Annotated in this window: 312 protein-coding genes, 1 pseudogene and 4 riboswitches (1 of these 317 cut by a window edge); of the genes and pseudogenes, 180 read left to right on the forward strand and 133 right to left on the reverse strand. The window is 43.5% G+C overall.

From position 1 onward, the window contains the following. Nucleotides 1-959 carry the 3' portion of a TlpA family protein disulfide reductase gene (locus IEY67_RS02915; protein ID WP_183669628.1) on the forward strand. The gene continues 37 nt to the left of window position 1, outside the view, so 959 of the gene's 996 nt are visible here — the last part of the coding sequence; the start codon falls outside the window, past its left edge; its stop codon occupies nt 957-959. 86 nt (nt 960-1,045) lie between these two features. Here the strand turns inward: IEY67_RS02915 and IEY67_RS02920 are convergent, their stop codons facing one another. After that, the gene (locus IEY67_RS02920) at nt 1,046-1,708 is read right to left on the reverse strand and encodes a superoxide dismutase (protein WP_308425742.1); all 663 of its coding nucleotides are present in this window, start codon (nt 1,706-1,708) and stop codon (nt 1,046-1,048) included. A 293-nt stretch (nt 1,709-2,001) separates the two neighbouring features. Between IEY67_RS02920 and IEY67_RS02925 the strand changes: the two genes are divergently transcribed. The 10 genes from IEY67_RS02925 to IEY67_RS02970 all read left to right on the forward strand — a co-directional run bounded on the left by IEY67_RS02925 (nt 2,002) and on the right by IEY67_RS02970 (nt 13,647). Continuing rightward, nucleotides 2,002-2,541, forward strand: a complete 540-nt coding sequence (locus tag IEY67_RS02925) for a pyruvoyl-dependent arginine decarboxylase (RefSeq protein ID WP_122352532.1) — start codon at nt 2,002-2,004, stop codon at nt 2,539-2,541. A gap of 173 nt (nt 2,542-2,714) precedes the next feature. Then, on the forward strand, nt 2,715-3,191 hold the full coding sequence (locus IEY67_RS02930; RefSeq protein WP_122374372.1) for a PaaI family thioesterase: 477 nt from the start codon (nt 2,715-2,717) through the stop codon (nt 3,189-3,191). 37 nt (nt 3,192-3,228) lie between these two features. After that, a complete protein-coding gene (nfo, locus tag IEY67_RS02935; RefSeq protein ID WP_183669632.1) occupies nt 3,229-4,065 on the forward strand; it encodes a deoxyribonuclease IV in 837 nt (278 codons plus the stop codon). Between the two features lie 102 nt (nt 4,066-4,167). Beyond that, entirely contained in the window at nt 4,168-5,577 is a 1,410-nt protein-coding gene (nhaD, locus tag IEY67_RS02940) for a sodium:proton antiporter NhaD (RefSeq protein WP_183669635.1), read from the forward strand. A gap of 10 nt (nt 5,578-5,587) precedes the next feature. Next, nucleotides 5,588-7,228, forward strand: coding sequence for a dipeptidase (locus IEY67_RS02945; RefSeq protein WP_183669637.1), 1,641 nt, complete (start codon nt 5,588-5,590; stop codon nt 7,226-7,228). A 39-nt stretch (nt 7,229-7,267) separates the two neighbouring features. Next, entirely contained in the window at nt 7,268-7,774 is a 507-nt protein-coding gene (locus IEY67_RS02950; protein ID WP_122352536.1) for an outer membrane beta-barrel protein, read from the forward strand. 200 nt (nt 7,775-7,974) lie between these two features. Beyond that, nucleotides 7,975-8,156, forward strand: a riboswitch (cobalamin riboswitch). Between the two features lie 147 nt (nt 8,157-8,303). After that, nucleotides 8,304-9,623 carry a DUF5074 domain-containing protein gene (locus IEY67_RS02955; RefSeq protein WP_183669639.1) on the forward strand — a complete coding sequence of 440 codons (1,320 nt, stop codon included), beginning with the start codon at nt 8,304-8,306 and terminating at the stop codon, nt 9,621-9,623. A 53-nt stretch (nt 9,624-9,676) separates the two neighbouring features. Continuing rightward, complete coding sequence (locus IEY67_RS02960) at nt 9,677-10,756, forward strand: YncE family protein (RefSeq protein WP_183669641.1); 1,080 nt, start codon at nt 9,677-9,679, stop codon at nt 10,754-10,756. Further along, nucleotides 10,753-12,693, forward strand: a complete 1,941-nt coding sequence (locus tag IEY67_RS02965; protein WP_183669643.1) for a TonB-dependent receptor plug domain-containing protein — start codon at nt 10,753-10,755, stop codon at nt 12,691-12,693. The genes IEY67_RS02960 and IEY67_RS02965 overlap by 4 nt, the downstream gene beginning before the upstream one ends. Nucleotides 12,694-12,708: 15 nt before the next feature. Next, complete coding sequence (locus tag IEY67_RS02970; protein ID WP_183669645.1) at nt 12,709-13,647, forward strand: T9SS type A sorting domain-containing protein; 939 nt, start codon at nt 12,709-12,711, stop codon at nt 13,645-13,647. A gap of 99 nt (nt 13,648-13,746) precedes the next feature. Here the strand turns inward: IEY67_RS02970 and IEY67_RS02975 are convergent, their stop codons facing one another. Next, on the reverse strand, nt 13,747-14,382 hold the full coding sequence (locus IEY67_RS02975; protein WP_183669647.1) for an HAD family hydrolase: 636 nt from the start codon (nt 14,380-14,382) through the stop codon (nt 13,747-13,749). A 196-nt stretch (nt 14,383-14,578) separates the two neighbouring features. Here IEY67_RS02975 and IEY67_RS02980 point away from each other — a divergent pair, with 196 nt between their 5' ends. Further along, on the forward strand, nt 14,579-15,955 hold the full coding sequence (locus IEY67_RS02980) for a 3-keto-disaccharide hydrolase (RefSeq protein ID WP_183669649.1): 1,377 nt from the start codon (nt 14,579-14,581) through the stop codon (nt 15,953-15,955). Nucleotides 15,956-15,978: 23 nt separating this feature from the next. On the opposite strand, the gene IEY67_RS02985 is transcribed toward IEY67_RS02980, so the two are convergent. The 4 genes from IEY67_RS02985 to proS all read right to left on the reverse strand — a co-directional run bounded on the left by IEY67_RS02985 (nt 15,979) and on the right by proS (nt 24,016). Then, on the reverse strand, nt 15,979-17,745 hold the full coding sequence (locus IEY67_RS02985) for an ArnT family glycosyltransferase (protein WP_183670008.1): 1,767 nt from the start codon (nt 17,743-17,745) through the stop codon (nt 15,979-15,981). 95 nt (nt 17,746-17,840) lie between these two features. Then, nucleotides 17,841-19,400 carry a DUF4435 domain-containing protein gene (locus tag IEY67_RS02990; RefSeq protein ID WP_183669651.1) on the reverse strand — a complete coding sequence of 520 codons (1,560 nt, stop codon included), beginning with the start codon at nt 19,398-19,400 and terminating at the stop codon, nt 17,841-17,843. 199 nt (nt 19,401-19,599) lie between these two features. After that, complete coding sequence (locus IEY67_RS02995; RefSeq protein ID WP_183669653.1) at nt 19,600-22,317, reverse strand: alpha-L-rhamnosidase; 2,718 nt, start codon at nt 22,315-22,317, stop codon at nt 19,600-19,602. 217 nt (nt 22,318-22,534) lie between these two features. Continuing rightward, entirely contained in the window at nt 22,535-24,016 is a 1,482-nt protein-coding gene (proS, locus tag IEY67_RS03000) for a proline--tRNA ligase (protein ID WP_122352545.1), read from the reverse strand. 99 nt (nt 24,017-24,115) lie between these two features. On the opposite strand from proS, the gene IEY67_RS03005 reads away from it, so the two are divergent. Beyond that, on the forward strand, nt 24,116-25,216 hold the full coding sequence (locus IEY67_RS03005; RefSeq protein WP_183669655.1) for a Gfo/Idh/MocA family protein: 1,101 nt from the start codon (nt 24,116-24,118) through the stop codon (nt 25,214-25,216). A gap of 7 nt (nt 25,217-25,223) precedes the next feature. On the opposite strand, the gene nrdG is transcribed toward IEY67_RS03005, so the two are convergent. The 3 genes from nrdG to IEY67_RS03020 form a co-directional block, all read right to left on the reverse strand. Then, nucleotides 25,224-25,697 carry an anaerobic ribonucleoside-triphosphate reductase activating protein gene (gene nrdG, locus IEY67_RS03010; protein WP_183669657.1) on the reverse strand — a complete coding sequence of 158 codons (474 nt, stop codon included), beginning with the start codon at nt 25,695-25,697 and terminating at the stop codon, nt 25,224-25,226. Beyond that, entirely contained in the window at nt 25,681-27,774 is a 2,094-nt protein-coding gene (gene nrdD / locus IEY67_RS03015) for an anaerobic ribonucleoside-triphosphate reductase (RefSeq protein WP_183669659.1), read from the reverse strand. Before nrdD ends, nrdG begins: the two co-directional genes overlap by 17 nt. 124 nt (nt 27,775-27,898) lie before the next feature. Continuing rightward, a riboswitch (cobalamin riboswitch) is annotated at nt 27,899-28,107 on the reverse strand. A gap of 165 nt (nt 28,108-28,272) precedes the next feature. Next, nucleotides 28,273-29,544 carry a phosphoglycerate kinase gene (locus tag IEY67_RS03020; protein ID WP_183669661.1) on the reverse strand — a complete coding sequence of 424 codons (1,272 nt, stop codon included), beginning with the start codon at nt 29,542-29,544 and terminating at the stop codon, nt 28,273-28,275. A gap of 346 nt (nt 29,545-29,890) precedes the next feature. On the opposite strand from IEY67_RS03020, the gene IEY67_RS03025 reads away from it, so the two are divergent. Genes IEY67_RS03025 through IEY67_RS03035 form a run of 3 tightly spaced genes read left to right on the forward strand, consistent with a single transcriptional unit; the run spans nt 29,891 to nt 32,738 of the window. Beyond that, a complete protein-coding gene (locus IEY67_RS03025) occupies nt 29,891-31,045 on the forward strand; it encodes a COG1470 family protein (protein ID WP_183669663.1) in 1,155 nt (384 codons plus the stop codon). A gap of 3 nt (nt 31,046-31,048) precedes the next feature. Continuing rightward, nucleotides 31,049-31,789 (forward strand): ABC transporter ATP-binding protein, encoded by a 741-nt coding sequence (locus IEY67_RS03030; protein ID WP_122374385.1) that lies wholly within the window; start codon nt 31,049-31,051, stop codon nt 31,787-31,789. After that, nucleotides 31,782-32,738, forward strand: a complete 957-nt coding sequence (locus IEY67_RS03035) for an ABC transporter permease (protein WP_183669664.1) — start codon at nt 31,782-31,784, stop codon at nt 32,736-32,738. The genes IEY67_RS03030 and IEY67_RS03035 overlap by 8 nt, the downstream gene beginning before the upstream one ends. Before the next feature lie 87 nt (nt 32,739-32,825). On the opposite strand, the gene IEY67_RS03040 is transcribed toward IEY67_RS03035, so the two are convergent. The 4 genes from IEY67_RS03040 to IEY67_RS03055 form a co-directional block, all read right to left on the reverse strand. Further along, on the reverse strand, nt 32,826-33,293 hold the full coding sequence (locus IEY67_RS03040) for an alanyl-tRNA editing protein (protein WP_183669666.1): 468 nt from the start codon (nt 33,291-33,293) through the stop codon (nt 32,826-32,828). 1 nt (nt 33,294) lies between these two features. Next, nucleotides 33,295-34,305 (reverse strand): virulence RhuM family protein/type II toxin-antitoxin system death-on-curing family toxin, encoded by a 1,011-nt coding sequence (locus tag IEY67_RS03045; protein ID WP_229800951.1) that lies wholly within the window; start codon nt 34,303-34,305, stop codon nt 33,295-33,297. An 82-nt stretch (nt 34,306-34,387) separates the two neighbouring features. Continuing rightward, nucleotides 34,388-35,464, reverse strand: coding sequence for a GNAT family N-acetyltransferase (locus IEY67_RS03050; RefSeq protein ID WP_183669671.1), 1,077 nt, complete (start codon nt 35,462-35,464; stop codon nt 34,388-34,390). Nucleotides 35,465-35,608: 144 nt separating this feature from the next. Beyond that, nucleotides 35,609-36,124, reverse strand: a complete 516-nt coding sequence (locus tag IEY67_RS03055; RefSeq protein WP_183669673.1) for an outer membrane beta-barrel protein — start codon at nt 36,122-36,124, stop codon at nt 35,609-35,611. A 150-nt stretch (nt 36,125-36,274) separates the two neighbouring features. On the opposite strand from IEY67_RS03055, the gene panB reads away from it, so the two are divergent. Continuing rightward, on the forward strand, nt 36,275-37,102 hold the full coding sequence (panB, locus tag IEY67_RS03060) for a 3-methyl-2-oxobutanoate hydroxymethyltransferase (RefSeq protein WP_122352554.1): 828 nt from the start codon (nt 36,275-36,277) through the stop codon (nt 37,100-37,102). A 179-nt stretch (nt 37,103-37,281) separates the two neighbouring features. After that, nucleotides 37,282-38,607, forward strand: a complete 1,326-nt coding sequence (locus IEY67_RS03065) for a cobyrinic acid a,c-diamide synthase CobB (RefSeq protein ID WP_183669675.1) — start codon at nt 37,282-37,284, stop codon at nt 38,605-38,607. On the opposite strand, the gene IEY67_RS03070 is transcribed toward IEY67_RS03065, so the two are convergent. After that, entirely contained in the window at nt 38,600-39,307 is a 708-nt protein-coding gene (locus IEY67_RS03070) for a DNA alkylation repair protein (protein ID WP_183669677.1), read from the reverse strand. The genes IEY67_RS03065 and IEY67_RS03070 overlap by 8 nt on opposite strands. 103 nt (nt 39,308-39,410) lie before the next feature. Between IEY67_RS03070 and IEY67_RS03075 the strand changes: the two genes are divergently transcribed. The 3 genes from IEY67_RS03075 to IEY67_RS03085 are packed head-to-tail and all read left to right on the forward strand — an operon-like array spanning nt 39,411 to nt 42,123. Continuing rightward, entirely contained in the window at nt 39,411-39,905 is a 495-nt protein-coding gene (locus IEY67_RS03075; protein ID WP_183669679.1) for a hypothetical protein, read from the forward strand. A 21-nt stretch (nt 39,906-39,926) separates the two neighbouring features. Beyond that, a complete protein-coding gene (locus IEY67_RS03080) occupies nt 39,927-41,555 on the forward strand; it encodes a flotillin family protein (protein WP_122352558.1) in 1,629 nt (542 codons plus the stop codon). Nucleotide 41,556: 1 nt separating this feature from the next. Continuing rightward, on the forward strand, nt 41,557-42,123 hold the full coding sequence (locus tag IEY67_RS03085) for a cob(I)yrinic acid a,c-diamide adenosyltransferase (protein WP_183669681.1): 567 nt from the start codon (nt 41,557-41,559) through the stop codon (nt 42,121-42,123). A 209-nt stretch (nt 42,124-42,332) separates the two neighbouring features. Here the strand turns inward: IEY67_RS03085 and IEY67_RS03090 are convergent, their stop codons facing one another. Further along, a complete protein-coding gene (locus IEY67_RS03090; protein ID WP_183669682.1) occupies nt 42,333-43,184 on the reverse strand; it encodes a histidinol-phosphatase in 852 nt (283 codons plus the stop codon). A 125-nt stretch (nt 43,185-43,309) separates the two neighbouring features. Between IEY67_RS03090 and IEY67_RS03095 the strand changes: the two genes are divergently transcribed. Next, entirely contained in the window at nt 43,310-43,480 is a 171-nt protein-coding gene (locus IEY67_RS03095) for a hypothetical protein (RefSeq protein ID WP_183669684.1), read from the forward strand. Nucleotides 43,481-43,686: 206 nt separating this feature from the next. On the opposite strand, the gene kbl is transcribed toward IEY67_RS03095, so the two are convergent. Next, nucleotides 43,687-44,877: a glycine C-acetyltransferase gene (gene kbl, locus IEY67_RS03100; protein WP_122374393.1), complete on the reverse strand. Its 1,191-nt coding sequence runs from the start codon at nt 44,875-44,877 to the stop codon at nt 43,687-43,689. Between the two features lie 151 nt (nt 44,878-45,028). On the opposite strand from kbl, the gene IEY67_RS03105 reads away from it, so the two are divergent. Next, entirely contained in the window at nt 45,029-45,982 is a 954-nt protein-coding gene (locus tag IEY67_RS03105) for an NAD-dependent epimerase/dehydratase family protein (RefSeq protein WP_122352562.1), read from the forward strand. Between the two features lie 261 nt (nt 45,983-46,243). On the opposite strand, the gene IEY67_RS03110 is transcribed toward IEY67_RS03105, so the two are convergent. From IEY67_RS03110 to mfd, 5 genes are all read right to left on the reverse strand, one after another. After that, entirely contained in the window at nt 46,244-47,569 is a 1,326-nt protein-coding gene (locus IEY67_RS03110; RefSeq protein ID WP_183669686.1) for a Na+/H+ antiporter NhaC family protein, read from the reverse strand. A gap of 54 nt (nt 47,570-47,623) precedes the next feature. Further along, nucleotides 47,624-50,215 carry a DUF5686 and carboxypeptidase-like regulatory domain-containing protein gene (locus IEY67_RS03115; protein ID WP_183669688.1) on the reverse strand — a complete coding sequence of 864 codons (2,592 nt, stop codon included), beginning with the start codon at nt 50,213-50,215 and terminating at the stop codon, nt 47,624-47,626. A gap of 149 nt (nt 50,216-50,364) precedes the next feature. Continuing rightward, on the reverse strand, nt 50,365-52,968 hold the full coding sequence (locus IEY67_RS03120; protein ID WP_183669690.1) for a beta-mannosidase: 2,604 nt from the start codon (nt 52,966-52,968) through the stop codon (nt 50,365-50,367). 42 nt (nt 52,969-53,010) lie between these two features. Next, entirely contained in the window at nt 53,011-54,912 is a 1,902-nt protein-coding gene (locus IEY67_RS03125) for an AMP-dependent synthetase/ligase (protein ID WP_183669692.1), read from the reverse strand. Nucleotides 54,913-54,924: 12 nt separating this feature from the next. Further along, complete coding sequence (mfd, locus tag IEY67_RS03130; protein WP_183669694.1) at nt 54,925-58,272, reverse strand: transcription-repair coupling factor; 3,348 nt, start codon at nt 58,270-58,272, stop codon at nt 54,925-54,927. Between the two features lie 230 nt (nt 58,273-58,502). On the opposite strand from mfd, the gene IEY67_RS03135 reads away from it, so the two are divergent. The 6 genes from IEY67_RS03135 to IEY67_RS03160 all read left to right on the forward strand — a co-directional run bounded on the left by IEY67_RS03135 (nt 58,503) and on the right by IEY67_RS03160 (nt 68,934). Next, nucleotides 58,503-59,240: a polyprenol monophosphomannose synthase gene (locus IEY67_RS03135; RefSeq protein WP_183669696.1), complete on the forward strand. Its 738-nt coding sequence runs from the start codon at nt 58,503-58,505 to the stop codon at nt 59,238-59,240. Between the two features lie 4 nt (nt 59,241-59,244). Further along, entirely contained in the window at nt 59,245-62,025 is a 2,781-nt protein-coding gene (locus tag IEY67_RS03140; protein WP_183669698.1) for a polysaccharide lyase family 8 super-sandwich domain-containing protein, read from the forward strand. Between the two features lie 130 nt (nt 62,026-62,155). Continuing rightward, nucleotides 62,156-65,314: a glycosyl hydrolase gene (locus IEY67_RS03145; protein ID WP_183669700.1), complete on the forward strand. Its 3,159-nt coding sequence runs from the start codon at nt 62,156-62,158 to the stop codon at nt 65,312-65,314. Between the two features lie 65 nt (nt 65,315-65,379). Further along, nucleotides 65,380-66,720: a dihydroorotase gene (locus IEY67_RS03150; protein WP_183669702.1), complete on the forward strand. Its 1,341-nt coding sequence runs from the start codon at nt 65,380-65,382 to the stop codon at nt 66,718-66,720. 235 nt (nt 66,721-66,955) lie between these two features. Next, nucleotides 66,956-67,783, forward strand: coding sequence for a caspase family protein (locus IEY67_RS03155; RefSeq protein ID WP_183669705.1), 828 nt, complete (start codon nt 66,956-66,958; stop codon nt 67,781-67,783). 5 nt (nt 67,784-67,788) lie between these two features. Next, nucleotides 67,789-68,934: a Tle-like phospholipase domain-containing protein gene (locus IEY67_RS03160; RefSeq protein WP_183669707.1), complete on the forward strand. Its 1,146-nt coding sequence runs from the start codon at nt 67,789-67,791 to the stop codon at nt 68,932-68,934. Between the two features lie 95 nt (nt 68,935-69,029). Here the strand turns inward: IEY67_RS03160 and IEY67_RS03165 are convergent, their stop codons facing one another. The 6 genes from IEY67_RS03165 to IEY67_RS03190 all read right to left on the reverse strand — a co-directional run bounded on the left by IEY67_RS03165 (nt 69,030) and on the right by IEY67_RS03190 (nt 74,734). Beyond that, nucleotides 69,030-69,575 carry a 7-carboxy-7-deazaguanine synthase QueE gene (locus IEY67_RS03165; protein WP_183669709.1) on the reverse strand — a complete coding sequence of 182 codons (546 nt, stop codon included), beginning with the start codon at nt 69,573-69,575 and terminating at the stop codon, nt 69,030-69,032. After that, entirely contained in the window at nt 69,562-69,894 is a 333-nt protein-coding gene (queD, locus tag IEY67_RS03170) for a 6-carboxytetrahydropterin synthase QueD (RefSeq protein ID WP_183669711.1), read from the reverse strand. Before queD ends, IEY67_RS03165 begins: the two co-directional genes overlap by 14 nt. 496 nt (nt 69,895-70,390) lie before the next feature. Then, a complete protein-coding gene (locus IEY67_RS03175) occupies nt 70,391-71,911 on the reverse strand; it encodes an STN and carboxypeptidase regulatory-like domain-containing protein (protein WP_183670010.1) in 1,521 nt (506 codons plus the stop codon). 74 nt (nt 71,912-71,985) lie between these two features. Continuing rightward, the gene (locus IEY67_RS03180) at nt 71,986-72,855 is read right to left on the reverse strand and encodes a FecR family protein (RefSeq protein ID WP_183669713.1); all 870 of its coding nucleotides are present in this window, start codon (nt 72,853-72,855) and stop codon (nt 71,986-71,988) included. Beyond that, a complete protein-coding gene (locus tag IEY67_RS03185) occupies nt 72,852-73,403 on the reverse strand; it encodes an RNA polymerase sigma-70 factor (RefSeq protein ID WP_122352579.1) in 552 nt (183 codons plus the stop codon). The genes IEY67_RS03180 and IEY67_RS03185 overlap by 4 nt, the downstream gene beginning before the upstream one ends. A 53-nt stretch (nt 73,404-73,456) precedes the next feature. After that, entirely contained in the window at nt 73,457-74,734 is a 1,278-nt protein-coding gene (locus IEY67_RS03190; protein WP_122352580.1) for a carboxypeptidase-like regulatory domain-containing protein, read from the reverse strand. Between the two features lie 151 nt (nt 74,735-74,885). Between IEY67_RS03190 and IEY67_RS03195 the strand changes: the two genes are divergently transcribed. Genes IEY67_RS03195 through IEY67_RS03205 form a run of 3 tightly spaced genes read left to right on the forward strand, consistent with a single transcriptional unit; the run spans nt 74,886 to nt 77,294 of the window. Further along, a complete protein-coding gene (locus IEY67_RS03195; RefSeq protein WP_183669715.1) occupies nt 74,886-76,070 on the forward strand; it encodes an aldo/keto reductase in 1,185 nt (394 codons plus the stop codon). Between the two features lie 12 nt (nt 76,071-76,082). Continuing rightward, nucleotides 76,083-76,943 carry a DUF6599 family protein gene (locus tag IEY67_RS03200; RefSeq protein WP_183669717.1) on the forward strand — a complete coding sequence of 287 codons (861 nt, stop codon included), beginning with the start codon at nt 76,083-76,085 and terminating at the stop codon, nt 76,941-76,943. A 6-nt stretch (nt 76,944-76,949) separates the two neighbouring features. Continuing rightward, nucleotides 76,950-77,294 carry an MGMT family protein gene (locus tag IEY67_RS03205; RefSeq protein WP_122352583.1) on the forward strand — a complete coding sequence of 115 codons (345 nt, stop codon included), beginning with the start codon at nt 76,950-76,952 and terminating at the stop codon, nt 77,292-77,294. A gap of 391 nt (nt 77,295-77,685) precedes the next feature. Here the strand turns inward: IEY67_RS03205 and IEY67_RS03210 are convergent, their stop codons facing one another. After that, entirely contained in the window at nt 77,686-78,894 is a 1,209-nt protein-coding gene (locus IEY67_RS03210) for a BT3233 family polysaccharide utilization protein (protein WP_183669719.1), read from the reverse strand. Between the two features lie 180 nt (nt 78,895-79,074). Here IEY67_RS03210 and IEY67_RS03215 point away from each other — a divergent pair, with 180 nt between their 5' ends. Together IEY67_RS03215 and IEY67_RS03220 are read left to right on the forward strand one after the other, a co-directional pair. Then, nucleotides 79,075-79,710, forward strand: coding sequence for a hypothetical protein (locus IEY67_RS03215; RefSeq protein WP_122352585.1), 636 nt, complete (start codon nt 79,075-79,077; stop codon nt 79,708-79,710). 156 nt (nt 79,711-79,866) lie between these two features. Further along, nucleotides 79,867-80,355 (forward strand): hypothetical protein, encoded by a 489-nt coding sequence (locus tag IEY67_RS03220; RefSeq protein ID WP_122352586.1) that lies wholly within the window; start codon nt 79,867-79,869, stop codon nt 80,353-80,355. A gap of 71 nt (nt 80,356-80,426) precedes the next feature. Here the strand turns inward: IEY67_RS03220 and IEY67_RS03225 are convergent, their stop codons facing one another. Next, complete coding sequence (locus tag IEY67_RS03225) at nt 80,427-80,648, reverse strand: (4Fe-4S)-binding protein (RefSeq protein ID WP_183669721.1); 222 nt, start codon at nt 80,646-80,648, stop codon at nt 80,427-80,429. A gap of 14 nt (nt 80,649-80,662) precedes the next feature. Next, nucleotides 80,663-80,962, reverse strand: a complete 300-nt coding sequence (locus IEY67_RS03230) for a GNAT family N-acetyltransferase (protein WP_122352587.1) — start codon at nt 80,960-80,962, stop codon at nt 80,663-80,665. Nucleotides 80,963-81,355: 393 nt separating this feature from the next. Between IEY67_RS03230 and IEY67_RS03235 the strand changes: the two genes are divergently transcribed. Then, nucleotides 81,356-81,583 (forward strand): winged helix-turn-helix domain-containing protein, encoded by a 228-nt coding sequence (locus IEY67_RS03235; RefSeq protein ID WP_122352588.1) that lies wholly within the window; start codon nt 81,356-81,358, stop codon nt 81,581-81,583. Between the two features lie 80 nt (nt 81,584-81,663). Here IEY67_RS03235 and IEY67_RS03240 read toward each other — a convergent pair whose 3' ends face one another. From IEY67_RS03240 to IEY67_RS03255, 4 genes are all read right to left on the reverse strand, one after another. Next, nucleotides 81,664-83,298: an efflux RND transporter periplasmic adaptor subunit gene (locus IEY67_RS03240; RefSeq protein ID WP_183669723.1), complete on the reverse strand. Its 1,635-nt coding sequence runs from the start codon at nt 83,296-83,298 to the stop codon at nt 81,664-81,666. Nucleotides 83,299-83,302: 4 nt separating this feature from the next. Continuing rightward, a complete protein-coding gene (locus tag IEY67_RS03245; protein WP_183669725.1) occupies nt 83,303-84,769 on the reverse strand; it encodes a TolC family protein in 1,467 nt (488 codons plus the stop codon). Next, complete coding sequence (locus tag IEY67_RS03250; RefSeq protein ID WP_183669728.1) at nt 84,759-88,610, reverse strand: efflux RND transporter permease subunit; 3,852 nt, start codon at nt 88,608-88,610, stop codon at nt 84,759-84,761. Before IEY67_RS03250 ends, IEY67_RS03245 begins: the two co-directional genes overlap by 11 nt. A 188-nt stretch (nt 88,611-88,798) precedes the next feature. Next, nucleotides 88,799-89,188, reverse strand: coding sequence for an HYC_CC_PP family protein (locus tag IEY67_RS03255; RefSeq protein WP_122376046.1), 390 nt, complete (start codon nt 89,186-89,188; stop codon nt 88,799-88,801). Nucleotides 89,189-89,473: 285 nt separating this feature from the next. Here IEY67_RS03255 and IEY67_RS03260 point away from each other — a divergent pair, with 285 nt between their 5' ends. Further along, complete coding sequence (locus tag IEY67_RS03260) at nt 89,474-90,073, forward strand: recombinase family protein (protein ID WP_183669730.1); 600 nt, start codon at nt 89,474-89,476, stop codon at nt 90,071-90,073. Here IEY67_RS03260 and corA read toward each other — a convergent pair. From corA to IEY67_RS03275, 3 genes are read right to left on the reverse strand one after another with little or no spacing between them, the layout of a single operon-like run. Continuing rightward, on the reverse strand, nt 90,070-91,152 hold the full coding sequence (corA, locus tag IEY67_RS03265; protein WP_122376047.1) for a magnesium/cobalt transporter CorA: 1,083 nt from the start codon (nt 91,150-91,152) through the stop codon (nt 90,070-90,072). The genes IEY67_RS03260 and corA overlap by 4 nt on opposite strands. A gap of 13 nt (nt 91,153-91,165) precedes the next feature. Beyond that, nucleotides 91,166-93,637, reverse strand: coding sequence for an endonuclease MutS2 (locus IEY67_RS03270; protein ID WP_183669732.1), 2,472 nt, complete (start codon nt 93,635-93,637; stop codon nt 91,166-91,168). Nucleotides 93,638-93,651: 14 nt separating this feature from the next. Next, the gene (locus tag IEY67_RS03275; RefSeq protein ID WP_183669733.1) at nt 93,652-95,076 is read right to left on the reverse strand and encodes a PDZ domain-containing protein; all 1,425 of its coding nucleotides are present in this window, start codon (nt 95,074-95,076) and stop codon (nt 93,652-93,654) included. Between the two features lie 221 nt (nt 95,077-95,297). Here IEY67_RS03275 and IEY67_RS03280 point away from each other — a divergent pair, with 221 nt between their 5' ends. The 7 genes from IEY67_RS03280 (at nt 95,298) to IEY67_RS03310 (ending at nt 106,383) form a co-directional block, all read left to right on the forward strand. Then, nucleotides 95,298-95,882 (forward strand): nucleotide exchange factor GrpE, encoded by a 585-nt coding sequence (locus IEY67_RS03280; protein WP_122376050.1) that lies wholly within the window; start codon nt 95,298-95,300, stop codon nt 95,880-95,882. A 36-nt stretch (nt 95,883-95,918) separates the two neighbouring features. Further along, complete coding sequence (dnaJ, locus tag IEY67_RS03285; protein WP_122352597.1) at nt 95,919-97,079, forward strand: molecular chaperone DnaJ; 1,161 nt, start codon at nt 95,919-95,921, stop codon at nt 97,077-97,079. A gap of 227 nt (nt 97,080-97,306) precedes the next feature. After that, nucleotides 97,307-98,173 carry a helix-turn-helix domain-containing protein gene (locus IEY67_RS03290; protein WP_183669736.1) on the forward strand — a complete coding sequence of 289 codons (867 nt, stop codon included), beginning with the start codon at nt 97,307-97,309 and terminating at the stop codon, nt 98,171-98,173. 403 nt (nt 98,174-98,576) lie between these two features. Continuing rightward, nucleotides 98,577-100,391, forward strand: coding sequence for a hypothetical protein (locus tag IEY67_RS03295; RefSeq protein WP_183669737.1), 1,815 nt, complete (start codon nt 98,577-98,579; stop codon nt 100,389-100,391). 86 nt (nt 100,392-100,477) lie between these two features. Then, nucleotides 100,478-101,584: a FimB/Mfa2 family fimbrial subunit gene (locus IEY67_RS03300; protein ID WP_122376054.1), complete on the forward strand. Its 1,107-nt coding sequence runs from the start codon at nt 100,478-100,480 to the stop codon at nt 101,582-101,584. A 15-nt stretch (nt 101,585-101,599) separates the two neighbouring features. After that, complete coding sequence (locus IEY67_RS03305; RefSeq protein WP_158607112.1) at nt 101,600-103,393, forward strand: fimbrial protein; 1,794 nt, start codon at nt 101,600-101,602, stop codon at nt 103,391-103,393. A gap of 23 nt (nt 103,394-103,416) precedes the next feature. Beyond that, nucleotides 103,417-106,383 (forward strand): hypothetical protein, encoded by a 2,967-nt coding sequence (locus IEY67_RS03310; RefSeq protein WP_183669739.1) that lies wholly within the window; start codon nt 103,417-103,419, stop codon nt 106,381-106,383. Between the two features lie 99 nt (nt 106,384-106,482). On the opposite strand, the gene IEY67_RS03315 is transcribed toward IEY67_RS03310, so the two are convergent. The 4 genes from IEY67_RS03315 to IEY67_RS03330 all read right to left on the reverse strand — a co-directional run bounded on the left by IEY67_RS03315 (nt 106,483) and on the right by IEY67_RS03330 (nt 113,967). Continuing rightward, on the reverse strand, nt 106,483-107,949 hold the full coding sequence (locus IEY67_RS03315; protein ID WP_183669741.1) for a catalase: 1,467 nt from the start codon (nt 107,947-107,949) through the stop codon (nt 106,483-106,485). Between the two features lie 300 nt (nt 107,950-108,249). Further along, a complete protein-coding gene (locus IEY67_RS03320; RefSeq protein WP_122376057.1) occupies nt 108,250-111,384 on the reverse strand; it encodes an efflux RND transporter permease subunit in 3,135 nt (1,044 codons plus the stop codon). Nucleotides 111,385-111,391: 7 nt separating this feature from the next. Continuing rightward, nucleotides 111,392-112,507, reverse strand: a complete 1,116-nt coding sequence (locus tag IEY67_RS03325) for an efflux RND transporter periplasmic adaptor subunit (RefSeq protein WP_183669743.1) — start codon at nt 112,505-112,507, stop codon at nt 111,392-111,394. Between the two features lie 59 nt (nt 112,508-112,566). After that, complete coding sequence (locus IEY67_RS03330) at nt 112,567-113,967, reverse strand: efflux transporter outer membrane subunit (protein ID WP_183669745.1); 1,401 nt, start codon at nt 113,965-113,967, stop codon at nt 112,567-112,569. 905 nt (nt 113,968-114,872) lie between these two features. Here IEY67_RS03330 and bamJ point away from each other — a divergent pair. Continuing rightward, nucleotides 114,873-115,280 carry a BamJ family beta-barrel-assembly machinery protein gene (gene bamJ, locus IEY67_RS03335; RefSeq protein WP_122376060.1) on the forward strand — a complete coding sequence of 136 codons (408 nt, stop codon included), beginning with the start codon at nt 114,873-114,875 and terminating at the stop codon, nt 115,278-115,280. Here the strand turns inward: bamJ and IEY67_RS03340 are convergent. The 3 genes from IEY67_RS03340 to IEY67_RS03350 form a co-directional block, all read right to left on the reverse strand. Then, nucleotides 115,277-116,176: an MBL fold metallo-hydrolase gene (locus IEY67_RS03340; RefSeq protein ID WP_183669747.1), complete on the reverse strand. Its 900-nt coding sequence runs from the start codon at nt 116,174-116,176 to the stop codon at nt 115,277-115,279. The two genes, bamJ and IEY67_RS03340, sit on opposite strands and share 4 nt — an antisense overlap. Nucleotides 116,177-116,267: 91 nt before the next feature. Next, nucleotides 116,268-118,553 (reverse strand): NADP-dependent malic enzyme, encoded by a 2,286-nt coding sequence (locus IEY67_RS03345; RefSeq protein ID WP_122376062.1) that lies wholly within the window; start codon nt 118,551-118,553, stop codon nt 116,268-116,270. 212 nt (nt 118,554-118,765) lie between these two features. After that, nucleotides 118,766-120,433, reverse strand: coding sequence for a formate--tetrahydrofolate ligase (locus IEY67_RS03350; RefSeq protein ID WP_183669749.1), 1,668 nt, complete (start codon nt 120,431-120,433; stop codon nt 118,766-118,768). A gap of 392 nt (nt 120,434-120,825) precedes the next feature. Here IEY67_RS03350 and IEY67_RS03355 point away from each other — a divergent pair, with 392 nt between their 5' ends. Continuing rightward, nucleotides 120,826-121,278, forward strand: a complete 453-nt coding sequence (locus IEY67_RS03355; RefSeq protein WP_183669751.1) for a hypothetical protein — start codon at nt 120,826-120,828, stop codon at nt 121,276-121,278. An 88-nt stretch (nt 121,279-121,366) separates the two neighbouring features. On the opposite strand, the gene cobI is transcribed toward IEY67_RS03355, so the two are convergent. After that, a complete protein-coding gene (cobI, locus tag IEY67_RS03360) occupies nt 121,367-122,065 on the reverse strand; it encodes a precorrin-2 C(20)-methyltransferase (protein WP_183669753.1) in 699 nt (232 codons plus the stop codon). 67 nt (nt 122,066-122,132) lie between these two features. Then, a riboswitch (cobalamin riboswitch) is annotated at nt 122,133-122,336 on the forward strand. Between the two features lie 48 nt (nt 122,337-122,384). On the opposite strand from cobI, the gene IEY67_RS03365 reads away from it, so the two are divergent. The 4 genes from IEY67_RS03365 (at nt 122,385) to IEY67_RS03380 (ending at nt 126,373) form a co-directional block, all read left to right on the forward strand. After that, nucleotides 122,385-123,545: an ABC transporter substrate-binding protein gene (locus IEY67_RS03365; protein WP_183669755.1), complete on the forward strand. Its 1,161-nt coding sequence runs from the start codon at nt 122,385-122,387 to the stop codon at nt 123,543-123,545. Nucleotides 123,546-123,554: 9 nt separating this feature from the next. Further along, nucleotides 123,555-124,592: an iron chelate uptake ABC transporter family permease subunit gene (locus IEY67_RS03370; RefSeq protein WP_183669757.1), complete on the forward strand. Its 1,038-nt coding sequence runs from the start codon at nt 123,555-123,557 to the stop codon at nt 124,590-124,592. Nucleotides 124,593-124,594: 2 nt separating this feature from the next. Beyond that, nucleotides 124,595-125,593, forward strand: coding sequence for an ABC transporter ATP-binding protein (locus tag IEY67_RS03375; RefSeq protein WP_122352850.1), 999 nt, complete (start codon nt 124,595-124,597; stop codon nt 125,591-125,593). A 102-nt stretch (nt 125,594-125,695) separates the two neighbouring features. Beyond that, nucleotides 125,696-126,373 carry a hypothetical protein gene (locus IEY67_RS03380; RefSeq protein WP_183669759.1) on the forward strand — a complete coding sequence of 226 codons (678 nt, stop codon included), beginning with the start codon at nt 125,696-125,698 and terminating at the stop codon, nt 126,371-126,373. Between the two features lie 11 nt (nt 126,374-126,384). On the opposite strand, the gene cbiD is transcribed toward IEY67_RS03380, so the two are convergent. From cbiD to IEY67_RS03420, 8 genes are all read right to left on the reverse strand, one after another. Then, nucleotides 126,385-128,232, reverse strand: coding sequence for a cobalt-precorrin-5B (C(1))-methyltransferase CbiD (gene cbiD / locus IEY67_RS03385; protein ID WP_183669761.1), 1,848 nt, complete (start codon nt 128,230-128,232; stop codon nt 126,385-126,387). A gap of 18 nt (nt 128,233-128,250) precedes the next feature. Next, the gene (cobM, locus tag IEY67_RS03390; protein WP_122376069.1) at nt 128,251-130,095 is read right to left on the reverse strand and encodes a precorrin-4 C(11)-methyltransferase; all 1,845 of its coding nucleotides are present in this window, start codon (nt 130,093-130,095) and stop codon (nt 128,251-128,253) included. Between the two features lie 7 nt (nt 130,096-130,102). Further along, the gene (gene cbiE / locus IEY67_RS03395) at nt 130,103-131,311 is read right to left on the reverse strand and encodes a precorrin-6y C5,15-methyltransferase (decarboxylating) subunit CbiE (protein ID WP_183669763.1); all 1,209 of its coding nucleotides are present in this window, start codon (nt 131,309-131,311) and stop codon (nt 130,103-130,105) included. Next, complete coding sequence (gene cobJ / locus IEY67_RS03400) at nt 131,308-132,720, reverse strand: precorrin-3B C(17)-methyltransferase (RefSeq protein ID WP_183670011.1); 1,413 nt, start codon at nt 132,718-132,720, stop codon at nt 131,308-131,310. Before cobJ ends, cbiE begins: the two co-directional genes overlap by 4 nt. A gap of 470 nt (nt 132,721-133,190) precedes the next feature. After that, nucleotides 133,191-133,856 carry a helix-turn-helix domain-containing protein gene (locus IEY67_RS03405; RefSeq protein WP_229800945.1) on the reverse strand — a complete coding sequence of 222 codons (666 nt, stop codon included), beginning with the start codon at nt 133,854-133,856 and terminating at the stop codon, nt 133,191-133,193. 553 nt (nt 133,857-134,409) lie between these two features. Next, complete coding sequence (locus tag IEY67_RS03410) at nt 134,410-136,767, reverse strand: TonB-dependent receptor (protein ID WP_229800946.1); 2,358 nt, start codon at nt 136,765-136,767, stop codon at nt 134,410-134,412. After that, nucleotides 136,764-138,245 carry a PepSY domain-containing protein gene (locus IEY67_RS03415; protein ID WP_183669765.1) on the reverse strand — a complete coding sequence of 494 codons (1,482 nt, stop codon included), beginning with the start codon at nt 138,243-138,245 and terminating at the stop codon, nt 136,764-136,766. The genes IEY67_RS03410 and IEY67_RS03415 overlap by 4 nt, the downstream gene beginning before the upstream one ends. An 18-nt stretch (nt 138,246-138,263) precedes the next feature. Then, on the reverse strand, nt 138,264-139,178 hold the full coding sequence (locus IEY67_RS03420) for a sirohydrochlorin cobaltochelatase (RefSeq protein ID WP_183669767.1): 915 nt from the start codon (nt 139,176-139,178) through the stop codon (nt 138,264-138,266). A gap of 125 nt (nt 139,179-139,303) precedes the next feature. Further along, nucleotides 139,304-139,499: riboswitch (cobalamin riboswitch) on the reverse strand. A 140-nt stretch (nt 139,500-139,639) separates the two neighbouring features. On the opposite strand from IEY67_RS03420, the gene aspT reads away from it, so the two are divergent. The 5 genes from aspT (at nt 139,640) to IEY67_RS03445 (ending at nt 148,330) form a co-directional block, all read left to right on the forward strand. After that, a complete protein-coding gene (aspT, locus tag IEY67_RS03425) occupies nt 139,640-141,337 on the forward strand; it encodes an aspartate-alanine antiporter (protein WP_183669769.1) in 1,698 nt (565 codons plus the stop codon). A 180-nt stretch (nt 141,338-141,517) separates the two neighbouring features. Continuing rightward, the gene (locus tag IEY67_RS03430) at nt 141,518-143,170 is read left to right on the forward strand and encodes a bifunctional aspartate transaminase/aspartate 4-decarboxylase (protein WP_183669771.1); all 1,653 of its coding nucleotides are present in this window, start codon (nt 141,518-141,520) and stop codon (nt 143,168-143,170) included. Nucleotides 143,171-143,444: 274 nt separating this feature from the next. Next, the gene (locus tag IEY67_RS03435; RefSeq protein ID WP_122352641.1) at nt 143,445-145,691 is read left to right on the forward strand and encodes an aconitate hydratase; all 2,247 of its coding nucleotides are present in this window, start codon (nt 143,445-143,447) and stop codon (nt 145,689-145,691) included. Between the two features lie 12 nt (nt 145,692-145,703). Continuing rightward, nucleotides 145,704-146,963 (forward strand): NADP-dependent isocitrate dehydrogenase, encoded by a 1,260-nt coding sequence (icd, locus tag IEY67_RS03440; protein ID WP_183669772.1) that lies wholly within the window; start codon nt 145,704-145,706, stop codon nt 146,961-146,963. 20 nt (nt 146,964-146,983) lie between these two features. Further along, nucleotides 146,984-148,330 carry a citrate/2-methylcitrate synthase gene (locus IEY67_RS03445; protein ID WP_122352643.1) on the forward strand — a complete coding sequence of 449 codons (1,347 nt, stop codon included), beginning with the start codon at nt 146,984-146,986 and terminating at the stop codon, nt 148,328-148,330. An 85-nt stretch (nt 148,331-148,415) separates the two neighbouring features. On the opposite strand, the gene IEY67_RS03450 is transcribed toward IEY67_RS03445, so the two are convergent. The 3 genes from IEY67_RS03450 to phoB all read right to left on the reverse strand — a co-directional run bounded on the left by IEY67_RS03450 (nt 148,416) and on the right by phoB (nt 152,211). Then, nucleotides 148,416-149,657: an Hsp70 family protein gene (locus tag IEY67_RS03450; RefSeq protein ID WP_183669774.1), complete on the reverse strand. Its 1,242-nt coding sequence runs from the start codon at nt 149,655-149,657 to the stop codon at nt 148,416-148,418. 84 nt (nt 149,658-149,741) lie between these two features. Beyond that, on the reverse strand, nt 149,742-151,508 hold the full coding sequence (gene phoR / locus IEY67_RS03455; RefSeq protein ID WP_183669776.1) for a two-component system sensor histidine kinase PhoR: 1,767 nt from the start codon (nt 151,506-151,508) through the stop codon (nt 149,742-149,744). Between the two features lie 16 nt (nt 151,509-151,524). After that, entirely contained in the window at nt 151,525-152,211 is a 687-nt protein-coding gene (gene phoB / locus IEY67_RS03460; RefSeq protein ID WP_183669778.1) for a two-component system response regulator PhoB, read from the reverse strand. Between the two features lie 597 nt (nt 152,212-152,808). On the opposite strand from phoB, the gene IEY67_RS03465 reads away from it, so the two are divergent. From IEY67_RS03465 to IEY67_RS03495, 7 genes are read left to right on the forward strand one after another with little or no spacing between them, the layout of a single operon-like run. Next, entirely contained in the window at nt 152,809-154,929 is a 2,121-nt protein-coding gene (locus IEY67_RS03465; RefSeq protein ID WP_183669780.1) for a KamA family radical SAM protein, read from the forward strand. A 35-nt stretch (nt 154,930-154,964) separates the two neighbouring features. Further along, a complete protein-coding gene (locus tag IEY67_RS03470) occupies nt 154,965-155,507 on the forward strand; it encodes a ferredoxin domain-containing protein (RefSeq protein WP_122352647.1) in 543 nt (180 codons plus the stop codon). Between the two features lie 35 nt (nt 155,508-155,542). After that, complete coding sequence (locus tag IEY67_RS03475) at nt 155,543-156,499, forward strand: hypothetical protein (protein WP_122376082.1); 957 nt, start codon at nt 155,543-155,545, stop codon at nt 156,497-156,499. A gap of 34 nt (nt 156,500-156,533) precedes the next feature. After that, nucleotides 156,534-157,907 carry a DNA repair protein RadA gene (gene radA, locus IEY67_RS03480; protein WP_122352649.1) on the forward strand — a complete coding sequence of 458 codons (1,374 nt, stop codon included), beginning with the start codon at nt 156,534-156,536 and terminating at the stop codon, nt 157,905-157,907. Nucleotides 157,908-157,939: 32 nt separating this feature from the next. Further along, entirely contained in the window at nt 157,940-159,748 is a 1,809-nt protein-coding gene (locus tag IEY67_RS03485; RefSeq protein ID WP_183669782.1) for a YncE family protein, read from the forward strand. Continuing rightward, nucleotides 159,745-160,467 carry a hypothetical protein gene (locus IEY67_RS03490; RefSeq protein ID WP_183669784.1) on the forward strand — a complete coding sequence of 241 codons (723 nt, stop codon included), beginning with the start codon at nt 159,745-159,747 and terminating at the stop codon, nt 160,465-160,467. The genes IEY67_RS03485 and IEY67_RS03490 overlap by 4 nt, the downstream gene beginning before the upstream one ends. A 26-nt stretch (nt 160,468-160,493) precedes the next feature. Beyond that, entirely contained in the window at nt 160,494-162,083 is a 1,590-nt protein-coding gene (locus IEY67_RS03495) for an NAD(P)/FAD-dependent oxidoreductase (protein ID WP_183669786.1), read from the forward strand. Between the two features lie 9 nt (nt 162,084-162,092). On the opposite strand, the gene IEY67_RS03500 is transcribed toward IEY67_RS03495, so the two are convergent. After that, on the reverse strand, nt 162,093-162,464 hold the full coding sequence (locus IEY67_RS03500; protein WP_229800947.1) for a hypothetical protein: 372 nt from the start codon (nt 162,462-162,464) through the stop codon (nt 162,093-162,095). Between the two features lie 33 nt (nt 162,465-162,497). Beyond that, nucleotides 162,498-163,307 (reverse strand): peptidylprolyl isomerase, encoded by an 810-nt coding sequence (locus tag IEY67_RS03505; RefSeq protein WP_122376097.1) that lies wholly within the window; start codon nt 163,305-163,307, stop codon nt 162,498-162,500. A gap of 112 nt (nt 163,308-163,419) precedes the next feature. On the opposite strand from IEY67_RS03505, the gene IEY67_RS03510 reads away from it, so the two are divergent. Continuing rightward, nucleotides 163,420-165,096 carry a putative transporter gene (locus tag IEY67_RS03510; RefSeq protein WP_122376087.1) on the forward strand — a complete coding sequence of 559 codons (1,677 nt, stop codon included), beginning with the start codon at nt 163,420-163,422 and terminating at the stop codon, nt 165,094-165,096. A 10-nt stretch (nt 165,097-165,106) separates the two neighbouring features. On the opposite strand, the gene IEY67_RS03515 is transcribed toward IEY67_RS03510, so the two are convergent. After that, on the reverse strand, nt 165,107-166,651 hold the full coding sequence (locus IEY67_RS03515) for a ClC family H(+)/Cl(-) exchange transporter (RefSeq protein ID WP_183669788.1): 1,545 nt from the start codon (nt 166,649-166,651) through the stop codon (nt 165,107-165,109). A gap of 88 nt (nt 166,652-166,739) precedes the next feature. Between IEY67_RS03515 and IEY67_RS03520 the strand changes: the two genes are divergently transcribed. Together IEY67_RS03520 and IEY67_RS03525 are read left to right on the forward strand one after the other, a co-directional pair. Beyond that, the gene (locus IEY67_RS03520; protein ID WP_122352656.1) at nt 166,740-166,964 is read left to right on the forward strand and encodes a hypothetical protein; all 225 of its coding nucleotides are present in this window, start codon (nt 166,740-166,742) and stop codon (nt 166,962-166,964) included. A 10-nt stretch (nt 166,965-166,974) separates the two neighbouring features. Then, the gene (locus IEY67_RS03525; RefSeq protein WP_183669790.1) at nt 166,975-169,371 is read left to right on the forward strand and encodes a glycoside hydrolase family 95 protein; all 2,397 of its coding nucleotides are present in this window, start codon (nt 166,975-166,977) and stop codon (nt 169,369-169,371) included. 18 nt (nt 169,372-169,389) lie between these two features. Here the strand turns inward: IEY67_RS03525 and IEY67_RS03530 are convergent, their stop codons facing one another. From IEY67_RS03530 to IEY67_RS03540, 3 genes are read right to left on the reverse strand one after another with little or no spacing between them, the layout of a single operon-like run. Further along, a complete protein-coding gene (locus IEY67_RS03530; RefSeq protein WP_122352658.1) occupies nt 169,390-170,349 on the reverse strand; it encodes a GNAT family N-acetyltransferase in 960 nt (319 codons plus the stop codon). After that, nucleotides 170,303-171,265, reverse strand: a complete 963-nt coding sequence (locus IEY67_RS03535) for a DUF2156 domain-containing protein (RefSeq protein ID WP_122352659.1) — start codon at nt 171,263-171,265, stop codon at nt 170,303-170,305. Before IEY67_RS03535 ends, IEY67_RS03530 begins: the two co-directional genes overlap by 47 nt. A 50-nt stretch (nt 171,266-171,315) precedes the next feature. Next, the gene (locus tag IEY67_RS03540; protein WP_122352660.1) at nt 171,316-173,175 is read right to left on the reverse strand and encodes an SLC13 family permease; all 1,860 of its coding nucleotides are present in this window, start codon (nt 173,173-173,175) and stop codon (nt 171,316-171,318) included. A 322-nt stretch (nt 173,176-173,497) separates the two neighbouring features. Between IEY67_RS03540 and msrB the strand changes: the two are divergent. The 12 genes and pseudogenes from msrB to IEY67_RS03600 all read left to right on the forward strand — a co-directional run. Further along, a pseudogene (gene msrB, locus IEY67_RS03545) lies at nt 173,498-173,956 on the forward strand (peptide-methionine (R)-S-oxide reductase MsrB); the annotation flags it as partial. Between the two features lie 63 nt (nt 173,957-174,019). Further along, nucleotides 174,020-176,437, forward strand: a complete 2,418-nt coding sequence (locus IEY67_RS03550) for a TonB-dependent receptor (RefSeq protein WP_183669794.1) — start codon at nt 174,020-174,022, stop codon at nt 176,435-176,437. A gap of 50 nt (nt 176,438-176,487) precedes the next feature. Beyond that, nucleotides 176,488-177,726: a tyrosine-type recombinase/integrase gene (locus IEY67_RS03555; RefSeq protein WP_183669796.1), complete on the forward strand. Its 1,239-nt coding sequence runs from the start codon at nt 176,488-176,490 to the stop codon at nt 177,724-177,726. A gap of 524 nt (nt 177,727-178,250) precedes the next feature. Further along, nucleotides 178,251-178,820 carry a DUF3575 domain-containing protein gene (locus IEY67_RS03560; protein WP_183669798.1) on the forward strand — a complete coding sequence of 190 codons (570 nt, stop codon included), beginning with the start codon at nt 178,251-178,253 and terminating at the stop codon, nt 178,818-178,820. A gap of 15 nt (nt 178,821-178,835) precedes the next feature. Then, nucleotides 178,836-179,996 (forward strand): DUF3868 domain-containing protein, encoded by a 1,161-nt coding sequence (locus IEY67_RS03565; protein ID WP_183669800.1) that lies wholly within the window; start codon nt 178,836-178,838, stop codon nt 179,994-179,996. After that, entirely contained in the window at nt 179,993-180,934 is a 942-nt protein-coding gene (locus IEY67_RS03570; protein WP_183669801.1) for a FimB/Mfa2 family fimbrial subunit, read from the forward strand. Before IEY67_RS03565 ends, IEY67_RS03570 begins: the two co-directional genes overlap by 4 nt. Before the next feature lie 42 nt (nt 180,935-180,976). Then, nucleotides 180,977-183,448: a type IV pilin protein gene (locus tag IEY67_RS03575; RefSeq protein ID WP_183669803.1), complete on the forward strand. Its 2,472-nt coding sequence runs from the start codon at nt 180,977-180,979 to the stop codon at nt 183,446-183,448. A 147-nt stretch (nt 183,449-183,595) separates the two neighbouring features. Further along, nucleotides 183,596-185,482: a fimbrial protein gene (locus tag IEY67_RS03580; protein ID WP_183669805.1), complete on the forward strand. Its 1,887-nt coding sequence runs from the start codon at nt 183,596-183,598 to the stop codon at nt 185,480-185,482. Further along, nucleotides 185,482-185,760: an HU family DNA-binding protein gene (locus IEY67_RS03585; RefSeq protein ID WP_122372940.1), complete on the forward strand. Its 279-nt coding sequence runs from the start codon at nt 185,482-185,484 to the stop codon at nt 185,758-185,760. Before IEY67_RS03580 ends, IEY67_RS03585 begins: the two co-directional genes overlap by 1 nt. 32 nt (nt 185,761-185,792) lie before the next feature. After that, nucleotides 185,793-188,738, forward strand: coding sequence for a hypothetical protein (locus tag IEY67_RS03590; protein WP_183669807.1), 2,946 nt, complete (start codon nt 185,793-185,795; stop codon nt 188,736-188,738). A 52-nt stretch (nt 188,739-188,790) separates the two neighbouring features. Beyond that, nucleotides 188,791-189,561 (forward strand): DNA-binding domain-containing protein, encoded by a 771-nt coding sequence (locus IEY67_RS03595; RefSeq protein WP_183669810.1) that lies wholly within the window; start codon nt 188,791-188,793, stop codon nt 189,559-189,561. 305 nt (nt 189,562-189,866) lie between these two features. Beyond that, nucleotides 189,867-191,681: a glycoside hydrolase family 127 protein gene (locus IEY67_RS03600; RefSeq protein WP_244974911.1), complete on the forward strand. Its 1,815-nt coding sequence runs from the start codon at nt 189,867-189,869 to the stop codon at nt 191,679-191,681. On the opposite strand, the gene IEY67_RS03605 is transcribed toward IEY67_RS03600, so the two are convergent. Further along, nucleotides 191,678-192,565: an AraC family transcriptional regulator gene (locus IEY67_RS03605; RefSeq protein ID WP_122352673.1), complete on the reverse strand. Its 888-nt coding sequence runs from the start codon at nt 192,563-192,565 to the stop codon at nt 191,678-191,680. The genes IEY67_RS03600 and IEY67_RS03605 overlap by 4 nt on opposite strands. A gap of 95 nt (nt 192,566-192,660) precedes the next feature. Here IEY67_RS03605 and IEY67_RS03610 point away from each other — a divergent pair, with 95 nt between their 5' ends. From IEY67_RS03610 to IEY67_RS03655, 10 genes are all read left to right on the forward strand, one after another. Next, complete coding sequence (locus tag IEY67_RS03610; RefSeq protein WP_183669812.1) at nt 192,661-194,136, forward strand: rhamnulokinase; 1,476 nt, start codon at nt 192,661-192,663, stop codon at nt 194,134-194,136. A 214-nt stretch (nt 194,137-194,350) separates the two neighbouring features. Beyond that, entirely contained in the window at nt 194,351-195,610 is a 1,260-nt protein-coding gene (locus IEY67_RS03615; protein ID WP_122352675.1) for an L-rhamnose isomerase, read from the forward strand. Then, nucleotides 195,607-196,635: an L-rhamnose/proton symporter RhaT gene (rhaT, locus tag IEY67_RS03620; RefSeq protein WP_183669814.1), complete on the forward strand. Its 1,029-nt coding sequence runs from the start codon at nt 195,607-195,609 to the stop codon at nt 196,633-196,635. The genes IEY67_RS03615 and rhaT overlap by 4 nt, the downstream gene beginning before the upstream one ends. Nucleotides 196,636-196,670: 35 nt before the next feature. Next, a complete protein-coding gene (rhaD, locus tag IEY67_RS03625) occupies nt 196,671-197,471 on the forward strand; it encodes a rhamnulose-1-phosphate aldolase (protein WP_122352677.1) in 801 nt (266 codons plus the stop codon). A gap of 101 nt (nt 197,472-197,572) precedes the next feature. Next, complete coding sequence (locus IEY67_RS03630; protein WP_122372948.1) at nt 197,573-199,327, forward strand: alpha-L-rhamnosidase-related protein; 1,755 nt, start codon at nt 197,573-197,575, stop codon at nt 199,325-199,327. A gap of 39 nt (nt 199,328-199,366) precedes the next feature. Beyond that, nucleotides 199,367-201,574, forward strand: a complete 2,208-nt coding sequence (locus IEY67_RS03635; protein ID WP_183669816.1) for an alpha-L-rhamnosidase-related protein — start codon at nt 199,367-199,369, stop codon at nt 201,572-201,574. A 108-nt stretch (nt 201,575-201,682) separates the two neighbouring features. After that, entirely contained in the window at nt 201,683-202,651 is a 969-nt protein-coding gene (locus IEY67_RS03640; RefSeq protein ID WP_183669818.1) for a DNA/RNA non-specific endonuclease, read from the forward strand. A 181-nt stretch (nt 202,652-202,832) separates the two neighbouring features. Continuing rightward, nucleotides 202,833-203,885: an efflux RND transporter periplasmic adaptor subunit gene (locus tag IEY67_RS03645; protein ID WP_122352857.1), complete on the forward strand. Its 1,053-nt coding sequence runs from the start codon at nt 202,833-202,835 to the stop codon at nt 203,883-203,885. A gap of 11 nt (nt 203,886-203,896) precedes the next feature. Further along, complete coding sequence (locus IEY67_RS03650; RefSeq protein WP_183669820.1) at nt 203,897-206,938, forward strand: efflux RND transporter permease subunit; 3,042 nt, start codon at nt 203,897-203,899, stop codon at nt 206,936-206,938. Between the two features lie 3 nt (nt 206,939-206,941). Beyond that, entirely contained in the window at nt 206,942-208,237 is a 1,296-nt protein-coding gene (locus tag IEY67_RS03655) for a TolC family protein (protein ID WP_183669823.1), read from the forward strand. A 231-nt stretch (nt 208,238-208,468) separates the two neighbouring features. On the opposite strand, the gene IEY67_RS03660 is transcribed toward IEY67_RS03655, so the two are convergent. The 16 genes from IEY67_RS03660 to IEY67_RS03735 all read right to left on the reverse strand — a co-directional run bounded on the left by IEY67_RS03660 (nt 208,469) and on the right by IEY67_RS03735 (nt 226,661). After that, nucleotides 208,469-209,581 carry a hybrid sensor histidine kinase/response regulator gene (locus IEY67_RS03660; protein ID WP_122352683.1) on the reverse strand — a complete coding sequence of 371 codons (1,113 nt, stop codon included), beginning with the start codon at nt 209,579-209,581 and terminating at the stop codon, nt 208,469-208,471. Nucleotides 209,582-209,679: 98 nt separating this feature from the next. Then, complete coding sequence (locus IEY67_RS03665; RefSeq protein WP_122372953.1) at nt 209,680-210,876, reverse strand: glycosyltransferase family 2 protein; 1,197 nt, start codon at nt 210,874-210,876, stop codon at nt 209,680-209,682. 12 nt (nt 210,877-210,888) lie between these two features. After that, nucleotides 210,889-211,782, reverse strand: coding sequence for a glycosyltransferase family 2 protein (locus IEY67_RS03670; protein WP_183669825.1), 894 nt, complete (start codon nt 211,780-211,782; stop codon nt 210,889-210,891). Further along, nucleotides 211,775-212,950 carry a glycosyltransferase family 2 protein gene (locus IEY67_RS03675; protein ID WP_183669827.1) on the reverse strand — a complete coding sequence of 392 codons (1,176 nt, stop codon included), beginning with the start codon at nt 212,948-212,950 and terminating at the stop codon, nt 211,775-211,777. The genes IEY67_RS03670 and IEY67_RS03675 overlap by 8 nt, the downstream gene beginning before the upstream one ends. A gap of 81 nt (nt 212,951-213,031) precedes the next feature. After that, nucleotides 213,032-214,153 (reverse strand): glycosyltransferase family protein, encoded by a 1,122-nt coding sequence (locus IEY67_RS03680; RefSeq protein ID WP_183669829.1) that lies wholly within the window; start codon nt 214,151-214,153, stop codon nt 213,032-213,034. Continuing rightward, nucleotides 214,150-215,595 (reverse strand): lipopolysaccharide biosynthesis protein, encoded by a 1,446-nt coding sequence (locus IEY67_RS03685; RefSeq protein ID WP_183669831.1) that lies wholly within the window; start codon nt 215,593-215,595, stop codon nt 214,150-214,152. Before IEY67_RS03685 ends, IEY67_RS03680 begins: the two co-directional genes overlap by 4 nt. A 5-nt stretch (nt 215,596-215,600) precedes the next feature. Next, on the reverse strand, nt 215,601-216,533 hold the full coding sequence (locus tag IEY67_RS03690; RefSeq protein ID WP_183669833.1) for a glycosyltransferase family 2 protein: 933 nt from the start codon (nt 216,531-216,533) through the stop codon (nt 215,601-215,603). 22 nt (nt 216,534-216,555) lie between these two features. Further along, nucleotides 216,556-217,701, reverse strand: a complete 1,146-nt coding sequence (locus IEY67_RS03695) for a sugar-transfer associated ATP-grasp domain-containing protein (RefSeq protein WP_183669835.1) — start codon at nt 217,699-217,701, stop codon at nt 216,556-216,558. After that, a complete protein-coding gene (locus IEY67_RS03700) occupies nt 217,701-218,330 on the reverse strand; it encodes an acyltransferase (protein ID WP_122352691.1) in 630 nt (209 codons plus the stop codon). Before IEY67_RS03700 ends, IEY67_RS03695 begins: the two co-directional genes overlap by 1 nt. A 4-nt stretch (nt 218,331-218,334) precedes the next feature. Next, nucleotides 218,335-219,453, reverse strand: coding sequence for a glycosyltransferase family 4 protein (locus tag IEY67_RS03705; RefSeq protein WP_183669837.1), 1,119 nt, complete (start codon nt 219,451-219,453; stop codon nt 218,335-218,337). Next, a complete protein-coding gene (locus IEY67_RS03710) occupies nt 219,437-220,666 on the reverse strand; it encodes a glycosyltransferase family 2 protein (protein WP_122352693.1) in 1,230 nt (409 codons plus the stop codon). The genes IEY67_RS03705 and IEY67_RS03710 overlap by 17 nt, the downstream gene beginning before the upstream one ends. Nucleotides 220,667-220,677: 11 nt before the next feature. Continuing rightward, nucleotides 220,678-222,129: an O-antigen ligase family protein gene (locus IEY67_RS03715; RefSeq protein WP_122352694.1), complete on the reverse strand. Its 1,452-nt coding sequence runs from the start codon at nt 222,127-222,129 to the stop codon at nt 220,678-220,680. Nucleotide 222,130: 1 nt separating this feature from the next. Next, complete coding sequence (locus IEY67_RS03720; protein WP_122352695.1) at nt 222,131-224,290, reverse strand: GumC family protein; 2,160 nt, start codon at nt 224,288-224,290, stop codon at nt 222,131-222,133. Between the two features lie 3 nt (nt 224,291-224,293). Then, nucleotides 224,294-225,079 (reverse strand): TolC family protein, encoded by a 786-nt coding sequence (locus tag IEY67_RS03725; protein WP_122373455.1) that lies wholly within the window; start codon nt 225,077-225,079, stop codon nt 224,294-224,296. Nucleotides 225,080-225,092: 13 nt separating this feature from the next. Next, on the reverse strand, nt 225,093-226,262 hold the full coding sequence (locus IEY67_RS03730; protein WP_308425743.1) for a sugar transferase: 1,170 nt from the start codon (nt 226,260-226,262) through the stop codon (nt 225,093-225,095). Between the two features lie 33 nt (nt 226,263-226,295). Continuing rightward, nucleotides 226,296-226,661: a response regulator gene (locus IEY67_RS03735; RefSeq protein ID WP_122352696.1), complete on the reverse strand. Its 366-nt coding sequence runs from the start codon at nt 226,659-226,661 to the stop codon at nt 226,296-226,298. Between the two features lie 193 nt (nt 226,662-226,854). On the opposite strand from IEY67_RS03735, the gene IEY67_RS03740 reads away from it, so the two are divergent. Further along, nucleotides 226,855-229,323 carry an alpha-L-arabinofuranosidase family protein gene (locus IEY67_RS03740; protein ID WP_183669839.1) on the forward strand — a complete coding sequence of 823 codons (2,469 nt, stop codon included), beginning with the start codon at nt 226,855-226,857 and terminating at the stop codon, nt 229,321-229,323. A 127-nt stretch (nt 229,324-229,450) separates the two neighbouring features. Here IEY67_RS03740 and IEY67_RS03745 read toward each other — a convergent pair whose 3' ends face one another. From IEY67_RS03745 to IEY67_RS03765, 5 genes are all read right to left on the reverse strand, one after another. Then, entirely contained in the window at nt 229,451-231,799 is a 2,349-nt protein-coding gene (locus IEY67_RS03745; RefSeq protein WP_183669841.1) for a family 20 glycosylhydrolase, read from the reverse strand. A gap of 170 nt (nt 231,800-231,969) precedes the next feature. Next, nucleotides 231,970-233,250: a serine hydroxymethyltransferase gene (gene glyA / locus IEY67_RS03750; RefSeq protein WP_122352699.1), complete on the reverse strand. Its 1,281-nt coding sequence runs from the start codon at nt 233,248-233,250 to the stop codon at nt 231,970-231,972. Between the two features lie 184 nt (nt 233,251-233,434). After that, nucleotides 233,435-234,496: a Gfo/Idh/MocA family oxidoreductase gene (locus IEY67_RS03755; protein WP_183669843.1), complete on the reverse strand. Its 1,062-nt coding sequence runs from the start codon at nt 234,494-234,496 to the stop codon at nt 233,435-233,437. A gap of 35 nt (nt 234,497-234,531) precedes the next feature. Continuing rightward, a complete protein-coding gene (locus IEY67_RS03760; protein WP_183669845.1) occupies nt 234,532-235,728 on the reverse strand; it encodes a DUF4272 domain-containing protein in 1,197 nt (398 codons plus the stop codon). A 492-nt stretch (nt 235,729-236,220) separates the two neighbouring features. Further along, nucleotides 236,221-236,610 (reverse strand): hypothetical protein, encoded by a 390-nt coding sequence (locus tag IEY67_RS03765; RefSeq protein ID WP_183669847.1) that lies wholly within the window; start codon nt 236,608-236,610, stop codon nt 236,221-236,223. 182 nt (nt 236,611-236,792) lie between these two features. On the opposite strand from IEY67_RS03765, the gene IEY67_RS03770 reads away from it, so the two are divergent. From IEY67_RS03770 to dapA, 11 genes are all read left to right on the forward strand, one after another. Next, nucleotides 236,793-237,848 carry a DUF362 domain-containing protein gene (locus IEY67_RS03770; RefSeq protein ID WP_183669849.1) on the forward strand — a complete coding sequence of 352 codons (1,056 nt, stop codon included), beginning with the start codon at nt 236,793-236,795 and terminating at the stop codon, nt 237,846-237,848. 107 nt (nt 237,849-237,955) lie between these two features. Further along, nucleotides 237,956-238,780 carry a 3'(2'),5'-bisphosphate nucleotidase CysQ gene (cysQ, locus tag IEY67_RS03775; RefSeq protein WP_122352703.1) on the forward strand — a complete coding sequence of 275 codons (825 nt, stop codon included), beginning with the start codon at nt 237,956-237,958 and terminating at the stop codon, nt 238,778-238,780. A 106-nt stretch (nt 238,781-238,886) separates the two neighbouring features. Continuing rightward, nucleotides 238,887-240,440 carry an SLC13 family permease gene (locus IEY67_RS03780; protein ID WP_122372966.1) on the forward strand — a complete coding sequence of 518 codons (1,554 nt, stop codon included), beginning with the start codon at nt 238,887-238,889 and terminating at the stop codon, nt 240,438-240,440. 24 nt (nt 240,441-240,464) lie between these two features. Further along, a complete protein-coding gene (gene cysC, locus IEY67_RS03785) occupies nt 240,465-241,073 on the forward strand; it encodes an adenylyl-sulfate kinase (protein WP_122352705.1) in 609 nt (202 codons plus the stop codon). Nucleotides 241,074-241,099: 26 nt separating this feature from the next. Continuing rightward, entirely contained in the window at nt 241,100-242,008 is a 909-nt protein-coding gene (gene cysD / locus IEY67_RS03790) for a sulfate adenylyltransferase subunit CysD (RefSeq protein WP_122352706.1), read from the forward strand. A gap of 90 nt (nt 242,009-242,098) precedes the next feature. Then, on the forward strand, nt 242,099-243,562 hold the full coding sequence (gene cysN / locus IEY67_RS03795; protein WP_183669851.1) for a sulfate adenylyltransferase subunit CysN: 1,464 nt from the start codon (nt 242,099-242,101) through the stop codon (nt 243,560-243,562). A 3-nt stretch (nt 243,563-243,565) separates the two neighbouring features. Next, on the forward strand, nt 243,566-244,669 hold the full coding sequence (locus tag IEY67_RS03800; RefSeq protein ID WP_122372968.1) for a cholesterol-responsive sulfotransferase: 1,104 nt from the start codon (nt 243,566-243,568) through the stop codon (nt 244,667-244,669). Between the two features lie 27 nt (nt 244,670-244,696). After that, complete coding sequence (locus tag IEY67_RS03805) at nt 244,697-245,656, forward strand: PCMD domain-containing protein (RefSeq protein ID WP_122352709.1); 960 nt, start codon at nt 244,697-244,699, stop codon at nt 245,654-245,656. Nucleotides 245,657-245,658: 2 nt separating this feature from the next. Next, complete coding sequence (gene ligA, locus IEY67_RS03810) at nt 245,659-247,659, forward strand: NAD-dependent DNA ligase LigA (RefSeq protein WP_183669853.1); 2,001 nt, start codon at nt 245,659-245,661, stop codon at nt 247,657-247,659. Further along, nucleotides 247,656-248,177, forward strand: a complete 522-nt coding sequence (locus tag IEY67_RS03815) for a DUF6913 domain-containing protein (protein WP_183669855.1) — start codon at nt 247,656-247,658, stop codon at nt 248,175-248,177. Before ligA ends, IEY67_RS03815 begins: the two co-directional genes overlap by 4 nt. 53 nt (nt 248,178-248,230) lie before the next feature. Further along, on the forward strand, nt 248,231-249,124 hold the full coding sequence (gene dapA, locus IEY67_RS03820; RefSeq protein WP_122352712.1) for a 4-hydroxy-tetrahydrodipicolinate synthase: 894 nt from the start codon (nt 248,231-248,233) through the stop codon (nt 249,122-249,124). Between the two features lie 137 nt (nt 249,125-249,261). Here the strand turns inward: dapA and IEY67_RS03825 are convergent, their stop codons facing one another. After that, a complete protein-coding gene (locus tag IEY67_RS03825; RefSeq protein WP_122372971.1) occupies nt 249,262-250,926 on the reverse strand; it encodes an AMP-binding protein in 1,665 nt (554 codons plus the stop codon). Nucleotides 250,927-251,252: 326 nt separating this feature from the next. Between IEY67_RS03825 and hypD the strand changes: the two genes are divergently transcribed. Together hypD and IEY67_RS03835 are read left to right on the forward strand one after the other, a co-directional pair. Continuing rightward, nucleotides 251,253-253,691: a trans-4-hydroxy-L-proline dehydratase gene (gene hypD / locus IEY67_RS03830; protein ID WP_122372972.1), complete on the forward strand. Its 2,439-nt coding sequence runs from the start codon at nt 251,253-251,255 to the stop codon at nt 253,689-253,691. Nucleotides 253,692-253,774: 83 nt separating this feature from the next. Then, nucleotides 253,775-254,683, forward strand: coding sequence for a glycyl-radical enzyme activating protein (locus tag IEY67_RS03835; RefSeq protein WP_122372973.1), 909 nt, complete (start codon nt 253,775-253,777; stop codon nt 254,681-254,683). A gap of 13 nt (nt 254,684-254,696) precedes the next feature. Here the strand turns inward: IEY67_RS03835 and IEY67_RS03840 are convergent, their stop codons facing one another. Continuing rightward, complete coding sequence (locus IEY67_RS03840) at nt 254,697-255,581, reverse strand: helix-turn-helix domain-containing protein (RefSeq protein ID WP_122372974.1); 885 nt, start codon at nt 255,579-255,581, stop codon at nt 254,697-254,699. Nucleotides 255,582-255,850: 269 nt separating this feature from the next. Here IEY67_RS03840 and IEY67_RS03845 point away from each other — a divergent pair, with 269 nt between their 5' ends. Continuing rightward, nucleotides 255,851-258,235, forward strand: coding sequence for a PAS domain-containing hybrid sensor histidine kinase/response regulator (locus IEY67_RS03845; protein WP_183669857.1), 2,385 nt, complete (start codon nt 255,851-255,853; stop codon nt 258,233-258,235). Nucleotides 258,236-258,239: 4 nt separating this feature from the next. Here the strand turns inward: IEY67_RS03845 and IEY67_RS03850 are convergent, their stop codons facing one another. Beyond that, nucleotides 258,240-259,118: a helix-turn-helix domain-containing protein gene (locus IEY67_RS03850; protein ID WP_122352718.1), complete on the reverse strand. Its 879-nt coding sequence runs from the start codon at nt 259,116-259,118 to the stop codon at nt 258,240-258,242. A gap of 164 nt (nt 259,119-259,282) precedes the next feature. Here IEY67_RS03850 and IEY67_RS03855 point away from each other — a divergent pair, with 164 nt between their 5' ends. The 3 genes from IEY67_RS03855 (at nt 259,283) to IEY67_RS03865 (ending at nt 264,874) form a co-directional block, all read left to right on the forward strand. Then, nucleotides 259,283-260,305, forward strand: a complete 1,023-nt coding sequence (locus tag IEY67_RS03855) for an efflux RND transporter periplasmic adaptor subunit (protein ID WP_183669859.1) — start codon at nt 259,283-259,285, stop codon at nt 260,303-260,305. Next, nucleotides 260,302-263,379 carry an efflux RND transporter permease subunit gene (locus tag IEY67_RS03860; RefSeq protein WP_183669861.1) on the forward strand — a complete coding sequence of 1,026 codons (3,078 nt, stop codon included), beginning with the start codon at nt 260,302-260,304 and terminating at the stop codon, nt 263,377-263,379. Before IEY67_RS03855 ends, IEY67_RS03860 begins: the two co-directional genes overlap by 4 nt. 205 nt (nt 263,380-263,584) lie before the next feature. Next, nucleotides 263,585-264,874 carry a TolC family protein gene (locus IEY67_RS03865; RefSeq protein ID WP_183669863.1) on the forward strand — a complete coding sequence of 430 codons (1,290 nt, stop codon included), beginning with the start codon at nt 263,585-263,587 and terminating at the stop codon, nt 264,872-264,874. A gap of 95 nt (nt 264,875-264,969) precedes the next feature. Here IEY67_RS03865 and IEY67_RS03870 read toward each other — a convergent pair whose 3' ends face one another. Then, on the reverse strand, nt 264,970-265,422 hold the full coding sequence (locus IEY67_RS03870) for a NanQ anomerase/TabA/YiaL family protein (RefSeq protein WP_122352722.1): 453 nt from the start codon (nt 265,420-265,422) through the stop codon (nt 264,970-264,972). 207 nt (nt 265,423-265,629) lie between these two features. On the opposite strand from IEY67_RS03870, the gene IEY67_RS03875 reads away from it, so the two are divergent. Genes IEY67_RS03875 through trhA form a run of 3 tightly spaced genes read left to right on the forward strand, consistent with a single transcriptional unit; the run spans nt 265,630 to nt 268,733 of the window. Continuing rightward, a complete protein-coding gene (locus IEY67_RS03875) occupies nt 265,630-267,840 on the forward strand; it encodes a heavy metal translocating P-type ATPase (protein ID WP_183669866.1) in 2,211 nt (736 codons plus the stop codon). 20 nt (nt 267,841-267,860) lie between these two features. Beyond that, a complete protein-coding gene (locus tag IEY67_RS03880) occupies nt 267,861-268,067 on the forward strand; it encodes a heavy metal transport/detoxification protein (RefSeq protein ID WP_183669868.1) in 207 nt (68 codons plus the stop codon). A gap of 6 nt (nt 268,068-268,073) precedes the next feature. Then, entirely contained in the window at nt 268,074-268,733 is a 660-nt protein-coding gene (gene trhA, locus IEY67_RS03885; RefSeq protein ID WP_122352725.1) for a PAQR family membrane homeostasis protein TrhA, read from the forward strand. Between the two features lie 157 nt (nt 268,734-268,890). On the opposite strand, the gene IEY67_RS03890 is transcribed toward trhA, so the two are convergent. From IEY67_RS03890 to IEY67_RS03920, 7 genes are all read right to left on the reverse strand, one after another. Beyond that, nucleotides 268,891-269,103, reverse strand: coding sequence for a DUF6722 family protein (locus IEY67_RS03890; RefSeq protein WP_183669870.1), 213 nt, complete (start codon nt 269,101-269,103; stop codon nt 268,891-268,893). Between the two features lie 128 nt (nt 269,104-269,231). Then, the gene (locus IEY67_RS03895) at nt 269,232-270,551 is read right to left on the reverse strand and encodes a TldD/PmbA family protein (RefSeq protein WP_122372982.1); all 1,320 of its coding nucleotides are present in this window, start codon (nt 270,549-270,551) and stop codon (nt 269,232-269,234) included. A 1-nt stretch (nt 270,552) separates the two neighbouring features. Then, nucleotides 270,553-272,085 carry a TldD/PmbA family protein gene (locus tag IEY67_RS03900; protein ID WP_183669872.1) on the reverse strand — a complete coding sequence of 511 codons (1,533 nt, stop codon included), beginning with the start codon at nt 272,083-272,085 and terminating at the stop codon, nt 270,553-270,555. A gap of 5 nt (nt 272,086-272,090) precedes the next feature. Then, complete coding sequence (locus IEY67_RS03905) at nt 272,091-273,332, reverse strand: anaerobic sulfatase-maturation protein (protein ID WP_183669874.1); 1,242 nt, start codon at nt 273,330-273,332, stop codon at nt 272,091-272,093. Nucleotides 273,333-273,430: 98 nt separating this feature from the next. Next, on the reverse strand, nt 273,431-274,444 hold the full coding sequence (locus IEY67_RS03910; RefSeq protein WP_122352730.1) for an N-acetylmuramoyl-L-alanine amidase family protein: 1,014 nt from the start codon (nt 274,442-274,444) through the stop codon (nt 273,431-273,433). Between the two features lie 354 nt (nt 274,445-274,798). Continuing rightward, nucleotides 274,799-275,623, reverse strand: a complete 825-nt coding sequence (locus tag IEY67_RS03915) for an exodeoxyribonuclease X C-terminal domain-containing protein (RefSeq protein ID WP_183669876.1) — start codon at nt 275,621-275,623, stop codon at nt 274,799-274,801. A 99-nt stretch (nt 275,624-275,722) separates the two neighbouring features. Further along, nucleotides 275,723-276,283, reverse strand: a complete 561-nt coding sequence (locus tag IEY67_RS03920) for an NUDIX hydrolase (RefSeq protein ID WP_183669878.1) — start codon at nt 276,281-276,283, stop codon at nt 275,723-275,725. Nucleotides 276,284-276,523: 240 nt separating this feature from the next. Between IEY67_RS03920 and sucC the strand changes: the two genes are divergently transcribed. The 6 genes from sucC to IEY67_RS03950 all read left to right on the forward strand — a co-directional run bounded on the left by sucC (nt 276,524) and on the right by IEY67_RS03950 (nt 284,581). After that, nucleotides 276,524-277,663, forward strand: coding sequence for an ADP-forming succinate--CoA ligase subunit beta (gene sucC / locus IEY67_RS03925; RefSeq protein ID WP_183669880.1), 1,140 nt, complete (start codon nt 276,524-276,526; stop codon nt 277,661-277,663). 17 nt (nt 277,664-277,680) lie between these two features. Continuing rightward, nucleotides 277,681-278,547 carry a succinate--CoA ligase subunit alpha gene (gene sucD / locus IEY67_RS03930; protein WP_122352735.1) on the forward strand — a complete coding sequence of 289 codons (867 nt, stop codon included), beginning with the start codon at nt 277,681-277,683 and terminating at the stop codon, nt 278,545-278,547. A gap of 65 nt (nt 278,548-278,612) precedes the next feature. Beyond that, the gene (locus IEY67_RS03935) at nt 278,613-280,064 is read left to right on the forward strand and encodes an SGNH/GDSL hydrolase family protein (protein WP_183669882.1); all 1,452 of its coding nucleotides are present in this window, start codon (nt 278,613-278,615) and stop codon (nt 280,062-280,064) included. Next, a complete protein-coding gene (locus IEY67_RS03940) occupies nt 280,039-281,424 on the forward strand; it encodes a GDSL-type esterase/lipase family protein (RefSeq protein WP_373292239.1) in 1,386 nt (461 codons plus the stop codon). Before IEY67_RS03935 ends, IEY67_RS03940 begins: the two co-directional genes overlap by 26 nt. Continuing rightward, complete coding sequence (locus IEY67_RS03945) at nt 281,414-282,943, forward strand: MBOAT family O-acyltransferase (protein WP_183669885.1); 1,530 nt, start codon at nt 281,414-281,416, stop codon at nt 282,941-282,943. Before IEY67_RS03940 ends, IEY67_RS03945 begins: the two co-directional genes overlap by 11 nt. Before the next feature lie 24 nt (nt 282,944-282,967). Continuing rightward, nucleotides 282,968-284,581: an energy transducer TonB gene (locus IEY67_RS03950; protein ID WP_183669887.1), complete on the forward strand. Its 1,614-nt coding sequence runs from the start codon at nt 282,968-282,970 to the stop codon at nt 284,579-284,581. A 42-nt stretch (nt 284,582-284,623) separates the two neighbouring features. Here IEY67_RS03950 and IEY67_RS03955 read toward each other — a convergent pair whose 3' ends face one another. Both IEY67_RS03955 and IEY67_RS03960 read right to left on the reverse strand, forming a co-directional pair. Then, nucleotides 284,624-285,895, reverse strand: a complete 1,272-nt coding sequence (locus tag IEY67_RS03955) for a mechanosensitive ion channel family protein (RefSeq protein ID WP_183669889.1) — start codon at nt 285,893-285,895, stop codon at nt 284,624-284,626. Nucleotides 285,896-285,976: 81 nt separating this feature from the next. Continuing rightward, nucleotides 285,977-287,137: a helix-turn-helix domain-containing protein gene (locus IEY67_RS03960; protein ID WP_183669891.1), complete on the reverse strand. Its 1,161-nt coding sequence runs from the start codon at nt 287,135-287,137 to the stop codon at nt 285,977-285,979. 189 nt (nt 287,138-287,326) lie between these two features. Between IEY67_RS03960 and IEY67_RS03965 the strand changes: the two genes are divergently transcribed. The 3 genes from IEY67_RS03965 to IEY67_RS03975 all read left to right on the forward strand — a co-directional run bounded on the left by IEY67_RS03965 (nt 287,327) and on the right by IEY67_RS03975 (nt 292,001). Further along, the gene (locus tag IEY67_RS03965; RefSeq protein ID WP_183669893.1) at nt 287,327-288,076 is read left to right on the forward strand and encodes a DUF4469 domain-containing protein; all 750 of its coding nucleotides are present in this window, start codon (nt 287,327-287,329) and stop codon (nt 288,074-288,076) included. A gap of 165 nt (nt 288,077-288,241) precedes the next feature. Beyond that, on the forward strand, nt 288,242-291,151 hold the full coding sequence (locus IEY67_RS03970) for a leucine-rich repeat domain-containing protein (RefSeq protein ID WP_183669895.1): 2,910 nt from the start codon (nt 288,242-288,244) through the stop codon (nt 291,149-291,151). Between the two features lie 79 nt (nt 291,152-291,230). After that, a complete protein-coding gene (locus IEY67_RS03975; protein ID WP_122372994.1) occupies nt 291,231-292,001 on the forward strand; it encodes a DNA-binding domain-containing protein in 771 nt (256 codons plus the stop codon). A gap of 80 nt (nt 292,002-292,081) precedes the next feature. On the opposite strand, the gene IEY67_RS03980 is transcribed toward IEY67_RS03975, so the two are convergent. Next, a complete protein-coding gene (locus IEY67_RS03980; protein WP_183669897.1) occupies nt 292,082-293,251 on the reverse strand; it encodes a mechanosensitive ion channel family protein in 1,170 nt (389 codons plus the stop codon). Nucleotides 293,252-293,413: 162 nt separating this feature from the next. Here IEY67_RS03980 and IEY67_RS03985 point away from each other — a divergent pair, with 162 nt between their 5' ends. From IEY67_RS03985 to IEY67_RS04025, 9 genes are all read left to right on the forward strand, one after another. Then, a complete protein-coding gene (locus IEY67_RS03985; RefSeq protein WP_183670017.1) occupies nt 293,414-296,278 on the forward strand; it encodes a M16 family metallopeptidase in 2,865 nt (954 codons plus the stop codon). A gap of 89 nt (nt 296,279-296,367) precedes the next feature. Beyond that, nucleotides 296,368-296,823, forward strand: coding sequence for a DUF4268 domain-containing protein (locus tag IEY67_RS03990; protein WP_183669899.1), 456 nt, complete (start codon nt 296,368-296,370; stop codon nt 296,821-296,823). 6 nt (nt 296,824-296,829) lie between these two features. Continuing rightward, nucleotides 296,830-299,388 carry a M1 family metallopeptidase gene (locus IEY67_RS03995; RefSeq protein ID WP_183669901.1) on the forward strand — a complete coding sequence of 853 codons (2,559 nt, stop codon included), beginning with the start codon at nt 296,830-296,832 and terminating at the stop codon, nt 299,386-299,388. Nucleotides 299,389-299,392: 4 nt separating this feature from the next. Beyond that, nucleotides 299,393-299,710 carry a DMT family transporter gene (locus tag IEY67_RS04000; RefSeq protein ID WP_122352747.1) on the forward strand — a complete coding sequence of 106 codons (318 nt, stop codon included), beginning with the start codon at nt 299,393-299,395 and terminating at the stop codon, nt 299,708-299,710. A gap of 257 nt (nt 299,711-299,967) precedes the next feature. After that, nucleotides 299,968-300,819 carry an ATP phosphoribosyltransferase gene (hisG, locus tag IEY67_RS04005; RefSeq protein ID WP_122352748.1) on the forward strand — a complete coding sequence of 284 codons (852 nt, stop codon included), beginning with the start codon at nt 299,968-299,970 and terminating at the stop codon, nt 300,817-300,819. 165 nt (nt 300,820-300,984) lie between these two features. Next, complete coding sequence (gene hisD / locus IEY67_RS04010; protein ID WP_183669903.1) at nt 300,985-302,265, forward strand: histidinol dehydrogenase; 1,281 nt, start codon at nt 300,985-300,987, stop codon at nt 302,263-302,265. Further along, nucleotides 302,262-303,293 (forward strand): histidinol-phosphate transaminase, encoded by a 1,032-nt coding sequence (gene hisC, locus IEY67_RS04015; protein WP_122352750.1) that lies wholly within the window; start codon nt 302,262-302,264, stop codon nt 303,291-303,293. The genes hisD and hisC overlap by 4 nt, the downstream gene beginning before the upstream one ends. A 2-nt stretch (nt 303,294-303,295) precedes the next feature. After that, the gene (hisB, locus tag IEY67_RS04020) at nt 303,296-304,423 is read left to right on the forward strand and encodes a bifunctional histidinol-phosphatase/imidazoleglycerol-phosphate dehydratase HisB (RefSeq protein ID WP_183669905.1); all 1,128 of its coding nucleotides are present in this window, start codon (nt 303,296-303,298) and stop codon (nt 304,421-304,423) included. Nucleotide 304,424: 1 nt separating this feature from the next. Continuing rightward, on the forward strand, nt 304,425-304,832 hold the full coding sequence (locus tag IEY67_RS04025; protein ID WP_229800948.1) for a lipocalin-like domain-containing protein: 408 nt from the start codon (nt 304,425-304,427) through the stop codon (nt 304,830-304,832). Between the two features lie 87 nt (nt 304,833-304,919). On the opposite strand, the gene ybaK is transcribed toward IEY67_RS04025, so the two are convergent. Then, nucleotides 304,920-305,402 (reverse strand): Cys-tRNA(Pro) deacylase, encoded by a 483-nt coding sequence (ybaK, locus tag IEY67_RS04030; protein ID WP_122373034.1) that lies wholly within the window; start codon nt 305,400-305,402, stop codon nt 304,920-304,922. 1 nt (nt 305,403) lies between these two features. Then, nucleotides 305,404-307,530, reverse strand: a complete 2,127-nt coding sequence (locus IEY67_RS04035) for a Tex family protein (RefSeq protein WP_183669907.1) — start codon at nt 307,528-307,530, stop codon at nt 305,404-305,406. A 137-nt stretch (nt 307,531-307,667) separates the two neighbouring features. Between IEY67_RS04035 and IEY67_RS04040 the strand changes: the two genes are divergently transcribed. After that, nucleotides 307,668-309,176 carry a PAS domain-containing sensor histidine kinase gene (locus IEY67_RS04040; RefSeq protein ID WP_183669909.1) on the forward strand — a complete coding sequence of 503 codons (1,509 nt, stop codon included), beginning with the start codon at nt 307,668-307,670 and terminating at the stop codon, nt 309,174-309,176. On the opposite strand, the gene IEY67_RS04045 is transcribed toward IEY67_RS04040, so the two are convergent. The 7 genes from IEY67_RS04045 to IEY67_RS04070 form a co-directional block, all read right to left on the reverse strand. After that, entirely contained in the window at nt 309,169-310,548 is a 1,380-nt protein-coding gene (locus IEY67_RS04045) for an ATP-binding cassette domain-containing protein (RefSeq protein WP_183669911.1), read from the reverse strand. The genes IEY67_RS04040 and IEY67_RS04045 overlap by 8 nt on opposite strands. Continuing rightward, complete coding sequence (locus IEY67_RS04050) at nt 310,545-311,462, reverse strand: substrate-binding domain-containing protein (RefSeq protein WP_122373038.1); 918 nt, start codon at nt 311,460-311,462, stop codon at nt 310,545-310,547. The genes IEY67_RS04045 and IEY67_RS04050 overlap by 4 nt, the downstream gene beginning before the upstream one ends. A 5-nt stretch (nt 311,463-311,467) precedes the next feature. After that, nucleotides 311,468-312,154 carry a hypothetical protein gene (locus IEY67_RS04055; protein WP_122373039.1) on the reverse strand — a complete coding sequence of 229 codons (687 nt, stop codon included), beginning with the start codon at nt 312,152-312,154 and terminating at the stop codon, nt 311,468-311,470. Between the two features lie 243 nt (nt 312,155-312,397). Continuing rightward, nucleotides 312,398-313,966, reverse strand: coding sequence for a sodium:solute symporter family protein (locus IEY67_RS04060; RefSeq protein WP_183669913.1), 1,569 nt, complete (start codon nt 313,964-313,966; stop codon nt 312,398-312,400). Further along, entirely contained in the window at nt 313,963-314,103 is a 141-nt protein-coding gene (locus IEY67_RS25410) for a symporter small accessory protein (protein WP_370449246.1), read from the reverse strand. Before IEY67_RS25410 ends, IEY67_RS04060 begins: the two co-directional genes overlap by 4 nt. 55 nt (nt 314,104-314,158) lie before the next feature. Further along, complete coding sequence (locus tag IEY67_RS04065) at nt 314,159-314,584, reverse strand: ACT domain-containing protein (RefSeq protein WP_122352759.1); 426 nt, start codon at nt 314,582-314,584, stop codon at nt 314,159-314,161. A 32-nt stretch (nt 314,585-314,616) separates the two neighbouring features. Then, a complete protein-coding gene (locus IEY67_RS04070) occupies nt 314,617-315,918 on the reverse strand; it encodes a phenylacetate--CoA ligase family protein (protein ID WP_183669915.1) in 1,302 nt (433 codons plus the stop codon). Nucleotides 315,919-316,204: 286 nt separating this feature from the next. On the opposite strand from IEY67_RS04070, the gene IEY67_RS04075 reads away from it, so the two are divergent. The 3 genes from IEY67_RS04075 to guaD are packed head-to-tail and all read left to right on the forward strand — an operon-like array spanning nt 316,205 to nt 319,710. Further along, entirely contained in the window at nt 316,205-317,764 is a 1,560-nt protein-coding gene (locus IEY67_RS04075) for an ATP-binding protein (protein ID WP_229800949.1), read from the forward strand. Between the two features lie 5 nt (nt 317,765-317,769). Beyond that, nucleotides 317,770-318,324: a DJ-1 family glyoxalase III gene (locus IEY67_RS04080; RefSeq protein ID WP_122373042.1), complete on the forward strand. Its 555-nt coding sequence runs from the start codon at nt 317,770-317,772 to the stop codon at nt 318,322-318,324. A 45-nt stretch (nt 318,325-318,369) separates the two neighbouring features. After that, nucleotides 318,370-319,710 carry a guanine deaminase gene (guaD, locus tag IEY67_RS04085; protein WP_183669919.1) on the forward strand — a complete coding sequence of 447 codons (1,341 nt, stop codon included), beginning with the start codon at nt 318,370-318,372 and terminating at the stop codon, nt 319,708-319,710. Here the strand turns inward: guaD and IEY67_RS04090 are convergent. Next, nucleotides 319,675-320,649: a 4Fe-4S binding protein gene (locus IEY67_RS04090; protein ID WP_183669921.1), complete on the reverse strand. Its 975-nt coding sequence runs from the start codon at nt 320,647-320,649 to the stop codon at nt 319,675-319,677. The two genes, guaD and IEY67_RS04090, sit on opposite strands and share 36 nt — an antisense overlap. 601 nt (nt 320,650-321,250) lie before the next feature. On the opposite strand from IEY67_RS04090, the gene IEY67_RS04095 reads away from it, so the two are divergent. The 3 genes from IEY67_RS04095 to IEY67_RS04105 are packed head-to-tail and all read left to right on the forward strand — an operon-like array spanning nt 321,251 to nt 326,619. Further along, the gene (locus tag IEY67_RS04095) at nt 321,251-324,376 is read left to right on the forward strand and encodes a SusC/RagA family TonB-linked outer membrane protein (protein ID WP_183669922.1); all 3,126 of its coding nucleotides are present in this window, start codon (nt 321,251-321,253) and stop codon (nt 324,374-324,376) included. 13 nt (nt 324,377-324,389) lie between these two features. Then, nucleotides 324,390-326,114: a RagB/SusD family nutrient uptake outer membrane protein gene (locus IEY67_RS04100; protein WP_183669924.1), complete on the forward strand. Its 1,725-nt coding sequence runs from the start codon at nt 324,390-324,392 to the stop codon at nt 326,112-326,114. Nucleotides 326,115-326,154: 40 nt separating this feature from the next. Next, complete coding sequence (locus IEY67_RS04105) at nt 326,155-326,619, forward strand: DUF5018-related domain-containing protein (RefSeq protein WP_183669925.1); 465 nt, start codon at nt 326,155-326,157, stop codon at nt 326,617-326,619. Between the two features lie 95 nt (nt 326,620-326,714). Here the strand turns inward: IEY67_RS04105 and IEY67_RS04110 are convergent, their stop codons facing one another. Continuing rightward, nucleotides 326,715-327,323 (reverse strand): HU family DNA-binding protein, encoded by a 609-nt coding sequence (locus IEY67_RS04110; RefSeq protein ID WP_183669927.1) that lies wholly within the window; start codon nt 327,321-327,323, stop codon nt 326,715-326,717. A 319-nt stretch (nt 327,324-327,642) separates the two neighbouring features. On the opposite strand from IEY67_RS04110, the gene IEY67_RS04115 reads away from it, so the two are divergent. Further along, a complete protein-coding gene (locus tag IEY67_RS04115) occupies nt 327,643-328,383 on the forward strand; it encodes a DUF5131 family protein (protein ID WP_183669929.1) in 741 nt (246 codons plus the stop codon). Nucleotides 328,384-328,396: 13 nt separating this feature from the next. Here IEY67_RS04115 and IEY67_RS04120 read toward each other — a convergent pair whose 3' ends face one another. Continuing rightward, complete coding sequence (locus tag IEY67_RS04120) at nt 328,397-329,665, reverse strand: type IX secretion system plug protein (RefSeq protein ID WP_122352866.1); 1,269 nt, start codon at nt 329,663-329,665, stop codon at nt 328,397-328,399. A gap of 132 nt (nt 329,666-329,797) precedes the next feature. Here IEY67_RS04120 and IEY67_RS04125 point away from each other — a divergent pair, with 132 nt between their 5' ends. From IEY67_RS04125 to nqrF, 6 genes are read left to right on the forward strand one after another with little or no spacing between them, the layout of a single operon-like run. Beyond that, complete coding sequence (locus IEY67_RS04125; RefSeq protein ID WP_122352768.1) at nt 329,798-331,147, forward strand: Na(+)-translocating NADH-quinone reductase subunit A; 1,350 nt, start codon at nt 329,798-329,800, stop codon at nt 331,145-331,147. Nucleotides 331,148-331,169: 22 nt separating this feature from the next. After that, on the forward strand, nt 331,170-332,372 hold the full coding sequence (locus tag IEY67_RS04130; RefSeq protein ID WP_122373048.1) for an NADH:ubiquinone reductase (Na(+)-transporting) subunit B: 1,203 nt from the start codon (nt 331,170-331,172) through the stop codon (nt 332,370-332,372). Between the two features lie 22 nt (nt 332,373-332,394). Further along, the gene (gene nqrC, locus IEY67_RS04135) at nt 332,395-333,060 is read left to right on the forward strand and encodes an NADH:ubiquinone reductase (Na(+)-transporting) subunit C (RefSeq protein ID WP_122373049.1); all 666 of its coding nucleotides are present in this window, start codon (nt 332,395-332,397) and stop codon (nt 333,058-333,060) included. 4 nt (nt 333,061-333,064) lie between these two features. Further along, nucleotides 333,065-333,694, forward strand: a complete 630-nt coding sequence (locus IEY67_RS04140) for an NADH:ubiquinone reductase (Na(+)-transporting) subunit D (protein ID WP_075557435.1) — start codon at nt 333,065-333,067, stop codon at nt 333,692-333,694. Between the two features lie 25 nt (nt 333,695-333,719). Next, on the forward strand, nt 333,720-334,337 hold the full coding sequence (nqrE, locus tag IEY67_RS04145) for an NADH:ubiquinone reductase (Na(+)-transporting) subunit E (RefSeq protein ID WP_007656841.1): 618 nt from the start codon (nt 333,720-333,722) through the stop codon (nt 334,335-334,337). Nucleotides 334,338-334,364: 27 nt separating this feature from the next. Beyond that, nucleotides 334,365-335,654, forward strand: coding sequence for an NADH:ubiquinone reductase (Na(+)-transporting) subunit F (gene nqrF, locus IEY67_RS04150; protein ID WP_373292235.1), 1,290 nt, complete (start codon nt 334,365-334,367; stop codon nt 335,652-335,654). Between the two features lie 930 nt (nt 335,655-336,584). Here the strand turns inward: nqrF and IEY67_RS04155 are convergent. After that, a complete protein-coding gene (locus IEY67_RS04155; RefSeq protein ID WP_122373052.1) occupies nt 336,585-337,037 on the reverse strand; it encodes a type I restriction enzyme HsdR N-terminal domain-containing protein in 453 nt (150 codons plus the stop codon). Between the two features lie 58 nt (nt 337,038-337,095). Between IEY67_RS04155 and IEY67_RS04160 the strand changes: the two genes are divergently transcribed. The 6 genes from IEY67_RS04160 to IEY67_RS04185 all read left to right on the forward strand — a co-directional run bounded on the left by IEY67_RS04160 (nt 337,096) and on the right by IEY67_RS04185 (nt 344,597). After that, on the forward strand, nt 337,096-337,872 hold the full coding sequence (locus IEY67_RS04160) for an AMP nucleosidase (protein ID WP_122352777.1): 777 nt from the start codon (nt 337,096-337,098) through the stop codon (nt 337,870-337,872). Between the two features lie 16 nt (nt 337,873-337,888). Further along, a complete protein-coding gene (gene holA / locus IEY67_RS04165; protein ID WP_183669931.1) occupies nt 337,889-338,911 on the forward strand; it encodes a DNA polymerase III subunit delta in 1,023 nt (340 codons plus the stop codon). A 915-nt stretch (nt 338,912-339,826) separates the two neighbouring features. Next, nucleotides 339,827-340,276 carry a helix-turn-helix domain-containing protein gene (locus IEY67_RS04170; RefSeq protein WP_183669933.1) on the forward strand — a complete coding sequence of 150 codons (450 nt, stop codon included), beginning with the start codon at nt 339,827-339,829 and terminating at the stop codon, nt 340,274-340,276. Nucleotides 340,277-340,339: 63 nt separating this feature from the next. Continuing rightward, complete coding sequence (locus tag IEY67_RS04175) at nt 340,340-341,122, forward strand: dihydroorotate dehydrogenase electron transfer subunit (RefSeq protein WP_183669935.1); 783 nt, start codon at nt 340,340-340,342, stop codon at nt 341,120-341,122. Further along, on the forward strand, nt 341,110-342,021 hold the full coding sequence (locus tag IEY67_RS04180) for a dihydroorotate dehydrogenase (RefSeq protein WP_122352780.1): 912 nt from the start codon (nt 341,110-341,112) through the stop codon (nt 342,019-342,021). Before IEY67_RS04175 ends, IEY67_RS04180 begins: the two co-directional genes overlap by 13 nt. Before the next feature lie 419 nt (nt 342,022-342,440). Next, nucleotides 342,441-344,597, forward strand: coding sequence for an alpha-galactosidase (locus IEY67_RS04185; RefSeq protein ID WP_183669937.1), 2,157 nt, complete (start codon nt 342,441-342,443; stop codon nt 344,595-344,597). Nucleotides 344,598-344,684: 87 nt separating this feature from the next. On the opposite strand, the gene IEY67_RS04190 is transcribed toward IEY67_RS04185, so the two are convergent. Beyond that, nucleotides 344,685-345,866 (reverse strand): MFS transporter, encoded by a 1,182-nt coding sequence (locus tag IEY67_RS04190; protein WP_183669939.1) that lies wholly within the window; start codon nt 345,864-345,866, stop codon nt 344,685-344,687. Between the two features lie 138 nt (nt 345,867-346,004). Between IEY67_RS04190 and IEY67_RS04195 the strand changes: the two genes are divergently transcribed. Beyond that, entirely contained in the window at nt 346,005-346,709 is a 705-nt protein-coding gene (locus IEY67_RS04195) for an MgtC/SapB family protein (RefSeq protein ID WP_122352782.1), read from the forward strand. Between the two features lie 4 nt (nt 346,710-346,713). On the opposite strand, the gene IEY67_RS04200 is transcribed toward IEY67_RS04195, so the two are convergent. Genes IEY67_RS04200 through serB form a run of 3 tightly spaced genes read right to left on the reverse strand, consistent with a single transcriptional unit; the run spans nt 346,714 to nt 348,750 of the window. Next, nucleotides 346,714-347,187 (reverse strand): C-GCAxxG-C-C family protein, encoded by a 474-nt coding sequence (locus IEY67_RS04200; RefSeq protein ID WP_183669941.1) that lies wholly within the window; start codon nt 347,185-347,187, stop codon nt 346,714-346,716. Nucleotides 347,188-347,204: 17 nt separating this feature from the next. Continuing rightward, nucleotides 347,205-347,507 (reverse strand): Dabb family protein, encoded by a 303-nt coding sequence (locus IEY67_RS04205; RefSeq protein ID WP_122352784.1) that lies wholly within the window; start codon nt 347,505-347,507, stop codon nt 347,205-347,207. Nucleotides 347,508-347,523: 16 nt separating this feature from the next. Next, nucleotides 347,524-348,750, reverse strand: coding sequence for a phosphoserine phosphatase SerB (serB, locus tag IEY67_RS04210; RefSeq protein ID WP_122352785.1), 1,227 nt, complete (start codon nt 348,748-348,750; stop codon nt 347,524-347,526). A 155-nt stretch (nt 348,751-348,905) separates the two neighbouring features. Between serB and IEY67_RS04215 the strand changes: the two genes are divergently transcribed. Both IEY67_RS04215 and IEY67_RS04220 read left to right on the forward strand, forming a co-directional pair. Next, nucleotides 348,906-349,430 carry a hypothetical protein gene (locus tag IEY67_RS04215; RefSeq protein ID WP_122352786.1) on the forward strand — a complete coding sequence of 175 codons (525 nt, stop codon included), beginning with the start codon at nt 348,906-348,908 and terminating at the stop codon, nt 349,428-349,430. Between the two features lie 399 nt (nt 349,431-349,829). Then, the gene (locus IEY67_RS04220; protein WP_122352787.1) at nt 349,830-350,330 is read left to right on the forward strand and encodes a thioredoxin domain-containing protein; all 501 of its coding nucleotides are present in this window, start codon (nt 349,830-349,832) and stop codon (nt 350,328-350,330) included. Nucleotides 350,331-350,389: 59 nt separating this feature from the next. On the opposite strand, the gene IEY67_RS04225 is transcribed toward IEY67_RS04220, so the two are convergent. Continuing rightward, on the reverse strand, nt 350,390-351,688 hold the full coding sequence (locus IEY67_RS04225) for a DUF4934 domain-containing protein (protein ID WP_183669943.1): 1,299 nt from the start codon (nt 351,686-351,688) through the stop codon (nt 350,390-350,392). Between the two features lie 202 nt (nt 351,689-351,890). Between IEY67_RS04225 and IEY67_RS04230 the strand changes: the two genes are divergently transcribed. Continuing rightward, on the forward strand, nt 351,891-354,191 hold the full coding sequence (locus IEY67_RS04230; RefSeq protein ID WP_183669945.1) for a family 20 glycosylhydrolase: 2,301 nt from the start codon (nt 351,891-351,893) through the stop codon (nt 354,189-354,191). Nucleotides 354,192-354,279: 88 nt separating this feature from the next. Here the strand turns inward: IEY67_RS04230 and IEY67_RS04235 are convergent, their stop codons facing one another. Further along, nucleotides 354,280-355,653 carry an aminopeptidase P family protein gene (locus IEY67_RS04235; RefSeq protein ID WP_183669947.1) on the reverse strand — a complete coding sequence of 458 codons (1,374 nt, stop codon included), beginning with the start codon at nt 355,651-355,653 and terminating at the stop codon, nt 354,280-354,282. Nucleotides 355,654-355,766: 113 nt separating this feature from the next. Between IEY67_RS04235 and IEY67_RS04240 the strand changes: the two genes are divergently transcribed. From IEY67_RS04240 to IEY67_RS04265, 6 genes are all read left to right on the forward strand, one after another. Further along, complete coding sequence (locus IEY67_RS04240) at nt 355,767-356,111, forward strand: hypothetical protein (RefSeq protein ID WP_122352869.1); 345 nt, start codon at nt 355,767-355,769, stop codon at nt 356,109-356,111. A 14-nt stretch (nt 356,112-356,125) separates the two neighbouring features. Beyond that, nucleotides 356,126-356,548: an ATP-binding protein gene (locus IEY67_RS04245; RefSeq protein WP_122352791.1), complete on the forward strand. Its 423-nt coding sequence runs from the start codon at nt 356,126-356,128 to the stop codon at nt 356,546-356,548. 6 nt (nt 356,549-356,554) lie between these two features. Beyond that, on the forward strand, nt 356,555-357,934 hold the full coding sequence (locus IEY67_RS04250) for a [Fe-Fe] hydrogenase large subunit C-terminal domain-containing protein (protein ID WP_183669949.1): 1,380 nt from the start codon (nt 356,555-356,557) through the stop codon (nt 357,932-357,934). Continuing rightward, nucleotides 357,921-358,259 carry a DRTGG domain-containing protein gene (locus IEY67_RS04255; protein WP_122352793.1) on the forward strand — a complete coding sequence of 113 codons (339 nt, stop codon included), beginning with the start codon at nt 357,921-357,923 and terminating at the stop codon, nt 358,257-358,259. The genes IEY67_RS04250 and IEY67_RS04255 overlap by 14 nt, the downstream gene beginning before the upstream one ends. Beyond that, a complete protein-coding gene (locus IEY67_RS04260) occupies nt 358,256-358,999 on the forward strand; it encodes a PHP domain-containing protein (protein WP_183669951.1) in 744 nt (247 codons plus the stop codon). The genes IEY67_RS04255 and IEY67_RS04260 overlap by 4 nt, the downstream gene beginning before the upstream one ends. Before the next feature lie 150 nt (nt 359,000-359,149). Continuing rightward, nucleotides 359,150-359,674 carry a sensor histidine kinase gene (locus tag IEY67_RS04265; RefSeq protein ID WP_183669953.1) on the forward strand — a complete coding sequence of 175 codons (525 nt, stop codon included), beginning with the start codon at nt 359,150-359,152 and terminating at the stop codon, nt 359,672-359,674. Here IEY67_RS04265 and IEY67_RS04270 read toward each other — a convergent pair whose 3' ends face one another. Both IEY67_RS04270 and rlmD read right to left on the reverse strand, forming a co-directional pair. Continuing rightward, nucleotides 359,675-361,069 (reverse strand): MltF family protein, encoded by a 1,395-nt coding sequence (locus IEY67_RS04270; RefSeq protein WP_122359992.1) that lies wholly within the window; start codon nt 361,067-361,069, stop codon nt 359,675-359,677. A gap of 11 nt (nt 361,070-361,080) precedes the next feature. Then, entirely contained in the window at nt 361,081-362,496 is a 1,416-nt protein-coding gene (gene rlmD, locus IEY67_RS04275; RefSeq protein ID WP_183669955.1) for a 23S rRNA (uracil(1939)-C(5))-methyltransferase RlmD, read from the reverse strand. Nucleotides 362,497-362,692: 196 nt separating this feature from the next. On the opposite strand from rlmD, the gene ppdK reads away from it, so the two are divergent. The 16 genes from ppdK (at nt 362,693) to IEY67_RS04355 (ending at nt 379,895) form a co-directional block, all read left to right on the forward strand. Continuing rightward, entirely contained in the window at nt 362,693-365,413 is a 2,721-nt protein-coding gene (ppdK, locus tag IEY67_RS04280; RefSeq protein WP_122352798.1) for a pyruvate, phosphate dikinase, read from the forward strand. A 164-nt stretch (nt 365,414-365,577) separates the two neighbouring features. After that, the gene (locus IEY67_RS04285; protein WP_122352799.1) at nt 365,578-365,799 is read left to right on the forward strand and encodes a hypothetical protein; all 222 of its coding nucleotides are present in this window, start codon (nt 365,578-365,580) and stop codon (nt 365,797-365,799) included. Nucleotides 365,800-366,125: 326 nt separating this feature from the next. Next, nucleotides 366,126-366,524, forward strand: coding sequence for a LytTR family DNA-binding domain-containing protein (locus tag IEY67_RS04290; protein ID WP_122352800.1), 399 nt, complete (start codon nt 366,126-366,128; stop codon nt 366,522-366,524). Then, nucleotides 366,514-367,167 carry an FHA domain-containing protein gene (locus IEY67_RS04295; protein ID WP_122352801.1) on the forward strand — a complete coding sequence of 218 codons (654 nt, stop codon included), beginning with the start codon at nt 366,514-366,516 and terminating at the stop codon, nt 367,165-367,167. Before IEY67_RS04290 ends, IEY67_RS04295 begins: the two co-directional genes overlap by 11 nt. Nucleotides 367,168-367,304: 137 nt before the next feature. Beyond that, nucleotides 367,305-367,547 carry a hypothetical protein gene (locus IEY67_RS04300; protein WP_122352802.1) on the forward strand — a complete coding sequence of 81 codons (243 nt, stop codon included), beginning with the start codon at nt 367,305-367,307 and terminating at the stop codon, nt 367,545-367,547. After that, nucleotides 367,544-368,059, forward strand: a complete 516-nt coding sequence (locus tag IEY67_RS04305; RefSeq protein ID WP_183669957.1) for an FHA domain-containing protein — start codon at nt 367,544-367,546, stop codon at nt 368,057-368,059. The genes IEY67_RS04300 and IEY67_RS04305 overlap by 4 nt, the downstream gene beginning before the upstream one ends. Before the next feature lie 14 nt (nt 368,060-368,073). Beyond that, nucleotides 368,074-368,877 carry a PP2C family protein-serine/threonine phosphatase gene (locus IEY67_RS04310; protein ID WP_122352804.1) on the forward strand — a complete coding sequence of 268 codons (804 nt, stop codon included), beginning with the start codon at nt 368,074-368,076 and terminating at the stop codon, nt 368,875-368,877. A gap of 43 nt (nt 368,878-368,920) precedes the next feature. Beyond that, the gene (locus tag IEY67_RS04315; RefSeq protein WP_183669959.1) at nt 368,921-370,822 is read left to right on the forward strand and encodes a serine/threonine protein kinase; all 1,902 of its coding nucleotides are present in this window, start codon (nt 368,921-368,923) and stop codon (nt 370,820-370,822) included. 7 nt (nt 370,823-370,829) lie between these two features. Beyond that, nucleotides 370,830-371,771 carry a hypothetical protein gene (locus IEY67_RS04320; protein ID WP_122373066.1) on the forward strand — a complete coding sequence of 314 codons (942 nt, stop codon included), beginning with the start codon at nt 370,830-370,832 and terminating at the stop codon, nt 371,769-371,771. 11 nt (nt 371,772-371,782) lie between these two features. Continuing rightward, nucleotides 371,783-374,023, forward strand: a complete 2,241-nt coding sequence (locus IEY67_RS04325; RefSeq protein WP_122373067.1) for a Kelch repeat-containing protein — start codon at nt 371,783-371,785, stop codon at nt 374,021-374,023. A 1-nt stretch (nt 374,024) separates the two neighbouring features. Beyond that, nucleotides 374,025-374,912, forward strand: a complete 888-nt coding sequence (locus tag IEY67_RS04330) for a serine O-acetyltransferase (protein WP_122352807.1) — start codon at nt 374,025-374,027, stop codon at nt 374,910-374,912. A gap of 101 nt (nt 374,913-375,013) precedes the next feature. Continuing rightward, on the forward strand, nt 375,014-375,412 hold the full coding sequence (locus IEY67_RS04335) for a (2Fe-2S) ferredoxin domain-containing protein (RefSeq protein ID WP_122373467.1): 399 nt from the start codon (nt 375,014-375,016) through the stop codon (nt 375,410-375,412). Nucleotides 375,413-375,435: 23 nt separating this feature from the next. Next, nucleotides 375,436-377,229 (forward strand): NADH-ubiquinone oxidoreductase-F iron-sulfur binding region domain-containing protein, encoded by a 1,794-nt coding sequence (locus IEY67_RS04340; protein WP_122373068.1) that lies wholly within the window; start codon nt 375,436-375,438, stop codon nt 377,227-377,229. 41 nt (nt 377,230-377,270) lie between these two features. Further along, complete coding sequence (locus IEY67_RS04345) at nt 377,271-379,061, forward strand: NADH-dependent [FeFe] hydrogenase, group A6 (RefSeq protein WP_183669961.1); 1,791 nt, start codon at nt 377,271-377,273, stop codon at nt 379,059-379,061. 2 nt (nt 379,062-379,063) lie between these two features. Further along, nucleotides 379,064-379,552, forward strand: coding sequence for an NADH-quinone oxidoreductase subunit NuoE family protein (locus IEY67_RS04350; RefSeq protein ID WP_122373070.1), 489 nt, complete (start codon nt 379,064-379,066; stop codon nt 379,550-379,552). Between the two features lie 88 nt (nt 379,553-379,640). Continuing rightward, nucleotides 379,641-379,895, forward strand: a complete 255-nt coding sequence (locus IEY67_RS04355; RefSeq protein ID WP_183669963.1) for a TIGR03905 family TSCPD domain-containing protein — start codon at nt 379,641-379,643, stop codon at nt 379,893-379,895. A 23-nt stretch (nt 379,896-379,918) separates the two neighbouring features. Here the strand turns inward: IEY67_RS04355 and IEY67_RS04360 are convergent, their stop codons facing one another. The 7 genes from IEY67_RS04360 to IEY67_RS04390 form a co-directional block, all read right to left on the reverse strand. After that, nucleotides 379,919-381,691 carry an SUMF1/EgtB/PvdO family nonheme iron enzyme gene (locus IEY67_RS04360; protein ID WP_183669969.1) on the reverse strand — a complete coding sequence of 591 codons (1,773 nt, stop codon included), beginning with the start codon at nt 381,689-381,691 and terminating at the stop codon, nt 379,919-379,921. Between the two features lie 21 nt (nt 381,692-381,712). Next, nucleotides 381,713-382,396: a response regulator transcription factor gene (locus IEY67_RS04365; protein ID WP_075557622.1), complete on the reverse strand. Its 684-nt coding sequence runs from the start codon at nt 382,394-382,396 to the stop codon at nt 381,713-381,715. A 13-nt stretch (nt 382,397-382,409) separates the two neighbouring features. Beyond that, nucleotides 382,410-383,846 (reverse strand): sensor histidine kinase, encoded by a 1,437-nt coding sequence (locus tag IEY67_RS04370; protein WP_122373072.1) that lies wholly within the window; start codon nt 383,844-383,846, stop codon nt 382,410-382,412. A gap of 80 nt (nt 383,847-383,926) precedes the next feature. Next, the gene (locus IEY67_RS04375; protein ID WP_183669970.1) at nt 383,927-385,132 is read right to left on the reverse strand and encodes a C45 family peptidase; all 1,206 of its coding nucleotides are present in this window, start codon (nt 385,130-385,132) and stop codon (nt 383,927-383,929) included. Between the two features lie 71 nt (nt 385,133-385,203). After that, nucleotides 385,204-385,494 carry a YtxH domain-containing protein gene (locus IEY67_RS04380; protein WP_122373074.1) on the reverse strand — a complete coding sequence of 97 codons (291 nt, stop codon included), beginning with the start codon at nt 385,492-385,494 and terminating at the stop codon, nt 385,204-385,206. A 166-nt stretch (nt 385,495-385,660) separates the two neighbouring features. After that, the gene (locus IEY67_RS04385) at nt 385,661-386,203 is read right to left on the reverse strand and encodes a flavodoxin family protein (protein WP_122373075.1); all 543 of its coding nucleotides are present in this window, start codon (nt 386,201-386,203) and stop codon (nt 385,661-385,663) included. Nucleotides 386,204-386,232: 29 nt separating this feature from the next. After that, nucleotides 386,233-387,405, reverse strand: coding sequence for an iron-containing alcohol dehydrogenase (locus IEY67_RS04390; protein WP_122373076.1), 1,173 nt, complete (start codon nt 387,403-387,405; stop codon nt 386,233-386,235). Between the two features lie 302 nt (nt 387,406-387,707). Between IEY67_RS04390 and IEY67_RS04395 the strand changes: the two genes are divergently transcribed. From IEY67_RS04395 to IEY67_RS04420, 6 genes are all read left to right on the forward strand, one after another. Continuing rightward, nucleotides 387,708-388,610, forward strand: coding sequence for a helix-turn-helix domain-containing protein (locus IEY67_RS04395; RefSeq protein ID WP_183669971.1), 903 nt, complete (start codon nt 387,708-387,710; stop codon nt 388,608-388,610). A gap of 623 nt (nt 388,611-389,233) precedes the next feature. After that, nucleotides 389,234-389,857, forward strand: coding sequence for a hypothetical protein (locus tag IEY67_RS04400; protein ID WP_147382507.1), 624 nt, complete (start codon nt 389,234-389,236; stop codon nt 389,855-389,857). Beyond that, on the forward strand, nt 389,857-390,660 hold the full coding sequence (locus IEY67_RS04405) for a 4Fe-4S dicluster domain-containing protein (RefSeq protein WP_122373079.1): 804 nt from the start codon (nt 389,857-389,859) through the stop codon (nt 390,658-390,660). Before IEY67_RS04400 ends, IEY67_RS04405 begins: the two co-directional genes overlap by 1 nt. A 122-nt stretch (nt 390,661-390,782) precedes the next feature. Then, nucleotides 390,783-391,304: a DUF6125 family protein gene (locus tag IEY67_RS04410; protein ID WP_122373080.1), complete on the forward strand. Its 522-nt coding sequence runs from the start codon at nt 390,783-390,785 to the stop codon at nt 391,302-391,304. An 87-nt stretch (nt 391,305-391,391) separates the two neighbouring features. Then, complete coding sequence (locus IEY67_RS04415) at nt 391,392-391,937, forward strand: flavodoxin (RefSeq protein ID WP_122373468.1); 546 nt, start codon at nt 391,392-391,394, stop codon at nt 391,935-391,937. Continuing rightward, the gene (locus tag IEY67_RS04420) at nt 391,934-392,494 is read left to right on the forward strand and encodes a flavin reductase family protein (RefSeq protein ID WP_122373081.1); all 561 of its coding nucleotides are present in this window, start codon (nt 391,934-391,936) and stop codon (nt 392,492-392,494) included. The genes IEY67_RS04415 and IEY67_RS04420 overlap by 4 nt, the downstream gene beginning before the upstream one ends. Before the next feature lie 133 nt (nt 392,495-392,627). On the opposite strand, the gene IEY67_RS04425 is transcribed toward IEY67_RS04420, so the two are convergent. From IEY67_RS04425 to IEY67_RS04435, 3 genes are all read right to left on the reverse strand, one after another. Then, nucleotides 392,628-393,785 carry an acyltransferase gene (locus tag IEY67_RS04425; protein WP_183669973.1) on the reverse strand — a complete coding sequence of 386 codons (1,158 nt, stop codon included), beginning with the start codon at nt 393,783-393,785 and terminating at the stop codon, nt 392,628-392,630. Between the two features lie 144 nt (nt 393,786-393,929). Next, nucleotides 393,930-394,496, reverse strand: coding sequence for a Crp/Fnr family transcriptional regulator (locus IEY67_RS04430; RefSeq protein ID WP_122373083.1), 567 nt, complete (start codon nt 394,494-394,496; stop codon nt 393,930-393,932). 109 nt (nt 394,497-394,605) lie between these two features. Beyond that, nucleotides 394,606-395,205, reverse strand: coding sequence for a MarC family protein (locus IEY67_RS04435; protein WP_122352827.1), 600 nt, complete (start codon nt 395,203-395,205; stop codon nt 394,606-394,608). A 91-nt stretch (nt 395,206-395,296) separates the two neighbouring features. Between IEY67_RS04435 and coaW the strand changes: the two genes are divergently transcribed. Continuing rightward, nucleotides 395,297-396,139, forward strand: coding sequence for a type II pantothenate kinase (gene coaW / locus IEY67_RS04440; RefSeq protein ID WP_122373084.1), 843 nt, complete (start codon nt 395,297-395,299; stop codon nt 396,137-396,139). 47 nt (nt 396,140-396,186) lie between these two features. On the opposite strand, the gene IEY67_RS04445 is transcribed toward coaW, so the two are convergent. Further along, the gene (locus IEY67_RS04445) at nt 396,187-396,411 is read right to left on the reverse strand and encodes a winged helix-turn-helix domain-containing protein (protein ID WP_122352829.1); all 225 of its coding nucleotides are present in this window, start codon (nt 396,409-396,411) and stop codon (nt 396,187-396,189) included. A 218-nt stretch (nt 396,412-396,629) separates the two neighbouring features. On the opposite strand from IEY67_RS04445, the gene IEY67_RS04450 reads away from it, so the two are divergent. After that, nucleotides 396,630-397,475 carry a helix-turn-helix domain-containing protein gene (locus IEY67_RS04450; RefSeq protein WP_122373085.1) on the forward strand — a complete coding sequence of 282 codons (846 nt, stop codon included), beginning with the start codon at nt 396,630-396,632 and terminating at the stop codon, nt 397,473-397,475. Here IEY67_RS04450 and IEY67_RS04455 read toward each other — a convergent pair whose 3' ends face one another. The 3 genes from IEY67_RS04455 to IEY67_RS04465 all read right to left on the reverse strand — a co-directional run bounded on the left by IEY67_RS04455 (nt 397,476) and on the right by IEY67_RS04465 (nt 404,037). Next, nucleotides 397,476-398,237: a LytR/AlgR family response regulator transcription factor gene (locus tag IEY67_RS04455; RefSeq protein WP_122373469.1), complete on the reverse strand. Its 762-nt coding sequence runs from the start codon at nt 398,235-398,237 to the stop codon at nt 397,476-397,478. 134 nt (nt 398,238-398,371) lie between these two features. Beyond that, nucleotides 398,372-402,232 (reverse strand): TIM-barrel domain-containing protein, encoded by a 3,861-nt coding sequence (locus IEY67_RS04460; protein WP_183669976.1) that lies wholly within the window; start codon nt 402,230-402,232, stop codon nt 398,372-398,374. A 107-nt stretch (nt 402,233-402,339) separates the two neighbouring features. Continuing rightward, complete coding sequence (locus IEY67_RS04465) at nt 402,340-404,037, reverse strand: tetratricopeptide repeat-containing sensor histidine kinase (protein WP_183669978.1); 1,698 nt, start codon at nt 404,035-404,037, stop codon at nt 402,340-402,342. A 153-nt stretch (nt 404,038-404,190) separates the two neighbouring features. Between IEY67_RS04465 and IEY67_RS04470 the strand changes: the two genes are divergently transcribed. Beyond that, nucleotides 404,191-405,366, forward strand: a complete 1,176-nt coding sequence (locus IEY67_RS04470) for a vWA domain-containing protein (RefSeq protein WP_183669980.1) — start codon at nt 404,191-404,193, stop codon at nt 405,364-405,366. The last annotated feature ends 108 nt before the right edge of the window (nt 405,367-405,474 follow it).

The raw sequence follows: 405,474 nt of genomic DNA on the forward strand, positions 1-405,474 counted from the left end.
CGGTTAAATACACTTTTCTCACTTACTTATTGGATAAAAATGTTCCTTTAACGGATGAAGAACGCAAGATAGCCGAAGGTCATCGTTACTTTATCGGAACACATAAGGCTAATCCGGCTTTCCTGAAAGCTTTCAACGAAAAACTGGACAGATCGGTTTATTCTCCTTTCGAAGAAAAATACAAAGCCTGGTGCGATTCCTTTAATGTAAAGTTACAGAAAGATGTGGACGCCGGTAATTCTGTATTGAGCGTTCATATAAGTTCTGTAGAAAACGATCTGGAATCACTGACAAAGCGCTGGGAGAAATGTAATGATACTTTTAAAAAGATGTATCCTCAAACTCCGTCGCTGGCATTCGATATATTTGTATTGCAATACTTTATCGGACAACTGAAAGGAATTGCTTCACCGGCCGATGCCGATACGCTGTATAATGAGCGTATTTCCTTTATTACCGATAATACGATAAAAGAGGTTATGAGAGAAAAGTACCAAAAACGGTTTTCTTCGTCAGACCCGCTTCAACAAACAAAAGGAGGCGAGATTGTCCGTCGTCTGATAGCTCCTCATAAAGGTAAATATGTATTACTTGATTTCTGGGGCACAACTTGCGGACCTTGCCGAGGGGATATCGATCAGTTTTCTGAATTAAGAAAGTCGTATACGGGTAGTCCGGACTTTGCATATCTCTTTATCACATCCTCTCAGAATTCTCCGGAGGAGGATTACAGGAAATATATCGCCGAGCATCTGAAAGGGGAAGAATCTCATTTCCTATCCGATTATGAATATGCTTATTTGCAGGAATTATTTGCTATATATGGAATTCCCCGTTATGTATTGATTAATCCGGAAGGGGAGATCTTGGACGATGGATATGATATTTATCAATTAGAAAAGTTCCTGAATGAAAAAGGAATAAGGAAAGGAGCCTCTGTGTTTAAGACGTTCTTTTAATCACTTAGGCACGAATTACACGGATTCTACGAACATTAAATCGTAGAATCCGGTAACCCGTGCCTAAATATAATTACATATTAATATTAATACCTTTCGCCAACGGTATCCCAATCAACGATTTGCCATAAAGCGTTCAGATGATCGGGACGACGATTCTGGTAATCCAGGTAATAAGCATGTTCCCATACGTCGAATCCCAAAATCGGAGTCAGACCCTTGGCAACAGGGTTGCTACCGTTAGCTTCTTTGGTAATTGAAAGTTTGCCGTCTTTATCTTTCGCCAGCCATACCCATCCTGAACCGAACAAACCGGCTCCTGCTGCGTTGAATTCTTTCTTGAAGTCTTCAAATGAACCCCAGGTTGCTTTGATAGCATCTGCTAACTTGCCTTTAGGTTCGCCGCCGCCTTTCGGGGAGAACTGGGTGAAATACAAATTATGATTGAGTATCTGTCCGGCATTATTAAAGATAGCACCGTCAGATTCTGCTACGATCTTTTCCAGAGGAGCGTTTTCATATTTGGTTCCCGGGATCAGGTTGTTCAGATTATTTACGTAAGCCTGTAAATGTTTTCCGTGATGGAATTCAATTGTTGCTTGACTGATAACTGGTTCTAATGCATCTGCTGCATAAGGCAATTTAATTAGTTCGAATTTCATAATTTCTTCTTTTTTATCTGTTATTTGACTACTACTATTACTATTATTAGTTACCAACAATAATAAACTAAGACATAATGTAAGCATAATTACTAAGTTTTATCTTGTTTCTACTATTCTAACATGGATGGTTTGGTATTTGTTCAAAGAAATCGGAGCAAAATCGATAACTTTTATTGATTAAACGATAAGTAAAATTTATGACCTTTAACCGAAGGTCCTCTAACGCTTGATTATTATACATCTTTAAAATGGGCTGGAAATAAAATGAATAATAATATGTAAAAAGCTGTTTTTTTATCGTTAGCAGAGAGCAAAATCCCAAAGAAGTTTCTATTTTTGTGCCCTCATATTATTAATTAAGTAACACATATTTGTAGATGGTAAAGAAAGTTGGGAATTTAATTCCAAACACCTTTTTTATTACAAAGGGTAGTGGTGATTCAGACCTGGAAAAACATGCAGGTTCTTATCACATGGCTCTTTATGATGCTGGTATTTCAGACTTTAACATTATGACTTATTCGTCTGTAATCCCTGCAACAGCGCATCTTGCAACCATGGATGAAATTGATCTTCCTCCATTTGGCACTGAATTGAAAACCATTATGGCGGTTTCGCATGGTTATCAGGATGAGTTTGTATCTGCCGGTGTGGTTTACGCCTGGATGTACAAGGACGAAAACTTCGATGAGAAGGTTGGAGCCCTGGTATGTGAGGTTAGCGGCCGTTATCGTATCGAGGAGTTGGAGTCACGTCTGATTCGTGTAATCAACGACCTGCACCAGAAAACTTACGGTAAGTATTATCTGGGTGAACTGAACTTTATTACCGAAGGTATTACCATCGAAAAGAGATACGGTACAGCTTTGGCTGCTCTGTGTTTCGTGGATTTCTTAATGCCTGAGATCGAGGACTAAAGAAAGATAATATACCCGATAATCAGTATGGAAAACAGAGGTAAGGCGCAGGTTCTTATCTCTGTTTTTTTGTCCCTACGGGAAAAAACGGCATAAGTTTGTTATATTTGTAAGCGACTTAGGTCATAAAATTCTTTTTATTTAAGAAACAATCCGTTTAAAGCTGTTGTTGTATGAAAAAGATTATTAATCCCTGGAAGGGGCTGGAGGGCTATATGTGTTTCGGGTGTGCACCCGGAAATCCGCAAGGACTGCACATGGAGTTTTACGAGGATGGCGATGACATCGTTGCTTTCTGGGAACCGGAAAGCCATTACCAGGGATGGTTGGAGACATTGCACGGGGGAATCCAGACGACAATGATGGATGAACTGGCCGGTTGGGTAGTATTGAGGAAATTACAGACGTCGGGCGTGACTTCACGGCTGGATGCCCGTTTCCTGAAAAGTATCTCGACACGCGAACCGCGCTTGATGATACGGGGACGTATCAAAGAGCAGAAACGGAATGCCATATTTATAGAGACAGAGATATACAATTCGCAGAACGAACTTTGTTCACGCGCGGACATCGTATATTTTGTTGTCACTAAAGAACAGGCAACGGAGAAGTTTCATTTTTGCGGTTGTAAAACCGAAGATGAAAAATAGAACACTGAACGAAAAGAATAAAGTAAACGATTAACAAATGAAGTACATTGGAGCTCATGTAAGTGCGTCGGGTGGGGTTGAGAATGCTCCGCTGAACGCCAATGCTATCGGGGCGAAAGCTTTTGCCCTCTTTACCCGAAACCAACGTCAATGGAAATCTTCTCCGTTGACGAAGAAAAGTATCTCCTTATTTAAAGAACGTTGTGAGGAATTCGGCTACGAAGCCAAACATATTTTACCTCACGACAGTTATCTGATCAATCTGGGACATCCGGACCCGGACGGTCTGCAAAAGTCACGCGATGCCTTTCTGGATGAAATGCAGCGTTGCGAACAACTGGGACTGGACCGGCTGAACTTTCACCCGGGAAGCCATCTGAATGAAATTTCGGTAGACGATTGCCTGGCACGTATTGCCGAATCGATCAATCGGACACTGGAGCAGACTGTGGGAGTATGTGCCGTTATAGAGAATACGGCCGGACAGGGTACGAACCTGGGATATACTTTCGAGCAAATCGCGGCTATCATCGACCGGGTGGACGACAAATCCCGTGTAGGTGTTTGTATCGATACCGCCCATACGCTGGCTGCCGGTTATGATATCAAAACGGAACAGGGCTTTACGGAGACATTCCGCCATTTTGATGAAGTGATCGGTTTTTCATACCTGCGTGGAATGCATATCAACGATTCCAAGAAAGACCTGGCAACCCGTGTAGACAGGCATGACAGTATTGGGAAAGGCGTGATGGGAATGACGACTTTTCAGATGTTGATGAAGGATACCCGTTTTGACGATATACCTCTGATATTGGAGACGCCGGACGAATCGATCTGGGCGGAGGAGATCAGCTATCTGTACACTTTATAAGTAGATAATGAACCGGGAGAAGGGGCACTTGAGCAAGTCTCCTCTTTTTCCATATATTAATAAGTCCCTTTGATGAAAGGGCAGACTAAATAAAATACACGTATGTTTATATTAATGCCAATTATTTTTGTTCTGGGCATCCTGGGCATTGCGCTTGAAGATAAGATTAAGATCAACAAAGCGGCAATAGCTCTTTTTATGGCCATTTCCTTATGGATGATATTGATGTTCGATGCTTACAACATTTTTGTCGAACGTTCTAACCCTTTGTTTGAAGAGTTTCTGGTACAGAACCCTGAAATGACTAACCTACCGGCTAAAGACCAGTTCATTAACTTTATAACCAACCGTTCCATCGTTTACCATCTGGGAAACGTAGCCGAGACATTATTCTTTGTAATGTGTTCCATGCTGATTGTCGATATTGTCGATAAACATGGTGGTTTCAGGGCCGTTACGGGATATATCCGGACTTCCAACAAGAGAAAATTATTATGGTACATCAGTTTTGCCGCTTTCTTTTTCTCAGCCTTACTGGATAACCTGGCGGCAGCGATCGTAATTATGGCGGTGCTTCGTAAATTGGTTCCCGACAGGACCGACCGCTTGAAGTATGCCTGTATGGTGATCATTGCGGCGAATGCCGGTGGTTCGTGGTCGCCGATCGGTGATGTGACGACGATCCTGCTTTGGGTGGGAAAGAATGTGACGGCTATGCATCAGATCTCCCATGTCTTTATTCCTGCACTGATCAATATGCTGGTTCCGCTGACGATAGCCCACTTCTGGCTGTTCAAGAAAGATGCCCGGTTGCGTGTCATGAGTGAGGAAGAGGCAGCCGACGAGTTTATACCGGAGATACCGAATCATTCCCGCCGGGTGATATTTGTGATCGGTGTCCTTTCGTTGGCATTGGTTCCCGTATTTCAGATGTTGACAAACCTGCCGCCGTTCCTGGGCGTATTGCTCGGATTGGTTGTTCTTTGGATATATACCGACATTATGTACAGCCGTTTGCATGTCCATGAATCGGAAAAGTTGCGTATCACACAGTTGTTGCCTAATATCGACCTGGCAACGATCTTTTTCTTCCTGGGTATCCTGATGGCTGTAGGTGCACTGGAAACATCGGGACAGTTGGGAATCATGTCTGCCTATCTCGACCAGCATGTGCATGAACCTTATCTGATCAGTTTCGTGATCGGAGTTTTATCTTCTTGTGTGGATAACGTGGCTTTGGTGGCTGCCACGATGGGAATGTACCCGGTCGTACAGCAGGCTCCCGATCTGGCTCCTTATGCCCAGTTCTTTGTTTCCGACGGCGGATTCTGGACTTTCCTTGCTTATTGTGCCGTAACAGGCGGTAGCATCCTGATTATCGGTTCGGCAACAGGTGTAACGGTGATGGGATTGGAGAAGATTGATTTCATGTACTATACAAAGCGATTTTCTATATTGGCATTGATTGGTTATATTTGCGGTGCGGCAGTATATATGCTATTATTCGCTTAAACTTATTTATATGAAAAGAAAATGGATTATCGCAGCAGCCTGTGCCGTTTTGCTTTCCGGGATGGAGGCAATGGCTTGTACGGGTTTGTTGGTTGGAAAGAAAGCATCGGTCGACGGATCGGTCATGATCAGTTATGCAGCAGACTCGCATACTTTGTATGGCGAGTTGTATCGTTGGCCGGCAGCGACCTGGCCGAAAGGGGCGATGCTGGAAGTCAGAGAATGGGATACGAATAAACCGCTGGGGCAGATCCCGCAGGTGGAACAGACTTATTCGGTAGTCGGCAATATGAACGAACATCAGGTGGCTATCACGGAAAGTACATTCGGTGGCCGTCCCGAGTTGGTGGATACGACAGGTATTATGGATTACGGAAGCCTGATCTATATCGCATTGCAACGTTCCAAATCGGCTCGCGAAGCGATCAAGGTTATGACCGACCTGGTGAAGGAACATGGCTATTACAGCAGCGGCGAGACATTCTCCATCGCTGACAAGAACGAAGCGTGGGTAATGGAACTGATCGGAAAAGGTCCGGGTAACAAAGGGGCAGTCTGGGTAGCGATCCGCATTCCGGATGATTGCATCTCTGCACATGCCAATCAGTCACGTATCCAGCAGATTCCTTTCGATGATAAAGAAAACTGTATATATTCGCACGATGTAGTCTCTTTCGCTCGTGAAAAAGGTTATTTCAGCGGAAAAGATAAGGATTTTAGTTTCCAGAAGGCATATTGTCCTTACGACTTCAGTGGTTTGAGAGGTTGTGAAGCTCGCGTATGGTCTTTCTTCCGTAAGTATGATACTACGATGGATAAATATGCGGATCTTATCAAAGGCGATCCTTCTAAAGAACCGATGCCATTGTATGTAAAACCGAATCGTCTGTTGTCCGTTCAGGATGTTCAGAACGGTATGCGCGATCATTTTGAAGGGACAGACCTGGATATGACGAAAGATGCCGGAGCAGGTTCTTATAAAGTGCCCTACCGCTGGCGTCCGATGACATTTAAAGTGGATGGTGAAGAATATACGAACGAACGTGCTATAGCTACGCAGCAGACCGGTTTTGTGATTGTTCCGCAGATGCGTAACTGGTTGCCGGATGCTATCGGTGGAATCCTTTGGTTTGGTGTGGATGATGCAGACATGGCTGTATTTACTCCGTTATATTGCTCCATCACCGAGTCTCCCGAATGTTACCGGGTGGGGAACGGCGATATCATGAATTTTTCTTGGACTTCCGCTTTCTGGATCCATAACTGGGTGGCTAACCAGGCATACGGTAAATACAGCTTTATGATCCGGGATATCCGTCCGGTTCAGCAGGAGTTGGAAAACAGCTATAAGGAAGCCATTCCGGCTATTGACAAGGCTGCATCCGAGTTGTATGCAAAGAATCCGGCAGAAGCTGTCAGGTTCCTGACCTGGTTCAGTACGACAACGGCCGATCAGGCAACTGCCCGCTGGAAGAAACTCGGTGAGTATCTTTTAGTAAAATATATGGACGGAAACGTTAAGAAAGAAGAAAACGGCCAGTTCAAACAAAATGGTTACGGATTGTCTGAATATCCGGACTTCCCAGGCTATGATGAAGATTATTATCGTAGTATTGTGAAGAGTGCAGGCGACAGACTTAAAGTAAAATGATTATATTTGTTGCAATGTTGAACTAAATTAATTGAGAGTATGAAAAAATTAATTGTTATGTGTATGCTGGCGATTATCAGCATGAGTGCATTTGCACAGACTCAGCAAGGACAATCGTCTTTTGGTTTTAATATTGGTTATGGGTTTAATGATAACGGTAATGCGCTGTTAGGGCTCGATTATCGTTATAATTTGACTGACGAAGTTCGTCTGGCTCCTTCATTGACTTATTTTGTGAAGGATAATGGTTTGAGTGCCTGGGCTATCGATATGAATGTCCATTATGTATTCAAACTGAGCGATATGTTCGGGTTCTATCCGTTGGCAGGTCTTGACCTTTCTTTCTGGAAGGCTAGTGTAAGTGGCGATTGGAATGGAAATCATGTGAAAGCAAGTGCAAATACTACCCGCTTCGGAGCTAATATCGGTTTAGGTGGTGAAGTTTATGCAACAGATCAGTTAACTGTCGGTTTGGAATTCAAATACAATATCATTAAAGATTTCGATCAGCCTATTTTAGGTGTTCGTGTCGGATATAATTTCTGATAAACAGATAACTTTATAAATAGAAAGGCCTCCCGGTGGAAGATTATTTCATCCGGGAGGCCTTTTTCGTTGCTGCTTCTTTGTTTTGCAAAACATAGGTCTTTTGAATTCAAAACTCCTATCTTTTGATTACAAAGCATATATGTTTTGAAGTCAAAAGACCTATGTTTCTTTTCTATGCATTATTTTGTTCGCTTCTTGTTTATTGTTATTTTTGCAGTCCTTTTGGGAATAGGGAATCAGGTGAAAGTCCTGAACAGACCCGCTGCTGTAAGCTTCAAGAACGGTTAAGCATACATGCCACTGACTTTGGTCGATAAAGTTGGGAAGGCGCTTAAAACCGGAAGCAAGTCAGAAAACCTACTCCAAAATGTAGTTTAAGGCTTTCGAGGATTAGAGCTGAAGAACAATAGAATAGGTAGGATTTTTCTGCTTATTTTTATTATTTCTTCCCTTCTTGTGTTTTTACCTTAAGCTACTTAATATGTTTATATAAATGATTCTAGTAATAACATTAAGTAAAACAATCATGAAGAAAAATTTGATTTATTTTTCCCTTTTTGTGTTTGCAGGCCTTGTTGCCTCATGTAGTGATGATGATGAAAAATATACTCCAATTCCTCCTGTTGTATCTATCGAGAATACAAGTGGAACGCTTTCTGTAGCCCAGGAAGATACACTTTATTTTAAAGCTAATATCGAAAGTCCGATTGAAAGTTCTTTCCAATGGTCAGTAAACGGCAAAGAAGCTTCTACTGATTCTATCTTGAAGTTTACTTCCGAAGAAATGGGTAAGTTTGAAATTGCCCTGACTGCTAAAAATGCGGATGGGGAACATTCGGCAACAACATCTGTAGAGGTGTATGGAAAGTATAAATATGGTACGTTTGTGTTGAATGAAGGAAGCGGTAGCAATGGTACATTAATATTTATCAGTCCGAAGGGGGGGATAACTGATAGTATTTATTATAAGGCAAATGGTTCTTTCTTGGGAGGAGTTTCACAGGATTTGTTTATCGCTAACAATAAGATGTATATTGTTTCTCAAAATGGGGGCGGTGATGGCTTTTTAGTTATCGCTAATGCTGAAACCTTGAAGAAAGAGGTTGGTTATCAAGATGAGTTAAAAACAACTCTATCATGGCCTACTCATATTGCAGTATTGGGAGAAAATGATATATACCTTCGTGATAATAATGGAGTTTCTTTGTTTAATCCGTCTAGTAAAACTGTAACATTTATAAAAGGAACTAAAAATGCTCAGAAAAATAGAATGGCCGTAGCTGATAATAAAGTTTTTGCTTCGACAAATTCGAAAACGATTGTAACAATAGAAACAGGAAAAGATACTATTTCTCATACGATAGAATTTGATGATGCTATTTCCGGACTGATCAAAGCATCTGATGGTAATTTGTGGGTATCAAGTGGAAAAAAGATCATGAAGATTAATACAAAAGATTATTCTGTTATGCAAGAAAATGAAGTAGAGCCTTTCTCTAGTAGCAGTAATATGGCTACTCCTGCTATTAGTGCTAAAGGTGATACCTTGTATTTTAGTGGAGGAACAACAAAAATCTATCGTCATGTTTTCAGTAAAAATCAAACAGATTTTATGGTGGATGCAAGGACAATGGTTGAAAATGCCGGAATAGTGTATAATTATTTAGGAGTAAATCCCATGACCGGAGAAGTTTTATTGAATACAATTAAAGGTTATGGAAAAGATTATCTGATTAATAACATCAGTGTATTTGATTTTAGTAGCAATGAACCTAAACTGGCTGCTAATTATGAGAATTACACCCGCTTCCCGGCCGGTATTTTCTTTACCTATAATTTTGAATAATACGATTATTTCTCTATATGTATAAACAGATGAAATATGCTGGGAATATACTCATGAATGCAATACTTGCTGTTGCATTCATGAGTATGCTTTTTGTTAGTTGTTCAGACAATGACGATATTCCCGATGGGCCTGATCCTGATTTAAAGGTGAGGGCTTATGTGGCTTGTGAGGGAAACTTTACGAAAGGAACGGCCTCTTTGAATGCTATCATGGAGGATGGTACTGTGCAGACTGATATTTTCAGAAATGCAAATAACCGTCCGCTGGGAGATGTCGCGCAATCGTTTTCTATCATCGATGGAAAGATATTTATTACACTGAACAACTCTGAAAAGATTGAAGTTGTAAATGAATCGGATTATAAATCTGTAGCAACCATCCTGTATCCTGAGCGAACGATAAGTCCGCAATACGTTATGCAGATCGACGATCACCGGGCTGTTGTTTCCGATCTGTGGAATGCCTTTTTGTGGATAATCGACACGAAAGAGTATAAGGTTTTACAGGAAATACCGGTATCGACCTATTCAACGAAGCAGATGGCTGTTGCCGATGGAAAACTGTTCGTTACGTTGGCAGCAAAGAAAATAGCGGTTATTTCATTATCTTCCCTGAAAGTGATCAAAGAACTGGATATACCTGTGGTGGGCGATTCCAAACTGTTGAAAGATAAGAATGGCCTGATCTGGGCACTTGCTTGCGGATTTGATGACGATCCCGAAAGTATCATTCCCCGGACGGTAACCTCTTTGAACGGCATCGATCCGACTACCCTGGAGACAGTGAAGACCGTAAAATTCCCATCGGATTATACGGTGAGTAAGTTCGGTGCCCGTTTGGACATTAATCAGGCAAAAGATAAGTTATATCTGAATGTGATCCATGATAATAAGGAAGGAATTTATTCTTTCCCTATCGATGGAGAACAATTACCGGCAGAGCCGCTTTTCGTTTATAGCGATAAAGTCGAACTGTTGTATAATATGGCAGTCTCGCCCGAAGAAACGATCTTTATCTGTGATGCCCTGGATTACCGCCAGCGTGGCTGGGTTTATGAATTCGATCTAAGCGGAAAACGTCTGAATGAATATCAGGTAGGTATTATTCCGCAATATATATTATTCAAATGAATATAAGAATTTCATCCTTTGTTTTCTGTCTTTTGCTCTTTTCCCTGGTTGAAGGAAAGGCACAAACATCTATTACCGATACTGTTATCCAGATACGAAATGTAACGGTTTCTGCCGAAAGGCGGCAACGGGATAACAATATAGGAAGCCGTCGTTCCGATATTCAATCTGTACTATTGGAAAGCAGCAAGACACAAACATTGGGTGAACTCCTTTCCGAAAACAGCCTTGTCTATATCAAAAGTCTGGGACAGGGCGGTTTATCGACCTCCTCTTTTCGTGGAACATCCTCCAGTCATACCCAGGTTAACTGGAACGGGATTACGATCAATCCGATTATGGGAGGGAGTTTTGACTTCTCCCAGTTCCCGAACTTTTTTACCGACGAGGTAACGTTATTTCATGGTAATACGTATCTGAAGAACGGGACAGGCGCATTCGGCGGCAGTATTAATATGAATACCCGGCCGGACTGGAATAAAGAAACAAACCGTTTTCGTGCTTTGCTGGAATACGGGGCAAATGATACCTATACCGGCGGATTGGCTTACAGGCATGTTACTTCCCGTCTGCTATCCAATACACGGCTTTATTACCAGCAATCGGATAACGACTTTAAATATCTGAATAAAGTGTTGCAAAAAGACCCGTTTTATGAACGCCGGAAAGAAGCCAAATATTGGCAGGGTGGCCTGATGCAAGAGTTATATTATAAACTGGGGGATTCACAGCAACTGTCATTGGCCGGATGGTATATGTATAATCGGAACCAATTACCTCAACCGATACTTGTGAATAAGAAACAACATGAACTACAGGTGACACAAAATGTGCGTCTGAATGCCGGTTATCAGTTGGTGGAAGGAAAACATAATTTTAAGGCCAACCTGGCTTATTTGCGTGATGATCTCCATTATACGCAGCGTTTTGACGGTGATTATCGTGGTACAGACAGTGATAATAAATCGAATAGCCTGATCGTTAAAACCGATTATACATATCATTTCAGGGAGAATCTCGAACTGGGCGGCAGCTTGAATTACCGCTATGACTGGGTACATACCAATAACTATGACGATCCGATCAAAAGGAATACGGTGACGTTGACTACTAATCTGGTTTGGAGGCCGAAAGAGCGTACTACTCTGAACCTGCAATTGATGGGTGAACAAAACGATCATCTTTTCATGCCGACTTTTTCTGCCGGTGCCAGTTATGCTTTGATCCGGGATTTGCTGGATGTGAAAGGGAGTGTTGCTTACAACTATCATTATCCGACATTGAATGATCTCTATTGGGTGCCCGGTGGTAATCCTGATTTGAATCCGGAAAAAGGATTTGCTTATGATGCCACTGTCAGTCTGAATAAGACGTTAGGTAATTTTTCTTTTAAATTGGATGCCAGTTATTATCTGATGACGGTGAAGGACTGGATTGTATGGCTTCCGACACAACAGACCTATCTGTGGAGCCCAAAGAATATACAAAAGGTTTTTTCTCATGGCGCGGAAATTATGGGAGAGGTAGGGTTGAAGACCGGAGTATTCTCTCACCGGGTGATTGCAAATTACGGATATAGTCCTGCTATCAATAAAACTCGTTCGTCGGATAAAGATGCAACGGTAGATAAACAATTGCCTTATATCCCTTTGCATAAATGGAACCTGCATTATTTATTGCAGGTAAAAGACTTTTCCTTTAAGTATGGAGTTGCTTTTACGGATAAGCGATATACATCGACCGATGAGGAATACAGTACGGTTGCTTTTACGATCCACGATGCGGAAGCCGGATATATGTTTCATTTCCCGAAGAGTCGTTATAAAGCGGAGTTTAAGTTGAGGGTAAACAATATTTTCAATGCTTATTATGAAAGTACTGAATTCTACCCTATGCCTCTCCGGCGCTTTTTCGGTTCGATGATGTTTTACTTCTAACAATAATATGAAAATATGAGAAGACTATTTTATCTGTTTATAGCTTTATTATTGGTTTCCGGAGGATTCGCACAACAAAATGTGTCTCCCTTCACGATGGATGATATTAAGAACTGGACTGGAACCGGACCGAATCGGGCAGCTTTAGCAGTTCAGTGGGTTACCGGTGAAGACCCGACTGAACTGGTCGCGGAAGATATTCATTTTCTTGTATGGGGCTATCGCTGGGAAGATGGGGAGAAACCTTCTGCCCTGGATATGATACGTGCCGTTGCCCAAAATGATTCACGTTTTTATGTAATGCTGGGAGATGCAGGAAAGGATCCTGTCATCTGGGGATTTGGATATGATGCCGATAACAGCGGTTCTTTTTCCCTCTTGAACAAAACTACTTCCGTAACCATTAAACAGGATCAGTTTGTTGATGGAGTAGTTTCTCTCAAAGCTGATCCGGATGGTTTCAGGCCGGTGGATGTTGCTGATTACTGGATGGGAGGATGGAAAGAATATTATTGTTCATATTATACTGGCCCTGTAGGAAACGAGGCTCCTTCTACAGCCGATTTCCAATACTCGCAGTTTGGGGCAAGCCAGCGTTATCTGACAAACGGTTCCTGGGATGCCTGGACCTTGTCGGCCATCGATTATGTCAGTGAACAGAATACTCCGCCGGTTTCTAAACTGATGCAGGCTGCCGAGGCTAATGATCCTACCGGCAATGAATCATTGTCGTTTTCAGATACGAAAGTATATTATTTTGCCCGGACATTATTTATGGAGAATATGAATGATTATACTTGCCGGATTGTATCGATGAATGGTAGTGTCGTAAAGTATTTCCTGGTCCGGGATGAAAAAGAAGTTCTTCCTGTAAATCTGCAAAAAGGTATTTATATATTATCTGCAGTCAAAGGAAATAAATCGGTATCCTATAAATTTGTAGTAAACGATTAACTGGCTGTTTGGAGATATTATTTTACTGAATAACAAAGAAAGTGGGACGAGTCTTATTTCAATAGATTCGTCCCACTTTCTTTTAGCGAAAAAGGTTGTTTACCATTTCATATAATCTTCTAAAGTGATCTTCTCGAAGTTCGGTATCACTTCATAAACTTTATCTTTTAGTGATTCTTCCGGATTGGTAGTGCTCAGTCCGACGACCCGCATACCTGCAGCTGTACCGGCTTGTATCCCGGCAAAGGAATCTTCAAAGACAAGACAGTCGGAAGGGGAGACACCCAGATCGTTTGCTGCCAGCAGGTAACACATCGGGTCCGGTTTGCCTTTGGTGATACGGTCGGCGGTAACGATTGTATCGAACATGCCTTCCAGGTGATGTAATTTGAATGCACGTTCCACTTTTGAGTTGTCGGAGCTGGTGACCAGGCCCATTTGTACACCCTGCTCTTTCAGCAAATGCAGAAATTCCAGAGAACCCGGCATGGCAGGCAGGGGCATTGTACTTTCATATTCGGTCGATTCCTTTATTACCATCTGACGGAATTCTTCCGGACGGTCGGAAAAATACTTTTCCATTATGTAAGGGAGTGTTGTGCCTTTGATAACAGCTGCGAAGTTGTCTATGCCGGTTCCATACCGTTCGCCTGCTTCATTCCAGAAAATATCATAAATTGGTTCAGTGTCGACTATCACACCGTCAAAGTCAAAGAGAGCCGTTTTTAATTTCATAAAAATACCTTTATTGATTACATTTTGGTGGCAAAGATAAGCCTATTTCTTTGAAAAAGATTCTTCTGCTGTAAAATAGCTACACTTTAGCAGTACATTTATGAATAATATTTTATCTTTGTGCCCGTACACATGTGTTGCTTGACAGACCAGTAGATACTATTTACTTATTTATAATACCTAAAAGAAAAACAGAATGAAAGCATCTTTGAAGTTTGCAGCCTTGTCTTTAGCGCTGCTTTGTTCTTGTCAGCCGAATGATGGTTGGCAAAAGTTATTCAATGGTAAAGACCTTACCGGTTTCAAACAATTGAATGGGGAAGCACCCTATCGGGTAGAAGACGGTTGCCTGGTGGGAACTTCCGTGACGGGTCAGCCGAACAGCTTTATGGCTACCGAGCAGGAATATGGAGATTTTATCCTGGAATTTGAAGCCTTGTGTGATCCTTCGCTGAACTCAGGTGTACAGTTTCGCAGCGAAAGCCGTCCGGATTATCAGAATGGGCGTGTGCATGGTTATCAGTGCGAGATGGACCCTTCCGACAGAGCCTGGAGCGGTGGCGTTTATGACGAAGCCCGTCGTGGTTGGCTGGTAACGCTTGTCGATAACAAACCCGGGCAAGCAGCTTATAAGAAGACAGATTGGAACAAATACCGCATCGAAGCTATCGGTAACAATATCCGCATTTGGCTGAATGGTGTAAATACTGCCAATCTGTATGACGATGAAACGGCAAAAGGTTTTATTGCATTCCAGGTACATGGTATCGGAAAGAATACCGATCTGGAAGGTAAGGAAATCAAATGGCGTAATATCCGTATAAAGACTGAAAACCTGGAAGCGGAACGTATGCAGGGCACATTAGCTCCGGAAGTGAACCGTGTACCCAATTATCTGACCGATGCAGAAAAAGCGGATGGCTGGAATCTGTTATTCGACGGTCAGACAACAACCGGTTGGCGTGGTGCCCATAAAGAAGCATTCCCTGACCACGGTTGGAAAGTAGAAGACGGACAGTTGATCGTATTGAAATCAGGTGGAGGTGAATCTACAAACGGCGGTGATATCGTAACCGATAAAGAATATGCAGCATTCGAACTGAGCCTGGAATTCAAAATTACTCCGGGAGCAAACAGCGGTATCAAATATTTTGTAACGGAAGCAGAGAAACCGAGCGGTTCCGCTTATGGCCTGGAATATCAGATATTGGACGACCAGCGTCATCCGGATGCTAAATTATACACTACCGTTCCCGGCAGCCGTACACTGGCCAGCCTTTACGATATGATGCCCGCAAAGAACAAACGTTTCAATGGTGTAGGAAACTGGAACCAGGCTGTCCTGAAAGTATTTCCTGACAATCGTGTGGAACATTGGCTGAATGGTTTCAAGACATTGGAATATGAACGCGGTTCGGATGCTTTCCGCGAAATGGTAAAAGGAAGTAAATATGCAGCCCCGTCTTATAACGAGAAAAGACGCTTCGGCGAAGCTCCCCAGGGACATCTCCTGTTACAGGATCATGGCGATGAGGTCGCTTTCCGCAGTATCAAGATCAAAGAACTGAAATAGTTCTGTTTTGAATTGAAATAAGTTTATTCTATACGAAGGAAGCTGCACAGGAGAACCGGTCGGCGTACTTCGTGAATGATACGTTCAGAGGAGGTCAGTATATTAAATGTATATTGGCCTCCATAATTTTTTTGTACGATTTCCAGATCGCTGGGAGTGGCAAAGAAGAATCCTTCCTTAGGCATCACCTCCTCAAAATTATGGAAACGGTTACCCAGATAGAAGTTAAGTCCGTACAGGTTCCTGTATACTTTGAGGTTGTTCATGACGAACATATTATCCTTAGTCAGCGGATATTCTTTCATCACCCTTTCTGCAAAAGGACGGGCCGAACCTTCCTGACGGATACCGCGCATAATAACTCCGTCGACCAGTAAATTGATCGCAAAGGTCAGTGCTATCGTAGCATAAAGAATCTTGATGTTTATCTTCTTGGACATTTGATAAAGCACAGTCAGTAGGGCTATCAATACGATGATAACGATACAGACAGTCAGTCCGCAACCGGAAGAGAACATGTTGGATACGGCTTCCACCTGTGTAAGGGTAGAAGGACGGCTGGTGTATTGGGATGCAATGGCAACCGGATCGATAATACCTGTCATTGTCAATCCGATAGCGATCAGTACGACCGTCGTGACGGAGACCAGGAAAGCAGCGAATATACGGGTTACCTTTGTCCTGTATTCAGTGATATAGATGGCATATTGAGCCAGGAATATAGCAATGAACGGATAGGCAGGCATCAGGTATACGCTTCTCTTACTCGATGGAAGACTATAGAAAAAGATAATGCAGACCAAAGCCACCAGGCTGAACAACTTCTCCTTTTCCATTGATAGAATGTTGTTCCAGCTATCTTTGGCGATCTGCTTGAAAGAGATATTCTTTAATTGCCATTTCAGTCCGAATATAGAAAAGAAGAAAAAGATTGTCCAGGGGATAAAACCACCCGCTAAAGTGACAAAGTTATACCATACTCCGTTCTCATGTCCTAAATCATAAGTGATATCAGGCGTATCGAGATGGAAGAAACGGCCGAAATTTTCTGCAAGTACGACATTCAGGAATTTGTCTCCTCCCTGCTTCCAGGCTGCAATATACCATAACAACGGCAGGAACGAGGACGCAACGCCGATATAAAGAAGTGCTTTGAAGATAGTCAGCAGGCTATATTTACGGAGCATCAGCAAATAGACTCCGAATACGAACAAAGGCAGGATAATGCCTACCGGCCCTTTGGTCAGTACTGCACACCCCAATAGGATCGGGATAATGATCGGCAGGCCCTTCAGTTCGAGCCTGTCTTCCCAGCGGAACAATTGGTAAAGCCCGATGACAATAAAAGTCGTCAGCAACATATCGACCCGGGTAGTCATGGCCGCCCGGTGCATCTCCACACAAGTAAGCAAGAGGAGGGTGGCGATAAATGCTTGTTGAAACTTTATCCTTCGCCCGAAAAAGACCAGCGTGCATCCCATCAGGCAGATAAAGGCAAGGGTAGACGGCAGGCGCGAAGTGAACTCCGATACATATCCCTGCGGATAAGAGAAAGCAGCCATCAGCCAATGTGCCATCGGAGGTTTGTAAGCAAACTCGTTGGCATAAACCTGCGGCAGAACCCAGTTGCCGGTTTCAAGCATGGATATGGCAACTGATGCTTCGCGTGGTTCCCCTTTCGTTGAGAAATCTCCCAACCCTATCCAGGGAAGGACGGAGATTATACAGATTATGATAACCATTGTTACCGGCTTTTGCAGGTAGAGATATTGTAATGTCGGTGTACGCATATTCTTTTTGTAAAGGACTAAACCAGTTAATGTCGTTATATCAATTTGCAAAAGAACAATTTTTTACGGACTTTTTCCGCATTTTAGATAACTTTTTATGTCCCTAAAGATTCTTTGATAGAGGAACGGATCACTTCTGCATCCTCTTTGTTTTCCTTTAATATGGAAAGGATGAGGTTCAGATAGCTCTCTTTGTTACTGATTCCGCAGATGTTACACAAGCGGCTTTGCGGGAGCATTCCTTTCTGATTGTACACACGGAGGATATTTTTGTAGTCTCCCGTTTCAGTATATTGAATGAATTTATCCTTGATGCCGCTGTATATTTCGTCGACATGCACGTTGAAGCGTATGCTTTCTACATGTTCGGTCAGTTGCTCGACAGTCGTTATCTTACGGTCGACGGTTGTCTCCAGTTTCTTACGGACACGATGTTTGGCATGCAGGATCACCTGGCTTTCCAGGTCTTTTTCAAACAGTTTGATCACATTATCCTTTACCTGCTCGAAGACTTGTTCGGGGTCTCTCATCAAGCGGCGGGCCACTGTTTTGATAACCGGTTCGAGCATCAGCAGGTTTTCTACTTCGGCTACGTCGGGGACAAAGATATGCTGGTCGCGCAGATAGTCTATCTCTCCCTGCGTACGGCGGTCACGGTCTACAATGCCCATCGATTCCAGCGTATGGAAATCCTGTAACTGGCGGAAAGCTTTCGTTGTTTCGATCACTTTCTGGCAGCCACCCATCGGTTTGACCATAAAGTCGGGGAAGATTAACGGGTAGAGTCGGTTGTCGATGCTGTTGGAGTCGGTTCCTTCGATAAACAGGATCGGCTTGCGGCTTCCTAGTATGTCGATATAGACCTCTTCGGGCAGGCTGTCGCTTCCTTCTATCAGTTGGTAATCCCACACATGGGCATCGGCATTATAATCCCTGATCCATATTCGTTTACCTTCCGGACGGGAGGTCGCAAAGTCGATGTCGTGTGTCAGATAGACATACGTGCAGTCCGGACGCAAAGCCTCTATTTCGTCCCATAACAGGTTCTTGATAGAGTTATGAAGCAGTATTTCCGGCTCTTCGATAATCAGCAATTCATTGGGGCGGGCACAGAGCACAGCACCGATCAGATAGAAGACAATCTTTTCTCCGTCGCTCATCCTTCCGGCTGTATAGGAGTTACCGTTGCGACTGGTCGAGGCGAGTTCGATAAAGCCCGACTTACGTACCAGCCGGTTGTGTGGGAACATCTTTTCCCAGATTGTCTGTATCCGGTCGATCTTGGTGACGGGTGGGGGAAGGTCGGGATGCAGTTTGCATGCTTCTTTATAGTTTACTGCCACTTCAAACTCTTCGCTTTGCAGGCGGAGAATCAGTTTTTCGTAGTCCGACAGCCGGGGCATGAAGATCCGTTCCGCTATCATCGACTGCATGCGGGCCAGTTCGTTGCCTTCCGACGAAACCGGCTCTTCGTTGCTGCATAAGAACAACGAATGCATTCCTGATATCTTTTTAGCATTCTCAGCATAGCGTTCCTGCAAATCTCTGCCGAACGAACTTTTACCGGCTCCGTTAGCTCCGATCACAACCAGTACTTTCGTTTCAAGCACAGTCGGTTCCAAAGCATTCAATCTGGTGGGGAGAATCAGTTCCATAGAAGTACAGCTTATTTTTCTTCCAAAGATAATGAATTTATTCGTATTCTGTCATTATTTTTTGTACTGCCGGAAAACAAAAGCAGGAAAGAATGTCCTTTTCGACCGGACTGTTCTTTCCTGCTTCAGGTTCTCTTATATGTTAGTTGATCACAGTGTGTACAAATGATATACGTTCTGTTCCTTTGAGAGAAACGAATTATTTGTTTGCGAAATGATAACTACCCGAACCGATTTCAAATTCTGTATAATCGGCTGTCTCGTTCGTCTGTCTGATGCCCGGCTGACCGGAAGCGGTCACACCGAACTCTTTCGGTATGCGTACCACAGCAGAAGTATTTCCAGGGATGGTAATATCCCATTTGAAAGCTCCGTCTTTCTTTGTCCAGGCACTTTTTATTTCTCCGTAGACTGATTCGTAGGATGCGGATACGCTATCCAATCCTTCCGGGAATACAGGAGCCATGATCAGTTTCTTGTAAGCGATTGACTCAGGGGCACATTTGATGCCTGCCAGGTCTTCGTAATACCAGATGATCAGGTCGCCCAGCAACATGACATGGTTGGCGGAGTTCATTGCAGGATCGGCAGTATCTCCGTTCCATAACTCCCAGATAGTGGTAGCGCCTTTTTTCGCCATATATCCCCAACTGGGATAAGTCTCGTTGGTGGCGATTTTCCAGGCGATATCTACACGACCGTATTCGCTAAGACCGCGCATCAGGTGTTGGATACCCAGGACACCTGTACTGACATGTCCGCCGAAGTCTTCCTCTGTTTTCTTTACGATATTGGCGAAGACTTTTGTTTCGTAGCCTTTCGGAACGAGTCCCAGGCGTAATGATAACAGGTTTGCCGTAACTGTGTTATTGCCATACTGGGCCGTTTCCGGATTGAAGAATTTGGCATTGTAGGCCTCTTTCATCTTTGCGGCAAGCTGCTGGTAAGTGGCAATATCTTTTTCCTGTCCGCTTAAACGAGCAAATTCGCTCATCATATTCAGCAGGCTGTAGTACATGGTAGTTGCCAGGATTGCACCGTCGGTTTTACGGGCAGGGTCCTGCGAGTGGATCAGTTCCTGCGATTCAGGGGGCATACACCAGTCGCCGTATGTATCTTTTATCATGATATTATCCTGCATTGCCGTCGCCTCCATGTGTTGCATCCAGCGTTTCATGGACGGATAGTGTTTGATGATGGCACTCTTATCCCCAAACTGGCGGTATAGGAGGTTGGCAACATAGAAATAAGCGGCAGGCCAGGTGACATCGTCGTTATAAATCGTCCAATAGCGGGGCGATACATCGGAGATGCTTCCTTCCGGACTTTGGGAATCTTCGATATCCTGCAGCCATTTATTATAAAGGAGGGCATTGTTGAAGATAAATGCTTCCCCGTAAGCACCGGTTACACGGTCTCCGAGCCAGCCATGGCGTTCGTCGCGCTGCGGACAGTCGGTCGGCATTCCACGGTAGTTTCCGCGAATACCCCAGTAAGCATTCTTGTAAATCTGGTTGACCAATGGATTGGAAGTTTCAAACTTACCGGTCGTATTCATCTGGTCGTAGATGACTTTTCCGGTGAAAGATGCTAACTCCGGTTTATAGTCGAGTCCAGAGATTTCCATAAAACGGAAGCCGTGGTAAACGAATGACGGTTCCCAACTGAACTTACCGTCCTGGGCGGGCGTGTAGATATCGGTAACGTTGGCACTACGCAGGTTATCCAGGTAGAGTGAGCCGTCTTCTTTCAGTATTTCTGCAAACTTCAGCGTGATAGGTTGGTCTTTTTTCCCTTTCAGGTCGATAGCCAGTCTGCCTACCATGTTCTGCCCCATATCGATGATGTATTTGCCGTCCGGTCTTTCGGTGATGCCGACAGGTTTGATTTGCTCCTGGATGCGGAGGTTCGGGTTGGCTTGTACGGTTAATTCGCCTGCAGGGGTATCCATCACATCTGCTGTGAGCCATTTACTGTCGTCGAAGCCGTTTTTGTTCCATCCGTTTAATTCCTGGCGGGCATCATATTCTTCTCCATCGAATTCGTTGTTGGCGATGATCGGACCTTTGGAGGTTACCTTCCAGGAAGTATCGCTAACGAGGATTGTCTGTGAACCGTCGGCATATTCGATCTCCAGCTGTGCCAGTAAGGAAGGTAAAGTTGCTTCCTGCAAGTCTCTCATACCGAAATAACGGCCGTTACCGAGGACGATGCCGATCGTGTTCTTGTCTTTTGATAATAACCCGGTCACGTCATATACATTATAATATACACGGGACGGACACCAGGATGGTCCGGGAGCGAAGATATCTTCGCTGATGCGTTTGCCGTTTATGTATGATTCGGAAGAACCGAGCCCAGATATATAAAGGACAGCTCTGTGGACAGGTTTGTCTGCCGTGAACTCTTTACGAAGGTAACGGGCGGCAAGGCGTGTCTTACCTTTATATGTTTCTCCGGGGTTGGAAAGGTTCTTTTCTCCGATCCATGTCGCTTTCCAGTCAGACGGGTTGAGAAGGGTCATCGACCAGGTATTTGTTTTGCTCCACTCGGTCGGTCCCTGGTTTGTATTGGCTTTAACGCGCCAGTAATACTGTTTGCGGGATTGCAGTGGGGTTCCGCCGTAAGGGATCAATACGGATTCATCGCTTTTTACTTCGCCGCTGTCCCATAACAGGTCCTTGCCGCTTTTCAATTGATCGGGTGATTCGGCGACCTGTATCTGATACGAGGTCTGCATAAGATCGGGTGATCCGGAAGAAAGTTTCCACATGAAGCGTGGGTGTGCTACACCAATACCTACCGGGTTTTCTTTCATCTCAACCCGGAGATCATTCAGATTGACCGTTTGGCCGGAAGTACATCCAGCCAGAATGATAACCAGAGAGGTTAATAAAGAGGATAAGGTTATTTTCATCTGCATTTGAATTATGTTAGGTCTATTATTCAGAGATAGGGATAATTCATGTCCCTTGTTGCACAAAATTAGAACTTTGAGTATTGAGGAAGGTTCTATTTTTGACCTTTTTTCTATGTAAAATGATACTTTATATTGGGGAGTATGGTTAGGTATTGTAACAAAAAGAGGATATACTTCTGGAAGCATATCCTCTCTATAGTTATATGTATTTCGCTTAGTAAGCCCGTGCAAACAATACGCGTTGTGCAGAAGGTTTGCCGGTAACCATGCATTTACCCGGTGTCTTGTCGCCTGCCAGAGGTATACAACGGATAGTTGCTTTGGTTTCGTTCTTGATCTGCTCTTCTGTTTCGGGAGTACCGTCCCAGTGAGCCATGATGAAGAGGCCCTCTTCGATCTTTTCTTTGAACTCTTCATAGGTATCGACTGTAATCGTGCTGGCTGTACGATGATCGAGTGCTTTCCGGAAGATGTTCTGCTGGATTTCTTCCAACAGGTTCTGTACGTATTCTTCGATACCGTCGCAAGTGATGGTTTCTTTTTCCAACGTATCGCGACGCATTACTTCAATCGTATTGTTTTCCAGATCGCGTCCACCCATGGCCAGACGTACGGGAACACCTTTCAGTTCGTATTCGGCGAACTTCCATCCCGGTTTCTTATTGTCTGCATCGTCGAACTTAACAGAGATGCCCATCTTCTTCAGGTTGGCAACGATACCGTTCACCTTTTCGCTGATCTGTGCCAGTTGCTCTTCACTGCGGTAGATCGGAACGATCACTACCTGGATAGGAGCGAGATGAGGAGGCAATACCAAACCGTTATCGTCTGAGTGAGACATGATCAGGGCACCGATCAGACGGGTGGAAACCCCCCACGAAGTAGCCCATGCATAGTCGCTTTTTCCTTCTTTGTCGATGAAAGTAACATCGAATGCCTTACCGAAGTTCTGTCCCAGGAAATGGGAAGTACCTGCCTGCAATGCTTTTCCGTCCTGCATCATAGCCTCGATAGTATATGTATCCAAAGCACCGGCAAAACGTTCGCTGGCTGATTTTACACCTTTGATAACCGGCATTGCCATATAGTTTTCGGCAAAGTTTGCATATACTTCCTGCATCTTCTTTGCTTCGATCTCTGCTTCTTCGCGGGTTGCATGAGCAGTATGTCCTTCCTGCCACAGGAATTCGGCAGTACGAAGGAACAGACGGGTACGCATTTCCCAACGCATTACGTTAGCCCACTGGTTGCATAAGATAGGCAGGTCGCGGTAAGACTGGATCCAGTTACGGTATGTGTTCCAAATGATCGTTTCTGAAGTCGGGCGGATGATCAATTCTTCTTCCAGTTTAGCTGCCGGGTCGACAACTACACCTGTACCGTCATGATTTGTTTTCAGACGATAGTGTGTAACAACTGCACATTCTTTGGCGAAGCCTTCTACGTGTTCGGCTTCCTTGCTCAAGAATGATTTCGGGATCAATAGCGGGAAATAAGCGTTTACGTGTCCTGTTTCCTTGAACATATCGTCGAGGATACGTTGCATCTTTTCCCAAATAGCGTATCCGTAAGGTTTGATAACCATACAGCCACGTACAGCAGAGTTTTCTGCCAAATCCGCTTTAATTACCAGATCCTGGTACCACTGAGAGTAGTTTACACTTCTCTTGGTCAGTTCTTTCAGCTCTTTTGCCATCTTCTTTATTGTTATATATGTTACCTATTCTTTTTTATGAGGGGCAAAGGTACAAAAATATTTATATCTTTGTCACAAACAATTCTTATTATATAGGCCATGAATACTCACAAGATTATCAGGACATTCTTGTTACTGTCTGTTGTTTGTTTACCTTTTATATTGAATGCTCAGAATACGGCGCCGCTTCGTCTGGGAGTGGCAGGTGTGTCGCACGGACATCTCCATGAAGTAGTTATCCGCATGGATAGGGGAGATTTTGAAGTAGTAGGTGTTGCCGAACCGGATGAGCAGTTGAGGGCTAATAACCCGCTTCGGAAGAAACTGGATGCATCTCTTTTTTATGCCGATCTGGGAGAAATGCTGGATAAGACAAAGCCGGAAGTAGTGGTAGCTTATGGTTCTATTTATGATCATCTGGCCGTAGTAGAGGCTTGTGCACCGCGTGGTATTCATGTGATGGTGGAGAAGCCTTTGGCTGTCAATATGCAACATGCTAACCGGATGGCCGAGTTGGTACGCAAAAATAATACCTTGTTGCTTACCAATTATGAGACAACCTGGTATAATACGAACCATGAGGCTTACCGTTTAATAAAGAAAGGGGATGCGATAGGTAAAATAAATCGTATGGAGGTCTATGACGGGCATGAAGGTCCTATCGAGATCGGATGCGGTAAAGAGTTTACCGACTGGTTGACTGACCCGATACTGAATGGGGGCGGGGCTGTTGTCGATTTCGGTTGTTACGGGGCGAATCTGGTTACCTGGCTGATGGACGGAGAGAGGCCGGTAAGTGTATATGCAGTTCTGAAACAGCTTAAACCGGATAAATATCCGAACGTGGACGATGATGCGACGATTCTGGTTGAATATCCTTCCGCAACCGTACAGATTATGGGATCGTGGAACTGGCCGAAAGGACGGAAAGATATGCATATTTACGGAACTAAAGGATATATTTATCAGGACACGCCGACTTCCATGCGTATTTACACCGACCGGAAAGAAACTACAGTACAACCTTCAGCATTGGAAGCTCCCTATAATGATTCTTTCTATTATCTGAAAGCAGCCGTTCGTAAAGAAATCCAGGTTGCTCCCACCGATCTGTCTTCGCTGGAGAACAACCTGGTTGTTGTGGAGATTCTTGAATCTGCCATAAAGAGTGCTAAAAGCGGTAAACCGGTCCGGTTCTAGCTGTTTGTTATTTAGGTGTAGAAAAGAATCGGTAAGTGATATCTTTCATCACTCCGTTCTCGATACGGTAGAAACGTTGGTTTGTTGCGGGTGATTTCAGTCCTCCCTGGTGTTCTATATAGGGACCTAGTTTGATGTATTCAAAGAAATCCAGATCAATAGCCGGAGACAGTTCGGTTTTTCCCGAATACCATCCGACTTTTACCGGAGCGACAGTCTGACGATGCAGATATTCTGCTAATTGTTCTATATCTGCAGGTGAAGCATCTCCGCCCATGAAGCAGACACATGTAATAGCCTTACCGTACTTCCTGAGAAGTACGGTAAGGCTATCTTCTGTCAGTGGTTCGCCGATATCTTTCAGTAAATAGGGGCTATGACAACCTTTGCATCGGTTGGGACAGTTTGATATGTTGATCGCCAACGTTATCTCGTCCGGTACTTCCTGAAAGACAATATCGTAATCAGTGTAACGTAGCATAATGTCTGATATGAGCTTCCTTCTGCCGGGGTTGTGAGAAATTACTGATACGTTTCATATAACCGATAACGCGGGTCAGATAATCCACATTCTGGCTGTGGCATTTGGGACATTCTTTCAAATAGCGTTTGTCGATATGGTTGCAATCGTTACAAATGGTATTAGGAATGTTGAATGTAAAATAATTACAACCTTCTATAGCTGAGACACGTAGTAACTGGCGGTATTGTTCTTTGCTCAGATGTTCTTCCAGATTCATGTGTAGTGCCGAACCACCGGTCAGATGCTCGATATAACGTCGGCCATGGATACGGAACTTGTCGACAACGTTGAGTGTCGTGTCTTCCACGATATAGAAATAGCTGTTATAACAATCGCGGAATGTCTGATACCCTGCTTCTCTGTCCCATTTAGCATGTTTTACTCCTACATTTTCGGCAGGAATCATTTCGCAGTTGAACAAGACCTCTTTATTACGGTACTTTTTGTTGTATTTTTCTACCATGCCGAGTATTTCTTGTACAAAAGTTTCATATTTAGGGTTGTCGTTGATTTCGATACCCATAAACTGGGCGGCTTCTACCAATCCGTTTACCCCGATCGTAAGATACTGGCGGTTCATATTAATATAACCGGCATCGAACAGGGGGAGCATGCCTTTGGATTGTAGCTGTTTCAGATTCTCGTTGTAGGCCAACTGGACTTTATGTACGAGATCGATTACCTCTTCCAGAAAGAACGGATAAAGTATACCGGACTTCACAGCATGTTGTATACAACGGTTCAGATTGATTGTCAATACGCTTTTAGAACCGGTAGATACCCCTCCGGCTCCCAGCGTATAACTGAAACCGTTGTCCTGTATCTCGTTGCGCAAACGGCAACAACTGCTTAACGAATCGGCATTATCGCTCATGTAAGTGAAGAAGGAATGTCCTTCGGCATACATCTCGGCCGTAAAATCCCCGTATTCCTTATCGAGTACATCTCCATCTTTCGACAGGAGCGCCATAGTCTCGACCGGGAAGGTCAGAACGTTGCGGGTACGTTCTTTGTTGAACCATTTCATGAACCGCTTTTGCAACCAGTTTAACGAATCCCAGTCGGGCTTGTTGCCGTCAGGGAATACAAAATTCTCGAAAAGACTGTTGAAATAATATTTGTCATAATAGGCAATGTTCCAAAATACAGCCTGGAAGTTTCTGGCACCGGTCGGCTGGTTGATAGAATAGACTATTTGTTCGAAACAGTCTGTAATCATTTTGTCTATTGTACGTTGTTTACTGGACGAGTCTACCACATCATCAGCGTGCCGGTAATAATCTTTTCCATATTCCAATCCGACGAAATAATTCATATACATCAGAAACTCGGGAGTTGCACATGCACCGCTCAACATGCTTGAAACGATGAATACCATATTGATGAAACCACCACAGAAAGATTTCAGATTGGTTGGGGCCGTAGAGTTGCCTCCCACGGAAGCTGTACCGCTTATCAGCCAGGGATACATGGTTATACTGGCACAATAGTTGGCAAGGTTCGTTTCATCATTCTTATAAATGAAATGGTGATTCAGCAGTTTCAGGTAACGGTCCGATACTTCTTTTCCGTACATATCTTTCAACCGGTCTGTCAGCAGGCGGCGGTTCAGGCGGATAAAGTTCGATTTCGGTAACTCACCTATCAGTGTGGCGATATTTTTATTCTCTACATTGGCATTAGCGTCGTATTTACTTCCGGTAGCCGGATTGGATGCATCACAATAATCCAGTAGAAAGCGCAGTTTATCCCTAACTTCCCGGTCTTCCAGATGTTTCTGACGGTATAGCATATATGACTTTGCTACCGCATAATAATGTTCTGCCATCAAAGCAACTTCCACCTGGTTCTGAATATCTTCCACACTTGTCCCTTCGCTGACACTGATGCGGCTGAGGATATTGGTTATTACTTCCTGGGTAGCGAAACTACCTACTGATAAAAATGCTTTAGCTATTGCATTTTTGATTTTGTCAAGTGAGAATACTTCTTTTTTACCATCTCTCTTGACAATAAAAATCTCCGTGCTGATCATACTTTTTATTTAAGATTAAACAATACTTCTGTTCATGCAGTTCCGCAATTGATTCCCGGAGATAAAGTGATAAATGGATCTTATAAAGGATTCATACCACTGCTTTTCACCCGAAAGCGCTGGATTCTGTCTGATTGAAATGGCAGGTCTTCTGACTTGTTTCTGTTGTAACACCTTCCCGGTCTGAGACCAGTGGTATACAGAGGTTACAACATTTTTCCTTTGCAGGAATAAAACTTACAGCTACGGGGATAGTCCCTGATTTTCACAGGATTCCCTTTTAATCTTCCTCACTGAATTGTGATTCGGAAACCATTGTCGATAACAAAGATATGAATTAATTCAATATTGCAAGGAGACATATATGGCTATGTTATTCTTCCGTAATATATCCCGGATGGGATATTATGAGGTAATGATTATAAAACAAGAAACTCCGGTGAAATCACTTCACCGGAGTTTTATATTTAATTAGGATATTATAAACAATATCTGAAATTATTTGTACGATTCGCCTTTAACAGCAGCGATACCCGGCAGAACTTTGCCTTCGATAGCTTCCAGTAAAGCACCACCACCTGTAGATACGTAAGAAACTTCGCTTGCAATACCGAACTTGTTAACGCAAGCAACAGAGTCGCCACCACCAACAAGAGAGAATGCACCGTTCTTAGTAGCTTCAACGATAGCGTTACCTACTGCACGAGAACCGTCGGTGAAGTTTTCGAATTCGAATACGCCTGTCGGACCGTTCCAAAGGATAGTCTTAGACTTCTTGATAACGTCAGCATAGATTTCGATAGTCTTAGGACCGATGTCAAGACCTTCCCATCCGTCAGGAATTTCGTTGACATTAGCATATTTTGTATTTGCGTCGTTGCTGAAAGCGTCAGCAATCTTTGCGTCAACAGCCAATACAAGGTTTACACCTTTTTCTTTTGCTTTCTTCATCAGGTCAAGAGCTAGATCCAACTTATCGTCTTCAACGATAGAGTTACCGATCTTACCGCCCATAGCTTTAGTGAAAGTATAAGTCATACCACCTGTTACGATCAGATTGTCTACCTTGTTCAACAGGTTTTCGATGATTTCGATCTTAGAAGAAACTTTAGAACCACCCATGATAGCAGTAAACGGACGAACGATGTCGTTCATTACTTTTTCTACAGCTTTTACTTCTTTTTCCATCAGGTAACCGAACATCTTGTGGTCAGCATCGAAGTAATCAGCAATCAGAGCTGTAGAAGCATGAGCACGGTGAGCAGTACCGAATGCATCGTTTACATAGCAGTCTGCATAAGAAGCCAATCTCTTTGTAAATTCTTTCTGGCTTTCTTTTACTGCTTTTTTAGCAGCTTTCTTTTCGTCGTCTGTTGCATCTTCAGCCAAACCTCTTGGTTTGCCTTCTTCTTCTGCATAGAAACGAAGGTTTTCCAGCAATAAAGCTTCGCCCGGTTGCAGAGCAGCAGCCTTAGCGCCAGCTTCTTCACCAATACAGTCGTTAGCAAACTGAACTTCTACGCCCAGTAATTCAGATACACGACCCAAAATATGTTTCAGTGAAAATTTATCAGTAACGCCTTTCGGACGGCCCAAGTGAGAACCTATGATTACGCTGCCACCGTCTGCCAGGATCTTCTTAAGTGTAGGAAGAGCGGCACGAATACGAGTGTCGTCTGTGATGTTGAAGTTTTCGTCCAATGGAACGTTGAAGTCAACTCTAACAAATGCCTTTTTGCCGGCAAAATTGAAATTGTCAATTGATTGCATAACTCTTGTATTTAAATTTCTGTATAAAATGTCTTTCTTAGCGCTCGCAAACTTACACAAAAATATTTTATTTCAATGTTACATTTGCAGAATAATTCGGTCTGTTTAGCATACAAATGGCTTCTTTGGGGGGTGTCTATATATTTCTTTGGGGGGTGTCTATATATAATGTATAAGGAAAAGTTCGTTTGTTATCGCATTCATGACAGAGATTTACCGGATAGGAAAGGAAGGTACTTTTATGATAGCTTTTTTTTAATTCTTTTAAAAGTATCTAATACTCTCAGTATATATATTTGCCCCCGGCTAATAAGTAATCATTTTTGTATACTCTATAAAAATCATTATGAAAATGCAAATTAACTGTTTAAACCTATTATTTGTACTGTTATTGGGAATAATCCCTTGTAGTAAAGTCCACGCTGGTGATTCTGAAAAGAGCGTGATGTTGTACACTCCCTACACAAAAATAGCGGTTCCGCCGGGGGAGTCGATCGATTACAATATTGACGTCATTAACAAGAGTGACGAAGTGAAAAACGCGACTATCTCTGTTGAGGGAATGCCTCGGGGATGGAGTTATGAAGTAAAGTCCGGGGGATATTCGATCAGCCAGCTTTCGGTCCTTCCTGATGAGAAGAAGAATTTTTCCCTGAAAGTGGAAGTGCCGGTGAAAGTGAATAAGGGAACTTATAATTTTACGGTTTCGGCCGATGGTATGGCTAAGCTTCCGCTTACGATTACCGTTTCCAAGCAGGGAACTTATCAGACTGATTTTACAACAACTCAGCCGAATATGGAGGGTAACTCCAAATCTACTTTTACCTTTAACGCAACGATCAAGAACCGTACTGCGGAACAACAGCTTTATGCTCTGACGGCTGAAGTAGAAAGAGGTTGGAATGTGGTATTCAAACCAAATTATAAGCAGGCGACATCTGCGCAGGTTGAACCGAATGCTACTCAAAATATAACGATCGATATCAATCCTCCGGCTAATGTTGCTGCCGGTAGCTACAAAATTCCTGTTCATGCTTCTACTGGCTCCACTTCTGCCGATCTGGATCTGGAGGTTGTGATAACGGGTTCATATGAAATGGAGCTATCCACACCAAGAGGTTTGCTTAGTTCCGATATCACAGCGGGAGAAACAAAAAAGATCGATCTGGTTGTAAAAAATACAGGTTCGGCAGAGTTGAAGGATGTGCAGCTTTCTGCAAGTAAACCGGTCGACTGGGAGGTGACCTTCGATCCAGCCAAAGTGGTAAAGTTGGGAGCCGGACAGACAACCAGTGTGATTGCTACCGTAAAGGCTTCTAAAAAAGCGCTTCCCGGCGATTATGTGACGAAGATGGAGGCCAAAACTCCGGAGGTGAATGCTACAGCCGATTTCCGTATTTCAGTGAAGACTCCGATGATCTGGGGATGGGTCGGTGTCTTGATTATTGTTTTGGTATTGGGAGGTGTTTATTATCTGTTCCGCAAATATGGAAGGAGGTAAGCCATGTGTCAACCTGTTATTGAACTTACCGGACTGACAAAGAAGTATGGTGATTTTACTGCAGTGAACGATTTGAACCTCCGGATAAACAAGAAAGATATATTCGGATTGCTGGGGCCTAACGGGGCAGGGAAGTCGACTACGATCCTGATGATGTTGGGACTAACGGAGCCAACAGCCGGTTCTGTGAAAGTTTGTGGTATAAACTCTACAACACATCCGATCGATGTGAAACGGATAGTCGGTTACTTACCGGAAGATGTCGGCTTTTACGATGATATGACCGGTATTGAAAATCTCGTATATACCGCGCAGTTGAACGGTATCCGGAAGAATGAAGCCAAGGAAAAGGCAGGGCAATTATTGGAAAGGGTAGGGCTTGCCAATGAAGGAAAGAAGAAGGCCGGTAAATATTCAAGAGGTATGCGTCAGCGCCTAGGCTTGGCAGATGTTCTGATAAAAGAGCCTGAAGTGATTATTCTGGATGAACCGACTTCGGGAATTGACCCTTCCGGTGTGCGTGAGTTTATGGATCTGATCCATCAGCTCAGTAGCGAAGAGGGATTGACTGTTTTGTTTTCTTCCCATCATTTGGACCAGGTGCAGCAGGTTTGTAACCGGGTTGGCTTGTTCTGTAAGGGGAAACTGCTGGCAGATATTGAATTGACCGAACAGCAGAAGAGGGAGCATGGGCTTGATGATATTTATAATCGTTATTTCGAAGGAGGTAAAGATCATGAATAGAGTGTATCATCCATTTTGGGTTATTGTGAATAAAGAGGTGTCCGATCATGTAAGGAGCTGGCGGTTCATTATCCTGATCGTCATTATCGCTCTGACTTGTATGGGGTCACTGTATACGGCTTTGACGAATATTGGGGCTTCCATTAAACCGAATGATCCGGACAATGCGTTCCTTTTCCTGAAACTGTTTACCGTATCGGATGGAACTCTACCTTCTTTTGTCGTGTTTATCAGTTTCCTGGGACCACTGTTAGGGATTGCTTTGGGATTTGATGCGATAAACTCGGAACAGAACCGGGGTACATTGAGTCGTATCCTGTCTCAACCGATCCATCGGGATTTCCTGATCAATGCGAAATTCGTAGGTGCTTTGATCGTGATAGGTATCATGTTGTTTGCCCTCGGATTTCTGGTGATGGGTTTTGGCCTGATTGCGATCGGGATTCCTCCAACGGCGGAAGAGTTTTTGCGAATGGTGTTCTTTATTATCGTCAGTATCTTCTACGTAGCATTCTGGCTGAATCTGTCGATTTTCTTTTCCATACAATTTCGTCAAGCTGCGACTTCAGCGCTGGCCTGTGTGGCGATCTGGCTGTTTTTCAGTGTTTTCTATAATATGATCATTAATCTGATCGGGAAAGCACTTAGTCCTTCAGACTTTGCCAGTGATTATCAGATTGTACATTATCAGCGTTTTATGCTGAATCTGTTACGGTTTGCACCGAGTCAGTTGTTCAATGAGGCAACGACAACTCTGTTGATGCCTTCAGTCCGTAGCCTGGGACCGTTGACTATGGAGCAGGTACATGGGGCTATTCCTAGTCCGCTGCCGTTAGGGCAGAGCCTGCTGGTAGTCTGGCCACAGTTGACCGGATTGATTGCTGCGACAGTTATTTGTTTTGCTTTATCATATGTCTCTTTTATGAGACGAGAAGTGCGTTCCCGATAATTTGATAATAAATAGAGAAAAGGCTCTTGTCTGTTTTGTATCAGATAGGAGCCTTTCTTTTTTTATATCTCAAAACCATATCCTGGTTTACACAGCTTCCAGTTTGAAACGCAGACGTAACCGTCCGTCGGTATAATCGTAGTTCAGTAATTTAAACCGTCCGATTTCAGAGGTATTGCTGACATGGGTACCGATACAGGCACAAGCATCATAATCGCCTACCCGTACGATGCGCAATGTTTCGCTGGCTTCTTCCGGTAGTTTGCTCAAATCTACAATATCGGCTGCCGCTTCACGTGGCATAAAGTCAATAGTAACCGGCAGATGTTGTTCGATGACTTCGTTGACACGGCGTTCCACTTCAGCCATTGTTTCTGCAGAGGGAGCTTCCGATAGAATATAGTCACATTTACTCTTTTTTCTTTCTATATGAGCGTTCTTAGAACGGGGACAACCGAACATCCGGACCATTGTCTGATTAAGAATATGTTCGGCAGTGTGCATAGGTGGATATTCCTGTTTGTTGTGATCGTTTAATTGGATTTCCTGTTCCATATCAATTATTTTGATTTATTAAATTTACTACTACTTTTACCATAACGTCTTTTTCTTCCGTACGACTTTCTGCAATCATCAAAGTGAGGGCAACTAATGTATTATCAGCAATACGTTTTTCACCATTTGGGTGATAGAGGATACCGTTGTTTTCCATAAACCAGAGAAATAGCATAGCTGCAATTCGTTTATTCCCATCGCTGAAAGAATGGTTCTTAGTTACCAGGTAGAGTAACATGGCTGCTTTCTCTTCAATACTTGGATATAACTCAATACCATCGAATGTTTGATAAATAGTTGAAACCGAACTTTTGAATGACTGGTCTTTTTCATGTGCAAAGAGTTCGCTTTCTCCAAATTTACCTTTTAAGCTACGAATAGCTTCCATCGCATTTTCATATGTGGCATGAAATTTATCTCCTTGGGTCGTGTCCTCGATGAGGAGTTGCTGATAATCATATTTATCTAAAGTGTCAAGGGCATAGACATAATCAGTTACAACAGCCAATAGTCCTTTGGACTGGTCAGATGTTAACTGTTCTTGGTTTTTGAGCGTATTACCGAGAATGTGAACCATCTCTTTTAGCTCTTGATAATGTTCTAGTTTTATCTTTTGGTTGATGGCATATCCTTTAATAAGATAATCTTTCAATATCTTGTTTGCCCAAATACGAAATTGGGTACCGCGTAGACTTTTTACCCGATATCCTATGGATATGATAACATCAAGGTTATAATAAGCCACCTCTCGTGTTTGTGATTTGCCCTTAATCGCACCATGTGAAGTGGTATGTGCAAAATTTGCACATACCACTTCCTGTTTTAGTTCTTTTTCTTTAAAAATATTTTTGATGTGTTTGCCTATTACTGTTCTTTCTCTTCCAAATAACTCTGCCATTTGGGATTGCGTGAGCCATACGGTATCGCTATTCATCTTTACCTCTAATGATATTTGGCTATCTTTAGTTGTATAAATGATAATGGAGGAGGCGTCAACACCCTCCATATGCATAGACGGATACTCCTGTTTGTTGTATTCGTTTAATTGAATTTCTTGTTCCATAGTTATGTTCAATGTTTCCTTTGAGAATTACTTATTCTGCAATCTCTTTTTTCAAAATGCTATATACATTAATATCTGTATATTCTCCGGTTATTAAAAGTTCACCGTCGCGTTCCGTACCTTCTTGTGTGAATCCTAAGCGTTGAGGAATGGCATTGCTGGCTGCGTTGCCTACGGCGCATCTTATTTGGATGCGGTTGAAACCTTTCTCAAAGAAAGCCAACAGGCATAAATGATGTACGGCTCGTGTCACAATGCCTTTTCCTCTGTATTCGGGAAGCAGCCAATAACCTATTTCCGTACGATAATTGGCACGGTCTGAAAAATGGAAACCAATCAATCCACAGATGCTTTTGCCTTTCTCAATGATATAGACGATATCCCGTTCTTCATACGGGACCTTTAAGGATGATTCCAGGAACGATTGTTCGTCGGCAATACTTTTCAGGCTATCGACAAACGGTAACCAGGTTCGCAGATCGTCACGATTTTTATCTATTGCGTTATAAATAACTTCGGCATCCTCGTAAATAGCTTCACGGATAGTATAACCCGGAACACCGAAAGACGAGACATGAGGATAAATACATTTCTCGAATGCCTTTCTTGTATTGTTACCTCGGTAACAGACTTCTCCCGTATATTCGAACCCTAGCGAATCGATCAGGTGAAGCATATATTCATTGTCGTAATTGGTGTCGACACGGAAATTATAAATACCTTTCCGACGGCTGACCTTTTCTGCTTCCAGCATGAAGCGTTTGGCTATTCCCTGACGTTTCATTTCATCGGCAATAGCCAGACGGTGGACGATCATATAAGGAAGTTCATTCGTCCATTTACCATCTATATCTTTATAAACAGGTTCTCCGTCGAATGAGATGACACCATAGGCAACCACTTTATTCTCTTTACAAAAAACGTAGCCATTACCTGTTTTTATATCTTGATCGATCGTTTCGAGAGCCGGGTAATTTTCATCCCATTGGTGGCTGTTAAGTCGGCGCATCTGTTCTTTTGCCTGCCCGATAATGACCCAGATACGCTCGATATCCGTTTCTTCAGCTTTCCGGAATTGTAAGTCGGAGGTGATATTTCTATTGTCCATATTATATACTTATATTTCAGCAGATGCAAATATAATGATATATTTCGGGCAATCGGATATTTTAGAAGAGAAGTAGAAAGCGATCCCGGGCTTGACCCGGGATGAAAAGACTGTGTCAAAAACCACAGTCTTTTGTTTTCTTAATTAGAATTCGTAGTGGAAACCGAAACTCAGGTCTTCCGAACTCAAACTGATACCGGAAGTGCTGTTTGCATATTTGTAATCGTCACGATAACCGGCAAATCCGTATTTGGTAACGAATGTCAGATTTTTGCATATCTCCAGTGCAATACCCGGTTTGATACCGACTTCGAAGCCATTGACATTGTCATAACCTTCTTCTTTATAAGTAGAAATACCAACGCCACCATCCAGGAATAAACGAACAATACCTTTTTCAAAGAAAGAGAAACGGGCATAGGGAGCAAAACTGAATGCATTTGCTTTTGCTTCATCTTTTTTGACATGAGTATAGCCGATTTCTGCAGCAATAGCCCAATTCTTGTTCAGATTGTAACCGACTTCAGGGGCGATAGTAAAATTGGTGACATCAGTGTTCTTATCGTGAGTCAGATTGAAAGAACCACCTACATAAACCTGTGCATCAGCACTGATGATTGCCATAAAAGCAACCACCAAAGTAAAAACTAACTTTTTCATCTTTGCTTGTATTTTAAACTTTAAATGTAAACGGCTGCAAAGATATACAAAAATAAACATATGTTGTACGGCATAAATATTTTATTGTTTGTCTTGCTTATTACAGAATATCCTTAACTTTGTCGCCGTAACAATTAACAAAAAAGCATTATGTCAGTTGCAAAGAGGGATTTAGATGATACAAGAAAGGTGACAACACATCGCCTGATGGAAATGAAACAACGTGGAGAAAAAATATCCATGTTGACAGCTTACGACTATTCTATGGCTAAACTGATCGATCAGGCAGGTATGGACGTTATCCTGGTCGGCGATTCTGCATCGAATGTGATGGCCGGAAATGTAACAACGCTTCCTATAACACTGGATCAGATGATTTATCATGGTAAGTCTGTTATGAAAGCCGTTAATCGTGCATTGGTAGTAGTAGACCTGCCTTTCGGTACCTATCAGGGTAATTCGAAAGAGGCTTTGGCTTCCGCTATCCGTGTCATGAAAGAGACTCACGCTGATTGTATTAAATTGGAGGGAGGAAGTGAAATAAGAGAATCCATTGAGCGCATCCTTTGTGCAGGTATACCTATCATGGGACATTTGGGTTTGACTCCGCAGTCTATTAATAAATTCGGAACTTACACAGTTCGTGCCCGTGAAGAAGCTGAAGCACAGAAGTTGATTGACGATGCACATCTGTTGGAAGAGATCGGTTGTTTTGCCATCGTGTTGGAAAAGATTCCGGCAGACCTGGCTGCACGTGTCGCTTCCGAACTGACTATTCCTATTATCGGTATCGGTGCCGGTGGAGGTGTAGACGGTCAGGTTTTGGTGATGCATGATATGTTGGGCATCAATATGGGATTCTCTCCGCGTTTCCTTCGTAGATACGCCAATATCGGAGAAGAGATCACTCGTGCCGTACAAGCTTACATTGAAGATGTAAAGACACAGGATTTCCCGAATGAAAAAGAACAATATTAGAAAATATTGAACCCAAATGACAGGTTTTGTAGGGGCGGGGTTTACCCGCCCTTTGTGACAATAATATAACAACCGATGGAGAGGGGCGGGCAGACCCCGCCCCTACCAACGACACTACATTCAATTTTGATAAATACTGAATCTATTGCCATCCCCATTGGCATATTAGCACATTATTTATGAAAGCTCATCTTTTAATAGGTGCCGCTTCATCGGGAAGCGGAAAGACAACATTTACACTCGGATTGCTTCGGGCATTGAAGAACCGGGGTGGAAAAGTCAGACCGTTTAAATGCGGACCGGACTATATCGATACACGCCATCATAAGGAAGCGGCCGGTTTCCCTTCCGTAAATCTGGACAGTTTCATGATGTCGGAGCAACATATACGGGAACTGTATCAACGTTATACATCCGGTGCCGATTATGCCGTAACCGAGGGTGTCATGGGACTTTTCGACGGCTATGACGCTATGAAGGGCAGCAGTGCGGAAATTGCCCGGCTATTGAATATCCCTGTTATCCTGATCGTTAATGCGAAAAGTACAGCTTACTCCGTTGCCCCCTTATTATATGGGTTCAGGAACTTCTATAAAGAAATAAACATTGTCGGTGCAGTCTTTAATTTCGTTGCCTCTGAAAGCCATTATTCCTTTCTGAAACAAGCCTGTGAAGATGCCGGAGTGGAAGCTTTGGGATATCTACCCAAACAGGCAGATGTGGAAATACCGAGTCGTCACCTGGGTTTAACGCTGGATGAAGCATTTTGTTTAGATACTTTTGCCGACCGTGTAGCCGAATTAGTGGAGAAACACGTCGATATCGATCGTCTTTTAGCATTGACAGCTTGCCGGCCGGATACTGTTTCGCCCGTATCTTTCCAGGAGGAAAGACAATCTTCTCCTTTGAAAATATCCATAGCCCGTGATGCCGCCTTTAACTTTGCCTATGAGGAAAATATCCGTTTCCTACACCAGTTAGGAAGGGTTACTTTTTTTAGTCCGTTGAAAGATTCAACATTGCCGGAATCTGATTTTGTCTATTTGCCCGGTGGTTATCCTGAATTATTCCTTTCCGGATTATCAGCCAACCGATCCATGCTCCAATCCATTCGCAATTATGCCGAAGCAGGAGGGAAGTTACTTGCAGAATGCGGTGGAATGATGTATCTCTGTAATGATATAAAGTCGTCCGAAGGAACGAGTTATCCGGTAGTCGGCCTATTAAACCAATCGGCGACTATGGAACAGATGAAACTTCGTCTCGGATACCGTACGTTACGTTATCAGGATCATATCTTAACGGGCCACGAATTCCATTATTCGCGTATAGAATCTCAGGAAGAGAAACTCCTGTCTGTCGCAACGGCCTATACTGCTAAGGGCAGTCCCGTCGACACTCCTTTATACCGATATAAGAACGTGCTCGCCGGATATACCCATCTTTATTGGGGAGACCCGGCAAGGAACCAATGGTTCATCGACTATCTGAACGGACTTATTTAGCCATTGCCAATGCTTTCAACTCTTTGGGCATTTTCTCGATCGCATATCTCAGGGAAGTTCGTGGCATAGCCGCTTTTTTTGCCATCACATAATCGAAGACTTCTTTCTGATGGGCTTCACTGGCCGCTTTCAGCATCCAGCCATATCCTTTTTGTACCAGATCGTCCGGATCATTGAAGAGAATATCGGCTATTTCAAATATATCGTTCAGGAAAAGCCCTTTTCTGGCAGGGATGATCAATGTTACAGCGGCGGCACGTTTCGTCCAGCGGTTGTCGGAATGCGCCCACTCTTTTAACCGGGTAATATATTCCGGGTACATTTCCAGGAAAGTTCCAACGGTATGATTGCATAATGTGTCGCAGGATGCCCAGTTGGATACATATTCATTCACCCATCCCTCGAATACAGAAAAGTCTTCCGGCTCATATCGTTCGTGGATATAATAGGACCAGTTGCAGGCAATATAAGATTCTTCCGAATACCCGGACTTCCACAATTCTTCGCATAAAGCAAAGATGTCGTTCTTGGGAAGTTCCTTGATCGACTGATAAAACTCCTTACTGATCTTGTTGACCATAGGAATTTTCACTCCGTGATACAAGATCTTCTCTTTGAAGAAGCTCTGTGCATTCAGCCGGGTCTTTTCATCAATGTTTTCTTCCAGTGCCTGACATACTTGTTCTATAGTTGTTTTCATGAGGTATATATAATATATTTGATTACAAACATACATATTTTTCCTATATATGTCCGTTTTATCGAAATTATCCTTATTTTCGTGAAAACTAATAATTCATACCATGGTCAATACTATTTTTCTGGGGATCGCCATCGTTGCATCCGCAATATTTCTGATACAGTTCATCATGTCTGTTTTCTTTGGTGATCTGGATACGGACACCGATGTCGACGTCGATCTCGGCAGCGTGGTTTCCTTTAAAGGATTAACCCATTTTTGTATCGGCTTCGGATGGTATATGTATATTGCTAAGAGTACAGCCATATCCACTTTTCTGATCGGAATCCTGATCGGGTTGGCGTTTGTTTTCATCTTATGGTTTCTGTATAAGAAAGCTTACCAGCTTCAGAAGGAGAATAAGCCGGAGAAGACGGAAGCCCTGGTCGGACGGGAATGTACTATTTATGCCCACGACGGAATACGTTATATCGTACAGATGGCTTTGAACGGAGCTTTGCGTGAAGTGGAAGTGCGTTCCCTGGAAGGTAAAACCTACCAGACCGGAGACCGGACGTTGATCTGCAAAGTGGAATCGGGAACAATTTATATACAATAATAATAAATCAGCGAGTAAATTATGACACAGGAAATGTTAATCATGGTAGCCATCCTTGTAGGGGTTATCATCCTTTCTTTTATCGGGATCCTTTCCCGTTATCGCAAATGTAAGAGTGATGAAGTGTTGGTGGTGTATGGTAAGACCTCCGGTGAGAAGTCTGCTAAACTCTATCATGGTGGTGCTGCCTTCGTTTGGCCTATCATTCAGGGGTACGAATTCCTGTCGATGAAACCGCTTCAGATCGATTGTAAACTGACCGGAGCCTTGTCTGCCCAGAATATCCGTGTGGATGTCCCGACGACTATTACGGTCGCGATCAGTACCGACCCCGAGGTGATGCAGAATGCTGCCGAACGTCTGTTGGGGCTGCAACCGGAAGATAAGCAGAATCTTATTACCGATGTCGTGTACGGTCAGATGCGTCTGGTCATTGCCGATATGACGATCGAGGAACTGAACTCCGACCGTGATAAATTCCTTTCTAAAGTGCGCGACAATATCGATACGGAATTACGCAAGTTCGGTCTCTACCTGATGAACATCAACATCAGTGATATCCGCGACGCAGCCAACTATATCGTCAACCTGGGTAAAGAAGCGGAAAGTAAAGCTTTGAATGAAGCCCAGGCGAATATCGAAGAACAGGAAAAACTGGGTGCTATCAAGATTGCGAACCAGATTCGTGAACGTGAAACGACTGTAGCCGAAACACGTAAGGACCAGGATATCGCGATTGCCGAAACCAAGAAGCAGCAGGAAATCTCCGTAGCCAATGCCGACAAGGAACGTATCTCGCAGGTTGCCGTGGCTAATGCTTCGAAAGAATCGCAGGTAGCCAAAGCAGAAGCAGATAAGAATATCAATATCGAAAAAGCAAATACAGAAAAGGAAAGCCGTATCGCAGAATTGAATTCCGACATGGAAATCAAGAAAGCCGATGCCGGAAAGAAAGCAGCCGTAGGGCGAAATGAGGCAAACAAAGAGGTTGCCAAATCGGATGCCGAATTAGCAGTGACACAAGCAGAAGCAAATAAACAGGCCGGTGAAGCAGCAGCTAGATCAGAAGCCTCCGTACAAGCTGCCCGCGAAATAGCTCAGCGTGAAGTGGAAGAAGCAAAAGCGAAGAAGGTGGAATCTGCCCTGAAAGCACAAAAGATCGTCCCGGCAGAGATCGCCCGTCAGGAAGCGATCCTCCAGGCGGAAGCTGTTGCCGAAAAGATGATCCGTGAAGCCGAAGCAAAAGCAAAGGCAACATTGGCGCAGGCAGAGGCCGAAGCAAGAGCGATCCAGATGAAGCTGGAAGCCGAAGCTGAAGGTAAAAAGAAGTCATTGCTTGCTGAAGCCGACGGTTTCAAGGCGATGGTCGAGGCCGCCGAATCGAATCCGGCTATCGCTATCCAGTATAAGATGGTAGATCAGTGGAAAGAAATTGCCGGCGAACAGGTGAAGGCATTCGAACATATACAGCTGGGTGATATCACTGTCTTCGATGGAGGCCAGGGCACAACCGGTAACTTCCTGAATCAATTGGTTAAAACTGTAGCTCCGAGTCTCGGCGTATTGGATAAGCTGCCTATCGGTGATACGGTAAAAGGAATCATTCACCCGGAAGAAAAAGAAGATAAGAAAGATACAACAAAGAAGTAAAATGAGAATTTATACCAAAGGAGGGGATAAAGGCCGCACCGGTATCCACGGCGGCGAACGGGTTGAGAAAGACGATATCCGTATCGAAGCGAACGGTACATTGGATGAAGTGAATGCACAGATCGGTATCGTGCGGGCTTTATTGCCTCCGGAACATGAGTGGCAGGATGTCTTAGGTAAAATACAACGGGAGTTGATGGTGGTGATGTCGCACGTGGCAACTCCGTCCGCTATCCGTGATAAGAATCCGAACAGCCTTTCGGACGACCTGGTGTCTTTCTGCGAACAACAGATCGATGTCTTGACGGGACAGATGCAGGATAACGGCTTCTTTATCCTGCCCGGTGGTACATTGATTTCGGCTCACCTGCAACTGGCGCGTACCGTTGCCCGCCGTGCCGAACGCCGCCTTTGGACATTGTACCGGAAAGACCCGCTTCCGGAAGAGATCATGCAGTTTGTCAATCGCTTGTCAGACTTGTTTTTTACAATGGCTCGTTACGAGATGTTCAGGCAGGATCATGCCGAAGAGCGCTGGAACTCCTTCTTGTATAAGCGTAAAAGATAGGAACTTCAATATGCTAGGATAGCATATCTAATGTCTTTTGTCCGCAGTTTTGAATAAATAAAGCCAAAGTTACTAAATAGCAAGGCATGCCTTACGTATTTGTAGCTTTGGCTTTACCTTTTTGTTATGCCAACCTTACGTATTTTAATCTAGGGAGGAATGAGCTTAAAGTATGCCCCTTTTTACTTTACATATAAGGATGTAAAGGTTTACTCCCCGGTAGGGATATCCTGCCAGGTCCCTTTCACCAGTTCGCGGGTAGTCGTAAAACCGATCTCTTTCAGTAATTTAAAAGCTTCTTCCCGTCCGTCATTCACCAGGTCCGGATAGTGGCAGTCGGAGTTGACCATTACCGGTATATTCATCTCTTTCAGTAATCCGAGATATTCTTTCCGAGGGAATAGCTGCTGTTTTTTAACCAGATTTTTGGTGTTTACTTCTACCATCAACCCCTTTTCTGCGATCAGATCGAGGGTTGCCCTGAACGGTTCCTGATACCAGTCCGCATCAAATGAGAAACCTTCGCATTTGTGTCCGTTCATATAAATCTTGTCCATGTGCCCAACGATATCGATTCCTCCTGCCTGGATCATCTTCATGGTCGAATCGAAATAGCGGGCAACCAGTTTACGGATATCACCTTCGAAATAGTGATCGAGGGAAGCTTTGTAATCGGTAAAAGAACCGTCGATGCAGACCATGTTTTCTTCACACAAATGTTCTGATATAGGGAGGAAATGAATGGAGCCGATGCGGTAATCTAACGGTAATTTCCGGAAATAGGCGATAGAAGGATTATAGGTTTCATCCAGATAATCGATCTCCAGGGCTGTATATATTTCCAACCGGTTACTGTATTTCGTTTTCAGCCGGTTTATTTCAGCCAGGTATTCGGGCATATCGTCTTTCGACATATTCCAGAATGTTTCGAAGGGCAGGGGAGAATGCGATGAAAATCCATACGCCCGGAACCCATGGGATATAGCGAACTTTACAAAGTCTTCAGGCGTACTACGCCCGTCACAGAATGTACAATGACTGTGATAGTTACTAAGCTGCATAAATTATTGTCGATTATTTAGGGACACAAAGATAGGAAATCTTTCCGGGTTATCATAAACATATTGTTCCGTACTGTTGTTTAATAGTTGAGAGATTGTTAAACAGGTGATAAATATTAAGAGATATGAACAGGCGTGAAAGGCTGGAGTTGGAAGTTTCCAATATTCAGGAAAAGATAGATAAAGCTTCTAAGGATGTTCCTTCCCATATTTTGAATTCGTGGAAGAAGGATCTGGTGAGTCTGGAGTTTGAACTGAACAACCTCGTGGATGGCGAGGAAGATAATAATTATTGAAAGTGTATATTTATAGGTTAATAGATTGTTTTAGAAAGAAAAGAAGAAGATGCCTAAAAGCTATTACCGGATGCAGATAACGCAGAATACGCAGAGTTTCGCAGATTTTTTAATTAATAATACATATGGTCTGCGAGACTCTGCGCTCTGTCTGCGTATTCTGCGTTCCTTAATATAGACTTTTTAGACAACTCCTTCTTTTTGTCTTATTTGATAACGTTCAGCTCTTTACCCACCTTGATAAATGCAGCGATCGCTTTATCCAAATGTTCTTTTTCATGTCCGGCAGACAACTGGACGCGGATACGTGCCTGGTCTTTCGGAACTACCGGATAATAGAATCCTGTTACATAGATTCCTTCTTCCTGCATCTTGGCAGCGAAATCCTGAGATAATTTAGCATCATACAGCATAACGGCACAGATAGCGGACTGAGTCGGTTTGATATCGAAACCGGCAGCCAGCATCTTATCGCGGAAGTAAGATACGTTACCCATCAGTTTGGTATGCAGGGCATCGCTTTCTTTCAGCATCTTGAACATTTCCAGACTGGCTCCGACGATAGCAGGTGCTACTGAGTTAGAGAACAGATAAGGACGTGAACGCTGGCGAAGCATGTCGATAATTTCTTTTTTACCTGTAGTGAAACCACCCATTGCACCGCCGAATGCTTTACCTAATGTACCTGTGAAGATGTCTACTTTACCATATACATTATATTGTTCTGCCACACCGTGACCGGTCGGACCGACAACACCGGCAGAGTGAGATTCGTCTACCATGACCAGTGCATCGTATTTTTCAGCCAGTTCGCAGATCTTATCCATCGGAGCAACATTACCGTCCATCGAGAACACACCGTCTGTTGCTATGATGCGGTGACGCTGAGCCTGCGCTTCCTGCAGACAACGTTCCAGATCGGCCATATCGGCATTGGCATAACGATAACGTTTTGCTTTACACAAACGTACACCATCGATGATGGAAGCGTGGTTCAGTGAATCGGAGATGATAGCGTCTTCTTCGCCGAACAACGGTTCGAACAAACCTCCGTTTGCATCGAAACAAGCGGCATACAGAATAGTATCTTCCGTTTTGAAATAATCGGAAATGGCAGCTTCGAGTTGTTTGTGAAGATCCTGTGTTCCGCAGATAAAACGAACGGATGACATACCGTATCCGTGAGTATCCATGGCTTCTTTAGCTGCATTGATCAGACGTTGGTTGTCTGACAGACCAAGGTAATTGTTGGCACAGAAGTTTAAAACATCACTTCCGGCATTTACTTTAATGTCGGCTCTTTGAGGCGTAGTAATGATACGCTCGTTTTTGTACAATCCGGCTGCTTTAATGTTAGCCAGTTCCTGTGTAAGGAATTCTTTCAGTTTACCGTACATAACTTTGTTTTTTGTTAGTATTTTTAAATCGGGCAAAGTTCCTATTTTTTTTTGATAATGTGTAAAAAAAAACACAAGAAAATCGTGCAGGAACAATTTTATTCTCTATACCTTTGCCGCAGAAAAAACTTAAAAGAACAATAAAAACGCAATGAAGAATGTATTAATTATCGGTTCTACCGGTCAGATCGGCTCAGAGTTAACCATGGAGTTGAGAAAACGCTACAATGGCGACATCGTAGCAGGTTATATTTCCGGTGCAGAGCCTAAAGGTGAATTATTAGAATCAGGACCTTCTGCACTTGTTGATATAACAAATGAACAGCAGATCGCTGAAACAGTGTCTAAATATAAAATTGACACGATCTATAACCTGGCAGCGTTATTATCTGCTGTAGCTGAAGCAAAACCTCAGTTAGCATGGAAGATCGGTATGGGTGGTTTGTTCAACGTATTGGAAGTAGCTCGCGAAATGCATTGTGCCGTATTTACTCCGAGTTCTATCGGTGTATTTGGTAACAACACTCCGAAAGACAAGACTCCGCAGGATACAATCCGTAATCCACGTACAATGTATGGTGTTACTAAAGTTTCCGGCGAGTTGTTGAGCGATTATTACAACATCCGTTTTGGTGTCGATACCCGTTCGGTTCGCTTCCCGGGATTGATCTCTTACGTAACTCCTCCGGGTGGTGGTACGACCGACTATGCTGTGGATATTTACTATTCGGCTGTAAAAGGTGAAAAGTTTGAATGCCCGATCGCTGCTGGTACATTTATGGATATGATGTATATGCCGGACGCTTTGCATGCTGCTATCCAGATCATGGAAGCCGATCCGACTCGTCTGGTACACCGTAACTCATTCAACATTGCTTCTATGAGTTTCGATCCGGAAATCATTGCAAACAATATCAAGAAATACATTCCTGAATTACAGATGGAATATAAAGTCGATCCGTTACGCCAGGCAATTGCCGAATCATGGCCTAACTCGCTGGACGATACTTGTGCCCGTGAAGAGTGGGATTGGAAACCGACTTACGATCTGGATACAATGACCCGCGATATGATCGCTAAACTGAAAGAACGTTTCGGTAAATAATAATTATAAGAGGTTTGGTGAAGAGAGGGGATGTCCGGTTTCGGGTGTCCCCTTCGTTTTTATGTGTTGTAGAACATGTTTTGGCTAAATAATGTTAAGGTGATGCATTTTTCTCGCTAAAATTATGCTGAATAACATAAAACCTCTATATTTGCACTGTGTTTTTCATGGTATTAGATTTAAGGTTAACAATGAAGATTGGCTGTCCGTGATGGATAGCCTTTTTTTGTATATACAGGTCTCTGTAATGTTTATTTTTAATTATTTAGCCGGAACTGTTTTACTGAATTTTCGTGGATATCCGAAGAGAATAGCCAATAGTGCACCAAATCCTAATAAATAAGGATAATACAAGTATTGCATCACTTCAATAGGGGATACGTTCCCTAAGCCGGATGCCATCAGTAATTGTGCCCCGTAGGGAATGATTCCCTGTATGAAACAAGAAAAAATATCCAGGATACTTGCACTGCGACGTGGGTCGACTTTGAAACGGTCTGCTATGTCTTTAGCGATCGGACCTGCCATGATCAGGGCAATCGTATTGTTTGCCGTACAAAGATTGGCGAAACTTACCAATGCGGCAATGCTCAACTCTGCACCTTTCGAAGAACGGATATGAGAAGTCAGCTTGAGGATGATCCAGTCGATTCCGCCGTTGTAACGGATCATTTCCAGCATTCCGCCCGCCAATAGAGTCACAATGATCAGTTCTCCCATATTGGTGATACCGAGGCCCATTGAAGCTGTCCATCCCCAAATATCGAAACCTCCGGTCAGCAATCCAACGGTACCCGATAGCAGGATACCGATGAATAATACCAGCATTACATTTACACCGCAAATGGCCGCTACAAGAACGACCAGATAGGGAACCACTTTTACCCATTCAATAGCTCCTGCTGTATAACTGCTGTCTACGCCACTTCCTACTATGACATATATAATACCTGTTATGATCGCGATAGGAAGGGCGATACGTATATTTACTTTAAACTTATCGTTCATATTGCACCCTTGTGTACGGGTTGCAACAATTGTCGTATCGGATATGAAAGACAGGTTATCGCCGAACATGGCACCGCTCACGACAACTCCTAGCATCAAAGCATCGGGCATCCCAGTTTTGGCGGCAATCCCGACGGCTACCGGTGCCAGGGCAACGATGGTGCCTACAGAGGTTCCGACAGAGATCGAAATAAAACAAGCGGCAAGGAAAATACCGGCCGCCAGCAGGTTGCCGGGCAGGATCGACATCGCCAGGTTTACTGTCGCGTCTACAGCTCCCATTGCTTTGGCTGTCTGGGCAAAGGCTCCGGCCAATATAAAAATAAGGACCATTAGCATTATATTGCTGTTGGCCGCTCCGCGACAGAATTGTTCGATACGGTTGGATAGTTTTCCCCCTTTGGATATGGCTATGGCTACAACCGATGAGATAACGAAGGCTACTGTTATCGGCATCTTGTAGAAATCTCCAGCCAGTATGGAAACAACCAGATAGGTGAACAGGAATACCAGCAGGGGTATCAGTGCCCATGCATTCGGTGCGTGATTGAGGGGAGTATTTATATTCGTATCTTTCATAATTGTCAATTATCAATTGTCTTTGTCAATTGTTTTGAATCCATTTCCAACAGCCTAGAAGGAGAAGCGTAACGCGATACGTACCCCGCCTTTCTTAATATTGGGCTCGTCCAGGTAAGTCAACCGACGGTAATAGTCTATACGGAGGATCTTGAAAATATTTTCCAGACCGATACTAGCTTCCATATACGGTGTTTTGCCTAATGGACGTGTGCCGTCAGGCAGGACAAACAAGCCGGGAGTCATTGTCGGGTTGTTCTTATCTGTCAGTCCGCCGTAGATACCGTTGAAAGATATCACTTCACGCAGACGTAACCATTTGATACCCGGAATACGATTCAGTATCCATCCTTTCATATAATAGGTTGCGTTGAATGATACATACTGGTCGGTTACGAATTCCAGAGCGTTCATCATGTGGAATGCCTCCGGCTGGATCGTGATAGACTGGTTGGTATTCGGCAGGATCAGCAAAGGGAAAGGTACCTTGTTCCATACTTTACCAGCTTTCAACTGTGTATCGATATGGCCGAATGAGGATAACCAGATACGCTTTTCGGCACTGAGCTCCGTATGGTTATAATTGTATTCTCCACCTAAGACACCTTTAAATCCCAACTGATGCGACAGCTTAAAGATAGGAGCGTCTTTCGACAGGTTGAATACGGATTCTTTTCCCGAACGTCCGTCGTAGGAACGTTCTCCGGGGGCAAAACGAAGCTGTGTACCAATTTCTGATGTGGTAATGTCTTTTTTATGGATCAGTGTACCGTCTGCTTCTTTCTGGATATATTTAAGTGTACCGGCAGCCTGGTTATTCTGGTTGTACACCCATGATCTCCAGGTGAGACCGTTCAGCCATTCTTTTTCGTATTGAAACATGGATTTGCGGATGTACTGCATTTTTGTTACAGGTTCACCGACTTTCCAGGCGACAAAGATATTATCCTTGCTGGTGAATAGGAAATCCTGTCCGGGAGTATAAACGTCATATTCCTGGATAAAGGATAAATTATTGACCGGACTTTCCCCTTCGTGATAGAGCTTCTTATTAAAACTATGGGTCAGTTTTACATTGTATTTTAATTTTCGGTCGTTCGTTCCGTAGGCAAGATAACCACTGGCAAACCAGTAAGGATTCAAATTTGCTGTTGTCATACCGCCGACACGCAACCGGACACCTTCCAGGCGGTTACCGCTGATGGTGGTATTCATCGGACCGAAATCGAATTTGGTTGATTTCTTATCTCCGGCTGTCGGGATATAACCGGATATAAGGATCTCCGCCGTTTTAATAATCACATTGAATGCCGGGACTTTACGGAGTTGTGCCAGCAAATCGTCCAGGGCATTTTCTTTTTCTTTCAACGGAACATGACGATTGTTGATCCAGAAGGTATCCGTCTGTTCGATTGCTATAGGTAATGTATGAAGCGAACCTAATAAATTGAATACCGAATCGGCCTTTGCCTGTTCTATATTGAAATTATATTTATCGTAATTGCGGAGTTGGTGCGCATAGAGTTGTTGTGCTCCTTTTACCAGATAGAAGTTGACATAAGTGTTTTCATTCTTTACTACCCAGGTACTATCCGGCATCCGTTCAAATTCCTGTTCGATACGGAGCTTTTCGACCCAGTTTAGATTGATGTTGACCGGCGTGTTAAGCAGGAATTTCTTCAATGCGTAGTTACCGTCCAGTGTAATGTATAATCTACCGGTGAAACCATAACTTTGGCTGTTGACCGGGACGAAAGCCAGGTCGACACATTTATCGCCTCCGATATCCAGCGTATCCATGATGTAGTATTTGTAGTAGCTGGTAGCCAGGGTAGAGGACAGGGGGCTGACAAAACGGTTCAGCAGGATATTGATATTGTTATCGAAAATGTTGATGCCTTGAAATATCTCTTCCAGGTTAGAGGTGATGCCGCCACCGTCATCCAGAGTCTGGTCGACACCTTGCATGCGTTTACCTTTGACGATCGTCTTTTCGGTCTTCGGTTGTTTCCGGTAATACTTGTCCGCGATCGTTTCACGAACGGAGAGGGTCAGGATGGGTTTCCCGTTGAATTCGGATGTATCCAGATAGTTCTTGATGAATTTGAATTTCTTCATGAACTTGTTTTTCTCAAAGTCTGGGTTGAAATCGTCCAGGGAGAGGGAGAGCTTTTCGTAAACTTCCGTTTGGTATTCGTCTTTCGACTCGATACGGTTGTCGTTCTTATGTTCGATCACTTTTTTGATCAGTTCGACTGCCGGATTGTCTTTACGGGTATATTTTTCTTTCTTTGGTTTTACTACGACCTCGGATATTTCAAAAGCAGTAGGACGGAGCGCAATCATCAATCCATCGTTCTTTTGTCCCGTTTTGAGGTCTAATGTTTTTGTATCGTATCCTAATGATGCAATAGCTAACTTGTTGTATCCTTTATCGTTCTGTAAAGCAAAAGCTCCGTTGTCGTCGGTCATTGCCCCTATAGTGGAACCCTCGAAATAGACGGAAACAAATCCCAGAGGTTCTCCGGTGATTGAATCCTTTACAATACCGGAAGCAGAGGTTATGCTTTGTGCACATAAAATAGAAACACCGGTCACTGTTTGCAACAGTACCAACAGTAATATTAATCGAATTCTTTTTACCATGAAACTAACGTTATTCCTTCTCGGATAATGCAGTTGGCAAAGGTACTATTTTTCCCGGTTGAAGCCGTGTAAGCCTTATTAATAATATTTAATCAAGGTGGATGATAATGAAGGGTGAGGACCCTGATTATCCAATCAGGGTCCTTCCTTTAGTTATAAGCATCCACAATACTTTGGTATTTCAACTGTTTGTCGAATGAATCCTTATCTAGTTCGGTAGTGACATGGATTGTTACCGGTTCATTGGGTAATAAATCGAAATAGTTGTCGGAGAAGAAGTTGTCGATGCCGTCGATACTTAAGAATACGGCACGGGCAAAAACATCGCTTTGAACCGTTACATCGAAACCGTCACCAGCAGGAACGGAAGTCATCTGTATATCTGCTTTCGGGAAATCGATATCTTTATAACGGGTAAAGAAGTAGTTGTTGGAGATCACTTCGCTTTCTTTACCATTTTCGGTGAAACGGGCGTTTACTACGACTTCGTTCAGGTTCTTACCATCCACCAAGCTTTCTATCGGGGCGGAGAACTGAATCTTGCTCGTATTGGCAGGTAATGTGATATTGCTGTTCTTTGTAAATAACACAGAACCTTTCAGATCCATTACGCGAATATCCAGTTTCCCTTTAACTGCTTTCAAGCGGTCGGATATTACCCATACATTTAATATACCATCTTCTGCGATTGGAGATACCAAAATGTCGCGGAAAGCTTTTTTCGTGAAATAATGCTGCGCTTTCCAACGTCCGTAATAATCACGGCTGGACCAGGAAGCGACAGGCCAACAGTCATTATGCTGCCAGAACAGAGACCCCATATTATAAGGCATCATGCGTCGGTGAGCTTCCATAGCAGTCTTCATCGCATCTCCCTGGAGCAGGATACTCATATAAAGTGTACTGGGGAAATCTTTCGGTTTACGATATTCTTCCAAAGTGATGTTTTCGATACGTGAATTAGCAATCTGTCCGCCACGCTGGTGCGCCATCATCACATCCGAATAAATATCGTGGTCACGTTCTTCCGGTGCATATTTCAGTACAGATTGATATTCAGGGAAAGACTGGAAGCCGTACTCTGAGAAGAAACGAGCTTTCACTTTGTTGAAGTGCGCAACAGAATCGACACCTTGCCATACCCCCCAGTAATGGGCATCACCATTCGGGTTCCAGTTCGGTTTACCGCTTTCGCATTTGGCATCCGGATCACCACCGTAAGGCGAAGACGGCCAATAGAAAATAGTAGGGTCATATGCTTTTACCACATCAGCCAGAATACCATTGAACAACTTTTTGGTGTCGTTTCGTAGCTGTTCTGTTACACCGTATTGATCGAACTTTTTCATCCAACCCCAGTTGAACCAAGCTGTGTGGATTTCATTATTTCCGCACCAGATTGCCAGACTTGGATGGTTGCGCAGACGAATCACATTATCGATTGCTTCCTGGCGGATATTCTCCTCCAAATCCGGTGTCAGCGGATAAACGCTGCAAGCGAACATGAAATCTTGCCAAACCAGAATACCGTGTTTATCACAAAGATCGTAGAAGAGGTCTTCTTCATAGATACCGCCTCCCCATACACGAAGCATGTTCATGTTGGCATTGACCGCATCCATAACTGTCGTTTCATACTGTTCGGCGGTAACACGTGGCAGGAAGTTATCCTGGGGAATATAGTTGGCACCTTTCATGAATACCGGTACACCGTTCAGTTCGAAGTAGAACGTATGGCCGTCTTTGTCCGGCTTATTAATGACACGGATACTGCGGATACCGATATTTGTAGTATTGCTGTCGGCAACCTTATTATCCATGCTGATAGTTGCAGTGAACGGATACAAGTGAGCTTCACCCAAACCGTTCGACCACCAGAGTTTCGGGTTATTAACGGTCAGATCGGTTTCTATAACGTTGATACCTTTTTTCACCTGTGCCTTTTTCGTCCAGGTATTTTTGATACCGTCAGCTTTGATGTTCAGCGTAATTTCACCGTCTTTATCCGCTACGACCTGTACACGGGTTTTGATATCGGCACGTTTGGCGGTTACGTTTGTCTGGTCATAAAAGATATTGTCAATGCGTGCATTATTCCATCCGACCAGATAGACGGGGCGCCAGATACCGCTGGTGACGATGCGGGGTCCCCAGTCCCAACCATAATGATAACCGGCTTTACGGGCAAAGATGCTTACCTTTTTATCGAAGATGCCACCGTTTTCCGATTGGTCGTTGCCAGCCTCGACGGGGAACTTTAAGGCTTCGAACTTGGGTAGGTCTACTTTGATGGGTGAATGGAAATAGACACGAAGTTCGTTATCTTCCTTTTTCAACAGGTTCTTTACGTTTACCGTCCATTCACGGAACATATTGTCGGCTTTGAGGATACACGAGTCGTTCAGATAGACGTCCGCATACGTGTCCAGTCCTTTGAAATCCAGTTCAATGTTGTCTTTGTTGAAGATATCCGGGGATACATTCAATGTTGTTTTATATTCCCAGTCTTCTTTGTCTATCCATTGAATACTCCGCTCATTCAGACGAAAAAACGGGTCTTCGATGATCTTGTTATCCATCAGGTCGGTTTGAACGACACCTGGTACGGTTGCCGGATACCAGTTATTACCGCGGACCTGTTTAAAGGTCCAACCTTTATCGATGTTTTGTTTAGCGACGCCATCTGCCAGGGCCGGAGTGGTCGTAGCCAAAGCGGCAAGGGCGACAGCGGATAATACAGTTTTGTAACGCATAATTATTGTGTTTAGTGATTTATTTGGATTTAGCAATGTCGTTTATAATGACTTTAAGTTTTCGGTATTTACCGGATTCTTACCTTCCGGTGTGTACAGATGGTCGATTCGGGCAGTATATGCCTTTTCTACTTTGCCGCGTACGATTTTCATCGTACTGTTCACCATGCCGTTCTGTTCGGTGAACGGTTCGGGCAGGACGGCAAATGTCGTCGGCAACCACCGGTCGGGGAACATAGATGCCAGGTCACCACCTTTACGGAACCGGTCGATCTGTTTCTGTATGATACGGATTGCTTCTTCTTTTCCTTTTTCAGTACTCAGGTCGAGTTGCAGATGTGCCAGATGTCTTTTCAGATGCTCTTTATTCGGAACCAGGAGTGCCACCGTATAAGGATTCTGGTTGTTGTAAAGCAGGAGCTGGTCGATACAGGATGAGTGTTCGACCAAAGCCTCTTCGATGCCTTCCGGACTGTATTTCTCTCCGTCGCTACCGATCAGCAAACTTTTGAAACGGCCTAATACATATAATAAACCATCTTTTCCCATATAGCCCATATCCCCGGTATAGAGCCAACCATCCCTAATGGTCTCGGAGGTAGACACCGGATTCTTCCAATAACCTGCCATCACATTTTCACCCCGGATAACGATCTCCCCCTTTTCACCGGTAGGAAGTTCTTTTCCATCCTGGTCGCATATCTTCAAGTCTAGTGGCTGAACCAATATACCGCTACTACCGAACCGGTGATGACGCGGACCGTTAGTTGAAATAACAGGGGTCGCTTCACTTAATCCGTATCCCTGATACATCGGTAGTCCGATGGCATAATAAAATTTTTGCAGGTCCTTATCCAACAGGGCACCGCCGCCGATAAAGAATTTCAGTTCACCTCCGAAATTTTCGCGAACCTTGGAAAAGATGATGCTGTCGAACAGATTGACTAGCGGTTTTAGCAAGAACTTCCAGCCACGTCCTTTGTCATCGCCTCCGTCACCGTTATAGGTATAGGCAACGTCCAGTCCCATATGGAACAGGCGGTTGACCATATTACCCTGGGCACGGATACCCTGTTCGATATTTTTCTTGAAGTTCTTGGCAAGGGCCGGAACACTCAATATTAAGTATGGCTTGAACTCTTTGATATTTACAGGTATATTTTTCAATGTCTCCATACCTGTTTTTCCAACCTGTACGGTAGCAACCGAAGCCCCTTTATACATAAATATATAGAAGCCTACTACGTGGGCAAAACAATGATCGAGCGGAAGGATGACCAGCGTGCGCCAGGTATCGTCGATATCCACACAGGTAAGAGATTGCTCCACATTTGCCGTGTAATTGCGATGGGTGAGAATGACGCCCTTCGGGTCGGCAGTCGTTCCCGAAGTATAGGTGATTGTGGCGTAATCGTCATTGGTCAGCGATTGCCCGATAGCCAGGAACTCGTCTAACGGATGTGTACCGAGATATTTTTTTCCCATCTCTATTATTTTAGACAGGGATATTTCCTTTTCCTGATATTCTTGTTGTTCGTCGAAGATGATGATCTGTTGAAGTAACGGTAGTTTGTCGACGATGGAACGGATTTTTTTCAGTTGGTTGCCGGAAACCATGATATATTTCACATCGGCATGTGTCAGACGGAACAGCAGGTCGTTGGCCTCTTCCAGTTTGATGGAGAGGGGAACATTGGTAGCTCCGGCATAGAACATGGCTAACTCACCGATGATCCAGGCGTTGCGACCTTCACTGAGGAGGGCCATGTTATCGCCTTTTTTTACTCCAAGGGCAACCAGTCCGGCTCCCAGTGTGTAAACCTGTTCCTTAACCTGTATATAGGTGGTAGACTCGAATTTGTCTGTTGTCTTCTCCCATAAAAACGGGTTGTCGGGATATAATTTCACCGAGTTTTCAAAAAGGTCTACCAATGTTCTTCTCATGACATCTTCATTTTATGATTTTTCTATTTCTTCTACTAATGCGCAGGCGGTTTCTACTGTACGGACATTCTTTATCACGATACTGCGCTTACCATTCTGATCGCGGAGGTTACATTCACGTGGATGTTTCTGTATAAAGGCGAGCAACTTGTCGAAAGCCTCGCTCTGATAATACGGACTATCCGGATTATTGATCAGGAAGATGCTTATCTGCCCCTTCTTCAGAACCAGTTTTTCCATGCCCAGCCTCTTCGCCATCCGGCGAAGACGAACGATGCGGATCAACTCTTTACCTTCTTTCGGGATCTTTCCGAAACGGTCTTTCAGACGTTCCGTGAAAGCAAGTATCTCCCGTTCCTCTTCCATATTATCCAGTTCACGATACAAGGAAATACGTTCCGAGTCGTTTGGAATATAAGTAGGTGGGAACATTAGTTCCAGATCGCTTTCAATATAAGTTTCGCGGACATATTCACTACCCGAGTCACGTTTACCTTCATCCGAGTCAGCATACAGGTCGGCAAACTCTTCGCTTTTGAGTTCATCGACTGCTTCTTCCAGGATTTTCTGATAAGTTTCGTATCCGAGGTCGGCGATGAAACCGCTTTGTTCGGCCCCCAGCATATTACCCGCCCCACGAATGTCGAGGTCCTGCATGGCGATATGGATACCGCTTCCCAGTTCGGAAAAATTCTCGATTGCCTGCAAACGGCGGCGTGCTTCTTGTGTCAATGAGGACAAGGGGGGGGAGAGCAGGTAACAGAATGCCTTGCGGTTGCTTCGTCCTACACGTCCGCGCAATTGATGCAAGTCGGATAATCCGAACTGTTGTGCGTTGTTGATGATGATGGTGTTGGCATTCGGTACGTCGATACCGCTTTCCACGATGCTGGTAGCGATTAACACGTCATACTCGTAATTGACGAAGTCGAGAATGATCTTTTCCAGTTTCTCCGGTTCCATCTGTCCGTGTCCGACTGCCACGCGGGCGTCGGGTACTTCCCGGCGGACCAGCGTCTCTATTTCATAAATGTTCTGAATGCGGTTATTGATAAAGAATACCTGTCCGTTACGGCTCATCTCGAAATTGATGGCCTCGCGGATGATATCCGGGTTGAAACGTTCCACTTCTGTCTGCACCGGATAACGGTTAGGCGGGGGAGTAGTGATGCTGCTCAGGTCGCGGGCGCCCATCAATGAGAACTGTAATGTCCGCGGAATAGGTGTTGCCGTCATTGTCAGCGTATCTACATTCACCTTCATCTGACGGAGCTTCTCTTTAACGGATACACCGAATTTTTGCTCTTCATCGATAATAAGCAATCCCAGGTCCTTGAACTTGACATCTTTACTGACGATACGGTGCGTACCGATCAGAATGTTCACCTGTCCGTCGGCCACGTCTTTCAGAGTTGCCTTGATCTGTGCCGCAGTTCTTGCCCGGCTGATATAATCGATCCGGCAGGGAAAATCTTTCAAACGTTCAGAGAAAGTCTGGAAATGCTGGAAGGCAAGTACTGTCGTCGGAACCAATACTGCCACCTGCTTATTATCGGATACGGCTTTGAAAGCCGCGCGTATCGCTACCTCGGTCTTTCCGAAACCTACGTCACCGCAGATCAGACGGTCCATCGGGCGGGAACTTTCCATATCCTCTTTTACTTCGCCGGTCGCCTTCATCTGGTCGGGCGTATCTTCGTAGATGAAGCTCGCTTCCAGTTCATGTTGCATAAAACTGTCCGGAGAGTAGGAGAAACCTTTTTCCTGTTTGCGTTGGGAATAAAGGAGGATCAGGTCGCGGGCTATGTCCTTGACTTTCTTCTTGGTCTTTTCCTTCATCTTTTCCCAGGCACCGGTTCCCAGTTTGTTCAGCTTGGGCGGCTCGCCGCTATCTTTCCCTTTATATTTGGATAGTTTGTGCAGTGAGTGTATGCTGACGAAGATAATATCGTTGTTCTGATAGATCAACTTGATCACTTCCTGTATCTTGCCGTTCACTTCGGTACGTACCAGACCGCCGAACTGTCCGACACCGTGGTCAATATGCACGATATAATCGCCGGTAGTGAATTGGTTCAACTCTTTTAACGACAAAGTGATCTTTCCGCTCCGTGCCTTTTCACTTTTGAGATTGAACTTATGGAAGCGGTCGAACAGCTGGTGATCCGTAAAAAGACAGATGCGCAATGTATCGTCCGCAAACCCTTCGTGTACTGTCTTGTTGACCGAAGTGAAAGGGATGTTTTCCCCCCGGTCTTCAAAGATGGCACGGATACGTGTTGCCTGCTTTTCTACGTCGCTTAATATATATAATGTATAGCCGTTCTCCAGATAATTCCGGAAAGACTCGCTCACCATGTCGAAATTTTTATGGTAAATAGGCTGTGCCTGTGTACTGAACGTAAGCGTTGTATCTGCTACTCCGGTCGGACGCATTCCGAAATGCATTCGGCGGAAGTTCAGTGCTGCTCGCAGGAAATCATCTCCGGTAACCAGTTTTGCACGCATCTTACTGATATCGCTGAACGATTCTTCATCGCCGATAACCGGTTCTTCATTCCACAGGCTATCGATACGCTCTTTGGTCCATGCCAGGTCTTTCGTTGCGAGTATCGTTTTCGGAGGCAGGGAGTCCAGTAATAAGGTATTTGTCCGGTTACTCTTGTTCATTTCCGGTACGATATAGATACTCTCCAGTTTCTCTTTGGATAACTGCGTCTCTACATCGAACGTACGGATCGTTTCCACCTCGCTCCCGAAGAAGTCTATACGGTAAGGAAATTCGTAAGAAAAAGAGAACACGTCCAGGATACTACCGCGTATGGCATACTGTCCCGGCTCATAGACATAATCAACCTGCTCGAAACCATATTCGTCCAGTACATCGGAAACGAACATATTATCCAGTTTTTCCCTGACACTGATCTTCAGTGTATTCTGTTTCAGGTCTTCACGTGAAATCACTTTTTCAGCCAGTGCGTCGGGATAGGAGACAATCACGAACGGTGCTTCAGGGTCCTGAAGTACGCTGAGCACCTCCGTACGAAGTATTTCGTTTGCCGGGTCGATATGCCCGTATTTGATTGCACGCCGATAAGCGGATGGGAAAAAATAAATATCATTGCTTCCGGTCAGTTGCATCAGGTCATGATAGAAATAACCGGCTTCTTCCTGATCGTTAAGCACGCACACATAGCTCCCCCTTCTTTTTAAAAAAAGAGAAGCGATCATCATTGCAGCGCCCGAACCGTTCAACCCTTTGAGGAATATATTGTTTGACGTATTACCGTTCAAAAGGGTATCTAATGCGGTTATTTGTGGATGGGCGGCAAATATCTTAAGTAATTCTTGTACCTCCATTAAAATAGTTGACAGTTGACAAGTGACAGTTGACAGATACAAGTGTCACCGTAATGTTTCACAAAGGTAGACTTTTTGTTCAAAATAATATAGACTAATAAGTTTAAATCAACTAAAATATGTACCTTCGCGTTTAAGTTGATAATCGATTGATGATAGTCCGGCGGATCTTGCTGTCTAAAGACTGTCAACTGTCAGCTGTCAACTGTCAACTAATTATAAAGGAGATTATGTCAGACAGTATTGTTATTATTCCTACCTACAACGAAAAAGAGAATGTTGAGAATATTATCCGTGCGGTGTTTGGGTTGGAGAAAGAATTTCATATTTTGATTATAGATGACGGCTCACCTGACGGAACAGCAGATATTGTTAAACGTTTGCAAAAAGAGTTTCCCGAACGTCTTTTCATAGTGGAAAGACAGGGTAAGTTAGGATTGGGCACTGCTTACATTTGTGGTTTTAAGTGGGCTATCGAGCATAAATACGATTTTGTATTCGAGATGGATGCCGACTTTAGCCATAACCCGAACGATCTTCCGAAATTATATGCAGCCTGTACGGAACAGGGGGGAGATGTAGCTATCGGTTCACGTTACAGCAATGGAGTAAACGTGGTGAACTGGCCGTTAGGACGTGTGCTGATGTCTTATTATGCCTCCGTCTATGTCCGTTTTGTTACGGGGATGAAGATTCAGGATACGACTGCCGGTTTCAAATGTTATCGCCGGGAAGTGCTTGAAACGATCGATCTCGATCATATTCATTTCAAAGGATATGCTTTTCAGATAGAGATGAAGTTTACAGCTTATAAGTGCGGCTTTAAATTGGTGGAAGTACCTATCATCTTTATTAACCGTGTGTTGGGAACATCGAAGATGAATTCGTCTATTTTCGGAGAAGCTTTGTTCGGCGTGCTTAAACTGAAGTGGTGGAGCTTTTTCCGTACTTATCCGCAGAAGAAGTGAAATCATGAGACTCCTTACAAACACATTCTTGTTAGCCGCATTCTTGTTTTTGTCTGTGAAAGTGTTCTCGCAGACACCGCAGGATGAACTAGAGCAGATCCGACAGAATTATACGCGGTCGTTGATCGATTCCAATAATGACTCCGATTTGTTGAATCGCATACTGGCAGGTATTCCACCGGAGACAGAGATGTCCGATCAGGTAGTCGTGGAGTTACATCAACGTTATCCCTTTAATCTGGATAAGATCAAGGAGTATATGGATGACATCAATGAAGACGGTTCGTGGCCGGATATCGATTATAACGATACCAAGCGTTCGGGTTGGGATGCCAAAAAACATGCAGACCGTATATTGGAGCTGGCTAAACTATATCATGCCGAGGGGCCTTCCTGTACCTGGTCGCCCCGTTTCTCTACGGTGATCCATCAGGCGCTCGATTATTGGTTTCGCACGAAGCCTGTTTGTAAGAACTGGTGGTATAACGAGATAGGTATTCCTAAGACATTCGGGCCTGCTTTTCTTTTGCTTCGTACGCAGATGCGGCCTGATGAACTGAAAGAAGCGGTGAAAGTAATGGATAACGCCCGTTTCGGTATGACCGGACAGAATAAGGTTTGGTTAGCAGGGAATGTGTTGATGAAAGGGTTGCTGTTGGATGATTACGATCTGGTGAAAGCTGCCCGCGATACAATTATGTCCGAGATAACGACCGGACGTGAGGAAGGTATTAAAAGCGATTGGAGTTTTCATCAGCACGGACCGCAGCAGCAGTTCGGTAATTACGGACTGGCCTATCTGGGAGAAATGAGTTTTTACTCGGAACTGTTTGCCGGGACCTCATTTGCCTTGAATGCCGAACAACAAGCAATATTGAATAATCTATTGACGGAAGGTTACCGCTGGATCATCTGGCGGGGATATATGGATGTGAATGCACTCGACCGCCAGTTATTCCATAATGCGCCTATCCATAAAGCACTTGCGATCGGAAATGCGGCAAATTCGCTCAAGAAAGGAAGTGCGCCTGCTGATGTGGAAAAGCTGGATGCTTTCCTGAACGATAATTTTCCGCCTCAATCTTCGGATGGAGCGGTATTCACCGGACAAAAACATTTTTGGGATTCGGATCAGACGGTCCACCGTGCACCGGCATGGATGGCTTCAGTAAAGATGGCATCCCAACGGGTGATCGGAACCGAATTGGTGAATGAAGATAACCTGAAAGGTTTCTATATGGGTGACGGTGCTACTTATATTTACCGGCATGGAGACGAATATCTGAATGTATTTCCTTTTTGGGACTGGCGTAAGATACCCGGAATCACTTCTTACGAAAGCGATGCTCCGGTACCAAGTCCCCGTTCGTATGGTGCACATACCCGCAATGAAAGTTCTTTTGTCGGTGGCGTAACGGATGGACATACAGGCATGACCGCAATGGTTTTAAACCGTGATGGAGTTCATGCCCGCAAAGCCTGGATTATGACGGACGATTATGTTTTGTGTCTGGGTGCGGGAATAAAAACAGACAGTACATTGAGCTTAACGACTTCGATCGATCAACGGAAGAAAAGGGGAGAACTTTTCTATCTGGAAAATAACCGTTGGAACACGGTGAACGGTACCTTTACAGCAACCGGAAAAGCGTTACGTTTTTACCATGACAGTACAGGATATATCCTGATGCAACCGTCGAATAGCGTATCGATCTCTGAAAAACGTTCCGGAAGTTGGTCTGATTTTATGGGATCGTATACACCGCAAACAGTAGAAGGAGAGGTCGTTTCTCTATATATCTGTCATCCGAAGGAATCTCCGGCTTCTTATCAATATCTTATCTTGCCTGCAGTTTCGGCTGACCGGACAGCCTCTTTCTGTACGGATGATATCCGGGTGCTTTCTAACGATGAGAATATGCAGGCTGTCGGGATAGATAACTGTTTTTATATTACCGCTTATCAGGCAGGAAATATCCGTTTAGCGGATGATATGCTACTGGAAATACAAACTCTGGGTATCTATATGCTCTCTGTTGAGAACGGTGCGATCCGTGTTGAGGCAAGTGATCCGACACATATGCAATCCTCTTTATCTTTGAAGATCAATGACTATGCTTTGAAGATCATGCAACCGGCCGGTCAGGTGTCCGGTCAGAGCATATCTATTACTCCTGTCATCAGTGCTCCATTGGTAAAACATATTTCGGTGGACGGCAAGAAAGATGATTGGGCTCAGATCCCTGTTGCCGTATCCGGGTTGATCGCTCCGTGGGATGGAGCTGTGAAAGATCAGACGACATTCTCTGTCTGCCACGATCGGAAGAATTTATATTTCATCTATGAAGTATCCGACTCTACCATTATATATAATAATGAAAAGACCGAGGCTTCGGTCGGTAGCAGCGATCGTATCGAGTTCTTCTTCAGTAAGGATACTACTATGACTGATTACTATTGTGCAGAGATCGACCCGCATGGAAAGGTCATGGACTATCACGCCAAGTTCTACCGCAAATTTAATTTCGACTGGAATTTTAAAGGATTGAAACTCGGAACGTATGTCGGTAAAAATACCTATATCGTAGAAGGCTCCATCCCTTTGAAAACCCTGGAAGATATGGGAGTGATCTCACCGGAAGGAGAGATGTGTTTTGGTGTGTACCGTGCCGATTATTACGGACCGGAAGAAGAACAAGTCATCTGGTCATCCTGGATTATTCCGGATGCTGCTGATCCGGATTTCCATATCCCTTCTTCCCTGGGTGTATTGAAATTGAGATAGACAGTAACAGGTTCATGCTCGTCTTTATCATAATTGAAATATATATTGTCATTTTTGTAAGTTCCCGAGAGGTATAGATGGTGTATTTTTGCTCGCATAAACTTCATTGTAATAGCTAAATTTATGTATTATGGCGAAAATAACACACTTATTACCTGTATGTTTTCTTTCTTGTTTGAGTTTCCTGTCATGCGATGATAAGACGGAAGCGTCGGGCAGTTATAATTCTTTTGCGAGTATCGAACAAGGTTTCCGATCGATTCCTGATAGTGTACAGATCGGTGTTTACTGGTATTGGATCTCCGACAATATCTCTAAAGAAGGAGTAGAGCGGGATCTGGAGGCAATGAAAATTGCTGGTATCAATCGTGCATTTATCGGAAATATCGGTATCAATGAACTTGAGTATGGTAAAAATAAATTATTAAGTCCCGAATGGTGGGAGATCACGCATGCCGCATTGAAGAAAGCGACGGAGCTGAATATTGAAATAGGTATTTTCAATAGCCCGGGATGGAGCCAGTCCGGCGGTCCGTGGGTAAAAAGTAATCAGGCCATGCGTTATCTGACCTCTTCCGATACGATCGTTTCCGGACCGAAACGTATGCAACTGACTTTACCTTCCGTAGGAAAAGATGAAGAGGAGGTTTGTGTGATCGCTTATCCGGCATCCGAGAAACCGGCAATCGAGAAAAGCTGGACTATAACGAAGAAATCCGGACAAGCCTCTTCTTCCGAATTAAATCTGGGTAAGGATGAAACGGTCCGTACACTGGTTTATCAGGTGAACACTCCTTTCAAAACATCTGCTAAACTGTGGGTAAAGAAGGATGGTAAAGAAGAACTGGTAAGACAATTTACGATCGACCGTAGCAATCCGGCATTGAATGTCGGTTTTGATCCTTATGCTCCGGTCGTTATCTCTCTCCCTGAAATTACAGCTTCACAATTCCGTCTGGAAATGTCTGAGGAAGGTGGAGCCAGTGGCCAGGTAACGCTTTCTTCTGCTCCGATGGTAGAACGTTACCCTGAAAAGTCGTTGGCTAAGATGTTCCAGACCCCGCTGCCTATGTGGGATGATTATCTGTGGGAAAAACAACCGGCTGTTAGTAATGCCTCATTACTGGTATCGCCGGATGATATTAAAAATCTGACAGCCAACTCGAAGAATGGCGTATTGGATTGGGAAGTTCCGGAAGGCAACTGGGTAATCCGCCGAATGGTTATGTTACCGACAGGTGTGACGAACTCCCCGGCTGCTCCCGAAGCAACCGGTCCTGAGATCGACAAGATGAGTAAAAAACATGTCGCGTTCCATTTCGATGCCTTTATCGGTGAGATATTGAAACGTATCCCTGAAGCTGACCGTAAGACATTTAAAGTGGTTGTTCAGGATAGCTATGAAACCGGAGGACAAAACTGGACGGACGATATGATCGACGTTTTCAAAGAACGTTACGGATATGATCCCGTTCCGTATCTGCCTGTATTGAATGGAGTAGTGGTTGGAAATCCTGATATCTCTGACCGTTTCCTCTGGGATTTACGTCGTTTGGTATCCGACCGTGTTTCTTACGATTATGTAGGTGGCTTGCGTGATGTTTGCCATCAGCATGGATTGACTACCTGGCTGGAGAATTACGGTCATTGGGGTTATCCGGGCGAATTCCTGCAATATGGCGGCCAATCCGACGAGATTGCAGGTGAATTCTGGAGTGAAGGTTCTTTGGGTGATATCGAAAACAGAGCAGCTTCTTCTTGTGGACATATTTATGGCAAACGGCGTATTTGGGCTGAATCGTTCACCAGCGGAGGACCGGCATTCAGCCGTTATCCTTACCTGATGAAACAACGTGGAGACCGTTTCTTTACGGAAGGTATAAACAGTACGTTGTTACATGTGTTCATTCATCAGCCGTATGAAGACCGTGAGCCGGGAATGGCAGCTTGGTTCGGTAATGAATTTAACCGGAAGAATACCTGGTTCAGCCAGATCGATGTGTTCATCAACTATCTGAAGAGATGTAATTTCATGTTGCAAGAAGGCGATTATGTAGCCGATGTTGCTTATTTTATCGGAGAAGATGCTCCGAAGATGACAGGTGTCTGTACACCTGCACTTCCTGCTGGTTACTCATTCGATTATATCAATGGAGAAGTATTGTTAGAGCGGGCATCCGTGAAAGACGGTCGGATCGTTTTACCGAGCGGAATGAAATATAGTCTGCTGGTCTTACCGCAACTGGAAACAATGCGTCCTGAAGTATTGAGAAAGATAAAAGAATTATTGTTGGCTGGAGCTTCTATCATGGGGCCGGCACCGAAATATTCACCGAGTCTGAGTAACTACCCTGCAGCCGATCAGGAAATACAGGCATTAGCTGCAGAACTTTGGGGTGACCAGACCGAGTCTGTTCGTACAATAGGAAAAGGCCGTTTGTTTATGCCGGCCAACTCTTTGCAACCTGTACTGGATGCTTTGCAGGTAAAACCTGATATGCACGTGGATTCCGATAGTCCGATCCTGTTTATCCACCGAACGACGGATGAAGGCGATATTTATTTCATCTCGAATCAGAGTGAGAAGCCGGTTGATGTACGTCCGTCTTTCCGCGTAGCAGGAAAATTGCCGGAACTGTGGAATCCGCTGACTGCTGAGATACGCCGTTTACCAGAGTTCACATGTGCCGATGGAGTAACGACTGTTCCGATTCATCTGGAAGGAAACGAAAGTTCATTCATTATTTTCCGTAAGAAAGGAACTCCGCAGGAAACGACAGCCCGCAATTATCCGCGCAAAGAAATTGTAGCAACGGTTACTACTCCCTGGCAGGTAGATTTTGAAAAAGGGAAAAGAGGACCGGAAAAGACTGTTCTTTTCCCAGAGTTGCAAGACTGGATAACTAATACAGATCCTTCGATCCGTTACTTCTCCGGAACAGCAGTCTACACGAACCGTATCACGCTGGATGAGTTACCGCAAAAGGCTCTTTACCTGGATCTGGGAAAAGTCATGGTAATGGCAAAAGTAAAGATCAACGGGCAATATGTAGGTGGCGTATGGACGACTCCTTACCGCTTACCTGTAAGCGATTATTTACGCAAAGGAGAGAATGTGATAGAAGTGGAGGTTGTAAACAACTGGCGTAACCGTTTGATCGGTGACGATGCGTTGCCTGAAAAGGAACGCGCTACCTGGGCAAATCTGAATTTCTGGAAAGCCGATTCGCCTTTGCAATCGTCAGGTCTGATGGGACCGGTGGAGATTCAGGCTTATTCTTATGAATAACTGCTCCCGCTTGTCTTGTTTTTGAATAGAATCTTGTACATTTGTAACAAATAAACACAAAGTATATGAATAAGATTCTGATAAAAAACGCTCGTATAGTTAATGAAGGACGCATGTTTAAGGGTGCTGTCCTGATCGATCGAGATAAAATAGAAGAGGTGTATGAAGAGGCTGTCCCTGTGGCAGCCTCTGGTGTGCAGGTAATCGATGCCGAAGGAAAGCTCTTGTTACCGGGAGCGATCGACGACCAGGTGCATTTCCGTGAACCGGGTTTAACACACAAAGGAGATATAGCCAGTGAGAGCCGTGCTGCTGTAGCTGGTGGTATAACCAGTTTTATGGATATGCCAAACACCAAGCCGCAGACAACCTCGATTGCCGATCTGGAATGGAAACTCCAGCGTGGTGCGGAAACATCTCTGGCTAATTATTCTTTCTTTTTCGGAGGAACGAATGATAATATGGATGAGATCCGTAAACTGGATCGAAGCCGTGTACCGGGTTTGAAACTTTTCCTCGGTTCTTCTACGGGAAACATGCTCGTGGATAAGAAAGAAAGTCTCGAACGCATCTTCGGAGAAGCTGATATGCTGATCGCTATCCATGCGGAGAAAGAAGAAGTTATCAAACGTAATATAGCCTACTATACGGATATGTACGGGGAAGACCTCGATATCTCCTTCCATAGTAAGATCAGAAGTGAAGAGGCCTGCTATGCTTCTTCATCCGAAGCAGTGGAACTGGCTACTCGCCTGAATTCGCGTTTACATATTCTGCATTTGTCGACAGCAAAGGAACTGACTTTATTAAGTAATGAAATCCCTTTAAGTGAAAAGAAGATAACGGGTGAAGTGTGTGTGCATCACCTTTGGTTCCACGACGGTGATTATACCCAATATGGAAACCGGATCAAATGGAATCCGTCTATTAAAACGTTGGCAGACCGTACCGCTTTGCGTAATGCAGTCAATGATAATACGATCGATATTGTGGCGACCGACCATGCCCCGCATTTGTTGTCCGAAAAGGAAGGCAGTTGCCTGAAAGCGGCTTCGGGTGGTCCGTTAGTACAACATTCGCTGGTTGGTATGTTGGAAATGGTGGCAGAAGGCTGTTTTACTTATGAGAAAGTGGTGGAAAAGATGGCACATATGCCTGCCGATCTGTTCCATATCGACCGCCGTGGTTATATCCGCCCGGGATATTATGCCGACCTGGTTCTGGTGGATCCGGAAAAGTGCTGGACTGTGGCTCCTGAAAATATTTTGTATAAATGCGTATGGTCTCCGTTTGAGGGTACGACATTCCATCATAGCATCACCCAGACATTTGTAAATGGGCAGTTGGTGTATGACAATGGAATCGTCAATGACGATGTACGTGGGATGGAAGTAAGATATAACTAAAATACAAAGTTCCTTCCGACCTGACCGACGGACAGTACACCCTGCGTCGCCCCTTGACGCAACGTTACGTCTCACCGAGACGCAGTGTTGCATTGGGAGCGACGTTTTTATTTACTCCGTTTATTGTCGTTCACAAAGGATTTATGCTGTCTACGGGAATAATTTGGTTATTTATTTTCGAATATATAATATTATACCCGTATAAAAAATAGTCTAACTTAAAAACTAAAGTAGTATGTCAAAAGGATATGCAGTTGTATTGGGATTGAACCATGTAGATCCCGTTCATTACGATGGTTGGGACGGAGCGTTGGCTCAACCGGAAAATGATGCCAGGGCAATTTATGAGATTGCATCGAAACAAGGTTTTAAATCGAAAATCATTTTAGGAAATAAAGTTACTCGTCTCAATGTAATTTATTCGGTAAGGGAGGCCGCCCAGGAGTTGGAAAGCGGTGACATCTTTTTCTTCTATTATTCGGGACATGGGGGGCAGTTGCCGGATATGGATGGGGATGAAGAGGATGGTATGGACGAAACCTGGTGTTTGTATGACGGTGAACTTGTCGATGATGAATTGCGTTTGCTGTGGTCTGAATTTAAAGAAGGAGTTCGTATCCTGGTTTTATCGGATAGTTGCCATAGCGGAACAATAACAAAAGCATCTGTGGAAGAACCAGCTCTTGAAAATTGTGTAAAGAAGGCAATGCCGATGGAGTATGTGAGAAAGACTTATTTTAAGAATAAGAGTTTTTATGATAACCTGGCTCGCGAACTTATGGATAAAGGTGCAAATGAGAAAGAGGTGAAAGCCGGCGTGTTACTTATTTCCGGCTGTCAGGACGAACAATCGTCGTATGCTTTCACATTTGATGAAAACAGTGCGTTCACTACTGCTTTATTGCAGGTTCTGGAGGAAGATCCTACGATTCATTATTCGCTGCTTCACGAAAAACTTGTGGATAAATTGGATAAGCGGTTACACGGCAAACAAAAACCTAATTTATACCCGACAGAGCAATGTGATCTTGCTTTCCTGGAACAGAACTTTCTGGCAATATAATATAGATGGAAAAGCTGCAACAAACAAAAGATATTTTCCTTTCCCTGGATGGTAAACTGGATCAGCTTGCCGTTACAAGCAAATCTGATCCGGCCTATCGGACAGAACGGGAGGAAATACAAATGGAAATGAAAGCTCTCTACGAAACATTGTCGGAAGAGAAGCTGGATGTGGAAGTTGGGGCAGAGGATAACGGCATTGTACAGGATAAAGGCCTATTGGGCTTTTTGACGGGTACGGTCGACCTGATGAAGAACCTGCTCCTTGTTGTCAAGGTGTCGATGCACCGAGAATCGGATGCAGACCGGGTATTATTGGCTCTGGAAAAGAAAGGTCTGGAACTGTTGCCCGGATATGGCAGTTTGTATAAGAAAGCGTTGGAAATATTAAAGCAGTTTGTGCAATCAGATGTAGCTTCTATCGTAATGAACTTGCGTAAGGGGTCTTCCTACGTTAAGACGTTTGCTTCCTATATTCCTTCGCAACCGTTCTGTCCTCCGGAAGAGGCTCTTTTAATGGCTGAATGTTCGGAATATGCTTATACCGGATACACATTTAATAAGAAAGTTTCTCCATTGAAAAGGAGGGAGCTACCTGAATGTCTTAAAATGGGACACTATGATGAAGTGACCGGTCAGTTGTATGTGATGAACGGGTTTAAGGTTTGGTTGGGTAGATATGAAGACCGGATCGTTATTGCTTTTGCCGGAACGGAACTGTCGAAGATTGGAGCCGTACTAACAGATGTACATCAGTTGCTCGCTGCCGATACTATGTATTTGTATGCAGTCGGGTTGGTTCGTTTATTTCTGGAAACTTATCCGGAGCAATGTTTTTATGTAACGGGACATTCGTTAGGAGGAGGGCTGACGCAGTTTGCTGTAGCTACTAATATCGCGCTGGCTCATGAATGGATGAAAGGTATTGGTTTCAATGCTGCCGGCTTATCGGCTTCCACACTCTCACCGTTGGATGACAGAAACTTGCAATTGGCGATGGATAGTGTTGTCCATTATGCCACCATAAAAGATCCTGTCTCTGTTTTTGGTGCGGCTGTCGGTCTGCGGCAACTTTTGCCTAAAGGTAAAAGCAATGGTCATTCTTTGGATGATGTGAAGGATTGTCTGCAGCTTTTGGCTACTAAAAAATAATCTGTCCGATAATTGTGCAGGCAGATAATATAAACGGAGCGCAGGGAAATGCAGGGATTAAACTGTCTGCAAAATTCTGCCTCCGCCTATGTCTTTTATGCGATATCGATCAACTTGTGTGTTTGCAGACTAAGTTGCCACTCCGGGTGTTCCAGGATGTAATTGACAATTTCCATCGTATTCCGGCAGGAACAGGGTTGGAGGAAATGATGTTTGGCTGGCAACTGGATGTAAGAAGACAGATCCTGTCTCAGATAAACCACCTTGACTTCATCCATATGATCGATCTTGATGGGTGCTCCCTCTTTCGGAGAACAAGTCACCCAGTCGATACCTTTAGGTAACGGACGTGTGCCGTTTGTCTCTATACATATATATTTACCCGCTTTGTGAAGCATGTCGATAAATGCGTCGTCGATCCATAAAGCCGGTTCACCACCGGTCAGTATGATCATGTCTGAAGGGTAGGCGGAGATTGCCTCCAATATTTCTTCATCCGACATCAAAGTCCCTTCTTCATGTTCCGTATCGCAAAATGAACATTTCAGGTTGCACCCTGAAAAACGGATGAAAACAGCGGCTTTGCCGGTATGATAGCCTTCCCCTTGCAGGCTGTAAAAAATTTGATTAATCTTTCTCATAGATTACAGTGTTCGATTCTGACTCTTTAATTTCTACTTTATAACAATTGGGTAACTGGTCGCATATCCATCGGGCCATATTCTCGGCCGTCGGATTGAAAGGCAGGACTTCATTCAGATTCTGATGGTCCAGCCTGTTTTTTATCGATTCTTTGATATGGCTAAAGTCGATTACCATGCCATCGGCGTTCAATTCTTTCGAGCGACAGTAAACAGTGATGATCCAGTTGTGACCATGCAGGTTCTCACATTTACTGGAATAAGAGAGTTTCAGACTGTGTGCAGCCGATATCTCCATTCTTTTAATTACGGTATACATGCTAAATTGTGCAATTTAAGACGTTTATATATTGTATCTAAATGTCACCTCGATACGGCGACAAAAATACATAAAATCCCGGTGAGGTAAACTATACACTGTTATAGGATTTATTAAAAAAACATTTATATTTTTGCATGTGTTAGAAAGTTGAATTTTTTAGTTTAGGAATGCTAAAATGGGTATACGGCAATAATAGGCAAAATATGTGCCTGATTACTGCTTGTGAATCAATGGGGAACGGATTTATCCCCTGGATAAACCGATAATTGGAGGCTAAGATTCAATTGTTAAAAAATAGAAGAAGCTGCAAATAAGTTTCGATAATCTTAAAAATGTGTTTTATAATATCTTTTTTTATTTGTTCAGTAATATAAAATGCCACATCTTTGCATGCAGATAACCTAAACAATCTTTTTGCCTTAAAGACTAATACCTATTAAAAACCTATAAAGAGGGCCTTTGAGAAAAGGCCCTCTTTATGATTTTTAACCACTTAGTAGCCTGTTTCTTCTATTTTTGACGAAATTTTTCCTATTGCTTCATTTAGTTTTTCCTCCGGTGGAATCACATTGAAGTTACCCCAGAAGCTTTCATCATAATTAAATTTTGTTTCAGAGAACACTGTCCGGGTTGATAATGTTTCTTTCCTGCCGAAACGGCTGACATTGTCCGTGTCTGTTTTGCACACGACCATTTCGAACCATACATGAAGGGGAGAGCTACCGAACAGTTGTTTTTTCTTTTTAACCTTAAAATGAAGGTCTCCTCTGACATGACTGACATAATAGATGCCGTTCCAGGGTTTGTAAGAAACCGTATAGACCACCTTTTGAGGGATTATCTTCAGGTTACGGCTTTTCTTCTCCACCAGCATATTTGCCGCATCCTTTACATATTTGGGGTGTATTTCAAACTCGGCCCGCAGCAGTGCACTGTTTTCCGAATCGATGTACAAGTTGCCTTTTAAAAGCGGGCTTGTGATGAACTCGCGTTGTTCAAACGAGATCACATTTGCCATCCGGTTGTCTATTACCGTGATATCGGAATGGGCATATACATAAGGATAGTTCACCTCGCTTTCCGGAACCAGAAAATCCGGCACATCCTTGATGATATCCAGCTGCATGCTGGCATTGATACCGGATTTCATCTTGGCAATGATCGTATCCCGCTCCTGGTTATTACTGATCCGGCGCATCTTCAGCAGTTTTACCTGATCCGGAACAGTATGCCTGGTATAGGGGCTTTTATATATTTTAAAGATCGCCTCCGTCAGACTGACGAATTTGTTTTTCCGTTCAATCCCTTCCCGGTAGAAAGTGGTTTGATAGACAGGCTCCTGGGAATAATTGATACTTTTCTTTTCTTCCATCTCTCGTAGCAGGCGTAAGGGGTTCACGATACGGACAACCACTTCCTGTATGGGGATTACTTTCGGTTCCAGGGTTAGCATGCTGTAACGTTCCGCCAACAGAGAGCTCTCTATCTGATAGGGTTGGTAGCCGACATGTGAGAAGTTGATCTGCGATTGGCGCAGCGTATCCGGCAGACGCAACCTGAATTCGCCGCCCTGGTTTGTGACATTTCCTATGGAACCGTCGTCATTGACACTGACGGTGGCGAACGGGATAGGTTCATTCGTGTATTTATCTCGCAGGATACCTTCCAGGGTGAAATAGGTTACGGTATCCGGAAGAATCGGGAGTACCTCTTTGACCGGTGTTTCTTCAACCGGACGGGAGATCAGGATATGGTTACCGATCACGCGAAGAGCCAGGTTTCGGTCGCCGGTGATCCGATAGATCGCTTCCCGGACAGAGTATTTGCCACCCGATATTTTTACTACTTGTTCATTGTCGATGATCTTACTGTCGTAGATGAACAGATAGCCGGACTGTTCGGATACTTTTCCCAGTAAATCGTAAACGGTTTCCTTACTTTTAGATATATGGATAAGACGTTCGAGTACATTTTTATTGTCCTTATCGTCAGCCCGCAAAGGGATAGCCGTCATCAGCAGCAATCCGATGAGGCAAAAAAACAGACGATATGTAACGGTTCGTTTCACCTTGTACTCCTTTTATCCGATTAGTTTTCATGCAAAGTAATCACATTATTTTCGCGTGTGCATTTCAGGTCGAGCGCAAAACAGATCAGTTCAGCCATTGTTTCCGGCGAGTTGTCGGCAAAGGTAACGGTAAGTGTCCTGCTCTCCAGCTCCGGGGTGGTTTTCAGACTGATATCTTCCGCGTTGAGATTGATGACCCGGAGGATATCGGCCAGTCGTTCATCCTTAAAACGTATCTGCCGGACATATTCTTCGAACTGTCCGGTGTCTTTTGTTTGCCTCACTTGTAGTTTTCGTGAAGAGAGGGTGACGGTTTCACCCGCTTTTACATGCACATCCTGTCCGCTTTTTTTCAACGTCACTTTCACCAATCCTCTTTGTACGGACAATTCAAAAGGCTGGGAACCGTCGCTTTTTACATTAAAAGCGGTACCCAAAACTTCGATGCGTGCATCTTCTGTTTCAATAAGGAACGGACGCTTGCGGTTGCCGGCAATATCGAAAAGAGCATTTCCCTGTAAGGATATTTCCCTTTTGTCCGGTTGGAAATGTTCCGGATAATGGATAGCGGCATTGCCTGCCAGGTACACGATCGAACCATCTTCGAGCGTGGTGGCGAGTGTTGTCGTTTCCATATTCTGCCGGGTAAGCAGGTTACGGTCAGCATCTTTTTCTGTTCGATTAAAATGAATAATCAGGAAAAAGGATATGATTGCAGCTACCTGCAAACCTAATAATACAATTTTTCGGGTAGTTAGACGGGGGATGTCCCCATAAGGAATCACACCCTCTTTTTCTTTACAGGTGATCAGGTCCTCCTTTTCCAGGCGTTGGTACACCTTGTCCCATGCCTGATCCGTTCTTCTATTGTCCCTTTCTTTACGAGTCATACTGTTTGTGTATAATTCTCAATTTCTTTTCTGAGTGTTTGAAGTGCCTTGGTCATTTCAGCTTCCACTGTTTTGACGGACAGAGAGAGGGCGGAGGCTATCTCCGCGTATTTCTTTCCTTCGAAACGCTGCATCCGGAAGATGCGTAAGCGGCGTTCGGGTAGCTTTTTGAGAGTCTTGTTTATCAGATCCTCCAATTCTTTGTATTCCAGCTGGTCCTGCGGATCGGAAGGCTTGCTTTCCTGGTTACCCGATAAAACGTTTTCCCGGTAACGGTTGCGTACTTCCTGATGTTCGCAGTATTGAAGAGACTGGTTGCGTACCGCCCCGTACAGATAACTTTTCAGGGAGAGGAACACTTGCAGTTTTTCTTTTTCTTTCCAGAATACGTAGAATAGCTCTTGCACGATCTCTTCAGCTACGTCCCAGTTTCCGGTAATACCGGCGGCATAGAGGCAAAGGGGGGAGTAGTAGAGCCGGAAGATACCTTCGAAAGCTTTGACGTCCCCCTCTTTAATCTTAGTTAGTACGAATAAATCGTTCAGCATGCCGTGGATCTTAATGATTAGAGTCCTTCAAATGTACGAAAAGATATTGAAATTTATTTCTGTTGCTTTTTTAATTTGTTTACCGCACTTTCCAGTGATTCCGTCGGTTCGATGATATTGTAGGCTCCCCAGAAATCTTCGTCCATGAAGTTCTCTACTTTATCGGACAACGATTGTGATTCTTTGAATGCCATCTTATACGGAATAGTGGTCACGTTTTCTTCTCGTCCGTCCGTTACCACCGTTTCGGAGATAATGGTGTAATTGGTCGAGAACAGTTTGCGTTTCCAGTCACATTTAAAACGTACCCCGTTGCGGATATAGTTCAGATAAGTTACGCCGTCACGGTCTTTATAATTGACCAGATAAGCTACTTCGAGCGGACGGAAACGTAATCCGAACGGTTTCTTTTTGAGGATGGCCTGGGTCGCTTTGTTGCGGTCGTCCATACTCAGATTGAATTCGGCACGGGTGAATGAGAGGCGTTCCTTGTCTATGTACAGTTTTCCGTAATACAGGGCATAAGGCATGATGACCTGTGGCTTGAAACTGATTACATATTGAGGACGGTTGTCGATATTGGTCGATTCCTCCATTTTGAAGAGGTAATAGGGTAGGCATTCCTTGTCGAGCAATACATCCGGATTCTTCACTATATCACAGAAGATCGACATATTCGGACCGCCGAGCAGTTTGACGGCAAGCGTGTCGGTCCTTTTCTGGCTCAATAACTTACGGCCTTTGTAAACCTGTACGCGGTCGCGGTCGGATGCTTCGTTATAGGGTGTTTTATAGATGTCGATCACTGCTTCCGATATATTGATATACCGTTTGCCTTTTTGGGCTGTTTCCCGGTAGAAGCCGGTCAGCATATTTGTCTTCTTGCTGTAGTTGGCGGGAATTTTACTGACGGCTTGTTCTACCAGATAGCGTGGTTCCTGGGCATGGATGATGATCTCGTCGAGCATATTCTCGTAAGGTGTCATCCAGACAGTCAGGTCGGAGAGGTTAATCCCGCTCACTTCTACTTTATTATTGTAATATCCGATATGGGAGATCTCGACAGCCTTCACATGGGAAGCATCTTTGATCTTGAAAGAGAATTCCCCGTCTTCGTTGGTGATCGTACCCGAAGTACTGCCGGGGATGGAAATGTTTACATACTCCAGCCGTTTCTTATTATTTTTGTCCTTGACAACTCCGCTGATAGTGATGAAGTCCGGATTCTCGTCGTCACGCACCGGTTGATCCTGCGCCTGTAACGGACTAATACCTGCTACCAATAATAAGATCAGCAAAAATCCGATAGATTGTCTATACAGTGTTTTCATCTTTGTATTGTTTTAATGGTGAATATTCCTGTTTGTATATATAAGATCGGTCAGAGAACGAATACCCTACGGAAAAAGTGATTTATTTTGATAAATCTTTCTATATTTGTGAGGCACAGACGGATAGGGATAAACACTAATATATAATCTTATGAAAACCAATCATGTAAATCGAAGAGATTTTTTCCGGCTTTCAGCTACTGCAGGTGTGAGTGCCATGTTAATTCCGGGAGCTAAGGCTGCCCGTGCTTCTCTGGTGACTGCTAATAAAAATGAAATTCCTGTCCGCACGCTTGGCAGAACAGGGGTGAAACTGCCGATACTGAGTATGGGAGTGATGCGTGCCGACAATCCGAATGTGGTGAGGGCTGCCTATAATTCCGGCATATTCCATTTTGATACGGCTCATGGCTACCAGAACGGAAAGAACGAGGAGATGTTAGGAAAGTTCTTTACCGGAAAACCCCGTGACAGTTTCTTTATTGCGACAAAGGGAAAGTTTGATTATCCTTTGAAAGATGATTTTGAAGAAACGTACGAAAAGCTGGTGGATCAGAGCCTGAAACGCCTGAATATGGATCATGTGGACCTGTTTTATACGCATGCGCTGGATAAGGTGGAAGAGGTAAAAGACGAACGTGTCATTGCTGTTCTGAAGAAATTCAAAGAAGATGGTAAGACCCGTTTCATCGGTTTCTCCGCTCATGCCGGGAAACCGGAATTACTGGATGCCGCTATTGAAGCGGGTATCTATGATGTTGTCCTGTTGAGCTATAATTTCAAACTGTCGAATCTGAAAGAAACGGAAGAGGCTATTGCCCGTGCTGCAAAAGCAGGTATCGGATTGGTTGCCATGAAAACGATGACCGGAGGTACCGAAGATGCGGAAGGAAAAAAGAAGATCAATGCGCAGGCTTGTCTGAAATGGGCATGGAAGAATGAGCATATCACGACTGTCATCCCCGGATTTTCCAATTATGATGAACTGGACGAATGTCTGGCTGCCGCCCATTCTCCTGAACTGACTACTGCCGACACAGATTATCTGGCTTCCCTTTGCGGACAGGAAATGTTGTATTGCCAGCAGTGCGGAAAGTGCCGGACAGAATGCCCCGAACATCTTCCTATTCCTGATATTATGCGGGCTTATATGTATGCCTATGGTTATAAATATTCAAGAATGTCGAAAGAAACATTGGCAGGGCTGGAGCTTTCGCCGGATATCTGTTCCAACTGCGACACCTGTAAGGTGAAATGTCCTTCCGGCTTTGACATATCGGCTAAGATTGCCGCGATTACTCCGGTGATGCAGGTGCCCGATGAATTTCTGACTTAAAGAATCGAATGTATGAAGCAGATCAATTATTTGTTACTCTTTTTCCTGTTGCCTTTCTGCTCTTTAATAGCGCAGACACCGGATGAATTGAAATCATGGTTACCGTCTGTCGACGGCTGGACTGTCTCCGGTGAGGTGGAGGTTTTCAATCCCGATAATCTCTTTGACCGTATAAATGGGGCGGCTCCGCTTTTCCTGGAGGATAATTTCAGGGAGATGACTTCTATGGAATATAAGAAAGGGGCCGATTATATCACGATACAAGCCTATCGCCATGCTACACCGGAGGATGCTTTCGGTATGTATTCGTCCGAACGTTCTTCCGATCTCGAATTTCTGCCTGTAGGGGGAGAAGCGCAGGGAGATAAGACGAATTTGTATTTCTTTGCCGGGAATATGTATCTGAAGATGTGGAGCAATGCTTCCGGTGATGTGTCGAAAGAATTGCAGGCGATCGGTAAGGCGCTGGCCGAAAAGATCGATGCCGGTGCCGGTTATCCTCCCATTATCCGTTTATTCCCGGAACAGGGGAAAATACCTTATTCAGCTGCATATATTACCTCCAATTATATCGGTCACGAGTTTTTGCGGGCTGTATATACAATGAAGTATGAAAAGGACGGACAGTCTTTTCAGTTGTTTGTTCTGGATGGTGGTTCACCGGATGGGGTAAAAGACGTTTTGACCCAGTATATGGCTTTTACCAAGCAGTCGGACGAGTTGAAAGAAGGAGGATTATTGGTAAAAGACCGTTATAACGGGGATATACCTGTTCTTTGGAAAGGACGTTACCTGGTTGGTGTTTATAATGAGAACGGGGATATGATTGCCGGTGCAGATGTTTTACTGAAAGAGCTGGCGGAAAAACTATAATAGGATATGTCTGGTTTTGATAAAGAAGATTTTGTGGCTGCCGTCTATCAGATGGTAAAGACCGTTCCATACGGGCGTGCCACCAGCTATGGTGCGATAGCCCGTGCGATCGGCTATCCGAATATGTCGAGAATGGTTGGTAAGGTAATGGGGAATTGTTCGGAGGTAGGTGTTCCTGCTTACCGGGTAGTGAACAGTCAGGGTGTGTTATCCGGCAAAGATGCTTTCAGTACGCCGACCGAGATGCAGGAAAGGTTGGAAGAAGAAGGTATCCGGGTAGAAAACAACCGTATTAAAGACTGGAAGAAGGTTTTCTGGAATCCTCTGGATGAGATATCATTTGTGCCCTAAAGTATTCAACTAGCAATCAGCCTATGGGTTATTAACCCCGAAGTCCTTTCTTTTTAATCTGAAAGATATTACCTGATAGCTTTGCGATGACGCTCGTTAAGCTTGCTGACGTATATCGTTAAGCTTGTCGACCACTGTCGTTAACCTTAACGGCGGTGGTCGACAAGTGAAAGGATAGTCACTTTGACCTTAGTAGTCAAGTACTTTAATCTTTCTTCTTTACTGGAAAAGCCTTAGTTGAAAAGGAGGTGAAAGGTTGAATCAAACCTATCACCTCCTTTCACCAACTATTCACTCCGTGCATCGAACGTAACTATTCATATAACAATAGGATATGAATAGCAGATGAAAGGTGAATGGTTTATAGGATACATTTACATAGAATATGTTTTTACTTTACTGTTACCTGTAACGGCTGCTTAACTTTCTGAGCAAACTCTTTTACATAGTTGAACCATTCGGTAGAGTTTTGGAATCCCCATTTGCTCCATCCGGCTCCTGTATAGTATGTATATTCACTACCTGGTGCATAAGTTGTGTAAGCCAATACGTGACCGTCTGCTCCGCGTTGTTTCTTTTCTGCTTCAGAGAAGTTTACTGCTTTGGCATCGCTTAACTTTTCCGGGAATACGGCACCGACGAATATCTGTCCGTTTGTCGGATCTTCCGGGTCAGCGTAAGCTATATAACCGCTGGCTGCGTCTGCCTGGTAATCTGTACTCGGTTCGTGCAGAACGATACCGGTTACCAGTGGGGTCGGTTCATTCAGGTTGGCGAACGAAAGTGTTATTTTGTTCAACTGTGAACCGGCATCCAACGACAGCAGGCGGGTTTCAATAATATTCTCATTATCTTTAACTTTCAGCGGGTTGTAAACGAGCTTGACTGTGAAACGCAGCGGACCGTTATCCAGGATTTCATATTCTTTGTAGCAGTACGGATAAACGATGGAGTCGTTGGATAAAAGAGCGGAAGTACCAGCACCCAATGTCGGACCTACTTTGTAGTAATCCAGTCCGTTCCCATGGTCGATATGGTAGGAAATAGAGTTTGCCAGTTCCTGTGCCGCTTTCTTGTCGGTCTTTCTTAATTCTGCTATTTTAGCTCTCGATTCCGGATCGAGTTCTGTCTTGTAACGCATATCGACAACCGGTTGCGATACACATTTTACCCAGATATCATAACCGAAAGCCTGTTCGCCGGTAGCCTGCAAAGCCGGACCATAAGTACGGAAGGCAATGCGGTCGTTTTCCCAGGCGATATCGTCCACACGTTCCGGATAAAATTTACCGCAGGCAACAGTCGCAGGTGTTTCGGGAGTACCAGGTTTGATCTGATAAGTAACGCTGCTGTTTGCGTTCACATCGACAGGGAAAATAATTTTATTGTCGTAAGTGATCTGATAAGGGATTTGTGTCCCGTTGTTGTCGGAGATGATGAAAGACTCGCCATTCAGTTTTGCAACGGCATCCTTCGGGATTTCTGTGATCTCGTTTGAACGGTTAATGGCCGACGGGTTCGTTACCGTTACGTCTATGCTTTGTTCCTGCGTACAGGCAAAAGCTGTAGCCGCTAAAAATAAGCTGATAATCTTTTTCATAAATAATATATTGTTAGTTCATAAATATTCCGCCCTTGTTACTATTTGTTTTAAAACCGGCAGTAAAAGTATGAATATTCGCGAAGTTTACAAAGTTCATCGGTAGTAAACAACTGTTTTTTTACTGAAGAAAATAGTTTTTCCTATGCAGTATATCATTCATATCATCGTTTCTATAGTATGAAGTTGAAGCTGTGTTTACTTGTTCTGATGTTGACAGGATCACTGCCTGTGCATGTATACGGGCAGAATTGGAGTGAAAAAGATTCGGTGTGGTTATCCGGTATTTTATCCGGAACGGATACGGTACGTATTAACCCGGAGTTTCAAAAGGCGATCCGGGAAGGTACATTCATACACCTGGAAGACGAACCCGGGCAGCAGATACTGGAAGCACCTGCCGAACTGCCTGTCCTGAAAGACTTTTCCGAATATTTGCGGGCAGATACGGATAGCGTACATAAAGATCTGGATTATAAATCGATGCCCCCGAGTGTTTACCGTCTGTATACGATGGAACTGGATACTACTCCAAAGATAAACAAAGAAGCCTATACGCCGCCTCCTACGCGTCTTATCGACAAAAAGGAGATACAAGTAGGAAAGTTGCCGGTAACGGCTGCAGCAGGAGGGAGGAATCTGTACTCTTCGGATGTGGTGAAAGACGGACAGAAACGAGGAACTGTGGGCGGGTCTGTAAAACTTTATTTCTCGCTGAATGATATGCTGGAATGGGTCTTTTCAAAAAAAGAAAGGAATAAACGGAGAAACCGTAAACGGGATAATACCTGGCGTTATTATAATTCGATGCCTTGACAGGGATACATTTTCTCCCGTAATGATTTGTGTATCCAATTTAAAATGCTAATTTTGAGACTGATATTCTTCACTCCGGAATTTATCTCATGCAGACGCAGTAATTCGGGAGGTTTTGCATTTTTATATAAAGAACCTGTACTAAATGATTGTCTGATGAAAAAGTTATGTTGCTTCCTGTCGTTTTTATTTTTGCTGCTGACATTTGTCGGCTGTGAGAATGATGGTTCTCTGAACGGAGAATCCGAAATAATTGTTGTTGGTCTGGGGCATAAAGTATATAATCTTCCTCTGGGAAATGAGATACTTTTCACAGGCAACGATATCAAGTGGTTCGATAAAGATACCAGAGAGATTCGTTTTTATGATCATTCGGCATTTTCAGAAAAACTGGGGCAATATGAAAAGATCCTTGTCATTTTAGCCGGAACGGAGTTATTTACAGCCACTAATGTATCGAGTTTAATAAGTGCCGCTTATGATGATCTGGTTTTCTATTATGATATTGCAGAAGACAAGTACTATCTGAATGATAGTTATCCGGGACATCTCCATCCTGAACAGGTGCGCTTGAACAAAGAGATCCGTGAAGAAAACTGGGGATTGTTTCTTTATCAGTTGGGCATAGAAGGACGTCTCAAATAAAAAAACTTCCGCCGGTTTGTGAACGAACCTGACGGAAGCCTGTCATTAATTAAGTTATAGCCTGTTTAAATCTATTCTTTTTCATTCAATCTGTAGCTAAGTGCACCCGACGGACATTTATTGATCTGTGCGATCAGTTCTTCCGTAGTTGCATTTTCTATTTTAACCCAGGGTCTTTCCTTCGGGTTGTATACCTGCGGTAATGTTTTTACACAAATACCGGCATGTTTGCACAATTCGGGCTGCCAGATAATGGTCAGCTCACCGTTTGAATATTCAATTTTCTTTCCCATACTCTATAATCGCTTTATCCTACATTAATACCTTTCATTACTATACGTCGCCAGTCCGGATGTTTTTGGATGTATCCGGCAACGAAGGGACACAACGGAACCAAACGTAATCCCTGCTTTTCTATATCTTTCAGTACCTTTTCAGCCAGCTGGCTGCCTACACCTTTTCCTTCAAGAGCTACAGGCACTTCAGTATGCGTGAGATATATCTCGCCGTTCTTGGTTTTTATATACTCAATTCTCGGAATGTATTTACCAATATGAAATTCGTATTGGTGGTTCTCCTCGTTATCAATCAATTCATAATCGTCCATATCGCCTAATTGTTTTATTTGATTCTATACTATTCAAACATTTTAAAAGAAGGCTTTGTTTACGGTTTCTTTTAATTAATTTGGCAGAGACCCGGAAAGTAAAAGGATGATGGTTTCAGTCTCTTTCATAGACAAACATTATTGCTTGTAAATTAAAAGTATAAGTTGATGATCGTAAGTTAAAAAGCTATTTTTCTTTCAAATTATATGGAAGTTGTATGATTTTCGTGAAACATTATCGATGTAAGGATTGTTCTATTCATAAAGCAAAGTCATTTTGTTTTGTGCGAGAGTTGAAAAGTGGTATAAATAACTAATATAAGAGCCAAATGGGACAGTCTTATTTGACTTATTATGATTAGTTTTAAGTCAAATATCAAAAAATGGAGTGTTATGAATAAGAATGACGTTGGTTCAAATGCCGGCCAGATTTGGCGTTTGCTTGCAGAGAGAGGTAACATGTCTATCAGAAAGATCGGTGAGATGACTCATTGTAAAGAGTCTGTTATTTTTCTTGCATTGGGGTGGTTAGCCCGGGAAAATAAGGTACGTTTTTGTAGTGATGGTACTGGAATGCTATCCGTAGAAGTAAATATTCCACTGACAGAGACGTATTATTGAAAAGAAGAGGATATTTTTGAAGCGCAACGATAAAGGGATACAAAATAAATTGTAGCCCTTTTTGTTTGCGCTTCAGTGATCTATTGACGGTATTTGCAACAAGCCGGGAGCTTGTTGTAGATGCTGTCGTCTGCTTTGTATTTATCGTTGTCATGTCCGGCTTCGGCTATTGCTTTGGCAATGGCATCGACGGAAGTTTGTGCCGGATTGAACTGTAAATGGACCATTTGGTTTTCTTTCTCCCAAGAGGCGGAGGTGACTCCTTTGACACTTTTGGCTGCTTCTTCGATCCGTTGTTTACACATATCGCAGGCTCCTTTTACTCCAAACATAGCATGTTTGCTTGGGGTTGTGCTTTGAGCTGCTGTTTCTCCGTGCATATGATGTCCTGCATGTCCCGTCATCGGATGGGCTGCATTCCCGTCATTGTTCATCATCGAAGTTTTTCCTTCCAGCTGTGCACTGGCATCGATAGAGAAAACGCCGTTTGTCACGATCTCTTCTCCGTCCGCAAGTCCTTTCAGTATCACATAGGCATTGCCTAATGACGGGCCTAATTCTACTTCCCGCATCAGGAATGTCGGAGTAGTGGTGTCCGGTTGTTTCACATAAACGATAGATCGTTTGCCGGTCCAGAGAACGGCTGTCTGGGGAACGACGATCTGATCCTTATATCCTTTCAAAGGGGCATCTACAATAGCTGTCGCATACATTTCCGGCTTTAATTCCATACCAGGGTTTGCAACTTCGACACGTACACGGGAGGTACGGCTGGTCGGGTTGACGATCGGATCGATAAAAGCGATACGTCCTTTGAATGCTTTGCCGGGAAATGCCTGCATGGTGAATGTGACCGGATCGCCTTTGCTGAGGAACGGCAGGTCGGTTTCGTAAGCATCGAACATTGCCCATACTTTTGACAAGTTGGCTACATCGAATAAAACGGCTCCCTGCGATACGTAATCTCCCTGGCTGACACGTTTCGACATCACGATACCGCTTGTGTTCGATTTGATCTCTACGGTGGGAGAGATTGTTCCCGATTGTTCGATAGCAGTAATCTGCGCATCTGTCATTTTCCAGAGTCGTAGTTTCTCACGGGCTGCTTTGATCAGCGCAGGTTGCTGCATTTTCAGGGCTTCTATCAGTTCCTGCTGTGCCGTGAACAATTCCGGTGAGTATAAGGTTGCAAGAGTTTGTCCGGCGCGGACTGTTTCTCCGGTAAAGTCGACAGCAAGACTTTCAATACGGCCTCCTACGTGGGCAGTTTGTGATTGCAGGCTTCGCTCGTCCGGAGCGATTTTACCATATAAGCGGACTTCCTTCACCGGGTTTTCCTTACTGACGCGGGAGGTCTGTACATTCGCCAGAGCAATTGCTTCTTCCGACAATTGGATTGCTGAAGGATCTACGTTCTCGTGGTTATTGCCGCTTTTACGTAAGGGAATCAGGTCCATACCGCATATCGGGCATTTACCGGGTTTGTCCTGTTTGATCTGTGGGTGCATAGAGCAAGTCCAGACCCCGTTTTCATCCTGTTGCAGGTCATGGCTGTGTGTATGTCCTTCGATGCTGTCATGACTATGCTGTTCGTCGTTTGCCGGTGACGGGGTGGAAGACGGACTGAAGAACAACCAGCCGAGGAATAAACCTGCCAATGCAAATAATGTATATCGTATTTCTTTGGTCTTAAACCATTCTTTTATCTTTTTCATGTCTTTATTCGTTTATTGAAGTTGCTACTAATTTTTCCAATCCAGCTACCATCGTGTTGTATTCGGCAATGGCTTCACTTTTCTTGAGTCCGTAATCCAATAGCTGGCGCTCTACCTGTATCACGTCAGTCAGGCTTGTCGTGCCGGCAGAAAATTCCCGTACGATCAGTTGCCAGGTGGAGAGCGACAGTTCCTGTTGTTTCTTATAAAGGGCTATTTTACGTGCGGCATCGGCCAGTTGTTGCTTGACTGTCTGGTATTCGGATTGCAGTTCGTTCAACGTGTTTTCATATTTCAGTTCGCTTGCCCGGCGGTAATGCTGGCTCTCTTTCTGTTGTGCCTGATATTTTTTACGGAAAATAGGGATGCTGATCTTGAACATCGGCATAAACATATCCATCCCGTTCATATCGTCCATGACCATCTTATTGTTTGATTTCCCGACAAGCGAATATTGCAGGCCGATACCGAACATCGGATAACTCATCTTTTTATCCATAACGGCTTTGGCACGATAAGCATTCGCTTCCGCTTCAAGCATGGAAAGCATAGGATTGGCAGTAATGATACTGTCGGTCATTGCCTGGTCATCGATTAGGAAATGCAGTTGTTCCAGTGAATCGGGAACGGCTATCCGCATATCTTGTTTACGGTTCAACAAGGCATTGAAACGTGCTTCGGCTGCTATTCTGTTAGAAGCGAGGATTTCCAGATTATTCTGAAGTTCTGCTTTTTCTATCTGTATGCGCAATACATCCGACATGCTACCGGAGGAATTACTTGCTCCCATCGAACCGGCTCCCATACTTTGCATGGAAGAGTTTCCTGCCGGTATTCCCTGTGTTGCTGTTTGGGAAGAGTTACCCATTCCTCCCATATTGTCCATACTGTTTCCTGTAGCAACGGGAGGTGCTGCGACAACGGTGGCAACGGGTGCAGCTGTCGGGGTTGGAGCATTGGCGGAAGGAGCCGAGTAGCGGTTGAGTGCCAGCTTTTCCAGTTGTTCAAGTAACAGAAGATTTGCCTGTGTATTCTTGTATTGCTCGTTGAGGTTGCATAACTGATACCACTGGCTTTTCACTTCATAGAATAGATTGTTCTTGGCTTCGCGAAATTGTTCGTAAGCCATGCGCGACATCTCGGTTGCTTCGTTGCGGGCGGCTTTACGTGTTCCGAACCAGGGAAACATCTGCATAAGCGTAAAGTCGGCAATTTGCTTGCCACTCAAAGTCTCCATCGGTTTGACGAAAAGACCGATATCAAGTTCTGGATCGGCATATGCTCCGGCTTGCGGAATCTTTTCCAATGATGCTTTATATAAAGCAAAATTGGAGTTTATCAGCGGATTGTTGCGTGCTGCCGTTTCCAGATACCACGACAGACTGTCCGCCTGTTGTGGGAAAGCAGGAAAAAGGCCGAACAGCAAGGTTATTCCTGTTATATATATTTGTATTTTGATTTTATTTCTCATCGTTTCTATTGTTTTGAAGATTCTGTTTCTTTTGTTCTTTCTTTATAGCGCCTTCACGCCACCAACATTGCAGGACGGGGACGACGAACATGGTCATGGACTGGATCAGCATACCACCGAAAGTTGGTATTGCCATCGGAACCATGATATCTGCTCCTTTTCCTGTAGAAGTCAATACCGGTAACAAGGCGATCAGCGTTGTTGCGGTGGTCATAGCAGCGGGGCGTACGCGTTTGAGACCGGCTGTAACGACTGCTTCACGGATCGCTTCTTTTGTGGTGGGATTCTGTTGCAGGAATGTCTGATGGATATAAGTTCCCATCAACACTCCGTCATCTGTCGCCACTCCGAACAGGGCGATAAATCCTACCCAGACTGCCACACTCAGATTGATAGTATGCATCTGGAAAAGATCCCTCATATTTTCTCCTCCGACGGAAAAGTTCATGAACCAATCTTGTCCGTACAGCCAAAGTAGGATAAAACCACCCGCAAAGGCAACGAATACACCGGAGAAATGGATCAGGGAAGCCGTTACTGTCTTGAACTGGAAATACAGGACAAGCAGGACGATAAGCAGTGCCAGGGGAACAACGATTGCCAGCCGTTGAGTGGCGCGTTCCTGCTGTTCGTAGTTACCGGCAAACTTATAGGATACACCTTTCGCCAGGGTCAGTTCTCCGTCTTTTATCTTTTGATCCAGTATGCGTGTCGCTTCTTTTACAACATCCACTTCCGCCTTGCCGGATGGCTTATCGAATATCACATAACCGACCAGGAAGGTGTTTTCGCTTTGGATCATCTGTGCTCCCCGGGTGTAATCGATATCGGCCAGTTCCTTCAAGGGAATCTGTGCACCGGTTGCCGTAGGAACCAACAACATGGATAAAGCTTCCGGGTTATCCCGAAGTTCGCGTGCATAGCGGAGACGGACGGGGAAGCGTTCCCTGCCTTCTACTGTTGTCGTTAGAACCATACCGCCGACGGCTGCACCTAATATTTCCTGCAGGTCTTCTACATTCACTCCATAACGGGCCATATTATCTCTGTTCAGTTTGATCTCCAGATATGGAGCGCCGACCGCCCTGTCATAAAAGACGGAAGAAGGGATTACGGAAGGTACCTCTTTCAATGCCTGCTCGATGGCTTTTCCGCTTTGTTCGATCGTTTCCAGGTCCGGTCCGTATATCTTTAATCCCATAGGTGCACGCATTCCGGTCGAAAGCATCACGAGACGGGCTTCTATCGGCTGTAGTTTGGGAGCAGAGGTCAGGCCCGGCAAATGAGTGACATTCACGATCTGTTGCCAGATATCGTTTGTGTTTTTAATCTCCGGACGCCACTGGCGGAAGTAATCCCCTTTCCGGTCAGGAATCAGGCTATCTTTTGGAATCAGCCGGAAACCATCGGCCGGATTGTAGGTACTGCCGTCTTTTAAAAGATATTCTCCCTGTCTGTTCACCTTGAACCGTTCCCGTCCGCCGTCTTCATTCAATATATATTCCGGACGGTAATTGATCGTATTCTCAAACATCTGTGCCGGTGCCGGGTCGAGAGCCGAGTTCACACGTCCCCATTTCCCGATCGCGGTCTCTACTTCCGGAATGGCTGCTAGGCGTTTATCCAGTGCTTCAATATAATCCAGGTTTTGGGCAACTCCGGTATGAGGCATACTGGTAGGCATCAGCAGGAAAGATCCTTCATTCAGGCTGGGCATAAATTCTTCACCGATACCGGGAAATTCAGCCGAAGCCTTTTCCCAGAAAGCTGTTTGCCGGAAGTCTTTCCATCCCAGTGTCTCGAATCCGGAAGCGACCAGCCCGAATGTTCGGTTGAATCCCATCCAGATCATGAAGCCGAATACGATCGTTGCAGCCGGAACGATCATGAACTGCCAGCGATGGTTAAGGCACCATCTCAATATCCGTTCGTAATAGATAACCAGTATCCAGAGAAGGGACAGAATGATGATGATACACGCCGCAACAAATAAGATATTGGCGGATAGCCCGGCTTGCGGTCCCATCGGCAGCCATTCTTCCGACAAATAGTAAACGGCAACCAGTAATGTAATACCAATATTGATGTAAGTAGCCATCTTCGGATTTTTCCAGTAGGATGCAAACAGGTTGTTTAGTCCTACGGCCGTTAGTCCGAGTGCCGGAACACTTCCGTAAATGATCATCAGCACAGTGCCTGTTGCTACCAACAGATAATTGGTGATTTTGCGTATTATTTTCGAATTTATTCGGACAGAGAATAACAAATAAGAAAGAGTAGGCAATAAGATCAACCCCAGGATAAAGGAAGAAGCTAATGCATACGTCTTCGTGTAGGCGAGGGGAGAGAACATTTTCCCTTCCTGTGCCTCCATGGCAAAAACGGGCAGGAAGCTGACAATCGTTGTAATCATTGCCGTAGTGATGGCTCCCGATACTTCGCTTACCGCTTTGTAAATAAGGTTTACGAACGCTTTACCACTTCGAATGCCTTTGTTCTCGGGCATCTCCATATACCGTATAATACTCTCTACGAAAACGACACCGACATCCACCATAACACCGATCGCAATAGCGATGCCGGACAATGCGACAATATTCGCCTCTATCCCGGTATATTTCATAATAATGAATGTTGCCAGTACAGCTATCGGCAACATGCTTGCAATAATGACCGAAGCACGCAGATTCAGCACCAGTACGATAATCACGATGATACAGATCAGTATTTCATGGGAGAGTGAAGTTTCGAGTGTCCCGATTGTCTCTTTTATCAGTCCGGTGCGATCATAGAACGGCACGACACTGACCTTTGAGACTGTCCCGTCTTCCAATGTTTTCTGCGGAAGTCCGGCTTCTATTTCTTTGATTTTTGTTTTTACATTGTCGATCACTTCCAGCGGATTGGCTCCGTAACGGGCGATGACGACACCACCGACAGCTTCTATTCCTTCCTTGTCCAATCCTCCCCGCCGTGTCCCCGGGCCGATATTTACGAAAGCAACATCCGATATACGTACCGGGACACCGTCGCGAACAGTGATAACGGCTTTCTCCAGATCGGATACATCTTTAATATATCCTAATCCCCGGATCAGGTATTCTACTTTATTGATCTCCATTGTTTCCGCACCGATATCAAGATTGCTCTTTTTTACGGCATTCATAATATCCATGACCGATATATTGAATGCCCGCATGGCATCCGGATTGAGCTCGATCTGATATTCTTTTACGAAGCCTCCGGCAGAAGCAACTTCCGATACACCTTCGGCTGCCGAAAGACTATATTTAACATAGAAGTCCTGGATCGTACGCAGTTCTTCGGCATTCCATCCTCCGGTAGGTTTGCCTGTTTCCGGATTCCTGCCCTCCAGTGTGTACCAATATATTTGCCCTAAAGCCGTTGCATCAGGTCCCAGAGCTGGTTGTACGCCTTCCGGCAATGTTCCGGGTGGCAACGAATTTAATTTTTCCAGGATACGTGAACGGCTCCAGTAAAATTCGATATCATCATCGAAAATAATATAAATGAATGACATACCGAACATGGAGGAACTCCGGATACTTTTCACACCCGGAATGCCCAGTAACGAGGTTGTCAGCGGATAAGTGATCTGGTCCTGTATGTCTTTAGGTGACCGTCCCATCCATTCGGTAGCGACAATTTGTTGGTTGTCACCGATATCCGGGATCGCATCCACCGGGATGGGATTACGTGGGATAATGCCCCCGTGCCAGTTGAAAGGAGAGGTCGATATTCCCCACACAACAACCAGTATTAATAATAGCATGGTTACTACCCTGTTCTCAAGGAAATAACGGATTATTTTATTTAGCATAGAGTACTGTTTTTATTCTGATGGATTAATTGATGCATACAATCTGAGTCTACAGCAGACTTTGTTTTACAAAGAATGGCTGTACACCTTCTATTTTCTCTTGTGTTACACAAAAGGAACAGATTATAATAATTTTTTGTTTATGGATTCTAAACAAAAGATATGGTTGGCCCTAAAGCCAATATCAACTAAATCAGAAAAGAACAGTTAAGAATGCATCGTTCTGTACCGCTGCATTCGTCAGGTGGGGTATTATAATAAGGATTAGGTATGCCTGATTCACTTGCTTCGGAGAGAATCTGCAAAGCATTCATATTAAAAAGCAAGGACAGGGCGACCGGTGTATAGTCGATAGCCGGTACCTGATGGATATCCTGATCGACCGTCATTTTAACCAGTTGTGTCTCCGTAGAGCAGCAATGGCCTGCTTGTTTCTTTTCCTTGCATGAAGGACAGGTATCGTTTTGCCATAACTCAACTTCCACTATCTTACCCATGCAATGATGGATATTCAGGATAATTCCGCAGGAAACCCCGATATAGAGGATGGTTAATATGACTAGAAGATACTTTTTCATATTTGCAAAGATAGGTTTATTTCTCCGGATATAATTATAAAATGTATGGAGCGCTTATTAAAGAATGTTTCATCTTGTTTTCGATAACATTTTCTTTCAATAAAAGGGAAAGTTTAGCATAAAATGTAAGGGCTTGTTTTTTAACTTGCTACAGCTTGCTTTTTAGCGTTTTTTTATGCTATGAAAAGAAAAATAGTATATGAGCTGTCGTTACTTTATTGTATCTTCACCGCGTGAACTAAAAGTATATTTTGTACATTCAAAATAGTAAGTAGCAGAAGTTTTATGATAATAGCTTATTTGAGAGTAACTATTGACAAGCAACATCTTGAAACACAAAAAGATGAAATTACTCGTTATGCGTCAGCAAATGGTTTGGAAATCAGTAAATGGATAACTGATATAGTAGATGGAAAGAGGAAAGAAGGTGAACCTACCTTATCCCGGTTAATAGACAGAATGAAAAAGGGGGACAAGGTGATTATCACGGATATTGCCCGGTTTGGTCGTACCCTTTCAGAAGTGATGACACTTTTGGGGAAATGTATGGCCCGGGGTATTCATGTATATAGTATCAACGACCGGTATCTGCTGGACAACAGCCTGAATACAGAAGTTGTCTCGGATACCTGTAACCTGGTTTCGGATATCGAGCATCACCTGATGTCTGTCCGAACGAAAGAGGCTTTGAATCACAAGAAAGATAAGGAGGGACTGCAACTGGGACGGCCGAAAGGGACCGATGCGAAGCAGTCTTTGCTGGATGCCAACAAAGAAGAAGTGATGAATATGCTTGAGAGGGGAGATACTGTTGTCATGATCTGCAAGCATTTCAACGTATCCAGAAATACCTATTATCAGTTTAAAAGGAATTACGGACTCTAAAACCAATCTTTCTTTCTCATATATATCCAGGTCAGTATACCGGTAAGGAACATCACTCCCCAGGCAATACCATAGCCGTATTCCCAGTCCAGCTCGGGCATAAGTTTGAAGTTCATTCCCCATACGCCTACCAGGAATGTCAATGGAATGAACAGGGTAGATACGACTGTCAGCCGTTTCATGATCGCGTTCATGCGCAGATCATTGTTGGAGATATAAAGATCCACCAAAGAAGATATGATTTCCCGGCAACTTTCGGTTGTCTGTATAACGAATTGCAACTGGTCTGACAAATCTGTGTAGACCGGAAGCATGTCGGGACTGATTATCCCGTTTTCGGTACGCAGTAATTTGGGAAATTGTTCTTTCAGGGGTTGGCTGTTTTTACGGATAAGCATATATTCGTGACGGCGTTGCTGGATCATCGAACCCATATTCCCTTGGTCGCTTTTGATATCGAGCAATGTTTCCTCTATATCTTCCAACATTTCCTCCACCTTCGAAGCCGTCTCGACCAGGTTGGCGATGATCGTATTCAGCAGGAAAGCAAGTAAGAGTCCGCTACCTTTTTTCCGCAGGCTCAACATATCTGATTCCAGTGCTTTCATTGTGTTGGCGAAGACTGGGTTGTTGCTTTCCGTAAAAGTAATAACGACATTACCGGTGACCAGGATACTGATGTGTTCGGAGTGTATCTCCATATTGGCATCATAATAACTGGAATTCAGGATAATAAGCATGTGATTCGCATACTCTTCAATCTTTACCACATGTTGAGGTGTCAGGATATCTTTGGCATCCAGATTATGGAGTCCAAAATCGTTTACGATACGTGTGATCGTTTCCGAATCGGTAAGTCCGCTTACTTGAAACCAGTTTACTTTGTTTGGGTCGACCAGTTTATTAAACGAAGTAGTTCCTTTTTTTACTTCAGTCGTGTGGATTCCATCTGAATTGTATTGTGTGAGACGAATGTCGGTTACAGTTTCATGTTCACCGGCATAATAATATTTATCCGACAAATGCCGGTTTGAAATATGTCTGCGCCTATGCAAATGTGTTCCCTCTTTTCGTCTCATAGCTACAATTGTTTTAATCCAGTTCTACAACAGTGATACCTGCACCACCAAACTGGACATGCTCATCGTGGTAATGCTCGACACCCGGAACCGAATGCAGATAGTCGCGTATCAGTTGCCGTAGGATACCCGTACCTGTTCCATGCAGAATACGGACTCGCCCAGCTCCGACCTGGATGGCATCGTCAATGAAATAGGTGACAGCTTGCAGTGCTTCATCGCCCCTCATACCTCTAACATCTATCTCTTGCTTAAAGTTCAGTTTTTTCTCGTGCATATGATCGGTCGTACCCACACTGACAAAGGTGCTTTTCTGAATTTCTTTCTTGATCTGGCCTTTGCTTACTTTTTCCAGTTGTTCGAGTTTTACAGTACTTTTTATCATACCGAATGCTACAACGGCTTGTTTTCCTTGAAGTTCCATAACTGTCCCGGCAGAAACTTGTCCTTTTAAACGCACATTGTCGCCGACTTCGATCACGTCACGGTTGAACGCTTGTTTGGTGGGCGGGGCATTCTGCTTTTGCTTTTTACGCTCTTTCCGTTCCTGCAGTTTCGCCATTTTGCGAGCTATCTTGTCATCTTCCTCTCCGGTTGATTCGATAGACGTTTTGAACTCTTCCAAGGCTTTACGGGCAAGTTTGGTTTGTTCTTTTTCAGCCTGCGCCTCTTTGATCTCGCGAACTGTATTTTCGATCTTCGCATTTGCTTCGGCCAGTATTCGCTGTGCTTCAGCCTTTGCTTCGCGCATGATCTCTTTACGTTGCTTATTTACCTCCTCCAGATCCTTTTCGTAGCGGGATGTGATATCTTCCAGTTTCTTTTCCTGTTGGCGGATATTCTGGCGTTTGCTTTCCCAGTAACGCTTATCGCGGACAATATCCTGCAGGTATTTGTCCATATCGATATAATCGGAACCGACTTTCGCAGAAGCATCCGCGATCACATCTTCCGGTAACCCGATCTTCCGTGCGATTTCGACGGCAAACGAACTACCCGGGTTTCCGATCGACAGTTTGAACAGCGGTTGCATCAGGTGGCGGTCATATAACATGGCACCGTTTACAATGCCTTCCGTATCTTCTGCAAAATGCTTCAGGTTCTGATAGTGGGTCGTGATCACTCCGAAACTACGGTTCCGGTTGAACCGGTCGAGTAGCGCTTCGGCTATCGCACCGCCGATCTGGGGTTCCGTACCGCTACCGAACTCATCGATCAGGATGATTGTCTTTTCATCGCAGTTCCTGACGAAGTACTTCATATTAGTCAGGTGGGAACTATATGTACTAAGGTCATTCTCGATACTCTGTTCATCGCCGATATCGATAAAGATACGGGAGAATATCCCGGTACGCGAACTTTCGTGCAACGGGATCAGCAGACCGCATTGCATCATATATTGCAGCAAACCTACCGTCTTCAGACAAACGGATTTACCACCCGCATTCGGACCGGAAATGATCAGTATGCGCTTCTCCTCACTCAATGTGATATCGAGCGGGATAACCTGCTTGTCCTGTTTTTGCAAAGAGAGGTAAAGTAGCGGATGAACGGCACGTGCCCAGTCTACCTGTTGTATATTCTCGACAACCGGTTTGATCCCTTTCACCTGTTCTGCAAAAAGAGCCTTGGCACGGATAAAATCTATATCTGCCATAAACTCATACGACTGTAGGATATCCGGAACCATCGGGCGTACTATATTGGTAAACTCCGTCAGGATTTTCATGATCTCCCGACGTTCATCACCTTCCAGTTCCCGTACCCGGTTATTGGCTTCTACGACGACTTCCGGTTCGATGAAAACAGTTTTACCGCTTGCCGATTCGTCATGTACGATCCCTTTGATCTTCCTTTTGAAAGCCGGAGCGACAGGTATCATCAGACGTCCGTCACGCATGGTCGGAGTCACATCTTTATCGACCACACCTTCCGATTGGGCACTTCGCAGAATGGATTGCAGGCTGCGGGAAATACCGCTCATCGTTGCTGTAATCTCTTTTCTGATCTGTGCCAGGGTGGGCGAGGCATTGTCTTTTACTTTCCCGAACTTGTCGAGAATGGAGTCGATCTTTCCGATCAGTTGGGGAAATACAAGTATGTCACCTGCCAATGCAGTAAGAGCCGGATAAGCGATCTCTTCCTCTTCAGTCGGACGGAAGAAACGGACGATATCGTTGATTGTCTGTAGGGAACGTTTCAGGTCAAACAGTTCCTTTTCATCCAGCCAGGTTCCTTCCGGACGTATCCTTTTCAGTGAATAACGTACATCGAAAAAGAAACTGGCAGGAAATTCTACATCTCCATGCAGGATACGGACAAACTCATCTGTTTGTTCCAGACGTTCAATAACGGTTGTATAATCGGCAGAGAATTCCATCTCTGCTACCCGCTCTTGTCCCAGCGGGCTTAAACATTTATCGGAAATTAAACGGCGTGCTTTATCGAACCCCGTTTTTTGTTCAAAGTTTTGTGGGTATATCACGTTTATTTATATGCTTATTTTATCTCCACCGTAATCTCTCTGCGGATAGTAGGGCGGACGATGATTTCCATTTTGTTCTTGCCCCGTTTGATATCGAACGTACAGGCATTGTTACCTGCCGGATTGACATAAGGAGCATAATAATATAAGTAGGAGAAAGCTCCTACATTGCCGGAACTTTGTAAAGCATCGGCAACCTTAGGGTAGTTGAATGTATCCCAGTACATACAGCGTTTGAAACCATTGGCATCCGTAAACTGTGTTTTAGGATCGCGATATTTCATCGTTTTGGAAATGAAGTTCTTATAGCCTGCTGTAAATTCTTCTGCGGAATAATTCATCTTGTTATTATTGATCTTTTCGATCACATCGCGCGGACGAAGTCCGGATGCGTAAGCCGGCGAATTGCGGTCGACATCCGTAATCAGTTCCAGACGGTCGATGTCATAGCTGATACCCGTATAATTATAGGTTCTCTGATTTACCTTATATAATACATTCCGGCCATATTTTACGTACGGATATTGCATCAACATCAGCGGCACATGTATACGGGCATATTCTTCCAGTTTGTAGGAATCTTCCAGCAACTCGTTCGCTTCACATTCCCAGAGGATACGGCCCGGAACAAAAGCCTGGTCGATCATACGGAAACCGAACTGCAACAGGTATTCTGCTTCCGCCTCTGCCGCCGAATTACCCAGGAACGGGAAAGTGTCCATTTTGCTCACTGTAAAATTATAACGGTAAGTCGGCTCTTTATCTATCATTACTTTGTTCACTCCTTTAAAGTTCGGATTCTTATCGAAGAAGTAAAATGTCTGTATCAGGATGTCCGGCTGGACGATATCTACGGCCAAACCTTTTTTAGTCATTTCTTTTTCGATACATTCGTTGATGGCGGTTTCCAGTTTACGGTTGTTTTCATCGATTGTCGCGAATGCAAATGTCTTGAATTTGCCGAAGTTGACAGAATCCGGTGTTACCACGGTTTTGAAAGGACAGGTAAAGTTCCGTTCGCTGGTCGTTTCCAGGCTGTACATTGAAAAAGCCGATGCCAGTTGGTCTTCCGTGATCGAGTTGACCTTTTTGCAATCTTTTTTTACCATCACCTGCTTAGTCGGTACGGCAAGATTGGAGATAGTGAGTATCACTTCATTTTTACCGGCAGGGTTCAATAGCTCTGCAATCTCCTGTGGTGAAACTTCCGTCGATTGCACTCCGTCTATCGCTTCCAGGATATCGCCCTGTTTCACTCCTGCAAGTTCTGCCGAAGAATAAGGAATGACTCCTGTAACAACGGGTTTATATTTTCCCCAGTTATTACTTTGACTGATATCGTAAGTGAATCCTAATCTACAGATCGACGCGTTCCGGTTCTGTGCATAGCCGGTTAAGAATGCAAATAACAGTAATATGGATAAAACAACTCTTTTCATAATGCCAGTAATTCTATTATAGTATTAATAATACCTGTTTATACCTAAATATACAGGCAAAGGTAAAGATATTTTTGTTGAGTATGAATAGTTGGCAGCATATTTGATATTATTCCGGTGAATGATCGCAGGGATAACTTTTTCTACATGTGGAATGTTAGTAGAGGAAGGTTGTCGTATTATGCTGACAATTAGGTAATAATAAAAAAATTAAGATAGTTATGAGCAAGATGAATTTTAACGGAAAGAAAGAAACGGCTGGAAAGAATGAATGTCAGAACAACGAGGAAGCGACAAATTTGCAGCAGGAACAGGAAAATGCGGCAGAAGAATGTGCGCAGACTGACATTGTGACCGAAGAATTGGAAGAGTTGAAAAAGAAGTATGACGAATTGAACGACTCTCATCTTCGTTTGATGGCAGAATTCGATAATTACCGTAAACGTACTTTGCGTGAAAAGGCAGACCTTATCAAGAATGGTGGTGAAGCCGCCCTGAAAAACTTGCTTCCGGTTGTAGATGATTTTGAGCGTGCATTGCAGAACATCCGCAAATCGGACGACGTGGAAGCTGTGAAAGAAGGTGTAGAGCTTATCTATTCCAAATTTATGGCTTATCTGGCCCAGCAGGGAGTGAAAGTTATTGAAGCGGTAGGTCAACCATTCGACACCGAAATGTTTGAAGCTGTAGCTACGATTCCTGCTCCGGAACCTGGCATGAAGGGAAAAATCCTGGATTGCGTACAGACCGGTTATACTTTAAATGATAGAGTGCTTCGTCACGCTAAAGTAGTGGTAGGAGAATAAGCAATATGCTAGAGGGCAAATAACAACAATACAAAGATGGCTAAAAGAGATTATTACGAAGTGCTGGAGGTGGAAAGAACCGCCACAGTGGAAGAAATTAAGAAAGCATATCGGAAAAAAGCGATCCAGTTCCACCCGGACAAGAACCCTGGTGATGCGGAAGCAGAAGAGAAATTCAAAGAAGCTGCCGAAGCGTATGACATATTGAGTGATGCTCAGAAACGTCAGCGTTATGACCAGTTCGGACACGCCGGAGTAGGAGGCGCCTCTCAGGGAGGTGGCTTTGGTGGGGCTGGAATGTCAATGGAAGATATTTTCTCTCAGTTTGGAGACATCTTTGGCGGGCACTTTGGCGGATTTGGTGGTTTTGGTGGTTTTGGCGGAGGCTCACGTGGCGGCCGTCGTGTGAACCGTGGTTCGGATTTGCGTGTGAAGGTAAAGCTGAACCTGAAAGAGATCGCTAACGGAGTAGAAAAGAAGATAAAAGTCAAAAAGTACGTTCCCTGCAGCAAGTGTCACGGTAGTGGTGCGGAAGACGATCACAGCTCTAAAACTTGTGAAACCTGTCATGGAAGCGGTGTGGTGACCCGCATTGCCAATACGATCCTGGGGCAGATGCAGACACAGTCGACCTGTCCTACCTGCGGTGGTGAAGGCAAGATCATCACTAAAAAATGTACGCAGTGTACCGGTGAAGGTGTTATGCGTGACGAAGAAGTTATTACGATCAATATCCCGGCAGGTGTGGCAGAAGGCATGCAGTTGTCCATGAGCGGCAAGGGTAATGCTGCCCGTCATGGTGGTGTGAATGGTGACCTTCTGATCCTGATCGAAGAGGAACCGCATCCGGAACTGATCCGCGATGAGAATGACTTGTTATATAACTTGTTGTTAAGCGTTCCCCAGGCCGCTTTGGGAGGAACTGTCGAAGTACCGACCATCGACGGGAAAGCGAAGGTGAAGATCGAACCGGGTACACAGCCGGGTAAGGTATTACGTCTCAGAAACAAGGGACTTCCTTCCGTGAACAGTTACGGAACGGGTGACCTCCTTGTCAATGTAAGCGTATATATTCCTGAGACATTGTCTGCTTCAGAAAAAGAAACATTGACCGGCCTGGAAAACTCGCCGAATTTCCAGCCGAACCGTACGATGAAAGAAAAGATCTTCAGCAAATTCAGACATATGTTTGATTAAATATCTGTTTCTGTCATTCATTTGACAGGAGAGGGGTGCCATAGAAGTTTTATAATGAGACTTTTGCGGTACCCTTTTCTGTTTTTTGTCATAAATGAGAGGTGTTTTATTTTATGTAAGCCTTGTTTTTTCACTTGATGAAGAATATTTTCGTCAGTATAAAAATATTATATTAAAAAAGTAAATATATTTGCTACGCCTCGTTTTAATAACGAGGTAAGAAATTTATGTGTGCAGAAAAAAATGAGGGATTTGAAAAATGCATGCGCTTTCAATCTGAAACCGGTTTCAGATTGATCATCCTTGTCAAGGATGATCATATCGCTGCTAATAATATTGAGTTTTGTAATTTAGTGTTTGTGCTGGAGGGCGAAATCGAGTTTTCATCGAGCGATTTCTTGCGGCAGAGGTTCAAACAGGATGATTTTTTCTTCCTGCCTCATGCGACAGGTATATATGGAACTGCTGTGGTTGATTCGCGTGTCCTGTTACTTTCGTTTGGTAACAGGGTGGAGCTTCCGTGTGACAATTGTACCCTTTATAGTTATGTGAAGAGTTATAATTATGTAAAGGAGGAGAAAGATGTCTCCAATCTTTTTCGGCCATTACAGGTGACTCCCCAAGTGAAGCTTTTTGAAGATCAGATGGTGAGCTATTTGTTGGCAGCTAAGAAGATACCATGTGATTATCTGTACGATTTGAAGCAAAAGGAACTGTTCATCATTCTTACCTATAATTATACCCGAAAGGAACTGGCCGAGTTTTTCTATCCTGTATTAGGATATGGGACCAGCTTCAAACAACGTTTCCAGGCGATCTATAGAAATGGTCTCTCCATTAGTGAGATCGCTTCGAAGATGAATATGTCGCTTCGTACTTTTTCCCGCAAATTTTATGTTGAGTTCGGTGAACCGGCGCGTTACTGGCTACTTAAGCAGAAGGCAAAGAATATCAGGCTGAAATTATCCATACCGGGAATAACTATTTCCGATATTATTATGGAGTTTGATTTTACCGATATGTCTCATTTTACCAAGTTTTGTAAACATTTTTATGACTGTACGCCTGCAGAGCTGATGCGGCAGATAAAGTAGAAAACAGTTTACTTCCCACCTTTCATTTATGACATTGTATCCTGATATAAATAAACAACAGTCTAAGTTAATTTATGTCAGGATGCGATGTGTTTTACATATTTCAATATACTTTTCATTACTCTGTTTTATAAATTGATTATAAGGGAATGACGATTTTTTATTCGTGACGTTTGGATACAAAACAATGTCTTTTAAATACATATTCATTGGTTTTATTTTTGATAATTTCGCTATTAGAAAAGTTTGTAAAAAGCAAATGTTTGATCGTCTGAAATAAAAACGTCTAAAGTACAATCCCTTTGCTCGTTTTCCGTCTCGACAATCAGAATTTTACTATTCTGATCTATATAAATGAATATTTATAAGTACGGATTAATTAACCTATATAATATTGTATAATATGAAAAAAGTATTTATTATGGCGATAGCCGCCATATCCCTCATTGGGTGTAATAAAGATGAGGAGGGGATTAACAATGACGATGCAGTGGTAAATCTGAGGATACACGTCGATAAAACTGTAACGAAAGCGATTGAAACCGGTCATCCTTCTAAACAAACGTATGCTCCCAAAATTTATTCCGCTTTGGTTATTCCTTATAATAGTTATGGAGTATCATTGGGTGAAATAAAATTGACCGATGATCAGCTGGGTAAGGCATTGTATGGAAATTATATTTTAGCAGGAACTACTGTTGATTCAAATACTCAACCTGAAGGTGTTACAATAGGTATGCCTGCCGGAACGACTCATGTAGACGTATTATTGAATCGTCCTTCTACGGATGACGGTACTACAAATATTAATTATTTTAATTATAGAGATAATAAAGGGAAAGGAGATAATCCTTATAAAGAAGGTACTGATAATTTTGAACGGGTAACCCTTGTTACGAAAGATTATGGACGTGGTACAGCTTTGGAAGGCCACCTTGATAGTAATACGACCGGAAAGGATGGAAAGCCTGTCTATAAAATGACTTATGAGGTTTCACCCAGTTTGGCTCGTTTGGAAGTATATGGAGGTATTCAGGTCGCTGAAGAAGAAGAATGGAAAGATTATTTTGGTCGTAAATGGAAAACAATGCCTAAAACTGACATGGAAACTAAATTTGATGAAGCGGCCAGAACAAAATATGGTATTGTTGTAGGGACTGGTACAAGTGGTAATGGTTTTCCTGATGACAAAGCTTATATTCCGGATCATTATTGGCATGTCCAAGCAGGAAAAACGTTGTCTCAACCGGAAAAAAATACTGAATATATTATGGGGGGAAGTAAAGGAACTGTTGCTACAGAAGCGGAGATAGACGACGATACTAATAATATTGATTTCGGATGGGTCCTTGTGCCTGATTTTGGGACTTTACCCAATGCAGAGTCTGTTAAATGGTTTCCCAATTACTACTATGCAGTTGATGTAGAGGAAATTTATGTAAATAATATAAAGGTACGTGATGCTTCCCGTGATCCTTTTATGCTTCCGTGGCCCGGGAGTGAGGCTGCAGCCGGATGGCCGGATTGGTACAAAGCTTATCATGAAAAAGGATGGCATACAGCCGGTACTTCTGAAAATAATACTTTCTTATGCATGGGGAATATGTGGGATCGTATAGTGGGAAGTAATGCCAATGTTATAAAGGTACAATACCCGAGTGTTACTAGTTTAGGAACAAAAGATGAAATGGAGATCTATGTAGGTAAAACAACTCCAGTGACGGATAAAGGCCAGTATTGGAATACGACGATAGGTGGAGGTGCATCTGCTAATCGTAATATAGGCATAGTAAAAGATAAAACATCTGCTTTTCAGATTTATGCTCAGTCATCGAACCGTACAACGAAAGAGGCATTGGCAAATGAGTTACCTCATGTTATTTTGAAAGTGAAAGCTTATGAGAGCAAAACCGCTTATGAAAGCACTGAAAAAGAGAAGTATGCTTCAGGAAAAGAATTTATTACAATGAAAGTCTTTACAGTGAATGGTTCTGTCAACAATGATTTTCTTACCTCATTTCAGGCTGGATATATTTACAGGATCGATTTGAATAGCCTGATCTCTGCTTTTGTCGGTAAAATACCTGTTCCCGGAGGAGTTGCAACAGTAGATCCGAAAGATCCGATTGATCCGGATCCGGAGATGCCGGGTGTAAATGTGGTGGTTAGTGTGAAAGTTAATCCGTGGAAAGTGACGGATATCACTCCTTCTATTTAATAAACAGTCTGATTGAACAAAGGCTTTTATCAGAGAAGGCCTTGAAAAAGGAATTCTCTGATAAAGTTTTTTAATCTAAAGAAACAATGACGTTTGAAAAAGAAATAGCTCTGCTTTTTTCCGTAGTCTTGCTACCGCTATATGGTTGTATCTATGAGGATTTGCCGGAATGCCCTCCCCAGAATGGAGTGGTACTTAGTTATGACTTCTTATGTAATATGGAGTATAAAGATGAGTTAGGAGAAGCTGTGCAAGATCTGAAAACGTTTGTATTTGATAGTAATGGAATTTTATGTGATACTTTACGCCCTCCGGTAGGTTCAGGAGAATTATGTTTAGGATGGCAGCGTAAGATCGATCTGGCCCCTGGTGTGTATACGATCGTTACATGGGCCGGGAGTGAAGAGTTTGATCGGGATTTTCAGATATTACAGTCAACCTGCGCGACGGATGAAAGTGTTTGTAGCCCGGTTATAGGGAAAACAAATCTGAAAGATTTTCGTGTTTTTTTGAATTACAATATTAATCTGGCAGATAATGACAGGGCAATTCCTCAGACCCGGCAATTCAAGGATCTATTTCATGGACTGGTGGAAAATGTAGTAGTGGAGAAAGATAAGGAAACTCTTGTCCATACATCGTTGATAAAAAACACAAATGTAGTGCGTGTCGGCATTGGTGGGTGGCCGAAGACTGGAATAAACTCTGAAAATATTCAGGAAAACTGGGATATACATATTTCCGGAAGAAATGGCCATTATAAATATGATAATACGATTAAAGAATATGCGCCTTTATTGACATATACCACTTACGATATGAATCTTAGTTCCGACACAGTCTATGCCTATATAAAAGTCATGAGGTTGATGGGAGAGGAGGAGGAAGACCCTTTCTCCAATGCACCTCTTTATCTGGATGTAGTGTATAAACCGACCAATCTGGTTGTATGCCGGAATCTTGATATCATAAAGGTGATATTGGATAGTCGTATTCCTCTTCGTGATGAGAAGGGGAATATAGAAACCGACAGTAACGGTGATCCCATAATGGTCCTGCCTGGTGTAGAATATCTGGATAGACAGGATTTTTATACGATTGATTTTGAAGAAACGGAAAGTGAAGGTAATATTCGTTTCACTATTTATGTAAATGGATGGAAAGTCCAGGATATTTATCCTGTATTTCCCTAAAATGGACAAATGGAGATGAAAGGATTGTTTCAAAAATATAGGCTGAACCTCTTAACCGGTTGTTTGTTGCTGGTTTTCGGTATATGTGGTTGTGAACAGGAAGTTCTTATCGACCAGAAAACAGAGACAACCGATCATACAGATGCTATCTGTATTGTAACCCGTGTTTCGTCGGATATTGGAGCTGGTGAGGCAAAAGCTTCGGATAAAGAAAATGCGATTCGTTCTTTACGGTTGTTTGTTTTTTCATCCGATGGCAAAACGATGCTTCTCAACAAATATTTCCTGACATCGGATGCCGCAGGAGAAATCCCTTCTAATACATTTACTTATTTTGTCAAGACGGCTGATGATGAATTTAAAATTTCGGAACTTTTAAAGAAACAAAACATCATTATTTGTCTGGTAGCAAATGAATTGAAATCGATGGACGGTACGCTTACCTACGAACAGGTAAGAGATGCGCGTCTTGATTTCTCGTCCATTTATGATTCAAATGGAATGTTGGACATTTCTCTTGCTGGTCAGGGGAATGCTTCGAATAAAGGATATATTCCGATGTATGCTGAAACCAAATCGCTTAGTACTGATGAATGGAATGCCGGTCAGGGGAAAATAATCAATATGTCGCTGATCCGGTCGGTGGCTAAAGTTGTATTGCAAATAACGAAGGGGACTTTGTCGGGTAATGATTGGGATAATAATGTAGAAGTGACATTTAAGGAAGCCTCAGTGGTTCGTATACCGCAATATGGTTTTATGGGGTTGGGAGCACTCCCTTATGAGGGTTCACAAATATCGACGACGACAAGTCCATTCGATTCGTATGTGGTTAGTAAATCTTCATCATTACCTTCTTCCAAACAACTCGTTTTTTATGTGCCGGAGTTTATTATGAGCCAATCTAATAATCAGCAATATTCTTATCTGCAAATTACGGCAGATTATCATACGGATACAGAGGATCTGAAAACTACATACAAAATTCCATTGGGAAACGGAGTTCAGCAATTATATAATAATTCAGGGAAGCAGATTAATGATTTATCTCAGTCGGAATTAAGTCTTACCCGGAATACGCAGTATAATGTAAATGCAACGGTTTCTTCCATAGGCACATTGGCCATTTTCCAAATAGAACTAAATGTAACCGGTTGGACTAAAACAGAAGAAATTAGCGGATCGGTAAATACGCCTGTCTTAAATGTAACGAGTAAAGATATCCCGATGTCTGTAGAAACGGTACGGGTCTTTTTCTGGACAAATCAGGAGGAAGTATTTATAGAAGAGGAAGGTATTGCCTATGATGGCAGTAAATTCAACGTAAATAATCTCTTTGATAATCTGGCAGGCCAGGGAGTGTCTAATTTTCATCTTTTTAAAAGTCAGGAGAGTTCATATTATCCATATAACGGATATATGGATATTAAGTTTGTATCCTCTGATACATATAACAATAACAACAAATATACATTGATACTGAATGCCGGCGGATTGAAAAGAACTGTAGTGATCGAATCCAATCCGGTTGTTGCACAAATTATATTCAATGCTAATGGAGGAAGTGGCTCTACCAATCCTTGTGAGGTAAGATATAGTCAGCTGGAAGGGATGGCCATCCTTGGAAAAGAAATAACAGTTCATAGTGTAGATATCCCGGTTTTTATTTCTCCTTCCGGCATGGTATTTTCAGGTAAATGGACATATACATCATCCGGGGCGGAAGTTCCGGACGATGGAAATGGTAATCTCACGGTAACGTTACATGGGAGTACTACGTATTTGAGTGCTTTGTGGATCGATAAGTAATTTAGAGAATGAAAGGAAAGGATATGAAACATTTGTTTTTGGGGCTGGTGTGGTTTATCTATCTGTTTTTTCTCAGTTCATGTGTGGATGAGCAGTTGGTAAAACCAGGCGTAAAAGATGTGCAGTTACGTTTTACGATTGTTATGGCTGATGAAGAAGTAATGGATACACGTGCCGGAGAAAATAGATCCGGAGGGATAAATAGTGTCTATGTTGTGGTTGTTAAAGATGAAGCAGATCCTGGTGATGCAAGGATTCTGGCATCGTCAGAAGCTAACTCGGTAGGAGATAATACGTACAGAGCGGATTTAAAAGATGAAAATCTGAAAGGAAAGATGTATGTTTTTGCCAATATAGCTTCTTATCTGTCAGGGCAGCAACTGGGTGGAATTACAACATTAGGAGAGCTACAGGAGGCATTGAAGATAAAGTTATCGACGGCGAAAGTTGAAGGAAAGGATTACATAATAGCAGACCCTTCTTTTCCTCCAATGGTTTCAGAACCTGAGTCGTATGATAGTTCTGATCCAACAACCCTTTCTTTTGAATTAAGTCCTTCCACAGCAAAAGTTACAGTAATAAATAACTCTGGAAATGATCATTATACATTATTGGGAGCTAATATGGGAAATGCTCCACTTGAAGGATATGTCTTTCCCAATAACCAACAGATAGAAAACATAGGCCGAGCTTCGTACGCAGGTGTTGTTTCCGGTAATACATATTCTCCGGAATATATGATGCGCGGTGTGCCTAAAGACTCAAAAGAAACCGAACCGTTATATCTTTTCGAGGCACCGGTAAAAAAAGATGATGAAGGTGTATTTGTTATTATCAAAGGGGAATATGATGGTGTTCCCGGATATCATCGGTTAAATATATGGAAGAAAGAAGCAGGGAGTAGTAATCAACAATATTTGCCGATAGAACGCAATACCTACTATAAAATAAATATTCAAAAGATATCTTCAGCCGGTTATGCTACCGCTGCAGATGCAATGAAAAATCCGGCATCAAACCGGGATATTCAGTTTAATATTGATGTTACTGATTTGAATTCGCATGATATAGTTTCTAACGGGGAACAGTATCTGGGTGTTTCAAATAGTACTTTGATTTTATACGATAATATAAAAAGTGGAATACGTAGGGATGTGGAAGCAGTAAATGTTAGTTATACCGTTCCGACTGATGGGGTAACCGCCTGGGGGGAAGGCTCTGTGACAACTTCTGGTAATGGATTGACTTTTAGCGATGGCAAAACGACTCAATCATTGGCTCTTACGGAGACAAAAGATAAGCCGATAAAGATAAACTGTTCGCCGGACTTGACGGAAGGCTCCCTTATTTTCCGGATAGGCAATTTAAGTAAAGTGGTAAAAGTTATTCGTCGCAGCACTTTGCCTGCCGTACCGGAAGAAATGTCGTTTGAAAATGTAACGATTGGCAACAGGGCCATGGAAATGAAAGATAAGGTGCTTTTCGGAGATGATTCCGGAAAATATGGAACAGACAACGGAAATGAATCTTATGAGAGTCGTACAGGTAAGCTATATGCCCTTGTTTCAGCCAATGTAGGATATAATAATAGTGTATCTGAGCGTGACGGAGAGTTTTATGTCGCAAGTTCTAAGGATGATGGCCGGACTAAAGTGATGTTTCATCAGGAAAAACTGGATGTTTATACCGGATTAGCCCAAATACGGCCTTATACTTTTGTCGGAACTTTCCATCGTTGGAATCAAAAGGCTGAACGTATTATTCGTATCCGTTCTTTTGAAAAAGACCGGACAAAAAAATGGACTGCAGTTGTTATTGTAGGGCAGGATTTTATAGAGTTAGATACAGATAAGAGTAATGATAGCAAAATATCCCTAAACCCGTATGGTTGGGATGACCCGGATAATCCTACAAGCTATGATCCGGAAGAACCTCTGTATTCTACAGATGAAGCAATTGAGGCTAATTGTTGTTTCACAGAGAATCAGAAAGGTAAATCATTGGTCACAGGAACAGCTGACAATATCTATTTTCGTGTGGGTTTGAAAAGTACATTGAGTAGTCAGGAAACAGCTCCCCGTTATGGATTGATAGCTTTCATTCATTCGGGAGGAACTCACCTGATCTATGTACGGCAGGGGGAAGAACCTGATTATCTGATGCGTCCGTATGATCCTGTAACGGATGAAAATAGCGGAACTGTCGTGTTATCAAGACGTCCTAAAGCTGTAAAGATACAGCCTTATAATATTACAGTGAAGGGAGGTGCAAAAAAAGTAGAGGTTGTACAAAATGGAGGAATTTATACTTCATACCCTTCTATGGGTGGTTATTTTTTTCAAGGTAATTCGAATGTGGCATATTATCCTGTCGGTACTGCCAGTGAGGTCGGTTGGAGTAATAATTCTTCAACCGGAGATTATAGTGATGCAAGGAACGTTTGTCCATCCGGTTATCGCCGGCCGGCCGATGGAGTGAATGGTAATGCCGGTTATATAGAGGGATCGGAGATGCGTCAGTCTTTTTGGTTATATCCCCAAAATGGCGTAGCGACTTCTGATTATGGTAATATGCTTCGTGGATATATTGCAGATGGTTATTTTGACAGAAAACCTATACGTATCCCAAATACGCAAGGGAGATCCAACGAGGGTTTTAATATTTATATGTCGGAAACAGTAAATGGAACAACTTACCGTATTCCAACTATGGTGGGAGATGAAACAAATATTGGTTATGCGGGTATGCTTGTTTACAATCCTTATAACTATGCCTCTATTTTCATTCCTTCATCCGGATCTCGTAGTGGACAAACGCGGGGAGGGGAGCTTATCGGTACAGGCGGAGAATTTAATCTATGGTCAAGTACGATGAATAGCAATCAGATGTGGTATTTGGCAACTGGCTATTATTCTAGTAAGTTTGTTTTTGATACTTATTTGTCGATTGCTTCTATGGAAGGGTTTTCTGTTCGGTGTGTGAAAGAGTGATGTAGGTATGTAATTATCCAAAAAAGAAGAATGCCTCTTTACCTTCCGGTATTGTAGGCATTCTCTTTTTGAACAGAATTTATCAAGGGGGTACTTATACTATCTTGTTTCCTTCAAAGCATCTTCCAAGCTGATGCCCAGTGCATCGGCAACACCTTTGCCATAGGCAGGATCGGCTTTGTAACAGTTGCGTACGTGACGTTGCTGGATGAACAATTCGGCTCCACCGATCTGACGGGCAGTATTTTCGAACAGAACCTGTTGTTCGTCGGCTGGCATCAGGCGGAACAGAGCACCCGGCTGGCTGTAATAATCGTCATCGTATTCACGTTCGTTGTAATTGTAGATATCGCCGTTGGCTTTCAAAGGCGGTTCTTTCTTTTCGGGAGAATCCTGCCATTCGCCGTAGCTATTCGGTTCGTATCCTTTTGCTGCACCGTAGTTGCCGTCTACGCGCATGGCTCCGTCGCGATGGTAAGCATGGAAAGGACAACGAGGTTTGTTTACCGGTATTTGTTCAGAGTTCACGCCCAGGCGATAACGCTGTGCATCTCCGTAAGAAAACAGACGTCCCTGAAGCATTTTGTCCGGAGAGAAACCGATACCTTCTATCGTGTTGATCGGGTTGAAGGCTGCTTGTTCCACATCTGCGAAATAGTTTTCCGGGTTACGGTTCAGTTCGAGGATACCAACGTCGTGCAGCGGGAAATCGCCGTGCGGCCATACCTTTGTCAGGTCGAACGGATTGATACGGTAGTTTTCTGCCTGTTCTTCCGTCATTAGCTGGATCTGGAATTTCCATTTAGGGAAATCACCTTTTTCAATGCTTTCAAACAGGTCACGCTGATGCGATTCGCGATCTTTTGCGATGATCGCTTCTGCTTCCTGGTCAGTCAGGTTCTTGATCCCCTGTAATGTCCTCAGGTGGAACTTTACCCAGATACGTTCGTTCTTAGCATTGATAAAGCTATATGTATGGCTACCGAAACCGTGCATGTGGCGATAAGAATAGGGGATACCGCGGGAACTCATGGTAATGGTAACCTGATGTAATGCTTCCGGAAGCAATGTCCAGAAATCCCAGTTATTGTTTGCGCTGCGCAGGTTTGTTTTCGGATCTCTTTTGACGGCGTGGTTAAGGTCGGGGAATTTTAACGGATCGCGCAGGAAAAATACCGGTGTATTGTTTCCGACTAAATCCCAGTTGCCTTCTTCTGTATAAAACTTCATGGCAAAACCACGAATATCGCGTTCAGCATCTGCCGCTCCGCGTTCACCGGCAACGGTAGAGAAGCGAACGAAGCAGTCTGTCTTTTTACCGACTTCACTAAAGATCACAGCCTTTGTGTATTTAGTAATGTCGTGTGTCACAGTAAAAGTACCAAATGCTCCGGATCCTTTGGCATGCATACGTCTTTCGGGAATAACTTCGCGGTCGAAATGGGCCAGTTTCTCTAAAAACCAGGGGTCTTGTAATACCATTTGTCCACGCGGACCTACTGTCTGTGAATTCTGATTGTCTGCAACGGGGCGACCGTTGGCAGCTGTTAGCTTTTTGTTCTCCATAAATAAATTTTTTATTTGTATAAAGTCGACAACATCTTACCTTGAATATTAATGTAACCAACCTTATACGCGATTTGTTTTCGATTACTGAACAAAAGTAAAATGTTATTAAACAGAAATCAAATAGGTAATTTTGATAGGTATATAGGAGCTATTTATTAATAGTTTGTATTAGGGGACGCAGATGACGCAGAAAACGCAGAGTAAACGCAGATAAATTATTGTTTAAAAGAAAATAAAAAGTCTGCGAGCGTCTGCGCTTTCTGCGTCATCTGCATCCCCTAATACGATCTGAAAGGTTCACTTCTTTCCCCCGGAGCTGTCGGGTGACGATTTATCCAGCCACTTTTCCTGAATGGTTTGCATCCATTCGTAAAAGCTAGGGATGAAAGCGGTAGCGAAGATCGTATTGATCGCCATACCGAATACAACGGCTGCACCCAATGAGACACGGCTGGCGGCTCCGGCTCCGGTAGCGAACAGCAACGGCATAACGCCCAACACGAAAGCGAACGAAGTCATCAGGATCGGGCGCAGGCGGACGTGTCCGGCTTCAAGAGCCGATTCGCGGATGGAATTACCTGCGGCACGGTAGTCGCGGGCAAACTCGACGATCAGGATACCGTTCTTTGCGGAGAGGGCTATCAGCAGGATAATACCGATCTGAGTATAGACGCTGACAGGTACACCCATGATGAAGCAACCCAGAATAGCACCCAACAATGCGATAGGCAATCCCAGAATGGCTGCCAGCGGGCTTGTCCAGCTTTCGTATTGTGCCGAAAGTACGAGGAAGGCAACCAGTAATGCCATACCGAAGATTAGGATCGTAGTCGATCCGGCTTTTGTTTCCTGATAGGCGACGGAGGTCCATTCGTAACCGAAATTATCACCCAGTTGTTCCTGTATCAGTTCTTCCATGGCCTGTATGGCTTCTCCGGAACTGTATTTCGGATTAGCGATACAGGTGATGGAGGCGGAGGAATACATATTATACAGGTTGATCTGGTCCAGTCCCAATTGTTGTACGGCTTCTGTAAAGGCGGAGAAAGGAACCATTTTACCTGCGCTGTTCTCCAGGCTTAACCGCATAACGTCGTCGATCACTTTCTGAGCTTGTCCGCTGGCTTCGATCTTCACCTGGTAGATGCGTCCGAACTCGACAAAGTCATTTACATAGGCAGCTCCCATGTAATAACTTAATGTCGAGAAGACATCGCTCAATTGTAATCCCAGCAACTGTACTTTATCGCGGTCTATGTTCAGTCGGTATTGTGGCACATTGGCCTGATACATACTGGATAAACTCAGGAGCTGAGGCTTGGTATGATAGGTTTCCAGCAATGTTTCGATGGCATGCTGCATTTCGGTCGGTCCCAGGTTCTTGCGGTCTTCCAGTTGCAGTTGCAGGCCGCCGGAAGCACCCAGGCCAGGGATGGCAGGAGGGACCAGGGCAAATATCTGCGCTTCCTGGATACCGTAGGCTTCCCGGTTGAAGCGGGTGACGACATCTTGTGCCGTATGACCTTTCCCTTTCCGTTCATTCCAGTTTTTCAGTACGACAAAATAGGTTCCGGCATTTGATAATTCGCCGCCTCCCATCACGGAGAAACCGCTGATGCCCATATAGGTTTTGACTTCCGGATAACTGTCGAGTATCTTGTTGATCTTCCGGCTTACTTCCTGAGTACGGGGCAGACTGGCTGCCGGAGGCAACTGGGTTGAAACCAGGAAATAGCCGTCATCTTCTTCCGGAATGAAAGTCGATGGCCAGCGCATGAACAGAATGGCTGCTGCGGCTGAGACGATCAGGAAGATGACCAGTGTGACGATCTGATGTTTCAGCATGCGATCAACCACATCATCGTAAACCTTTTGTGTTTTGTCATATACTTTATTGAATGCTTTGAATACGAAAAAGGTCGGATCTTTGGTGACTTGCAGGAACAAGGCACAGAGAGCCGGCGTCAACGTCAGTGAGTTGATACCGCTCAATACGGTTGCGGCTGCGATGGTCAGGGCGAATTGTTTGTAAAGCTGCCCGGAGATACCGCCAATAAAGGTCGTCGGGATGAATACGGCCAATAAGACCAGCACGACGCCGACGATCGGTCCGACAATCTCGCCCATCGCTTTGGTCACCGCTTCGCGTGCCGTATATTTCCCCGTGTCCATATATCGCGACGAGTTCTCGACGACCACGATCGCATCATCCACCACAATGGCAATAGCCAGTATCAACCCGAACAATGTCAAGGTGTTTACCGAGAATCCCAGCGCTCCCATTACAGCCAGTGTTCCTATCAATGAAACAGGGATGGTGAGGCAAGGAATGATTACTGCCCGGAAGTTTTGGAGGAACAGGAAGATAACCAGGACGACCAATGCAGTTGTCTCCAGGAAGGTTACTAATACTTCGTCGATGGAGGCGTTTATGACTTCCGTCGTGTCGAGTGTTACATTATACTCAACACCTTGCGGCAGGGTAGCGGCTATTTCTTCCATTTTCGCCCGTACGGCTTTGGATACTTCCAGCGAGTTGGAACCCGGTAACTGGTAGATGGCAATCGCTGCCGCCTGTTGCCCTTTTAGCTGGGAGGTCACATTGTAAGAGGAACTGCCCAGCTCAGTACGGGCGATATCTTTCAGGCGGAGTATTTTGCCGCCTTGTTCAGTCCGTATGATGATATTTCCGAACTCTTCCGGAGTGGTCAGGCGACCTTTTACAGTAAGGGTATATTGGTAAGGATTGTTTGCCTGCGCGATCGGTTGCCCGACATAACCGGCGGATACCTGCCTGTTCTGCGTAGATATGGCCTGAAAGACCATATCGGGCGTCAGGTTACGGATACGCATGACTTCGGGATCGAGCCAGATACGCATACTGTAACTACCGGCTCCCATGACATTCACGGAACCGACTCCCGGCAGGCGGGCCAGCTGGTCGGTCAGATTCAGGCTGGCATAATTGCTCAGATAAAGCCCGTCATAGAGGGGATCTTTAGAGGTCAGTGAAAGCATCATCACAATGTTTGACGATTGTTTGCGAGTCGTGATACCCTGTACGATCACGGCTTCCGGAAGGCTGCTTTGCGCGATACTGACACGGTTCTGTACCATGACGGTCGCCATGTCGATATCCGTACCGACTGCGAATGTGATGGTCAGTGAATAGGCACCAGAGCTGGAGGAATTGGAACTCATATAGAGCATTCCGTCCACACCGTTCACCTGTTGTTCGATCGGTAATCCGACGGTCTGTGAGACCGTTTGTGCATCCGCCCCCGGATAAACGGCCGAGACCTGTACGGTAGGTGGCGTGATATCCGGATATTGGGCGATGGGTAATACGTTGAGTGTGACTAATCCCGCTACCACAATGATCAGGGCAAGAACGGTGGCAAAGATCGGTCTGTTTATAAAGAATTTTACCATGACGTTCTTATTTTATGGGGGTAATACTCATTCCGTCCCTTACTTTCAATAAAGCGGTGGTGACGTAACGTTCGTTCGGTTCGATCCCGCTGATGACCTGCCGAAGCGTGTCGTCTACCAGTTGTCCCGGCTCTATATGGCGGTATCGTACGATATTGGAATCATTGACGATATAAAGGTATTTTCCCAGCTGGTCGGTACCGATGGAGGCATCGCGCACCAGGACGGCGTCTTTCTTTTCGCTGTAAGGGAGGGTGATGGTGACGTATAATCCGCTTTTCAGTTCCCCGTCCTTGTTATCGAGATTGGCGCGGACATTCAGTGTCCCGGTCGAGAGGTCTACATTGGGAGAAAGGTAATCCAGTCGGCCTGTGTAGTTCTGACGTCCGTTTTCTCCCAGGTGTACGGAGATTGTTTCGGGCAATTTCACGGTGGAGTCGTTTTGGGCAGCCGTGATCATCATCTTCATAAACTGGTTGTCCTCGATGTTGAAGTTTACATACATCAGGTCGTCTTTATATAAAGTAGCCAGCGTGACGGGTTGAACCGAACCATTGATGTAGTTGCCTATATCGTAGTTAGCGCGTGTGATCCGTCCGTCGAACGGAGCGCGGATATAGCAATAGCTCAGATTGGTTCGGGCGGTGTTCAACCCGGCTTCCGCATTGCGTACGGAGGCTTCCATTTCGGCTACGGTCGATTGAGCCTGCAAGACCTGGATCTGGCTGACAGCTCCGCTTTTAGCCGCTTCTTTCATCCGCTCATAATTGCTTCGGGCATAATCGAGTTGCGCTTTGGAGGTTTTGAGTGCCGCTTCTGCCTGTACTACATTATCTTTATAGGTATCGGGTTCGATCACGAAGATCAGATCGCCTTTCCGGACTTTGCTGCCTGCTACCAGGTGCGAGGTCTGAAGATATCCGTTTACCCGGGCAACCAGGTTTACCATTAACTCGGAGCTCAGATAACCGGGATAATCTTTTGTCAGCGTAATATCCTTGACTTCCGGTGTTGTTACACTGATGGAAGGAGCCGGGGCCTCCGTCGGTTGCTTTTTCCCTTTGCACGATGCCATCAGGAGGGATGACAGGGCGATCAGGGTGATTTTAATTGTCGTATTCATATTTGCGTTTTTTAGTTTTATTGGTCGTCTCTTTCTCTCGACTTCGTGAGATAAAGAAGTTATTCCTGGTTCCAGCCGCCGCCCAGTGCCTGATAGAGCTGGATCAGATGAAGAAGTGAACTGCCTTTAGCCTGTGTCAGCTGATTTTCGTAGGTGAGTAACGAGCGTTGGGCATCCAGCACGTTCTGGAATGGGGTCAGTCCCTGTTTGTACAGGTCGAGCGACAGATCGAGTGTCTGCTTACCCTGATTGACCACCTCGCGGAGAGCGACGATCTGTTTGATCGAATTTTTATACGAACTCATCGCATTATCGACTTCCTGTACGGAAGAGAGGACGGTTTCATTGAACTGCTTGATCGTCTCGTCCAGTTGGGCTTTTGCCAGGCGCGTTGCCTGTGCCAATTTACCTCCCTGAAAGAAATTCCATGAGATAGCCGGTGCGATTTCATACGTCAGACTGTTATGATTGGCTATTTTATCGATGTCGTGCGAAGCGAATCCGATGGAACCTTTGACGAATACCTGTGGCCACCAATCGGATTTTGACGCTCCCAGTGTGGCAGCCTGCGCATTCACCTGGCGCTCGGCGGAGCGGATATCCGGACGGCGAAGCAGGAGATTTGCCGGAAAGCCTATTCCGACTGTTTCGATGTAGTTTGGCAGCGGACGCGGGGTGTCGATCAATCCTTTGACGTTCTGCGGATAAAGTCCCATCAATACCGCCAATGCGTTTGTATACTGGATGATACCTGCTTCCAGCATGGGCAGTGAGGCTTTGGTGCTGTAATAGACGGACTGGGCCTGTGCTACGTCTAGTTTTGAAACCAATCCTGTCTCATATCTTTTCTGTGTAATCTCGACGACCGCCTGTTGGGAGAGGCAGTTTTGTGTGACTACATCGACTTCCTGTTGCAGTTCACGCAAATTGATATAGGCAGATGCGACCTGGGCGCAAAGAGACACCATTACTGCATTATATTCCTCTTTGGAGGCTGCAAAGTTTTCTTTCTGGGCCTTTACACGATTGCGGATACTGCCGAATACGTCTATTTCCCAGCTCATCGAAAGCGAAGCATCGGCGTATTGGGTAATTGTCTGCGGCAGGCTACTGGTGTTGCCACTGCTCTGCTGCCTGGTCCATCCGGCCGAAAGTCCCAGTGTAGGTGAGTAACTGCCCTGCTGTATGCGTAGGTTGGCTTTTGCCATGGCAATACGGTCGGCGGCCATCTGCACAGAATAGTTCTGCTTCACGGCTACATCGATCAGGGAATCCAATACCGGATCATCAAAATTCTTCCACCAGTTGTCTTCTACGGGTAAGGTCTGTTGGAAACTACTGTCATTCTCCTGCCACGCCTCCGGTAATGCGTGATCGAGGTACTTATGCTTTGTCTGTGCCATTAGCGTTATCGGCAGAAAAAGACAAAGTACAGTATAACACCATGTACTTATGTGCATAACTTTTTTGTTTAGATTCTACACATAAACATAAAAAAGTCATGCTTGGTTTAATAAAGGACTAATTTTCACGAGATAATAAGGAGGGGTGGGGAGTACCTTGCTTTAAATAGAGCAATCGAACCAAAATAAATTATTTCGGTTCTTATCAGATAATCGATAACCTCACAAAAGTAAGTACAATTGAAAAGTGACTACCGGATAGGAGCAGATAGGGATGGTTAGTGCTGAATAAAGACAGTTATTCTTTATTGGAAAAAGCGCTGACAACCGCTGTCGAAACATAGGTGTTTTAACGACAAAACATATATGATTTGCAAACGAAACATATATGTTTTGGAAAATGATTTACTTTGTAATAGAGCGTTAGAGAACGGTTTGACTTCTACTGAAAAAAAATGAAAAAATACCCTATTATAAATTCTATATTAAAGATACTTCTATCTATATTTAAAGAGAGACCGGTCCATGTGTATAAGGTATGTTTTATAACTTGTTTCGGTCTATTGAAATTCAATAGATATGGCGTATAAGGTATGTATAACTCAGCGTATAACTTAATTTCTTTAATTGTACGATATAGAATTAGTATCAAAACTCTTGGTCCTACAATCTGATTATGCCTGGTTGGAGTTCTGAAAATTTTGATTCAGAAATTATCAAAATTGAATGTAGTGTCGTTGGTAGGGGCGGGGTCTGCCCGCCCTTCTCCATCGGTTGTTATATTATTGTCGCAAAGGGCGGGTAACCCCCGCCCCTACAAAACCTGTCATTTGGGTTCAATATTTTCTATTATTGCAACATTGGCTCAAATCTTTCTAATTTAGAGCGATTGCCTTGTTATGCAAAATGAAGTTTAGGCTCGTTTTAAAGAATGACTTATCTTTGTCGTTAAAAAGGAAAAAATGGCAAAGAACAGGAAAGAAGAATATAAAGAACAGAATCTGCTGTTTCTGGAAGAAATTGCTTTGCAGGAAGGTGTAAAGAAACTGGCAGGGGGGATATTATATAAAGTAACGGAGCCGGGCAGCGGGACTATTTCTCCCCGTCCGGATGACGTTGTTTCCGTGCATTACCGGGGAACTCTGATCGATGGGCGTGAATTTGATAATTCATACGAACGTAACTGTCCGGAGGCTTTCCGGCTGAATCAGGTAATAGAAGGATGGCAGATAGCACTTCAACAGATGCATGTAGGGGATAAATGGGTCGTTTATATACCATATACCTCCGGCTATGGAAACCGGGCTTCCGGTCCGATACCGGCATTTTCTACCTTGATCTTTGAAGTGGAGTTGCTGGGAATTGCTTAGTCTGCCTGAAAAACAACCTCGAGTCCATCGTAGGCGGCACGTAAAGGTGCAGGAAGGTGAGCATCCAATTCGGCTTGTGTTCCATGTAAGGTACGTGCAAGATGAGTGAGGTAGACAGGTTGTCCAATGGACGGTGTGTAACGTTTTGTGGCCGTTAAGACACGTACGATCTGTTCGATCTGTACCACACTGGTGTGCGTAAAAAGGCGGTAGTCACTGTCATGTCCCATTCCTATTGTCGCTTCCATGATCAAGGCGGTGATAGGAGTTCCCTTCTGATGTGCGTCGATCCCGATCAAACGGGTTGCCGTCGCTGTGAGCCCGGATGTGTCTGTAGCGTAAAGTATACGCGTTCTTTGTTTTTCAATCAGATAAATGAGAGCCTGTTCAAAGAGATGGTCCGTTGCGTGATTGCCCGGAAGCGGAGTAAAAGTCAAATCGCCTATCGTGATTTGCTGTCCGATGTAAATAGGAGTGATCACAGGAAGATCCAGATGCAACTCTTTAGCGGCTTTTTCAAATTCATCTTTTGCTATGTCGTACCAGGTCTGACTTAAGTAGACTTGTTTGATACCAAGTTTAAGAGCCGCAGAAGGGTTGTAGTGGTCGCCGTGCGAATGTGTGTAGAAGATGATTTCCGGATGGCAATCGGCAGGTAGCATATCTTTGTCGGTCGGCGTGAAATCAATGAGAATATGTCCGTCCACAAGGATACTCGTTAAGCGGCGTAGTTCCCCGCGTTCGTCCCGTCCGTCCCAGTCGGCAGCACCTGTCCCTAAAAAGCGGACAGTGATACGTTCGTCTGTTTTTCCCATAAAAAGGTTTGCTTTGATACTGTCGGGAGTTCCTGCCAGTAGAGTCGATGCTGTCAATCCTACAAATGTTCTTCTATCCATGGCTTTTTATGTATAGGAAGTGTATCTAAAGTTCTTTTACGGAACTTCGGATACACTCCTTTGTTTGAGGTTATTTTTCTGATATCGGATTTTATTCTCCCTTTTCGATCTGTTCCTGTACGATGGCGTCTACGACAGCAACTGTTGTCAGGTTGACGATGTCGCGGGTAGAGCTTTCTACGTCGGTGAAGTGGATCGGTTTGTTCAATCCCATCTGGATCGGGCCGATCGTTTCGGTGATACCCAGTGCATCCAGTAACTTATAGGCACTGTTGGCAGAACTTAAATTAGGAAATACTAAAACGTTGACATCTTTTCCTTTCAGCTTGTTGAACGGATACATCTCGTCGCGTAGTTTCTTGTCGAGAGCGAAGTTTACCTGCATTTCTCCGTCGATCATGATCTCCGGATGGTTCTTGTGCAGATAATCGATGGCATCATGTACTTTCTGCGGGCTGCCTTGCTTGTCGGAACCGAAGTTTGAATAAGACAACATAGCCATTACCGGATCGTGTGCAAAGAATTTCACGGCGTCGTGTGTAAGACGGGCGATGTCGATCAGCACTTCTGTGGACGGATGGCGGTTGATCAATGTATCGGAGATGAAGAAAGTACCTTTCTTGCAAGTCATAATGTTCATGGCTCCGAAATGTTTGTATGAAGGACGGATGCCGATAATTTCTTCAGCCAGTTTCGTTACTTCCGAATAGCGGCTGTAAACACCGGTAACGAATGCATCTGCGTCGCCTGTCGCTACCATCATCATACCGAATGCGTTACGGCCGACCATCTTTTCGCGTGCTTCAGAGAAAGTAACACCTTCGCGTGCTCTCTTTTCAGACAGGATACGGGCATAACGGTCGCGGCGTTCTTCTTCACGGTCGTGACGCAGGTTGACGATCTCGATACCTTCCAGGCTCAGGTTTTCTTCTTCTGCAATCTTAGCCAGACGTTCTTCGTTGCCCAGCAGGATCGGGTAACAGATTCCTTCTGCTTTTGCTTCTACAGCAGCTTTCAGCATGTTGACGTGGTTTGCTTCGGCAAATACCACTCGTTTCGGATTGGCTTTTGCCATGTCGGTGAAGGAACGAAGCATCTTGTTATCGTAGCCCATCATTTCACGCAGGTGGTTGGCATAACCTTCCCAATCGGTGATGGTCTTTCGTGAAACGCCCGATTCGATAGCCGCTTTGGCTACAGCAACGGATACACGTGTCAGCAGGCGGGGGTCGAGTGCTTTCGGCAGGATATAATCACGTCCGAAAGTCGTACGTTTTAGTTTGTAAGCTGCATTGACAACATCCGGAACCGGTTCTTTTGCCAGTTCGGCGATCGCATGAACGGCTGCCAGTTTCATCTCTTCGTTGATCGCTTTGGCGTGTGTATCCAGTGCACCGCGGAAGATATAGGGGAATCCCAGTACATTATTGATCTGGTTCGGATAGTCCGAACGTCCGGTTGCAAAGATGATGTCTTCACGTGAAGCCATTGCATCTGCATAAGAGATTTCCGGATTCGGGTTTGCCAGTGCAAATACGATCGGGTTCTCGTTCATGCTGCGAACCATGTCTTGTGTCAGAACATTGGCAACGGATAATCCCAGGAATACGTCTGTGCCGACAACGGCCTCTTCCAATGTTTTGATATCTCTTGTCGTAGCGAACTCTTTTTTCGATTCGTTCAGGTCTGTACGGTGAGTGGAGATAACTCCTTTACTATCGCACATGATGATGTTTTCCTTGCGGGCTCCCAGCATCACATATAGTTTTGTACAGGAGATAGAAGCTGCACCGGCGCCATTGACAACGATCTTTACGTCTTCGATTTTCTTGCCGGTTATTTCCAGTGCATTGATCAGGCCGGCACCGGAGATGATCGCCGTACCATGCTGGTCGTCGTGCATAACCGGAATATCCAGTTCCGCCTTCAGGCGTTGTTCGATCTTGAAGCATTCGGGAGCTTTGATATCTTCCAGGTTGATGCCACCGAAAGTAGGGGCGATCGCTTTTACGGTTTCGATGAATTTATCAGGGTCTTTTTCGTCCACTTCAATGTCGAACACATCGATACCGGCGAATATCTTGAACAGAAGCCCTTTTCCTTCCATGACCGGCTTACCGGCAAGTGCACCTATGTTACCCAATCCCAGAACGGCTGTTCCGTTGGAGATGACAGCTACCAGGTTTCCCTTAGATGTATATTTATAAGCATCGAGCGGATTTTTCTCTATTTCCAGGCATGGTTCTGCCACTCCGGGCGAATATGCCAGCGACAGATCGGTCTGTGTACTATAGGGTTTTGTTGGAATGACTTCGATCTTTCCGGGTTTGCCTTCGGAATGATACCGAAGTGCTTCCTCTTTTGTTACTTTTGCCATAGACTTATGATATTAGTAGATTCAGTACATGTTTTGAAATCGCCCACAAAAGTAACAAATTATTAGATATATAGTACTGAACGCTTACAATTAGTTGGGAATAATTTCATATTTGAAAGGATGGTTAGTTTGATGTATTTGATGAACAAGGATATAAAAAGAAAGGAACTCCGACGAAGCTCCTTTCTTTCCATATAATAATGATCTTTATATTAACTCAAACCTTCGACCAGTCCGTTGACGATATCGATCCGTTTTGCCTGCGGGTCTTTCGGAAGTCCCGGCATACGCATGATCTCACCCATAACGACCACGATCATTTCGGCACCATTGTTGATGATGATATCACGAACCTTCAGTTCGAAGTTTTTCGCAACGCCGTATGCTTTCGGGTCGGAAGAGAATGAATATTGCGTCTTGGCGATACAGATCGGATAATGAGAGATACCCAGGCTTTCGATCTGCTTGATCTTTTTATCAGCCAGTGTCGTATAGGTGACAGAAGCGGCTCCGTAAATATCTTCGGATACTTTTTTGATCTTATCGCGTACAGTGTCTGTATCTTCGTAGACGAGTTTCAGAGGACCCGACGGCTTGTTTTCAATTGTGTCTACTACCAGTTTAGCCAGTTCCACGCCACCGTCTCCACCTTCTGCGAATACGCTGTTCATAGCGAAACCGACACCCAGTTCTTTACAATGCTCGGCAACCAGAGCGATTTCTTCGTCCGTATCGGTTGCGTAACGATTGAAAGTAACGATCACTTCCTGGCCGAAACGTTTCATATTGGCTACGTGTTTGTCGAGGTTGGCAAAACCGTTGCGCAGACCTTCGATGTTTTGTTCCTTAATCTGTGCTTCAGGAACACCGCCGTGCAGTTTCAAACTCTGTGCGGTAGCCACGATAACGGTCAGTTTCGGTTTCAATCCGGCTTTGCGGCATTTGATATCGAAGAATTTTTCCGCTCCCAGGTCGGCGCCGAATCCGGCTTCTGTGATGACATAGTCGCCGTATGTAAGTGCCATTTTCGTGGCGATGATCGAGTTGCAACCGTGGGCGATGTTGGCGAATGGGCCGCCGTGTACGAATGCCGGTGTGTTTTCGGTTGTCTGTACCAGATTGGGTAGGAGAGCGTCTTTCAGCAATACAGTGATCGCTCCGGCAACACCCAGGTCGTTGACCGTGAATGGCTGGTCGTCGTTCGTATATCCCAGCAGGATATTGCCGATGCGGCGTTTCAGGTCTTCCAGGTCGGTTGCCAGGCAAAGGATAGCCATCATCTCGGAAGCCGGTGTGATGTCGAATCCGGTTTCGGTCGGGACACCGTTGGCCGAACCACCCAGGCCGGATACGATATTACGCAGGCTGCGGTCGTTCACGTCGAGTACACGTTTCCATTTGATTTCTTTCAAACCTTCGCAGGAATGGCGTGTCTGGTAGATATAATTGTCCAGCAGGGCTGTAATCATATTGTGAGCGGATGTAACGGCGTGGAAGTCGCCTGTGAAATGCAAGTTGATATTTTCCATCGGCAATACCTGCGCGTATCCGCCTCCGGCTGCTCCACCTTTCATACCGAAACATGGCCCCAGCGAGGGTTCACGTAAAGCGGCAACTGCTTTCTTACCGATCTTGTTCAGTCCCAGAGCCAGGCCGATAGATACGGTTGTTTTACCGATACCTGCTTTGGTTGGCGTAATAGCTGTTACCAGGATCAGGTTATGTTCTTTGATTTTCTCTTCATCGATCAGGTGAAGGGGCACTTTGGCGATATACCGACCATAGTTTTGTACTTCTTCGCGCGGAATACCCAAACCTGTGGCTACTTCCTTTATTTTACGAAGGGAGACTTCTCTTGCAATTTCTATATCCGATTTCATGTGCTTATGTAAGTTTAAGAGGCAACAAAAGTATATTATTTTTAATTAAATAACAAAATGATAGTATGAAAGGTTTTAAAGCCGGATAACTCCATGTTATTGGTGTTATATTGATAAAAGTTACTAAAAGAAGGGTGGCGATGACTGTTTGGTAAGTAAAGTGGGCGTTTTTCGATTTATTTGTAATCTTCAGTTGGCAATATCAATGCATTTGGATAGGTTTTGTCTTAAAGTATTTTAAAATATGGATAAAGGGTTGTGGTGTATGATAATTTGCCTAATTTTGCGCTGTCACAATATCAAAATGAAACTAACAGCAAGTTTATAGTGATAAAAAGAAAGTATATAACAGTTTTAAAAACTTCGGTTTATGTAATTAAGGAGATTTGATTATGGTAACAATGAGATTTAGTTTGGCGGGTGTAGCCTCAAGAGAAGCAGAAACAGGATCATGGATAAGAACAATTGTTGATTGTCTGGGAATCCGTATGTTTTCAAAGATTGATCCTTCGGTAAGTACGAGTAGTGTCGGTTGGGATACGACCAAGCAAAAGGAAATCCAGGATCTTCATCACTATGCCGTCCGCAACTTGATCCCCAAGGCCGGAGTCTATCAGATGGAATTACTGGAATCGCTGGCACAGTCTGCTTCTATTTATTCGCCGGAAGAGGTGGAATCTCTTTATAATGAGACGAGTAAGAAGATAGAAGAGATCAGCAGCCATATTTCAGGTGTATTGGTAAGTGCACGTGAGTTATGCAAGTCGGGTCATCAGAACTGGGAGTCTGTTCAGTCACTTCGTTATCATGTAAACCGCCTGCGTGGCATCGTAGAATCTGCATAGTTTTTGCAAAACAATAATCGGAGCAGATAGTATCCGTACATATCCCTTTCATTTCCGGAAGCGTTCAGTCTCCGGAATATGAAGGGGATTATTGTATAATCATCAGTGAGAAATAGGGGTATATCTTGTCTGTTATGATCTTTTTATCAGATGTATAATATTCTTTTTCTGTCCCCACGTTTTCAAAGTAATGGAATTGTGTTTGCGGATGCTTGCGGATACATTCGTGTACGGCTTCCACGCATTGTGAAAGTTTCATGATAACGATTACATATCCCGCGTTTATCTTTTCACTCAATTCGTCGGCAGAAGGCGTACCAGGGATGACGGCGATCTGTTCTTCCTGCTTAACGATATGTAAGCCTGCCAGCGCTCCGGCAGCAATGAAGGCCGGTATTCCGGCAATGCGCTGAACAGCGATTCCCGCAGCTGTAAATTTGTCGTATATATATTGTATGGAAGAATAAAAACCGGCATCGCCTTCGGCTACGATAACGATCTGTTTTCCTTCTGCATAATTACTTTCAGCTTCGTTGTACAGGGCATCGTAGGCTTTCCAGGCTTCCGTGCGGTCTTTACTCATCGGAAGCATGAAACACCGGATGGCTGTTTCGCTTATCTCCAGGGCGCGTACGATATCGGCGGCTCGCGAGATGCTTTCGCCTTGCCTGTTGCGGGTGGCGGGACAGTAGATGATATCTGCTTTCTGGAGTTGGCGGAGACCTTTCACCGTGATAAGTTCCGGTTCGCCGGGACCTAATGATACAAAACTGATCGGGTAAGTCATTTTATTCTTGTTCTTTTATTTGGGATGCAAATGTGCTGAAAATAGTGTAAAGTTGCAAACTTCTTATTACTTTTGCGCTCGAAGTCGGTTCTGTAAAACTCCTGTTCATGGAGACAGATTAAAAGGGAACCGGGTGAGAATCCCGGACAGTCCACGCTGCTGTGAAGCTTTATAAACATCCTGATAATACCTTTTGCCACTGGTCTTTGCGATCGGGAAGGCATTCGGGATGGAAGTAAGTCAGAAGACCTGCCATTTTTTGCATAACGATTGTCCTCGTGGGTTTGGACGGTTTGTGTCGGATAAAAACAAATAGAATATGAATAAGTATTTAGTCGGTGGCTGCCTGTTAGCGTTAATGGCTACATCATGCGCATCGAAAGGAAATCAGCAGGAAAAAGAGAATGCATCGTCGCAACAAACGATTACGACGGATAGGATGGTTCAGATCACACCTAAATATGCCGAAGGTTTTCAGTTGACCTATGCCGATGGTTATGTCCTGATGGATATACATGACCCTCAGAATGAAGAAAGCACGCATTTCCTGTATGCGTTGGTTCCCCGTGGGACAAAGCCGGAAGGTATTCCTGCCGATTATACGGTGATCGAAACACCTGTGCGTAGTGCCATTTGTATGACCTCCCTGCAACTCTCCAATTTCATTAAGTTGGGAGCGGAGGATAAGGTGGTAGGTATCACGAGTACGCGCCATCTGTTTAATAAGACTATCAATAATCAGCTGAAGGAAGGAAAGACGGCGAAGATCGGGATCGAAGGTAATTTCGATAATGAGGTGATTATGAGTATCAATCCCGACCTAATCCTGATCTCTCCCTTTAAGCGTGGCGGATACGAGACGATGAAAGATATCGGTATCCCTCTGATTCCTCATCTGGGGTATAAAGAAATGACGCCGCTGGGCCAGGCTGAATGGATTAAGTTTGTCGGCCTGTTACTCGGGATAGAGCAGGAAGCCAATGAGAAATTCTCTGCTATAGAGAACCGCTACAACGAACTGAAAGAACTGACTGCCGAAGGTAAAGTGCAGAAACGTCCTATCGTGTTCAGTGGCGAAATACATGGTGGCAACTGGTATGCGGTAGGAGGAAAGAGCTTCCTTGCACAACTTTTCAAAGATGCCGGTGCTGATTACTTTTTGAAAGACGACGATCGTTCCGGCGGTGTGACGCTCGACTTCGAGACGGTTTATAACCAGGCAGATGAAGCCGATTACTGGCGTATCGTAAACAGCTATCCGGGAACATATACTTATAAATCACTGAAAGATCAGGATCCCCGTTATGCAGACTTCCGTGCTTTCAAAGAAAAAGGAGTAATCTACTGTAATATGCGGGAGAAACCTTTTTACGAAAGCATGCCGACCGAGCCGGAAGTTGTATTGGGCGATTTATTGCATATCTTCCACCCGAATCTACTGCCGGACCATACGCCTGTCTATTATGATTTACTTAAATAAATAGGGACGATGAAGTATTCTAACACTATCCTGATGCTTTTGATCCTTGTCTCGATCGTCGTGTTGCTGTTTTTGAATTTGGTGTTGGGCTCTGTTTCGATTCCTTTCCATTCAGTTTGGAATATCATCTGCGGCAATGGAGATGAACCGGTCACCTGGCAGAATATTATCTGGAAATCACGCTTTCCGCAGGCCTTGACGGCATTAGTAGCCGGAGCCGGATTAGCGATCAGCGGACTTCAGATGCAAACCGTATTCCGTAACCCTTTAGCGGGACCTTCTGTGTTGGGTATCAGTTCCGGTGCAAGTATGGGAGTCGCCTTCGTTGTCTTGCTGAGCGGAAGCCTGGGAGGCGTGGCGTTGAGTAAGCTGGGTTTTATGGGAGAGATTGCCTTATCCATTGCAGCCATAGTCGGTTCCTTGTCTGTCATGGCACTGATTGTTTATGTCTCGCAGAAGGTAAAAGGGAATGTGACGCTATTGATTATCGGAGTGATGATCGGCTATGTGGCAAATGCCGTAATCGGTGTATTGAAATTCTTTAGTGTGGAAGAAGATATCCGTGCTTATGTAATCTGGGGGTTGGGAAGTTTCTCACGTGTCTCCGGTAATCAGATGATGCTTTTCGTGGCGATTATGGCTATCCTGATCCCTCTTTCGTTTCTATTGATAAAGACATTGAACCTGATGCTTCTCGGCGACGGGTATGCCCGTAACCTGGGACTGAATATCAAACGGGCACGCTTGCTCGTTATCACCTCTGCCGGTGTATTGACTGCTATCGTGACCGCTTATTGTGGTCCGATCGTCTTCCTGGGACTTGCTGTTCCTCATCTTTGCCGTGCCATTTTCCAGACATCCGATCATCGCATACTGATGCCCGGTGTCTTATTTGTGGGGGCATCCCTGGCATTGGCTTGTAACCTGATTGCACGTATGCCGGGATTCGAGGGAGCTTTGCCGGTCAACTCGGTAACCGCATTGGTCGGTGCCCCGGTCGTTGCTTCCGTATTATTCCGCAGACGTAAAAACGAACTGAACGAATGAGTATGAAAGAGGCAACTATTCAGATAAACGATCTCTCTATCGGCTATCATTCCAAGAATGATACAAAGCTGGTAGCTAGCCATATAACGACAACAATATATAGTGGTGAATTAACCTGCCTATTGGGTGCTAACGGCGTCGGGAAGTCTACTTTATTACGTACCTTGTCCGCTTTCCAGCCTCGTATATCCGGCGAAATAGCACTACTGTCCCGTGATATACAGGACTATAGTGACAAGGAGCTTAGCACAATAGTGGGAGTGGTGCTGACAGATAAGTGTGAGATACGTAACATGACTGTCCGGGAACTGATCGGGATGGGACGCAGTCCGTACACCGGTTTTTGGGGACGGCTGGGGAAAGAAGACAAGCAGATCGTAGAAGAATCTATCTCCTTGGTCCGTATCGAAAACCTTGCTTCACGCATGGTGCACACCCTTTCCGACGGCGAGCGGCAGAAGGTCATGATCGCCAAAGCGCTGGCGCAGGAAACACCTGTTATCTTTCTCGATGAACCGACGGCTTTTCTCGATTTTCCCAGCAAAGTTGAGATCATGCAACTATTACATAGTCTTACCCGTTCCACCAATAAAACGATTTTCCTTTCCACTCATGATCTCGAACTGGCCCTTCAGATAGCCGATAAAATTTGGCTGATGGATAGGGAGAAAGGGATCAGTACCGGTACGCCTGAAGACCTGGCATTGAGCGGTTATCTGAGCGGCTTTTTTGCCCGTAAAGGGATTATCTTCGATATGGAGACCGGACTGTTCCGCATCGACAATCAATATGATAAGAAGATCCGCCTTGTCGGTGGCGGCCAGAAATATGCGATGGTGCGTAAGGCTCTTTTACGGAACGGCATCTATGCCGACTCTGAAATAGAATCGGAAAATTGGATCGATGCCGGTGATACTGCGACATCTACCATCACTCTTTGTTTTTCAGGCAGGCAAAGGAAAGAGGTTGCTTCCATCGAGGAGTTATTGTTATCTCTGTAATCTGTCAACTGTCACTTGTCAACTGTCAACTGAAATATGTTAACAGGATAAACTTTTTTCATTTCGTTTGTTATATAGAGGTAATTTAAAACATTAAACGTCATGAAAAAGTATTTCTTGTTTGCCTTTCTGGCCTCTGCATGGGCATTTACTTCCTGCGATAACGATGACGCTCCCGATATCGATGCGGATGTTCCCTTCTATCAGAATCTGGGTGTCGCTTACGACGTCACTAATAATACGACGCGTGTCGGAGCCAATTTCAATAAGTTGGATAGTGCCGGGATCAATATCAGGCTGAATGGTCCGGCTTCCATTACAATCAATGGTGAGACACCTGACTTCGATAATGTGGGTACTTATTTTTATACTGATTCATTCTCAGGATTGGATGATATGACTTTTGTCTTTACGCGTGCGAAAGATAGTGTCTATACGAATGTGGCTTCCATAAACGACGTGAAACCGATCGCTATTCCCGAATCTTTTACTTCTGCCAAAGCAACAGGAACGACTGTGCTTACCTGGGAAGGAGATCCGGTAGGAGAGAATGAACTGGTAGAGGTGCATGTAACTTACAGTGGAGGATCATACAGTGTATTTAACCGTACCGAAGGCAGTAAATCCATCAATATCAGTTTCAGTAATTCTTCTTTGCCCGCTAAAGGAACCTTGTCGCTCAGCCGTGCAAAAACTCATCCTTTGCAAGAGAGTAACGGAAATGCCGGGGGGCAGCTGAATGTGTCCTATATTCAAAGTAAGGAGATCTCGTTGGAATAAGGAAATGTATCCTATTTCCAAATCTCTCCTTCTTCTGTGATCAGGAGTATCAGTAACTTCCCTTGAGGGAGAAGTGGGGTGCAATGATCGTAACATTTTTTTAATAAAAGAGAGAAGAAGCGTGTTTGTTCTTCCGGAGGGAATAACTGCCAGAGTTCACGTGCCAGCGTGATCGTTTCGATCTGTTGGATGGAGGTGTCCGGGCAACCGGCCTCGCTGGCAGTTTCTTTCAGGAAGGTTTTGTTCATAACAACCTTCTTGCTGTGCGTGTCGAGGAATCCTTCAGCAAGTTTGACAGCTTTTCCGATCATGATTCCCATGACTACCTGAGGAAAGTTTAGTGTGGAGGCGATCTTTAAGGTTTCACCGATGAAATTTCCGTAATGGACAAATGCCTGCGGGGGAAGTTCGGGATATCGCGTTTTCAGGTAGCGTTCGCTTTTGGCACCTGAGTTTATGACTAATGTGGTACAACCGATTGCTTTGGCGACCTCTGACTCTTTACGGATAGATGCGATAAAGGCATCGGTAGAGAACGGACGTACAATGCCGGATGTTCCGATAATGGAGATACCGCCGACAATTCCCAGCTTCGGGTTAAATGTCTTGGCTGCTAACTCTTCACCTCCGGGGACGGAGATAGTGACCGTCAGTGCGCATGTTCCTGTTTCTGCCGGATTGTTATGATTGGAAATGGATTCCTTGTGCTCTTTCAGGACAGCAGCCAACTCTTCCGTTATCATCTTCCGGGGTGTCGCGTTGATTGCCGGGCCACCGATTTCAAGGCCTAATCCGGGCAATGTAACTGTCCCGACTCCCGGACCCGCGATAAAACGGATAGGAACAACAGACGGTTCTTCCGAAAAAGCAACTCTTGCAACGATCTTAGAGCCATTCGTTACATCCGGATCGTCTCCTGCATCTTTAATGACCGAACAAGTGGCACTGTCACCGTCCCATACGGTATCTGCAACAGGTAAAGTAATCATCTCACCCGAAGGTAAAGTGATGGAGGATTCTGTCTGTATCTTTTTACTGAGTAATGCGATCAATGCTGCTTTGGCAGCAGCTGTGGCACAGGCGCCGGTCGTATAACCATGATGCAAAGGATAGAATTCCGGGAGCAACCGCTCTATTTGTTTGCGTAATCCGTTCTCTCCGTAGACGATATAAAATGTTTCGGGAAGTACCGGACGCTTAACGACAAATACAGGGATGGAACGTTTACGGGCGGCAGCTACTTTTTCTATGAAATAACCGGTTTGCCCGCTTTCTTTTGTAATGATAGCGTCCGGCTGCAACCGATCCATCATCTCGCCGGCATCGTCTTCATTCTGATAGAAAAGTAAATGGTCTATAGGAAATCCCTGTCCGGTGGCAATTGTGAGCGATTCTTCCCGTTTCAGGATACGGAACCAGGCAGGGTACTTTTCCCACCAAGGCCGGAGAGGAGCGATTGTGTTGACTCCGGTCAATGCCAGTAAGCGATGTATACCCTGTTCTTCCAATTTACGGATCGCATCAGTGTAATTGTCGCACCAGATCAGATCTGTGTCACGTGGCGGATAACGCCGTTCGTAGCGGATAACCGGTATTTGGAGGGAAGAAGATACCTTTGCCACAGTCTGGTGTAGTGCCGTGGCAAAAGGATGGGCGGCATCGATCAGCAACCGGATGCCGTTTTCGCGGCAGAATGTTTCCATACTTGCCGTATCCATGCCTCCGGTCAGTCGGATGCCGTGCGCACATTCTATTTCCTGAAGCGATCCTTTGGTGGAATAGTAATAAGGTCCGCTTCCTTCATCAGCTATGCGCACACTGGCACGGCCTTCTGTTGTTCCTCCTAATATCAGTATCATCGTTCTTGCTGAAATGAATTATTTGCGGAACAAATGTTTGAACTCATCGGCATACAGTCGTGATAAACCTTCCCGGTTGTCGATCGCATCACCGACAACTAATAACGTTGTTAATGTCAGATGATTATCTTTGACGATCTTAGCCAGGTCTTTCAATTCGCCCCGGTAGATACGCTCATCTTTCCAGGTCAGTTTGTAGCAGGCGGCAACCGGTGTGGTAGGAGCGTAGTGTTGGAGAAGTTCTTCCTGAACCTTGTCTGCAATCCCTGCGCTCAGGTAAATACACATCGTACTCTGGCTGGCAGCCAGTTTGTGTAACTGTTCTTTTTCGGGCATCGGCGTACGGCCTTCACCACGGGTAAGAATAATGGTCTGTACTTTTTCCGGAATGGTGAACTGCGACTGTAAAGCGGCAGCAGCTGCCTGGAAGGAAGATATTCCCGGGGTGATATGATAACTCATATTATATTGATCGAAGAAAGCCATCTGTTCCTGTATAGCTCCGTAGATACAAGGATCGCCGGTATGCAGGCGGACGATGAATTTGCCTTTGTCGTAGAACTCTTTCATCAGAAGGAATTGTTCTTCCAGATTCATATCTGCCGAACTGCGTACGGTAGCTCCCGGTTTGGCACAAAAAGTGAGTTCTTTCGGGACCAGACTGCCTGCATATAAGATCAGGTCCGCTTTCTCAAGCATCCGGCGGCCACGGATAGAGATCAGTTCCGGATCACCGGGACCGGCACCGACTATCTCGATATGGCCCTGCCGCTGAACGGATTTATCCATTGCCACGGCAAATGTATAATCGTTGTGTTCTCCCAGTCGTCCTTTCTGTTTTTCCAGCAACAAAAGGCCGCCTCCGGCACTTTGTATAGCGGCAGCTTCTGCAACACTCGACGATTGGGTCACCTCTTTCACTTTGGCAGATGGGTTGGGTACAGATAATTTATCCAATGTATCTGCCGGATATGTTTTGAAAGGACGATTCATAATGCCATATGACAATAGAGCAAGTATCACTTCGTCCTTTTTCAAGTCGATGGAAGAGATATCGGCAAGCGACTCAGGGCAGAGATTGTTATCGATCAGTGTCGAGATAATATGCTGGTGCATTTCCTTCGGATCGCCATTAAGCCCCTTCCGGCAACCGATACCTAGATGTAGCACTTTCGGGAAATAAGAGATCATCTTGATCTCGGCTTCATATATGAACGGCCCGACTGTGATCACCAACTCGAACTGGTCGAGCGGAATGTCGGAGAATTTATTGAATATTTGGACGTGTTCGGGACGGCTTTGTTCGAGATACTCTGTGCCTTTATCGCGGATGTTCAGTAAGAGGGCTGTCGGCCTTTTATTGACGAATGCGGCAATACATGCGTTCATCGCATTCTCATTGTCTGTCAGATCATCGGCCACAACCGACCAATCGAATTTCTCCGCCAGCGTATCGAGAGCCCATAGTCCGGTATTATCGCTTTGGGTGGTAACAATGGCATTTCCTCCCAGTATTTGTGCCAGTTCTATGCTCAGTTCGTTTGCTCCGCCGATATGGCCGGATAAAACCGGAATAATGTATTTACCGGTACTATCGATGCAAATCACAGCGGGATCGGTGTGTTTATCCATCACATAAGGTGCGATACAACGTACACAGATACCCATTGCCCCGATAAAGATAATAGCATCCGATTGGAGGAACAGATCTCCAACAATGGAATCGATGGATTTCATCACCACTGTCTCTTCCTGCGATTCTTTGCTATATATCACCGCATTAGGATATTGCTTTTTTATTTGTCGTGCCAAAGGCAGGCTACTGACCGATACTACGACAATTGCTATAGATTTCTTATTCATCGTTTTTTTATTTTGCTTCTTTGAATGCCTTTAATATGGTGATCGGATTATAATCGCTCACACGTATATCCAACGGATCGTCCAATTTCAGTCCGGTTTCGTGGACTGCCTCTATAAACATTTTTTCGCTATCTTCGGATACAGAGTTGAAGACCAGTAAGCCGTCGGGTGCCAGATAACGGGCTACTTTGTGCACGATCTCTTTCAGTTTGCCGCCATGTCCTCCGATAAATACTGCATCGGGTGCGGGCAGGTCGGAGACATCTTCTTCCATAAAGTCACAGATATGTACATCGATACCCGGGGCTCCCAGCTTGGAACTGTTTTCCTCGATCAGTCTCCAGCATTCTTTGCGTATTTCAAATGCGTGGATATGCAGATGAGGATACTGGCGTTTGGCTTCGATGGATACGGAACCCGTACAGAAGCCGATATCCCAGAAATGATTACACATGGGGAGCATCAACATACTCATATCCAGTATTCGGATAGGCGCTTTTGTAATCATCCGTTCCCTTCCGTCGAGCAATTCGAACATTTTGTCGGGAATGCCCAACGGGCGATAGGTGATATCGTTGTACATGCGCTGGAGGATCACGCAGTTCGGACTATCGAAAGGATGTTCCTCTGCTTCAGACAAGATAAGCGAACGTGAGATACGTTGCTTTTCCGGGTTACCCAAATGTTCGCCGATATACATTTTATATTGTGTGAAGCCGTATTTCAGTAAACGTTTGGCAATCGCAGCCGGGGTATGTACATGATCGGTCAGGATGCCTATCTTGGCTCTGTTTTCTATCAATGCACGGTCCAGTTCATGCCAGGGGCGTCCGGTGAGGGAAACCATGATCATGTCGTCGTAGGATATTTTTAGCTCGTGTGAAAGCATCTGCAGTGAATTGAACGAGGGCAGGAGTGTAATCTCTGCGTCCGGCATCCGTTTGAGGATCGTCGAAGCGAATCCATAGAATAAAGGATCGCCCGAAGCAAATACAACGATCTTCTGGTGATATTCGTATTCGTCGAAAACTTTGTCGAGCGGTACTTTTATATCGATCCATACAGCTCCCTCAGGCAGGAAAGGCATAAGGATTTCGTGATGCCGCTTACCTCCCGAAAAGTAGGTATTACCGTTGATGATATCTACTATCTTTTTGTTCTTGCTGATATAACTGGGGTCATCGGGGATGCCGATAACGATAAATTGAGTTCTCATACGTCTCTTCCTGGTTTTAAATTAATAGCATCATTGTAACAAAGTATAGAATTTACCAGTGTTGCGGCCAGGTTACTTCCGCCTTTCCGTCCTTCCACGATCAGTTTGGGAATAGAGGTAAACGGTTTTACCATATGTTTGGATTCCTGTACATGGACAAAGCCGACAGGTGCTGCGATAATTCCGGCAGGGGTTGCTTTTCCTTTGCGTATCAGATCGCATAGCTCCATCAAAGCAGTCGGTGCGTTACCGAAGACGAATAATGCATCCGGATGTTCGCCGACAGCTATCCTGATTCCGGCTTGTGTACGGGTAATTCCTTTCTCAGTAGCGAGAGCAACGGTCTTTTCGTCCTGCAGATAACATTTCACTTCGAGTCCCATGCGTTGCAAGGCTCCTTTGCGGATGCCGGATGCTGCCATTGTTACATCGGTTATAATGGTGCGGACTGCACCGCTGTTCAGCCTGTCGTATAGCGAAGCTACCGCATTATCGTCGATCCGCAATATGTTCTCCATATCGAAATCGGCTGTCGTATGGATGGCATGCAGTAACGCCCATTTCTTATCTAACGGAATATCTCTATTCTTCAGTTCTTTCTCGATGGTACGGAAGCTGCGGATCATGATATCCTGTCCGATCCCGGTTTCAGCTTTACCCATTTTGATTTCGCCGTAATAACCGCGCGGAGTGATCATCTTGTTGTCGAACCGGTAAGTTTGTGAATTACCGATAAGGATAACAGTGAACATATCCACCTGTTCAGGATCGAAATCAGCCAAAGTCGTGATCGTAACTTCCTGTTCTTCGCGTCCTGCCTGGCGAACGAAGCCGACGGGTGTCTGTGGGTCGCGTTCCTGCAGGAAAAGTTCGATCAGACGGTAAAGTTGCCAGTAGCGTCCTTCGCTTTTGGGATTGTAGATAGCTGTGATAAAGTCGGCCATTGCAGCCGCTTTGATCCGTTTCTCTATCAGTTCCCAGGGGGTCATCAGGTCGGAGAGAGAGAGCACACAGAAATCGTGTCCTACCGGAGCACCAAGCAGAGAGGCTGCTTTCTGGAATGCGCTGATACCAGGAAGAACCTCGATAGGGATGTTGCTCCCTTTTTCCCGTTGCATCTCGTAAATGAGCGGTGCCATTCCGTAAATACCGGCATCACCGGAACTGATAACCGTTACAACTTTGCCTTCGGCTGCATAATTATATGCTTCCTCAGCACGCGTTTTTTCCCGTTTCATCCCCGAGTCGATGCAGATTGCTCCGGGATGGATTATTTTCTCGATGAAGCGGAAATAATACTTATATCCTACGATTACATCTGATTGTCGGATAGCAGACAGTACTGCGGGTGTTATATCTGATTCACTGCCAGGGCCTATCCCGGCTACGATTATTTTACCTGTACCCATTTTAGCTTTGAGTTGTTGATTCTGATACTTTATATGATTAATCATACAGACACAAAGATAATCTATTTATTCTTATTTTCGGGCAGATTTGGTATTTCTATTATTACAACCGGAAGTTCAGCTCTCCATACTCTGTTCTTTTTGTGTTCAGAAAAGCGTTTTAAAGCCTTGCGTTTGAGGTGGAGATATTGTAGCCAGGAAATTACCCGTATCAATACAACAAGTAAAATCACCCCCGACAAAATATAACTGACTAAAGGAGTTGACATCTTCTCCTCAATAAGACAATTATCCCAACCCTTAATCTGGGATAATAACACATACATTTTGGTCATCATAATTTAAAGAATCTGTATTTAGATATACAAAGGTAAAGTGTGTAAAAGGAGAGAGGTGTATACAATGTCACATATAAAATATATAATCTGATATAAAAGTGGAGATACTGATCGAAAAGGAATAATAATCTCTTATCGATTTAATTTCTTTCTTAATTCTTCGGGAGTAACTCCGAATTGCGTCTTACAGAATTTGTAGAAATGTGAGTGCGAACTGAAGTCGAACTCATCTATTATGCTCTTGAAATCCTCCTCTTTTGTTGTCAGGCATTTTAAGATCCGTTTTGCCTTTTCATTCAGTAGCCATTGGTATGCGGGAATACCGAATGTCTCTTTGAATTTGATCCGGAAAGTATTCACTCCGTATCCCATCAAGTTGGCTAATTCTTTTACATTCTTTACTTTCATATAATTTGCTGCAACATGTCTCTCGAAGTCTGTGGTATGGTTGACCAGCAAATAGAAAAAATTACCTAGTTCTTCTTTTGTGTATATTCTTTTAAGAAGATAGAACATTTCATCTCTTTTGGATGCGTACAGTTTATAGTCCAGGTAATTATTCTCCTGATACTGAATGAGGAGTTTCAAGAAACTGTATAAAGGTTCGATTATCTTCAATTCGATCCATTCGAATGTCGATTCAGGCAGCAGGTCATATTTGGCCTGGAAACTCAAAAGCTCGTCGATAGTCAGGCTATCGAAGGTAAAAAGCAGGACTTTTGAGCATGGGGCAATCTCATAGGTACAATTATCGAACATTTTAATAAATAACATATAAGGTTCTTCAATAAACTTCATTTTGATATGTGGAGAGTTTATTTTCAGAGACCCGCCCAGAATGAAAATAATCATATTATTGTATATGCAAGATTTTGTTAGTTTTGTTCCTTCAGGTTTATTAAAGAGATCAAAACCGGCATGCAGTATTTGGTTATTTGATACTTCGGAAGAAGTATTGTTGATCGTACTTTTCATCTTTTGGCCTAGATTTAGTTATTATTTCTATCGCTTATGAATGTAGATGCAAAAAAAGTACAATGTTACAGTTCCGCATATATACAAAATGTCATTTTATGTGCATAAATTAATATAAATAAAAATACAAGTGAATGAGATAAATAATTAGTTGATAACAGATAAAATATCTATTGTTATTGCTCCATTAATATTATAGTATAAGGATATTAGTATTCTGAAATAGAAGCTTTGAGTTAATCACACTTGGACTTTGAACTGCAAAGATATATAAAGTATTGATTATTTGAATAAAAAACGGTCGTTTCCCTATATTAAGAGAAGCGACCGTTCTTATATAATACTGTGCTGTATGCAAGCACAGGGTAACGGGATCTTATCTGAAATTGTAAGAGATAGTAGCCATAAAATTGCAAGGTTTACCTAAAACGGTACTCTTTACAAAGTATTCTTTATTAAAGAGGTTGTTTACGTTTACAGCCAGGTTGATTGACTTTTTGATGGTATAGTAAATACCTGCATCAACGATGTAGCAGGATGGAATATATGAGTTATCGGCAATATTCTGGTAGATACGGTCTGTAAATGTTCCGCTCAGGTGGAATGACAGATCTTTCAACGCACCTTTAGGGATTGTGTAGTCTGCATAAGTATAGAAGGTAACGCGCGGAACTCCTGTGCTGCGTTGTCCGGTTGTTTCACTGAAATTAAACCAATCCGCATTCGTGTCTATATTTTTGAGAAAACTACTCATCAGACGATAGTCAGACCATCCGCATCCGCCTACGATTTGCAGGTTAGCGACAGGACGTAATGTAAGATCGATGTCAAAACCCTTGGTGTCTGCACGGCCGACTTGTGCCTGAACATTTTTATCTACAGCAGCTCCATTTTCTTCTGTAGACATTTTACCGATTGTCTTGACGACATTATGTTTACGAATGTAATAAATACTGGCATTCACTTCCAATAACTGGTTCAATTCATAACGGGCTCCCACTTCATACTGATTACCTCTTTCCGGTTTGAAGACTTCTCCTCCGGTTTCATCAGGATTGAAGAGTTTTCCATCGGCTCCCATATATAGTATATTTTTATCATAAAATGTTTTATTCGGTTTGAAATAGGAAGCTGCGGAAGCATAGATAGAAACTGCCGGAATCGGCAGATAGACGATGCCGCCACGATAGGTAAAAGCAGCAGTACTAACTTTATTCCAGTCTGTACGATTCTCTTTTTCGTAATGTTGACGTCCGTCATCGATCAATGCTGAGGCGCTCTTATATTTGTAAATGTCAAGACGTCCGCCCAACATCCCTTTCCAGTGATCGTTGATCTCGAAGACATCATGCAGATAGATACCATTGGTGATATATTTGGCAATACTAGCTTTAGAGACTTTACTATCCCACCAGTCACGTACAATATGAGGGTTATCAACCGGAAGTATCTGATTTTTGCCTGGTCCCCAAACATCATCGCTGTTATATCCTGTATAATTGGTATAATCGAAATAGGTATAGTTCCATCCCAATGTATAATTGTTGGTGATGAAGCCTGTTTCGATTTTTCCTGTTAGTTCGGTGGTATTTGTGATGGAATAATTATCCGGATTAAAACATAACGGGTCTCCTGATCGTAGCGAATCGAGATTTACATATGTTTTTTTCCCTTTTCTATCGAAATAATACAAATCATAAATAGGGTCTGAACTGCTGACATATGACATTCCTTCTACACAACAGTAATCCAAATTGCTGTGTCCGTAGGATAGAGTTTCACGGAATTTCATCCAGTCAGTTAACGGTTGGGTATATTGCATACGTACATCCATGTTACGGCGGTGCATCTTATTGTTTGCAAAGTCGTTGTACACGGTATGGGGATCGGCTGTGGGGTGCAGTGCTCCGCTAGGTAGATAAAGTTTGTCATCGGATGCATAAAATATATCTCCCGGCATTGTCGGCGCCGCACCTATCTCCGTGGTATAATGGTCGTCATTGAAACTGATATTTCCTTCGAAATAGCCTTTTCCTATTTCTGCTCCCAGGGCGAAGAGGCCGGAGAAACGATCAGCATTCACATCGCGGTAACCATCGCCTGTACCATAATGAATATTTGCACGGTAATTGACCGGACCGATCAGTTTGCCACCGAAACCGACTGTTGCTTCTTTCTGGTTCCAGCTACCGTAGCTGATACTGGCATTTGCCGAGAAATCGGCAGATGCCTTTTTCGTTATGATATTGATAACGCCACCCATGACCGAGTGTCCGCTCAGGATAGAAGCCGGACCTTTGATTACTTCTATCGATTCGACAAAAGAAAGATCGCCGAACGGCATTGTGTTTAACAGTGTACGCTCGTCACGGATTCCGTCGATAGCGAATACGGCGTCCGACGTACCACGAATGCTGTACCGCTGGAAAGCACCCAGCTGGTTGCTGCTCAATGTAACCCCCGGCAGGAAACGTACGGCATCTTCCATATTCAGGATATGCTTTCTTTCCAGCGTCTTGCTGTCCAGGCGGGTAACAGTGATAGGAAGGAACTTCAGTGGAACATCCATGTTCAGCAATTGGACCGGTTGTTCCCGTAATGGCGTTGCCTGTTTCTTTTTAGCTGTAATTTCAACATTGCCGACGGTAAAGATCGAGTCGGTAATACTTCTTTGTCCGAACATGAATGACGGACAAGCGATAACCATTGATAAGAGTAAAATTTGCTTTCTCATACTTTTTGTTTAAAAAATCTATTTGCCTTTCTGATAATCCATTTGATCGATAATACGACCCCGGTCAATGACAGGAATGTCCCGCCGAGTAGTAAAGTGTACATAACGATATTCCAGAGTACCGGACGGTCGGTAAGGAATTTGATGTTGAGACTGTGAAGACCGCTGTAAAGTAAACGGCGTAACCGGCCGTCATCGTCTACCCGTCGCTGCATCAGCGTTTCCGGCTGATAGTAATGGCGTGTATGCATTTCATCGTCGACGATGATACGGTAGACCGGCAACTGCGTACGATCTTTCTTGCGTCCGTAATAATCCTGGTCGTATTCCGTAAGTAAGTCTAATTTATAGGGGATGCTGTCTCCATACATTTTAACCGCCTCTTTCCGTACCATATCTTCGGTCAGGAGGAAAATCCGGATTGCTGTTGTATCGGTCGCATCGATGTTGATTGTTTGCGAATCGGTGGTAAGCCTGTAGTAAGGATACTTTTGCCAGGTTGCCCATTCGATGCTTTTTACACTGTCGACCGCCTCCAGTACTTTCCGGTAATCCAGGCGATAGGCAGAGGCGACAAAGCGTCCTTCCGATCCGCCCCACGGGATGCGGCGTGACATATCCTGCTTTTCTTTCGGAGCTTTTTTCATCCAGTCGGGAATATCCATTAACGACATCATTCCGCTGAAAGCGAATGTAATGGTGAAAATACCGAAGATCAATCCACTGACATAATGCCATTTGAACCATCTTTTCCTGTAAGGGGAAAATAACTTCTTATGGCGGTTGCGCCAGGCCAGTTGTATGGAAAGGATCAATCCTGCCAGGCACATGATACAACCGATGCCGGAACTCCATTTCACGAAGTTGATCCAGGCAACCTGATTCTGGCGGAGCGATGTGAAGTAAACCCAGTGGGGAATGGCTCCGAGCCACGCCCATAAGCGCTGGTCTTTGTCGGTGAATTGCAGGACGCGCCCTGTTTTTGAAGAAATATAGAGTTCATGGCGGCCATCATCCGCAAATGTATATTTATAGATGGGAAACTCTTCGCGCAACCGTCCGAAAGGAATCCATTGATCCAGCTTATACATCGAATCCACACGCAGTATCGGAGATGAGCACCATTGTGCTGCAGTCCGCTCGATAGTTTCGTCATTTATTGCTTCGACTGGTTGCAGAGAGTCTGCATAGAGTGTTTCGGGCGTATTCTTTCCCCGGAAATGAACCACAGGCCGGTCAAAATACATTTCCATGGAGAGTGAACGGACCTGTGCTGAATCGGGAAGAACGGACAGAAGAGTTTCCATATCCGGCAAATTTCCGTCGATAACCTGTTGCCTTTCTAATTTATCCTGTTGTGATGCTCTGGGAAATGAATGATAGATCATTACTATACCTGAAAGGAACCACATCAGAAATAAGATACTCAGAAGTAATCCGAGTATCTTATGTGTAAGTTTTAGTATTTTTCTGAACATTTAGTTTTGTGCTTGAACTTAGTCCTTTTCAGCAGCGTATTGTTTTTTCTTTTCAGTGATATTGACCATTTTATGTTTGGCCGCAAACCTGGCATGATCGATGAATAGTTTCTGGATATCCGGATTTTGTCCTAATCCCTGCATAAAGACAGACACCTGGTAACCTTTGCTTTCCAGTTCCTGCTTCATATCGCCTGCTATATCGTTGTTGGCATGGTCGCCTGCAACAAACATAAAAGGCATCAGCAGTACTTTCTTTACACCGCTGACATCCAGTTTGGCTACCATATCGTCGAAAGAAGGATAGCCTTCTACGGTGGTTACATGGTAATCGGTATATCCTTTGGATTGCAGCATATAATCCATCATGGCGTACTGTGCCGTGGCTGGTGTATATGTTCCGTGTCCGACAAGAACTGTCGCGCCTTCTTTGGCTCCGTTCTTTGCTACGGCTGCTATCACATCTTCAAAGTCATGCGGTGTATAAAGCAGCGGGTTGCCGATACGTACCTCTTTGAAATTCTTTTCCAGCGGTGCAATGTCTTTGCGAAGCGATTCCATTTCCACCCCTTCGATAATGTTTGTAGATTGGATGAGGATATGAGTATATCCGTCTGCTTTCAGTTTTTCCAGTGCTTCGACCGGATTCAGTTTTTCGATACCGCGGGCTTTCAGGCGGCGTGCCACGATGCGGGAAGTGTAGGCTTCGCGTACTTCCATGTCTTTGAAGGCTTCTTGCGCTTTCCGGTTGATCGCGTCGATGGTGAGAGCACGGGTGTCGTCATACGTGGTACCGAAATGTACCATTAATAAGGCGGCTTTGTCACCCGGTTGCATGGAGGCCAGCATGTCGGATGCCTTGAAGTTCTCGCCGTCATGTGCCCAGCACATAGGTGCGAGCATACAAGCAATAAGTAATAGTAAATGTTTCATATAATGTAAATTAAAAGGTAACGAACGAATACGACAAGCCACAATACCGGCTGTCGGTAAACATTTTCTTTTATCAAAAAGAGATTGTCCGTATGTTTTATCATTCTCCTGACCCCGGGGGAATACGATATAAATAAACCTTGGCAGGTTTCCTGACTTGCCCGGAAAGCGACCTTCCCATCCTTGTATCGGACAGTGGTGTAAGAATGCTTTCCTTATTATCGGGCTTCACAGTAGCGGGCACTGTTCCGGATTCAAACCGGATTCCCTTTTATACGATTAACGGAATGTTATCGTATCACCAAAGCGGGGACAAAGATAGAAAATTATTTAAAATAAGATGGATTTTATATTCTCTTAATTGAATCGGCCGGAACAACTTCCTTGTGGATACTGTTCCATTTACCACAATAAAACCGGACATATCGTATGTCTTAATATTAACGCCAAACAATTAATATATGGAGTGGTTTGCAGATTTACTCAAACATTATCCGGAACTGGCCATTTTTCTTACACTGGCATTGGGCTTCTGGATCGGTAAATTTAAAATAGGGAAGTTTTCTTTGGGGACAGTTACCAGTGTTCTACTGGTCGGAGTATTGATCGGACAATTGCATATAGAGATCGGTGCACCAATTAAATCGGTATTCTTTCTTTTGTTCCTGTTTGCTGTCGGCTACAGCGTAGGACCGCAGTTCTTTCGGGGACTGAAGAAGGAAGGGCTTCCGCAGATGCTTTTTGCAGCATTGATGTGCCTGTTCTGTTTGTTCATTCCTTTCCTTCTTGCCAAACTGATGGGATATAATGCGGGCGAAGCTGCCGGGTTACTGGCCGGTTCACAGACTATTTCGGCCGTATTGGGAGTAGCGGAAGATACGATCAATCAGGGAAGCCTGAGCGATGCCGATAAAACGGCTATGATCAACGTGATGCCGGTGGCTTATGCCGTGTCGTATATTTTCGGTACGGCGGGTTCTGCCTGGATCATGAGTGACGTGGCTCCCCGTCTGCTGGGTGGACTGGCATCCGTGAAAAAGGCTTGTAAAGAGCTGGAAGCCAGGATGGGGAATGATGATGAAAGTGAGCAGCCCGGATTTATGCCTGCAGCACGTCCTATCACTTTCCGGGCTTATAAGATAAGCAATGACTGGTTCGGTGCCGGAAAGACCGTACAGGAACTGGAGGATTATCTGGAAGGGCAGGGGCGCCGCTTGTTTGTGGAGCGTGTCCGTATCAATAATGTTATTTATGACGTAAAGCCGGACCTTATGCTCCAGAAAGGAAATGAAGTTGTCTTGAGCGGACGGCGTGAGTTTGTGATCGGTGAGGAAGACTGGATAGGGGATGAAGTGAATGATATCGATTTGCTGGATTTCCCTGCAGAAACATTACCTGTATTGATCTCCCGCAAAAAGTTTGCAGGCATGACGGTGGCACAACTCCGCAAGGAAAAGGTGATGCATGGTGTCAGTATCAAGAGTATCAAACGTGCCGGGATCAGTATTCCGGTATTGGCTGCGACCCGGATCGATCCGGGCGATATGCTCGAACTGGTCGGGACAAAGCTGGAAGTGAATGAGGCGGCTGCTACTTTGGGATATGCCGATCGACCTACGAACCAGACGGATATGATCTTTGTCGGGTTGGGTATCTTTATCGGTGGTATAATCGGTTCGCTGGCTATCCACTTCGGGGATATTCCTGTCAGCCTGAGTACGAGTGGCGGCGCGTTGATTGCCGGGTTGGTATTCGGATGGCTTCGCTCCAAACATCCGACATTCGGACGCATTCCGGAGCCTTCGCTTTGGGTGTTGAATAATGTCGGACTGAATATGTTCATTGCCGTGGTCGGGATTACGGCAGGTCCGAGTTTTGTGACCGGGTTTAAGGAAGTAGGGGTGAGCCTGTTTGTTATCGGCGCTTTGGCAACGACTATCCCGTTGATTGCCGGTGTCCTTATGGGACGTTATCTCTTTAAATTCCATCCGGCCATCACTCTTGGCTGTACTTCCGGTGCACGAACGACAACTGCTGCCCTCGGTGCCGTGGAGGATGCGGTGGAGAGCCAGACACCGGCATTAGGTTATACTGTTACCTATGCGGTAGGTAATACTCTTTTAATTATCTGGGGAGTAGTAATCGTGTTGTTGATGTAGGGATAACGGGCCAGTGCCATTACTGTGGCAAGACTCTGCCATGCCTTTGGCACAACTCTGCCATTACTATGGCATAACTCTGCCACTAGAGTGGCACTGGCTTCGGCTTAGGAGAGAACATACTCTTTTCATAAGAGTAAATCTGGTAAAAACAAGCATTAATTATACATTATATATAATATGGAAGATAAAAAGAAAATCGTAGTTACCCGTGAATACGAAAAGAAGATGTCGGAGATCAGTCCATTCGAATTAAAAGATATCCTGATCGACCTGGCCGATGAAAGTGCACGTAAGAGCACACACATCATGTTGAATGCCGGACGCGGCAACCCAAACTGGATCGCCACCACACCCCGCGAAGCCTTTTTCCTGCTTGGCCAGTTCGGTTTGGAAGAATGCCGCCGGGGGACTAAGCTGGAAGATGGAATGGTCGGCCTTGCCGGTGTTCCCCAGAAACCGAGTATTGCCTATCGTTTCCGGGAGTTCCTCGATAAGCACGAGGGAACGCCGGGTTCCAAGCTTTTACGCGATACTTATAATTATATGGTACGTGAAAAAGGTATCGATGAAAATGATCTCGTCCATGAATGGGCGGAAGGTGTAATAGGTGATCAGTATCCGATCCCCGACCGTATTTTGAAATATACGGAAGTCCTAGTCCGTGACTATCTGGATCAGGCCCTTTGCAACAACCTTCCCCCTGAAGGGAAATTCGACCTGTTTGCTACTGAAGGCGGAACGGCAGCCATGTGTTACATTTTTGATTCCCTGCAACAGAACTTCCTGTTGAATAAAGGAGATAAGATCGTCTTGTTCGCCCCGGTCTTTACACCGTATATCGAAATACCCGAACAGGCACGTTACCTGTTTGATGTAACAGAAATACATGCATTGAAAATGACGGGTGACGGCTATCATACCTGGCAGTATCAGGAAAAGGACTTGGATATATTGAAAGATAAATCGGTTAAGGCTGTCTTTATCGTCAATCCGAGTAACCCGCCTTCTTACGCACTGACACACGGACTGACGGAACGTCTGGTCGATATCGTAACCAATTATAATCCCGACCTGATGATCATTACCGATGATGTGTATGCCACTTATGTTCCCGGTTTCCGTTCCCTGATGGCGGAATTGCCGGACAACACCTTGTGTGTCTATTCTTTCTCCAAATACTTCGGAGCCACAGGCTGGCGTCTGGCTGTAGTCTCTTTACACGAAAAGAATATTTACGACCGGATGATCACTGAATTACCGGACGATAAGAAAGCAGCACTGACAAAACGTTACAGCAGCATCATGCTCGACCCGTCGAAGATGAAGTTCATCGACCGTATGGTTGCCGACAGCCGCCAGGTTGCACTTAATCATACAGCCGGTCTTTCCCTGCCGCAACAGACACAGATGGCTTTGTTTGCTTCCTTCTCTATCCTGGATACCGAGAATCTGTATCAGTCGCGAATGGTGGAAATTATCCATGAACGCCTGCATACGCTTTGGGAAAGTACAGGCTTTACTTTGCTGGATGATCCTCTTCGTGCCGGTTATTACAGTGAGATAGATATGGAGGTCTGGGCAAAGAAGTTCTACGGAGATGAATTTGTAGAATATCTGAAAGCCAATTACGAACCGGTCGATGTCGTATTCCGGCTGGCACAGGAAACTGCGCTCGTCCTCTTGAACGGAGGTGGCTTCGATGCTCCCGAATGGTCGATCCGCGCTTCGCTGGCAAACCTGAAACAGGGTGATTATGTACGGATCGGAGAAGGGATTGCTTCTATTTTGCACAGTTATGCCGACAGGTGGAAGGAATCTAAAAAACAATAAACATACATATTCGTTAATATCTATTGAACAAAATAAGTTCGCCGCGCGTTTTATAAATGAACGTAAGGCGAACTTTTTATTTGTATAGATATCCTCTATGGTCTCATAGACATTATTGAATAAAAGGTGTTTTATTTATATATACATTTGTTAATGAGAAAATAGAATTGCAAAACGATAGCTGTCATCTATATTACATTCTTTATGGCAATGAATCGTTTTATTTGCATACAAACAAGCATTCTGATAAACAAACAACTAATAGGATTATAATATGGTGTACGACATTGAAATGCTGAGAAGCTTTTATTCCAATTTCCCGAAACGGGTAGATGCGGCCCGCGAAAAGATCGGTCGTCCGATGACTTTGGCCGAGAAAATCTTATATGCTCATTTATATGATGAAGAAGCACTCCGCTTGTTCAGGCGCGGAGATGATTATGTGAACTTCCGTCCCGACCGTGTGGCGATGCAGGATGCGACAGCGCAGATGGCATTGTTGCAGTTTATGAATGCTGGAAAAGACAAATCGGCTGTTCCTGCTACCGTTCATTGCGACCATCTGATCCAGGCAAATATCGGGGCGAAAGCGGATATTGAAACAGCGACCAAGGGGAACAGCGAGGTATATGATTTCCTTAAATCCGTATCCGATAAGTTCGGGATCGGTTTCTGGAAGCCCGGAGCTGGCATTATTCACCAGGTTGTGCTGGAAAATTATGCATTCCCCGGCGGAATGATGGTGGGGACAGATTCCCATACGCCGAATGCCGGAGGTTTGGGAATGGTTGCCATTGGTGTCGGTGGCGCTGATGCGGTCGATGTAATGACCGGTATGGAATGGGAACTGAAGATGCCGAAACTGATCGGTGTTAAACTAACCGGACGTCTGAATGGCTGGGCTTCTCCCAAAGATGTCATCTTGAAATTGGCAGGAATTCTGACAGTGAAAGGTGGGACGAATGCCATTATCGAATATTTTGGTGAAGGTGCTTCCTCTATTTCCGCTACGGGAAAAGCGACGATCTGTAACATGGGGGCCGAAGTCGGAGCAACTACTTCATTATTCCCCTACGACCTGAATATGGCTACTTATCTGCGTGCCACCGGACGTGATACGGTTGCCGCCTGGGCCGACGCTATTCAGGATTATCTGGAAGCCGATATGGAAGTGAGGGCACAGCCGGATGAATATTACGACCGTGTAATCGTGATCGACCTATCGGAACTGGAACCGCATATCAACGGTCCGTTCACTCCGGATGCAGCGACACCTATCTCTGAATTTGCAGCTAAAGTGAAGGCTAACGGTTATCCGCGTAAGATGGAAGTCGGTCTGATCGGTTCGTGTACCAACTCTTCTTACCAGGACTTGAGCCGTGCTGTCTCCATTGCCCGTCAGGCTTTTGAAGATAAGATTCCTGTCGCTTCTCCGTTGATTATCAATCCGGGTTCGGAACAGATCCGTTACACAGCCGAACGTGACGGTATTATCGGTGACTTTGAAAAGATCGGTGCAACGATCATGGCAAATGCTTGTGGCCCGTGTATCGGACAGTGGAAACGTCATACCGACGATAACACCCGAAAGAATTCTATTGTAACTTCCTTTAACCGTAATTTCGCCAAACGTGCAGATGGAAATCCGAACACACATGCTTTTGTCGCTTCTCCGGAACTGACACTTGCCTTGACAATAGCAGGAGACCTTTGCTTCAATCCGCTGACAGATACATTGAAGACCGAAGACGGTCGTGAAGTTAAACTCCGTGAACCGCAGGGTACGGATTTTCCACCTGATGGTTTCGATGTCAAAGACAACGGTTATCTGGCTCCGACCGGAAAGAATGTGGTAGTAAATATCAATCCCGAATCAAATCGTTTGCAGGTCTTGCAGCCTTTTGCCCCGTGGGACGGAAATGACCTGTTGGAAATGCCGCTTTTGATAAAAGCGTCCGGCAAATGTACGACAGACCATATTTCGATGGCCGGTCCGTGGCTGCGTTTCCGTGGTCATCTGGAAAATATTTCCGATAATATGCTGATGGGTGCTGTGAATGCTTTCAACGGCCAGACGAATGCAGTGTTGAATCAGTTGAATAATGAATATGAGGCTGTTTCTGCTGTTGCCAAACAGTATAAGGCGAAAGGTATTTCGTCCATCGTGGTTGCTGAGGAAAACTATGGTGAAGGTTCGTCCCGCGAACATGCGGCAATGGAACCCCGCTTCCTGAATGTGAAGGTGATCCTTGCCAAGAGTTTTGCCCGTATCCATGAGACGAACCTGAAAAAACAGGGCATGCTGGCCCTGACCTTTGTAAATAAGGAAGACTATGACAAGATCCGCGAAAACGATCATATCTCTATCGTCGGTCTGAAAGACTTTGCGCCGGGTAAACCTTTGGCAGCTATCTTGTATCATGCGGACGGCACACAGGAATCATTCCCCGTAAATCATACGTACAATGATTTACAGATCAAATGGTTCAAAGCCGGGTCGGCATTGAATGTAGCACATTAATAAACTATCACAATGAGTAAAATAACAAAACAAAACGGCCGCCTGATTGTCCCGGACAAGGTGGTTATTCCTTATATAGAAGGTGACGGTGTGGGAGCAGAGATCACCCCGGTCAGCCAGAAGATTGTCAATGCCGCTATTGAAAAAGCATATGGTGGTAAACGCTCCATAGAATGGAAAGAAGTCCTGGCTGGTGAAAAAGCATTTAATAAAACAGGCAGCTGGTTACCAGAAGAAACAATGGATGCCTTCCGCGAATATATGGTCGGTATAAAAGGACCGCTGACTACTCCGATCGGTGGCGGTATCCGTTCCCTGAATGTCGCTTTGCGCCAGACACTCGACCTGTATGTCTGCCTGCGCCCTGTCCGTTGGTTCAAAGGAGTTGTTTCTCCGGTCAAAGAGCCGCAGAAAGTGGATATGTACATCTTCCGTGAAAATACGGAAGATATTTATGCCGGTATCGAATGGCAGCAGGGAACGCCGGAAGCTGCTAAATTCCTGAAGTTCCTGACGGAAGAAATGGGAGTGACGAAAGTCCGCTTCCCGGAAACGTCTTCGTTCGGTGTGAAGCCTGTCTCTGTAGAAGGAACCGAACGCTTGGTACGTGCCGCTATCGAATTTGCTCTGACGAATAAATTACCGAGCGTAACGCTGGTGCATAAAGGTAATATCATGAAATTTACCGAAGGTGGTTTCAAGCTCTGGGGATATGCTCTTGCAGAACGCGAGTTCGGAGATAAGACATTCACCTGGCCGCAATATGAAAAGATCAAAAAGGAAAAAGGCGAAGCTGAAGCCGTTAAAGCGATGTTTGAAGCGACTGCTGCCGGAAAAGTGATCATCAAGGATGTGATAGCAGATGCTTTCCTGCAAAACACCCTGTTGATTCCCGAAGAGTATTCGGTTATCGCAACTCTGAATCTGAATGGCGATTATATATCGGACCAGTTAGCAGCGATGGTTGGCGGCATAGGCATTGCACCGGGTGCCAATATTAACTACGACAGTGGTTATGCTATTTTTGAAGCAACCCACGGTACGGCTCCCAATATTGCCGGAAAGAATATCGTGAATCCGTCATCCCTCTTGCTCTCATCCGTGATGATGCTTGAATATATGGGCTGGGATAAAGCGGCCGGACTGATCACTGCTGCTATGGAAGAAGCATTCTCAAAAGGAGAAGCAACGAATGACCTGGCACGCTTTATGCCGGAAGGAAAAACTCTTGGCACCAAGGAATTTGGTGATTGTATCATATCTTTATTGTAACCTCGTAAAAATAATTCGTGATGAAAAAAGAATATCTTATTTATAAGCTGTCGGATGCGTCGAAGGATGCCTGCAAGATCGATAATGAACTGTTCCCGATGTATAACGTGAAACGCGGTCTGCGCAATGAAGACGGCAGCGGCGTATTGGTCGGATTGACCAAGATAGGTAATGTGGTCGGTTACGAACGTCTGCCGGATAACGGCGGTTTGAAAGCCATCCCCGGGAAATTGTTTTACAGAGGTTATGATGTCGAAGATCTGGCACATGCCCTGATCAAGGAAAAACGTTTCGGTTTTGAGGAGGTTGCTTATCTGCTTCTTTCCGGCAAATTACCCGATAAGGAGGAACTGGAATCTTTCAAAGGACTGATCTGCGACAACATGCCGCTGGAACAGAAAACAAAGATGAATATCCTCGATCTGGAAGGCCAGAATATTATGAATATATTGGCTCGTAGCGTACTGGAAATGTATACTTTCGACCCGAATCCGGACGATACCTCCCGTGACAACCTGATGCGTCAGTCTATTGAACTGATCTCCCGGTTCCCGACCATAATAGCTTATGCTTATAATATTTTCCGTCATAGTACACACGGCCGTTCGTTGCATATTCGCCACCCGCACGAAAATCTTTCGCTTGCAGAGAACTTCCTGCACATGCTGAAGAAAGACTTTACCGAACTGGATGCCCGTACATTGGATTTATTGCTTGTTTTACAGGCTGAACATGGCGGTGGTAACAACTCGACCTTTACGGTTCGCGTAACCAGTTCGACAGGAACTGATACTTATTCTTCCATTGCGGCTGGTATCGGTTCGCTGAAAGGCCCGTTGCATGGTGGAGCCAATATTCAGGTTGTCGATATGTTCCATCACCTGAAAGAGAACATCGGCGATTGGAAGAATGTAGATGAAATAGATACGTATTTTATGCGTATGCTGAATAAAGAAGCCTATAATAAGACCGGTTTGATTTATGGTATCGGTCATGCCGTCTATACCATTTCCGATCCGCGTGCCGTCGTACTTAAAGAACTGGCCCGCGATCTGGCAAAGGAAAAAGGACGCGAAGAAGAGTTCGCCTTCTTGGAGTTACTGGAAGAACGTGCTATCGAATGTTTTGCGAAGCATAAAGGAACGAAGAAACGTGTTTCTTCAAACGTAGACTTCTATTCCGGCTTTGTCTATGAAATGATCGGTCTGCCGCAGGAAATCTATACACCGCTATTCGCTATGGCACGTATTGTCGGTTGGACTGCCCACCGTATCGAAGAGCTGCACTTCGACGGTAAACGTATCATCCGTCCGGCTTATAAGAATGTTCTGGAAGAAGCGACTTATGTTCCGATATCCGAACGTTGATAGAAAATCAAAGGTATAATTAAAGGCTATATGAAAAGCATCGATGAGTTTTTCGTATAGCCTTTGTTTTGATATCTATTAGAGATTAGTAACTGAGCGATAACCCGTATGCCACACTATTAAAAGTATTCCCTGTGCGTATCTTATCCTCTCCGAAGATACGATAAAGAATTTCTCTTGCCGGAATAACAAGGCTACTGCCGCCTGTGATGAAAACCGAATCGATATCCTCGGCTTTGTATTTGGCTGTTTCGAGCATCTTGCGGAGGTATTGCTCGATCTCGTTCGTATGTCGTTCGATGATCGTGGCGAACTCGGATGGTGTGAAAGGTTCGTGTATGCTGATAGCATCCTTTTCAAAGTCTATCGTCGTTTCTTTTCCGTCCGAGAGGTTTATCTTGGATTGTTCGATTCTTTTGAATAGGGAGAATACATAGTTATTGTCTATTAAAACCCTGACATTGTTTATTCTGGGATTGTTACCTGAAAGATGATAGTAACTATCCATCGAGCGGCGCAGCTTACTTTCTTTCAGCATAAATGTCCTTTCCCAGTTTTTCAGTTCACGGTAAAGGATGGAGGGAACTTCTATCTCCTTATCGTAGGATTGATATTTGGCACCGCGGCCCAGGTGAGGAGTCACTTTGTACCACATGATTTCCGAATCAAACAGGTCACCGCCAATATAGACACCGCCATGAGCAATGATATCGTCTTTGCGGTCTTCTTTCCGGATTTTCCCTGGTGATAGGTTCATAATGGTAAAATCGGACGTACCGCCGCCGAGATCAGCTACCAGTACATTTTCACTATGGTCGAGTTGTTGTTCGTAGGAGAGGGCGGCAGCGATTGGTTCCAGTTGCAGCTTGATATTTTTGAAACCAGCATTGCGGGCGGCAAGCGTCAAGCGATTGACAGCGAGATTTTCCTGTTTTATGTCTTCAGAGAAAACAGCAGGTCTTCCGAGTATCACATCGGTTATTTCTGTGCCGGTAAAGGCTTCCGCTTTTTCTTTCAGATGGCGGATGATGCAGGTAACGAGCTGATCGGGCGTCATTCTTTTACCGGATATCCAGGTAGAAAGAAATTTGTCCTGACGGAGCAGCGTCTTGACGGATTTCAGCAGACGCCCGGTCATTTCTTCTTCTATGTATTTATTGTGGGCTTCTTTTCCCACATAGTATTTCATTTCATTTGTGTCCGGAAAGTACAGAATGGAACTGGTGCTGTATGAAAATACTTCTTTCCGTGTTGCTTTGTCTGTGAGTGATATAATGGAATTGGATGTTCCGAAATCCAGACCGCATGTCAAATCTTTTATATTCATCTTTGCCTTATCTTTTAAGAAAAATAGGGCGCGAAGATATAAAATACGACACATTTATATACTATATATACATGTAATTTATGTTTATAATTTTTTCTTAAGGGTAAAGAAGAAAGTGACTCCTTTCCCCGGGCTGCTTTTTGCAGAGATCTGTCCTTTATGGAAATTGACTCCGTTTTTAACGATAGACAATCCTAATCCGGTTCCTCCGACTTTCCGGCTGCGTCCTTTATCCACCCGGTAGAATCTTTCAAAGATCCGGTTGATATGTTCTTCTGAAATACCGACACCGTTATCTGCAAAGCTGAAATAATAGAATTTAGGATCTTCCTTATAACAGTTTACCGTAATCTGGCTTCCTTCTCCGGCATAGGCAATTGAATTGTCATATAGATTCCGGAAGATAGAATATAATAATGAATAATTACCGTGTATCGTAGGATCACCGGGCAAAATAATCTCGGAAGTAATCTGTTTTTCTTCCATCTCTTTTGAGCATTCCTTTTGGATCTCTGCAATCAGTTTCGGAATGTTTATATCAGACAGATCGAACATGTCGGAAGCTTCGTCCAGACGGTTCAGAACAGAAATATCCCGTAATAATCCTGTCAGGCGGGTACTTTGTGAGTAACAACGTTCCAGGAAAAACTGACGTTTGTCGGAAGTGAGTTCCGGATTGCTGATGATCGTTTCCAGATATCCCTGAATGCTGCTGACGGGTGTTTTCAACTCGTGTGCTACGTTCTGTGTAAGCTGACGTTTCATCCGGCTTTCCTCTTCCTGACGCGAAATGTCATTGATGGAGATCTCGTAGCTGTTATCCAGGAACAGGATACATTCGATCAGGAATATTTTTCCGTTCTTATCGATGGTGACAGATTCACGCAAAACCTTGCGTTTACGATTCGTATTAGGAATATTTTTATTCAGAAATGCCTTGATCGGTTCCAGCTCATGGATCTCTATCACTTCTTCGGCTTGCCGTATCTGACTGTCGGAGATAACGTTCGAGAACTGAATGAGAAGAATATTCGACAGAATCTCTTTCCCTTCGGGTGTAAACATGGCAAACCCTTCTTTGGCATATTGGAAATGTTTTATCAGCTTTTCACGCTCCATAGAGAGTTCGTCTTTTGCCTTTTGCTGTTGATGATATAAAGTGATGATGTTCTTTGAAATATCGCCTAGTTCATCATTGGGAAAGGTATAATCAGTCTCCGGTATCCGGTCTTTTTCAATATTCAGGGCAAAATCTCGTAATTTGGAGATGGTCCGGCCGATACTGAAAGTGAAACGGGAGAGGACAAAGAAAAAAATCAGGGTCATCAATATCATAAAATATATGAAGTCCTTGTCTGTCGATAAGGCACTTTGCACATACGGATCATAAGGGAGTGCCGAGCGGTAGATATAGCTGCCGATGTTGCTGGCCGAATAAAAATATCGTCTGCCTGTCGATCCGGAGGTTCGGATGGCAAAGCCTTCGTTATACAAACGGGCCTTACGTACTTCGCTGCGGTCGTTATGATTATTAAATTCTTCTGTTCCGCTATTATCGAATAGCACTTTACCGTTAGGATCGATAATTGTTACACGTAACTCTTTCTGTGGAATCTCCTCGATGAATTGCTGTACGACTTTGTTAATATCGGCATCTTGCTGGGTACGGCGAAATAATTGGTAATTATAGTTACTCAATACATTATTCAACTTTTCCTGCGAAAATTCCCGTTCCCGTTGATATTGAAACAACAGAAAACAAACAGTGAATCCAAGGAACATCACAAAAATGGACCAGAATAGCCGTTGACTGAACGGCATCCGGTTTCTCATCTTTTCTACTCTTACCATAATTCAAATAACAGGATTAGCATTCAAAACAATAACCGAAGCCGAGGCGGGTAACAATGTTTTTTCCGTAAGGGCCTATCTTTTTCCGTAACCGGGTAATATTTACGTCTATTGTACGGTCCAGCACATATACTTCGTCTTTCCAGATGCGTGACAGTATCTCTTCGCGTGAAAAAACATTCCCTTTATTCTCCAATAGTAATTTAAGTATTTCAAATTCTTTTTTGGTCAGGGGCACTTCTTTGCCGTCAACCGATGCTTTGATACGTTTTGTATCTAACACTAATGTATCATAGTTGAGACGCTCGTTTATATCGACTTTTTCCTTTTCAGCCGTTCTTCGTAACACGGCTTTAACACGTGCGACTACCTGACGGATCGAAAATGGTTTTGAAATATAATCGTCTGCTCCCAGGTTAAAGCCTGTCAACATATCGTTTTCAGTATCTTTCGCTGTCAGGAAGATAATCGGGATATTGGAAGTGTTTTCTTCTTTCCTTAAAATACTCGCCATCTTGAATCCGGAGATTTCTCCCATCATGACGTCCAGTAAAAGTAGTTGATAAACAGATAGATCCTTTTTTAAAGCATCTTCTGCACTGAAGGCGGTATCCACTTCGTAACCTTCTATTTCCAGATTGAATTTGAGGATTTCGCACAAGTCCTCTTCATCATCCACAACAAGAATTTGGGGCATATCCATAGTCTTTTTATTTTATTTGAAATGAACAATTCATTCCATCGTTTACAAAATTAATTATTTTCTGCAAAGGAAGGCATTCGGTATTTCGGCAGAGTGAAATAACTGTTACATTTCTGTTACAAAAGAGAGGTGTGTTCTGGATAAAATAAAAAAGTCTACTTTCACAAGTAGACTTTTTTAATACTTATAATGACCAATACCTTTACCTAAAAATGAGAGGCTTTAGCCTCAAATATTACTTGTCACAAAAATAAAAATAGTTTTTGATAAAAACAAATTATAACGCATATTTTTCAAGGTTTGTGTAAAAGTAAAAATACCCTCTTTCTCGTGTAATGCCCTAAATGAGATCAAAATGTAATTAAAAGCTCACAGAAATGTCATTTTGCTCTTTATTTTTTGTCGATTAGAATGTTTTAAAAGTGGATATTCATAGTTTTTCGATTAAAAATGTTATATTTGTGGACATGTGTAACAGTCTGGACTACTTCAACCATTTCTTATGATTTGATAACCCGTATCCCCGGATATAATCTCTCCAGGTGAGTGGCATGATTTATAATATTATTCTAATCTATCTAAAAAGCAGTGATGTTTATGATTAAAAGAAAAGAACTAACGTACGACAATTCTTATTTACTCAAAGTGTTTAACAGGGACTTTCCTCATTTGGTGACAATGGCGGAAGAGAGCCGGAACGTGAAATTGTTCAGGGAAGCTCTACGCTCATTCGTTTCTTCCCGGATTGAAATCAACGGAGGTGGCAGTAATATGGGGAATGCCGTGGCGAAGCGTATTTTACTTTTAATAGAATATGACGGATCTCCGATAGATGAGCTTTCGACCGGAGAGGAGATGTCTATACAGACTATCACTTATTTCTGGCAATTATTGGCAGGAAAGTTGACGGAAGAGGTTTCACCTGACCTGTTTATAGATCTTTATCATCAGTTCACGTTGTTGGAGCATCCGGAGACTGTTGAGCCGGACCGTGCTTTGGTGAAACGCCAGATGAATCGCTGGCCTACAGGATTGGATGAAGATGTTATTGCGATACGTGAAGCCAATAAAGACCGTATTATAAAGAGACTGATCCGTAAGATCGAACGTAGGAACGCTCCTTCCTCCCGTTTTCAGTTCTCACCGGAAATGACTTATGAAGAAAAGTATGACCAGGTGAAAGAATGGTGGAATACTGCACGTTTTCATCTGGCTTTGGCAATCAAAAGTCCGACAGAACTGAATTATTTCCTGGGAGAATCCCTTTCGGAAGAAATGATGCAGCTCCTTGCGCGGGCCAGGAAAAAAGGAATGCCGTTTTTCGTTACACCTTACTACTTGTCGTTATTGAATCCCGGAGAAGACGGATATGATGATAAAACGATCCGTTCATATATCCTTTATTCAAATGAACTGGTCGATACTTACGGTTGTATAAAAGCCTGGGAAAAAGAAGATATCGTGGAAGCCGGTAAGCCGAATGCAGCCGGATGGCTTTTGCCGGAAGGACATAATATTCACCGTCGTTATCCAGAGGTTGCTATTCTGATCCCTGATTCGATGGGAAGGGCCTGCGGAGGTTTATGCGCCTCTTGTCAACGTATGTATGACTTTCAGAGTGAACGTCTTAATTTCGATTTTGAAGCATTGAAACCGAAAGAGACCTGGGATAAGAAGTTGCGCCGTTTAATGCATTATTTTGAAGAAGACGCACAGTTGCGTGATATACTGATCACCGGTGGAGATGCCCTGATGAGCCAGAACGCCACATTGCGTAAAATATTGGAAGCCGTATATAAAATGGCGGTCCGCAAACGCAAGGCGAATGAACTGCGTCCGGAAGGTGAGAAGTTGGCCGAATTGCAACGAGTCCGTTTGGGGTCACGTTTGCTTGCTTATCTACCTTTGCGAATTACCGACGAACTGGTATCTATCCTTAAAGAGTTCAAGGAAAAAGCATCGACTGTCGGAGTTTCCCAGTTTATTGTTCAAACACATTTTCAATCCCCTTTGGAAGTGACTCCTGAAGCTAAACGTGCTATAAAGGCGATACTCGATGCCGGATGGGTGATCACGAACCAGTTGGTTTATACGGTTGCTGCTTCCCGCCGCGGACATACTGCCAAATTACGGCAGACGCTCAATTCTGCCGGTGTGATATGTTATTATACGTTCTCGGTGAAAGGCTTCCATGAAAATTATGCTGTTTTTACTCCAAACAGCCGTTCGCTCCAGGAACAACATGAAGAGAAGATTTTCGGTAGAGTACCCGATGATAAGCTGGCAGAACTGGACGATATAGTGACCAATAAACGTCCTTTAGGCAGGAAACTATATAATTTCCTGCGTGAGAATCATCTGTTGTTCGCAGCCACAGACCGTAATGTTCTGAATCTTCCTGCAATAGGTAAAAGTATGACATTTAAAACCGTAGGATTAACGGCCGAAGGGAAGCGCATCCTGAAGTTTGATCATGATACCGGCCGTCGCCATAGTCCGATCATCGATAAGCTGGGGCAAGTATATATTGTAGAGAATAAGTCGGTGGCTGCTTATTTGAGGCAATTGGAAGAGATGGGAGAGGACGTGAAAGAATATCGCAGCATCTGGAATTATTGCGAAGGAAAGACAGAACCGCGTTTCAGCTTGTACGAATATCCCGATTATCCGTTCATGATTACAGAAAAGATGACTAATCTTGAACTCGAAAGCGAGTAAAAGTGTATCTTTGTTCCTGCTAAACCAATAAAAAGATGATACAGAACGAAAGAGAAATACGGCACGAACATGTGTTAGAGGCTGTCCGTCAGATGATGACGGCTGCCCGTACGGCTCCCAAGGGGAAGGGGATCGATATTATAGAAATAGCAATGGTTACCGGCGAAGATATACAACGTTTGTCTGACGAGATGCTGAACCTGGCGGCAGAGACCGGATTTAAGTTCATTTTGCGTGATGCAGATAATATTTTAAGTGCGGAAGCAATCGTGATATTGGGTACACGGCAGCAGGTACAAGGACTCAACTGTGCTCATTGCGGTTTTGAAACCTGCGTAGAGAAGCCGGCAGAAGTACCGTGTGCTATCAACTCTGTCGATTTGGGTATTGCTATCGGTTCGGCTTGTGCAACCGCATCCGATTTGCGTCTGGATACCCGTGTTATGTTCAGTGCCGGTCTGGCAGCCCAACGTTTGGGATGGCTGGGAGAGAGCAGGAGTGTGATGGCCATTCCGGTCAGCGCCTCTTCTAAAAACCCGTTCTTCGACCGTAAACCGAAAGAACAACCCGTGAAATAATTAGCAGGAATTAGGACAAATAACACAATGACTTTATGATAAAGTTTGACAACAAACTTGAATTACGTTATTCATTTAACGATAAGTCCAGTTATATGGATGCCTGGGTCAAACATCGCTGTGAGAAAGAGATACTTTCCATGCTGCGTGTGTTGGCAGATGTACTGGACGTGAAGATGACAGCCCATTGTGAACCCTTTTCGCAGGAAGGCGGATACCGGGTCGTATGGCCGATAGCAGGTGAGAGTTCGCGCTCTATCTCAGTAGTATTGAATATTCTGATGCAGGTTTTAACCAGGCCGACATTGTCTGTCGGCGGTCAACCTTTAGTCGACAGGACGAATGCCGACGAAGAGGATATGCAGAAGGAAATCTCCTTATTGAAACGTTCGCTTAAATTGAAACAGGCGGGGGCTTTGATACCTCGCGAACTGGTGGAATTGTTGGCATCCTGGCCGAAGTTCTGTAAATATAAATCCAACTTTTACGAAGCGTTGCGTGGATATCCCAAAGTAACGAAGATCAATGTACGTGAATTAAATGATAAAAATCGTAGCCGTTCCGGCTCCTTGGAGGTGAAGCGCGAACAGTTTGATTACTTTATTCTTCGTTCGGATGACCTGCCGACTGTCAAAGATAATAAAGCTACCATTGAGATTATCTCGCCGGTATTGAAGGATAGTCGTTATCGTTGGAAAGGTATTTATAACAAAGGTGGCGAGACGATCGACTTCTACATGTGCGATGAAGATTTCAAAAAGCAGATGTTCGATGAAAAGATATCTTTTACAAGCGGTATGTGCATCGATTGTGTACTGGAGATTGCTCGTAAATTAAGTGAGATGGGCGAGACGATCAATATCAGCTATACCGTGACCACTGTGATTCGTACCCGTTTTGATAAAATGGAAATCGTTACTCCGCAAGGCAAGCGCCACCTGCGTAAGCTGGAGGCGGAGAAGAAACAACTTACACTCGACTTATTTGGCTAACTTTTCCTATCTTTACGCCAAATCTTAAAGATGTATGGCTAAGACAAAAACAGTATACGTCTGCTCCAATTGTGGAGCAGACTCTCCTAAGTGGATCGGTAAATGTCCGAATTGCGGCGAGTGGAATACCTATGTGGAAGAGATCGTAGCTACTAAAGAACCTGCGGCAAAACGTATTATTCCCGGTATTACGGAAACAGGAAAAATCCGTCCGGTCCTGTTGCGTGACATTACATCCGAAGAAGAAACCCGAATCGATTTGAAAGACGAAGAACTGAATCGTGTCCTGGGAGGCGGTTTGGTCAAAGGTTCGTTGGTACTGATTGGCGGTGAGCCGGGTATCGGTAAGTCTACCCTGGTTTTGCAGACTGTTTTGAGGCTGAATAATTTGAAAACATTATATGTATCCGGCGAGGAAAGTAGTCGGCAACTGAAACTTCGTGCTGATCGTATCGCTCACGAAAATCCGGAATGTTTTATCCTGAGTGAAACGAATCTGGAACAAATATTTATCCAGGCACGCAACGTACAACCTGATTTATTAATCATAGATTCTATCCAGACAATCTATACGGAGATCGTAGAATCTTCTCCCGGTAGCGTATCGCAGGTGCGTGAGTGTAGTGCTGCAATCCTGAAATATGCCAAAGAAAGTGGTGTGCCTGTTTTGTTGATAGGCCATATTAATAAAGAAGGAAGTATTGCCGGACCGAAAGTATTGGAACATATCGTCGATACGGTTCTTCAGTTCGAAGGCGATCAGCATTATATGTACCGCATCCTCAGGAGCATTAAAAACCGTTTCGGTAGCACGGCGGAACTGGGTATTTATGAAATGCGTCAGGATGGCTTGCGTGAAGTCAGCAATCCGTCAGAGTTATTGCTGACACAAAACCATGAAGGGTTGAGCGGTGTGGCGATTGCTGCAGCCATCGAAGGGATACGTCCTTTCCTGATTGAGACACAGGCATTGGTCAGTTCTGCTGTCTACGGGACTCCGCAACGTAGTGCGACCGGATTCGATCTTCGGAGAATGAATATGCTTCTGGCCGTCCTGGAGAAACGTGCCGGATTTAAGTTGATACAGAAAGACGTCTTTCTTAATATTGCCGGTGGTTTGAAGGTAAACGATCCTGCGATAGATTTAGCCGTTATCAGTGCAATCCTTTCATCGAGTCTGGATATCAGTATCGAACAAGGTGTCTGTATGTGCGGTGAAGTCGGTTTGTCGGGAGAGATCCGTCCTGTCAACCGTATCGAGCAACGTATTCTGGAAGCGGAGAAGTTAGGATTCTCACGTATTATCATTCCTCATAATAACCTGAAAGGGTTCGATACCAATAAATGTAAGATACAAATAGTACAGGTACGGAAAGTAGAAGAGGCTTTCCGGCAATTGTTTGGATAAATATTTCTTGTATGAAAAATCAGATATAACGAATGAATAAAAATGTATCATGTCTTTTGTATATTTTCATCCTTTTGTTTACAGGGTGTGAATATCAGGTAGGAGACAACTTCATTGATGTGGAAAAACCTGCAGGCGAGATTGAGATGAGTGTTGAACTGACTGCCGATAATGATGGTCAAAAGATTGTTATTTCCGAAGAAAGTACGACGATTAAGTATAATCTGAATACCTCAGGACATAAACTGGTTGTTTGTATCTTTAACATGGGAGAGAAGCAATGGATAGAGAAGGCCGCTTCCGGTGTATTTGTTATTAATAAAGGAGAAGTTCCGGTTGGTAATTATACATTAAAATGTGACATATACGTAAGCTCCGGCTCCGGAAGTATTGCCGATCAGACAGGAATGGAAAATTACCTGGGTACATATAGTTGGCCAGTCGAAGTCATAACCTATGAAGAACCTGCATACAGTCTGACTTACAAAACGAATGCCGATGGTTACCTGGAACTGTCATGGGAGAAACCGTTACTGAATGAATCGATATTCGATTATTACAGGGTGATCGGTTCTAGTCTGGATGTGAAGATAACCGATCGGGATCAGCTCTCCTATATTTGCAAATCTCACATCGGTCAATCTACAGATTATCAGGTTTCTGTTTATTTTAAGAATGGCAGAACCCCGTGGTTGTTAGGATATGCCAACCTACCGATGCAGTATCCGGAAATCACCTATGATTCCAGTGATCCGGACAGTTTGCAGATAAACATTATAAGACCTTATAAGTCGGTTATGAACATCGAGTATGACCGGAAACTGCTGGTCAGTGAGTATGCTGCTGATTTTATTCGTGTTCCATATGCTGCTTTTGGTGCATCGAATCCTGAGATGGTCGTTGAGGTCGTTCCGTGGGATAAAGCAGATCGTGTGTTCGGTGCCAATATACAAAAATATGAAAGTGTACAAGCAAGTTCAGGTATATTAATTGCCCCGGAACAGAACTGGGCGCGTTACGGCTATAATGTGCAGGAAGATATAATGTATGTCAGTTCATACGGTGAAATAACAAACTGGCTATGGCCGGACATCATTCGGTATAAAGAGTATAAAGGTCCGGACGGTAATAATGTGAATAATTATGCATTGTCTATGTACAATAGCCGGATGGCAGCAGCTCATAATCAGACGATAGATGTGTTGGAAAGCAAGGAAATGCAGCATGTACGAACGATCAAGCTTGGAAATCCCTATTCTTTTGTTGGAGCGATGACTTTTACGAAAGATGATAAATTGGTCTGCCTTGTTTCTTCTCTGAATCAGACTGTACTTGTTTACCGTATGTCCGACGGGGCATTGGAAAATTCTTTCGAGTTTTCGGAATATCTGAATGCGTATAACGCTTCTTTTTCGTCCGACGGACGTTATCTGTGTTGTGAGAATGGCGATAGAAGTGGATTTACGATGGTTATTCTGGAAAATAACCGGCCCGTATCGATGAAAAAGATGGATTTGTCTTATTCCGGTTTATGCATGAATCCTCTGAATCCTGAACAGCTGATTGTCTCGACAAATGGAAAGATACAGGTGTATAATTGTCGTGACCTATCTTTGGTACATTCGCTGGATTATCCGGGAATGTTAGTAAGCAACGTCGATCCCAAGACCGGCTTTTTGCTTTTACGTGGTTCGGGAAATGTAAAAGTTATAGATATGAAGACCAATACAGTCTTGTATACAAAGGAAGTCTCTTCTTTTTCCGAATGTAAATTGTATGGGAATGTCTTGTTGTCCAATACCGGATATGCTTTGCATATAGAAAAATATCTGAAGAAATGAAAAGGCTTATAATTGTATTTTTTTTATTAACCGGCTCATTTGCCGGAAATGCTCAAAAGATTACCGTAGAGTATAATGCGGGCTTTGGTTCGTATAATATGTCCGGAATGAAAGATCTGTTGAATACCATGTTGCCCGAATTGAATGGAGTGAAGACGACAGATAATTTTCCTGGTTATCTGATGCATGATATGCGGATTGGTTTTGAATGGAAAAGGCACCAATTGGGAGGTCTGTTTGACTATATGAATACCGCGGGAAAGAAAGGGGTTTCGGATTATTCGGGAGATTATAGTCTGGTGATACGAACCAAGGGATATAAAGCGGGTATCTTTTACCGTTACACGCTGACCGATGTTCTTTTAGGTGAATTACATTTGCAACCTTACCTGGAAATGTCTTCTGGGATGATATTTAATAATGTGAATCTGAAAGAATCATTACATTATAATATATCAGGTAATCCGGCACCGGAAAACGTTCCGGGAATGGAAGAGCAGTTAAAGTTTACCGGACCTAACTTTTTCCTGGCTCCTGCAATCGGTGCCCGTTTAAAGTTATGTAGTTTTGTTGCTGTAAACCTAAGTATAGGTTATGAATGGGATGCGGTAAAGAAGCTGTATATGGATGGAGATAAAAGCAAAAAATTAACAAAGAATGCTGACTGGAGTGGCTTTCGGGCACAGGGAGGTCTTATTTTTTATATACCCCTGTACTAAATAATTAAGCATAAAGGATTAAAATAATGATACAAGAATTACAACTCCGCATCTTGCCGGAAGAAGCAGTAAATGAGCAGTCATTAAAACAGGTGGTGGCCCGTGAGACCGGTGCTGCTCCGAAAGATATACAGGCTGTCCGGGTTTTAAAACGTTCTATCGATGCCCGCCAGCGTACGATCTATGTGAACGTTAAGCTACGTGCATTCATCGGTGAACAGCCGGAAGAACCGGAATTTCAGTCTGTGGAATATAAGGATGTGTCGGGTGGAAAACAGGTCGTTGTTGTCGGTGCCGGTCCGGGAGGATTGTTCGCAGCCCTTCGCCTGATCGAATTGGGTTTGCGTCCGGTCATCCTCGAAAGAGGAAAGAATGTGCGGGAACGTAAAAAGGATATAGCCCTGATCAGCCGTGAACATACTGTAAACGGTGAATCGAATTACAGTTTCGGTGAAGGTGGTGCCGGAGCTTATTCCGATGGTAAATTATATACCCGCAGCAAGAAACGCGGATCGGTAGATAAAATATTGAATGTCTTTTGCCAGCATGGAGCGAGCACATCTATTCTTGCTGATGCCCATCCTCATATAGGAACAGACAAACTGCCCCGCGTGATAGAAAATATCCGTGAACAGATCATCCGTTGTGGCGGAGAAGTCCATTTTGAAACCCGTATGGACAGACTGATCATCGAAAAAGATGAAGTGATCGGAGTGGAGACTAATACAGGCAGAAGCTTCTATGGTCCGGTAGTTCTGGCTACAGGCCATTCTGCTCGTGATGTCTACCGCTATCTTTATGAGAAACAGATTCCTATCGAAGCAAAAGGTATTGCCGTAGGTGTACGTCTGGAACATCCGCAAGAATTGATCGACCAGATTCAGTATCACCGGAAAGAAGGAAGAGGCAAGTATCTTCCGGCAGCTGAGTACAGTTTTGTAACTCAGGCAAGCGGTCGGGGAGTCTATTCTTTCTGTATGTGCCCGGGGGGATTCGTAGTGCCGGCAGCAAGTGGTCCCAGACAGGTCGTTGTCAATGGTATGTCTCCGTCCAATCGTGGTTCCCGCTGGTCCAATTCCGGCATGGTGGTCGAGATCCGTCCGGAAGACTATACAGAACTGATGAAACACGAAGAGATAACAGTTCCTGCCGATTCTCCATTGGCCCTGATGGCTTTTCAGGAACGTTTGGAGGAAGTCTGCTGGTTAAACGGGGGCATGAAACAGATAGCCCCTGCCCAGCGTATGAACGATTTCGTTAATAAGAAGAATTCATTTGACCTGCCTGTCTCTTCTTATACGCCTGGGTTGTTGGCTTCACCGCTTCATTTTTGGATGCCTGAATTTGTAACCAGTCGTTTGCGGGATGGTTTCCGTCATTTCGGCAAGACATCGAAAGGCTTTCTGACCAACGAAGCTCTGATGATAGGAGTGGAGACACGTACATCTTCTCCCGTTCGCATTCTTCGTGATCGGGACACTTATCAGCATATAACCATAAAAGGACTTTTCCCTTGCGGGGAAGGAGCTGGTTATGCAGGCGGCATTGTCTCTGCAGCGATCGATGGAGAACGTTGTGCGGAAGGAGTAGCCGAGTTATTGAACTCGGTTTCCTGAAATCAAGACTCAGCTATTTATCTGTTCTTCGATCTCATTCAGCAGATTAACCCTTTCCAGCGAGAATGTGGTATCATGTGTCTGTAGATATTCCAGCAATTCTTTTGCCCGGCGGAGTATATCCGGTTGGTTCTTCGGTTGCTGATAGCTGCTTTCGATCAAGGTTTTGATCGCTATTTCAAGACGTAGGATACCGCTCTTCTCTTCGTTGTCGAGGAAACGGAGGATATCGTCGGGAGCTGTTGTCATCAGGAAATCCTGATCCAGTTTCAGGTTCTCGAAAACAGTTTGTATCAGCTCCGGATTCTTCGCGGCAGCATTGTTATTACGATTGAAGATTACCTGGGCAACCATCTTGCCCAGTTCTTCTATCTGTACCATGATTAAATCTCTTTTCAGCATATTGGATGAATTTTATTCTATTGTAACACTAATAATCCGGATATCTTTTTGGGGACGGTCATATTGGTCTTTCGGCTGGTTGGCAATAACATCCAACACATCGAACCCTTCTGTCAGTTCACCGAAAATCGTATAAATACCATCCAGATGATGGCATCCGCCGACTGTTGTGTATGCCTTCCGCTCTTCTTCAGTAAAGATCAGGTGACCTGGCGTTGCCAGAATCATGGAATCTATTTGGGCATTCACAGCAGTTACTCGTTTGTTATATTCCCGTTTGTTGCTTTGTTTCAACATTTTCAGGTCTACGGCAATAGGACGGTAGTACTTATCCAGCGCCTTTTTCCGTATATCCTGGTTGGCGATCAGTTCCAGTGTATCCAGTTCCCCGTTGCGATATACTTTTCCCTGTACGATAAAGAATTGCGACATATCCGATTTCTTTTCCGGATTGACATCGTCATTCTGGCGCGGGGCAGCAAGGGCACCTCTCTTGTGGAAATATTTATCTTTCAGTTCCGGCATAATCTCTGCCGACGAATCACCGAAACCGCAACGTGCTCCGGCAGGTGCGTTCTTTGAATCGGGTGCTCCTCCCTGGATCATGAACTCTTTGATGACACGGGTAAAAAGTGTACCGTTGAACTCTCCCTGTTGGGCGCGGTTGATAAATGTACGTACATGATTCGGTACATCGTCGTATAGCCGGGCCTTCATGGTCCCGACGTTCGTTTTGATAGTCACTGCTTTTTCTGAGCTTTGAGCGTTAAGACTTGCAGCTGCCAGTAAGAAAGCCAGTGTCAAGCTGTATAATCTTTTCATGAACATTTATTTTTTTCTCGGGTAAAGATAGTGTTTATGTTGTTAAACACAAACTTAATGGCTACCTTTGCGAACTTTATTTAATGGCGAAAAGATTTTTTAATAGAATATTATGAATTGGATCAATGATTTGTTATGGGGAGAAGGCATTGGGCACTCCATCCTGCTGCTGTCGTTTGTTATTGCGGCGGGTATTCAGTTAGGAAAAATTAAAGTGTTTGGTGTATCGCTGGGGATTACACTGGTTCTGTTCGTGGGGATTGTATTGGGCCATTTTGGTTTTACGATCAATCATAATGTGATTCACTTTTTCAAAGAGTTCGGTTTGATCTTGTTTGTCTATTCCGTAGGTATGCAGGTTGGTCCGGGATTCTTTTCTTCGTTCAAGAAAGGTGGTATTACATTGAATATGTTGGCTTGTGGAATCGTCTTCCTGGGAGTACTGACAGCTATTATCCTGCATTATGTGACGGGTATTCCGATGCCGACTATGGTTGGTATTTTATCCGGAGCAGTAACGAATACACCTGGTCTGGGAGCTGCGCAGCAGGCCTTTTCCGATATGCACGGCTTTACAGATAATACAATTGCATTAGGATATGCGGTTGCTTATCCATTGGGTGTTATCGGGATTATCTTGTCTCTTATCTTTATCCGCTATGTATTCCGGGTTTCTTTCGATAAGGAAAATGAGGATCTGAACAAAACGGATGCTTCTCATACCAATGAAGCTAAACCTATTTCATTGATTGTAAAAAATCCGGCTGTTTTCAATAAGTCTGTCGGTGAGTTATCTGCTTTGCTGGAACACCGCGACTTCGTTATTTCCCGTATCTGGCATGATGACAATAAGCAGATCGAGATTGCTTCGGCAAATGTTTTGTTAAGAGAGAACGATAAGGTCTTTGTCATTACGACCGAACAGGATGCTCAGACCATCAAAACATTTATCGGTGAAGAGATCGATATGGAACGTAAACAGTGGATCCGCATGGAGAGCCAGTTTATTAACCGTCGTATTCTGGTTACAAAACCGGAACTAAATGGAAAACGTTTAGGCCAGTTAAAGTTGCGCCAGTTGTATGGTATCAATATAACGCGTATTAACCGTGCCGGTGTGGATCTGGTGGCAACTCCGGCTTTGACGCTTCAGGTAGGCGACCGTGTGAATGTTGTGGGTACTGAAACAGCTGTAACGAATGTAGAAAAGGTGTTGGGTAACTCTATGAAACGCCTGAACGAACCGAACCTGATCACTATCTTTGTCGGAATTGCTTTAGGTATTATCCTGGGAAGTATTCCTATCACTTTCCCTGGTATTCCCCAGCCGGTAAAACTTGGATTGGCAGGCGGTCCGCTGATCGTAGCTATCCTGATCAGCCGTTTCGGATATAAGTATAAGTTAATCACCTATACGACCCAAAGTGCCAACCTGATGTTGCGTGAGATCGGTATTACTTTATTCCTTGCCTGTGTCGGTATCAGTGCAGGAGATGGTTTTGTCGACACGATCGTAAATAATGGAGGTTTCGCCTGGATCGGTTATGGCTTTATTATTACTACTGTGCCTTTGCTTATCATCGGTTGTATCGGTCGTTATTTCTGCAAAGTGAATTACTTCACGTTAATGGGGCTGATTGCCGGTAGTACGACCGACCCCCCTGCATTGGCTTATTCTAATGCAACGGCCGGAAATGATGCTCCTTCTGTAGGCTATGCAACAGTCTATCCGCTGACAATGTTCCTGCGTGTATTGACAGCACAGTTACTGATATTGTTCTTTGCATAAACAAATAAATTCAATAAATATTTGCCATACTCACCAACGGTTCGTATAATTTTTCAATATCCTGCGCGTCGATCTCGAGCGTAAGCTGGTCGCCGGGCAGGATGGTTTGTCCGGCAGGAGGGAAGTCCTTGCGGTCACGGTGGATGTTGATGATGATACAGTTGTTTGGCAGGTGTAGTGTGTTTACTTGTTTCCCGTCGAAATAAGAACCTGCCATCACTTCAACGTCGAGCTTTAGCCGTTTTTCTTCCTGAAAGATCGGCTTTTTGATCATCTCTTCGTAAAACATGACGTTGAAAGGTTTTATCTCCAGAAGTTCCGTGAAATAATAAGTTAACCCTCCGACAACGATCGAAGGGTAGAATACCTCGAAATGTCCGGTAATCTCCGTGATCAGAATAATGGCAGTGATAGGGGTGCGCACGACGGCAACCAGAAAGGCTGCCATCCCGATCAGCATGACATAGCTGATATTTTCCGGCGCTATAACCCCCTGTTGTACCAGTAACAAAGCGCAGATTTTACCCAATAGTCCGCCGGTGACCAATGTCGGAATAAAACTTCCTCCCGGCAGTCCGGATGAAAACGAGTAGACTGTGAACACCATGTGCAGCAACATCATTCCGGTAATCCATAAGATGCTCTCTTTTCCGCCTAAAGCCTGTTGCATCAGGAACTGTTCGCCGCCGCCGGTCAGGTCTGTCAATGTCAGTGAGATGGTATAAGCCATGATCAGCAATCCCAGCAGCTTGATATATTCAGGCTGCTTTATGGCAGGATACAACCTTTTGACATAAAGCATTAGCAATGAGTAGAACTTACCGAAAACGGAAACGATAACGGCAAACAACAGAAATAGTTTGAGCTGTACTTCGAACGAAAGGTCCGGGGCGACCGCATTTATTTCGTGATAAGGGTTGATAGGGAATATCATATTGGCGATGCCTCCGGCAACGACCCCTGCCAGAATGGTTGTGATGGCTGTCTTGGGAGCATCGAAACGTTCGATCGATTCGATAACCAGGGTAGCCGCAGCTAATGGAGCGGCAAAAGCAGCCGCCAATCCCGCACCTGCGCCTGCTGCCAGCAATTGCTTCCGTTCGCCACTCAGGATATGTCCCCATTTACCGACCAGGTCCCCGATGTACGATCCCATCTGGACGGACGGCCCCTCACGTCCCATGGAAAGACCGCTGCTCAGCGTCAGTACTCCACCGGCAAACTTAGCCAGTAACTGCCGTAGGGAATGTTTGTAAACGATTCTGCCGTTGATCGCCCCTCGCGTCTGCGAAATACCTCCACCTGATATATAAGGCCAGCGTTTCACCAGCCAGGAGACGAAAATAAGTACACCCCAGAAAGCGAAAAATGCGATAACGTGAAGATACCAGGGAGGCGACGATTCAAAGAAATCTTTCCGGTAGTTGTAGAAAAGTTGTAATAAATAATGGTAAGGAACTGCTACCAACCCGGTTAGCAACCCTACAATAAGGCTCACGAAATAGAGCCTGGCATCCACCAGTTTCAGCTTTAATATCCTCCAGTTTACCTTCATAAGCTCGATAAAAACAAGACTGAATCGGCTTTGGTTTAGAGAAAATAGTATCTTTGTGTATTGTTGAATTAAAATAAATTAGATTATTATGGATACCCCGAGATACAAAACGATCATCAGCGTATTGAACTCATCCTGTGAAGGTTTCGATGAATATATAGAAATGAGTAAACGGATCAGCCTGTTTATTGAAACAAACGGAGCGAGCGAATCCGGCGGAATGATGGAAGAAAGTTATTTAGGGCAATATGTTGTTCTTCAGGATGAGCTTTATAAACTGGCATTGGAAAAGAAAAGGAACGAATCGTGTTAAGAGTATTATTATGAAAAAGAAATGGTTGTGTCTGGTTTTTAGTTTCGGACTACTGGTGCAAGGTCTGTCCGCACAGGAAAGCCCTGTGAAGATGTGGTATGACAAACCTTCGGACGACTGGATGAAGTCGTTGCCCATCGGTAACGGGCGGTTGAGTGGAATGGTATTCGGGGGCATAGAAAAAGACAATATAGCCTTCAATGAGATCACGCTCTGGTCCGGACAGCCCGACCCGGAACAGGAGAAGCCTTTCGGAAAAGAGGCATGGCGGGATATACAGCAGATGTTTCTGGATGGTAAACTGGAGGAAGGGAACGCCCTGGCTTCAGAAAAGCTGGTCGGCGTTCGCAATTCTTTCGGAACGCATGTCCCTTTCGGTGATATAGAACTGACTTTCAGGCAAAGTGGCGGAGCAACAGAAAGTTATATCCGTTCGCTTGATCTTGCCAGGGGTGTTGCATCCGTAACCTATCAGCAGGATGGCGTGACCTATGCTCGTGAATATTTTTGTTCTAATCCGGCTAATGTCCTGGTGGTACGTCTCAGTGCCTCGGAGAAAGGAAAACAGAATCTGGAAGTCGGTTTGAATCCATTAAGGAAATCCGTTGTAACGACGGAAGGAGATGCCATTTCTTTTTCCGGCCAGGTCGATTTTCCAACCTTTGGTCCCGGTGGTGTAAACTTCTACGGGAAAGTGAAAGTTCTGACGGAAGGAGGGATTATCAGACAGAATAAGGAAAGCCTGTCTGTGGAAAATGCCGATGAAGTAGTCCTTATAGCAGACCTTCGTACGGATTTTGTGCCGGGAGATATGAAGGAAGTGGTTTTATCTACAGTGGAAAATGCCGGAAAGAAAGGAGTTGAAACATTAATGCAAGAACATGAAGCGGATTTCGGCCGTCTATTCAACCGTGTCAGTCTTTCTTTGGGCACAGCGAAAAATGATATAGCTACGGATGAACGCCTGAAGTTACTGAAAGAAGGGAATAACGACCCGGACCTGATTGCCCTGTTTTGCCAGTACGGACGTTATCTGCTGATCTCCGCATCACGGGAAAATTCTCCGTTACCTGCCAATCTTCAGGGAATATGGAATGATAATCTGGCATGCAACATGGAATGGAGTTGCGACTACCATCTGGATATCAATACACAACAGAATTACTGGGCTGCCAATGTCGGTAACCTTGGTGAATGTAATGTTCCCCTGTTCAATTATATAGGAACCTTGGCCGAAGCCGGGGCAAAAACGGCTAAGACGGTTTATGGTTGTGAAGGCTGGGTCGCTCATACAATGGCGAATGTCTGGGGATTTACGGCTCCGGGCTGGGGAACAGGCTGGGGGCTTCATCCTACGGGCGGTGCATGGCTGGCAACTCACCTGTGGGATTATTACCGCTTTACAAACGATGAAGTGTTCCTGTTGAGAGCCTATCCGATTCTGAAACAATCGGCATTATTCTTCCTCGACTATATGATAGAAGATTCGAATAGCGGTTATCTGGTCACCGGTCCGTCTACTTCACCCGAAAATGCATTTCTTTGGAACGGCAAACAGTTGCCGCTTTCCATGATGCCGACTTGTGACAGGGTGATCGTTTATGAGATATTGAATGCCTGCCAGAGTGCAGCCGAGTTATTACAGGTAGATGAAGAATTAAGAGGACGTGTGATCGATGCAATCGACCGGTTGCCTCCTTTTAAAATAGGGAAATACGGTCAGCTTCAGGAGTGGCAGGAAGACTATGAGGAGGCCGTCCCTAATCACCGGCATACCAGCCATCTGCTTGCTTTGTATCCTTATGCACAGATAACGCCGGAAGAAACGCCCGAATGGACGAAAGCCGCTGCTGTGACTATCGACCGCCGTCTGAATGCAGCCGATTGGGAAGACGTGGAATGGAGCAGGGCCAATATGATCAATTTCTTTGCCCGCCTGAAGGATAGCAAAAAAGCCAGTGAAAGTGTGTTGGGATTAATAAACGACCTGAGTCGCGAGAACATGCTGACGATCTCTCCGAAAGGTATTGCCGGTGCTCCGACGGATATATTCGTTTTCGACGGTAACGAAGCCGGTGCAGCCGGTATTATGGAGATGTTGCTCCAGAGCCACGAAGAATATGTGGAACTCCTTCCATGCTTGCCGGAAGAATGGAATACGGGCAGTTATAAAGGTTTATGTGCCCGCGGTGGTTTTCAGGTTGATCTGTCCTGGAACGATGGGACTGTTAAGCATGCGCAGATTACTGCAACAACCGATAATACCTTGAAGTTGAAGTTACCCGACCGGACCGGACATGAGAAGTATTATAAGAATAAGAAGATATTCGATCCGATCACTCTCCCTTACGGTATCGTAAGAGTGGACATGCAAAAAGGTGATATTTTTGAAGTCGCTTATGATTGATTGAAGTCTGATGCCGGATTAATCCAGCATCAGACTCATATATGCTTCCCGGTTCGGGTATCCCATGACGATCCGGGTAAATGTTTGAATATCCATATCCTTCAGATTCTGCTCCGTTAAGGGACTATCCTTATGTGTAGACAGCCAGTGATGTCTTAACCTTTCGGTGTCGATAACTCGAGCCATCCCGAAAGGACGGGTTGCCGGTATGACCGGAGGGGTTTTGTAGGTTGCCCTATTTACATTGTTTTGTAGGGTCGCTTCCTGCAACAAAAGATTTGCCACCCGGTCGTCATCGTAGAAGAATTCTTTTACATACACCTGCTTTTTCTCTTCCGGAAGTGTGTTGTCCGGTGAAAGAACGAAAGCCATGCCGATCGGCTGGTCTTTTTCATTCAATGCGGTAAGCATTTGTCCTCCGTCCAGTTGCAAATCGCGCAGTATTGTTATAAAATCATCCTGGGTATGCAGTACACAACATTTTCTTTCACGGAGTTTCCGGTTGAAATACGCATATAATTTATCGATGGAAGGAACTTCCGGCGGAACGACCGTGATCTCGGGTGCATAAACGGGAGTTTCCGGGCGTGTGTAAACTTCTTCGGAATAATCGAACGCTTCCGTATATCCTTGTACACGGTAGTAGTCGAACAACCAGGGATCAGCAGGGATCAGAGCCGTTACGGCAACCGAACGGTATTTCATTTCCTCAAATGCATTCTGCAGGAGTTCCCGCATCAGTCCTTTACCCCGCATGGAGGGGAGGGTACAGGCGCCGGAGATATAAGCTACGGATATCTCTGTACCATAATAAGTCATTGTGTAAGGCAGCATCTGCAAGGCAGATACCACCTGTCCGTTCTTTTCGATGACCAGTGTATTCTCTTCTTTGTACACCCGGTCGAAATAAAGGCGAATGAACTCTTCTGAATCATTGAACGAGAGACGCCATAGATCGATTATTTGCTGCTTGTTCATCTTGTTTATTATTTTGCGTTTTCTTAATCGCGGCACTCTTTTCTAATAGTATGACCGGGTTATAAGAAAGTTTTGCTTTCCGCAATCCCGGGATACCGAGGTCCTCTTCGCGGTTAACGTAGATGAATTTTTCCGGCAGGCGCGATGCGAATTCCTGATTGATAACAGTGTAAGCACCCTCATAGTTCACATCCGCTTTTTCTACATGAACTCCGAACGTATCATGGTTGATCGGTGCTCCGAAGGTGAAGGCGATCACTTTTCCGTCTACCAGCAATGCGCCTCCGAGTAGTCCCAGTTCGTCGAAGTGATTAAGCGCATACGTCATGGAAATACGTTCGTAGTTCAGATCTTCGGCATCGTCTTCCGTCTTGTTGGCCTTATACCAGGTACATTCCAGTTTCAGGCATTGTTGGATCAGATCGGGAGTGATAGGCGCATATTCGTATTCATATCTTTTTTTGAAATTATTAATATGATTGCGCTTCGATTGATACTTTTTACCTTTCAGTAATGCCAGATCTTCACGCAGGTAGATATAATCGAAATAATCGCGTTCGGGAATATAGAAGAACCCGCCGGGCAATGCTTGCTCCAGTATATCTTTGGCATCCGGTGTGACTCCCAACATGCAAAGCGGGTGTCCATGTGCCAGGGAGTCTGCTTCGAGTAATTCCAGCGCGTGCTTCAGGTCTCCCTTTCCGGCAGGTGTCATGTAAACGAGACGGCTTTTATCTTCTATCCAAAAACGGATCAGCAGAAAACCATCGACAATGGCAAATTCGGTTTCATACAGAAAGCGCCAGCTGCAAATGTTGGCAAACGAATAATCGCAATTACGATAGTTATGAGGATAAATAAATGATGTTATAAGTTCTTTATCCTCTATTTTAATTGGTTTAAAAGGAATCTTCATACTTTTCTTTTTGTCGTACAAATATAAAACTAATAAGTGTCCGCTAATGTTTAAAACGGAAATATTAAAGGCAGCACAAAGATCATAATAATTCCCATAATAATCTGCAGAGGTAATCCGACTTTTACATAATCCATAAATGTATACTTACCTGCCGACATCACAAGCGCATTGGGCGGTGTAGAGAATGGGGAGGCAAAACACATACTGGCTCCGACCGTTACGGCAAGCAGGAACGGATAAGGACTTACGCCTATAGAAAGGGCTGACTGTAAAGCGATAGGTGCTACCAGTACGGCCGTTGCCGTATTACTGATAAACATCGTCAGTAGTGAAGTCGTGAAATAGATACCCGCCATCAGGACAAGCGGTCCGTAATTACCCAGGCCGCCAACCAGCTTTTCAGAGATCAGCGACGAAGCCCCTGTTTTTTCCAGTGCCAGCGACATCGGTAACATGGCGGCAATCAGGACAATGCTTTCCCAATTGATCGTTTTATATGCATCTTCTACGTTCCGAAAACAACCGGTCAGTACCATTAATATAGCAGCTATCAGTACGGCTGCGACTGGTGGAATAGGTATAAAATCGAAAACCATGGCAGCGATCATCAGGATCATGATACCGGCAGCGACGGGTGCTTTGTAGTCGAGTGTGACTTTGGATGCCTCTTCGACAGGTTGTCCCAATACTACCCATTGCGATTGTTTCTTGCTCATGCGGGCAATATCATCCCAGTTTCCTTGTATCAGCAGAAGATCTCCCGCGTGCATCTTTACGTCCTTTACATCGGATAGGATATATTCGTTACCCCGTTCTATTCCCAGGATATTGACGGAATATTTATCGCGGAAACCGGAATCTTTGACTGCCCTGTTGATCAGCTTGGAATCGGGCATCAATAAAACTTCTGCAATCCCGATTTCACGGACACTTAGTTTTTCATTGTCACCGGTGAATTCGGAGACCTTGGATTCGGTCAGGTCCAGATGGTTTTCTTCAACGAACTTATTAATATTATCGAAGCTGCCGAATACATATAATATATCTTCTTCCTGTATTTCTGTATCGGGACCGGCCAGTTTCTGGTCGACCGTTTTCATGAAACGGCTCTGTGAGGAGGATTTGCGCCTGATCTCCAGAATCGTCAGATTGTATAGGCTGGTGATATTCAATTCCTGTAGTTTCTTGTTCCGTATTCGTGAATCTTTATGGACACGTACACGGTACAGATTATCGGAAAGGCTATACTTGTTTGCCAGTTCCTGCGGTGAACGTCCGGTAGACGCATCGTTCTTTTTAGTATCTTCTTTTTTGGAGAGGAACCATTTGCTGAGCGGGATCAGAATAATGACACCGACAGTTATACAGACGATACCGATTGGAGTGAACGAAAAGAAGGACAGGTCTTTATAGCCTGCATTGGAAAGTGCTTCCTGTACAACGAGGTTGGGAGGGGTACCGATCAGAGTCGCCATACCTCCCATACTGCTTGCGAATGCCAAAGGCATCAGGAAACGGCTCGGGCTGATATTGGCATTTACAGCCATACTGACAACGATAGGTAGCATAAGGGCAACGGTTCCTGTGTTGCTGACGAACGCCCCGATAAAGGCTGTTACCAACATGATCAGAATGAAAAGTTTAATCTCGCTGGTACCTGCCAGCTGCAATATTTTACTGCCGATCATTTTGGCCAGGCCGGTCTTGAAGATCGCACCGCCTACCACAAACAGACCGACCATCATAATAACGACGGAGTTGGAAAAACCTGAAAGTGCCTCTTCGGGAGTCAGGATATTGAACACCATTAATAAGACCAGGGCACATAATGCAACAAGGTCTGAACGTATTTTCCCATTAACAAAAAAGACTGCCGACAAGGCTAGAATAATAAGAGTTGTTATCATAAAAAGTTATTAAGATGGTTTTTACTAAACACAAAATCCCACTGTAATATAAACCGGAAAGTTTGTTTATATGTTTACCTAATACCTGATTTTAGTACAAAAATAGTAGAAACATTGATACTATAATACATATCCGCCTGCCAAATTCAAGTTTGGTCATCAACCAAATACTGGTATGGATTGTTTTCTGTAAAATAAAGATATAGTGGATAGGGATATGAAGTATTTGATTATTATATGTATGTTTTTATATCAGTTGCCAGGTTTTTCACAAGACAGAAAAAATATGAATTCTAATAAAAAGGAGAAAGTGACAATGGAAAAGACAACTTATCAAAAGCCGGACGATGCAGCCTTACGGAATATATTGACCGATGAACAGTATGCAGTAACCCAGAAGAATGCAACTGAACATCCTTTCCATAACGAATATTGGAATGAATTTCGTGAAGGTATTTATGTCGATATTACGACAGGTGAACCTTTGTTCATCTCTACCGATAAATTCGACTCCGGATGCGGCTGGCCCAGTTTCTCGAAACCGATCGACAAAAAACTGGTAAAGGAAAAACTGGATACTTCGCATGGTATGACGCGTGTGGAAGTGCGTAGCCATACAGGTGACGCGCACCTGGGGCATGTTTTTACCGATGGTCCGGCAGAGTCAGGGGGCTTGCGTTATTGCATAAATAGTGCTTCGCTACGTTTCATCCCTAAAGGTAAGATGAAAGCGGAAGGATATGGTGAATATCTTTCTTTATTAGAGAAAACGCATAAATAATTGCATGGCTGCAATGAATATATTATCTTCGCGGGATTGTTAACAACGACTGATGTGAAGAGAATGAAGAAGTGTTTTTATCTCATTGTGGCCTTATTGTGTTTTAGTCTGTCTGTTTCCGCTGCTCCGATATCCCGTATCAAAGGGAAAATTGTGGATGCCGGAACAAATCAGCCATTAGATTTTGCGGATGTGCTCCTGTTTAAAAAGGGAGACAGTAATCCTGTGTTCCATGCTTTGCCTGACAGGGACGGAAGTTTTGGTATCGCAGATGTGAAGAACGGAGAATATAGCCTGATGATCCGGCTGGTAGGATATGATTTGTTTACCCGTCCGGATATTGTGCTGGCATCGTCGTCGGCTACTGTCGATCTGGGAACGATCGCTATGAAGCCGCTGGAAGTCGGCCTGGCAGAAGTAGAGGTCGTGGCACAGAAGAAGCAGGTGATATATAAACTCGACAAAAAAGTGATCGAAGCCTCTTCGAATATGCTGGCGAGCGGAGGGACGGCGGTCGATATCCTGGAAAATACACCTTCTATCCGTGTGGATGCAGAAGGGGAAGTCTCTTTCCGTGGAAGTACAGGCTTTACCGTTTATGTGGACGGTAAGCCGAGTGTTTTCAGCGGGACTCAGGCTTTGGAACAGATTCCTTCCGGACATATCGAAAATATAGAGATCATCACCACCCCGTCTGCCCGCCACGATACGGGAGGCGATGTCGGGATTATCAATATCATTACCAAGAAGCATGCGCAACACGGATTCAGCGGAATGGTGAACCTGACGGGAAGTACTTTCCTTTCAAGAGGAGTCGATTTCCTGCTTACCCAACAGAATAAATCTTCCCGATGGTATTTCGGCGGAGGCTGGACCGACCGTTTGCGAAAGAGTGATTTCGACCAGGAAAAGACGACGATCGTAGCCGATACGGCAACGACCTCCCATTCGAACGGACCGCGTGAGAGTAATAATTTCAATTACTCGTTGAAAGCCGGTTGGATGTATACTTTGCCTCATACAACATTCAATGCCGACCTGGAAGGTGGCTACGGGGGCCGTACCCGTAACGGTGACCTGGACTATACGGAAGAACGTGTTGTCGATAAGAAGCCTTTCGAGAACGGCGATTATTACAGCCGTGACGATTACGACCTGCATGAAACATATTTCCAGGGAAGTGTGGGTTTCGACCATAAATTCAATGATCAGGGACATCAACTTACAGGAAGTTTTTATCTGAAATACGGCGGCGATGCGATGGAATATTTCCAGAGCGACCTCTTCAATAAGAATAATGAGCGCGAACAGGGGCATCGTGCCTGGGAAGACGAACACCGCTGGACAGTACGTGGAAATCTCGATTACCTATATCCGTATAGTAAAACCGGACATATCGAGGCCGGTTATCAGTATTTTTCCTATCTGGAGGACGGCGATTACAGTATGCAGTTCTGGAGTCCTGAGAAGCAGGAGTTTTACTGGAGGGATGATATCTACAATACTTTTTATTTTCAGCACGGCATCAATTCGATCTATGCCATTGTCGGCGACAGTTATAAGTCGTTCGATTTCCAGGCTGGTGTAAGAGGGGAACATACACATCGTGTTCTCCGCAGTTCGATTCCCGGAAAGAACCGTGAATATAATAAATTCGAGTTTTTCCCTTCGGTTCACCTGGGATATACTTTCCCGAAAGATCACAAACTGATGGCATCCTATTCACGCCGTATCACGCGTCCGGAGCTTTTCTTTATGGAGCCTTATATTACGTATCGTGACTATTATTCGGCCGAGATCGGTAACCCGGATATCCGTTCGGAATATATCAACTCTTTTGAGCTTAACTATAAGAAGAATATCGGCGACCATACGGTTTCCGCCACTGTGTTTCACCGTAGCCGGAAAGATAAGATAGAACGGTTACGTGTTCCTTATCAGGCTGGCGTGACATTGGATTCTATGGCAAATGTGGGACATGATTATTCAACCGGACTGGAGTTGAGCGGTCAGGTTCAGCTGACCCGCTGGTGGAACATGAACCTGAATGGTAGTTTATATCATTATAAGGTAAAGAACCAATACAAACAGGATGGAACGAACGAGAAAAGTACTAATTACGATATTATCTGGAATAATGCTTTCGATCTGGGGAAATCGACCCGTATCCAGTTGGATGGAAATTTTGTTGGCCCGTCGGTTACCACACAGGGGCGAACGGATGCTTTCTGGTATGTGAATCTTGCTCTCCGCCAGCAATTGATGAATCGTAAACTGTCGGCTACACTTGCCTTCCGCGACGTATTCAATTCTGCCCGTTATGTAAGTAAGATAACTACTTCAGACTTACAGTCCATCACCCGTATCCGTCCGAATTATCCGCTTATCACCTTGACTTTGAGTTATACATTCAATAACTTCAAAGCCAAGACTACTCAGCGGAAAGAGGATCACGATCTGTTTGAAGGAACGAATCATTGATCAAAGCTTCTTTCATTTTGTTATATTGAACAACAAAATGAAAGAAGTCTATGTATACAGTCTCAGTAAAAATTAAAAGAGGTATATCCGTATCCGAAGAAAAGCGCATGCCGCTTTACGTGCAGCTGATTTACCGTCGTGAAACCCGGAAGATCCGGTTGCCCTACCGTGTCTCCGCTGGTGAATGGATAAGTGAAAGGGAAGAGGTGCATATTCCTTCCGGAAGTGAGGGGGAACGGAGTGAAGAGTTGCGCGGCATACGCGAACGTCTGGTCCGTGATTGCCGTACGGTCCGTCAGGTAGTTTGCTTGATGGAGAAGAAGAAAGTATTTACGCTGGACGAGATCGTGGCAGCGTGTAAGGAACGGTTCACGGTTTCCAACCTGACAAAATATGTGGAGAAACTAATTGGGGAACTGTTTGCCGGAGGTAAGGATCAGACGGCCCGTCATTACCGGAGCACACTGAATTCTTTTCTCCGTTTCCGTCAAGGCAGTGACTTGCGTCTGGATGAACTGGACCCTGTCCTCGTGAAAGAATATGAATCTTATTTGTTCGGTACGGGACTTTGTGCCAATACGGTCTCTTTTTATCTTCGTGTGCTGCGTTCCATCCTGAACCGTGCGGTCAGGGAAGGTCTGGTGGAAGCGGTTCCGATGCTTTTCAGCCATGTTCATACCCGTATTGAGAAAACGCGTAAACGTGCGGTGGAGGAAAAAGTGATTCTTGAACTTGCCACCCTGCAACTGTCGTCTCCGGGGCTGGCCCTTTCCCGCGACCTGTTCCTTTTCTCTTATTATGCCCGTGGAATGGCTTTTGTCGACCTGGCCCACTTAAGGCGTGAGAATATCCGTGGCGGCAAGATCGTTTATATCCGGCGTAAAACCGGTCAGGAACTACAAATACAATTGTTGCCTGTGATGAAACAGCTTCTGTCGCGTTACCGGGATGCTTCGAGCCCCTATCTGTTTCCGGTACTGAAAAGTGCCACTCCCTCCCGTAAGGAGTATGAAAGCGCCCTCCGTCTTCAGAATAAGCGTCTGAAAAGGCTGGGAAGTTTGGTCGGGTCGGACCTATCCACTTATACAGCGCGGCATAGTTGGGCAAGCGTGGCCCTGGAAAAAGGTATATCCGAAGAACTGATCTCGAAAGGCATGGGCCATGAGTCAGTTAAAACGACACGTATTTATATAGCCTACCGGAATACCTCGCAGATCGATCGTGCCAATGAGATAGTCATATTAGGAAGGAATTGTAAATCAAGGCTGCCCCGTGGAGTTGTCTTGTAAGGGGGATTCTGTCTCTTGGTAAGAGACGGAACGGTAAAGGCAGTTAGTGTTAAAACTTCGCAAATGTACTAACTCTTTTTTATATTTACGTTATGGTATCCATGTTTTTTCGCATAACCAGCCTTAATATTCATTGTGTTTATGAATATCATTACAAAAATTAAGAAAGAAGGCCGGTTGCTTTGGCTTCTCTCTCAGCTGGCTGTATTTATTCTTTTTTATTATTTCCTGTTCGTTTCTCTTTGATAATCTGTTGTTTATGAATTGTTTTCTTCTTTTTCTCCTGCATTGAATGTTGGATTATCTTTTCTTTCCCCTGAAAAACAATCACTTTTCAATAGTCTGTCCAATCCTTTTACCAATTTCTGTTTTTTGAATGTTGTCCGGGGATGCTTTTTATGTATGAAGATCCCGGTGGTAAATGACTAAAAGTGTTGTCGGTAGCTGGTTGTTGTTCCTACTGTTCCGTCTCTTACCAAGAGACGGCCCCGGTGCAGACGGTAACCTAATCTGGTATTAATATAATGTATAGGGCTCTTTATTTATCGCTATTATCTATCATATTTCTTCTCTCCTCTGTCCCGGGTCTGTGGGGACAGCAGAGCGCATTGAAAACGAATGTGCTGTATTGGGCAACGACTACGCCCAATGGGGGAGTGGAGCTGGGATTGGGGCGCCGTTTCTCTGTCGACTTGTGGGGCGCCTATAATGCGTGGAAGTTTTCCAATGAAATGAAATTGAATCTTTATCTGGTGCAACCAGAAATCCGTTTCTGGCCGTGCCGTAAGTTCGAGGGTCATTTTGTGGGTGTACATGGTCATTACGGTCATTTTAATATCGGACTGATCCCGTTCATCTCGGGCTTAAAGGATAATGTATTGAGGGGAGACCTGTATGGGGGAGGACTCACCTACGGCTACCATTGGGCGTTCGGTGACCGTTGGGGCGTGGAAACCCTTCTCGGTTGTGGTTATGTTTCGATGAAATACACCAAATATCGGTGCTCGGAATGTGCTGAACCTGTCGGAGCTTATACCCGTAGTTATTTCGGACCTACCCGTCTTGGTTTCTCCGTAATCTACATTTTACGTTAAATCGAATCGTCTCTTATGAAACAAATAATCTTACATTATATATTATGTATATCCGGTCTGCTTCTATTGCTGCCGCTGGATACTCTGGAGGCGCAGGGTATCCGTATCGTTCCGCAACGGATATCAGTGAAGAACGACAGCCTGCATGTACAACTCCGAATGGATTTGAACGAGGTGAGGGTAGGGCGTAACAGGGCCTTTATCTTTACGCCGCAATTGTTGGGAGCGGGGAAGCAACAGGTCTCTTTACCTGCTGTCGTAATCAGCGGCTCGATACGCGACCGTCAGGATCGTCGGGAGGCGGCGCTTTCTCTCTGTAAAGAATGTACTGTTCCTTATCTTCGTATCCGTGACAGCCGGAATGTTTCTAAAAATATCACTTACCATATTTCCATACCTTATGCCTCATGGATGCAGCATGCCATGTTGCTATTGAAACAGGAAAGTCGTGAATGTTGCGGCAATGAACTCTTGGCGGTAGATACGCTGCAATGCGATTTGGGTTTGGCTGCTGTGGCAGGTATTCCTCAATTGCCTGTTGTAAAGATGAAACTGCATCCGGAAGAAGCAGTGAAACCGAAAGTCGTAAAACCGGAACCGGCAGCTGTTACAAGACCAAAGTCAACAATGGTTTCAACGTCAAAAGTAGCATCTGCAACTACTGAGAGTGTGGTACTCTATTTTGATTACCCGATTGGAAAGGACGATATTCATCCCGACCTAAAAAACAACCGTTATGAGATCGACAAGATTGACCGGTTGATTGCCCCCCTACAGAGAACTCATTTTGCATCCGTCAAGTCCATCCGTATCTGCGGTTATTGCTCGCCTGATGGTAATTATGGTGATAACGAACGTCTTGCTGAAGCCCGTTCGCGTTTCTTCTCCATTTACCTGCGTAGTATGTACGGCGTTCCCCGCGGACTTGTCAAGGTCTCATCGGTGGCGGAAGACTGGGAGGGGTTGGTGGATCTTTTGATGCGTGATAATCCTCCTTACCGTGATGCCGCCTTGCGCGTAATATCCCGCTATGGTATTTTCAACGGACGGGAAAAGTATTTAATGGAATTGCAGGGAGGTTCTCCCTATAAAGATATGCTGAGACATTTTTTTCCGAAGCTGCGGCGCATCGAGGTGATCGTTCGTTATGAAGAGGATAAAACGGAGGTGGAATGAATAAGATGGTGGAGATAGCATACCTGTTGCTGGCGGTGGTCTTATGCGGTTGCACATTTGGCGATGAACCGGGTGTCTGTCCGTATACGACACGGCTTGATTACTGGTATGCAGGCAACAGCAGTGAAAATATGCTTCCGGTCTATGTAGACAATCTCCGCCAGTATCTTTTTGATGAAAGAGGTGATCTTCTCAGTGTGGTTGCTTTGCGGGGTGACACAATCCGCAGTTGGCAGGGAAATCTGGAAGAGGGTGACTATACCGTCGTTCTCTGGGGCAACCTGTCAGAAGACGGCAGTGATGACCTGGATGTACAGCCGCTGACCGATCGCCACCTTGCAGATATGACACTCAGCGCCGTTACAGCCGAGGCTCCACCGGCCTACCGCCGTAATACGGGTCGACTCTATTACGGCTATCTGTCTTTCCATGTAGAGGAAGGGAAGATGTTTCGCCGACGTGTCTATCTCTCACATGCGCATGCATCATTGCATGTGACGGTACAATGGATGGCGGATGCCCCGCCGGAGGGAGGCACTTACCGGATGCGTATGAAAGGGGTGGCATCGGAGTATGGTTTCATGAAGGGCTGGGAGAGTGAGCCGCTCACTTCGGGAGGTAGTTATACGGTGCCGTATATCGGAACTTCCGAGATCAGCCACGAGACACGTGCTGCAATGAATTACGATGGTGAAGTGATAGGCGATTTCGTCACTTTCCGGTACACTTCCGACACTCATCAGCTATGGAGCCTGTGGCGGAATGACGAGCGTATCGTCGGTGACCTCGATCTACATCGTTTCTTCTCGAAAAAACCGATGAACATGGATCGGAATGTGGAGCAGGAATTCGAAATCCTGGTAACGGTCTACGAAGATAAAATCATCGTCTCGGAAATAACCGATTCCGATTGGGACGAGGGTGGGGCGATAGGATAAAAGAGATTTATAAACATATAGTATTCACTTAAAAAAGTAGTTATGAAAAAGACGTATTTGATGTTGCTTTTGGCCCTGGCTGGGTTGGGAAGCAGTTGTACGAATGAAGACGGGACTGAGGGTGTAACCCCTTCGGGCGATCCCGGTGAAATTCAGTTGGTATTCAGCGGAAGCGGAGAAGAAGAGGAATATACGAAAGCGATAGCCTCTGACAGTGAGAACAAGATCAGCAAATTAGATGTGTACCTGTTTGGTGCCGCATCTGCATCTACCAATGATGCAGACTACCATTACATTGAAACCTGGAAAATGACGGAAGCAACACCGACTGGTAACCAGTTTATATTGCAGCCTTCCGGTTCGTCGTGGACAGCCTCTATCAAGCCGAACGAACTGAAAGGGCTTCCGTATCTGACATTGGTTTGTGTGGCTAACCAGGATAAACTGTTTGATGCGGATGGTAATGATTTTGCAGCTTTGGACGTGGTTACGACGGATGCTGGAACTGGTGATATCACTGCAGCCGGTACGACCTTGGATGCATTCAAAGCCGCTTATACGGCTAAGATGGCAGATCCTGCAACTGATTTTATCAAAACCCCGCTGGCAATGACCGGAACGGGAACGACAAAGATCAGCGGCAGTGTCTCGAAAGTCGCCATTACGTTGAAACGAATTGTTGCCCGTTTCGACATCGACAACACGACGGCAACTTCGCAGTTGACCATCGAGAAGGTGTCGATGGGGAAAGGCCGTTCGAACGGTTCACTTTTCGGAGCGACACTGACGGATGCAGCAGCCGGTGATCTGGTTACTTATAAGGATGTCGATTTCACAGGTGAGAACGCCAATCAGGGAACCCTTGAAAGTGCCATCTACGTATATCCGAATATTCCCGGCGATGAGAGTTTCCTGATCATCAAGGGTAAATACAAAAGTCCGTCTACCGGTGAACAGATAGCTGTCACTTACAATATCCCGGTTGTTAAAACACCCGCTGATGCCAAGCCGGATGATCCTGCTAACTATATCGCTATCAATGCCAACAGCCGTTACAAGCTCCGTATTACCGACGTAACCGAATCAAATATCTATTCCACTTTCGAGGTGGAAGACTGGACATCGGGCGGTGGTGTCATCATCAAACCGGATAATACGAAACCTGAATTTAACAAGTTTGCAGGAACTAACCCGCCGACAGATCTTACGGGAGGTTATTACCGCACCTTGGCTGACGGAACATTCGACATTGTGATGACCTCGACCGGAGAACTGGAATACAGCCGTTCACTGGTAACGAAAGCCGGTGATGAAATAGACTGGCTGACCGTCGGGACACCGACCACTGAACAGAAAGACGGACTGACGATAACGACCTTCCCGGTCACTATAGCCGATGCTACCGGCAAGCGTCCTGTCTCGCTTACCTTCATCAATCAGGCAGCCTCTTACGATCCCGACTTGCAGACAACGTTGACTTTCGTCGGTCCGGAAGCCGCTCCTGTAGTAAGCGAAGTTGTCGAAGGGCATAGTGAAGGCAATTCTGTGGATGTAACGTCGCCGGATGCTCCCGAAGCTACCATGGTCAAAGCGGTGGGCAGCTACGTCTCATTGAACGTCTTCTGTGTGGACGGCCTTGCCGACATTACCGTCCCCAATGGTTATTCGGTAACCCCGGTTGTAACCGAAGGCTTTACGACTACTTATCGTGTGGCTATAACAGATGCCGATCAAGCTGCCGACGATGCAACAGTCGTATTCAAGAACAAAGCTGCCGAAGCCAACTCAATTACATTGACCATCAAGCATAAAAAGGCTTCCCAACCTTCGATTGTAGCAAACAGTGACGGTTCTTACATTAACAGTACATATAATAGTGGCACGATGGGCGGAACAGCCACTGCGGCTACTGCCGATATGTATCTGATCGACGGAAGTACGATTTACGTCAAGGTAACTTGTACGGAAAGTACAACGGCCGGTGCGGTGACGGTAGCTGCCCCTGCAGGTGTTACGGTAACAGAAGAAACGGCTGCTCCCGGAATATTCAAGATCGAGATCCCGACAGCAACATCCCTGACAGCCGGAACGGCGGTAACAGTCACGTTCAAGAATGCAACGGACGAGATGGTCACCTCTACGCTGGAAATCACTCCTAAAAGCATGAAGCCGACAGTGGCGTTAGCCGATGATAATGGTGCCGTAACAGGATCTGATGGTACTTATACCGTTGATCTTTCCGCCTTATCCACCAACACATTTACATTAACCGTGACAGCTCCGACAGGTGCAACCATTGCTGACCTGTCAACTCCGTTTACCAGTGCCGGTTGGTTGAAACTGGATGATAGTAATGCAGGAGGTACGACGATTGCTGCCAATGGAAACCAGGTCTACACCTTTACCTCCGGAGATTCCTCGGGTGATACAGGCGATGTAACCCTGACTTTCACCAACACCGTTTCCGGCGGTGGAGACCTGACAGTAACCCTGAAGAAGAAAACTACTATCTGAAGGTAACCTTTCCCCTCTTGAGAGGGGGCAGGGGGTGTGTTAAAGCAAGTTCTTTTAACCGCCCTATAACACACCCCTTAATCCCCTCTCCAGAGGGGAAACAGTTACCATTAGTTGTTCAAACATAAATATTAAAACAAGTATATAATGAACCTATTCAAACATATCCCCTTGCTCGCCGCCATCCTTCTTTTGGCCGCCTGCACCAGCGAGAATACGCTGGAAACCACGACTCCCCCGGACGAGGGCGGAACGTCGGACGGTAACACCCGTGAAGTCCTGCTGTTACTTAAGAACAAGTTGCAAGTAACCCCGGTCGAAACCAAAGCAGCCGGTGATCCTATCGCCACGACAGCCGAGAACTATATCTATAGTCTCGACGTCTACGTCTTCGGCTCCAATACGGAAGACGGCGATTACACATTCCTGCAACAGTTCTATTACCGGGAAGATGCCCGCCAAACGGTTTCCGGCGATTATGCCACCAGCTTCACCCTGAATACGGGTGCCGATAACTCGACCGCCCTGCTTCGCATGAAGAAAGGTCTTTTTGTGAAGGTTTACTGCATCGCCAACAGTACGAAACTGATCCAGGCTGACGGAACCGAATTCGATGATTTCAAAGGATTGATACAGAGTAATCCGGGCCAGGCGGGCAACGCCATTACTGACGGTGTGCCTACTGAAAGTGATTTCAAAACCTTCCATACACCGGCCTTGCAGGCAGATGTCGCCGATGATGTGCTGCTCACGCCGCTGCCAATGACGGGAGCCTACACCACGCCTCTCGACCTGACTGACTTCTCTGTCTCTACCCGTAGGCAACTGGGTTTCAAACTCACTCGTATGGTCGCCCGCTTCGATGTGACGAATAACGCCGCAGATTCGAAATTCACTATCGAATCAGTGAGCATGGGTAACGGACGTACCGGAGCCGGTTATTTTCCGGTCAAGGTACTAGGCGCAACACCTGCTCAAGCTGGCGACCTGATCACTTACCCTGCCCGTGAATATACGGATACCCAGACAGGAGTCAATACGGAAGGAAAAGGCATCTTCTATTCTTATCCCAGTCCGGTGGATGATGGTGGTTACCTGATCCTGACAGGAACCTATGCCGCCAACAAGACGGAGGAAATACCTGTCACCTATAAAGTACCCTTTAAACCGGCTGGCGATGCTTCCGGTAACTATATCGAAGTGGCTTATAACCATCGTTATACTATCAATATCACAAAAGCCGACGAGTATCACCTCGACTTTACGATTGATGTAGCGGACTGGACAGACGAAGGTGATATAGACGATTACAAACCGGATAATGACTTCACCAAAGACGCATTAGCGTTAGCAGGTACAGGTAATTCAGCGGATGTCAAGTTACTGGCTGATGGCAATATCGTAATGGATGCCACTAGCAGTTCGACATCAGGAAAACTCGCCTTTACCATTGCCGGAAATAACAGCGAAGCTTCCGCTATCGTCGAAAAACTCGATTATGCTGGTGGCGATGAATGGCTGGTGGCAGACGGCGACAGAGAGACTACTCCTACAAAGGCTTCAACATCGACCCTGTTTAAATATAAGATGGCAGACGGCATTGGCTCCATGACCGATTTTCGTCCGGTAACGATCCGCCTGAGCAATAAAGCAAGCGGCAAGAACCTGGATATAAAGGTAACGCCTACCGCCTTGTCCGGCCCGGTGATCAGTCTGGTTCCGGTAGCAGGCAGCAGCTATGATGCGGCGACGAATACGGTTACTATCGATAATACCGATGGACAGACGTTCAAGCTGCATGCAATAGCTCCCGCCTTGTCCGGTGAAGCAGGTACGACAGGAAGCAGCGTATCCGTGGCTGGGGCATGGCTCACAGCCGATCCGTCAAGTGTAACGACCGCCGAAGATGACTACACATTCACAATGGCGACGGCACAGGCTAGTCCGGATGAAACGACCACGGTGACTTTAACCTCTGCTGCCACTTCGGCTACTACGGTTGTAAATGTTAAACTAAAAACCGTTATCCCCTGATGAACAAACACGATTTAGTGCTTGCCTTGTCCGAGCGCCTCTCCCTGACACAATCCCAGAGCCTTGAGATTGTGAACGTCTGGGAGGGCGTTCTGTCAGACGCTTTACTGTCTGACGAACGGATTGTGCTGCAAGGTTTCGGCACTTTTACTTCCTGGAAGCAGAGTGAGCGTTTGGGACGTAATCCACGTACAGGGAAAACCTGTACAATCGAAGCACGTACCAGCGTGAAGTTCAAACCCGGTAAATATTTGCTGGAGGTTCTGAACAAGAAATAGAATAATAGTAAATCCATAAGAAAGAAACAACGATGAAAATACGTAATAAATTATACGGAATCAGTTTGTTTTCCCTGCTTCTCTCTGTTGCTGCCTGCACCGGTGAGACAGAAGAAATGAAAACTCCCGATCCGATCTCCTCTGAAGATGTGGGTCGCCGGGATGTTTTGCTGACGCTGAAAAACCAATTGTCGATTGTACCGACCAAATCCGGTGAAGCATCTACCAAATCCGGTGAGATACAGGCCACCAAGGCTGGTGATGAAATAGCAACAGCCGCCGAGAATAAAATTTCGGCACTGGATATCTACGTCTTTGGCAGTAAAACCGAAGACGGCGTGTACACTTATCAGGAACGTTTCTGTTATCGTGAGAATAGTAGCGAGATGCCTTCCGGTAGTGATGTGACCGCTCTCGATCTGACAGCCAAAGGCAGTGAAGGAAAAGAGACGACCGCGCTATTGTCATTAAAGAAAGGTCTTTTTGTCAAACTCTATTGCATTGCCAACCAAGGTAAGCTGATCGATCCGGCAACGGGAGCTGTGTATACTGATTTTGCTCCTTTATATCAGTCCAATCCGGGGCAGGCCGGTAATACGGTGACGGAGGGTAAACCCAAGGAAGTCGATTTTAAACTTCTTCAAAGTACCCAGCTCGACCCTGCTTCAACAACCGACATACTACTGACGCCGTTACCAATGACCGGTGCTTATGCGACACCGCTCGACCTGACGGACTTTTCCGTTTCTGCCCGCCTGCAACTGGGATTTCGTCTGACCCGTGCCGTGGCTCGTTTCGATGTAGTGAATGATGCTACGCAATCGAAGTTTACGATTCAGTCGGTCAGTATGGCAAATGGCCGTAAAGGTGTCAGCTTTTTCCCATTGACAGTAACCGGTAAATTACCGGATGCCAACACTGGCGAGCTGATTACTTATCCTGCCCGTAAGTTCGACGGAGCGGATGCGAATACCGGAATTAGTACCGGCGCTTTCTACACCTGGCCCAGTCCCGTTCAAGATGGTGGTTACCTGATCCTGAGCGGAACGTATGCCGCTAATAAGACGGACAATGTCCCCGTCACTTATAAGATCCCTTTCAAACCGTCCGGCAGTGAAACCGGTAATTATATCGAAGTTTCCCAAAACCACCGTTACACAGTCGAAATCACAAAAGCAGACGAGTATCATCTAGACTTTACTCTTGATGTAGCCGATTGGACCGACGACGGCAGTATCGACGACTATGAACCGGGTGGAGATACGGATAAAGATGGTTTCACGATCACTCCGGTAACAGGTGATATGACTTATGATAAATCATCCCGTACTGTAACCATGTCTATTGTGGACGGAACGCAGTTTACTATAGATGGAAACTCACTGACCGGTTATTATACCACGATGTATTATGAAAATGGGGACTTGGCGCATCAATGGTTGGAAATGGACCCGAAAGCAGATAATATGACAAAAGCAGATGTTGTTCCATCTACATTCACTATAAAGAAAAATGCTGCATATAAAGGGACAAAATTCCCAATCGCAACAATTCGTTTTACCGACAAGATTACGGCGAAAGAAACGATTGTGATTGTTCAGCCGATAGCGAATCCCGTAGTCAAAGGTGTAACTCAAACCGAAGGTAGTAGTTTCAATGACAATGAAGTCTTACTAAATAAGACGAGTACAGTTACTGACCCCAGTGTAACAGTAAGTGTTTTTGCATCGGGCGGAAGTGAATTGGAAAATATACCTGATTGGTTGAAAGTCTCTCCGGCTAGTTCGCAAACTTTATCTAATGCTCCATATGTATTTACTGCAGATGTTTCGAATGCAAGTTTCCCCAACCCATTCCCGGCAGATGGCATTACGATTACTGTAAAGAATACAGGAGACAAAAGTAAAACTCAGGATATAACCATAAAAATGAAGTCGAATGTAACTGTTTCCTGTGCTGCTGCGGGGCAGGCGGAATACGACACAAATAGTAATGCTATTCGATTATATAATGATGAAAATGCCAAGGTGACCCTGACAGTCAATTCAATAGGGGGAACAGAGTTGGTTAATAAACCGGATTGGCTGACAGTCACTGACGACGGTAATAAAAATGATGGAAAATATACATTTTATGTTGCTAATAATGGAACGACAGGAGTGAATCAGAAAGTTACTTTTCGGAATAAAGTCGATAATACGATTGTGAGTAAAGAATTTACAGTATATTCAAATAGCAAGAGTGCAATAATATTTAGCAATTATGATGATAATTCCTCTTATTCTTCAATAGATAATATAAATAATTCAACACCTATAATTACATATTTTCCATGTGCTGATTCTTATTGTCAATTTACAGTCATTTCGCCGAAAGGAGTCACTGTGGGCACAAATCAATCGTGGGCTAATGCAACAATTACCTCTACTACAACTCTTTCATCGGGGAATAGGCAGAGTGTAGTAAAGATAACCAGAACAAACAATGATACTTATTATGATGATTTGAGACAGAGCAATATGACGGTTACATTTTCTAATATATATCCCGGACAAGCCGCTAAAACAATTATTGTTTCACAGAAATCAGTTGTATTTCCGGGAAGTAAAGTGCCAGCTAATAGAATAGATGGAAATGCAGTTTATTATGTGGCTCCTGTTGAGCAAGGTGGAGGTTATATGAATTATCAGGATATGCGTAATAAATATCCATGTCCTTCTCCTTGGAAAAAACCTTCTTCCACCGATTTTAAAAAGATGGTAAAGAGAGAAGATTTTAATATAACCAACACAGCTATGATACCCTGGTCTGGTACACTTGGTGCGCAAATTAAGGCAGCTTATCCTGGTGATAGAAATATATGGTGTTCAGACGATATTGTTTATGTTTTCCGGGTACGTACTAAAGATGGATGGGGATTCTATAGTTGGCAGGAAGGTGCTACTGCTGCAGTTCGTTGTGTAAAAGATGATCAATAAATATACCTAACCTACTCGAACGAGTATATTCATTAATTAAACAATTTTAAACATGGCAAATTACACCAAATTCTGGAAGGTCTGGCTTCGCCTGAACCTCCTAACCAAAGATGTGGATAACGACTATACAGCCGAAGTATCCACGATGAAGAACTCGTTGCGTAACGAAGACATTGCGCAGCGTATAGTCGATGAAGGTTCTGAAATCAAGTACGACACCTTATTGTCGATCATCAACCAGCACGACCGCATCATCCGTGAAGCGGTTGCAGACGGTTACAGTGTCTTAACGAAAACCTGCCAGTACACTCCGCGTGTGGCGGGAACCTGGATCGGTTCGAGTGCCAAATTCGACCCTGAGAAACATAAGGTGACGCTCGATATCACTCTTTCTTCCGAGATGCGTGAGTCATTGAGTCATGTCGGAGTAGAGGTGTTGGAGGTAAAAGACAGCGGTGCACGTATCGGTCTTGTTACGGATACGGTCACCGGCCTTCCTGACGGAACGATCACCCCGGGTGACGATATCCGTATTGACGGTGAGAAGATCCGTATAGCCGGTGACGGAGCCGGTATCGGTGTTTTCTTTATCGATGCCGACGGTAAGGAATATCCCGTTACCCGCCGTCTGACGACTAACGACCCTAAATGCCTGCTTGCCCGTGTCCCTTCCGACCTGACTGACGGACAGTACACCCTGCGTATCGTCACCCGTTTTTCAAACACGACCACTCTGTTGAAAGAGCCCCGTACTATCGAATACGAACGGCTCCTCACTGTCGGTAACGGCGGTGGTGGCAGCGACCGTCCCGAAATCGAGTAACTATTCTCCGTCGCGATGAGACGCCGCCTTACGTCTCATCGTGACGCAACCCTACGTCTAACCCCGACGCAACGTTACGTCTCACCGAGATGCAGCACGGTGTCGGGGTTAGATGCTAATTGTACATGGTTTAATAGACTATTAAGAAATATAGGAGAGTGACCCTATCAAAATTGTAACATATTATGTCATTTTTATAAGTCTGAATAATAGCTAGATACCTATTTTTGTTACCATCCATTCTTAGATCAATCATTATGAAAACAAAATTAGTTATCCCTTCTTTTTTGTTATGTCTGGCAACTATGCCTGTTTTGGCGCAGAATCCCGCCCAATCACCAGTAACACATATCAAGATTTCCGGTTATGTCGGAGAGCGTATCGACGATTGTATCAAACATCGTGTGAAAGCTCAGGATGTTGACCATCTGGTGGAACCGTTCCGGCATAGGGAAGAAAAAACACGCTGGCAATCGGAGTTCTGGGGAAAATGGATACAGGGGGCAATCGCTTCCTATCGTTATAATCAGGATCCGGAACTTTACCAGATCATAAAGAATGCGGCAGAATCGTTGATGAGTACCCAGACGGCTGACGGATATATCGGCAATTATGCGCCGGATGCACAGCTACAACAATGGGATATCTGGGGCAGGAAATACACTACATTGGGATTGATCGCCTGGTATGACCTTTCCGGCGATAAAAAGGCGTTGGATGCCGCCTGCCGCGTTGTGAACCATTTGATGACACAGGTGGGACCCGGTAAAGTAAATATAGTCTCGACCGGTAATTATATAGGTATGCCGAGTTCATCGATCCTGGAACCGGTCATGTATTTGTATAACCGGACAAAAGAAGCACGTTATCTGGATTACGCAAAATATATAGTGGAACAATGGGAGACACTGGATGGACCGCAACTTATCAGTAAGGCGATTGCCGGTATTCCTGTAGCGAACCGTTTCCCGCATCCTAAAATATGGTTTTCCCGAGAAAACGGACAGAAAGCCTATGAGATGATGTCGTGTTATGAAGGTTTGCTGGAATTATATAAAGTAACGGGCAATCCGCTCTATTTATCTGTTGTGGAAAAGACCGTAGAGCATATTGTACAGGAAGAAATTAACATAGCCGGGTCAGGAAGTGCGTTTGAATGCTGGTACAGCGGGAAAGCACGCCAGACAATCCCTACTTACCATACGATGGAAACCTGTGTGACCTTTACCTGGATGCAGCTATGTAACCGTTTATTGCAAATGACCGGCAATTCCTTATATGCCGATTATATGGAAAGCGCAATCTATAATGCTTTGATGGCTTCTTTGAAGGCGGATGCTTCACAAATAGCCAAGTACAGTCCGTTGGAAGGTTGCCGCCATGAAGGGGAGGAGCAGTGCGGTATGCATATCAATTGTTGCAATGCGAACGGTCCGCGGGCATTTGCCATGATACCCCAATTTGCCTACCAGGTGAAGGATGATTGTATCCGGGTGAATTTCTATGGAGAATCGGAAGCGGAGGTAACGTTGCCAGGTAAAAAGAATGTAAGGATAAGACAGATAACAGATTATCCGGTAACAGATGAAATAACACTTCAGGTAGATCCGGCAAAAGACAGTCCGTTTACGATTGCATTGCGCATCCCGGCATGGAGCCGCCAGACTATGGTACTAGTCAATGGAGAGCCGGAAGATGGTGTATTGCAAGGGGCTTATCTGCCTGTTACCCGGAAATGGAAAGCCGGAGATAAGATAACGGTCCGGTTAGACCTGCGTGCCCGTCTGGTCGAAATGAACCAGGCACAGGCGATTGTCAGGGGGCCATTGGTGTTGGCACGTGACAGTCGTTTTAATGACGGGTTTATAGACGAAACGACTGTTGTTGTAAATAAAGACGGTTATGTGGAACTTACTCCGGTCAAAGCTCCCGACTTTGCATGGATGGCATTTACGGCACCATTGATCTTAGGTACTGACCTGGAAGGCAATAGTGCCGCACGTCCCATTCATTTCTGTGACTTTGCATCGGCAGGCAATACCTGGGACAGGTCACAACGTTACCGTGTATGGCTGCCCAGGACATTGAATGTGATGCATGCTCCTTATAAACCGTATTAATGTGCTCTTTCCCTGAATTCGGAGGGCGTTACGCCCTCTTTCTTTTTAAAGAAGGTCGAGAACTGGCCTGCGTTCTCAAATTTCAGGCTGTAGGCGATCTCTGATATGTTCAGATTGCTTCCCGTAAGAAGTTCTTTGGCACGAAGGAGTTTCTGTTGTAGCTGGTATTGGGCTGGGGAGACTCCGGTATATTCTTTGAACATACGGCGGAACCAGGAATAGCCTAGGCCTAACTGGCTGGCTATTTCTTCCGGCGACAGAGGGTTTTCCACCTGTTCTTTCATCAGGATACGCGCCTCGTTGATCTTATCTACTACATATGTATTTGTAAAGGCACCGTTCTTTTTCTTGTAGTAAACGGTACCCAATATATGAAGTACGATGCTCGATATCATCTGCTGGTATCCGGATTTTTCCTGCAAAGCAAACTTCAGGATATCTTCATACAATCCTACTATAGTGGCACTTAAGCCAATTTTGTGAAGCGGCTCTTCTTTGATGAAGAAACGTTTTTCCACCCGTTTGTCGATATGTATCCCGCGAAATCCTACCCAGTATTCATCCCAGCCTGTCTCTTTATCCGGATAGTAACTGTGCCATTCACCCGGAAAGAGCAGGATCATGGTACCAGCCTCTATCTTTTGTTTTTTGCAGGATTGGGAAGAGAAGTAACCGCTTCCTTTCGTTATATAAACAAGTTGATATTCATTCAGGATACGTCCTGTCTGCGGCTTGAAGTTGTAACTATCCGGGTGACCGGATAGCGGATATTGACTCTGGGGAGGAATGAACTGGTTTCCGATAGTGGTAACCGTGATTCCCCACTCTTCATCTGAGGCTCCGATAGTCAGATAGCGAATCTGGTTGTTAGCGTGTTTATTCATGTCAGAATTGAAAGGTTTAAAATCATTTTCGTAAGCAAATGTAGTAATTTACCTGTTACTTTTGCCATTGTTAAACAAATAACTTTGTTGTTCCCATGAAGAAACATAACTTTTTAGCATTTGATATAGGTGCAACGAGCGGACGGGCTGTTTTGGCGACGCTTGTTAATGGCAAATTTGAAATGCAGGAATTGCATCGTTTCCCTAATAACCTGTTGGAGTTACACGGGAAATACTATTGGAATATATATAATCTGTATGAGGAGTTGAAAAAAGGTCTTTCGATTTGTGCGAAGGAAAATATCTCTCTCGATTCGATCGGTATCGATACCTGGGGAGTCGATTTCGGCTATATAGCACCGGACGGTTCTTTGCTGGGGTTACCGCGTGCTTATCGTGATCCGTATACAGAAGGAGCGTTGGAAGAATATTTCCAACTGGTGCCGCGTGAAGAAGTCTATCGGTTGACCGGTATCCAGTTTATGAACTTCAATAGTCTTTTTCAGTTGTTCCGTGCCCGGAAAGAGGAATTTGCCCCGTTGAAGAATGCGAAAGAGATACTTTTTATTCCGGATTTACTATCCTATTTATTAACAGGTAAGAAAGTCTGCGAATATACGGATGCTTCTACATCGCAGTTGCTGAATCCTGTAACAAAACAGTTTGAATCGTCACTTTTGGAGGCTGCCGGTGTACCTCCTTCTATCGTACGGCAGGTTGTGATGCCGGGGACGCTTGTCGGAGAACTGACAGATGCGTTGGCGGAAGAGACAGGTATAGGAAAAATTCCTGTTATTGCTGTTGCCGGACATGATACGGCTTCTGCCGTGGCTGCTGTTCCTGCACAGGATCAGAACTTTGCTTATCTGAGTAGCGGTACCTGGAGTTTGATGGGGATTGAAACGGAAGAACCTATCATAACGGAAGAATCTTATAAGAATAATTTTACGAACGAAGGCGGTATCGAAGGTACGACCCGCTTCCTGAAAAATATTACCGGTATGTGGCTGTTGGAGCAATGCCGGAAAGAGTGGGAGAAAGCAGGACGTAAGTATACGTATCCGGAGATCGTGGAAATGGCAGAGCAAGCTGTTCCTTTTGTCCGTTTCGTCGATCCGGACGATCCGCGTTTTGCCAATCCTTCTTGCATGACAAAAGCCATTGCCGGATATTGTGAAGAGACCGGACAACCTATGCCGGAGGCGGATGCCGATTTTGTCCGTTGTATCTTCGAAAGCCTGGCGCTCCGTTATAACGAAGTGATCCGGATGTTGGAAGGGATGGCTCCTTTCCCGATCGAGAGATTGCATGTGATCGGGGGTGGTTCTAAGAATAACTTGTTGAATCAGTTTACTGCGAATGCTATCGGTATGCCGGTTATAGCCGGACCGTCGGAAGCAACTGCGATCGGAAATGCAATGGTACAGGCCCGTTCTGCAGGTATCGTTTCTACCCGCTGGGAGATGCGTCGGTTGATCGCCGAATCGATCGGGACAGAAACGTTCCTTCCGCAGGATGAAAAGAACTGGAAAGAGGTTTACGGTCGCTATAAGAAGATCGTAAAACGCTGATAGGAAGAAGTTGATTTATTTATATAAATCAGAAAAGATATAAGACCAGTGTAAAAAGCAGGCATGTGGAGATGCATGTAATGGTTCAGTGGGTTAGGTCGGCCGGTACCTGGCCTATACCCGCGGCCTCCTGCATTTTGAATCAGATAAATAAACATTATTCAGTGAATTAGTAAAAAATAAATTATCAATATAAACAATTAAAGAATATACCATGAATACTGAAAAGAAAGTAAAAGAAGCATTTGATCTGGCAGCTGAACGTTTCGCTGCTTTAAACGTTGATGTAAATAGTGCACTGGAAAAGTTGCAGAAAGTAAGTCTTTCACTCCATTGCTGGCAGGCCGATGATGTAACGGGATTCGAGAATCCGGACGGCTCTCTCTCCGGTGGTATCCAGGTGACGGGTAATTATCCGGGTAAGGCACGTAATATCGATGAAGTACGGGCTGATATCCTGACAGCAAATTCCTTTATTCCGGGAACGCACCGCTTGAACCTGCATGAGATCTATGGCGATTTCGGTGGTAAGAAGGTTGATCGCGATGAAGTGGAACCTGCACATTTCCAGAGTTGGATGGAATGGGCGAAGGAGAACAATATGAAGCTGGACTTCAACTCGACCTCTTTCTCACATCCTAAAAGCGGAAACCTGACATTGGCAAATCCGGACGATTCGATCCGTAACTTCTGGATCGAACATACAAAACGTTGCCGTGCGATCAGTGAAGCGATGGGTGTTTACCAGAATGACCCGTGTATGATGAACCTTTGGATACATGACGGTTCTAAAGAGGTTCCTGCAAGCCGTATCAAATATCGTCAGTTGCTGAAGAATTCTCTGGATGAGATCTTTGCTACGGAATATAAGAATATGAAAGATTGTATCGAAGCTAAATTGTTCGGTATCGGACTGGAAAGCTATACAGTAGGTTCATATGACTTCTATCTGGGTTACGGCGCAAAGAATAACAAGATTGTGACGTTGGATACCGGACACTTCCATCTGACGGAAAGTATTGCCGATAAGATCTCCTCCATGCTGTTGTTTACTCCGGAGATCATGCTCCATGTAAGTCGCCCTATCCGTTGGGATAGTGACCATGTGGTGATCCTGAGCGACGACCTGCTGGATCTTTCCCGTGAGATCATCCGTTGCGATGCATTGGACCGCGTACATATCGGCCTGGATTATTTCGATGCTACGATCAATCGTATTGGTGCTTATGTGATCGGTTGCCGTGCTACATTAAAGGCATTCCTGCAAGCATTGTTGGAACCGTCCGCAACCTTGCAGCAGTATGAATCGGAAGATAAGTTGTTCCAGCGTCTGGCGTTACAGGAAGAACTGAAGAGCCTGCCGTGGACAGCTGTTTGGGATATGTTCTGCTTGAAGAATAATGTTCCTGTCGGGGAAGATTATATCGGTGAAATCGAAAAATACGAAGCTGCAGTAACAAGCAAACGAGTATGAATATACTAATAGGTTTATTAATCATCGCGATCGGTAGTTTTGGGCAAAGTAGCTCTTATGTGCCGATCAATAAGGTGAAAAGCTGGAGTTGGGAAAGCTTTTGGCTGATACAGGGCATTTTTGCCTGGCTTGTTTTTCCTTTTCTTGGTGCACAGTTGGCTATTCCCGATGGGAGTAGCCTGACTGAGCTTTGGAGTGCCGGAGGAAGTACCGGTGCTTTGATCTATGGAATGTTATGGGGTGTCGGAGGTCTGACTTTCGGACTGAGCATGCGTTATCTGGGAATTGCATTAGGACAGAGTATCGCACTGGGTACTTGTGCGGGATTCGGTACGCTTTTCCCGGCAGTATTTGGAGGTACGGATTTGTTTCATGGTGACGGATTGATCCTTCTTCTGGGCGTTTGCGTGACGTTGGCCGGTATCGCAGTGATCGGTTATGCCGGGAGCTTGCGTGCCCGCAATATGACGGAAGAGGAGAAGAAAGCTGCTGTGAAAGATTTTGCCCTGACAAAAGGTTTGCTGGTCGCGCTGTTGGCGGGTGTGATGAGTGCCTGCTTTAATCTGGGACTTGAATCCGGAACTCCGATACTGGAAAAAGCGAAAGCTTCCGGTGCCAGCGAATTGTTCGCCCTGAATCCGGTGATCCTGCTTGTTACAATGGGTGGATTCGTTACAAATGCAGTCTATTGTATCTTCCAGAATGTAAAAAATAAAACCGGGAAAGATTATTTTTCTGTTTCCGGTTCGGTTTTATTGAATAATGTCTTATTTTGTGCGCTGGCCGGCGTACTCTGGTATTCGCAGTTCTTCGGACTGGGGATGGGGAAAAGCTATTTTGCCGATTCTCCTGTGATGCTTGCCTTTTCCTGGAGTATCCTGATGTCACTGAATGTTATATTCAGTAATGTGTGGGGAATTGTGTTGAATGAGTGGAAAGGCGTTAGTCGGAAAACGATCATTGTTTTGATCTCCGGCATGTGTATACTGATATTCTCTTTATTACTGCCGAACTTGTTCGGGTAAAAGAGTACAAATAGTTGAATTACAATAAAAAGAAAATGACAACAGTTAGAAACAACAGCCGTTTGATGGCTGAAATCGGCCGTATCGCAGAGGTGGCAGGCTATCTCTGGACAAATGGATGGGCTGAACGGAATGGAGGAAATATATCAGTAAACCTGACCGGTTTACTGACACCGGAAGAAATGGCATTGCCTGCTCTTGCGCCTGCTACTCAGTTGCAGGAAGCGATGACAGCTCTGGGAGGACATGTTTTTTATGTGACCGGAACAGGAAAGCGCATGCGTTATGTAGCACAGGAACCGTTTGCAAATGGTTCGTTGATCCGGATCGCACCGGATGGGAAAAGTTATGAGATCATAGCCGAACAGCCGGTTGCCCCGACATCGGAACTGCCGTCTCATTTGCTGATGCATAACTATCTCCGCTCGTTAGGACGCGATAATAAAGTTGTTTTGCATACGCATCCGACCGAACTGATCGGTATGACGCATTGTAAACCTTTCCTCGATTCGGAAGTGATCACGCGGACTTTATGGGGGATGATTCCGGAATGCCGTATCATCGTTCCGAAAGGTGTAGGTATCGTTCCTTATGAAATACCCGGTACGATGGATCTGGCTCATGCTACGATCAAACAGCTTGAAAAGCATGATGTGGTGTTCTGGGAAAAACATGGAATACTGGCAGTAGGTGAGGACCTGATCGAATGTTTTGATGCGATCGATACATTGAGTAAATCATCGAAGATCTATCTGAGCGCCCGTATGGCGGGATTTGAACCGGCAGGTATGACCGATCAGCAACTGGATGATCTGGTTCCGGCATTTGGATTATAATAACAGGGTTGGTTTTTGATTAAGAAGATGTGCCAAAATGACTATTGTTTTTGACACATCTTCTGTTTTTAAGACCAACAGAATTACCATTGAAAACGACCATGAAAAAGATACTTATACTTCTTACTTTTCTTTGTTCCTTGTCGGCAACAGCCCAACAGAGGGACAGCCGGGTACGTGAATATCTTTCCCCTAAGCGTATCGTCTGGCAACAACATAGTGAACTGATAAAGGATGCGGACAGGCTGCTTTTGCCGGGTAACGGACAGGCGGAACTATCTGACCGTCCTCTTTGTAAACTGGCAAGTACGGCACAGGAACATCCGGCTCTTTTATTTGATTTCGGGAAAGAGCTACAGGGGGGTATCCAGTTTGTAACCGGGGCTTTTACAGCTAATAAGCCGATCACTCTGCGTGTACGTTTCGGTGAATCCGTAAGTGAGGCGATGTGTGATATCGACGGCAAGAACGGAGCCAGCAACGATCACGCGATGCGCGACTTTATCGTAACCTTACCTTGGCTGGGCGTATTGGAAGTGGGAAATTCCGGTTTCCGTTTTGCCCGTATCGACCTGATCAGTGATTCAACGGAGGTATCCTTGAAAGAGGTCCGTGCCGTTTCTGCTTTCCGTGATATCCCGTATAAAGGTTCTTTCCGGTGCAACGATGAACGGTTGAATAAAATCTGGCAGACCGGTGCTTATACCGTTCATTTGAATATGCAGGAATACCTGTGGGACGGCATCAAGCGTGACCGTTTGGTTTGGCTGGGAGATATGCACCCGGAGGTGATGACTGTCAATACTGTTTTCGGCTATAACGAGGTTGTTCCGAAAAGTCTCGACCTGGTTCGCGATGTGACGCCTCTTCCCGGTTGGATGAACGGTATCAGTGCCTATTCGATATGGTGGCTGCTGATCCAGCGTGACTGGTATTACTATCATGGAGATAAGGCGTATCTGAAAGAACAGCAAACTTATTTGAGTGATCTTCTGCGTGTGCTGATCTCAAAAGTGGATGCCGAAGGGCATGAGAAGCTGGATGGCTGGCGTTTCATGGATTGGCCGTCGAGCGAGAATTCCGTAGCTATTGATGCCGGTCTGCAATCTTTGGTCTTGATGGCAATGAGGGCAGGTGATGAACTATGTACTACGCTTGGTGATGACGTGCTGGCTGGCCAGTGTCGTGAAACGGCAAAGAAAATGGAGAAAACAGCTTCGAAAGTAACTAAAACATTGTTGAAGTCGAAGGTTGCACCGGATGCTCCGGGCTCAAAGCAAGGGGCTGCGTTACTAGCCCTGGCTGGTTTGATGAAGCCGGAAGATGCTAATAAGAAATATCTCTCGGTAGGCGGTGCACGCGGTTTTTCAACGTTCTATGGTTATTATATGTTACGTGCAATGGCAGCAGCCGGTAATTACCAGGGAGCGATCGATGTGATACGCCAGTATTGGGGAGCCATGATCGACTTGGGCGCTACTACGTTCTGGGAAGATTTCAATATGGATTGGTTGCCGAATGCCAGTCGTATCGACGAACTTGTTCCGGCAGGGAAAAAAGATATTCACGGCGATTATGGCGACTATTGCTATAAAGGTTTCCGCCATAGTTTGTGTCATGGCTGGGCTTCCGGTCCGACACCGTGGTTAAGTGAATATGTATTGGGTGTTCAGGTAGTGGAACCGGGATGCCGTGCCGTTCGTATTACTCCGCATCTGGGTGACCTGGAATGGGTGGAAGGAACGTTCCCGACCCCGCAGGGGATTCTGACGATCCGTCATGAGAAAGGCCCGGACGGTAAAGTGAAAACTGATGTAAAAGCTCCGGACGGAGTAAAAGTATATCTGGAAAATTGATAGCCGGATAGAGTTGTAACCTGTATAAAATGTCATATTATGAGAAAATATCTTTTACTGTGTGCGTGTGTCGGATTTTTGGTTTCCGCAGAAGCTAAAAATAAAACGGACTGGAAAGCGCACTGGATAAATACGGAACAATGCCAGAGTGCAAGCAATACCTGGCTGGCTTATCGTAAAACGGTTAGTCTGGCCGAAGTACCCCGGACACTGACGGCACATATTGCCGCCGACAGTAAATATTGGTTATGGATCAATGGACGGATGGTCGTATTTGAGGGTGGGCTGAAACGCGGGCCTTCTCCTTATGATACTTACTATGATTCGGTAGAGATCGCTCCTTATCTCACTTCCGGGGAGAATACGATCGCTGTCCTGGTATGGCATTTTGGAAAGAATGGGTTCAGCCATGTGAACAGTGGGTTGGCTGCCTTATTGTTTGAAGCGATAGCTCCTGGTATAGAGATTGTATCGGATAAAAGCTGGAACTGTAGGGTTTATGACGCGTATCAGGATACGGAGGCTCCGTATCCGAATTACCGGTTGTCGGAGAGTAATATCCGTTTCGATGCTCGCAGGGCGATGGAAGGGTGGAACCAACCCGGATATAAGAACTCGTTTCCCGGGGCAGAGATCGCTTCGATAGTTGGAAAGGCTCCTTTAGGGGAGTTGGTTGAACGCCCGATTCCGTTGTTCAAGGATTATGGGCTGAAGGACTATCCGGGTGTACGTCAGTCGGCAAACGGCGATACATTGTTCTGCCGTTTGCCTTACAACTGCCAGTTTACACCGTATCTGAAAGTCGAAGCGGCAGATGGTGCTACTATCCATATGCAGACGGATAATTACCGCGGTGGAGGTCCGGAGAATGTCCGTGCCGAATATATTACCCGGAACGGAATACAAGAATATGAAAGTTATGGTTGGATGAGTGGCCATGAGATGTGGTATATTCTTCCCGAAGGTGTGAAAGTTCTGGAGGTTAAATATCGTGAGACCGGTTATGATACCGAATTTGCCGGATCGTTCCAGTGTAACGATCCTTTCCTGAACGAACTCTGGAAACGCTCGGCAAGAACATTGTATATCACGATGCGTGATAACTATATGGACTGTCCAGAACGCGAACGTGCCCAGTGGTGGGGGGACGAAGTGAATGAATTGGGCGAAGCGTTTTATGCACTTTCTCCTTCTTCACATAAGTTAGCATTGAAAGGTATTTACGAGTTGATGAACTGGCAACGTCCCGACGGCTCTTTATTTGCCCCGGTACCTGCCGGTAACTGGTCGAAGGAGTTGCCTTTGCAGATGTTGGCATCGGTGGGATGGTATGGTTTTTATACTCAGTATTATTATAGCGGAGACAGTACGTTTGTCCCTGTCATTTATGATCGTCTGCATCGTTACCTGCATGAAACATGGAAGGTCGATAAGAGCGGTTTGCCTATCGAACGCAGTGGCGAATGGAGTTGGGGAGACTGGGGTGAACAGATCGATATGGGTGTCCTGACGAACTGCTGGTATTACCTGGCTCTGAAAGCAGAGAAAGAATTTGCTCTCCAATTGGGAAAGAAAGAAGACGCAGAAGATATATCCCGTATGATGTATAGTATCGAACAATGTTTTAATACGAAGTTCTGGACAGGAACGGCTTATCGTTCTCCGGGATATCGTGGCGAGGACGACGACCGTTCGCAGGCGATGGCCGTTTTATCCGGGCTGGCTCCGAAAGAGAAATATCCCGCCCTTTTGAAAGTGCTGAAAAAAGAATATCATGCGAGTCCTTACATGGAGAAGTATGTATTGGAAGCTCTTTTCCGTATGAATGCCCCGGATGTTGCCATGCAAAGGATGAGAGATCGATATGCCGGCATGTTGGGTTATAAGGAATATACGACTTTATTTGAAGGCTGGGGTGTCGGTGCCGAAGGTTTCGGAGGCGGAACGATCAACCATGCATGGAGTGGTGGTCCGTTAACATTGCTGAGTCAGAAGGTCTGTGGAATCGAACCGACATCCCCCGGTTTCCGTACATTCCGTGTGAAACCTCAGATGGGTTCCCTTACCGAAGCCTCGGCAACAGTTCCTACTCTTTACGGGGATATCAAAGTAAAATTACGTAAGTCAGGACGTAATATATTGATGGAAATAGAGGTTCCGGAACAGACGAATGCGGAAGTTGTTTCTCCTAAAGGGAAGATACAGCAAATAGGCTCCGGAACTTATAATTTAAAGTGCCCCTTTTAATCGGGGCACTTTTTGTATTAATTCTGACGAATAGATTTAAGGTTTATATATTGTTTCATAACATCACATTATCTACTTTTGCCCCGAGAATAAAACGATTATTAATCAATGGCAAAAAGGAGAAGTAAAGCAAAATCGCGGAAAAAGAAGAATCAAGGCTCATCTTTGATTTCTACGATCCGACGTATATTTGTTCTTGCAGCTCTGGTAGTGATCTGCTTTATTGGGGTTTTGTATGTATTCAATTATTTATATCCTGTATCCGAAACGAAAACCGTAGTCGTGGAGCAGAAGAAAACGACCACTCCTGTGAAGGAGGAACCGGCTGAAAAGAAATCCAAACCTATCATTCCTTCCGTTCTGAAGACAACAACATTTAAAATACCGGCGAATGCCGAGATACCTAAGTTACAGGCAAAGCGTTCCGAACAGGTGATCCGCCATGAAGGGTATACCGTTTCCTATAATTCCGATTACAAAATAGCTAATTGGGTTGCCTATGAATTGACAGCCAAAGAAGCTAAAAGCAAAAAGACGGAACGTTCGAATAAGTTCGTTCCTGATCCGGCAGTTAAAGGCGCAACAGCAACCAACGAAGATTATACACGTACGGGTTATGACCGGGGACATCTGGCTCCTGCCGGTGATATGAAATGGTCGGCAAAAGCAATGCGTGAATCTTTTTATTTTAGTAATATCTGTCCGCAAAAACCGGGGCTGAACCGAGGTATCTGGAAAGATCTGGAGGAACAGAGTCGTTTGTGGGCGAGAGATTACGGGGCTTTATTGATTGCAACAGGTCCTGTGATCACGGACAGTATGAAACAAATGGGAAAGAACAGAGTTGGGGTTCCCGGAGCATTTTACAAAGTGATTTGTTACGTTTCGGGAAATGAATATAAGGCAATTGCATTTATCCTGGAGAACCGTGATTACAAAAAGACATCTTTGAAATCGATGGCCATTCCGGTGGATAGCGTAGAAAAAGTAACAGGAATAGACTTTTTCCCTGCAATACCTGATGAACAGGAAAAAACAATGGAATCGAAAATAGATTGGGACAGTTGGTCCTTTTGATACAAGCAAATATTAGTGATATAAGCAAATGTAATGTGTTGCCGGTCGGTACTGAAGGATCGGCAGAATTAGAACAATTAGTAGAAAATGAATGTTGTATAGCTATGACTTAACGCGTAGTTTATATGGCTTTGTATGAGCATATAATTAACAAAAAATCAATAAGAAAATGCAAGTTATCATGAATGGTAAATTAATTCCCGTTTTTGTGTTGGCAGCATTGATGTCTTGTAGTCAACCACCGGTAAAAGAGCAGGGGCCTCGTCCGGTAAAGTTGGCGGAAGTAACATCTTTGAATGTAGTGGAAAAGTCGTTCAGCGGCGTTGTCTCTCCTGACCAGTTCAGCGACCTGGCATTTAAAATGTCCGGACCACTTATTTCTTTGAACGTGGAAGAAGGGCAGAAAGTTCGCACCGGACAAGTGGTGGCAGAAATAGATCCACAGGATTTTAAATGGGATTATGAAGCGAAGAAAGCTTCGTTCCAGACTGCACAGGCACAGCTACAGCGTGCTGAAAGACTATTGGCAAAACAAGCTATCTCCCAACAGGAATATGAATCGACAAAAGCTGCTTATTCCAATGCACAGGCAGCTTTCGAAAACTCCCAGAATACGTTGGAACAGACTAAGCTAAGAGCACCTTTCGACGGATTTATTCAGAAGAAATACGTAGAGAATTATCAGAAGGTTCAGATGGGACAGGGGATTGTTTGCCTGATCAATCCGAACAAGTTGCAGGTTCAGTTCACGATGCCTGAAACCAATATCACTTATTTTTCGACACCCTATACGATATATGTAGAGTTCGACAATTATAAAGGTGTCCGTTTCAAGGCAAAAGTAAAGGAGTATGTGGAAGCTTCTCCTGATGGCTCGGGGGTACCTGTCTTCCTGTATATCGATGATCCTGAATTTAACCTGGAGAAGTATAAGATTGCCGTCGGTTTCTCTTGTCGTGTGATCCTGAACATCGAGAGTCAGAGCTTCAATGAAGGAGCTGTCTTAATACCTCTGTCCGCTGTTGTAGCTGACGAAGTGAACAGCGACAATAAATTCGTATTTGTTTACAACCCTCAGACACAGAAAGTAGAACGCCGTAAGATTACGGAAAAAGAATTAGTCGGTAAAGACGGTGTTGTTGTTACGGAAGGCTTGAAGGCCGGCGAACAGATCGTTACTGCCGGAGTAACTCGCCTGGTAGAAGGACAACAAGTAAAAGTATTAACAGATTAAGAAGATAAGCAATGAATATTCCAAAATATTCTTTAGAGAATAGTAAGATCATATACTTCTTCTTGGCTGTCATGCTGATAGGAGGTATATACTCTTTCTTCAAATTGCCGAAAAAAGAAGATGCTCCTTTTGTGATCAAACAGGCTGTATTGGTTACGCAATATCCGGGAGCAACGCCTTTTGAAGTGGAAAAGCTGATTACAGAACCGATTGAAAGGGAGATCCAGTCTATGACTGATGTGTATCAGATCAAGTCGGAATCCTATTTTGGTATGTCAAAGATTTCTATTGAACTGCAACCTACCTTGGATCCGGACTATATGCCTGTCAAGTGGGATGAACTTCGTCGTAAAGTAAACAACATACAACCGCGCCTTCCGAGCGGAGCATCCTCTATTTCCGTGAGTGATGACTTCGGTGATGTATTCGGCATTTACTATGCCTTGACTGCCGATGACGGTTATACATATGATGAACTAAGGGACTGGGCACAGAAGATCAAAACAGAACTGTCTCCTGTGCCGGGTGTTCAGAAAGTCTATCTGTTCGGTGAACAGACACAAGTGATAAACGTAAAGATTTCCGTTCCCAAACTAGCGAACCTGGGGATCGATCCTAACTCGATCCAGCAAGTATTACAAACACAGAACCTGCTGGTCAATACGGGAGAGATCAATACCGGTGAATATGATCTGCGTGTCAGAGCCGAAGGAACCTATAAAGATATTCAGGATATCCGCGATCAGCTGATCGTCACAAAAAGCGGAGGCGAAGTTCGTCTGGGCGATATTGCCGTTGTGGAACGGGGATATATGGATCCTCCGTCTAATTTAATGCGTGTGGATGGTAAGCGTGCGATCGGCATCGGTGTGGCAACAGGAGCGAAAGACGATGTTGTGGCTGTCGGTAATGATGTTGCCAGCCACCTGGATGAAATGCAGGAACTCTTTCCTGTCGGGATGGACTTGAAAACGATCTATCCGGAGAACAAGATTGCAGATGAAGCCAATAACGGCTTTATCCTGAACCTGATCGAATCATTGCTGATCGTGATTGTGGTTATCTTCCTTGTTATGGGATCGCGTGCCGGTATGCTGGTGGGCAGTTCCTTGCTGTTCTCCGTCGGTGGTACATTATTATTAATGTTGATCTGGGGTGTCGGCCTGAACCGAACATCATTGGCGGCATTTATCATTGCTATGGGTATGTTGGTGGATAATGCGATCGTGGTGACGGATAATGCCCAGGTCGGTATCAAACGAGGATTGTCCCGTTATCAGGCATTGATCGAAGGGGCTACAAAACCGCAGTGGGCATTGTTGGGAGCGACCTTTATTGCAGTCTGCTCTTTCTTACCGATGTATCTGGCTCCGGCGTCAGTAGCCGAAATCGTTAAACCGCTGTTTATTGTATTAGCTGTATCGTTGGGATTGAGTTGGGTTCTGGCGTTGACACAGACTACTACGTTCGGTAGCTTTATTCTGAAAGAAGCCAAACCGGGTGAATCACAGGATCCCTACGATACAAAATTGTACCATAAGTTTGAAAACGTCCTCGGACGCCTGATCAAACGCAGATATATAACGATTACTTCTGTGGTTGCGATGCTGTTCTTGTCTTTGTTCATTATGGCGATTATGCCGCAGAGTTTCTTTCCGATCATGAACAAGCCCTATTTCCGTGCTGATCTTATCTTCCCGGAAGGCTATAGTATCCGTGATGTGGAACGGAATGTGAAATCGATAGAAGAATACCTGAGCAAGAATGAAAACATCAAATCATATTCGTTTACATTAGGAGGTTCTCCGGTTCGTTACTATCTGGCAAGTTCGTCGGTAGGACCGAAACCGAACTTTGCCAATGTGCTTATCGAAACGAAGAATGCAGAGGATGCACCTGTCGAAGAAGGTAAATTCTACGATTACATGGTTGCCAATTATCCGAGTATCCTGACTCGTTCTGCTCTGTTTGCGTTGTCTCCTGTACCAGATGCCGCCATTGAGATTGGCTTTATCGGGGATAATGTGGATACGCTGGCAGCATTGACGGAACAGGTGAAAGAAATTGCGAGAAAATATGATCAGGTCATGGAGGTACGTGACAGCTGGGGAAATAAGGTCCCGGTATGGAAACCTCTGTTCTCACAGGAAAAAGGATTGCGCTTGGGAATTACCCGGCAACAAGTCGCTTATTCATTACGTTCGGCAACGAATGGTGTACCTTTAGGTGAATATCGTGAAGGGGATGTTTTCATGCCTATCTTATTGAAAGATGCGGATAAAGATTCGATCAGTCTGAACGATTTGAAGAGTTTGCCTGTTTATAGTGCCAAAGGCCGTTCTGTGAAAGTGGAACAGGTAATCGATGATTTCTCATTGGATTATGATTATGCTGTGGTGAAGCGTTTTAATCGCCAGCCTTATATGATGATGCAATGTGAGCCGAAGCGTGGTGCCAATACGATGGCTGCTTTCAGTCATCTGTGGGAAGAGGTCCAGCAGCAGGTGAAGGTGCCGGAAGGTTATAAACTACAGTATTTCGGAGAACAGAATGAACAGGATAAAGGTAATAAGGCGATTGCTGCCAATATCCCTTTGATGTTCGGGCTGATTTATGTGACTTTATTATTCTTATTCCCGAAATATTACAGAAAACCGGTTTTGATCATGGCTATGCTGCCACTTATTTTTATAGGTGTTGTTTTGGGATTGCTTGTGTTCGGAAAATCGCTCGACTTCTTTGCAATGCTTGGCTTACTGGGGTTGATCGGTATGAATATCAAGAATGCAATTGTACTCGTTGACGAGATCGGATTGCAGATGGATAGCGGCCTGGAACCGGCTAAGGCTGTAATAGAAGCAACTAAAACACGTATTGTCCCCGTCACAATGGCATCGGGTACGACAATCCTGGGTATGCTCCCGTTGTTAGGGGATGCGATGTTTGCCGGTATGGCAGCGACGATCATGGGAGGTCTGTTCGTTTCAACGATCCTGACCATCTTCGTGCTTCCGGTTACCTATTGTATATTCTTTAAGATTAAATCTGAATAAGATATGAAAAGTAAACTGATAATAGGTTGTATGTTATTGGGTGCCCTGTCTGTGAAAGCACAGGTGCAGCCCATCTCAGCAGCCGAATATAAAGAGAAAGTATTGGAATATAGCCGTCAGATAAAGCAGAGTTCGGAAGAGAGGATCGCTATGCAACATGCTATAAAAGCGGCAAAGACGGCATTCTTTCCGGCTGTAGATTTCTCAGGTAGTTACCAATACCGTATCAACAAGTATGAATTGGGAATGGGTGAAGGTATCCCTGGTATCGAAATGGACCATAATACCTATAGCCTGGGTGCTACTGTAAGTCAGCCGATCTATGCCGGAGGACAGATCTATAACAATTATAAAGCTGCAGAGATACAGGGACAGATCGCTGACGAAGCAGAAGAACTGACGACGGATAATATCGTGTATGCAGCCGATATGAATTATTGGTCTGTGGCAGCCCGCAAAGGTATGTACGATGTTATGACTCAATATGTCGATATTGTACAGGAACTGGCGAATGTGCTGACTCTCCGTTTTCAGGATGGACAGATTAGTAAAACAGACTTGTTACAGGTCCAGGCACGTTTGAAAGAGGCTGAGCTGAACAAAAGTTCGGCTTATAAAGATTATCAGATTGCCTTACAGAACCTGAATGTGCTGATGGGTGTTCCTCCGATGGAGCCGATCACGATTGCCGATTCTATCACGATGGTTCTGCCGCTACCTATGCAGGTCGGTGAATCTGCAGCTCTGGAAAATCGTCCGGACTATCTGATTTCTAAATTGAATATCGAATATCAGAAAAGACAGATCAACCTGTCGAAGGCTAAATACAATCCGACTTTATCTGTCGGCTTTCAGGGATCATGGGGTACTTCTATGCTGAACGTAAAAGGCTCTGACAACTTATGGACTCCGGCTGTCTTTGCTTCTCTGAAAATTCCATTGTTCCGTTGGGGAGCACGCTTTAAGGAAGTCAATTCACAGAAAGCAATCCTCCGAAGCAAAGAGTATGCTATGGATAATACACGCGATCAAATCACACAGGAAGTGGCAAATACCTGGACTAGCCTGACTGAGAATACCAAACAGATCGATGTTGCCGAAGAAGCCTGTAAAATAGCTGAAGAAAATCTTGATTTGAATACTTTCAGCTATAACGAAGGTAAACTCCCGATTGTCGATGTGCTTTCAGCTCAGCTTTCATGGATACAATCTTATAGCAGCTTGATACAGACATGGTATCAGCAAAAAACATCTCTGGCACAATACAATAAAGCGATCGGTATCCGTCGCATGCAATAGAGTAGGTGTAGAACCACCGTACTGTTTTCTGTACGGAACATATAAAAATAATTTGACGCTTAAATGCTGTGTATATAGTATTTAAGCGTCTATCTTTATAAAGGTAACTGTGTCAGGTTCAAACCCGGCAAGCGTTTGTTGGATATTTTGAATAAAGAAAGAATCCCTGACATCAGAAAGATATAGGTCTGATGTCAGGGATATATAAAATCTTATATTTTCGTTTATTTTTTACTTAAATGCTTTCAATGAAATGAAGAATGTAGATCCTTTGCCTTCTTCCGATTCAAACCAAAGTTTTCCGTCATGTTGCTCGACAAAATCTTTACAAAGCATTAATCCTAAGCCGGAACCCTTTTCATTATTTGTTCCGTAAGAGGTAAAGTGAGTATTTTGCTTTAATAACTTTTCCTGGTCTTCTTTCTTGATTCCCTTGCCTGAATCTTTCACGCTGACAATAACAAAATCACCTTCAATCTTAGATGCGATCGAGATTGTACCTCCTTCAAAACTAAACTTGATAGCATTTGAAATGAGATTCCTGATGACTGTTTTAATCATATCTATGTCTACAAAACCAGATAGTTCTTTATCCATATCTTGTAACTGGATAGTCAATCCCTTCTGAGCGGCCATCGGAATATATATTTCGGCTGTGCTGGAAACCAGGCTATTGATATCGGTCTCCTGTTTGTATACATTTTGTTTCTTCAGGCGATTCTTAGCCCATTTAAGCAGATTATCCAGCAACAAGAAAATTTCTTCTGATGTTTTATTCATCATCTGAAGCATTTCAAATACTTCGGGGCTTACCTGATCTTTATCTACCATCATAAGGATGGCATTATTCATCATTTTTAAAGATCCGAGAGGTGAACGTAAGTCATGGGCGATAACTGAATACAAAGTATCCCTCGATTCGATCGTATTTTCCAGTTCCTGCTTGATCCGTTTTATACTGAATAACTCAAAACGGTGAGCTACTCGTTTTACCAGTTCTTCTCTTTGAAAAGGCTTGGTAACATATTCCGTTGCTCCCAATTGGTACCCCTTTACTATACTCTGCATATCGCTTAATGCAGACATAATAATAACAGGTATATCGTTGGTGTCCGGGTTACTTTTCAGATGCTGTAATACTTCGTATCCATCCATCTCCGGCATCATAATATCTAATAGAATGAGATTAGGGTGCTTGTCGTGTGCCAGACGGAGAGCCTTGGCGCCGCTGTCACAGGTGAGTAACCTGTAACCTTCTTTTTTTAATATAGCTTGTACTAACATGACGTTGGTGGGAACATCGTCAACGATCAATACTGTATATCCTGCTGCTAAATTATCCATATCAAATATAAACTTTTCTTGATATTCAATCACTATGCGTACGCAAAAATATTAATAAACTTTGAATTTACAGAGGTTTTCATTGTTTCATTTTGTAATTATTTTTGCTGTTGACTTCTTTTTGCTTTTTCCCAGGCTCCATTCCCTTTATTTCCAGCTAAATAGAAAAATCCTCTTATTACATTCAAATTCATAAAAGAAAAGTAGTAGGGTATAAAAAACAACTTGTTTCGTACATTTTTCTGCTCCATCATATAGCCGGCATAAGCCATCATATAAAAGGCGACTTGTAAAAGTAGTAAAAATATATACGTAAACCCTCCCTTACATGTTAATAATGTATTTAATGGTACTAATACGAATAACATGATAGGGGTAATGGTCCATCGTAAGACACGGTGGCTCACAAATTGAAAGCTAAGTGTGCCGTATCGGAAGATATTGAATAGGTTACGCAGGCGCCAGACCGATTGTAAGCCTCCGGCTGCTATACGTATTTTGCGTTTTTCTTCTTCTTTCATGTTAAGTGATGCTGTTTCAGTGGCATAAGCTTCTTTACAATAGGCTATCGTATATCCTTTCTGTGCGATACGGAGTGATAAGATAAAATCGTCGAGAAGCGTGTCGGACGGCATTTGTTCAAACAGCTCGGTCCGTACGGCAAATAACTCACCAGCTGCTCCGACTGCCGAATATAAACGAAAATCCAGCGCTTTTAAGGCTGATTCATATTTCCAGTAAATGCCTTCTCCTGCTGTCGCTCCCTGTGCGGTATTTGTTTCTACTCTTTTTTCACCTGCCACGCAGCCAACTTTCGGGTTCGAGAATTGGCGGACGATCTCATGTACGGCTTCTTTGTTGAGCATCGTGTTTGCATCTGTAAAAATGACATAGGGAGTTGTTATATATTGTATACCCCGGTTGAGGGCAGCCGTTTTACCTCTGCGCTCAGGATGGAAAAGCACGGTTACATCCGGATATTGCTTCAGGAGTTCATTCGTCCGGTCGTTAGAACCATCTGTTACCCAAACGATTTTTAGTTTGTCGGCAGGGTAGGCGAGAGTATAACAATTCTTCATTTTGTCAGCAACGATTTCCTCTTCGTTGTATGCTGCGATGAAGAGGGTGACTTCGGGGAGTGGTTCCGGCAATGCGATGGGCATAGGTTTCCGGAAAAGTTCTTTTATCCTGACCAATAGATATAATAAGATACCGTATCCCAGGTAGGTGTAGAATACTATAAAAATTCCGATCCAGAATAACCATTCGGCTACTGTATAAAGTCCTTCTTGCATGGTTTTTTATATTTATTTGTTCATAATAAAAGCTATTCCGTCTTTTCCTCCTTTAACCAAAGGAGCTATCAGGTTGAGTTTTCCTTTGCATAAATAAGTCAGAAAACGTTTAGGTAAGGCAACAAAAGTTTGATAGAGGTAAGAACATCTCCTTTCGAAAGGGTCGGATAAGGTTCTTTGAGCAAATATCAGACGGTTGCGCGTGTGATAATATACCTGTAACGGACTTTGTAATCCGACACTGGCACTTTCTTTATGTCCGACAACAGCTCCGGGTTCATACCAAATACAGAATCCGGCTTTCTGCATATAGGCACACCAATCCAGTTCTTCATAATACAGAAAATAGAATTCAGCCATAAGGCCGAACTTCTGAATGTCTGCGGTCCGTATCATCATGGCTGCTCCGTTGGCAAATGCCGTTTCCTGCGGGGTGTCGAATCTTCCGTCGTCTTCCTGCATATATCCTGTAAATTCGTTACGCAGAGTAATATAGCTCATGGGGGTGGCACCGGCATATTGTAATTTGCTTCTTTGTGGCCAAAAAGTCGTTTTAGGGGAAATACATCCGATTTTTCTGTCACTATCCAGCCGGTTTACAAGTATCTCCAGAATGGGGCAGGTAATAATTGTATCGTTATTCAGAAAAAATAAATAATCTCCCGTTGCATATTGGATCCCGATGTTGTTTCCACCTGCGAATCCGAGGTTCTGATCGCTTCTTATCACTATTACATCCGGATATTTATCTTTCAGCAGGGTATAACCCTCCAGGTTTGCAGAACCATTATCTACGACGATCAGTTCATAGGGATAGCTCTCGTGCCGCTTTAATGATTCAATCATTTCACATGTATCGGGAGCACCATTATAATTAACGGTGATGATGGAAACCTTCTTATCCATGATTATTCTCTTTGGTTATGTGATGGGGAGTATTGTTGAATCTCATATCTTTTTTCTTTACGCGGCAGATCGATTCGACATAACTACGTAACAAAGCAATCATCATGGATGGTAATTGGATGATACTGCTCCAAAAATCGCGTGTGTACATCTTTCGAGGTATTGCCAAAAAATAAGTTACTATCTTGACAAATAGCAGAATATACCATTTAATAGCAACGGGGAATGCCACTACAGACCAGAAAAGTATCATCAGGAATATCAATAAGAATCTGACAGTTCTGGGAAATGGGATCCATTGGATAATCTTATCGATGTATGAAGGATTTAGCTTTCGCGGATTAAAATCCTTGATTATTAAAGAAAAGGCAAGGATTTGGGCATGGAACCATCTCGATCTTTGCCTGATCAGGATATCTTGCCTGGCGGTTTTCTCATCATATACATATATATCATCACTATAATCTACAAATACATTGTCTCTTGCCAGAATAGCCTCCAGTTCTTTATCTTCTGCAAAAGTTTTACATTCGTGCATGTGTTTTTTCAACCATTCGAAATCGAAAACCATTCCGGAACCGATCAAAGCGGATGATAATCCTATATTAACGCGTCCTTTCCTGAATATAGTGTTATTTATTTCTTCAGAGATGCCATCCCAAATAGCGACAGAGGTATTTTTATTTTTCTGGGTCCTGTGTGCCTGGAGGACTTTTACAGTTTGTGTCGCTTCATTAATCCGGGTCAGAAAGTCTGTATCGGTAACATTATCGGCATCCATAATGATCGCCCGGTCAAAACCATCGAGGTGGTCCAGTGCATAAGAGATGGATTTATGCTTCATACTATCTTTGAAGTCGACCACGAAAAGTGTTATGGGCATCTGAGAGAGTGCCAGATTGGTAGCCTCTTCCATATGGTCGGAAACTACTACTATTGTATATTTATCTTGTGGATAGTTTTGCTTCAGAAAACTTTCAACAGATTCTTTTATCACCCTGTCCTCTTTATAAGCGGCAAAAATAACTGCAAAGTTTTGCGTATCAACATGATTGATCTCTTTTTTTCTCTGCCTGAACAAAGCGGCTAGGACAAAGAAAAGATTATACCCTGTAAATATTGCAGTGATGATAAACAGTAGTATATCTAGTTTAAAAATAAGGCTCATAGTCTTTTTGTGCAAAAATAGGTATAATTATTATATGTTTTGAAATTCAACAGGTTTTTATTATGTGGTGAATGAATAATATTAACGTGTTGTTTGTACTGTTGTAATAACTTTTTTCATTTGCTCTTCCCAGGAGAGAGACTGTATGGAATTTCGTATATCTATGGGAGAAATATTTAATTTTCTATGAAAATCAATAATTAAATTGATATCAATAGGACTTTCATCTGCCGGAACTTTTAAGATATAGGGTTTGTTTTCAAAATCACTATCTTGTTCCGAGTAGATAAAAGATAATCCACGAGCAGCATATTCCCGGTTTTTTAATGTTTTTATGTTCGTTATACCACTGCGATGACGGGCAAGGCTACCGATTGCCATGTCAGATTGTTCGAAAAGCAGATCTAACTCTTCACCATGTTTTGCCCCGTGAAGAATTATATATGACTCTAAATGGTGAGTGCTGATTAAGGGTAAAATATCATTACGCTCCCTTTCCCCAAAGAAATCGCCAACAATATGGAAAAATACTTTATAGTCTGGATTTCCCTTATAGTAATTAACGAGACCTTGTACGAGACGGTCGAATCCGTGCCAGTAATGTATTTCCGCTACTCCGATCAAATGAAGTTCATGGGATGTGCCGTTGATATTTTGCTTCAGTTTTATTTTATCGAAATCTATACCATTGGATATTTGAATTGTAGGGGTTCCAAAAATAGATTTATAATCAGAAAAAGTAATAATACGATATAAAGATTTAGCTAAGATTTTTCTAAAACATTTGTCTATAAACAATATTATCTTTCCGTAAATACTGGAATATTCATTATCGTATGGATAAGTAGGTATTTCCATTACAACACAAATATTGGCTTTACGCATCTTTTTTACCATGTTAATAGTAAAAGGGTTGGCATTATGATCTGAGCGGATATATACAAAATGAATTCCTTCTCGAATCGCATAATCTGCAATAGAATTGAATTCAATTCGTTTTAAAATTTTACTACTGAATCCATGTCCATAATCACTCAATATATTATTATCAATCATCCGGTATTTATTTCCATCAGATTCTGATAAGTAACAGGTACATACATCTAAATTACATTTTTTTAAAGCATCTACCTGATAACATATTTTTTTACTGATGCCATTTGTTTCACTGAAACCATGGTATATGAGGAATAATACTTTCATTTTTTTATTTTGGATTTGATGAAGTTAATAATATTATATTCTCCTCTTATTTGCACATATGCAACATAAATTATAATGAATACACCGCCTTTTAATAGCAGAGTGGCGTATATAGAGCTTTTATCTGATAGGTAATAGGTCGGTAGTAAGCAAACGATTAATATGCCTGTTAGTAGAATAGGAGATAAAAACTGTTTCCAGAATTTCCAGAGACTTTGCTTAAAAGTGATCTTATACATCCAGATATAGCATTGTATAAAATTGATTGTAAATGTGATACATATACACCATGCAACGGCCTCTAAAGTCTTGAAGAAAAATATACCGGTCAATATACCGATAACGTTGAGCAGGGTGGAGAATACACCACATATAAATAAACTTTTGGTATCATTTGCCGCTTGAAAAATAGACCCGGAGGTCGATAAAATGATCTGTATGCCGACTGATATGGATAGGATTTGAAATATAGGAACAGAAGGCATCCATTGTTCTCCAAAAATGATCAATATGATCTCTTTGGAACAAAACCATAATAATACCGATAAAGGTAATCCAATAAATGCGAGAAAACGAATTACTTTATTGTATGAATTTGATAGTTTTGTCAAATCATTCTGAAAGTCAGAAAATATAGGATGCATTACAGGTGAAATAACATGCGTAATGTTCTGAAGAGGTAACATCATCAGCCGATATGATTTTTCATAGTATCCTAATGCAACCATATCCATATATTTTCCGATCAATAGTTTATCCAGATTGCGACTGAAATAATTGATCACGTTAAACATGAATTGGTAGGCAGAGAAACTAAGAATCTTTTTCATGGATTGTATGCCCCATGTTTGAGCTAATTCTTGTGGTTTTTTCCGGAAAGAAATGATAAATAACAATATACTTGACAATATAGGGTTGATGATCAATGCATATAATCCGGCTCCCAAGATAGCTGCTGTAATGGCCATAACACCTCCGGATATTTGGATTGTTAAACTTCGGTATGCAATGAATTTAAACTCTTTTTCTTTAAACAATAGTGCATTGGGTACAATATTGGCTGATGCGAAGAATAGATTTAATGATAGTAGTTGGCATATCGTTAACAATGTACCGTTCTTGTAGAAATGAGAGATGGGCCATGAACATAAAAAAAACAGGATGGATATACTGATACCTAACCAGATTGTGAAAGTAAAGATATTACTGAGGTCCTTTTGGGATAATTCCTTATTCTGTATGATTGCCGGTGCTATTCCGAGATCGCTGAATATGCTGAAGAAAGAAATGATCACAGTTGCAATCGCTACTATCCCGAACTCCTCTGGCTCTATAAGACGAGCTAATATCCCTGCAACCACCAGGGATACTATTATTCCCGAATATTTGGCTATCGCGGTATAAAAAACACCGGATAAAAGTTCTTTTTTAGTAGAAGACATATGATTTATTTTTTGAAAAATGATTTAAACAATAAAATCACCAGATTTTTCCCAGAGACATACTTTGTGTAATCTTTAATACAACGTTTAGTTATATATAAACGATCCTTAAATGAGATTTTATAAGATAGCCATACTGCAGCATTGAGCATTTTAAACAGATGCTTATTGATTATCTCCTGCGCTTCTACATGATTGGATGTATAAAGTAATAACTTATCAGTAATGATGAAATAACTATCCATGTTTCTCAATGAGAATTTACTCGTCATAATTGAATCGTGGCGAAGTCTTCTCTTGAAAAAGTCCTCATGTATGCACATTACCCTTTCTGCCTGCAAATATAATAAGGTCGTAAATAACTGGTCTTCATGAATAATACCAGGTAGAAATCGAAGATTTATACTTTTTAGAAATTCTGTATTTATAATATTCAAACATGCAGACGGAGTATATGTTCCACTCTCTGTTAAAATACTGAATATTTGTATACCCTTGTATATTATATCCGAATTCGTACAACCTTTATGTTGATAATTGATGTTGAAGTCAAATTCTGTATCTTTATTTAAAATGTCTGCATCAAAAAAAATAAAATCTAATGAATTTTCTTCACATTTGAGTAAGCATGATTCTAATGTTTCCGGTTCGAGATAATCATCGCTGTCCATGAAATATAAGTACTTCCCATTTGCAAAGTCAATACCTACATTACGGCTGGCAGATAAACCTCGATTTTCTTGGTTATAAACTTGTATGCGATAATCTTCTTTAGATAAATCCTGGATTATAGACAGACTGTTATCTGTTGAACCATCATTAATAATAATAATTTCTATATTCTTTAATGTTTGGCTCATTATAGATCTCACAGCCTCTTCTACATATTTTTCTGTATTGTAGACAGGAATTATAACACTTACTTTGGGAGATTTCATGATCATATGTTTATCGTAGATTTTATAAATCTTTCAATCCATAACTTTTTGAGAACCAAAAATCATTAGGGTTATTGATATCGAATTCTTTTCTGACGCCTCCAAAATGATCTTGTATGATTTCTATCCCTGGTCCATTATTCCCCTCAATGAGAACCGGACCTGACTCAGAATATGCAATATCCCACCCAATGTATTTTATAGGAGAATATTTTAATGCAACATCTTTTGCAAATTTTATAATTTCATTCCAAAATGGGATTTTGTAGTTGCTAAATAAAAATAGGGTATCTGGATGTTTTATATATGTTTTTCGATCGTCGGCAATTGCTTCATCCCCTAATAATCCTGATTCTGAATTTATTTTAATGTAGATACCTCCTGAACTGGCATTATCAATCTGCATGCCTCCACAGCCCATACGTAAAAGAGAAAAAATAATTTTAGGCTCTTTGCCTTGATTATATTCTGTTATTATACGAAATGTATTTATAGCGTATGGATATATTTTGTTTATATCCATATGTTGATTTACCCCTTCTTGAACAATATAATTGTTTTTTGCTATTTCTGATATGTAATTTTCATCTAAAGGTGTATTGCTACTACTATCTAAAAAAATGTTGTTATTTTTGTTGAAAACTTTAATGCCTTTTCCCCCAACACCAAATGTAGGTTTTACAAATATTTTATTTGCATTTGATTTTTGGATTAGGTTATAGCATTTTGTTGTGTTTATGAAATCTAACGAACTGGATAATATTGTGTTGTTTTCAGTGAAAAATAATGTGTTGGGTTGTGATATTTTTAATCCTACATTTACAATATGCATAAGTTTTTTATCCTCACATAAAATATTTCTATCTTTAAATGATTTAGGAAATAGTAAATAATATGCAAAGAAATCAGGTATGTAGTCTTTCATTTCTTCGATACTTAAAGTACAATCTTTTTTGTATAAATTGTATCTGAAATATTGAAAAGGATAGACGTTCCAATATTTTTTTAGTATTCTCATTTCATTTTTAATGGTATTTGCACTTTTTTTTTCTTCGCATGACATATACATATCTAAATATTTCGTATAGTAGTTGCGATAATAATCTCGGTGCGATTTTTCTGAATTCACTTTTATAAAGTAATACAGATATTCTTTGATGCTTTTCATCACTTTTCAGTATTAATCCATTTATTTAATTGAGAATCAAAATGCTTTATAACTTTAGCCGGATTACCGACAGCAACCGAATAATCAGGAATATTTTTTGTTACAACACTACCTGCTCCTATTTGACATCTTTTTCCTATATGTACTCCTGCTACTATAACAGAGTTTGCTCCTATATGAGAATCATCTTCGATGATAACATCTTTTTTTACCAAAGGCTGCTCATTAGAATCATGATTGCCGTCTTCATATCCATGATTAAAACCGGAAATGAATACATGTTGTCCCAGACCTACCTTATTTCCTAACTTAACAGGACCAATTACAACTGATCCTATGCCTATTCTTGCATTATTACCAATGATGACATCGCCAGCACCATTGTTAATGGTGGTGAAATCTTCTATTAGTGTATTAGTTCCTACTGTGAACTGATTCCAGGGAAAGACATCGATCCTTGATTTGCTTTTCCGAATGGTTGCTCCTTTTCCTTTCTTATGAAAAAAGGGATTTACAAACCACTTTACCCAGAATCTGGGTTTAGGATTTTTGGGGGATGATATTAAAAATAAAACGAAATGCTTTAATGTCTCATTTTGTTTTATCTTTTGTTTAAGGCTATTATTCATGGTGTTATTTTAAAATATTCCGATAGATTTCCAATAATGACAAAGCCGTATTTTCCCAGGAAAATTTGTTTACTCGTTGTAATCCGTATTCGACCTGCCGGATGTAGTAGGAATGATCATTTTCCAGTTGAAGTAATTTAATAGTAATATCTTCTTCATTGAATGGATCAGCCTGTATGCCTTCTTCTCCCGCAATTTCCGGCATCGCGGATGTGTTTCCAGTAATCACGGGTGTTCCACACGCCATAGCTTCAAGCATGGGAATGCCGAAACTTTCTCTGAGTGAAGTATATAGAAATGCATATGCTCCGTTATATAGGTACGCCAGATCTTTATTGGGAATATATCCCGGATAGTATAGATAAGGTTTGATATCTTCTATCCCTTGTTCTTTCAATATAATATCCAATTTATCTTCTTTTAAATCAGCGATCAAGAGAGGACGTTTTTTTTCCGATCTCTTTAAATACAAGCTATAGGCTTTTAATGTGCGTGGAACATTCTTTTTAGGATCTGTATTTCCAAGAAAAAAGAGATATTCGTTCCCTTTTATATATTTTCCTGTAACGGACGACGCATCGGATATCGGGCGGAAGTGCCGGCTATATCCGTTATATATCGATGTTATTTGGCTATCGGGTAGAAGCAATGCGCTTTGAATACGGTTACGTTCAAAATTAGAAACTGTAATAATCTTCTTGCATTTAGGTAAAATGCGAGGAACGACTAACCGGCGGTAATACCACCCCATATTTTGATAGAATGATTTGTTGCCGCTTTGCCGTGGTTCCAGAAAGATGATATCGTGTAATGTGAGTATCAATGGAACCGGGCAATAGATAGGAGCTGTGTTACTTGTACAATGCAGTAAATCTACTTTTATTTTTGCTACGGCACGAGGTAAAGCCACCTGTTCCCAAAGAGGATATGTGGGGCAGTTTACCTCTATAATATGCATGTTGGGAGTTTCCTCCAGACAGCGGTCTTCTCCAGGACTTACAAAAATATAATACTCATTTTCTTTGTCTACTTTTTGTAATTCCCGTATGCTTTCTAAGGCAACAAAGTCCATCCCATGTTTGTTTGGACGAAATATGCGTTGTGCTTCAATGGCTATTTTCATATCTAACAGTGTGTTTTGTATGAATAAAATGTTTATTACCTCCCCTTAATCGAAAAAGATTGAGAAACATTAAAAAAAACAATACCGGCAAACTGATAATCGCCTTTTTGAATTGTTTGTCTACTAAATAATCAGGAACAGCCAAGCTGAAAGTTATACCAATAAAAAGTAATAACCCCCACCATTTAATTGATAGAAATATATTGATAACACTTAAGAAACAGGCGATAAGGATAACAAAACCTAATAGTAGGATGCGGGGAGGCATCATCCATTGGAATAATTTATCACAGTAATCCCATTTCCCTCTTAATATAGCCCCCGGTAATTGGGACATTCCTGAAAACAAATTATAAAATTGGGTAGCTAACCACCGACGCCGTTGATTATAGAATTCTTTTTTACCTCTTACTTTTTCATCAAAAGTATATACATCTTCCAGATACTCTATATATATATTTTGTAAGAGTAATTTACGCTCCATATGTTTATCTTCACCTACCTTATCAATCCCCTGGATTAGGTTTTTGAATAAGGTGTATTCGAAAGCCATACCGGATCCGCTTAATCCGGAAGAAAAACCGAGACGTGTATGTCCTTTTCTAAAGATAGAATTATTGATTTCTTCGCTGACAGCATCAAGGACTGCTGTATTTGTATCCCGGTTTTTGGCAACTCGGTGTGTCTGTATAGCTAAACATCCGGAATAAAAAGCATCATTGATTTTGTCTAAGAAGTCAGGTTTTACAATATTATCAGCATCAAGGACTACAACCATATCAAATGATAGTTTTTCTTGTTCAATATATTCAATGGCTTTTTCCAAAGCATAGATCTTGGTATTTATCGGATCCGATATTTGAGTGACTTTAGCAGTTATTTCTTTTAATTTAAGAATTGTTTTTTCCTGCATTTGATCTGAAACAACAATTACATCATATAATTCTCTAGGATAATCTTGTCTGAGAAATGATTGAACAGAATCAATGATTACTTCATCTTCCATATAAGCAGGAAACAATATAGCATATCGGCATTGTTTATTAGCTTTAGGGTAAGTATAAGGAGCTTTCTTTTTTGAATAAGCAGCAAATATGAATAGATATAAAACCGCTATCAGAAAAAGTAAAAAAAGGATGGCATCGATAAGCAGGAATATATATTCTTGTTTATCTATCCAATTGTTCTTTATATTAAATAATAATTCTATCATATTTCTATCAACTAAAGGTTTGTATAATTACTAAGTTCTTTGTCAAAATACTTTCCATTTAAAATAAAACTCATACCCATGAAAGCAATGACCATTGTTGGAAATTGTCCCCAAAATGAGTTTCCATATGCGCTCATAAACATACCAAATATGGCACATAGCCAGCCTGTTAATATCCCTTTAAGTTCCGGATCATGTATATTGAACATTAAAATCCATGATCCACGGCCTATAGTAATAAGAACCATTCCCATATATATGATCAAACCGATTATTCCTGTTTCAACCCATATCTTAACATACCAGGAGTCTGTAGGTATAGAAGTTGTAAAGCGTTTGGATAGTTTTACCCCCAAACCATCACCGGATAATCCCAGGCCCTCTCCAAATGGTTTATATTTTAGATATTCCTTTAATTTCCTTTGGTTTTCTTTACGGACGATGTATGAAGCATCTTCACTTGGTTTAAACGCTGTTCTCATTCTTCTGATCGATGAATTACTTTGTCCGATCATCGTAAAAGCGAAAAATACATAAACTAGGGCTAAAGAGATGCTTCCTAGTATTATTGATCGCGTTTGTTTGCTCACAACAGTATAGAGTGCTATTCCAGCCAAAGGGACAATTATGGCTCCCCGGGTGCCGGAAAGCATCATAGTATATAAAGAAACAATAGCAACAATTACATAGTAAATCTTGAGTGTTCTATTTCTTATATATAAAGATGCTATACCTAAAACAATACCTGCACCTCCCATATTTGATCCCATATTACTGGCATCCGTGAAAAATGAAAAATAGCGTATTCCGGAATGTATTAAATGAGTGGTTGCACCTCCGTTATTGAGCCATCGGGTTTCAAAAGTATCAAAGCCTACATATTTTTGCATAAAAGTTTTCAGTATCGCTAATACTGTGAAAAGTGAATAAGTGAATAAGATGGCTTTCAATATTTTGTATTTGGTGCATAATAAAGAAGTTATAACTGTGATGATTAATCCGTTAATAATTAATCCTCTGGATAAAATCCAACCATCCAATAGCGCACTTGGATTCATAATTTCCAAAATACAATAGGATGCCCATAGCAATGAAAATGCACTTAATAGGTGAAAACATCTTTTCCATTCGATATTGTGATAGAGTGCGCTTTGTATAATAATCAGTATGAGGGTCAAAACATATAATATATCCATAATTATACTTATTCCTTCTATCGGTATATAACGAGTGATCCCAAGTATGAAATAATTGATAGTAAAGATGATGAATAGCATTAATTGAGGATATCTCAAAATTAAAATTCCTCCGGTACATATAAAAGGAAATGTTATAATTACTGCAAACAGAGGTATGTTCATGGATAATAAGGCCATAAGAATACCAACTAACCCTACCAATATTAAAAGATAGAGAAGTTTAACGGAACGAGTTTCGCCAGGTATGTAATTACTGTTATCCATGTTATTCTCCAATTGCAGAGTTTTTTGCTGTTAATCCCATATAAATAATACGGTTTGAAAGTGAACGAATAGAGGTTTCCGGGGGTAATTGACCGGTAAAGTCTTCTACAGCTTCACGTGAAGCATTATTCAAATAGAGATATAATGGTTTGTCCTGAGCCATATCATGTAGATATTTCACAAACTCTTCATCACTGTTTTTCCATACTCTGCGAGCATTGGCAATTAAGAGATTAACATCTGCTTTGTTTAACAGATTAACCGGTAGGCTATTATCTTTAATTGCAGGGTATTCTAATAAGATTATGTCCGGATGGTCGTTATCTTTTATGTAAGAATCGATTTCTCCTGAAGATAAATATGTTGCGTCAATCGGAAAATCTATTCCTGCAACCAAGTGCTTGACATTGAATCCAATTTCCTTCCAATATTCTGTTATATACTGGCAGACGAAACTTTTACCTTCTTTTCTATCTATACTTAATATATTGATATGGAACGTATGACCTTTTTTCATATATTGCATCAGTCGGTTACAAGTATAGGCAGCTGAAATTCTGTTGCATGCTTTTATGAATCCTCTGTATTTTAATTGTTGATTGCCTGTAAATGCTCCTAAAACGATCATTTTGGTAAGTCTTCGGGCACGTTCTGCATCCCGTAAAGTTCTGTCTAATAATTCGACTATCAAATTAAGACCAATAATGAATATTATGCTTCCGGCAAATGCAGCAATGATCAGTAGCATTCGTTTGCTTTTATCACTAAACAAAGGGAATGCAGGCTCCGAGATGGTATTCAATGTTGCAGTGGTAAGCTGCAGGTTCTTTTGTTTCATCTTTGCCATATTCAGAGCATGTAACACTTGTAAATAAGATTCTTCGGTAACATGGATTTCACGTTCTTGCCTGTTGATTTGTGTTCCGACAGGAGAATATGTTTTATATTGTTCCGCAAATTCTTTTTTTCTTTGATCCAATATTTTTAATTCAGCTTTGGCTTTTATGTTGATGATCGTTTGTGAGAGCCATTCGTTGACTAAACCGTCAATTGAAAGACCTTCTTTACTTTCTTTGTAGTTATTTATTTGTTCTGTTAATGTTGCAACTTTTTTCTCGGCATTTTTTAATTCTTCTTTGTATTTCAATAGTTCCAGATCATCATTTTGGGCTTCTTCCGTAGTGAAAATTTCAATTTCGGTGATTTTACCGTTTATTTTTGAAATATCTTCTAATGCTTTGATAAATTCATCATTTGCTTTTACCAGTTTGATACGGATTTTCATATATTCTTCAAGACCTTCTATTAACTGTGAAGAACTATTTATCCTGCGGATAACTTCTTCGTGTCTATTTTCAAAATCAGCAAATGAACCGGCAATTGCTTTTGTTTGTTCCTGATAATTGATTACGCTATTTTGAATGTTATAATCTGTTAGTTCGTTTTCAAGTTTATTCAATTGCTCGCGCAGCCTTTTTTGCTCATTCTCATAGTATTTTACGATGTCATCAGCTGTTTTATATTTCAGTTGATTATATGAAATACGTAATTCCTCACTGATCAGTTTTACGGTTGTTAATGTGATTCCCGGGTCTGTAGAGGTATAAGCAATATCGATTAAGTCACTGTTACCTAAACGTTTTACAATGATTTGGGATAATGATCCGTAACTATAGTACGGGGCGAACCCATTAAATAATCTGTATAAAAAATTATGCGTATCGCCTTGTTTATATTTTTCAAGATTGTTTACTGTTTTCTCAAATGAATCTTTGTCGACCAGGTTCAGGACTTCCTTGGGCACAAGTGTAATCAAGTTTTGGTAGTTTTTAGCTGATATATATTTATTATCGATATTAGCATCCCCATTAATCAGGTTAGTAGCCAGTAATTTCATAGATACAGTTTCTAAAGTACCTTTTGATTTGGTTAGATTTACCAGATTATCGAACGTATTGTTCACACTCATCCAATCCGGTTTACTTTCGCTTTCTAATCCTGTATTTGATGTAATACCTGTATATATAGATGTATTTACAGTATATTTCTTTTGCATAAATTGCGTAAAGTAGGCAACTAATGCTGTCACGACAAGTGAACCCAGTATTAGTTGGTAACGGATACGATGTAGAAAACGGGATATATAGAGTGTGATATCCATAAGTTATCTATTTATGATCTTTACGTTTGTAAGCATTTCTAACAGAGTGACTGCATTATGCAAGGTAGTTCGTCCTTCCTGATAAAGAATAATAGCATTTGTTCGTCTTCCTTTTTCTATAGAAAGTTCGCCTATTCCAATTTTCCCATTGATGAAGTCTTGCTCGGATATTTTCATTTGAGCGCTATATAGTGCAGCTGCGTCAGACTTCGCTTTTAAAGTTGCTAAAGATTGTAGAACATCATTGTATGCTTCTAATATCTTCAACTTTCGTTCCTCGATCGACATTTCATATTCATAATCCAGTTGACGAAAATGTGCTTTTTTTGCTCTTATCTTTTGCTTACGACTAAATAGATCGCCAAAAGGAACTGAAATGGAGAAACCTGCGCTGTATGTACTTTGATTGCTGCCCAGACTGGTCGTGAACATAGGATCGTCCACTGTTTCTGTTGATGATAATTGGACAATTCTTCCATATTGGTATTGTCCATATATTCTGAAATAGTCCAGCCATTCCCTTCTTGATATTTTCATCTCAGCGTTGGCTTCTTCTCGTTTTGCTTCATAAATTTTAATAGAAGGATGATCGTAAACAGATTGTAAAAAGACAGAAAGAGGAGGTAACTGAATCCGTTCATAATCGTCCAGCATTGCTTGTATGGAGTCGTTGTTAACCATAGTAGTGACTTCTACCGTAGTTGCCTTATTAAAATAGTTGCTTTTATTTTTCTGGCAGAAACAGTAGGAAGTATTTATCAGTAATAATATAATGAAAATGTTTTTCATCAGCTTAGAGTCTCTATACATCTTCCTTTTGAATGAATGCCGTAAATGTTTTGATAATGATCATCATATCCATACGGAAAGAAAATTCTTTCGCATACTTGATATCCAGAAGCTTTCGTTCTTCAGCGGACATTTTTCCTGCACCTCCGCGTTTTTCTACCTGCCATAAGCCGGTTAGGCCGGCAGGAGCCATAAAGCGGTTTACATATTCGTCGCTTGTGAGTAATTCGGCTTCGTATAAAGGAAGCGGTCGGTTTCCTACAACTGACATGTCACCCTTTAAAATGTTGAATAGCTGCGGGAGTTCGTCTATGCTATATTTTCTGATGAAATGTCCCACACGAGTGATTCGCGGATCGTTTTCCAGTTTGAAGAAAGCATTCGAACGCTCTGTGCGTTTGGTTTTCAGATAATCGTTTTCGGATGTACTTAGATTATCTGAGAATAAAAGTATATCCTGTTCAATATTGCCGGAAGTGGCTTGCAGAGGATCCTCTGCAGCGGACGAAGAGTTGTTTGACTCTTCGTCCGCTATTTTTTTAGTGTATTGATTCAGTTTCTGATACTCTGCAAGTCTTTTGTCTGCGTCCGCATACATGGAGCGGAACTTATAAAAATCGAAAATTTTGTAATTACTGCCTACACGTTTCGACTTGTATACGACTTTTCCTCTACTTTCAAAAAGTATCGCTAATGCCGTTGTTATGAGTATGGGGGATAAACAAAGGATCGCTGATCCGGCAGCCAGAATATCGAATGAACGTTTCCATACCGGCAAATGAAATTCAGCCAGAGATGAAATTGGGTTATCTTTTCTGGATTTCTCTTTTTCTTTGAAATCGATGACGACGGACAATAACTTTTGCATGTCTTCTTTTGAGGTCTTTTTTGAGATCATGCAATCGATACCTGCTCTCAGATAAGGTATTTTCTCTTCTTTACGTAATGGCTCGCTTATTAAAATGATATAGAGAGCCGGATACATTTTATGAAGCTGGGTGATGGTCGGTATATCCGTTAATATATCCTGTCTTTCCACAAATACGCAAAAATCAACCTCATTGATAAGGGTGAGATTTGATTTTAACTGTTGGAAAGTGAGACATTCGGAAATCTTGCATTGCAGAGTTTCTCGTAGGTGAGTTGCTAAAGGAATATTATTCCCCCAAAAGATATATTCCATACTAATGTCGTTTTTACCCTGGTGTTTAAGTACTTATCTCAAGAGTCTCTTAACCCTGACTCTCAGTTCTTCAGGATTAAAAGGTTTCAGAATGAAATCTTCTGCTCCTTCTTCAAAAAGACGGATTCTGTTAGCGCTACTTTCAACGCTAGAGAGGATCAGTACCGGAATGTGATTGAAAAGTTCGTTTGCCTTTAAATAGCACAAAAATTCTTCTCCGCTCATCTCGGGCATATTCAAATCGGATATAACCCCGTCAGGAATATTACCTTCATTAAGCCATGCTATAGCTTTTATCGGATTTTCTTTATATGTGACTTCATACAATGAAGACAAATACAGCATTATAATCTTTGCTATTTCCGGCTTATCATCAACCAATAAAATTGACTGTTTCATGTTTTTTCTTATACTAGTGCTTTTTTTGTATGCTTCAATGCACAAAATTAAAATAATTATTTAATAAAGAGTATAAAAATCAAAGGTTTTTAATGTGGAATAGTCTTTTTCTCAAAGAATGATATATGTGGAAATTATTCTTTAAGTTTGCAAGGCGAAATGTAGTCATTATTTTGAATTGATAAACAAAGAAATGAATATACCTTTTAAAGTATTAAATATAAGCGCTATACTTGTTTTGTTGTTGTCCGGATGCCAGCCGGAAATGCCTGTTACATCATCGATAGTGATTGATATGGACGGTTTTTCTGTTCCTGTGAATAAAAAATTGTATGGAGTAACAATAGAAGAGATAAATCATGCTATCGACGGCGGATTGTATGCGGAGATGATACAAAATCGTAGCTTTGAAGAGGGAGTGCCTCCTTTGAACTGTCCGTATGATGCAAAACGAAATGTTTTAAGTACTCCGAACGGATGGACAATTCCTTTTATTCGTTCCGATTCATTGCCCGGATGGCGAAAAATCTCATCCAATACCAGTATGTGGCCTGATGGACAGGAATTGATTAATGATAAGAATAAGCGATCTTTGCTGGTCTCTGTTGCTACCTCCTCGGAGTCGGGACGAGGAGGAGTCGCTGCAACGGGTTATAATGGACTTTCCATACGTAAGGGAGAAAAATATGAGTTGTCTTTATTCCTGAAAGGCGGTTCGATGATTCCTAAAAAAGTAAGTATATTTATCGGAGATTCCGTGATAGGGGCACCGTTAAGTGATATTTTTAATGTGTCTCCGATATATGAATGGAGAAAATATAAACACACGTTCACGGCTTCAGAAAATACCGATAATGCCGTTTTAGCAATTACTGCCGATACTTCCATTGTATTCTGGATGGATATGGTTTCTTTATTTCCTCAAAAAACATGGAGAGACAGACCTAATGGTTTGCGTCCTGATCTGATGGAGATGATCTCTGCGCTCAATCCTCAGTTCATTCGTTTTCCGGGAGGTAGTTTTGTTGAAGGATATACAGCTGGGACATATCCGGTCTGGCATGAAACGATAGGTGATATCTCTACGCGTAGGAATTTCTGGAATATTTGGGCCTATGGTTCGACGAATGGGATGGGATATCATGAATATCTGCAGATGTGTGAAGATTTGAATGCAGAACCGCTCTATGTGATAAACAGTGGGGTTACCAGTCAGAGCAGACGTCCGCGTTATGAGGATATTACGGCAATGAATAAGTTAGTACAAGATGCATTGGATGCCATCGCTTATGCCAATCAACCGGCTGATTCGACATTTGGTGCTATGCGTGCAAAGAATGGGCATCCGGCACCTTTTGATCTGAAATACATAGAGGTCGGTAGTGAAAACTATGGACAGGAATATTCCAAGCGTTTTGATCTGTTTAAAAAAGCGATCAATGAAGCTTATCCGGAAATTACCGTGATCAAAAGTTCTTTTATTTCAGGGAAAAACAGAACAGAGTGGACGGATTACCATTTCTATTCCGGTGAGGACTTTCTGATCGCGAATCATAACAGGTATGAAACCGGACAATATCTGAGAAGATTCCCTGCTGTATTCATCGGAGAATTCAGTATGGGAGATGTTTCTTTGCAGGGAACGTTACGGGCTGCAATAGGAGAGGCTTGCTTTCTGCTGGGGGTAGAGAACAGTCCGGAAGTTGTAAAACATCTGGCTTATGCACCTGTATTGGGAAATGTGAATTATGACTTCCAGAGATATCCGGCTATTTCATTTAATAATAACAGTGCTATAGGGTCGCCTTCTTATTATATGCTGAAGATGTTTTCGGATAATCGGGGTGATGATCTGTTGAAAACGGAAATTAATACGTACAATAAGCCACAGGTGACGTTCGGATATACCGGAATCGATTTGTTTGATAATAGTTATGACTTTGATGATGTGAGGATCGATGGAAAACCGGTAACGGAAGCTATGGTCCGGACCGGTGGCTGGAAAGTGAATAACGGAACTTTAACACCTGATGCCAACCGTTGGAACTATGTTCTGATGGGGGATTCTACAGCCCATGATTATACTTTCTCTATGAAGCTAAGAAGGAATAAAGGGAGCGGACCGGTTCAGCTACGTGTGCGGGATAATGGAAAGAATGGAGAAGCGAATGACCATATTGCCGTTTCCATCACTCCGGGTTCCTGTGAGTTCTACCGCTCATCGGGTGCTGTGAAAGATACGTTGCGCTCTCCTAAAGCATATTCTTTTGAGAGTAATCGCTGGTATGATGTGAAAGTCGTTTGTAAAGATGAAACAGTTAGCTGTTATGTGGATGGTGTATTGTTGCATGAGGTTGTATTGCCTCCTCTGCCTTCACTTGTATCCGTAGCGACTTTGGATAAAGAGACTGATACGATCATACTGAAAGTGGTCAATACGACACAGCATGAAGAAAAAACAGAGTTGAATATAAAAGGTGCCGGTGTTAAGAATGATGCTGAGATCCTTCAGTTAGCGGGAGATCCTTCGGCTCGTAATACATTTAAAGATCCTACAAGGATTATTCCGGTATCGAAAAATGTATCTTTCTCATTAGGGGGACCGATGGTTTATTCCTTTCCGCCTAATTCAATCACGATAATGAAGCTGAAGATTGATTAAGAATAGGCCTCTCGAGTCCTCGGATGGTTGAAAAACGTTTAAAGTCGACTCCCGAGGCTTCGGAAACCGACTTTAAATGGTGAAAGTTCATTTCCGGGGTTTTCGAGACCCCGGAAGATATTTTCAATTAATGAACCAGCATTTCCGGAGTGATGCGAGTGAATTTCTCAGCATCGGCTTTACGTAATTTTACGCTACCGTCATTCCAGTTAGAAGGCCATCCGCCGATGATATGTCCAAGGAATACAACCTTGATCTCGTGTAAACCGGCTGCTAAAGCAACAGATGTGTCGTGACGAGAGAAGCGTTTTACTTCACCGCCGTTGTTGATAAGCAGTTTGCCGTCGATCCAGACTTCTTCATTGTCTGAAGAAATATAATAAACGCCATCTTCCGGAATATTTACATAACCGGTAGCAACAGCAGCATACTGTTTTACACCTCTCATCGACTCGCTACTCTTAACGACACTGGTAAGTTCACGAAGATCTTTCATTGTAGACTTCTTCCATTCCTTCACATCTGCCAGTTTCGATGATTCAAGGAACATGCCGTCAGTAACCTGCATTTCCAGTCCCGGAGTTGTTTTAGCAACTTCCTTAGCCGGAGCCAATGCCTGTTTTTCAACGGTGATCGTACGAGTCTTGCTCATTTTACCGGAAGGCAGAACAGAGCGGATCTTCAATATACCTGATTCGGTGAATTCGATAGGAGCTGAGTAGACCGTAGATTCTGCAGTCGGTTCTGTTCCGTCGATCGTATATACCACTTTGACAGGGCGTGTAGTCTTAAATTCAAGAGAAGCCTTATCTGTGAATGCAACAAAGTTAGAAGAACCGTTCGGTTGTTCCGGTTGCGGGATCTGGTAGTTGATGTTGTGTTCATCCAGACGAACCAGTGCATTGTCCAGTCTACGTTCAAAATCTTTGTAATCTTTGCGATTCAGCGGACTCCATCCGATTTCGGATAAAGCAAGCATACGAGGATACATACGGTATTCCATCAGATCTGTATTATACATGTATTCAGACCAGTTATTACACTGAACACCTTTGATATGTTGTGCTTTGCCTGTTGCGACCAGTGTATCGGGGACCGGATTGTAGTTATATACTTTCTCGATTGTGGCATATCCGCCGATAGTAACCGGCTCGATCTTGGAATCTCCCTGGTATTGGTCGAGATACATACCGGCACTTCCCGGAGTCATGATCACATCATGTCCCATGTTAGCTGCAGCGATACCTCCGGCTTCACCACGCCATGACATGACAGTTGCAGAAGGAGCGAGTCCACCTTCCAGGATCTCATCCCAGCCAATGATCTTTTTGCCATGTTTTTCGGCCAGATATTTTTCCATCCGTTGTACGAAATAGCTCTGCAGACGTTCTTCTGCGCTATGTTCTTTAGAACCTTTCAGACCTTCTTCCTGGATCCTTTTCTGACAAAGCGGACATTCTTTCCAGCTGATCTTCGGACATTCATCACCACCGATATGGAAGTATTCGCTGGGGAACATCGGAGCGATCTCATCGATCACATCTTCCAGGAACTTGAATGGTTCTTCTTTGCCTGCACACATAACGATGTCTTCAACGCCCCAGATGATACGGGGAGTACCTTGTTCGCCTTTGCAGGACAATTCGGGATAAGCAGCGATAGCGGCCATTTCGTGTCCCGGGAGTTCCAGTTCAGGAATAACGGTGATGAAGCGGTCTGCGGCATATTTTACAACATCCTTAATCTCTTCCTGTGTATAGAAACCACCGTATTCGGTTCCTTCACCTTCGATACGTTTTGCACCGATCTCTGTCAGCTTCGGATATTTCTTGATTTCGACACGCCAGCCCTGATCGTCGGTCAAATGCCAGTGCATTGTGTTTACTTTGAATAAAGACAAAACATCGATTTGTTTCTTTACGTTCTCGACAGGGATAAAATGACGGCAAGGATCCAGCATGAAACCACGATAAGCGAAGCGCGGTTCGTCTTTTACCGTTACGCATGGAGTTGTCCATGCGATACCGTTTACAACAGCCGGACTTTCGATCTCTGCAGGCAATAACTGCATGAAAGTCTGCATACCATAGAATAAACCTTGCGGAGTTTTGGCTTTTACGGTTACGCCGTTGGTGGTTACGTCCAGTGTGTAGCCTTCGTTATTTACATCTAACGCATCGTCGAGTACGAGCGAGATTCCGTTAGAAACAGCCTGGTCTCCGACAGTGGTCTTATAACCTGTTGCCTGGTTGATCTTTGAAGCAAAATACTCGGCAATGACTTTTGCCTCCGGGGTGGAAGCCTGGAAAGCCATATTCTTACCTACTTTAAAGACCCCTTCATTCTGGGTCAGACTTACAGGCGTCGGAATAACATTGATACCCTGATTGTAAGGCATCTGCTTAGTTGGCCCTTCACTGCATGACGCAAGTATACAAAGTGCTGCGCCGGCACACATTGAAATGAGCTTCTTCATGTTCAAGAATAAGTTTATTGATAATTGTGAATTTTGTTTTTCGTAGGGGGCGGCCCTAGCGGTCGTCCCGGTATTTATCCCGGTTAAACAGATATTTTTGCCGCTTATACGGTTTATATATAATATAATGTATAGGAGCGCGAGTGAACGCAACTCCTATACATTGTGTTTTACCATGCGAAGATTGGATATTCTTTCATGATGCTGTTTACTTTTTCGCGAACAGCAGTGATTGTTTTATCACATTCCGGTGCAGAAAGAACTGTATCGATCAATTCAACAATTTCAGCCATTAACGGCTCCTTCGCACCACGAGTCGTGATAGCCGGAGTACCTACGCGGATACCTGAAGTCTGGAAAGCAGAGCGGCTGTCGAACGGAACCATGTTCTTGTTTACAGTGATATCTGCAGCAACCAATGCTTTTTCGGCTACTTTACCAGTCAGTTCGGGGAACTTCTTGCGCAGGTCGATCAGCATGCTGTGGTTATCCGTACCATCAGAAATGATTTTATATCCTTTGTCGATAAAAGCCTTAGCCATAGCAGCAGCATTTGCTTTAACCTGAGCCTGATAAGTTTTGTATTCAGGTTCTAATGCTTCACCGAAAGAAACGGCTTTAGCTGCGATTACGTGTTCCAGAGGACCTCCCTGGATACCCGGGAATACCGCAGAATCCAATAGTTGAGACATTTTCTTGATCTCGCCTTTGGGAGTTTTCTTTCCCCATGGGTTTTCGAAATCTTTACCCAGAAGAATGATACCGCCACGCGGACCACGCAATGTCTTATGTGTTGTAGAAGTTACGATGTGAGCATATTCCAGCGGATTGTTCAGCAAACCTGCAGCAATCAGACCGGCCGGGTGGGCCATGTCGATCATCAATAATGCGCCTACTTTATCAGCGATTTCGCGCATACGTTTGTAATCCCATTCGCGTGAATAAGCAGAACCGCCACCGACGATCAGTTTCGGTTTTTCACGAAGTGCTACTTCTTCCATCTGGTCGTAATCGACACGACCGGTTTCTTCTTTTACATTATATTCTGTTGCTCTATATAAGATACCTGAACTATTTACTGGAGAACCATGTGAAAGGTGCCCGCCATGAGCCAGATTCAAACCGAGGAATGTGTCCCCGGGATTAAGAACTGCCAGGAATACAGCAGCATTAGCCTGTGCTCCTGAATGAGGTTGAACGTTTGCCCATTCAGCATTGAAGATTTGTTTCAACCGTTCGATAGCAATCGTCTCGCTTTGGTCTACTACCTCACAACCACCATAATAGCGCTTGCCGGGATAACCTTCGGCGTATTTGTTGGTCAGACAGCTACCCATGGCTTGCATCACCTGGTCGCTCACAAAGTTTTCAGAAGCAATCAGCTCGATTCCTTTTAACTGGCGCTGATGTTCTTTCTCAATGATGTCGAAAATGATCTTGTCTTGTTTCATTACATGTAAAATTGGTTATTGCAATGAGCTCTCTACTTGCTATTTTAGAGAGAATCGTCGCAAATTTACGATAAATATCTGTATATATAGCTAAATTGTTATCAAAATATAATTATAATCTGGAAATAATGAGCAAGTTATATTTATGGGATTGGGGATCGTATAAGAGTAAAGTGCGCTTTTGTTACGGGTTCAAATTTAAGACATTTCCTGATCGGCTGCTTTCCCAGGCAGCCTCGATCAGGCGTATTACATTTATCACTCCACGGGCATCACTTAGCAGTGTCTCTCCCTTACGGATATGCTGGTAAATGTTCTCGTAAAAGGCACCGTAATTACCCGGAATACTCGGATATCTCTCCTGCATATTCAGGCCGTTCTTTTCTGTATGCAACAATCCCCAGATTTCGGGATCTTCTTCTCCCCAATGCGGCGTATCAGGCATTAGACCGTTTGTCAGGTCGGCTTCCTGTCTGTCGAGGCCATATTTGACGAATGATCCGTCTGTCCCGTGCAGCGTGAACCGCGGCTCCCGTTCGCACATCAGGTAGCTGGCTTTTAAGGTAATTCTCACGTCCGGTGCTTTTGACGGCCTTAATAAATGAATAATGAAATAATCATCGACCAACCCGTTGTCACGTAAAACCGCAATATCGGCAAAGACGGCTTCCGGCATACCGAATAACTGTACCGCCTGATCTATCAGATGTGCTCCCAGATTATAAGTTATTCCGCCTCCGGCTTCGCCTGTTTCCTTCCAGGTCCCTTGTTTGATGAAATTACGGAAACGGGGAAAGGTTGATTCGAACTCAACCAATCTGCCCGTTAATTTTTTATCCAATATCTCCTTAACCGTTAGAAAATCGCTGTCCCAGCGTCTGTTTTGGTAGACGCTTAATGTCAGACCTTTTTCTGTAGCAAGGGTTACCAACTCGTTCGCCTCTTCTACAGTTTGTGTAAATGGCTTTTCAACGATCACATGCTTGCCGGCTTCGAGTGCGCGACGGGCATAGTCGTAATGGGAGCTGTCGGGAGTGTTGACAACGATCAGTTCCAGGTCGTTCATATCGAGCAACTCATCAAAACTGCGGGCAATATGTGTTTCGGGATAACGCTCTTTTGCCAGGTTTTTGCTGCGTTCTGTGATAGCCGTTAAATCAAAGTGGGGGTTCGTGCTGATAAACGGCGCATGAAAAACTTGTCCTGACATTCCGTAGGCCGCTAATCCGGTTTTTATCTTATCCATAGTTGTTTCTTTATGCATTGTTAGAATCTTGTTTCTTATGTATTCGGTTGAATATGATCCCAATCGGCTCCGTTATTAGCTCCGATGATCCAGTTGAAAGCATAATGACGTTCCATGACGACTCCTCCGTCGAGTGAGGCAGGCGCTTCTTTTCCATGAATACGTGCATCCACGCAAGCCCAGTCATAACGTAATGTCATATCGGCGGCATCCAGTATTTCAGTTTCGGGACGTGCAAATCCTTTGGAAAGTAGATCTTTGATACCTTTGTGTTGCCAGAAAATGGCAGCAAGGACGGGGACGTCGATGATAGTGGAAGGATAAGACAGATCGTCTACCACACCAGCCGCCCAAAGCAGTACGCCGCAACATTCATATCGCCATCCGAACTGTATACATTCTTGTTCTTCCGGTTCCGGGTTATTGATATATGCTGCTTCATGGGGTGTAATATATGATTTTACTCCGTATAATTCATCCATTTTATTAAAATAGGAGAGTGCTGCTTCCCGGTCGGAGTCTTCCGATAACATCACTTCCGAATAAACCGCAACGGCGAATAATGCCGCCGCCCGTTTCACCATTTCTTCGCGGTTTCTGAGTTTAACTTCGCTTTCCAGCGCCTCGCTGTGTAAATGTTCCATATAAGGAATATTTCTTGCTTCAAGGAGTGCTATAGAACGTAAACGTCTTTCCACATCAGCCGGAGCCTCTTCCGGGCGGTTCGCATCCAACAGGTCTGCGTTGCCGATCGGGATAAACTCCGTCAGTTGGCTTTCACCCTGGATAGAGAACAGTAGTTTCCCCTCTTTCGTATATATCTGCATACTAGGATAGAGCAGGAAGCCGTTCACATCGTTGGCGACGGCGAAAAGGCAATTGATGATATAGTTCGTCCGGTCTTCGTTATCATCGACATCGAATGTAATACCTGTTATACAGTTGAATACGCGGATTTGACGCAGTACATTTTCTTTCAGTTCGACCAATGGTGTTTGGACAGAAGCAAAATAGTTAGCCATACCGGCTGTATGCGATGCGATAAAGTCCGGTTTATCCTGTTGATGGCTGATGTTGAAAGTGATGTTAGAGTCATCTGCAAGTGTCAGGATGATAGCCCCGTTTTCTGATGTAAGCCCTTTTGTCATCTCTTTGAACCGATCACGGATAGAGGTTACGATACGGTCCGGATTGCCGATTACTGTGTATAACGTGATGTTCGCTTTTTCCATTATTTTGTTGTTTATATCCGTTTGATAGCCGGATGATGATTCTCTTGTACAAAAATAATAAAATAAAGGTATTTTGTAGTGTTGCTGTTGTGTCTTTATTTAAGTTTATCGGGTGGTAGAGATGGATTAACTGTATTGTGTATACCGGCCGCTGCTAACACTAATATTATGTTTTAGCTTTCGATCTGTGTGTATGCTTTGTATTTCAGATGAAGAAGACTGAAGGGAATTTGAATTCCTTATAAAGTTATACCGGTTATTTCATAGGGGTGAATTTATTGTTTCAATATAATGAAACAGTTGTTTCTCCTAAGTGAAACAGTTGTTTCTACCCAATGAAACACTTTCAAGGTGTAGTTTAACGATTTTAGTTGACTACTTTCTGCCTAATCAATAAAAAGGGTTGTCCCTTTTGTTGTTTATTTTTGAAAGAGGTTTACTCTCTAATTATTTGCCGGCAAAAATAATCAAGAGTATATCTATTATCTTGCGTTAGGATTCCATATGTACTTTATTAACATCATATTTAAAAGGCATTTTTAACGCCACTAGCACTAAGACTGTTCCGATGATAAGCATCGCAATACTTTCCGTTATGTAAGACGGACTATTGAATATACCATACAAAGCCATAAAAATAGTAATCACGGAACTTAATCCCAGAGGTACGGATAGGATGATAGCCAGGCTTTTCTTTTTCCAGAAAAATTGTCCGATAAGGCAAATAAATAAAGGAAGTACCCAGCATACGAGCAAAATATCCCATATATCCATTGATTGCGAATTGATGACGCCTCTTGTACTTCCAATAAGCAATGATCCGGTTGAAACTATAAAAATAATTTCTTGCCAAAACTTAAATACCGATTTTAATGATTTCATTTCTTATATGTTTAAAGTTAATAATTACTTTCTTGATGTATTAAACGTTGGTTTATAGATGTTTATTGTGTTATTCGAAGAATTAGAGTAAAACAGTGATTTGGGTAAAAATATATGTAATATAGGTACAAGTTAAAAGTAGGAATACAGATACATTTGCATTAAAATAAAATGTATTACTTATGAGTGGAAAAAGAAAGATGTCGTCATTTACGCGGCGTGGATTTATTAAGGCTTCGGTAGCAGCCGGAGGCGTTTTGTTAACATCGAATCTGGTCCCGTTATCAGCCTGTTCGGCAAATGGCAGGTCAGGTGAAGAGACGGGAGAAGAAGGACACACAAATAACCCGTCCGGAGAAGTAGCAACAGTTTATATGTTGCGTGAAATTTCTCCCAGGAGCCTGGTGCGTATTTATGAGGCTCTCGGACGTTCGGTTACAGGAAAAGTAGCGGTGAAACTAAGCACAGGAGAGCCTGGTGGAAATAATTACCTGAAACCGGAGCTTATTGGCGACCTGGTACGGAAAGTAAACGGTACCATTGTCGAATGTAATACCGCTTACGGCGGCGGACGATCTGATACGGAAAGTCATTTGAAAGCGGCTGCGGACCATGGGTTTACCTCTATCGCGAAAGTGGATATCATGGATGAGGAAGGAGAGATTAGTTTGCCGGTAAAAGGTGGGACGCATCTGAAAGAAGACTTTGTCGGTTCACATTATGCAAACTACGATTTCACGGTTGTTCTTTCTCATTTCAAAGGGCATGCGATGGGAGGTTTCGGTGGTGCTATAAAGAATATATCTATCGGTATTGCTTCTTCTTCCGGTAAAGCCTGGATACATTCTGCCGGTACGACCCGGAATGCCTCGGAGATGTGGGGAAATCTTCCCGAACAGGATTTCTTTCTGGAATCGATGGCTGAAGCTGCCAAAGCTGTTGTCGACCATTGCGGCGATAAAATACTTTATATCAGCGTGATGAATAAGTTGTCGGTAGATTGCGATTGTGATTCCCACCCGGCTGATCCGCAAATGGCAGATGTTGGCATTCTGGCTTCTCTTGACCCGGTCGCATTGGATAAAGCCTGTGTGGATATGGTATATAACTCGCCGGACGAAGGACGCAAGCACTTGATCGAACGGATGGAGTCGCGACACGGCATCCATACCCTTGAGCATGCAGAGGCAATAGGTGTCGGTAGCCAGAAATACAATTTGGTCCTACTGGATGCCTGAGAATACGTGAATAGTTTGTAGCGTTTGAAATAAAATAGCTTTCATAGATGGTTTTGTTCGGAAAAAACATTATATTTGTATTATTACAAACTTAATAGATATGAGTGATGATGAACTATTCGAACAATCTTTACATTGCTGTCCGGGCAGCGATAGACGCCGGGAAAGCTATCATGGATATTTATACAGATCCTGCATCTGATTTTGAAATTGAACGCAAAGCCGATAATTCTCCCTTGACGAAAGCCGACAAAGCTGCTCATAAACTGATCATGAACGTTCTTTCCGTAACTCCATATCCGATATTGAGTGAAGAAGGAAAGGATATTCCTTATGCCGAACGTTCTTCGTGGGAAACATTCTGGCTGGTGGATCCGCTGGACGGAACCAAGGAATTTATCAAAAAGAACGGTGAGTTTACTGTGAATATCGCTTTGATCCAAAAGGGTGTACCCGTTCTGGGGGTTATTTACGTTCCGGTACGGAAAGAGTTGTATTTCTCGGCGGATTCTTTGGGCGCATATAAGCTGGTGGCGGATTGCGATCATCAGCCTTCTATGGATGAGATCATGCAAAACGCAAACCGTCTACCCGTTTCTATGGCACATCAGGGAATTGTCGTTGTTGCCTCCCGTTCACACCAGAGTCCGGAGACAACGGATTTTATTGAGAACCTGCGGAAACAAGGCCAGCCTGTTACGCTTATCAGTAGTGGCAGTAGCTTGAAAATCTGCCTGGTAGCAGAAGGTAGTGCCGATATTTATCCACGTTTTGCGCCGACGATGGAGTGGGATACGGCTGCCGGTCACGCCATTGCAAGAGGAGCCGGATGCGATGTCTTTCATATTGATGGGCGAACTCCGTTGAAATACAACAAAGAGGATTTGCATAACCCCTGGTTCATTGTAAAACCCCTTTCTTCCATTTGCTGATTATTTTGGTCAATAAGTCTAAAATAGATCTTTTACGTACGAATAACGTTAATTTTCTTATTACATTTGCACCTTATCTGAGAAAATTAGACAGATTAGGTACATAATGAACTTCGAGATATTATTTGTATTGCTGGCCCTGGCCGGAATGGTTGCGGCATTAGTATGGGACAGGATGCGACCGGGAATGATACTACTTTCCGTTGTAGTATTATTTCTGGTTGCCGGTATATTAACCCCTAAAGAAATGCTGGAAGGGTTCAGTAATAAAGGGATGATAACTGTTGCCATGCTCTTTTTGGTGAGTGAAGGTGTCCGTCAGAGCGGTGCTTTAGGGCAATTGATCAAGAAACTCCTTCCGGAAGGTAAAACAACTGTTTTGAAAGCACAGGTTCGCATGTTACCTTCTATTGCATTTGTCTCCGCATTCCTTAATAATACTCCTGTAGTTGTGATTTTTGCCCCGATCATTAAACGTTGGGCTGAATCTGTAAAACTTCCTGCTACTAAGTTCCTTATTCCGTTATCTTATGTGACTATATTAGGCGGTATCTGTACATTGATCGGTACATCGACCAACCTGGTAGTACATGGTATGGTAATGGATGCTGGTTATGAGGGTTTTACAATGTTTGAACTCGGAAAGGTAGGCGTTTTTATTGCTATAGCCGGTATTTTATATCTCTTTGCTTTCTCTAACAAGTTATTGCCTGATTCCCGCCAGGACAACCATCTGGAAGAAGATGAAGAAGGTGGACCGGGAAATCTGCACCGCGTAGAAGCTGTGTTGGGAGCCCGTTTTCCCGGTATTAATAAAACATTGGGGGAGTTTAATTTCACCCGTCATTACGGTGCGATTGTGAAGGAGGTGAAAAGCGGGGGAGAACGTTTCACTCACGATCTCGATAAAGTTACTTTGCATGAGGGAGATACGTTGGTTCTCTGGGCTGACGATACGTTCATTCCGACCTGGGGAGAATCGAGTGTCTTCCTGATGTTGGCAAACGGTAGTGAGAATACGGAACCGGTGTCGAAAAAGAAGCGTTGGCTGGCTTTAGGTCTGCTGATCTTTATGATCGTCGGTGCAACGGTCGGTGAGTTACCGGCAGTGAAAGAGGCTATTCCGAATATGAGGCTGGATATGTTTTTCTTCGTTTGTATCACGACGATCATTATGGCCTGGACAAAGATATTTCCACCTAAAAAATATACGAAATATATTTCATGGGATATCCTGATTACGATCGCCTGTGCTTTTGCGATCAGTAAAGCGATGGAGAATTCCGGCTTTGCGTCGTTGGTTGCCAGCTATATTATCAGCATGGCGGATAACTTCGGACCGTATGCCTTACTTGCCATTATTTTTATTATTACGAATATATTCACGGAACTGATTACAAACAATGCGGCGGCGGCTTTGAGTTTTCCGATCGCGTTGTCTGTCGCTACCCAGTTGGGAGTCAATCCGACACCTTTCTTTGTAGTGATTTGTATGGCTGCATCCGCCAGCTTCAGTTCTCCGATCGGTTATCAGACCAATCTGATCGTGCAGGGTATCGGTAGTTATAAGTTCACCGACTTTGTCCGTATCGGATTGCCGTTGAACCTGATCACATTCCTGATCTCTGTGTTTGTGATACCAATGATCTGGAAATTCTAGTAAAAGGGGGAAATAAAAAACAAAATGAGTAATACACAATCAAATAACATTTATCCGATCTTCGACCGGATGATGGGGCGGGAGGATAAAGAATCTCTATTAAGACAACGTAGTGTGATGGTTTGGTTTACCGGGCTCAGCGGTTCGGGTAAAAGTACGATAGCCATTGCGTTGGAGCGTGAGTTGCATCAGCGTGGTTTGTTATGCCGTATCCTGGATGGCGATAATATCCGTAGCGGGATCAATAACAATTTAGGGTTCTCGCCGGAAGACCGTGTCGAGAATATCCGTCGTATAGCGGAGGTAAGTAAACTGTTTATCGATACCGGTGTTATAACCATAGCGGCTTTTATCAGTCCGAACAACGATTTGAGGGAGATGGCTTCGTCTATCATAGGAAAAGAAAATTTCCTGGAAATCTATGTGAACACACCGATCGAAGAATGTGAACGTCGCGATGTGAAAGGATTATATGCAAAAGCCCGTAGAGGGGAAATCAAAGATTTTACAGGTGTTTCGGCTCCGTTCGAAGCACCGGAACATCCGGCATTATCGTTGGACACATCTGTGTTGAGTCTGGAAGAGTCGGTAAATAAATTATTAGGGTTGATATTACCTAAAGTAAAAGTATAGAAATAATAATAATAACAAATATAACTATGTCAGATTACAAATTAAGCCATTTACAGGAGCTGGAAGCAGAATCCATCCATATCATACGGGAGGTTGCTGCTGAATTTGAGAATCCTGTGATGCTTTATTCTATCGGTAAAGATTCGTCTGTGATGGTCCGGTTGGCTGAGAAAGCCTTTGCTCCGGGGAAAGTGCCGTTTCCTTTGATGCATATCGACTCCAAATGGAAGTTCAAGGAGATGGTACAGTTTCGCGATGAGTATGCGAAAAAGTTCGGTTGGAACCTGATCGTCGAGTCGAATATGGAGGCCTTTCACGCTGGTGTCGGGCCTTTTACGCATGGTAGTAAAGTGCATACCGACCTGATGAAAACGCAGGCTTTACTGCATGCCCTCGATAAATATAAGTTTGATGCCGCTTTCGGTGGTGCCCGTCGTGACGAGGAAAAGAGCCGTGCGAAAGAGCGTATCTATTCCTTCCGTGACAAGTTTCATCAGTGGGACCCGAAGAATCAGCGTCCGGAATTATGGGATATTTATAACGCCCGTGTCCATAAAGGTGAAAGTATCCGCGTATTTCCGTTATCCAATTGGACGGAACTGGATATCTGGCAATATATCCGTCTGGAAAATATACCTATCGTTCCGTTGTATTATGCCAAAGAACGTCCTATCGTCGAGCTTGACGGCAACCTGATCATGGCTGATGACGACCGTCTGCCGGAACAGTATCGCGATCAGATTAAGATGCGTATGGTTCGTTTCCGTACACTTGGTTGCTGGCCGTTGACAGGGGCAGTGGAAAGTGAGGCCGATACGATTGAAAAGATCGTGGAAGAGATGATGACAACCACCAAGAGCGAACGTACGACCCGTGTGATCGACTTCGACCAGGATGCCAGCATGGAACAAAAGAAAAGAGAAGGATATTTTTAATTAGTTAACAGTTGACAATTGACAGATGACAGTTTTAAGAGCTGTTTTTATCTGTCAACTGTCAACTGTCAATTGTCAACTCATAAAACTATGGCAACATTAAATATAAAAGAATTCCTGGACAGGGACGAGCAGAAGGATTTGCTTCGTTTCCTTACAGCAGGTTCGGTGGACGACGGTAAATCGACTTTGATCGGACGTCTGTTGTTTGACAGTAAAAAAATATACGAGGATCAGTTGGATGCACTCGAACGCGACAGTAAGCGTATGGGAAATGCCGGCGATCATATTGACTATGCTCTATTGCTGGACGGCCTGAAAGCAGAGCGTGAGCAGGGGATTACGATCGATGTAGCTTACCGTTATTTCAGTACGAATAACCGTAAGTTCATCATTGCTGATACTCCGGGGCATGAACAATATACCCGCAACATGATAACCGGCGGTTCGACAGCCAACCTGGCTATTATTCTGGTCGATGCCCGTACCGGTGTGATCACACAGACACGTCGCCATACTTATCTGGTGTCTTTGCTGGGTATCAAGCATGTTGTATTGGCTGTGAATAAAATGGACCTGGTCGATTTTGACAAACAGATATTCGATCAGATCGTATCTGACTATAAAGAGTTCGTGGCTCCGCTGAATATCCCGGATATTACTTGTATTCCACTTTCTGCCCTGGACGGTGATAACGTAGTGGATAAGAGCGACCGTACTCCTTGGTATGACGGTCCTTCTTTACTGGATTTTCTGGAAACAGTGCCTATCGACCAGGATCGCAATTTCGAGGATTTCCGCTATCCGGTACAGTATGTATTGCGTCCGAACCTGGATTTCCGTGGGTTCTGCGGAAAAGTATCCAGCGGTATCATCCGTAAAGGAGATACGGTTATGGCTTTGCCTTCACGCAAAACATCGAAGGTAAAAAGTATCGTGACGTATGATGGCGAACTGGATTATGCTTTCCCGCCCCAATGCGTTACCATTACGTTGGAAGATGAAATAGACGTGTCGCGTGGCGAAATGCTGGTACATCCGGATAATTTGCCGATGGGAGACCGTAACTTCGAAGCCATGCTCGTATGGATGGATGAAGAAGCGATGGACATGTCCAAACAGTTCTATATCAAACACACGACGAATCTGACACGTGCTCGTGTAGATAGTATCCGTTATAAGGTGAATGTCAATACAATGGAACAGTTGTCCGTTGATAATGGACAGTTGACTATTGAGAGTTTGCCTATGAAACTGAACGAGATCGCCCGTGTCGTTTTCACTACCGGTAAAGAGTTGTTCTTCGATCCTTATCAGAAGAATAAGCAGACAGGAGCATTTATCCTGATCGATCCGATAACCAATAACACGTCGGCTGTCGGAATGATCATCGACCGGGTGGATGCCAAAGACATGGTTACGGAAGATGCTTTGGCTGTATTGAATCTGCCGGAATTGGGTATAGGTGAAGAGCATTACGATGCCATTCGTACGATATGTGAAGAATTAGGACGCCAGGGCGTTCCTGTTAAATGTATAACTGAAAAGAAATAACTTATGGGGTTGCTGGAATTTGATAAATTGCCAATCAATACGCTGGTTGGTGCGGACTGGAAGACATTCAAGGCTGTGACAGCCGATAAAACGATCGATAAAGGTTTTCGCAACAAGTATTATCTGACAAAATCGGTATGCCGTCTGCTTAGTTTACTGCAACCTTTCGAAGATGCCCGTTATCGCAAGATCGCGGACAAACCGCTGGAAATGGACCCGGTATTTATTCTGGGCCATTGGCGAAGTGGTACGACATTTGTACACAATGTGTTTTCGTGTGACAAGCATTTCGGCTACAATACGACTTATCAGACGGTATTTCCGAATCTGATGCTTTGGGGGCAGCCTTTCTTTAAGAAGAATATGTCATTCCTGATGCCCGACAAACGTCCTACCGACAATATGGAGTTGAAGGTCGACCTTCCGCAGGAAGAAGAGTTTGCACTGGCAAATATGATGCCGTACACTTATTATAATTTCTGGTTTTTCCCGAAGCATATGCTGGAGTATTGCGACCGGTATCTTTTGTTTGACAATGTTACAGCGCATGAACTGGAAATCTTTAAGGAAACATTCCTGAAGCTTGTCAAGATATCGCTCTGGAATACGCATGGTTCTCAGTTTCTGAGTAAGAACCCGCCACATACCGGACGCGTAAAGACATTGCTGGAGATGTTTCCAAATGCTAAATTTATTTATTTGAAGCGTAATCCTTATACCGTATTTGAAAGTACACGCAGTTTCTTTACAAATACAATACAGCCGCTTCGTTTGCAGGATATCACTAATGAACAGATTGAAAGCAATCTTATTGAAGTATACCGCCGCTTGTTTTACAAATTTGAAGAACAGAAAGGGCTGATCCCTGAAGGAAATCTGGTGGAAGTTAAGTTCGAGGATTTCGAACAGGATGCTTATGCCATGACCGAAGATATTTACCGTAAATTAAACCTGCCGGGTTTTGAAGCGTCAAAAGACGAGATCGGAAAATATCTGGGTAAGAAGAAGGGATATAAAAAGAACCAGTACAAATACGATGACCGTACGGTGAAGATCGTGGAAGAGAACTGGGGAATGGCTCTGAAAGAGTGGGGATATTCTTTATAATATTCTTTCAACTTTTAAGCAAAGCTTATGAATTCTATAAAGAATATATTATTATTTTTGTTTGCGGGCAGTCAGCTATCCACGATGACCGGACAGGAAAAGGTTGTTCCTTTTGCGTTTGGAGATATGGATCAATGGGTTGTCCGTGAGATTCAGGAATCGGGGATCATCGGTGGAAACAAAAAGTATCTTTATGAACTGGGACCGACCGATACGATTGTCGGTAATATCGCTTATCATAACCGGGGAGGTTCACCGTGGGCGAACTCCAATGTGATGGCGAAAGTGGCCGGGGTTGTAAAGACGAATACCTCTGTTTTCCCTGAAAGAAGAGATGATGGCTGGTGTGCCCGATTGGAAACCCGTATGGAAAGTGTGAAGGTGCTCGGTCTGGTCGATATCGAGGTGGTTGCAGCCGGTTCTGTTTTTCTGGGTGCAGTGCATGAACCGATCAAAGGAACGAAGAATCCGCAGAGTATGCTGGGAAGTGGCGTTCCTTTTACAAAAAAACCGAAAGCAATCCGTTTTGATTATAAGATCAAGGCGGCACCTGAAAAAGATCGTATCCGTAGTACGGGATTCAGCCGTAAGTCGAAAGTGGCGGGGCAGGATTCTATCGCTGCCATCTTGTTTTTGCAGAAACGTTGGGAGGATAAGGAAGGAAATGTATATGCCAAACGTGTCGGAACCATGGTGCAGCGTTATGTATCGTCGACAGACGGTTGGGTGAACGATGCTACTTATCCGATCATGTATGGAGATATTTCTTCCCATTCCGATTACAAACCGTACATGCGCATACAGGTTGAAGAACGTTATACGATGAACAGCCAGGGAAAGAGTGTCCCTATCCAGGAGATCGGCTGGGCGGAAGAAAATGAAGAACCGACGCATATGGTTCTGCAGTTCACTTCCAGTCATGGAGGGGCCTATATCGGTTCTCCCGGAAATACGTTCTGGATTGATAATGTAAAACTGGTATATTAAATATGGAAGTAGAGGCAAAGATTAAAGCACTTCGTGATGAGCTGGAGCAACATAATTACAATTATTATGTGCTTTCCGCACCGACTATATCAGACCGTGAGTTTGATGAGAAGATGAAAGAGTTACAGGCATTGGAGGAAGCTCATCCTGAATTTGCCGATCCGCATTCACCTACGCAACGGGTGGGAAGCGACCTGTCGCAGGAGTTTGAACAGGTTGTTCATCAGTATCCGATGCTTTCTTTAGGGAATACCTATTCCGAAGAAGAGATACGTGATTTCTATGAGCGGACGGAACGTGCTTTGAACGAGCCTTTTGAGATTGTTGCCGAACTGAAATATGACGGAACTTCCATCTCGTTGATCTATGAGAACGGACGTCTGGTGCGTGCCGTTACCCGTGGTGACGGAACCCGTGGAGATGATGTGACGGCGAACGTAAAGACAATCCGTTCTGTCCCTTTAAAATTGCGCGGAGAGAATTACCCTGCTAATTTTGAGATTCGTGGTGAGATATTACTTCCGTGGGCGGAATTCGACCGTCTGAACAAAGAACGCGAAGAACAGGAAGAACCGCTTTTTGCCAATCCCCGTAATGCCGCGTCAGGAACATTGAAACAGCAGAATCCGGCTATTGTGGCTTCACGTAAGCTGGATGCTTATTTCTATTATTTGCTGGGGGAAAACCTTCCCGCCGAAGGCCATTATGAAAACTTACAGATGGCCCGTACCTGGGGATTCAAAATACCTGATGTTATCCGTAAGTGCAATAGCTTGCAGGATATTTTCGACTACATTGCTTATTGGGATGTGGAACGGAAAAACCTGCCGGTAGCAACAGACGGTATCGTTCTGAAAGTAAATTCGCTTCGCCAGCAGAAGAATCTGGGATTCACAGCTAAAAGTCCTCGTTGGGCGATCGCTTATAAATTTCAGGCAGAACGGGCGGTAACCCGTCTGAACTCTGTATCTTTCCAGGTAGGACGAACGGGAGCGGTTACTCCGGTAGCCAACCTGGAGCCTGTATTGCTTGCCGGAACGACCGTGAAACGTGCCTCTTTGCATAATGCGGATATCATAGAAGGTCTGGATTTGCATCTGGGAGATAATGTATATGTAGAGAAGGGAGGAGAGATCATCCCCAAGATCGTGGGTGTCGATGTCGATTCCCGTTCGATGTTGTTGGGGGCGAAGGTCACTTTCATCAAGACTTGTCCGGAATGCGGTACACCTTTGTACCGTCCCGAAGGAGAGGTGGCTCACTACTGTCCGAATGAATCCGGTTGCCCTCCCCAGATAAAAGGTCGTATCGAACATTTCGTTACCCGACGGGCAATGAATATAAACATGGGACCCGAGACCGTGGAGGATCTGTATGATGCAGGCTTGGTCAAAAACGTGGCAGACTTGTATACATTGCAGATGACAGACTTGTTGCGTTTGGAACGTTGGGCGGAGAAAAGTGCCCGTAATCTGATGACCAGCCTGGAGGAATCCAAGCAGGTTCCGTTTGAACGGGTATTGTTCGGATTAGGTATCCGTTATGTAGGTGAGACGGTAGCGAAACGTTTGGCTTCTGCATTTCATTCGATGCAGCAATTACAGGAAGCATCGTTGGAGACATTGACGGAAGTGGATGAGATCGGCGAACGTATCGCACGCAGTGTAGTGGATTATTTTGCCGACGAGGATAATCGCATATTGGTTGCCCGTCTGCAGGTTTCCGGATTACAGATGGCGGTGGCGGAAGAAGTACTGGCAAATCGTTCTGACAAGTTGAAAGGTTTGACGATCGTGATCAGCGGAACTTTCTCACAACATTCGCGTGATGAATATAAAGCGATGATTGAACAGCATGGCGGCAAGAACAGCGGTTCTGTTTCCGGCAAAACGGATTATATCCTTGCCGGAGAAAATATGGGTCCGGCAAAACTGGAAAAAGCAGCCAAGCTGGGAGTAAAGATTATCAATGAGAATGAATTCTTAAATATGTTGGCAGAATGAGACTGACGAACCATTTCATCCGTAAAAAAGTAAAAGGACTGGCAGAGCAGGCCGGAAAGCGTCAGAGTCATTTCTGCACTTTGAAGGATGCAGGCCATATCCTGGTATTGTTCAATGTCGAGGATAAGGATATTGTCGAGCCTTGCCTGGAAACATTACGCTCGCAGCAGAAGAATACGAAAGCTTGTGTCTATGTTTCCGGCGATACGGTTCCTGAAATGGATCCGTCCTATATGGTCATCCATGCAAAAACAGATCTGGATATGTGGTATATGCCTGTGGATGAAATAGAGAAGAAGTTCTGTTCATGTGATGCGGATATACTTATCGACCTTACACGAGGGGATAATTATGCCATGCAGTATTTGTTGCTGAAGCATCCCGGGACTTTCAAAGTCGGGGCAAGGAGCAGTGAACTTGATTTATACGATCTTACTATTTCAGTGACAGAAAACGCTGATATAAAGCATATATTCGGACATATATTATTTTATTTGCAAACAATCCGCTCCAAATGATATAATTTCGTTATTTTTGCAGTGCTAAATAACAAAAAAGGAATATTTTCCCCATGGCAGACATAAATTTGAAAGGAATGGGTGTGGCTTTGATCACTCCCTTTAAAGAAGACGAAAGTGTGGATTATGATGCGTTAGGCAAACTGGTTGATTACCAGGTGCAGAACGGAACCGATTATCTGGTAGTGTTAGGAACTACAGCGGAAACTCCAACCCTCACTGAAGAAGAAAAAAAGAAAATTATCAGCCTTGTCGTAACGAAAGTGAATGGTCGTATACCTATTGTTTTAGGTCTCGGCGGTAACTGTACCCGTACGATTGTTGAGAAATTAAAGAATGATAACTTCGATGGTATCGACGCGATCCTGTCTGTCGTGCCTTATTATAATAAACCTTCACAGGAAGGGATTTATCAGCATTACAAAGCTATTGCCGAAGCAACAAAACTTCCGATCGTGTTATATAATGTACCGGGAAGAACAGGTGTGAATATGACTGCTGCCACGACGCTCCGCATTGCACGTGAGTTCAAGAATGTGATTGCTGTGAAAGAGGCTTCCGGAAATATCACACAGATGGATGATATTATCAAAAATAAACCAGCTAATTTCAATGTTATTTCGGGTGACGATGGTATCACATTCCCGTTGATCACGTTAGGTGCTATCGGTGTCATCTCTGTTATCGGTAATGCTTTCCCGCGTGAATTCAGCCGCATGGTGCGTTTGGCGTTGGCCGGAGATTATGATCATGCCCGGACTATACATCATCGCTTCACCGAGTTATTCGAACTGCTGTTTGTAGATGGTAATCCTGCCGGAGCTAAAAGTATGTTGAATGCAATGGGCTTTATTGAAAACAAATTGCGTTTGCCGCTGGTTCCGACACGTATTACGACCTTTGAAAAGATTCGGGACGTATTACGCGAATTAAGCATTAAATGCTGATAAGTCGAATTGCTGATTATTTTCAGAAAATAGTCTTAAGATTGAAAAAAGTAATCTGTTGATAAATAAAGGAAAAGCGGTGGCTCCGGTAAATAAATCCGGTGTCACCGCTTTTTCATTGATCACCTTTGGAATAATTAATTTTCTTCCGCTGGCTGATACAGATATCGTTTTATACTGCGTTTCGGTGTCTTTTCAAATTCTTCCTGATATAACTTGAAACAGGAGACTTTGCTGTACGAAGGCATTTCTGCATTCAGTTGGTCTACATTCTGCTGCATCAGTTTTTCTATTTCAGAATGCTGGATACCTGCCTTATCGACCTGTTCCCAGTCCGGATAGATCAAAGCAACCAGTTTACCCCCCTGAGAGATGATCAGTGATTCAGCTACATATAACATATTATTCAACCGGTCTTCAATCTCTTCCGGATAAATGTTCTGTCCGCTCGGACCCAGTATCATTGTTTTACTGCGTCCGCGAATGTACAGAAAGCCATCGGAGTCGATCGTTCCGAGGTCGCCGGTCCGCATCCATCCGTCGGGCATCATAACGGCTTTGGTTGCTTCCGGATTCTTATAATATCCCAACATCACATTCATGCCACGAACCAAGATTTCACCAACTTCATTAGTAGGATTGGCAGAGTCGATACGTGCTTCCATCCGGTCGACAATCCGGCCGACGGAGCCTTTCTTGAAAGTATCCCATTGCTCGTAAGCAACCAACGGACCGCATTCCGTCATACCATAACCTACCGTATATCGGAACTTGATCGAACGCAGGAACTCTTCCACCTCTTTATTCAAAGCTGCACCGCCAATAACCACTTCGCCGAATTTACCGCCGAACGAATCGTTCAGTTTCTTTGCAATCGTGTCGAGAACTTTCTGATCGAGATAAGGGACTTTAAGCAACAGCTTGATAAGAGGCTTTTCCAGTTCAGGGAATATCTTATTCTTAACGATTTTCTCAATAATAAGAGGTACGGCAAGTATCAATGCCGGCTTTACGCGGGCAAAAGCTTCGGCAATGATTTTCGGACTGGGCGTACGTGTCAGGAAATGTACATGACAACCTTTATTTACACAATTCAGTATCTCGAAAGCCAGTCCGTACATATGCGCCATTGGTAGCATGCAGACAACGCTATCTCCCGGATGAATGAACGGCAGGTTATCGTAAGCAAATTGTGTATTGCTCCATAAACTACGATAAGGGATCATAACACCTTTGGAGAAACTTGTTGTTCCCGATGTATAATTCAGAACAGCCAGTTCTTCCGGTTGTTCAGCATGATATTTTACATCTGAGGAGGTGAATGAGCGGGGATATTTCTTTCCGAAATATTCATTGATCCTGTCACGGACCATCCGTACATCCTTGTTCTTACTTTTGATGATGGAAAAATTATCCAGCATCATGAACAGTTTGACGTCGGGCATCATCTGTTCGTTCATGTTCTCCCAGTTGTTGGCACCGGCCAAAACAGCTTTGGCTCCCGAATGGTTGACGATATGATGGATGTTGTCCGGCTTGAACTCGTGCAGGATGGGAACGGCTACGGCTCCATACGCCAGGATTCCGAAAAAACAGATTGCCCAGTTGGACGAGTTACGCCCGACCAAAGCGACTTTGTCTCCTTTCTTGATCCCTGCATGTTCGAGTATTATATGAAATTTTTCTATACGACGGGCCACATCTTTATAATGGTATGTATGTCCATTATAATCAGAGAAAGCGGGGAGGTCCCAATGTTCCTTGATGCTGTTCTCGATAAGTCCTAAGAAACGATTTTCCATGAAGATATGTTTATTGAATAACCATGAAAACAAATTGATTGTTGCAAATATACTAAAAATACGGATGCAATAATTTTGTTTATTCCTTAAAAGTATTTATGTTTGCGATGTCAGTGTAACACTATGTAAATAATATGGTTATAAAAGGTTACAGAAAACTTTTCAATTGTTTGATGTTCTATCTTTAAACAATTTTCTCTCTCCCGGGTATTGCCGCCTGTGGTGCGGTAAATTCTTTTGTTATTCTTAATTATTTCTTTAAAAATACTGTGTGTCTCTGTGCGTAGTAGTGTATAGTGTATGCACGAATAAATAAACCATTCAAAATGAGTACGACAACAGCTCAGCGTGTACCTAAGAGTGCCTCTAATTTTGCTCCTGCAGTGGAAGCAAATGCTTATGGTATGAACGACCGTATCAAACGGTTACGCCGGCTTTCTTTCGAAGCCGAACCTTCTTTATCCATTGAACGGGCACTGATCGAGACCCGTTTCTATAAAGAAAACTATGGCAAATATCCTATCCCGATACTGCGGGCGTTGAACTTTCTGGAAATATGCAGGCATAAGACTATTTATATCGGTAAGGACGAACTGATCGTGGGTGAACGTGGTCCGGCACCGAAAGCTGTTCCTACTTTTCCGGAGCTGACCTGCCATAGCGTAGAGGATCTGCATGTGTTGAATACCCGTGATTTGCAACGTTATACGATCAGCCAGGAAGATATCGATACATATGAACGTGAAGTCATTCCCTATTGGAAAGGCCGTACACAACGGGAACGTATTTTCAGCCATGTTCCGAAAGAATGGAAAGAAGCCTATGAGGTCGGCATGTTCACTGAGTTTATGGAACAGCGTGCTCCGGGACATACGGCACTCGACGGTAAAGTATATCAATATGGTTTGCTTGACCTGAAGGAACGGATAGCCGGAGAATTGGCTGATCTGGATTTCATGAACGACCCGGAAGCGACAGATAAACAGGAAGAACTGACAGCGATGTCTATTTCCTGTGATGCCGCTATCTTATTTGCCGAACGTCATGCCGACCTGGCTGATGAGATGGCAATGACGGAGAAAGATCCGGTACGGGCAGCTGAATTGCGTAAGATTGCAGATGTCTGTCGTTGGGTTCCGGCACATGCTCCGCGTACTTATTGGGAAGCTATACAGATGTATTGGTTTGTCCATCTCGGAACCATAACCGAACTAAACGGGTGGGATGCCATGAATCCGGGGCATTTCGATCAGCATCTGACACCTTTCTATGAGAAGGAAATAACAGCCGGGACACTTACCCGTGCCGAAGCCAAAGAGTTGATGTCGTGTTTCTTTATCAAGGTAAACAACCATACGGCTCCCCCGAAAGTCGGTATAACTGCTAAGGAAAGCGGAACGTACAATGATTTCACCAACCTGAATATCGGAGGCGTGAAAGCCGATGGTAGCGACGGAGTAAGCGAAGTATCCTATATCATGCTGGAAACGATCGAAGAACTGCATATCCTGCAACCGGGTAGTGCTATTCATATCAGCTCCCGTACGCCGGAACGTTTTCTGCGTGCCGGATGTAAAGTGATCCGTCAGGGGCATGGTTATCCTTCCGTATTTAATCCGGATGTGTATATCCAGGAATTGATGCGGCAGGGAAAGTCGTTGCAGGATGCCCGGGAAGGAGGTTGCAGTGGTTGTATTGAAGTGGGTGCTTTCGGTAAAGAGGCCTATGTATTGACTGGATATCTGAATGTGCCGAAGATACTGGAAGTAACACTTCATAATGGCGTTGATCCGGTTTCGGGTCGTAAAGTAGGACTGGAAACCGGTGATCCGCGCAATTTCGCAGATTATGATGATCTGTATGCTGCCTTTATGAAACAGCTTCGGTACTTTGTGGATATGAAGATGCGTGTCAGTAATTATATCGACCGTATGTTTGCCAAATATGCTCCGGCAACCTTCCTCTCTCTGTTTATTGACGATTGCATTGCCAAGGGACGTGATTACTATAATTGTGGTCCGCGTTACAATACTACTTATATACAATGTACCGGTTTGGGAACGATTACCGACAGTCTTTCTTCTTTAAAGAAACATGTGTTCGAAGATAAGCGTTTCTCTATGGACGAGATGCTGAAAGCGATGGCTAACAATTTTGCCGGTGCGGAAGTGATGCGTCAAACGATTTTGAATCGTACGCCTTTCTTTGGTAACGATGATGATTATGCCGACTCTATTGCTATTAAAGTTTTTAATGACCTGTATGATACTATTGAAGGAAAACCGAATACGAAGGGGGAATGTTTCCATCTGAATATGCTGTCGACCACTTGTCATGTTTATTTCGGAAAAGTAATGGGAGCGACTCCTAACGGACGTTTGGCGGAGAAAGCGATCTCCGACGGGACATCTCCCTCTCATGGTGCCGATACGCACGGACCGTCTGCCGTTGTCAAATCATTAGGAAAACTGGACCAGGTAAAGAGTGGCGGAACTCTCCTGAATCAGCGTTTCCTCCCGAGCCTCTTGAAACGGGAGGAGGATATTTCCAAACTGGCATCCTTGATTCGCAGTTATTTTGCTTTGGGAGGACATCATATCCAGTTCAATATCGTGGATACGGAAACGTTATATGCTGCCCAGAAATGTCCGGAAGATTATCGAGACTTGTTGGTGCGTGTGGCCGGTTATAGCGATTATTTTAATGATATGAATGCAGACCTGCAGGCAGATGTGATTGCCCGTACGGAGCAGGATAACTTTTAATTAGTTGATAGTTGACAAGTGACAGTTGACAGGTAAAACACCTTAAAGCTGTCAATTGTCAACTGTCAATTGTCAACTGAAAAATGGGATTGATATTCGACATAAAGCGTTATGCAATAAATGACGGGCCGGGCATCCGAACAACTATTTTTATGAAAGGATGCCCGCTTTCCTGTGTGTGGTGCCATAACCCGGAGGGATTATCCTGCCGGAAACAGAAACTGTATACAAAGAAGAAATGTATAGGATGCAACACTTGCGTGAAAGCTTGTCCGCAAAAGGCATTGACATGGACTTCTGAAGGAATCGTGACCGATCGGTCTCTTTGTGACCTGTGCGGTACTTGTGCGGAAGTCTGTCCGGCGATGGCAATGGAGATATCCGGAACAGAATATTCCATCGATTACCTGATGAAAGAGATCGGGAAGGAAACGGTTTTCATGGATCGGTCGGAGGGAGGTGTTACTTTCTGTGGTGGGGAACCGTTATTACATCCGGAGATGCTGCTGGAATTGCTCAGGCGTTGCGGAGAGTTGGGTATTCACCGTGCCGTCGATACGACATTGTTTGCCCGACCGGAAATAGTCAGGGAGGTAATGGAGCATTCCGAACTATTTCTGGTAGATCTCAAACAAATGGATACGGTTAAACATAAGCTTTATTGTGGTGTCCCTAATGAATTGATTCTTTCTAACTTACGCCTGATAGCAGAAGCCGGTTATAAGTTCCATATCCGTATCCCACTGATCGAAGGTATCAATGCCGATGAAGAGAATATGGTACAAGCGGCCGCTTTTCTCTCTTCCTTACCCTGGGAACACCGTACAGTAAATTTATTGTTATACCATGATATCGGAAAAAATAAACATGATAAATTAGGTACGACATACAATCCGAACCGGTATCCGATGGCGACACCTTCAGAAGAAACTGTACAGCGATGTACAGATATATTTAATCGTTATGGAATAGATGTTATAGTAGGCGGATAGCCAGTAAACGTATTTATTTACTGGGATCTTTCTGATAATATGAATAAGTATATGTTTTTCCTCTGTATTCCTGAGGAGTCATTCCTACATGTTGCCGGAAGAATCGGTTAAAGAAAGACAGATTGTTGAAACCAAGTCCCATGGCTATTTTCTTGATTTCCAGGTTTGTCCCTTTCAGTTGGGCTTTGGCATCCATGATAATTATTTGAGTAATGACTTCAAGAGGTGTTTGTCCGATCGCCTTTTTGATCGATGTGGAGAAATAAGGAGGTGTCAGTCCAAGTTGGTCTGCATAGAATGTGACGTTATGCTCCGTCGTATAATGTTTTAGGACCAGATTCATGAAATCCTGGTATATTTCGGTGTACCGGGTCAATTCTCTTTTTTCCAGGAGTTGATTACTATTATATAATTCAACAATACCCTGGCTGCACATTGTAAAAATGGCTTTTATCATCTCTTTGTTGTTCAGAATATTGGGGTATATGGCGTACTGGAACAAGAGATCGTAGAAAGTAGCAAAAAGACAAGACATCTCCTGGGAAATGGGGATAACCGGATTCTTATAGATAACCGATAGGCAGTTCATCGTACTTCTCACAAAGTTAACGTATCCCATAAAATCAGAGGAAAAAGCCACAAAATAGATTAATATCTCTTCTGACATTTCGTGGATCTGTAAATAAGAATTGGGAATCAATGTCGTAACATGATGACGTGTCGATGTATATTCGGATTGGTTTATAGTAGTGCGTATATATCCTTCCATGCAGAGGATAAAGACCCCTGCTTTAATTTTGTAAGGCGCATTCATATATTGTTTGAGTTCATCGGAGGATACATATTTGCCGACAATGAAATCGGTTGGCGAATCGATGCTGATAATTTGTTTATCCATTTCTGTCGATTAGTTTTTGCATCAAATATAAATATTATTTGAAAAACAAATGTTATGAGAGAAAGAATAGAACATATAAAAGAAAAAATGGATTTGTTAGTTGCTACCAATAATTGTTACTTTGTAAAAAGTATCGATTCATCTTCACAAAACTTATATGACAGACGAATATAAGCGGCAACTACCGGACGCCAAAGTCAATTATTAAGGTTCCGGTATGAAAAGAGATGTAACGTAATAAAGAATAATCATTGAGAGATAGAAGTATCATGGAAGAACAGTTTTTGCAACCGGAGGTAGATGGAGATTATAATTTGTTGATGTGTACGATGGGAGTAAGTGTCAGCAAACATTTGGTGGATGAACATTTTACGGTCTTATGGGCCAATGACTTCTATTATGATTTGATTGGATATCCGAAAGAAGAATATGAAGCAACATTCCACAACCAATGCGATTTGTTTTTTGCAAGGAATAAAGCCGGATGGGATACCATTGTGGAGGCTGTGACAAATGCATTGGAAACCGGCAAGAGCAGATATGATGTATTTGTCCAGATGGAACGTAAAGATGGTTCCCTGATCTGGACGAAAATAACAGCCTCTTTTACGGAAGAGGTTTATAACGGCCACCCTATAGCATACACAGTTATCACAAATGTGGATGATATGATTCAGAAACGTATCGAACAAACGATTGCTTATGAGAATATCCCCGGATTTATCGCTAAATACAAAATACGGAAGGATGGAAGTCTGGGATTGTTGGATGCGAATGATAAGTTTTTGAGTTTCTTCGGTATCAAAAAAGAGAATATAAGCACTTTTCCTACTTTTTCTCATTTGACGGAAAAAAGCAGGATAGTTCTGGATGAGCATATTCCTTTGATGCAAAAAGGAGAGCCGGTTCATTTTGTTATCTGTTCGAGAAATAAGAACGGAAGCTATTCCTGGTTTCAGTTGAATGGCGAATGTATCGGCTGTGTGAACGGAGAATCCATCTATATTATCGTTTACATCGATATTACGGACATTACGGAACAACGCGAGTTACAAAAGAAGTTGGAGGAACAGTCTCAACTTCTGAAGGATGCACTCGATTTCGCAGAAAAGGCCAATCAGGCGAAATCTGATTTTCTTGCCCGGATGAGTCATGACATCCGTACGCCGATGAATGCGATCGTGGGTATGACGGCTATTGCAGGAGCACATGTAGATGACCACGAACGCGTACATGATTGCCTGAAAAAGATAACGAGCGCGTCAAACCTGTTGCTTAGCCTGATAAATGAAATTCTGGATATGTCGAAGATAGAGAGCGGACGTTTGAAACTATCGGAGGATGAGTTTAATATCGGTGAACTTCTGCAGGATCTGATCGTTATGATGCAATCGGAGATTAAGAACAAGCAGCACAAACTGGATATCCATGTCAGCGGATTACATCATGAAAACGTAGTAGGAGATATTCAAAGAATAAAACAGGTGTTGATGAACATTATATCCAATGCGATCAAATATACACCGGATAATGGGCAGATCCTGATTAGCATTGAAGAAAAGGCTCCCCATGATGGAATTGCCAACTATGAGTTCATCTTTGAAGACAATGGGAGAGGAATGAAACCTGATTTTCTGGATAAGATATTTCAGCCATTTGAACGAGCCGACGATCATGGTATCAGCAGTATTCAGGGAACAGGGCTTGGTATGGCTATCAGTCACAGTATTATTCGGATGATGGGAGGTGATATCCAGGTGGAGAGCGAATATGGAAAAGGCACCCGTTTTACTATCCACATGCCATTGAAATACCATGAGAAAGCCTTTGATGAGAAGATAGAACGACCGGAACTGTCTGTGCTTGTTGTCGACGATGATAAAACGGCTTGTCTGAGTACCTGTAATTGTCTGTCGGAAATCGGGCTGGAGAGCGATTGGGTTTGTTCCGGTAGTGAAGCGGTGGCTGCAACCAGGAAACGTCATAAAGAAAAGGAGGATTATTTTGCCGTTATCATGGATTTGAAAATGCCGGGAATGAGCGGTATCGAGACTACCCGGCAGATAAGATCGGCAGTCGGACCGGACGTCCCGATCATCATTCTGTCGGCCTATGATATAGATGAATATGAGACGGATGCCCGGAAGGCAGGTGCTAATGGATTTGTCGCTAAGCCTCTTTTCAAATCAAAATTACTTCAGATATTGAGGAGATTTCTTGAAAAGGGTGAAGTACGTCAGGTAATTGAACCTGTTAAGTTTTCAGAGGTCGATCATTCAGGGAAACATCTTTTGCTGGTGGAAGATAATGACCTGAACCGTGAGATAGCTGAGGAAATCATCGGCAGCACAGGTGTACTGGTTGAAACGGCGGTGAACGGACAGGATGCAGTCGATAAAGTGATGCAATCGGCTGAAGGTTATTATCAGATGATCCTGATGGATATCCAAATGCCCGTTATGGACGGTTATGAGGCGACCCGCCAAATACGACAACTTCCGCGTACGGATGTTGTAAATATACCGATCATTGCTATGACGGCCAACGCCTTTTCCGAAGATGTGGCGAACGCCCTCAATGCCGGCATGAACCATCATCTGGCGAAGCCGATCGATATTAAAGCGTTGATGGGTGTTTTATCCACGTATCTGTAAGAGATTATACTTTTCTATATTCTTTAGGGGAAATACCGGTGTGGTGTTTGAAATATTTGCCGAAGAAAGATTGATTGGCAAAGTTCAGCACATCGGCAATCTCCTGGATACTCATCCGGGTCGATTTCAGTAATGTCTTTGCTTCCAGTACCACATACTGGTCGATCCATTCTCCGGCTGATCTTCCGCTGACATCTTTGGATATCAGGGATAAGTATTTTGGTGTAATACAAAGTTTACCGGCGTAAAAACCAAGACTTCTTTCCTCCTTATAATACTCCATCACAGTTTGTATAAACTTCTCGAACAATTCTTCTTTTCTGGATACCTTATTAGTGTGTTGCGGTTCATGTTTACGGAATATATCACAAATATCGTAGAACAAAGCCAGCAGAAGATTTTGTATGACCTCCCGCTGATAAGCATGATCTTTATTTTTCACCCGTTTCCATAAGATTGCATGGTATTCCACCAGATCCTCCAACTCTTCATTCGTGAGTATGGTATAAGGATGCCGCTTGATGTAAAAGAAGGCTGAGAGCAAATTTTGTATGTTAGGAGTTATGTTGTTGACAAAATCTTCCGATACCCCCAGGTATACCCCTTTGAAATCGGCACTTTGTTCATAGTGTTGCACTATCTGCTCCGGTAAGATGACCACCAATGTGTTTTGGGTAATAATATATTCTTCCAGATTGATGCTGATACGGATAGAACCACTCAGGCAAACAGCAAAAGCAGCCGCTTTAATACGACTGGGATATTCGAATATTGGAAAATGATCCAGCGTATTGAATATGGCTAGGTCTTTATCCACATAATCTATTTCGGGCAGATTTTCTATAAAAGAGAAATCAATAACAGGTACGGTCGTATTATCCATCTTTTTACTATTTGACTGTAAACATACATAAAAGAATTGGAATATCAACCCGGAGTAAGCGACTTTTAGAACAATACGATTAGCAAATAGACCTTTTGTATTCTAAAGAATCTCTCGACTTTTGCACTGTTTATTTTGTAGTACAAATCAAAGAATAGAATAATATGAAGATTGTTAATTGCGTGGGAACCCTTTTGTTATTATCTCTGCTGCTGAGTTGCACCGGAAGCAAGGACAAAGGAACGGCAGAAAGGGAAATCCCGGTAAAGGTTATTAGGATTACAGATATGAGTTCCGTTAAAGAACAATATTATGTAGGAACAGTAGAAGATATGTCGGCCTCTTCCCTTAGTTTCCAGGTGATGGGGAATGTCGAGAGAATACTTGTCAGGGAAGGCCAGCGGGTGGATAAAGGGCAACTTCTTGCCTCGCTCGACCGGGCGACGCTTCAAAACTCTTATGAGGCGGCACATGCTTCCCTGGTTCAGGCACAGGATGCCTGCGATCGAATGAAGATACTTTATGACAGTAAAAGTCTTCCCGAGATCAAATGGGTGGAAGTACAGAGTAAATTACAGCAGGCACAATCCATGGAACGTATTGCACGGAAGAATCTGGAAGATGCTTCTTTGTATGCCCCATTCAGCGGTGTGATCGGAAAACGGACTGTCGAGCCGGGTGAGAATGTACAACCGGGAGTTCCTGTGCTTACTTTATTGGAGATCAACGAGGTGTATGTCCGCATCGCTATACCGGAAAAAGAAGTTGCCAGGTTGGATAAACAGAAAGCTCTGATCACTGTAGGCGCTCTTGGAGACCTGTCTTTTGAAGGACAGATAACGGAGAAAGGCGTAGTTGCCGACCCGCTTTCCCATACGTATGATGCAAGGATCAAGCTGAATAACGGCAAAGGATTGTTGATGCCGGGAATGGTTTGCCGTGTCAACGTGTTGGATGATGCTGCGTCTCCCGTCATTTCTATCCCGGTGAATGCCGTACAAATATCCCATACAGGAAACAACTTCGTCTGGTGTGTAAATAACGGAAGGGCAGAGGCAAGGCAGGTTGTAACCGGCCCGTTGACCACTGACGGTATAGAAATAACGAACGGATTGAAAGAAGGCGACCAGGTCGTTACCGAAGGTTACCAGAAAATCAGTGAGAACATGAAAGTGAAAGTACAATGAAAAAGAAACGCGGAATCATAGAGCTTGCCATGCGTTATAACCAGATCACGTTGCTATTGATCTTTCTGCTGGTATTGCTTGGCATATACGGATTGGTAAAGATGCCAAAACAGGAATTTCCTGAATTTATTATCCGTCAAGGTGTTGTAGTGGGCGTATATCCCGGTGCCACCTCTTCCGAAGTGGAAGAACAACTGGCAAAGCCGCTCGAACGCTATCTCTTCACCTTTAAGGAAGTAAAGAAGAAGAAAACCTATTCCATGTCGAGAGACGGCTTGGTATATGTGATGGTCGAGTTGAACGATGATGTGAACAATAAAGATGAAGTCTGGTCGAAGATCAAACTGGGATTGCAGAACTTCAAGTCGCAATTGCCGGCCGGTGTATTGGCACTTATTGCTAATGATGATTTTGGCGATACGTCTGCCTTGCTGATCACTTTGGAATCGGAAGACAAGACTTACCGTGAACTGGAAAAGTATCTGGAGACATTGGAAGACCGTCTCCGCCGTATCGAATCCGTATCCAATCTCCGTCGTTATGGAGTACAGAATGAACAGATCGGAGTCTATCTGGATAAAGATAGAATGACGGCTTACGGGTTGGATAGCAGGATGTTGCTTACGACTCTGTTTACACAGGGTTTCACAACCTCCGGCGGAACGGCGAAAGGCGAATCACTGGATATCCCTCTCCATTTCTCCGTCTCCTATCCTTCGGAAAAGGAGATCGGCGAACAGATCATTTACTCCGATAATAAAGGCAATATGATCCGCCTGAAGGATATCGCCAGGATTGTCCGTGAATATCCCGAACCGGATAGCTACATTAGCAATAACGGAAAGAAAGCGATCATTCTCTCCATGGAAATGAGGGAGGGGAATAATATTGTGGAATATGGCAGGCAGGTTGACGAAGTGCTGGCCTCTTTCCAGGAAGAGTTACCCGATAGTGTTTCTATCCGCCGGATTGCCGACCAGCCGAAGGTGGTGAACGAGTCGGTAACCTCTTTCATTCGAGACCTTTTCGTCTCTATCATCATCGTTATTCTGGTGATGATGATTCTGTTCCCTTTCCGTTCGGCAGTCGTAGCGGCAACATCCATTCCGATCAGTATTTTTATTTCGATAGGGGTGATGTATGTTACCGGCATTCCGCTGAATACGGTTACACTGGCTGCATTGATCGTCGTGTTAGGTATGATCGTGGATAACTCCATCATCGTGATCGACGCTTATCTCGAGAAGCTGGATCTGGGAATGTCCCGCTGGAATGCCGCCATCTCCAGTGCAAAAGATTATTTCGGGTCTATTTTCCTGGCGACACTTTGTATCTGTATCATCTTCTTCCCGCTATTGTTTACCATGACGGGACAGATGTATGATTTTGTCGAGTATTTCCCCTGGACGATCACGATCTCACTGATGATCTCACTGGTCATAGCCATGGTCTTTATCCCGCTGTTCGAATATGCCGTGATAAAGAAAGGTTTGCACAACCGGAAGGAAAAAGAAGCTAAACCGACCTTTAATTTATTGGATATAGTCCAGTCCGTTTACGAGAAAACATTGAAATGGACATTCCGCTTTCCGAAGACAACGATCGGGATAGGTGTGCTTTCCATTCTGCTTGCCTTATGGATGATGACTCGTCTGGATCAGCGCATGATGCCTGTTGCCGACCGTGACCAGTTCGCCGTGGAGATATATCTGCCGCAGGGAACGCCTTTACACCGCACGGCAGAGGTTTGCGACAGTCTCTATTCCATTATGAAGAAAGACGAACGTATCCTTTCCGTCACCTCTTTTGTCGGTATGGCTTCGCCCCGTTTCCAGACAACCTATGCCCCCAATCTGGCAGGAAAGAATTATGCACAGTTCATTGTCAATACCGCTTCCCCGGAAGCAACAGTGGAAATTCTCGACGATTATACCGATCGTTATGCCGATTATTTCCCGAACGCCTACGTTAAGTTCAAACAACTGGATTATCAGAATGTGTCTTCTCCATTGGAGATCCGTTTTTCCGGCGAAGATATCGCTTTGCTGAAGCAGGCGGCCGATTCGATGATGCTGGCTTTGCGCGGAATAGATGAACTGGAATGGATACACACCAACTATGAAGAGATGCAGCCCGAAATACGTGTGAAGCTCGATCCGATAGAAGCTTCCCGCCTAGGAATTACGAAAGCAATGGCCTCTGCCGATATGGCTATCCGTTACGACGGTTTGTCGGTCGGTTCCGTCTGGGAGGGCGATTATGCACTGCCAGTCCATTTGAAAGCGGATAAAAAGGAGGAGAAACAGCCTTTCAACCAGGTAGAAGACGAATATATCCCTACGGCTGTCCCGGGTGTAAGTGTCCCTCTGCGACAGGTCTCCACAGTAGAAGCCGGATGGAATGAAGGGCAGATCGTGAGACGTAACGGTGTCCGTACGATCAGTGTCATGGCACAGGTGAAGCGGGGATATACGGAAAACAGCATGCAGAAAAAGATCGAGAAAGTAGTAAAAGCCGAGATCGAACCCATACTTCCTGCGGGTGTCTCTATGGAATATGGCGGAGCGAAAGAAGCAGACCTGGAGATTATCGAACCCCTGTTGCGCGGTTTACTGATCGCGGTGGTGATCATCTTCTTTTTTCTTCTGTTCAACTTCAAGAAGATCGGCCTGGCACTGGCGGCTTTGTCCTCTCTGTTGCTTTGCCTGTTCGGTGCCTCTTTGGGATTATGGATGGCAGATACGGCTTTCAGTGTGACTTGTGTATTGGGAGTGATCAGCCTGATGGGGATTATCGTCCGCAATGCAATCATTATGTTCGAGCATGCCCAGGATCTGAGGATCAATCACCATTTCACTCCGAAGGATGCCGCTTTCGATGCCGGTAAACGCCGTATGCTCCCGATCTTCCTGACTTCGGCTACGACGGCAGTAGGAGTAGTTCCGATGATCATCAGCCAAAGTTCCCTCTGGATGCCGATGGGAATCGTGATCTGTGCCGGAACCGTCTTTGCTATGATACTGGCGGTAACCATCTTACCGGTATTCTACTGGAAGATATTCGGGAATAAGTAGCCGGAAATAGCAGAACCGATAACTGCAGAGTGCAGATATCCTGATAAAAACATCCTTATCTTCTATATTTTTGACCCAGGTGCTAAACGTTTACGACCTTGGTGAAAAACGTTTTTGACCTAGGTGCAAAACGTTTTCTACCTAGGTCAAAAATATAAAAGATCGGGAGGAAAAGATTAGAATCAAATAATAAAAAAAATAGAATATGCTGAGAAGAGAAATAAGATATAGAATACCTGGCTTGGTTTGTTTATTGTCCTTGTGTCTGGTTGTAGGGAATGCACAACAGCTTCTTACATTGGAAGAATGCAGCCGGTTGGCATTGGAGAATAATGCACGGATGAAGAATGCCCGTCTTGATCTGGAAGGGACGCAAGAGACCCGAAAGGAAGCATTTACCAAATACTTCCCTTCTGTCAGTGCAACAGGAGGCGCTTTTGCTTCCGACAACGGAATGGCGGAAATGATCTTGATGCCGGGACTGGAAATGACACTGGGGAAAAACGGAGTCATGGGAGGAGTTACTGCCGTCCAGCCTGTATTTGTCGGCGGACAAATATGGAACAGCAACAAGCTGGCTGCACTGGCTGTAGAGGTTAGCCGTTACCAGATGAAGCAATCGGAAGATGAGGTACTGTTGACGGTCGAGCAATATTACTGGCAGAACGTCTCTTTGCAGGAAAAGATGAAAACGATCGGGATCATTGAATCGCTGGTCGGTAATCTTTATAAAGATGTCGAAACCTCGGTAAAAGCCGGTGTTGCCAACCGGAATGAACTGTTGCAGGTACAACTGAAAAAGAACAGTGTTGCCAGCGATCGGCTGAAGGTAGAAAATAATCTGCGCTTGTCTAAAATGGTATTGGCACAGTATATCGGTGTGGCGGAAGATGATTTCCTTGTCCGTTCTTATTTGCAGGAGCCTTTGCCGTTACCGGAAACTTATCGGGTCGATCCGATAGCGGCTCTGCCTAATACTGTGGGTTATAAATTATTGGATAAACAGGTTGAGGCGAGCCGCCTGCAATATAAACTGAAAGTCGGCCAAAACCTGCCGTCGTTGGGTATAGGAGCCGGTTATATGTATCATAATATTCTGGATACCGATCATTCTTTCGGGATGATCTTTGCTACGGTCAGTATTCCGATCACGGACTGGTGGGGAGGGTCGCATGCTATCCGGAAACAGAAACTACAGTTGAAGGCTGCCGAATATACCCGCCAGGATTCGAATGAGAAACTTGTTTTGCAGATGCAGAAATTATGGAACGAGCTGGAAGAAGCTTATAAGCAGGTCAAACTCTCGGAAGAATCAATCGCGACGGCAGAGGAGAATGTCCGTCTCAGTACCGCCTATTACCAGGCTGGGACCGAAACATTGAGCGATTTGCTGGATGCCCAGTCGCTGTTGCAGCAGAGTCGTGATCAATACACAGACGATTATACGAGTTACCTGATCAAACGTACGCAGTATTTGCAGGCAACAGGGCAGTGACGAGATAAGAACTTTACAAAAGCAAGCCGGTATTTCCCTTAAAGATTGTCTCGATCTTTATTCGGAAAATACCGGCTTTGTCGTATCTGGCAATATTATTCTTCTACCTGTACTTTTACGATCACCTTACGGATATTCCCTTCGCCGATGCCGGGAGCGTGTCCGTCTTCCGGAAAATAAACAGCGAATTGTCCCGGATAGATTTTAGTATAAGCGGTAGGACGATCTACATAGAAGGCAATGTCTTTTGCTTCGTCGTAAGGAATAGATTCTTCCTGCAGTTCGCAACCGGGCTTCCATCCGATTTTTTCCACGCCTAACAAGGGGAGCTGGATATCGATATATTTTTTATGTGTTTCGATAGCGGCATCATTTTTGTCTTTACCGGTCAAACTGACCACACTGACGAACAGGCGGGAACCATCCAGTTCATATTTACCATCTTCCACTTTGGAAAAATCTGTTTCTTTGATGTAATCAAATGCTTTTTTGAAAAGAGGGTGTAAGCGCTCTACTTTTTCTGTGTTATTCAAGGAGTCAAGTATCATAACTGTATTTATTTATAAATTCATTCGTAAATTAGTCTGACAAAGATCGGGTATCCGATTGTTAAATAATAGGACAAAGATACCAAATAAAACTATTAAATTTATACATATCTTAATCAGGAGTAATGAAAATCCGCAACTTTGTTGCAACTGATTTATTTGTATCTTTGTTCTACAAATAGAATCGGTATAAATAGATACACAATAATGAAAGATATAGAAAGTAAGGTATTGCCCGTCCTGGAGATGAGTTGTGCGGTTTGTGCCAATAACGTGGAAAGCACTGTTAAGGGGCTTTCCGGGGTAGAAGAGGCATCTGTTAATTTTGCGGCTAACACTTTGTCCGTTAAGTTTCGTCCGTCTGTAATCAGCTTACAGAAAATACAAGAAGCTGTGCAGGGAGCGGGATACGATCTGATCATAGAATCGGAAGATCCGCTTGCCGAGCAGGAAGAGATGGCGCGTAAGCATTATAAGAAATTGAAGCGGAATACGATCGGGGCGTGGGTATTATCCGTGCCCTTGGCGTTGTTGGGAATGGTATTTATGCATATGCCCTATGCTAACTGGATTATGATGGTGCTGGCATTGGCAATTATGTTGCTGTTCGGCAGAACCTTTTATGTGAGTGGCGCACGCCATGCTGTTCAGGGGAAAGCCAATATGGATACGCTGGTGGCCCTCAGTACGTCTATAGCCTTTATTTTCAGCTTCTTTAATACTGTATATCCGCAGTTCTGGATTGAAAAAGGGTTGGAGCCACATGTATATTATGAAGCATCGGGTGTGATCATCGCTTTTGTCCTGCTGGGAAAACTGATGGAAGAACGGGCAAAGAACAGTACATCCTCTGCTATCAAGAGTCTGATGGGATTGCAGCCGAAGACTGCCCGCCTCGTAACGGAAGGTAAAGAGGAGGAAGTCCCTATTTCTTCCTTAAAGACCGGAAATGTGGTAAGCGTCCGTCCCGGTGAGAAAATTCCTGTGGATGGTGTTTTGCTGCAAGGCTCTTCTTCTGTGGATGAAAGCATGCTGAGCGGCGAACCGATCCCTGTTGAGAAAGCGGCCGGCGATCGGGTATTGGCTGGTACGATCAATCAGAAAGGTGCCTTTACGATGGAAGCAACGGGAGTCGGTAATGATACGATCCTGGCACAAATCGTTCAGATGGTACAGGCGGCCCAGGGAAGTAAAGCGCCTGTGCAGCGCATCGTTGATAAAATAAGTGGTATATTTGTTCCGGTGGTCGTGTTGCTTTCTGTTGTGACATTCATCTGTTGGATGACGATCGGCGGCAGCAGCTATTTCTCTTACGCACTTCTTTCGGCTGTATCGGTGTTGGTTATTGCCTGTCCGTGTGCTTTAGGTCTGGCAACTCCTACCGCCCTGATGGTCGGAATGGGGAAGGGGGCTGAAAGACATATACTGATAAAAGATGCTTATGCTTTGGAGACGCTGTGTAAGGTCGACACGATCGTGTTGGATAAGACAGGTACACTGACGGAAGGAGTTCCGGTAGTTGTCGATTCCTGTTGGTTGACCGAGTCGAATGTCTGCTATCTGGATATCCTTTATACGGCAGAGCTGAAATCGGAACATCCGCTGGCCTCTGCTATTATCCGTTGGCTGGAAGATTCGGGTGCTTCAACCACTGAAGCGGAAAACTTCGAAAGCCTTACTGGGCGGGGTATCCGTATGGAAGTGGGCGGTACTGTCTATTGGGTCGGAAGTCAGGGACTGCTTGAAAAGTTCGGAGCCCGGATTCCTGATGATACGATGAAACAGATCGGCAGATGGCAGGAGGAAGGCATTAGCGTCGTTTATTATGGCGAAGGCGATCGTCTGCTGGCTGTTTTAGCTATCTCGGACCGTATCAAACCCACATCGGCAGAAGCTGTCAGGAAGTTGACAGAGATGGGAATTGAAGTTCATTTGCTGACGGGCGACGGCGTAAAAACTGCTGAAAGGGTGGCAAATACATTAGGTATAGGGCATTTTAAAGCCGAGGTGATGCCGAACGATAAGGAGGAATATATCATCGCCCTTCAGAAGCTGGGGAAGAAAGTGGCTATGGTCGGCGACGGCATTAACGATTCACAGGCGCTGGCCCGTGCAGATGTCAGTATCGCGATGGGAAAAGGTACGGATATTGCGATGGACGTGGCGATGGTCACGCTAATAACTTCCGACCTGTTGTTATTGCCTGAAGCAATCAAATTGTCGAAACGGACTGTCCGGCTGATCCATCAGAACTTGTTCTGGGCATTTATCTATAACCTGATAGGCATACCTTTGGCAGCGGGGGTATTATTCCCGGTAAACGGATTGTTATTGAATCCGATGCTGGCAAGTGCGGCAATGGCGTTCAGCTCCGTATCTGTAGTGCTTAACAGTTTGAGATTGAAATTTATGAAGTAATAGTATAAATATAAAAAATTATGGCAACAATGAAATTTAAAACAAACGCAAAATGTGGCGGCTGTGTAGCAGCCATCGGTGCAAAACTGAATAACGTAGTGAAAGATAACGAATGGTCCATCGATCTGAAATCACCGGACAAGGTATTGGAAGTTACAGCCGATGTTCCGGCTGATGCAGTTGTTGCGGCAGTTACGGCAGCCGGTTTTAAAGCTGAACAACTGTAACCTCGAATGGTCAGGACCAAACAAAGACAAACTTATGGCGAAGAGGTTGCCAATGTGCTGACACATGGCGCAGGGATGATTTTCGGGGCGGTTGCTCTCATTCTGTTATTGATGGCTTCAATCCGGAGCGGAAATCCCTGGGCTGTCGGCAGTTCGGTGGTTTATGCCCTTAGTATGACATCTTCTTACGTCACTTCAACCTTTTACCATGCTTCGGCAAATGCCCGGCGTAAAAGATTACTTCGCCGTTTCGACCATAGTGCGATTTATTTGCATATTGCGGGAACATATACTCCTTTCACCTTAGTAGCCCTTCGTCAGGTTGGTTATTGGGGATGGTCGTTGTTTGCGATTGTCTGGGTTGCCGCTGTGATAGGGATTTTTCTGAGTTTCCGAAAGATGAAGAAAACGGATCATTTGAAAACGGTCTGTTACCTGGCGATGGGATGGGTGGTTATTATTGCTTTTAAGCCGTTACTGGATGTCTGTCGACAAACCGGCTCAATGGATGTACTGTACTGGCTGATTGGCGGTGGACTATTTTATACTGTAGGGTGCGTGTTTTATTTCTTCGATAAATATAAGTATATGCATCCGATGTGGCATTTCTTTGTATTGGGTGGCAGTGTCTGCCATTTTATTTCTGTCTATTTATTGGTAAGATAAGAAAAGGAGAAAGTCGACTGGCTTTCTCCTTTTCTGTAATGATTATTATTTTTCTTCCGGATGTTTCTTTTTGTACTGCCAGTCGTCATAGGTAAGGTAAGCAAGCAATACTAACCCAAAAATGCTTAGTCCTCCAAATAAATAAATAGCTTCCATTTTATTTCTTTTTTTTCATGTAAAACCTAAATCCTATCTTTACAAAAACAACAGTCGTAAATACTCCCAGTAATAATACCGATTGTTTATCTGCTTCCATATCCAATAAAGTGCTGAGTACAACTCCTGCAAATACCAATTTGGCGATATCGATAAAGAAATCACCAAGCTTTTCATTAATAACCACCTGTGGTGGAATGGTCTTTTGTTTCATAGTTACAAGTTTTAATTATAAAGTATTGGCAAATATAGAAAATCCTTTTTAAGAGAACAATTTTTTGTATATAAATAAAGGCCGGAAATAATCATCCGGCCTTTATTTATGGAATATAGGTGAAAATCTTATAATCCGCTGAAATCAACACCATCGAATAATAATGACGGAATACGCCAGCTGGAGAACAAACGCGGGTCATTTCCGGCTTCAGCCAGATTATTCCACAGCGAGATCATATTTCCGGTGGCATTCATTTCAGATATAGGCTGTGTCAGTTTACCTTTTTCGATGAGGAAGCCTTCCACGCCATAGGAGAAATCGCCGGTTGTACTGTTGCAGTTACCGCCATTGAAACCAGTGACAAGAATACCTTTATCCACGGATTCGATCAAACCGTTCGTATCCTTGTCGCCCATTTGCATTGTCAGGATGGAAGGAGAGGCGATAGTTGGCTTCACGTCCATTTTGTTGGCAGAATAGGTGTCGATATAGTATGTTTTCAATACTCCGTTTTCAAAGACAGGCATTCGTTTGGTCGCAACCCCTTCGCCGTCGAAGTAACGGGCACCGGAAGCTTTGAGCAGATGCGGTTCATCGATCAGAGTAAGTTTCTCTCCCAAAACCTTTTGGTCGAGCTTGTCAAGCAAGAAAGAGTTTTTCTGTTGAATAGACGAGCCATATAAAGCATCTATAACGGGAGATAACAAACGGCCTGAATTCATGTTATCAACGATCATGCGATATTTTCCGGAGGCTACTTTCTTTTGTCCCAGTTTGCGAAAAACACGTTCCAATGCTTTGGTTCCCAATCCTTCCTTGATCATTGTATCGTAGTATAGGGAAGAATCATACCAGTAAGATTCCGGACGGGCATCGCCTTCGCCACGAATACTGACACTGGCTACCAAGCTGAATGAAGAGCCGCAGGCTTCACCTTCGAAGCCGTTGCTGGCAACCATATATTTGAAGTCTTTCTCATCGCTATAAGAAGAATTGGCAGAAATGATGCGGTCGTCTTTTCCTATCATCTCTTCACAGGTCTTCATTGCCAGTGCAACCTTCTCATCCGGCTGTATGGAGTCGAATTTAGGATCGATCAGTTGCAGGTCTGCACCACCGCCTTTGTAATAAAGGGATGCGTCAGGAAGTGTACGGGCTTTGTCTTCTGCCAGATAACGGGTTGAGTCGATTCCATTGCGGATAAACTTTTCCAGTTCCTTCTTGTCCAGACGGTTGGTGGAAAAAGAACCATAACGTCCGTCTACGAATAATTGGATGACCAGACTGTTTTCCGATGCCTGTTGCAGGCGATCGATTTTCATATCACGGATTTCAAACGAACTGCTCGAACCATTGTACAGGCTGACACGTGAAGACTGGCAACCATTCTTCAAAGCGAACTCCATGGCCCATTGAGCCAGTTTTTTATTTTCGTTAGTTATCATATCAATTTTCTCCTCCTACAGTAAGTTTACTAACCAGGGCGGATGGCATACCGCAAGTTACCGGACATGACTGACCGTCTTTGCCACATGTCCATGTGCCGTTATCCATCTTATAGTTGTTGCCGACCATTGTAATATCGGCCAATGCTTTCGGTCCGTTACCAATGATGTTGATATCCTTGATCGGTTGTGTCAGTTTACCGTCTTCGATCAGATAACCGTCTTTTACGAAGAAAGTGAAATCTCCGGCACCGATCTGTACCTGTCCGTTGGTGAAGCTGGATGCATAAATACCTTTCTTAACGGTCGAGATCATCTCTTCTTCCGTCACATTGCCCGCTTCCATATAGGTTGCACGCATACGCGGGATAGGCATCTGGCGGAATGATTCGCGGCGTCCGTTACCTGTCGACGGGATGCCGTAATGCTTCGCACTGATACGGTCGTGCAGATAGCTGGTCAGGATACCTTCTTTTACGATATATGTCTTTTGCCCTTCTATACCTTCGTCGTCAATATTGACAGAACCACGATTGAACGGAATCGTACCGTCATCCACTACGTTGATATGTTCGTTGCAGACTTTCTTATTCAGCTGGTCTGAAAAGATGGAAGTGTTTTTACGGTTAAAATCAGCTTCAAATGCATGTCCGATTGCTTCATGTAACAGGATACCGGAGCCACCGGCACCCATTACGACCGGCATCTCACCGCCTTTAGGTTTTACCGCCTGGAAGAGGATAGAGGTTTTCTCTACAGCCTCTTTAGCCACTTCACTGATGATATCGTCGGTCAGGAACTCGGCCCCCATACGGAATGCACGGGAAGCGTAGGAGTTTTCGATCTTGCCGTTGTCTTCCATGATACAAACAGCTCCGAGTGTAACCATCGGACGGTAATCGTAATACATTTGTCCTTCCGAGTTACAGAAAAAGATATGCGATGTCGTATCGCCGAGAGATGCCATTACTTTATGTACACGTTTGTCGAGTGCAAAAATCTGGTCGTTCAGTTTTTGCAGGTAAGGTGTTTTTTCTTTGACGGCAATCTCATCCCAGGGCGTCTGTACGCCATAGAAGTTATTGACGATCGGTTCCTCGGTCAGTTTGGCCGGTCCTTTCCCTGCAGCGCCGTTTGCGATACGTGCGGCTGTGCGTGCAGCAGTCAGCATTTCGTCCAGCGAGATGTTTTCGACATAGGCATAACCTGTCTGGTCTCCGGAAAGGACGCGTACACCCATTCCAAAATCTATATTTGAAGAAGCGCGATTCACCGCTCCATCCTGTAAACCGATATTGTTACGATAAGAGTGTTCGAAGAAAAGATCAGCATAATCTCCTCCTTTTTCCAGTGCTGCGTTCAGCACTTTTTTCATATCACTTTCGCTTAACCCGAAATGGTTTAACGCAAATGAGATACCGGCAGCTTTATCAGCAGTACTACCGGCACAACCTTCTAAAAAAGAAGGAACTGCCAGTGAACCAAGCATAACCATACCTCCTGTTTTAATAAAATCACGTCTGTTGTATTTCATGTTTTTTATAGAGTATCCCTGTTCTCCTTAGCCCATTGCATCACGTTTGCGGGCGGACGCTGGGCTAATAATTCTTTTTTCATAAAATCCATATAGGGTGCTACATGTTTGAAAAACTTTTTGTAGCCCTTGCATAAGTAGTTTAATCCCGGTTCGCCACTGGCTGTATGCAGGAAGCGGTTTTTGGGACATTCCCCGTTGCAGGCAAAGAGAAATTCACACTCTTTGCATTGAGTGGGGAGTTTATCGTATTTGTCTGCACCAAACTTAAGTTGGTTTTGACTGTACATCATTTCAGTTAATGTCTGCGTATAGATATTTCCTAACTTGTATTCAGGGAACACAAAGTGGTCGCACGCATATAAATCGCCATTGAACTCCATCACTCCGGCATGTCCGCATGTCCGGGCCAGCGTACATACGCCCGGTTGCTCTCCGACCCAGTTTGCCAGTGTAGCGTCGAACAGCTGGATATAATAATTCCCGACATCTTCTTTCAGCCATTCATCGAAGATCGTACAAAGGAAATCCCCCCATTTTCCGGAATCGACAGAGAATGGTGCCAGTTTGATATTGGCATCCTGTTGTTCCGGCGAAGTTAACTTCGTCCCGTCCTGGTGAAATCCCAATCGTTCGACAATAGGGGCAAACTGAATGAAATGGCAGTCTATTTCTTTGAAAAAATGATAAAATTCCAGTGGAAAATCAACATTGTAGTCGTTTACCACAGCCATAGCATTATATTCTACCTGATGTTTTTTCAACAATTCGATCCCCTTCATCACTTTGTAGAAGGAGGGAAGCCCCTGGCGGTTCCGGCGGTATTCATCGTGGAATTCCTGCGGACCGTCGATCGAGATGCCGACCAGAAAATTATTTTCTTTGAAGAAGCGGCACCAGTCGTCTGTCAACAAGGTTCCGTTTGTCTGGATACAGTTGTCGATCTGCCGTCCACGTCCGTATTTCTGCTGAAGTTCGAGCGCTTTCTTATAAAAGCTGATCGGACGCATCAGTGTTTCGCCGCCATGCCAGGTAAAAAGCACCTGAGGCATTGTCTGGCATTCCAGATAGTCTTTGATGAATTTTTCCAGTAACTGATCACTCATGATATGATTCTTCACCTCCGGATATAGTTTTCCCTTTTCCAGGTAGTAGCAATAATCGCACGCCAGGTTACACACCGAGCCGACAGGTTTCAACATCACATAAACGGGCTTAGCAAATGGAGATATATAAGAATTATTCATGGTTATTTAAAACGATTCAACAATAAAATTACACAAAGGTACGATTAATCTGTGGATTAATCGGTATTTCAGAGGCTAATAATTCATTGTCAAAGCATTTATTTCAGCTTTTTCTTGTAGCGTTTGTAGTCAGTGACAAAACCTTCGCACAACCAGTTTGCCAAAGCCTGGCGGTTGTCACTGAGAATAAATCGCTTTTGGTCGAAACTGTTTTGTATGTTGCCTAATTCGACAAATACGGAAGGAGGTGTTGTTTTTCTTAAGACGAACAATCCTCTTTGACCGACAGTGCCTGTGAATCCGCGACCGGGCTGGTGCCGGTTGTATTTATGCTCGAAGGTGGATTTCATGGTCTTTGCCAAATGTTTGCTTTCAGAATTTTTATCCTGGTAATAGAAGAAAACATCAGTCTGATGACTTTTACTACGGCTGTCGATATGCATAAAGATAGCGCGTTTGTAAAGTTCTCTATCCTTTTTGAACAGTGAGTTGATCTTTTCGCTTCGTTGTTCGAGGCGGCGCACCTGGTTGAATGGGATCGGGGCACCCATGCATGTTTCACGCTTGGTGTTGTTTAGGAAGCGGTCATTGCGAATGCCATCTTTGGCATCCTGGATGATGATATGCACTTTGGCACCCCGCATAAGCAGATTACGTGCCAAGCGCAACATGACGTCGTAGGCATATTCGTCTTCGTGAAGTTCGACGTTCCCCATTTTTCCGATGGCTCCGGGGTCGGGGCCGCCATGTCCGCTGACCAGATAAAAACAACAGCCTTTCAATTCGGAAGAGGTGACTTGGTATTGGGCTAATTCCTTGCCGAATAAGGGCTCGTAATTAGGCTTCTTCGCAGTTGTAGCCGCCGCGCCCTTTAAAGGTGGCAAATGGTATTTAACGCCCATTTTCAGCGAATTACCACTGCCGAGCCTGGTCTTGTTTAATTTGATAAATTCATCGTGATACTCTTTCCCTACACGGTTATGACGTTTCAGGAAAAGGGTAATTCCTTCTCCACTTTTAGGAAAAGCTTTTTCTTGGGCAATGATAGGCTCATTGAATATAAAGAGCGCAACTAAGACTGATAGTATGAGCGTTATTTTTTTTGCAAACATGTTTTCCGGATATAATGCGGTAAAGATAAAAAAAGATGTTGAATAACAGAAATGTCGAAAAAGAAAATGGCAGGAAGTTTTTGCTCTCCGTGGCTCTCACGCACGCGTATGTACGCGTTGCTGTTGCTGTTTTTTATGGCTGATTTGCTAATATGCGCTTGTTTTTGGATAAATGCCTTAATAATCGTTTTTTCTTTGTGTATTTTCTCAAAAATAAAATTTTCATCTTTGTTTGTGCAGAAAAACATATATTCGGGAGAAACTAAATTTTCTTCCGAATGAAATTCAAATTCCTCTCGGAAGAAATTAAAAATGGATTCGAATGGGATTTTATCAGACTAAAAGCTTATTGTATTATTTAAACTTTACATACCCCAATTTCGTGTACCGTATATTTCGGGATGCATAATGTTTGATTACCTTGGCAGAGCGTATATATAGTTTTTCTCCGACCTGGTAGGCATGGTCGGAATTGCTTAATTTTCCGCTTTCCAGGCTGCGGTCGGTTGCACGGATAGTAAAGAAAAACAGATTTTCCGAATCATCGGCCGCAATGATCTTTTGATCGACATAAAAGTGAGTCGTTCCCCGGATCACACGGGTTTTATAAGGATTGTCTTCTATCTTGATCCGGCGGATAGTAAGATGCAAATCAGTCAGTTTCTCGTCTATCGTTCCGACAAAGCGGCTTACCGGCATTTTATGTATTCGGGAAGTATTGAGATCCTGATAAAACCATGAATAAGTGGCCGCAAGCTCCTTGAAGCGCCTTTCACTTTGAACGTGTGCCTCGTATTTGTTAGCTATCCAGGTGACATATTTAGGGTCGATCAGGGCTACTTCAAACAGATGATACCCCCGATATTTGCCGAAAGAGATCATGTCGTCGGCATTGTGTGAGATGGATTCGATGCGTATCTTGACCGTTAGTTTGACAAAAGAGTTTGCCACGGCTTTCATTGCTTTCCCGACCGAATTAATGGCATTGACGTCCAAGGTAGAAAGGAATATATTAGGATGATATTCCGCCGCCGGGTTATAGAACCAAAGCGTATAATAGGCTGTCTTTTCGTTAGGTAAAAGAATGTAATATACGCCTTTATCCTCATTTCTTCCTTCATTAAACATGTTCAGTTTATCAAGGACAAATTGTTCGATATAATCTGAAATGTTGCTCATAACTCATCCTCCTCATATTCTTCCCTAACAAACATAAGAAAAAAGAATGAATTATCCTAATAAATCTCGATTAATACAGGGCGATTTGTCCTTTGAAGGTCAGAGCAGATGGTTTTCTGCCACGTATTTCCAAAGCGGGGCAGCATGTATGGCCTGTTTGATCTGATCTGTTTTTAATAGTTCTAAAACATCTTCGAGTGTGAGGATATGGACTGCTAAGTCTTCTGTGTCTTCCAGATGTTGAGCAGTGACGGGTTCGACGTCGGTTGCCAGAAAGCAATGAGTCAGATTGGTATGTGTTCCCGGGTTGGCCGAGATCACCATATATTCGTTCCAGGAACCTTTGCCGAAGCCTGTTTCTTCCAGGAGCTCACGTTGAGCGGAAAAGAGGGGAGAGCCGTCTTCTTTTTCACATACGCCGGCACAAAGTTCATAGGACGTTTCTCCCAGTCCATGGCGGTATTGGCTGACAAAAACGAATTTTTTATCTTTCGTGATGGCAATCACATTGATCCATTCAGGATATTCAAATACGAAATATTCGGGAATCTGGTTGCCGTTGGGCAGTTCGACCCGTTCACTCCGTACTGTCAGCCACGGTTTGCGGTGAAGATAGGTACTTTCAAGCACTTTCCATTTTCTCTCTTTCAACTTTTCCATATCAGCTAATTCTTATTTTATTGATCGCGATGGGCTTTCTTTCGATAAAGCCTTGCAAAAGTAACGTATTTATAAATTGATTATTATAAAACAGGGGAAATAAAGAATGTGTTTGAATCCGGCGTCTACAGGGCTTTTATGCTGAAAAGCAGTCTGATATATCCTTTTACTTCAACAACTTCTTCGTTTATTTGAATGTTATTAGAGATGAGAGAATAAATTCCACTAAATTATTACCAGATGAAGATACACGAATATCAGGCAAAGAAATTCTTTTCAGATTATGGAATTCCGGTAGAACGACACATCCTGTGTAGTAAGCCGGAAGAAGTTACAGCTGCGTTCAGCCAGCTCGGAAATGAAAAAGTTGCGATCAAAGCGCAGGTTCTGACCGGAGGAAGAGGAAAAGCCGGAGGTGTTAAACTGGCTGGAAATGCTGGGGAAGCCTTACAACATGCTGAAAGTATTTTAGGTATGACGATCAAAGATTATCCGGTTACCCGCGTGATTGTCAGTGAAGCGGTAAATATTCATCTCGAATATTATGTCAGTTTTGTTATCGACCGTAATTCGCGTTCGGTTGTTTTGATGATGAGTGCGGAGGGAGGCATGGATATTGAAGAGGTGGCACGCAGAAGTCCGGAAAAAATATTTCATTTCAGGATCGATCCACTGATCGGAATCCCGGATTATCTGGCTCGCCGGTTTGCTTTTACTTTATTCGCTAGCAGTGCACAGGTAAACCAGATGGCGGCAATTATACAGAATATGTACAGGCTTTTTATTGAGAAAGATGCTTCGCTGGTTGAGATCAATCCGTTGGTAATGACCCGGGAAGGAGTTTTGATTGCTATCGATGCCAAGATGACTTTCGATGATAATGCATTGTATCGTCAGCCCGGTGTTTTATCTTTGTTCGAGCCAACCGAGGAAGAAAAGACAGAAACACTGGCAAAAGAAAAAGGATTTAGTTATGTACATATGGATGGCGAGATCGGCTGTATGGTGAATGGTGCCGGACTGGCTATGGCTACGATGGATTTGATCAAGTTGTATGGCGGAAATCCGGCCAATTTCCTGGATATCGGAGGTAGTTCCAATCCTGAAAAAGTGATCGAGGCAATGAAACTTCTTCTGAAGGATAAGCAGGTGAAAGTGGTGTTGATCAATATTTTCGGCGGAATTACCCGGTGCGATGATGTTGCCTACGGCTTGCTGAAAGCTTTTGAGCAGATCGATACAGATATTCCGGTGATTGTCCGATTAACCGGAACGAATGAGGCGGAAGGACGTGACTTGTTGCGCAATACACGTTTCAAAGTCGCTGAGACAATGGGAGAAGCCACCCTGATGGCTGTTGAAGCATCTAATAAACAGTAAATAAAGAAAAAATCATTATGAGCATATTAATAAATAAATCGACCCGAGTGATCGTACAAGGGATAACCGGGCGTGACGGACTTTTTCATGCATTGAAAATGAAAGAATATGGCACTGATGTTGTTGGCGGGACTTCGCCGGGCAAAGGTGGTACTCTTATCGAGCATATCCCGGTTTTTAATACAATGTATGATGCTGTGCAGCAGACACAGGCGAATACTTCCATTATATTTGTTCCGGCCCGTTTTGCAGCAGATGCCATTATGGAAGCGGCTGATGCAGGGATAGAACTGATCGTTTGTATAACGGAAGGAATCCCGACACTCGATGTTATAAAGGCTTATCGTTTCGTTCAGTTAAAAGGAGCGAAGTTGATCGGTCCGAACTGTCCCGGACTGATTTCTCCGGGTGAGAGTCTGGTAGGCATTTTGCCTGGAAAAGTTTTTACAAAAGGTCATACAGGGGTACTCAGCCGGAGCGGAACGCTTACTTATGAGGTGGTTTATCATTTGACCGCCAAAGGTATGGGCCAATCTACCGCGGTCGGAATGGGCGGCGATCCTGTGGTCGGACTTTATTTCCGGGATTTGTTGGAAATGTTTGAAAATGATCCGGAGACACATTCGATCGTGATGATCGGTGAGATCGGCGGCAATGCAGAAGAGTTGGCTGCCGAATATATTCGTGAGCATGTCACCAAACCGGTTGTCGGATTTATTGCCGGACAGTCCGCTCCGCCCGGGAAACAGATGGGGCATGCCGGAGCAATCATCTCCGGAGGTTCAGGCTCTGCCGTAGAGAAAATACGGGCTTTGGAAGAGGCCGGAATCAGGGTGGCCAGCGAGCCTTCTGAAATACCGGAACTTTTAAAAGTCTCTTTCTAATTCTGAAACAATACACGAACATACCAACTTTATCTTTATCTTTGCACCTTCGTAAGAATGAGTAAATGAATAAAGAAGATAATTTCGGCAGATTACTGGCTCTTTTGCTAATTACGCTTTGCATCTGCCTGGGACTATATTATCTGCCGGACAGAATGTTCGGTCAGAAGATAAAAAAGGTTGACTTACTTTCGGATTTACGGGTAAAAACGCAATCGCTGTCTATGGACTCGCTGCGTAAACAGCTCGAACAGCCGGATACACTGGAAATTGATTCGGTGGCTTTGCGCGATTCGATCATCCGTTCGACGGGGATTGACTCGGCGGCATTGGCTTTACGCGATTCCTTGTATAACGTGATGTATTCCGTTCAGGGAGCCGATTCGCTCGGTACGCATATCGAAGATTATTCGGTAGGGCATATCGGTTTGAAGCGTTTCTTTACGGCGTTGAAGAAACGGGATAAGTTGGGTCGGCCGGTACGTGTTGCCTTCCTGGGTGATTCGTTCATTGAAGGTGATATTGTCGTTGCCGATTTGCGTTCAGCCTTACAGAAAGAGTTTGGAGGACGCGGGGTTGGTTTTGTTCCTATTACTTCCGTTGCCGCTCAGTTCCGTCCGACGATCGAACAACGTTCGGAAGGTTGGCATACATGGTCGATGCTGACTGACCATGAACATGGTTATACACTTTCCGGTATGATGTTTGAACCTAAAAAAGAGGAAAAGGTCACCGTCTCTCTCAAAACAACTAACCGTTATCCTGAACTGGAAACAGCTTCATCGCTGAAATTCCTGTATGAACAGAATACGGGGACGCGGATGAAATTGCATTATAACGGGGAACCGGATACGATCAATGAAATATTACCGCCAACGACAACAATCACTCAATATGTGCGTAAAGGAAATTTCACCGAAGCAACTTTCTCTTTTACGGAGACGGAAGGTTTCCGGGCTTTAGGTGTTGCTTTGGAAGATAATTCAGGAGTCGTGGTAGATAATTATTCGTTACGGGGTAATTCCGGTATGATCCTGAACCGCCTGGACAGTTCGCGTTGCCAAAGCCTGAACGAGGTACGGCCATATGATCTGATTATCCTACAATATGGACTGAATGTGGTGAGCGATAGTGTACTGCATTATGGCTGGTACGATAAACGTATGGTGGAAGCAGTCCGTCACGTACAGGCTTGTTTCCCGGAATCGGATGTTTTGTTGCTGGGAGTTTCCGACCGTAGTCATCAGGAAGACGGGGAGTTTGAAACGATGCCTGCCGTATTGGCTATGCTTCATACCCAGCGGCAGATCGCCCGTAAAGTCGGTATCCCGTTCTGGAATACTTTCGGTGCCATGGGAGGCGAGAACAGTATGGTCCGTTTCGTAGAGAACAATTGGGCAAGCAAAGATTATACCCACCTGAGTTTCAGGGGAGGACGTGAGATAGCCACAGCATTATTCAATGCGTTATTGTTAGAAAAGGAGTTTTATGATGAAGCAGACAAAGTGGTTAATTAATTTGTCGGTTTTGTTGGCGCTGATTGCAATCACCGTCGGGGCGAAAAATCTTTCGCCTTCCCGTGTTGCGTTGCAGGATGATACTGTTTTGCCTGATACACTGGCTGTTTCGGATACGGTTGCTTTGCCTTTTGCCTCTTATAAAATGGGGGCGGCTATCGATTCTGTTCTGTTGTCGGAGGCTGACAGTTGTGTGAGTGACTACGCTCCTTTACATAATTTTTTTGCGGCACTCGATTCTCTGCGTGCAGGGAAAGATACAGTCGTCACGATTGTTCAGTTAGGCGATTCCCATATTCAGGCAGGTCATTACAGCGGGCGGACCATGCGTCTTTTGCAGCAGCAGTTCGGTAATGCCGGACGTGGCTGGATCGCTCCGTTCAAGTTAAGCAAGACGAATGAGCCGGATGATTATTTTATCTCCTCTGTTATCCGGGAATGGGTGGCCGGACGTTGTATCCAGCATAACAGGAAGTGTCCGATCGGACCGGGAGGAATTGGTATTCAATCCGTATCTCCGTCCATAAATTTGGATATAAGTATGGCGCCCAACAACGGAGCCGGTTATTCATTCAATCAGGCTGTCATCTATCGTGGTGAAAAGTCCATGCCGATGTTGCCTGCCGGAAAGATGAAGGATTCGATAGAAACGATTTTAAGCCAAACGGCTTGTGCTCCGGGTGTGATTACCGATACTTTCCGTATCTCCGGCCTGATCGATACGCTACAGTTACAAAGTACCCGTCGGAAACAAGGGACAGACAAACTGTTGCCTGCTTCTTCTTTCAAAAATCTTTATTATGGTTTCAATCTGACTAACGGCCAGCCAGGGATTCTTTATCATTCGGTAGGAGTAAACGGTGCTATGTACGTGAATTACACGGATGAAGATTATGTCCGCCAGCTAGCCTTGCTGAATCCGTCGTTGCTGATTATTTCTTTGGGAACGAATGAGACTTTCGGCAGACGTTTTAACCGGAGTGAGTTTGCCGGACAGATTGAAACTTTTATTTCTTTGGTAAAGAAACAGATGCCGCATACTGCGATCTTGCTTACTACGCCTCCGGAATGTTATAAACGGGTGTATGTGAATAAGAAACGTACGTATGTACGCAATGAAAATACAGAACGCGCCGCTAAGACTATTGTCGATGTGGCCCGTCGTGAAGGTGTGGCCTGCTGGGATTTATTTGCTGCAACAGGAGGTAAGAGCTCGAGTGCTAAATGGCATAAAGCCGGATTGATGGGGAGAGACCGCGTTCATTTTACTAAAGAAGGCTATCAGGAGCAGGGAACTTTATTGTATCGTGCACTGATGCAAACCTATAACCGATATATAGCAGATAACAATGTTCGATAATATTGATTTGTCCAAACTGGGAGATGTGCTTACCTACCAGCACAATGCACCGATACTTTTTAGTAGCGGACTGTTTTTCTTTCTTTTCATCGGATTCCTGATCATATATATGTCACTCAGGAAGCATTTGCTGGCCCGTATTATATATGTGACACTGTTCTCTCTTTATTTCTATTATAAGAGTAGCGGATTCTGGTTTTTCCTGTTGTTGTTTACGGCGACTTCCGACTTTTGTATTGCACAGGGAATATATCACACGGCGACCAAATGGAAACGTAAGCTGTTGGTCGTCCTTAGCTTATGTATAAATCTGGGATTGCTGGGTTATTTTAAATATTTTAATTTCCTGCTGGAGATCATCGCTTCTGTTACACGGGAGTTTGGTTATCAGTTTGGAAATACCTCCCTGCAAAGTGTGACTTATCAACCATTGGATATTTTCCTGCCTGTCGGTATTTCATTCTTTACATTCCAGACGATCAGTTATGTGATCGATGTGTACCGGGGAAAGATTACACCATTGACACGTTGGATCGATTATGTGTTTTATGTATCGTTTTTTCCTCAGCTGGTGGCAGGGCCGATTGTTCGTGCCCGCGATTTTATTCCTCAAATTTATAAGAATCCGACTGTTACCCGTTCTGAATTTGGGGAAGGTTTATTTCTGGTTCTGTGTGGTCTGTTTAAGAAAACGGTGATTTCCGATTATATCAGTTTGAACTTTGTAGATCGTGTTTTTGATGCGCCGTTACTTTATACCGGGGTGGAAAATCTACTAAGTGTTTACGGGTATGCTTTACAGATTTATTGTGACTTTTCCGGTTATTCGGATATGGCGATCGGTATCGCTTTATTATTGGGATTCCGTTTCAATATGAACTTCGACTCACCTTATCAATCGGCAACTATTACTGAATTCTGGCGTCGGTGGCATATTTCTCTTTCTTCCTGGTTGAAAGATTATTTGTATATTTCGTTGGGAGGGAACCGGAAAGGGAAAATCCGTACTTATATCAACCTGCTGATCACAATGCTACTAGGTGGCCTATGGCATGGTGCTTCCATGAGTTTTATCATCTGGGGAGCTATACATGGCGTGGCGTTGGCTATTCATAAGTTTATAATGGGGCGTTTCAGTAGTTTTAAACCGTTGGGATCGGAAATGAAACCCTGGCGCAGGGTGTTGGGGATTTTGATCACATTCCATTTGGTATGTTTTGGTTGGATATTTTTCCGTGCCGACTCGCTGCAAACAGTAAAAGAGATGCTTACGCAAATCTGTACAAATTTCCATCCGGAAGTATTTACACAGTTTGTTACTGGTTATAAAGGCGTTTTTATATTGATGATAATCGGTTATGTATTACATTTTATGCCAAAATCGGCCGAGAATGCTTTGCAGGGTGTCGTTACCCGTTCTCCGTTATTGGTGCAGGCAGTCATCCTGGCGATTATGGTTTTCGTTGTAGTACAGTTCAAGAGTGCAGGTGTACAACCATTTATCTATTTCCAGTTCTGATGTAAACTAAATATTTCTATAATCATGAAAGCCACCCCGATTCTATATCTACTCCTGACTGTTTTTATCAGCGGAATATCTGGAGTAAAGGCGCAACAAAACAATTTACCGGAAGAGCAACTTCGCTTACGGCAGGAAGTCAGACCTTATCTGGATAGTCTGATCATTGAGGAACCCAAACCAAATGATAAGGATATTTCTCTGTTCCGTCTGGAATCTGTTTTTCCGGTCAATAAACTGACTCGTTTTGGAACGGATAAAGGAAAGCTTACGGCTTTTACACCCGATAATCCCAAACTGAAAGGGCTTATAACCGAGCCTATTCCTTTGCTAGGCGGTGCCAGGATCAGTCTGATTTATTCTTTTGCTGATGATTATAAAAATACGGTCTCTATCGCCAGGGAGTATCGGTTTGAAAGTGTCCGGAAGACTGGTGAATCGGGAGAAGAAATGGCTTGCCAGTCTCTTTATCTGCATGTATTGAACGGTCTGCGTTTCTCCATAATAAAAGTGGGAATGATGGATGTCGTATTGTTGCCTCCGGATAATGACGGGAAGCAGATAAATAATGTACCTAAATTGGGTTACCGTTCCATGAGTTTCAGTCGTGCGGATGACGATCAATATATGCTTACTTATTTGTTAAAAACGAATGAAGGTGTCTATAGCCCGATCGACCGTTCCGAGGGTTCCGACCGCACTTTCCCTGAATATATCGGTGGATCGTCCGCACAATTCTGGTTTATCCGGCAGAACATGGAATATCCGGAAAAAGCCGTCAGGGAAGAGGTGAGTGGAACTGTCCTTATTGCTTGTACGGTAGAGCCTGACGGTTCAGTTACCGATCCGCATGTTTTTCTTGGTTCGGAGCCGTTGCTGAATGATGAAGCGATCCGTTTGGTAGGTTTGACAAGCGGAAAATGGATACCGGCTACACGTAACGGAGAGAATATTGCTGATGAAAAAGTTATTCCTGTTACTTTCAATCTGAATGACGACGGAATAAAAGTGGTGCAAAATACGAAAAAAAGCAGTAAGAAGCTGCCGCTCAAAACGTACCTGTTCTTTTTAGCTATAATTGTCGTACTGATTCTTTATTTGCGGAATAAGTTCCGGAAAAAAGATGCAAAGCCAGATCCGGCTTTACGTCCTAATATATCTGTCAGCAATGATAAAATAGTGATTGTTGCCGGACTGGAGGAAGCTGATGTGGAACAGCTGTTACGTGTATTTACCGACATATATAATAGCCGTCGATATGATGCGATCATTCGTATCCATCCGATGGGGAAACAAGTGTTTGCATTGACTTTCCCGTATGATATCAGCTGGGAGCTTTTTATTGAGTTGATGGATCATCTGGTTTATTTTGATGATAGTGAGCTTAAAGCGCAGATCAGAGCGTGGCTGACTTTACCGAAAGAATGCGAACCGGTTGCCGGTGAACATGCAATGTTATTCTTTAAAGAAGATGATAATGATTTTGAACCGATCTATGTCACAACCCAATATAATCGTTATTGGAAAATAGACTATGAAGCAGAAGCCTTGAAAGAGGCAGAAGGCGGTGAGGAATATGTTAAGCCTCCATTCGCTTACTACGAAATTGTACAAAAGAATTTTATAGAAATTGATTGATATAAAAAAGGGACTTACATAAAAGTCCCTTTTTGTTTATGCTTAGTTAGCAGTTTCAATCCTCAAATGACGCAGATCCGAACCTGACACTTCCTGGAAAACCTGTAAATCGAATTCCGGTAAAACAGCCAGAATATGATCGAATACATCAGACTGAATGCCTTCGTAAGGAATCCAGACAGTTGTTGCTGCAAAGAAATATAACTCCATCGGTATTCCCTTTTCTGTCGGTTGCAATTGGCGTACCATACACGTCAGATCCTTGTTCACATCAGGGTTGCTTTTCAGATAATTTACCAGATAAGCACGGAAAACACCGAGATTGGTTTGACGGCGCCCGTTCACTTTGATGGAGCCGTCTATATTATGTTCTTTGTTATATCTTTCCAGTTCTTGTTGCTTAGTATCGATATATTCGGTCAGTAAGGATATTTTACGGAATTTATCAAGCATTTCCGGTGTACAGAAACGTACGCTGTTCATATCGATATTGATCGAACGTTTGACACGTCGCCCGCCTGATTCCTGCATGCCCCGCCAGTTTTGGAAAGAGTCGCTGACGAGCGCATAGGGTGGTATCATAGTGATCGTATTATCGAAATTACGTACTTTGATCGAATTCAGCGTTACTTCTATTACGGTTCCGTCGGCCCCGTATTTAGTCATCGTGATCCAGTCACCCGGACGGAGCATGTCATTGGCAGATAACTGGATACCGGCAACAAAACCAAGTATCGTATCTTTAAAAACCAACATCAGGATAGCAGCCGAAGCTCCCAATCCGGCAAATAGTGTAGCTGGTGATTTTCCAATCAGGATACTGATGATAATGATGAACCCGACAAAGAACACAAGCACCTGAATGATTTGTACAAACCCTTTCAACGGCTTATTCTTGAAGGCTTCTTTCCGGTTGTATATTTCGAGGAGCAGATTTAATGCCGCATTGATAAAACGCAATATGACAGCTACGATATAGATACTGCAAATCATTTGAAGGATGCCGAGTAATGTTGGCATTTCAGCCCTTGGAAGTGCCAGCGGGAGCATGATATAAACCAGAATGGCCGGAATCAGGTGCATCAGCTTGTTGATGATCTTCCGTTCCACGATCAGATCGTCCCACTGGTTTTTGGTTCTTTTGGCGAAGCGTTTGAATAATCCCAGAAAAATATACCGGCAGGTATAATCGATACCGACAGTTACTGCTATAACGAGAAGTAATACGATCAGGTTATCCCAGATATTAGCCGAGTCGCGTACTAAACCCCATTTAATCAAGTAACTGTTAATCCATTGTTGTAATTCACTCATACATGTTTCGTTTAGATATTTCCTATAAATACAATACAAAACTAATGAATAAAAGTTCAATATGAAAATGGTAATGTTGTTTTACTCCCTGTTTTTGCGATAGTTTTGCGGCGACATCCCAATGATGGTGGTGAACTGCCTATGAAAATTACTGCGGTCTGAAAAGCCCACCATTTCAGCGATACCCGATACTGATTTATCCGGATAAATCAGAAGAAGCCGACTGGCTTCTTCTATCCTGAGTCTACTACGCCAGTTGCGGAAATCGCATTTCTCATGCGTATTCAGGTAACGGGAGAAATAACTGCGGTTGGTGCCCAGCTCTTCCGCCACATCACTCAGGTTCTTGCCCGTTTCGAGATATTTCTTGTCTTCGATCCATTGTTGAAGCCTTTCTGTAAACTGCTTATTATTGAACGCCGCCACCACATTCGAAGGATCTTTCTCTGCCGTATCCATAACCACTTCCGGCATGATGCCGATGTCTTCCGTATCACTCATCTCCACCGATAGAGCAGGAGAGGGCAACGCTATACCACGCAGCACATAATGGAAAACCGGCACGTAATTACAGTACTTCACTGCAAAGTAGACATAAAACACCGTATATAAAGGTATAAAGAAATGATAGTAGAACGAACGCATAAAAGCCCCGACAAGCGCCAGGATACCGATCGTCAGCGCCATGTAGAAACACAGGCTGATCCAGTGGAGCCGTCTGTCCTCGTCTTCGGCATAGAAGTCTGACAACCGGCGGATACCTTCCCCGTAAATCTGCCGGAATTTACGCACATACCAAACCAACTGCCCCACGTATCCCACCAGACACAGCCGGAATATCACGGTATGAACCATCTCCCCGAAACCGAACAAACTGATAAGCAATACGGCGGAAACCAACGTTATCACCCCGAAATGCACCCCCAGCAGGCGGCGGGTAATATAATCGGGACGTATCAGCGCAATCAGTGCAAAGGTGAAAAGAAACGCCTGAAAGCCAGCGATCACCAGCGTAAAGGAACTGACCACCGCCCCTTCGGACGTCTCGTTCTGAAGGAATATTTCGAGGATGCCCAGCGACGCCAGGCTCAGATAGGCAGCCGCCAGTACACGCCGTGAAAAGCGGTAGACCGTGAGGTCTTTTTCTCCCGGAACATTCAGCAACAGCTGAAAGCCGTAGGCCATGATTACAACCGACGAGAGAAGCGTTAACAACAAATAATGTGAAATCTGTAGAGGCATCTGTTTTATGTTTGCCGCAAAACTAATCAAAACCCATGGCATTCCTATCATTATTGTTGTCTAAACATCAAAATTCATGGTGTTTTACGTTTTGACAACTTGCCGTCGCGTCCGCTTCCCTATTTTTGATACGGTTATCACCCCAGCATTGAACGGTGGTACGTGAACAACGACAACAAGAACGATCATATGACAAACTTCATTCACTATTGGAAAATGCATTTTCGTCCCACCCCCTTCGGCAAAGAAGGCAAAACGGGTTACATTGCGCAAGTCCTGTCCGGCAAAAACACACTGCGCAACGACGACATCGTTCGCGGCATCCTTTCCGACGGATGTGAGATCAAAGCAGAAACCATCAGCGACATTATCGCACGCTACGAACAACGTATCCGCCACGAACTGACGCTCGGCAACCGCGTGCTGACCGAAAACTGCCAGTTCACCCCCAGCATACAAGGCCTCTGGGATACGACCACCGAGCCCTTCGACCCCCAGACGCACACCTGCTCCGTTGCCCTCCGCCTCACGCCCCTCATGCGCAGAATGCTCCGGCAGATAGGCGTCGAGATCGTCGACAACCGTTACCGGACAGACTCCCTCAGCATCACCCGCATCACCGATGCCGCCACCGGACGCACCGACGGCTTCATCACTCGCGGCGACGACGTGGTGTTGGAAGGCGAAAAACTGAAAGTGACCACCGACGATGCCGACGCAGGCGTTTTCTTCCGCAACACTTCCACGCAGGCCGAATACCGCGTCAGCCGCCGCCTGACCCGCAACATGCCCTCCGAGGTCGTTGCCCGCGTCCCTGCCGACCTGCCTCCGGGAAGCTACACGGCGATTATCCGCACACGCTACACCGGGTCGGGAGGTGTAACTCTCAACGAATGCCGCGAGATTTGCAGCCTTGGAAATCTGAGAGCAGAAGAATAGCAACATTGCATCACCCGTTGCGATACCCTCGCATCAGTTGATGCAAAGACGTCGCAACAACTGATGCAGATATCTCGCAGCAGCTGATGCAATACTTATAAAGAACATGAATCAAGAATAATAACAACCATATATAAAAGAATAATAACTAACATTTTAAAGCGTATGAAAGAAAAGACAACAACCCGCCTACACCGTTTACTTGGCGTAGGCCTCAGCATCCTGATGATGCTACTCATGCTCCTGCCCGCACGAACCGCGGCTCAGGCAACCAGCGGAACCGGATGGTCGCTGGAAGGTAAGATTCTACGCATTCTGGACAACGATGCGACCAGCCTGCAGGATAACCAGGCGATCCTGCCACAGGTGGAGACGGTATATATACAGGACAATGTAACCGTCATCGGAGCCAATACCTTCAAAGGTTGCGTCAACCTGACCGAGGTCCTATGGGACAAAATCGAAACCATCGGGGCGAATGCCTTCGAGGGTTGCATCAGCCTGGTAGAAGTGAGCCTTCCGGCCTCCTTGAAACAATTGGGCCAAAACGCGTTCATAGGCTGCAACAAACTTGAGAAAGTGGAGTTGTGGGAGGGGTTGGAAAGCATCGGGGCCGGTGCCTTCGACGGTTGCGTCGAGCTGAAAAGACTAGCGCTCCCGGCAAGCGTAAAGAGCCTCAAGAGCGATAACGTCACCTATATCGAGGCCTTCAGGGGTTCCTCTATCAAAAGCCTCTCGGTGGCGCTCGATAATCCCTACTTCGCCGAGTATCAGAACGTCCTCTTCAACAAAGACAAGACCACCTTGCTGTATTATCCGGAAAATGTGGTTATCTACGAAGGCCAGTATACCGTACCGGAAGGGGTGACGGAGATCCTGGACCAGGCCTTCTTCTCGAACCTCACTGTGGAGGAGGTGATCCTCCCGGCTCATGTCACCACGCTTGGCAGCAATATCTTCAGTTCTGCTCTGAAGTTGAAGAAGGCGACGATCCAGGGAGACGTATCCTCCGTGGCTGGGATGTTCAGCGACTGCCCCCTGCTGGAGACCGTCGCGATCGAGAGCAAGACCCCGCCTGACGACTTCGCTGACGGGACCTTCAGTAACTGTCCCAAGCTGACAAGTATCGTCGTGGACGGGAGGAGCGTGGAGGCCTACAAGAGCAAACTCACCGACTCTGCCTTGAAAGCCTTGGTGACGGGCAGTTACACCTATTCCGACCTCGACTTGTCCGCGTTCCAGCCCGGCAGCAACCTCTTCCTCTCTTACACCGAGGCCGATGGATGGGTGTACGCCACCTCGGACTATCCGGGAACCCCCACAATCCCTTTTACCGGAACCCTGACCGGCGTATTTAACGGGACAGGTATCCAGATTGACGAGACCCCGCAAGGTATCATCCCCCCGGTACTTACCTTGTGGGAGGCAACCGTTAACGCGATGTTTAGCACGGTCAGCAACGCGAGCTTTACCCTGCTGGTATCCGGGGCGGGCGGATCGCGGATCGTGACAGAGAATCCGGACGCGAGCGCCGCCTTCTCTAACAACGGCAGGCTAACCATCCGTGCCGAGCAACCCTTCACCATCGAAGGGTATAATTCGGTTCTGTTTAACAGCGGCGCTCTGACCCTCGACGGGGATATCACCGTCAAGGGTGGCTTCTGGAACATAACTCAGGGCACGATAACCCCGGGCCCGACGCCCAATGTCCGGTTCATGGCCGTCGGCACGGAGAAGTTCAACAACGAGGGAACGGCCCCCGAGCTGCTCACGCTGCTGTTTGATGTCGCCCCGGAGGCCGGTAAGACGGTGCGGGTCTACGAGGACGTAACGCCCGTCGTCTCCCTCGACTTCGCCGCCGACGGGACCAGCAAGGCGTATGCCCTCTTTGCCCCTCAGGGAAAGTTCTACCAGGCGTGGATGGATGAGACACGGCTACAGAACGCCGCGACCGACCTGTTTGAAGGCGGGAAGACGCACGACATCTACTCCATGTCCGACATCACCGTGACGATCACAACCCCGGACGAGGAGGTGACCATCTCCAGGCCCAATACCACGATCAAGGGGGATGGCCATACCGCCGCCGGTAACATCACTCTCGAAACCGCCGACGTATTCTTCGATAAAGTAGTGACCGATAAGCTCACCATCGGCAGTGGCATCGACTTTACCCTGACCGAAGAGATCGCCAAAGAACTGACCGTTACCGGCATCTACGTGAACAACAGCGGCACCTTCACTGACCAGACAGGTACTGTGACCAAGGTGGTAGATAACAGTGGTACACCGATCCTCAGTTATAACCCGCCCACGCCGACCGCCGAGATTCCGGCAAACGCTTCTGCGGTCAATATTCAGATCGTCATTCCGGAAGGAAACGCTCCCGTCCTGACCCTGCAAAAGAAGGATGCCGCCGGCGTTTGGCAGGACGTGCCGCAGTCGAAGGCCGCCACGCAGGGATTGCGCTCGACTACCTCCACCATCACCATTTCTGCCGCCGGTACTTACCGTGTAGGCATCACGGTGGGCACCACGACGCTTTTCACCAAGCCCATCACCGTCACTAAGGCCGCCGACCCGGAACCCGAGCCAGATCCTGTCTACTACAACGTCAGCCTGCCTGCCGTAGAAGGCGCTACCCTCGACCCCTCGGCCGGTGATCATGCCGTAGAGGAGTGGACCAGCTTCCGCTTCTACCTCACGCTCGATGCCGACTACAACCAGTCGCAACCCGTCGTCACCACCAGCCGGGGCGAGACCCTCGAACCGCGCAGCAGCGACGGAGCTTATATCGTGAAGTATGTTAGCACCGACCTCACGATCTTGATCAGTGGCATTGTGAAGAACGCTTCTCCTGTCGGCAACGAAGGGCTGCAGGCTGGTGTAACGGTCAGTGCCCGCGACGGCGTGATCCGGATCACTACCTCCGGCCCGGAAGACGTGCAGATCGTCCGCTTCAATGGCCGGCTGGTGAAAAGCCTCCGCGTTTCCTCCGGCAATGTTCAAATCCCTTTGTCTGAAGGAGCCTATATTGTAAAGGTAGGAGGGAAGACCTTTAAAGTGATCCTCTAAACAACCGAAATACAGTTAACCCGCCCTCCTGAGTGAGGGTGGCCACTGCAATTATTCATCTAAATAAACAGCAAACATTATGGCAGTTTATGAATTTTTCTGGAAGGTTTGGCTGCGGCTCAACCTCCTGACCAAAGACGTAGACAACGACTATACAGCCGAAGTGTCTACCATGAAAAACACCTTGCGCAACGAAGACATCGCCCGCCGTATCGTTGTGGAAGGCAGCGAAATCAAGTACGACACCATGCTGTCGATCATCAAGCAGCACGACCGCATCATCAGCGAAGCCGTGCAGCAGGGATACAGCGTACTGACGGACAACTGTCAGTTCACGCCCCGTGTCTCCGGTTCCTGGATCACTGCCAAAGACCAGTTCGACCCGGCCCGTCATAAAGTGACGCTCGACATCACCCTTTCGGCTAAAATGCGCGAAGCATTGGCGAAGGTAGGTCTCGAAATACTCGGCGTGAAAGACAGCGGTGCCTCTATCAACAAGGTGACCGACGGTGCAACAGGCTTTATCGACGGCACGATCACGGCAGGCGACGTGATCACCATCGAAGGCGACAAACTGCGTGTGGCAGGCGAAGGCGAAGCGATCGGCGTTTTCTTTGTCGACAGTACCGGGGCCAACCCGGTGAAGGTGGCTGACCGTATCCGTCGTAACGATCCGAAGTGTGTCGAAGTGAAAGTTCCCGATTCGTTGACGAAAGGGGCTCAGTACACTTTGCGCATCGTCACCTCCTTCTCCTCCGGCACAACCTTGCTGAAGGAACCCCGCACCATCGAGTATGAAAAGTTGCTCACAGTGGATGGTGGTGGTGGCGACCGTCCGGAAATAGAATGATCTCCGAAGATCAATAATCACGAACAAGAGGTTTTCGCCGGGCGAGCGGAAGCCTCTTGTTGCGTTTGGGAAGGGGGAGATTATTCCGAATACTGATAAACTTTCAGTTCGAACTGAGGAATCATGGCGAAGAAGTGGTCGAAAATATCCGACTGGATACGTTCGTACTCTTTCCATATTTTATTACGGGAGAAGAAGTAGATCTGAACCGGCACTCCGTATTCGGTTGCCTGCAGTTGGCTGATGATCAGGTCGAGGTCTGTGTTCACCACCGGCAAACTGGTCAGATAACGTTCCACATAGACACGAAATATTTGAGAATTGGTCGGTGTAACACCTTTGTCCGGCTGATAATCGGCAAGCAGGGGAATTTCTTTACGAAAAGTGTCCAGCATATCCGGTGTACAGAATTTGATCGTATTCAGATCGAGAAAGATAGACTTCATCACACGCCGCCCCCCGGATTCGACCATGCCCCGCCAGTTCTGGAAAGAGTTATTGACCAGCGTATAAGGGGGAATTGTGGAAATTGTGTTATCAAAGTTTTGTATCTTGACTGTATTTAGTGTAATTTCCTGTACAACACCGTTTGCATTCGAGCCCGGTACCGTTATCCAGTCGCCCGGCCGCAGCATATCGTTGGCTGAAAGCTGTATGCCTGCCACAAATCCTAATATCGTATCCTTAAATACCAACATCAGGATAGCAGCCGAAGCACCCAGTCCGGCAAACAAGGTTGCCGGTGATTTTCCGACCAGAATAGCAATAATAACAATCCCGCCTATAAAGAATGCCAACACCTGGAAGACCTGTATAAAACCTTTGATCGACCGGTTCTTATTTACTTCCTTGTGGTTGTATATATCCATTATCACAAGGATAAATCCGTTGATCGCCAATAGTAATACAAATACAATATAGACGGCACACACTTTTTGTGAAAGCAGCAATAGTTCTTTTCCCCGTATGAAAGCCATCGGAAGTAATGCATACACCAGAATGCCGGGAATGGCATGTACCAGATTATGTATTACTCTTCGCTTGATCAGTAATGTATCCCAGAAGTAATGGCTCTTCTCCGACAGCTTCCGTACACTACCCACAAAAATGAACTGACATAGATAATCGATACCGACTGCTAAAACAATCAGTAACACAGCAATAATGAATTCATCGAAAGTGTTTGCAATTTTTGGATCCACGCCCCAACCGACGAGGATTTTGTTCATCCAGCTACCTAAATTTATCATTTTGTTTATATCTGTTATTTCGTTATAAAGATAACATTTATCATTGCATTTGGTTTAAATAATAAAAATATCTAATCAAACTCCGATAACAAAAAGGAATCAGGTATCTTTGTCATCTATAATATAAATGTGTGGAAAAAATCCATGAAAGCATTCTTGACGATGATGTTATTTGCAACTGGTACAAATCTGTTAACCGCTCAGAATACAAAAGCGCTTGAAGTAAAAGAACATAAACTGGATAATGGATTAACCGTCTGGCTGAATGAAGACCATAGTCAGCCGAAAGTTTTCGGAGCCGTAGTTGTGAAGGCAGGATCGAAAGACTGTCCGGATACAGGGATCGCTCATTATTTTGAGCATATGATGTTCAAGGGAACCGATAAGATTGGTACGGTGGATTATGAAGCGGAGAGAGTCCTGCTGGATTCTATAGCTATGAAATATGACGAACTTGCTGCGACAGAAGATGAACTTGCCCGTGCAGAAATCCAGAAAGATATCAATGAGTTGAGCATCCGCTCTTCCGATTATGTTATTCCGAATGAGTTCAACCGCCTGATCTCCAAATATGGCGGTTCGGGATTGAACGCTGCGACATCTTATGATGTTACGTTCTATTTCAATACTTTTTCTCCGCAATACATGGAGCAATGGGCCGAAATAAACAGCGAACGCCTGTTGAATCCGGTTTTTCGTATGTTCCAAAGCGAATTGGAGACAGTGTATGAAGAAAAGAATATGTATGGTGATTTTATTGGCGGTCAGGTTATGGATCGTTTGCTTGAGCGCTATTTTGCACCGCATCCTTATGCCTATCCGATTATCGGGAGTACAAAGAACCTGAAGAATCCGCGCCTGACAGAGATGCGGAAGTTCTTTGAGGAATATTATGTAGCTTCCAATATGGCTTTGATGTTGAGCGGCGATTTTGATACGGAGACTGTATTACCCATCCTTGAAAGGACTTTCTCACGTATTCGTCCGGGAGAAGCACCTAAAAAAGAGACTGTCGCTTTGCCTCCTTTTAAAGGTAAAGAGAGAATGAAGGTAAAATTTCCTGTTCCTTTAGTAAAAGCGATGGGATTGGGATTCCGTGGACTTCCCGCCAACCATGAAGACCAGGTCGCACTTGCCGTTGCCGTTAATATGTTGAACAATGCCAATGGAACAGGTTTTCTGGATAAACTGATGGTCGACCGGAAAATAATGGCCTCGATGGCAATGAATGAGAATTTGAATGAATCCGGTATATTGGCAGTGGCTGTTATTCCGAAACTTATGTTCCAGACATACGGTGGGGCGGAAAAGTTGGTTTGGAAAGAAATAAACCGGATAAAAGAGGGAGATTTCAGTGATGAGATATTCAATAGCCTGAAAGAGGAACAACGTCGCCAGTATGCTACCGATCTGGAAAGTATCGATTCGCGTACCCGCATTATGATGACAATCTATTCGCAGGGTAAAAGCTGGGAGGATTATTTGCAGGATGTATCCAAGATCGAGGCATTAACGCGGGAGGATGTTATCCGCGTTGCCCGCAAGTATTTTAGTGAAAACTATCTGTGTGTCACTAAAACGACGGGGAAATACCCAAAGGACAATCTGCCAAAACCAGACTTCAATCCGGTCGTTCCTAAAAACTCGGAAGCATCATCCGAGTATGCCAAACAGCTGGAACGATTGCCTGTACAAACAGTATCACCTCGTTTTATCAATTTCAGTAAAGATGTTCAGATCACTCAACTAACGCCTTTGGCAACCTTATATACAACGATAAATCCGGTTACGGATGTGTTTACACTGAATATGGTGTATCAGATAGGTACGTTGGAGCAACCCAAATTGAAGTATCTGGCAAATTATCTCCAGTTCCTGGGCACAGATTCTTTATCGTTCCAGGAATTCCGGACACGGTTGCAGGTGTTGGGCAGCACGATGTCTTTCGATGCGAACGATAAGCAGTTCATTGTCCGTGTTACCGGTTTTGATAATCATTTAGAGGAGACCGTTCAGTTGGCCGGTGATTTTATCACGCATGTCAAAGCGGATGATAAACAAATACGGCAGGTTATAAATGATGCCAAAATAATGGAGAAAGCCTTCTTTGAATCGAGTGATAATATTGCGGGTGCCATGTTGGAGAAGGTGAAATATGGGGAACAATCGAGATTTCTGAATAAATTGTCGCTTTCAGAGGTCAAGAAGTTGAAAGGGAAGGATTTACTGGATGTCTTTGCCGATGTTCGCCGGATGGAATGTGATTTGCATTATTGCGGGACGTTGTCTGCCGATCAGGTTACGGGGCAAATAAAGGCGACACTTCCGTTGCAGGAAATGACTGTTGCTGTAAAAGAACCTTATTACCGGGATGCAAAATTATATGATAAACCGCTCGTTTACTTTATGGATATGCCAACGGCATCGCAAAGTATCATTTACGCTTATACAAAAGGAGAGGCTACCGATGATGCCTGGTCACGTCATGCTTCCCGGTTATTCTCGGTTTATTTCGGCGGAGATATGTCTTCTTTGATGTTTCAGGAGATCAGAGAGTTCCGTTCTTTGGCTTATCGGGTGAGCGGGCGTTATATATTGCCTCCCCACCAATTATCGGGGAAAGCCGGAGAGTTTGTTACAATGCTTTCTACACAGAGTGACAAGACGTTGGATGCGATGGAGGTTATGTGCTCGCTGATCCGCGAAATGCCGGAGAAGCCGGAGCGGGTTTCTACAGTCAAGCAATCTATCGTAAATCAGGTGAATAATGATTTTCCTCCTTTCAGGGACTTATCAGAGAAAGTGGCATCTTTCAGAAGGGCAGGTTTCGATAACGACCCGAATGAAGCATTGTTGTCAGGTATTTCAGAGATGGATATGAAAGATATTGTCCGTTTTTACCGGCATAATGTCCGTTTGAAACCGTTTGTTTATGTGGTAGTTGGTGATTCAAGACGTATCGACATGAAGGAACTGGCTGGGTATGGAGAAGTTATCAGATTAAGGAAGAAAGATATTTATAAATAATTGACAGTTGACAGATGACGGTTGACAGGTGGTTTTAGTCCCCTCTTTTTAACTGTCATCTGTTAACTGTCAATTGTCAACTAAAAAAGATGTATAGTAAAGACGAATTAAAGAACCTGAAACTGGAATTTTGGGAAAGTTTCGCCGCTTATTGTGAAGTACAGCCTTATCTGCGGGGCCGAAAGAAAATATGGACTTTATACGATACCAAAGTGAAAGGTGTCGAATTGAAATTTGACGTCAGCCGTAACGGAGCCTATGTGATCCTGGAAGTGAATCACCGGAGTGAAGAACTTCGTTTGGATATGTATGAACGTCTCACCTGGTATAAGGAAATGTTGGAAATGGATTTTCCCGAAGGGTTGATCTGGGATATTTGTTTTGTCCGGGAAACCGGAAAAGAAGTTGCACGTATTTACATTGCCAAAGAGGGAATAGATTTTCACCGCAAACAAGATTGGGGAGAATTTTTTACTTTTATGGCGTCGCAAATGTATTTACTGGAGCGTAACTTTATGTCGATCGCTGAATATTTGAGAGAGTAAAAAAGAATGACACATACAAATCATATTATTTTTCAGGTGGCAGGGGCAGTAACTGTAGGTCTGCTTTCTGCTTGTGCAACACAGCAGAAAGATATTGTTTTGCTGGAAGCGGGAGTCAGTCACGAACTGGCTCAGTTCAGAAAAGAACATTTCGGGCAGGTAAAATATTATCTGTTTTTCTCTATTCCGGAATCTAAACAGGAACCGGTAAAGGGCAGGGCGGCAATCCGGTTATCCCTGAAAGAGAAGCTTCCGGTCATTATTGACTTCAGGGGAGAAGCCTCGCAGATTGCCTCTGTTGTACTGAATGGGGAGCAAGTTCCTTATGAAGTCAGGAATGAACATATTATTATTCCGGCAGATCGGAGTAAAGTAGGAGAGAATGAAGTCAATATAGCTTTCACCCCGGCTGACCAGTCTCTGAACAGGCGGGATGAGTTTCTTTATACATTGTTGGTGCCTGACAGGGCGCGTACTGCATTCCCTTGTTTTGACCAACCGGATATGAAGTCACTGTTTACATTGGCGTTGGAAGTGCCGGTTGAATGGCAGGCAGTTACGAATGGTGCGATCGGAAAGACCGACACGATCTCTGTTCCCGGACGGAAAATCATATCTTTTAAGGAAACGGAGCCATTGAGTACTTATCTGTTTGCATTTACTGCCGGAAAGTTTATTCGTGAGACCTATACCCGGGATGGCAGAGAAATCTCTATATATCACCGGGAGACAGAGCCTAAGAAAATAGCCCAATGTCCGGATATCGCATCCGAAGTTTTTGACGCATTGGCCTGGTTGGAAGATTATACGGCTGTACCATATCCTTTTGCTAAATACGATCTGATCATCCTTCCCGGTTTTCAGTTTGGTGGAATGGAACATACCGGAGCCACATTCTATACAGACCGACGGATGTTCCTGAATGAAAATCCGACACTGAACGAACAGCTGAGTCGGAGTGCCCTGATTGCCCATGAAACGGCACATATGTGGTTTGGCGATTATGTGACGATGAAATGGTTTGACGATGTCTGGACAAAAGAAGTATTTGCCAACTATTTCGCTTCCCAGATTGTCGAGCCATTATACCCGAATATCAATCATGCCCTGAACTTTATGCAGGATTATATTCCGCCTGCTTATTCGGAAGATCGTACAGCCGGTGCCAATCCGATCAAACAGGATCTGGATAATTTGCGAAATGCCGGTTTGGTTTATGGTAATATTATCTATGATAAGTCTCCTGTCGTATTGGAAATGTTGATCAAGAAGATGGGAAAAGAGGCATTTAGAAAGGGGATACAGGAATATTTGAAAACATATGCTTACGGAAATGCAACCTGGGAAGGATTGATCACTATTTTGGATAAATATACGGATGATGATCTGGCAACCTGGAGCCATATCTGGGTGAATGAAAAAGGGATGCCGGAAATCACAGCCTCCGTTGTCGGAGATAGCTTGGTTGTCTCACAAAACGATCCTTTCGACCGGGGACTGAACTGGCCGCAGGATTTATCTTTTCTGATAGTTCCTAAAAACGGGGATCCGGAAGAAATTTCAGTTTCTCTCGGGAGAAATTCAAATTCCATCCGAAAGGAATTAAAAAAGCTTCCGAAAGAGGAGTGTTTCATTATTCCGAATACAGATGGAAAAGGATATGGCTTTTTCCGGTTGAATAAAGCGGATGCCGAGGCTTGTGCAGCATATCTTCCGGCCTGTAAAGATGAGTTGCTGAGAGGTTCTATACTGATTACTTTATATGAAAATCTGCTGAACGGAACTATTTCACCGACTTCTTATATGGAGGCTATGCTGGATTATTTGCCGAAGGAGAATAATTCATTGTTGTTCTCTGCCGCTTTGGGATATATAGGCAATTGTCAACGTCTCTATCCGGCAGATACTGCTTTATTGGAAAAAACGTTATGGCAGATCGTTACGGCTTCTTCTGTCCCACAACACCGTTTGCAGGCTTTCCGTTCGTATCGTTCAATCGTTCAGTCACCTGAAGCGGTCGCTTCATTATATGATTTGTGGAAGAAAGAGCAGGCTCCTGCCGGGTGTTCGTTAAGTGAGAATGATTATATCGGATTATCTTATATTTTGGCCCTTCATCTGCCGGAACAGGCAGACGAAATTATTAACACCCAACTTTCGCGTATAACAAATCCGGACCGAAAACGGGAATATCAGTTTATCTCGCCGTCTGTTTCTCCCCATAAAGAGGTGCGTGACAGTGTCTTCGCTTCTTTGCTGGTTGCAGAGAACCGTCGGATAGAACCCTGGGCGTCTGCCGCATTGGCAAATCTGAATCACCGGTTGAGACAGGAAGGGGCGATAAAATATATTCGTCCGGCTTTGGAGGCGATGCAGGAGGTGCAGCGGACCGGCGATATATTCTTCCCGACAGCCTGGGTACGAGCGTTGTTGTCCGGACATACATCTCCGGAGGCGAGGGCAGAGGTCGATGCTTTCTTTACCGATCATCCGGATTATCCGCCAATGCTGGCTAATAAAATACGGCAGCAAGCCGATCATTTATATAGATTAAAACACAGATGAAATTATGGGATGGATTTATTTATTGTTAGGCGGCCTGTTTGAGATAGGCTGGCCTGTCGGTATGAAACTGGCACAAACGACGGGATCACGTTTTCTTTATCTTTCGGTCGCTGTTATCTCAATGGCTTTGAGCGGATACTTTTTATATCTGGCACAACGGACAATCCCGATCGGAACGGCTTACGTGGTATGGACCGGCATAGGAGCTGTCGGAACTTTATTGATCGGCATCTTTATTTTCGGTGATTCGGCAGGCATATGGCGTATCCTTTCCGCTATGCTGGTCATATGCGGAATTATCGGCATAAAACTGGCATCCTAGAAAAAAAGTGAGCCTGATCGCTAATCTTTTGATAGTTTTATTTGCATTTTCAATTATTATTGTAACTTTGCGGCATCAATAAAATAACAAATGAGAAGAAAAGTATCACATCACCATCATCATCATTACAACGGGCAATAGTTCGGTGGGCTGTGAGGTGTGTAGATACGCATAATATAATTAAGTAAGGCTTGCCGTTATTCGGTAAGCCTTATTTTGTTTTTGGAAAGAATATAATTATTAAAATAAAAACAAACATGTTACGAATTGCAGTACAATCAAAAGGTCGTTTATACGATGAAACAATGCTATTATTGGAAGAAGCAGGTATCAAACTGAACAGGGGAAAGCGTATTTTGCTTTTATCGGCAAAAGGTTTTCCGGTGGAAGTGTTGTTCCTGCGTGATGATGATATACCTCAATCGGTAGCGAATGGAGTCTCTGATATAGGTATTGTTGGAGAGAACGAATATGTAGAAAAAGGAGGGGAAGCCCGCCTGGTTAAACGACTGGGATTTAGTAAATGCCGTGTGTCTTTGGCTATTCCTAAAGATGAAGATTATCAGGGAATAGAATGGTTTGAAGGAAAGACTATCGCTACTTCATATCCGGAGATCCTGAAGGCGTATCTGAAAGAAAAAGGCGTAAAGGCCGATTTGCATGTTATCAGCGGTTCAGTTGAGATTGCTCCGGGTATCGGTTTGGCTGATGCCATTTTTGATATTGTCAGCTCAGGCAGTACGTTGGTCAGCAACCAATTGAAGGAGGTTGAAGTGATCATGCAAAGCGAAGCGCTTTTGATCGCCAATAATAATCTGTCGGAAGAAAAGCTGGCGATCCTGGATGAACTGTTGTTCCGCTTTGAAGCAATCCAGGTAGCCGAAGGAAAGAAATATGTATTGCTGAATGCTCCGAAAGACAAATTGGATGAGATCATAGAAGTGTTGCCGGGTATGAAAAGCCCGACGGTGACGCCGTTGGCAAATGGCGACTGGGTTTCTGTACAGTCTGTTATTGCAGAGAAACATTTCTGGGAAATTATCGGAAAGCTTAAATCGTTGGGAGCAGAAGGTATTTTGGTTATTCCTATTGAGAAGATGATACTTTAATAAAATGTATAACAACTATCATACGTCCGGTGACACCCGGGTCTCAATGCCCTTTACACCCGGTGTCAGCATCGTTGAGATGGGGTGTAAATAGTGCGGGGAATTAAGTAATAGATATGATAGATTATGATAGGAGTTTTTAGAATATAGATATAGAGTGCAATTATGGAAATAATAAAATATCCATCAAAAGAAGAGTGGGTTTCGTTGGTCAAACGGCCTGCTTTGGATGTGACGACTTTGTTTGACACGGTCCGTACCGTATTGGATGAAGTGCGCCAGGAAGGTGATGTTGCCGTAAAGCGATATGAAGAAAAGTTCGACAAAGTAACATTAACGGATCTTCAGGTATCGGAAGCCGAGATAGAAGAAGCTTGTGAACTTGTCTCCGAAGAATTGAAGCAGGCTATTCGTACAGCTAAAGACAATATAGAGAAGTTTCATGCTTCCCAACGTTTCACCGGACATAAAATAGAAACGACTCCCGGTGTAACCTGCTGGCAAAAAGCAGTTGCAATAGAGAAAGTCGGCCTGTATATTCCGGGAGGAACGGCACCTCTGTTTTCTACAGTCTTAATGTTGGCTGTGCCGGCACATATTGCAGGTTGTAAAGAGATCGTTTTATGTACTCCTCCGAACCGGGAAGGCAAGGTGCATCCGGCTATTCTTTTCGCCGCCCGTACAGCTGGTGTCAGCAAAATATTTAAAGCCGGTGGAATACAGGCTATTGCTGCGATGGCTTACGGAACGGAGTCCGTACCTAAAGTATATAAGATCTTTGGCCCCGGCAACCAGTATGTAACGGCAGCCAAACAGCTTGTCAGCCTGAAAGATGTAGCTATCGATATGCCGGCCGGCCCTTCTGAAGTGGAAGTAATTGCAGATGAAACAGCTAATCCAGACTTTATTGCTGCTGATTTTCTCTCACAGGCTGAACATGGAGCGGATAGCCAGGCCATTCTGGTTACATCGGCCGAAAACATGGTTTCTCCTGTAGCTGAAGCCATCCGTCGTCAATTGTCTGCACTATCCCGTCAGGAAATTACGGAAAAGGCATTAGAACACAGCCGTATAATCGTATTGAAGGATGAACAGGAAGTGATCGATTTCACAAATATGTATGCTCCGGAACACCTGATCATACAGACCGGAAATTATGCCTATATTGCAGAACAGATTGAAAATGCAGGAAGTGTGTTTATGGGTCCTTATACACCCGAAAGTGCTGGTGATTATGCTTCTGGTACGAACCATACACTTCCTACCAATGGATATGCTAAAGCATACAGCGGTGTGAATCTGGATAGTTTTATCAAAAAAATAACCTTCCAGGAGATCACTGCCGAAGGTATTAAGAGTTTAGGTGGAACCATTCAGGTCATGGCCGGAAACGAACAGCTGGATGCTCACCGTAATGCAGTAACAATAAGATTAAAAACAATATGATGGATTTAAAAAAACTTGTAAGACCTAATATCTGGGACTTGAAGCCATATTCTTCTGCAAGGGACGAGTTCCACGGCAGTGCGTCTGTTTTTCTGGATGCGAATGAGAATCCTTATAACGAACCGTATAACCGTTATCCGGACCCGTTGCAGTGGGAGTTGAAAGACCGGATTGCCGAATTAAAAGATGTGGACCGTAATTCTATCTTCCTGGGAAATGGCAGTGATGAACCGATCGATCTCGTGATCCGTGCATTTTGTGATCCGGGAATCGATACCATCGTTAGCATAGCTCCTTCTTACGGTATGTATGAAGTGGCAGCAAATGTAAATAATGTGGAATTTAGAAAAGTCGAATTAACGGCTGACTTTGAACTGGATGCAGACAAGTTACTGGAAGAAGTGGACGAGTGGGTGAAAGTAATTTTCCTTTGTTCGCCGAACAATCCGACGGGAAATAGCTTGAACCGGGATGAAATTTATAAGATATTGACTGATTTTGAAGGAATCGTTGTACTGGATGAAGCTTACATTGATTTCTCGGCAGAGCCTTCTTTTCTCCCGGAATTAAAGAAATTCCCGAATCTGATCGTGCTACAGACACTTTCCAAAGCGTGGGGAGCGGCTGGTCTCCGTTTGGGAATGGCATTTGCCTCACCTGAAATTATAGCGATATTGAACAAAATCAAATATCCTTACAATGTCAATATGCTGACACAGAAGCAGGCTCTGGAATTATTGAACAATGAGGGACAGATGCTGGAGCAATTGCGCCGTATCATGTCTGAGCGTATCCGTTTGCAGGCTGCTTTGCCGGAGCTGCCGATTGTGCAGAAAATGTATCCGACCGATGCCAACTTTATCCTGGTAAATGTCGGTAAAGCTGATTCAGTATATAATAAATTGGTAAAGAAAGGCGTTATTGTACGTAACCGGAATAATGTAACTTTGTGTAACGGTTGTCTGCGTATCACTGTCGGTACACCGGAAGAAAACGATGCATTATTGAAGGCTTTAAAAAATATGTAAACATGAAAAGAGCGCTCTTTGTCGATAGAGACGGGACATTAGTGATAGAGCCTCCTGTTGATTACCAGCTGGATAGCCTGGAAAAACTGGAGTTCTACCCAAAAGTATTCCGTAACTTATATTTCATACGTAAACAATTGGACTTTGAATTGGTCATGGTGACCAACCAGGATGGATTGGGTACGTCCTCTTTTCCGGAAGACACTTTCTGGCCAGCTCATAACAAGATGTTGAAAGCCCTGGAAGGCGAGGGGATTGTCTTTGATGACATTTTGATCGATCGTTCTTTTCCGGAAGATAATTCTCCCAACCGCAAACCGCGGACCGGAATGCTGGGTAACTATCTCGGCGGTGAATACGATTTAGCAAACAGTTATGTGATCGGGGATCGTCTGACGGATATGCAACTGGCTGTAAATCTGGGAGCCAAAGGTATTTGGTTACGTCCTTCCGATGAAGAAGCTTCCCGGTTACTGGCAGAGAATCCTTCCATATCGCCGGTCCTGATAACGGAAGACTGGGACAAGGTGACTGAATATCTTTTTGCCGGTGAGCGTCGTGCCATTGTACAGCGCACTACTAAAGAGACGGATATTTATGTAGAAGTTAATCTTGACGGCACTGGCAAGACCGAAATTTCGACCGGATTAGGATTTTTTGACCACATGTTGGATCAGATAGGAAAACATTCCGGAATGGATTTGGTTATACGTGTAAAGGGTGATCTGAATGTTGATGAGCATCATACAATAGAAGATACAGCGATTGCCCTTGGTGAAGCCTTGCTTAAAGCCCTTGGTGACAAGCGTGGCATCGAACGTTACGGTTACTGCCTGCCTATGGATGATTGCTTATGCAGTGTGGCTCTTGATTTCGGAGGCCGTCCGTGGTTAGTCTGGGATGCTGAGTTTCATCGTGAAAAGGTGGGGGATATGCCTACGGAAATGTTCCTTCATTTCTTTAAGAGCTTGAGTGATGCGGCTCGCATGAATCTGAACATTAAAGCGGAAGGTGCGAATGAACATCATAAGATAGAAGGCATTTTCAAGGCTTTGGCGCGATCTGTAAAAATGGCGATACGCCGTGATATTTATAAATATGAGCTACCAAGCACAAAAGGATTGTTATAAAATGAAGGGAATGAAATACTGGATGATAGCCGCTGTCGTAATCATACTGGCAGCATGTAGTAATGATACGGAACATAAGCTGGAAGGCAAATGGCAATTACAGCAAGTGGAAGCGAATGGAGAGGTGATACAGGCTGATACGGTATTTTATAATTTTCAGAATATATTGTTTATGTATCAGGTATATCTTGCCGATGCTGATTCTTTTTCAAATCAGCATGGCTATAATACATTAAAAGATGAGACGTCGTTGACTTTAGAGTTAGATAATTATCCTCGTCCTGTAACAAGTTTTCTACCCCGTACTGATTGGAGTTCAAAAACGCGTGAATTTACTATTGAAAAGTTAAGTGGAAAGCAGTTGATTTTGAATAGTGAAGGTAAAAGATATATATTCAGGAAATTCTAATAATAGCATAAAAAAACAGGACTGTTTGTTATTCTATACACAATGTAGAAATAAACAGTCCTGTTTTTTTATGCTATTATTAGAATCTTATTTATCAATAATCAGATCGGATATTTCAGCTTTCACTTCGCGAATTAGATCTTTTGGTGCGATTTGAACCTGTAATCCCCGTTGTCCGGCACTAATATATATATTGTCATATTCTTCTGCCGTTTGATGAATATAAGTAGGAAAATGTTTCTTCATTCCGATAGGAGAGCATCCTCCCCGGATGTAACCTGTCAAAGGTAACAGTTCTTTTACCGGAATCATTTCGCATTTCTTATTTCCGGAGACTTTTGCCGCCTTTTTCAGATCTACTTCATCAGCCCCGGGAATTACACAGACAAAATATCCGCTTTTATCTCCATGAAGGATCAGAGTTTTGAATACCTGTTCAACATTCTCACCTAATTGCTCTGCCACATGGATAGCGCTCAAATCATTCTCATCCACTTCATAAGGAACCAACTGATAAGATATTTTGGCTTTATCCAACAGTCTGGCTACATTCGTTTTATTTACTTTCATATCATAATCCTTTCATAGATAACTGAACCCGTTTGCGAACTAAATCTACGCTCAGAACCTTTACCTTAACATGTTGGTGAATAGATACGACCTGTGTCGGATCACTGATAAACCGGTCTGCCAGTTCTGAGATATGAACTAATCCGTTTTCTTTTATACCGACATCGACAAAACATCCAAAGTTCGTAATGTTGGTTACGATTCCCGGTAAGACAAGTCCTTCTTTCAGGTCCTCTATTGTTTTCACTGTCGGATCGAAAGAAAATACCTGAATGGCCTGGCGCGGGTCACGGCCTGGCTTATCCAACTCCTCCATAATATCGAGCAGGGTTGGCATACCGACTTTATCCGTGATATACAGCTTCAGATCCAGTTTTTTCTTTAATTCTTTATTTGTGATCAGTTCCTCTACTGTACATTTCAAATCCTTAGCCATTTTTTCTACAATCGGATAGCTTTCCGGATGCACGGCCGAATTGTCGAGTGGAGTTTTTCCTCCCTGTATACGGAGAAATCCGGCACTTTGTTCGAATGCTTTTTCACCCATACGGGGAACTTTCAGTAATTCACGTCTGGATTGGAAAGGACCGTGTTCTGCCCGGTAATCGACAATGTTCTGTGCCAGTGTCGGACCCAGACCAGAAATATAGGTAAGCAAATGCTTACTGGCTGTATTTACATTGACACCAACCATATTTACGCAACTTTCTACCGTTTGATCCAGACTTTTCTTTAGAGCTGTCTGATCCACATCGTGTTGATACTGGCCGACACCGATACTCTTAGGATCGATCTTTACCAGTTCGGCCAACGGATCCATCAACCGGCGTCCGATGCTGACTGCTCCCCGGACCGTTACATCGTATTCAGGGAACTCGTCCCGGGCAACTTTCGATGCAGAATAGATGGATGCTCCGTTTTCGCTGACAACAAACACCTGTACTTTTCGCTCATAGCGAATATTTGTGATGAATTGTTCTGTTTCACGGCTGGCTGTCCCGTTACCGATAGCAATAGCATCGATTGCATAGGTTGATACCAATTGAGATACCTTGGCTGCAGCTTTGCTTTTTTCATTCTGTGGCGGGTGGGGGTAGATCGCTTCGTTATGTAATAAATTACCTTGCGCATCCAGGCATACTAACTTACATCCGGTGCGATATCCCGGATCGACTCCCAGTACTCGCTTTTGCCCCAATGGTGGAGCTAATAACAGTTGGCGTAGATTTTCTGCAAAAACACGGATAGCTTCTTCATCCGCTTTTGTTTTACTCAAATTAGCATATTCCGTTTCAATGGAAGGTTTCAAAAGACGTTTGAAAGAATCATCGACTGCATTGGCAACCTGGTCTGAGGCTTCGTTGTTTCCTTTTACGAACCGTCTTTTTAACCGGTCGAGAGTCGTATCGACGTCCGGAGAGATGCCGACTCTGAGAATACCTTCGGCTTCTCCGCGGCGGAGAGCTAGTAAGCGGTGGGAACTACATCGATTCAGCGGTTCGCTGAAATCGAAATAATCCCGGTATTTAGCTCCTTCTTCCTCTTTCCCTTTGATTACTTTGGAAGAAATGATCCCTGTATGGGCAAAAGAATTACGTACGGCATTACGTGCCCCTTCATTTTCATTCACCCATTCAGCAATAATATCACGTGCACCCTGTAAGGCTTCAGCCGCATTTTTAACTTCTCCCTTGATAAAGTTTTTAACCCGATCCAATAGGTTAGACTCATTTTGTATCATGATAATCTTGGCAAGAGGCTCTAAACCTTTCTTGCGTGCAATCTCTGCTTTAGTAACCCGCTTCGGTTTGTAAGGCAGGTAAAGATCTTCTATTTCTGTACTATCCCAGGATTCTTCAATACGTTTTTTGAGTTCGGGAGTTAACTTTCCCTGTTCTTCTATAGAGCTTAATATGGAATTTTTTCTCTTTTGGATCTCTGTTAATTTATCCAGTTGATCTTTGATGTTCCCGATCTGAACTTCGTCCAGCCCTCCGGTAACTTCCTTTCTGTAACGGCTGATAAATGGTATTGTAGCCCCTTCGTTAAGCAAACCTATCGTTCTTTCAACCTGCCCGGCCGAAATATTTAGGGAACGGGAGATAAGTGAATGGAATAATGTCATCATATTTCTTTCATTTCAATTTCTATTCTACAAAGATAATCTTTTGCTGTCTATTTTACTTTTTGCGGGAAGTTCTTTCTTTTATTATTTGTCACTCTCGTTTATTTTCAACACTTTTGTGGAATAATAAATTAGTGGCTATGGAACTTTCTTATTTGGATGAAAATGCATTGGAGCAGAAATATAAGGATTTATCCGGGTTATTATCGAATATAGTGAATTCAGTGCCAATGTATTTCTTTGTCAAGGATACTGGTGATGATTTCCGTTATGTTTATTCCAGCCCGATGATGAATCAGATATATGGCCGTTTTCACAATGATGTTGTTGGAAAAACGGACTTTGATCTGTTTATGGATCCTGTAGCTGCACAGTCTTTCAGGGATATGGACGAGAAAGTCCTTCAGACAGGTGAAATGCAACGTTTTGTAGAACAAATACTCGATCCGAGAGGTGTATTGCGGTCTTTGGATACGATGAAACTACTTGTTCCCCGCGAAGGCAAATCTCCTTATTTATTAGGTATGTCGTGGGATATCACCAAACAGCGGCAAATAGAAGAAGAATTACATGAAAATAATAAAAGACTGGCTTTGTCTTGCATGGCCGGTCGTATTTATCCCTGGATATGGGATGTGGTGAATGAAACAGCCGAGTTATCTCATGTGGAGAACGGAGAAATGATTCATGCCTATATATCCCATGAAAGTTTTACAGAAAAAATACATCCGGACGATCAACAAATGTACCGGGACGTTGTAAATGCATTTGCCCAGGGGAAAATAGAGTCTTTGCGCCTAAGCTTTCGTTGCCGGTATTTTTCCGAAGAATATATTTGGCTGGAAAAGATCGGAGAAGTTTACGAATATGGAAAAGACGGAAAACCATTGAAAGCGATCGGTATTTTGAGGGATATTACGATAGATAAACGTCATGAAGCAGATATACAGGCTAAACGATTGGCAGAAGAAAGCAACCGGATGAAATCAGCTTTCATAGCCAATATGAGCCATGAAATAAGGACACCATTAAATGCAATCGTAGGTTTTTCGACCTTGATGGCACAGGCGGAAACAGAGGAAGACAAACAGGAATACCTTAAGATCATCGAAACGAGTAATGAATTTCTGTTACAGTTGATCGATGATATTCTGGATATTTCCAAAATAGAATCGGGAAAACTGGAGTTCATTTATACAAGCTTTAGCCTGAACGAGATCTTTAAGCCACAGGAACAGGCTTTTTTGCGCCGGGTGAATCCCGGAGTAGAGGTTATTTTTGAAAATGATGGAACTAATTATAGTATTATTTCTGAAAAGACAAGATTGACACAAGTTCTGACGAATTTTTTGTCTAATGCCATAAAATTTACATCGACAGGTACTATCAGATTCGGTTATCGTCTGACGGATAATGGTATTTATGGTTATGTCAGTGATACGGGAACAGGAATAAAAAATGAAGACCAAGACACTATTTTCGATCGGTTTGTTAAACTGGATCGTTTTAAGCAAGGGACAGGTCTCGGTTTGTCTATCTGCAAAACTATTATAACGATGTTGAATGGTGAGATCGGAGTAGAATCGGAGGAAGGTGCCGGAGCTACATTCTGGTTTACAATACCCTGCGACCCTGTAAAAATCAATTGACAGTTTGTAACCGGATAATTACGGAAGCAAGGCGGTCTATTTCTTCCTGATCATGGGAGGTGAAAATAATGGTCTGCTTTTGATCTGTTTGTCGTGCGATCATCCGATCGATAATACGAATGGTTAGGGCTTTATCCAATCCTTTAAATGGCTCATCGAGAAGCATGATTGCAGAAGGATATGCCAGGGCGCGGGCAAGAGCGACACGTTGTTGCTGTCCGTAACTGAGTTCATTTGGATAACGGTCACGAAATGCTTCCATTTCAACGATTTCTAATGTTTTCCGGGCTTTCTCTTCTGAATAGGAATGGTTGTAGACAGAAGCTAACGGTAGACATATATTTTGCATCACTGTCAAATGGGGTAAAAGTTCAGGTTCCTGGAAAACAACGGAAAATATTTGCTCTTTATTGGATGATATTTCCCCCTTGTCCGGTTTCAATGAACCGTCCAGTAGATTCAGTAAAGTAGTCTTGCCACTGCCGGAAGGAGCTTTTATTCCATAAATGATACCGGGTTCAAAAGTATATGAGAAATGGGATAATACTTTTATATCGGTATATTGAAAAGTAACGTCTGTCATTTTTATCGGATAAATGACGGAGGTATAATTTTTCTCTGACGTTGTATTACTAAATCGTATATTCCATTTAATATGTGATAACCGGTTGATCCCCCTATCGAAAAGGAAGCTTATCAGAATGGCTATAATAGTCCAGGCAATCAATTCCGGAACCGATATAAATAGCTGGGCACGTTTCATTTCGCCGCCGATACCGAAAGCACATTGAGAAAGGACTTCCCCCATTATGATTGCACGCCAACCGAATCCGATAGCAGAGACAAGTCCGCTGAATAGGAATGGTTTGAGTTGGGGATAATAAATATGTATCAGTTTATTTTTGCGACTGATCCTGAATTGACTTGCCATTAAGGAAAGTCCGGGCTTCAGATTGATAATACCTTTTGTCAGGTTTTCCGCCAACAGAGGAAACATAGTCAAAAAAGCGATCATCAATGGGATTCCTTCCGGATCAAGAAAGATCAAAGCTAATAATATGAATGAAATAACAGGAACAGACCTCATGATCGTCAGTAGCGGCCGGAATAATTCATAAAGTAATTCGTAGCGGGCAAACAAAAATGCAGCTAGTATTGCAGCAGCTAACGACAGCAATATACCGGATATTCCACGTAAAACCGTCGCAAAGATACTTTTATAAAAAGTATCGGTGGGAAACAACTGAAATAAGGCTTTTATAAGATCAGGAACGGACGGTATCAATTCCGGCTGATTCATGTAGGAAGCAGTCAGTTGCCAGAATAGCAATAACAAACATATGGATATAAATGAGATAAGTCCTTTTTTCATTGTTTTTCAGGCATGAAACCATCATTCGGAACTTTTCCGCCTATGGCTTTCGGTTCATATTTTTCTATCAGACGAAGAAAATCGAGAATACTTCTTTTAGCTTCTTTTGTCGATAGATATTTAATCTGGCATCTCTCTATGCTTTCCGGGGTCAGTGATCCAGGCACAAATATATTCCGGTTTTCAAGAATCTTTATTGCCTGCTCCGGTTGGTTGACAGCAAACTGGCAGGATTCATCTAGTAAACTGTCAAGTATTGTACTTTTCCCTTGCAAAGAAGGAGCATATACAATGGCGGTTTGAGCGAATCCGGGCGAAGTACTGTCCGGATTGTTCAGGCTTGATTTTATATATAATGTACTGTCTTTACGGAGAATCAGGCTTAAAAATGGTTCGGCCATTACAGCTGTTCGGATTTGTCCGCTAAGTAATCCCTGGCTTATTTCCTGGGGAGTGGAAAAAGAATAATTCAAAGAATAAGTGAGTCCTTTTTGTTTGAGATAATAACGGGTTAATATATCAGGAGTAGTACCTGCGCCAAAAATATGCAAAGTGTTTGTTCCCTGGGATGGAGCATTATATTCTTTCTTTTCGACAATATACAAGTTTCCCCAAACCGGACATCCAAGCAGGGAATACTTCAAACCTTTATTATACAGGTTTGCTGCATTTATCATGGGAAGTGCAGCCAGATCCGCTTCACTCTTTATCAATAAAGCCTGCATTTGTTCCGGAGAATCCACTATATCGACTGATAACCGTTTACTATCTATCTCCGGAGAATCTTCAATCATCTTTGCAAATGCTATAACAGAGGGACCTCGAAGAACAGCTACATGGAATACATTATTCTCCTTTTTCCCTCTATTACAACTGCATAATATCAGCAGGAACAGACAAAAGTATTTGATCATCTTTTTCATTTGCCGCCTATCCATCTGCTGCGCTTCCATTTCATATCGACCGGCATTAAATGAGTTGTGCTTCTGATCTGTAGATCCTTTTCATATATGGTCTTTTCAACCACCATATTCCATCCTTTCTTTAGGTTAAGGTCATATGTCATGGCATGATCCCACCAGTCTTTGCCTGATCCTGTTATTGTTACTGCGCGGTCACAATATATATATTGCAGCTGGTACTCGATATTTGCTGCCTCATAACTCATATACAGGAATCCGAAAACACGCGTCGAATCGGGCATGTCAGTGGCGATCTCAACGAACGAAATAGTCTTCGCATTAGTGTCACTTATCACGAATCCTGACGGAATGTCGGATGCGATGTTGCTCATAAGTTCTTGGGGAGGATTTTCCGGCAGGATCAGTTTTGTTCCGTTTTCATCGAACGGTACTTTCAGCATGATACGCGTGTCATTACCCAGAGGATCGATAGGGGAACCGATTCCGCCGAAACCATGGAATCTCGCTACGAAAGCCACCTCCGAAATAGCCTCTTTATAAGGCGCGTTATCGACATCGGATATATTGATCTCTGTAGTCAATCCGACTGTTTCATATTCTTCTGTAATGGATTCTTCATTTTTGTCACATGCTTGAAATAACAATGCCAGCAGAAAGAAGCCGGTAATCAAATACTTTCTCATATAGTTTGTTTTAGAGAAACAAAGATATGAATAAACTTCTTTGGGTAGATAAATATCTGAACTATTCCATCCTGGCGGCCTATAAAAAATTAAAGCCTGTCTCACGACAAGCCCTAACCAACTTTGTTAACCTTAAATCTAATACTATTATGAAAAAACCACGGTACAAATGTACGGATCTTTCCATAAGTAGCAATAGTTAAAATGCTAATATGTGTTTTCTAACATGTAATAAATGCAAATCTATTCCATATTTATGTTATTAGTTTTCTCCTGTGTCATCAAACTGACTATAACAATAGCCATAACCGATAACGGAAGCGCAAACAGAATAGGGTCTATTGCAAACCAAGGGTACACATCGATCAGTACATCTTTTCCTGTCAATGTTTTGCACAAACCAACAGCACCTGCTTCAGCTTTATGGAGGAACAACATAGCAAACATACTTGCCAATGCTCCGGTCCATAGACTTGCTATAGCTCCTTGTTTAGTCGCTTTTTTCCAATATAAAGCACAGAAATAGGCAGGAAGGAATGTGACTGCACAAACTCCCATAAATAAGGCCGTGCCTCTGGCGATTATACCTGCACTCAATGTATAACAAATGATATAACTCAACAATATGGAACATAATACACCGATACGGACTCCTAATGTTGAATTTGTATTTTTACGACGTCCCAGGTTCGGAAAAGCATCTGCTCCGAACGCAGCTCCCATGGTATGGAATTGTGCACTTAATGTAGACATACTGGCTGACAAGATGCACAGCATGAAAACTGCCCCGAACCATTCCGGCATTGCACGGTCTATAAATAATGGAATAATTTTATCCATATCCTTTATAGCTTCGGAAGCAACGACGCCCTCAGTCTTCATAAAAAATAAATTGGATAATGCTCCGACATGGTAGATTGCTCCTACAGTCACGATCAAGAATACACAGCCGATAAGCACCCCGCGATTCAGTTGTTTGGTGCTTTCCACCATCATAAAACGTACAACCAATTGAGGCTGTGCCAAACAACCGATCCCAACCCCTAAAATAAGTGAAGTGACCAAGGTATACCATTGGGGAGAACCGGTAACGGGCATAGCCGTCCATCCCTGATGTCCCAGTTCCTTGAATCGGTCGGGAACGAGAGGTGCAATCTCTGTCAGTTTATGATTTGCTTCGATGAATCCAATATCCATTACATGGTAAAACCAGAATAAAAGGAATAACATGCAACCGAACATGATAACTGCTTGTAAAGCATCTGTATACAAAACACCTTTGATACCTCCGGTAATTACATAAGCCGCAACGATCAGTGTGAATATTAATAGTGCCAGATGCAGGTCGATATGAAACATCTGCTCAATAAAGACAGCTCCACCTTTCATTACGACAGCTGCATATAGTGGCATTCCAATAAATATGACCGTAGCAATAAATATCTGAATACTTCGTGAATTATAATGCATCCCTAATAATTGCGGAAATGTACGTGCATTATGTTCTTCTCCCAGCTTTCGTGTTTTTCTGCCAAAGAATATGAAGGCTACGACTACTCCCATAAACATATTCAACAGGCATAACCATTGAATACCCATACCGAAAGTAGCGGCAACACCGCCAAAACCAACAATGGCGGAAGCGGAGATAAATGTAGCCCCATAAGAGAGAGCCATGACGATGGGGTTGACTTTTCTTCCCCCTAATAAGTAATCACTGGCATTTTTTGTCTGTTTATATCCTATATAACCTAACCAGGCAATAACGAACATGTAAACGATAACAATAATTCCAAGGGTAAGGGTACTCATTTATCAGATTGTTTAGGGTTATCACTCTCTTTATCTCCTTTATTCCAATAGGCAATTCCGAACCATAAAGAAAAAATTAAACACACGAAGGCTAACAGGTAGGCTAACCAGATACCGGGGTCTTCTATTCCGAACATTTGTTATTTGTTTTAGGGTAGAGAGGCTGTATAGGCCTCTCCACGATAAATAATATTATAGTTTCATCAAATCACTTTCGCAAATATATTCCAGATTCTGACGGCGGATCACTTCACGGGCTGCTTCCCGGTTATTTGTTCGCAGAATCAGGATGGATTTGTCGTTTATAGAGAAGCAATACATATATTCGATACTTAAACCGGCTTTTGTAAAGTGTGTCAGTGTTTCAGCAAAACTTCCGGCACAGGAGTTTGTGACAATTGCCAGTACATCTGTAAGATTTGCACTTACATTATTATTTTTCAGTATCTTATATGCTTTTTGCGGATCGCTTACAATAATGCGCAGAATACCATATTCAGACGTATCCGCAACTGTAGCAGCAATGATCCGTATCTTTTCTTCAGCGAGCAGAGCCAGGATTTCACTAAGTTTTCCGTATTTATTCTCCAGGAAAATAGAAATTTGATTTACCGTCATAGCTGTATCTTTTTATTTGTTGAACAATCGTTTTAACAGAACTTACGTAAGTCTTTTACCCTTACGGCCTTACCTTCCTGTGTCGGTAATGAGCCCTTGGCAACCAGTTTCAGACGCGGGGTCAGTAGCAACTCATCTTTCAACTGTCTTGTGATATCTTTTGCAAGACGTTGAAGTACGCTGTAATCGTCTGTGAACAGGTCACTTAATTCCACTTCGATCAACATTTCGTCGCTATTATTCACGGTTTCAAGGGTGATCAGGTAATTACTACCTAATTCTTTGAACTGCATCAATATCTTTTCGATCTGGATCGGGAAGAGGTTAACACCTTTCAGGATGATCATATCGTCGCTACGTCCTTTGAAACGGGCCAGACGTTTATGAGTTCTTCCGCAGGCACATTCACCGGGAATAATGCAGGTCAGGTCACGGGTACGATAGCGCAGCAATGGCATGGCTTCACGATTGATCGTTGTCAATACCAGTTCGCCGACTTCTCCTTCGGGGACAGGTTGCAATGTCTGGGGATCGACTATTTCGACAATCGTATAATCTTCCCAAATGTGCAAACCGTTTTGTTCCGTACATTCAAATGCAACTCCGGGACCATTCATTTCTGACATACCAAAACAGTTATATGCCTTTACGCCTAACAATTGTTCGATGCGTTTGCGCTGTTCTTCCGAGTGAGGTTCGGCACCGATGCAAACGGTATGTAGTTTGGTGTCTTTTCGCGGATCAAGTCCGATCTCGTACATAACTTCAGCTAAACGGGTTGCATAGCTCGGTATAATATGCAGGCAGGTCGTTCCGAAGTCGGTAATGAATTTGATCTGTCGTTTCGAATTACCGGCAGCAGCGGGAACGGTCAATGCACCAAGCCTTTCAGCACCGTATTGAAATCCCAGACCACCGGTAAACATACCGTATCCGGAAGTGTTCTGAAAAACATCCGTATCGCGTAAACCGACCATGTACATGCTGCGTGCTACCTGATTGGCCCATTGGTCCAGGTCTTTTGCCGAATGTAAAACAACGGTAGGATTACCGGTTGTACCGCTCGAAGAATGTACTCTTACACAATCCTTGAGGGGAATGGCTGCCATTCCAAACGGGTAATTATTACGCAAGTCATCTTTCGTTGTGAAAGGGATTTTTTGCAGGTCATCCAATGACTGGATACTGTCTGCCGTTATACCGTTGTCTTTAAGTACTTTACTGTAGAAAGGGGAGTGTCCGGCTAATTCTATTGTTTGTTTCAGTCGCTCTAACTGTAGTTTATTCAGTTCGTCACGACTCATCGTCTCAATATCTTTCTGCCAATACATCATAGCTTTTTCGTATTATATTGTGTTTAATTCATGAAATTAGAATGCAAATGTATCTTTTATTTTGGATTAGAGCAGCATTTTATATTAAAATTATAAGGATAGAGTAATTAAATAGATGTTTTTCAAGGATCATTGAAAAATATATTTACATTTGCTACTCGATACAAGCAAATCAAATTTATGCACAAGCCTTAAAATCTAAGAAATGGATGTATATGAAAATTTTTCAAGGGAAGAATTGATTCAGCGAATAAAGGAACTCGAAACAAATCTATCTCAATCTGCAATGAATAATGCGGATATGGAAGAAATGAGTGAGAATCTTGCCAATCAGCGTAAGATTAATTTCCTGAATATATTAATGAATACAATTCTGTCGAATGTTTTTGTTGCGATTAGTGTAAAAGATATTTTCGATGGATTCAAATACATCTATTTTAACCAGGCGGCAGAGGATTTTACCGAGGTAAATGCTTCTGACGTGTTAGGCAAAACTGATTTTGAACTTTATCCGGACCCGCGGAGAGCCCATGAAATCAGGACGGAGGACTATTCCACAATAAAAAATGGAAGAACTCATAAGATAATGGTAGAATATGAGAAACCGAATGGCGACATCCGGATTGTAAATACAATTCGTCTGTTGATAACCAATCCGGACCCAGGGGCTTCCCCGTTGCTGTTAGTGATGTTATGGGACGTTACCGAACAACGCCAGAATGAACTCGACCTGATCAAAGCACGTGAAGCCGACAAAATGAAAAATGCTTTCATTGCTAATATGAGCCATGAGATACGTACCCCGTTGAATGCGATCGTAGGCTTCTCCAGATTGATCACAGAAACCGATAATGACAGTGAACAGCAGGAATATCTTACTATTATTGATAACAACAGCAGTCTGTTACTCCAGTTGATCAATGATATTCTGGATTTTGCGAAAATAGAATCTGGAACATTGAATTATAATATTTCGTATGTCGACCTGAAAGATATTTGCCATGAGGTATATGTATCTCAGTCGCTGAAGATGACTTCCGATGTTGCTCTGCTGTATAATGGAGATTTGTTACCTTCAGTTCGGTTGCAGACTGATGCACAGCGTGTCGAACAGGTGCTTCTGAATCTTCTGTCAAATGCGATAAAATGTACGAATCAGGGTTTTATCTCATTGTCTTATAAATTGGAAGACGGCTTTGTACGTGTTTCTGTGACAGATACCGGAATAGGTATCGCCAGAGAAAAGCAAAATGCTATTTTTGACCGTTTTGTGAAACTGGATGAATTCAGGCAAGGTACAGGCTTGGGATTATCTATTTGTAAAATGATCATAGAAAAGTTAGGAGGAGAAATAGGAGTGGAATCAGAACAAGGGAAAGGTTCTTGTTTTTGGTTTACTCTGCCGTTGAGTGTTCCGTTGGCATTTCCGGACGAAGAAGATGATAATATATCCGATAATATTCCGGAAGCATTACCCGGGCAATATACATTGTTGGTTGCAGAAGATGTATTGGAAAATTACCTTTTGTTACAAGCCGTTTTAAAGCAACAATATCGTTTGATCTATGCTACGAATGGACGACAAGCTGTACAAATGTTTAAAAAGTATGAACCGGATTTGATTTTAATGGATATAAAAATGCCTGTCATGGATGGGTTTGCAGCGACTCGTGAGATCAGGGAACTATCTTCGGATGTTCCCGTAATGGCTCTTTCTGCTTTTGCCTATGATAAGGAAAAAGAGAAAGCGAAAGAATGCCATTTCAATGACTATCTTGTAAAACCGGTCGATATTCCATTATTGAAGTATAAGATCAAATATTATCTGAATAAAAATAAAAAATAAGCGTTATGAAAGAAGCATTTATATTCCTGGCAACAGGATTTGAAGAAATTGAGGCATTAGGCACAGCCGATATATTACGCAGAGGCGGTGTCAGGACTACTACTGTCTCTATCGATGGAAATATGCGGGTTATGGGAGCACATAATATTCCGGTAATTGCCGATTATGTGTTTGAAGATGCCGATTACAGTACGGCGGATGCCTTGATCCTTCCGGGGGGAATACCGGGAAGTAACCATCTGAATACTTGCACCCGATTGAAAGAATTGGTAATGGAGAAGTATAAAGAGAATAAAATACTGGCAGCAATATGCGCCGGTCCTATGGTTCTTGGAGGACTTGGGTTATTGAAAGGACGCAAAGCAACTTGTTTCCCTTATTTTGAACCGACAATGATCGGAGCAACTCCTACAGATAATGGTGTGGAGCAGGATGGAAATATCATTACCTGTAAAGGGCCGGGATTTGTGTTTGATTTTGGTTTGACTATTCTTCGGGAACTTCGTGACGAAGAAATTGCCCAGGAGGTTGCTGCAGCACTGTTAGTCAATTATAGGTGAATTTTCTTACCTTTGGTCTGTTGAACCAATAAATAAGGAAAGAGAATGAACGATCCGGTATATTTATATAGGGGAGAAGTCTTTTATTTTAAGGCTTCTCCTTTGGATACAGATGATTTTTATTGTTATTTCCCCGATGGACTTCTGGTAGTTTCTCAGGGAAAGATCATAGAGACTGGTACATATCAAGATATAAAAGACCGTTATCCGGAAACCTCTATTACGGATTATTCCGGTAAACTATTGATGCCGGGGCTGATCGATTCGCATGTCCATTATCCGCAGTCGGAAATGATTGGCATGTATGGCAGGCAGTTGCTCGACTGGCTGAACGAATATACTTATCCTACGGAAGAGGCTTTCTGCAATCCTGAATATGCAGAACGAGTCGCTCGTTTTTTTGTAAATGAACTTTTCCGCAATGGTACGACTACTTGTATGGCCTATGCTACTGTCCATAAAGAGTCTGTCGATGCACTTTTTTCCGTGGCTTCCGGTTATAATATGCAAATGCTAACCGGTAAAGTACTGATGAACCGCAATGCTCCTCAGGTATTGATGGATACGGAAGAAAGCGGAGAATCGGATAGCCGGGAATTGATCGAGACCTGGCATAAGAAAGGACGTAATTTGTACGTGATTACTCCCCGTTTTTCTATTACTTCTACTCATGGTCAATTGATCAGTGCCGCCCGTTTACATGAAGAATATCCGGATACTTATGTCCAGACCCATCTTTCTGAAAATAAGAATGAGATAGATTCGACACTTTCTTTATCTCCGGAATGTACTGATTATTTAGAGGTGTATGAACGTGCCGGACTGGTAACCGAACGTGCTGTGTTCGGTCATTGCATCCATCTTTCCGATTCGGAATGCCGGCGGATGGCTGAAGCCGGAGCGATAATAGCTCATTGTCCGACCTCAAACCTGTTTCTGGGAAGCGGTTTGTTTGATATGCAACAGGCTAACCGGATCAATATCCGGACAACATTGGCTACAGATGTAGGTGGCGGTACTTCTTTCTCCCTATTCCGCACTATGGGGGAAGCCTATAAAGTACAACAATTGAATGGTTATTCCATGCCCGTTTTCGAATCATTATATAAATGTACGCGCGGTACGGCTAAAGCATTGAAACTGGATGATAAGATCGGTAGTTTTGAACAAGGAAGAGAGGCCGATTTTATTGTTGTAGACTATGCGGCAACACCTTCTCAGCAAATACGAAAAGAATATCTGGAACGTAATGGCAAGTGGGACCTGGAAAACAAACTGTTCGGTATCCAGACTTTGGGAGATGACCGTAATATCCGGGCCACTTATGTGGCGGGAAATAGGGTTTACCTGTCAGATTCGGGCAATCATCAGGAAACAGGTATGTAAAACAACTGTAATGACAATCCAGAGGCGTTCGGCTGTAGCTGGACGCAATCTTAAAAAACGATATTCCAACCCGCCGTGCTTACAGGCCGAAAGACAATCGCCGCAATAAGTACAGGTGTAGCCTATCTTTCCCTTTTCGATATTTTCTTTATGTAATGCATCATATTTACAGGCTTTCAGGCAAGCCATGCAATGTGTACAGTTCATGTTGAGCCTGACCCGGAAAGGAGAGAGCTTCTTCATAAAAGAAACCAATGTTCCTATCGGACAATAGCTGCTGCAATGGATCATTTTTTTCTTCTTCCGTGAAAGTGTCAGCATGATTCCCAATCCGATGATCCCGACAATCAGTCCGGCAATCGTAGCCAGCCATCCAGTTGCCCCGAATAACCGTAATGCAATAGCCCCTGCTATTACTATAAAAAATACACTGTAGCGCAATTGCTTATGATAATGGAAAACGTTCTTTTCTGTCTTCCCTTTTGCGTTCCACGCATCAAATGCCCCGAAATAACAAAGCTGGCTGCACCAGGCTGGTCCCGAAAGCAGCAATGTACTCAGAAAAAGTATAGGCATAAACAAACCTTCCAACCGGAAAAGCGGACCGGCCAGTATAATTGCCGGGACGGGTAAATGCAGCTTTCCGGTCATCAGGAAGACGGAATCGACAGTTATGCCTAAGAATAACTGACCGAAAAAAACAATGGAAAAAAGTAACCAGGCCCGGAGTCGCCATTTGGGTCGTTCTTTCCGATCCTGCATTTTATAACTGAGCAGTGCCCCGTAAATGACAGCAATGCCGACCTGTATCCATCCTGCGGATGGCACAAATCTATCCAATAGCAGTAATGGTTTGTTTGGAACGATCTGAACAATCGTCAATAGAATAGCAATTAGTATTGCCGTTATAGCTGAAATATAGAGAAACTGTTTATTCATCTCTTAACGTACTTTGTAGCAGTGCTGGTCTGAAAATTATTATCTGTCGTTGATCAAATAATCGTTTCCATGATATTGAGTTATGTATTACTATTTCCACAAAGATACTTTTTTATCCTCTAAATACATATTGTAAGAATGTAATAATAGATAAGTAGATTCCGAATTATGAATGACTGTATCAGAAAATCATCATTTATGTAACTTGTTCTATCCTAAATTATTGATTGTAAGAGTCTTTGAATATTAAGATGACTAAAATAAACGATCGTTTATTTTAGTCTACAAAACTAGACTATTTTTCTTATATAAACAAATTTTATGAATATTATTTAGGGCTTATATTTCATAGTTTAAGGTTGAATATATCTAAAAACATCTTATAAGGCCAGAATGACTAGAAAAAACGATCGTTTTTTCTAGTCATTCTGATTTTATACACAATGTTCAAAAAACATTGGTGAGAGTTTACAAAATATTATTAATCACGTTAATACGCAAGAAAAATCATGGAGAAAGAACAAAAAACAAAGAGTGAATGTAACCTTATTCTAAGTGAATAGAGATGAGTTTTACGGTGTTTAACAGAAAAATTAAAAGTATGACAAACAGTATTAACCTATTTCGGGGTCTGATAAAGCCTCATGAAATGAATTATCTGAAAGTAGGAGGAGTCAGTGCCCTGCTATTATGTATGTCGCCGCAATTCATCATGGCTGAAGCCAATGACAATGCAGCTGTAACTATCACCCAACAAAAAGAACATCTTGTAACAGGTACGATTACAGATGATGCGGGTGAACCTCTTATCGGAGTGAATGTGAAGATCAAAGATTCTACAGTTGGGACAATAACCGATGCCGATGGTAAATTTACTATTAATGCCCCTGTGGGCAGTCAATTGGAAATTTCCTACATAGGCTATAAAACCCAAATAGTCACTGTAGGAGAAGCACCGGTCAAACTGAAATTGAAAGAAGACTCACAGGCATTGGATGAAGTGATTGTCGTTGGTTATGGTACGACCTCTACCCGCAAAATGGTAGGAGCTGTTACAGCTATGAAGACAGATAAAATCGACCAGTTACCTTTCACTAATACAGCTTCAGCATTGCAGGGGCGTACGCCTGGTGTGATCGTTCAGCAGGGAGGAGCCGAACCCGGATCTACTCCGACTATTTCTATCCGTGGCGGTGGCACACCTCTCTATGTTATTGACGGTGTAATACGTGAAGCACAGGATTTTAACAGTTTAAACTCTTCTGATATTGAAAAGATCAGTATATTGAAAGATGCCAGTGCAACAGCTGTATATGGGGCCCGTGCCGGTAATGGTATCATCATGGTACAAACTAAAAGAGGTAAGGAAGGACAAACTAAGATCGAATATACGGGAGGTATAGACTTCAGTTCACCTACCGTTTTGCCATCGAGGGTAAATACAGCGGAATATACAGGGGCTACCAACCAGGCTGCGGCTTACGATGGCATTGATCCGGTATATCCGGCAGATGTTATTGCAACCCTACCGGATACCGATTGGCAAAAACTGGCTTTGAAAAACAATGCGATCCAGCAACGTCATACCTTATCCTTCTCTGGAGTGAAGAATGGCGTCAACTATTATACGGCTATGGGTATCCTGGATCAGGGTTCCTTGTTCAGAGAAAGTCATAATGATACTTATACCCGCTATAATCTGCGCAGTAACGTATCGACGACATTCGATCCGATCGGGTTGGAGGTTGGAGTGAATATCGATGGTGCCTGGGAAAGAAAGCATCCGACCATCAAAGGAAGTTATGCTGTATGGCGTGATATCAATGCGGCAAAACCGACTATTGAGGCTTACAATCCTGATGGTACTTTAAGTGCTTTGTCATTACATCCGCTGGCTTACCTCGATAAACGTTCGGGTTACAATAATAATGATGATAAATATGCAAACGTACAAGTTTATGCCAATTGGGCGGTTCCGTTCGTAAAAGGATTAAAGGCCGGATTCATTGGTAACTTCCGTATATCGGATTATAACTCGAAATCGTTCAATGCCAATGCACCCCAATATACCAGTGACGGAACGCTGGTCCCTAAAGATTTCCGCTCGCTTCAGATGTCTAATTCATGGGGATGGCGTAACTCGTTTGATGTGAATGTGCAATACGGTAAAACATTCGGTAAACATAACTTTGAGGTACAGGGTGTTTATTCTTTCCAGCAAACATTCGATGAGAACTTCTGGGGATACCGTGAAGGCTTTATTTCTTCTGACTTTGACCAGTTATTCGCCGGTGATGCCTCTACCCAGCAAAACTCAGGCTTTGCAGAAAAGAGTGCCCGTGTCGGTTATGTTGGCCGTGTGAAATATGATTATGCGGGTAAATACCTGTTTGAAGGTAATTTCCGTGTAGACGGTTCCGACAATTTCGCCAAAGGTTCCCGTTACGGATTTTTCCCGTCAGCCGCATTGGCCTGGGTTGTTTCAGAAGAAGGGTTTATGAAGGAACTGAATGAGAGGAATATACTTAATTTCTTTAAGATCAGGGCTTCTTTTGGTCAGGTAGGTTTGGAAGGACTGGAAGGATTGTCCGGTGACGATTACCGGAACATGCGTTTCAGGTATGTTCCTGCTTATAGTTTTAACTCAAAAGGATATGTTGTCGATGGTAAGTTTGTCTCCAGTTTCTCGGAAGGACCTTTGGTTTCAAACGATTTGAGTTGGTATACTAAAGATGTGTGGGATATTGGTGTCGACTTGTCTACCTTGCAGAATCGGCTGTCGGCTTCATTCGATTATTTTTACTATCGTACCAAGGGATATCTGATCTCTCCGCAGAACAGATATACAACACCTCTGGGTAAAGACCTGCCGCAGGTAAAATCGGAAAGCGTGCACCGCCGTGCCGGTTTTGAATTGAATTTGCGCTGGAAAGATTCCTATAATGATTTCCATTATGAAGTCGGCTTCAATGTCACCGGTTACAATGAGTTATGGGAAAAGAAAGAAGACGAGTCTTTATCCAGTCTGATGAACCCTAAAAAGCGTGTGACTCATATAAAGAACTTTTATGGTACGGCTTATCAGAGTAACGGATTGTATCAGAGCGGAGAACAAATCCTGAACAGTCCTCGTCGTGAAGCCTCCAACGAACTGAAACCTGGAGATATAGCTTATCAGGATATCAATGGTGACGGTAAAATAGATGGTGAAGATCAGGTACGTATCGGTAAGCCGACCTTCCCGGCAGTAAGCTACGGTATTGATTTTAGTCTGGATTATAAAGGTTTCTTTGTCAACGGTTTGTTCCAGGGAACAGGAGAACGTTACCGTGCCCTGGATGAATTTATGAGGGGAACCTATGCGGAGGCTTTAACGTATAAATTCCAGCTCGATTACTGGCGGCCCGATAATACAGATGCAATGTTTCCGCGTTTGTCAACTATGACAGGTCTGAACGGAAATAACAATTATGGAGTAAGTTCTGACTTCTGGTACCATAATGCGGCTTATTTCCGCCTGAAAAGCTTGCAGGTCGGATACGACTTCAAAAAGGTTATCTTGAAAGATTATAAGCTGATATCTTCTTTGCGGCTGTCTTTATTGGGAACGAATATATTCACCATCTCAGATGTGAAAGACTTCTATGACCCGGAACTGAATGCTAATAACGGGTATGCATACCCGACACAAAAGACTTATTCTATTGTATTAAATGTCGGATTCTAAAAAGTACAGAAATATGAAACGAGATAAAATTTATAAATTATTCATCTGCATTACGGCATTGACAGGAATGACTTCCTGTAATGACTATCTGGATAATCTCCCTTTGGATAAGTTCCCTGAAGAAACTGTTTGGAGCGAACCTGCGTCGGCACAACTATTTGTCAACGGAACTTATTACATTATCAATGATTTTCTGGTGGGGAACGATGACTGGAGCGATAACACGGTCATCAATGCAGAAAAAGCGGATGCCCTGATCAGGGAACAGATAACCGAAGACAATGATTACGGCTGGTATAAATATGGCGATATCCGCCGTTGTAACATTATCCTTGAAAAAGTGGCAGCCGCTACCAACTTCACACAGGCTGATCAGGACCTGTTGATGGGAGAAGGATATTTCCTCCGCGCCTCGGTTTATTTCAATATGGCCCGTAAATTTGGCCGGTTGATGATCGTGGATAAGGTGCTGACGCCCGATGATGATATGGAGTTATCGAGAACTAAAACTATCAAGGAAACCTACGATTTCATTCTCAAAGACCTGGATGAAGCTGCCAAACGCCTTCCTGTAGATGTGAAATCCGGACGTATCAGCCGTGGAGCGGCTTATGCGTTGAAAGCTGAAGTTTGTCTGCAAGGGGCTGCTTATATGGATAATGCCTCTGAAAAGAAAGATTACTATACACAAGCCAAACAGGCAAGCGAAGAATTGTTCAATTTAAATAAGTATTCGCTCGATTCTGACTTTAAGGGGTTGTTTAACGACTATTCGGTCGGAACAAATTCCAGCGAAATAATTCTCGGAGTATATAAGATTTCCGAGAATACAACATTTCAGGGTACCTGGATGCAGGAATTGGTTCCTAATATGAATATGGATAAGGCGATCGACGGTGTATGGGAAAAATGGCCGTTGGATGCCAATTTGGAAGGTTGGATGGAACGGACTCCTTCCCAGGAAGTGACCGATGCCTTCCTGGTGATCGACAAGGATGGAAAAGCCAAACGTTGGGATGAAGCATCTTATTATACGGAAGATTTCAAACAAGGAAAACTGTGGGTGCGTGATGCCCTTTACGGACATCGTGACAAACGTTTCGATGCGACTATCGTCTATGATTCCTGTCATTATTTCACTTCGATTGTTTCTACCCGCCTGAAAGGAAATATTCATTATCTGTCTAATAAAGAACAGACACGCCATGTATCGAAGAGTGGATATATCTATCGCAAAAACGTTTATGAAAGTAAATGGGTATGGTATTCCGACCCGACCGATTATCATTATGTAGTACTCCGCCTGGGGCGTTCTTACCTGAATTATGCAGAAGCTATGCTTCGTTTAGGTGACAAGAATACGGCGATCGAATATATAAACAAGACGAGAAGTGTTCACGGTGGCTTACCTGAATTACCGGCAGGCACCAGCCTGGAAGATACCTGGAAATATTACAAAATAGAACGCCGTGTCGAACTGGTACAGGAAAACGACCGTTACTGGTCTCTACTTCGCTGGGGAAAAGAAGAGGGACTCGATGTGATCCCCGAATTAAATTCAACTCCGACCGCTATTACGATTTCTGAGGACGGTAGGTCTTTCTCCATTGGAACTGTCCAGGCTGTTGAAGCTGCCAATGCGCGTGTCTTTACTAAGCGCCGATATCTGCTTCCTGTTCCGAGAAGTGAACGTAATGAGAATCCGAATCTGGCCAACGACCAGAATCCCGGGTGGTAACAACAAAATAGTATGAACAATAACTATAAATAGAATGAATATGAAATATTTGAAATATATATTGCTGTTCTTCGTTTGCTTGTCATTCTCTTCCTGCCTGACATCAGGTCTGGAAGATCTGCCCAGCTATGAAGATGCTGACGTTAAGGCGTTCACTTTTGAATATCGTTGGATGATCAAAGAGGGCGAAAGTGAGAAACTGAGAGTCCAGAAAATGGATACGGATGTAAAGATCGACGTAGACAATATGACTGTTACCTGTACTATTACGGTACCGGCTGTGAACGGAGCTTTTACTCAGGAAGTACGCAATAAAGTAGCATTGAGCAATCTGAATGCATATTGCACGATCTCTACTGCGGCTACAATTACACCTGTCGGCGATACTCCTGTATTAGGTAAAATAGGGGATTTCTCCAAAAGTGATATGCAATATGAAGTTGTTGCAGCTGATGGAAAGACGAAGAAGATTTGGAAACTTATTATTGGTGGTTTTAATAAGTAGGCGTTTGGTAAATAAAGAAAGTGGCCGTCCAAAAGTGATTTTGGCGGCCACTGTTGTTTTATATCCATCCGGGTGGCGGAGTCTTCCCCGGAAAATTAAACTTGTCCGGCTTTTGACAAAGTATAGACGACGACTTTCCGGTATCCCTGTTGGGTTATTTTCTTTTCTGCGAGAAGTTCCTTGATATCCTTCAATGCGAGATAACGCGTACACTCGTTTATCCCCATACAATCGGAGCTCATAATAGTTTCTTGTTTTTCAAGGTATTGCATGATCCTTGCCTTTCGTTCCTCACTGTTGTATTTTACAGGTTTCGATGATCCCGGCTTTCTTTCCACGTCCATACAGCGAAGGCGGTCTGTTATTTCTTTCGAACAGCGGAAGTTTACCGACTTGAAACTGATATCTTCGGCACGCACTTGCCGGGGATTTGTTATTTTAGGACATTTCAGTGAGATGGAAAAATGCCCGAGACCTTCCAGTTCGACTTCATCGCCGTCTTCCAAATATGATACGAGCACATCTGCAAAAGCTTGCAATAGTCCTTTCACATCTCCCGGGCTAAAAGATGTGCATTCGGATATCTCTCGTGTAATCCGGTCGATCCGTATCGTTCTTCCCGGAATGATGCGGGCATGAAGAATATCACTTTCTTTCTCTCCTTTATGCGGAGGATTTTTGAAAAGTCCGTACTGTGCAGTCATAATACCAGTGTTTTTTAATTATAAGGTTACTACTTTCAAATTCAAACGTCCGTATCTTCTATATTTTTGACCCAGGTCGCAAACGTTTACTACCTTGGTCAAAAACGTTTAGCACCTAGGTCGAAAACGTTTGTCACCCAGGTCGAAAATATAGGAGTAAAGGAACAAATATATTGAAAGATAGGAGGAAAAACAAGGAAAGAAGGGAGAGATATATCAGAAGTTCACCGGATTATTTCTTTCCTGCAGGTAAAAGGAATAAAATTATTGTACTTTCGTGCTGATTTTACTGAAGTTCTACCGCTATAAAAAGAATAGAATGGGGCAAAAAGCATCTATATGGAATCCCTGGCATGGCTGTCATAAGTTAAGTGAGGGATGCCGGCATTGCTATGTTTATCGTACGGACGGTAAATATGGCAAAGACAGTTCTGTTGTTGCAAAAACGGAAAAGTTTGATCTGCCTTTGCAGCTGAAAAAGAATAAGACTTATAAAATTCCTTCGGGAAACCTTGTTTATACCTGCTTTACTTCCGATTTCCTGGTTGAAGATGCGGATGAATGGCGTGCCGAAGCCTGGGAAATGATACGGACGCGGCAGGATCTTGATTTTCTGTTCATTACCAAACGGATCGACCGGTTGCATGAATGTCTTCCGGCTGACTGGGGAGATGGATATGATCATGTAACCATCTGTTGCACAATGGAAAATCAGGACCGGATAGATTATCGCCTGCCTATCTATAAAGCTGCTCCGATAAAGCATAAAATTATTATTTGCGAACCGCTTCTCGGACCGATAGACTTCAGAGGTGAACTGGGCGATTGGGTGGAACAGGTGGTAGCCGGAGGGGAATCCGGTAAGGAGGCCCGTAGATGCAATTATGACTGGGTGCTGGATATCCGTCGGCAATGCATGGAGGCGGATGTCGGTTTCTGGTTTAAGCAAACCGGTTCTTATCTGCTGAAAGAAGGTTGCGAATATAAAATTGCCCGTCAGTTTCAACACTCACAGGCAAGGAAAGCTGGGATAAATTATGAACGGAAGAAGAATCTATAAAACGCAATGCAGGTTAAAATACCTGCATTGCGTTCTTAACGCTTGTGACTCCGATTAATCGGTCGTATTGTATGCCCATCGGGCGGTAATAGACGTAAATGGTATATTCGTTTTCTGCCTGATAGTAATTGCCTTCTATCGGACCAGTTTCTCCGACCGTGTTACCGTTGGGTACAAACAGATATTGATAATTATAACTTCCTTGTTTTAAAAGCACTGCTTTTTCATACTGGTGAGTTTCAAAATTGTAACCCATCTTGCTCTTTTCATCGAGTACATTGTGGAAGAGTTCGCCGTTCAGATAAACATTGCCGTCAAGTAACGGGTCGCAGGCCAAAGCGAAATGAACAATGCAGTAATCCGCCTCCGTATCCGGATCGTTGCAACTGCTGCAACGAATAAAGAAACGGCCGTCCTGATCCTGATCGTACTGATAGGTCTGGTCGCTGCGTTTATGGTCGGTCATTAGTTCCACATTATAATAAGGATTGTGGTACGAAATATTTTCTATGTGCATTCCATTATATTTGGTACTCAGGAATTCCATACGGCGGTATTCATTTCCGGCCGAGAAGATCAGACTACGGTTGTTTGTGTAGCCGATCTGATTCTCAAGAATGGTTGTCGGTTGAAGTCCTGATACGGCATTATCGCGCCGGTTATCCTGATAGACATGTATTTTCAGATCTGTTTGCGGATAAGGTATCGGAAAGTTTTTATTATTGATCGTGAAACTAACCTGCTGGTGAGTCTGGTTTGTATCGATGTCCGTATTTCCGCTAACGGAAGCAGAAATGCCGACCATCGGCTCCACAACAGAGAAACAGGCGGTAAGAACTATCTGGTCAGGAATGTCTTCATTATAAATCTGTACGGCATAATTTCCCGAAACTTTGAATTGTATGTCTTCATTCGGCAACAGCAGATTGTAGTTTGTGTACTGTGTTGTGGTGTTAATGGAATTCGCGAAGTCATCTATCGTTAATCCTTGAAAACCACTCATATATTGAATGGGAGAGAGGATAGACTTCTGCCAGTTTGCATCACAATGGATGATGGAATAAGAATAGCGGACGCCGCCTTGTTCCAACGCATCGAAGTTGATCTGGATCTGTTGGTCGCCGTTCAACTCGATATAAGGCTCGGAAATAAACTCTCCGGCCACCTTCACCTGAAGGGTTTTTATCAGCTTGCTGTTAACGTCGGTAAAGTACGTTTGCTGAGCATTGGCCGGCATTATAGCGGCACAAAACAACAAAAATAGTAAACAATGTACTCTCATTTTCATGTATCTTTCTTTGACGGTACAAAATTATGGAATTATTTCTCTAATTATTTCTTTAATCCTGCTTTAAAGCATAAAAATTTATGTACTTTTGCGGGAAAATTACATATAAACAATTTTAGTTGTATCATGGCAAATGTGATTAAGATTAAAAAGGGTTTAGACATTAATCTGAAGGGTAAAGCTTCGGACGTACTGTTAAACACCGGGAAAAGCGACAGTTATGCTATCGTCCCCGATTATTATAACGGTATTACCCCCAAAGTTGTTGCCAAAGTAGGAGAAAAAGTCAAAGCCGGTTCTGTATTGATGATCGATAAGAACCGCCCGGAGATCAAGTTCGTTTCACCCGTTAGCGGTGAAGTAACTGCCGTAAACCGAGGAGAGAAGCGTAAAGTGCTTAGCATCGTTGTTAAGCCGGACACGCAGATCGAGTATGAGGATTTCGGTAAGAAAAATGTGTCTTCGCTGAAGAGTGAAGAGATAAAGGAAGCCCTGCTCAATGGTGGTATGTGGCCTTTTATCAAACAGCGTCCGTACGATATCGTAGCAACGCCGACAGATGAACCGCGTGACATTTTTGTGTCAGCATTCTATTCTGCACCGTTAGCTCCGAATTTCGATTTCATCCTGAAAGGACAGGAAGCTGATTTCCAGACCGGGTTGGATGCACTGGCAAAACTTACGAAAGGTAAAGTTTATGTCGGCGTCAGAAAAGGTTCTTCCGTGAATGTGAAGGGAGTTGAAACCGTTGAGTTTGAAGGACCGCATCCTGCAGGTAATGTGGGTGTGCAGATCAACCATATCAAACCGGTTAATAAACTGGAAGTTGTTTGGGTGGTAAATCCGGCAGACGTGATCGTTATCGGTCGTCTGTTCAATAAAGGAGTAGCTGATTTCAGTCGCTTGGTAGCTATCACTGGGTCAGAAACAACGGAAAGAGGATATATCAAAACAATTTCAGGTTGTACGATCAACAGTTTGGTTGCCGGAAAGATACTGGAAGGCAAGGAAGATCTTCGTATCATCAGCGGAAATGTGCTGACCGGAACGAAAGTTCGTAAAGATGATTATCTGGGTGCTTATGACAATCAGATCACTGTGATTCCGGAAGGAGACAAAACATATGATTTCTTCGGCTGGGCGACTCCCGGATTCGGAAAATATAGCGTAAGCCACTCTTTCTTTACCTGGTTGGCTCCGAAGAGCAAAGAATATGTAATCGATGCACGTATCAAAGGTGGTAAACGTGCCATGATCATGTCGAACGAATACGAAAAAGTATTCCCGATGAGCATCTATCCCGAATACCTGCTGAAAGCCATTATCGCTTTCGATATCGATAAAATGGAAAATCTGGGTATCTACGAAGTTGCTCCGGAAGATTTTGCACTTTGCGAATTTGTTGACACTTCCAAGATCGAGATCCAGAAGATCGTACGTCAGGGATTGGATCTGTTATACAAGGAAATGAATTAATAACATAAAAAATTAGAATACATTGAAAGCGTTAAGGAATTACCTCGACAAGATTAAGCCTACTTTTGAAGAAGGCGGAAAGCTGGCGATGTTCCGTTCTGTATTCGAAGGTGTTGAAACATTCTTATTTGTTCCGAGCACCACTTCGAAATCAGGCGTGCATATTCACGACTATATCGATTCTAAGCGTACTATGACTGTGGTTATTATCGCTTTGTTGCCTGCTTTGCTTTTTGGTATGTACAATGTCGGCTATCAACACAATCTGGCTGTTGGCGCTGATCCCGGATTTTTGATGACCTTCATCTTCGGTTTCCTGGCTGTACTGCCTAAAATTATTGTTTCGTATGTAGTAGGTCTGGGTATCGAGTTTGCTGTTGCCCAGGTGAAGAAAGAAGAAATTCAGGAAGGTTTCCTGGTTTCCGGTATATTGATCCCGATGATCGTTCCTATCGATACTCCGCTGTGGATGATCGCTGTAGCTACTGCTTTTGCAGTCGTTTTTGCTAAGGAAGTATTCGGTGGTACAGGTTATAACGTATTTAACGTAGCATTGGTAACACGTGCATTCCTGTTCTTTGCTTATCCGGCTGCCATGTCTGGCGACCAGGTATTCGTTCGCACAGCCGATACATTCGGACTGGGTGCAGGAACAGTAGTTGACGGTTTCTCCGGAGCTACTCCGCTGGGACAGGTTGCTATTGCAGGAAAGGATATGATCGGTTCATTCCAGACAGTCGACGTTCTGGGTAACCCGATGACTACCTGGGATATGTTCCTGGGACTGATTCCGGGTTCAATCGGTGAAACATCCGTATTGGCTATCCTGATCGGTGCTGTTATCCTTCTGTATACTCAGATCGCAAGCTGGAAGACCATGCTGTCTGTATTTGTAGGTGGTGCTTTAATGGCGGCTATCTTCAATATGATCGGCACAACGGTGGCTATGTGTGTATCTCCGATCGATCATTTGTTCCTGGGTGGTTTTGCTTTTGGTGCCGTATTTATGGCTACCGACCCTGTGACATCTGCACGTACTGAAACAGGTAAATATATCTATGGCTTCCTGGTAGGAGCAATGGCTATCATTATCCGTGCATTGAACCCGGGTTATCCTGAAGGTATGATGCTTGCTATCCTGTTAATGAATGTATTTGCTCCGCTGATCGACTACTATGTGGTAGAAAGCAACATCACACGTCGTTTGAAAAGAGCAGTGAAGTAACATTATAATAAGAAGTAGAATTATGAATAGAGATAGTAATGTATATACCGTAGTATACGCTTCTGTAATGGTTCTTCTGGTTGCTGTTGTGTTAGCTTTCACTTCGCAGTCGCTGAGAAGTTTCCAGAAAAAGAATGAAGATAACGACAAGAGACAACAGATCCTGCGTTCAATCAATGTATCTGCATCGGCTAATGACGCTGAAACAAAATACAATGAATTGATTAAAGAATCTTTCCTTGTGAATGAAAATGGAGAAAAGGTAGAAGGTGACGCATTTACTGCAACACCTGATCAACATCCGGTATTTGTAGCCAATGTAGATGGTAAAAACAAATATATCATGGCTTTGTCAGGTGCAGGTTTGTGGGGACCTCTGTGGGGGTATCTTTCCGTTGATGAAGACAAGAATACAATTTTTGGTGCAGACTTCAGCCACCAGGGAGAAACTCCGGGATTGGGTGCTGAGATCTCAAAGCCAGAATTCAGCAAAGAATTCAAAGGTAAAAAATTGTTCTTCAACGGTGAATTCAAATCCGTAGCTATTGTTAAGCCGGGTAAGAGCGTAGCCGGTCAGGACTATGTTGACGGTATTTCAGGTGGTACGATCACCAGTCAGGGGGTTGACCACATGTTGTTCAATAGCCTGAATGGTTATGTTAAGTTTTTAACCTCACAAAATCAGTAAGAAGATGGGATTATTATCAAGTAAGAATAAAGAAGTTCTGTTAGGCCCGTTGAGCACAAACAACCCTGTCATCGTACAGATGTTGGGTATTTGCTCTGCACTGGCTGTAACATCAAAACTTGAGCCGTCTATTGTAATGGGTATTTCCGTGACGGCTGTGGTGGCGTTTGCCAACGTGATTATTTCGTTACTGCGTAATACAATTCCTAACCGTATCCGTATTATCGTACAGTTGGTAGTTGTTGCCGCATTGGTAACTATTGTAAGTGAAGTATTGAAAGCATTTGCCTATGATGTAAATAAGCAGCTTTCGGTGTTCGTTGGTCTGATCATTACCAACTGTATCCTGATGGGACGTCTGGAGGCGTTTGCTTTGGGTAACGGTCCGTGGGAATCTTTCCTGGACGGTATCGGTAATGGTTTGGGATATGCTCTGATCCTTGTGATCGTAGGTTTCTTCCGTGAGTTATTAGGTTCTGGTACGTTACTTGGATTCCAGGTGATCCCGCAGGCATTCTACGACTTCGGCTATGTAAACAATGGTTTGATGATCCTGCCTCCGATGGCTTTGATCGTGATTGCCGTGATTATATGGGTTCACCGTTCTAAGAACAAAGAGCTTCAAGAAAATTAATACAAACTATTAAACGAATAATAGAATGGAAGAATATTTAAGCACGTTTGTCCGCTCGATCTTCGTAGACAACATGATTTTCGCATACTATCTGGGTATGTGTTCTTTCCTGGCTGTTTCCAAGAACGTAAAGACTGCTTTAGGATTGGGTATGGCTGTAACGTTCATCCTGGTATGTACGTTGCCGATCAACTATATGCTCGAAAATTATATATTGAAAGAAGGCGCCATGAGCTGGTTAGGCGCTGAATATGCAGGAGTGAATCTGAGTTTCCTTTCTCTGATCATCTTCATCGCCATCATTGCTTCATTTACGCAGTTGGTTGAAATGGTTGTTGAGAAATTTGCTCCGGCATTGTATGCATCTCTGGGTATCTTTTTGCCGCTTATCGCTGTGAACTGTGCTATCCTGGGTGGTTCTCTGTTTATGCAACAAAGAGCATTTCCTAATGTAGGAGTTGCTACTGTATACGGTTTAGGTTCTGGTATCGGTTGGATGCTGGCTATCGTTGGTATGGCTGCTATCCGTGAAAAACTGGCTTATTCGGATATACCGAAGCCTTTGAAAGGTCTGGGTATTACCTTTATCATTACCGGTCTGATGGGTATGGCATTTATGTGCTTCTCAGGACTTAAGATCTAAGTATTAACGCATTAAACAAGAATAAAGATGATTATATTAATGTCGGGCGGACTTACCATTGCAGTCGGAGCAGTCGTTTTCCTTGTGATTACACTGATCCTTGTTGGTTCGCTTTTATTTGCGAAAGCAAAATTAATACCATCGGGCAATGTGAGGATGGTTGTTAACGGAGAAAAGGAATACGATGTTCCCATTGGTGGAACAGTATTGAATACGCTTCAGAGTGAAGGTATTTTCCTGTCGTCTGCTTGTGGTGGTAGCGGTAGCTGTGGACAGTGCCGTTGTCAGGTGCCGGAAGGTGGCGGAAACATTCTTCCTACGGAAGTTGGTTTCTTCTCTCGTAAACAAATTAAAGATCATTGGAGACTGGGTTGCCAGACCAAGATAAAAGAAGATATCAAGATCAAAGTTCCTGATGAAGTATTCGGAGTTAAGGAATGGGAATGCGAAGTGATCAGCAACAAGAACGTGGCTACCTTTATTAAAGAGTTTATCGTTGCTCTGCCTAAGGGTGAACACATGGACTTCGTTCCGGGTTCTTATGCACAGATCAAGATCCCTGCATATACTATGGATTATGATAAGGATATCGATAAAGACCTGATCGGTGAAGGTTATCTGCCGGCATGGAAGAACTTCGGTTTGTTCAGTCTGAAATGTCAGAACTCGGAACCGACTATCCGTGCTTACTCAATGGCCAACTATCCTGCAGAAGGAGACCGTATCATGTTGACAGTACGTATCGCAACTCCTCCTTTCAAACCGAAAGAACAGGGTCCTGGATTCCAGGATGTAATGCCGGGTATCGCTTCTTCTTATATCTTTACCCTGAAACCGGGTGATAAGGTAATCATGAGCGGTCCTTACGGTGATTTCCATCCAATCTTCGACTCTAAGAGAGAAATGATGTGGGTCGGCGGTGGTGCCGGTATGGCTCCGTTGCGTGCTCAGATCATGCACATGACTAAGACATTGAAGACAACAGATCGTAAGATGACTTATTTCTATGGTGCTCGTGCATTGAATGAAGTATTCTATCTGGAAGACTTCCTGGCAATAGAAAAAGAATTCCCGAATTTCGAATTCCGTCTGGCACTTGACCGTCCGGATCCTGCAGCTGATGCAGCCGGCGTGAAGTATACCCCGGGTTTTGTACACCAGGTAATTTACGATACTTATCTGAAGGATCACGAAGCTCCGGAAGATATCGAATATTACATGTGTGGTCCGGGCCCGATGTCGAAAGCTGTAGAAAATATGCTTGACAATCTGGGTGTACCTCGTGAAATGTTACATTTCGATGACTTCGGTGCATAAAATGGAGTGATCCATATTCAGATCCAAATAATGAAAGGGAAGAAAAATTGAATTTTTCTTCCCTTTTTCTTTTCTGTTTTATTTATAAAAGCCATATAAGATATATAAGTATAATTTATTATATGCTCTTAAATCCTGAAATTCAAGTAAATTTCTAAAGAAAAATACATAAAATGTACTTTTCATGTAATATCATGCAGCATTTTTCGTTCTTATTACATCTTAGCTAATAGAGACATAAAAATTGAGCAAGATTATGAAGCCGTTGATTTTATCTTTTTTCGCAGTTATACTAGGTTATTCTCTTCTTTTTAATGAAAAAGAAGAAATCAGTCAGCCGATTCATGTGATTGATAATTCTGTGTATATCCATAAATCCGATACACCGAGGGTCGATTCTGTTGCCATTTATTATAACAGAACAGCATCTGTTTTATAAAAAATACTCCAAATAGCAATATTTATTCTGTAAATGTTTGTTTATTAAATAAATATTGCTATGTTTGTTCCGTATAATTATGAATATGCGGAAATGCTACACCAGTTTCTTACTATATATACTTCTGAATTTTTGATGACAATGCTCTTTGGAGTGTTGTTTTTTCTGTGTCTGCCTGTTTTTTTCATAGAAGTAAGCAAGTCTTTTATTATAAATAATGTAACCCGATTAATTCCGGTTATCTCTGATTCTGTTTTTGCGGGGGAACAGGATAGAATAACTGAATCCAAGAAGGGTTTCATGCATCATACGATCCCGGATAAATCACAGATAAGGAATAACCGTCACCGGTTGGGCTGACGAACCCTTATCCGGCAACTAAGCGTTGAAGGATAAGGGGAGAGGCTTTGTGTAAAAAATCTAATACTTATTATCTGTACTGTTTTCAGATAAATAAGAACGAAGTTGTTGTCTTTTCTTATCGGTTTTGTCTACTCCAGCACATTATATTCCGGGATTCCTTCCAAAAAAGAATAAGTCAGATTTTCATAGTCTATTTTGCAGCAGAAATGGCTGATGCCGTTGCTGACGGCGAGATAACGAACGTGTAATACCATGTTATAGCGTACTATCTGGTCAAATACCGAGCTTGTGATCTCGATGTGGGGAGCTTTATATTCTACGATCATTAAAGGGGTTAAAAAGCGGTTATACGCAACCGTGTCGCATCGTTTGGAGGTGCCGTTCAGTTTTAAAGGAACTTCATTTGCCAGAAGTTCTTTAGGGTATCCTTTATCCGTGATCAGATAATTCACAAAATGTTGGCGAACCCATTCTTCAGGAGTCAGGGCAACAAATTTGCGGCGTACCGGATCGAATATGATGTGCTTCCCATCTTTTTCCTTTACTTTCGCAGCGAATGTTGGTAAGTTTAATGACAGCATTTATTATATTTGTCGTTTATATTATACACTATAATTGTACCCTCAAAGGTAATGATTTATGAAAACAAAACAAGAAATCGTTGAAAATTGGCTGCCTCGTTATACCGATCGCAAGTTGGAAGATTTTGATAAGTATATATTACTCACGAACTTTACCAAATACGTCGAGCTGTTTGCTGAAAAATTTAATGTTCCGATACTCGGACTGAAAAGTTCCATGCCGAACGCTTCGGCAGAAGGCATCACCATCATCAACTTCGGTATGGGAAGTGCAAATGCTGCAACGATCATGGATTTGTTGTCGGCTGTCAGTCCGACCGCCGTCCTGTTTCTAGGTAAATGCGGCGGATTAAAGAAAGCCAATAATCTGGGCGATTATGTTTTGCCGATTGCTGCAATCCGTGGTGAAGGAACTTCTAACGAATACCTGCCCGCCGAAGTTCCGTCTCTCCCGGCATTTTCGATGTTGCGCGCTATTTCTTCTGCCGTTCGTGACCAGGGAAAAGATTATTGGACCGGAACGATTTATACTACGAACCGCCGTGTTTGGGAGTATGATACATCTTTCAAGGAGTATCTGAAACGCACTCATGCTACCGGTATCGATATGGAAACCGCGACGTTGCTTACTGCGGGCTTTGCCAATAAAATTCCAACAGGAGCCTTGCTGATGATCTCGGATAAGCCTTTGGAAGAAGATGGAGTTAAAACAGAAGCGAGTGATCGGGTAGTTACCCGTAACTTTGCTCCGGAGCATGTAAAACTGGGGATCGAAGCCCTTCGTCAAATTATAGACGATAAAAAAACAGTTCGCCATATCCGGTTCAGTTGGTAATAATTAAAGCTATATTATGGCAAAAAAAGAAAATACGTTTGAGGAAATATGCCGGGATATCGTAGCAAAGAAATTTCAACCCGTTTATATTTTAATGGGCGAAGAGCCCTTTTTCATGGACAAGATAACCGATCTGCTTATTGAGAACGTGCTGTCGGAATCCGAACGGGATTTTAACCAGATGATCATGTATGGTGCAGATACGGATGCAGCCATGATCATCAATGCAGCCCGGCGGTTCCCAATGATGTCTGAATATCAACTGGTCGTGGTACGTGAGGCCCAACTGGTCCGTGACATAGAATTGTTGACCAATTATGTCAAGAATCCGCTTAAATCGACGGTACTGGTCGTCAATTACAAGTATAAGAATCTGGATAGAAGGAAGTCTTTGGCTGCAGCTACTGAAAAAACAGGCGTTCTGTTCGAATCGAAAAAGATTCCGGATTATAAAATGCCGGGGTTTATCGTTTCGTTTATGCAACAGCGTTCTATCGGGATCGATCCAAAGGCCGCTCAGATGCTCTCAGACTTCCTGGGAAACGATTTAAGCCGTCTTAGTAAGGAATTGGACAAGTTGACATTGATCTTGCCTGAAAAAGCCCCAAAACGCGTCACACCGGAATTGATAGAACAGAATATCGGAATAAGTAAAGAATACAATAACTTCGAATTGATAAAAGCCATTGCGGTAAAGGATGTATTAAAAGCAAACCGGATCATTCAGTATTTTGAAAAGAATCCGAAAAGTAACCCGATACAGATGACCCTTCCTGTAATTTTTAATTATTTCTCAAACCTGCTGATCTGCTATTATACAAAGGACAGGTCGGAGACTGGATTAATGACGGCATTAGGTTTAAGAGGAACTTTTCAGGTAAAAGATTATATGACCGGACTAAGAAACTATCCGGCCATGAAAGTTTTTAATCTGATCAGTGATATCCGGACAACTGATGCGCGGTCAAAAGGAGTAGACAATTCTTCTGTGTCGGATGCAGATTTACTCAAAGAATTATTATATAAAATACTTCATTAAAAATAGGATCAATAGTGAAAACTGCATGTGTGATAAATCTAAATTATCGACATATGCAGTTTTTTTATGAAACTACCGGTTGGAGCTCTTTCAATCGTTTTTTTACTCTTCTTTTTCTAGAACAGTCTAAACGCAGAACGACAAAAAAGTAGGTGTTCGTTTTGTTTCTCAATGATTAAGACTATATTTTACCCCTCTGAGAATTCAATATTTATTTCCGTCCGTATAGTTGTTTACAAATATCACTGAAAAATCAGGTTTTAGAGTCTTGGATACAAAAGTATATCAGATAATAGAAGACCAGGAATACAAAATAGGACATATTGGCAGTAGCTCTTTTCAATTAAAGAAGGTGAGTTTACAAAAGTGTGGTTTAAAGTAAATGTTACTTTTGTAATCGGGTACACTTGTGTACTGAGGAATCGAAACAAATGTCACTTTTGTAAAGATGTTATCCGTGATACAAAAGTGACAATATACATTACTAATATAAATCAATAAAAATAGGTTTAAATACTGTTATTGTAAATGTATATGATAAAAGATCAAAAACCAGCACATTATCTAAATATATTAATTGTATACATTAATTTTCTCCTATTATTCCGTATATAAATGTGAAATATGCTTGAATCTATGCAAATAATAATAGCTTAATGTATTATGTAACAGATATTTATTATATAAAATCATTAACACTACTTTAAGCCTGTTTTATGGTCCTGGATATCGGTTTACAAAAGTGTTCTACACAAAAGTGTAACGATGGTTACAAATGTTTTGGTTTATTGTTATAACTATAAATTGCACAATTGGAAATAATGATTTATCTTTGTGTCTGTATTTATTTTTGTATCATATGCTTGTAAACAGTCATATTGGCAGTGATTTTTGATATATAAATCGTATTTTAGTATGAAAGATCGTATTTTAGCAGTAATGGAACATGAAGGGCTGACTCCTTCTAAATTTGCTGAAGCAATCGGTATCCAGCGTTCGGCTATGTCGCATATTATATCCGGCAGGAATAATCCCAGCCTGGATGTGCTGATAAAAATTCTGGAACGATTCACATATGTAGATTCCGACTGGCTTTTATTCGGTAAAGGCAATATGATGCGCGAACATGTGTTAACTGAACCCAATTTGTTTACAAATACGACGATAAATCCGCCCAACCTATCGGATTCTCCCGAATATCGCAAGGAAATTAGGGTTGAGACACCTGTAAACACACCTAAACAGCCTGTAATTGAACAAATTGTGCTTCCGGAACAACCTGTCAGAAATGTGAGCAAAATAATGATATTTTATTCTGATAATACATTTGAGACTTTTACGTCTGAAAAAAACAAGAAAGACTAGGCCAACATTGTTATATACATCTTATTCATGTATCTTTGTATAGAAATTGAGTAATCATATTATATGAAGAAGTACATGTTAGATATGAAGGTCACTGAAAACAACCGCCTTCATAAAAATTATTGCCTGCTGAAGTTAACCAGCGACGATACTTTACCGGAAATGCTTCCCGGACAGTTCGTTCAAGTGCTGGTGGATAACTCTCCTACAACATTTCTACGCCGACCTATTTCAATTAACTTTGTAGATAGAACAACCAATGAATTGTGGTTGCTTATCCAGTTGATTGGCGACGGAACACGTCGTATGGCAGAATACCGTCCCGGAGATATTGTAAATATTATGTTGCCGCTTGGGAACAGTTTCACAATTCCTGCTGTCGGAGATAAAAATCAGAAATTTCTGCTTATTGGCGGTGGTGTCGGTACGGCTCCGATGTTATGTTTGGGATCTGCCCTGAAGAATGCCGGTTTTGAACCTGTATTTCTGTTGGGAGCGCGTTCAAAGGATGATGTATTGCAACTGGATGAGTTTACGAAGATCGGAACTGTTCACATAACTACCGAAGATGGTTCTCTCGGAGAAAAAGGTTATGTAACAAACCATTCCGTATTGAAAAACGTTCATTTTGATAGAATTTACACATGTGGACCGAAGCCTATGATGGTAGCTGTTGCCAAATATGCAGCTGCTGAATCGATCACATGCGAAGTCTCGCTTGAAAATACAATGGCCTGTGGTATAGGTGCTTGCCTGTGCTGTGTGGAGAATACGAAAGAAGGTCATGTATGTGTTTGTACTGAAGGTCCCGTATTTAATATAGAAAAATTGACATGGCTGAGTTAAATGTAAACATAGGTAATTTGCCGTTAAAGAATCCGGTAATGACTGCATCGGGAACATTTGGATACGGAGTCGAATATTCAGACTTTATGGATATTTCGAGACTGGGCGGTATTTTTGTAAAAGGAACAACTATCCAGCCACGCGAAGGCAACCTGTATCCCCGTATGGCAGAAACTCCTTCCGGAATGTTGAATGCCGTCGGTCTGCAGAACAAAGGTGCCCAATATTTTGTCGATAATATCTATCCCGCTATTAAGGATATCGATACTAATATGATCGTAAATGTGAGCGGATCGTCTGTTGAAACATACGTGGAATGTGCAGAGAAAATAGCGGAATTGGATAAAATTCCTGCTATCGAACTGAATATTTCCTGCCCGAATGTGAAGCAAGGCGGTATGGCTTTTGGAGTGACAACCTGTGGTGCTGCCGAAGTCGTGAAGGCTGTCCGCAAGGTTTATCCTAAGACCCTTATTGTAAAACTTTCTCCTAATGTAACCGATATAACCGAGATAGCAAAAGCTGTCGAAGCTGAAGGTGCAGACTCTGTTTCGCTGATCAATACCATGCTTGGTATGGCTATCGATGCAGAGAAGCGTAAACCTATATTATCTACAATAACCGGTGGCCTTTCCGGTCCTTGTGTAAAGCCGGTTGCTCTCCGTATGGTATGGCAAACGTACAAGGCTGTGAAGATTCCTATCATCGGTTTAGGTGGTATTTCCAACTGGAAAGATGCCGTCGAGTTTATGCTGGCCGGGGCTACTGCCATACAGATCGGAACTTATAACTTTATTGATCCGACTGTATCGGTAAAAGTGATCGATGGTATGAACGATTACCTCGACAGGCATGGTTTTAAGTCTGTAAAAGAGCTTATTGGGGCTTTGGAAGTATAAGACTTACTATTAAACAGAAGAACTTTCTTGCTTTTTTTACGGAAGGAAGTTGTTTATTGCTTGTAACATCCGGATGCTACCGATCGGTAGACCCGGGTGTTATTAGGGTCAACACCCGGGTGTCAACCTCTTTGAGATCCGGGTGTCGATCAGTTTAACTACTGACCTTTGTAAAAAAAGACAATAGGGTTTATGGAAAGCACAAGTATCGTCGGAGAACTTGCCACACGAATGATTTCGTTGATTATATTCGGAAACTATGATAGTTGTATGATAGTTAAATGATAGTTGAAAATAAGAACTATCATTATGTAAAGCTTAGATTTATAGGTATTTATACTTGAAAATGATAGTATGATAGTTGTTTTTCGATTTCTAAGTATGTAATGTATTTATTGTAAACCAAGTAAAATAATAGTATGAGGAACAAATTATTTCTTTTAATCTTATTGACGATTTTATCTATATCGTTGAAAGCCAGTGACAAAACAGTTATTCCTATTACAACGGAAAATATTAGCCTGATCTATAAAGTCGGTGATAACGGTCGTTTATACCAATCATATTTAGGGCAAAAACTTCGTTTCAGCAGTGATATCGACCAATTGCCGATGGGTGATGAAGCTTATATTGCGCATGGCATGGAAGATTATTTCGAACCAGCTATCCGCGTATTGCATAATGACGGCAATCCTTCCCTGCTACTGAAATATATCTCTTCCGAAACCCGGGAGTTGCAGCCGGGAGCTACAGAAACTGTCATTAAGCTGCAAGATGAAGTTTATCCCGTAATGGTAGACCTCTATTTTATAGCTTATGCCAAAGAAAACATCATCAAGACATATACAGAAATATCCCATCAGGAAAAAAAGCCGGTTACGCTCTATAATTATGCTTCTTCTATGTTGCATCTGAACAGCGGCAAGTATTTTCTCACGGAATTTGCCGGTGACTGGGCACACGAAGTCAATATGACGGAACAACAGCTTTCATTCGGTAAAAAAGTTTTGGATACGAAGCTGGGAAGTCGTGCAAATATGTTCAACTCGCCTTTCTTTTTACTGGCTTTGGACGAACAGGCAAAAGAAAATGAGGGTGAAGTACTTTTCGGGACAATTGGTTGGACAGGGAATTTCCGGTTTACCTTTGAAGTCGATAACTTGAATAATTTACGTATTCTTTCAGGCATAAATAACTATGCATCAGAATATTCATTAAAACCGAAAGAAATATTCCGTACTCCTGAATTTATATTTACTTTCAGCGCGGAAGGAAAAGGGAAAGCAAGCCGCGATTTTCACAGATGGGCTCGTAAATACCAGGTGAAAGACGGTGAGAAATCACGTCTGACATTGTTGAACAACTGGGAGGCTACTTATTTTGATTTCAATGAAGACAAGTTGGTCGATATTATGGATGAAGCGAAATCGCTGGGAGTCGATATGTTCCTGTTGGACGATGGATGGTTTGCCAACAAATATCCGCGTAACAGCGACCGCCAGGGTTTGGGTGATTGGGATGAAACAGCAGAAAAACTGCCGAATGGCATTGGGAAATTGGTGAAAGAAGCAACCGGTAAAGGGATAAAATTCGGTCTGTGGATTGAACCGGAGATGGTAAATCCGAAGAGCGAACTGTATGAAAAGCATAAAGACTGGGTAATTCATTTGCCGAACAGAGAAGAATATTATTTCAGAAATCAATTGGTATTGGACCTCAGTAATCCGAAAGTTCAGGATTATGTATTTGGTATTGTGGATAATCTGATGACAAAATATCCGGGTATCGCTTATTTTAAATGGGATTGTAATAGTCCGATCACCAACATTTATTCCCCTTATTTAAAAGATCAACAATCTCATTTGTACATAGAACATGTGAGAGGTTTATATAATGTATTGGAACGTGTAAAAGCAAAATATCCGGATCTGCCGATGATGCTCTGCTCCGGAGGTGGCGGACGTACGGATTATGAAGGATTGAAATATTTTACCGAGTTCTGGCCGAGTGATAACACAGACCCTATCGAACGTATCTTTATCCAGTGGGGATATTCTCATTTCTTCCCGTCAAAGACAATGGCAGCGCATGTAACAAGCTGGAACAAAGGGGCTGGTGTGAAGTTTCGTACGGATGTTGCGATGATGGGTAAGTTGGGTTTCGATATCCGTATTCATGATATGACCCCGGCAGAACAGGAATATTGCAAAGGAGCTGTGAAAAACTTCAACCGTTTGAATAAGGAAATTATGGAAGGTGATCTGTACCGTCTCGTATCCCCTTATGATGGAAATCATTCGGCTGTAATGTATGTAAATGAGGCTGTAGATAAAGCTGTTCTTTTTGCTTTCGATATCCATCCGCGATATGCTGAAAATTTACAGTCAGTGCGTTTACAGGGGTTGAATCCGGACGCTCAGTACGAGATAAAGGAGATTAATTTACTACCGAACACTAAATCGGTGTTGAGATGTAATGGAAAGACTTATTCCGGTGAATACCTGATGAAAGTAGGTATACCGGTATTTTCCGGCAGACAATTGGCTAGCCGGGTTATTGAGATCTCAAAAATATAAGTGAAACATATTCATTCTTTAGCAAAAACGGAGAGGCTGATAAGTTAAGTCTCTCCGTTTTTTTGTTTTCACTATAAACTATATTATTTATATTTTCCTTTTTGATAGTAAAGTGACCGACAGGGAAGCACAGCAGAGTAAGACCCCAACACCGGCTGTCCCGGCCCAACCGAACAATTGCCAGGCTGTCCCGGAAAGAAAGGTTCCCAGTGAGCCGCCAACAAAATAAGTGGTCATGAATATGGTATTTACCCGGTTCGATGCAGCCGGACATAACTCGAAAATGCTCGATTGGTTACTGAGCTGGATGCATTGCATGCCGATATCGATAATAATTATACCCGCAATGATGGAAGTATAAAAACTACCTCCGAAATAAAGTAATAACCAGGATAACAATATCAATCCGCATCCCCAGAAATTAAAACATCTGACGCCTACTTTCTTTACATATTTCCCGACAAGTGATGCCGACATGGCTCCGGCAACCCCGCAAAGTCCTAACATACCGACGACATCGCTATTGGCAAAGAAAGGGGCTTGTCCCATCTTAAATGCCAGGCATGACCACATCGCCAGAAAAGATCCGAATGCCAGTCCGGACCGGACAGCATAAATACGCAACGCCGGAAATTCTTTTACGAGGGAAAGCAAGGATTTCATCAATTCAGCATATTTCCCTTTAAAAGTCGGACGTATATCCGGTAGTACGGTGATCACGACAATACAGCAGACGATCATCAATCCGGCTGCAATGTAATACATTTCACGCCATCCGAACAGTTCTCCGACTAATCCGCTGATCACCCGCGATACCAATATCCCGGATAACAATCCCGAAACGACCAGTCCGACATTACGTCCTTTATTTTCCGGTTTGGAATAGAGGGCGGCGATAGGAATGAATATCTGCGGAATTACCGAGCAAACACCTGTGACCAGTGAAGCGATCAGGATAATATGAATATTGGGGGCCATGGCAATGCTTAACAGCGATAGCACCAAAAGGGTAAAGTTGGTTATAATGATTTTTTTACGTTTGAACATGTCGGCTAGCGGTACCACAAACAACAGTCCCAACGCATAACCGATCTGGGTAACCATTGCGATCAGGTTGGTTGTAAATTCGGATACGTCGAGATCGCGCCGTATCATATTTAAAAGCGGTTGATTATAATAAAGATTGGCTACCGATATACCGGCTACGATAGATAATGTCCAGAGTATCGAAGCTGGCAGACCTCCGTTTTCTTTCAATGTCTGTTTCATATTTTGCGTTTGAACCGGCAAATTTACCTTAAAAAATTGAGATATAGAACCTTTTTTCTTTGTATGGAAGCTGCCTCCGGCATATAGAGATATTCAAATAATTGGTTATATTTGCCAATAACTAAAACAGGAGAATATATGTTTGAACATCTTAATGATATATTGGAAAATACAACTATAACACCCTCAACCGCAGCTGTCAAACTACTTGTCAGTTTCTTTCTGGGTGCTATTATCGGTATAGAACGTCAATTCCGCCGCCGTGAAGCCGGAATGCGTACATTTACACTGATCTGTATGGGATCGGCTGCCGCTATGCTCATTTCCATCTGGATACCGCAATGCTATCCTGACTTTCTGAATGGAGATCCGGGACGTATTGCTGCACAGGTACTTACCGGCATCGGCTTTCTTGGTGCCGGGGCGATCATGCAAAGTCACGGAAGCATTCACGGATTGACAACGGCTGCCTGTATCTGGGTAGTGGCCGTGATCGGTCTGGCCGTGGGAGCGGGGATGTATGTACCGGCATTGATAGGGACAGGCCTTACATTGGTTATCCTGGTCAGCCTTGAAAAGCTTGAAAAAAGAATGTTCCTGAACGGAGTGAATAAGATCCTGACAATTATTTGTACAACAGCAACACCTGACCTGAAAGCAGTTCGTAAGATATTGGAATCAAAGAATATTTATATTGTCAGTGTTTCGTTCGAATCGATCTATGAGCAGAATAAAGCGATTATCACTTATAAAGTGAATGTCAAGGCGCAGTCTTCTTATATGAATTTATTCAGCGAGATCAGGACGTTGGGGTATGTCTCTCAAATAAGATTGATGGCCTGAGCCATCAATCCAATTCGTTTTTCAGCATCCGGCCTGCTATCCGGGCAGCCGTTTCCACATATTTGCTGCAAGGGCGCTTGGCATAATATTCCGCTGTTCTAGCAGAAGGGGCAGGAGTTGTCTGGCTGGCTTCTGCGGCAGGCAAAAGACTCCGGCAGATAATCGTACCATGCTGTTCCTTAAACAATTCAGCCATTTTTTGCACCATTCCATAATTCTTTGTCCGGGCTTCCTGATCATTTTGATCCAGTACCGGATATTTGAATCCTGCAAGCATAGCCATAGCACTGACCGTCCCGCAGACTTCCCGCATCCGGCCTACGCCGCCACCGAAAGAGACAGACATTTTCTTCGCCATATCCAGATTCAGTTCTAAAACATCCGAATAGGCCAGGAATACGGATTGTGCACAGTTAAACCCCGATTCAAAATTTTGAACGGCGAGTTTTACACGTTCTTCAATATCAAATTCCTTCATAAAGGAAGTATTAAGTATTAGAATTCGTAGTCAACACATGCCCTGTCGGCTTTTACCGGGCCGATAATTCCTTTCGATACAGCTACATGTTCAGGATGATTGGCATATGTTTTTACATCTTCGAGCGAATCGAGCTCTGTTGTCAGGATAATATCCCATGTTTCTTCCGGGTTGATATTGAAATCGACACGGATCATACGCAATATATCGATCTTATCGATCAAAGCTTCCAGCCCCGTTTTGATTTCCTGCATTTTTGCCTGTTTATCGGCAGGAGTTGCAAACTCCGTCAGTTTAAACATTACAATGTGTCTTACCATAAACGCTTTTAATTAATTACATTTGTTCGTCCAAATAGGAATCTTTGTATCCCAGGAAATATAATATGCCATCCAGTCCGATCGTGGAGATTGACTGTTTGGCGGTTTCTTTTACTTTCGGTTTGGCATGGAAAGCAATTCCCAACCCGGCTATGCTGATCATAGGCAGGTCGTTCGCGCCGTCTCCGACAGCAACGGTCTGGCGTATATCTACGTTTTCCACCTGTGCGATCAACCGAAGTAATTCGGCTTTCCGTTTACCATCGACAATATCCCCGACGTATCGGCCTGTCAATTTGCCGTCCTCGACTTCAAGCTCGTTGGCATATACATAGTCTATGTTATATTTTTGTTTCAGGTAATTGCCGAAATAGGTGAATCCGCCCGAAAGGATAGCGATTTTGAATCCGACTTTTTTAAGGATACGCATCAGACGGTCGACCCCTTCCGTTATAGGAAGGTTTTCAGCGATCTCCTGCATGACAGAGACGTCCAGTCCTTTCAGTAATGCACAACGCTGGGCGAAGCTTTCGCTGAAATCGATTTCTCCGCGCATAGCCGATTCGGTAATCGCTTTTACCTGGTCGCCGACACCGGCACGAACGGCCAATTCGTCGATCACTTCCGTTTCGATAAGCGTCGAGTCCATATCGAAGCAGATAAGACGACGCATACGGCGATACATACTGTCCTCCTGAAAAGAAATATCCATTACCTGTTCGGAAGAAAGCTTCATAAATTCCGCTTTCATCAGTTCTTTGTCGCAAGGAGTACCACGCACAGAGAACTCGACACTGGCTTTCGGAGTACGGGCATCTTCATCCAGAGGGATACGTCCGGTCAGGCGCTTGATGTCGTCGATATTCATTCCCTGGTCAGCAACAATACGGGTCACTCCTGCAATTTGTCTGGCAGTCAGCTTTCGTCCCAGAATGGTGATGATATACCGGTTCTTTCCTTGCATATCGACCCACTTCCTGTATTCCTGTTCCGTGATCGGGTTGAAACGGATATTTACGTCCAGCTCATAGCTTTTGAAAAGTAGCTCTTTCAGGATATCTCCCGAATTACCTTCGCAACTCTGGAAAAGAATACCCAATGACAAGTTATTATGAATGTCAGCCTGACCGATATCGAGAATAGCCGCATTATTTTTAGCTAAGATCTCAGTAAGGGCGGCAGTGACACCCGGACGATCGGCTCCATTTATATTTAATAGTATAATTTCGTCTTTTTGTCCCATGTTTTTTGTTTTATAAGGCAAAGGTAAACAAGTTATATACAAATTCAGGCATCCGGATAAACAAAAATTCAAATGAAATTGTTATTTTTACAGAGACGTTATATTTAATTTAGAACCTGGCAACCTTAATAAGTCCTGACTGGCAGGCAAATGAGATGAAGATTCAGTTTGAAGTTAAGGAAAAGCTGCCTGAGATTATTGCCGAAGTACGGCATTCAGACAAATGGCAAACAAAAGTAGTGGAAAAAACGCACAGCCTTGAAAGAGTTACGATCAAAGATCCTAATTATGATTCGGAAGCCTGTGTAGAGATCTGGGAACATGAGATTCATATCCGTACGGCATGGTCTAATTATACCTACCGTATTTTCAAACGGGGTGATTCTTGTTGGTGTGAATATATCGGAGCTTATCGGGGATTACTGGAGCAGACACTGCTTCCTACGTTGACTCCCAAGTTGAACATATTGGATTCTGTCGTTATAGAGAGTTCATTGACCGGTAACAGAAAGGAAACGTTGCGGACTTATAGTTCTGAAAACCTCAAATTGAAAAATTTCCGTCGTGATAATTTCAAGGAAGAATATAACAGAACATCGTTGCAGGACCATCCGACGGTCGTTTATGATGAATATATCAAGGAAGGGATGCCGATGCCTTCCCCTTACGATAAAGAATAACAGGGAAAAGCCCGATGCACTCCGTATCGGGCTTTTTTTATCTCCATATCTATCTAATATACATGATTATTGAGTTTATTAACCTGATTTTAGTATATAGCGAAAACTAAATTTATGTTATAAAACAACCGTTTTAGTGGATTTTTATGCGATAAAACATATAAAAAATCTTGCATTTCAGTCGATTTATGTTATATCGTTTGGAAGGATAGGTAATTTGCCTGTATCTTTGCCAGCGTTAAAAACAAGAAAGTGGCTCCTTAGCGAAGGAAAAGCACTTGTTTATTTCCTGAAAATCAGGAGTCGGACATAAAGATATGCAGAGGAAAGCCGACCGCAGACCGGCGAGTAGAGTGTTGAAGGGTATGTTCCGATTAAGTTTAACGTAAATATTAAATTATGAAGGTAAGAGCTTATGTTCTCATTGTAGCGGTAGCATTTACAATAATGTCGTCCGGTACAAAAGAAGCAAGACCTACCGTGGGTACCAATCCCGGTGATCTGGCTCCGAGAATAGAGTCTTTGGGAAACGAAAGCAATTTCAGTTTCCAAAATCATTCAGGACGTTACACATTGCTGAATTTCTGGGCAGCTTACGATGCTGAATCGCGGGCCCGTAACGTTCAATTATGGAATGAGATTAACAAGTTAAGTTCGGACAGAGTTGCTATGTATTCTGTATCTTTCGATGAGAAAGAATCGATCTTTACCGAGACGGTAAAAGCGGACAGACTGAGCAATACAAAGCAATTTCATGAAGAACTTGGTAAAAAGTCAGAGTTGTATGGAAAGTTTAACCTGAAGAAAGGTTTGAAGAACTTTCTGATCGACGACAAAGGGGTTATCATAGCCGAAAATGTTACTCCGGACAAACTGACTGAAATTTTGAATAGAATTTAATCTGTCGATTATTTATTAAAAAAGAGCTGTTTCGCCCAACGAGGAACAGCTCTTTTTTGTTATTTCAGATGGGCGATCATAAAGATCGGGTTATCTTCGTCATCCACCTTTCCTGATAAATCGAGCAACGCTTGATCCACCTTATTGCCGGTGGCCTGCTTTTCATCTATATATTCATGTAGCTCGTAGGGCCAGAAATAAGCAAACAGTTTATTGTCGTAGATACCGAAACGGGGGAAGAAAGTCTCTTTGTGATGAATATCGTCGATAAACCCTTTTCCTTCTATGGCTATGGTTTCACCTGTCCGTTTATTATAATAGGCGATTTGTGGATAGACCTGATCTTCCAGTCCCCGTAAAGCCGGACTTACTACGAATTCATTCCAGATAATAAATATATAATTATCCGTATCGTAAACAGCATTGACCATTTTCTTCCCTTTTGTCAGACGCGTTAATTCGCAATTGTCAAGACAATTCTTGACGGCGGCACTCCTGTCTACGCTGTTCCTGGATTTATGGATACACATTAATGCATCGGTGAAAAGCTCGTTTTGCCGTATCAGTGATATTTCGTCGGGTATTTTATAGTCACCCAGGTCTATGATCCACCGGGAAGCCAGGCCGTTTTCCGTCACCCGGTATATCGTGTCGTTGTAGTAATTATAAAAAAGGGTACTGTCTGAGTTGCAGGTGTAAGCACGTTTTATACCTGTATAACCTACATTGTTCAGTTGTACTTTAGGAATGGAAGGAGAGATAGCCCGCTCGGCTTTCAATGTATTAAAGTCGCGGTCTATTGTATAGACTGTATCCGGTTGGTTAAATACCGAGATATTATTTCCGGCCGGTGCCCAATCATCAACCCATCCTATTCTGCCCAGCTGTTCAGGTATGTCAAACTCTGATTTGCCCTTTGACAACAGTTGTATTTCTTTCCCGGTAAATTTCCCATTTTCATCATATTCTATCAACTTGTGTCCATAGCTATAAAAATGTCCTTTTGTAAAGATAGAACCCATATATTGCGTAGGGTCTTCGCCCGGTCCTTGTCCGATCCGGCCGATGGTCCGGATAAACCGGCCGTTCAGGTCGAAAACTGTCCGGTTGCATATGATATAAGGAGGAGAGTAGTTAAACCAGCTGGTATTCCTGAGCAAACATTCTTTACGGGTTTCCAATGGGAGATAAGTAATGCTGTCTACCAGTTCCGACAGATTGACTTTCCGTATATGGTCGATTGCATCGGCCAGGCGGATGATGTTGTCGACAGGTTTCTCTTCTGCCTCTGATTGTTTGGGGGCGCCGGAACAGGAGAGCAGAAGACCGGCAAAAAAGAGATAGATTAACTTTTTCATGGCAACGAAATTTATAGGATAACATTAGAAGCTGTTATGAACAAAGATACGACATTATTACGAATTATTCGTAACATATCCGCGAAACAGTGTAAAATGTTATTCGAATCAAACATGTAATCTCCTTTCAAAATAAGGGCGAAACGGATTTTTATTGTATTTTTGCTTTCTAATTTATTACCAAACAAATAAACACATAAAAATGTACAAACAATTTCTTGCAGCTTGCTCCCTGACCGGAGCTTTAATGCTGAGTGCATGTTCGCCCACGACGCCTGCGGCACATGATGTTTCCCTGATCCCCGTTCCGAAAGAGATCAAGAATGTGAATGGACAGTTCATCCTGAAGAATGGTATGACGATCGGTGTTGCCGATAAGCAGTTATTACCGGCAGCAAATTATCTTTCCGGCCTTTTATCGCGTGCAACCGGCTATATATATAATGTACGTGAGGGAGACGGTGATATATCTTTGGCGGTAAGTGATATTGCCGGCCAGAATGAAGGAGCTTATACGCTGGATGTTTCTTCCGGAAAAGTACAGATTAAGGGAAATACTTATGGTGGAGTTATTTCCGGTATCGAATCGCTTCGCCAGCTTTTGCCGGCAGAGATCGAATCGCCGGAAGTGGTGAACGATATTACCTGGAGTGTTCCGGCTGTCCAGATCACGGATGCACCCCGTTTCGGATGGAGAGGGTTGATGCTGGATGTTTCTCGTCATTTCTCTACTAAAGAAGAAGTGAAAGAGCTGCTGGATATGATGGCTCTCTACAAATTGAATAAATTCCATTGGCATCTGACCGATGACCAGGGATGGCGTATTGAAATAAAGAAATATCCGCTGTTGACTGAAAAAGGAGCCTGGCGTACCTTCAACAATCATGACCGGGAATGTATGAGATTGGCAAAATCACAGGATAATCCGGATTATGAATTACCTGCTGAGAAATTGCAGATTGTACAAGGTGATACTCTGTACGGCGGTTTCTATACTCAGGAAGATATTAAGGAAATCGTAGAATATGCCGGTGTGAGAGGTATCGACGTAATCCCGGAAGTGGATATGCCGGGCCATATGCTGGCTGCCGTAAGCAATTATTCAGGCGTTTCCTGTTTCAACCAGACAGGATGGGGAACCATGTTTTCTTCGCCGGTATGTCCCGGAAAAGACTCTGCCCTTGAATTTTGTAAGAATGTGTATAGCGAAATAATCCCGCTTTTCCCTTATAAATATATTCATTTGGGAGCGGATGAAGTAGAGAAAGCCAACTGGAAGAAATGCCCGGATTGCCAGAAGCGGATGAAAGATAACGGACTGAAGACGGAAGAAGAATTGCAATCCTGGTTCGTTCATAATATGGAGAAATTCTTCAACGATAACGGAAAAGAAATGATCGGCTGGGATGAGATCCTGGAAGGCGGATTGTCTCCGACGGCGACGATCATGTGGTGGCGTACCTGGTCTCCGAACGCTGTTCCGGAAGCAACCGCACAGGGAAACCATGCTATTCTTTCCCCGAATGCAAACTTCTATTTCGATTATCAGCAGGATAAAAACTCTTTGCCGGGTGTTTACAACTACAATCCGATGCCCGAATCGTTGAGTGATGCGCAGAAGGCCTTGATCCTGGGTATTCAGGCAAATCTCTGGTGCGAATATATCCCTTCTTTCGAACGGGCACAGTATATGATCATGCCCCGTATGATGGCTATGGCGGAACTAGCCTGGAGCGATCCTTCCGTAAAAAGCTGGGATGGTTTTAAAGAACGGATGGTTAAGCAATTCCCGCGTCTGAACATTATGGATGTGAATTATCGTATTCCGGATCTGGAAGGATTCAATAATACCAATGCGTTTGTCGGTGAAGGCACATTGACGGTAACCTGTCTCGATCCGAGTGCGGAGATCCATTATACAACCGACGGAAGTACTCCGACTCTGGAATCTCCTCAATATAAAGAACCGGTCAAAGTAACGGAGACGACAGACTTTACTTTCCGTACATTCCGCCCGAACGGAAAGAAAGGCGACATCGTAAAGACACGGTTTATCAAGAGCGAATATGCACCGGCAGCAGAAGCAACTCCTTCAAAGAAAGGTTTGCAGGCTGTATGGCATGAGTTCAGAGGCAGTGCATGCGACGAGATAGAAAAGGCTCCGGTAAACGGTACTTATGAGATATCCGAAGTGACTATTCCGGCAGAAGTGAAAGGAAATATCGGCTTGGTCGTAACGGGGTATTTCAATGCTCCGGAAGATGGTATTTATACCTTCAACCTGTTGTCTGATGACGGCAGTACGCTGAAAGTCGATGGAGAGCTGGTTGTCGATAATGACGGTCCTCATTCACCTCGCGAAGTTGTCGGACAAAAGGCGTTGGCAAAAGGTCTTCATCCGATAGAAGTAAAATATTTCGATCATAACGGCGGAATGCTTCAGATGAAGGTGCTGACAGCCGACGGAAAAGAATTACCTAACGCAGATATGTTTGCTTATTAATCTGATAAGTATATAGATGCAAGAATCCCCGTAAAGAGTTTGATGACTGCTTTACGGGGATTTTATTTATCTTGTTATAGCCGTATAATTATCGCAGTGCTTCTACTTCTTCCGTATGCAAAGGAATCTTCTTTCCTAACAAACGTGCTCCGTCTTCCGTGATCAGATAATCCTCTTCGTTACGGATACCGCTGAAGTCTTTATAAGTTACCAGCTTTTCATAATTGATAAATTCAGTGAACTTATTCTGGCCTCTCCATAAATCCATCAGTTCAGGAATGAAGTAAATCCCCGGTTCGATCGTAAGAACAAATCCCGGTTCCAGTTTACGTCCCAGGCGGAGAGACTTACGGCCGAACTCAGTGCTCTTCGGCTGTCCGTCATAACCCACATATACCTCACCCAGGTTTTCCATATCATGTACATCCAGTCCCATCATATGTCCCAGGCCACAAGGCATGAACATGGCATGTGCACCAGCCTTTACAGCATCCATCGGATCGCCTTTTACGAAACCAAGATCTTTCAAACCTTCCATAATGACCTTACAAGACAGCTCATACACATCGACGAAAGGAATACCCGGACGAAGGGCGGCAACAGCAGCTTCATGGGCAGCTACCTGGATATCGTAAATATCTTTCTGGCGGGTGGTGAATTTGGAATCGGCCGGAATAGTAGACGACATATCGCCTGCATAGCCCATCTCCGTTTCGGCACCGGCATCGAGCAACAACATATCGCCGCTCTTGATCATATTGCTGTGATCATGATTATGCAATGTCTGTCCGTTGATTGTCGCGATAATAGGGAAGGAGAGCTGATAGTCGTTGGCATAAGCCACTTCTGCCACGGCAGCAGCCACTTCGCTTTCGCGGATTCCCGGACGGACCGTACGCATGGCAGTCAGGTGCATATCGGCAGTGACCACACAAGCCTTTTCGATCTCGACAATTTCTTCCGCCGTCTTATAGTTACGCTGGTTAACGACACCGAAGATGAAAGGAACGGAAGGTTGTTCGGTTCCCGGTACGATGCCTAACCACTGGAATAACTTGATCTGATGTTCTGCACGATATGTCGGCAGGTAATGGATACGCTGGCTTTTCTGCCCAGCCGCTTTCAGATAGGTTTCAATTTCCTTGAATGGGCGTACTTCCGTGATACCGGCAGCTTCGCTCTTTTCTTTCAAAGTCGGTTGCGTACCCATCCATACGATTGCGTCGATGGTCAGTTCGTCACCGAAGATGATCTCTTTGTCGTTGTCTATATCAATGATGGCGGACAGTCCGGCATACGGCAGTCCGAAGAAATACAAGAAAGTAGAATCCTGGCGGAAGTGATACGTGTTGTCTGCATAGTTCATTCCTGACTCATCATTTCCAAGGAAAAGTAACAGACCTGAGCCTATCGTCTGTTTTAGTTTAGCCCGGCGGGCGATATAGGTTTCTTTACTAAACATAAGATTAGAATTTTATTTATTGCTACCAAAGATAGTAATTAATATAGACTAACGGACATCTATTAAAAAATATTTCTTACATTGCCATCACGAATTAAACCTTGCATGCGATTATGAAGATTCAGCAAATACAAGAACTTACCGATGCGGTTGTGGCGTGCGGAAACGACAAGCTAGACCATGATGTACAATGTGCTTTTGCCAGCGACCTGATGAGCGACGTGCTGACACTGGACTGTAATGAAGTCATTCTTATCACCGGACTTTGTAACCTGCAAACAATCCGTACGGCGGAAATGGCAGATGTCGACTGTATCCTTTTCGTCCGTGGAAAAAGGATCACTCCGGAGATGCTGCAACTGGCATCCGAGAATAACATGATCTTACTCGAAACGGAACATTCCATGTATCATACGGTGGGCGAACTGTATTGCAGCGGCCTCGTACCGGTCTATTAAAGAAAGGAGAAAGTATGCAACTGAGGTTTGAATTAGAAGGAGGAAATTTCTCGAAAGCCGGATATGCGTCCAGCCAGGTCAAGAAGATACTGAAACAGCTGTCCATCGATCCCCGCATCATCAAGAGGGTGGTTGTCGCCCTGTATGAAGCCGAGGTAAATGTGGTTGCCCATGCCTGGCGGGGAAAAGTACTGGCGGAACTCGATGCCGATAAGATCTCTTTGTTGTTGAAGGATGAAGGTCCCGGCATCCCCGATATTCCGCAGGCCATGCAGGAAGGGTTCTCGACTGCTTCGCCTGCTGTGCGGGAAATGGGGTTCGGTGCGGGAATGGGATTGCCCAATATGAAAAAGAATGTAGACGAACTTAATATAGAGAGCGAGGTCGGCGTAGGCACAACCGTACGCATGGTCACCTGGTTCGGGAAGAAGGAGTAAAACACCATGGAAGAGACGAAGTTTTATCATGCACTTAAAATAAACCAGGAACGTTGCATCGGTTGCACGCATTGTATGACCAAATGCCCGACCCGTGCAGTCCGTATCCGTGACGGTAAAGCCGTGATACGCAAAGACTGGTGTGTCGATTGCGGGGAATGCCTGAAAGCCTGTCCGGCGGAAGCCATCTATGTGGAGCAGGATGACTTCCAGAAGATATTCGACTATGAATGCCGGGTGGCGCTTGTTCCGACCGTATTTATCGGCCAGTTTTCCAAATATACGACGGAAGAGGAGATATTCAGTGCCCTGTATGAGTTGGGATTCACCCATGTGTACCAGGTCGAATTCACTGCCGATATGATCCACCGGGAGATGCTCCGGCAGATGGAACAGGCAGAGGAGAAGCCGGTTATCAGCTCTTTCTGTCCGGCAATCGTGCGGTTGATACAGATTCGTTTCCCGGCGTTGGTCGATAATATTCTTTTGGTGAAAAGTCCGGTCAATGCGACTGCCACCTATTATCATCAAGTGTTGACGGAAGAAGGTTATCAGCCCGGACAGATCGGACTCTTTTACGTGACGCCTTGTGCTGCCAAGATTGCCGCATTGAAAAGTGCGGATGGCTATTCATCCACCATTAACGGTGTGATCAATATGGATACCCTATATAATAAGGTATATTATATCCTGCAAAACCGTCCGAAAGGCTACAAGCCCGAATGTGTCCTTCCGCCCGCCCTGACCAAGAAAGAAATGAGATGGAGCCAGACGGGAGGGGAGGCAAAGCATTTCTCCGGCCGTTGCCTGGCTATCGACGAAATACACAACGTGATCGACTTTCTGGAACGGATGGAGACGACAACGGAGGTCCGGAATGTGGATTTCCTCGAACTGCGTGCCTGTGACCGCAGTTGTGCCGGAGGTGTATTGGCTGTAGCCAACCGTTTCCTGACTGCCGAGCGGATCATGAAGCGTTCGATGAAACGTGATAAGGCCCCGCTTATTTATGCTTCTGAACGGCTGGGGGCATTAGCTTACCTGAAACAACATATCACGATCCGTCCGCTTCCGGCTAATCCGAAACTGCTTTACGACGGTAGCATTGAAGAAGTGCTGAAAAAGATGGAGCAGGTACGGAGATTGATGTGTTATCTTCCGGGAATCGATTGCGGTGCATGTGGAAATCCGAACTGTCAAAGCCTGGCGGAAGATATTGTCCGTCATGAAGCCCAGTTCAGTGACTGTATTTTTATGCAGCGTAATATGGAGAAACATGGCAAACTGGACCAGGAGCATGCTTTCCGCCTGGTAGAAAAAATATGGGGGAAGGATCGTTTAAATAAAGACTGTTATAAGAAAGGAGCCAAATATGAAGGTCAGTGATCTTGTAAAAGAATTGGAACTCACCGTTTTCTGCGGTGAAGAGAATCTGGATGCCGTCGTTAAAGGCGGTTATACCAGCGATCTGTTGAGTGATGTAATGGGGCATATGGAAGAAGGGATGCTATGGATCACCATGCAAACCCATCAGAATATCGTTGCCGTTTCAACCTTGAAAGATGCGGCGGCTGTTTTGATCGTGAACGGTGCTTCACCGGATGAAGAAACGTTGCAGAAAGGCATAGAAGAAGGGGTTCCTTTACTGGGGACGCCGCTTTCCGCTTTCGTCGTCAGTGGTAAAATATATCAACTCCTGCAGAACGGATGAATCTTTACCGGGCTGATCTGCATATTCATACTTGTCTTTCCCCTTGCGGAAGCCTGGAAATGAGCCCCACGGTCATTGTCGAAACAGCACTTGCCCGGGGACTGGATATTATTGCCGTAACGGATCATAACAGTACCCTGCAATGTCCTGAGATACAAAAGCTGGGGGCCGAAGCCGGATTGACGGTTTTTGCCGGGGCCGAGGTTTGTTCCCGTGAGGAGGCGCATTGCGTGGTTCTTTTGGGAACGGAAGAGGCGCGTGTTGCTTTTCAGCAATATCTGGAGATGTATTTGCCGCCTGTCCCGAACGATCCTGAACGGTTCGGTGACCAGGTGTGGGTGAACCGGCAGGACGAAATAATAGGGGAGGTCCCGTATTTGTTGCTCTCTGCGCTCGACCGCAATGTGAATCAGGTAGCGGCATTTGTAAAGGAACTGGGCGGTCTGTTTATTGCTGCTCATGTGGAACGCCCGTCTTTCAGCCTGATCAGCCAGCTTGGTTTCATTGACCCGGCATTGCCTTTGGATGCGATTGAATATACGGATGCGTCCCGGTTTGCAAGGCTTGTGGACAAACAAAAGTATTTGTCGAACTACACCTCTTATCCGGCTTCCGATGCCCATTACCCGTCACAGATCGGAAGTAATCCATGCCTGATACGGGCTTCTGCACCTTTATTCGAAAACATCAGGATGGCTTATGCTAAAACTCAGGAACATTTAGTTTTTTCCTCCGCATAATTAAAAGAATAAGATAAACTATACATAAATGTAAAGCATACTATACGTATAAGTAAGGTTATCTATACAAAAACGTAAGGCAAGCTTTCCTTTTATAAAATAGAGGAGAAAAAAGTTTAAAATTCACTATGTCAGGAAATAAATATCAGGATGAACACGCTTACATTCCATATCACCGATATTGCCTCGAACAGTGTTCGTGCAGGCGCCACCCGTATTTCGTTGGAAATAACGATTCATGAAGACCATACGACTATCCGTATTACGGATAACGGTTGTGGTATGGATGCAGAAACGGTCTCCCGGATAACCAATCCGTTCTATACGACCCGGACAACCCGGAAAGTAGGACTGGGAATCCCTTTCCTTATTCAGAATGCAGAACAAACCGGCGGTCATGTCAGCATCACATCGGAGCCGGGAAAAGGAACGGCGGTAACGGCTTGCTTCATTACTTCTAATATCGACTGTCCGCCTATGGGGGATCTGCCCGGAACGGTTGCTATGCTGATAAGCGGGAATCCGGGGATTAATGTCTGTTTTTCTTACAGGAAAGAGGAATTGTTCTTTGAAATAAGTTCGGAGGATTTGCATAGCATCTTTGAAGATATCCCGTTAAGCCATCCGAAAGTCATACTTGCCATCCGGGAGATGATCGCCGCCAATCTGTCCTGATCAACTACGTTTGGTCTTTGTCTTGTAGTATTCGAAACGTTGCATCACTTCACGCACATAATTATACGTTTCCGAACCACGCAAATATCCATGCTTGCAGACAGGGTCGTTGTAATATTCGGGATCGCTTTTCAGGCGAACATATTCGGCTACGTTGTTATCCCAGACTTTCGGGTCTTTCCCGTATTTCTCCGCCAGACGCTGGGCGTCGTAGATATGTCCGATACCGGCATTGTAAGAGGCTAGAGTAAACTTGATCTTCTCCTGCGGATCGGTTATTTCAGAAAAGCCCTGACGGAATTTGCGCAAGCAATCCACGCCGGTACGGATGCCGACATCCGGGTCTTTCAGTTCGTGCGGAGTGACGCCGAGTGCCTTGGCTGTATTAGGCATGATCCCCATCAATCCTTCCGCTCCAGCCCATGAAACGACCGATGGGTTGAAATGAGACTCCTGATAGGAGATAGATGCGATAAGCTGCCAATCCCAGCCGATGTTTTTGGAATGCTTTCTGAACAGCTCGTCGTAGGGAGAAATATGTCCGTTCTTTACCGGAGGCAGGTCGGCGGTAAGCGGTTGCTTGCCTAGCTCGAAATAACGTTTCACCAATGCCCGGTAGACATGGTTTCCCGATTTGTCGGATGCCCAGGCGTTGATCGCTTCTGCCAGTTTCGGACTTGTCTTACGAACCAGCCAGGAAGAACGCTGCATGAAGCTGACTTTCAGTGATACGTTGATGTTCCAGAAATAAGTCTTGTTCAGACGGGCGATATTATCGTCGCTGATGGTGTAGGGTATTTCGCCCTGCGAAACCATGGCGATCAGGTCTTCGGTTGTTACCGTATCTTTCTTGATGTCTTTTATATGGATACCGCCGCCCAGTTCTTTATCCAGGTTTTTAAGCCGTTCGTAATATTTGGTATCCGGCTTTACATACACTTCTTTCCCGATCAGTTGAGTCACATCTTTAAGGATCGTATCTCCTTTGTTGGCACGCTGAACCAACACCTGGCTGGTCAACTCTTCGCGCCCGCAGTAAAGATAGTTCTCTTTCAGGTTATTACTCATCTGGATAGGGTAGGCAACAACGTCTGCTTCACCGGCTTCCAGCATCTCGATCAAACGGGTTGCGTTTTCAGCGACTTTGATGTTCAGCTTCAACCCTTCGGAGCGGGCGAAGTCTTTGATCAGATCGTATTCATACCCCATCGGTTCCATTTTATACTGGAAGTAGGAAGTGGAGCTGTAAAGTGTCACGGCCGTGATCTCACCCTCCGCTTTCAGTTGGGGCAGGTCGGTATAGACAAAATCGTCTTCCTTTTGCTCTTGCTTATTGCCGGAACAGCTACTCAAAAGCAAAGTTAAGCACAAAAGGGAGACGATTTTCCTATACATTATTATATATGTTATTCTTTCTTTTCCAGTAAGACAACATTTTCCACGTGATGTGTATGTGGGAACATATCTACGGGGCGTACCTTCTTCACATTATACTTCACGCTAAGCAGGCTTAAATCGCGGGCCTGTGTTGCCGGGTTACAACTTACATATACGATACGCTTCGGTTCGGCAAAAAGGATGGTGTTGATTACATCATCATGCATTCCGGCACGAGGCGGATCGGTAATAATAACATCCGGACGGCCATGTTGGTTTATGAAATCTGCCGTAAGGATATCTTTCATGTCACCGGCATAGAATAATGTGTTGTCGATTTTGTTCAGGGCAGAATTGATTTTGGCATCTTCGATAGCTTCGGGCACGTATTCGATACCGATTACTTTCTTTGCCTGGCGTGAAACGAAGTTGGCGATCGTTCCGGTTCCCGTATAAAGGTCGTACACCATTTCATTGCCGGTCAGTCCGGCAAACTCGCGGGCTACCTTATATAAGTTGTAAGCCTGTTCACTGTTCGTCTGGTAGAAAGATTTGGGACCCACTTTGAATTGCAGCCCTTCCATCTCTTCAATGATATGGTCTTTGCCACGGAACACAAGAACATCCTGGTCGGTGATCGTATCGTTGCATTTCTCGTTTATTACATATAATAAAGAGGTGATCTCCGGAAATTGTTCTGCCACATGCGAGAGCAAGGCTTCGCGGCGTTCCTTATCTTCGTGGAAGAATACGACTACCACCATCAGGTCGCCCGTTGAAGCGGTACGGATCATCAATGTACGGATAAACCCTTCCTGGTTCCTTAGATCGAAGAAAGGATAGCCTTCGTGTGACAAGCAATACTCTTTGATACAAAGACGGATGCGGTTGGAAATATCATTCTGCAACCAGCATTTGTGTATATCCAATACCTTGTCGAACATTCCCGGGATATGGAAACCGACAGCGTTCATACAATCGAAAGTGGCTCCTGACTTCACTTCTTCTTCCGTCAGCCATTTCTTATTGGAGAAGGTGAATTCGAGTTTATTCCGGTAGAAGGTGGTACGTTCGGAACCTAATATAGGCAAAACCTCTTCCATCTCGATCTTTCCGATGCGGGTAAGGTTGTCTATAACCTGCTTATGTTTGTATCTTAACTGGGCTTCATAGGGGAGATGTTGCCATTTGCAACCACCGCATACGCCGAAATGTTCGCAAAACGGAGTGGCTCGTTCTGTAGAGTATTCGTGGAAGTGTACAGCCTTCCCTTCGGCATAACTATTCTTTTTACGGGTAAGTTGGATGTCTACTACATCGCCGGGAGCGACAAAAGGAACAAACACTACTTTCTCATTTACACGTGCAATCGCCTTACCTTCAGCGGCTACGTCTGTAATTGTTACCTTTTCAAGCAAGGGTAACTGCTTCTTATTTCTTGCCAATTTTATCTGTGTTTAAAATTTTCGCCACGCAAATGTACATATTTAGCTGATACGAATAGTAAAGAATAGTTCTAAAACATATAAAAATCTTTAACTTTCTGTATCCTGTGTACTTCTAAATAGCATATATTTGCAGCATTGCAATGTAGAGATAGCAAAACTGAAATCTAATAAACATATATTTACAGTCTGACATATGGAAAGAAAAAGAGTCTACACATTCGGAAATGGAAAAGCCGAAGGTAAAGCAGATATGAGAAATCTGCTGGGTGGTAAAGGTGCAAACCTTGCCGAAATGAATTTAATTGGTGTTCCGGTTCCTCCGGGATTTACAATTACAACAGAAGTTTGCTCGGAATATTATGAACTGGGCAAAGACAAAGTGGTAGAATTACTGAAGTCGGACGTTGAAAAAGCTATTGCTAACATAGAAACGTTAATGAACTCCAAGTTCGGAGATGTGGAAAACCCGCTGTTGGTTTCTGTCCGTTCCGGAGCACGTGCTTCTATGCCGGGTATGATGGATACCATCCTGAACCTGGGATTGAACGACGAGGTAGTAGAAGGGTTGACACGTAAAACAGGCAACGCTCGTTTTGCATGGGACTCTTATCGCCGTTTTGTACAAATGTATGGTGATGTGGTTCTGGGTATGAAACCGACCAGTAAGGAAGACATCGATCCGTTCGAAGCGATCATCGAAGAGGTGAAAGAAGCCAAAGGGGTGAAGCTGGACAACGAACTGACTGTCGACGACCTGAAAACATTGGTGACAAAGTTCAAAGCCGCTGTTAAGAAACAAACAGGAAGCGACTTCCCGACTTGTGCCTACGAACAATTGTGGGGTGCAGTCTGTGCCGTATTCAACTCCTGGATGAACGAACGTGCTATCCTGTACCGCCAGATGGAAGGTATTCCGGCAGAATGGGGAACAGCTGTTTCTGTTCAGGCGATGGTATTCGGTAACATGGGTGATACATCTGCTACAGGTGTATGTTTCTCTCGTGACGCCGGTAACGGTGAAGACTTATTCAACGGTGAATACCTGATCAATGCACAGGGTGAAGACGTTGTTGCCGGTATCCGTACTCCGCAGCAGATCACGAAGATCGGTTCACAGCGCTGGGCTGAACGTGCCGGTATTCCGGAAGAAGAAAGAGCTGCTAAATTCCCTTCAATGGAAGAAGCAATGCCGGAAATCTATAAGGAACTGGATGCACTGCAGACAAAACTGGAAAATCATTACCGCGACATGCAGGATATGGAATTTACCGTACAGGAAGGCAAACTTTGGTTCCTTCAGACACGTAACGGTAAACGTACCGGTTCTGCTATGGTGAAGATCGCTATCGATCTGTTGCATCAGGGAATGATCGATGAAAAGACAGCTTTGAAACGCATCGAACCGAATAAACTGGATGAATTGCTTCACCCGGTATTTAACAAATCAGCTTTGAAGAAAGCGAAAGTATTGGTAAAAGGTTTGCCTGCATCTCCGGGTGCTGCGACAGGCCAGATCGTATTCTTTGCGGATGACGCTGCCGAATGGCATGCTGCCGGAAAGAACGTGGTATTGGTTCGTATCGAAACTTCTCCTGAGGACCTGGCTGGTATGGCTGTGGCTGAAGGTATCCTGACAGCTCGTGGTGGTATGACCTCTCATGCTGCTGTAGTTGCCCGTGGTATGGGTAAATGCTGTGTGTCAGGTGCTGGCGGTTTGAATATCGATTATAAGAAGAAAACGATAGAGGTAGGAGGTATTACGCTGAAAGAAGGTGACTTCCTGTCTATCAACGGTTCTACCGGTGAAATATTCGAAGGCAAAATTGAAACAACTGCAGCTGAACTTTCTGACGATTTCGCAGAACTGATGAAGTTGGCCGACAAATACACCAAATTGCAGGTTCGTACCAATGCAGATACTCCGCATGATGCTGAAATTGCCCGTGCATTCGGTGCAAGTGGTATCGGATTATGCCGTACGGAACATATGTTCTTTGAAGGTGAAAAGATCAAAGCCATGCGTGAAATGATCCTGGCAGAAGATGCTGAAGGACGTAAGAATGCATTGAAGAAGATCCTGCCTTATCAGCAGGCTGACTTTAAGGGTATTTTCAAAGCTATGCATGATCTGCCTGTCACTGTTCGTTTGCTCGATCCTCCTTTGCACGAGTTCGTTCCTCACGATCTGAAAGGTCAGGAAGAAATGGCAGAAACAATGGGTATTTCTGTAAAGGAAATCCAGCAGCGTGTAGAATCGCTTTGCGAACATAACCCGATGTTGGGCCACCGTGGTTGCCGTCTGGGTAATACATATCCTGAAATTACAGAAATGCAGACACGCGCTATCTTAGGTGCTGCGCTGGAATTGAAGAAAGAAGGTATCGTAGCTAAACCGGAAATTATGGTTCCTCTGACAGGTATCTTATACGAATTCAAAGAACAGGAAAAAGTAATCCGTGATGCCGCAGAAAAGTTATTTGCCGAAGTAGGAGACCGTATCGACTTTAAGGTAGGTACAATGATCGAAATTCCTCGTGCTGCTTTGACTGCTGATCGTATCGCTTCTTCTGCTGAGTTCTTCTCATTCGGAACAAATGACCTTACTCAGATGACATTCGGCTATTCACGTGACGATATTGCCTCTTTCTTACCGATCTATCTGGAAAAGAAGATCCTGAAAGTAGACCCGTTCCAGGTATTAGACCAGAATGGAGTAGGCCAGCTGGTTCGGATGGCAACAGAAAAAGGACGTGCAATCCGCCCGGATCTGAAATGTGGTATTTGTGGTGAGCATGGCGGTGAACCTTCTTCAGTGAAGTTCTGTCATAAAGTAGGACTGAATTATGTATCTTGTTCTCCGTTCCGCGTGCCTATCGCTCGTATCGCTGCCGCACAAGCTGCGATCGAAGATTAACATAAAATGTAAATAAAGTAATTAAGAAGGGTATTCTTTTGGGATATCCTTCTTAATTCGTTTTAAAATAGTTCGTATTCTATATCATTTATTTCATTATTCTCAAAATATAATTACTTTTGTATTAATGATTTTTTATTATTCATAAATGTAGAAAAATTTATATGGCACGAAAAGTAAATTATTCAAAAAGGATCGGGAAAATTAAAGCTCAACTAGACGAGCTGGTTAATGACATTGAAAATGGTTCTAAAAAAGAAACAGAAGAAGTTGTAGAACAGAAAGTGAAAATTTCTGATATTGATTTCGAAAATGAAGATGTTGCTACGTTAATGAAAATTCAGACGCGTTTAGTTCGTGCAATTAATCAAAAAATGAAGAATTAATCGAATTGAGGTTTTATACCTTAAATGGAGAAGGGTGTTCTGTAATGGAATACCCTTTTTTTATATTAAACAGGTCATGTCTGGTGTCCGGTTGATGCCAAATATTCAATGAGAAGTTTCCAGCTTAGGCCAGGTATGGGGTGAGCTATTGAAATTTAATAGATAACTTATTTTTATCGAACTTCTTAATATTCAAGAATAAAAGAGGAATTTTATCAGCACGGCTTTCCCTTTACATTTATATTTCTTTGTAAAATATAGCCGGAATAAAGATAAAATACCGTATATTTGTTACTCGATGAAAATTAAAAAAACAATATCAACGTATGGAGCGGTATTTAATAATTAAGACGAGGGATGAGTTGTTACGAATAAAGATAGGGCAGATACTCTATTTTGAAGCTGATAGAAATTACACTAAATTACTATTATCCAATGGAATCCAGTTTACGTTTGCAATTAATATCGGTAAAATAGAAGAGATATTAGAAAAGCAGGTGGCAGGATGCAACAAGATATTAATGAGAGTTGGAAAAAGTCATATCATCAATAAAAATCATATTCTGCAGATCAATTTACCTAAGCAAAAACTATTATTGTTGACGGAAGAGGGCAAACCCAGAGAGCTTATAATATCTAAAGATCCTTTGAAAGTGCTAAAAGAATCGCTGGAAAAGGAGATGGGCAAACCGGAAGAACCAAAGGAATTAAAAGATGAAAATTAAAATCGGTAAAGCTGAAGATAATGATTTTATAGTGAATGATCCTCATGTTAGCAGACACCATGCTTGTCTGATGCGTGAGGATCATGGCTGTTGGTTGTTAGAAGATCTCGGCTCTACCAACGGAACTTTTGTTAATGGTTCACAGATCGTCAAAAAACGTGTTACACCGACAGATAAGATCATTTTGGGAACAGGCTATGTCCTGAATTTGTCTGAAGCGCTGAAGTATAATAATGACTATAGCGAAGAATTTGCCGCTTTAAAGAAAGTGTATGATGATTATGTTCAAGCAAAAGTGAAGATACAGTCGGCTAATCAGTTTAAAACCAGATTATTTCAATCCCTTCCTTTTGCTTTACCCGGTATAATAGGTGTTGTGATCGGTTTTTTAGGTAAAGGGAGTCCTGAGTTTTTAGGGATAAGTCTTTTCATTACAATTTGTGCTCCTACCGTCGGTATTTATATGGGAGCCAAACAGGCATCCAAGACACCTCAACAGTTGCAAGACATTGCAAATCAATTTAAAATAGACTATGTATGTCCCAAATGCGGTACTTTTTTGGGAGAAATACCTTGGGAATCCCTGAGGAACAGAAAGCAATGCCCGGTTTCTTCCTGTAAAGCAAAGTGGGTCAGCGAATAAGTTGTTTCGTATCTCAAAAGCGGACAGTTTGTACATAAAACCCAAACCTTTGATTATAAGAGGAAATTACATGTTAATTTAATCCGTTACTTTTTCTACTTTTGTTTCCAGAAAGAATAATTTTAATTCAAACCAGTATGCAAGAGGAGGAATACACATTCGTTACACTAGACAGTGACGACTCCGTATTTAGTGATGCGGTAGTAGTAGATGTGGATGGGGAAAACGATTTATCTGGTATCGTTATGATTGATGATGATAATATGGATGTTTCAGATTTTATTACATTATCTGATGACACTATAATATTGTCTGACACAGATGTACATGACGCTTTCTCTACTGATATTGACGGAGCTGATATATCGTTCATGTTATGATTTCAGTCAAGTGTCCACATTGTCACGTAGGATTAAAGGTAGACGAGGGGAAACTTCCCCTCGATCTCACTTCTTTTAAATGTCCGAAGTGTAAACAATCGATTCCTGTCTCTTTGCTTCAACTGGGAAAGCAAGGAGCAGATTGTGATCAGGATACAATCCTGGTCCATCCCGTTTCAAACAGTACAGGTCAGCTTTTGGTTGTTGGCGATGCCGTTACCCCCGAACAATCTTTTCCCCTCTATGAAGGTATTGCAGTCATCGGTCGAAAATCCAATGCATCGAATGCTACTATAGGGATTCTGACGGCCGATAAATCAATGAGCCGGGAACATATACGAATAGAAGTTAAAAAAGACCCAAAAGGAGGGTATAAACATTATCTTTCTGACAATAATAGTAAAAACCATACGTTATATAATAGCAATTACCTTGAAAATGGAGAAGTAGTGGTGCTGAAGAATAATGACGAGATCGTTATCGGGCATACTGTTCTTCGCTTTAATGAATAAAATCTGTTCGTGCTATGAATATAACGATTGGCAAGCCTTGGGCCGTTTGTGAAAAAGGCGGTAGACAAAACAACGAGGATTCAATCTATCCGTTACCGGAAATGGTTAATTCCAATCAGAAATTATTTCTGGTTTGCGATGGTGTCGGCGGATCAGAGAAAGGAGAGATTGCCAGTTCGCTGGCTTGTGAATCTTTCCAGACTTTCTTTTCTACATTCCTGGACGATGAACCATCAGAAGAATTTATAAATAAAGCTATCAGATATACAGAAGCTCGTTTCGACGATTACGTAAATACCCATCCGGAGGCCAAAGGTATGGCTACGACACTGACGATGGTTTCAGTTGGGACATCCGGTGTGACATTAGCGCATGTTGGGGACAGCCGGATTTATCAATTCCGCCAGGGAGAGATCCTTTATCAGACTGAAGACCACTCGTTAGTCAATTCACTTGTCAAATTGGGAAAGATAACTAAGGAAGAAGCATCGACCCATCCGCAAAAAAATGTTATTGTTCGTGCCATACAAAGTACGGAACATCCGACGGAAGCAGATGTGATCCTGTTAAAAGATATACAGGCTGGCGATTATTTTTTCATGTGTACGGATGGTGTATTGGAACGGTTGAAAAATGAGGACCTTTCTTATATTTTCTCAACCCATAATAACCCGGAAGATATAAAAGATGCCATTATGGCATCCTGTTGCGGGAAGACCAGGGATAACTTTTCTTTTTATATTTTACCGGTTCAAAACGTTGGTGAATCTATCGGAATAAAACAAAATATTCTCTCTTTCCTTTATTCTTTTATATAAATAACGTAATTTTGGCAGATTAAAAAGAGATACGCAATAAGTTATGAATTTGCCAAACGGACATCTTCTTCAAAATAGAAAATATCGGCTTACTCATGTAGTTGGTCAGGGCGGCTTTGGTATAACTTACAAAGGCGTCTGGTTTACTGAGGTTAAAGGACCATTGGGAACGATCAAAACAGAAGTTCCTATATGTGTAAAAGAATATTTTTTTAAAGATTACTGTTATAGAGATCCTGATTCTTTTGAAGTTAAAGTTCATTCAGAAACAGGAAGGGCGCTTTTTGAGAAGTTTAAAGAGAAACTGATTAAAGAGGCTAAGATATTATCGGATGTTCATCACCCTCATATTGTCAATGTATTGGAAGTGTTTGAAGAAAATAACACGGCCTATATTGCTATGGAGTATATTTCCGGTAATAGTTTGAAATATATGATGGACAAGGAAGGCGTCTTGCCGGAAGCGAGGGTGCTCAGATATGTGCATCAGATAGGAGAGGCTCTTCAGTTCGTTCACGAGAAAAATGTTCTCCATCTGGATATAAAACCGAGTAATATACTGATCGACCAAAGTGGGAAAGCACGCCTGATCGATTTTGGTGTGAGTAAACGATATGATATTGAACAGCAGGAGACAAGTACGACCATGCTGACTTTATCGAAAGGTTTTGCCTCTATAGAGCAGTATGATAATGAGGGTACACAAAATTTTTCGCCATGCCCGGATATTTATTCCCTGGGCGCAACTATGTATAACCTGTTGACCGGCAAGATACCGACAGAATCTATTCTCCGTGCAACCCGTCCGTTGCCAGTTCCTAGAGAATTAAATCCGGCTATTTCTTCCAAGACAGAAGCTGCAATAATCAAGGCAATGGAAATTGTTCCTGCTGACCGTTTTCAATCGGTGTCGGAGATGTTGGTAGCTTTGGACTTCCCAGAAGCGGAGGAAGAGGAAATAAAAAAAGATATATCTTCTCCGGAATATTTTGAGGAAGATGAAACGACGATTTTATTTACAACACGTTTACCCCAATCCAAGACGGATGAAGGAGATGAAACGGTATTGAATAATGTCGATCAGCCTTCAATACCTAAAAAGAAAAAAAGAAAAGTAACGTTAATATCTTTACTTATTATTATATTTGCAAGTATAGCTTCTGCATGGGTGCTGTTGGTACAACGAAATAAACCTGTACCTCCTGTTGTTGAAGTTCTGAATGCTGCTCCGAAAGGAAATAGCGATCCGGTCTCTGAAACGGTAGCTACTGATATTATTGAAAAGAACAATACGTCGGCAGTTGCTGAAGAAGAACCCAGAAATGGTTCTGATGAGAAAAATGTCGATAACCGGCAGACTTCGCAAGAGAAACCCGCTGTTAAGTCTGAAGTTACGACTTCACGAACAGATACGGCGAAACCTCCAAAGGAGCCAACGGTAAAAGATATTGAGAAAACAGTTGTTACACCATCAGTTCCTTCGGAAGAAGAGATCAATGCGGAGTTTGAAACATTGATTACTTCCGGTAAAAGTAAAATGGCGGACGCACAGGTTTCCAATGGTGCAGCCGATTTTGCAAAAGCTACGGAAGAAATTTCGGAAGCAGGTCTTGCTTTCAGTAAGGCTGCAAAGCTCAAAACGACGGATGAACTTATTGACCTTATAGGAAAATGTAAAGTCAAAGAGGAGGAAATACTCCTTGCCGGTAGAAAAGCACAATATGAAGAAATAAAACCATTTGGTGATCTTATGATCGTTCAGAAAAAGGATACGAAGAAGTACGGAGCCATTGATGCCAATGCAAGAGAACGGGTCAAATGCAAATATTTGGCGGCATACCGGACACAGCAAGGATATGGAGCGTTTGTCAGGGAAGATGAATTGTTCGATATTTATAATACCGAAGGTGTAATGATCAGTGAACGTTTACCAGATTATTATTAATGTTTTTATGAAGAGACTTTGGATACTTATCTTATTTGTTGTATTGCCGGGTTATATAATGGCACAACAATATACAGAATATAACAAGAAAGGCGATGAAGCAATGAAGCGCCAGGATTACAGGAATGCGACAATGTGGTATGAAGAAGGCGTTATGCAGTGTGATTCATACAGCATAGAGCAATTGACTACTATCTGGAAGCTCAATAAAAAGATGCGTCCGTCTATGCGTAGCCTGATGAGTAAGTGTTTCGACTGTCTGAGAGATAAAGCTACAATAGATAGCGATTCGACTGCCATATCGCAACTGATCCTTTATTATAAAGAAGGAATAGGTACTTTGGCAAATGAAGAACGTGCCAGAAGTTGGAGTAATCGCTTGGAAGAACTTCGCAGACCGGTGGAATCGATAACTTATATCCCCCACCAGGAGAAAAAGCCCAGAGAACCCATGAAATTTTTTGTTGGTTATGCATTCTCTATCGAGGCTCCTTACGGCTTAACTGTAGGTGGCGTAGGAGAAAGGTTCGGTTGGTATGCACGGTTCAGGACGAATATGTCATTTGATAATTATACGGATAAATGTAAAGGAACAGATGAGTTTATCAGTTATCCGGAAAATACAGCTTTAAAGTTTACCAATAAGAAAAAAGTAAACTGCTTAACAGCTTCTGCCGGTCTTGTTGTTAAATGTACGCCGTGGTTGTATACTTCTGTCGGTTTAGGATATGGGAAGCGGGAGTTGTTGTGTGAATATAATGCTACCAGTTGGGATGATATCAATATAAAAAATACGTATTGGGCAAAGAATATTGATCATTCGTATGAAGGTGTGATCGCTGATTTAGACTTTATGGTAAAGTTCGGTTCAATATTTGTTAGTGCCGGATGTAATACCTTGAATTTTAAATATGTGGATCTGAATGCAGGTTTAGGTTTATTCTTTTAACTGATAAGATTATGAAACAATTATACTTCTTATTAACTATATTTTCTTTACTATTATCAGGTTGTTTGGAAGATCCGGATATGAATACCGGATTACAGAATGCATTGAAACCGGAGTTTGAAAAATTTAGTGGAGATGATATTACAAAGACGGCAACAACGATTGTTGCTAAAGCTACTATAAAGAAAGAAAATGGGTCTCCGGTTACTGAACGTGGATTCCAATATTGGGAGGAGAACAGTACTAATATTCAAAAAGAAACTGATAAGGAAAAAGAAGGCAAAGGAACATATAGTTTAACTATGGACCAACTGATAGATGGTGCAACTTACATGATATGTCCTTATGCAATTAATGGTGTTGGTACCAGTTATGGAGATACAATTAAGGTTAATACAAATCGTGGAACTGGTCGAGTAAAGACAACGACAATAGAGGATGAAGCTATTAATGCCACTTCTGTGAATGTAAAAGGCATCATTGCTGAAAAAGGAGAGGGAGAATATGAAGATTATGGTTTCCGTTTATTTAATGCTGAAAAAGATACAACATTTAATAAGGAAAAGGGTGTAGAACTTCGGGATGATAGTGTTTTAGTATATACAATTGAAGGATTGGAGCCTAATACTGAATATTTCGTGGAAGCCTATGCAAAGAATAAATTCGGAACATTTAGTTCTGATGGCAAAGTGAAATTCACAACAAAAGATGGTCTTCCTCAATTAGGAAGTATCAGTCTTAAGGAAGATGCAGGATATGATTATGCAATTTTAAGAGCGGAACTGGTTTGTGAAGGAGATTCTGCAGTGAAAGAGTTCGGCTTTTGTTGGGGGACAGATAATAGAACTCCAGGAAGGCCCAATATTGAACAAGACGATACGGTCAGGGCCCTCTCATTGGATGCTGATAATTTCTTCGAAGCTACGATCAAAAATCTGAGTGCTGCAACAAACTACTATGTGATTGCTTATGCAACCAACGCTTTCGGAACACGGTATAGTAATGATACGATCAGAGTGGTGACAAAGAGAGACCTTCCGACCATATTTCTCAATGAATCTTCCACTTATGTCATAAGTGCCGGAGTTGTTACGATTGGTGGGGAACTGCAAAGTGAAGGAAAAACGCCTGTGAGTGAATTAGCTGTTTATTATTCTTCATCTACCAAAACTCCTGGTCCGGAAAACTATGAAGGGAAAAAGGAGTTTAAGACTACTGATCTGGATGAAAATAATAAGTTTACCGTTACTCTTGAGAATATAAAAGGAGGAAAGGAATATTATGTCAGAGCTTATGCGACCAATGAATCCGGTTCGGCTCCAAGTAATGAGATTCAAAAATTTACTACCCCTTCCATCTTTGGAGAAGATTTGGCTACTTTCCCCGGGTCAGGGCGTGTTGAATTTTCTACCTTCTGTGTAAACAGTCAGATATATATTCTGGGAGGATATTCTGGTACCGGATATATTAAAGAACTATACGGTTATAGTCCGAGTGTGAACAAATGGGCAGCATTGTCTTCTTACAATGAAAATGTGTATGGAGCTTCTGTCTGTACCCAGGATGATCATGTTTATTCTGTCGGGGGAAGGACAAATTCAAAATGGTTTACAGAATTATATACTTACGAGAATAATTCTTGGTCTTCATTTGCTTCAATGGATAGCAAAATGGAATGTATTTTCCCTACTAGCTTTGTTTATAAAGATTCAATCATTTTGATTGGAGGTGAAAGAGCTGTAACGGTTCCTGAAAGTAAAAGCAGTATGGAAGTGCAGGACACTATATATCGTTATGATATGGTCAATAAAGAATGGATTGGATGCGGTAATTTTCCAGTCCCTATAAAGTCTGGAGTTTCTATCACTTCCGGAGATAGTGTATTTGTTGGTTTGGGAAGTATCTCTAAAGATAATTCATATGAACGGGGATTGTGGCTTAATACCTCTGGTAACTGGGAGGATTGGGCTGAGCTGGCTGATGCACCGACCGGTATGGGAAATGTTAGTTCTGGTATTTTGTTCAAGGATTGTTTATACTATATAGATAATGCTGGCATTATCTGGCGTTTTAGTTTAGCAACGAAAGAGTGGTCAAAAATGTCCAGCTTCCCTAGAAAACTGGATAACCCACCTGTCGATTATAGGATATTCCTGTTGGATGATACTATATACATTTTCCTGATCAATTATTACTATTCTTATTTGAAGATTTATGATCCTTTGTGGGATGTACCACAAGAACAGAAATAAGATGAACAGAACTGATATTTTAAACCAGATACAAAAAAACGTTGAACGTTTATCGGCTTCCGATCTGCCGGAGTATAAATATATTCCGCTGCATCAGAAGCCATCACCTTCCGTGCATTCTCTTCGGGAGGTGATGTTATTGCTACGGAAAGTGATCTTTCCGGGATTCTTTGGATCGGAGCAAGAGGCACAGGTAGATTCAATCCAATATTATACAGGTGTATATCTGGAGAAAATATACGATCTGTTACAGGAACAGATATACAATGGACTGTGTTTTGAAGTGGATCGTTGTTGCGACTCGAAAGATCGCGCTTCCCGGATAGCGATTGATTTTATAAATAAAATTCCTCATATAAAGTATTTGCTTTCTACAGATGTAAAGGCTATACTGGATGGAGATCCGGCGGCGAAGAGCCTTAGTGAAATAATTTTCTGTTATCCCGCCGTACATGCAATCCTTCATCAACGGGTAGCTCATGAGTTATTAAAGCTGGGTGTACCTGTTCTGCCGCGTATTATAACTGAGATGGCCCATTCCGAGACTGGTATCGATATTCATCCGGGAGCACAGATAGGAGAATATTTCAGTATCGATCATGGTACGGGTATTGTTGTGGGACAAACTGCTATTATCGGTAACCACGTCCGTCTATATCAGGGAGTCACTTTAGGAGCCAAAAACTTTACGTTGGATGAAGAAGGACTACCTATCGATGTTCCCCGTCATCCGATCATTGAAGATTATGTTACTATCTACTCCAATGCATCTATTCTCGGTCGTATCACGATCGGAAAAGGTTCGGTGATAGGGGGTAATATTTGGTTAACTCATAGTGTCCCACCAAACTCCAAAGTTCTTCAAACGCGAGCTGTTGAAGACAAATAAATCTTTTGTTTTTTTAGAACAAAACACGCCCGTAAATCAAACAGAAATACGTATGTTTGTGTCATACCCATGTGGTAATAATGCCTTAAATGTGTACGATGATGAACAAAGTAAAAACGTTAGATGACCTGCGGAAGATGCGTGAATCCTTACGTACCTCTCTTGATTTACGCGAGAAAAGTAATAATCCCGAGCAAATGGTTCAGATTAAGGTCGCTATGGCAACCTGTGGTATTGCTGCCGGAGCCAAAGAAGTAATGAGCTATTTTATTGAAGCCCTCGATCGGGAACGTGTAGATGCCCTAGTGACTCAAACTGGTTGTATGGGATATTGCTACGCGGAGCCTACTGTCGAGATCACAGTCCCCGGCAAAGAACCGATCGTATTTGGTCGCGTCAATAAAACCAAAGTAGACGAGATCATAACCAGTTATATCAAACAGGGTATTCTGATAGACGACATTATACCTGTCAACTATAACTCGGTTGGCCCAGAATAAAAACCAATACAAATTCTTACATAATGGCACAATATAGCAACTATATCCTGGTGTGCGGCGGTACAGGCTGCCGTGCATCACAGAGCGAACTTATACTACAAAACCTGAAAGAGGCGGTCAGGCAAAACGGATTACAGGAAAGTGTACAGGTGATCCGGACAGGCTGTTTCGGCTTTTGTGAGAAAGGTCCGGTTGTAAAACTGATCCCGGATAATACTTTTTACGTGCAGGTTACTCCCGAAGATGCGGATGATATCGTCAATGAACATCTGATAAAAGGTCGTAAAGTAGAGCGTTTACTCTATGTAAACCCGGAAACGAACGAACTGATACTCGACTCCAAACATATCAATTTTTATAAAAAACAGTTACGTATAGCCTTACGTAACTGTGGTTTCATCAACCCTGAAAATATAGATGAATATATTGCTCGTGACGGTTACATCGCCCTGGGGAAAGCGCTGACCGAAATGACACCTGAAGAAGTGATCAAAGAGATTATGGATAGTGGTTTGCGAGGCAGAGGCGGTGGTGGTTTCCCTACCGGATTGAAATGGCAGATTACCCGTAAAGTACAGGCACCACAGAAATATGTAGTCTGTAATGCCGACGAAGGCGATCCGGGAGCGTTCATGGACCGCTCCATCCTGGAAGGCGATCCGCACTCTATTGTCGAAGCAATGGCAATCAACGGATATTGTACCGGTGCCAGCAAAGGACTTGTCTATATCCGTGCCGAATATCCATTGGCAGTAGAGCGTCTGAAGATTGCTATAGACCAGGCGAAGGATTACGGATTCTTGGGTGATAACATTTTCGGTACAGACTTTTCTTTTGATATTCAGATACGTTATGGTGCCGGTGCTTTCGTCTGCGGAGAAGAGACGGCACTGATCCATAGTATGGAAGGATTGCGTGGGGAAGCCACGGTCAAACCTCCTTTCCCCAGTGAAAGTGGTTATAAAGGTTGTCCGACGAACGTGAACAACGTAGAGACTTACGCCAATATTCCCGTTATCCTGCTGAAAGGAGCCAAATGGTTCAGCAGCATAGGTACGGAAAAGAGCAAAGGCACGAAAGTTTTTGCCCTGGCCGGCAAAGTGAACAACGTCGGACTGATTGAAGTTCCGATGGGAACGACACTGCGCGAAGTAATATTCGGTATCGGAGGAGGAATAAAAGACGGAAAGAAATTCAAAGCTGTACAAACCGGTGGCCCTTCCGGTGGCTGCCTGACAGAGAAGCATCTGGATCTACCGATCGACTATGACAATCTGATCGCAGCCGGTTCCATGATGGGATCGGGTGGAATGATCGTGATGGACGAAGACGATTGCATGGTAGCAATGGCCAAGTTCTATCTCGATTTCACGGTAGAAGAGTCGTGTGGCAAATGTGCCCCTTGCCGTATCGGAAATAAACGTTTGCATGAAATGCTGCAGAAGATAACTTCGGGTAGAGGGAACATCGAAGATCTGGATAAACTGCGTAACCTCGCTATGGTAATAAAAGATACTGCTTTATGCGGTTTGGGACAAACATCACCCAACCCTGTTCTTTCTACCATGGATAACTTTTACGATGAATATCTGGCACATGTCGACGAACAACGCTGTCCTTCTCACCAGTGCCGCGAACTGACCCAGTACTTTATCAATCCGGAGAAATGTAAAGGTTGTACCATGTGTGCCCGCATCTGTCCGGTACATGCTATCACTGGTAGCCGGAAAGTACCTCATACGATCGACTCGGAAATTTGTATCCGTTGCGGATCATGTATAGAGAAATGCAAGTTCGATGCTATTTATGTACACTAAATAAGTTGACAGTGGATAATTGACAGTTGACAGAGAAGAATATGGAAAAGATAAAACTAACAATAGATAACAGAGAAGTGGAAGTCCTCAAAGGGACAACCATTCTCGACGCAGCAAAGAGCATGGGAATCCGTATCCCGACACTTTGCCACATGAAACTCGAAGATTTGAATTACGAAAACAACCCCGGAGCTTGCCGTATCTGTGTGGTGGAGATCGAGGGACGCCGCAACCTGGCCCCGTCCTGTAAGATGGAATGTACGGAAGGAATGGTGGTCAGAACCCATACACCCCGCGTAATGAATGCACGGAAAACAGTGATGGAACTGATCCTGTCCAATCATCCGGCCGGTTGCCTTACCTGTAGCAGTAACGGATATTGCGAATTGCAGACCATCGCTCACGACCTCGGTATTCGTGAAATAAGATATCAGGGTGAACAGTCTACTTTTGAGATCGACCGTTCTCCTTCCATTGTGCGGAATATGAACAAATGTATCATGTGCCGTCGTTGCGAAACCATGTGTAACAGCATACAAACGGTAGGTGCTTTGACTGCTGTTCATCGTGGATTCAACGCTGCTGTTTCTACAGCCTTTGAACGGGACATAGCCGGTAGCACCTGTTCCTATTGCGGGCAGTGTGTTTCAGTCTGCCCGGTGAATGCACTTAGTGGCCGTAATACCCAGCAGCCGGTACTGGACGCATTGGCCGATCCGACCAAGATTGTGATCGCACAAACTGCTCCGGCAGTGCGTACGGCACTCGGACGTGATTTTGGCTGTGAACCGGGAACATTGGTTACAGGAAAGATGGTATCTGCCCTTCGTCAGTTAGGTTTTGATTATGTATTCGATACCGACTTTGCCGCCGATCTGACCATCATGGAAGAAGGTACGGAGCTTCTTCAAAGACTGGGCAAATACCTTTCGGGAGATCAGGAGGTGAAAATACCGATGATGACCAGTTGTTGTCCGGGGTGGGTGAGTTTTGTAGAACAACACTTTCCTGAATTACGCGACAACCTGTCGACAGCAAAAAGTCCGCAGCAGATGTTTGGAGCTATAGCTAAAAGCTATTTTGCAGAAAAACTAGGAGTGGATCGTAAAAATGTAGTTGTAGTATCCATTATGCCATGTTTGGCCAAGAAATATGAAGCCAGCCGTCCGGAGTTTGCCGTCGAAGGTAATCCGGATGTCGATATATCGATCTATACCCGCGAACTGGCTCGTTTGATCCGTTATGCCAATATCAACTTCAATGAACTTCCTGACAGTGATTTCGATCATCCTCTAGGTGAATCGACCGGTGCAGGCGTTATATTCGGAACGACTGGAGGTGTTATAGAAGCAGCCTGCCGTACGGCCTACGAGCTATATACCCGGAAGCCGTTGGAAAAAATTGAATTTAAGGAATTACGAGGACTGGAAGGTATCCGTAGCGGAACGATAAACTTCGACGGTGTCCCTGTCAAAATCGGTATCGCCCACGGTCTGGGGAATGCCCGTAAATTGGTAGAAGAAGTGAAAAGTGGGAAATCACCTTATCACGTTATCGAAGTTATGGCTTGTCCGGGTGGTTGTATCGGAGGTGGCGGTCAGCCGTTCCATCAAGGTAGAATGGATGTTCTGCGTAAACGTGCTGCCGCTCTTTACAATGAGGACGAAAACAAACCGATTCGCAAGAGTCATGAAAACCCATATATTCAGCAACTATATAAAGAATACCTGGGTGAACCTTGCGGACCGAAGGCGCATAAGTTATTGCATACTCATTACTTCGACCGTAAAGAAGTAGTCAATATGTTTTTGGAAACCGATAAAAACGAATAAGCATGGAAAAGATACATTTGCCCCAATCAAAGATAAAAGAGTTGCAGGCCGTATGTAAAGAGCATGATAATGACTCCGGTGAACTGATCAACATTTTACATGCAGCACAGGAAATATTCGGTTATCTTCCTCGAGAAGTACAGGAAATAGTAGCGTCCGAGTTGCATATCCCGGTATCCCGAGTATATGGTGTAGTTACTTTCTATTCTTTCTTTACCATGACGCCGAAAGGAAAATACCCGATCTCCGTTTGTTTGGGAACCGCCTGCTATGTGCGCGGAGCAGAAAAGGTGCTGGATGAATTCCAGCGTCAGCTTGAAATTAAAGTAGGAGAGACTACGTTAGACGGATTATTCTCTTTAGATTGCCTGCGTTGTGTGGGGGCCTGTGGACTGGCACCTGTAGTTACAATAGGAGGTAAGGTGTACGGTAGAATTACTCCGGAAAAAGTGCGGGATATTCTGTCTGAGTATTATATTCGCGAAGAGTAATACAATTCGAGATTATGAGCTATTCATATTAAATAACACAGTTTATTGTTACCTTTGTCGCCCGTAATATAAAAAGAGTAAAAAGGAGATGAATAAACAACGTGTCGCTTATACTCCGGTTGGGGGAGTATGTTCAAAAATGATGATTGTAGATGCTGAAGATAACATTATTACCGGGGTACAGATCGTGGGCGGTTGCCAGGGTAATACACAGGGACTGAGCAAATTATTGATCGGTATGGCAGTACCCGAAGCTATACAGCGCCTGGAAGGTATCGACTGCCACGAACGGGGAACGTCCTGCCCGGATCAGTTGGCACAGGCATTACGAAAACTTAGCTGATTGCCGACGTACATTCGACTGGTTTACGGATTTAGGGGGATATCTTTTACCAACCTGAATCCGTTGTTGAAGTGTTTACTTCCCGGGTAGATATAGTAATGACAGGTAGGCCGGCAGGTTGCCCGTTCGTTGAACCAGGTGCCGCCGCGTACGACTGCATATAGTTTGCCGTCTTTTTCAAATGTATCGGAACACCATTCCCATACATTCCCGCTCATATCATGGATTCCCAGTTCGTTCGGTTTCTTCATACCGACAGGGTGCGGTTTGCCTTCCGAGTTTCCGGCATACCATCCGAGGCTGTCGAGTTCCATACCGCCGCTATATAAATGGTCCCGTTTGCCATACATGCCGCCGCGAGCAGCATATTCCCATTCTTCCTCTGTGGGTAAACGTCCGCCTGCCCATTGGCAATAAGCATTAGCTCCATACCAAGTGATGTAAATGGCAGGGTTGGCTTCGTAGCCGGGGACCGGTTTTCCGTTTTGGATTCCCCAGTTACATTCAAAATATAAAGGTTGTCCGATGTCAGAACCTTCTTTGATTACATCGCTTTCGTATATTTTCAGAAACTGTGCAAACTGAAAATTGGTTATTTCATATTTGCTGATGGAGAAACTGTTTACTTTTACCTCATGAACCGGATTGTTATCTTCTTTATAGGTCGAGCCCATCTTAAAAGTACTTCCTTTCACTTCGATCATCTCCGGATTGATGTTGGTTGATAACCATTTTCGAAATTCAATCTCTTTCATCCGTTTCCGGGCTTCATTCCGGTCTTCTTCCCTGACATCGCTTTCAATGAATTTATTGAGGTAGGAGATAGAGATATCGTATGCCCCGTTCCCTTTCAAAGGAAGCAACCGTTCGTACATGGTTGCCAGTGCAATGTATCCGTCGGTACGTTCCGGGTCCAGCCGTACGCCCTGTTCATAGAGTCTGTAAGCCTCTTCGGTATATTTGTACATATTAATCGGGGTACCGCTAAGAGAGAGCAGGTTGTCTGCCTGCCGGATGCAATTATCGGCATAAGGGTTGATCTGGCTACTGATCAGGCGGGCAAATTTTGTTTTCTTCATTTCCACTGGGATCAGGCGATAGAACTGCCTGAGTGAATCGGGCGACAGCTTTTTCATGATGCGGGTCAGAAGGAACTGGCCTGCATATTTATCCATATTATCTCCGATGAAAGCAATTCGGATCGAATCTCTTTTCTGCTGGGCGGCATGCAGTTCGATATCTGCATCCAGTTCCTGGCTTCCCCGTACCGGTTGGGCATTCAGATTGCTCAGGGATTGGAGGAAGGCGGGCTTCTTTTTTTCTTTGCCGTCGGAACGTTTTTTACCGATAGCACCTAGTTCGTGTTGGGCCATCGAGACGGCATTCAGGCTGTCGATCCTTTGATTGAGGTCGTGCGTCTCTTCCAGGTAAACGGCATATCCCATGTGTGTGGCAGCTCCGTTGAAATGCAGTCCGTTAGGAAAGTCGGAGAGGTGGCCTTCCACGTATAATGTATCTTTGTCGATGAGTAGGTCGCAGTAATGGAACTCGTCGTCTATAGTTGTGCATAGCCATAAGTGTTGGGGTACGTCGGCCAGTGTCCCTTTCATCTGGAATTTTCCTTTTTCGATCCTCATGGAGTTGATGATGCGCTGGTTGTCGAACTGTTTGAGGAAGAATACCGTGCCATCTTTCACTCCGCCGATGTGTGCTTCTATGACATACCGGTCGTTATTAGCCGTCAGAAAAAGGCTGAAACAGGCAAATAGTATGGATAGAAATAGTTTAGTCTGCATACGGATCGTTTATAAGGTGATTCAATCAATGATCAGTTTATAGCCTATTCCACGGACATTCAGGATTTTTATCGAGTCGTCTTTCGATAGTTTATGTCGCAGTTTGGTAATGAAGACGTGCAGGCTGCGGGCATTGAAGAAAGAGTCGTCTCCCCACAGGTCGAGCAGTACGTCTTTCATCGGCAATACATGGTCTTTGTTTTCGCAAAGCCGTTTAAGTATTTCCGATTCGCGGTTGCTCAGGAGTTGTTTCTCGCCGCAATATAATAATGTTTGCGTAACTGCATCGAATGTATATTGACCGAGGTTGAAGGTTGTTTTTTCTTCCTTGCGCACTGTGATCTTATTCAGCAGGGCTTTGATACGGACGATCAGTTCTGCCATGCCGAAAGGCTTTTTCAGGTAGTCGTTGCCGCCCAGCTCGAAACCTTCGACAACATCGTTGGCGGCAGAACGGGCGGAGAGGAAGAGGACAGGTATCTGGCTGTCTGTTTTGCGGATATGCCGTATCAGGGTAAAGCCGTCTATTTTAGGCATCATGATGTCGGTCACGATAATATCCGGTTTGATTTCTTTGTAAAGCGCCAGCCCTTCTTCGCCGTCGGCAGCCAGTACAATATCGAACTCCTCACCATCCAGCGTATCCTTGATGATCATTGCCAGTGTCGGTTCGTCTTCTACTAATAATACTTTTATCTTTGCCATAGTTTTATCTTTTTTAGTTTTTGAAATGGAGGGTGAATGTCGTGCCTTTTCCCGGTTGACTCTTGACGGTCACTGATCCCCCATGTTTCGACATCATGTCTTTTACGTAATATAGCCCTAGTCCGAAACCTTTTACATTGTGCAGGTTGCCGCTGGGGACCCGGTAAAACTTATCGAATATGTGTTGCAGATTCGTATCGCTGATGCCGATACCGTTGTCCGTAACAGATACGCGGATCTCGTTCGGCAGCATCTCCGCACTGACAGATATTTCTGCAGGTTTATCGCCGGAATATTTTACCGCATTGTCGATCAGGTTACCCAATATATTATAGAAATGCGTACGGTCGGCAAATACTGCAATGTTCTCTGGTATATTTGTTGTGATATCGACCTGTTTTCCTGCTTTCAGCTTGTGTTGTTCAATGAGCGGGGCGATCATGTCAGCTACGCGGATCGATTCCTGTTTCAGCCGGAAGGTATTGCGGTTCTCCACAGAGAGGGTGAGTATCTGTTCGACCAGGCCGCTTAACTGCGTGAGTTGTTCCCGGACGATACCCAGGTATTTCTTCTGTTTCTCGCTGACATGGGTGTCGTAGTTGAGTAAAACATCGTTCGCAGCATAGGCGACGGATATCGGGGTTTTTAGTTCATGTGTCATATTGTTGGTAAAATCCGCTTTCAACTCTTCGATCGTCTTTTGTCTGAGGATCGTATAAAGTAGGTAGATGAAAGCGATCAGAATCAGGATGACCAGCAGAAGAGATGAAGTGAGGATGCCTGCCATTTGTTTGAAGACCAGTTGGGAGGGGGCTTTTAATGTTAGTTGGTAATATAGTTCCGGTTCTACGCTTTTGATCGGATAGCTAAATTGTAATCCTTTATTGTCGAATGTCTCGATAGACCGGAATGTCATAATAGTTTCGGGCAGGCTGTCCTTCATCTGAATTACTTCCAGTTTATAGGGGACAGAAATATCGTACTGTTTGAGTTCCATGACAAGTAGGCTATCATATAAGGCATAGTCGATAGGCATCAATGAATCGAGTTTTACGTGTAAGGCTTCTTGTATCTGGCCTTCCAGTGAGGTCAGCAAGTCTAGGTATTCGTTGAGCGATTCAGCCGCTTCGTTATATTTGAAGGGGTTCTTATCTGCTTTTACGGAAAATGTATCCATTAATCCGTTTCGGGAAATTTCATCAGTGCTGTCCTTCGAAAGTTTAATCTCGGAGGTGATTGTTCCGGATCCTTTATTCTCGCTCAGTGAATCCATACGGATGAATAGCTCCTTGTAGTCAGCCATACGCATGGCATCCTGTATATTTCCATTTACTTGTTCCCAGGTTGAATCGTAGAGTCCCTTCAACCAGTATCCCTGTGAAAACAATAATGCAGCCAGTGACAAACAGATCAGTGCAGCAATAATCTTAAAACGTAGTTTCGTTTTCATCTTTTATTTTCTTCTTTCCGACAAAAATAAAGGATAAGTTTCAGAATCTACGGGTTATGGTAAGACTAAATAACACTTCTTTAATAAGCCCCGAGTTGCCTATAGGCGGCAGAAATGATTGATTCAGCTTGCTTATAGATATCCTTTGTTTTCTCCGTATCCAGTGTGTCATGGCTGGATGAAGCTGTTTCGAATAACTTGAATATCTGTGTTTCCACCGGCTGTAGTTGCTGGATATAACCGGTCATTTCATTATTCCAGAGAAGTTGCCAGTGGAGATATTTTTGTCCGTTGCCACGATGGATCGCATAGACTTTGTCTTTCAGGCGGGAGGCATAATAACAGAGAGGAGCAATCTTTAAGGCTGCATCGTATTGTACCAGGGAGGGCTGGTCTTTTCCCATTTTTACCCACAGCGGCAGGGCTACCGAAACAGGAGGATATCCTAATGCGGTCCACATGATGGTGTGTTCTGCCGACATACCCGGTTTTACTCCTTGTATTACGATAGAAGCCGTACTTTCAGCTCGTGGAATGAAATCCTGTTCCACAAACCATCCGGAATGATTGTTCGGACTTTGCTCCGGATTTCTCAGGTCTATGTCAAGCAGGCTGTTGTAAAATGAACGGGAGGCTTCCCGGAAGATGCGTTCCGGGGTAAATCCTTCCTTTTCCATTTGTTTGAATATCTTTCGGGCGTTATCATAACGGATGTATACCAGTCCTTCATCAGTACGGCCTTCAAAAGAAAAGTTCGTATAGATCAAATATCCTTCCGGGGCCAGAGAGGTATCGTTGACATCTTTTTTATGGAAGTGTTTATTGTTTGTTTCATAATAGGCAGCGCCTCCATAAGCATCGATCACACCAAAGTTGGCTTCTACACGTAGAGGGCGGGGAAGGGTATCGAGCAGGTGCTCAAAGTCTTGTATGGTTTTGCATACTTTCAGTGCCTGGCGCATCAGTAGTCCTTCATGGTCCATTTCTTTTACGTCATCGTCTTTTAGATTGTAGGAAGCCGTATTCATAATGGAGAAACCTGTTTCGTTACTGCCGGTCCATACAGCCCCGTCCGGATCATCGCTGTTCACCAGTCCCAGGAAACGATAACCACCTTCGTCAATATAGGCAATATGATTGTAAGGGGCACCGGTATCACGATGTTTCCACATCAAAGGGTGCCCGTCGGGTGTCGCTTTCCCTGAGATAATGATAGAGGTACAAGCATGTTGTTGCTGGATAGAAAAGCAGAAACAGAGAATTGCCGCTAAGATGATCTTTTTCATGACGTATAAGTATTATGTATTTAGTGGCAAACATATACACAATAATCAATATAGACAAATAAACGACGAAATCAATCCAGTTTTTCTTTTATATCCTTTTTGGCTTTGTCGTAACCTTCCTTGATATTCTCTTTCGCTTCTTGGGCGTTTTCTTTGACATTCTTTTTGGTGTCCTTCCAGGCATCTTTCACTTTATCAGTCCCTTCGTTAATCTTGTCAGATGCCTTATCCATAGCATCATCGACTGATTCCTTGGCATTCTCTATTTGATAATTGACTTTATTCTCTGTCTTTTTATTACCACAGGAGGCAAATAAAAAAACGGATATTCCTGCTATTGTTGCTAAAACTAACTTTCTCATTTGTTTAATTGGTGTTTAAATCAATACTGGTTTTTATAAAACAGTATTGATAAAAGGAAAGTTCTAATAACAAAAGCACCACGCAGTCGGAGCCATAGATCATCCAATCTTCCTCCCGAATGGTGCCGGATATAACTGTTTGTAGGAGCACTGCCTACGATCGTTTTCACTCTATACTTCTCCCCATCTCATACGCCTCTTGCAGAGCAGGATTACCCTTAATCTCTCCGACATGCCATACACCTCCGCAGAAAACAGAACCTTTTATTGTCGGATTTTCCAGACAATCTAGGAAACCCTTGAAGTTAGTTACGATACGTTCCATTATTTCTGGATCATCCTCTGCTGCGGTAGCTATGAAATAAAACTCCTTGTTTCTCATTTCCGTATAAGGTCCGCAGCAACGGTCTATCAGCATTTTCATCTGTGCACTCATCGCATAGAAATAAACAGGAGTAGCCATAACAATAATATCTGCCCGTAGCATTTTGTCGATGATTTCGGCAGCATCGTCTTTTTGCGGACACGGTTTTTGGTATTGGCTGCATACACTACACCCCAAGCAAGGATGTATCGTCTTATCCCGGAGAAAAACTTTCTCCACCTCATTGTTACTATCCACTGCACCACGCATAAATTCATCACAAAGCATATCGGAGTTCCCTCCGCGACGCGGGCTGGATGATAAAATCAAAACTTTCCTTGCCATATTCTTATGTTATTTATAATTTCTAACCGTTATAAGCTTTCATGCAAGACAGAAAGAATATCCTCCCGCGTAAGCACCTTGAAACCGCCGCTCATAATGAATGTAGCATCGGCAATGCTTTCCAGCATTTCTTCGGTGACACCTAGCGATGTGATCTCCGTAGCCACACCGATTTCTTTCATCCAGTCCAGCAGGGCATTTACACCTTCCTGTGCAAGCTGTTCATCCGTTTTGCCAGCTGCCGGTATATCCCATACCGCCGTTGCAAAGCGAACGAATTTATTCAATCCGTATCGAAGGATATGGCGATAATAAGCTATGGAAACACCCGATAAAGTCATGCCGTGGGTGGCATCGGTATGTGCCCCGATAGCCTGACCTATCATATGCACCATCCAGTCCTGGCTCTTGCCTTTGCCGATAAGCGTGTTCAAAGCCCATGTGGAGGTCCACATAATGTTGGAACGTGCCTCATAGTCTTGCGGATTCTTCACCGCTATCCTGCTGCTGTGTATGAGCGAGCGCATCAGACCTTCCGCCAGATAGTCGGAAGTGTTATCGTCTTCACCGGAAAAATACTGCTCCATGATGTGGCTCATGATATCGAAGAATCCGGCCACCATTTGCCGTTGCGGTACGGAGAACGTATAGCGCGGATTGAGTATGGAGAATTTCGGTATGACGCTTTCCCCGAATACCTTGCCGATTTTGAGTTTCGTTTCATGGTTGGTGATGACCGAACCGCCGTTCATTTCCGAACCGGTACCTACCATCGTTAATACGGAACCCACTGGAATGATACGCTGACTACTGTCGGGATCTTCCTGTTTGAGATAGAATTTTTCCCACGGATCACCATCATACCATGCTGAAACACTTATTGCCTTGGCATAGTCGATCGTCGATCCGCCTCCGACGGCCAGGATCAAATCTACATCATTCTCCCATGCTATTTTCGCCCCCTTATACAGTTTTTCCGTCGTGGGATTCGGCATGACGCCGGACAATTCTATAACCTCTTTTCCTGCTGTACGTAATGCGGATATTACCTCGTCGTAAATGCCGTTTGTCTTGATGGAGCCGCTACCATACGTCAGAAGTACTTTTGTACCGTAATGCTTTAATTCCTCGCTCAGGTTTTTCTGAGCATCATCTCCGAAATACAGTTTCGTGGGATTGGAATAACTGAAATTTCCTAACATTGTTTTTTCAATTTTATTTATATACAAACATCTACTATTTCAAATTACCATTCAAGAATTGTTCTTTTATTCTCTTCTTTGGATGTTGCAAAGTTAGGTGGATTTATACCTGGCATTGGTAGATAAATTACAGATATTATAACCCCAATTACAGATTTATGATGCAGACGTAATATGTAAGTTTATGTAATCCGTAAACAAGGTTATACAATCCGTAATTTGGGTTGTAAAAGTGACGGAAGTATCCCGTATTTTTGTAACGAGATACGAATACTGTACACTGAATAATCTGTAAGTAGGATATGGAAAAGAAAAATACATTGGATTTTAAGACCGTATATGATTGTAACTGTTGCCTGGCCTGCAAGACGTTGCACCCACAGGTAAGTCTTATCAATCTGGAGAACCCGTCGTTGGAACAGGATACCGTCAAGTTTGAGTTTTATGCTATCTTGCTGATAGAGAATTGCCCTGACGAATGTTCATGTTGCGGGCGGAAATACTATGATTATTCCAATGCAACAATGGTATTTCTTACCCCCGGTGAAATTTTCCGTATGAGTGAGGAGAAAACCCTGCCCGGCAAAGGCTACCTGCTGGTGTTTCATCCGGACTTGCTGTTTCAGACCACACTGAAGAACCACATAGAGAATTACACATTCTTCCACTATCGCAAGGAAGAGGCATTGCACCTGTCACAGCGTGAAACGGAAAAAGTCACTTGCTGTCTCTGGAATATAGAAGAAGAACTGCATCATTCGATCGATATGCATAGCAGCACTATCCTTTCCCGGCACATCGAATTGTTGCTGGACTATTGTGCCCGTTATTACGAACGTCAGTTTATCACCCGTGAGAATAAGAATAAGACCATTCTGGAAAAAATGGAGCAGTTGCTCGATGACTATATAAGCTCCGGCAGATTGCAAAACGGTAAACTGCCTGCATCCGACTATCTTGCGAAGAGACTCAATCTTTCTGCATCCTATTTCAACGACCTGCTGAAATTTGAAACGGGCAAGACGCTGGAACAGTATTTCGAATTCAAACGGTTGGAGGTTGCTAAACGGATGTTACTGAAATCCGATGCCACACCTGCCATCATAGCTCGCCAACTGGGTTATCCGAATGTGCAGTATTTTAGTCTTATATTCAAGAAAATAACAGGTGTTGCACCCAGCGATTATCGTTATTCGCAAAATTGAAAATTGTCATTCTGATAATTATCTCCTTAATTCCCGGTTCTATTTGGATATAGAGGATGTAAGGAACTGTTTTTTGTGCTCCAGCGGAAGTTAAGGTCTGACGTAAGGATTCTAGTAAGAGATAAAATGTACATTTTAGTAGGGAATAATGTAATCATCATAATGATTTTAGAATAGATGATAGAGATAAGGTAAAAACTTCTACAATCTGTCAACCGAAAATGATCTGCCTCCAAAGAGCTTCCAGCCTTCTGAAAGGTATATCTAGCCAATTCTTCTGGAACATGTGTTTGAATGAAAACGGCTGTTAGCCTGATCGGTAGAAATCGAACATTTTGAAAGTTATGAATGTTTATCTTTATCTTTTTGATTAATCCGGATAAAATGGAGGAAGAGTAATGAAGAAAAGAGATTTTCGTGGACAGATATTGTTGCAGGCATTTCTGAAATCACCTAACTGAAATCTTCGAACATACCGCACAAACCTCCATAAATTACATCGCAATGTCCGTCCTGTCTGCTTCTGAAAAATAAATAATAATACAATCGTATAGTTTGTATGTTACCGTTCGGTAAGATATATTTGTCGCCAGACAATGATTGATAAAAATAAAATTGTGGAATTGAAAAGATTAATATTCATATTACTAGCCCTGTTATCTTATCAGGCTTATTCCCAAACGATAGAATATAACTATTCTTGTGGTGTCGAAAAATCGGTTATCAGGTGGACTGAAAGTAAAAAAGATAATCATATTTATCTGAAAACAGTTCAGGGAAATGAAATTCATAGTTATGTGATGACTCTAAATTATAAAACTCTTTCATGGGAATACTCGAATCCTGCTGAAAATACAGATATAAAAGTTGTCTTGGAAAATGGTGTTTACAAGATGACAGGAGCTTTCAAATCAAAAACATTTTCGAAAACATATACTTCAAAAGGCTATCCCTGGTATCAGAATATTGGTTTCAATCTAGGTTATTCCATGAAGGATAAATCAAATTTCAAATATGAGTGCATCCGTCCTGACAACCTAAAATTGTATGAAATGCAGGCAGATGCAAAAGAGATCATAAATAATAACGGAACGCAGGAGCAACGAATCAATATTCACCTGACAGGTATGCTGGCAAAATTCTTTGGAAGTGACTATTATATCGATTGTTCTACCAGACGATTTGTTAAATACAAGGGAGTACATGGTCCTCCCGGAACTCCGGAAACAATAATAACTATCAAATAATGAAAACACTTATCATAGTTTCATCGACTTATCTCGGTAATACGATGAAGGTTGCGAAAGCAATGGCTGAAGAGCTGAAAGCAACAGTATTAACCCCTATTGAGGTTGCACAGTTCGATATATCCGCATTTGATCTGATAGGCTTCGGATCGGGGATTAATTTTGCATCGCATAATAAAGAGATCATTTCGTTAATGAAAAATATCTCTATAAAAGGACAAAAGGTATTTATCTTTTCGACTAGGTGCAGGCCCATATTAGGAGGTTATCATAAAAAGCTGAAAACCTTGATTGAGGAAAAAGAGGGTGTTCTCTTAGGGGAATTTTCATGTGTCGGTTTTGATCGTACCGGTCCGTGGGTCGGCATGGATGGATATAATAAAAACAGACCGGATGATAAAGACTTATTCAAGGCTAAATTGTTTGCTGCGAGGATAAGAAAGAAAGCTCATCCGTTGACAAACTTTAGAAAGAAATATGCTGTTTCGTCAGATTTTGAGGGGTTGAATCTTCGTACGGATGGTCTAAATAAAGTGATTGGCAATATTGTCTTATTGAATATAACGAGTTGTATATCCTGTGGCAAATGTGTAAAGAATTGTCCGCTGAATGTTTTTTCGACAGACGAAAATAAGAAAGTTATACTTCCAACGGGTGAAATGGATTGTATCATGTGCGGTAAATGTGAAAAAGACTGTCCTTCGGATGCTATTTTCATTAACGAATCTTTCCGCAATGGACTAAGAATCTTGTTCCGTGAAGTGTCATGTGATAAACTTCAAACGGCTTATTGGTCAAAATAATCTCCTGCCTTCGCTGTTCGTTCCGTTTTCCCGTCTTGTTTATGATATTCATTTGAATTTTGTCTACTTTTGATGTGTCGGAATTAGTATTTAATTGAAACATATTTTTAGTTTGAAAAATTATGACAGATCAGCTTGACCTATTGACGAAAGAAGAATTGAAAGATTTGGTAAGAATATATGCCAGGAATATTTATGCTCTTGACGGAGTGTGGTTTCAGTCCGTGGAAGCGGAATGTGGAATGAATGACGCTATGTTGCATGATAAGCAAGCGTGGACGAGGTTTACCCGTACCGAGGCATTAAGAATTAAGAACTTTCTGAACCTTCCCGAAAAGCCGGGGCTCGACGGACTTGAGAAAGCGTTAGCTATTCGGTTTTCGGCTTTGGCTAATCCTTCTGTGGATCTTTTCAGGGAGGGCGAGTCCCTGATCTACCGGGTGAATGTTTGCAGGGTACAATCAGCCCGAAAAGATAAAGGAATGCCTTATCACCCTTGTGCACCGGTCGGTTTTATCGAACATGCCGGCTTTGCCAGCGCAATCGATGAAAGAATCGTTACAGAAATGGTTAGTTGTTTCCCGGATGTAACAGACCAGTCATGTGCTTGTTGCTGGCGGTTTACGATCAGTAATTTGGGTTAGATAATCAGTGATTTATATACTTTTATATTGGATACTATTCTGTAATTTTGTGTCATAACAATAAAATAAGAATGACATATGACAACAATGAAAGTTAAAGGTATGATTATGGTAGTGATCATGATGTTATGTATCCCCATAAATGCACAGACGCAGAGTGATAAGACATTGGTCGCTTATTTTTCGGCAACAGGAACAACGGAGAAAGCTGCTAAGTTGATTGTAGAAGTTACAGGTGGAACGCTCTATGAAATACAACCTGAAAAAGAATATGTCGCTGCTGACCTGGATTGGCATGACAAATCCTCGCGTAGCAGTGTAGAGATGTCAGATACCAAATCACGTCCTGCATTGAATAACAAATCAGAGAATTTTGCAGATTACGATACCATTTATATAGGTTTCCCTATTTGGTGGAATTCTGCTCCGAGAATCATCAATACTTTTATTGAGAGCAATGATTTTGCAGGCAAGACGATTATTCCGTTTGCAACATCGGGTAGCAGCAGTATTTCTAATGCAGAAAAAGAGCTGCAGGAAACCTATCCTGATCTGAAATGGCAGAAAGGCCGACTTTTGAATGGTGCGACAAAGGAAGATATTAAGAAATGGACTAAAAATAAATTATTATGAGAAAGAATTTTGGGGCAAAGCCCTTTACTTATCCGCAGCCGGTGTTTATTATCGCTGCTTATGATGAAGATGGTACTCCCAATGCTATGAATGCCGCCTGGGGTGGTATCAGCGAGATGCATGAAATTAGTATTTGTATCAGTGAGGGACATAAAACAACAGCAAATATCCTGAAGCGTAAAGCTTTTACCGTGAGTATGGCAGAAGTCGGGCAGGTGGTTGCCTGTGATTATGTAGGTATTGTTTCCGGTAATAGAGTTCCGGATAAATTTGCCCGTGCAGGTTTTCATGCTACCCGTTCGGAGTTTGTGGATGCACCGTTGATTGACGAATTGTCTGTAGTGCTGGAATGTAAATTGAAGGACTATAACCCAGAGACCTGTATTTTGCGAGGTGAAATAATAAACGTAAGCGTAGATGATCGCGTTCTTGACGAAAACGGTAAAGTGGATGTATCCAAAGTGTCTCCCATTATATTCGACCCATTCAATAACGATTACCTGGAAGTGGGTAAAAAGGTAGGTAGTGCTTTTTCGGATGGTAAGAAATTGAAATAGGAATTGAATTGTTGAACCGGTAAAAAAAAGTAAAGTGGTGATCATAACCGTTGATTTACACCGGGAACTAACTTTTTTAACAAAAAGCCCCGGATTTTTGTCCGGGGCTGAAAAATAAGGATTCTTATTAGATTTATCCTACAATATATTTAGCCTTTTTACCGGCTACTTTGTAGATAAGGTAAACAATTGCCCATGAAACACTGAATGCCAATACCGCAGCACACGGGATTTGCAGACACACCGGAATGCCGATCGTACGCATCACGATCACACTTGGGCCGGTGAAGAAAAAATGCACCATATAAACTCCGAAACCGCAAAGTGTCAGGTTTGCCAGTGCTTTCTGTATGGTCAGTGACTTTATATTCACTTTCTTGACCAGCATAAAGATTGGAGCTGTCATCATAACGACGTTCAACGAGTTATAAGTGAAGAACAATTCCAATAATTCGTCACTGAATTCCGGTAATGAGGTTACATGGCGGAATCCAAAGAATGTAACGGCATAACCGATAACGAACATAGGGATACCGATCGCCAGTATTTTGCCGATAGACCATTCTAGTTTACGCAGATAATGCCCTAGCATCAGATAACCGTTGAAACCGGCAAAATAATATAACATACCGTATGAGTTCCAGGAACAGGTCCCCCATAAGTACGGCGATACGTATTCATAATAATAAGGAAGAAGTGTCGTTATTCCCCAAGCTGCCAGGAACCAGAGCTTGGCCTTGTCGGAAGCTTTCTCAACCCAGGCGGAAAAGATAGGCAGATACAGATACAAACCGATCAACAGATAAATATACCACATATGCACATCCAGCAGGGAAAAATTGAGTGGTATTTCAGCGATGTTCTTCAACGATACACTCAAAGATTGCTGGGTCGCTTCTTCACCGGAGTAGGGAAAAAAGTCAAGTATCACTTCCGGGTTAAGTCCCAACACCCCAGTAAACCAAGGGAACAGATTATACAGAACCGACCAGATCAGAAACGGCCATAACACACGTGGAATACGTTTTTTATAGAAAACAGAGGCTTCTCCTTTTACCGGCAGAAGCAATGCTCCGGTGATCATTACGAATAAAGGCACACAGGGACGGAGAAATGCTCCGTAGGCAGCTCCCCAGAATTTTATCTCTCCGATATTATCGGGTATTTCTCCTGTGTAAAAATTAAAAGGATCGGCGCAGTGACAACATACGACAGTGAACATCGCGACGAATCGCATTACATCCAGCCAGACAATATGGTTGCCTGCATTAGGAAGAGTTTTGTTTTCCATAAGATTAAAATATAAGTTTCTAATTTATCTATCAACTTGTGAGTATCCGGCATAAAAAAGCCTTTTCAATTTTCTTATCCGTTTGAAAAGGCAAAAGTACGTTTCCTACTAAATTCAATTTTTGCTCTATGGCAAAAAATGCAGTTATATCTTTTGAGAACGTATCCGGCTTAACGTGTAAATGGATATTCCCAGAAAAGCCGCTACATATTTCAGTTTGACACGGTTGATCAGCCGGGGAAAATATTTCATAAAACGATCGTAGCGTTCTTTCGGGGATAGTTGTAACCGATCCACAAAGATATGGGTCAGATTGTTGTATCCATGCTGGTGTACGATACGCCCCCAGTTGGCGATATCGATGTAATTTTCATATAATTCGTTCAGACGGGAAATGGGGATGACATAGATTTTGCACCGTTCAAGTGTCTCCACACTTTCAGCCGAGGGTTGATTATAGTATAAAGACCCCATTCCAAAAGTTATATCGCCTTCCTCGCTGAACCAGGTGGTTGTTTCCGTTCCATCATGCAGGAAAAAGGAGCGGGTGATCCCTTCTTCAATAAAATAGACATTATGATCAACAGAGCCTGAACGCACAATGATTGTATGTTTAGGATAGATTTCTTCGCGCATACAGGATAGAAGAGCCTCCAATGCCTCGTCTGAAACCGGGTATATTTCTTTTATTCTTGTTGTTATATTTTTCACTGCTGGATAATCACTTAATTTATCATTACCGGATCAAAACTAACAAATTGTATTTACATTAAGTCATTAATTACCTGCTTTTATTTGTGAAACGGATAGATATTTACTTTTATTGATTGTGCAAAGCCTCGATAAGTAGAGTTATGTTAGCAGTGAACAACCTGACGGAGATAGCCAGCAGGATGATACCAAAGAATTTACGAATGATGTAGATGCCGCCTTTCCCTAGCAGATGTTCCACTTGTTTGGTCATACGGACAACGAAATATACCCACAACATATTCAGTATCAAAGCTACTACAATATTGATATTGGCATATTCGGCCCTTAAGGAAAGGAGTGTAGTGAATGATCCTGCCCCTGCCAGCAAAGGGAATACGAGGGGTACCAATGTGGCTTCTTTGATCGGTCCGTTGTTTTTAAATATCTCGATATCCAGTATCATTTCCAGCGACAACAGGAAGATGACAAAAGCACCAGCTACAGCAAATGACTCTATATCCACATGGAAAAGTTTCAGCAGAAAATCTCCGGCATAAAAGAAGCCGATCATCAGGACAAAAGAAATGATCGTAGCCTTTAAAGCATTTACATCTTTACCTTTTTCCTTCAGATTTATAATGATAGGAATGGAGCCAATTATATCGATTACTGCAAAAAGCACAATAAAAGCACTGATCATTTGTTGGAAATTAAATTCTGCAAACATATGTGGTCCTCCTTTTTTTAAGTTTCTCCCGTGAAGATACTAAATTTCAATGAGAAGACGTATCTTTGATCCCGATATTAACAAAAAAGTTATGGGTATAGTAATTGGTATAGACGTGGGAGGGAGCACAACCAAGATCGTTGGCATAGACGGTAAGGAGATCAGGAATCCGATGTTTGTCAGGGCAACCGACCCGGTAACATCCTTGTTCGGCGCTTTTGGAAAATATCTGTATGACAACGACATTCCACTTTCTGCCATTGAGAAAGTGATGCTTACCGGTGTGGGAAGTGCATCTATCAACCAACCTTTGTATGGCTTGCCGACAGCCAAAACGGATGAGTTTCTGGCAAATGGGTTGGGAGCACAGTATATGACACAACTGGATAAACTGATTGTTGTCAGCATGGGGACAGGTACTTCTTTCGTAAAAGTGGACGGAACGAAAATAGAGCATATCGGCGGAATCGGTATCGGAGGAGGAACAGTGCTGGGATTATCCCGGCTATTATTGAAAACGCAGGATTTCCATCAGGTGGTCACACTTGCTTTGAAAGGGAGTATCACGAATATAAACCTGCAGATTAAAGATATCTGTAATATACCTTTGCCTGGTTTACCGTTAGACGCAACAGCATCTACCTTTGGCAAAGCAGATGCAAATGCTTCGCAGGAAGATGTCGCGCTGGGTATTATTTATATGGTACTGCAATGTATCGGCCAGTCGGTGATCCTGGCTGCTTTAAATAGTGATATACACGATTTTGTTTTGATTGGGAATCTGACCAAACTACCTCAGTGCAAGGATATATTCCCCCGTCTTGAAGATATGTACGGAGGGCGTTTTCACATACCAGATTATGCAGAATACCGGACAGCGATCGGGGCGGCACTGACCTATATAAATAAAAGAAATTATTTCAACATCGGCTGAATAAAAAAACTCCGGAAAGTCGTATTTAACTTTCCGGAGTTCCTGTTTTATCCGAAGTAAAGACCTTGTAAAACGCCGTTACTTACATATATCTGCCCGTTTTTGCGCTGTATGTAGATTTTGTTTTCACGTGCTAGCCAGCCGATAGCTATTGTCGTATCTTCGTGGCTTTGGTCAATCCGTCTGCTAAGTTCTGGTATTGTCAGTTCTCTTCCTTCATTCAACACATGCCAGATTTTTCCGGCATTTTCTCCGATCTTCTCTAGTTCCATAATTATAATTTATTAGATGTGATACATGTCCTCTTTGTATTAAAACAAAAGAGAACTCTTTCGGTTCATTTTTTCTTTCTTTGTTTAATCGTTTACAAAGTACACGGATTTGGATAGAATGGTCAATTCCTATTATTGGGTTTCTATGTTCTGTTTTTGCGATTATTATTGTAGAAAAATCAAATATGCTATCTTTGAAAATCATAAATCGATGAAATATGGGGGCAAACATACAAATATTTGACATTCCTGCGGACTTTATTGCTGGTGACAATATATCCGGAGATATGCTGAATCGATACGTGCATTTTTCATGCAAAATGAAAGCTGCGCTTTTTGCTCTATGTGTTAAAGGTTCTGTTAAAGTCACCATCAATTTATCCGAACATAACATAAAAGAATATGATTTCGTCACCTTGACACCTGATTGTTTTGTGCAGATCAATGAGGTATCGGCGGATACCCATTTCTTTTATGCCTGCTTTTCACAGGAATTTATGGATAATAACAACCTGATCTTAACAACGATCCGGTTACTTCCCATGTTGGCGGAAGAACCTGTTATCAGTTTGTCGGCAGACATTACCCAACTGTATATGGATTTATTCAAGCCTTTGATCCATGCTTATTCTTTTCCCTGTACATTGGAGAATAAAGATATCATCAAATCCGTATTCACCATTTTCATACAAGGAACAGCAGAATTATACAAGAATCACGGGAAATGGAAAAACCAGTTACGAACACGCAGCAAGGAGATGTGCCGTGAGTTTATCAAATTAGTCATGTCGCATTATACGACACAACGCAATGTCGCCTTTTATGCGGAACAACTCGGTGTGACCGTCTCACATTTCTGTTCGACCATCAAGAAAGAAACGGGAAAAACAGCTTTGGAGATAATAACGGCGATCGTGCTGATGGATATCAAAGCGCAACTCAAATCGACGGAACTCCCTATCAAAGAGATTGCATTCTCGTTAGGATTCAATAATATGTCTTTCTTTAACCGGTATTTCAAACGGCATACGGGTATGACGCCTCAGGAGTATCGCAACAGCTAATTACTGAGATTTCAGCAAACGAAGGAAATCATCTTTATAACTGGTAGAGACTTCTATCTCTGTACCATCATCAAGTACAACATAGCCCCCGGAACTTTTATGATAAGATTTGACACAATGGAAATTGATGATATGTGATTTATGTACACGGACAAACGGGAACGGGAGTATTTCGCTGAAATGCTTCAGAAAGCGGCAAACCATCTTCTTGCTTTTGTCTTTTAAATAAATATCGGTAAAATTCCCGTTACCCTGTAACCGGATGATATCTTCCATCCTGATTACTTCAAATCCTTCAAGGGTGGGGAGGATGACCTGGTGTTTTTCTGGTTTGGGTTCCCGTAGGTTTTCGACCAGTATCTTGTTGCGGTTGAATATTTCTCTGTTTATGATATGTTGTTGTACCTTGTTTACGGCTAGTATCAGTTCTTCGATGCTGACAGGTTTCAGCAGATAATAGGCAGCACTCTGGTTGAGCGCACGAAGCGAATACTCCGAAAATGCGGTGACAAAGATGGTCTCAAAATAAAGATCCCTACAACCTTCCAGCACATCGAACGCATTACCGTAGGGCATTTCCACATCAAGGAATACTAATTGAGGTTCCAGTTCGTGCAATAGGGGAACGGCAGATTTACAGTCGTGAGCTTCCCCGATCACTTCGACTGCCGGACAATATTTCGCCAGATAATTTTTCAGCGCTTCACGGGCAGCCGATTCGTCTTCAACGATCACACTTCTTATTTTTTGCAGCATTTCCATATCAGCGTTCTCTTGGTCATTCAACAATTTAACTGATTTCACTCTGACAAAGATAATATAATCGGTCATAAAAAATCCCTTGCCCCGGCATAAATGTCCGGAACAAGGGATCGGGATGCTTTATCTAAGATTACTTAGAACTTACACATATTTAAGTCTTTATCTACCAGCATGCCGTCGATGGCTTTCAGGTTGAATTTGACTTTACGTTTTGCTTTCAACTTCAGGATGAATAAATCGGCTGTTCCTTCCAGTGTTTCCTTATCGCCGAGATTCACGAATGTTGGATACAAGGCTTTTTGGCCGCTTGTATGCAGACGGTCGTAAGTCAGGTTTTCCATGACCTTCAGGTTCAATGGCTCTATACCTGCAAATTCGTAATCTTGCTGGTCGTAAGGCAGAGCAAAGCTCAATCCATTGACTGCTTTCAAGTCTATACCCTTCACCTTTACTTCAACGATTTCGTCTTTGTTGTAACTCTGTTTAGGAGTGCTGATCTCGATCGTACCGGCTGCCTTTTCCGTGCCCTGTTCTTCGATGCCACCATCCAGTTGGGTAGCGACAACGGAAATATCATACGCGTCGATCAAACCGTTCTGGTTGATATCTCCGGCACTTACATAGTCGAAATCACTGTCACCTTTGCGTAAACCGGTATAATTCATATAAGAAGTAAGGTCATTGTTGTCGATCTTCTTATCATTGTTGATATCACCCGGCAGATAGCTTTCTGTTCCCGGAACTTTGAATACATATAATTCGCGCCCTGAACCGTAGTTACCGACACCTTCCGTTACATTCAGCTTGATGTAGCGCGCTTTCGGTTTTTCTTTGAATTCGAATACCTTTATATCGCCGTTACGTTCAAATTTGAAGGAATCGACCGGTGTCCAGTTTTCCTTGTCCATACTATAAGATACGAAGCCTCTCAGCATGGTACCGTTTCCACCGTCCTGACGGGACAGGTAATGGAATTTATCCAACTGGTTGACTGTACGCAGGTCAATGATTATATCGAACGGAATAGCGTTCTTGCGATATTTCGTATGGAACATGTCGCCAAGTTCTGCAAAGTCGAACAGGCGGAATATTTCAAAGCCTCCCTGTTCTTCCGCCGTCACTTCGCCACGGATGCCTTTAATGGCAAATTCAAGCGGATTGGATTTTGTTTTTACGCTGAAAGAAGCCCAATCGGAATAACCGTCTTTGTTAACCGAACGGATTTTGAATGTATAATCTGTTTCAGCATCTAGTCCATCAAACAACAATTCCGTATTCTTGATGGTCGTGTACAGCATATCATTGAATTCGATCTCATAGAAGTCGGCGCCAGCCACTTTGCTCCATGTCGGTTTCAACGTATAGGCTTCTGTATTCTCTTCTGTAACCTGTGCGGAAGGTGCTGTCAGCGTTCCGGTTGAAACACGATGGCTGTTGCCCATATCGAATTTGTAACCTTCGAAAGTAACTGTCGTCATATTTTCCGTAATATCCGTTGCTGCTAATTTTACCAGCAACTGTGGGTTCTTGATGATCGTTACCTTTTCAAAGTCGCTTCCTTTCGTCGCAAACTTATTCAGGTTAGGAGCCGCATCGTAAAAATAAACGTTTTCACCTTTCAGATATTCGTCCATTGAACGGGCTTCTGTCAGTTTAACTTTGTCTTTACCTATTTTAGCAGCGATCTTTTTCGGCATTTCGGAAACGTTGAAATGGAGTTCTGTCGCTTTTTCCTTCACGAAACCTTTAAAATCTCCGGTAGACGGCTGGATCGTGACAGTTACATTATTCTTATTGCCTACTTCTGCTTCGATCTGTGTCGTTACGCCTTCACCATTCAGATAAGCCTGTGTAATACCATCATCGTCATATTCCGTAAATGAGCTGTAACCGTCCGGATAGATTTCATAGATCCGCAGGTTCTTATTGATCTCAGCTACATTATTATTCGGATTTGTCATCGGAATGATAGCACCGCTTTTTACAAAGACCGGCAGTTTCCACAGTGGGGAAGCGAAGTTATTGACCACGCAATTACCGGCATATTTCTCTCCGGTGAAATAATCGACCCAAGCACCTTCCGGCAGGTAGATACCATCACGAATATCATTTCCTTTTTCGTCAGCCTGTGTTTCCTGATAGATAGGAGCGACCAGAAAGTAGGGGCCGTACATAAACTGGTATTCTGTCGCTTTACCATAGGTATAAGGATTCGGATATTCCAGAAACATCGCACGGATCATCGGCTTGCCATCCACCGCTTCTTTAGCGATGCTATAGGCATAAGGCATCAACTCCGATTTCATTTTCAGATACCAACGGTTAATAGAGGTCGCCGGTTCGCCAAGGGCGTGCGGATATTTCTCATTCGCACCCCAGCCGTCCATATTCAACTCCATCGGTGTCCATGTCTTCCATTGGAAATCACGGGTGTTCATCGCCAGGTTCTTTCCGCCGAAGATACCGTCCATATCAGAAGTGATATTCGGTTGTCCGGACAATCCGGAACCGATATATGTCGGGATATGAAAACGGATATATTCCCACTGGCCGCCTGTCTGGTCGCCTGACCAAATGCCGGCATACCGTTGCGTTCCGGCCCAACCATCCAAAGAGATGATAAAAGGACGGGCATCATTTCCATAATAAGGTATGATGTGGCCTACATCGGATACACCATTCAGGCCGAATGAATAACCGGCACCAACCCATGCCACGTCTGTTTTCAGGACACGAACCCCGGCATCACGCACTTCTTTTACGATATCACGTTGCAACAGGGCACTGACTTCTGGCTTCGGATGCAAGTCCGATTGTGTCCAGAGTCCGATCTCCACACCGTTCTTATGGGCATAATCAGCCAGGTTTTTCAGGTTCTGTATATTTCCGTCCAAAGTCTCCGTCTGTCCGTATCCGGCACCGTAACCGTCATTAGGCAACAACCATCCGAGCGGCATATCATGGTTTTTATAGCGGTCGATTACGGCACGGGCAGAGAACTGGTAATTGTTCTTTTCCCCGTTCAATGATTCTTTGATACCGCCATTGTCTTTCTGACTTTCTTTATAACGTTTACCGTCTTCAAAAAGGATTCCTTTTTCATCTTCTACCCAATAGTCGCGGTTATAGGCATTCAGATGTCCCTGGTAGAAACCGAACTTCGGCAATAAGACCGGGTTTCCCGTCAGTTGATAGAAATCGTTCAACAGAGATACTGCACCATCACTGACCATATAGAATGCATCCAGATAATCGGTATCATGGGACAGCATCACGGTTCCTTTTTCCGTTGCACCGAAATCATATTTACCAGGTTTGAATGTGTACCACATAAAACCATAGCCGTTGGTCGACCAGTAATAAGGGGCAGGAGAGGCAACACCTCCATCCGTCCAACTGTTCTGGTTTTCAATGGCAATCGCTTTCCCTTTATGAGAGAAGCGTCCGTTTTGCACACCGCCGCCATAGAAGTATTCACCCGGATTTTCTTTCAAAGTAAGGATTGTTTTCCCTTTGTCATAAAGAACCGGTTTTACTTCTTCGAATGCCACTTTATTTGTGACCAGATTGATCACTTTCAGCAGGGAAGTATTTTTATCCAGTTCCAGTCTCATTTTATTTGTGCTGATAGAAATAGTGTTATTATCTTCTTTCAGCGTCAGCGGAGAGATGTTCTTTCTGGGGTTATCAACCAGGATCTGTGCTTCCGGTTTGGCTTCCGGATTACGAAGGATTCCGCCATTGACATCCTGGAACATTCTGAAGATGTTTTCCCCGTAAAAATCATAGGTTATTCTCTGATTGTCGGAGAACAAGACTTCTACTGTTGTAGGATTGATTTGTTTCACACCGACAATTTTTTTATCCTGCTGTATTTCCATACATACATTGTCGGCTTTTTGTATGGCTAGCATGGATAATGGTGAAAACAAAGGAAAGGCAAGAGCGAGTATAAGCACTTTCTTTTGCTTCATTTTTCTAATAGTGTCATTCATGTTTATCTGTTTTAACGAATAAATGATTTAAGCAACAAACTTACTGGTTATTATTTTTATGAGCAAAAAATAATAAATATATCGAATAATAAAAATACGTTCTATAATCAGACAATAAGGGGGAAGCGTAGCAGGACAATCACACCGGTATCTTTCCCGTCGTCTTCTTTTTCAGTTATTTCGATCGTAATATGCATATTATACAAACTATTCAACAGTTTTATACGTTCACGGGTATTGGTAAGTCCCCGCGAATGATGCTCTTTCTGATGACGTGTTTTGAGTTCGTTACTTTTTTTCAGGCCGATACCATTATCTTCTATTTTGACACAAAGACTGCTGCCTTCTGCCTTGACGGACAGGTACAGTAACCCGCCGGACTCCTTGTAGCGCAGGCCGTGCCATATTGCATTTTCCAACTGGGGTTGTATCAGCATATTGGGAACAACAATATGATCGGAGTCGAGTGATTCGTCCACATCTATCTTATAGACAAACTTATCGCTGAAACGCATATGTTCCAGATCCAGATATTCCTTTAGTTGTTCCAACTCCGTCGAGAGGGGGGTAAAATCCTTATTGGAGTTTTCCAGTATATTTCGCATCAGACGCGAATAGGAGGAAAGATATTTGTTTGCCTCCAACTCATTGTTCTGGGCGATGAACTGGTTGACACTGTTCAGGCTGTTGAAGATGAAATGAGGGTTCATCTCACGACGCAACGACTGAAGAGCGATTCTCTTATTCTTTCGCCGGATAGAGTACCAGGCTTTTACGGTGAATACCAGAAAAATAAGGATCAAGACGATCGAACCTATCAATACATAATTGAATGTGTTTTTCTTTTTGATCAGTTCGTCTTTCAGAATACGTTCCTTTTCCAGTTGGGCGATCCGTGCTTCATGTGCCTGGAAGAATTTCTGATCGATCAACGTACTGTCCGATTTGACCAACGGCTCCAACTGTTCCATAAAGTTAGCATACAGATCCAATGCTTTCCGTGATTGGTTTTCTTTCCGGTACTGATCGACCAACTGCTCCAGACTTTTCTTCGCTTCCATAGTGTGGCCTTCCTTCAATGCCATATCATAAGATTGCTGGAGTGAGGCTATCGCCTTGACTTTTTGGCTGTCAGCAGCATATACTTTAGCGATTTCCCGTTGTACTTTAATCGTTTCCACCGGTTTATCCTTCACTTCATCCAATATACTGTTCAGGTTGCTGATAGCGGCTTCCTTATTATTCATTACCAGATTGACATTTGCCATCTGATGGAAAGCGGCAACGCGGTCTTCCTGCTGTTCCGGCCTGTTGGATGTGTTCAATAATTTTATATTGCTCTTGATATAGGGGGATTGCGCCATTGGATCAGAGAAATTCTTTAATCGGTTGACATCATTGTTATTCAACTCCCTGAACTCCTCATTCCGTGATAAGTGGGCAGCACTTGCATAACTGAGAATGGCAGCATCTATCTTTCCCAATGTTTCCTGGATACGACCAATCTCCCGGTCCACACGGGCTGTCTTTTCTTTGTCTTTCAGTTTGTCATACAGTTTCCTGGCATTGAGGAGGTAATTCTCGGCTTTTTCATATTCGCCCTGTTCGATCAGTGTCTTTGCCAATGCTTCATAATCGCTTGCCACCAAATCATCCGATTTACCGCTTTCCAGCGAAGTAGACAGTTTCATGACGGCACTTTTCGCACTTCTTTTCAGTACAGGAGGTATCGAATCCTGCGCCATCGTAGCCGTAGAAAAGTTGCCGAGTACCCATATTATCAGATATATGATCAGTCTGTTCATTGCATGTTTGATTGAGATTGTAAAGTAAGCATATGTAAAACATTTATATCCTATATTTCACCAACTCAAAACGCCGGTTCACCCATTCTTCCCGGAATCCTAAATTCTAACATCTTATTTTTGAGCCATAAACCTATTAAAAAATTTCCGAATATGAAAAGAATTGTTCTACTATGCATTTTATTTACAACATTAACAGCTGCTATAGGCTGTATGTTGGAGGCAAGAAACATGAAAACGTCGACAGAACCTGCCGGTGCTCCGGTCGTAAGTGCTGTCACTGCTAAAAAGACAAAAATACAAGTGGCCATCCTGTTAGATACTTCGGGCAGTATGCAGGGATTGATCGAACAGGCGAAGTCCCGCTTGTGGAATATTGTCAACACGCTCACCACGCTGAAATATAAAGGAGAAACACCGGATATTGAAATAGCGTTGTACGAATATGGCAATTATAAGCAATACGATGGTGATTATATCCGCCGGATTACTCCACTGACAGTCGATCTCGATCTGATCTCGAAAGAATTGTTTGCCCTGACAACCAGCGGAAGTGAGGAATATTGTGGTACGGTTATCCAACGTGCCGTGAAAGAACTGGAATGGGGGAATGACAAAGCGGACATGAAGTTGGTCTATATCGCCGGAAACGAAGAGTTTACCCAAGGTAGTATCTCCTATAAAACGGCAATAGCCAAGGCACTGGAAAAGGATATTTTTGTCAACACGATCCATTGTGGTAGTGAAGATATCGGAATACGTGACTTCTGGCAGGATGCAGCATTAAGAGGAAACGGAAAGTTCTTCAATATTGATGCCAATGCGACCGTCAGAGCCATCAAAACTCCTTTCGATCCGCAGATCATTTTATGTAATGACAAGTTGAACGATACGTATATCGGTTACGGTGCAGTCGGAAAAGAACGTAAAGTGAATCAGACTGTTCAGGATAGAAATGCGGGATCTATTTCATCGGCCAATTATACGGAACGGGCAGTCAGTAAATCCAAGGCTATCTATAAAAACACCTCCTGGGATCTGGTCGATAAGGTAAAAGAGGATAAAGATGCTTTGTCACGTATAAAAAAGGAAGAGTTACCGGAAGAACTACGAAGTAAATCTCCGGAAGAACTGAAAACTTTCATCACGCAGAAAGAGCAGGAGAGGTCCCTGATCCAGAAAGAAATCAGTGAATTGGCGATCAAACGTCAGATTTATATCGATGAACAACTGAAGAAGGAAGGAGAAAACAAAGGAGATGATCTGGGTAATGCGATTACAGAGTCCATTCTTGCGGTAGCAAAAGTGAAAGGATATACAGCAGAATAGGAGCAATCCTGTTATTTATGAGGGCGTCAAAAATTTATGGCGCCCTCGGAGGCTGTAATTTAAACTGTGTCAGCAAAGCAAACAAATAAAGTATTAACTTTGCTAACA

It is taken from the genome of Parabacteroides faecis (assembly GCF_014647375.1).
Taxonomy (GTDB): domain Bacteria; phylum Bacteroidota; class Bacteroidia; order Bacteroidales; family Tannerellaceae; genus Parabacteroides; species Parabacteroides faecis.

Coding starts and splice junctions, on each gene's coding strand:
- IEY67_RS03465 (WP_183669780.1), top strand. CDS start 152,809: ATGATTAAAAGAAAAGAACTAACGTACGACAATTCTTATTTACTCAAA.
- IEY67_RS03990 (WP_183669899.1), top strand. CDS start 296,368: ATGTATAGTAAAGACGAATTAAAGAACCTGAAACTGGAATTTTGGGAA.
- IEY67_RS03580 (WP_183669805.1), top strand. CDS start 183,596: ATGAACCTATTCAAACATATCCCCTTGCTCGCCGCCATCCTTCTTTTG.
- IEY67_RS03595 (WP_183669810.1), top strand. CDS start 188,791: ATGGCAAATTACACCAAATTCTGGAAGGTCTGGCTTCGCCTGAACCTC.
- holA (WP_183669931.1), top strand. CDS start 337,889: ATGGCAAAAAAAGAAAATACGTTTGAGGAAATATGCCGGGATATCGTA.
- IEY67_RS03615 (WP_122352675.1), top strand. CDS start 194,351: ATGAATACTGAAAAGAAAGTAAAAGAAGCATTTGATCTGGCAGCTGAA.
- IEY67_RS04050 (WP_122373038.1), bottom strand. CDS start 311,462: ATGATCAAATACTTTTGTCTGTTCCTGCTGATATTATGCAGTTGTAAT.
- IEY67_RS03315 (WP_183669741.1), bottom strand. CDS start 107,949: ATGGAGAACAAAAAGCTAACAGCTGCCAACGGTCGCCCCGTTGCAGAC.
- IEY67_RS04370 (WP_122373072.1), bottom strand. CDS start 383,846: ATGAAAACGAAACTACGTTTTAAGATTATTGCTGCACTGATCTGTTTG.
- IEY67_RS04170 (WP_183669933.1), top strand. CDS start 339,827: ATGAAAGATCGTATTTTAGCAGTAATGGAACATGAAGGGCTGACTCCT.
- IEY67_RS03495 (WP_183669786.1), top strand. CDS start 160,494: ATGATACAAGAATTACAACTCCGCATCTTGCCGGAAGAAGCAGTAAAT.
- rhaD (WP_122352677.1), top strand. CDS start 196,671: ATGACAACAGTTAGAAACAACAGCCGTTTGATGGCTGAAATCGGCCGT.
- cbiD (WP_183669761.1), bottom strand. CDS start 128,232: ATGATACTGATATTAGGAGGAACAACAGAAGGCCGTGCCAGTGTGCGC.
- radA (WP_122352649.1), top strand. CDS start 156,534: ATGGCTAAGACAAAAACAGTATACGTCTGCTCCAATTGTGGAGCAGAC.
- IEY67_RS03815 (WP_183669855.1), top strand. CDS start 247,656: ATGAGACTGACGAACCATTTCATCCGTAAAAAAGTAAAAGGACTGGCA.
- IEY67_RS04410 (WP_122373080.1), top strand. CDS start 390,783: ATGACAGATCAGCTTGACCTATTGACGAAAGAAGAATTGAAAGATTTG.
- dnaJ (WP_122352597.1), top strand. CDS start 95,919: ATGGCTAAAAGAGATTATTACGAAGTGCTGGAGGTGGAAAGAACCGCC.
- IEY67_RS04260 (WP_183669951.1), top strand. CDS start 358,256: ATGAATCTTTACCGGGCTGATCTGCATATTCATACTTGTCTTTCCCCT.
- IEY67_RS03005 (WP_183669655.1), top strand. CDS start 24,116: ATGAATACTCACAAGATTATCAGGACATTCTTGTTACTGTCTGTTGTT.
- IEY67_RS03740 (WP_183669839.1), top strand. CDS start 226,855: ATGAATATACCTTTTAAAGTATTAAATATAAGCGCTATACTTGTTTTG.
- IEY67_RS04035 (WP_183669907.1), bottom strand. CDS start 307,530: ATGATGACATTATTCCATTCACTTATCTCCCGTTCCCTAAATATTTCG.
- IEY67_RS04205 (WP_122352784.1), bottom strand. CDS start 347,507: ATGGTAAGACACATTGTAATGTTTAAACTGACGGAGTTTGCAACTCCT.
- IEY67_RS04425 (WP_183669973.1), bottom strand. CDS start 393,785: ATGGAAAACAAAACTCTTCCTAATGCAGGCAACCATATTGTCTGGCTG.
- IEY67_RS04195 (WP_122352782.1), top strand. CDS start 346,005: ATGTTTGAACATCTTAATGATATATTGGAAAATACAACTATAACACCC.
- IEY67_RS03505 (WP_122376097.1), bottom strand. CDS start 163,307: ATGAAAAGATTATACAGCTTGACACTGGCTTTCTTACTGGCAGCTGCA.
- queD (WP_183669711.1), bottom strand. CDS start 69,894: ATGTATACCGTAATTAAAAGAATGGAGATATCGGCTGCACACAGTCTG.
- IEY67_RS04395 (WP_183669971.1), top strand. CDS start 387,708: ATGGAAAAGAAAAATACATTGGATTTTAAGACCGTATATGATTGTAAC.
- cysN (WP_183669851.1), top strand. CDS start 242,099: ATGGCAACATTAAATATAAAAGAATTCCTGGACAGGGACGAGCAGAAG.
- IEY67_RS03510 (WP_122376087.1), top strand. CDS start 163,420: ATGAATTGGATCAATGATTTGTTATGGGGAGAAGGCATTGGGCACTCC.
- IEY67_RS03995 (WP_183669901.1), top strand. CDS start 296,830: ATGACACATACAAATCATATTATTTTTCAGGTGGCAGGGGCAGTAACT.
- kbl (WP_122374393.1), bottom strand. CDS start 44,877: ATGTACGGTAAACTGAAAGAATTCCTTACACAGGAACTGGCTAACATT.
- IEY67_RS03645 (WP_122352857.1), top strand. CDS start 202,833: ATGAATGGTAAATTAATTCCCGTTTTTGTGTTGGCAGCATTGATGTCT.
- IEY67_RS04160 (WP_122352777.1), top strand. CDS start 337,096: ATGAAAACAAAACAAGAAATCGTTGAAAATTGGCTGCCTCGTTATACC.
- IEY67_RS03840 (WP_122372974.1), bottom strand. CDS start 255,581: ATGGATAAACAAATTATCAGCATCGATTCGCCAACCGATTTCATTGTC.
- IEY67_RS03530 (WP_122352658.1), bottom strand. CDS start 170,349: ATGAACAAGCAGCAAATAATCGATCTATGGCGTCTCTCGTTCAATGAT.
- IEY67_RS03550 (WP_183669794.1), top strand. CDS start 174,020: ATGAAGAAGTGTTTTTATCTCATTGTGGCCTTATTGTGTTTTAGTCTG.
- IEY67_RS03125 (WP_183669692.1), bottom strand. CDS start 54,912: ATGAGAAGAACATTGGTAGACCTTTTTGAAAACTCGGTGAAATTATAT.
- IEY67_RS04380 (WP_122373074.1), bottom strand. CDS start 385,494: ATGAGAAAGTTAGTTTTAGCAACAATAGCAGGAATATCCGTTTTTTTA.
- cobI (WP_183669753.1), bottom strand. CDS start 122,065: ATGACTTACCCGATCAGTTTTGTATCATTAGGTCCCGGCGAACCGGAA.
- IEY67_RS04240 (WP_122352869.1), top strand. CDS start 355,767: ATGAAGATTCAGCAAATACAAGAACTTACCGATGCGGTTGTGGCGTGC.
- IEY67_RS03300 (WP_122376054.1), top strand. CDS start 100,478: ATGACGTTTGAAAAAGAAATAGCTCTGCTTTTTTCCGTAGTCTTGCTA.
- IEY67_RS03025 (WP_183669663.1), top strand. CDS start 29,891: ATGAAAATGCAAATTAACTGTTTAAACCTATTATTTGTACTGTTATTG.
- IEY67_RS03405 (WP_229800945.1), bottom strand. CDS start 133,856: ATGAAGTTTATTGAAGAACCTTATATGTTATTTATTAAAATGTTCGAT.
- IEY67_RS04045 (WP_183669911.1), bottom strand. CDS start 310,548: ATGAAAAAAGGACTTATCTCATTTATATCCATATGTTTGTTATTGCTA.
- cysQ (WP_122352703.1), top strand. CDS start 237,956: ATGATGAACTATTCGAACAATCTTTACATTGCTGTCCGGGCAGCGATA.
- IEY67_RS03780 (WP_122372966.1), top strand. CDS start 238,887: ATGAACTTCGAGATATTATTTGTATTGCTGGCCCTGGCCGGAATGGTT.
- IEY67_RS03205 (WP_122352583.1), top strand. CDS start 76,950: ATGTCTGGTTTTGATAAAGAAGATTTTGTGGCTGCCGTCTATCAGATG.
- IEY67_RS03255 (WP_122376046.1), bottom strand. CDS start 89,188: ATGAAAAAGTATCTTCTAGTCATATTAACCATCCTCTATATCGGGGTT.
- IEY67_RS03710 (WP_122352693.1), bottom strand. CDS start 220,666: ATGATAGAATTATTATTTAATATAAAGAACAATTGGATAGATAAACAA.
- IEY67_RS02955 (WP_183669639.1), top strand. CDS start 8,304: ATGAAGAAAAATTTGATTTATTTTTCCCTTTTTGTGTTTGCAGGCCTT.
- IEY67_RS03900 (WP_183669872.1), bottom strand. CDS start 272,085: ATGAAATACAACAGACGTGATTTTATTAAAACAGGAGGTATGGTTATG.
- IEY67_RS03570 (WP_183669801.1), top strand. CDS start 179,993: ATGAATAAGATGGTGGAGATAGCATACCTGTTGCTGGCGGTGGTCTTA.
- IEY67_RS03605 (WP_122352673.1), bottom strand. CDS start 192,565: ATGAATAAACACGCTAACAACCAGATTCGCTATCTGACTATCGGAGCC.
- IEY67_RS04225 (WP_183669943.1), bottom strand. CDS start 351,688: ATGAAAAAGTTAATCTATCTCTTTTTTGCCGGTCTTCTGCTCTCCTGT.
- IEY67_RS03575 (WP_183669803.1), top strand. CDS start 180,977: ATGAAAAAGACGTATTTGATGTTGCTTTTGGCCCTGGCTGGGTTGGGA.
- IEY67_RS03630 (WP_122372948.1), top strand. CDS start 197,573: ATGAAAAAGATACTTATACTTCTTACTTTTCTTTGTTCCTTGTCGGCA.
- cbiE (WP_183669763.1), bottom strand. CDS start 131,311: ATGAGAACTCAATTTATCGTTATCGGCATCCCCGATGACCCCAGTTAT.
- IEY67_RS03065 (WP_183669675.1), top strand. CDS start 37,282: ATGAAAGCTCATCTTTTAATAGGTGCCGCTTCATCGGGAAGCGGAAAG.
- IEY67_RS02980 (WP_183669649.1), top strand. CDS start 14,579: ATGAAAGCATCTTTGAAGTTTGCAGCCTTGTCTTTAGCGCTGCTTTGT.
- IEY67_RS04080 (WP_122373042.1), top strand. CDS start 317,770: ATGAAAGAAGCATTTATATTCCTGGCAACAGGATTTGAAGAAATTGAG.
- IEY67_RS03970 (WP_183669895.1), top strand. CDS start 288,242: ATGAAAGAAAAGACAACAACCCGCCTACACCGTTTACTTGGCGTAGGC.
- IEY67_RS03435 (WP_122352641.1), top strand. CDS start 143,445: ATGGTGTACGACATTGAAATGCTGAGAAGCTTTTATTCCAATTTCCCG.
- IEY67_RS03755 (WP_183669843.1), bottom strand. CDS start 234,496: ATGGATAAGATAAAAACCGGATTAGCGGCCTACGGAATGTCAGGACAA.
- IEY67_RS03050 (WP_183669671.1), bottom strand. CDS start 35,464: ATGGACAATAGAAATATCACCTCCGACTTACAATTCCGGAAAGCTGAA.
- IEY67_RS02920 (WP_308425742.1), bottom strand. CDS start 1,708: ATGCTTACATTATGTCTTAGTTTATTATTGTTGGTAACTAATAATAGT.
- IEY67_RS03040 (WP_183669666.1), bottom strand. CDS start 33,293: ATGGAACAGGAAATCCAATTAAACGATCACAACAAACAGGAATATCCA.
- IEY67_RS04285 (WP_122352799.1), top strand. CDS start 365,578: ATGGCACGAAAAGTAAATTATTCAAAAAGGATCGGGAAAATTAAAGCT.
- IEY67_RS03035 (WP_183669664.1), top strand. CDS start 31,782: ATGAATAGAGTGTATCATCCATTTTGGGTTATTGTGAATAAAGAGGTG.
- panB (WP_122352554.1), top strand. CDS start 36,275: ATGTCAGTTGCAAAGAGGGATTTAGATGATACAAGAAAGGTGACAACA.
- IEY67_RS03855 (WP_183669859.1), top strand. CDS start 259,283: ATGAAGATTGTTAATTGCGTGGGAACCCTTTTGTTATTATCTCTGCTG.
- IEY67_RS02930 (WP_122374372.1), top strand. CDS start 2,715: ATGAAAAAGATTATTAATCCCTGGAAGGGGCTGGAGGGCTATATGTGT.
- IEY67_RS03380 (WP_183669759.1), top strand. CDS start 125,696: ATGAAAAAGTATTTCTTGTTTGCCTTTCTGGCCTCTGCATGGGCATTT.
- IEY67_RS03320 (WP_122376057.1), bottom strand. CDS start 111,384: ATGGTAAAATTCTTTATAAACAGACCGATCTTTGCCACCGTTCTTGCC.
- IEY67_RS03305 (WP_158607112.1), top strand. CDS start 101,600: ATGAAAGGATTGTTTCAAAAATATAGGCTGAACCTCTTAACCGGTTGT.
- IEY67_RS03120 (WP_183669690.1), bottom strand. CDS start 52,968: ATGCGTTACAAAACTGTATTATCCGCTGTCGCCCTTGCCGCTTTGGCT.
- IEY67_RS03260 (WP_183669730.1), top strand. CDS start 89,474: ATGATAATAGCTTATTTGAGAGTAACTATTGACAAGCAACATCTTGAA.
- IEY67_RS03080 (WP_122352558.1), top strand. CDS start 39,927: ATGACACAGGAAATGTTAATCATGGTAGCCATCCTTGTAGGGGTTATC.
- IEY67_RS03975 (WP_122372994.1), top strand. CDS start 291,231: ATGGCAGTTTATGAATTTTTCTGGAAGGTTTGGCTGCGGCTCAACCTC.
- IEY67_RS04320 (WP_122373066.1), top strand. CDS start 370,830: ATGAAGAGACTTTGGATACTTATCTTATTTGTTGTATTGCCGGGTTAT.
- dapA (WP_122352712.1), top strand. CDS start 248,231: ATGGCAGACATAAATTTGAAAGGAATGGGTGTGGCTTTGATCACTCCC.
- IEY67_RS03140 (WP_183669698.1), top strand. CDS start 59,245: ATGAGACTCCTTACAAACACATTCTTGTTAGCCGCATTCTTGTTTTTG.
- hisB (WP_183669905.1), top strand. CDS start 303,296: ATGAAAAGAGCGCTCTTTGTCGATAGAGACGGGACATTAGTGATAGAG.
- IEY67_RS03655 (WP_183669823.1), top strand. CDS start 206,942: ATGAAAAGTAAACTGATAATAGGTTGTATGTTATTGGGTGCCCTGTCT.
- IEY67_RS03735 (WP_122352696.1), bottom strand. CDS start 226,661: ATGAAACAGTCAATTTTATTGGTTGATGATAAGCCGGAAATAGCAAAG.
- IEY67_RS04175 (WP_183669935.1), top strand. CDS start 340,340: ATGAAGAAGTACATGTTAGATATGAAGGTCACTGAAAACAACCGCCTT.
- corA (WP_122376047.1), bottom strand. CDS start 91,152: ATGAGACGAAAAGAGGGAACACATTTGCATAGGCGCAGACATATTTCA.
- nqrF (WP_373292235.1), top strand. CDS start 334,365: ATGATTATATTAATGTCGGGCGGACTTACCATTGCAGTCGGAGCAGTC.
- IEY67_RS04220 (WP_122352787.1), top strand. CDS start 349,830: ATGAAGGTAAGAGCTTATGTTCTCATTGTAGCGGTAGCATTTACAATA.
- IEY67_RS04375 (WP_183669970.1), bottom strand. CDS start 385,132: ATGAAAAAGATCATCTTAGCGGCAATTCTCTGTTTCTGCTTTTCTATC.
- IEY67_RS02995 (WP_183669653.1), bottom strand. CDS start 22,317: ATGAAAATAACCTTATCCTCTTTATTAACCTCTCTGGTTATCATTCTG.
- IEY67_RS03770 (WP_183669849.1), top strand. CDS start 236,793: ATGAGTGGAAAAAGAAAGATGTCGTCATTTACGCGGCGTGGATTTATT.
- IEY67_RS03180 (WP_183669713.1), bottom strand. CDS start 72,855: ATGACTCGTAAAGAAAGGGACAATAGAAGAACGGATCAGGCATGGGAC.
- IEY67_RS04155 (WP_122373052.1), bottom strand. CDS start 337,037: ATGCTGTCATTAAACTTACCAACATTCGCTGCGAAAGTAAAGGAAAAA.
- IEY67_RS04470 (WP_183669980.1), top strand. CDS start 404,191: ATGAAAAGAATTGTTCTACTATGCATTTTATTTACAACATTAACAGCT.
- IEY67_RS03515 (WP_183669788.1), bottom strand. CDS start 166,651: ATGAAGGTAAACTGGAGGATATTAAAGCTGAAACTGGTGGATGCCAGG.
- rhaT (WP_183669814.1), top strand. CDS start 195,607: ATGAATATACTAATAGGTTTATTAATCATCGCGATCGGTAGTTTTGGG.
- IEY67_RS03560 (WP_183669798.1), top strand. CDS start 178,251: ATGTATAGGGCTCTTTATTTATCGCTATTATCTATCATATTTCTTCTC.
- IEY67_RS03245 (WP_183669725.1), bottom strand. CDS start 84,769: ATGAGAAATAAAATCAAAATACAAATATATATAACAGGAATAACCTTG.
- IEY67_RS04070 (WP_183669915.1), bottom strand. CDS start 315,918: ATGATGTATTGGCAGAAAGATATTGAGACGATGAGTCGTGACGAACTG.
- IEY67_RS04405 (WP_122373079.1), top strand. CDS start 389,857: ATGAAAACACTTATCATAGTTTCATCGACTTATCTCGGTAATACGATG.
- IEY67_RS02960 (WP_183669641.1), top strand. CDS start 9,677: ATGAATGCAATACTTGCTGTTGCATTCATGAGTATGCTTTTTGTTAGT.
- IEY67_RS02925 (WP_122352532.1), top strand. CDS start 2,002: ATGGTAAAGAAAGTTGGGAATTTAATTCCAAACACCTTTTTTATTACA.
- IEY67_RS04100 (WP_183669924.1), top strand. CDS start 324,390: ATGAAACGAGATAAAATTTATAAATTATTCATCTGCATTACGGCATTG.
- IEY67_RS04185 (WP_183669937.1), top strand. CDS start 342,441: ATGAGGAACAAATTATTTCTTTTAATCTTATTGACGATTTTATCTATA.
- IEY67_RS04215 (WP_122352786.1), top strand. CDS start 348,906: ATGAAGATTCAGTTTGAAGTTAAGGAAAAGCTGCCTGAGATTATTGCC.
- IEY67_RS03635 (WP_183669816.1), top strand. CDS start 199,367: ATGAGAAAATATCTTTTACTGTGTGCGTGTGTCGGATTTTTGGTTTCC.
- IEY67_RS03475 (WP_122376082.1), top strand. CDS start 155,543: ATGATAAAGTTTGACAACAAACTTGAATTACGTTATTCATTTAACGAT.
- IEY67_RS03690 (WP_183669833.1), bottom strand. CDS start 216,533: ATGAAATCTCCCAAAGTAAGTGTTATAATTCCTGTCTACAATACAGAA.
- IEY67_RS03340 (WP_183669747.1), bottom strand. CDS start 116,176: ATGGATAGAAGAACATTTGTAGGATTGACAGCATCGACTCTACTGGCA.
- IEY67_RS02970 (WP_183669645.1), top strand. CDS start 12,709: ATGAGAAGACTATTTTATCTGTTTATAGCTTTATTATTGGTTTCCGGA.
- bamJ (WP_122376060.1), top strand. CDS start 114,873: ATGGCAAAGAACAGGAAAGAAGAATATAAAGAACAGAATCTGCTGTTT.
- IEY67_RS03365 (WP_183669755.1), top strand. CDS start 122,385: ATGAATAAGTATTTAGTCGGTGGCTGCCTGTTAGCGTTAATGGCTACA.
- nrdG (WP_183669657.1), bottom strand. CDS start 25,697: ATGCTACGTTACACTGATTACGATATTGTCTTTCAGGAAGTACCGGAC.
- ligA (WP_183669853.1), top strand. CDS start 245,659: ATGGAAGTAGAGGCAAAGATTAAAGCACTTCGTGATGAGCTGGAGCAA.
- IEY67_RS04325 (WP_122373067.1), top strand. CDS start 371,783: ATGAAACAATTATACTTCTTATTAACTATATTTTCTTTACTATTATCA.
- IEY67_RS03165 (WP_183669709.1), bottom strand. CDS start 69,575: ATGAGAAAGATTAATCAAATTTTTTACAGCCTGCAAGGGGAAGGCTAT.
- coaW (WP_122373084.1), top strand. CDS start 395,297: ATGGGTATAGTAATTGGTATAGACGTGGGAGGGAGCACAACCAAGATC.
- IEY67_RS04290 (WP_122352800.1), top strand. CDS start 366,126: ATGGAGCGGTATTTAATAATTAAGACGAGGGATGAGTTGTTACGAATA.
- IEY67_RS03450 (WP_183669774.1), bottom strand. CDS start 149,657: ATGAATATAAAAGATTTGACATGCGGTCTGGATTTCGGAACATCCAAT.
- IEY67_RS04075 (WP_229800949.1), top strand. CDS start 316,205: ATGAATAATGCGGATATGGAAGAAATGAGTGAGAATCTTGCCAATCAG.
- IEY67_RS03225 (WP_183669721.1), bottom strand. CDS start 80,648: ATGGGAAAGAAAATTGAATATTCAAACGGTGAGCTGACCATTATCTGG.
- IEY67_RS03295 (WP_183669737.1), top strand. CDS start 98,577: ATGAAAAAAGTATTTATTATGGCGATAGCCGCCATATCCCTCATTGGG.
- IEY67_RS04090 (WP_183669921.1), bottom strand. CDS start 320,649: ATGAATAAACAGTTTCTCTATATTTCAGCTATAACGGCAATACTAATT.
- IEY67_RS03410 (WP_229800946.1), bottom strand. CDS start 136,767: ATGAGAAAGCAAATTTTACTCTTATCAATGGTTATCGCTTGTCCGTCA.
- IEY67_RS03860 (WP_183669861.1), top strand. CDS start 260,302: ATGAAAAAGAAACGCGGAATCATAGAGCTTGCCATGCGTTATAACCAG.
- IEY67_RS03290 (WP_183669736.1), top strand. CDS start 97,307: ATGTGTGCAGAAAAAAATGAGGGATTTGAAAAATGCATGCGCTTTCAA.
- IEY67_RS04025 (WP_229800948.1), top strand. CDS start 304,425: ATGAAGGGAATGAAATACTGGATGATAGCCGCTGTCGTAATCATACTG.
- IEY67_RS03915 (WP_183669876.1), bottom strand. CDS start 275,623: ATGAGCAACATTTCAGATTATATCGAACAATTTGTCCTTGATAAACTG.
- phoR (WP_183669776.1), bottom strand. CDS start 151,508: ATGGTAAGAGTAGAAAAGATGAGAAACCGGATGCCGTTCAGTCAACGG.
- IEY67_RS03415 (WP_183669765.1), bottom strand. CDS start 138,245: ATGTTCAGAAAAATACTAAAACTTACACATAAGATACTCGGATTACTT.
- IEY67_RS04360 (WP_183669969.1), bottom strand. CDS start 381,691: ATGCAGACTAAACTATTTCTATCCATACTATTTGCCTGTTTCAGCCTT.
- IEY67_RS02965 (WP_183669643.1), top strand. CDS start 10,753: ATGAATATAAGAATTTCATCCTTTGTTTTCTGTCTTTTGCTCTTTTCC.
- IEY67_RS03075 (WP_183669679.1), top strand. CDS start 39,411: ATGGTCAATACTATTTTTCTGGGGATCGCCATCGTTGCATCCGCAATA.
- IEY67_RS03640 (WP_183669818.1), top strand. CDS start 201,683: ATGGCAAAAAGGAGAAGTAAAGCAAAATCGCGGAAAAAGAAGAATCAA.
- IEY67_RS03445 (WP_122352643.1), top strand. CDS start 146,984: ATGAAAAAAGAATATCTTATTTATAAGCTGTCGGATGCGTCGAAGGAT.
- IEY67_RS03875 (WP_183669866.1), top strand. CDS start 265,630: ATGAAAGATATAGAAAGTAAGGTATTGCCCGTCCTGGAGATGAGTTGT.
- IEY67_RS04245 (WP_122352791.1), top strand. CDS start 356,126: ATGCAACTGAGGTTTGAATTAGAAGGAGGAAATTTCTCGAAAGCCGGA.
- IEY67_RS03220 (WP_122352586.1), top strand. CDS start 79,867: ATGAAAAAGTTATGTTGCTTCCTGTCGTTTTTATTTTTGCTGCTGACA.
- IEY67_RS03890 (WP_183669870.1), bottom strand. CDS start 269,103: ATGAAACAAAAGACCATTCCACCACAGGTGGTTATTAATGAAAAGCTT.
- IEY67_RS04060 (WP_183669913.1), bottom strand. CDS start 313,966: ATGAGTACCCTTACCCTTGGAATTATTGTTATCGTTTACATGTTCGTT.
- IEY67_RS04125 (WP_122352768.1), top strand. CDS start 329,798: ATGGCAAATGTGATTAAGATTAAAAAGGGTTTAGACATTAATCTGAAG.
- nhaD (WP_183669635.1), top strand. CDS start 4,168: ATGTTTATATTAATGCCAATTATTTTTGTTCTGGGCATCCTGGGCATT.
- IEY67_RS04190 (WP_183669939.1), bottom strand. CDS start 345,866: ATGAAACAGACATTGAAAGAAAACGGAGGTCTGCCAGCTTCGATACTC.
- IEY67_RS03965 (WP_183669893.1), top strand. CDS start 287,327: ATGACAAACTTCATTCACTATTGGAAAATGCATTTTCGTCCCACCCCC.
- IEY67_RS04120 (WP_122352866.1), bottom strand. CDS start 329,665: ATGAGAGTACATTGTTTACTATTTTTGTTGTTTTGTGCCGCTATAATG.
- IEY67_RS03345 (WP_122376062.1), bottom strand. CDS start 118,553: ATGGCAAAAGTAACAAAAGAGGAAGCACTTCGGTATCATTCCGAAGGC.
- IEY67_RS04350 (WP_122373070.1), top strand. CDS start 379,064: ATGGAAAAGATACATTTGCCCCAATCAAAGATAAAAGAGTTGCAGGCC.
- IEY67_RS02945 (WP_183669637.1), top strand. CDS start 5,588: ATGAAAAGAAAATGGATTATCGCAGCAGCCTGTGCCGTTTTGCTTTCC.
- IEY67_RS04040 (WP_183669909.1), top strand. CDS start 307,668: ATGGAACTTTCTTATTTGGATGAAAATGCATTGGAGCAGAAATATAAG.
- IEY67_RS04445 (WP_122352829.1), bottom strand. CDS start 396,411: ATGGAACTAGAGAAGATCGGAGAAAATGCCGGAAAAATCTGGCATGTG.
- IEY67_RS03565 (WP_183669800.1), top strand. CDS start 178,836: ATGAAACAAATAATCTTACATTATATATTATGTATATCCGGTCTGCTT.
- IEY67_RS02950 (WP_122352536.1), top strand. CDS start 7,268: ATGAAAAAATTAATTGTTATGTGTATGCTGGCGATTATCAGCATGAGT.
- IEY67_RS03585 (WP_122372940.1), top strand. CDS start 185,482: ATGAACAAACACGATTTAGTGCTTGCCTTGTCCGAGCGCCTCTCCCTG.
- IEY67_RS04140 (WP_075557435.1), top strand. CDS start 333,065: ATGGGATTATTATCAAGTAAGAATAAAGAAGTTCTGTTAGGCCCGTTG.
- IEY67_RS03650 (WP_183669820.1), top strand. CDS start 203,897: ATGAATATTCCAAAATATTCTTTAGAGAATAGTAAGATCATATACTTC.
- IEY67_RS03825 (WP_122372971.1), bottom strand. CDS start 250,926: ATGGAAAATCGTTTCTTAGGACTTATCGAGAACAGCATCAAGGAACAT.
- IEY67_RS04180 (WP_122352780.1), top strand. CDS start 341,110: ATGGCTGAGTTAAATGTAAACATAGGTAATTTGCCGTTAAAGAATCCG.
- IEY67_RS03760 (WP_183669845.1), bottom strand. CDS start 235,728: ATGGAAAAAGCGAACATCACGTTATACACAGTAATCGGCAATCCGGAC.
- IEY67_RS04450 (WP_122373085.1), top strand. CDS start 396,630: ATGGGGGCAAACATACAAATATTTGACATTCCTGCGGACTTTATTGCT.
- IEY67_RS03960 (WP_183669891.1), bottom strand. CDS start 287,137: ATGCCTCTACAGATTTCACATTATTTGTTGTTAACGCTTCTCTCGTCG.
- IEY67_RS04250 (WP_183669949.1), top strand. CDS start 356,555: ATGGAAGAGACGAAGTTTTATCATGCACTTAAAATAAACCAGGAACGT.
- IEY67_RS03105 (WP_122352562.1), top strand. CDS start 45,029: ATGAAGAATGTATTAATTATCGGTTCTACCGGTCAGATCGGCTCAGAG.
- IEY67_RS03215 (WP_122352585.1), top strand. CDS start 79,075: ATGAAGTTGAAGCTGTGTTTACTTGTTCTGATGTTGACAGGATCACTG.
- IEY67_RS03835 (WP_122372973.1), top strand. CDS start 253,775: ATGGGATTGATATTCGACATAAAGCGTTATGCAATAAATGACGGGCCG.
- IEY67_RS03590 (WP_183669807.1), top strand. CDS start 185,793: ATGAAAATACGTAATAAATTATACGGAATCAGTTTGTTTTCCCTGCTT.
- IEY67_RS03680 (WP_183669829.1), bottom strand. CDS start 214,153: ATGAAAGTATTATTCCTCATATACCATGGTTTCAGTGAAACAAATGGC.
- ybaK (WP_122373034.1), bottom strand. CDS start 305,402: ATGAAAGTAAATAAAACGAATGTAGCCAGACTGTTGGATAAAGCCAAA.
- IEY67_RS03230 (WP_122352587.1), bottom strand. CDS start 80,962: ATGGACGATTATGAATTGATTGATAACGAGGAGAACCACCAATACGAA.
- IEY67_RS03200 (WP_183669717.1), top strand. CDS start 76,083: ATGAAGCAGATCAATTATTTGTTACTCTTTTTCCTGTTGCCTTTCTGC.
- IEY67_RS03235 (WP_122352588.1), top strand. CDS start 81,356: ATGAATAAGAATGACGTTGGTTCAAATGCCGGCCAGATTTGGCGTTTG.
- IEY67_RS04310 (WP_122352804.1), top strand. CDS start 368,074: ATGAATATAACGATTGGCAAGCCTTGGGCCGTTTGTGAAAAAGGCGGT.
- IEY67_RS03745 (WP_183669841.1), bottom strand. CDS start 231,799: ATGAAGAAGCTCATTTCAATGTGTGCCGGCGCAGCACTTTGTATACTT.
- hypD (WP_122372972.1), top strand. CDS start 251,253: ATGAGTACGACAACAGCTCAGCGTGTACCTAAGAGTGCCTCTAATTTT.
- IEY67_RS04345 (WP_183669961.1), top strand. CDS start 377,271: ATGGAAAAGATAAAACTAACAATAGATAACAGAGAAGTGGAAGTCCTC.
- cobM (WP_122376069.1), bottom strand. CDS start 130,095: ATGAATAAGAAATCTATAGCAATTGTCGTAGTATCGGTCAGTAGCCTG.
- serB (WP_122352785.1), bottom strand. CDS start 348,750: ATGGGACAAAAAGACGAAATTATACTATTAAATATAAATGGAGCCGAT.
- IEY67_RS03980 (WP_183669897.1), bottom strand. CDS start 293,251: ATGATAAATTTAGGTAGCTGGATGAACAAAATCCTCGTCGGTTGGGGC.
- IEY67_RS03275 (WP_183669733.1), bottom strand. CDS start 95,076: ATGAAAAGAGTTGTTTTATCCATATTACTGTTATTTGCATTCTTAACC.
- IEY67_RS03070 (WP_183669677.1), bottom strand. CDS start 39,307: ATGAAAACAACTATAGAACAAGTATGTCAGGCACTGGAAGAAAACATT.
- IEY67_RS03210 (WP_183669719.1), bottom strand. CDS start 78,894: ATGAAAAAGATTATCAGCTTATTTTTAGCGGCTACAGCTTTTGCCTGT.
- IEY67_RS04385 (WP_122373075.1), bottom strand. CDS start 386,203: ATGGCAAGGAAAGTTTTGATTTTATCATCCAGCCCGCGTCGCGGAGGG.
- IEY67_RS04055 (WP_122373039.1), bottom strand. CDS start 312,154: ATGAGAAAGTATTTGATTACCGGCTTCTTTCTGCTGGCATTGTTATTT.
- IEY67_RS04465 (WP_183669978.1), bottom strand. CDS start 404,037: ATGAACAGACTGATCATATATCTGATAATATGGGTACTCGGCAACTTT.
- IEY67_RS03155 (WP_183669705.1), top strand. CDS start 66,956: ATGTCAAAAGGATATGCAGTTGTATTGGGATTGAACCATGTAGATCCC.
- IEY67_RS03675 (WP_183669827.1), bottom strand. CDS start 212,950: ATGAGCCTTATTTTTAAACTAGATATACTACTGTTTATCATCACTGCA.
- proS (WP_122352545.1), bottom strand. CDS start 24,016: ATGGCAAAAGAGCTGAAAGAACTGACCAAGAGAAGTGTAAACTACTCT.
- IEY67_RS03490 (WP_183669784.1), top strand. CDS start 159,745: ATGAAAAGGCTTATAATTGTATTTTTTTTATTAACCGGCTCATTTGCC.
- icd (WP_183669772.1), top strand. CDS start 145,704: ATGAGTAAAATAACAAAACAAAACGGCCGCCTGATTGTCCCGGACAAG.
- IEY67_RS03150 (WP_183669702.1), top strand. CDS start 65,380: ATGAATAAGATTCTGATAAAAAACGCTCGTATAGTTAATGAAGGACGC.
- IEY67_RS03945 (WP_183669885.1), top strand. CDS start 281,414: ATGTTCGATAATATTGATTTGTCCAAACTGGGAGATGTGCTTACCTAC.
- IEY67_RS04270 (WP_122359992.1), bottom strand. CDS start 361,069: ATGTATAGGAAAATCGTCTCCCTTTTGTGCTTAACTTTGCTTTTGAGT.
- IEY67_RS04235 (WP_183669947.1), bottom strand. CDS start 355,653: ATGTTTAGTAAAGAAACCTATATCGCCCGCCGGGCTAAACTAAAACAG.
- IEY67_RS03695 (WP_183669835.1), bottom strand. CDS start 217,701: ATGAAAAGCATCAAAGAATATCTGTATTACTTTATAAAAGTGAATTCA.
- IEY67_RS03600 (WP_244974911.1), top strand. CDS start 189,867: ATGCCTGTTTTGGCGCAGAATCCCGCCCAATCACCAGTAACACATATC.
- IEY67_RS04330 (WP_122352807.1), top strand. CDS start 374,025: ATGAACAGAACTGATATTTTAAACCAGATACAAAAAAACGTTGAACGT.
- IEY67_RS03020 (WP_183669661.1), bottom strand. CDS start 29,544: ATGCAATCAATTGACAATTTCAATTTTGCCGGCAAAAAGGCATTTGTT.
- IEY67_RS03610 (WP_183669812.1), top strand. CDS start 192,661: ATGAAGAAACATAACTTTTTAGCATTTGATATAGGTGCAACGAGCGGA.
- trhA (WP_122352725.1), top strand. CDS start 268,074: ATGGTCAGGACCAAACAAAGACAAACTTATGGCGAAGAGGTTGCCAAT.
- IEY67_RS03805 (WP_122352709.1), top strand. CDS start 244,697: ATGAATTCTATAAAGAATATATTATTATTTTTGTTTGCGGGCAGTCAG.
- IEY67_RS03765 (WP_183669847.1), bottom strand. CDS start 236,610: ATGAAATCATTAAAATCGGTATTTAAGTTTTGGCAAGAAATTATTTTT.
- IEY67_RS04455 (WP_122373469.1), bottom strand. CDS start 398,237: ATGGAAATGCTGCAAAAAATAAGAAGTGTGATCGTTGAAGACGAATCG.
- IEY67_RS03955 (WP_183669889.1), bottom strand. CDS start 285,895: ATGAGTGAATTACAACAATGGATTAACAGTTACTTGATTAAATGGGGT.
- IEY67_RS03420 (WP_183669767.1), bottom strand. CDS start 139,178: ATGAAACATTTACTATTACTTATTGCTTGTATGCTCGCACCTATGTGC.
- nqrC (WP_122373049.1), top strand. CDS start 332,395: ATGAATAGAGATAGTAATGTATATACCGTAGTATACGCTTCTGTAATG.
- IEY67_RS03195 (WP_183669715.1), top strand. CDS start 74,886: ATGAAAACCAATCATGTAAATCGAAGAGATTTTTTCCGGCTTTCAGCT.
- IEY67_RS03185 (WP_122352579.1), bottom strand. CDS start 73,403: ATGCTGAACGATTTATTCGTACTAACTAAGATTAAAGAGGGGGACGTC.
- IEY67_RS03250 (WP_183669728.1), bottom strand. CDS start 88,610: ATGCTAAATAAAATAATCCGTTATTTCCTTGAGAACAGGGTAGTAACC.
- IEY67_RS04315 (WP_183669959.1), top strand. CDS start 368,921: ATGAATTTGCCAAACGGACATCTTCTTCAAAATAGAAAATATCGGCTT.
- hisG (WP_122352748.1), top strand. CDS start 299,968: ATGTTACGAATTGCAGTACAATCAAAAGGTCGTTTATACGATGAAACA.
- IEY67_RS03905 (WP_183669874.1), bottom strand. CDS start 273,332: ATGAATAATTCTTATATATCTCCATTTGCTAAGCCCGTTTATGTGATG.
- IEY67_RS03895 (WP_122372982.1), bottom strand. CDS start 270,551: ATGATAACTAACGAAAATAAAAAACTGGCTCAATGGGCCATGGAGTTC.
- IEY67_RS03685 (WP_183669831.1), bottom strand. CDS start 215,595: ATGTCTTCTACTAAAAAAGAACTTTTATCCGGTGTTTTTTATACCGCG.
- IEY67_RS03525 (WP_183669790.1), top strand. CDS start 166,975: ATGAAAAAGAAATGGTTGTGTCTGGTTTTTAGTTTCGGACTACTGGTG.
- IEY67_RS25410 (WP_370449246.1), bottom strand. CDS start 314,103: ATGTTCGGAATAGAAGACCCCGGTATCTGGTTAGCCTACCTGTTAGCC.
- IEY67_RS03145 (WP_183669700.1), top strand. CDS start 62,156: ATGGCGAAAATAACACACTTATTACCTGTATGTTTTCTTTCTTGTTTG.
- IEY67_RS04230 (WP_183669945.1), top strand. CDS start 351,891: ATGTACAAACAATTTCTTGCAGCTTGCTCCCTGACCGGAGCTTTAATG.
- IEY67_RS04255 (WP_122352793.1), top strand. CDS start 357,921: ATGAAGGTCAGTGATCTTGTAAAAGAATTGGAACTCACCGTTTTCTGC.
- IEY67_RS04300 (WP_122352802.1), top strand. CDS start 367,305: ATGCAAGAGGAGGAATACACATTCGTTACACTAGACAGTGACGACTCC.
- IEY67_RS03330 (WP_183669745.1), bottom strand. CDS start 113,967: ATGCACATAAGTACATGGTGTTATACTGTACTTTGTCTTTTTCTGCCG.
- IEY67_RS03135 (WP_183669696.1), top strand. CDS start 58,503: ATGTCAGACAGTATTGTTATTATTCCTACCTACAACGAAAAAGAGAAT.
- IEY67_RS03090 (WP_183669682.1), bottom strand. CDS start 43,184: ATGCAGCTTAGTAACTATCACAGTCATTGTACATTCTGTGACGGGCGT.
- IEY67_RS03540 (WP_122352660.1), bottom strand. CDS start 173,175: ATGATAACAACTCTTATTATTCTAGCCTTGTCGGCAGTCTTTTTTGTT.
- IEY67_RS04365 (WP_075557622.1), bottom strand. CDS start 382,396: ATGGCAAAGATAAAAGTATTATTAGTAGAAGACGAACCGACACTGGCA.
- IEY67_RS03350 (WP_183669749.1), bottom strand. CDS start 120,433: ATGAAATCGGATATAGAAATTGCAAGAGAAGTCTCCCTTCGTAAAATA.
- glyA (WP_122352699.1), bottom strand. CDS start 233,250: ATGAAACAAGACAAGATCATTTTCGACATCATTGAGAAAGAACATCAG.
- IEY67_RS04105 (WP_183669925.1), top strand. CDS start 326,155: ATGAAATATTTGAAATATATATTGCTGTTCTTCGTTTGCTTGTCATTC.
- hisD (WP_183669903.1), top strand. CDS start 300,985: ATGGAAATAATAAAATATCCATCAAAAGAAGAGTGGGTTTCGTTGGTC.
- IEY67_RS03355 (WP_183669751.1), top strand. CDS start 120,826: ATGGTAACAATGAGATTTAGTTTGGCGGGTGTAGCCTCAAGAGAAGCA.
- IEY67_RS04265 (WP_183669953.1), top strand. CDS start 359,150: ATGAACACGCTTACATTCCATATCACCGATATTGCCTCGAACAGTGTT.
- IEY67_RS02990 (WP_183669651.1), bottom strand. CDS start 19,400: ATGGAACTGATTCTCCCCACCAGATTGAATGCTTTGGAACCGACTGTG.
- IEY67_RS03865 (WP_183669863.1), top strand. CDS start 263,585: ATGCTGAGAAGAGAAATAAGATATAGAATACCTGGCTTGGTTTGTTTA.
- IEY67_RS04295 (WP_122352801.1), top strand. CDS start 366,514: ATGAAAATTAAAATCGGTAAAGCTGAAGATAATGATTTTATAGTGAAT.
- IEY67_RS03085 (WP_183669681.1), top strand. CDS start 41,557: ATGAGAATTTATACCAAAGGAGGGGATAAAGGCCGCACCGGTATCCAC.
- ppdK (WP_122352798.1), top strand. CDS start 362,693: ATGGAAAGAAAAAGAGTCTACACATTCGGAAATGGAAAAGCCGAAGGT.
- IEY67_RS02975 (WP_183669647.1), bottom strand. CDS start 14,382: ATGAAATTAAAAACGGCTCTCTTTGACTTTGACGGTGTGATAGTCGAC.
- IEY67_RS03920 (WP_183669878.1), bottom strand. CDS start 276,283: ATGGAAAAGTTGAAAGAGAGAAAATGGAAAGTGCTTGAAAGTACCTAT.
- IEY67_RS04420 (WP_122373081.1), top strand. CDS start 391,934: ATGAGAAAGAATTTTGGGGCAAAGCCCTTTACTTATCCGCAGCCGGTG.
- hisC (WP_122352750.1), top strand. CDS start 302,262: ATGATGGATTTAAAAAAACTTGTAAGACCTAATATCTGGGACTTGAAG.
- cysC (WP_122352705.1), top strand. CDS start 240,465: ATGAGTAATACACAATCAAATAACATTTATCCGATCTTCGACCGGATG.
- IEY67_RS03110 (WP_183669686.1), bottom strand. CDS start 47,569: ATGAAAGATACGAATATAAATACTCCCCTCAATCACGCACCGAATGCA.
- IEY67_RS03535 (WP_122352659.1), bottom strand. CDS start 171,265: ATGAAGATTCCTTTTAAACCAATTAAAATAGAGGATAAAGAACTTATA.
- IEY67_RS03160 (WP_183669707.1), top strand. CDS start 67,789: ATGGAAAAGCTGCAACAAACAAAAGATATTTTCCTTTCCCTGGATGGT.
- IEY67_RS03880 (WP_183669868.1), top strand. CDS start 267,861: ATGGCAACAATGAAATTTAAAACAAACGCAAAATGTGGCGGCTGTGTA.
- IEY67_RS03730 (WP_308425743.1), bottom strand. CDS start 226,262: ATGGAATATATCTTTTGGGGGAATAATATTCCTTTAGCAACTCACCTA.
- IEY67_RS03720 (WP_122352695.1), bottom strand. CDS start 224,290: ATGGATATCACACTCTATATATCCCGTTTTCTACATCGTATCCGTTAC.
- IEY67_RS03470 (WP_122352647.1), top strand. CDS start 154,965: ATGATACAGAACGAAAGAGAAATACGGCACGAACATGTGTTAGAGGCT.
- IEY67_RS04095 (WP_183669922.1), top strand. CDS start 321,251: ATGACAAACAGTATTAACCTATTTCGGGGTCTGATAAAGCCTCATGAA.
- cobJ (WP_183670011.1), bottom strand. CDS start 132,720: ATGGGTACAGGTAAAATAATCGTAGCCGGGATAGGCCCTGGCAGTGAA.
- IEY67_RS03045 (WP_229800951.1), bottom strand. CDS start 34,305: ATGCATATGGAGGGTGTTGACGCCTCCTCCATTATCATTTATACAACT.
- IEY67_RS03700 (WP_122352691.1), bottom strand. CDS start 218,330: ATGAATAATAGCCTTAAACAAAAGATAAAACAAAATGAGACATTAAAG.
- IEY67_RS03430 (WP_183669771.1), top strand. CDS start 141,518: ATGGAAGATAAAAAGAAAATCGTAGTTACCCGTGAATACGAAAAGAAG.
- IEY67_RS03870 (WP_122352722.1), bottom strand. CDS start 265,422: ATGATACTTGACTCCTTGAATAACACAGAAAAAGTAGAGCGCTTACAC.
- IEY67_RS04340 (WP_122373068.1), top strand. CDS start 375,436: ATGGCACAATATAGCAACTATATCCTGGTGTGCGGCGGTACAGGCTGC.
- nrdD (WP_183669659.1), bottom strand. CDS start 27,774: ATGATCAGCACGGAGATTTTTATTGTCAAGAGAGATGGTAAAAAAGAA.
- IEY67_RS03520 (WP_122352656.1), top strand. CDS start 166,740: ATGGATACCCCGAGATACAAAACGATCATCAGCGTATTGAACTCATCC.
- IEY67_RS03985 (WP_183670017.1), top strand. CDS start 293,414: ATGATGTTATTTGCAACTGGTACAAATCTGTTAACCGCTCAGAATACA.
- IEY67_RS03190 (WP_122352580.1), bottom strand. CDS start 74,734: ATGAAAACACTGTATAGACAATCTATCGGATTTTTGCTGATCTTATTA.
- IEY67_RS04200 (WP_183669941.1), bottom strand. CDS start 347,187: ATGAAGGAATTTGATATTGAAGAACGTGTAAAACTCGCCGTTCAAAAT.
- sucD (WP_122352735.1), top strand. CDS start 277,681: ATGAGCATATTAATAAATAAATCGACCCGAGTGATCGTACAAGGGATA.
- IEY67_RS03375 (WP_122352850.1), top strand. CDS start 124,595: ATGAAAGAGGCAACTATTCAGATAAACGATCTCTCTATCGGCTATCAT.
- IEY67_RS03055 (WP_183669673.1), bottom strand. CDS start 36,124: ATGAAAAAGTTAGTTTTTACTTTGGTGGTTGCTTTTATGGCAATCATC.
- nfo (WP_183669632.1), top strand. CDS start 3,229: ATGAAGTACATTGGAGCTCATGTAAGTGCGTCGGGTGGGGTTGAGAAT.
- IEY67_RS03325 (WP_183669743.1), bottom strand. CDS start 112,507: ATGAATACGACAATTAAAATCACCCTGATCGCCCTGTCATCCCTCCTG.
- IEY67_RS03800 (WP_122372968.1), top strand. CDS start 243,566: ATGGGGTTGCTGGAATTTGATAAATTGCCAATCAATACGCTGGTTGGT.
- IEY67_RS04065 (WP_122352759.1), bottom strand. CDS start 314,584: ATGACGGTAAATCAAATTTCTATTTTCCTGGAGAATAAATACGGAAAA.
- IEY67_RS03910 (WP_122352730.1), bottom strand. CDS start 274,444: ATGTTTGCAAAAAAAATAACGCTCATACTATCAGTCTTAGTTGCGCTC.
- cysD (WP_122352706.1), top strand. CDS start 241,100: ATGTCAGATTACAAATTAAGCCATTTACAGGAGCTGGAAGCAGAATCC.
- IEY67_RS03030 (WP_122374385.1), top strand. CDS start 31,049: ATGTGTCAACCTGTTATTGAACTTACCGGACTGACAAAGAAGTATGGT.
- IEY67_RS03115 (WP_183669688.1), bottom strand. CDS start 50,215: ATGGTAAAAAGAATTCGATTAATATTACTGTTGGTACTGTTGCAAACA.
- IEY67_RS03670 (WP_183669825.1), bottom strand. CDS start 211,782: ATGGATAAGAAGGTTTCCATCATCACCGTTAATTATAATGGTGCTCCC.
- IEY67_RS03280 (WP_122376050.1), top strand. CDS start 95,298: ATGAGCAAGATGAATTTTAACGGAAAGAAAGAAACGGCTGGAAAGAAT.
- aspT (WP_183669769.1), top strand. CDS start 139,640: ATGGAGTGGTTTGCAGATTTACTCAAACATTATCCGGAACTGGCCATT.
- IEY67_RS04460 (WP_183669976.1), bottom strand. CDS start 402,232: ATGAATGACACTATTAGAAAAATGAAGCAAAAGAAAGTGCTTATACTC.
- IEY67_RS03240 (WP_183669723.1), bottom strand. CDS start 83,298: ATGAAAAAGATAAAAGAATGGTTTAAGACCAAAGAAATACGATATACA.
- IEY67_RS03555 (WP_183669796.1), top strand. CDS start 176,488: ATGTATACAGTCTCAGTAAAAATTAAAAGAGGTATATCCGTATCCGAA.
- IEY67_RS03665 (WP_122372953.1), bottom strand. CDS start 210,876: ATGCAAGAAGGACTTTATACAGTAGCCGAATGGTTATTCTGGATCGGA.
- IEY67_RS04115 (WP_183669929.1), top strand. CDS start 327,643: ATGGGGCAAAAAGCATCTATATGGAATCCCTGGCATGGCTGTCATAAG.
- IEY67_RS03485 (WP_183669782.1), top strand. CDS start 157,940: ATGAATAAAAATGTATCATGTCTTTTGTATATTTTCATCCTTTTGTTT.
- IEY67_RS03845 (WP_183669857.1), top strand. CDS start 255,851: ATGGAAGAACAGTTTTTGCAACCGGAGGTAGATGGAGATTATAATTTG.
- IEY67_RS03725 (WP_122373455.1), bottom strand. CDS start 225,079: ATGAAAAACATTTTCATTATATTATTACTGATAAATACTTCCTACTGT.
- guaD (WP_183669919.1), top strand. CDS start 318,370: ATGAACGATCCGGTATATTTATATAGGGGAGAAGTCTTTTATTTTAAG.
- IEY67_RS03370 (WP_183669757.1), top strand. CDS start 123,555: ATGAAGTATTCTAACACTATCCTGATGCTTTTGATCCTTGTCTCGATC.
- IEY67_RS03950 (WP_183669887.1), top strand. CDS start 282,968: ATGAAAGCCACCCCGATTCTATATCTACTCCTGACTGTTTTTATCAGC.
- phoB (WP_183669778.1), bottom strand. CDS start 152,211: ATGGATATGCCCCAAATTCTTGTTGTGGATGATGAAGAGGACTTGTGC.
- IEY67_RS04305 (WP_183669957.1), top strand. CDS start 367,544: ATGATTTCAGTCAAGTGTCCACATTGTCACGTAGGATTAAAGGTAGAC.
- IEY67_RS03095 (WP_183669684.1), top strand. CDS start 43,310: ATGAACAGGCGTGAAAGGCTGGAGTTGGAAGTTTCCAATATTCAGGAA.
- IEY67_RS04110 (WP_183669927.1), bottom strand. CDS start 327,323: ATGACTGCACAGTACGGACTTTTCAAAAATCCTCCGCATAAAGGAGAG.
- IEY67_RS03310 (WP_183669739.1), top strand. CDS start 103,417: ATGAAACATTTGTTTTTGGGGCTGGTGTGGTTTATCTATCTGTTTTTT.
- IEY67_RS04435 (WP_122352827.1), bottom strand. CDS start 395,205: ATGTTTGCAGAATTTAATTTCCAACAAATGATCAGTGCTTTTATTGTG.
- IEY67_RS04335 (WP_122373467.1), top strand. CDS start 375,014: ATGAACAAAGTAAAAACGTTAGATGACCTGCGGAAGATGCGTGAATCC.
- IEY67_RS03660 (WP_122352683.1), bottom strand. CDS start 209,581: ATGGATAATTTAGCAGCAGGATATACAGTATTGATCGTTGACGATGTT.
- IEY67_RS04000 (WP_122352747.1), top strand. CDS start 299,393: ATGGGATGGATTTATTTATTGTTAGGCGGCCTGTTTGAGATAGGCTGG.
- IEY67_RS02985 (WP_183670008.1), bottom strand. CDS start 17,745: ATGCGTACACCGACATTACAATATCTCTACCTGCAAAAGCCGGTAACA.
- IEY67_RS03850 (WP_122352718.1), bottom strand. CDS start 259,118: ATGGATAATACGACCGTACCTGTTATTGATTTCTCTTTTATAGAAAAT.
- IEY67_RS04415 (WP_122373468.1), top strand. CDS start 391,392: ATGAAAGTTAAAGGTATGATTATGGTAGTGATCATGATGTTATGTATC.
- IEY67_RS03935 (WP_183669882.1), top strand. CDS start 278,613: ATGAATAAAGAAGATAATTTCGGCAGATTACTGGCTCTTTTGCTAATT.
- IEY67_RS03940 (WP_373292239.1), top strand. CDS start 280,039: ATGAAGCAGACAAAGTGGTTAATTAATTTGTCGGTTTTGTTGGCGCTG.
- mfd (WP_183669694.1), bottom strand. CDS start 58,272: ATGGAGGTACAAGAATTACTTAAGATATTTGCCGCCCATCCACAAATA.
- IEY67_RS03705 (WP_183669837.1), bottom strand. CDS start 219,453: ATGAAAATAGCCATTGAAGCACAACGCATATTTCGTCCAAACAAACAT.
- IEY67_RS03500 (WP_229800947.1), bottom strand. CDS start 162,464: ATGGTACAGATAGAAGAACTGGGCAAGATGGTTGCCCAGGTAATCTTC.
- IEY67_RS04355 (WP_183669963.1), top strand. CDS start 379,641: ATGAATAAACAACGTGTCGCTTATACTCCGGTTGGGGGAGTATGTTCA.
- IEY67_RS03715 (WP_122352694.1), bottom strand. CDS start 222,129: ATGGATAACAGTAATTACATACCTGGCGAAACTCGTTCCGTTAAACTT.
- nqrE (WP_007656841.1), top strand. CDS start 333,720: ATGGAAGAATATTTAAGCACGTTTGTCCGCTCGATCTTCGTAGACAAC.
- IEY67_RS04390 (WP_122373076.1), bottom strand. CDS start 387,405: ATGTTAGGAAATTTCAGTTATTCCAATCCCACGAAACTGTATTTCGGA.
- sucC (WP_183669880.1), top strand. CDS start 276,524: ATGAAGATACACGAATATCAGGCAAAGAAATTCTTTTCAGATTATGGA.
- IEY67_RS03175 (WP_183670010.1), bottom strand. CDS start 71,911: ATGACGGCTATCCCTTTGCGGGCTGACGATAAGGACAATAAAAATGTA.